The organism is Catenuloplanes niger (assembly GCF_031458255.1).
Taxonomy (GTDB): domain Bacteria; phylum Actinomycetota; class Actinomycetes; order Mycobacteriales; family Micromonosporaceae; genus Catenuloplanes; species Catenuloplanes niger.
Genome location: NZ_JAVDYC010000001.1, coordinates 8,606,709 through 9,068,081, shown reverse-complemented (window position 1 = coordinate 9,068,081; position 461,373 = coordinate 8,606,709). Strand labels below are relative to the sequence as shown.

General features: G+C 72.9%; 380 protein-coding genes, 2 tRNA genes and 11 pseudogenes (2 of these 393 running past the window's edge). 185 read left to right on the top strand and 208 right to left on the bottom strand.

Annotated features, from left to right (window positions below):
* Positions 1 to 277 carry the beginning of a TetR/AcrR family transcriptional regulator gene (locus J2S44_RS39810; RefSeq protein WP_310428284.1) on the bottom strand. Its footprint begins 299 nt before the window's first position, so the window shows 277 of its 576 coding nt (coding positions 1-277); the start codon lies at positions 275 to 277; its stop codon lies off the left edge, out of view.
* 186 nt (positions 278 to 463) lie between these two features.
* On the opposite strand from J2S44_RS39810, the gene J2S44_RS39805 reads away from it, so the two are divergent.
* From J2S44_RS39805 to J2S44_RS39765, 9 genes are all read left to right on the top strand, one after another.
* Positions 464 to 2,662, top strand: a complete 2,199-nt coding sequence (locus J2S44_RS39805) for an MMPL family transporter (protein ID WP_310428281.1) — start codon at positions 464 to 466, stop codon at positions 2,660 to 2,662.
* Positions 2,659 to 3,534 (top strand): ketopantoate reductase family protein, encoded by an 876-nt coding sequence (locus J2S44_RS39800; protein WP_310428278.1) that lies wholly within the window; start codon positions 2,659 to 2,661, stop codon positions 3,532 to 3,534. The genes J2S44_RS39805 and J2S44_RS39800 overlap by 4 nt, the downstream gene beginning before the upstream one ends.
* A 184-nt stretch (positions 3,535 to 3,718) precedes the next feature.
* A complete protein-coding gene (locus tag J2S44_RS39795; RefSeq protein ID WP_310428275.1) occupies positions 3,719 to 4,090 on the top strand; it encodes a hypothetical protein in 372 nt (123 codons plus the stop codon).
* A 2-nt stretch (positions 4,091 to 4,092) separates the two neighbouring features.
* Positions 4,093 to 6,501 carry a DUF7737 domain-containing protein gene (locus tag J2S44_RS39790; protein WP_310428273.1) on the top strand — a complete coding sequence of 803 codons (2,409 nt, stop codon included), beginning with the start codon at positions 4,093 to 4,095 and terminating at the stop codon, positions 6,499 to 6,501.
* Between the two features lie 441 nt (positions 6,502 to 6,942).
* Entirely contained in the window at positions 6,943 to 7,437 is a 495-nt protein-coding gene (locus J2S44_RS39785; RefSeq protein WP_374727948.1) for a hypothetical protein, read from the top strand.
* 61 nt (positions 7,438 to 7,498) lie between these two features.
* Positions 7,499 to 7,816, top strand: a complete 318-nt coding sequence (locus tag J2S44_RS39780) for a pentapeptide repeat-containing protein (protein WP_310428271.1) — start codon at positions 7,499 to 7,501, stop codon at positions 7,814 to 7,816.
* Between the two features lie 295 nt (positions 7,817 to 8,111).
* Positions 8,112 to 19,202 carry a non-ribosomal peptide synthetase/type I polyketide synthase gene (locus J2S44_RS39775; protein ID WP_310428268.1) on the top strand — a complete coding sequence of 3,697 codons (11,091 nt, stop codon included), beginning with the start codon at positions 8,112 to 8,114 and terminating at the stop codon, positions 19,200 to 19,202.
* A 125-nt stretch (positions 19,203 to 19,327) separates the two neighbouring features.
* The gene (locus J2S44_RS39770; RefSeq protein WP_310428266.1) at positions 19,328 to 19,981 is read left to right on the top strand and encodes a DUF998 domain-containing protein; all 654 of its coding nucleotides are present in this window, start codon (positions 19,328 to 19,330) and stop codon (positions 19,979 to 19,981) included.
* 249 nt (positions 19,982 to 20,230) lie between these two features.
* Positions 20,231 to 21,034, top strand: coding sequence for a hypothetical protein (locus J2S44_RS39765; RefSeq protein ID WP_310428263.1), 804 nt, complete (start codon positions 20,231 to 20,233; stop codon positions 21,032 to 21,034).
* Positions 21,035 to 21,091: 57 nt separating this feature from the next.
* Here J2S44_RS39765 and J2S44_RS39760 read toward each other — a convergent pair whose 3' ends face one another.
* A complete protein-coding gene (locus tag J2S44_RS39760; RefSeq protein WP_310428260.1) occupies positions 21,092 to 21,289 on the bottom strand; it encodes a hypothetical protein in 198 nt (65 codons plus the stop codon).
* Positions 21,290 to 21,570: 281 nt separating this feature from the next.
* Here J2S44_RS39760 and J2S44_RS39755 point away from each other — a divergent pair, with 281 nt between their 5' ends.
* From J2S44_RS39755 to J2S44_RS39735, 5 genes are all read left to right on the top strand, one after another.
* Positions 21,571 to 21,885, top strand: coding sequence for an STAS domain-containing protein (locus tag J2S44_RS39755; RefSeq protein ID WP_310428258.1), 315 nt, complete (start codon positions 21,571 to 21,573; stop codon positions 21,883 to 21,885).
* Between the two features lie 274 nt (positions 21,886 to 22,159).
* Positions 22,160 to 23,422, top strand: coding sequence for a glycosyltransferase (locus tag J2S44_RS39750; protein ID WP_310428256.1), 1,263 nt, complete (start codon positions 22,160 to 22,162; stop codon positions 23,420 to 23,422).
* 186 nt (positions 23,423 to 23,608) lie between these two features.
* A complete protein-coding gene (locus J2S44_RS39745) occupies positions 23,609 to 24,502 on the top strand; it encodes an ABC transporter ATP-binding protein (protein ID WP_310428248.1) in 894 nt (297 codons plus the stop codon).
* Positions 24,499 to 26,112 (top strand): efflux permease Rv1217c-related protein, encoded by a 1,614-nt coding sequence (locus J2S44_RS39740; RefSeq protein WP_310428247.1) that lies wholly within the window; start codon positions 24,499 to 24,501, stop codon positions 26,110 to 26,112. The genes J2S44_RS39745 and J2S44_RS39740 overlap by 4 nt, the downstream gene beginning before the upstream one ends.
* Positions 26,113 to 26,225: 113 nt before the next feature.
* Positions 26,226 to 26,537, top strand: coding sequence for a hypothetical protein (locus tag J2S44_RS39735; RefSeq protein ID WP_310428246.1), 312 nt, complete (start codon positions 26,226 to 26,228; stop codon positions 26,535 to 26,537).
* Positions 26,538 to 26,811: 274 nt separating this feature from the next.
* Here J2S44_RS39735 and J2S44_RS39730 read toward each other — a convergent pair whose 3' ends face one another.
* A complete protein-coding gene (locus J2S44_RS39730) occupies positions 26,812 to 28,335 on the bottom strand; it encodes an MFS transporter (protein WP_310428245.1) in 1,524 nt (507 codons plus the stop codon).
* 112 nt (positions 28,336 to 28,447) lie between these two features.
* On the opposite strand from J2S44_RS39730, the gene J2S44_RS39725 reads away from it, so the two are divergent.
* Positions 28,448 to 29,065 carry a TetR/AcrR family transcriptional regulator gene (locus J2S44_RS39725; protein WP_310428243.1) on the top strand — a complete coding sequence of 206 codons (618 nt, stop codon included), beginning with the start codon at positions 28,448 to 28,450 and terminating at the stop codon, positions 29,063 to 29,065.
* A gap of 56 nt (positions 29,066 to 29,121) precedes the next feature.
* Here the strand turns inward: J2S44_RS39725 and J2S44_RS39720 are convergent, their stop codons facing one another.
* The 6 genes from J2S44_RS39720 to aztB form a co-directional block, all read right to left on the bottom strand.
* Positions 29,122 to 29,463 (bottom strand): hypothetical protein, encoded by a 342-nt coding sequence (locus J2S44_RS39720; protein ID WP_310428240.1) that lies wholly within the window; start codon positions 29,461 to 29,463, stop codon positions 29,122 to 29,124.
* 41 nt (positions 29,464 to 29,504) lie between these two features.
* Positions 29,505 to 34,256 (bottom strand): RHS repeat-associated core domain-containing protein, encoded by a 4,752-nt coding sequence (locus tag J2S44_RS39715; RefSeq protein ID WP_310428237.1) that lies wholly within the window; start codon positions 34,254 to 34,256, stop codon positions 29,505 to 29,507.
* Between the two features lie 451 nt (positions 34,257 to 34,707).
* A complete protein-coding gene (aztD, locus tag J2S44_RS39710) occupies positions 34,708 to 35,880 on the bottom strand; it encodes a zinc metallochaperone AztD (protein ID WP_310428234.1) in 1,173 nt (390 codons plus the stop codon).
* Between the two features lie 76 nt (positions 35,881 to 35,956).
* Positions 35,957 to 36,865 (bottom strand): zinc ABC transporter substrate-binding protein AztC, encoded by a 909-nt coding sequence (gene aztC / locus J2S44_RS39705; protein ID WP_310428231.1) that lies wholly within the window; start codon positions 36,863 to 36,865, stop codon positions 35,957 to 35,959.
* On the bottom strand, positions 36,862 to 38,034 hold the full coding sequence (locus tag J2S44_RS39700; RefSeq protein ID WP_310428229.1) for a hypothetical protein: 1,173 nt from the start codon (positions 38,032 to 38,034) through the stop codon (positions 36,862 to 36,864). Before J2S44_RS39700 ends, aztC begins: the two co-directional genes overlap by 4 nt.
* On the bottom strand, positions 38,031 to 38,882 hold the full coding sequence (gene aztB, locus J2S44_RS39695; protein ID WP_310428226.1) for a zinc ABC transporter permease AztB: 852 nt from the start codon (positions 38,880 to 38,882) through the stop codon (positions 38,031 to 38,033). Before aztB ends, J2S44_RS39700 begins: the two co-directional genes overlap by 4 nt.
* 48 nt (positions 38,883 to 38,930) lie before the next feature.
* Between aztB and aztA the strand changes: the two genes are divergently transcribed.
* Positions 38,931 to 39,578 (top strand): zinc ABC transporter ATP-binding protein AztA, encoded by a 648-nt coding sequence (gene aztA, locus J2S44_RS39690; RefSeq protein ID WP_310428223.1) that lies wholly within the window; start codon positions 38,931 to 38,933, stop codon positions 39,576 to 39,578.
* 208 nt (positions 39,579 to 39,786) lie between these two features.
* On the opposite strand, the gene J2S44_RS39685 is transcribed toward aztA, so the two are convergent.
* A complete protein-coding gene (locus J2S44_RS39685; RefSeq protein ID WP_310428220.1) occupies positions 39,787 to 40,596 on the bottom strand; it encodes an SDR family NAD(P)-dependent oxidoreductase in 810 nt (269 codons plus the stop codon).
* Positions 40,593 to 41,027, bottom strand: a complete 435-nt coding sequence (locus J2S44_RS39680; protein ID WP_310428216.1) for an SRPBCC family protein — start codon at positions 41,025 to 41,027, stop codon at positions 40,593 to 40,595. The genes J2S44_RS39685 and J2S44_RS39680 overlap by 4 nt, the downstream gene beginning before the upstream one ends.
* Before the next feature lie 191 nt (positions 41,028 to 41,218).
* On the opposite strand from J2S44_RS39680, the gene J2S44_RS39675 reads away from it, so the two are divergent.
* The gene (locus J2S44_RS39675) at positions 41,219 to 43,252 is read left to right on the top strand and encodes an ATP-binding protein (protein WP_310428213.1); all 2,034 of its coding nucleotides are present in this window, start codon (positions 41,219 to 41,221) and stop codon (positions 43,250 to 43,252) included.
* 55 nt (positions 43,253 to 43,307) lie between these two features.
* On the opposite strand, the gene J2S44_RS39670 is transcribed toward J2S44_RS39675, so the two are convergent.
* Positions 43,308 to 43,691, bottom strand: a complete 384-nt coding sequence (locus J2S44_RS39670; RefSeq protein WP_310428209.1) for a hypothetical protein — start codon at positions 43,689 to 43,691, stop codon at positions 43,308 to 43,310.
* 167 nt (positions 43,692 to 43,858) lie between these two features.
* Here J2S44_RS39670 and J2S44_RS39665 point away from each other — a divergent pair, with 167 nt between their 5' ends.
* The 5 genes from J2S44_RS39665 (at position 43,859) to J2S44_RS39645 (ending at position 47,704) form a co-directional block, all read left to right on the top strand.
* The gene (locus J2S44_RS39665) at positions 43,859 to 45,073 is read left to right on the top strand and encodes an MFS transporter (protein WP_310428205.1); all 1,215 of its coding nucleotides are present in this window, start codon (positions 43,859 to 43,861) and stop codon (positions 45,071 to 45,073) included.
* 242 nt (positions 45,074 to 45,315) lie between these two features.
* Positions 45,316 to 45,642: a GNAT family N-acetyltransferase gene (locus J2S44_RS39660; RefSeq protein WP_310428202.1), complete on the top strand. Its 327-nt coding sequence runs from the start codon at positions 45,316 to 45,318 to the stop codon at positions 45,640 to 45,642.
* Positions 45,635 to 45,790, top strand: coding sequence for a CDGSH iron-sulfur domain-containing protein (locus J2S44_RS39655; RefSeq protein WP_310428199.1), 156 nt, complete (start codon positions 45,635 to 45,637; stop codon positions 45,788 to 45,790). Before J2S44_RS39660 ends, J2S44_RS39655 begins: the two co-directional genes overlap by 8 nt.
* Positions 45,791 to 46,056: 266 nt before the next feature.
* Positions 46,057 to 46,977 carry an ABC transporter ATP-binding protein gene (locus J2S44_RS39650; protein ID WP_310428197.1) on the top strand — a complete coding sequence of 307 codons (921 nt, stop codon included), beginning with the start codon at positions 46,057 to 46,059 and terminating at the stop codon, positions 46,975 to 46,977.
* Between the two features lie 10 nt (positions 46,978 to 46,987).
* The gene (locus J2S44_RS39645; RefSeq protein WP_310428194.1) at positions 46,988 to 47,704 is read left to right on the top strand and encodes an ABC transporter permease; all 717 of its coding nucleotides are present in this window, start codon (positions 46,988 to 46,990) and stop codon (positions 47,702 to 47,704) included.
* Between the two features lie 54 nt (positions 47,705 to 47,758).
* Here the strand turns inward: J2S44_RS39645 and J2S44_RS39640 are convergent, their stop codons facing one another.
* Both J2S44_RS39640 and J2S44_RS39635 read right to left on the bottom strand, forming a co-directional pair.
* Complete coding sequence (locus J2S44_RS39640; RefSeq protein ID WP_310428191.1) at positions 47,759 to 48,685, bottom strand: zinc-binding dehydrogenase; 927 nt, start codon at positions 48,683 to 48,685, stop codon at positions 47,759 to 47,761.
* A 223-nt stretch (positions 48,686 to 48,908) separates the two neighbouring features.
* Positions 48,909 to 49,037 (bottom strand): hypothetical protein, encoded by a 129-nt coding sequence (locus J2S44_RS39635; RefSeq protein WP_310428188.1) that lies wholly within the window; start codon positions 49,035 to 49,037, stop codon positions 48,909 to 48,911.
* A gap of 72 nt (positions 49,038 to 49,109) precedes the next feature.
* Between J2S44_RS39635 and J2S44_RS39630 the strand changes: the two genes are divergently transcribed.
* Together J2S44_RS39630 and J2S44_RS39625 are read left to right on the top strand one after the other, a co-directional pair.
* Positions 49,110 to 49,376, top strand: coding sequence for an MMPL family transporter (locus J2S44_RS39630; RefSeq protein ID WP_310428185.1), 267 nt, complete (start codon positions 49,110 to 49,112; stop codon positions 49,374 to 49,376).
* A complete protein-coding gene (locus J2S44_RS39625) occupies positions 49,367 to 49,567 on the top strand; it encodes an MMPL family transporter (RefSeq protein WP_310428183.1) in 201 nt (66 codons plus the stop codon). Before J2S44_RS39630 ends, J2S44_RS39625 begins: the two co-directional genes overlap by 10 nt.
* A 172-nt stretch (positions 49,568 to 49,739) precedes the next feature.
* On the opposite strand, the gene J2S44_RS39620 is transcribed toward J2S44_RS39625, so the two are convergent.
* From J2S44_RS39620 to J2S44_RS39610, 3 genes are all read right to left on the bottom strand, one after another.
* Positions 49,740 to 51,137, bottom strand: coding sequence for a HAMP domain-containing sensor histidine kinase (locus tag J2S44_RS39620; RefSeq protein WP_310428180.1), 1,398 nt, complete (start codon positions 51,135 to 51,137; stop codon positions 49,740 to 49,742).
* Entirely contained in the window at positions 51,134 to 51,865 is a 732-nt protein-coding gene (locus J2S44_RS39615) for a response regulator transcription factor (protein ID WP_445343966.1), read from the bottom strand. The genes J2S44_RS39620 and J2S44_RS39615 overlap by 4 nt, the downstream gene beginning before the upstream one ends.
* Positions 51,866 to 51,938: 73 nt before the next feature.
* Positions 51,939 to 52,544 (bottom strand): TetR/AcrR family transcriptional regulator, encoded by a 606-nt coding sequence (locus tag J2S44_RS39610; protein WP_310428175.1) that lies wholly within the window; start codon positions 52,542 to 52,544, stop codon positions 51,939 to 51,941.
* Between the two features lie 160 nt (positions 52,545 to 52,704).
* Between J2S44_RS39610 and J2S44_RS39605 the strand changes: the two genes are divergently transcribed.
* From J2S44_RS39605 to J2S44_RS39585, 5 genes are all read left to right on the top strand, one after another.
* The gene (locus J2S44_RS39605; protein WP_310425297.1) at positions 52,705 to 53,676 is read left to right on the top strand and encodes an aldo/keto reductase; all 972 of its coding nucleotides are present in this window, start codon (positions 52,705 to 52,707) and stop codon (positions 53,674 to 53,676) included.
* Positions 53,677 to 53,810: 134 nt separating this feature from the next.
* Positions 53,811 to 54,824: an alpha/beta fold hydrolase gene (locus J2S44_RS39600; RefSeq protein WP_310425295.1), complete on the top strand. Its 1,014-nt coding sequence runs from the start codon at positions 53,811 to 53,813 to the stop codon at positions 54,822 to 54,824.
* Between the two features lie 101 nt (positions 54,825 to 54,925).
* Entirely contained in the window at positions 54,926 to 56,395 is a 1,470-nt protein-coding gene (locus J2S44_RS39595; protein ID WP_310425293.1) for a hypothetical protein, read from the top strand.
* A gap of 114 nt (positions 56,396 to 56,509) precedes the next feature.
* Entirely contained in the window at positions 56,510 to 57,403 is an 894-nt protein-coding gene (locus J2S44_RS39590; protein WP_310425290.1) for an RNA polymerase sigma factor, read from the top strand.
* A gap of 61 nt (positions 57,404 to 57,464) precedes the next feature.
* Entirely contained in the window at positions 57,465 to 58,163 is a 699-nt protein-coding gene (locus tag J2S44_RS39585; protein WP_310425288.1) for an alpha/beta fold hydrolase, read from the top strand.
* Positions 58,164 to 58,288: 125 nt separating this feature from the next.
* Here the strand turns inward: J2S44_RS39585 and J2S44_RS39580 are convergent, their stop codons facing one another.
* The 4 genes from J2S44_RS39580 to J2S44_RS39565 form a co-directional block, all read right to left on the bottom strand.
* The gene (locus J2S44_RS39580) at positions 58,289 to 59,008 is read right to left on the bottom strand and encodes a DUF8817 family protein (RefSeq protein WP_310425285.1); all 720 of its coding nucleotides are present in this window, start codon (positions 59,006 to 59,008) and stop codon (positions 58,289 to 58,291) included.
* A 91-nt stretch (positions 59,009 to 59,099) separates the two neighbouring features.
* Positions 59,100 to 59,624 carry a DUF4240 domain-containing protein gene (locus tag J2S44_RS39575; RefSeq protein ID WP_310425283.1) on the bottom strand — a complete coding sequence of 175 codons (525 nt, stop codon included), beginning with the start codon at positions 59,622 to 59,624 and terminating at the stop codon, positions 59,100 to 59,102.
* Between the two features lie 115 nt (positions 59,625 to 59,739).
* A complete protein-coding gene (locus J2S44_RS39570) occupies positions 59,740 to 60,564 on the bottom strand; it encodes a methyltransferase domain-containing protein (RefSeq protein WP_310425281.1) in 825 nt (274 codons plus the stop codon).
* A 346-nt stretch (positions 60,565 to 60,910) separates the two neighbouring features.
* On the bottom strand, positions 60,911 to 61,573 hold the full coding sequence (locus J2S44_RS39565) for a lysophospholipid acyltransferase family protein (protein WP_310425278.1): 663 nt from the start codon (positions 61,571 to 61,573) through the stop codon (positions 60,911 to 60,913).
* Between the two features lie 352 nt (positions 61,574 to 61,925).
* Here J2S44_RS39565 and J2S44_RS39560 point away from each other — a divergent pair, with 352 nt between their 5' ends.
* From J2S44_RS39560 to J2S44_RS39540, 5 genes are all read left to right on the top strand, one after another.
* Positions 61,926 to 62,822 carry a DUF5996 family protein gene (locus J2S44_RS39560; protein WP_310425275.1) on the top strand — a complete coding sequence of 299 codons (897 nt, stop codon included), beginning with the start codon at positions 61,926 to 61,928 and terminating at the stop codon, positions 62,820 to 62,822.
* Positions 62,823 to 63,164: 342 nt separating this feature from the next.
* Positions 63,165 to 64,355, top strand: a complete 1,191-nt coding sequence (locus tag J2S44_RS39555; protein ID WP_310425272.1) for a ferredoxin--NADP reductase domain-containing protein — start codon at positions 63,165 to 63,167, stop codon at positions 64,353 to 64,355.
* 112 nt (positions 64,356 to 64,467) lie between these two features.
* Positions 64,468 to 65,001, top strand: a complete 534-nt coding sequence (locus tag J2S44_RS39550) for a hypothetical protein (protein ID WP_310425269.1) — start codon at positions 64,468 to 64,470, stop codon at positions 64,999 to 65,001.
* 98 nt (positions 65,002 to 65,099) lie between these two features.
* Positions 65,100 to 65,504 carry a RidA family protein gene (locus J2S44_RS39545; protein WP_310425266.1) on the top strand — a complete coding sequence of 135 codons (405 nt, stop codon included), beginning with the start codon at positions 65,100 to 65,102 and terminating at the stop codon, positions 65,502 to 65,504.
* 145 nt (positions 65,505 to 65,649) lie between these two features.
* Complete coding sequence (locus J2S44_RS39540) at positions 65,650 to 66,459, top strand: phosphotransferase (protein WP_310425264.1); 810 nt, start codon at positions 65,650 to 65,652, stop codon at positions 66,457 to 66,459.
* A 98-nt stretch (positions 66,460 to 66,557) separates the two neighbouring features.
* Here J2S44_RS39540 and J2S44_RS39535 read toward each other — a convergent pair whose 3' ends face one another.
* Positions 66,558 to 67,448 (bottom strand): LysR family transcriptional regulator, encoded by an 891-nt coding sequence (locus J2S44_RS39535; protein WP_310425261.1) that lies wholly within the window; start codon positions 67,446 to 67,448, stop codon positions 66,558 to 66,560.
* Positions 67,449 to 67,540: 92 nt separating this feature from the next.
* Here J2S44_RS39535 and J2S44_RS39530 point away from each other — a divergent pair, with 92 nt between their 5' ends.
* Together J2S44_RS39530 and J2S44_RS39525 are read left to right on the top strand one after the other, a co-directional pair.
* The gene (locus tag J2S44_RS39530; RefSeq protein WP_310425257.1) at positions 67,541 to 67,897 is read left to right on the top strand and encodes a DoxX family protein; all 357 of its coding nucleotides are present in this window, start codon (positions 67,541 to 67,543) and stop codon (positions 67,895 to 67,897) included.
* A gap of 88 nt (positions 67,898 to 67,985) precedes the next feature.
* The gene (locus J2S44_RS39525) at positions 67,986 to 68,429 is read left to right on the top strand and encodes a hypothetical protein (protein WP_310425253.1); all 444 of its coding nucleotides are present in this window, start codon (positions 67,986 to 67,988) and stop codon (positions 68,427 to 68,429) included.
* 228 nt (positions 68,430 to 68,657) lie between these two features.
* Here the strand turns inward: J2S44_RS39525 and J2S44_RS39520 are convergent, their stop codons facing one another.
* From J2S44_RS39520 to J2S44_RS39510, 3 genes are read right to left on the bottom strand one after another with little or no spacing between them, the layout of a single operon-like run.
* On the bottom strand, positions 68,658 to 69,068 hold the full coding sequence (locus J2S44_RS39520) for a hypothetical protein (RefSeq protein ID WP_310425250.1): 411 nt from the start codon (positions 69,066 to 69,068) through the stop codon (positions 68,658 to 68,660).
* Between the two features lie 22 nt (positions 69,069 to 69,090).
* Positions 69,091 to 69,750 carry a hypothetical protein gene (locus J2S44_RS39515; RefSeq protein ID WP_310425248.1) on the bottom strand — a complete coding sequence of 220 codons (660 nt, stop codon included), beginning with the start codon at positions 69,748 to 69,750 and terminating at the stop codon, positions 69,091 to 69,093.
* A 26-nt stretch (positions 69,751 to 69,776) separates the two neighbouring features.
* Positions 69,777 to 70,208, bottom strand: coding sequence for a DUF4259 domain-containing protein (locus tag J2S44_RS39510; RefSeq protein WP_310425245.1), 432 nt, complete (start codon positions 70,206 to 70,208; stop codon positions 69,777 to 69,779).
* A gap of 551 nt (positions 70,209 to 70,759) precedes the next feature.
* Here J2S44_RS39510 and J2S44_RS39505 point away from each other — a divergent pair.
* The gene (locus tag J2S44_RS39505; protein ID WP_310425243.1) at positions 70,760 to 72,799 is read left to right on the top strand and encodes an NACHT domain-containing protein; all 2,040 of its coding nucleotides are present in this window, start codon (positions 70,760 to 70,762) and stop codon (positions 72,797 to 72,799) included.
* Between the two features lie 608 nt (positions 72,800 to 73,407).
* A complete protein-coding gene (locus J2S44_RS39500; RefSeq protein ID WP_310425238.1) occupies positions 73,408 to 74,058 on the top strand; it encodes an HAD family hydrolase in 651 nt (216 codons plus the stop codon).
* Between the two features lie 96 nt (positions 74,059 to 74,154).
* On the opposite strand, the gene J2S44_RS39495 is transcribed toward J2S44_RS39500, so the two are convergent.
* Positions 74,155 to 74,610, bottom strand: a complete 456-nt coding sequence (locus tag J2S44_RS39495; RefSeq protein WP_310425235.1) for a hypothetical protein — start codon at positions 74,608 to 74,610, stop codon at positions 74,155 to 74,157.
* 253 nt (positions 74,611 to 74,863) lie between these two features.
* On the opposite strand from J2S44_RS39495, the gene J2S44_RS39490 reads away from it, so the two are divergent.
* Positions 74,864 to 75,358 (top strand): universal stress protein, encoded by a 495-nt coding sequence (locus tag J2S44_RS39490; protein ID WP_310425233.1) that lies wholly within the window; start codon positions 74,864 to 74,866, stop codon positions 75,356 to 75,358.
* A 44-nt stretch (positions 75,359 to 75,402) separates the two neighbouring features.
* Here J2S44_RS39490 and J2S44_RS39485 read toward each other — a convergent pair whose 3' ends face one another.
* The 3 genes from J2S44_RS39485 to J2S44_RS39475 form a co-directional block, all read right to left on the bottom strand.
* Positions 75,403 to 76,266, bottom strand: a complete 864-nt coding sequence (locus J2S44_RS39485) for a slipin family protein (protein WP_310425230.1) — start codon at positions 76,264 to 76,266, stop codon at positions 75,403 to 75,405.
* 119 nt (positions 76,267 to 76,385) lie between these two features.
* Positions 76,386 to 76,865 (bottom strand): hypothetical protein, encoded by a 480-nt coding sequence (locus J2S44_RS39480; RefSeq protein ID WP_310425228.1) that lies wholly within the window; start codon positions 76,863 to 76,865, stop codon positions 76,386 to 76,388.
* Entirely contained in the window at positions 76,862 to 77,587 is a 726-nt protein-coding gene (locus tag J2S44_RS39475; protein ID WP_310425226.1) for a hypothetical protein, read from the bottom strand. Before J2S44_RS39475 ends, J2S44_RS39480 begins: the two co-directional genes overlap by 4 nt.
* 216 nt (positions 77,588 to 77,803) lie before the next feature.
* Between J2S44_RS39475 and J2S44_RS39470 the strand changes: the two genes are divergently transcribed.
* A complete protein-coding gene (locus J2S44_RS39470) occupies positions 77,804 to 78,721 on the top strand; it encodes an ABC transporter ATP-binding protein (protein ID WP_310425223.1) in 918 nt (305 codons plus the stop codon).
* A complete protein-coding gene (locus J2S44_RS39465; RefSeq protein ID WP_310425220.1) occupies positions 78,705 to 80,336 on the top strand; it encodes an ABC transporter permease in 1,632 nt (543 codons plus the stop codon). Before J2S44_RS39470 ends, J2S44_RS39465 begins: the two co-directional genes overlap by 17 nt.
* A gap of 51 nt (positions 80,337 to 80,387) precedes the next feature.
* Here J2S44_RS39465 and J2S44_RS39460 read toward each other — a convergent pair whose 3' ends face one another.
* Both J2S44_RS39460 and J2S44_RS39455 read right to left on the bottom strand, forming a co-directional pair.
* Positions 80,388 to 80,555 (bottom strand): hypothetical protein, encoded by a 168-nt coding sequence (locus tag J2S44_RS39460; protein ID WP_310425217.1) that lies wholly within the window; start codon positions 80,553 to 80,555, stop codon positions 80,388 to 80,390.
* 474 nt (positions 80,556 to 81,029) lie between these two features.
* On the bottom strand, positions 81,030 to 81,431 hold the full coding sequence (locus J2S44_RS39455) for an OsmC family protein (RefSeq protein ID WP_310425216.1): 402 nt from the start codon (positions 81,429 to 81,431) through the stop codon (positions 81,030 to 81,032).
* 259 nt (positions 81,432 to 81,690) lie between these two features.
* Between J2S44_RS39455 and J2S44_RS39450 the strand changes: the two genes are divergently transcribed.
* A complete protein-coding gene (locus J2S44_RS39450) occupies positions 81,691 to 82,254 on the top strand; it encodes a 2-oxoacid:acceptor oxidoreductase family protein (protein ID WP_310425214.1) in 564 nt (187 codons plus the stop codon).
* Between the two features lie 108 nt (positions 82,255 to 82,362).
* A complete protein-coding gene (locus tag J2S44_RS39445; RefSeq protein WP_310425212.1) occupies positions 82,363 to 83,046 on the top strand; it encodes a DUF2202 domain-containing protein in 684 nt (227 codons plus the stop codon).
* Between the two features lie 80 nt (positions 83,047 to 83,126).
* On the opposite strand, the gene J2S44_RS39440 is transcribed toward J2S44_RS39445, so the two are convergent.
* Positions 83,127 to 83,396 (bottom strand): metal-sensitive transcriptional regulator, encoded by a 270-nt coding sequence (locus J2S44_RS39440; RefSeq protein ID WP_310425210.1) that lies wholly within the window; start codon positions 83,394 to 83,396, stop codon positions 83,127 to 83,129.
* Positions 83,397 to 83,586: 190 nt separating this feature from the next.
* Here J2S44_RS39440 and J2S44_RS39435 point away from each other — a divergent pair, with 190 nt between their 5' ends.
* The 16 genes from J2S44_RS39435 (at position 83,587) to J2S44_RS39360 (ending at position 108,706) form a co-directional block, all read left to right on the top strand.
* The gene (locus J2S44_RS39435) at positions 83,587 to 83,904 is read left to right on the top strand and encodes a rhodanese-like domain-containing protein (protein ID WP_310425208.1); all 318 of its coding nucleotides are present in this window, start codon (positions 83,587 to 83,589) and stop codon (positions 83,902 to 83,904) included.
* A 15-nt stretch (positions 83,905 to 83,919) separates the two neighbouring features.
* Entirely contained in the window at positions 83,920 to 85,275 is a 1,356-nt protein-coding gene (locus tag J2S44_RS39430; protein WP_310425205.1) for an MBL fold metallo-hydrolase, read from the top strand.
* Positions 85,272 to 86,141 (top strand): sulfite exporter TauE/SafE family protein, encoded by an 870-nt coding sequence (locus J2S44_RS39425; protein ID WP_310425202.1) that lies wholly within the window; start codon positions 85,272 to 85,274, stop codon positions 86,139 to 86,141. The genes J2S44_RS39430 and J2S44_RS39425 overlap by 4 nt, the downstream gene beginning before the upstream one ends.
* A gap of 324 nt (positions 86,142 to 86,465) precedes the next feature.
* A complete protein-coding gene (locus J2S44_RS39420; protein ID WP_310425199.1) occupies positions 86,466 to 87,506 on the top strand; it encodes a permease in 1,041 nt (346 codons plus the stop codon).
* A gap of 12 nt (positions 87,507 to 87,518) precedes the next feature.
* On the top strand, positions 87,519 to 87,779 hold the full coding sequence (locus J2S44_RS39415; protein ID WP_310425197.1) for a thioredoxin family protein: 261 nt from the start codon (positions 87,519 to 87,521) through the stop codon (positions 87,777 to 87,779).
* 227 nt (positions 87,780 to 88,006) lie between these two features.
* Complete coding sequence (locus tag J2S44_RS39410; protein WP_310425194.1) at positions 88,007 to 89,365, top strand: TolB family protein; 1,359 nt, start codon at positions 88,007 to 88,009, stop codon at positions 89,363 to 89,365.
* Between the two features lie 72 nt (positions 89,366 to 89,437).
* Positions 89,438 to 90,814 (top strand): wax ester/triacylglycerol synthase domain-containing protein, encoded by a 1,377-nt coding sequence (locus J2S44_RS39405; RefSeq protein WP_310425191.1) that lies wholly within the window; start codon positions 89,438 to 89,440, stop codon positions 90,812 to 90,814.
* Between the two features lie 149 nt (positions 90,815 to 90,963).
* The gene (locus tag J2S44_RS39400; RefSeq protein WP_310425189.1) at positions 90,964 to 91,803 is read left to right on the top strand and encodes a universal stress protein; all 840 of its coding nucleotides are present in this window, start codon (positions 90,964 to 90,966) and stop codon (positions 91,801 to 91,803) included.
* Positions 91,804 to 91,925: 122 nt separating this feature from the next.
* Positions 91,926 to 92,702: a sigma-70 family RNA polymerase sigma factor gene (locus J2S44_RS39395; protein ID WP_310425186.1), complete on the top strand. Its 777-nt coding sequence runs from the start codon at positions 91,926 to 91,928 to the stop codon at positions 92,700 to 92,702.
* Positions 92,703 to 93,766: 1,064 nt separating this feature from the next.
* Positions 93,767 to 94,672, top strand: coding sequence for a sterol desaturase family protein (locus tag J2S44_RS39390; RefSeq protein ID WP_310425183.1), 906 nt, complete (start codon positions 93,767 to 93,769; stop codon positions 94,670 to 94,672).
* A gap of 38 nt (positions 94,673 to 94,710) precedes the next feature.
* A complete protein-coding gene (locus J2S44_RS39385; protein ID WP_310425180.1) occupies positions 94,711 to 104,022 on the top strand; it encodes a non-ribosomal peptide synthetase/type I polyketide synthase in 9,312 nt (3,103 codons plus the stop codon).
* A gap of 35 nt (positions 104,023 to 104,057) precedes the next feature.
* Positions 104,058 to 105,779, top strand: a complete 1,722-nt coding sequence (locus tag J2S44_RS39380) for a phytoene desaturase family protein (protein ID WP_310425177.1) — start codon at positions 104,058 to 104,060, stop codon at positions 105,777 to 105,779.
* A gap of 1 nt (position 105,780) precedes the next feature.
* A complete protein-coding gene (locus tag J2S44_RS39375) occupies positions 105,781 to 106,836 on the top strand; it encodes an MDR family NADP-dependent oxidoreductase (RefSeq protein WP_310425173.1) in 1,056 nt (351 codons plus the stop codon).
* A gap of 130 nt (positions 106,837 to 106,966) precedes the next feature.
* Complete coding sequence (locus tag J2S44_RS39370) at positions 106,967 to 107,470, top strand: cupin domain-containing protein (RefSeq protein WP_310425171.1); 504 nt, start codon at positions 106,967 to 106,969, stop codon at positions 107,468 to 107,470.
* Between the two features lie 28 nt (positions 107,471 to 107,498).
* Positions 107,499 to 108,269, top strand: a complete 771-nt coding sequence (locus J2S44_RS39365) for a 3-keto-5-aminohexanoate cleavage protein (protein ID WP_310425169.1) — start codon at positions 107,499 to 107,501, stop codon at positions 108,267 to 108,269.
* Between the two features lie 29 nt (positions 108,270 to 108,298).
* Positions 108,299 to 108,706, top strand: coding sequence for an SRPBCC family protein (locus J2S44_RS39360; RefSeq protein ID WP_310425167.1), 408 nt, complete (start codon positions 108,299 to 108,301; stop codon positions 108,704 to 108,706).
* Between the two features lie 145 nt (positions 108,707 to 108,851).
* Here J2S44_RS39360 and J2S44_RS39355 read toward each other — a convergent pair whose 3' ends face one another.
* The 6 genes from J2S44_RS39355 to J2S44_RS39330 all read right to left on the bottom strand — a co-directional run bounded on the left by J2S44_RS39355 (position 108,852) and on the right by J2S44_RS39330 (position 116,227).
* Positions 108,852 to 109,208 (bottom strand): response regulator, encoded by a 357-nt coding sequence (locus tag J2S44_RS39355; RefSeq protein WP_310425164.1) that lies wholly within the window; start codon positions 109,206 to 109,208, stop codon positions 108,852 to 108,854.
* A 96-nt stretch (positions 109,209 to 109,304) separates the two neighbouring features.
* Positions 109,305 to 111,575 carry an ATP-binding protein gene (locus tag J2S44_RS39350; RefSeq protein ID WP_310425162.1) on the bottom strand — a complete coding sequence of 757 codons (2,271 nt, stop codon included), beginning with the start codon at positions 111,573 to 111,575 and terminating at the stop codon, positions 109,305 to 109,307.
* Complete coding sequence (locus J2S44_RS39345; RefSeq protein ID WP_310425159.1) at positions 111,572 to 113,203, bottom strand: S8 family peptidase; 1,632 nt, start codon at positions 113,201 to 113,203, stop codon at positions 111,572 to 111,574. Before J2S44_RS39345 ends, J2S44_RS39350 begins: the two co-directional genes overlap by 4 nt.
* Before the next feature lie 183 nt (positions 113,204 to 113,386).
* A complete protein-coding gene (locus J2S44_RS39340) occupies positions 113,387 to 113,806 on the bottom strand; it encodes a response regulator transcription factor (protein ID WP_310425156.1) in 420 nt (139 codons plus the stop codon).
* 25 nt (positions 113,807 to 113,831) lie between these two features.
* Complete coding sequence (locus J2S44_RS39335) at positions 113,832 to 115,022, bottom strand: HDOD domain-containing protein (RefSeq protein WP_310425153.1); 1,191 nt, start codon at positions 115,020 to 115,022, stop codon at positions 113,832 to 113,834.
* Positions 115,019 to 116,227: a two-component system sensor histidine kinase NtrB gene (locus J2S44_RS39330; protein ID WP_310425150.1), complete on the bottom strand. Its 1,209-nt coding sequence runs from the start codon at positions 116,225 to 116,227 to the stop codon at positions 115,019 to 115,021. Before J2S44_RS39330 ends, J2S44_RS39335 begins: the two co-directional genes overlap by 4 nt.
* A 172-nt stretch (positions 116,228 to 116,399) precedes the next feature.
* Between J2S44_RS39330 and J2S44_RS39325 the strand changes: the two genes are divergently transcribed.
* A complete protein-coding gene (locus tag J2S44_RS39325) occupies positions 116,400 to 118,580 on the top strand; it encodes an ATP-binding protein (protein ID WP_310425147.1) in 2,181 nt (726 codons plus the stop codon).
* Positions 118,577 to 119,758, top strand: a complete 1,182-nt coding sequence (locus J2S44_RS39320) for an HDOD domain-containing protein (protein WP_310425145.1) — start codon at positions 118,577 to 118,579, stop codon at positions 119,756 to 119,758. The genes J2S44_RS39325 and J2S44_RS39320 overlap by 4 nt, the downstream gene beginning before the upstream one ends.
* Positions 119,759 to 119,798: 40 nt before the next feature.
* Here the strand turns inward: J2S44_RS39320 and J2S44_RS39315 are convergent, their stop codons facing one another.
* The gene (locus J2S44_RS39315) at positions 119,799 to 120,983 is read right to left on the bottom strand and encodes an HD domain-containing phosphohydrolase (protein WP_310425142.1); all 1,185 of its coding nucleotides are present in this window, start codon (positions 120,981 to 120,983) and stop codon (positions 119,799 to 119,801) included.
* Positions 120,984 to 121,077: 94 nt separating this feature from the next.
* Here J2S44_RS39315 and J2S44_RS39310 point away from each other — a divergent pair, with 94 nt between their 5' ends.
* A complete protein-coding gene (locus J2S44_RS39310; RefSeq protein ID WP_310425137.1) occupies positions 121,078 to 123,252 on the top strand; it encodes an ATP-binding protein in 2,175 nt (724 codons plus the stop codon).
* A 117-nt stretch (positions 123,253 to 123,369) separates the two neighbouring features.
* Positions 123,370 to 126,432: a PAS domain S-box protein gene (locus tag J2S44_RS39305; RefSeq protein ID WP_310425134.1), complete on the top strand. Its 3,063-nt coding sequence runs from the start codon at positions 123,370 to 123,372 to the stop codon at positions 126,430 to 126,432.
* 364 nt (positions 126,433 to 126,796) lie between these two features.
* Here J2S44_RS39305 and J2S44_RS39300 read toward each other — a convergent pair whose 3' ends face one another.
* From J2S44_RS39300 to corA, 3 genes are all read right to left on the bottom strand, one after another.
* Positions 126,797 to 127,621: a transposase family protein gene (locus J2S44_RS39300; RefSeq protein WP_310409445.1), complete on the bottom strand. Its 825-nt coding sequence runs from the start codon at positions 127,619 to 127,621 to the stop codon at positions 126,797 to 126,799.
* A 153-nt stretch (positions 127,622 to 127,774) separates the two neighbouring features.
* Complete coding sequence (locus J2S44_RS39295; protein ID WP_310425131.1) at positions 127,775 to 128,866, bottom strand: SMI1/KNR4 family protein; 1,092 nt, start codon at positions 128,864 to 128,866, stop codon at positions 127,775 to 127,777.
* A gap of 139 nt (positions 128,867 to 129,005) precedes the next feature.
* Positions 129,006 to 130,013: a magnesium/cobalt transporter CorA gene (corA, locus tag J2S44_RS39290; RefSeq protein WP_310425127.1), complete on the bottom strand. Its 1,008-nt coding sequence runs from the start codon at positions 130,011 to 130,013 to the stop codon at positions 129,006 to 129,008.
* 332 nt (positions 130,014 to 130,345) lie between these two features.
* On the opposite strand from corA, the gene J2S44_RS39285 reads away from it, so the two are divergent.
* The 3 genes from J2S44_RS39285 (at position 130,346) to J2S44_RS39275 (ending at position 133,338) form a co-directional block, all read left to right on the top strand.
* Entirely contained in the window at positions 130,346 to 130,894 is a 549-nt protein-coding gene (locus J2S44_RS39285; RefSeq protein WP_310425123.1) for a TetR/AcrR family transcriptional regulator, read from the top strand.
* A 45-nt stretch (positions 130,895 to 130,939) separates the two neighbouring features.
* Complete coding sequence (locus J2S44_RS39280) at positions 130,940 to 131,911, top strand: alpha/beta hydrolase (protein ID WP_310425120.1); 972 nt, start codon at positions 130,940 to 130,942, stop codon at positions 131,909 to 131,911.
* A 95-nt stretch (positions 131,912 to 132,006) separates the two neighbouring features.
* Entirely contained in the window at positions 132,007 to 133,338 is a 1,332-nt protein-coding gene (locus tag J2S44_RS39275) for a lipase family protein (RefSeq protein WP_310425118.1), read from the top strand.
* Between the two features lie 18 nt (positions 133,339 to 133,356).
* Here J2S44_RS39275 and J2S44_RS39270 read toward each other — a convergent pair whose 3' ends face one another.
* The 4 genes from J2S44_RS39270 to J2S44_RS39255 all read right to left on the bottom strand — a co-directional run bounded on the left by J2S44_RS39270 (position 133,357) and on the right by J2S44_RS39255 (position 135,530).
* Positions 133,357 to 134,010, bottom strand: coding sequence for a hypothetical protein (locus J2S44_RS39270; protein ID WP_310425116.1), 654 nt, complete (start codon positions 134,008 to 134,010; stop codon positions 133,357 to 133,359).
* 124 nt (positions 134,011 to 134,134) lie between these two features.
* Positions 134,135 to 134,644, bottom strand: coding sequence for a flavodoxin domain-containing protein (locus tag J2S44_RS39265; RefSeq protein ID WP_310425114.1), 510 nt, complete (start codon positions 134,642 to 134,644; stop codon positions 134,135 to 134,137).
* A 32-nt stretch (positions 134,645 to 134,676) separates the two neighbouring features.
* Positions 134,677 to 135,069: a hypothetical protein gene (locus J2S44_RS39260; protein WP_310425111.1), complete on the bottom strand. Its 393-nt coding sequence runs from the start codon at positions 135,067 to 135,069 to the stop codon at positions 134,677 to 134,679.
* Between the two features lie 5 nt (positions 135,070 to 135,074).
* Positions 135,075 to 135,530, bottom strand: a complete 456-nt coding sequence (locus J2S44_RS39255; protein WP_310425109.1) for a universal stress protein — start codon at positions 135,528 to 135,530, stop codon at positions 135,075 to 135,077.
* A 267-nt stretch (positions 135,531 to 135,797) separates the two neighbouring features.
* Here J2S44_RS39255 and J2S44_RS39250 point away from each other — a divergent pair, with 267 nt between their 5' ends.
* The 6 genes from J2S44_RS39250 (at position 135,798) to J2S44_RS39225 (ending at position 139,380) form a co-directional block, all read left to right on the top strand.
* On the top strand, positions 135,798 to 136,868 hold the full coding sequence (locus tag J2S44_RS39250) for a hypothetical protein (RefSeq protein WP_310425106.1): 1,071 nt from the start codon (positions 135,798 to 135,800) through the stop codon (positions 136,866 to 136,868).
* A gap of 124 nt (positions 136,869 to 136,992) precedes the next feature.
* Positions 136,993 to 137,397 carry a YbaB/EbfC family nucleoid-associated protein gene (locus J2S44_RS39245; protein ID WP_310425103.1) on the top strand — a complete coding sequence of 135 codons (405 nt, stop codon included), beginning with the start codon at positions 136,993 to 136,995 and terminating at the stop codon, positions 137,395 to 137,397.
* Positions 137,394 to 137,717, top strand: a complete 324-nt coding sequence (locus tag J2S44_RS39240; protein ID WP_310425100.1) for a WXG100 family type VII secretion target — start codon at positions 137,394 to 137,396, stop codon at positions 137,715 to 137,717. Before J2S44_RS39245 ends, J2S44_RS39240 begins: the two co-directional genes overlap by 4 nt.
* Before the next feature lie 4 nt (positions 137,718 to 137,721).
* Positions 137,722 to 138,216 (top strand): WXG100-like domain-containing protein, encoded by a 495-nt coding sequence (locus tag J2S44_RS39235; protein WP_310425097.1) that lies wholly within the window; start codon positions 137,722 to 137,724, stop codon positions 138,214 to 138,216.
* The gene (locus J2S44_RS39230) at positions 138,209 to 138,847 is read left to right on the top strand and encodes a hypothetical protein (RefSeq protein WP_310425095.1); all 639 of its coding nucleotides are present in this window, start codon (positions 138,209 to 138,211) and stop codon (positions 138,845 to 138,847) included. The genes J2S44_RS39235 and J2S44_RS39230 overlap by 8 nt, the downstream gene beginning before the upstream one ends.
* Positions 138,844 to 139,380, top strand: a complete 537-nt coding sequence (locus tag J2S44_RS39225) for an SMI1/KNR4 family protein (protein ID WP_310425092.1) — start codon at positions 138,844 to 138,846, stop codon at positions 139,378 to 139,380. Before J2S44_RS39230 ends, J2S44_RS39225 begins: the two co-directional genes overlap by 4 nt.
* 185 nt (positions 139,381 to 139,565) lie before the next feature.
* Here the strand turns inward: J2S44_RS39225 and J2S44_RS39220 are convergent, their stop codons facing one another.
* Complete coding sequence (locus tag J2S44_RS39220; protein WP_310425090.1) at positions 139,566 to 140,030, bottom strand: MarR family winged helix-turn-helix transcriptional regulator; 465 nt, start codon at positions 140,028 to 140,030, stop codon at positions 139,566 to 139,568.
* A gap of 139 nt (positions 140,031 to 140,169) precedes the next feature.
* Between J2S44_RS39220 and J2S44_RS39215 the strand changes: the two genes are divergently transcribed.
* A complete protein-coding gene (locus J2S44_RS39215; protein WP_310425087.1) occupies positions 140,170 to 141,030 on the top strand; it encodes an SDR family NAD(P)-dependent oxidoreductase in 861 nt (286 codons plus the stop codon).
* A 79-nt stretch (positions 141,031 to 141,109) separates the two neighbouring features.
* Here the strand turns inward: J2S44_RS39215 and J2S44_RS39210 are convergent, their stop codons facing one another.
* The gene (locus J2S44_RS39210) at positions 141,110 to 142,504 is read right to left on the bottom strand and encodes an NAD(P)-binding domain-containing protein (protein ID WP_310425085.1); all 1,395 of its coding nucleotides are present in this window, start codon (positions 142,502 to 142,504) and stop codon (positions 141,110 to 141,112) included.
* 112 nt (positions 142,505 to 142,616) lie between these two features.
* On the opposite strand from J2S44_RS39210, the gene J2S44_RS39205 reads away from it, so the two are divergent.
* The 5 genes from J2S44_RS39205 to J2S44_RS39185 all read left to right on the top strand — a co-directional run bounded on the left by J2S44_RS39205 (position 142,617) and on the right by J2S44_RS39185 (position 146,709).
* Positions 142,617 to 142,997: an ArsR/SmtB family transcription factor gene (locus tag J2S44_RS39205; protein ID WP_310425083.1), complete on the top strand. Its 381-nt coding sequence runs from the start codon at positions 142,617 to 142,619 to the stop codon at positions 142,995 to 142,997.
* 90 nt (positions 142,998 to 143,087) lie between these two features.
* Positions 143,088 to 143,747, top strand: coding sequence for an arsenate reductase/protein-tyrosine-phosphatase family protein (locus J2S44_RS39200; protein ID WP_310425078.1), 660 nt, complete (start codon positions 143,088 to 143,090; stop codon positions 143,745 to 143,747).
* Positions 143,748 to 143,892: 145 nt separating this feature from the next.
* Positions 143,893 to 144,957 carry an ACR3 family arsenite efflux transporter gene (arsB, locus tag J2S44_RS39195; RefSeq protein WP_310425075.1) on the top strand — a complete coding sequence of 355 codons (1,065 nt, stop codon included), beginning with the start codon at positions 143,893 to 143,895 and terminating at the stop codon, positions 144,955 to 144,957.
* Positions 144,958 to 144,971: 14 nt separating this feature from the next.
* The gene (locus J2S44_RS39190) at positions 144,972 to 145,373 is read left to right on the top strand and encodes an arsenate reductase ArsC (RefSeq protein ID WP_310425073.1); all 402 of its coding nucleotides are present in this window, start codon (positions 144,972 to 144,974) and stop codon (positions 145,371 to 145,373) included.
* 160 nt (positions 145,374 to 145,533) lie between these two features.
* The gene (locus J2S44_RS39185) at positions 145,534 to 146,709 is read left to right on the top strand and encodes a cytochrome P450 family protein (protein WP_310425072.1); all 1,176 of its coding nucleotides are present in this window, start codon (positions 145,534 to 145,536) and stop codon (positions 146,707 to 146,709) included.
* Positions 146,710 to 146,722: 13 nt separating this feature from the next.
* On the opposite strand, the gene J2S44_RS39180 is transcribed toward J2S44_RS39185, so the two are convergent.
* Positions 146,723 to 147,277, bottom strand: coding sequence for a hypothetical protein (locus J2S44_RS39180; protein WP_310425069.1), 555 nt, complete (start codon positions 147,275 to 147,277; stop codon positions 146,723 to 146,725).
* A 38-nt stretch (positions 147,278 to 147,315) separates the two neighbouring features.
* Positions 147,316 to 148,263, bottom strand: coding sequence for an AraC family transcriptional regulator (locus tag J2S44_RS39175; protein WP_310425066.1), 948 nt, complete (start codon positions 148,261 to 148,263; stop codon positions 147,316 to 147,318).
* Between the two features lie 71 nt (positions 148,264 to 148,334).
* Between J2S44_RS39175 and J2S44_RS39170 the strand changes: the two genes are divergently transcribed.
* Positions 148,335 to 149,804 carry a carboxylesterase/lipase family protein gene (locus tag J2S44_RS39170; protein ID WP_310425063.1) on the top strand — a complete coding sequence of 490 codons (1,470 nt, stop codon included), beginning with the start codon at positions 148,335 to 148,337 and terminating at the stop codon, positions 149,802 to 149,804.
* A gap of 108 nt (positions 149,805 to 149,912) precedes the next feature.
* On the opposite strand, the gene J2S44_RS39165 is transcribed toward J2S44_RS39170, so the two are convergent.
* The 6 genes from J2S44_RS39165 to J2S44_RS39140 all read right to left on the bottom strand — a co-directional run bounded on the left by J2S44_RS39165 (position 149,913) and on the right by J2S44_RS39140 (position 155,101).
* Entirely contained in the window at positions 149,913 to 150,563 is a 651-nt protein-coding gene (locus J2S44_RS39165; protein ID WP_310425060.1) for a class I SAM-dependent methyltransferase, read from the bottom strand.
* Positions 150,564 to 151,209: 646 nt separating this feature from the next.
* Complete coding sequence (locus J2S44_RS39160) at positions 151,210 to 151,743, bottom strand: hypothetical protein (protein WP_310425057.1); 534 nt, start codon at positions 151,741 to 151,743, stop codon at positions 151,210 to 151,212.
* Between the two features lie 272 nt (positions 151,744 to 152,015).
* Entirely contained in the window at positions 152,016 to 152,771 is a 756-nt protein-coding gene (locus J2S44_RS39155; RefSeq protein WP_310425056.1) for an aldo/keto reductase, read from the bottom strand.
* 28 nt (positions 152,772 to 152,799) lie between these two features.
* Positions 152,800 to 152,982: a hypothetical protein gene (locus J2S44_RS39150; protein ID WP_310425053.1), complete on the bottom strand. Its 183-nt coding sequence runs from the start codon at positions 152,980 to 152,982 to the stop codon at positions 152,800 to 152,802.
* Between the two features lie 41 nt (positions 152,983 to 153,023).
* The gene (locus tag J2S44_RS39145) at positions 153,024 to 153,206 is read right to left on the bottom strand and encodes a hypothetical protein (RefSeq protein WP_310425050.1); all 183 of its coding nucleotides are present in this window, start codon (positions 153,204 to 153,206) and stop codon (positions 153,024 to 153,026) included.
* 380 nt (positions 153,207 to 153,586) lie between these two features.
* Positions 153,587 to 155,101, bottom strand: a complete 1,515-nt coding sequence (locus J2S44_RS39140) for a diguanylate cyclase domain-containing protein (protein WP_310425046.1) — start codon at positions 155,099 to 155,101, stop codon at positions 153,587 to 153,589.
* 248 nt (positions 155,102 to 155,349) lie between these two features.
* On the opposite strand from J2S44_RS39140, the gene J2S44_RS39135 reads away from it, so the two are divergent.
* A complete protein-coding gene (locus J2S44_RS39135) occupies positions 155,350 to 155,799 on the top strand; it encodes an ABC transporter permease (RefSeq protein WP_310425043.1) in 450 nt (149 codons plus the stop codon).
* 68 nt (positions 155,800 to 155,867) lie between these two features.
* On the opposite strand, the gene J2S44_RS39130 is transcribed toward J2S44_RS39135, so the two are convergent.
* Positions 155,868 to 157,070, bottom strand: a complete 1,203-nt coding sequence (locus tag J2S44_RS39130; protein ID WP_310425040.1) for a M48 family metallopeptidase — start codon at positions 157,068 to 157,070, stop codon at positions 155,868 to 155,870.
* A gap of 610 nt (positions 157,071 to 157,680) precedes the next feature.
* Between J2S44_RS39130 and J2S44_RS39125 the strand changes: the two genes are divergently transcribed.
* Together J2S44_RS39125 and glgB are read left to right on the top strand one after the other, a co-directional pair.
* Positions 157,681 to 159,639, top strand: a complete 1,959-nt coding sequence (locus tag J2S44_RS39125; protein ID WP_310425038.1) for an alpha-1,4-glucan--maltose-1-phosphate maltosyltransferase — start codon at positions 157,681 to 157,683, stop codon at positions 159,637 to 159,639.
* Positions 159,636 to 161,441: a 1,4-alpha-glucan branching protein GlgB gene (glgB, locus tag J2S44_RS39120; RefSeq protein ID WP_310425035.1), complete on the top strand. Its 1,806-nt coding sequence runs from the start codon at positions 159,636 to 159,638 to the stop codon at positions 161,439 to 161,441. The genes J2S44_RS39125 and glgB overlap by 4 nt, the downstream gene beginning before the upstream one ends.
* A 61-nt stretch (positions 161,442 to 161,502) precedes the next feature.
* Here the strand turns inward: glgB and fgd are convergent, their stop codons facing one another.
* From fgd to J2S44_RS39070, 10 genes are all read right to left on the bottom strand, one after another.
* Complete coding sequence (gene fgd / locus J2S44_RS39115) at positions 161,503 to 162,519, bottom strand: glucose-6-phosphate dehydrogenase (coenzyme-F420) (protein WP_310425032.1); 1,017 nt, start codon at positions 162,517 to 162,519, stop codon at positions 161,503 to 161,505.
* A 26-nt stretch (positions 162,520 to 162,545) separates the two neighbouring features.
* Positions 162,546 to 164,015 carry a multicopper oxidase family protein gene (locus J2S44_RS39110; RefSeq protein WP_310425030.1) on the bottom strand — a complete coding sequence of 490 codons (1,470 nt, stop codon included), beginning with the start codon at positions 164,013 to 164,015 and terminating at the stop codon, positions 162,546 to 162,548.
* A 92-nt stretch (positions 164,016 to 164,107) separates the two neighbouring features.
* Positions 164,108 to 165,571 (bottom strand): MFS transporter, encoded by a 1,464-nt coding sequence (locus tag J2S44_RS39105; protein ID WP_310425028.1) that lies wholly within the window; start codon positions 165,569 to 165,571, stop codon positions 164,108 to 164,110.
* 214 nt (positions 165,572 to 165,785) lie between these two features.
* The gene (locus tag J2S44_RS39100; RefSeq protein ID WP_310425026.1) at positions 165,786 to 166,688 is read right to left on the bottom strand and encodes a helix-turn-helix transcriptional regulator; all 903 of its coding nucleotides are present in this window, start codon (positions 166,686 to 166,688) and stop codon (positions 165,786 to 165,788) included.
* Between the two features lie 65 nt (positions 166,689 to 166,753).
* On the bottom strand, positions 166,754 to 167,134 hold the full coding sequence (locus J2S44_RS39095; protein ID WP_310425023.1) for a nitroreductase/quinone reductase family protein: 381 nt from the start codon (positions 167,132 to 167,134) through the stop codon (positions 166,754 to 166,756).
* Positions 167,109 to 167,852: an SDR family oxidoreductase gene (locus J2S44_RS39090; RefSeq protein ID WP_310425020.1), complete on the bottom strand. Its 744-nt coding sequence runs from the start codon at positions 167,850 to 167,852 to the stop codon at positions 167,109 to 167,111. The genes J2S44_RS39095 and J2S44_RS39090 overlap by 26 nt, the downstream gene beginning before the upstream one ends.
* 106 nt (positions 167,853 to 167,958) lie before the next feature.
* Positions 167,959 to 169,029: an aldo/keto reductase gene (locus J2S44_RS39085; protein WP_310425017.1), complete on the bottom strand. Its 1,071-nt coding sequence runs from the start codon at positions 169,027 to 169,029 to the stop codon at positions 167,959 to 167,961.
* A gap of 43 nt (positions 169,030 to 169,072) precedes the next feature.
* Complete coding sequence (locus J2S44_RS39080) at positions 169,073 to 169,531, bottom strand: VOC family protein (protein ID WP_310425013.1); 459 nt, start codon at positions 169,529 to 169,531, stop codon at positions 169,073 to 169,075.
* 1 nt (position 169,532) lies between these two features.
* Positions 169,533 to 169,943, bottom strand: a complete 411-nt coding sequence (locus J2S44_RS39075; RefSeq protein WP_310425011.1) for a nuclear transport factor 2 family protein — start codon at positions 169,941 to 169,943, stop codon at positions 169,533 to 169,535.
* A 46-nt stretch (positions 169,944 to 169,989) separates the two neighbouring features.
* On the bottom strand, positions 169,990 to 170,475 hold the full coding sequence (locus tag J2S44_RS39070; protein WP_310425008.1) for a PPOX class F420-dependent oxidoreductase: 486 nt from the start codon (positions 170,473 to 170,475) through the stop codon (positions 169,990 to 169,992).
* Positions 170,476 to 170,760: 285 nt separating this feature from the next.
* Here J2S44_RS39070 and J2S44_RS39065 point away from each other — a divergent pair, with 285 nt between their 5' ends.
* Both J2S44_RS39065 and J2S44_RS39060 read left to right on the top strand, forming a co-directional pair.
* Positions 170,761 to 171,198 carry a nuclear transport factor 2 family protein gene (locus J2S44_RS39065; RefSeq protein WP_310425006.1) on the top strand — a complete coding sequence of 146 codons (438 nt, stop codon included), beginning with the start codon at positions 170,761 to 170,763 and terminating at the stop codon, positions 171,196 to 171,198.
* Entirely contained in the window at positions 171,195 to 172,223 is a 1,029-nt protein-coding gene (locus J2S44_RS39060; protein ID WP_310425003.1) for an ankyrin repeat domain-containing protein, read from the top strand. The genes J2S44_RS39065 and J2S44_RS39060 overlap by 4 nt, the downstream gene beginning before the upstream one ends.
* Positions 172,224 to 172,279: 56 nt before the next feature.
* On the opposite strand, the gene J2S44_RS39055 is transcribed toward J2S44_RS39060, so the two are convergent.
* Positions 172,280 to 173,134 (bottom strand): SDR family NAD(P)-dependent oxidoreductase, encoded by an 855-nt coding sequence (locus J2S44_RS39055; protein ID WP_310425000.1) that lies wholly within the window; start codon positions 173,132 to 173,134, stop codon positions 172,280 to 172,282.
* Between the two features lie 144 nt (positions 173,135 to 173,278).
* The gene (locus tag J2S44_RS39050; protein WP_445343965.1) at positions 173,279 to 174,424 is read right to left on the bottom strand and encodes an IS701 family transposase; all 1,146 of its coding nucleotides are present in this window, start codon (positions 174,422 to 174,424) and stop codon (positions 173,279 to 173,281) included.
* Positions 174,425 to 175,175: 751 nt separating this feature from the next.
* Between J2S44_RS39050 and J2S44_RS39045 the strand changes: the two genes are divergently transcribed.
* The 3 genes from J2S44_RS39045 to J2S44_RS39035 all read left to right on the top strand — a co-directional run bounded on the left by J2S44_RS39045 (position 175,176) and on the right by J2S44_RS39035 (position 180,717).
* Positions 175,176 to 176,609: a hypothetical protein gene (locus J2S44_RS39045; RefSeq protein ID WP_310424998.1), complete on the top strand. Its 1,434-nt coding sequence runs from the start codon at positions 175,176 to 175,178 to the stop codon at positions 176,607 to 176,609.
* Positions 176,610 to 176,735: 126 nt separating this feature from the next.
* The gene (locus J2S44_RS39040; RefSeq protein WP_310424996.1) at positions 176,736 to 177,590 is read left to right on the top strand and encodes a helix-turn-helix transcriptional regulator; all 855 of its coding nucleotides are present in this window, start codon (positions 176,736 to 176,738) and stop codon (positions 177,588 to 177,590) included.
* A gap of 91 nt (positions 177,591 to 177,681) precedes the next feature.
* Positions 177,682 to 180,717 carry a type I polyketide synthase gene (locus tag J2S44_RS39035; protein ID WP_310424993.1) on the top strand — a complete coding sequence of 1,012 codons (3,036 nt, stop codon included), beginning with the start codon at positions 177,682 to 177,684 and terminating at the stop codon, positions 180,715 to 180,717.
* Here J2S44_RS39035 and J2S44_RS39030 read toward each other — a convergent pair.
* From J2S44_RS39030 to J2S44_RS38965, 14 genes are all read right to left on the bottom strand, one after another.
* Positions 180,677 to 181,930 carry a PP2C family protein-serine/threonine phosphatase gene (locus J2S44_RS39030; protein ID WP_310424991.1) on the bottom strand — a complete coding sequence of 418 codons (1,254 nt, stop codon included), beginning with the start codon at positions 181,928 to 181,930 and terminating at the stop codon, positions 180,677 to 180,679. The genes J2S44_RS39035 and J2S44_RS39030 overlap by 41 nt on opposite strands.
* Positions 181,927 to 182,358: an ATP-binding protein gene (locus J2S44_RS39025; RefSeq protein WP_310424989.1), complete on the bottom strand. Its 432-nt coding sequence runs from the start codon at positions 182,356 to 182,358 to the stop codon at positions 181,927 to 181,929. The genes J2S44_RS39030 and J2S44_RS39025 overlap by 4 nt, the downstream gene beginning before the upstream one ends.
* Positions 182,355 to 182,675 carry an STAS domain-containing protein gene (locus J2S44_RS39020; protein ID WP_310424986.1) on the bottom strand — a complete coding sequence of 107 codons (321 nt, stop codon included), beginning with the start codon at positions 182,673 to 182,675 and terminating at the stop codon, positions 182,355 to 182,357. The genes J2S44_RS39025 and J2S44_RS39020 overlap by 4 nt, the downstream gene beginning before the upstream one ends.
* Positions 182,672 to 184,744 carry a glycogen debranching protein gene (locus J2S44_RS39015; RefSeq protein WP_310424983.1) on the bottom strand — a complete coding sequence of 691 codons (2,073 nt, stop codon included), beginning with the start codon at positions 184,742 to 184,744 and terminating at the stop codon, positions 182,672 to 182,674. The genes J2S44_RS39020 and J2S44_RS39015 overlap by 4 nt, the downstream gene beginning before the upstream one ends.
* A complete protein-coding gene (locus J2S44_RS39010; protein WP_310424980.1) occupies positions 184,741 to 185,076 on the bottom strand; it encodes an anti-sigma factor antagonist in 336 nt (111 codons plus the stop codon). Before J2S44_RS39010 ends, J2S44_RS39015 begins: the two co-directional genes overlap by 4 nt.
* A 27-nt stretch (positions 185,077 to 185,103) precedes the next feature.
* The gene (locus J2S44_RS39005) at positions 185,104 to 186,918 is read right to left on the bottom strand and encodes an AGE family epimerase/isomerase (protein WP_310424977.1); all 1,815 of its coding nucleotides are present in this window, start codon (positions 186,916 to 186,918) and stop codon (positions 185,104 to 185,106) included.
* A complete protein-coding gene (locus tag J2S44_RS39000; protein ID WP_310424974.1) occupies positions 186,911 to 187,573 on the bottom strand; it encodes a DJ-1/PfpI family protein in 663 nt (220 codons plus the stop codon). Before J2S44_RS39000 ends, J2S44_RS39005 begins: the two co-directional genes overlap by 8 nt.
* Positions 187,574 to 187,653: 80 nt before the next feature.
* The gene (locus J2S44_RS38995; RefSeq protein WP_310424972.1) at positions 187,654 to 189,267 is read right to left on the bottom strand and encodes a thiamine pyrophosphate-binding protein; all 1,614 of its coding nucleotides are present in this window, start codon (positions 189,265 to 189,267) and stop codon (positions 187,654 to 187,656) included.
* 41 nt (positions 189,268 to 189,308) lie between these two features.
* Positions 189,309 to 190,133 (bottom strand): type 1 glutamine amidotransferase domain-containing protein, encoded by an 825-nt coding sequence (locus J2S44_RS38990; protein ID WP_310424969.1) that lies wholly within the window; start codon positions 190,131 to 190,133, stop codon positions 189,309 to 189,311.
* 166 nt (positions 190,134 to 190,299) lie between these two features.
* The gene (locus J2S44_RS38985; RefSeq protein ID WP_310424966.1) at positions 190,300 to 191,775 is read right to left on the bottom strand and encodes a maltokinase N-terminal cap-like domain-containing protein; all 1,476 of its coding nucleotides are present in this window, start codon (positions 191,773 to 191,775) and stop codon (positions 190,300 to 190,302) included.
* Entirely contained in the window at positions 191,772 to 193,484 is a 1,713-nt protein-coding gene (treS, locus tag J2S44_RS38980) for a maltose alpha-D-glucosyltransferase (RefSeq protein ID WP_310424963.1), read from the bottom strand. Before treS ends, J2S44_RS38985 begins: the two co-directional genes overlap by 4 nt.
* 85 nt (positions 193,485 to 193,569) lie before the next feature.
* Positions 193,570 to 194,256, bottom strand: coding sequence for an EthD domain-containing protein (locus tag J2S44_RS38975; RefSeq protein WP_310424961.1), 687 nt, complete (start codon positions 194,254 to 194,256; stop codon positions 193,570 to 193,572).
* Positions 194,257 to 194,270: 14 nt separating this feature from the next.
* Positions 194,271 to 194,579, bottom strand: a complete 309-nt coding sequence (locus tag J2S44_RS38970; RefSeq protein ID WP_310424958.1) for a muconolactone Delta-isomerase family protein — start codon at positions 194,577 to 194,579, stop codon at positions 194,271 to 194,273.
* Between the two features lie 136 nt (positions 194,580 to 194,715).
* The gene (locus J2S44_RS38965; protein WP_310424956.1) at positions 194,716 to 195,510 is read right to left on the bottom strand and encodes a hypothetical protein; all 795 of its coding nucleotides are present in this window, start codon (positions 195,508 to 195,510) and stop codon (positions 194,716 to 194,718) included.
* 648 nt (positions 195,511 to 196,158) lie between these two features.
* Here J2S44_RS38965 and J2S44_RS38960 point away from each other — a divergent pair.
* On the top strand, positions 196,159 to 196,356 hold the full coding sequence (locus tag J2S44_RS38960) for a hypothetical protein (RefSeq protein ID WP_310424954.1): 198 nt from the start codon (positions 196,159 to 196,161) through the stop codon (positions 196,354 to 196,356).
* 17 nt (positions 196,357 to 196,373) lie between these two features.
* Positions 196,374 to 196,595: pseudogene (locus J2S44_RS38955) on the top strand (transposase); the annotation flags it as partial.
* On the opposite strand, the gene J2S44_RS38950 reads toward J2S44_RS38955, so the two are convergent.
* The 6 genes from J2S44_RS38950 to J2S44_RS38925 all read right to left on the bottom strand — a co-directional run bounded on the left by J2S44_RS38950 (position 196,536) and on the right by J2S44_RS38925 (position 202,052).
* Positions 196,536 to 196,922 carry an IS3 family transposase gene (locus J2S44_RS38950; protein ID WP_310430115.1) on the bottom strand — a complete coding sequence of 129 codons (387 nt, stop codon included), beginning with the start codon at positions 196,920 to 196,922 and terminating at the stop codon, positions 196,536 to 196,538. The pseudogene J2S44_RS38955 and the gene J2S44_RS38950 sit on opposite strands and share 60 nt — an antisense overlap.
* Positions 196,923 to 197,749: 827 nt before the next feature.
* A complete protein-coding gene (locus J2S44_RS38945) occupies positions 197,750 to 197,974 on the bottom strand; it encodes a hypothetical protein (RefSeq protein ID WP_310424952.1) in 225 nt (74 codons plus the stop codon).
* Between the two features lie 55 nt (positions 197,975 to 198,029).
* Positions 198,030 to 199,157: a sporulation protein gene (locus J2S44_RS38940; RefSeq protein WP_310424950.1), complete on the bottom strand. Its 1,128-nt coding sequence runs from the start codon at positions 199,155 to 199,157 to the stop codon at positions 198,030 to 198,032.
* Positions 199,158 to 199,483: 326 nt separating this feature from the next.
* Positions 199,484 to 200,041, bottom strand: a complete 558-nt coding sequence (locus tag J2S44_RS38935; protein ID WP_310424948.1) for a GerMN domain-containing protein — start codon at positions 200,039 to 200,041, stop codon at positions 199,484 to 199,486.
* A complete protein-coding gene (locus J2S44_RS38930; RefSeq protein ID WP_310424947.1) occupies positions 200,038 to 201,381 on the bottom strand; it encodes a sensor histidine kinase in 1,344 nt (447 codons plus the stop codon). The genes J2S44_RS38935 and J2S44_RS38930 overlap by 4 nt, the downstream gene beginning before the upstream one ends.
* Positions 201,378 to 202,052 (bottom strand): response regulator transcription factor, encoded by a 675-nt coding sequence (locus tag J2S44_RS38925; RefSeq protein WP_310424945.1) that lies wholly within the window; start codon positions 202,050 to 202,052, stop codon positions 201,378 to 201,380. The genes J2S44_RS38930 and J2S44_RS38925 overlap by 4 nt, the downstream gene beginning before the upstream one ends.
* A gap of 160 nt (positions 202,053 to 202,212) precedes the next feature.
* Here J2S44_RS38925 and J2S44_RS38920 point away from each other — a divergent pair, with 160 nt between their 5' ends.
* Both J2S44_RS38920 and J2S44_RS38915 read left to right on the top strand, forming a co-directional pair.
* Positions 202,213 to 202,488 (top strand): GlsB/YeaQ/YmgE family stress response membrane protein, encoded by a 276-nt coding sequence (locus J2S44_RS38920; RefSeq protein WP_310424943.1) that lies wholly within the window; start codon positions 202,213 to 202,215, stop codon positions 202,486 to 202,488.
* A 130-nt stretch (positions 202,489 to 202,618) separates the two neighbouring features.
* Positions 202,619 to 202,882, top strand: a complete 264-nt coding sequence (locus tag J2S44_RS38915; protein WP_310424941.1) for a GlsB/YeaQ/YmgE family stress response membrane protein — start codon at positions 202,619 to 202,621, stop codon at positions 202,880 to 202,882.
* Positions 202,883 to 203,243: 361 nt separating this feature from the next.
* Here J2S44_RS38915 and J2S44_RS38910 read toward each other — a convergent pair whose 3' ends face one another.
* The gene (locus J2S44_RS38910; RefSeq protein ID WP_310424939.1) at positions 203,244 to 204,986 is read right to left on the bottom strand and encodes an AfsR/SARP family transcriptional regulator; all 1,743 of its coding nucleotides are present in this window, start codon (positions 204,984 to 204,986) and stop codon (positions 203,244 to 203,246) included.
* Positions 204,987 to 205,133: 147 nt separating this feature from the next.
* Here J2S44_RS38910 and J2S44_RS38905 point away from each other — a divergent pair, with 147 nt between their 5' ends.
* Positions 205,134 to 207,278 carry a SpvB/TcaC N-terminal domain-containing protein gene (locus J2S44_RS38905; RefSeq protein ID WP_310424937.1) on the top strand — a complete coding sequence of 715 codons (2,145 nt, stop codon included), beginning with the start codon at positions 205,134 to 205,136 and terminating at the stop codon, positions 207,276 to 207,278.
* Positions 207,279 to 208,066: 788 nt separating this feature from the next.
* Here the strand turns inward: J2S44_RS38905 and J2S44_RS38900 are convergent.
* Both J2S44_RS38900 and J2S44_RS38895 read right to left on the bottom strand, forming a co-directional pair.
* Positions 208,067 to 209,056 carry a type II toxin-antitoxin system PemK/MazF family toxin gene (locus tag J2S44_RS38900; RefSeq protein WP_310424935.1) on the bottom strand — a complete coding sequence of 330 codons (990 nt, stop codon included), beginning with the start codon at positions 209,054 to 209,056 and terminating at the stop codon, positions 208,067 to 208,069.
* Positions 209,057 to 209,358: 302 nt separating this feature from the next.
* Positions 209,359 to 209,796, bottom strand: a complete 438-nt coding sequence (locus tag J2S44_RS38895) for a hypothetical protein (RefSeq protein WP_310424933.1) — start codon at positions 209,794 to 209,796, stop codon at positions 209,359 to 209,361.
* A gap of 311 nt (positions 209,797 to 210,107) precedes the next feature.
* Between J2S44_RS38895 and J2S44_RS43075 the strand changes: the two genes are divergently transcribed.
* The gene (locus J2S44_RS43075; protein ID WP_374727947.1) at positions 210,108 to 210,362 is read left to right on the top strand and encodes a transposase; all 255 of its coding nucleotides are present in this window, start codon (positions 210,108 to 210,110) and stop codon (positions 210,360 to 210,362) included.
* On the opposite strand, the gene J2S44_RS38885 is transcribed toward J2S44_RS43075, so the two are convergent.
* Positions 210,271 to 210,861 carry a BON domain-containing protein gene (locus tag J2S44_RS38885; RefSeq protein ID WP_310424931.1) on the bottom strand — a complete coding sequence of 197 codons (591 nt, stop codon included), beginning with the start codon at positions 210,859 to 210,861 and terminating at the stop codon, positions 210,271 to 210,273. The two genes, J2S44_RS43075 and J2S44_RS38885, sit on opposite strands and share 92 nt — an antisense overlap.
* A gap of 346 nt (positions 210,862 to 211,207) precedes the next feature.
* Between J2S44_RS38885 and J2S44_RS38880 the strand changes: the two genes are divergently transcribed.
* Positions 211,208 to 212,557, top strand: a complete 1,350-nt coding sequence (locus J2S44_RS38880; RefSeq protein ID WP_310424929.1) for a sensor histidine kinase — start codon at positions 211,208 to 211,210, stop codon at positions 212,555 to 212,557.
* Complete coding sequence (locus J2S44_RS38875) at positions 212,554 to 213,135, top strand: GerMN domain-containing protein (protein ID WP_310424927.1); 582 nt, start codon at positions 212,554 to 212,556, stop codon at positions 213,133 to 213,135. Before J2S44_RS38880 ends, J2S44_RS38875 begins: the two co-directional genes overlap by 4 nt.
* Positions 213,136 to 213,246: 111 nt before the next feature.
* Here the strand turns inward: J2S44_RS38875 and J2S44_RS38870 are convergent, their stop codons facing one another.
* Together J2S44_RS38870 and J2S44_RS38865 are read right to left on the bottom strand one after the other, a co-directional pair.
* Positions 213,247 to 213,558 (bottom strand): BON domain-containing protein, encoded by a 312-nt coding sequence (locus J2S44_RS38870; protein WP_310424925.1) that lies wholly within the window; start codon positions 213,556 to 213,558, stop codon positions 213,247 to 213,249.
* A gap of 81 nt (positions 213,559 to 213,639) precedes the next feature.
* On the bottom strand, positions 213,640 to 213,801 hold the full coding sequence (locus tag J2S44_RS38865; RefSeq protein ID WP_310424923.1) for a hypothetical protein: 162 nt from the start codon (positions 213,799 to 213,801) through the stop codon (positions 213,640 to 213,642).
* A 617-nt stretch (positions 213,802 to 214,418) separates the two neighbouring features.
* On the opposite strand from J2S44_RS38865, the gene J2S44_RS38860 reads away from it, so the two are divergent.
* Positions 214,419 to 216,005 (top strand): serine/threonine-protein kinase, encoded by a 1,587-nt coding sequence (locus tag J2S44_RS38860; RefSeq protein WP_310424922.1) that lies wholly within the window; start codon positions 214,419 to 214,421, stop codon positions 216,003 to 216,005.
* A gap of 202 nt (positions 216,006 to 216,207) precedes the next feature.
* Here the strand turns inward: J2S44_RS38860 and J2S44_RS38855 are convergent, their stop codons facing one another.
* The 3 genes from J2S44_RS38855 to J2S44_RS38845 form a co-directional block, all read right to left on the bottom strand.
* Positions 216,208 to 216,822 carry an STAS domain-containing protein gene (locus J2S44_RS38855; protein WP_310424920.1) on the bottom strand — a complete coding sequence of 205 codons (615 nt, stop codon included), beginning with the start codon at positions 216,820 to 216,822 and terminating at the stop codon, positions 216,208 to 216,210.
* A complete protein-coding gene (locus J2S44_RS38850; protein WP_310424918.1) occupies positions 216,819 to 217,148 on the bottom strand; it encodes an STAS domain-containing protein in 330 nt (109 codons plus the stop codon). The genes J2S44_RS38855 and J2S44_RS38850 overlap by 4 nt, the downstream gene beginning before the upstream one ends.
* 332 nt (positions 217,149 to 217,480) lie before the next feature.
* A complete protein-coding gene (locus J2S44_RS38845) occupies positions 217,481 to 217,897 on the bottom strand; it encodes a BON domain-containing protein (protein WP_310424916.1) in 417 nt (138 codons plus the stop codon).
* Between the two features lie 336 nt (positions 217,898 to 218,233).
* Between J2S44_RS38845 and J2S44_RS38840 the strand changes: the two are divergent.
* Positions 218,234 to 219,044 (top strand): annotated as a pseudogene (locus tag J2S44_RS38840) (transposase family protein).
* Positions 219,045 to 219,151: 107 nt separating this feature from the next.
* Here J2S44_RS38840 and J2S44_RS38835 read toward each other — a convergent pair.
* Positions 219,152 to 219,412 (bottom strand): hypothetical protein, encoded by a 261-nt coding sequence (locus J2S44_RS38835; RefSeq protein WP_310424913.1) that lies wholly within the window; start codon positions 219,410 to 219,412, stop codon positions 219,152 to 219,154.
* A gap of 300 nt (positions 219,413 to 219,712) precedes the next feature.
* A complete protein-coding gene (locus tag J2S44_RS38830; protein WP_310424911.1) occupies positions 219,713 to 220,354 on the bottom strand; it encodes a hypothetical protein in 642 nt (213 codons plus the stop codon).
* Between the two features lie 412 nt (positions 220,355 to 220,766).
* Here J2S44_RS38830 and J2S44_RS38825 point away from each other — a divergent pair, with 412 nt between their 5' ends.
* Positions 220,767 to 221,099 (top strand): STAS domain-containing protein, encoded by a 333-nt coding sequence (locus J2S44_RS38825; RefSeq protein ID WP_310424909.1) that lies wholly within the window; start codon positions 220,767 to 220,769, stop codon positions 221,097 to 221,099.
* Between the two features lie 86 nt (positions 221,100 to 221,185).
* A complete protein-coding gene (locus J2S44_RS38820; RefSeq protein WP_310424906.1) occupies positions 221,186 to 221,446 on the top strand; it encodes a GlsB/YeaQ/YmgE family stress response membrane protein in 261 nt (86 codons plus the stop codon).
* 37 nt (positions 221,447 to 221,483) lie between these two features.
* Here J2S44_RS38820 and J2S44_RS38815 read toward each other — a convergent pair whose 3' ends face one another.
* Positions 221,484 to 222,302: a class I SAM-dependent methyltransferase gene (locus J2S44_RS38815; protein WP_310424904.1), complete on the bottom strand. Its 819-nt coding sequence runs from the start codon at positions 222,300 to 222,302 to the stop codon at positions 221,484 to 221,486.
* A gap of 46 nt (positions 222,303 to 222,348) precedes the next feature.
* The gene (locus tag J2S44_RS38810; RefSeq protein WP_310424903.1) at positions 222,349 to 223,083 is read right to left on the bottom strand and encodes a TetR/AcrR family transcriptional regulator; all 735 of its coding nucleotides are present in this window, start codon (positions 223,081 to 223,083) and stop codon (positions 222,349 to 222,351) included.
* A 282-nt stretch (positions 223,084 to 223,365) separates the two neighbouring features.
* Between J2S44_RS38810 and J2S44_RS38805 the strand changes: the two genes are divergently transcribed.
* Positions 223,366 to 225,180 (top strand): glycoside hydrolase family 15 protein, encoded by a 1,815-nt coding sequence (locus J2S44_RS38805; protein WP_310424901.1) that lies wholly within the window; start codon positions 223,366 to 223,368, stop codon positions 225,178 to 225,180.
* A 91-nt stretch (positions 225,181 to 225,271) separates the two neighbouring features.
* Here the strand turns inward: J2S44_RS38805 and J2S44_RS38800 are convergent, their stop codons facing one another.
* The 3 genes and pseudogenes from J2S44_RS38800 to J2S44_RS43070 form a co-directional block, all read right to left on the bottom strand.
* Entirely contained in the window at positions 225,272 to 225,679 is a 408-nt protein-coding gene (locus J2S44_RS38800) for a four-helix bundle copper-binding protein (RefSeq protein ID WP_310424899.1), read from the bottom strand.
* A 102-nt stretch (positions 225,680 to 225,781) separates the two neighbouring features.
* Positions 225,782 to 226,330, bottom strand: coding sequence for a copper chaperone PCu(A)C (locus J2S44_RS38795; RefSeq protein WP_310424897.1), 549 nt, complete (start codon positions 226,328 to 226,330; stop codon positions 225,782 to 225,784).
* Between the two features lie 911 nt (positions 226,331 to 227,241).
* Positions 227,242 to 227,880 (bottom strand): annotated as a pseudogene (locus J2S44_RS43070) (sigma-70 family RNA polymerase sigma factor); the annotation flags it as partial.
* 483 nt (positions 227,881 to 228,363) lie between these two features.
* On the opposite strand from J2S44_RS43070, the gene J2S44_RS38785 reads away from it, so the two are divergent.
* Both J2S44_RS38785 and J2S44_RS38780 read left to right on the top strand, forming a co-directional pair.
* Positions 228,364 to 228,735, top strand: coding sequence for a PRC-barrel domain-containing protein (locus J2S44_RS38785; RefSeq protein WP_310424893.1), 372 nt, complete (start codon positions 228,364 to 228,366; stop codon positions 228,733 to 228,735).
* A gap of 132 nt (positions 228,736 to 228,867) precedes the next feature.
* Positions 228,868 to 229,809 (top strand): potassium channel family protein, encoded by a 942-nt coding sequence (locus J2S44_RS38780; RefSeq protein WP_310424891.1) that lies wholly within the window; start codon positions 228,868 to 228,870, stop codon positions 229,807 to 229,809.
* Positions 229,810 to 229,854: 45 nt separating this feature from the next.
* On the opposite strand, the pseudogene J2S44_RS38775 reads toward J2S44_RS38780, so the two are convergent.
* A pseudogene (locus J2S44_RS38775) lies at positions 229,855 to 230,271 on the bottom strand (cation:proton antiporter domain-containing protein); the annotation flags it as partial.
* Positions 230,272 to 230,298: 27 nt separating this feature from the next.
* Between J2S44_RS38775 and J2S44_RS38770 the strand changes: the two are divergent.
* A complete protein-coding gene (locus tag J2S44_RS38770; RefSeq protein WP_310424889.1) occupies positions 230,299 to 230,610 on the top strand; it encodes a DUF421 domain-containing protein in 312 nt (103 codons plus the stop codon).
* Positions 230,611 to 230,945: 335 nt separating this feature from the next.
* Here J2S44_RS38770 and J2S44_RS38765 read toward each other — a convergent pair whose 3' ends face one another.
* The 6 genes and pseudogenes from J2S44_RS38765 to J2S44_RS43065 all read right to left on the bottom strand — a co-directional run.
* Positions 230,946 to 231,377 carry a PRC-barrel domain-containing protein gene (locus tag J2S44_RS38765; protein ID WP_310424887.1) on the bottom strand — a complete coding sequence of 144 codons (432 nt, stop codon included), beginning with the start codon at positions 231,375 to 231,377 and terminating at the stop codon, positions 230,946 to 230,948.
* Complete coding sequence (locus J2S44_RS38760; protein ID WP_310424885.1) at positions 231,374 to 231,940, bottom strand: PRC-barrel domain-containing protein; 567 nt, start codon at positions 231,938 to 231,940, stop codon at positions 231,374 to 231,376. The genes J2S44_RS38765 and J2S44_RS38760 overlap by 4 nt, the downstream gene beginning before the upstream one ends.
* Positions 231,941 to 232,705: 765 nt before the next feature.
* A complete protein-coding gene (nhaA, locus tag J2S44_RS38755; RefSeq protein ID WP_310424883.1) occupies positions 232,706 to 234,010 on the bottom strand; it encodes a Na+/H+ antiporter NhaA in 1,305 nt (434 codons plus the stop codon).
* Between the two features lie 102 nt (positions 234,011 to 234,112).
* On the bottom strand, positions 234,113 to 235,396 hold the full coding sequence (locus J2S44_RS38750; protein WP_310424881.1) for a glycosyltransferase: 1,284 nt from the start codon (positions 235,394 to 235,396) through the stop codon (positions 234,113 to 234,115).
* A 60-nt stretch (positions 235,397 to 235,456) separates the two neighbouring features.
* A complete protein-coding gene (locus tag J2S44_RS38745) occupies positions 235,457 to 235,591 on the bottom strand; it encodes a hypothetical protein (RefSeq protein WP_310424879.1) in 135 nt (44 codons plus the stop codon).
* A 28-nt stretch (positions 235,592 to 235,619) separates the two neighbouring features.
* Positions 235,620 to 235,985 (bottom strand): annotated as a pseudogene (locus J2S44_RS43065) (DUF998 domain-containing protein); the annotation flags it as partial.
* A gap of 160 nt (positions 235,986 to 236,145) precedes the next feature.
* On the opposite strand from J2S44_RS43065, the gene J2S44_RS38740 reads away from it, so the two are divergent.
* From J2S44_RS38740 to J2S44_RS38710, 7 genes and pseudogenes are all read left to right on the top strand, one after another.
* Positions 236,146 to 237,603 carry a TrkH family potassium uptake protein gene (locus J2S44_RS38740; protein WP_310424877.1) on the top strand — a complete coding sequence of 486 codons (1,458 nt, stop codon included), beginning with the start codon at positions 236,146 to 236,148 and terminating at the stop codon, positions 237,601 to 237,603.
* Positions 237,596 to 238,276 carry a potassium channel family protein gene (locus tag J2S44_RS38735; protein ID WP_310424875.1) on the top strand — a complete coding sequence of 227 codons (681 nt, stop codon included), beginning with the start codon at positions 237,596 to 237,598 and terminating at the stop codon, positions 238,274 to 238,276. The genes J2S44_RS38740 and J2S44_RS38735 overlap by 8 nt, the downstream gene beginning before the upstream one ends.
* A 318-nt stretch (positions 238,277 to 238,594) precedes the next feature.
* Positions 238,595 to 239,775, top strand: a pseudogene (locus J2S44_RS38730) (IS256 family transposase).
* A complete protein-coding gene (locus J2S44_RS38725; protein ID WP_310424873.1) occupies positions 239,744 to 240,541 on the top strand; it encodes a transposase in 798 nt (265 codons plus the stop codon). Before J2S44_RS38730 ends, J2S44_RS38725 begins: the two are co-directional and overlap by 32 nt.
* A gap of 325 nt (positions 240,542 to 240,866) precedes the next feature.
* A complete protein-coding gene (locus tag J2S44_RS38720; protein WP_310424871.1) occupies positions 240,867 to 242,153 on the top strand; it encodes an ABC transporter substrate-binding protein in 1,287 nt (428 codons plus the stop codon).
* A 2-nt stretch (positions 242,154 to 242,155) separates the two neighbouring features.
* On the top strand, positions 242,156 to 243,142 hold the full coding sequence (locus J2S44_RS38715) for a carbohydrate ABC transporter permease (protein ID WP_310424869.1): 987 nt from the start codon (positions 242,156 to 242,158) through the stop codon (positions 243,140 to 243,142).
* Positions 243,142 to 243,966, top strand: a complete 825-nt coding sequence (locus J2S44_RS38710; protein WP_310424867.1) for a carbohydrate ABC transporter permease — start codon at positions 243,142 to 243,144, stop codon at positions 243,964 to 243,966. The genes J2S44_RS38715 and J2S44_RS38710 overlap by 1 nt, the downstream gene beginning before the upstream one ends.
* Before the next feature lie 180 nt (positions 243,967 to 244,146).
* Here the strand turns inward: J2S44_RS38710 and J2S44_RS38705 are convergent, their stop codons facing one another.
* Complete coding sequence (locus J2S44_RS38705; RefSeq protein WP_310424865.1) at positions 244,147 to 246,036, bottom strand: dienelactone hydrolase family protein; 1,890 nt, start codon at positions 246,034 to 246,036, stop codon at positions 244,147 to 244,149.
* A gap of 180 nt (positions 246,037 to 246,216) precedes the next feature.
* On the opposite strand from J2S44_RS38705, the gene J2S44_RS38700 reads away from it, so the two are divergent.
* Complete coding sequence (locus J2S44_RS38700) at positions 246,217 to 246,357, top strand: hypothetical protein (protein WP_310424864.1); 141 nt, start codon at positions 246,217 to 246,219, stop codon at positions 246,355 to 246,357.
* A 503-nt stretch (positions 246,358 to 246,860) separates the two neighbouring features.
* Here J2S44_RS38700 and J2S44_RS38695 read toward each other — a convergent pair.
* The 4 genes and pseudogenes from J2S44_RS38695 to J2S44_RS38680 all read right to left on the bottom strand — a co-directional run bounded on the left by J2S44_RS38695 (position 246,861) and on the right by J2S44_RS38680 (position 251,693).
* Positions 246,861 to 247,562, bottom strand: coding sequence for a hypothetical protein (locus J2S44_RS38695; RefSeq protein ID WP_310424862.1), 702 nt, complete (start codon positions 247,560 to 247,562; stop codon positions 246,861 to 246,863).
* Positions 247,563 to 248,467: 905 nt separating this feature from the next.
* Positions 248,468 to 248,674 carry a hypothetical protein gene (locus tag J2S44_RS38690; RefSeq protein ID WP_310424860.1) on the bottom strand — a complete coding sequence of 69 codons (207 nt, stop codon included), beginning with the start codon at positions 248,672 to 248,674 and terminating at the stop codon, positions 248,468 to 248,470.
* Positions 248,674 to 250,056, bottom strand: a complete 1,383-nt coding sequence (locus tag J2S44_RS38685; protein ID WP_310424858.1) for a non-reducing end alpha-L-arabinofuranosidase family hydrolase — start codon at positions 250,054 to 250,056, stop codon at positions 248,674 to 248,676. The genes J2S44_RS38690 and J2S44_RS38685 overlap by 1 nt, the downstream gene beginning before the upstream one ends.
* A gap of 470 nt (positions 250,057 to 250,526) precedes the next feature.
* Positions 250,527 to 251,693: pseudogene (locus J2S44_RS38680) on the bottom strand (IS3 family transposase).
* An 810-nt stretch (positions 251,694 to 252,503) separates the two neighbouring features.
* On the opposite strand from J2S44_RS38680, the gene J2S44_RS38675 reads away from it, so the two are divergent.
* From J2S44_RS38675 to J2S44_RS38660, 4 genes are all read left to right on the top strand, one after another.
* Positions 252,504 to 253,091, top strand: a complete 588-nt coding sequence (locus J2S44_RS38675; RefSeq protein ID WP_310424856.1) for a hypothetical protein — start codon at positions 252,504 to 252,506, stop codon at positions 253,089 to 253,091.
* A gap of 439 nt (positions 253,092 to 253,530) precedes the next feature.
* The gene (locus tag J2S44_RS38670) at positions 253,531 to 254,655 is read left to right on the top strand and encodes an IS630 family transposase (RefSeq protein ID WP_310409359.1); all 1,125 of its coding nucleotides are present in this window, start codon (positions 253,531 to 253,533) and stop codon (positions 254,653 to 254,655) included.
* A gap of 333 nt (positions 254,656 to 254,988) precedes the next feature.
* The gene (locus J2S44_RS38665; protein WP_310424854.1) at positions 254,989 to 256,968 is read left to right on the top strand and encodes a phosphopantetheine-binding protein; all 1,980 of its coding nucleotides are present in this window, start codon (positions 254,989 to 254,991) and stop codon (positions 256,966 to 256,968) included.
* A complete protein-coding gene (locus tag J2S44_RS38660) occupies positions 256,965 to 258,023 on the top strand; it encodes a saccharopine dehydrogenase NADP-binding domain-containing protein (protein WP_310424852.1) in 1,059 nt (352 codons plus the stop codon). Before J2S44_RS38665 ends, J2S44_RS38660 begins: the two co-directional genes overlap by 4 nt.
* Here the strand turns inward: J2S44_RS38660 and J2S44_RS43060 are convergent.
* The 3 genes and pseudogenes from J2S44_RS43060 to J2S44_RS38650 form a co-directional block, all read right to left on the bottom strand.
* Positions 258,024 to 258,638: pseudogene (locus J2S44_RS43060) on the bottom strand (class I SAM-dependent methyltransferase); the annotation flags it as partial.
* A gap of 489 nt (positions 258,639 to 259,127) precedes the next feature.
* Positions 259,128 to 260,408, bottom strand: a pseudogene (locus tag J2S44_RS43055) (class I SAM-dependent methyltransferase); the annotation flags it as partial.
* A 13-nt stretch (positions 260,409 to 260,421) separates the two neighbouring features.
* Positions 260,422 to 266,847, bottom strand: a complete 6,426-nt coding sequence (locus tag J2S44_RS38650) for an SDR family NAD(P)-dependent oxidoreductase (RefSeq protein WP_310424848.1) — start codon at positions 266,845 to 266,847, stop codon at positions 260,422 to 260,424.
* Between the two features lie 159 nt (positions 266,848 to 267,006).
* On the opposite strand from J2S44_RS38650, the gene J2S44_RS38645 reads away from it, so the two are divergent.
* The 6 genes from J2S44_RS38645 to J2S44_RS38620 all read left to right on the top strand — a co-directional run bounded on the left by J2S44_RS38645 (position 267,007) and on the right by J2S44_RS38620 (position 276,650).
* Positions 267,007 to 270,999 (top strand): non-ribosomal peptide synthetase, encoded by a 3,993-nt coding sequence (locus tag J2S44_RS38645; RefSeq protein ID WP_310424846.1) that lies wholly within the window; start codon positions 267,007 to 267,009, stop codon positions 270,997 to 270,999.
* A gap of 25 nt (positions 271,000 to 271,024) precedes the next feature.
* A complete protein-coding gene (locus J2S44_RS38640; RefSeq protein ID WP_310424844.1) occupies positions 271,025 to 272,539 on the top strand; it encodes an ABC transporter substrate-binding protein in 1,515 nt (504 codons plus the stop codon).
* Positions 272,536 to 273,459 carry an ABC transporter permease gene (locus J2S44_RS38635; protein ID WP_310424842.1) on the top strand — a complete coding sequence of 308 codons (924 nt, stop codon included), beginning with the start codon at positions 272,536 to 272,538 and terminating at the stop codon, positions 273,457 to 273,459. Before J2S44_RS38640 ends, J2S44_RS38635 begins: the two co-directional genes overlap by 4 nt.
* 32 nt (positions 273,460 to 273,491) lie before the next feature.
* Positions 273,492 to 274,241, top strand: a complete 750-nt coding sequence (locus J2S44_RS38630; RefSeq protein ID WP_374728050.1) for an ABC transporter permease subunit — start codon at positions 273,492 to 273,494, stop codon at positions 274,239 to 274,241.
* 82 nt (positions 274,242 to 274,323) lie between these two features.
* The gene (locus J2S44_RS38625) at positions 274,324 to 275,709 is read left to right on the top strand and encodes an ABC transporter ATP-binding protein (protein ID WP_310424838.1); all 1,386 of its coding nucleotides are present in this window, start codon (positions 274,324 to 274,326) and stop codon (positions 275,707 to 275,709) included.
* Positions 275,706 to 276,650 (top strand): NAD(P)/FAD-dependent oxidoreductase, encoded by a 945-nt coding sequence (locus tag J2S44_RS38620; protein WP_310424837.1) that lies wholly within the window; start codon positions 275,706 to 275,708, stop codon positions 276,648 to 276,650. The genes J2S44_RS38625 and J2S44_RS38620 overlap by 4 nt, the downstream gene beginning before the upstream one ends.
* A gap of 3 nt (positions 276,651 to 276,653) precedes the next feature.
* On the opposite strand, the gene J2S44_RS38615 is transcribed toward J2S44_RS38620, so the two are convergent.
* The 6 genes from J2S44_RS38615 to J2S44_RS38590 all read right to left on the bottom strand — a co-directional run bounded on the left by J2S44_RS38615 (position 276,654) and on the right by J2S44_RS38590 (position 286,468).
* Complete coding sequence (locus tag J2S44_RS38615; RefSeq protein ID WP_310424835.1) at positions 276,654 to 277,385, bottom strand: class I SAM-dependent methyltransferase; 732 nt, start codon at positions 277,383 to 277,385, stop codon at positions 276,654 to 276,656.
* Between the two features lie 379 nt (positions 277,386 to 277,764).
* Positions 277,765 to 279,687 (bottom strand): hybrid sensor histidine kinase/response regulator, encoded by a 1,923-nt coding sequence (locus tag J2S44_RS38610; protein ID WP_310424833.1) that lies wholly within the window; start codon positions 279,685 to 279,687, stop codon positions 277,765 to 277,767.
* 3 nt (positions 279,688 to 279,690) lie between these two features.
* Positions 279,691 to 280,134 carry a response regulator gene (locus J2S44_RS38605; RefSeq protein WP_310424831.1) on the bottom strand — a complete coding sequence of 148 codons (444 nt, stop codon included), beginning with the start codon at positions 280,132 to 280,134 and terminating at the stop codon, positions 279,691 to 279,693.
* On the bottom strand, positions 280,134 to 282,038 hold the full coding sequence (locus J2S44_RS38600; protein ID WP_310424829.1) for a sensor histidine kinase: 1,905 nt from the start codon (positions 282,036 to 282,038) through the stop codon (positions 280,134 to 280,136). Before J2S44_RS38600 ends, J2S44_RS38605 begins: the two co-directional genes overlap by 1 nt.
* A 201-nt stretch (positions 282,039 to 282,239) precedes the next feature.
* The gene (locus J2S44_RS38595; RefSeq protein WP_310424827.1) at positions 282,240 to 283,421 is read right to left on the bottom strand and encodes an ATP-grasp domain-containing protein; all 1,182 of its coding nucleotides are present in this window, start codon (positions 283,419 to 283,421) and stop codon (positions 282,240 to 282,242) included.
* Positions 283,422 to 283,474: 53 nt separating this feature from the next.
* The gene (locus tag J2S44_RS38590) at positions 283,475 to 286,468 is read right to left on the bottom strand and encodes an amino acid adenylation domain-containing protein (RefSeq protein ID WP_310424825.1); all 2,994 of its coding nucleotides are present in this window, start codon (positions 286,466 to 286,468) and stop codon (positions 283,475 to 283,477) included.
* A gap of 773 nt (positions 286,469 to 287,241) precedes the next feature.
* Between J2S44_RS38590 and J2S44_RS38585 the strand changes: the two genes are divergently transcribed.
* From J2S44_RS38585 to J2S44_RS38550, 8 genes are all read left to right on the top strand, one after another.
* Positions 287,242 to 287,493, top strand: coding sequence for a hypothetical protein (locus J2S44_RS38585; RefSeq protein ID WP_310424824.1), 252 nt, complete (start codon positions 287,242 to 287,244; stop codon positions 287,491 to 287,493).
* A 117-nt stretch (positions 287,494 to 287,610) separates the two neighbouring features.
* A complete protein-coding gene (locus J2S44_RS38580) occupies positions 287,611 to 288,639 on the top strand; it encodes a hypothetical protein (RefSeq protein WP_310424822.1) in 1,029 nt (342 codons plus the stop codon).
* 368 nt (positions 288,640 to 289,007) lie between these two features.
* A complete protein-coding gene (locus J2S44_RS38575; RefSeq protein ID WP_310424820.1) occupies positions 289,008 to 289,535 on the top strand; it encodes a glycine-rich domain-containing protein in 528 nt (175 codons plus the stop codon).
* An 89-nt stretch (positions 289,536 to 289,624) separates the two neighbouring features.
* On the top strand, positions 289,625 to 290,434 hold the full coding sequence (locus J2S44_RS38570; RefSeq protein ID WP_310424818.1) for a phosphotransferase: 810 nt from the start codon (positions 289,625 to 289,627) through the stop codon (positions 290,432 to 290,434).
* Positions 290,435 to 290,630: 196 nt separating this feature from the next.
* On the top strand, positions 290,631 to 291,116 hold the full coding sequence (locus tag J2S44_RS38565; RefSeq protein WP_310424816.1) for an NUDIX domain-containing protein: 486 nt from the start codon (positions 290,631 to 290,633) through the stop codon (positions 291,114 to 291,116).
* 313 nt (positions 291,117 to 291,429) lie between these two features.
* Positions 291,430 to 291,600: a helix-turn-helix domain-containing protein gene (locus tag J2S44_RS38560; protein WP_310424814.1), complete on the top strand. Its 171-nt coding sequence runs from the start codon at positions 291,430 to 291,432 to the stop codon at positions 291,598 to 291,600.
* A 32-nt stretch (positions 291,601 to 291,632) separates the two neighbouring features.
* Positions 291,633 to 292,049: a hypothetical protein gene (locus J2S44_RS38555; protein ID WP_310424813.1), complete on the top strand. Its 417-nt coding sequence runs from the start codon at positions 291,633 to 291,635 to the stop codon at positions 292,047 to 292,049.
* Between the two features lie 227 nt (positions 292,050 to 292,276).
* On the top strand, positions 292,277 to 293,452 hold the full coding sequence (locus tag J2S44_RS38550) for a hypothetical protein (RefSeq protein WP_310424811.1): 1,176 nt from the start codon (positions 292,277 to 292,279) through the stop codon (positions 293,450 to 293,452).
* Positions 293,453 to 293,974: 522 nt separating this feature from the next.
* Here the strand turns inward: J2S44_RS38550 and J2S44_RS38545 are convergent.
* From J2S44_RS38545 to J2S44_RS38535, 3 genes are read right to left on the bottom strand one after another with little or no spacing between them, the layout of a single operon-like run.
* Positions 293,975 to 294,394, bottom strand: coding sequence for a hypothetical protein (locus J2S44_RS38545; RefSeq protein ID WP_310424809.1), 420 nt, complete (start codon positions 294,392 to 294,394; stop codon positions 293,975 to 293,977).
* Positions 294,395 to 294,448: 54 nt separating this feature from the next.
* Positions 294,449 to 295,363, bottom strand: coding sequence for an IS3 family transposase (locus J2S44_RS38540; RefSeq protein WP_310424807.1), 915 nt, complete (start codon positions 295,361 to 295,363; stop codon positions 294,449 to 294,451).
* Positions 295,360 to 295,671 (bottom strand): transposase, encoded by a 312-nt coding sequence (locus J2S44_RS38535; protein WP_310424805.1) that lies wholly within the window; start codon positions 295,669 to 295,671, stop codon positions 295,360 to 295,362. Before J2S44_RS38535 ends, J2S44_RS38540 begins: the two co-directional genes overlap by 4 nt.
* A gap of 66 nt (positions 295,672 to 295,737) precedes the next feature.
* Between J2S44_RS38535 and J2S44_RS38530 the strand changes: the two are divergent.
* A pseudogene (locus J2S44_RS38530) lies at positions 295,738 to 295,896 on the top strand (IS481 family transposase); the annotation flags it as partial.
* A gap of 57 nt (positions 295,897 to 295,953) precedes the next feature.
* Here J2S44_RS38530 and J2S44_RS38525 read toward each other — a convergent pair.
* Both J2S44_RS38525 and J2S44_RS38520 read right to left on the bottom strand, forming a co-directional pair.
* Complete coding sequence (locus tag J2S44_RS38525; protein ID WP_310407910.1) at positions 295,954 to 297,234, bottom strand: IS256 family transposase; 1,281 nt, start codon at positions 297,232 to 297,234, stop codon at positions 295,954 to 295,956.
* A gap of 109 nt (positions 297,235 to 297,343) precedes the next feature.
* Positions 297,344 to 298,468, bottom strand: coding sequence for an IS630 family transposase (locus J2S44_RS38520; protein ID WP_310424803.1), 1,125 nt, complete (start codon positions 298,466 to 298,468; stop codon positions 297,344 to 297,346).
* A gap of 227 nt (positions 298,469 to 298,695) precedes the next feature.
* Between J2S44_RS38520 and J2S44_RS38515 the strand changes: the two genes are divergently transcribed.
* The 3 genes from J2S44_RS38515 to J2S44_RS38505 all read left to right on the top strand — a co-directional run bounded on the left by J2S44_RS38515 (position 298,696) and on the right by J2S44_RS38505 (position 302,265).
* Positions 298,696 to 300,375, top strand: a complete 1,680-nt coding sequence (locus tag J2S44_RS38515; protein WP_310424801.1) for a DUF3987 domain-containing protein — start codon at positions 298,696 to 298,698, stop codon at positions 300,373 to 300,375.
* Positions 300,376 to 300,709: 334 nt separating this feature from the next.
* Positions 300,710 to 300,949, top strand: a complete 240-nt coding sequence (locus J2S44_RS38510; protein ID WP_310424799.1) for a helix-turn-helix transcriptional regulator — start codon at positions 300,710 to 300,712, stop codon at positions 300,947 to 300,949.
* Positions 300,950 to 300,951: 2 nt separating this feature from the next.
* Positions 300,952 to 302,265, top strand: a complete 1,314-nt coding sequence (locus J2S44_RS38505) for a site-specific integrase (protein WP_310424797.1) — start codon at positions 300,952 to 300,954, stop codon at positions 302,263 to 302,265.
* On the opposite strand, the gene J2S44_RS38500 is transcribed toward J2S44_RS38505, so the two are convergent.
* Positions 302,247 to 302,320, bottom strand: a tRNA-Pro gene (locus tag J2S44_RS38500). The two genes, J2S44_RS38505 and J2S44_RS38500, sit on opposite strands and share 19 nt — an antisense overlap.
* A 234-nt stretch (positions 302,321 to 302,554) precedes the next feature.
* Here J2S44_RS38500 and J2S44_RS38495 point away from each other — a divergent pair.
* A complete protein-coding gene (locus tag J2S44_RS38495) occupies positions 302,555 to 303,370 on the top strand; it encodes a poly(ethylene terephthalate) hydrolase family protein (RefSeq protein WP_310430113.1) in 816 nt (271 codons plus the stop codon).
* 70 nt (positions 303,371 to 303,440) lie between these two features.
* Here J2S44_RS38495 and J2S44_RS38490 read toward each other — a convergent pair whose 3' ends face one another.
* Positions 303,441 to 303,719, bottom strand: a complete 279-nt coding sequence (locus tag J2S44_RS38490) for a GlsB/YeaQ/YmgE family stress response membrane protein (RefSeq protein WP_310424795.1) — start codon at positions 303,717 to 303,719, stop codon at positions 303,441 to 303,443.
* Positions 303,720 to 304,311: 592 nt separating this feature from the next.
* Here J2S44_RS38490 and J2S44_RS38485 point away from each other — a divergent pair.
* The 3 genes from J2S44_RS38485 (at position 304,312) to J2S44_RS38475 (ending at position 306,890) form a co-directional block, all read left to right on the top strand.
* The gene (locus tag J2S44_RS38485; protein WP_310424793.1) at positions 304,312 to 305,757 is read left to right on the top strand and encodes an MFS transporter; all 1,446 of its coding nucleotides are present in this window, start codon (positions 304,312 to 304,314) and stop codon (positions 305,755 to 305,757) included.
* Positions 305,758 to 305,791: 34 nt separating this feature from the next.
* Entirely contained in the window at positions 305,792 to 306,283 is a 492-nt protein-coding gene (locus J2S44_RS38480; RefSeq protein WP_310424791.1) for a hypothetical protein, read from the top strand.
* 112 nt (positions 306,284 to 306,395) lie between these two features.
* Positions 306,396 to 306,890, top strand: coding sequence for a hypothetical protein (locus tag J2S44_RS38475; protein ID WP_310424789.1), 495 nt, complete (start codon positions 306,396 to 306,398; stop codon positions 306,888 to 306,890).
* Between the two features lie 33 nt (positions 306,891 to 306,923).
* Here J2S44_RS38475 and J2S44_RS38470 read toward each other — a convergent pair whose 3' ends face one another.
* A complete protein-coding gene (locus J2S44_RS38470; protein WP_310409359.1) occupies positions 306,924 to 308,048 on the bottom strand; it encodes an IS630 family transposase in 1,125 nt (374 codons plus the stop codon).
* Positions 308,049 to 308,273: 225 nt separating this feature from the next.
* Positions 308,274 to 308,540, bottom strand: a complete 267-nt coding sequence (locus tag J2S44_RS38465; RefSeq protein ID WP_310424787.1) for a peptidoglycan-binding domain-containing protein — start codon at positions 308,538 to 308,540, stop codon at positions 308,274 to 308,276.
* A gap of 246 nt (positions 308,541 to 308,786) precedes the next feature.
* Here J2S44_RS38465 and J2S44_RS38460 point away from each other — a divergent pair, with 246 nt between their 5' ends.
* Positions 308,787 to 309,674, top strand: a complete 888-nt coding sequence (locus tag J2S44_RS38460) for a glycosyltransferase family protein (protein WP_310424785.1) — start codon at positions 308,787 to 308,789, stop codon at positions 309,672 to 309,674.
* 16 nt (positions 309,675 to 309,690) lie between these two features.
* Here the strand turns inward: J2S44_RS38460 and J2S44_RS38455 are convergent, their stop codons facing one another.
* The 3 genes from J2S44_RS38455 to J2S44_RS38445 form a co-directional block, all read right to left on the bottom strand.
* Positions 309,691 to 310,362, bottom strand: coding sequence for an SDR family NAD(P)-dependent oxidoreductase (locus J2S44_RS38455; protein ID WP_310424783.1), 672 nt, complete (start codon positions 310,360 to 310,362; stop codon positions 309,691 to 309,693).
* Positions 310,363 to 310,554: 192 nt separating this feature from the next.
* The gene (locus J2S44_RS38450) at positions 310,555 to 312,699 is read right to left on the bottom strand and encodes a hypothetical protein (RefSeq protein WP_310424781.1); all 2,145 of its coding nucleotides are present in this window, start codon (positions 312,697 to 312,699) and stop codon (positions 310,555 to 310,557) included.
* Between the two features lie 43 nt (positions 312,700 to 312,742).
* Positions 312,743 to 312,871 (bottom strand) — tRNA-OTHER (locus J2S44_RS38445).
* A 289-nt stretch (positions 312,872 to 313,160) separates the two neighbouring features.
* On the opposite strand from J2S44_RS38445, the gene J2S44_RS38440 reads away from it, so the two are divergent.
* The gene (locus J2S44_RS38440) at positions 313,161 to 313,694 is read left to right on the top strand and encodes a hypothetical protein (RefSeq protein ID WP_310424779.1); all 534 of its coding nucleotides are present in this window, start codon (positions 313,161 to 313,163) and stop codon (positions 313,692 to 313,694) included.
* A 119-nt stretch (positions 313,695 to 313,813) separates the two neighbouring features.
* Here J2S44_RS38440 and J2S44_RS38435 read toward each other — a convergent pair whose 3' ends face one another.
* From J2S44_RS38435 to J2S44_RS38420, 4 genes and pseudogenes are all read right to left on the bottom strand, one after another.
* Positions 313,814 to 314,455, bottom strand: a complete 642-nt coding sequence (locus J2S44_RS38435; protein ID WP_310424777.1) for a hypothetical protein — start codon at positions 314,453 to 314,455, stop codon at positions 313,814 to 313,816.
* Positions 314,456 to 314,654: 199 nt separating this feature from the next.
* Positions 314,655 to 315,368: pseudogene (locus tag J2S44_RS38430) on the bottom strand (alpha/beta hydrolase); the annotation flags it as partial.
* Positions 315,369 to 315,620: 252 nt separating this feature from the next.
* The gene (locus J2S44_RS38425; protein ID WP_310424775.1) at positions 315,621 to 316,565 is read right to left on the bottom strand and encodes an NADP-dependent oxidoreductase; all 945 of its coding nucleotides are present in this window, start codon (positions 316,563 to 316,565) and stop codon (positions 315,621 to 315,623) included.
* A gap of 187 nt (positions 316,566 to 316,752) precedes the next feature.
* Positions 316,753 to 317,607: a helix-turn-helix domain-containing protein gene (locus J2S44_RS38420; protein ID WP_310424773.1), complete on the bottom strand. Its 855-nt coding sequence runs from the start codon at positions 317,605 to 317,607 to the stop codon at positions 316,753 to 316,755.
* 116 nt (positions 317,608 to 317,723) lie between these two features.
* Between J2S44_RS38420 and J2S44_RS38415 the strand changes: the two genes are divergently transcribed.
* Together J2S44_RS38415 and J2S44_RS38410 are read left to right on the top strand one after the other, a co-directional pair.
* The gene (locus tag J2S44_RS38415) at positions 317,724 to 318,299 is read left to right on the top strand and encodes a DUF6892 domain-containing protein (RefSeq protein WP_310424771.1); all 576 of its coding nucleotides are present in this window, start codon (positions 317,724 to 317,726) and stop codon (positions 318,297 to 318,299) included.
* 41 nt (positions 318,300 to 318,340) lie between these two features.
* Complete coding sequence (locus tag J2S44_RS38410; protein ID WP_310424769.1) at positions 318,341 to 319,870, top strand: FGGY family carbohydrate kinase; 1,530 nt, start codon at positions 318,341 to 318,343, stop codon at positions 319,868 to 319,870.
* Positions 319,871 to 319,913: 43 nt separating this feature from the next.
* Here the strand turns inward: J2S44_RS38410 and J2S44_RS38405 are convergent, their stop codons facing one another.
* Entirely contained in the window at positions 319,914 to 323,324 is a 3,411-nt protein-coding gene (locus J2S44_RS38405; RefSeq protein ID WP_310424766.1) for an AfsR/SARP family transcriptional regulator, read from the bottom strand.
* 124 nt (positions 323,325 to 323,448) lie between these two features.
* Between J2S44_RS38405 and J2S44_RS38400 the strand changes: the two genes are divergently transcribed.
* On the top strand, positions 323,449 to 324,096 hold the full coding sequence (locus J2S44_RS38400; RefSeq protein WP_310424765.1) for a DUF998 domain-containing protein: 648 nt from the start codon (positions 323,449 to 323,451) through the stop codon (positions 324,094 to 324,096).
* A gap of 53 nt (positions 324,097 to 324,149) precedes the next feature.
* On the opposite strand, the gene J2S44_RS38395 is transcribed toward J2S44_RS38400, so the two are convergent.
* On the bottom strand, positions 324,150 to 325,895 hold the full coding sequence (locus tag J2S44_RS38395; protein ID WP_310424763.1) for a cellulase family glycosylhydrolase: 1,746 nt from the start codon (positions 325,893 to 325,895) through the stop codon (positions 324,150 to 324,152).
* 291 nt (positions 325,896 to 326,186) lie between these two features.
* On the opposite strand from J2S44_RS38395, the gene J2S44_RS38390 reads away from it, so the two are divergent.
* Entirely contained in the window at positions 326,187 to 327,371 is a 1,185-nt protein-coding gene (locus tag J2S44_RS38390; protein ID WP_310424761.1) for a LacI family DNA-binding transcriptional regulator, read from the top strand.
* A gap of 7 nt (positions 327,372 to 327,378) precedes the next feature.
* Here J2S44_RS38390 and J2S44_RS38385 read toward each other — a convergent pair whose 3' ends face one another.
* Positions 327,379 to 328,422 (bottom strand): NAD(P)-dependent alcohol dehydrogenase, encoded by a 1,044-nt coding sequence (locus J2S44_RS38385; RefSeq protein ID WP_310430111.1) that lies wholly within the window; start codon positions 328,420 to 328,422, stop codon positions 327,379 to 327,381.
* Between the two features lie 132 nt (positions 328,423 to 328,554).
* Here J2S44_RS38385 and J2S44_RS38380 point away from each other — a divergent pair, with 132 nt between their 5' ends.
* The gene (locus J2S44_RS38380; RefSeq protein ID WP_310424759.1) at positions 328,555 to 329,424 is read left to right on the top strand and encodes a helix-turn-helix transcriptional regulator; all 870 of its coding nucleotides are present in this window, start codon (positions 328,555 to 328,557) and stop codon (positions 329,422 to 329,424) included.
* 82 nt (positions 329,425 to 329,506) lie between these two features.
* Entirely contained in the window at positions 329,507 to 330,268 is a 762-nt protein-coding gene (locus J2S44_RS38375; protein ID WP_310424757.1) for a hypothetical protein, read from the top strand.
* Positions 330,269 to 330,289: 21 nt separating this feature from the next.
* On the opposite strand, the gene J2S44_RS38370 is transcribed toward J2S44_RS38375, so the two are convergent.
* Complete coding sequence (locus tag J2S44_RS38370) at positions 330,290 to 332,824, bottom strand: HAD-IC family P-type ATPase (protein ID WP_310424755.1); 2,535 nt, start codon at positions 332,822 to 332,824, stop codon at positions 330,290 to 330,292.
* A 135-nt stretch (positions 332,825 to 332,959) separates the two neighbouring features.
* On the bottom strand, positions 332,960 to 333,928 hold the full coding sequence (locus J2S44_RS38365) for a phosphotransferase (RefSeq protein ID WP_310424753.1): 969 nt from the start codon (positions 333,926 to 333,928) through the stop codon (positions 332,960 to 332,962).
* Positions 333,929 to 334,023: 95 nt separating this feature from the next.
* On the opposite strand from J2S44_RS38365, the gene J2S44_RS38360 reads away from it, so the two are divergent.
* Entirely contained in the window at positions 334,024 to 334,293 is a 270-nt protein-coding gene (locus tag J2S44_RS38360; RefSeq protein WP_310424751.1) for a DUF2277 domain-containing protein, read from the top strand.
* Here the strand turns inward: J2S44_RS38360 and J2S44_RS38355 are convergent.
* Positions 334,281 to 335,603 carry an MFS transporter gene (locus tag J2S44_RS38355; protein ID WP_310424749.1) on the bottom strand — a complete coding sequence of 441 codons (1,323 nt, stop codon included), beginning with the start codon at positions 335,601 to 335,603 and terminating at the stop codon, positions 334,281 to 334,283. The genes J2S44_RS38360 and J2S44_RS38355 overlap by 13 nt on opposite strands.
* Before the next feature lie 52 nt (positions 335,604 to 335,655).
* On the opposite strand from J2S44_RS38355, the gene J2S44_RS38350 reads away from it, so the two are divergent.
* From J2S44_RS38350 to J2S44_RS38340, 3 genes are all read left to right on the top strand, one after another.
* Positions 335,656 to 336,624 carry an ArsR/SmtB family transcription factor gene (locus tag J2S44_RS38350; protein ID WP_310424747.1) on the top strand — a complete coding sequence of 323 codons (969 nt, stop codon included), beginning with the start codon at positions 335,656 to 335,658 and terminating at the stop codon, positions 336,622 to 336,624.
* A 121-nt stretch (positions 336,625 to 336,745) separates the two neighbouring features.
* The gene (locus J2S44_RS38345; protein ID WP_310424745.1) at positions 336,746 to 337,294 is read left to right on the top strand and encodes a hypothetical protein; all 549 of its coding nucleotides are present in this window, start codon (positions 336,746 to 336,748) and stop codon (positions 337,292 to 337,294) included.
* 285 nt (positions 337,295 to 337,579) lie between these two features.
* On the top strand, positions 337,580 to 337,798 hold the full coding sequence (locus J2S44_RS38340; protein ID WP_310424743.1) for a response regulator transcription factor: 219 nt from the start codon (positions 337,580 to 337,582) through the stop codon (positions 337,796 to 337,798).
* 61 nt (positions 337,799 to 337,859) lie between these two features.
* Here J2S44_RS38340 and J2S44_RS38335 read toward each other — a convergent pair whose 3' ends face one another.
* From J2S44_RS38335 to J2S44_RS38275, 13 genes are all read right to left on the bottom strand, one after another.
* A complete protein-coding gene (locus J2S44_RS38335; protein ID WP_310424741.1) occupies positions 337,860 to 338,240 on the bottom strand; it encodes a hypothetical protein in 381 nt (126 codons plus the stop codon).
* 14 nt (positions 338,241 to 338,254) lie between these two features.
* Positions 338,255 to 339,136, bottom strand: coding sequence for a hypothetical protein (locus J2S44_RS38330; protein ID WP_310424739.1), 882 nt, complete (start codon positions 339,134 to 339,136; stop codon positions 338,255 to 338,257).
* Positions 339,137 to 339,280: 144 nt separating this feature from the next.
* Positions 339,281 to 339,673 carry a peptidase inhibitor family I36 protein gene (locus J2S44_RS38325; RefSeq protein WP_310424737.1) on the bottom strand — a complete coding sequence of 131 codons (393 nt, stop codon included), beginning with the start codon at positions 339,671 to 339,673 and terminating at the stop codon, positions 339,281 to 339,283.
* Between the two features lie 126 nt (positions 339,674 to 339,799).
* On the bottom strand, positions 339,800 to 341,011 hold the full coding sequence (locus tag J2S44_RS38320; protein WP_310424735.1) for a PP2C family protein-serine/threonine phosphatase: 1,212 nt from the start codon (positions 341,009 to 341,011) through the stop codon (positions 339,800 to 339,802).
* A 291-nt stretch (positions 341,012 to 341,302) separates the two neighbouring features.
* Positions 341,303 to 342,181, bottom strand: coding sequence for an LLM class flavin-dependent oxidoreductase (locus J2S44_RS38315; protein WP_310424733.1), 879 nt, complete (start codon positions 342,179 to 342,181; stop codon positions 341,303 to 341,305).
* A complete protein-coding gene (locus tag J2S44_RS38310; RefSeq protein ID WP_310424731.1) occupies positions 342,178 to 343,077 on the bottom strand; it encodes an NADP-dependent oxidoreductase in 900 nt (299 codons plus the stop codon). Before J2S44_RS38310 ends, J2S44_RS38315 begins: the two co-directional genes overlap by 4 nt.
* A 23-nt stretch (positions 343,078 to 343,100) precedes the next feature.
* Positions 343,101 to 343,916, bottom strand: coding sequence for a PIG-L deacetylase family protein (locus J2S44_RS38305; protein WP_310424729.1), 816 nt, complete (start codon positions 343,914 to 343,916; stop codon positions 343,101 to 343,103).
* A 76-nt stretch (positions 343,917 to 343,992) separates the two neighbouring features.
* Complete coding sequence (locus J2S44_RS38300; RefSeq protein WP_310424726.1) at positions 343,993 to 347,013, bottom strand: glycosyltransferase; 3,021 nt, start codon at positions 347,011 to 347,013, stop codon at positions 343,993 to 343,995.
* Positions 347,010 to 349,454, bottom strand: coding sequence for a glycosyltransferase family 39 protein (locus J2S44_RS38295; protein WP_310424724.1), 2,445 nt, complete (start codon positions 349,452 to 349,454; stop codon positions 347,010 to 347,012). Before J2S44_RS38295 ends, J2S44_RS38300 begins: the two co-directional genes overlap by 4 nt.
* Complete coding sequence (locus J2S44_RS38290) at positions 349,451 to 350,533, bottom strand: glycosyltransferase family 4 protein (protein WP_310424722.1); 1,083 nt, start codon at positions 350,531 to 350,533, stop codon at positions 349,451 to 349,453. The genes J2S44_RS38295 and J2S44_RS38290 overlap by 4 nt, the downstream gene beginning before the upstream one ends.
* A 1-nt stretch (position 350,534) precedes the next feature.
* Positions 350,535 to 351,446: a glycosyltransferase gene (locus J2S44_RS38285; protein WP_310424720.1), complete on the bottom strand. Its 912-nt coding sequence runs from the start codon at positions 351,444 to 351,446 to the stop codon at positions 350,535 to 350,537.
* Positions 351,443 to 352,582 carry a glycosyltransferase family 4 protein gene (locus J2S44_RS38280; protein WP_310424718.1) on the bottom strand — a complete coding sequence of 380 codons (1,140 nt, stop codon included), beginning with the start codon at positions 352,580 to 352,582 and terminating at the stop codon, positions 351,443 to 351,445. The genes J2S44_RS38285 and J2S44_RS38280 overlap by 4 nt, the downstream gene beginning before the upstream one ends.
* Position 352,583: 1 nt before the next feature.
* A complete protein-coding gene (locus J2S44_RS38275) occupies positions 352,584 to 353,369 on the bottom strand; it encodes a glycosyltransferase family 2 protein (protein ID WP_310424716.1) in 786 nt (261 codons plus the stop codon).
* 303 nt (positions 353,370 to 353,672) lie between these two features.
* Between J2S44_RS38275 and J2S44_RS38270 the strand changes: the two genes are divergently transcribed.
* The 3 genes from J2S44_RS38270 (at position 353,673) to J2S44_RS38260 (ending at position 358,071) form a co-directional block, all read left to right on the top strand.
* The gene (locus J2S44_RS38270) at positions 353,673 to 354,869 is read left to right on the top strand and encodes a cellulase family glycosylhydrolase (protein ID WP_310424714.1); all 1,197 of its coding nucleotides are present in this window, start codon (positions 353,673 to 353,675) and stop codon (positions 354,867 to 354,869) included.
* Between the two features lie 186 nt (positions 354,870 to 355,055).
* On the top strand, positions 355,056 to 356,711 hold the full coding sequence (lnt, locus tag J2S44_RS38265) for an apolipoprotein N-acyltransferase (RefSeq protein WP_310424712.1): 1,656 nt from the start codon (positions 355,056 to 355,058) through the stop codon (positions 356,709 to 356,711).
* Positions 356,712 to 356,829: 118 nt separating this feature from the next.
* Positions 356,830 to 358,071 (top strand): prolyl oligopeptidase family serine peptidase, encoded by a 1,242-nt coding sequence (locus J2S44_RS38260; RefSeq protein ID WP_310424710.1) that lies wholly within the window; start codon positions 356,830 to 356,832, stop codon positions 358,069 to 358,071.
* Positions 358,072 to 358,089: 18 nt separating this feature from the next.
* Here the strand turns inward: J2S44_RS38260 and J2S44_RS38255 are convergent, their stop codons facing one another.
* From J2S44_RS38255 to J2S44_RS38245, 3 genes are all read right to left on the bottom strand, one after another.
* Positions 358,090 to 358,500, bottom strand: coding sequence for a nucleotide triphosphate diphosphatase NUDT15 (locus J2S44_RS38255; protein ID WP_310424708.1), 411 nt, complete (start codon positions 358,498 to 358,500; stop codon positions 358,090 to 358,092).
* Between the two features lie 218 nt (positions 358,501 to 358,718).
* Positions 358,719 to 358,934: a hypothetical protein gene (locus J2S44_RS38250; protein WP_310424706.1), complete on the bottom strand. Its 216-nt coding sequence runs from the start codon at positions 358,932 to 358,934 to the stop codon at positions 358,719 to 358,721.
* 259 nt (positions 358,935 to 359,193) lie between these two features.
* Positions 359,194 to 362,157 carry a 3-keto-alpha-glucoside-1,2-lyase-like domain-containing protein gene (locus tag J2S44_RS38245; protein ID WP_310424704.1) on the bottom strand — a complete coding sequence of 988 codons (2,964 nt, stop codon included), beginning with the start codon at positions 362,155 to 362,157 and terminating at the stop codon, positions 359,194 to 359,196.
* Between the two features lie 233 nt (positions 362,158 to 362,390).
* On the opposite strand from J2S44_RS38245, the gene J2S44_RS38240 reads away from it, so the two are divergent.
* Entirely contained in the window at positions 362,391 to 363,581 is a 1,191-nt protein-coding gene (locus J2S44_RS38240) for a hypothetical protein (RefSeq protein ID WP_310424702.1), read from the top strand.
* On the opposite strand, the gene J2S44_RS38235 is transcribed toward J2S44_RS38240, so the two are convergent.
* The 5 genes from J2S44_RS38235 to J2S44_RS38215 all read right to left on the bottom strand — a co-directional run bounded on the left by J2S44_RS38235 (position 363,582) and on the right by J2S44_RS38215 (position 370,174).
* Positions 363,582 to 365,144: an AfsR/SARP family transcriptional regulator gene (locus tag J2S44_RS38235; RefSeq protein WP_310424700.1), complete on the bottom strand. Its 1,563-nt coding sequence runs from the start codon at positions 365,142 to 365,144 to the stop codon at positions 363,582 to 363,584. It lies immediately after the preceding gene.
* Between the two features lie 75 nt (positions 365,145 to 365,219).
* Complete coding sequence (locus J2S44_RS38230; protein WP_310424698.1) at positions 365,220 to 367,325, bottom strand: MMPL family transporter; 2,106 nt, start codon at positions 367,323 to 367,325, stop codon at positions 365,220 to 365,222.
* Positions 367,322 to 368,065: an LmeA family phospholipid-binding protein gene (locus J2S44_RS38225; RefSeq protein ID WP_310424696.1), complete on the bottom strand. Its 744-nt coding sequence runs from the start codon at positions 368,063 to 368,065 to the stop codon at positions 367,322 to 367,324. Before J2S44_RS38225 ends, J2S44_RS38230 begins: the two co-directional genes overlap by 4 nt.
* 85 nt (positions 368,066 to 368,150) lie before the next feature.
* Positions 368,151 to 369,488: a sensor histidine kinase gene (locus tag J2S44_RS38220; protein ID WP_310424694.1), complete on the bottom strand. Its 1,338-nt coding sequence runs from the start codon at positions 369,486 to 369,488 to the stop codon at positions 368,151 to 368,153.
* Positions 369,485 to 370,174: a response regulator transcription factor gene (locus tag J2S44_RS38215; RefSeq protein ID WP_310424692.1), complete on the bottom strand. Its 690-nt coding sequence runs from the start codon at positions 370,172 to 370,174 to the stop codon at positions 369,485 to 369,487. The genes J2S44_RS38220 and J2S44_RS38215 overlap by 4 nt, the downstream gene beginning before the upstream one ends.
* Before the next feature lie 88 nt (positions 370,175 to 370,262).
* On the opposite strand from J2S44_RS38215, the gene J2S44_RS38210 reads away from it, so the two are divergent.
* Positions 370,263 to 374,438, top strand: a complete 4,176-nt coding sequence (locus J2S44_RS38210; RefSeq protein WP_310424690.1) for an nSTAND1 domain-containing NTPase — start codon at positions 370,263 to 370,265, stop codon at positions 374,436 to 374,438.
* A 228-nt stretch (positions 374,439 to 374,666) separates the two neighbouring features.
* Here J2S44_RS38210 and J2S44_RS38205 read toward each other — a convergent pair whose 3' ends face one another.
* On the bottom strand, positions 374,667 to 375,284 hold the full coding sequence (locus tag J2S44_RS38205) for a DUF1963 domain-containing protein (protein ID WP_310424688.1): 618 nt from the start codon (positions 375,282 to 375,284) through the stop codon (positions 374,667 to 374,669).
* A 204-nt stretch (positions 375,285 to 375,488) separates the two neighbouring features.
* Positions 375,489 to 376,112: a hypothetical protein gene (locus J2S44_RS38200; protein ID WP_310424686.1), complete on the bottom strand. Its 624-nt coding sequence runs from the start codon at positions 376,110 to 376,112 to the stop codon at positions 375,489 to 375,491.
* Positions 376,113 to 376,363: 251 nt separating this feature from the next.
* On the opposite strand from J2S44_RS38200, the gene J2S44_RS38195 reads away from it, so the two are divergent.
* The 5 genes from J2S44_RS38195 to J2S44_RS38180 all read left to right on the top strand — a co-directional run bounded on the left by J2S44_RS38195 (position 376,364) and on the right by J2S44_RS38180 (position 379,233).
* Positions 376,364 to 376,723: a hypothetical protein gene (locus J2S44_RS38195; protein ID WP_310424684.1), complete on the top strand. Its 360-nt coding sequence runs from the start codon at positions 376,364 to 376,366 to the stop codon at positions 376,721 to 376,723.
* A gap of 624 nt (positions 376,724 to 377,347) precedes the next feature.
* A complete protein-coding gene (locus J2S44_RS38190) occupies positions 377,348 to 377,731 on the top strand; it encodes a hypothetical protein (protein WP_310424682.1) in 384 nt (127 codons plus the stop codon).
* A gap of 63 nt (positions 377,732 to 377,794) precedes the next feature.
* Complete coding sequence (locus tag J2S44_RS43175) at positions 377,795 to 378,100, top strand: DUF8847 domain-containing protein (protein WP_488193106.1); 306 nt, start codon at positions 377,795 to 377,797, stop codon at positions 378,098 to 378,100.
* A 296-nt stretch (positions 378,101 to 378,396) separates the two neighbouring features.
* Positions 378,397 to 378,738 (top strand): ImmA/IrrE family metallo-endopeptidase, encoded by a 342-nt coding sequence (locus J2S44_RS38185; RefSeq protein WP_310424680.1) that lies wholly within the window; start codon positions 378,397 to 378,399, stop codon positions 378,736 to 378,738.
* Positions 378,739 to 378,894: 156 nt separating this feature from the next.
* Complete coding sequence (locus tag J2S44_RS38180) at positions 378,895 to 379,233, top strand: hypothetical protein (protein WP_310424678.1); 339 nt, start codon at positions 378,895 to 378,897, stop codon at positions 379,231 to 379,233.
* A 685-nt stretch (positions 379,234 to 379,918) separates the two neighbouring features.
* Here J2S44_RS38180 and J2S44_RS38175 read toward each other — a convergent pair.
* The 4 genes from J2S44_RS38175 to J2S44_RS38160 form a co-directional block, all read right to left on the bottom strand.
* Positions 379,919 to 380,305, bottom strand: a complete 387-nt coding sequence (locus J2S44_RS38175) for a hypothetical protein (protein WP_310424676.1) — start codon at positions 380,303 to 380,305, stop codon at positions 379,919 to 379,921.
* Positions 380,306 to 380,467: 162 nt separating this feature from the next.
* A complete protein-coding gene (locus J2S44_RS38170) occupies positions 380,468 to 380,776 on the bottom strand; it encodes a hypothetical protein (protein ID WP_310424674.1) in 309 nt (102 codons plus the stop codon).
* 334 nt (positions 380,777 to 381,110) lie between these two features.
* Entirely contained in the window at positions 381,111 to 381,704 is a 594-nt protein-coding gene (locus tag J2S44_RS38165; RefSeq protein ID WP_374728049.1) for an AAA family ATPase, read from the bottom strand.
* Between the two features lie 151 nt (positions 381,705 to 381,855).
* Complete coding sequence (locus J2S44_RS38160; RefSeq protein WP_310424670.1) at positions 381,856 to 382,503, bottom strand: hypothetical protein; 648 nt, start codon at positions 382,501 to 382,503, stop codon at positions 381,856 to 381,858.
* A gap of 640 nt (positions 382,504 to 383,143) precedes the next feature.
* Here J2S44_RS38160 and J2S44_RS38155 point away from each other — a divergent pair.
* Positions 383,144 to 383,539, top strand: a complete 396-nt coding sequence (locus J2S44_RS38155) for a hypothetical protein (protein WP_310424668.1) — start codon at positions 383,144 to 383,146, stop codon at positions 383,537 to 383,539.
* A gap of 158 nt (positions 383,540 to 383,697) precedes the next feature.
* On the opposite strand, the gene J2S44_RS38150 is transcribed toward J2S44_RS38155, so the two are convergent.
* Genes J2S44_RS38150 through manD form a run of 4 tightly spaced genes read right to left on the bottom strand, consistent with a single transcriptional unit; the run spans position 383,698 to position 388,676 of the window.
* Positions 383,698 to 384,714 (bottom strand): L-idonate 5-dehydrogenase, encoded by a 1,017-nt coding sequence (locus J2S44_RS38150; RefSeq protein ID WP_310424666.1) that lies wholly within the window; start codon positions 384,712 to 384,714, stop codon positions 383,698 to 383,700.
* Entirely contained in the window at positions 384,711 to 386,078 is a 1,368-nt protein-coding gene (locus tag J2S44_RS38145; RefSeq protein WP_310424664.1) for an MFS transporter, read from the bottom strand. The genes J2S44_RS38150 and J2S44_RS38145 overlap by 4 nt, the downstream gene beginning before the upstream one ends.
* A gap of 37 nt (positions 386,079 to 386,115) precedes the next feature.
* Positions 386,116 to 387,471 carry a mannitol dehydrogenase family protein gene (locus J2S44_RS38140; RefSeq protein WP_310424662.1) on the bottom strand — a complete coding sequence of 452 codons (1,356 nt, stop codon included), beginning with the start codon at positions 387,469 to 387,471 and terminating at the stop codon, positions 386,116 to 386,118.
* Positions 387,468 to 388,676, bottom strand: coding sequence for a D-mannonate dehydratase ManD (manD, locus tag J2S44_RS38135; protein WP_310424660.1), 1,209 nt, complete (start codon positions 388,674 to 388,676; stop codon positions 387,468 to 387,470). The genes J2S44_RS38140 and manD overlap by 4 nt, the downstream gene beginning before the upstream one ends.
* 97 nt (positions 388,677 to 388,773) lie before the next feature.
* On the opposite strand from manD, the gene J2S44_RS38130 reads away from it, so the two are divergent.
* Both J2S44_RS38130 and J2S44_RS38125 read left to right on the top strand, forming a co-directional pair.
* The gene (locus J2S44_RS38130) at positions 388,774 to 389,487 is read left to right on the top strand and encodes a GntR family transcriptional regulator (protein ID WP_310424658.1); all 714 of its coding nucleotides are present in this window, start codon (positions 388,774 to 388,776) and stop codon (positions 389,485 to 389,487) included.
* 69 nt (positions 389,488 to 389,556) lie between these two features.
* Positions 389,557 to 391,059, top strand: coding sequence for a GGDEF domain-containing protein (locus J2S44_RS38125; protein WP_310424656.1), 1,503 nt, complete (start codon positions 389,557 to 389,559; stop codon positions 391,057 to 391,059).
* A gap of 16 nt (positions 391,060 to 391,075) precedes the next feature.
* On the opposite strand, the gene J2S44_RS38120 is transcribed toward J2S44_RS38125, so the two are convergent.
* The 3 genes from J2S44_RS38120 to J2S44_RS38110 all read right to left on the bottom strand — a co-directional run bounded on the left by J2S44_RS38120 (position 391,076) and on the right by J2S44_RS38110 (position 392,673).
* The gene (locus J2S44_RS38120) at positions 391,076 to 391,720 is read right to left on the bottom strand and encodes an HD domain-containing protein (protein WP_310424654.1); all 645 of its coding nucleotides are present in this window, start codon (positions 391,718 to 391,720) and stop codon (positions 391,076 to 391,078) included.
* A gap of 217 nt (positions 391,721 to 391,937) precedes the next feature.
* The gene (locus J2S44_RS38115; RefSeq protein WP_310424652.1) at positions 391,938 to 392,312 is read right to left on the bottom strand and encodes a hypothetical protein; all 375 of its coding nucleotides are present in this window, start codon (positions 392,310 to 392,312) and stop codon (positions 391,938 to 391,940) included.
* A gap of 76 nt (positions 392,313 to 392,388) precedes the next feature.
* On the bottom strand, positions 392,389 to 392,673 hold the full coding sequence (locus J2S44_RS38110; RefSeq protein WP_310424650.1) for a putative quinol monooxygenase: 285 nt from the start codon (positions 392,671 to 392,673) through the stop codon (positions 392,389 to 392,391).
* 41 nt (positions 392,674 to 392,714) lie between these two features.
* Between J2S44_RS38110 and J2S44_RS38105 the strand changes: the two genes are divergently transcribed.
* Both J2S44_RS38105 and J2S44_RS38100 read left to right on the top strand, forming a co-directional pair.
* Positions 392,715 to 393,677 carry an NAD(P)/FAD-dependent oxidoreductase gene (locus tag J2S44_RS38105; RefSeq protein WP_374727946.1) on the top strand — a complete coding sequence of 321 codons (963 nt, stop codon included), beginning with the start codon at positions 392,715 to 392,717 and terminating at the stop codon, positions 393,675 to 393,677.
* A gap of 146 nt (positions 393,678 to 393,823) precedes the next feature.
* Positions 393,824 to 394,582 carry an alpha/beta fold hydrolase gene (locus J2S44_RS38100; protein ID WP_310424646.1) on the top strand — a complete coding sequence of 253 codons (759 nt, stop codon included), beginning with the start codon at positions 393,824 to 393,826 and terminating at the stop codon, positions 394,580 to 394,582.
* 103 nt (positions 394,583 to 394,685) lie between these two features.
* On the opposite strand, the gene J2S44_RS38095 is transcribed toward J2S44_RS38100, so the two are convergent.
* Together J2S44_RS38095 and J2S44_RS38090 are read right to left on the bottom strand one after the other, a co-directional pair.
* Positions 394,686 to 395,372 (bottom strand): copper chaperone, encoded by a 687-nt coding sequence (locus J2S44_RS38095; protein ID WP_310424644.1) that lies wholly within the window; start codon positions 395,370 to 395,372, stop codon positions 394,686 to 394,688.
* On the bottom strand, positions 395,369 to 397,951 hold the full coding sequence (locus tag J2S44_RS38090; protein WP_310424641.1) for an FG-GAP-like repeat-containing protein: 2,583 nt from the start codon (positions 397,949 to 397,951) through the stop codon (positions 395,369 to 395,371). The genes J2S44_RS38095 and J2S44_RS38090 overlap by 4 nt, the downstream gene beginning before the upstream one ends.
* Positions 397,952 to 398,171: 220 nt before the next feature.
* Between J2S44_RS38090 and J2S44_RS38085 the strand changes: the two genes are divergently transcribed.
* A complete protein-coding gene (locus tag J2S44_RS38085) occupies positions 398,172 to 400,418 on the top strand; it encodes a CHAT domain-containing protein (protein ID WP_310424639.1) in 2,247 nt (748 codons plus the stop codon).
* 33 nt (positions 400,419 to 400,451) lie between these two features.
* Here J2S44_RS38085 and J2S44_RS38080 read toward each other — a convergent pair whose 3' ends face one another.
* Together J2S44_RS38080 and J2S44_RS38075 are read right to left on the bottom strand one after the other, a co-directional pair.
* Positions 400,452 to 400,964 (bottom strand): hypothetical protein, encoded by a 513-nt coding sequence (locus J2S44_RS38080; RefSeq protein WP_310424637.1) that lies wholly within the window; start codon positions 400,962 to 400,964, stop codon positions 400,452 to 400,454.
* Between the two features lie 24 nt (positions 400,965 to 400,988).
* Positions 400,989 to 402,740 carry a hypothetical protein gene (locus tag J2S44_RS38075; RefSeq protein WP_310424635.1) on the bottom strand — a complete coding sequence of 584 codons (1,752 nt, stop codon included), beginning with the start codon at positions 402,738 to 402,740 and terminating at the stop codon, positions 400,989 to 400,991.
* 196 nt (positions 402,741 to 402,936) lie between these two features.
* On the opposite strand from J2S44_RS38075, the gene J2S44_RS38070 reads away from it, so the two are divergent.
* From J2S44_RS38070 to J2S44_RS38055, 4 genes are read left to right on the top strand one after another with little or no spacing between them, the layout of a single operon-like run.
* Positions 402,937 to 403,929, top strand: coding sequence for an AAA family ATPase (locus tag J2S44_RS38070; RefSeq protein WP_310424633.1), 993 nt, complete (start codon positions 402,937 to 402,939; stop codon positions 403,927 to 403,929).
* 44 nt (positions 403,930 to 403,973) lie between these two features.
* A complete protein-coding gene (locus J2S44_RS38065) occupies positions 403,974 to 405,089 on the top strand; it encodes a DUF58 domain-containing protein (protein WP_310424631.1) in 1,116 nt (371 codons plus the stop codon).
* A gap of 17 nt (positions 405,090 to 405,106) precedes the next feature.
* Entirely contained in the window at positions 405,107 to 407,644 is a 2,538-nt protein-coding gene (locus J2S44_RS38060; RefSeq protein WP_310424629.1) for a transglutaminaseTgpA domain-containing protein, read from the top strand.
* A gap of 36 nt (positions 407,645 to 407,680) precedes the next feature.
* The gene (locus J2S44_RS38055; protein ID WP_310424627.1) at positions 407,681 to 409,105 is read left to right on the top strand and encodes a GGDEF domain-containing protein; all 1,425 of its coding nucleotides are present in this window, start codon (positions 407,681 to 407,683) and stop codon (positions 409,103 to 409,105) included.
* Positions 409,106 to 409,109: 4 nt separating this feature from the next.
* Here the strand turns inward: J2S44_RS38055 and J2S44_RS38050 are convergent, their stop codons facing one another.
* Complete coding sequence (locus J2S44_RS38050) at positions 409,110 to 409,577, bottom strand: 2'-5' RNA ligase family protein (protein ID WP_310424625.1); 468 nt, start codon at positions 409,575 to 409,577, stop codon at positions 409,110 to 409,112.
* A 151-nt stretch (positions 409,578 to 409,728) separates the two neighbouring features.
* On the opposite strand from J2S44_RS38050, the gene J2S44_RS38045 reads away from it, so the two are divergent.
* Positions 409,729 to 412,167 carry a tetratricopeptide repeat protein gene (locus J2S44_RS38045; protein WP_310424623.1) on the top strand — a complete coding sequence of 813 codons (2,439 nt, stop codon included), beginning with the start codon at positions 409,729 to 409,731 and terminating at the stop codon, positions 412,165 to 412,167.
* A 17-nt stretch (positions 412,168 to 412,184) separates the two neighbouring features.
* Here J2S44_RS38045 and J2S44_RS38040 read toward each other — a convergent pair whose 3' ends face one another.
* Positions 412,185 to 412,553, bottom strand: a complete 369-nt coding sequence (locus J2S44_RS38040) for a hypothetical protein (protein ID WP_310424621.1) — start codon at positions 412,551 to 412,553, stop codon at positions 412,185 to 412,187.
* A 95-nt stretch (positions 412,554 to 412,648) separates the two neighbouring features.
* The gene (locus J2S44_RS38035) at positions 412,649 to 413,248 is read right to left on the bottom strand and encodes a M23 family metallopeptidase (RefSeq protein ID WP_310424619.1); all 600 of its coding nucleotides are present in this window, start codon (positions 413,246 to 413,248) and stop codon (positions 412,649 to 412,651) included.
* Between the two features lie 73 nt (positions 413,249 to 413,321).
* Here J2S44_RS38035 and J2S44_RS38030 point away from each other — a divergent pair, with 73 nt between their 5' ends.
* Both J2S44_RS38030 and J2S44_RS38025 read left to right on the top strand, forming a co-directional pair.
* A complete protein-coding gene (locus tag J2S44_RS38030; protein WP_310424617.1) occupies positions 413,322 to 414,086 on the top strand; it encodes a ThuA domain-containing protein in 765 nt (254 codons plus the stop codon).
* On the top strand, positions 414,083 to 415,147 hold the full coding sequence (locus J2S44_RS38025) for a Gfo/Idh/MocA family protein (protein ID WP_310424615.1): 1,065 nt from the start codon (positions 414,083 to 414,085) through the stop codon (positions 415,145 to 415,147). The genes J2S44_RS38030 and J2S44_RS38025 overlap by 4 nt, the downstream gene beginning before the upstream one ends.
* Positions 415,148 to 415,256: 109 nt before the next feature.
* Here the strand turns inward: J2S44_RS38025 and J2S44_RS38020 are convergent, their stop codons facing one another.
* Complete coding sequence (locus J2S44_RS38020) at positions 415,257 to 416,249, bottom strand: cupin domain-containing protein (RefSeq protein ID WP_310424613.1); 993 nt, start codon at positions 416,247 to 416,249, stop codon at positions 415,257 to 415,259.
* Between the two features lie 123 nt (positions 416,250 to 416,372).
* Here J2S44_RS38020 and J2S44_RS38015 point away from each other — a divergent pair, with 123 nt between their 5' ends.
* Entirely contained in the window at positions 416,373 to 417,446 is a 1,074-nt protein-coding gene (locus tag J2S44_RS38015) for a LuxR C-terminal-related transcriptional regulator (RefSeq protein WP_310424611.1), read from the top strand.
* Between the two features lie 76 nt (positions 417,447 to 417,522).
* Here the strand turns inward: J2S44_RS38015 and J2S44_RS38010 are convergent, their stop codons facing one another.
* The 8 genes from J2S44_RS38010 to J2S44_RS37975 all read right to left on the bottom strand — a co-directional run bounded on the left by J2S44_RS38010 (position 417,523) and on the right by J2S44_RS37975 (position 439,017).
* On the bottom strand, positions 417,523 to 418,560 hold the full coding sequence (locus tag J2S44_RS38010) for a methyltransferase (protein WP_310424609.1): 1,038 nt from the start codon (positions 418,558 to 418,560) through the stop codon (positions 417,523 to 417,525).
* Between the two features lie 39 nt (positions 418,561 to 418,599).
* Positions 418,600 to 419,910: an MFS transporter gene (locus tag J2S44_RS38005; protein ID WP_310424607.1), complete on the bottom strand. Its 1,311-nt coding sequence runs from the start codon at positions 419,908 to 419,910 to the stop codon at positions 418,600 to 418,602.
* Positions 419,903 to 424,312 carry a non-ribosomal peptide synthetase gene (locus tag J2S44_RS38000; RefSeq protein WP_310424605.1) on the bottom strand — a complete coding sequence of 1,470 codons (4,410 nt, stop codon included), beginning with the start codon at positions 424,310 to 424,312 and terminating at the stop codon, positions 419,903 to 419,905. The genes J2S44_RS38005 and J2S44_RS38000 overlap by 8 nt, the downstream gene beginning before the upstream one ends.
* The gene (locus J2S44_RS37995; protein WP_310430109.1) at positions 424,309 to 427,581 is read right to left on the bottom strand and encodes a non-ribosomal peptide synthetase; all 3,273 of its coding nucleotides are present in this window, start codon (positions 427,579 to 427,581) and stop codon (positions 424,309 to 424,311) included. Before J2S44_RS37995 ends, J2S44_RS38000 begins: the two co-directional genes overlap by 4 nt.
* Positions 427,578 to 428,276, bottom strand: coding sequence for a DUF6875 domain-containing protein (locus J2S44_RS37990; RefSeq protein ID WP_310424603.1), 699 nt, complete (start codon positions 428,274 to 428,276; stop codon positions 427,578 to 427,580). The genes J2S44_RS37995 and J2S44_RS37990 overlap by 4 nt, the downstream gene beginning before the upstream one ends.
* Positions 428,270 to 429,619 (bottom strand): FAD-dependent oxidoreductase, encoded by a 1,350-nt coding sequence (locus tag J2S44_RS37985; RefSeq protein WP_310424601.1) that lies wholly within the window; start codon positions 429,617 to 429,619, stop codon positions 428,270 to 428,272. The genes J2S44_RS37990 and J2S44_RS37985 overlap by 7 nt, the downstream gene beginning before the upstream one ends.
* Positions 429,620 to 429,689: 70 nt before the next feature.
* On the bottom strand, positions 429,690 to 432,833 hold the full coding sequence (locus J2S44_RS37980) for a non-ribosomal peptide synthetase (protein ID WP_374727945.1): 3,144 nt from the start codon (positions 432,831 to 432,833) through the stop codon (positions 429,690 to 429,692).
* A gap of 58 nt (positions 432,834 to 432,891) precedes the next feature.
* The gene (locus tag J2S44_RS37975; RefSeq protein ID WP_310424599.1) at positions 432,892 to 439,017 is read right to left on the bottom strand and encodes a non-ribosomal peptide synthetase; all 6,126 of its coding nucleotides are present in this window, start codon (positions 439,015 to 439,017) and stop codon (positions 432,892 to 432,894) included.
* 344 nt (positions 439,018 to 439,361) lie between these two features.
* Here J2S44_RS37975 and J2S44_RS37970 point away from each other — a divergent pair, with 344 nt between their 5' ends.
* Together J2S44_RS37970 and J2S44_RS37965 are read left to right on the top strand one after the other, a co-directional pair.
* Positions 439,362 to 439,574 carry an MbtH family protein gene (locus J2S44_RS37970; RefSeq protein WP_310424597.1) on the top strand — a complete coding sequence of 71 codons (213 nt, stop codon included), beginning with the start codon at positions 439,362 to 439,364 and terminating at the stop codon, positions 439,572 to 439,574.
* Between the two features lie 98 nt (positions 439,575 to 439,672).
* Positions 439,673 to 440,170, top strand: a complete 498-nt coding sequence (locus tag J2S44_RS37965; protein WP_310424595.1) for a nuclear transport factor 2 family protein — start codon at positions 439,673 to 439,675, stop codon at positions 440,168 to 440,170.
* Positions 440,171 to 440,410: 240 nt separating this feature from the next.
* Here the strand turns inward: J2S44_RS37965 and J2S44_RS37960 are convergent, their stop codons facing one another.
* The 3 genes from J2S44_RS37960 to J2S44_RS37950 all read right to left on the bottom strand — a co-directional run bounded on the left by J2S44_RS37960 (position 440,411) and on the right by J2S44_RS37950 (position 446,014).
* Positions 440,411 to 440,710: an STAS domain-containing protein gene (locus tag J2S44_RS37960; RefSeq protein ID WP_310424593.1), complete on the bottom strand. Its 300-nt coding sequence runs from the start codon at positions 440,708 to 440,710 to the stop codon at positions 440,411 to 440,413.
* Positions 440,707 to 444,741, bottom strand: coding sequence for a SpoIIE family protein phosphatase (locus J2S44_RS37955; RefSeq protein WP_310424591.1), 4,035 nt, complete (start codon positions 444,739 to 444,741; stop codon positions 440,707 to 440,709). The genes J2S44_RS37960 and J2S44_RS37955 overlap by 4 nt, the downstream gene beginning before the upstream one ends.
* An 88-nt stretch (positions 444,742 to 444,829) precedes the next feature.
* On the bottom strand, positions 444,830 to 446,014 hold the full coding sequence (locus J2S44_RS37950) for a zinc-dependent alcohol dehydrogenase (RefSeq protein ID WP_310424589.1): 1,185 nt from the start codon (positions 446,012 to 446,014) through the stop codon (positions 444,830 to 444,832).
* 62 nt (positions 446,015 to 446,076) lie between these two features.
* Between J2S44_RS37950 and J2S44_RS37945 the strand changes: the two genes are divergently transcribed.
* From J2S44_RS37945 to J2S44_RS37935, 3 genes are all read left to right on the top strand, one after another.
* Complete coding sequence (locus J2S44_RS37945) at positions 446,077 to 446,859, top strand: SDR family NAD(P)-dependent oxidoreductase (RefSeq protein ID WP_310424587.1); 783 nt, start codon at positions 446,077 to 446,079, stop codon at positions 446,857 to 446,859.
* Positions 446,856 to 448,019 carry a cytochrome P450 gene (locus J2S44_RS37940; protein ID WP_310424585.1) on the top strand — a complete coding sequence of 388 codons (1,164 nt, stop codon included), beginning with the start codon at positions 446,856 to 446,858 and terminating at the stop codon, positions 448,017 to 448,019. The genes J2S44_RS37945 and J2S44_RS37940 overlap by 4 nt, the downstream gene beginning before the upstream one ends.
* A 269-nt stretch (positions 448,020 to 448,288) precedes the next feature.
* Positions 448,289 to 448,663 carry a YciI family protein gene (locus J2S44_RS37935; RefSeq protein WP_310424583.1) on the top strand — a complete coding sequence of 125 codons (375 nt, stop codon included), beginning with the start codon at positions 448,289 to 448,291 and terminating at the stop codon, positions 448,661 to 448,663.
* A gap of 36 nt (positions 448,664 to 448,699) precedes the next feature.
* On the opposite strand, the gene J2S44_RS37930 is transcribed toward J2S44_RS37935, so the two are convergent.
* Positions 448,700 to 449,131, bottom strand: coding sequence for a VOC family protein (locus tag J2S44_RS37930; protein WP_310424581.1), 432 nt, complete (start codon positions 449,129 to 449,131; stop codon positions 448,700 to 448,702).
* A gap of 266 nt (positions 449,132 to 449,397) precedes the next feature.
* Here J2S44_RS37930 and J2S44_RS37925 point away from each other — a divergent pair, with 266 nt between their 5' ends.
* Entirely contained in the window at positions 449,398 to 449,889 is a 492-nt protein-coding gene (locus J2S44_RS37925) for a hypothetical protein (RefSeq protein ID WP_310424579.1), read from the top strand.
* A gap of 55 nt (positions 449,890 to 449,944) precedes the next feature.
* On the opposite strand, the gene J2S44_RS37920 is transcribed toward J2S44_RS37925, so the two are convergent.
* Complete coding sequence (locus tag J2S44_RS37920) at positions 449,945 to 450,376, bottom strand: hypothetical protein (RefSeq protein WP_310424577.1); 432 nt, start codon at positions 450,374 to 450,376, stop codon at positions 449,945 to 449,947.
* A gap of 80 nt (positions 450,377 to 450,456) precedes the next feature.
* Between J2S44_RS37920 and J2S44_RS37915 the strand changes: the two genes are divergently transcribed.
* Positions 450,457 to 450,579 carry a hypothetical protein gene (locus J2S44_RS37915; RefSeq protein WP_310424575.1) on the top strand — a complete coding sequence of 41 codons (123 nt, stop codon included), beginning with the start codon at positions 450,457 to 450,459 and terminating at the stop codon, positions 450,577 to 450,579.
* Positions 450,576 to 450,869, top strand: coding sequence for a hypothetical protein (locus J2S44_RS37910; RefSeq protein ID WP_310424573.1), 294 nt, complete (start codon positions 450,576 to 450,578; stop codon positions 450,867 to 450,869). Before J2S44_RS37915 ends, J2S44_RS37910 begins: the two co-directional genes overlap by 4 nt.
* Positions 450,870 to 450,979: 110 nt before the next feature.
* Here the strand turns inward: J2S44_RS37910 and J2S44_RS37905 are convergent, their stop codons facing one another.
* From J2S44_RS37905 to J2S44_RS37890, 4 genes are all read right to left on the bottom strand, one after another.
* On the bottom strand, positions 450,980 to 453,967 hold the full coding sequence (locus J2S44_RS37905) for an Ig-like domain-containing protein (protein WP_310424571.1): 2,988 nt from the start codon (positions 453,965 to 453,967) through the stop codon (positions 450,980 to 450,982).
* Positions 453,968 to 454,143: 176 nt separating this feature from the next.
* On the bottom strand, positions 454,144 to 456,216 hold the full coding sequence (locus tag J2S44_RS37900; RefSeq protein WP_310424569.1) for a xanthine dehydrogenase family protein molybdopterin-binding subunit: 2,073 nt from the start codon (positions 456,214 to 456,216) through the stop codon (positions 454,144 to 454,146).
* A complete protein-coding gene (locus J2S44_RS37895; RefSeq protein WP_310424567.1) occupies positions 456,213 to 457,202 on the bottom strand; it encodes an FAD binding domain-containing protein in 990 nt (329 codons plus the stop codon). Before J2S44_RS37895 ends, J2S44_RS37900 begins: the two co-directional genes overlap by 4 nt.
* A complete protein-coding gene (locus J2S44_RS37890; RefSeq protein WP_310424565.1) occupies positions 457,199 to 457,687 on the bottom strand; it encodes a 2Fe-2S iron-sulfur cluster-binding protein in 489 nt (162 codons plus the stop codon). The genes J2S44_RS37895 and J2S44_RS37890 overlap by 4 nt, the downstream gene beginning before the upstream one ends.
* Before the next feature lie 241 nt (positions 457,688 to 457,928).
* On the opposite strand from J2S44_RS37890, the gene J2S44_RS37885 reads away from it, so the two are divergent.
* The gene (locus J2S44_RS37885) at positions 457,929 to 458,351 is read left to right on the top strand and encodes an SH3 domain-containing protein (protein WP_310424564.1); all 423 of its coding nucleotides are present in this window, start codon (positions 457,929 to 457,931) and stop codon (positions 458,349 to 458,351) included.
* Between the two features lie 63 nt (positions 458,352 to 458,414).
* Here J2S44_RS37885 and J2S44_RS37880 read toward each other — a convergent pair whose 3' ends face one another.
* Positions 458,415 to 459,563, bottom strand: a complete 1,149-nt coding sequence (locus J2S44_RS37880; RefSeq protein ID WP_310424562.1) for an epoxide hydrolase family protein — start codon at positions 459,561 to 459,563, stop codon at positions 458,415 to 458,417.
* 256 nt (positions 459,564 to 459,819) lie between these two features.
* Here J2S44_RS37880 and J2S44_RS37875 point away from each other — a divergent pair, with 256 nt between their 5' ends.
* From J2S44_RS37875 to J2S44_RS37865, 3 genes are all read left to right on the top strand, one after another.
* On the top strand, positions 459,820 to 460,023 hold the full coding sequence (locus tag J2S44_RS37875; protein ID WP_310424560.1) for a hypothetical protein: 204 nt from the start codon (positions 459,820 to 459,822) through the stop codon (positions 460,021 to 460,023).
* Positions 460,024 to 460,583: 560 nt separating this feature from the next.
* The gene (locus tag J2S44_RS37870) at positions 460,584 to 461,033 is read left to right on the top strand and encodes a hypothetical protein (RefSeq protein ID WP_310424558.1); all 450 of its coding nucleotides are present in this window, start codon (positions 460,584 to 460,586) and stop codon (positions 461,031 to 461,033) included.
* Positions 461,034 to 461,244: 211 nt separating this feature from the next.
* Positions 461,245 to 461,373, top strand: partial view of a hypothetical protein gene (locus J2S44_RS37865; protein WP_310424555.1) — the 5' portion only. The gene runs 63 nt beyond the window's last position; 129 of the gene's 192 nt are visible here — the first part of the coding sequence; it begins with the start codon at positions 461,245 to 461,247; its stop codon lies off the right edge, out of view.

Genomic DNA, 461,373 nt, shown 5'->3' with positions numbered 1-461,373 from the left:
CGCCGGCGAGCATGCGCTCCGCGCGTGCCCGGCGGCCACGCTGCCCCTCGGCCGCCTCGACCACCGCCCGCAGTGCGCCGAGGAGCGGCTCGATCACCGCGGTGAGCAGTTCCTCGCGGGTGCGGAAGTGATGGTGGACGGCCGACTTCGTGACGCCCACCTCGTCGGCGATCATCTGCAGCGACGTGCCGGCGAAGCTGTGCCGGGCGAACAGGCGGATCGCGGCGTCGATGAAGCGGTGCCGGCTGTCCGGCGCCCGGACTGCTGCCACGGACATGCGCCCTCCCCTGCTGAACCCGGTGCTGCCACGAAGCCTAACCGGCCGATCGTTCAGGAGACAACTGCACGATCGTGCAGCCGATGACTGTACGATCGTAAAGTGAACAACTTCACGATCGTGCAGTTTCCGGCTGCACGATCGGCTAGCTTCCGGAGCACATCCACCTCCTGGAGGAGATCCCAGATGGCTTCGTTCCTGTACCGGCTCGGCCGGTTCGCGTTCCGTCGGCGATGGCCGGTCGTCGGGCTGTGGCTGGCGGTCCTCGCGGTCACGGCGACCGGTGCCGCGACCCTGTCCGGTGCGACGTCCGACGCGTTCCGGATTCCCGGCACACCCTCGCAGCAGGTGATCGACCTGCTGCGGGAGCGGTTCCCGCAGGCCTCCGCGGACGGCGCCGTCGCCCGGGTGGTGTTCGCCGCGCCGGCCGGACAGCAGCTCACCGGCGCGGCCACGAAGGCCGCCGTCGAGCAGGTCGTCGTCGAGTTGCGCCGGGCGCCCCGGGTCGCCTCGGTGAGTGACCCGTTCGGGCCCGGCGCCGTGAACCGGGCCGGGACCGTCGGCTTCGCCCAGGCGACCTACCGCGTGGCCGCGCAGGAGCTGACGGACGGCGACCGCGACACGCTCACCGGCATCGCGGAGCGGGCCCGCGCGACGGGCCTGACCGTCGAGATCGGCGGTGACGCGCTGCAGGCCCGGTCCGAGACCGGCGTCGGGGAGGTGATCGGCGTCGCGGTGGCCGCCGTGGTCCTGGTGATCACGTTCGGTTCCCTGGTCGCCGCCGGGCTGCCGCTGCTGACCGCGCTGTTCGGCATCGGCATCGGCATCAGCCTGATCACCGCCGCCACCGGTTTCGTCGACCTGTCGTCGACCACACCGATCCTCGCGCTGATGCTCGGCCTCGCCGTCTCGATCGACTACGCCCTGTTCATCGTCTCCCGCTACCGGCACGAACTCGCTGACGGCCGCGAACCCGAGGAAGCCGCCGGCCGGGCGGTCGGCACCGCCGGCTCCGCGGTCGTCTTCGCCGGCCTCACCGTCGTTATCGCGCTGGCCGCGCTCTCCGTGGTCGGCGTGCCGTTCCTGACCCAGATGGGCCTGGCCGCGGCGCTCACCGTGGCCGTCGCCGTGGTCGTCGCGCTGACCCTGCTGCCCGCCGCGCTGGGCTTCGCCGGCCGCCGGGTCCTCGGCGCACGCACCCGCACCCGGCGCACCCGCGACCCCGAGGCCGGCACCACCGGCGCCGGCGCCCGCTGGGCCCGCGCGATCGCCCGCCGGCCGGTCGCCGCACTGCTGGTCGCCGTGGCCGCACTCGGCATCGTCGCGACCCCGGCCCTGGACCTGCGGCTGGGCATGACGGACGACGGCACCGCCGCGACCGACTCCACCCAGCGCAAGGCCTACGACCTGTTGGCCACCGGATTCGGCGCGGGCTTCAACGGGCCGCTCACCGTCGTGGTCGACACGGCGGCCGGCGGCGCGGCGGCCGCCGCCGAGCACGTCGTACGGAAGATCACCGCCCTGCCCGGCGTCACGACGGCGGCCACCACCGCGGTCAGTCCGGCCGGCGACACCGCCCTGCTCACCGTCATCCCCGCCGGCGGACCCGGCGACGCCGCCACCACGGATCTCGTACACGCCATCCGCCGCCTCGACGGCACCGTCACCGGCGCCGGCATCGGCGTCACCGGCCTGACCGCCATCAACATCGACGTCTCCACCAAACTCACCGACGCGCTTCTGCCGTACCTGGCGGTGGTCGTGGGCCTGGCGTTCGTACTGCTCATGCTCGTGTTCCGGTCGCTGCTGGTACCGATCAAGGCCACCCTGGGCTTCCTGCTCAGCCTCGCCGCCACCTTCGGCGCCCTCGTGGCACTCTTCCAGTGGGGCTGGGGCGCCGACCTGCTCGGCACCGACCGCACCGGGATGATCGTCAGCTCGCTGCCCATCGTGCTGATCGGGATCGTGTTCGGTCTGGCCATGGACTACCAGGTCTTCCTGGTCACCCGGATGCGCGAGGAGTACGTCCACGGCGCCGCTCCCCGGGAGGCCGTGATCACCGGTTTCGGTCACGGCGCCCGGGTGGTCACCGCCGCCGCGCTGATCATGATCAGCGTCTTCGCCGGGTTCGTCATCGCCCCCGACCCGCTCATCAAGTCGGTCGGCTTCGGGCTCTCCGCCGCCGTGCTCTTCGACGCGTTCGTCGTCCGGATGACGATCGTGCCGGCCGTGATGACCCTGCTCGGCAGGGCCGCCTGGTGGCTGCCCCGATGGCTGGACCGGCTGCTGCCCACCGTGGACGTGGAAGGCGCGGAACTGCGGCACCGGCGCGACGACGTGTCCCTCGAACCGGTCGTGGGCGTCCCCGGGCAGGTGCGGGCATGAGGCTGCTCGTCTACGGCGCCGGCGTGCTCGGCAGCCTGCTCGCGGCCGACCTGCACGAGGCCGGGCACGACGTCGCGCTCCTCGCCCGGGGCGAGCGCCTGGCCGCCCTGCGCCGCCACGGCGTCCTGCTCGCCGAGGGCCACAACTCGGTGGTCCGGCGGGTGCCGGTGCCGGTGGTCGCGGACCCGGCGGACGGGTACGACCTGATCATCGTCATGGTCCGCGCCCATCAGGTGGACCCGGTCCTGCAATCGGTCGCCGGCCTCGACGGCGACGTGTTGTTCCTGCACGCGTGGGCGGCCGGCGCCGAGCCGCTGGGCGCGGTGATCGGCCACGAACGGGTGCTGCTCGGCTTCCCCGCCCGCGGCGGCACGATGGACGGGGACGTGATCCGCCACCGCCCGCACGGCTTCGTGACCCGCCGCGTCCCGATCCAGATCGGCGAACCCGACGGGCACGACAGCGCTCGGGTGGGGCGGATCGTACGGATGTTCCGCACCGCCGGGATCAGCGCCCGAGCCGAGCCGCGGATCGATGCCTGGCTGCGGACGCACGCCACCGTCACGGTGCCGCTCGGGCAGGCGTCGGCCGCGGCGGGCGGGCCGGCGGCGCTCGCCCGCGACCCGGACGCGATCCGCGGCATGCTCCACCGCGTGCGACGGGACCTGGCCGACCTGCCGACGCCACCGGTCCCGCGGGGTCTCGCCGCGGTGCTGACTCTGCCGGACGGAGTGCTGGTGCCCGTCGTCCGGCGGTTCCTGCGAAGCTCGACCGTCACGCACAGCGGGCTCAGCAGCACGTCACCCGCGACGGAGGCGGCCGAACTCGAACGGCTGGCCGACCAGATGCGCATCCTGCGAAGAGCGCGGTAGGCGAGCACCGGGCCCGATCGGCCGGGCCCGGCCGGGCCGCACCGGCCGCGACCTCGGCTGCCCGTGGACCAGCGGCACCGGGCCGGCCCGCGCTGCCCGCGTCGGCCGGGACCCGGTGATGCCGCCGCCCGGCTGCGCGTCGGTGGTCCGCGGGTTGTCGTACCCCGTGGCTAGGGTGTCGGCCATGCGGGTGGAGGTGCGGGCCAAGGGCCTGGCGACGGTGTTCATCGAGGTGGCCGAGGAGCGGGTGACCGTCCGTGAGCTGATCGCGCACGCGGTCCGGGAGCAGGTGGCGCGCGACCGGGCCGCGGTGCACCGGCAGTTCGCCACGCCCGCCGAGATCGCGGCGATGGCCGCGGCCGGGGCGGTCCGGCCGCCGGCCACGGCCGCGGCCGACCCGGACACCGAGGTCGAGCGGGCGCTGCGTGCGTTCGAGCGGCGCGGGTTCGTGGTGTTCTGCGGCGAACGGGCCGCGGAGAGCCTCGACGAGACCGTCACGGTGCGGGCCGGCGAGCCGGTCGTGTTCCTGCGGCTGGTGCCGCTGGCCGGAGGCTGACGATGGCGGAGCTGCGCTGGGCGCCGCACCTGATCGGGCACCGCCCGCCCGACCTCGACCTCTTCGAGGCCTACGGCGAGGAGGCGGCACGGCTGGACCGCGACGGGCTGGCCGCGTTCGCCGAGCGGGTCCGTCGCGAGCTGGGGCTCCACGACCGGCACCGGCTGCACCTGATCGCGGGCGCGACGATCGACGCGGCCTTCGACCGGCACTTCCCGCTGCCCGCCGACGCCGGTCTGGCCGACGTGCTGGACACCCCGTGGCCGACCGCGGCACGGGAGGAGCGCCTGGTCGCGCTGATGCCGTCGCCGCCGGAGCAGTCCCTGGACCGGCGGCGACGGGACGTGTTCGTCCCGCACGCGCTCGCGTCCGGCGACTCCCGGCTGCTGCGCCTGATGGCGACCTCGCGGGTCGGCCGGCTCGGACCGGACGGCACGGTGGCGATGCTGGACGCGCTGCACGACCGCGGTGAGCTGACTCCCTCGATCATCGAGGCGGCGCTGGACGTCGACCGTCACCTCGGCCGGTCGCTGGGGCCGGCCGGCTGCCGCGCCGCGGTGCACGACGTCTACGACGAGCTCACCTGGCGTGGCGTCCGCGACGGGCTGCGCCTCGACGCGCTGCCGTCAGGGCTGGTCCCGCGCGGGCTGCGGTTCGTCGAGGCGGCGCTGACCTGCACCGACCCGCGGTTGGCGGCCTATCTCGGCGCCGCCGCCGTGCCGCCGGACGAGCTCGTCGCGTTCCTCACCGCGCAGTCGCCGGCGGTCCGCCGGCAGGTCTTCACGCTGCGCCGGGCGGCCGGGGACGCGGCGGTGCTGCTGGAGTCGCTCGGGTTGGGCCCGGCCGCGCCGCTGCTGGCGATCATCGACGCGCCACGGCCGGAGCATCCCGAGCCGCACGACCGGGCGGCGATCCTGGCCGCCGACGGCCCGTGGTCGCGGCCGCTGCTGGAGCTGGCGCCGAGCGAGCCGGTCTCGGCCGCGCTCGGGCTCAATCGCGCGGCCGTGGAGAAGCGCGTGCGCAACAACGCGCTGGACGGCATCGCCGCGTTCGGCCTGCTGCCGCTCGCGGACGGTGAGACGGCGCTGGACCGCTACCTGGCGTTGCAGGCGGTGGCGAAGCGCGGGCCGGGTCTCGGCCCGAACCGGAGGCACAGTCACGCGGCGGCGGTCCGGGTCGCGATCGCGCACCTGGCGCAGGTCGTGGGCGCGGACCCGGCCAGGTTCGAGTGGGAGTGCGAGGCGCGGATCGCCACCGGCATGCGGACCGGGTGGGACGTGCCGCCGTACCGGCTGGTGGCCTCCGCGGACGGCATCGCGGTCACGAAGGCCGGCAAGGCACTGAGGTCGGTGCCGGCGGCGGTGCGCAAGGACCCGTCCTACGCGGAGGCTCGCCGCACCGTCGACGTGCTGCGCGACCAGTCCCGGCGCATGCGGGTCTCGCTGATCGAGCGTCTGGTCGCCACCGGCGGCACGCTCACGCCGGGCGAGTGGGCGCTGCTGTCCCGGCTGCCGTCCGCGGCCGCGATGCTGCCCGGCCTGCTGTGGCGGGACGCGTCCGGTGCGGTCGGGCTGGTGCCGCAGGTCGACCCGGCCGGGCCGCTGACCGCCGTGCACCCGGCCGATCTGCTGGCGGACGGCCGGCTGTCGCACTGGCAGCAGGAGCTGGTCCGGCGGCGGCTGCGGCAACCGGTCAAGCAGGTGTTCCGCGAGCTGTACCCGCTGACGCCGGCCGAACGGGAGTCCGGGACCGCGTCGCACCGGTTCGCCGGGCACGTGGTGCAGGGCGCCCGCGCCGCCGCGTTGCTGTCCGAGCGCGGGTGGCGCACCCACGGCGAGTACGCGGACGCGCAGGCCACCCGCGCCGCCGGCCCGTTCGTCGCGGAGCTGCACGCCGAGCTGCACGGCTACTGGGGCATGGCGGACGTGACGCTGCGGCACATCTCGTTCCAGCCGGTGGGCGGCGGGCCCGCGGTGGCCCTGGAGGACGTGCCGCCGATCGTGTTCTCCGAGGTGATGCGCGACGTCGACCTGATCGTCTCGGTCGCGTCCGGTACGCCGTACCATTCCGCGCCGGTGGTGGAGTCCCGCGTCGCGCTGGTCCGATCGCTGGTCGCGGCGCTGGGGCTGGAGCGGGTCACGGTCGCGGAACGGCACGCGCGGGTGGCCGGCTCGCGCGCGACCTACGTCGTGCACCTGGGCAGCGGGTCGATCCACCTGGAGCCGGGCGGTTACCTGTGCGTGGTGCCGGCCGGGTGGGGCGAGTCACCGCACGAGCGCCTGTTCCTGCCGTTCGCCGACGAGGACGCGACGACCGGCGTGATCATCTCCAAGATCCTGCTGCTGGCCGACGACGAGCACATCACCGATCCGTCGATCCTGGCGCAGATCGCCGCCCGCACGGCCGGCTGACCGACCGGCGTCAGCCGACCGGCGTCAGCCGACCGGCGTCAGCATCGCCCCGGCCGGCACACCGCCGGCGACCGCCACCGCGGCGGTCGCCGTGGTGACCCGCCGGCCGTCTGCGGCGCGGCGCTGATCAGCGGCGCGGCCAGCAGCGCACGCCAGACCGCGGACACGTGGGCGGTGGTGAAACCGGTGGCGGCGACCGCCGACGGCGGGTCACCGGCGGCGATGACGGCCGGGGCGGTGGACTTCGGGTCGCCCGGCTCGCACGGGCGACCGCCGCACCGGACCGTCGATCGTCGTGCCGCCGGACGGTGGCACCGCCGCTGTCCGCCCGCGCCGACGCGGGGTACCGGCCGGTCTTGACCCTCGACCGGGTCGAGGCACCAGCCTGTTTCGCGGGGCCGGCCCGGCACGGCGCGCCGGCACACAGCGGGGAGGACCACGGTGTCAGAATCGACGAGCATCGCGTCGGACGACGTCATGGCGGCCATCGGCGCCGCCGTCGAGCGGGGCCGGTCCGGCGACCGGGCCGGGGCGAGGGAGTCCCTCACCCGGCTGTGGGACGCCGTCGGCGAGCACGGTGACGCGCTGCACCGGTGCAGCATCGCGCACTACCTCGCCGACCTCCAGGACACCGTCGCGGACGAGCTGACGTGGGACCGGCGGGCGCTCGCCGCGGTGACGGACCTCGACGACGAGCGTGCGCGCCACTTCCACGACTCCCTCCGGGTGCGGGCGTTCCTGCCGTCGCTGCACCTGAACCTCGCCGACGCGTACCGGCGTGCGGGCGAACCGGCCGAGGCGCGCGTCCACCTGTCGGCGGCGGCCACCGACCTGGCGGCACTGCCCGACGACGACTACGGATCGATGATCCGCGCCGGCATCGCGCGGGCGCGGGAGGCGCTCGATTCCGGTTCCCGGCGCCCGCTGGAACCCTGAGCGGGGGCGGGCCGGGATAATCGCGTTCCGCCCGGCCCGCCCCGGACCGTACGGTGGGGCAGTGAATCTCGTGTCCCGGCGCTCCTGTGCCGGCCAGGATCTGCGCCACCGGACGCTGGACGGCCACCACTTCATGTTCTGCGACTTCCGCGGCGCGGATCTGCGGGGCGCGTCCCTGCGCGGGGCCGGGTTCGCCGGCTGCGACCTGCGGGACGGCGACCTGCGGGACACGGACCTGTCCTACGCCAGGTTCGGTTACGTGCGAACCCACGATCCGCAGTACGGCCGCACCGACGTCACCGGCGCCCACTGGGAGGGCGCCACGCTCCGGGGCGTCACCGCCGAGCGCGTGATCGGCTGGCCGCACGCCGAGGACTGACAGCGGGCGGTGCCGGAGCAGTCGTGGCGCTGCCGGTCCACGGCGCCCCTGCGTGCGCCGGGCGGCGGCTGCGCGGCCCGCGTTCGGGCAGCCGGTGCGACCGTGTCGCCGTCCCGCCCCCGGTCGATCCCGACGTCATCCTTCGGCGTGCCGTGGGGAACGCCGACCGGGCTCAGCCCTGGCGGCCCGGTGCGGACCGTCGTGGATGGATTCGCACGACCCGCCCGGGCACGTGGGTGCACATCGGTCAATCATGCCGATGCCCGGGCGGGCGACCACGGCCTAAGGTTCGATCATGACGCTGACCGACGTGCTGGTACTGGCCGCCACCGAGGCGCCGGACCAGGTGATCGTGCACGCCGACGGGGCCGGGGACGAGCGGGTCACCACCGGTGCCGGGCTCTACCGCGAGGCGCTGGCCGTCGCCGGTGGCCTGCGCGCGCGTGGGCTGCGGCCGGGCGACCCGGCGCTGCTGGTCGTCGAGGACAACGCCGAGTTCCTGCCGCTGTTCTGGGGCGCGGTGTTCGCCGGCGTCGTGCCCGTGCCGCTGCCGCCGGAACCCCGTCGCGTCGCCGCGGTCGCGTCCCTGCTCGGCGACCCGCCACGTCTCGGTGGCGAACCGCTGCCGGCCGCGGCGCCGCTGTCCGCGCCCGTCCCGGTCCGCGACGACGACCTGGCGTTCCTGCAGTTCTCCTCCGGCAGCACCGGCACGCCCAAGGGCGTCGAGCTCACCCACGGCAACGTGGCGGCCAACCTCGAGCAGGCCGCGCGGGCCGCCGCGCTGAGCGCCGAGGACGTCGTGCTGACGTGGATGCCGTACTTCCACGACATGGGGTTGATCGGCACCCACCTGGTGCCGCTGCACCGCCGCTGCAAGCAGGTGCGGATCGACCCGATGACCTTCGCCAAGCGGCCGGCGGTGTGGCTGCGCACCGCCGAACGGCACCGGGCGACCGTGCTGTCCGCGGCGAACTTCGCGCTCGCGCTCACCAACCGCCGGGTGGGCCCGGACGTGCTCGACGGCCTGGACCTGAGCAGCGTCCGCCTGATGATCGTCGGGGCGGAGCCGATCTCCCCGGCGGTGTGGCGCACGTTCGCCGAGCGTACGGCCCGCGCCCGGCTGCGCCCGGAGGCCCTGCAACCGGTGTACGGCCTGGCCGAGGCGACCGTGGCGGTGACCTGCCCACCGGTCGGGGAACTGGCCGTACCGGTGCGGCTGAGCCGGGCGGCGCTCGCGCGCGGGGTCGCGCTGCCGGCCGGCCCGGACGACGCCACGGCGGCCGAGCTGATGGACGTCGGGTATCCCGTGCCCGGCTGTACGGTCCGGGTGGTCGACGACGCGGACCGGCCGGTGGACGACAGCATCGTCGGGCACGTCCAGGTGCGCGGGCCGAACGTCACGCGCGGCTACCACCGGGCTCCGGAGGCGACCGCCGCCACGCTGGTCGACGGCTGGCTGCGTACCGGCGACATCGGGTTTCTCCGGGCCGGCCGGCTGTGTGTCACCGGCCGGCACAAGGACGTGGTCTTCGTCCACGGCCGCACCTTCCACGCGGCCGACCTCGAGGAGGTGGCGGCCGCGACGCCCGGGCTGGGCAGCGGGCCGCTGGCCGTGGTCGGCACCACCGACGGGACGCGGGAACGGGTCGTGGTCTTCCTGAGCACGCCGGCCGTCCGGGACCGGCCGGAGGTCGCCGAGCGGGTCCGGGCGCGGGTCGCGGAGGCGCTCGGGTACGCCGCCGTCGAGGTGCGGGTGGTGCCGTCCGGGACGTTCGCCCGCACCACCAGCGGCAAACTGCGCCGGCAGGCACTGCGGGACCGCCTCGATCTGCGGCCGGAGACCGAGCCGACACCGGCGGAGCACACCGGAACCCGTGCCGCGCGACCCGAAATCCCGGCCGCGCAGGCCGGGGCCCCGGCTGCGGTCCCGGTCGTGGTCGGCGACCTGGCGAGGACGGTGCGCGCGATCTGGGCCCACGTGCTGCGCCTGCCCGAGGAGCGGATCGGCCCGGACGACCGGTTCCTGGCCATCGGCGGAAGCTCGGTGGCGGCCATGGAGGTGCTGGCGCTGCTCGAGGACGCCCTCGGCCGCACCCTGGACCCGGCACTGTTGCGCGACTGCGCCACCGTCACCGACCTGACCGACCGCCTGTCCCGCCCCGAGCCGCCACGCCCGGCCCCCCACGTGCCACCCGCCACCACCCGGCCGGCCGACACCGTCGCCGACCAACGGAACGGCACCGCCGCCGCGCGGCCCTACGACACCGCCGCACCGCGGCCCGACGACATCGCGGTCGTCGGGATGGCCTGCCGGTTCCCGGACGCGGACACCCCGGAGCGGTTCTGGGACAACCTGGTCGCCGGCCGCGACAGCGTCACCGACGACGCGCGCCGGCCGGGTGGCGGGTCCGGCGCCTTCCTCGCCGACCCGGCCCTGTTCGACGCCGGGTTCTTCGGCATCGGCGACGACGAGGCGCGGCTGCTCGACCCGCACGCCCGGATCTTCCTCGAACTGGCGCACGAGGCCCTGGAACGGGCCGGTTACGCCGGGCCGCGCCGGCACGCCCACCGGGTCGGCGTCTTCGTGGCCGTCGGGGAGAGCGGCTATCCGGCGCTGATCGAGCGGTCCGGGGCGACCGGCGCGCACGCGCTGACCGGCACGCTGCGCAATCTCGCCGGCGCGCGCGTGGCGCACCTGCTCGACCTGCGCGGCCCGGCGATCGCGATCGACACGGCGTGCTCGTCGGCGCTGGTGGCCCTGCACACGGCCCGCCGCGCGCTGGCCGCGGGCGACTGCGACGTGGCCGTGGTCGGCGGCGTCAACCTGAACCTGACGGAAACCGGTGAGCGGCTGCTCGGCGAGGCACACGCGCTGTCCCCGTCCGGCCGGTGCCGGGCGTTCGCCGCGGACGCGGACGGCTTCGTGCCGGGTGAGGGCGGCGCGGCCCTGGTGCTGACCCGCTGGGGGCACGATCCGGGCGACCGGGTGCTGGCGGTGGTGCGGGGCACGGCCGTCAACAACGACGGCCGGTCGCTGAGCCTGATGGCGCCGAATCCGCTGCGGCAACGGGAGGTGATCGCCGCGGCGTACCGGGACAGCGGGGTGGACCCGGCCGACGTGTCCTATGTGGAGGCGCACGGCACCGGCACCGCGATCGGCGATTCGACGGAGGCGCGTTCGCTGGCGTTCGCCTTCCCGCCGCTGCCGGACGGCCGGCCGCGGCTGGTCGGCTCGGTCAAGACGAACGTCGGTCACCTGCTCAACTCGGCCGGGCTGCCGGGCCTGGTCAAGGTGATCCTGTCGCTGCGGCACCGCGAGGTCCCGCCGTCGCTGCACCACGACCGCCCGTCGCCCCGGTTCGACCTGGCCGGCGCCGGGTTCGAGGTGGTCACGAAGCGGCGGCCGTGGACCGGACCGGCCGTGGCCGGCGTCAACGGTTTCGGGTTCGGCGGCACCAACGCGCACGTGATCCTCGCCGCCGCGCCGCCGGACCGGCCGGTGCCCCGTTCCCGGCCGGCCGGCCCGCACCTGCTCACGCTGTCGGCCCGCTCGGAGGCCGCGCTGCGTGCCGCCGCCGGTGAGCTGGCCGCGCATCTGCGGGCGCACCCGGAGCTGGACGAGGCCGACGTGTGCGCGACCGCCTCGACCGCCCGGGACGACGGGCCGTACCGCGTGGCGATCGTGGCCGACGGTGACCTCGCCGGCCGGCTGGCCGGGGCGCCGCCGTCGACCTCGGTGACGAGGACGCCGAGGGTGGCGTTCCTGTTCGGCGGCCAGGGGACCCAGCGCCCGGGTCAGGGCGCGGCGCTCTACGCGGAGGCGCCCGTCTTCCGGGAGACGCTCGACGAGTTGTCCGCCGCGGCCGGCCCGGTCGCCGGTCGTACCCTCGTGCAGTGGTGCACGGACGCGTCCGTGCCCGCCGCGGAGCTGGCACGCACCGAGATCACGCAGCCGCTGGTGGTCGCCTTCGCGGTCGCGCAGGCGGCGCAGCTGCGCGCGTACGGCGTCACGCCGGACGCGGTGGCCGGCCACAGCGTCGGTGAGTTCGCGGCCGCGGTCACCGCCGGCATCCTCACCGGTGCCGACGCGGTACGGCTGGCGGCCGAGCGTGGCCGGCTGACGGCCGCGCTGGCCGGGCCGGGCGCGATGGCTGCGGTCGCGGCCGGTGCCGACGCGGTGGCCGGCGTGCTCGGCGACCGGGTCGTGGTCGCCGCCGAGAACGCGGCCGGCCGCGTCGTGCTGGCCGGGCCGGTGGCGGACCTCGACCGGGCGCTCGCACTGCTCGCCGCGCGCGGCGTCGCGGCGCGCCGGCTGGCGGTGTCGCACGCGTTCCACTCCCCCGCCATGCGCGCGGTGGCCGGCCGCCTCGCCGGTCTGCACCCGGACGCCGCACCGGCGCGGATCCCGCTGGTCAGCACGGTCACCGGCGAGTGGGGTGCGGACTACGACGGCGCCTACCTGGCCGCCGCCGCCGTGCGGCCGGTGCGGTTCGCCACGGCGGTGGACCGGCTCCGGGCGGCGGGCCACGACACCTTCGTCGAGATCGGCGCGAGCGCCGCACTGGCGCCCCTGCTGCGCCCGGCGTCCGTGCGTCCGGCCGGCACCGGCGCGGCCACGCTGCTGGCCACCGCGGGACAGCTGTGGCAGCACGGCGCCACCCTGGACCGGTCGCTGCTGGACGCGGGCAGCGCGCGCGTGGACCTGCCGACGTACCCGTTCCAGCGCCGCCGGTTCTGGGTGTCGGACGCCACCGCGCCGGTCCTCGCGACGCCGCACTGGGCGGTCGCTCCCGCGCCGGCGGGCCGGCGACCGGCCGGCGTGGTCACGGTCGTGCGCGCCACGGGTGCCGCGGACGAGGCGCTGCCGGCGCTGGCGGCCGCGCCGGAGGCCGGGCACCTGCTCGTCGTCACCGAGGACGTGCACGTCACCGGCGTCGGCACCGAGCGGCCCGATCCGGCCCAGGCCGTCTGGGCCGGGCTGGCCATGGCGCTGGCCGACGAGCGGAAGCGGCTCGGCGTACGGCTCGTCGACCTCCGCTCGGCCGACGGCGCCGACGCGCGGCGCGCCGCCGTGGAGCTGGAGGCCGGCGATCCACCCGCGCCCGGGGCCGTGGAGGTCGTCGCCTGGCGGGACGGGCGGCGTCTCATCCGCACGTTCACCCCGGCCGCCGGCGTACGGCCGGTGGATCCGCCCGCGGACGGCAGTTACCTGATCGTCGGCGGTGCCGGTGCGGCCGGGGCGGCCGTCGCGCGGCACCTGGCGCGCCGGGGCCGGCCCCGTCTGCTGCTGGCCGGCCGGTCCCCCGCCCCGGACGCGCTGCTCGACGAGCTGCGGGGCCTGGGCGCGTCGGTGGAGTACCGGACCGCGGACGTGTCGGTCGCCGCGGACGTGGCCGCGCTGGTCGACGGCTGGGCGCTGGACGTGGTGGTGCACGCGGCCGGCGTCGTGCGGCCGGGGAGTCTGCGGGCGAAGACGCGGTCGGACGTGGCGGCCGTGCTGGCGGCCAAGGTGCGCGGGATTCAGGTGCTCACCGCGGCGGTACGCGACCGGCGGCCGCTGATCGTCGCCCTGTCGTCGGTGTCGTCCGTCCTGCCCGGCCGGGCGGGCGCGCTCGGTGACTACGCCGCGGGCAACGCCTACCTCGACGCGTTCGCCGCCGCCGCACGGGCCGCGGGCGACCGGTTCGTCGCGGTCAATTTGCCCGCGCTGGACGGCGGGCTCGCGGCCGGACGTCTCCGGGCCGAGGACGGGCTGCCGCTCGACGCGGTCCCGGAGATCCTGTGGGCCGCGGCGGGTGTGGGCGCCGCCCAGGTGCTGGTGGGCACGTCCCCGCCCACCGGCCGCGCCGCCGCCGGGCCCGCGAACCGGCCCGCCCCCGCACCCACGCCCACGCCCACGCCCACGCCCACGAGCGTGGCCGGCGCGCCGCCGGTCGACCACGACCGGGTGGTGGCGATCGTGCGGGAGCTGCTGGCCGAGCCGCTCGGCCGGGCCCCGGAGACGATCGGGCCGGACGAGCCGTTCCTGGCTCTCGGCCTCGACTCGCTGACCGCGGTCGACCTGGTCAAGCAGCTGGAGTCGCGGCTCGGGCGGACGCTGTCGACCACGCTGTTATTCGAGCACCGCACGCTGGATGAGCTGGCCCGGCACCTGGCCGGCGGCGCCGCGTTCCCGCTCAGCCCGGTGCAGCGCGCGTTCCGCACCACCGGCCTGCTGCATCCGCGGGTGCCCGCCTACGCGTACGTACGGCGGACGCTGACCGGACCGGTGGAGCCGGACCGGTTCGGGCACGCGCTGGCCGCGCTCGAGCGACGGCATCCCATGCTGCGGATGCGTCTCGGACCGGACGGGCAGCACATCACCGCTCCGGGCGAGGGCGTACCCGCCTGGTTCACCGTGACCACACTGGACACGCCGCTCGAGGCGGTCGAGTCCGCGTTGCGCAACCGCACCTTCGACCTGACCCGGGAGGCACCGGTCCGGGCGGTCCTCGCCGTCGACGGACCGGACCGGGCGCATCTGCTGATCGTGGCGCACCACGCCGCCGCGGACGGTTACAGCCTGGCGATCCTCGGCGACGAGCTCGGCGCGCTCGCGGCGGGCGCGGTGCTGCCGCCGCCACCGGCCGCGGGGTTCGCCGAGCACGAGGCCGCCCGGGCGGAGCCGTCCGCGGACGACCTCGCCTACTGGCGGGCGACGCTGGCGGCGTACCCCGGGCTGGGGCTGCCCTTCGACGGGGATCCGGCGGCGGCGCCGGTCCCGCCGTACGCGCTGCACCAGGTGTCGGTGAGCGCCGAGCTCACCGCGCGGCTCTCCGCGCAGGCGCGCGCCGCCGGGGTCACGCTGTTCCATCTGCTGCTGGCCGGCTACGTCCGGTGCCTGTCCCGGTGGAGCGGCCAGACCCGGGTGCCGGTGGCGGTGGCCCGGGCCGGCCGCACGGCGCGGCTGCCGGGCGTGGACCGGATCGTGGGCCCGTTCGCGGACACCCTGCCGGTGCTGGCCGAGGTGCGGCCCGGCGAGCCGGTGGCCGAGCTCGCCGGCCGGCTGCGGGACGCGTGGCTGCGCAGCGAGCAACACGGCTCGGTGTCCACTGTGGACCTGGCCGGGATGCTGGCCGTCGGCGGCGCGGGCCCGCGGACCGCCGGCCCGGCGTCGTTCAGCTTCGCCCGCTTCCCCGGTGCCGGCGGGAGCGGAAGCGACGCGGTGGCCACGGTCGCCGGCAGCGCGTCGGCCGCGACGCGCCTGAGCCTGGTGTGTTTCGAGGCGCACGGCACGCTGCACTTCTCGTGGAACTATCCGGCGGCGCTGTTCGAGGCGCGGACCGTCGCACGTCTCGCCGCCGAGCACCTGGCGTCGCTCGGCGAGGACCAGCCGGCCGCGCCCGCCGCCGGGCCGGCCGTGGCGGAGCGGATCCGGCAGCAGTGCCGCCGCGCCCCGGCGGCGACCGCGGTGCTGACCGACGGCGTGCCACTGTCCTATGCGGAGCTCGACGCCGCCTCCGACCGGCTCGCCGCGCGGCTGGCCACGTACGGGGACCGGCGGATCGGCCTGTTGACCGGTCCCGGGGCGCAGACCGTGGTGGGCCTGCTGGCGATCCTCAAGGCGGGCGCGGCGTGGGTGCCGTTGGACGCCTCGCACCCGCCGGCACGGCTCACCGGGCAGCTGCGGCGGGCCGGGGCCCGGCTCGTCGTCCACGACGACGCGCACGCCGCGGTGCTGACCGGGTGCACGCTGATCGGCACCGCGGACGGGGTGGACGCCGCACCACCGGCGGTGACCACCGGGCCGGACGACGACGCGTACGTCATCTTCACGTCCGGGTCGACGGGCCGGCCGAAGGGCGTCGTGGTCAGCCATCGTGCGATGACGAACTACCTGGACTGGGCCGTCGCGACGTTCGGCTACCGGGCCGGCGACCGCCTGGCCCAGACCGCCTCGATCTGCTTCGACGCGTCCGTCCGCCAGCTGCTCGCGCCGCTGCTCGTGGGCGCGACCGTGGTGGCCTGGGACCGCGACACGGTCCGCGACCCGGACCTGCTGCTGTCGCGTGTCGAACGGGACCGGATCACGGTGTGGAGCTCGGTGCCCACGCTGTGGGAACGGCTGCTCGGGGCGGCCGAGCAACGGCCGCGGCGGCCCGATCTGACGTCGCTGCGCTGGGTGCATGTCGGCGGGGAGGAACTGTCCGCCGCGCACGTACGGCGCTGGTTCGACCTGGCCGGGCCGGGCCGGCCGGTCGCGAACCTGTACGGCCCGACGGAGACGACGATCAACGCGACCTGCCACGTGGTACGCGAGCGGCCGGACGACGACGCCGTACAGCTGCCGATCGGGCGGCCGGTCGGCGGGGCGGTCGTCGAGGTGCTCGGCCCGGACGGCGCGGTGTGCCCGCCCGGCGAGGTCGGGGAGATCTACATCGGCGGCCTCGGCGTGGCGGCCGGGTACCTCGACGACGCTGAGCAGACCGCGGCGGCCTTCCTCGACCGGGACGGGACGCGCTGGTACCGCAGCGGCGACCGCGGCGTGCGGGACGGGTTCGGCGTGTTGTGGTTCCGCGGCCGGGTCGACGACCAGATCAAGCTGCACGGACACCGGATCGAGCCGGGCGAGGTCGAGGCGGTGCTGCGCGGTCATCCGGGCGTCGACGGTGCCGTCGTGCGACTCGACGGCGGCCGGCTGGTGGCCTGGGTGCGGGCGCGTGGCGCGGTCCCGCCGACCGGCGCCGAGCTGCGCGCCCACCTCGAGCGGCTGGTGCCGCCGTACCTCGTGCCGGCCCGCGTCGAGGTGACCGGCTCGCTGCCGCTGACCACCACCGGCAAGGTGGACCGGGCCGCGCTGACCACCACCGGCGACGCGGATTCCGTGCCCGCGCCGCACGAGGAGCCGCGCACCGACACGGAACGGCTGGTCGCCCGCGTCTGGGCGGCGCGGCTCGGCGTGTCCCGGGTGGGGCGCGACGACGACTACTTCGCGCTCGGCGGCGACTCGATCGGCGCCCTGGACCTGTTCGCCGACCTGGCACCGCACCGGCCGGTGCTGCCCCGGCCGACCGTGATCTACCGGCACCGTACGGTGGCCGCGCTCGCCGCCGCGATCGACGCCGCGGAGCAGGGACCGGCACCGGCGCCCACGGCCGGCGGGGACTTTCCGCTCAGCCCCGCCCAGCGCGGTTTCCTGCTGGCCGACGTGGCCGGTGCGGCCGTTACCTGGCTGGCGACCCCGCGTCTGCACGGCCCGCTCGACCGCGACCGGTTCCAGCGTGCGGTCGACGAGCTGGTCGCCCGGCATGCCATGCTCCGCACGGTGTTCCGGCCGGATGCCCGCCCACCGGTGCAGTACGAGCTGACCGGGACCCCGCGCCTGACCGTCGGGTACGACGCGACGCCCGGCCCGCTCGACGACGAGGTCGCCGCGGAACGGGCGCACCGGTTCGATCCCGCGCACTGGCCGCTGGTGCGGATCCGGCTGCTGCGCACCGGTCCCGAGGAGCACGTGCTGATGCTGCACGCCCACCACCTGATCGGCGACGGCTACAGCATGGCGCTGCTCACCCGGGAGCTGCTGGCGGCCTACGACGGGCATGCGCTGCCGCCGCTGGCGTCCACCTTCCGCGACTACGTGACGTTGCACGACGGGCTGACCCCGGCCGCCGTCCGCAACGACCACGGGGCCTTCGGGCCGCTCGTCACCACCGGTTTCACCCTGGACGAGGAGGCGGTGGCCCGGCTGCGGGCCGCCGCGTCGCACGCGGGGGTGACCCCGTTCGTGCCGGTCCTGGCGGCGTTCCACCGGGCGCTGGCCGAGGAGACGGGCGAGCCGGACCCGACCGTCGGCGTGGCGGTGACCGGGCGCGACCACGCCCTGCCGGATCTCGGGCGGATCTTCGGGCCGTGCGCCACCGCGGTCGCCGTGCACTCCGCCGGGGACGACCTCGGCCGGCTCGCCGCCGAGGTCGCCGACGCGCGCACGCGGACGTTCACCGCCCCGCACGGCTGGCGGTTCTTCCTCACCTACCTGGACTTCGACGGTCTCGGCACGCCGAGCGGCCGGACGCTGCGGCTGTCCTGGGTGGACGAGGACGCGGACCTGGGCGTCCCGCCCGGGACCGAGGTGCTGCTGGCGGTGCGCCCGGCCGGCGGCCGGCTGCGCTGCACCCTGCGCGGCCGGGCCGGCGCGGATCGGCTGGCCCGGCTGGCCGCCACGCTCGAGTCCCGGTTGCGGCCGGCGGCCGCGCCACGGCCGCGGTCCGGGGCCCGGCACCTCGAGGCGGCGCTGGTCGGCTACCTGCCGGCGCCGGCCGACCTGCTGGCCCTGGCGCCGGACGCGGTACGCCGGGCGCTGCCCGGCCTCGACCGGGAGTCGCTGCGGGCGGCCGTGTTCCCCGGTGGCCGGCCCCGGCTGCTGGAGACCGTGACGACCGCGCTCGGCCGGTCCGGGTTCGTCTGCCTGCCACGCTTCGCCGACGAGCTGACCGCACCGGGCCTGGCCGAGGACAGCGCCGCGGCGGTGGACCTGGCCGCCTCCCTGGGGGCGCACAGCGTGTCCCTGGCCGGGATGATCCCCGCCCGCACCGGGTACGGCGCCGCCGTCACGCCGCTGGTGCGTTCCGCCGCCCGGATCACCACCGGGCACGCCGTGACCGCCGCGTCCGTGGTCCTCACCACGCTGGCCGCGGTGGCGCACCGGGGCCGGCCGTTGTCCGGCAGCGTGCTGGCCGTCCTGGGGGTCGGCTCGATCGGGGAGTCCTCGCTGCGGCTGCTGCTCAGCCGCGCCGGCACGGCACCGGCCGGACTCGTCCTGTGTGATCTTCCGGCCGCCGCCGGCCGGCTGGGCGCGCTGGCGGCGGCACTGCGCGCGGACGGCTACCCCGGCCCCGTCGAGATCCGCACCGACGGCCCCGATCCGGTGTACGCCGCGGACGTGATCATGGCGGCGACCAGCGGCGGGCCGCGCACACTCGACGTGGACCGGCTGCGGCCGGGCACCGTCCTGGTCGACGACTCCTTCCCGCACTGCTTCGACACCGCCCGGGCACTCACCCGGATGCGCCGGCAGCGGGACGTGCTGATCGTCGGCGGCGGGCTGCTCGACGTCGGCGCCACGACGCGGGAGCCGGCCCCGGGCCTGCCGGCCGACGTCCGCCCCGCCGCGATCGGCGTCGCGTCATGTCAGCTGGAGTCGCTGCTGCACGCGGCCGGCCCTCACCTGCCCGCGGTGTCCGGCCCGGTCGACGCGCGCCTGGCCACCGCGTACTGGGACGCCCTCGTCGCCGCCGGCGTCGGACCCGCACCGCTGCACCTGCTGGACCAGCTCGTCGCCCACCCGGGTGACGCCGCCGACCCACCGGGAGGTGCGCCGGCTCCCGGACCCACCGGTCACCGCTGACCGGCTCGGCGGCGGTCCGGCGGACGCGGGTGACGGGTGACATCCCTGGCCGTCGGGTCTACTGTACGCATCGACGTCGGTGTCTCATGGTGTGCCGGGAAGTCTGGTCGGCGTGGGGGTCTTCCGTGCGCGCGAACCGGATGCTGCGGCTGGTTCTCCTGTGCGGGGCGGTCAGCCCCGTGCTGCTGATCGTGGGCCTGCTGTGGGACGGCGCCACGCGGGACGGCTATGACCAGGTTCGGCACGGCGTCAGCCAGTTGACCTCCGGCGACGGTGGCGTGGTGGCCCGGCTGCTGTTCGTCTCCTGCGGCGCGCTGCTGCTGGCCGCGGTGCTGATCGGGAGCCGATCACCGAGGTCCGCACTCCGGTGGCAACGGCGGCTGCTGGGGCTGGTGGCGGTGGGGCTGGTCATCGCCGGCCTGTTTCCCACGGATCCTGCGCTGGGATACCCGCCCGGTGCCCGGGACGCGGTGAGCGTGGCGGGCGCGCTGCACCAGGCCGGCGGCACGACGCTGTTCGCCGGGGTGGTCGCCGCGGCCGTCGTGGCCGGCCGGGATGCCCGCCGACACGGCCGGAGCCGGTGGGCTGCGGCGTGTCTGCTGACCGCGTGGGCCGTGGCCGTTCTGGCGGTCACGGCCGGAGTCGTGTTCCGGGCGGTGCAGCGAGGCGTCATCGGTTCCGGACCGGCCGGGCTGCTGGAACTGGCGTCGATGACGTGTGCGCTGTGCTGGGTCACCGCCGCCGTGCTGCGGGACCGGCCGGCACCCGGCACACCCTGACCGCCGGTGATCCACAGCCGTTGCCCGGGCGCGGCGGCTTGCCCTGCAGCCTGTGCCTCGTACCCGTGCCGGTCGTCGCTCCGGTCGCCATGTTCACCCGGCCGGCGGCCGGCTCCCGCCGGGGCTCACCGCGGCACCGGCCGTCCCGCTCGGTCCGGCCGCCGCGTGACCGGAGGCTCAGCCAGATGCGCAGGCCGGAGCGTACGTCGCGCGCTTGGTAAATAGCTTTTCGTCGATATACTGCCGGACGTGAAGACGTTCGCTCTCCTCGCCGCCCTCGCCCTCCTCTCCCCCACGGCCGGCACCGCCGCGGCCGAGGCCCCCGCGGCCGGCACGCACGGCACCGGCTCCTGCGCGCCCGGGCGGGCGCTGCTGTTCTGTGAGGACTTCGAGCGGCTGCCGCCCGGCGGCGCGAGCAGCATGGACTGGGGCATCGACACCCGCAACGGCACGCTCACCGTCGAGCGCCGGCGCGGCGGTGGCCAGGTCCTGCACGTGCGGACCCGGGACAACGGCCGCGCGTTCCTGGTCGCCGACGACCTCGCCGTGCCCGGTGACCGGCTCTACGGCCGCATGCGGGTCCGGGTGGCCGCGTTCCCCACCGCACCCGACTGGGCGCACTTCACGCTCGTCGAGGCGACCGGGACCGGCAGCGCCGAGGTGGTGCGGCCACTCGGCGGGCAGTGGGTGCCACCGGTCGGCCGGGCACTGTGGGGCATCGGTGCGGACGGCGGCCCCACCGGCGACTGGACCGACTGGCGGGAGTCCGCGCCCGCCCACGCCGGCCGGTGGCAGTGCGTCGAGTGGCTGCTCGACCGCGCCGGCAACCGCGTGCTGGTCTGGCTCGGCGATCCGGGCACGCCGGCACTGACCGTCTCCGAGCGCGCTCACGGCGGCGCCGACGTGCCGTTCCTGCTGCCGGACGTCACCACCGTCAAGGTCGGCTGGCAGCTCTACCAGGGCGGGACCACCCCGGCCGCCTTCGACGTCTGGATCGACGACGTCGCGCTCGCCCCGCACCGTCTCGGCTGCGCACCGGACCCCGCACGATGACGTAGTCCGCGGCGTCCCGGGGTGCCACCGGCCGGGCACCCGGGAGTCGCCGGCGGCCTACCGGGGTGGTTGCGGGTGTGCCGCCGGGTCGAGCGCCTCGGTCAGATCATCACCGGGTACGGCGGTGTCCTCCGCCGCGTCGTGCCGCCGCCGCGCGGGATCGTCCGGATCCGGGTTCGCGGCCGGAGGCGGCCCGAGCGCTCCCGCGTCGAACTCCTGCCGGTCCGGATCGTGCACCACGTCTTCCCTGGACATCCGCTCACCTCTCGTCGAGTGGTTCACGGTCCGGATGCCCGGACACCCGCCGGTTATGCGTCACCGGTTCGCGGGACCGCCCACGATGACGGCGGCCACCCGGGCCCGTGACGTTCGCCCTGTTCAGACCGTCTCCGAGGGCCACTCGCACCGCGCCGGAGAACGGTCAAACGTGCGAATGCGGTGATCGTCGGCACGGTGCCGGAGCCGGCGGAAACGGCATGGGCGGCGGCGCGCCGGCGTTGTCACCGGGTGAAGGGACTCCTAGGCAGGGAGAGGTTGTGCGCGCAGTCGTCACGCATCACGTCACCGGCACCACGGTCACGATCGCGGGGCAGCTGGACCTGGCCACGGCGGCCGGCCTGCGGGGAACGCTGCTGAACGCGGTGACGGACGCGGTCGCGGCCGTCACCGTCGACCTCGCCGGCGTGGACCACCTCGGCTGCGCCGGGATCGGAGCGCTCGCCGAGGGCAGACACCACGCGGCCGGCCGGGGCATCGCCCTACGGGTCCGGGCGGCCGGCCCGCACCTCACCCGGCTGTTCCAGCTCACCGACACCGCCGACCTGCTCGATCCACGACCGGCGCCCACCTGACCGCGTCCCAGCGGCCGGGCGCGGTCCGCGCCCGGCCGGAGCTCCTCACCCCTGCAGGGCGACCTTGAGCCACCCGGGTTCCCGATCCTGGAACTGCCGGTAGGCACCCGAATCCACCACCGCGCGGGTACGGCAGACGATCGGCGCGCCGCGACGGCCGATGTGGAGCGCCGTCCGGGGCCCCGGCACGCGGCACGGAGGCGTATCGTCGCTGATGGTGAGCCGGGAAGTCTGGTCGGCGTGTCCGTGCACGCACGCCACCGGAAGGCTTCCCATGCGGGTCCTCATCCTCACCCTCGGCACGCGTGGTGACGTGCAGCCGTTCCTCGCACTGGCCCGTGAGCTGCGGCAACGCGGCCATGACGCGGTGGTCGCGGCACCGCGGCGGTTCGCCGACCTGGCCGCCGCGCACGCCGTGACGTTCGCTCCGATCGACGACGGCCCGCTTCGGGTGCTGGATGCCGGCTCCGCGGACGGTCTCCTCACCGGCGGTGGAATCCGGGCGAAGGCCGCGCTCATGCGGCGCATGCCCGCGATGTTCGGTCAGGTCCTCCGCGACTGCTGGCGGGTCGCGTCGGACGGCGCGGACGTGATCGTGCACAACGGTCAGGTGATCGCCGGCCAGCACGTGGCCGAGAAACTCGGCGTGCCCGCCGTGCTGGCGCTGCCGCTGCCGATGTACGTGCCCACCCGCGAGTTCCCGTGGCCCGGGCAGGACCTGCCGGACCGGCTGCCGGGCCGGCTCAACCGGGCCAGTTACGCCGGGATGCGCGCGCCCGCGCTGGTGTTCGCCCGCACCGTCGACCGGTGGCGCGACAGCCTCGGCCTGCCTCGCCGCCGGGGCCGGCACGACCCCGCGCGGCGACCCGACGGCGGGCCGGCGCCGGTGCTGCACGCGATCAGCCCGGCGGTCCTGCCGCGTCCGGCGGACTGGCCCGCCACGGCTCGGGTCACCGGCTACTGGTTCACCGACCGGGACGCCGGGGCCGGTGGCGGGCTGGACGCTCGGGTGCGCGCGCTGCTGGACGGCCCGCAGCCGCCGGTGTTCGTCGGCTTCGGCAGCATGGCCGGGCCGGACCCGGGCGCGGCCACCGATACCGTGCTCGACGCCCTCGACCGGGCGGGACTGCCCGGGATCGTGGCCGGTGGCTGGGGCGGGCTGCGGTCGTTCACCTCGGATCGGCACGCGTTCGTCTCCGGGGACGTGCCGCACGACGCGGTGTTCGGACGGTGCGCGGTGATCGTCCACCACGGCGGCGCCGGGACCACCGCGGCCGCGGCCCGGGCCGGCCGCCCGCAGGTGATCTGCCCGTTCGTGGCCGACCAGCCGTTCTGGGGGCGGCGCATGCACCGGCTCGGCGTGGCCCCGCCACCGGTCGCCCAGCACCGCCTGGACGCGCCCGCGCTCGCCGCCGCGATCCGGCGGGCGGCGCACGACGCCGGCATGGCCGGTGCCGCGCGGCTGCTCGGTGCCCGGATCCGGTCGGAGAACGGCGTCGCGGCGGCCGCGGACGCACTGGAGGAGCTCGCCCGGTGACGTCCGCCGTCGCGGGGATCGCGCCGGCGAGCACCGGCGGGTGGCGCCCGTGACTTCGGGTGTCGGCGGGCGTCGCGGCCGGGCCCTTCCCTCGACGGCTCCGGCGGGAGTACGGTGAGCGAAGGTGTGCCGGGAAGTCTGGTCGGCGGTCATGCTCCGCATCCGCGACCGGAAGGGCTCCCGACCATGAGCGACCCCGTGCTCCGCACCTCCCACCTCACCAAACGGTACGGTCGGCTGACCGCCGTCGACGACCTGACCCTCGACGTCGCCGCCGGTGAGGTCTTCGGTTTCCTCGGCCCGAACGGTGCCGGGAAGTCCACCACCATCCGCATGATCCTCGGCCTCGCCCGTCCCACCGCCGGCACCGCGCGGATCGCCGGCATCGACGCCGCCGACGTGGCCCGCGCGCACCGGCACCTGGCGTACGTGCCGGCCGACGTCGCGCTGTGGCCGCAACTGACCGGCGCGGAGATCCTGCACCTGCTGGCCCGCACCGGCCCCGGCACCGACCTCACCTACCGCGACGAGCTCGTCGACCGGTTCGACCTGGACGTGTCGCGGCCGGCGCACACCTACTCCACCGGCAACCGGCAGAAGGTCGCCCTGATCGCCGCGTTCGCCACCCGCGCGCCGCTGCTCGTGCTCGACGAGCCGACCAGTGGCCTGGATCCGCTGATGGAACAGCAGTTCCGGGCCGCCGTCGGCCAGGCCCGCGAGCGTGGGCAGACCGTCTTCCTCAGCTCACACCAGCTCGCCGAGGTCGAGGCCGTCTGCGACCGGGTCGGCATCCTGCGCACCGGCCGGCTCGCCGAGGTCGCCTCCGTGCCGCAACTGCGGGCGCTGCACCGCGCCGAGGTCACCGTCGCCTACCGCGGCGCCCGGCCGGAGCTGGCCGCGGTGCCCGGCGTGGACGGGGTCGAGGCCGCGGGCGACGGCCGGCTGCGGTTCGCGCTGACCGGCGCGCCCGCGCCCGCGCTGCGCGCGCTCGCCGCCGCCGACGTCACCGCCCTCGCCGTCCGCGAACCCAGCCTCGAGGAGATCTTCCTCGACTACTACGGCACGGGGAACGGACGATGACCGCGCCCGCGCTCACCCTCCCCGCACGCCCGGGACGGGCCGCCGCCGGGCTGGCCACCCGTCAGATCCGCCGGGGCGGTGCGATCGTGCTGCTGCTGGCCGCCGGGATGCCGGCCCTGGTCACCGCCACCTATGCCGGGCTCGCCGCCGATCCGGCCACCGCGGCCGGGCTGGCGAACATCGCGGCGAACCCGGCCATCCGCACGCTGTTCGGCGAGCCGGTCGCGCTGGACCACGCCGGCGGGTTCACCGTGTGGCGTGTCGGCACCGTGCTGACCGTCATCGTCACCGTCTGGGTCGCGCTGGCCACCACCCGCGTCCTGCGCGGCGAGGAGGACGCCGGCCGCTGGAACCTGCTGCTGGCCGGCCGGGTCACGCGGCGCGGGCTGCTGCTCCGGCACCTCGCCGTGCTCGCGGCCGTGCCGGTCGCCTCCGGCGCGGCGGTCACGGCCGCGCTGTGGAACGCGGGACCGGATCCCGCCGGTGCGATCGTGCACGGCGCCGGGGTCGCCTCCGCCGGGTTGTTCGCGATCGCGGTCGCCGCGCTGGCCGCGCAGGCGCTCCCGGCCCGGAGCCCGGTGAGCGGCACGGTGATCGCCGTGCTCGGTGCCGGCCTGCTGCTGCGCATGATCGGTGACGGGATCGCCGCGCTCGGTCCGCTGCACTGGCTGTCGCCGTTCGGGCTGCTCGCCCTCAGCTCCCCGTACGGCCGCGACGATCCGGTGCCGCTGGTGGTCCTGTTCGCCGCCGCGCTGGCCACCGGCGCGGCCGCGGTCGTCGCGGCCGGCCGGCGTGACGTCGGCGGCGGCCTGACCACGCCGGTGGCCGGGCGTGCACCGCGGCGGTGGCTGCTCGGCGGCCCGGGTGCGTTCGCCGTGCGCCGCGCGATCGGGCCGGTGCTCGCCTGGACGGCCGGGATCGGGGCGTACTTCCTGCTCATCGGCCTGACCGCACGTTCCGTCACCGAGTTCCTGGCCGGCAACACCGTGTTCTCCGACGCGGCGGCCCAGGCCGGTTTCGCCGGCATGCACACCGTGGAGGGCTTCACCGCCAGCCTCTTCGCGCTGCTGGCCCTGCCGGTCGGGGCGTTCACCGCGGTCCGGATGGGAGCGTTCGCCGCGGCCGAGACCGACCGGCGTCTGACCTCGCTCGCCGCCGCGCCGCTGACCAGGACACGGCTGCTCACCGCCGAGGTCGCCGTCACCGCCGGCGGCGCGTTGATCCTGCTCTGCGTCGCGGCGGCGGCGACGTGGGCCGGCGTGACCGCGGTCGGTGGCGGACTGGCACTGCCCGCCGCGCTGGCCGGGACCCTCAACACGCTGCCGGTCGTCGCGCTCAGCTGTGGTGCCGCCGTGCTGGCCGTGGGTGTGACGCCACGCCTGGCGGTGCTCGCCGGCGTGGCGCCGGGTGTCGGCGGCTTCCTGCTCCAGGTCCTCGCCGACGCCACCGGCGCACCGGGCTGGGTCCGGGACGTGTCGCCGCTCGCCCACCTCGCGCCCGTTCCGCTCACCGGACCCGCGTGGCCGGCCGCGCTCACGATGACGGCCGTCGCGGCGTGCCTGGTCATCGCCGGTACGGTCCGCTACGCCCGGCGGGACCTGCTCCTCTGAAACGTCCGCGCGCACCGGGATCCAGCGGCGCCCTGCCGAGGGTCCCGGTGCGGGGAACCGCCGGCCGGCGTACCCCGGTGATGTCGTTCGTGGTCGCCTGAGATCCTGTGGACATGGCACGTCACGTCGAGATCCACGTCCCCCTGCGGCCGACCGCCTCGGGTGAGCCGCACCCGTGGATCGATGAGATCGAGGACTTCCTGTACGGGCTGGACGAGCAGGGCGTCATCGAGGTGTTCGACGACGGCGAGGAGTGGGGCGGCGTCTACATCTTCTTCATCGCCGGTGCCGCCGAGGGCCGCCTGCTCGACGTCGCCGCCCGCGTCGCCGCGCTCGACGGCGTGCCCGCCGGCGTGTTCGCCCACGTCACCGACGACCGGGCCGCCGACTTCGGCATGGGACGCCGCGTCGACCTGCGGCGCTGAACCACCCGGTCAGCCGGCGCGCCGCTCGTTCACCTCGGTGACGTGACGCAGGCGCAGCCGCGAGGTACCGCACCGTCGCCGACGCTGCCGGGCCGATCTCGATCTGGAACCCGTGCTGCGGCTGGCTGCCGTGGCCTTCCCGGGATGAACGCAAGCGGGGAAGGCCACGGCGCCCGGCCGCGGTGCGGATCGGCGGCGCCGTGGGGACGGGAACGCGGGTACGGGGCGCGTCACCGGCCGCCGACGGGACGGCGCCGGGTGGCCGCGCCGGTCGTCAGCCGCGCGACTGCTTCGCCGGCAGGTGCGGGTGCGAGTGCGGCAGGTGCGGATGCGGCAGGTGCAGTTCGGGCGGCTCGGGCGGGAGGTCCTCGACGCCGTGCGCGACGGCCTCCTCGTGGCGGCGGTGCGCGGACGGGACCGCGAGGGCGGCCGCGATCGCGAGCACGGCGACGCCGGCGCAGGCCCAGAAGCCGGTGGTGAACGCGGCGTCCGTGGGCAGGCCCTGCGGGGTGCTGTGCGAGGAGATGATCGCGGCGATGACGGCGGTGCCGACGCTGCTGCCGATGGTCCGGGCGATCGCGTTGACGCCGCTGGCCTCGCCGGTCTGGGCGACCGGCACGGCCTCGATGACGGCGTTGGACATGGCGGCGAACGCCAGGCCGATGCCGGCGCCGGTGAGCAGTCCGGAGACGACGATCTGCCACATCTGGCCGTGGGCGAGCGCGGGGAGCGCGAACGCGGCGGTGACCGCGACCGCGCCGAGGAACAGCGGCAGCTTCGGGCCGAAGCGGCGCACCAGCATGCCGGCGAGCGGGCCGAACACGACCATGGTCAGCGTGGTCGGCAGCAGGTAGAGGCCGGCCTCGGAGACGGACTTGCCGAAGCCGTGACCGGTCTCGGCGGGCAGTTGCAGCAGCGTCGGGACCAGCACGAACGTGCCGAACATCGCGAAGCCGAAGATCAGCGCGACCAGGTTCGCGGTCCACACGCCGCGGATCGCCAGCAGCCGCATGTCGATCAGCGGCTCGCGTACCCGCAGTTCGACGGCGACGAAGACGGCCAGCGCGACGACGCCGAGCGCGAGCAGGCCGATCGTGTTCGCCGAGGCCCAGCCCCAGGACTGGCCCTTGCTGATCGCCAGCAGCAGCGCGACCAGCGACACCGACAGGATGCCGGCGCCGAGCACGTCGAGGCGGCCGGGCTTGCGGACCGCGGAGTCCGGCATACCGAAGATCGCGCCGAGCAGCGCCACGACGACCAGCGTCAGCGGCAGCCAGAACAGCCAGTGCCAGGACAGGTTCTCCACGATCGGGCCGGCGGCCACGATGCCGACACCGGCGCCGATGCCGAAGATCGCCGACAGCAGTCCGATGGTGACGCCGACCCGGTCCCGGGGCAGTTCGTCGCGGACGATGCCGATCGACAGCGGCATCACCGCGCCGGCCGCGCCCTGCAGCACCCGGGCGACGATCAGCACGGTCAGGTTCGGGGCGAGCGCGGCCAGCAGCGTGCCGGCGGCGAGCGTGGCGAGCACGCCGATCAGGACGCGGCGTTTGCCGACCATGTCACCGAGCCGGCCCAGGATCGGGGTCAGGACCGACGCGGCCAGCAGGTACGCCGTGAGGATCCAGCTGATGTCGCCGGTGCCGACGCCGAGGTCGCGGGCGATGGTCGGCATCGCGGGTGCGACCAGCGACTGGAGGACCGCGAACGCCAGGCCGCCGAGCGACAGGTAGAGCACCAGCATCGTGCTGCTCCGTCCCGTACCCGGGGCGAGGCTGGGGTTGTTGTGCGCCATTGATCCTCGAACCTAGATGTCAACGATTGATTACGTGCACGCTACAACCATCTCGGGAAGCGAGTCAACGTCTGTTTACGTCACACCGCGTGACGGGTAGGGTGACGAGGCCATGAACGCCGACCCTTCCCCCGCCGCCCGCCGCCGGGACTCCGCCGCCACCCGGCAGCGGCTGCTCGACGCGGCCGGGCAGCGGTTCGCCCGGCACGGCTACGCCGCCACCACGGTGCGGGACATCGCCGACCGCGCCGGCGTCAACGTCGCACTGATCAACCGATACTTCACGTCCAAGGAAGGGCTGTTCGAGGCCTGCCTGGTCGGCGCCGCGGACGACCTCACCCGTACCGTCGGCGAGAACGTGTCCATCGACCTGGTGGCCGACTCGATGGCCCGGCACCTCGCCGGCCCGTCGGCCGACCGGCAGGTCCACCAGATCCTGATGCTGCTGCGCACCTCCGGCGACGCCCGGGCCGACCGGCTGCGCCTCGACCGCGTCCGGGTCATCGTCGAACGCGTGGCGGCCGCCGCCGGCTGGCACCCCGACCACCCCGACGGCGACCGGCTGCTGCTCGGCGCCGAGATCGCGCTCGCGACCGTGCTGGGCCTGGCGATGCTGCGCGTCTCGATGCCGCTGGAACCGCTCGCCGCCGCCGGTCAGGACGACCTCGCGGCACCGTTCCACCGGCTCCTGCACGCGCTCCTGACCGCACCCGCCCGTCCGCGGGAGTGACCACGGCGCGAGGCCGGGCGCCGTCCTGGCGTCCCGGCCTCGCGTCGGACCGTCACTCAGCGGCGCGCGGCCTCCCTTCGGCCGGTCAGGCCCAGGGCGATCGTGCAGGCCGTCGTCAGCCCGAGAACGACGAGTGGCACCGCCCCCATGACCTCACGGCCGTACGGCAGGAGGAGAAAGAGCACCGAGGCCGCCAGGCCGACCACGCCCACCGCCAGGTGGACGGCGGCCAGCTCGGCGGTCACGGTGATCCGCCACGGCCGTCGCGCGAGCCGCTGCCCGATCAGGGCGACCGCGACCAGACCGGCCGGGACGACGAGCGCCCAGGGCCCGAACGGTCGCGCGAACAGGGCCGCCAGGAAGGTCAGCCAGCCCACGACGACGAGCGTGAGGAGCACACGGGTCGCCGTCGTCGGACGGTATGCGGATTGCGTCATCGTCAGAAGCTCCGGAATGCCTTCGGAAGGAACACGCCGCCGGCGAGGCCGATGACCGCGCCGACGCCGCAGTTGAGGGCGAGGCCGCCGGCGCTGACGTTGCCGTGCTGGGAGGCGAACGAACCCACCGCGCCGGCGGCACATCCGGCCAGCGCGCCGGCGAGGATCGGCGCTCCGCCCAGGGACAGCGTGAGCGCGGTGACGCCGATCGCCGCCAGCCCGCCGAACAGCACGCCCATGGCGTCGTCCGACTCGCCCTCGCTGACGAGACCGGTCGGGTCGGTGTGGTTGACCGGGTCCGCGGAGCCGTACGTGTACGGCAGGTCCTGACCGCTCGGGTCGCGCTGGGTGAAGCGGCCGAGCGCCGGGTCGTAGTAGCGGGCGCCGAACTTGGTGAGGCCGGTGCCGCCGTCGAAGTAGCCGGACGCGTACCGCCACGGGTTGGCGATCTTCTGGGTGGCGGACAGCTGGATGCCGTACGGGTCGTAGCTGTAGCTGTTGACCTTGAGGGCGTTGCTGTTCACCAAGGCCACCACCGATCCGAGCCCGTCGAGGAGGTAGTAGTACCGCTCGTTGCCGGTGCGCAAACCGAGCAGGCCGCCGCTGTTGTCCCGGGTGTAGTGGTGCGACGTTCCCGGCGCGGGGTGCACCGAGTTCGGCAGCACCGGGACCTCCGCGCCGATCTGCGACGTGGCCGAGGACACGCCGAGCGCCGAGGTGCCGTAGCCGACGTTACCGACGGTACGGCGTTCGGTCTGGTCGGCACCGCCGTAGGTCAGCGGCGACAGCGGGTTCCCGCCCGGTGCGGTGATCGACGTGGTCTGGTTGTTGACCGCGTTGTAGTCGAACGCCCAGCCGGACGACGAGCCGGTGGTGTTGCCGTTGGCGTCGTAGGAGTAGGTGGTCGAGCCGGCCTTGGTCAGCTGGTGCGCGTCGTTGTAGCTGTACGACGTGTCCGTGCCGCTCTCCGTCTTGGACGTGCGGTTGAAGTTCTCGTCGTGGCCGTAGCTGCGCGAGATCGCCCCGGACGCCCCGGTGAGCCGGTTGAGCTTGTCGTAGGAGTAGTTCGTCGTGCCGGACAGGTCGGTCATCGACTGGCGCACCGCGGTGTCCGCCCCCGACTTGCTGTAGTCGTACGTGAACGACGTCAGCTTCGCCTTGGTGGAGTCGTTCGTCGCGACGATCGACTCCTGCCGGCCGGACTTGTCGTACGTCATCTGCACGGTGATCCGTGGCGTGGTCGGCAGGTAGAGGAACGTGCGCCGGTTGTTGTCGTCGTAGGACATGGTGATCGGCCCGGACGCGCCCGGCTCGGTGACCGAGGTGACCAGGTTGACCGCGTTGTACGCGTAGGTCACCGTGCCGCCGCCGTCGGTGAACGTCTTCAGGTTGCCGTTGGCGTCGTAGGTGTAGCCGATCGGCGTCGCGTTCGGCGCGGTCTTGCCGGTCATCCGGCCGAACCGGTCGTAGGTCAGCGTGGTCGGCCCGGTCGGGTCGGTGATCTGGGTGAGGTTGCCGTCCCGGTCGTAGGCGTAGTCGACCACCGAGCCGTCGGCGAACGTGATCTTGTCGATCCGGTCCAGCGGGTCGTACTCGTAGACGGTCTTCTGCCCCTTGCCGTCCGTCTGCTCGCTCATCCGGGACACCTGGTCCGGCACGACGGTGACGTCGCCGAGCGGCGCCGGGTTGTCCACCTCGGTGAGGTTGCCCTTGGCGTCGTAGGTGTAGTGCGTGCGGACGTCCTTGGCGTCCTCGCGCCAGTTGACCGTGCCGTCGTCGTTGTAGTCCGACTCGTCGATCTTCCGGCCCGGGTACTGCGAGCTCTCCGCGCCGGTCTTGTTCCCCGCCGCGTCGTAGGAGTAGCTGAGGGTGTTGCCCTGCGGGTCGGTCTGCTCGGAGACCGAGTGCGGGTGGGACGAGTTGCCGTAGTCCATCGTGGACTTCGCACCGGTCGCGATGCCGACCGACGTCAGGTTGTTCGTGTTGACGTCGTAGCCGAACGTGGTGGTGTTGGTCAGCGCGTCGGTGGTGCTCTCCACGTTGTCGTTCGCGTTGTACTTCTTGGACCGCTTGTGCCCGAGCGCGTCCTTGACCTCGGTCACCCGGTCCCGCGTCTCGTAGGTGTGGGTCGTGATCCCGTCCGTGGTGGACGACGTGGCCGAGCCGTTGGGGTCGGTCACCTCGGTCTTCCCGGTGTAGTACGTGAAGACGTGGCGCGCCTGGGCCGGCGTGCCACCGGGATTGGTCTGCTCGTAGAAGTCGAGCATGCGGGAGGTGTCCGCCTCGTACCCGAGGTTGACCACCCGGCCCTCGCCCGTGGTGATCTTCGACAGCCGGTCGGCGGTGTAGTCGAAGCGGGTGACGCCGTTGGCGGTGTCGGTCACCGTCTCCAGGTCCTGCGCGGAGTTGTAGGTGAACCGGACCACCCGTCCGATCGAGTCGGTGATCGTGGCGAGCCGGCTGCCGGAGTAGGCGAGCCGCACGACCCGGTCCTGGGTGTCGGTGATCGTGGTGACGTTGCCGGCCGCGTCGTACCCGAAGGTGATCTTGTTGTCGTTCTTGTCGACGCTGCGCAGCAGACGGCCGGTGGAGTCGGCGAAGTAGAAGCTGCCCTCGCTCTTGTCGAACTTCAGCCGCAGCTCGCCGGTGTCGGTGTTCCGGGTCAGCTTCGCGTCGATGGCCGGCGGTGTGCGCCAGGCACCGGCGCCGTCGTTGACGAACGTCGCGGTGAAGCCGCTCGGCGCGCGGTAGGTGATGTCGGCCGTGGCGTGGTCGGCCTTGGAGAAGCTGAGCGAGACGTCCTGCCCGGTGCCCAGCGACCAGCCCTTGCCGAGCGCGGAGACCGCGGTGGAGCGGGAGTTGTAGTAGCGCTCCAGCGCGAGATCGGTGCCGGTGCCGCGAACCTGCAGGTCGGTGGCCTTGAGCAGCAGGTTGCCGTTGGCGACGTTGGCCTTCAGCTCCAGCCTGTCGGTGAGCTTCTGCTCCTGGAAGGAGAAGCGGCTCTGGTCACCGGCCGGCGAACCGTCCGAGGTCGTCATGAACCGCCACTCCGACCACGGCCCGGCCAGCGACCCGTCGTGGCCGCGGGCCCGCCACCGGTACGTGGTGTTCGCGTTGAGCTTGTCCTTCGGCACGGTCCAGCTGGACTCGCTGCCGTTGCTGACCGTGCCGCCCGACCCGTTGGTCAGCAGGGTCGCGCCGGTGCGGTCGTAGACCTCGAAGTCGACGCGACCGGTGCCCGCGTCGGCGTCGCTGAAGACACCCTTCATCACCGGGGTACGGGTGCCGGTCTCCGCGGCGTCACCGGGCTGCAACTTCAGCGGGTCCAGGGCGTTCGGGTAGCTGTTGTAGTTGACCACCGCGTACGGCTGCTGCCCCTGCTGTTCCGGCTCGGCCGGCTGGCTGGACCGGAACTGCTTGAAGCCGATGCTGTTGATCGAGGTCTCGTCCGTCGCGCGGATGCCCATGTGCGCGCGGTTCTGGCCGGCGTTCACGGCACGCTGGATGAACGAGGTGCCGTTGACCGACACCCAGCCGTCGGCGCAGGAGGAGCTGTGGCCCTTGGTCGCGGTGCTGGTGACCTCCCTGGTCTGCCAGGCGGGCTGGTTGCTCCAGCGGGTCGCCGAGCTGGCCGCGCCGGTGGTCCACACCTCCCACTGTGCGGCGGTGCAGGACTGCGAGTACCAGTTGTAGAGGTTGATCGTCGCCGAGGTGACCTGCCGGCCGACGAGCCGGCTGGTGTCCCACTGCACGAACGAGCGCGTCCGGTCGCCGGACGTCAGGCCGGACTGCAGGTCGTTGGCGCCGGACCGGTCGACCGACTCACCCTCCCGGACGTAGGTGTCGAAGGCGACACCCAGCGGGTTGATCTGCGGGTCGACGACGACCGGGTAGACGGTCGCCGGGTCGGCGAAGAACGAGCGGTCCGGACGCAGCGCGACGGTGGCCCGGCCGGCCGACGGGATGCTCTGTTCCGCGGGCACCTTCGCGATCCGCTTCGGGCCGCCGGTCGCCGGGTCGATCGAGGAGTCCCACATCTCCGGCGTCGGCGAGGTGCCGACCACGACGTCCTTCTCCTTGAACAGCAGGCCGCCGTCGCCGTCCTTGGCGATGGTCAGGCCGTCCGCGGTGATCGGCACCGCGATGTCGGTGACGGCCGCGGCCGCCTCCCGGTTCTTGACCACGAAGAACTGCTCCACGCCGGTACGGTCGGCCTGGACCACCAGGTCGACACCGGGACGGATCTCCGCGTACGTGGCCCGGCTGCCGTCCAGCGACGGCGCGGGCAGCCGGCCGGTCCAGCCGAGGCTGACCCGTTCACCGCCCACGTCGATGCTCAGCAACTCGTGCCGGCCCTCCCCCGCCGCGCCGGACAGCCTCAGGCCACCCGGGTGCGCGACCGGCGCGACGGAGCCGTCGGCGGCGGCCCGCAGCGTGGTGTCGATCGTGACGAGCGTGCCCCTGTCGTCCCGCATCCGCACCTGACCCGCGTAGATCTTCGCGGTCCAGGTGCCGTCCGGATTGGCGACGGTCTCGCCGGTCTCGCTGCGGGCCGCCAGGTTCTCGACCGGCGTGCCGCACAGCAGCGCGGCGGACATCGCCTGCCACTCGTCCGGCTGTGCACCACAGTCCGCAGCCGCCGGCCGGGCCGCCTCCGCCCGAACCGGCGCGGCAGCTGCGGAGGTGGCCAGCACCGGAACGGATCCGGCCACCGTCACGGCAGCCAGAGCGACGCTCAGCTGCCTCTTGCTCACCCTGAAAAGGGCATGACTCATCGCAGGCTTCCCTACTGTTAGCCCGTACTCGTCCACCGTGGACGGGCTCATTCTTGGTGGCGTCCACGGCCGGCCGCGACCCCGAATGCGAGCGGTGATCACGCTGCGGACCGTCGGGGCGGACGCACTTTGATCAACCGCTAGGCGTGCTCACGAGTAGATTTTTCAAACCTTGTTTCGACGTCCGTTAATGTGCTCCACGTCACAGACATAATTACTCATGGTGATCGATTGATGTACGCGACGAATCGGACCGAATCACCCGACAGACGAGCAGAGCAGCGGAAAATCGGATAGATCGATCGGAGGCAGCCCGGCTCGACGAGCCTTCGAAGGGCGGCGGCACCGAGGTGGACGACCGGCCCGGCGGCGGCCCCCGGCGCACGACCCGGCGGCGGGCCCGGTGTACGGGCCCGCCGCCGGGACCGGGTCAGTGGCCCGCGACGGGGCCGCTGATCTCGTTCGGGGTCGCCTCCAGGGTAGCGGAGGTGACGACCTTGCCGGTGGTCAGGTCCAGCTGGTGCACCTCGTTGGTGGCCGGCTCGGTGATGTAGGCGGTGGCCCCGCGGACGAATATCGCCGGGCGCGGCTGCTGCCACTCCAGCGGCTCCTCCCAGGCCGCGACGACCGGCCACGAGTTCGTGATCTTCCCGGTGGCCGGGTCGATGACGTGCAGGTTGCCGTCGGTGCCGAGGATCAGGCCCTCGCCGTCCGGGCCGCGGTTCAGCGAGCGGAAGGTGTAGCTGACGCCCTTCGGCATCGGCACCACGGTGAGCTTGTCCGTCGTGGTGTCGATCAGCGAGAAGTTCTCCGGCCGCTCCAGTTCGGCGTCCGGCTCGATCTTGTAGTCGCCGAGCAGGACCGGGGAGGCGTCACTGCCGGCCTGGTTGCCGATCCGGCTGTACTCCAGCTCGCTCTGCACCTTGACGAACGCGCCGTTCTTGTACAGCAGGACACCGTCCTCGCAGCCGAGCCCGACGACGTCACCCCGGGCGACGGCCTCGCCGTGCACGCCGGGGCACTGCTCGTTGCGGGCGATCTCCTTGCCGCCGGCGTCGAGCGCGATCGCGCCGGTCCGGGACTCCTCGGTGCCGAGGGTGACGATCAGGGTGCCGTCGGCGAGCTCGACGGCCACGCCGTGGTGCGGGGCGGCGGCCGTGTACCGGCGGCCCTGCGGCTTGCCGGCGGCCAGGTCCTTCGGGTCGAAGCTGTTGACCTCGCCGGTGCCGTCGGTGAACAGGATGGTGCGCTCGCCGTGCCGGACGACGTGGCCGGGCTTCGCACCGGGATAGGTGACGTCGGTCAGCCGGCCGGCGGCGGCGTCGAGGACCCGGAAGCCGTCGGCGGTGGAGACGAAGACGCTGCCGGCGTCACCGGCCGGGTTGACCCGGTTGAACCCGTCCAGCGGGATGTCGTGCGCGACCGTCAGCGTCCGGCCGTCGAGGACGAGGATGCCGCCGTCGTAGGTGATGGTGACGGGCTCGGTGACGCCGGCGGAGGGCGGCGCGGCGGCCGGCGTGGACGCCGCCTGGTTGGCGCAGGCGGCCAGCGCCAGCGAGCCGGCGGCCAGGACGGCCACACCGCGGACCTTACGTCGATTCACTGCGAACTCCTCTAGCTAAAACGACAATCATTTTCATTAAAGGTACAGGCGAGGCCCGGGTACGGAACCGGGGGGTCTAGCCGGACAGGCCGCCGATGATCGCGTCGGCGTTGAACCGCATCATCGCCAGGTACGTCGCGGCGTCGCCGTCGGGCTCGCCGAGCGACTCCGAGTACAGCCCGACCACCCGCACGGTCACGCCGGCCTCCGCGGCCAGCACCTCCGCCAGCCGGGCGGGCTGCGCGGTGTCGGCGAATATCGCCGGCACCCGGTGCTCCTCGATCGCGGCGACCAGCGACGCCAGGTCGGACGCGCTCGGCGAGGCGAGCGTCGTGCCGCTCGGCAGGACCGCGCCGACCACCTCGAGGTCGTAGCGGTCGGCGAGGTAGCCGAACACGTGATGGTTGGTGACCAGGACCCGGCGCTCCGCCGGGATCCGCGCGAACCGCGCCGCGAGCTCCGCGTCCAGCTCGTCCACCTGCGTCGCGTACGCCTCGGCCCGCGCGCGCACGACCGCGGCGTCCACGCCGTCCACGTGGGTGATGATCTCGTCGGCGAGCAGCCGCACCGCCGCGCTCATCCGGGCCGGGTCGGTCCAGAAGTGCGGGTCGGGCAGGCCCGCCGCGTCGCCGTCCCGGTAGTCCATCGGCTCGGCCCGCGCGCCCACCTCGACGGCCGCGACGCCCTCGGACCGGGCCGAGTCGACGTGTTTCAGCACGCCCTCCTCGAGCCCCAGGCCGTTGTAGACGACCAGGTCGGCGCTCTGCATCGCGTGCGCCTCCCGGGCCGAGATCCCGAACGAGTGCGGGTCGGCGCCCGCCTTCATCAGCACGGTGACCTCGGCCTGATCGCCGGCTATCTGCCCGACGACGTCGCCGAGGATGTTGGTGGTCACCACGATGCGCGGTGCGCCGCCGACGGCGCACGCGGTGCCGCCGGTCAGGATCGCGGCCGTGACGGCCAGGGCGGCGGTCAGCCTTCTCACCGGCCCACCTCCACGGCCAGGTCCGGCTGCTGCGAGGCGGCGAGCGTACGGGCGGTACGCAGCCCGTCGCGGTAGTCGATCTCGTGGATCACCCGTGTCTGCGGCGCGGCCAGGTAGGCCCGGTTGACGTCGACGGTGAGCGTCGTGGCCCGCAGCAGGGCCTCCGCCAGCGGCTCGCCCGTCTCCAGGTCGTAGCTGATCAGCGTGCCGGCGGCATCGAGCGCGAGGACGGTGTCGCCGTCCGCGGGCGAGGCGGCGGCGACGAGCTCGCGGCCGCCCGCGGGCAGGTGCCTGAGGGTGACCTTGGAGGCGTTGACCGACCAGATGCCGCCACGGTCGGCCACGGCCGCCTCGTTGCTGCGCGGGCGGAACCCGAAGCCGCCCGGCGCGACCGGCCCGGCGGGCGAGTCGAGGACCGTGGCCGTCAGCGCGTCCCGGTCGTGCCGTACCCGGATCAGGGAGTCCTCGCAGGCGATGACCGCGCCGCCGCGCAGCACCACCCCACCGCGCGGCGCCGCGCACGGCACCCGCAGCGCGCCGGTCTCCCGGCCGTCGGCGCCCATCGCCACGATGCGGTTCGCGGGCCGGTCCCGGGCGTCGCCGACGGCGACCAGCAGCTGCCCGGCGTACGGCACGGCCAGCGCGGTCGCGCTCCCGGAGTCGATCGTGGCCAGCTCCGCGACCGCGCCCTCCGCCAGCCGGTGCCGGTCGAGGACGCGGATCCGGCCGTCCGCGGTGCCGACCGTGGTGTGCGCCTCGAACCCGGTCACGGACACGATCGGGGCGTCGACGGTCACGGTGCCGAGCGCGGTGGCCGGCGCCCGGTAGTAGTGGACGTGGTCGGCGTGGTCGACGGTCCACACGCCGGCATCGACGATCTCCAGCGTGCGGTCGCCGTCACCGACGTAGACGAACCGGCCGTCCTCGGTGAGCTGCTGCGCGCCGACGGAGAGCCCGACCTGCTTCTCCTGTGCGGTCGCGAGGTCGAGCAGGCTCAGCTGCCTCGAGTCCCGGGCCGCGTAGGCGATCGCGGACTGTGCCTCCGGCAGTTCCTCGGCGCCGGCGACGTACCCGTGCGGTGGTTCCTCGGTCTGTTGCCCGGAGGCACAGGCCGAGACGGCCAGCGCCAGGCTCAGCGCGGCGACGCCGGCGAATCTGTGCGTGATCACAAAGCTCCTTTCGGGGAGTGGCGCCGCAGCACGCCGTCGGCGACGCGGCGGGCGGCGAGGACGAGGAAGAAGATCGCGACGGCGACGGCCGCGATCGTGGCGCTGGCGGCGGTCGCGGCGAACCAGGAGATCCACAGGCCGGCGACCGTGGCGGTCGCGCCGATCGCGAAGCTGGTCAGCATCACCGCCAGCAGTCGCCGGGCGACCAGCATCGCCGCGGCGGACGGCGCGATGAGCATCCCGAAGGCCAGCAGCGTGCCGACCACGCTGAACGCGACCGCCATCGTCACGGTCAGCATGATCATCATCACGGCGTTGGTCAGTCCGGGCCGCAGGCCGAGCGTGCGGGCCTTGCGCGGGTCGAACGTCAGCGCCAGGAACGGCCGGTGGAACACCAGCGACACCACCGCCACCACGACGCCCGCCCCGGCGAGCAGCACGAGGTCGGCCTGCCGGATCGCCAGCACGTCACCGAAGAGGAACGCGGTCAGGTCGGTGGCGAACGAGCGCGAGTGCGACACCACGATCACGCCGACCGAGAGCATGCCGACGAACAGCAGCCCGATGCTGGTGTCGCGGCCGAACTCGCGGCTGTCGCGCAGTGCGTTGACCCCGGCCACCATGGCGAGCGCGCTCACCGCGGCCCCGGCGACGAGGTTGCCGCCGAGGATCGACGCGACCGCGACGCCGGGCAGCATGCCGTGGCTCATCGCCTCGCCGAGGAACGTCATCCCGCGGGCGATCACCCACACCCCGACCAGGGCACAGACGGCGGCCAGCAGAACGCCGCCGGCCAGGGCGCGCAGGACGAAGGAGACGGTGAACGGCTCGAGCAATGACGAGATCACCGGGCCTAGTATACTAGGATTGAAAATCGTTATCGTTAAGGGGTTCCGTTGGGTACCGCACCACTGACCGCCGAGAACCTCGGCTTCCGGTACGCCGGCACGCCCGTGCTGCACGGCGTGAACCTGCGGGTCGAGCCCGCCTCGATGCTCGCCGTGACCGGCCCGAACGGCTCCGGCAAGAGCACGCTGCTGCACCTGCTCGCCGGCGTCGTCCGGCCGTCGGAGGGCGTCGTCCGGCGAGCCCCGGCCACCCGCGTCGCCCTGCTGCCGCAACGCACCGGCGACATCGACGCGCTCCCGCTCACCGTCGCCGAGTGCGTGCGGATCGGCACGTTCACGCCGTCCCGGCTGCTGCCCCGCCGCACCCGGCAGGACCGGGCCGCGACGGCCGACGTGATGGACCGGCTGGAGATCGCCCACCTGGCCCGGCGCCGCCTGCGGGAACTGTCCGGCGGCCAGCGCCAGCGCACCCTGCTCGCCCAGGCGTTCGTCCAGCAGGCCGACGTCTACGTCCTCGACGAGCCCACCGCAGCGCTCGACACCCGCACCCGCCGGCACGTCCACGACCTGCTCCGCGACCGGGTCCGGGCCGGCGCGGCCGTCATCATCGCCAGCCACGACCACGACGAGGCATCCCTCGCCGCGCACACCCTCACCCTCGGCACCGCCACCCCGAACCCGCCGGCCGGACGCTAGGCGAGGCGCCAGCGAGCGGTCCTGCCGGACGGCCCGCGCCCGTCCGGGCCCCGGCCCTCACCCGGACCGCGGGCGGCGGCCGCACGTGCCGCAGTCGCAGTTACCGCTCAAGCCGGGTGTTCGACTTCGGGGCCCTCTACGGGACCGGCATGGTGTGCGCCTCCGCACGGCAGGGGTGACCCTGCCGTGCGTACCCCCCGGAAGGTTGTCAGGCGTCGGCGCCGACGACCGACGGTTTGACAGCGCCCCAGCCGCCGTCGACGTCGACGAACGCGCCGCTGATGTTGCGTGCCGAGTCGCCGGCCAGGAACAGCACGGCGTCGGCCACGTCGGTGGCCTCCTGCATCCGGCGCAGCGGCACGGAGCGCAGATAGGCCGCCTCGTCCCAGCCCGGCGGTGGCCAGGCCGCCGAGGTACGGATGACGGCGGGACGCACCGTGTTGAAGCGGACGTTGTGCGGGCCCCACTCCGCGGTGAGGGTGCGGGCGGCGGCCTCCATGCCACCCTTGGCGGCGGAGTAGAGGACCCATCCGGTGTTGCCGGACGCCCCGATGCCGGACGAGATGTGGACGATGCTTCCGCCGCCGTGGTCGGCCATGTGCCGCGCGGCCTGCCCGGCCAGCAGCAGGGGCGCCCGCAGGTTGACGGCCATGAAGTCGTCGTACATCTCCGGGGTCACCTCGTCGCTCGGCCCGAAGGTACCGAAGCCGGCGTTGTTGACCAGGATGTCGAGCCGCCCGAACCGGTCCGTCACCTCCCGCAGCGCCGCCTCGGGCGCCTCGGGCCGGGACAGGTCGGCCCGCACCACGATCGGGTCGTGCGGGAGCTCACCGGCGAGCCGGGTGAGATGCTCCAGGCCGTTGCCGAGCAGCGCGACCCGGGCGCCGGCCCGGGCCAGTCCGCGGCTGATCTCCGCCCCGATACCGCGGCCGCCGCCGGTCACCAGGGCGGTCCGGCCGGTCAGCGGGCCGTTCGCGGGCACCGTGCCGTCGATGTCGTTGCCGTGTGGGGTGCTCATGCCGCGAACCGCTCCCGCAGCGCGGCCAGGCCGGCGCCGTAGAGGTCGGTCACGAAGCCGACGCTGTCCGATTCGTCGGCGGCGTCGACGTCGACGTCGGCCCACCACTCGACGAACGCCGCACCGCTGTCGGTCACCGGGCTGACCCGGATCACCGCGGTGATCCGGCGCGCCGGGAACGGGTGCTCGGCGACCTCGTAGCCCATGGTCCGCCCGGCGTCGTCGAGCGTCACCAGCCTTTCCTCGGTGCCGATGTCCGCGGCGGCGAACCGCACCACACGGACCGCGCCGACCGCGGCCGGGTCGCCGGTGGCGATGTCGCTGCGGGCGATCCCCGGGTGCCAGCCGGCGAGCCCGCCGAAGTCGCGGATCACCGCCCAGACCCGCCCGGCCTCCCCGGGGACGACGGTGCTGACGTAGGCCCTGCTCATGTCACTCCCTGTGCTCGTGTCGCACGCACCGATCACGGCCGTGCGACATCAAGACTTCGGGACCGGGCGGCCGCGGCCCAGTCCGGAACACCACCGATCCGGGCCGTTCCACCTCCGATCCACCGCCGGATCCCGTCCACCCACCGCCACCGGCGACCGGGTCGTCCCGGAACCGGCATACGATGGCCGGCGTGCCAGTCCCCGCCGAAGCGCCGAACCGCCGTCTCGCGGACCGGCTCAGAGAGACCCGGCGCACGACGTTCATCGGCCGGCACGACCACCTGCGCGCGTTCGGTGACGCCCTCGACGGGCTGCCCGACGCGCCCGTGCTGCTGTATCTCCACGGGCCCGCGGGAATCGGCAAGTCCGCGTTGCTGCGCCGCTTCGCGGACCTGGCGGTCACCCGGGGACGCACCGCGGTCGAGGTCGACGGCAAGGCCGTCATCGGCGGCACCGCCGCGTTCGAGTCCGAGGCCGCCGGCGTGTTCGCCGCCGAGCTGCCGGTCCTGCTGATCGACGCCTTCGAGCACTGCCAGGGGCTCGAAGGCTGGCTCCGGGACCGCTTCCTGCCCCGGCTGCCCGACCGGACGGTCATCGCGGTGGCCGGCCGGCGGCCGTTGGATCTCGGCTGGCGCACCGACCCCGGCTGGGGCCCGTTGGTCCGGGTGCTGCCGGTCGGCGCGCTCACCGCGGCGGAGTCGGCCGAGCTGCTCCGCGCCCGGGGCGTCGCCGCGGAACAGCAGCCGGACCTGGTGGCCTACGCCAACGGCCACCCGCTCGCGCTGTCGCTCGCCGCCGAGGTGGCCGTCCGTGAGGGCGCCTGGCAGCCGTCGCAGGACCTCACGTCCGCGCTGCTGCGCCGGCTGGTCGAGGAGGTGCCGTCACCGGCGCACCGCCAGGCGTTGCACATCTGCGCGCACGCGCGTGGAACCACCGAGGCGCTGCTGCGCGCGGCCCTGCCCGGCCAGGACACCGCACCGATCTTCGAATGGCTCCGCGATCAGCCGTACATCGAGGAGGGGCGCGACGGTCTGCGGCCGCACGACATGGTCCGCGACGTCCTCGACACCGACCTGCGGTGGCGCGATCCGGTGACGTATCAGGCGATGCACCGCGGCATGCTGGCGCACCTGGTCCGCGAGGTGCAGGCGGCCGCGCCGGGATCGCTGCTGCACCGGGTCGACGCGGTCAACTACCTGCACCGCAACGGCCGGATCAAGCGGCGCTACTACCGTTTCACCGGACGCGGTGGGGTCGCCGAGACCCGGCTGCGTGCGGGGGACCACGCGGCGCTGATCGACATGACCGGCCGGGTGGACGGCCCGGAGTCCGCCGAGCTGGTCGCGCACTGGCTGCGGCATCAACCGGACGCCTTCCACGTGCACCGCCGGGCCGGCACGGACGAGCCGGTCGGGTTCCTCACCCTGCTGCGGCTGGGGACCGCGGACGAACGGCTCGCCTCCACCGACCCGGTCACCGCCGCGGCCTGGGCGCACACCGACGCCACCGCGCCGTTGCGCGAGGAGGAGCACATCGGGATCGCCCGGTTCATCGTCGACCCGGTCACGTACCAGCGGCCGTCGGAGATCATGGATCTGGTGCTTCAGCGGCTCGTCGGCACGTACCTCACCGCGGCCCGGCCGGCCTGGAGCTACACGCTCTGGTCGGACCCGTCCTGGGACGAGCTGATGCGGTACTCGCAGCACGATCTGGTGACGAAGCTGCCGCAGGGCGCGCTCTACGGCCACGACTGGCGGGCCCGGCCGCTGGCCGGCTGGCTGGACGGCGTCGGCGCCGAGGATCTGTTCGGCAGCCGGCCGGAACCGGACGGTACGGCGCCCGACGGCTACACCGTGCTGTCCCGGTCCGGTTTCGACGCCGCGGTCCGCGACGCCCTGCGCCGGCGGCACGATCCGGACCGCGGGGCGGCGAACCCCCTCCTCGGCACCCGGCTGATCCGTGAGTACCCGGCACCCGACCCGGCGACCGCGCTGGACCGGCTGCTCACCGAGGCGGTCGAGGAGATCGGCCCGGAGTCGTCACCGCATCAGCGGCTGTACGAGACGCTCCGGGTCACCTACTTCGAGGGCCTGCCGTCGCAGGAGGCCGCGGCGGCGCGGCTGACGATGCCCATGACCACGTACCGGCGGCACCTGAACCGGGCGGTGGACCGGGTCGCCGAGCGCCTGTGGCTGCGGGAGATGGCCGCCCACCGCGACCGGTGACGCCGATCCTCGTGATCCGCGGCGGCCGGCCGGCCGAGGGCGCACAGCGAGATCCCTACCACACGATGATGCCGCCGCCCACCGCCTCGGCGCGACGTACCGCCTCTTTCATGGTGGCGAGGTAGTGGAGGATGCGGTCGCTGTCGCCGATCGTCCGCTCGGAGAGATAATCGACGTTGTCCTCCAGCAACCGGCATTCCCGCGCGAAGGCGTCGAGTTGCTCGGGCGAGACCTGCAGGTTGCCGCGGTTCTCCACCGTGATGTCAGCGAGTTGCGGTAGAAGGGTCGCACCGAGGCTTCGCGCAGCCTCGGACCCCCAGAGCGTGTAACGGAAGTTCTCGGCCCCCACCCCGGTGTTGACGCCCGGCGGGTTCTCGACGCCTCTCCGGCCGGCGTAGGCGTCCTCGTCCGGCACCCACACCGAGATGCTCAGGCTCATACCGGAACTCCTGTCCCGTCGTGGCTGACGGCGCCCATGGTAGCGATCATGCGCACCGGGCCGGCACCGATACGATCGTGGAACGCCGGATGATCGGCCACCGGCCGGGGAAAGGTGGGTGGGTCCCGCCTGCCCAGCACCACTCCCACCGGCGAGAGAAACGCGTGATGACGCTCAGTGCAACACCCCACATGACGCCGGTACGTACGACGGTCTTCGCCGTCGCCGCCGGGCTCGCGGTCGGGAACCTCTACTGGGCACAGCCGCTGATCGAGGTGATCGCCGGCACGTTCGGCGTCTCCTCCCCCGCGGCCGCCGCGCTCGTGACCGTCACCCAGGTCGGCTACGCCGCCGGCATCTTCCTGCTGGTCCCGCTCGGCGACGTGCTCAACCGGCGGCGCCTCGTCCCGCTGATGCTGCTGCTGTCGGCCGGGATGCTGCTGGCCGCGGCCGCGTCACCGGGATATCCGGTGCTGTTCGCCGCGCTCGGCGGGCTCGGGATGACGACCGTCGGGGCGCAGCTGCTCACCCCGCTGGCCAGCGAACTGGCCGCACCGGACCGCCGGGGCAGCGTCGTCGGCACCGTCGCGTCCGGGGTACTGGTCGGCATCCTGCTGTCCCGCACCGTCAGCGGCGTCGTCGCGGACCTGTTCGGCTGGCGGGCGATCTTCCTCCTCGCCGCCGGTGCGACCGTGGTCGCCGCCGCCGTGCTCCACGGCATCATCCCGGCGCTCGCACCGCGCGAGCCCATCCCGTACCCGCGCCTGCTCCGCTCGGTCTTCACCACCGTCGGGCAGCTTCGCGCCGCGCCGCCGACCCTGCTCATCTCCGCGGCCGGCTTCGCGGTGTTCTCGCTGTTCTGGACGTCGCTGACGTTCCTGCTCACCGCGCCGCCGTTCGGTTACTCGGTGACCCGGATCGGACTCGTCGGGCTGGCCGGCCTCGCCGGCGCGCTCGCCGCGCGGCAGGCCGGCGCGCTGCACGACCGCGGCCGGTCGGTGGCCGCCACCGGTGCCGCGCTCGCCCTGCTCGCGCTGTCCCTGACGATCGCGTGGGCCGGCCAGGATTCGATCATCGTGCTGATCGTCGCCGTCGTCCTGCTCGACGTCGCCGTGCAGGCCGTCCTGCTGCTCGGCCAGACCCGGCTGTTCGCGCTCGCCGGCCCGGCCCGCAGCCGGGTGAACACCGCGGTCGTGGTCAGCAACTTCCTCGGTGGCGCCGTCGGCTCGGCCGTCGCCGGCCCGCTCTGGGCCGCCGGCGGCTGGGCGGCGATCATGTCAGCCGCGATCGGCGTCACGCTCACCGCGCTGCTCCTCTGGGCGACGACCCGCCGGCGCCTGGCCACCACCGGGACCCCCGCGGACGGCGTCGAGCGCGACTGACGGACCGGGGTCCGACGACGATCCGGCGCGCGGGGTACGCCGCCGTCACGTCGCTTGACCCGGTGGTGGGAACACACGGTGGAATCCCGGCGCCCCGTTCGGGCGACGGGCCGCTCGCGGCCCACCGCCCGGGAGTTCCGCAAACGGGTGCGGCGGGCAGACTGCGTCGGGATCGAGGTAGTGCCCGGTCACGTCGAGGCTTCCCGCCCGCGGCGGTGGGAAGCCCCAGGAGAGGAAACCCGATGAGCGACACCATCAGCGTGTACGACAACCCCGCCCAGCACCGGTACGAGATCACAGTGGACGGTGACCTCGCCGGTTTCGCCGTGTACTACCGGGAAGGGCAGCGCATCGTCTTCATCCACACCGAGGTCGCGGTCGAGTACGAGGGACGCGGTCTGGGCAGCCGCCTTGCCCGCGGTGCGCTCGACGACGTCCGTGGCCGGGCGCTGCGGGTGGTGCCGGCCTGCCCGTTCTTCGCGAAGTTCATCCGCACGCACGCGGAGTACCAGGACCTGACCCGGGCCGTCGAGCGGCGGCGGGCCGTGCTGGGCGAGACCGATGACTGACCCGGTGCCGACGTCGTACCACCGGGCCGGCATCACGGTCGGTCCGCAGCTCGTCGACCGGGGTGGGCGCCCGGAGTCCCGGATGGCGCTGTGCGCGTGCGGCCGGTCGGTGCGGCGGCCGTTCTGCGGCAACACCTGCCGCGGCTGACCGCCCGCGGCGCGATCCGCCACGGCGGCGCGCGGTTGTTGACCGTGTGCCGGGCACACGGTGTCGACTCACCTCACCCGCCGGCCACGAGCCGGCGGACCGGTTGAGGGATTCCTCGGCCCGTGCCGGCGGGCGCCGTCGCCGAACGACGACGGACCGCACCGACCGGCACGAGTTCACCAGCGCAGCCGTCCGACGGCGCATCGAGAAGGACGAGAACCATGACGAGGATCGGGACCGCGACCGGTCGTAGAGGCAGGTCCGACATGGCACACACATCATCGCGTACGGTCATCGACGTCGACCGGCTGAACATCTCGTACGGCGACTTCCACGCGGTCAAGGATCTGTCCTTCCGGGTCGAGCAGGGCGAGCTGTACGCGTTGCTCGGCACGAACGGGGCCGGCAAGACCTCCGCGCTGGAGACCGTCGAGGGGCACCGGAAGCCGTCGTCGGGCACCGTGCGGGTCTTCGGCACGACGCCGGCGGACCGGCGGGCGGTGCGCGCCCGGATGGGCATCATGCTGCAGGAGAGCGGATTCTCCGCCGATCTCACCGTCGCGGAGTCCGTCCGGCTCATCGGCCGGCTCTCCGGCCGCACCGACTCGGTCGACCGGGTCCTCGGCACCGTCGACCTCACCCGCAAGGCCGACGTGCGGGTGGGGCAGCTGTCCGGCGGTGAGAAGCGACGGCTCGACTTCGCCACCGCCGTCTACGGCCGGCCGGAGCTGATCTTCCTCGACGAGCCGACCACCGGGCTGGACATCCAGTCCCGGGACGCGCTCTGGGCCGCCGTGTCCGAGTTGCGCGGCCACGGCTCCACCGTCGTGCTGACCACGCACTACCTGGAGGAGGCCCAGCAGTACGCCGACCGGATCGGGCTGATGCACCGGGGAACCCTCCGGCGCGAGGGTACGGTGTCCGAACTGACCCGGCAGCTGCCCGCGTCGATCCGGTTCTCGCTGTCCCCCGGCACCCCGCCCCCGCCGATCGGCGCCCGGGCGGCGGACGGCACGGCGTACGCGGCCGAGACGTTCCGGTTGCAGGCCGATCTCAAGCTGTTGCTCGACTGGGCGGCCGCGCACGACGTCGACCTGCGGGACCTGTCCGCCGCACCGACCCGGCTCGACGACGTCTTCCGGTCCATCGAGACCGAACCGGTCCCCACCCCCGCACCGACCCGATAGAGGCGTCGTCATGTACCCCATCGCGTACAGCGAATTCACGCAGATCTTCCGCAACCGCGCCGTGCTGATCTCCACCCTCATGCCGCTGGCCGTCAGCGCGTTCTTCATCTACCGCCGCGACACGTTCACCGCGCTCGGCGGCACCGGCTACGTCGCGGCGACGCTCGCCTTCACGATCGCCGCGTTCAGCCTCTACACCACGGCGGTGACCACGCTGGCCGCCCGCCGGCAGGACCTGTTCCTCAAGCGGCTGCGCTCCACCACGGCCGGTGACGCGGCGATCCTGTCCGGCCTGACGCTGCCGGTCGCGGTGACCGCGCTGGTCCAGGTCGGCGCGGTGCTCGGCGTGTTCGCCGCGGTGACCGGCGGCCCGGCCGACCCGGTGCTGCTGACCGGGGCCATCCTGCTGGCGTTCCTGACGATGCTCGCGCTCGCGATGGCCACCGCCGGCCTGACCGGCTCACCCGAGCAGGCCCAGGTGACCACGCTGCCGATCAGCCTCACCACGATCGGCGTCGCGTCCTGGGTGGGCATCACCGGCACGGAGGACCTGGCCGCGCTGAAGCGGGCGCTGCCCGGCGGAGCCGCCGCCGAACTGATCATCAACGCCTGGAACGGCGGTGTGCCGCTGACCGGGTCACTGCCGCTGCTGGTCCCGGCGCTCGGCTGGGTCGTGCTGGCCGCCGTACTCGCCCTGCGGCTGTTCCGCTGGGAACCCCGCCGGTGACGCACGGTGCGGTCCTGACCCGCGTGCCGGGCACGGGCTCAGGACCGCGCCACGTCAGCCGGTGACGACCACGGCCTTACCGTGCAGGGCACCGGTACGCAGGGCCTCGATCGCGTCGTCCGCCTGCTGCCATGAGCCGCGCCAGGAGATGGACGGCCGCAGGGCGCCGCGCGCCAGCTGCTCGCCGAGCCAGGTGAAGTCCGGCGGCAACGGTGTGCCGTCGAACTGGTGGAAGCTGACGACGGTCCGGTTGTTGCGCCCCGGGTCGGCCATCAGCGCACCGCGCGGGAACGCCTCCTCCTCCACGGCCAGATGCCCGAGCGCGACGAGCACGCCGCCGTTGCCGAGCCGGTCGAACGCGCGGACGAGCAGTGCGCCACCGACGGTGTCGACGACGGTGTGGACGGTGCCGTCGTAGTCGGCCGGGTCGGCGACCACGACACCGGCTCCGAGGCCGCGCAGCTCGTCGCCGTACCGTTCCACGGACCTGGTCACCGCGATCGGCAGCGCGCCGCCCATCCGCGCGAGCTGGACCGCGTACCGGCCGACGCCACCGGTGGCTCCGGTCACCATGATCCGCCGCCCGAGCGTCGCGCCCCCGGTACGCAGGGCGCGCAGCGCGCTGTTGGCCGCCACCGGAACGGTGCTGAGCGACGCGAGATCCGCGCCCTCGGGGGCGGTGCCGAGCATGTCCACCCCGACCGCCCGGAACTCGGCCCAGCCCCCGTCCGGGCCGAAGGTGGTGACCGGGGTGCCGACGGCCGGACCGGACCCGTCGGCCGCCGCCGCCACGACGTGACCGGCCGCCTCCCACCCGGGTACGCGCCCGTCGGCCAGACCGGCCGCGGTGGCGAGATCGCCGTTGTTCAACGCGAACGCTCCCACCCTGACCAGCACCTCACCGGCGGCGGGCGTCGGCGTCGGCACGTCGGCCAGCCGGACACCGGACGGACGACCGTGATCGACGATCAGTGCACGCATGTCACTCCTCCTCGGACGCCTTCCCCGCGACTGACACCGTGCCACCACATTGCACGCGCGCGAGGAACGGCAACTGCCACGCATACCTCGATTCCCGGCGTCCGACAACCGCCCGCCGGGCGGGTCCGGCCGAGCGCCGTCTCTCACGGTCGTCTCAGATTCGCTCGGTACGAAGTTGGCCTCGGACAATCGATGCACGCCGTCAGGAGGCTGTTGATGAAGGTCAACGCAGCGCCGCCCAGGGAAGCGCCGGCCGGTTGGCGGGCCGGTGGGTGCCCTGGTCGGTGATCGGGTTGTGGGTGCTGTCCGCGGTCATGGTGCCGTTGAGCGGGAGGTTGAGCTCGGTCACCACCGACCGAGCCGTGGACACCCTTCCGGCCGGCGTGACGCCGCGACGGACCGCCCCGCCGGGCTGGAACTCGAGGTGACCGGCCCGGCCGCGGTCGACGGCGACATGGACGCCGTCTTCGACGGCATCGACCTGCAGGTCTTCCTCACCACGGTCGTCGTCGTCACGCTGCTGCTCATCCTCACGTACCGCAGCCCGGTGTTGTGGTTGATCCCGCTGGTGGTCGTGAGCGCGGCGGCCCTGACCGCGATGGCGACCGTCCACCTGCTCGTCGAGGGCTTCGGCATCGTGGTCAACGAGCAGAACTCGCGGTCCTCGCGACACTTCCGCTGGTGTTGCTGATCGAGGTCGGTTTCCTGGTCGCCTTCGGCGTGCTGCTCGACGCCCTGCTGGTGCGGTCGGTCCTGGTGCCCGCCCTCACGCTGCTGCTCGGCCGGCGGATGTGGTGGCCGAGCCGGCTGTCCCGGCCGGTGGAGCTGCCGGGCGATCAACGGCCACTCGTGGACGACGAGGAGCCCGCGCTGCAACGGTAGGCGCGGCGGCACCGTCGAGATCCGGGACGGGCTCAGGCCCGTCCCGGATCTTCGTCACGACCGCGGCCGGCGCGCCCGTTGTGCCGCACGCCGGGACCTCGGCATGGACGCGGCGGGTCAGTGCGCCACCGTGCCCTCCCGGGCGGTGGGCCGCCTGATCCGGGCGGGCTGGTCAGGTAGCGGCGGGAAGGCTGACCCGCAGGAGCGCGCCGCCGCGGGCGGACCGGGCGACGGCGACCCGGCCGCCGTGGGCGTCGACGACCCGCTGCACGATCGACAGCCCCAGGCCGGATCCGGGCAGCGCCCGGGCGCTGTCGGCACGGTAGAACCGGTCGAACACCCTCGGCACGTCGGCGGCGTCGATGCCGGGCCCGGCGTCGTCGACCTCGAGCACGGCCGACGCGCCCTCGGCGCGGAGCCGGACCTGGACCGGGCGGTCCGCGGGAGACCACTTGCCGGCGTTGTCGATGAGGTTGAGCACCGCCCGCTGGAGCGCGGCGGGACGCCCGCTCACCCACACGGGCGTGACGTCGAGCGCGATCTCGATGTCGGGCACCCGGGAACGCGCCCGGGTCGCGGCCGCGACCACGACGTCCGCGAGGTCGAGCGCCTCGGTGCTCTCGTCGTTGACGTCACCGCGCGCCAGATCGGTCAGCTCGGCGACGAGGGTGCTCAACTCGGCCACCTGCGCGCCGAGATCGTCGAGCAGCCGGGTCCGGCTCCGTGCCGAGAGGGCGGTGTCGAGGGTGCCCCGCCGATCGAGCCGGATCAGCAGCTCGACGTTGAGGCGCAGGCTGGTGAGCGGGGTCTTGAGCTCGTGCGCGGCGTCCTCGGCGAGCAGCCGCTGAGCCCGCCGGGAGTCGCGGAGCGCGGCGAGCATGTCGTTGATCGACTGGATCAGCCGCCGGATCTCCCCACCGCCCTCGTCCGGGATGTCCGCGTCGATGTCCCGGGTGTACGCGACACGGACCGCCGCGGCGGTCAGCCGGTCGATCGGTGCCAGCCCGGTCCGCGCCACGGTCCGCCCGACGAGCGCGCCCCCGGCCACGCAGAGCAGCCCGATCAGCAGCATGCCGAACCCGAACTGGTTGAGCGGGCTGTCGTCGGTGGCGCGGGCCACCTGGACCGCGCCGTCGCCCGCCCGCAGCGTGTAGACGTGGTAGCCGTCGTCGTCGGTGTCCTCCGACTCCATCAGGTCGGCCGACTCGCCCCGCGCCACACGCAGCGCGTGCTCGCTGACCGGGGGCAGTGCGGGCTGGCCGGCCGGCGTCCGGGTCGAGCCGTCGGCCAGGATGACCCGTGACAGCCGGCCCGCTCCGGGATACGGCGCCAGCTCGACCCGCGCCGGACCGGCGCGCTCCGCGGCCGCCGCCAGGACGCGGGAGTCGGCGCGCAGCTCGTTCTCGGCGGTGTCCCGCAGCTCCCGGTCCATCAGCTCGCTGGCCACCTGGAAGGCCAGGAACACGCTGACCGCGATGGCCGTCGCCGCGATCACCGTCAGCCTGGTCCGCAGGGACAGCCGGCGCCACCATCGGGCCGGCCGGCGCGGTTCCCGGCCGGGACCGCTCACGGAGGGGTCTCCCGCAACGTGTACCCGAAGCCGCGCAGCGTGTAGATCAGTCGCGGCTCACCCTCGGCCTCCGTCTTGCGGCGCAGGTAACTCACGTACACCTGGAGATTGTTGGCGGTGGTGCTCATGTCGAAGCCCCAGATCGCCTCGAACAGCGCGTCGCGCGTCAACACCCGGGTCGCGTTGCGCATGAGGACCTCCAGCAGGGAGAACTCGGTCCGGGTCAGGTGGAGCGGCCGCCCGCCCCGCCACGCCTCGAACCTGTCGGGATCGAGCCGGACGTCGGCGAACGTCAGGAGATGCGCGTCATCGTCGCCCGGCGCGCGGCGGCGCAGCAGGGCCCGGACCCGGGCCAGCAACTCCTCGGTGGCGAACGGCTTGGGCAGGTAGTCGTCGGCGCCCGCGTCCAGCCCCGCGACCCGATCGGAGACCTGGTCCCGGGCGGTCAGCATCAGCACCGGCAGATCCCGGCCCGCCGCCCGCAACCGCCGGCAGGTCTCCAACCCGCCGAGGCGAGGCATCATCACGTCGAGGATCAGCAGGTCCAGCTCGTCACCGTCCGGCCCACCGACCACGTCGAGCACGGCGAGACCGTTGGCGACGGTGCTGACGTCGTACCCCTCGACCAGGAGCACCCGCTCCAGCGACTCACGGATGGCCCCGTCGTCATCCGCGATCAGAATCCGCACGCCGGCCCGCCCCCTCCCAGTCGATGCTTTGCCGCTCATCCTCCCCGGTGAACCTGAAGCGAGGATGAGAACGTCGCCTCGCATCGCGGCTGACGAGAGGGGCGCGGCGTGGTCACGCCGGCCAGGCGAGCAGTGCCGTGTCGACGATCTCGTCGAGCACGTCGGGCCCGAAGCCGTTCGCGGCCTGCACGGCGATGCCGAATCCCGTCGTCATGACGAATCGGGCGAGGCGTCCCGGGTCGGCGTCGCCCGGGAGGTCACCCTCCTCGACGGCGCGCCGGAAGCGCGCCTCGAGCTGGTCACCGGCATCGACGCGCCAGCCGACCAGCACGTCGTGCGCCGGCCGGCTCTGCTCACTCAACGCCAGCGCACCCTGGACGGACAGACATCCCGTGGGGCGGCCGGGCGACGTCGTCGTCCGGACGGCTCCCCGGAGGAAGGTCTCGGCCACCGCGCGCGCGGTGGGCTCCCGCAGCGCGCGTGTCGCGTAGGAGGCCGGACCCTCGGCGTAGCGCTGCACGGCCTTGCGGAAGAGCTGCTCCTTGTTGCCGAAGGCGGCGTACATGCTCGACTTGGTGATCCCCATCGCGCCGGTCAGGTCCGTGAGGCTGGTGCCGTCGTAACCCCGCGCCCAGAACACCTGCATGGCGCGTTCCAGTGCCTCGTCGACGTCGAACTCCCGCGGGCGACCGAACACTGTGCTCTGGGATCCACTCATGACGGCATCCTCCTCGATCCGGGGTCGGCGGGCCGGTGCGGCCAACTGTCTCGCTCCTCACAGCCGACTTTACTCCCGATCGGTCCGGATGTGCTAGCGTCTTTCTGGACCGACCGGAACTTAAAGGGTCGCGCCCCCCATCAGGAAGAGGATCACCACGATGAGAACCACCTCGCTCGGCGGGCTGCGGACCTCCCGCATCGGTCTGGGCGCCATGGGCATGTCGTCCTTCTACACCGGCGCCGGCCGGCGTGACGAACAGTCGATCCGCACCATCCGGCGGGCCCTGGACCTCGGCGTCACCCACCTCGACACCGCCGAGGCGTACGGCCCCTTCGTCAACGAGGAACTGGTCGGCCGCGCCATTCGGGGACGCCGGGACGAGGTCGTGCTCGCGACCAAGTTCGGCCACGTCTCGCACACCGGCCGCACGGGCAACGACAGCACCCCGGCCAACGTCCGGCTCGCGGTGGAGGGATCGCTGCGCCGCCTCGGCACCGACCACCTGGATCTCTGCTACCAGCACTGGGGCGACGGGGACACGCCGATCGAGGAGACCGTCGCCGCGCTGGCGGAGCTGGTGGCCGAGGGCAAGATCCGCCACATCGGACTGTCGGAGGCCGGGGCGGCGACGATCCGGCGGGCGCATGCCGTTCATCCGATCACGGCGGTGCAGTCCGAGTACTCGCTGTGGGTCCGCGACCCCGAGGCCGAGGTGCTGCCGGTCCTGCGCGAACTCGGTGTGGGCCTCGTCCCGTACTCCCCGCTCGGCCGGGGCTTCCTCACCGGCGGCATCCGCACGCTGGACGACCTCGACGCCGACGACTGGCGCCGCACCAACCCACGCTTCGCCGGCGGCAACCTCGAACGCAACATGAGCATCGTCGACGAGGTCCGCGCGGTCGCCGCCGAGGCCGGGGCCACGCCGGCGCAGGTCGCCCTCGCCTGGCTGCTCGCCCAGGGCGACGACATCGTCCCCATCCCCGGCACCACGCGCATCGAGCGGCTGGAGGAGAACGCCGCCGCCGACGGCATCAGCCTCACCGCCGGCCAGATCGCCCGGCTGGACAACCTGACGCCGGCCACCGGCGACCGCTACGACGAGGCCAACATGGCCGCCCTCGACCACTGAGTGGACCGTCCCCGGAGCCGATCCCGGCATCGACCCGGGACGCTCCCTCGATCGCGGATGCCGTCGCGGTCGTCGCCGGCGGCCCCCGCTCATCTCACCAGGCCACTCGAGGCCGATCGTTGCAGGAGAGAACCATGAGAAGAAGAATGGCCGTCCGGATCGGGACCGCCGTCGCCGCGGTCACCGCAGCCGCCGTGCTGACCGGGACCGGCCTGGTACCGGCGAACGCCGGCATGAACCCCCGGCCGGAGCAGGCCACCGCGCAGGGCACCACCAACGGGCTGCCCTACCGGCTGCCGGACGGCTTCACGTCGAAGTACGCGCAGGTCAACGAGTTCCGGATGCATTATATGCGCGGCGGCAGCGGCTCACCGGTGGTGCTGTTGCACGGCTTCCCGCAGACCTCCGCGGAGTGGGAGCCGCAGCTCGAGGCACTCGCCGAGGACCACACCGTGATCGCGGTCGACCTGCGCGGGACCGGTAACTCCGCCGTCCCGAAGGAGGGCTACGACACGGCGCAGCTGGCCGACGACGTACACGAGCTGCTCACCCAGCTCAAGCTGCACAAGGGCGTCCAGATCGTCGCCCACGACATCGGCGCGTGGATCGCCTACCCGTACGCCGCCATGTGGCCCGACGAGGTCAGCCGGATGGTCGTGATGGAAGGTCCCATCCCCGACCGGTCCCTCTACACGTTCCCGGCCTTCCCCGCGGAGGGGGAGCTGTCGACGTGGCACCTCGGGTTCTTCCAGAAGGACTTCGCGCAGGACCTGGTCCGTGGACACGAGCGCGAACTGGTCAAGGGATTCATCGAGCAGTACCTGGCGGTGGACGGCGCCTTCGACGACCGCGACTACGAGTTCTACGCCCGGTACCTCCGCGAGCCCGGCCGCTACAGGGCGTGGATGGACATGTACCAGGCCCTGCACACGGACATCGCCCAGAACGAGAAGTTCCGCGAGGCGGGTCTGCTGCGGATGCCCGTCCTGGCCGTCGGCGGCGAGGAAGCCCTCGGCAGCGCCGTGGGAACACAGTGGCAGGGCTACGCCGCCGATGTCGAGACTCAGGTCATGGCGGACACCGGTCACTGGCTCACCGAGGAACGACCGCGGGCGCTCACCACGATGCTCCTCGAGTTCCTGCGCTGACGACCGGACACACTGACATCCCCCGAGCACCGGGGCGTACGCGGTCCTCGCGCCGCACGCCCCGGTGCTCGGACCCGAGCGAACGATCTACGCTCGCTCCCGTGCGGAGTGACAGCGTCCTACGCGGGCTGGCGGAGAACCCTTCGGTGCCGGTCGAGGTGCTGGCCGGCCTGATGCGCGACCGGCCCGAGCCGGTCGCCGCGGGACTCGCCGGCCGTACCGAGCTGCCCGTCGCGGTGCAGCGGTGGCTGGCGGGCCACGAGTCGTACCGGGTCCGGCAGGCCGTCGGCAACCGGGTCGGGCTGGACGCGGAGATCCGGGACCGGCTGGCCCGCGATCCCGACTGGCGGGTCCGGCTGGCCGTCCTGTGCCGGCGGGAGCAGCACCCGGCGCTCTCCGCGGAGGCGTTGACCCGCCTGCTGCCGGTGCTGCTCGACGACCTGCCCGCCGACCGCTTCATCACCGACGGCGAGCTGTTCGAGGAGCTGTTCACCGCGGACTGGAGCCGGGTCCCGGTCACCGCCCGGCATCCCGACCCGCGGATCCGCCGATTCGCCGCCCCGTACGCCTGGCGCGACGACCTGCGCTTCCTGTCCTCCGATCCGGATCCGGGCGTCGCCGCGGCGGCGACCGCGTCGATCGCCGAGCACGAGCGGGTCATGGAACCGGCCGACCTGCCGGACCACCACTGTCACGCGTTCTGGGACGTGCTGCACCGGCCGCTGTCCCCGGCACTCGCCGCGCGGGTGGCCGCCGGGGACGACGTCGAGGCCGTCCGAACGATCGCCGCCAACCCGACGGTCACGCCCGGCATCGTCGACGCCCTGTCCCGGCATGCCGATCCCGAGGTCCGGTCCGGCGTCGCCGCCCGTGCGGACCTCACCGCCGCCCAGGTGACCGCGGTCGTCGCCGACCCGAGCCCGGCGGTCCGCGCGGTCGCCGCCACCCGCGCCGATCTCACCCCGGAGCAGATCGCCGCGCTGGCCGCCGACCCGGACGAGGCCGTCCGCGACGCCGTCGCCGGTCACGCGTACCTCTCCGGCGAGGAACGCGCGATCCTCGCCGGCGCCGCGGAGCTGAGCCGGGAGCGGGCCCTGCGATGGGCGGGCGCGCCGAACCCCCGGCTGCGGTGTCGCGCGGCGCAACACCCGGGCCTACCGTCCGGGACGGTCGCGGTGCTCACCGCCGACCCCGACGCCACGGTACGGAGGGCGCTGGCCCTCCACCACCCCGAAGCACCCGGAGCGCTGCTGCTGCGCTGCTATGTGGAGGATTCGCGCCACAGCGGTCTGCTCGCCCGGCCCCGGTTCCCGCGCTCCGGGCTGTCCCGGTTCGCCACCCACCCGGACCCGCACGTGCGGCGGCTCGCGGCCCGCGACGTCGACGCCGACCCGGAGCTGCTCACGTCGCTGCTCACCGACCCGCACCGGTGCGTGCGCGTGGACGCGGCCCGCTCCCCCCGCCTGCCCGCCGACCGGATCACCGCCCTGCTCGACGACCCGGACCTGGCCGTCCTCGCCGCCGCGAACCCGTCCCTCGACTGGCGGCCGGTCATCGCGGCGTTCCGGTAGCGCCCGCCGGCGCACCTCGACGGGTCACGCGTCGCCGTACCCGCGGCGGCGTCGGGGTGCTCCCTCCGCCGCGCGAGTCGAACGTCTCCCGGCGGGGTCACTAGAGTGGACCGGGTGGACACCGCTGATCTCGTCCGGGCCGCGCAGGACGGGGACGCCGGGGCCCTCGGTGCTCTGATCGCCCACCATCGCCCGGCGATGATGGCGGTCGCGCTGAGCCTGCTGTCCCAGCCCGCCGACGCCGAGGACGCGGTGCAGGACGCCGCGTTGACCGCCCTGGTCCGCATCGGCGACCTGCGCGATCCCGCCGCGGCCGGCCCCTGGCTGAAGATGATCGTCCGCAACCGCTGCCGCACGGCGCTGCGCTCCCCCGCGCCCACCCCGGTCGACGAGCTGCGGGCCGTCGCCGGCCTCGGCAACCCCGACGACCTGCTGGAGCGGCACGCGCTGCGGGACTGGGTGGCCCAGGCCGTCGCCGACCTCCCACCATCGCTACGTACCGTGACCATGTTGCGCTATTTCACCGCGGTGTCGTCGACGCACGACATGGCCGCGCTCTGCGGCATACCCGCCGGCACCGTGCGACGCCGCCTGCACGAGGCCCGTCGCGCCCTGTCGGCGAAGCTGGCCGCGGCGCGCTCGCGTCCCTTCGACGGTGCGGGGGATTGGCGGCGGTCCCGCGCGGCGGCCGAGGCGGCGGCGGAGGCGGGCATCGGCGGTACGTTCGGCGCCTACCTCCGGGACGGCTGGGACCCACACGTACGGTCGGCGTGGGCCGGTGGGCGACGCGAGCACGGCTTCGCACCGCTGATCCGGATCATGGACAGCAACGTGGCGGCGGGCATGCTGCCCCGGGTGCGGGACGTGTCGGCGAGCCGTGACCTGGCCCTGTGGCAGATCGACGTGGTGCAGACCGGCCCCGAGCGTGTCTGCGCCGCCGACGCGTACTGGCTGCTGAGCATGCACGACGGCAGAGTGAGCGAACTGCGGATTTTTCAGCGCGGTTAGACCGAGCATTTCGCGGTGCCGGCGCGTCCTGTGGTTTTACACCCGACGCGGAAGGCACATCATGTCCACGTATGTCCTCGTTCCCGGCGCCTGGCAGGGCGGCTGGGCCTGGCAGGGGGTCGCCCGGCGGCTGCGCGCGGCCGGCCACGACGCCGTCACCGTCACCCTGCCCGGGCTGGCCGACGGCGACGACCGCGGTGACCTGCACCTCTCCGGCGCGGTCGACGCGCTGGTGCTCGAGATCGAGAAGCGCGACCTGCACGACGTGGTGCTGGTCGCGCACAGCTGGGGCGGATACCCGGTGACCGGCGCCGCGAATCGGCTGCCGGGCCGGATCGCGGAACTCGTCTTCGTCAACGCCATGGTCCCGCGCCGGGGCATCCCGGTGACCGGCGAGAACGACGAACAGGCGGCGATGATCCACGCTGCGATCGCCGCCGCCCCGGACGGGACCATCCCGCTGCTGCCCGAGTTCCTGCCGCTGCTGCTGCCGGATTCGGGCGAGGAACTGCGCGGGCTCTTCCTCGACCTGGCGGTACCGATGCCCGGCGCCTACTTCACCGAGGCGCTCGACGCGGCGGACGTCACCGGGCTCGGTCTCCCGCTGCGCTACCTGCTCAGCGACAACGACCTGGTGCTGGTACGCCCGGGAGCGGAGTTCGCGGCTCGCCTCGGGCTCGTCCCGGAGATCGTCGGCCGCGGCCACCAGTCGATGGTGACCCACCCCGAGGTGGTCGCGCGGGCGCTGCTGAGGAGATAGGCGCGGGCTCGGTGGCGAGGTCCCGCGCCTCGCGCATGCCGGTCGGGACCGGTCGTCTCGAAGAACCTGGTGACCGGTCCCGTCCCGCGCCCGGTGGGGCGCGACGTTCCCGCCGCGCCCCGGCCCTATCGCAGCGCCGCCGTCAGGTCGGCGGCGATCTCGAAGGTCGGCGCCGCCCGTTCGGTCTCGTCCGCGTTCAGCGCTGTGCGCGCGGCGCGGGCGAGCATCTCCGTCGCGGTTTCCCGGTCGTGCAGCGTCAACGCCAGTTCCGCGCGGTACACCAGGACCTCCACGTACGTGACCGGGTCGTCGCCGGCCTCCGCGCGGGCCAGCGCGCCGTCGAGGACGCGGACCGCCTGGACGGCGTCGCCCTTGGAGTCGGCCAGCACGACCGCGTTCGCCAGTGCGGTGGCGAGCCGTCCGGTGGGTGCGGGTGGCGGGGTGGGTGCCGTGGCGGCGTTCTGGACGACGCGGATCCAGTTGCCGCCCGGGTCGATGACGCTGAACCCGCCCAGCCCGTCCGCGTTCTTTCGCGCCCTGGGCCGGGTCATCCGCGGCAGCCCGGAGACCAGGACCTTGCCGTACGCGGCCCGCATCCCGGCGGCGAACGCCCGGTGCAGCTCCGCGACGTCCGGAGTGAGCACGAGACAGGATCCGTAGGACTGCTCCGGGTCGAACCCGGCCATCTCGAAGAAGTGCAGGTGCAGATCCTCCCGCTGCAGCGTCACGTAGGGGCTGGGTTTGCGCTGCCGGTACGTGGTGCTGAAGCCGAGAGCCGTGTAGAAGGCGGCGACGTCGTCGATCGACGCGCAGGGCAGCAGGGGAACGGTCACCTCGTTGGTCATGGCTCCTTCCTAGGCGCCACGGACGGCCCCTCGCACATGGAAACAGCCGATCATCGCCGCACCCCACCCGATCGGCCGATACAGCGGCGCGTCAGGGCTGTTGGTCGTAGAAGACCGCGGTCAGGCGAGGCAGGAGCCGGCGCATCCGGGTCTCGTCCTCGAAGTCGAAGCGCTTCCCCGCCGGTCCGGGCGGCAGATGCTCACCCCGGTCCGGCAGCGCCGCCCAGAACGCCTCCTCGTCCGCGGCGGCACCGGGCGCCACGTACAGCATCTCCTCGCAGTCGAGGTCGTCGGTGTCCACGTCGACGACGTCAGCGAGCGAGTCCGGGTCGGCGAGCGTCGCCTCCCACCGCGTCCGCCCCTGCGCCATCAGCCAGCCGAGGAAGTACTCGAAGCCGTCCCGGGAAGCGCCACCGTTGATGACGTACGCCGCCGCCCACAGATCCCAGCGGTGGGCGTCCCGCTCGAACAGCTCGTCCTGCACCTCGCGAAAGGCCACCACCTCGGCGAGCGGACGGCCACGCAACAGCTCCACGAGCGCCGCCGGCACCTCCTCGACATCGCCCGACCGGGCGCGCGCGGCGTCGACGATCTGCCAGAAACTGTCCCTGTCCACGCCCGCATTCTGCCGTCACGGTACGGCCCACCCGCCGGCACCGGACCGGAGCGCTCCGGACCCGGTGCGCGGCGGGCGTGGGCGACGGGGCCGCCGCGCACCGGGGCCGAACGCATCATCGCTTGCGCGCCCACGCGCCGTACTGTGCCGGTCCGATGATCTGGCTGTTCCGCTCGGCCAGGGCGGCCCGGAGCCGGTCGGCCAGCGAGTCGTCGAAGGACAGCCCGCGGGGCAGCGGCAGACCGGCCGCGGTCAGTGCGGGTTGCAGGCTCATCAGCGACATGGCCAGCCAGTCGACGACCGTCGACGCCGGACCGCCCACCGGGGTGACCGATTCGATCTCCGGCGCGGGTAGGCCGGCGTCGAGGAACGTCCGGTGGAACCGTCGTCCGAAGTCCGGTACCGCGCCGGCGGCTCGGTAGACCGTCGCCAGCAGCCGGTAGCTGTCGTCCCAGACGTCACACGCCGGCCAGGTCGGCTGCGGTTCGGTCAGGTCGATCTCGTGGAAGATCGTCACTCCGCCGGTACGCAGCAGGCCCGCGACACGGCGCAGCGCACTCGCGGGGGTCCGCAGGTACAGCAGGATGTAACGGCCGATGACCGCGTCGAACACGATGTCGGTCTCGACGTCCTCCAGCGTGCCCACCCGGAACTCGACCCGCCCGGCGTAACCCGCCTCCGCCGCGCGCCGGGTGGCCCGTGCGACGGAGCCGGCGTCCCGGTCGATACCGATCACCCGTCCGCCCGGGCCCACGACGTCCGCGGCCGCCATCGTCACGTCACCGGCCCCGGAACCGAGGTCGAGCACCACCATGTTCTCGCGCAGGCCGCCGGCGGTGAGGAAGTGCTCCGTCCACGGTTGCAGCAGTCGTGCCTGGGCCCGAAGGCGTCGGTGCTCCGCGTCCGAGTAGCCCAGCACGTACGTCTCGCCGTCGCTCACCGGCATCCTCCCGACGCTCCGACCCGCATCTGCCCAGGACGCTAGCGCCGGCCACCGGGCGGCACGAGAGCGTCCACGGCCAATACCCGACGGATTCTCGCCACCGGCCGCGGCGCGGCACCACGGGTGCGGTGCGCCGGCGGCACACCGAGACGCTCGGGGCCGGCCGGCACGCCCCGCGCACACCGAGCGACCCGGCCGGGCTGATCCACCGGTCCGGGCGCGCGGGCCGGCGGTGCGTCGCCGGTGCAGTCAGGTGAGCTGGACAGCCGCCGCGCGGGCGGCTGTCCGCCCGCGCGGGTCTCGGCGATGTCCGGACGGCTCGCGGGTGACCGAGCGCACGTCGCTACCCGTCCCGCGGGTCCCGTCCCGCGGCCGGCACCGGTGCGACGGCACGGAGTTCGGCGGTGAGCCTGGTGGCCAGTGCGAGCGCGGACTCCGACGGTGGCGACGGTGTCGGCTCGAAGAACGTGACCTTGAGTCGGGGGCGCCGGGGGAAGCGGGCGATGTCCACGGTCCCCGAGACGGCGGCGCAGACGATGCGGGCCTGCGGGACGGCGTGGGCGAGCCGGCCGGCTCCGCTGCGGGCGCGTAGTTGCTTGCCCTGTGAGCGGGTGCCCTCGGGGAAGATGCCGAGGCAGCCGCCGGCGGACAGGCACTGCACCGCGGCGTCGAGCGCGTCCGTGTCCGCCTGGCCGCGGCGGACGGGGATCTGTCCCATCCCGTCGAGCACGCGACGCAGCACCGGGTTCTTCCACAGCGACGCCTTGGCGAGGGCCTGGATGTGCCGGCGCCGGCGGGCGGCGTAGGCGATGACGACGGGGTCCCAGGCGCTGTCGTGGTTGGCCGCGACCAGCGTCGCGCCGTGCGCCGGAAGGAGGTGCAGGCCGACCACCTCGAGGCGGCCCCACCAGCGCACGATCGGCCCGGCCGCCGCCATGACCGCGCGGTAGACCGGCGGGATCCGTACCGTGTCGTGCGTGTCAGCGGCAGAACGATCGCGCTTCATGACGTACTTCTTCCGCTGGATGGACGGGTCCCGGTCGGCGCGGGTGCGGCCCGGCCCGGCCGGGTGCTGACGGCGTGGTGACGCATCGGCCCTGTGTAACAGGTGGCGCGGCGCACGGCAACGCGACGGCCGGGTGGTGTGATGACACCCGGCTTCCGCACCTCGGCCCGCCGCGCCGGGGGGTGACGTTCCCCGCCACGGCCGTGGACGGCGCTGCCGGGCATGCGACCTAGAGTTGACCGTGTGGCCGGAACACGGTTTCCACTGGTCCGCGTGACGGCTCCGGTGGGGCCCGGCACCGGCGATCGGCCGGACCGGGGCGCCGTCCACTACGGCCCGGAAAGGCAGCACGATGGAGAAGACGACCACCCACGACTGGCCCCGGCTGCGCGTGGCCGACTGGACCGGCACCCGCGACACCCTGCACATGTGGACCCAGATCGTCGGGAAGGTACGCATGGCGTACGCGCCGGTGGCCAACCACTGGTGGCATGTGACGCTCTATCCCACCGCGCGCGGCCTGACCACCGGGGCGGTGCCGTACGAGCACGGGGTCTTCGACATCGAGTTCGACTTCGTCGCACACCGCCTGCACGTGCGCACGAGCGACGGCCGTACGCGTGAGGTGGCTCTGGAACCCAAGTCGGTGGCGACGTTCTACGCCGAGACGATGGAGGCGCTGGGCTCGCTGGGCATCGAACCGCGGATCCACGCCGCGCCCAACGAGGTCGAGTCCGCGGTGCCGTTCGCCGAGGATCACCGCAACGACACGTACGACGGCGCGGCCGCGCACCTGTTCTGGCGGCAGCTGCTGCGGGCCGAGCGGGCGCTGGCCCGCTTCCGCGGCGGGTTCGTGGGCAAGGCGAGCCCCGTGCACTTCTTCTGGGGCGCGATGGACCTGGCCTACACCCGGTTCTCCGGCGACGCCGCACCGCCGCACCCGGGCGGCGCGCCGAACTGCCCGCCGTCGGTGATGCACGAGGGCTACTCGCACGAGCTGGCCAGCTTCGGGTTCTGGCCGGGTGGCGGCGCGGAGGGCGCGTTCTACGCGTACGCCTACCCCGAGCCGCCCGGGTACGCCGAGCGCACGGCCGCGTTCTACGACACGTCGCTGCGCGAATGCGTCCTGCCCTACGAACGGGTCGCCGACGCGGCCGACCCGGACGCGGTGCTCGACGAGTTCCTCCGCACGACCTACGAGGCGGCCGCCGACCTGGCCGGCTGGAACCGCTCCGCGCTGGAGCCGTGACGGTTCCGTACCCGCGTCAGGTGCGTCCCGGCCCGGCCCGGCACACGATCCTGGGCCGGGCCGGGCCGGGCCGGGCCGGGACGGGCCGCCGGCTCGGGCCCCGGGCCGGGTTCGCCGGCTTGAGGTGAAGCGTGGTGGAGGTTCTAGCGTTCGCGCCATGACCACCGCATCCTCCGCCCTGACGGTCGCGGTCGTCGGCGCCGGCCCGGCCGGGATCCACGCCGCCGACATCTCGGCGACCTCGCGCCCGGCACCCGCGTCGACATCTTCGAACGGCTACCCACCCCGTACGGCCTCGTCCGTTACGGCGTCTCGCCGGACCATCCCCGGATCAGGCGCATCGTGGACTCGTTGCACGACATGCTCGACGGCAGCGACGTGCGGCTGTTCTGCGACGTCGAGATCGGCGGCGACCTCACCGTGGACGAGCTGCGCGGCCACTACGACGCCGTGATCGTCGCCACCGGCGCGCTCCGCGACGTACCCTTCGATCTGCCCGGGATCGGTCTGCCCGGCTCCTTCGGCGCGGCGGACTTCGTCGCCTGGTACGACAGTCACCCGGACGCCGCACCGACGTGGCCGCTGGAAGCCGCATCCGTCGCCGTGATCGGTGCCGGCAACGTCGCGCTCGACGTCACCAGAATGCTCATCAGGCACGCGCGCACCCTCGCCGACACCGACATCGCGCCGAACGTCATGGCCGCGCTCGCCACCAACCCCATAAGCGACATCCACCTGTACGCGCGACGCGGCCCCGCCGACACCCGCTTCTCCCCCACCGAGCTGCGCGAACTCGGTCAGCAGACCGACGTCGACGTGATCGTCGACCCGGCCGACCTGGTCACCGACCGGCACGTCGAACGCATGACGAGGCAGTTCGCCCCCACCCGGCAGGTCGTCGAGACGCTGCGCCACTGGTCCCGGATCCCACCCGCCGACCGGACCGCGTCCCGGCGCGTCCACCTGCACTTCCACCGGATCCCGTCGGCGGTTCTCGGCACCACCCGGGTCGAGGGACTGCGCACCGAACGCGCGGTGCCCGACGGCTACGGGCACGTCACCGGGTCCGGTGAATACCGGGACCAGCCGGTCCGGGCGGTCTACCGCGCGGTCGGATACGCCGCCACCCCACTGGACGGAGTGCCGTTCGACCCCGCCACCCACACCGTTCCGCATCGCGCCGGAGCGGTGCTCGACGACCACGGGCGAGTCATACCGGGGCTCTACGTCACGGGATGGATCAAACGCGGCTGCGTCGGCCTGATCGGCTCCACCCGGTCCGACGCACGGCAGACCGTCGAAACACTGCTCGGCGCGCGGCACCACGGACAGGACCGCGACGGGGCAGATCACCTCCTCCGGCAACGAGGTCTGACCCCGATCGACTGGAACGGCTGGCTGCGCATCGACGCCGCCGAACGCGCACTCGGAGCGGCCCGGCACCGCCACCGCACCAAGATCGCGAACCGGGCGGAGCTGGTCCGGCACGCCCACACGCCCGCCTCCCCCACCACGACACCGGCACGCCCGTGAACCGGCCCGGCACCGGAACGCCCGTGAACCGGCCCGGCACCGAGGTCTCCCACGGGGCGGCGGACCCGTGCAGCACAGCACCCGGGACACGCCAGAATGGACCATGGCTCCGGTGGACAGGTATCGCGTCGAGTGGCGGCCCGGTCATGGTGTGTTCTCGCTGAGGGACGTCGACTGCGACGCCGGCGTCGGAGCGTCACGGGCCATCGAGAAAGCGCATCGCGACGTCGCCGCCGGCACGGGCCTCGAGGTATGGATAGCTCGCGCCCAGGACATGTTCAAGGTCGCGGTGGAGGTGCAGACCTGGACCAGCCGGCCCGGGCCGGGCTCGACCGGAGTCGCGGACGAGTCCGCCTGGTCGGCTCCCCTGTCGTTCCGGCTGGAGTGCCCGACCGGCGAACTGCTCGTCTCCGACGCCTCAAGCGTGCCGTTGACCGGAATCGCCGCACCGGCCGGGCCGGGTCACTACCGGGTGGAGGTGCTCCACCGGGGACGCGCCGACGCGGTACGCGCCTACCGCGAACACATCGCGTACATCGACGGCCTTCCGGTTCTCGAGCAGGTCGCCTACCTGGACGTCAACCACGTCGGCGTGGAGGCCTATCTCCTGCGGCTCTTTCCTCGCGGCGCCGAGGCGACGCGATAGCGGCTGTGGCCGCGACATACCGGCCCGGCCCTCCCTGCGGACGGCGCCGTTCGATTATTCGGTGGTCGCCGTCCACGATGCGTCGATAATGGACCGTTATGATCGAGAAATTCAGCCCGTCCACCATTCATGAGCCGGACCGCTACAGCCACGTGACGATCTCCAGCGCCGGCCGGCTCGCGCATCTCGCCGGCCAGTGCCCGGTCGACCTCTCCGGAACCGTCGTCGGCGAGCCCGGCGACCACGCCGCGCAAACCGAGCAGGTGATCACGAACTGCCTCGCGGCGCTCCAGGCCTCCGGCGCCGGCCCGGCTGACGTCGTCCGGTCGGTCGTCTACGTGGTGAGCCCGGACAGCGCGGTCCTGTCCGCGGTGTGGCAACAACTCCACGCGTCCCCGCTGGCCGAGGCGTTCACGAGCGCCAGCACGCTGCTGGGCGTCGCCTCACTCGGCTATCAGGGACAACTCGTCGAGATCGACCTCACCGCCGCGCTTCCGGACTAGCCACCGATCATCACCCTCATCCCGAGGTCCGATCGAGAGCGCGCCCTTCGAATCGCCGACGAGCGAATGCTTCGAACTGCCCGCCGCCGTGATAGGGATGCTCCCGTCCGCCTGCGGTGGGAATCGGTGGTGTTGAGGAGCGCGCATGGATTCGACACCTCGCCGGCGCGCCACGCGATCGCTTCGCACACACGTTCCCGAGCTGGCCGCTGTCGCGGTCGGTGAGCTGGGGCAAGGGCTGGACAATACCGCCTTCCTCGCCGGCGGCCTGGTCCTGCGCGTCGCGCAGGGGCACAGCGTGCTCCGGGAAGCCGGTCTCCTGACAGCGATCGCACCGCATGTGTCGGTGCCCGTACCCGCTGTCCGGTTCGTCGACCAGGACGCCGGCGTCCTGGCCTATCCACTGCTGCCGGGCCGGCCCCTGCTGGGCCGCCGCGGTGCGGTCTCCCGCCTCGCCCGCCCGCTGGGGCGCCTCCTGAGCGAGCTGCACGCCATCGACACCGCGACTGTTGACGGTCTGGCGCCGCTGGAGGACACCCACCCCGGTGAGTGGCTGGAGAACCTCGACGGACCGCCTGAGATGCTCCGGATCCTCCGCGACAACGTGCCGCGGCCTGCCCGGCGACGCGTGCTCGCCCATGCCGATCTGGGCGCCGAACACATCCTGGAATCCGGCGGCGCCATCACGGGTGTGATCGACTGGTCCGACGCCGCCGTCACCGACCCGGCCCTGGACTTCGCCCGGCTGTACCGGGACTTCGGACCCGATTTCCGCACGCAGGTGGTGAACGCGTACGGCGGTCTGCCCGAAACCGATGACGTCCGCGAGCGGATCACGTTCTTCGCCCGCTGCGCTGCCTTGGAGGACCTCGCCTACGGCCGTGAGCACAGGCGCAGCGAGTACACCCGGGCCGCCGAACGCAGCCTCGCCTGGCTGTTCCCGTCGGTGTTCTGAGATCCGGATTGCCCCTGCCAAGACCCGTGCGGAGCGCCTCGTACGCCTCTGCCAGCAATCCCACGAGGGGTGAACCTTGCTCACTGAGGCGCGTTACGCTAGGTCACCGCCACGGCACAGCTACGGACGAACGCCTGAACCGCGGAATCGTTGTCCGCGGCGGGCATCCAGGCGACGGCTACCCGGCTTTCGGTTATTCCGGCGACCGGAATGAACACGACACCGGGACGTGCGTAGTAGCGGGCCGCCGACGCCGGGGCAAGTGCGATGCCGTCCCCGTTGGCAATGGCGTTGAGCCATTCGTCAGGGTGGTCGGCGACGGCTCCGACGCGAACGGCGCGGTGTCCGCGCTCCGCTGTTGCCAGCCAATAGTCGCGCCACCCGTGAGGGTCTGCGCGCGAGGCAACGAACGGTTCGTCCCACAGCTCATGGAACTCGATCCGCTTCCGGGCCGCCAGCCGGTGCCCGGTGGGAAGAGCGACCCCACGAGGTTCAGCGAACAGTTCCCAGACCCGCAGACGATGCTGGTCGGGGCAGGGCAGCCGAAGAAAGGCCACGTCCGCTTCGCCGGTGAGCAGCCCGGCGGTCGGATTGGACCAGGCCGCCTGCCGCATCTCGATGTGCCAGCCGGGCCGGGTACGAGTGAACGCCGCGATGATGCGAGGCGTGGCCTCGTTGGCGGCGCTGGCGAGAAACCCGACGCGCAGCACCTGGGAACTCCGCCGTGCCGCACACTCGACGTCTTTCACCGCCGTATCCCAGTCGCTCAGCAGTTTCGGGATGTGCTCAGCCAGCACCCGCCCGGGCGGGGTCAGGGTCATTCCGGCTCGCGACCGGACGAACAGCTGAACGCCGAGCCGGTCCTCCAGCTGCCTGACCTGCTTCGTGAGCGCCGGCTGCGAGATGAACAGCCGCTGCGCGGCCCGGGTCAGGTTCCCCTCCTCGGCCACCGCGGCGAAGTAGCGAAGCAGCCGAGTCTCAACATCCATACCGGCAGGTTATCGAAGAAGGCATTGGACGGCCATCGATAATTCGCCGAGCCTGGAACCGGCCACCTGACATGCGAAAGGAAAAGCATGCGATGAATGTCTACTATTGCGCAATCGGCGTCATCACTGTCGCCGCCAACGCGGGTATTGCTGTTGCCGACCTCGTAAAGGCGAACTTCGTCGTCGCCAACTCGGCCGAGGTCAAGGTGCCCTCGGCCTGGCTGCCCTTCCTGGCGGCCCTGAAGTTGGCCGGAGCGGCCGGCTTGCTCATGGGCATGCTCGGATGGGAACCGATCGGGCTAGCCGCGGCCACGGGACTCGTATTGTTCTTCATCGGGGCGATCGTTGCCCATATCCGCGCGGGCGTATACCACAACATAGCCTTCCCGGCCGCATACCTCATCCTTGCGACCGCCGCCCTTGCGCTCTCAATAGCCGACAGCTATTGACGGCCACGACCGAGAATCTCTCATCGGCCAGATCCGGGCATGCGCGCCGGCTCTACCAAGTCCGGTGTCGACGCAACCGCAGGACGCGATGCCGGAACTGCTGCGACCGGGCGGGCATCTGCCCCGCTTCGTCAAGAACACCGCTCAGACCGCCGACCGCCCAGCTGCCGTCGGCGCGGACACCCAGCACCAAGCCCTGATCGTTGATCGCCAGAACGGGACGGAATTCTGCCGCTTCCACAGCGACATACTCTCGCAGCGGCTCCGGCCACGAGGCACGCCGTCCGCTCCATCGCCCCAGCGTTACAGGACCGCGAGCCAGCGACTCTGCACGGCCGACGTCTCATGCGTCGACTACCTGCAACTCAGCGTGCTGCACGCCCGGGCGTCCGGCGGAGAACCCGCCGAAGTGCCGCCGCAGGCGCAGCGTGCTCATGTCCGCGAGAACCAGACCATGCCCGCGGCCGTCACCCGGCAGGAACCGGCGGTCGAGCAGGAGCCAGGTGCTCGGCCGGGGTGCCCGAGGTCTTGAGACCGAACCGGCGGCAGTAAGAGGCGGCTCACGGGGCGGCCGCACGCGTGACAGGCGAACGGTGTCCTGGTTGGTCGCCGCCGACCCGGCCCGAATCTCAGGGTTCGCGGGGTTGGAACGCGTTCGGCTCCGGCGATACGGGCGAGGAGGTTGTCGCGGATCTTCGCCGCGGAGTACCTGGCCGCCGGACGGGCGGGAACATGGCGTGGCCGCGTGACCGCGGTGGCCTCAGCCGAGTGGGTTCGCCCGGAGGTTCTGGCAGTGGGATTGCAGCAGGGCGAGGGCCCGCTCCGAGACGATCAATCCCTGGCCGCGCTCGTAAGAGAAGTCAGCCGCCGGCTCCTCGCCGACGACGAGGCGAACCAGCTCGGGCGCGGCCGTATCGTCGTCGACACCGAAGGCGCCGTCGCCGAAGTGGGCCCGGGCGGCGCCGGTGACGTAGCCGGTGAACCCCTCGGCCGACATCGCCGCGACGAGCTCGGGGCCGGCAACGAGCTCCGGGGGGCGGCCGGCCAGCGGGTCGGGCATCCATGACAACTCGACGACGAGTACGCCGTCCTCCACGTCGTACCCGTCCCAGGCCGGATCCGGATCGACCTTGTATCGGCGTGGCCCGCCGTTCGGCTCGTCGGTGCTCATGGTGAGAACCTAACCGCCCCGATCAGGCCCAGCCGACCTGCTGCCAGGACGGACCGGCGTACGCCGGTGGGGTCTGCCTGCCCGTTGTGCTGTGCCACTCCGCGTGCCATCGCCGGGGCGGTCCCGCGAGTACGTCCCGCACCGCGGCGGCGCTTTCGTCCGGCCGCCGCTCGTCCCAGGGCACGCGCACGAAGATCTGGTACTCGTCCGGCTCCTCCAGCCACACCTCGAGCGTGCCGGCGTCGTCCGTACGCACCCGGACGCCCTTGACCGCCGCCGGCAGCTCAAGATCTGTGAGGATGAGCCGCCCGGCCCGGTGTGTCGCGGTCTCCCAGCCGTGGTCGGCGCCGAGGCGGGACACCTCGGCGTCATAGGCCGCGGCGCCGAACAGTGCCGTGCCGCGCTCGCCTTCCCACCGTGCGCCGCGCCGGCCCCACTCCCAGCGCACGACATCACCCTCGCGGCGGATGCGCGCCTCGACGGCGTGACAGTCCGGTCCGCAGCCCGGACAGCAGGCGATGACCGCGGTCGTGAACTCGCCGGTGGCCACGAAACGGTTGACCGGCACCAGAACGTGCCACGGATCGGCACCGTCGTTGCCGTCCGCGCGGCTGATGTCGACGCCGTCGATACACACGATCACCCGGAGGCGGTCGACAGCCAACGACAGCAGCGACGTCACCGCCACAAACTACCGCGGTGGTCGGCTCAGCGGCCGACCGCTTGTGCGAGCGTGTCGCGGATGGCCCGCACCGAGGCCAGCGCCTGCGGATACGACGTCTCGGCCTCCGCCCACAACTCACGCCACTCCGAGTCGTCGCCGACGACCCGGTCCAGGGCCCGGACCGCGATCGCGGGAACGTCACCGGCCATCTCGACCCGGCCACCATTCAACAGAAAGTCGGGTGCGTACGGGGTGTCGACCGTCGTCCCGCCCGGCAGCTGCGACGCGACGACGGCCGCGGCGGCGATCGCCTGCTCCGCGTAGCGGCTGTCGAGAAACGCGTCGCCGTGCTCGGCGACCCGGCTCAGCGCCGCCCGGACGAACGCCACTCGCTGCTCCGGCGCGGCGTCGTTCAGCTCACCGCACCAGTCCGCCGCACTGTCGTTGTCGAACGGCCCGACATCCCACGCACCCATGCCCAGTCTCCCGCTGCCAGCGATCCGAACCCCCGCAAGCCTAGACGTCGTGCCGAACACCGGTACGCCGGTTGCGGAAGCCTGCCGGACACCCCCGATGCCGACCGCGCTCACGGTCGCGGCGCCGCGGCACCTCAGTCTTCGCCGCATCCGATCCGGTCGTCCAGCGCCTCGATGCGACGCCGGACCGCTCTCGCGTCCCTGGGCGGCAGTACCCGCACCACGCGCTCCAAGATCTCACGATCAGCCGATGGATCGGGGCAGCATCCGGCATGGCCGTAGTAGCGCCTGTCCGCGCGTTCGCCGTCCGGGGCGTGAGCGAATTCGTGCCATGCCTTCAGCGCCGCCGCCGCGGCTCCGGGGCCGAGATCGTTCCGCTCGAGACGAGCGATCCGGCTGAGTCCTCTCGCGGACACCCCATCCAGAACGGCGACCCGCACACCGGGTTGCCGTCGTCGAGGCAGGTACGACCCGCTGCGGGCGGTGTGCTCGCGGAGCCGTCAGGTGGGCCCGGCGTGGGGGCCCCGCCTCCGTGGCCGTACAACTGAACGGTGTGGGATGACCTTGAGCAGATCGCCTGGCACCGGCTGGAGCACAATTACGGCACGGCGTCCGACGTGCCCGGATGGCTTCGTGACTGTGCGGGTGACGACGCCGAACGGGCCGCGGCGGCGCTCGACGACTTCGACACGGCCGTCTACCACCAGGGTGGCTGGATCTGCCCGGCTGCGCCGGCTGCCCTGCCGTACCTTGTCGACCTCGCCGCCGGCCGAGCCGTCCACCATCGACCGGTGATCGTCAGATTGATCGCCCGGTTCATCGACGAGGCCGCACTGGTCGATCGAAAGAACGTCGACCCGGCCTGGCCGGCCGCCGTGGAGCGGGAGGTCCCGCGGCTGACGGTGCTTCTGGACGACCCCGAGCCGGCCGTCCGGCGCGAGACGACCTGGCTGCTGAGCCGGGACGGGCTGCCGCAGCAGGCGGTCACCGCGGCGATCCGGCGGCGCTGGCAGGTGGAGGACGACCGGGTCACCTGCTGGGATCTCATCGCAGCGTTCGGTGCGTTGCTCGAACGGGACCGTGGCGCCGGCGACATCCGCGCGCTGTTGCACGCGCTCCTCGACGACGCCGACGTGCAGACCGGGCTCGCCGCCGTGCACGCGCTGGCCGGCACCGACCCGGACGTGCCGCTCACCCGTACGCCGCAACTGCTGGCCGCGATCCGGGACCCCGGCGTCGAAGCCTGGCGGAGCTCCGCGTGGCGCGGTGCATCCGTCGTCGACGGCACCGGCCGCCTGCTGCAGCACGATCCGGTCGTAGCGACCGGCTTCGCCCTGGCGATCGGCCGTGGACCGGACCGTGCCGAGCGGCTCGCCGGCCTGCAGCGGGCCGCAGCCCTGCTCGCACAGTGGCGGACGCTCCCGCCGGCACTGCACGACTTCCTCGTCGAGCGGCTCGCCGACGACGATGCCGAGGTCCGGTTCCGGGCCGCGTTCCTGCTGGCCTGCGTGCCGTCGCCCGCGGCGGCCGATGCCCTCGCCGCCCTGTCCGCCGACACCGCTGTCCGTGACTCCCCCGAGGGCGTCACGGTCGGCGACGCGGCCGTGTGGGCGCTGGCCCGCCTCGGCGACGCCCGCTGCGTGCCCCTGATCAGGCAGCGGCTCGCCGGATCCCGGCTCGGTTTCGCCCCGAACGGCCTCTTCTACACAACACCGGTGGGATCGTGCGGCGGATTCTGGCTGCCCGCCGTCGACGAGGCACTGACCCCGTTGGCCGCGCACGCGGCAAGCCTGGTTCCGGCCGTTCGGGTCGGCTCCTCACACGCCCTGTGCCGGCTGCTGGGCGCCTGGGGTGCCGTCGCCGCGCCCGCGGTGCCACAGCTCGTACCCCTGCTCGATCGGCGCGACCTCCAGGTGACCGCGGCGGAGACGCTCGGCGGCATCGGACCGGCCGCCGCCGACGCCGCCGCCGACCTGCGACGGCACGCGTCGACGCCCGCCGCGGCGTGGGCGCACTGGCGGGTCACCGCCGACCCGGCGCTCGCGTTGGACGCCCTGACCGGCGTCACTCACCCTCACGACCTGCGCAGACTGGGTGACCTCGGCCCGCTCGCGGCCGGCGAGGCCGACCGACTGCGCGGGCTCTCCCGATCACACAACGATTGGGTACGGAACGAGGCCGCGTACGCCCACTACCGCGTCACCGCCGATCCGGCCCTCGCGGTCGCCGTCCTCACCGAGCTGGCCGGCCGCCTGGGCGGGCGGCCGCCACCACCCTGCTCGGCCGAGCCGGCCGTCGGTGAAGGGCCGGGTGGCCGCTACCGGGTGCGCAGACGAGGAAGCGTCTCGTTCGACCGGGGTGGCCGCCGGTTGTCGAGCCAGAATCCGTACACGCGGAGGTCTGTCTCGAGTCCGTCGTCCACGTACCGGGCGAAATCCTGCAGTCCGGCCGCGTTGTCGCGCTCGTCGGCCCGGTCGCTGACGGACCAGCAGCGTTGCACGTCGTCGATCCAGGCGGTCAGCCGGCCGCGGTCGGCCCACCACCCGGACACGAGGTCGAGCGTCCAGTGTTCGTCACCGTCGGCGGCGTAGGAGCGGAACGGATCGTTCCACGCGGCCGAGAGCACAAGATGCACCTCGCCGGCGTCCGTGGGCTGCCGGTACACGATCTCGCTGCCGAACTCGTCCTCGTAGACGACATGACGGGGTGCGACCTCCCGGCCCACCCAGCACGAATCGGTCCGGGCGCCGTAGAACGGACCCGGCACGTTACGCCAGTCGCGGTCCTCCCAGCGGCCGCGAAGGTACGCCTCCGGCGGCCCGAGCGTCGGGCCTCCTTCGGGACAGTTCGCCACCGGCAGGACGGCGGTGGCGGCGAGCGCCGACGTCGGATCCCGGTACACGACGCTCACACTAGCCAGCCGGGCCGCGTACCCACGGCGTTCGCTCGTCGGCGGGATCGGGCCGAAGGCACCGCCTCGGTCACCGAGCCGACCGCGATGCGGCCATGTCGTGCGGACCGGCCGCCTCGCCGGACCCGGGCGCCGGGGAGCGCGCCGGTGCGGTCGTCCCTGAACCCGGGGCGTGACGAGCCTCCATTGCGTGGCCGTGCCGCGGTCAATCGATGGCGGCGTCGGGTGGGCCCGGACACCTTCGGCCGGCAGCGCATCCGCTGACGGGGCGGTCAGTAGCCTTCGGGTGTGGTGCGCGGAGTGGTGTTCTTCGACGTGGACGGGACGCTGGTCCCACAGACCAGCAGTGGACAGCACCTGGCAGACCTGTTGGGTCATGCGGATGTGGTGCGCGAGGCGGAGGCCGGCTACGACGCGGGGACTCTGACCAACCAGGAGGTTTCCGTTCTCGACGCGCGAGGCTGGACCGGACGCACCCCGGCGGAGGTACGCGGCTTCCTGGAGTCCCTGCCGCTGGTCGAGGGCATCACCGAGACCGTCTCCTGGTGCCGAGCGCAGGACCTGGCGCCCGTACTGACCACCCTGGCGTGGAAGCCGGTCGGAGAGTACCTGTGTGGGCGCTTCGGCTTCACGTACGCCAGTGGTCCCCGGCTTGAGGTGATCGAGGGCCGCTACAGCGGTGCGGTCGCCGAGCACTTCGACGAGCTGGGCAAGCGTGACTTCGCGCTCGCCGTGGCTGCCGAGCTCGGTGTGAGCCCGGCCCGCTGCGCCGCCGTCGGTGACAGCCGGTCCGACCTTCCGCTCTTCGCCGCGGTCGGTCTGGCCGTCGCCTTCAACGCCACCCGAGCGGCTCGTTCCGCCGCCCACGCGGCAGCCGAGGGAGGCGACCTGCGCGCGGTGGTGCCGCTGCTCACCGCCTGGCTGGACACCCCGCGGTAGTCGCAACGGTCGCCGACAGCACGTCGTGTGGCGGGAAGACCTGTGGGAGACCCACTCCCCCAAGGACGCGCGCCGGCCCGCGTATCGCACGGCCGGTCATGCCGCTGTTGTGCGGGCGGCCAGGGCGGTGTTCAGGCCGCGGCGCATGCGCCTGGAGGCGCCCGGCAGGTGCGCGAGCGTACGGATTTCGTCGGGGGTCAGCGCGGAGCGGCCGGCGAGCGTGCAGGCGGCCGCGTAGGGACGCCGTCCCGGGCGGTTGAGCAGGCCGGCCACTCGATGCAGGACCGCGAGCAGCACGTGACGGTCGGCCCGCGGGTGGCCGGCGATCAGGAACAGAAGCTTGTTGTCGTCCCAGCCGGTCAACTCGCCGTCCAGGAGGGCCAGCAGATGCGCGGTCCCGGCGCGCCGCTGCCGGGCGACGGCGAGCCGCACGAAGGAGTAGGGACTGCGCGCCAGCTCGAGGAGCCCGCCGTCGTCCAGCCGCGGATCGTCCACGATCCGCAGATAGTCCGCCGGAGTCCGGGCGCCGGGCAGCAGGCCGTTCACGTCCATGTCGGCAGGGTCCCACACCACGGCCTCGGCGCCGGGCAACGGCCGATGCGTTCCACCGTTGATGCCGCACCTGGTCTCCGGCTGCGTCGGTGGAGGGCCGGGTCCGGTGGACGTGCGGTCGGTACGGCCGGCGGCCGGCCGCGTGACCGTGTCGGTCGCCGGCTGACGAGTTCGGTGGTGCAGGCCCTTCGTCGTGTTGCCGCGGCACGTCCGGCCCTGTCCGCGCCGGCCGTGGCCGCCGACCATCGGGCGCATGGTGGAGACATCGGAACCACGAGTCATCGTCGGGGTGTCACCGTCGCCCGCCGGGCTGCGCGCGCTGCGGGTCGCGACGGCTGAGGCCCGCCGGCGCGGGATGCCGTTGCACGCGGTGCACGCCTGGGAGTCGGGCAGCTACGGCAGCGCGTACCTGGTCGGCCGGCGGGAGGCCCGCCGGGTCGTCACGGACTGCTTCGAGGCCACGATGGGCGGGTTGCCCGACGGCGTGACGGTGGAGGTGCTGACCGTCGTGGACCGCCCGGCCCGCGCGCTGACCGGTTACACCCGGGACGAGGACGTGCTGGTCGTCGGCCGGCCGGACCGTCCGTGGTGGTGGCGGCTGTTCCACCGGTCCGTGGCCGACCGGTGCGTGGCGCACGCGCGCTGCCCGCTGCTGGTGGTGCCGCCGGATGCGCTGGCCCGCGAGGCCGCACGGCGGGGCGCCACCCGGCTGCTGCTGCGTGAGCTGGCGGACCTGACCGGTGCCTGACTCCCTCCGGGGGTGCGCCGCGGAGGGAGTCAGGTGTGGGCCGGTCAGCTGGGGTGTGTCTCCTTGCCGAGCAGCCGCGGCTCGCTGAGGCCGAGAGTGGCCAGCACCGCCTCCACCTGCGGCGTGCCACTGCCGGAGCCGGGCCGGCCGGTCGCGGTCGCCTGGTCGACGAACCGCAGCAGTTCCACCGGGAACGGCATCACCAGCGTGCTGTTCTTCTCCGCGGCGACGTCCACCACGGTCTGCAGCAGCCGTAGCTGGAACGCGCCTGGCGTGTCCGCCATGGCCCGTGCCGCATCGGCGAGTCGGCGGGACGCCTGGTACTCGCCGTCCGCGGCGATCACCCGCGCGCGGCGTTCCCGCTCCGCCTCGGCCTGCCGGGACATCGACCGTTTCATCGAGTCCGGCAGCGTGACGTCCTTGATCTCGACCCGCTCGACCAGCACACCCCACGGTTTCTCGGTCGGTGCGTCGATGACCTCCTTCAGTTCCGCGTTGACCTTTCCCCGGTCGCTGAGCAACGTGTCGAGGTCGGCGCGGCCAATGACGGCACGCAGCGACGTCTGCGCGACCTGCAGCACGGCCCGTGGGTAGTCCCGCACGTTCACCAGCGCCCGGACCGGGTCGACGACCCGGTAGTAGACGACCGCGTCGACGGTGAGCGTGACGTTGTCGCGGGTGATCGCGCCCTGCGCCGGGACCGGCATGACCACGGTCTGCATGGTCACCTTCACCATCCGGTCCACGACCGGGATGATCACGCGAAGCCCGGGCTGCCGGACGCGGTCGTCTACCCGCCCGAACCGGAAGACGATGCCCCGCTGGTACTGCTGCACCAGCCTGAGGCTGAGTCCCAGCAGCACCAGCGCGGCGGCGGCGGTCACACCGATCACGGTCCAGAGATCCATGATCTGCTCCTTCCAGCGGTGTTCTGCGCGGAAGAGCCGCGCATGTCGACCGTCGCCCGGCCGGACCGGCGCGGTCAGGGCCGAAGGGCCCGACCACGTGCGGGTCCGGCCGGGTCGGTTCACCCGGCGGTACGGACCGGAACCGGCACGCCGCTGCCCGGCACCGCCTCCGCGAGCGACCGGCCCGCGGCGGACCACGAGGCCATCATCGCGACGGTCATCTCCCCGCCGGCTGCGGCAGCGGGCTGCCGGAACGCGTACCGCCGGGTCTGCGCCGTCAGCGGCGCCGGTCCCGGCACACTGATCAGGTAACCCCCGACCGGTTCGGTCGTGATCGACGGCCAGGCCGGGCCGGTGGGCTCGAGTCCTCCGGAGGTGGTGAACCGCAGCCGTACCGTGGCCGGTGGTGTGCCCCACCGGTGGGTGACCGTGACGGTCACCGTCCCGGTGCGGTAACCGTCGGCGACCGGGCCGAGCGTCAACTCACCGGCGGTGACGGTGGTCTCCGTGACGTGCGGGTTGAGCGGGATGGGCACCGTCCCGTCGATCCGCCGGAACCGGTGCCCGTCCCACCGGTAGGCACGGTCCTGCCACGTCACCGGTACCGTGCCACCGCAGCAGTTCTGGATGTCGCCGACCCGCGCGGCGACCGCGCCGTCCGGGGTGACCCGGACGCTGCCGGGGCGACGACCCGGACCTGGCCGGTGGTCGCCACGACCGGCCCGAGCGTGATGATGTCCCCGGCGCGGTCCCGGTCGAACGCGACAACCTGCTGACTGCTGTTCTGGATCATGCAGTCGAGTACGGCGACCGTCTCGTCGGCGCCGTCCCGGTCCACGTCGCCGTAGCTCACCGTTCCGATGGCGATCTGCTTCCCCCACGCCGTCCCCTCGTCGACGGTCTGGTCCGGAATGGTGAACAGCCCGTTCCGGAACCGCAGCGGGCCGGACGGGCCCTGCACGTTGTCGGCCGGCCATGGTGGCACGTCCAGCAGCGCGTTCTTCAGCACACCGGCCGGTATCCGGCCGTCCGGCGGCCGGGCAGCGGTGGGTGCGCCGGTGCCCGGCGCGGACGTTGCGGCGGCCGGGCCGCCGGCGACCGGGGACGTGACGGACGGCACGGCGGACGGCACCGCGACCGGTGCTCCGCTCGGTGGTGCGCCGCCATCACGCACCAGCATGACCACGGCGACCGGTGCCAGCAGGACGCACGCGAAGAGTGCGGCGATGAGCACCGCTCGCCCGGTGCGCCGGCGATTCGGGGCGCCGGGTGGAGTGCCGTCCTCGACGGGCGGCACCATCGGCATGGTTGATCCGGACATCTCGCACCTCCCACGGGTCTGAGGGATCCGCTGCCCTCATCGTCCGGTGCACGTCCACGCGAGACAGGGTCGTTGGTCCCGGCCGCCGCGACGAGCCGCGATACGCACGTGACCGGAGCTCGACGGCGCACGGTACGGGACCTTCGGCCCTTCGCCGCGTGCCTCCGAGGGAGGACAACCTGGGGTTGTGGTGGCGTCCGCGCGAGGAGGCACAGCATGCCTGCGATCGAGGTTCGAAATCTGGTTCGCGCGTACGGGCCGGTACGCGCAGTGGACGGTGTGACGTTCGAGGTCGGCGACGGAGAGATCTTCGCGCTGCTCGGGCCGAACGGCGCCGGGAAGACCACCACGGCCGAGATCCTGGAGGGCTACCGCACGCGGGATGCCGGATCGGTGCGCGTTCTCGGGTGCGACCCGGCGGACGGCGGGCCGGACCATCGCGCGCGGATCGGTGTGGTGCTGCAGTCGGCCGGTTTCGAGGAGGAGTTCAGCGTCCGCGAACTGGTCCGCCTGCAGGCCGGGCTCTATCCGCGCGCGTACGACCCGGACGAGCTGATCGATCTGGTCGGCCTGGCCGGGAAACGAACTGCCCGGGTGAAAGGCCTGTCCGGTGGGCAGCGCCGCCGCCTCGACCTTGCGCTGGGGCTGGCCGGTGCACCGGAGCTGCTCTTCCTCGACGAGCCGACGACCGGTTTCGACCCGGCCGCCCGGCACCGCGCATGGGATCTCGTGGCCGCTCTGCGCACGAGTGGCACCACGATCCTGCTGACCACCCACTACCTGGAGGAGGCTCAGCGGCTCGCCGACCGCGTCGCCGTGATGCGGTCCGGCCGGCTGCTCGCGCTCGGAACCCCGGAGCAGTTACGCGCCGGCAGCGGCCTGCCGACCGTGATCAGTTTCGCGCTGCCCGCGGAGGCTGCCGATGCCGGTCTGCCCGCGCTGAGCGCCGAGCCGACGGTTGTCGGTGCGGAGGTCCGGGTCGGCTCGCATGCGCCGGTCGCCGACGTGTGGCGGCTGACCGGCTGGGCCGTGGAACGGGGGCTGACCCTGCCGGACCTCGCTGTCAGCCCCCCGGCGTTGGAGGATGTCTACCTCGCGCTCACCGAGGACAAGTCCGATGACCGCGCTGCCTGACCTCGCCGTACGCGGCCGGGCGGCGCGGCGCACGGCCGCGGTCGGTGCACTGACCGGGCACGCCGTGCGCGCGTTCGCCCGAAACCCGGTCGGTGCGTTCTTCACGCTCGTGTTCCCGCTTGCCTTCCTGGTCATCGTGTCGTCGATCGTTGGCGGGGCGACGACCGGCGCGGACGTACCGGTGACGCAGTTCCTGGTCGCCCCGTTCGCCGTCTTCGGGGTGGCACAGGCCTCGTTCGTGCTGGTCGCGGTCGACATGGCCGGCCTGCGGGAGAGCGGCGTGCTGCTGCGGTTCCGGTCCGCTCCGGTGCCGGCGTGGGCCGTGCTCGCGTCCCGGATCGCCGCCGCGATGGTCTCCGCCGGTACCGCGGTCGCGCTGCTGACCACGGTGGGCGCGCTCGGGTACGGCGTGCAGATCGTCTGGCGCAAGACCCCGGCGATGGTGCTGACCCTACTCATCGGCATCGCCTGCTGCGCCGCGCTGGGCCTGGCCCTGTCCTCGCTGACCCGCACGGTGGCGGCCGCGCAGTCCCTGGCCCAGGCCGTCCTGGTCATGCTGGCCTTCGTCTCCGAGGTCTTCATCGTCGGTGCGACGCTGCCCCGCTGGCTGGACGCGCTCGGCACCGTGTTCCCGCTGAAGCACTTCGCCCTGGCGATGGCCGAGACCTTCGACACCTCACCCGGGTACGGTTTCTCCCCCGGTCATCTCGCCGTGCTGACCGTCTGGGGCGCGGCCGGCATGGTGGTCGCACGCCTGCGGTTCGGCTGGCAGCCGCGTGGCGCGGCGCGGCCACCGGCAGCGGCGGACGCAGCGAGGGTGTACCGGCGCGAGCTGTCACCGCCGGTCTCGCAGCGCCGCTCATGGACGGCCGTGCTGTCCGCGCAAACCGGACACGCACTGCTCGGACTGCGCCGGGACGCGCTGGCGGTCTTCTTCGCACTGGTCTTCCCGGCCGCCCTGCTGGCTCTGTTCCCGGCCGTGTTCGGGCACGGGCTGACACACGGGATGCCGATGGAGCAGTACCTGTTCGCGGGCATGGTCGCCTATACCGCCGCGCTCACCGGCTATGTCGACATGCCGGAGTCGGTCGTGGGCGCCCGGTCGGCCGGGGTGCTCAAGCGGCTGCGCGGCACGCCGCTGCCGTTCCGGTGGTACTACGCGGGCCGCACCGCGGCGGCCCTGCTGATCTCGCTGTTCGCCGCCCTGCTGCTCGCGCTGGTCGGCACGGCCTTCCTCGGGGTCAGGCTCGACCCGGCGCGTGTCCCGGCGCTGCTGCTGGCCATCGTCGTGGGGTCGCTCTGCTTCTCCGCGATCGGACTGGCGCTCGTCGCGCTGCTACCGTCGGCTCGTTCGATCGTCGCGATCACGCTCGGCACACTGCTGCCGCTCTGTTTCGCCTCGGAGATCTTCGTCGTCGGCGACACTCCGCTGCCCGGCTGGCTCACCACCGCGGCGGACGTCTTCCCGCTGCGTCACCTGCTCCACGCGGTGCTCGCCGCTACCGACCCGGCCGCCGGCGGCTCCGGCGTCGCGCTCGGCCACCTGGCCGTCCTCATCGTCTGGACGGCGTTTGCGCTGCTGGTGGCGGGTCGCCACCGGGACGCGCCGACATGAGGCGCCGTCACGCCGGTGACCTTTCGGTCACCGGCGTGACACGTATCCAGCTCATCGTGTTCCTCTGCCCCGTTCTCGCACCGGGCGCCCGCGCAACGCGCCCAGCAGGTCCAGTGCGAGGCAGACGAAAAGGGCGATGCCCCAGGCATTCCAGGGTCCCCAGGACGCCACCTCAGGTGTGCTGTCGATCAGCCACGCCACCAGCCAGATCACGGTCATGCCGGCACCCCCTCGGTCCGTGGCCGCGCTGCCCGGCGGCCCTCATCCGCAGGTTCTCCCGGGACTGACGGGTCCGGCAGGGCCGTCCGGCCCGGGTGTCGACGACGGCACCGGGCCGCGGCGGTCACTCGTCCGTGCGGAGCGGCTGGGGCGGACCGCACGCCGGCCCGGGTCCGGACGGCCACGGCACCTCGCTGGTGTGGCGGGTACCGCTCGGGTAGACCGGAAGCCGGCCGGCGGGTGGTCCACCGGCCGGCTTCCGGTGCCGCGCACACCCGCTCGCGGCTGGTGCCCGGATCAGCGTACGGATCGTCGGCGGCCCGGCCACCACCACGATCTGTCCCCCGAGGATGATCCGATTCAGGTCATCGGCTGGCCGCCGGCGGACCACGCCGCCGAACGGTTCCGGCACGTACCAGGCACGTCGGCCCGCCCCGCCCGTGGCCCAGTCCGTTCCGCGACGCGACGCCCGTGCTAACCCACGACGATCGAGACATCGGGCGGTACGGTGAGCGTGTTGTGGACGGTGCAGTGCGCCGCAACCGCGGTCAGCGCGGCGACCCGCTCGGCGGGAAACCCGTCCGGCGGCCGGATCGTGATCCGCAGGCTGACGACCCGGGCCGGCCGGTCCGTGGCCAGGTCGTATTCGGCGTGCACCCGCAGACCGGTCCGGTCGATGCCGTGCCGGTGCAGGTAACGGCCGGCGTAGAACGCCACGCACGAGGCCAGTGACGCCACGAACAGTTCGACCGGTGTCGGCGCCTTGTCCGAGCCGCCCGCCTCGACCGGCTGGTCGACCGACAGCAGGTGGTCGCGTACCCGGATGTCGTAGACGTCGGCATCTACGTGGCCGACCTCCACCATGTTGACCGACATGACGCCTCCTCGCCTCGCGGAGCCCACCAGCATCGTCACGTCCGCCGACGGCGCCGGACACGGCCGGCCGACTCCGCCTGCCGGGACCTTCGGCCCGTCGCACGACCGGACCGGCGCGAGGTCAGCTGTCACGCGGGGCCCGTCCATGGCCGGTGCCGGCACCCCTCTCACCGGGCGAGGCCCGTACGACGGCTTCGGGGCGTTCGACCCTGGAACAGCCGGACGGTGCGCCTACGGTCGGCATCGGAGGGAGGCGAGCATGTACGAGGTTCGCGTGCACGGCCGGGACCACCTGCTCGTCTGCGCCGCCATGGAGACCATGGCGCTCGCCGCGGTCGTCGATCACGTGTACTTCCAGATCGGCCCGCCGCCTCGGGCTCCTCGGCCCCACCGGGACCACGTCGGCTGGTGCCGGCTCGACCGGCGGTTGATCCGGGCGTCCGGCCCGGTACGCACGCCGGACTGCCTGATCGTGATCGACGCCGGGCTACCCGGCCTGCCGGATGCGACGGTCGGGCTGCCGCCCGGCGGACTGGTCATCGCCGGCTCGGCCGGGCCTGCCGTTCTCGACCCGCCGCGCGACGGCTGGGACCTGGCGGTCGTCCCGGCCGTGCGGCTGCCGCGCGTACCCGCGGCCGGACCTGAGCCGGTCGCGGCGCTGCTCGGCGCGTTCACCGCGTTGACCGGCCGGCTGCGGTTGGACGCGGTCCGGACCGCTGCCGGTATCCGGTTCGGCGCCTGTCGCGCGCCGGACGCCATGCGGGCCGTCGAGGAGGCCTACGACCTGGTGCGCGCCGGGCAGACGGCGCACGGCTACGCCTGATCAGCGCGCCTGGCGGTGGTTGTCCACTCGGTCTGCGCACCGGCTGCACGCCGTCGTCACGGCAGTGCGCGACCGAGGGGTATCAGACAGCGAAGGAAGGAGCAGGCCATGAGGATCGTCATTCACCGTACGGCCACGTTCGTGACGGCTGGGGCGCTGATGCTGGGTGGTCCGGCGGTCGCGGTTCCGGCTCTGGCCGGCAACGGCCCGTCCGGTCCCGGCCCGGCGGGGACCGCGACCGCCGGCCCGGGGCACGGCATGGGTTACGGGGCCGGGCTCGGTCACGACATGGGTTACGGGCTCGGTCGTGGCGACGGTGCCTGCCCACGGCAGGCGATCACCGCCGCGCAGGGCACTCTCACCGCGGCGCAGAAGACCACGCTGGCCTCGATGGCGCAGGAGGAGAAGCTCGCGCACGACCTGTACGCGGCGTTCGCCATCAGCTACGACGCTGCCGTCTTCGACCACTTCGTCGCGGCCGAGGCCCGGCACCTGGACGCCATCCGGGTGCTGCTGCGCCGTTACGGCGTCGCGGACCCGACCACCGAGCGGCCGGCCGGCTCGTTCAGTGACGGCGTGGTCCAAGGCGTCTACGACGGTTTGCTGGCCCGGGGCGGGCGGAGTCTGGCCGCGGCCCTGGCCGTCGGTCAGCGGGTGGAACGCGACGACATCGCCGCCCTGCGGGCCGCCCGGGACGGGCTGACCGCCCCGGACGTCACGCAGGCGTACACGAACCTGCTCGCGGCCTCGGAGCGGCAACTGGCCGCGTTCACCCGCTGGGCAGCTCGGTAGGCGCCACGGCGGCGGGGACGGTCCGCCGCCCCCGCCGTGCGGCTGCGGCCGACGACGTCACCCGCAGCGGGCGAGCGGGGTCAGGCCAACGACAGGAACAGCTTCTCCAGACGGGCCACGTCGAGGGACGGCTCCGCGCCGTCCCTCTCGGCGGTCACGCACTGCCGCAACCCGGTGGCGATGATCTTGAATCCGGCACGGTCCAGGGCCTTGGAGACCGCGGCCAGCTGGGTGACCACATCGGCGCAGTCGCGGCCGGACTCGAGCATGGTGATGATTCCCCGGATCTGCCCCTCCGCCCGGCGCAACCGCTTGACCACGTCCGTCAGCGCGTCGCCGTCGATCTCCATGCCGACCTCCCTTGATCGAGGCGGCAAGTATACCCCACGGGGTATGAGGAGCACCGGCCTGCGGCGCGATCGCACGGCCGCCCCGGCATACCCCATGGGGTATCTCACCACCCTTGACGCCAGGCAGCTGGACCGCGCTATGGTCGTCACATGGATACCCCCGGGGGTATGCGCTCGCCAAGGAGGAGACATGCGGGAAGTAGATCTGGCCACGTTCACCGAGCGGCACCGGAACGGCGCCGTGGTGATCGACGTACGGGAGACGTTCGAGTACTGGACCGGTCACGTACCCGGCGCCGTGCGCATGCCGCTCGGCCAGGTCGCCGTCCGCGCCGGTGAACTACCCAAGGACCGGCCGGTGTACGTCATCTGCGCCAGCGGCAGTCGCAGTCTCACCGCGGCCGCCCGGCTGCACCGCTCGGGCATCGACGCCTGGTCCGTCCGCGGCGGCACGTCCGCCTGGCAGCGAGCAGGTCACCCAGTCGTCCGCGGCCGCCGCGCCGCCTGAGCCGGAGGCCGTACCGTGTTCCGGATTCTGTCCATCGACACACCCACACTCGGCGACCGCAGTTACCTCGTGCACGACGGCAGCGCAGCGTTCGTCGTCGACCCGCAGCGCGACATCGACCGGGTGCTCGACCTCGCCGCCACCGAGCGGATCCGCATCACCCACGTCTTCGAGACGCACATCCACAACGACTACGTCACCGGCGGTCACGCGCTGGCCGAGAAGACCGGGGCGGCATACCACGTCAACGCGGCGGATCCCGTGTCCTTCGCCCGCGTTCCGATCCGGGACGGCGACGTGATCGACGTCGGGGAGACGCTGCGGGTCCGCGTCCTCGCGACGCCCGGCCACACGTTCACCCACCTGTCGTACGCGCTGGAGGTGGCGGGCGTACCCGTGGCGGTCTTCTCCGGCGGCTCGCTGCTGTACGGCGCGGTCGGCCGACCCGACCTGCTCGGCCCCGGCCACACCCACGACCTGGTCCACCATCAGTACCGCTCGGTGCACCGGCTGGCCGAACTGCCGGACACCGCCGGCGTCTATCCGACCCACGGCTTCGGCAGCTTCTGCGCCGCCACCCAGGCCGACGCAGCCGCCTCCACCATCGGCGCCGAGAAACGCGCCAACCCGGCTCTGACCCGCGCCGAGCAGGACTTCGTCGCCGATCTACTGGCCGGCCTGGATGCCTGGCCCGCCTACTACGCGCACATGGCACCGGCCAACGCCGCCGGCCCGGCCGCCCCGGACCTGAGCCCGCCACGGCGCGCCGACGCCGACGGCATCCGCGCCTCGATCGCCGCCGGCGAGTGGGTCGTCGACCTGCGCCACCGCGTCGCGTTCGCGGCCGGGCACGTCGCCGGCACGCTGAACATCGGACTGGACGGCAGCTTCGCCACGTACCTGGGCTGGCTCATTCCCTGGGATGCGCCGCTCACGTTGCTCGCCGAGACTCCCGAACAGATCGCTGAGGCACAGCGTGAGCTGGTCCGCATCGGCATCGACCGGCCCGCCGCACAGGCCACCGGCGGACCGGCCGGGTGGGTGGCCGACGGTGATCCGGCGACCTTCCCGCGCGCCACGTTCGCCGATCTGGGCCGGGTACGACACCACCGGACCGTCGTCGTACTCGACGTCCGGAGGAACCTCGAGGCGGGCGAGGCGCGTATCGACGGCGCCGTGCACATCCCGCTGCACGAGCTGCCCCGCCGCATCGGCGAGGTACCACGCGACGAGGTGTGGGTGCACTGCGCCGCCGGTTACCGCGCGTCGATCGCCGCCTCGCTCCTGGCCGCGGCCGGCCACCGGGTGGTCGCCGTCGACGACGACTTCGCCAACGCCCCGGCCGCCGGACTGCCGCTGGACCACCGGTGACCGTGATGCTCACGGTCACCGTGGTCCTGGCCGCCGGCATCGGTGTCAGCCTCGGCCTGCTCGGCGGCGGCGGGTCGATCCTGGCGGTACCGCTGCTGGTCTACCTGGCCGGGCTGCCGGCCAAACCGGCGATCGCCACGTCACTACTGGTCGTGAGCGTCACCGCGGCGATCGGCGTGGTCCCACACGCGCTGGCCGGGCGGGTGCGCTGGCGTACCGGTCTGCTCTTCGGTACGGCCGGCATGGCCGGGGCCTACACCGGGGGCCGGATCTCCGGCACAATCCCGGACGCGGTGCTGCTCACGGGCTTCGCGCTGCTGATGCTGGCCACCGCGATCGCGATGCTCCGCGGGCGGCCCGCCGCGCCGGGTCGCCCGGTCCGGCCGTCACCGGCATGGCGCACGGTGCTCACCGGCACGGCCACCGGACTGGTCGCCGGACTACTCGGTGCCGGCGGCGGCTTCCTGATCGTGCCGGCGCTCGTGCTGCTCGGCGGACTGACCATGCCGGTCGCCATCGGCACGTCCCTGCTCGTCATCGCCGCACAGTCGGCGGCCGGACTCGCCGGGCACCTGTCCAGCGTGCAGATTCCCTGGGGTACGGCCGCCGCCGTCACCGCCGCCGCCGTCACCGGCAGCCTGCTCGGCGCACGCCTGTCCGGCCGCGTCCCGGCAACCACGCTGCGTGCGGCGTTCGGCTGGCTCGTGGTGGTGATGGGTGTCCTCGTCCTCGCCGGGCAGCTGCCGGACCGCTGCTGGAGCCCGCCGGCGCAGTGGGCATCGATCGGCGTGCTCGCGACCGGCATCGTCGGCGTGGTCCTCACCGGCCTGCGCCGCCGGGCCGCCGCCGGCGGTGTGCGACGGTGACGGCCGGCCCGGTGTCGGCCACCCGCACGACCGCGTCCAGCCACGGCCGATTCAGCTGCGGACAGGTCGGCGAGATCCTGCACGATGCGGCCCAGCCGCAACGACCGATCGCCGCCGGGCCGGAGCCCGTGCTGTGCACCGTGTGCCCGGCCCGCTGCAGATGGCGCCGGACCAGTTCGCGCAGCTGCCGGTCGTCCTCGACGACCGGTACGGCACCGGCCATGTCCCACGCTGGCCCGGGGCCGCCGACGACTGCGGGGCCGATCGGCCCACGCCGGGACCTTCGCCCCTGGGCACACCGGGTCAGAGGAAGACGATGAGCGGGTGAGCACACCAGTCGTCACTGCCGTCTCACTGCGCCACGCCGGCTCAGCCGTCCTGGCCACTGTGTGCTGGACGGCCGCGCTGCTCGTCAACGGTCCGCTGTGGGACGCCGTCGTCTACGGCTGGTGGGGCCTGCGCGCGGACACGCGGGCGGGCTCGGCCGTGCATTTCTTCCTCGCCGACACCGTGAAGATCACGCTGTTGCTGGCCGGAATCATCTTCGCGGTCGCGGTCCTGCGCAGCTACGTCCCGCTGGAACGCACCCGCGCGCTGCTGGACGGCAGACGCGCGGGCGCGGGCAACGTACTGGCCGCCGGGCTGGGGGTGCTCACCCCGTTCTGCTCCTGCTCCGCGGTGCCCGCGTTCATCGGATTCCTTGCCGCCGGCGTGCCGCTCGGCGTCACCATGTCCTTCCTGATCGCCAGTCCGCTGGTCAACGAGGTCGCCGTGGTGCTGCTCTACGGTCTCTTCGGATTCAGAATCGCCGCGCTGTACGTGGGGTCCGGGTTGCTGATCGCGATCGTCGCCGGCTGGCTGCTCGGCCGGCTGCGCGCCGATCGGTGGGTCGAGCCGTTCGTGCTGAGCATCACGGTGCCTGGCGTAGCCGGTCCGGGCGCACGACCGAGCTGGGCCCAGCGCATGCGGATCGGCCGCGACGAGGCCCGCGCGACGCTGCACCGGATCTGGCCGTATCTCCTGGCCGGTATCGCACTCGGCGCGGTCATCCACGGCTGGGTGCCGGAGGCGTTCTTCACCCGCTATGCCGGGCCCGGCAACCCGTTCGCACCGCTGATCGCGGTGGCCGTCGGCGTACCGCTCTACTCCAACGCCGCCGGCATCCTGCCGATGGTCGAGGCCCTGCATGCCAAGGGACTGGCGATGGGCACGCTGCTGGCGTTCATGATGAGCACGGTCGCGCTCAGCCTGCCCGAGCTGATCCTGCTCCGCCGCGTGCTGCGCCCACGCCTGCTGGCCGCGTTCGTCGCCGTCGTCGCCACCGGCATCCTCGCCGTCGGCTACCTGTTCAACGCCATGCTCTGAGAGGAAAGCACCATGATCATCAAGATTCTCGGTCCGGGCTGTGCCTCCTGCGCCGCGATGGAGGACGCCGTCCACGCCGCGCTGGCCCGGCTCGGTCTCCGGGCCACGATCGGTCACGTCACCGATTACGCCCAGATCGCCGCCTTCGGTGTGCTGAACACACCGGCGCTGGTCGTCGACGAACGGTTGCTGGTGGCCGGCCGCGTACCCGCCGCCGATGACGTCGCCGAACTGCTCGCCGGCCACCTCGCCCGGCAGGACGTCGCACGATGACCCCTGCAATGACGGGGTGGTGTGCGTCCTGCCGCCGGTAGAACACGGCCCGGCGCGAGGTAGCCGAGGTCCTCTGCGGGCGGTGGATGTTGTCCCTATGTCCCTCGTGCCGGTGAGGGCCCATCCTCGCCGGTCAGAAACCGGGACCTTCGGCTCTTCGGCAACCGAGCACCGGGCGGGTCAATGACCTCGACCGGGAATCAGCGCATCGAGCAGAGGTGATCACTATGTTGTCGACGGGCATCGGCGCCGGCTGGAAGGTTCTGTCGGCCGTCGCCATCGTGCTGCAGATCGCCGCCGTGCCGGCCGCTCCGGCGGGGGCGGTGGACGGCTCCGCGTCCGAGGGGGTGACGTGCCGGGTGAGCGTGACCGACCGGAACCTCCAGACCGACGGGCCGAGCATCAACCCCCGGCTGAGCGCCACCGGTCGCCATGTCGCGTTCACCTCGGGCGCGACCAACCTGATCTCCGCCGACGACGACGCGGGCGTAGGCGTGTTCGTACGCGATCGGAGCAGCGGCCGGGTCACGCGGGTCAGCGCCGCCGTCGGCGGAGAACCAGCGAACGGGTCGAGCTACGTCGACGGCATCAGCGCCGACGGCAGGTACGTGGCGTTCACGTCATACGCGTCCGATCTGGTGCCGGAGGACACCAACGGCGTTTCGGACGTCTTCGTGCGGGACCTCATCACCGGAACGACCAACAGGGTCAGCGTCTCCTCGGGCGGCGCTCAGGCGGACTACGAGAGTTCCGGGGCGGGCATCAGTGGGAACGGCCGGTTCGTCGCCTTCACCTCCTGGGCGTCCGACCTGGTCCCGGGTGAGAACAACGTCGCCATGGACGTGTACGTCCGCGACCTGGTCACCTCGACGACGACACGCGTGAGCGCGTCCACCGACGGCACCCAGGGGAACTGGCACAGCTATCACCCGCAGCTCAGCTACGACGGCCGTTTCATCGTCTTCGCGTCGCTGGCAGACAATCTGGTGCCGGGCGACGTCAACGACGCGGCGGACGCGTTCGTCCGGGACCGGCTGACCGGCACCACCCGCCTGGTCAGCGTCTCGTTGAGCGCGAGCTCGGGCAACGAGCGCAGCGGCGATCCCGCGATCAGCCCGGACGGCCGTTCCGTGGCGTTCTGGTCGTCCGCGTCGGACCTGGTGCCCCGTGACACCAACGGCGTCGGAGACATCTTCGTCCGCGAGCTGCTCGCGGGCCGGACCACCCGGGTCAGCGCGTCGAGCACCGGTGAGCAGGCCGACAACGGCAGCGTCCGCGTGGCCATCAGCGGCGACGGCCGCTACGTGGCGTTCACGTCGTCCGCGTCCAACCTGGTCCCCGCCGACACCAACGGTGTCGGTGACGTGTTCGTGCACGACCGGGCCACCACGACGACGATCCGGGTCAGCGTCTCCACCGGCGGCAGGCAGGTGACGTACGAGACCGGAGCCAACCCCGTCGACATCAGCGCGGACGGCCGGCACATCGGCTTCAGTTCCGAGGACACCGGCCTGGTCCTCGCCGACACCAACGGCCACGAGGACGTGTTCATGCGTGATCTCGTCCCCGGTATCCGGTGCCGATGACCCCCACCCACCCGGCGGCTCCGGCGGGGCCGCACGCCCCGCCGGCGCCGCCGGCCACCGAGGAGGGATCCGATGAGCAGCCGATATCCGCGTCTGACCGCGGAGGATCTGCTCAACCTCGCGGTCGAGTCGCCACGGACGCCGATGCACATGGCGGCGCTGGCGGTGCTGGCCCCGGGCCGGCGCTCCCACGTGCCGCTGGCCGCGCTGCGTGCACGGGTCGAGCGGCGGCTGGCGGCGGCACCCCGACTGCGGCAGATCATCCATCGGCCGTGGTCCCCGGGCGGCCGGCCGCTGTGGATCGACGACCCGGACTTCGCGGTCGCGCGGCACGTGCACCAGGTCGCCGCGCCGCCGCCCGGTGACGAACCGGCGTTGCTGCGGCTCACCGAACGCCTGATGATGCCGCTGCTGGACCGCGCGCATCCGCTGTGGCGCCTGTGGCTGGTCACCGGGCCGGCCGGCGAGGCCGTCGCGGTCGTCCTCGTCCTGCACCACGTGGTGACCGACGGCCTCGGCGCGATCCGGCTGGTCTCGGCCCTGCTGAACGGCCCGGAATCCACGGCGCCATGGCTGCCGGAACCCGCGCCGCCGTGGCGAGACGTGGTCCTGGACAACGTACGGTGCCGGCGGAACCCGATCCGGGACGACCCGCGCAGCCGGCGGATCCGGGCACGGTGGCCGGGCGGCCGGTGGCCGGCGGCCGGGATCCTTCGCCGGGCCCGGGGCGCACCGCGGACGTCGCTGAACGGGCCGGTCGGGCGTGAGCACCGGCTGGCCGTGCTGCGGGTCGACCTGGCCGACGCACGCCGGGCCGCGCACCGGCACGGTGCCACCATCAACGATCTCGTGCTGGCGCTGGCCACGGGTGGGCTCCGCGCGTTGTTGCGGGGGCGGCACGAGCCGGTGGACGGTGTCCGGCTGCACACCTCGGTCGCGGTGTCGCTGCGCCCGGGGAACGCGGCCGGGCCGGCGACCGGCAACCGGGCCGGCGGGTTCCTGGTGCGGCTTCCGGTCTGTGAGCCGGATCCGGGTGCCCGGCTGCGGGAGATCGCCCGCGAGACCGGCCGGGCCAAGCGCGAGCAGGCGGCCGACGCCGGCAACCGGCTGCTGACGCTGCTGTCCCGGCTCGGTGTGGCTCGCTGGTTCGCGCTGCACCAGCACCTGGTCAACCTGGTGGAGAGCGACCTGATCGGTCCCGCGGAGCCGGTCCGGGTGCTCGGTTTGCCGGTCCAGGACATCGTGCCGGTCGGGAGCCTGGCGGGGAACCTGGCCGTGTCCGTTCTGGCGATGTCGTACGCCGGCCGGCTGAGCATCACCGTCCAGGCCGACGCCGGCCGGTTCCCGGACCTGCCGGTGATGATGGCCGGCATGTGCAAGGACTGGACGGTGCTGGACCCCGGCGCCCGCACCGGCGGAGTCTCGCACACCCTGCGACAGCGGTCATGAATCCCGCCACCACCTTCGCCGGTACGGCCGGCGTGGCCGGCGCCGCACGCCTTCGCAACGGCAGGGCCGACCGGTGCGGCGGCTCCGGGACGAACGCCCCTGTCCGCCGGGTCACCGCCGGCGGACGGTGAAGGCGGAGGTGGACGTCGATGGATGAGATCGTGGTGGGCACGGACGGCTCCACGCACGGCCGGGCCGCCGTCCGGTGGGCGGCACGCCAGGCGCGCCGGGACGACGTGCACCTGCGTGTCGTGCACGCCTACGACTTCGGCTGGCTGGCCGACCGCTTCGCCGGCGCGGTCGAGTACCGGGAGGGAGTGGACGCGCACGCCAGACGGATCGCCGCCGAGGCGGAGCGTGCCGCGCGGGAGACCGCTCCCGGCCTGCCGGTGTGCGCCGAGGTGGTGGTCGGGGAGACGGTCCCGGCGCTGCTGGGCCGTTCGTCCGCTCGGCTGGTCGTGGTCGGCAACCGCGGCCGTGGCGGGTTCGCCAGCCTGCTGCTCGGCTCGGTGGGCCAGCGGGTGGCGGCACACGCGGACCGGCCGGTGGTGATCGTCCGCGGACGGTCCGACGCCGACCCCGGCGCCGGGCCGGTCGTCGTCGGCACGGACGGCTCCCCCGGTGGCGAACAGGCGGTGGGCCTGGCCTTCGCCGAGGCGGCGGCGCGAGGTGCGACGCTGCTGGCGGTGCGCGCCCACAGCTCGGCCGGGTCCCCGCCGGTGCCCGACCTGCGGCGGCTGGCCGAGGCGGAGGAGGCCGCGCTGGCCGAGACGCTGGCCCCGTGGCGGCGCAGGTACCCACACACGCCGGTGCAGGCCGCCGCCGTCCAGGAAGGCGCGGCGCGGATGCTGGTGGAACTGTCACACACCGCCACGCTGGTGGTGGTCGGCCACCACGGTACCGGGCGCACCCCCGCGACACTCCTCGGCACGGTGGCGCTGCAGCTGATCCACCATGCGGACTGCCCCGTCCTGATCTCCAGACCCTGAGGCGTGCGCGGACGGCGCCTCCCTCGGTGCACGCGCGGGCCAGGGCCGATCGGCCCTGGCGCGCCGGCGGCAATCACCGTAACCAGAGGGCGACAGCTCGCCGCCTCGCCCGGAGGTGCATCATGGCTGGTCCGACACGTACCCCGGTCTCGCCCGGTGCCGCGGAGTCCCGCGCGGACAGGTTACGCCGGCTTGCCGCGCTACCAGCCGGCGACAGCCTCCACGTCCTGCTGCGGGCACGGGTGATCGAGGACTGGCTGCCGTTGGCGAACCGACTCGCCGCCCGCTATGCAGGACGCGGCGAGCCGCTCGACGATCTTCGCCAGGTCGCCGCCGTAGCCCTGATCCTGTCGGTGGACCGTTTCGACCCCGGGCTGGGTGTGCCGTTCGCCGGCTATGCGACGCCGGCCATCACCGGTGCGCTCAAGCGGCACTTCCGGGACAGCGTGTGCCGCATTCGCATCCCGCGCGGATCGCAGGAGCTGTGGGCGCGGCTGACGTCCGCCGGTGAACGGCTGGCGCAGCGGGAACAGCGCACGCTCGATCTCGGTGAACTGGCGGCCGCGCTCGGTGTCGACGTCGAGCGCGCCCGCACCGCCTGCCGCGAGGCCAGCGTGCAGTGGGTCGGCTCCTTGGACCAGCTCATGGACGACCGGCGGGTGCCGCTGCGGGAGATGCTCGGCGCCGCGGATCCGGACATCGAGGGCATCGCCACCCGGGATGCGCTGCGCACCTGCCTGGCCGAGCTGACCGCGCGCGAACGGCGGATCGTCATCCTGCGTTTCGTGGCCGAACTGCCGCAGCACCGGATCGCCGCGGACGTCGGCCTCTCACAGATGCAGGTGTCCCGCCTGCTGTCCCGGATCATGCTCCGGCTTCGTGAGCGGCTGTCGACATAGCCGCGGCACAGGCCGCATCCGGCCGGCCGGGCGCGACGCTGTCTCGATCAGTGCGACCCTGACCTGGAGAAACACTCCGACGTGGCCGTGTCCGGCGCATCGCATCGCGCGGGCTGTGCGCCGTCCGGCCCTGGATCAACGCCGCGCCGAGCACCGCCGGACGAGCCGGACCCGGACCTGACGATGTCGGCGGTGCCGTAGAAGTAGCGGCCGACGATCATCCCGCGTAGGCGTGGCTCTCGTGGGGTCGCCGGGCGGTGGCGGGGATCGGCGTGCCGCGCCCGTCGCGGCGGAGCCGGGCACCGGACGGCGGGGCCGGCACGTCGCGAAGCCCCGCGGTGCCGCCGGCGCGCCCAGCGGGACGTCCCGGTGGGCGCGGCATGCCGGGACGCCCCGCCCGCCGGGTCGGGACGGCGGTCGGAGCGGCGCAGGTGGGTGGCCACGTGCCGGGGCCGGCCGCGTCGCCGGCCGGCGCTCCGGGCGGAAGGTCGCACGCGGGCCCGCCGGCAGTGCCGCGCACACCGATCACCTCTCAAATTGTCACACCGAATTATTCATTCACTCAAATTGGCCACCAATTCAAGTTCTCGCCATTCCGCGCGACCGCAACCCGGCGGCAAGACCCCGGAAACCGCATTGCAATCCGGGCCACGCCCGCGTGGGATTTCCTCGCGGTTCGAAATCCGCATTCGCACATCCACGTGGCCGATACCCGACCCGGAAGAAAAGCGCAACAACATGATGTGAATCAATCGGCGAATCACCTGTCAGCTTCCTGACCTAGATTCCCCGTCGCGGGATATTCCGATCTCCATGGCACCTCCGGTTGACTGTGCAACGTGTTCGCGCCACTCCGTTAAGTAGCGTCGCCTGCACACGGGCAGGCTCACCCGAAATGGCATCGGCGGCGCCCCTCGCTCTCGTCGATAAGAAAGCGGACTACGAGAACAATCGGGACGACGACTTATCCGCGGTGTCACCACAACCCGTTCCTGAGTGCCTTCCGCTCCGATCGGCGGACGGTTCATGGCGCCATCCGGCATTCATTTCGCAATGGAGGCGATATGGACATCTCAGCCCAACACACTCCCGTACCGTCGACGTCGACGTCGACGCCCGCCGCCGTGGTCCGCGCGGGCCTGCGGGTGCTGTCCTACCCGGCGCTCCTGGTCGCCATGGCCGTCGTCGGCCTGGCCGGCCCGCGGCTCGGCTGGGACCTCGGCGTCGCGAACTTCGCGTTCCTGCTCGGCACGCTGGCCTACTTCGCGATCCTCGAACGCCTGATCCCGTACGACCCGGCCTGGCATCCGAGCCGGCGGGAGTGGCGCTGGTACGGGACCTACTTCCTGCTCACGCTGCTCGGCGGCGGCATCGCGCAGCTCGCGGTGTCGTGGCTGGTGGCGGCGCTGGCGACCGCCGAGCCGGCGCTGCCACCGGCCGCCGAGATCCCGCTCGCCCTGCTCGCCGGCTCCCTGGGCAGCTACGTGATGCACCGCCTCGGCCACACCAACAGCTGGCTGTGGAAGCTGCACGGCGTCCACCACCTGCCCGACAAGGTCAACGTCGGCAACAACGGTGTCTCGCACATCTTCGACATCGTGCTGGCCCAGGGCGCGGTGCAGCTGACGCTCGCGTTCGCCGGGTTCTCCGAGCCGTCCGTCTTCCTGGTCGGCCTGTTCGTGGTCGTGCAGGGCTACTTCACCCACGCCAACATCGACGTGCGGATCGGCTGGCTGAACCACGTCCTGGCCAGCCCGGAACAGCACCGGCTGCACCACAGCACGGACCTCGCGGAGGCCGGCAACTTCGGCTCCGACCTGTCCGTCTGGGACCAGCTCTTCGGCAGTTTCACCTGGCGGCCGGGCCGCCGGCCGGCGGCCATCGGGGTGACCGACCCGGCGTCGTTCCCACCGGTCGGCGCGGTCGGCGCGACGCTGCTGCACCCCCTCCGCGGCGACCGCCGCTACTGAGCCATCCGTCGATCCCACCGACCCCCAAGGACTGAGCAATGAGGCACTCCCTCGACGCCACCTCCCCGGAGAAGATCGCCATCGTCGGCATCGGCTGCCGGCTGCCGGGCGGCGCCTCCGACCACCGGTCGTTCTGGCGCAACCTGCTCGACGGCAAGGACTGCATCACCGACACACCCGCGGACCGGTACGACGTACGCACGCTCGGCAGCCGGGACAAGGCCAAGCCGGGCCGGCTGATCGGCGGCCGGGGCGGTTACATCGACGGCGTGGCCGAGTTCGACCCGGCCTTCTTCGGCATCAGCCCACGCGAGGCCGAGCACATGGATCCGCAGCAACGCAAGCTGCTGGAGGTCGCCTGGGAGGCGCTGGAGGACGGCGGGCAGATCCCGGGTGACCTCGCCGGCACGGACGTCGGCGTGTTCGTCGGCGCGTTCACGCTGGACTACAAGATCCTGCAGTTCGCCGACCTGAGCTTCGAGACCCTGGCCGCGCACACCGCGACCGGAACCATGATGACGATGGTCTCCAACCGCATCTCCTACTGCTTCGACTTCCGCGGGCCGAGCCTGTCGATCGACACCGCGTGCAGCTCGTCGCTGGTCGCCGTGCACCTGGCCCGGCAGAGCCTGCTGCGCGGGGAGAGCCGGGTCGCGCTGGCCGGCGGCACGCTGCTGCACCTGACCCCGCAGTACACGATCGCCGAGACCAAGGGCGGTTTCCTGTCGCCGGAGGGCCGGTCGCGCACGTTCGACGCGTCCGCGAACGGCTACGTACGCGCGGAGGGGGTCGGGGTCGTCGTGCTGAAACGGCTGTCCGACGCGGTGCGCGACGGCGACCCGGTCTACGCCGTGATCGCCGGCAGCGGTGTCAACCAGGACGGCCGCACGAACGGCATCACGGTCCCGAACGCGGACGCCCAGACGTCGCTGATCGAGCGGGTCTGCGCCGAGGCCGGCGTGTCGCCCGGCAGCCTGCAGTACATCGAGGCGCACGGCACCTCCACGCCGGTGGGTGACCCGATCGAGGCGAACGCGCTCAGCCGCGCGCTGGCCATCGGCCGCGCCCCGGGCGAGCGCTGCTACGTGGGCTCGGTCAAGACGAACATCGGGCACACCGAGTCGGCCGCGGGCGTCGCCGGCCTGATCAAGACCGCGCTGGCGCTCAAGCACCGGATCATCCCGCCGCACATCAACCTGGAGCGGATCAATCCCGCGATCGACGAGGCGTCGCTGTCGTTCGAGATCCCCACCGAGCCGACGCCCTGGCCGGCGCACACCGGGCCGGCACGGGCCGGGGTGAACTCGTTCGGGTTCGGCGGCACCAACGCGCACGTGCTGCTGGAGGAGGCGCCGCCCGTGACCGGGCCGGCCGCGGTGTCCGCCGTGCCGGGTCACACGATGCTGCCGCTGACCGCCCGCGATCCGGCCGTGCTGCCGCGGCTGGCCGCCGGCGTCCACGCGGAACTGACCGGCGGCGACGCGGGTGGTGTCGCGCTGGCCGACCTCGGGCACACGCTGGCGCACCGGCGGCAGCACCACGACTCCCGGCTGTCGGTCGTCTACTCCTCGCGCGAGTCGCTGGACGAGGCGCTGGCCGCCTACGGGCGCGGCGAGCCACACCCCCGGGTGCTGACCGGCCAGCGCCGCGACGCGGCGGACCGGCGCCTGGTGTGGGTGTTCACCGGCATGGGCCCGCAGTGGTGGGCGATGGGCCGGCAGCTGTTCGAGACCGAGCCGGTCTACCGGGCCACGGTCGAACGATGCGACTGGGTGTTCCGCCGGCTCACCGGCTGGTCGCTGGTCGACGAGCTGAACGCGGACGAGGTCGACTCGCACATGGCGGAGACCTGGCTGGCCCAGCCGGCCAACTTCGCGGTCCAGATCGGTCTCGCCGCGCTGTGGCGCAGCTACGGCATCCGGCCGGACGCGATCGTCGGGCACAGCACCGGCGAGGTGGCGGCGTTCTACGAGGCCGGCGTGTACACGCTGGAGGACGCGGTGCGCGTGGTCGTCCACCGCAGCCGGCTCCAGCAGAAGCTGGTCGGCACCGGCACCATGCTCGCGGTCGGCCTGACCGAACCCGAGGCGCGGCAACGGGTGCAGCCCTACGGCGACGCGATCTCGGTGGCCGCGGTGAACAGCCCCGGCGCCGTCACGCTCGCCGGTGACGAGGACGCGCTCACCGACCTCGCCGGGCGGCTGGCGGCCGAGCAGACGTTCGCGAAGTTCCTCGCGGTGCGGGTGCCGTACCACAGCGCGCGGATGCAGGCGATCAAGGACGAACTGCTGACCTCGCTCGCCGGGCTGGCCCCGAGGCAGGCCCGGGTGCCGCTCTACCTGACCGCGACGGACGGCGTGGCGGACGGGCCGGAGCTCGACGCCGGGTACTGGTGGCGCAACGTGCGGGACACCGTCCGGTTCGGTGCCGCGGCCGACCGGCTGATCGGCGACGGCTACCGGCTCTTCCTGGAGATCGGCCCGCACCCGGTGCTGGGCCACTCGATCCAGGAGTGCCTGGCCGACCGCGACGTGACGGGCCGGACGCTGCCGTCGATCCGGCGCGCCGAGAACGAGCCGGAGCGGATGATCATGTCGCTCGCGGCGCTGTTCACCGAGGGTTTCCCGATCGCCTGGGACGTGCTGCAGCCGGCCGGGTCCACGGTGCCGCTTCCGCCGTACCCGTTCCGGACCGACCGCTTCTGGGTGGAGCCGGCACCGGTGGCCCAGATCCGGCTCGGCCGGCGCGACCACCCGCTGCTGGGGCGGCGGCTGGCCACCGCGGGCCCGGTCTGGGAGGCGAAACTGGACACCGAGGCCGCACCCTACCTCGACGATCACCGGATCCAGGACAACGTCGTCTTCCCCGCCGCCGGCTACCTCGAGATGGCGGCGCAGGCGGCCCGCGCGGTCACCGGCGGGGCCGGGGTCACGTTGACCGGCGTCGAGCTGCGCAAGGCGCTGTTCCTCACCGGCGGCGACACCCGGACCGTGCAGACCGCGGTCGCCGCGGAGGACGGCGTGTTCACGGTGGCCTCGCTGACCGCGGACGCCGCCGAGCCCGCCGTGCACGCGACCGGGGCGCTGACCGCGGGCCGGCCGCGCGGGGACACGCCGCCGCTGGACGTGGCGGCGATCCGCGACCGCACCGCGCTGCACCTGACGTCCGCGGAGTGCTACACCGGGCTCGCCGCGCAGGGATACGGGTACGGCCCGGCGTTCCAGGCCATCGCCGAGGTGTGGATCGGGCCGGACGAGGCACTGGCCCGGCTCCGGCCGCCGGCCGCGCTGGGCGGCGACGCCACCGCGCTCCACGCCCACCCGGCGCTGCTCGACGCCGCCTTCCAGACGCTGCTCACCCCGCAACTGCTGGAGCCGGCCGGGGACGACGGCCGGCGCGGCATCCGGCTGCCGCTGTCCATCGGGGAGGTCTCCCTCGACGCGTTCGGCGACCGGGAGCTGTGGGTGCACGCCACGGTCACCCGGCGGACCGCGGACGAGCTCGTCGGCGACCTGGCGGTGTACGCCACGGACGGCACACCGGTGGGCACGGTCCGCGCGTTCCGGGCCGCCGACGTGGAGAAGGCGTCGGCCGCGGTCAGCGTCGCCACGATCGACGGCTGGCTGGCCGCACCGGCGTGGGTGCCGCTCCCGCCGCTGCCCGCACCGGCGGCGGACGCGACGCCGGCCGGGGCGCGATGGCTGATCCTGGCCGACGGCACCGGCCTGGCGGAGGAGTTCGCCGCCCTGGTCACCGCGCACGGCGGACGGTGCCACCTGGTCCGGCCCGGCACCGCGCCGCACGTCGACGCGGCCGCGGGACGCTCGACGGTACGGCCGGACTCCGCCGACGACCTGCGCCGCGTGCTCGCCGAGAGCGGCGGCCCGGCCGATCACGTGCTGCACCTGTGGAACCTCGACCTGCCGGACTTCGGCGACCTGACCGCCCCGGACCTGCCCGGCTGCGGCACGCTCGGCGCCTACTCCCTGATCGCGCTCGCCCGGGCACTGTCCGGCCGGGAGACCGGCGAGCGGCTGCACGTCGTGACCCGCAACAGCCAGCCGGTGGACGGGGCCGGCGTCCCGCAGCCGGCGGCCGCGCCCGCCTGGGGTGTCGCCCGCGTGCTGCGGGACCAGGAACTGCCCGGCCACCGCGGCAAGATCGTGGATCTCGGCGTGCCGGACCCGGACCGCCGGGCGGAGGCCGTGGCGCTGTGGCGGGAGCTGACCCACGACGACGAGGACGAGGTCGCGCTGCGCGGCGGTGACCGGTTCACCTGCCGGCTGCGGCCCGCGGCGGAGCTGCACCGCCCGTTGCCGCTGCGGCTGCGGCCGGACGGCGCCTACCTGGTCACCGGCGCGTTCGGCGCGCTCGGCCGGCTGCTGTGCCGGACCCTGGTGCGCCGCGGCGCGCGACGGCTCGTCCTCGCCGGGCGCACGCCGGTGCCGCCCCGTGAGCGGTGGGACGAACCCGGCTGGGACGCCGCGACCCGGGACCGGATCGCGTTCCTGACCGAGCTGGAGACGCTCGGCTGCCAGCCGCTCGTGGCCCGGGTGGACGTCACCGACGAGCGCGCGCTGACCGGCTGGCTGGACGAGTACCGGCGGCTGCGGTCCGCGCCGATCCGGGGCGTGTTCCACCTCGCCGGCCAGGTCCGGGACACCCGCGTTGCGCAGATGGACCGGGAGACGTTCGACGCCGCGTACGACCCGAAGGTGACCGGCGCCTACCTGCTGCACCGGCACCTGGGCGACGAGCCGCTGGACCACTTCGTGCTGTTCGCGTCGATCGCCTCGCTGCTGACCACGGCCGGGCAGGCGAACTACGCCGCCGGCAACGCGTTCCTGGACGCCCTCGCCCACCACCGGCGGGCCACCGGCCGGCCGGCGCTGAGCCTGGACTGGGGGCCGTGGGCCACCGGCATGATCGAGGAGCTGGGCCTGGTCGACCACTACCGGAACAACCGCGGCATGAGTTCGCTGTCCCCGGCCGCCGGCATGGCGGTGCTGGAACGGGTCGCCGGCGAGCGCCACCCGCAGCTGATGGTGGCGACCGTGGTCAACTGGCCGGCCTTCCTCTCCTGGTACGACCGGCCGCCCGCGCTGGTGGCCGAGCTGGCCGCCGCGGCCGCGCAGCCGGCGGACACCACGCACAGCAGCTTCCTGGAGGAGTTCCGGGACGCGGGCGAGGACGAGCGGCACCGGCTGCTGAGCGAGCGGTTCGTCGCGGTCGTCGCCGACGTGCTCCGCACGCCCGCCGAGACGGTGGACCCGTCGGCCGGCGTCACCGCGCTCGGCCTCGACTCGCTGCTGGCCATGGAGCTGCGCGCCCGGATCTCCGCCGAGCTGCACGTCACCCTGCCGGTGGTCGCGCTGCTCAGCGGCGTCTCGGTCACCGACCTGATCGGGCAGGTGCACGAGGGCCTGCTCGACGCGCTGGACGCCGGCGACGTCACCGCCGCGGACGTGACGGTCCACGCGGACGAGGCGCGGTATCCGCTCACCCAGAACCAGAACGCGCTGTGGTTCCTCAAGCAGCTGGACCCGGACGGCTTCGCCTACAACATCGGCGGTGCGGTCGAGGTCCGCGTCGCGATCGAGCCGGACCTCATGTTCGAGGCGGTGCGGGTGCTGATCGCCCGGCACCCGAGCCTGCGGGCGAACTTCCTGATGGAGCAGGGCCGGCCGGTCCAGCGCATCTCCGCGGAGCCCCGGGCCGACGTGGCGCTGTTCGACGTCCGCGGCGCGGAGTGGGACGACGTCTACCAGGCGATCATCCGGGAGTACCGCCGCCCGTACGACCTGGAGCACGATCCGCTGCTGCGGTTCCGGCTGTTCCGGCGCGGCGAGGACCGCTGGATCATCATGAAGGCCGTCCACCACATCGTCTCGGACGCCATCTCCACGTTCACGTTCATCGAGGAGCTGCTCGCCGTCTACGAGGGGCTGCGGCGCGGCGAGACCGTGTCGCTGCCGCCGGTGGCGTCGTCGTACCTCGACTTCCTCAACTGGCAGAACCGGTTCTTGGCGAGTCCGCAGGCGAAGCGCTCGCTGGACTACTGGACGGCGCACCTGCCGGCCGAAATCCCGGCGCTCCAGCTGACCACGGACCATCCGCGGCCCGCGGTGCAGACCCACAACGGCGCGTCCGAGTTCTTCACGCTCGACGCGGAGCTCAGCGCGCGGGTGCACGCCACGGCCCGGGAGCACCACGTCACCCCGTTCATGGTGCTGCTCTCCGCCTACTACGTGCTGCTGCACCGCTACAGCGGGCAGGACGACGTCATCGTGGGCAGCCCGGTGACCGGTCGTACCCAGGAGGAGTTCGGGTCGGTCTACGGCTACTTCGTCAACCCGCTGCCGCTGCGGGCGAACCTGGCCGGTGACCCGGCCGTCGGCGAGCTGCTCGCCCAGGTGCGCGAGACCGTCCTCAACGGACTCGACAACCAGGAGTACCCGTTCGTGCTGCTGGTGGAGCAGCTCGGCCTGCAGCACGACCCGAGCCGGTCGGCGGTCTTCCAGGCGATGTTCATCCTGCTCACGCACAAGGTGGCGACGGAGAAGTACGGCTATCGGCTGGAGTACATCGAACTGCCGGAGGAGGAGGGCCAGTTCGACCTGACCCTGTCGGTGTACGAGGAGGAGGCCGACCAGCGCTTCCACTGCGTGTTCAAGTACAACACCGACCTGTTCCTGCCGGAGACGGTCCGGCGGCTGTCCGGGCACTACGTGCGGCTGCTGGACTCGCTGACCACGGCAGCCGCGGACACCCCGGTCGCCCGGCTGGAACTGCTCGCCGACGACGAGCGCGAGCGGCTGCTCACCGCGTGGAGCGGCGCGGACCGGCACGCCGAGTACGGCCCACCGGTGCACGAGCTGATCGTCGCGGCCGCCGCGGCGCGGCCCGGCACCGACGCGGTCGTGTCACCGGCCGGGTCCGGGCCGGCGCACCGGCTGACCTATGCCGCGCTGGAACGCCGGTCCCGCGCGCTCGCACACCGGCTGCGGCGGCTCGGGGTGGGCAACGGCACCGTGGTCGCGCTGTGCCAGGAGAAGTCCGCGGACCTGGTCACGTCGATCCTCGCGGTGCTCCGGGCCGGCGGCGCCTACCTGCCGCTGGACCCGGGATACCCGCCGGAGCGCCTCGCGTACCTGGTGGGCAACGCCGGTGCGGCGCTGGTGCTCGCCGACGACACCGGACTGGCCCGCCTGTCGGCCGCGTCCGGCGACGTACGCGACGTGGCGGCGCTGCTGGCGGAGGCGGACCGGGAGCCCACGGCCGAGCTCGACGTGCGGGTGACGCGCGACGACCCGGCCTACGTGGTCTACACCTCCGGGTCGACCGGCGTGCCGAAGCCGGTCCGGGTCACCCACGGCAACCTGGCCGCCGTGTACGCGGGCTGGCGCACCGAGTACGGCCTGGACTCCGACGTCCGGGTGCACCTGCAGATGGCCGGCGTCGCGTTCGACGTCTTCACCGGCGACCTGACCCGCGCGCTCTGCTCCGGCGGCACGCTCGTGCTCGCGGACCGCAACCTGCTGCTCGACACCGGCCGGCTGTACCGCACGATGACCGAGGAGCGGGTGGACTGCGGCGAGTTCGTGCCCGCGATCGTCCGCGGCCTGCTCGCCCACTGCGAACGGGACGAGCAGCGGCTGGACTTCATGCGCCTGCTGGTGGTCGGCTCGGACGTGTGGAAGGTGGAGGAGTACGAGCGGCTGCGCGCGGTCTGCGGTCCCGGCACCCGGGTGGTCAACTCGTACGGGCTGACCGAGGCCACCATCGACACCACGTACTTCGAGGGCCCGGCGGACGGGCTGGAACCCGGCCGGATGGTGCCGATCGGCCGGCCGTTCCCGAACAGCGCGGTCTATCTGCTCGACCGGCACGGCGAGCCGGTCCCGCCCGGCGTACCCGGTGAGGTGTGGGTCGGCGGGGACGGGGTGGCCGCCGGCTATCCGGGCGACGAGGAGCAGACCGCGCGGCGGTTCGTCACCCGGACGCTGAGCCGCCGCCCGGACGCGGCCGCGCTGCGGCTCTACCGCACCGGTGACCTCGGCCGGTGGGACGCCGACGGCGTGCTGCACCTGCTGGGCCGGGCCGACAACCAGGTCAAGGTGCGCGGGCACCGGATCGAGACCGGCGAGGTGGAGTCACACCTGCTGAGCCGGCCGGAGGTCGCGGACGCGGTGGTCGTGGTCCGGCCGGACGCCACCGGTGAGCCCGCGCTCGCCGCCTACTGGGTGCCGGCCGGCGAGAGCCCGCCCGACGGTCGGGAGCTGCGCCGCTGGCTCGCCGACCGGCTGCCGACCTTCATGATCCCGGCGTACCTGGTGGCGCTGGACGCGTTGCCGCTGACGTCGAACGGCAAGGTCGACGCCGCCGCGCTGCCGGCACCGCGGCCGGAGGCCGGCGCCGGCGAACCGGAACCGCCGGTCACGCTGTACGAGGTCCGGACGGCCGAGCACTGGCGCGCGCTGCTCGGCTGCGAACCGGATCTGCGGCTGGACTTCTTCGAGGCCGGCGGTACGTCGATCAAGCTCGTCGAGCTGATCTACCGGCTCCGGCAGGAGTTCAACATCGACATCCAGGTGAGCCGGCTGTTCCGGATCACCACGCTGCGCGGCATGGCCGGCACGGTCGAGCAGATCGTCACCGGCCGGCTCAGCGGCGGGCAGCCCTACCTGACGTTCAACCCCGACGGCGGGGCGACCCTGTTCTGCTTCCCGCCGGCCGGCGGGCACGGGCTGGTGTACCGCCAGTTCGCGGCGCAGCTGCCGCGGTGGCGGACGGTCGGGCTGAACTACCTGGCCGGGGACGACAAGGTCGCCCGCTACGCGGACCTGGTCGAGCGGCTCCAGCCCGCGGGGCCCTGCCTGCTCCTCGGCTACTCCCTCGGCGGGAACCTGGCCTTCGAGGTGGCGAAGGAGCTGGAGGGCCGCGGCCGGACCGTGCGCCACGTGATCGTCGTCGACTCGTACCGGATCGCGGAGACGTTCGAGTTCGGGCCGGACGAGTTCGCGGCGTTCGAGCGGGAGCTGGCCGAGCACCTGTTCCGGCACACCGGGTCGGAGATCGTCGCCCGGGAGACCCGGGAGCAGGCCCGGGACTACATCGAGTTCTGCAGCCGGACGCCGAACACCGGCACGGTCCGGGCGACCGTGACGGTCCTCAGTGATCAGGACAAGACCGCGTTCTACGCGGCCGGCGAGCGCGGGAGCTGGACCGGCGCGTCGGCCCACCGGGACGAGCTGTTGGCCGGTTCCGGCACGCACGCCGAGATGCTCGACCAGGAGCACGCCGTCCGCAACGCCGCCCTGATCCGCCAGGTCCTGGGCGACCCCAGCTGACCACCGGCTCACACATCGAGGGGATGTCGACGCACATGTCAGAACGGGTTTCCCAGCGGGAAACGATGATCATCATCGGTGGTGGTCTCGCCGGCCTCGCCACCGGCTGCTACGCGCGGATGAACGGGTACCGCACGCAGATCCTGGAGATGCACGAACTGCCCGGCGGCTGCTGCACCTCCTGGGACCAGGGCAGGTTCACGTTCGACTGGTGCGTGAGCTGGCTGCTCGGCAGCGGGCCGGGCAACGACATGTACCAGATCTGGCTCGAGCTCGGCGCGTTGCAGGGCAAGCAGATGCGCACCTTCGAGACGTTCAACAACGTACGCGGCCGGGACGGCCGGACCGTCTACTTCTACTCCGACCCGGACCGGCTGGAGGCGCACCTGCTGGAGCACTCCCCCGCGGACGCGCGACTGATCCGCGAGTTCTGCTCCGGGGTGCGCACGTTCAAGAAGCTGCTCAACGCGTACCCGTTCCTGAAGCCCCCGGGCCTGATGGGCCGGCTGGAACGCTGGCGGATGCTGGCGGTCTTCCTCCCGTACTGGAACACCGTGCGCAAGTCCCTCACCACGCTGATGACCGACTACTCGGCGCGGTTCAAGGACCCGCTGCTGCGCGAGGCGTTCAACTTCATCCTGTACGAACGGCACCCCGCCTTCCCGCTGCTGCCGTTCTACTTCCAGCTCGGCGCGCACGCCGGGCAGACCGCCGGGGTGCCCGAGGGCGGGTCCCTGGAGCTGGCCCGGTCGATCGAGCGTCGTTACCAGCGGCTCGGCGGCGAGATCACGTACAACGCGAAGGTGGAGGAGATCCTGGTCGAGGACGACCGCGCGACGGGGGTCCGGCTCAGCGACGGGCGCGAGTACCACGCGGACATCGTGGTCGCCGCCTGCGACGGGCACACCGCGGTCACCCGGATGCTGAAGGGCCGCTACCTCAACGAGACCTACCGGCGGCTGTACGAGGAGACGATCAACGAGCCGGGTCAGACCTACCCCGGGTACGTCAGCGCCTTCTTCGCCCTCAACCGGCCGTTCCCGGACGAGGACCCGTGCACCACGCACCTGCTGACCGAGGAGGAGTCCGCCGGCCTGGTCGGGATGGGCGCGCACCCGGGCATCAACGTGCAGTTCCGCAGCCGGCACTATCCCGAGCACTCGCCGGAGCAGACGTCCGTCGTCTTCGTGACGTACTTCTCCGACACCGCCACCTGGCGGGAGCTGGCCGACGGACCGGAACAGGCCAGCCGCGTCCGCAAGGGCGAGGAACTGCACACCCTGCGGGTACGCCGCGGCCGGGCCTACTACACGGCCAAGCGCCAGATCCGGGACACCCTGATCCGGCTGCTGGACGCGCGCTTCCCCGGGTTCGCCGACTCCATCGTGACCTACGACGTCTCCACGCCGCTGACCCAGATCCGCTACACCGCCAACTACGACGGGTCGATCGCCGGCTGGCTGCCGTTCGTCGACGGCGGCGAGACCATGGAGCAGGAACTGGAGCGCAACGGCCCGGTGCTGCCCGGCCTGTCGAACTTCTACCTCTCCGGCGTGTGGACCACCATCGGCGGCCTGATCCGGGCCGCCGCCAGCGGGCGGCACGTCGTCCAGTTCATCTGCCGGGACGACGGCCGGCCGTTCACGGCCGGCATCGACGAGACCGCCCCCGAGCCCACCCAGATCGTGATACCCGTGCCCGCACCGGACCGCCCGGCCGGCGCACGGCCGACCGCCCTCACCCGGCAAGGAGCCTGACATGAAGATCGACAAATGGGTCGTCCGCGCGCACCTCGACGGGCTGCCGGACGCCGAGAAGATCTACGAGAAGGTCACCGAGGACGTGCCGGTCGCGCTCCGGGACGACGAGATGCTGTTCCGGACCCGGTACGTGTCGGTCGACCCGTACCTGCACGGGCTCGCCCTGGAGACCCCGGTCGGCACACACATGGTCGCCGACTCGATCATGGAGGTGCTCGAGGCCGGGCCGGACGCCGCCTTCCAGGTCGGCGACCTCGTCCAGGGGTACGGCGGCTGGCGCAGCCACGTCATCGGGACCGGCAGCGAGGTGCTGTGGCAGGGCGAGTCGTTCCCGATGGTGTTCCCGGCGTACCGGCTGCTGAACCCGGACCACTACGACGACGTCCTGCCGGTGTCGACCGCGCTCGGCATCATGGGCGGGCCGGGCATCACCGCCTGGGGCACGCTGACGCACTTCATGACGATCCGGCCGGGCGACACGCTGGTGATCAGCGGTGCGTCGGGTGCGGTCGGCACGCTGGTGGGCCAGCTCGCGAAGCGGGCCGGCGCGCGGGTGGTCGGCACGACGTCGTCACCGGACAAGACCGCGTTCCTGACCGAGCTCGGCTTCGACGCCGTCGTCCCGTACCGGCTCGGCGACGACCCGCAGCAGGTGCGCGAGGCGCTGGTCAAGGCCGCGCCGGACGGCGTCGACCGGTACTTCGACAACCTGGGCGGCACGATCACCGACGTGGTCTTCGGCATGCTCACGGTGCACAGCCAGGTCGCGGTCTGCTGGCAGTGGGCCACCCAGGTCAACCGGGACTACACCGGCCCGCGCCTGCTGCCGCACATCATGCAGCCGCGCACCACGATCCGCGGGATCTTCGCCCACGAGTGGTTCACCGAGGAGAACCTCACGGCGATGCGCGACGAGCTCGGCGGCATGATCCGGCGCGGCGAGCTCAGCTACCGGCAGACCGTCTACCGCGGGTTCGACGAGATCCCGGCCGCGTACCAGAGCCTCTACGTGGACCGCTCCGGCAACCGCGGCAAGGTCCTGGTGGAGATCTGACCGCCGCCGGCCACGCCGGACTCGTCCGGCGTGGCCGGCCGGTCACCGCGACCGCCATCGCAACGCCGGCGGAGCGGCTGGTGTGCCGAATTCGCTGGCTGCGGCCCGCGCGATGCGGTAGGCACGGCACATGACGACATCGAAACCTCCGCCGTTGACCGTGGTGCAGCCGGGCGGTGGGCAGGTGGGCGAGCTCGGCGACATCGGCGTGCACTTCAAGCTGTGGGGTGCGGACACCGGCGGTGCGCTGGCGATCGTCGAGCACCCGTTCCCGGTCGGCGCGCTGGTGGCGCCGCACCTGCACACCCGGGAGGACGAGTACTCGATCGTCGTCGAGGGCGAGATCGGTTTCCGGTCCGGCGACCGGGAGGCGGTCCTCGGGCCGGGCGGCTACATCACCAAGCCGCGCGGCGAGCTGCACGCGATGTGGAACGCCGGCGCGGTCCCCGCCCGGATGATCGAGATCATCACCCCGGCCGGCTTCGAACACTTCTTCCGCGAGGTGGCGGAGCTGATCGCGGCCGGCCCGGCGGCAACCGGACAGGGCGGCGACCTCGCGGAACGCTACGGCCTGCGGTTCGCCGAGCCGGACTGGCTACCGGACGTCATCGAACGGTTCGGGCTGACCGCCTAGGCCGCCGGCGTCGGTGGAGGGGGACCGCGTGCGATCGCCGCTCGAACGGATCAAGGCCTGCCTGAACGGCGGCCGGCGGCCCGGCGAGCACCCGGCCGTGCCGATCACGCCCGCGGACCTGGCCGGGCAGGCCGCCGACGCGGTGGCCGCCGGCGCGGAGGCGCTGCACCTGCACCCGCGCGATCGCGCCGGCGACGAGTCGCTGGACGCCGGCGACGTGGGTGCGGCCGTCGCCGCGGTACGCCGGGCCTGCCCCGAGGTGCCGGTCGGGGTGACGACCGGGCTGTGGATCGGTGGCGGCGACGCGGGCCGGCGGCTGGCCGCGGTCGCGCGCTGGGCCGGCCTGCCGCCCGCGGCCCGGCCCGACTTCGCCTCGGTCAACGTCGGCGAGCCCGGCTTCGCCGAGCTGAGCGCGACGCTGCGCCGGGCCGGGATCGGCGTGGAGGCCGGCGTGTGGTCGACCGCCGACGCCGAGACGCTGGCCGCGTCCGGGCGGGCCACCTGGTTCCGCGTCCTGGTCGAGATCATCGACGGTACGGCCGGCGACGCGGACGCGATCCTCACCCGCCTGGACGACCTCGGCGTACCCGGGCCGCGCCTGCTGCACGGCGAGAACGCGACCTGCTGGCCGCTGATCGCCGAGGCCGGCCGCCGGGGCCTGCCCACCCGGATCGGCCTGGAGGACACCGTCACCGGCCCGGCCGGTGAACCCGTCGCCGGCAACGCGGCCCTGGTCCGCCACGCGCTCACCGTGTGGACCGCGTCCGCGCGCGGCGACGTCGGGGCGCGCACCGGTTGACCCGGCCGGCCCGGGGGAATCCCGTGGGCATGCTGCTGACCTGGCCGACCGCGCGCCGCAGTGCGATGGTGTGCGGCGCGCGTGCCGCGGACGACGTGTGGGACCGCTACGTGCGGCCGCGGCGCTGGCCCGAGTGGGCGCCGCAGATCCGGTCCGTGGACTACCCCGCCGACCTGCTCGGGGCCGGCCGCACCGGCATCGTGCACGGCCCGCTGGGTCTGCGGGTCCGGTTCCGGGTGGTGGCCGTCGACGGGACCGGCCCGGTGCGCAGCTGGTCTTGGGCAGTGTCCGCGGCCGGCCTGCGCCTCGTTCTGCGGCACACCGTGGAGGCGGTCGCCACCGGCACCCGGACCGGGTTGACGCTCGAGGGCCCCGCACCGGTGGTGCTCGGCTACCTGCCGATCGCGCGTTCGGCGCTGCGCCGCCTGGTCCGCTGACCACGCCGCGGACCCGCGGCGTCGCCCGAGTTCTCCCGGCACGACCGGGGACCGAGGCGCGGACCTGCCGGCCGGCCCGGCGTGGTCGCGATCACCGGCCGGCGGTGGCCCGTCCCGGCGGTGGCCCGTCCCGGCGGGCGGGTGGTCACCGGTCGGCGGACTCGCGCAGCATGTCGGCGACGACGAGCGTCAGCTGGCGTGGGGTGACGGGTTTGATGAGGAACCGGTCGACCGTCATCTCGCAGTGACTGCGACCGGTGATCATCAGGATCCGTGTCGCCAGGGCCGGCCGGTGCGTGCGCATCGCGGAGACGACCTCCGTCCCCGTCATCTTCGGCATGTTCTGGTCGAGCACGGCGACGTCCGGCTCCAGCTCCGTGATGAGGCGGAGCGCGCTCGCGCCGTCCAGCACCGTCCGTACCGTGTGCCCGGCCTCTTCGAACGCGTATGCCACCAGGTCAGCGGCGTCCGGATCGTCGTCGGCAATGACTATCGTCGCCATGGCACCTTCTCTCGGGAACGGGATACCCAGACCATGGCCGCCGTACGTTGCCACGGCGTCGCCGGCGAAGAGCAGCGACGTGATCGTCGCGCCGGTCTACCCGGCGTCGGTACGGGCCAGCGGCAGCACCAGCGTGAAGGTCGACCCGCTGCCGAGCGTCGAGATCAGCGAGATGTCCCCGCCCATCGCGTGGGCGAGGCGGCGCGCGATGAACAGGCCCAGGCCGGTGCCGCCGGTGCTCATCGTCATCGGGTCCTCGACGCGGTGGAACTTCTCGAACACCTTCGTCAGCTGGTCCGCCGGGATGCCCCGCCCCCGGTCGACGACCTCCACCGACGCTCGCCCGTCACACGCGCGCAGGCGGACCTCGACCCGCTCGGCGGCCGGCGAGTACTTGAGGGCGTTGCCGACCAGGTTGCCCACCACCTGGATCGTGCGCCCGGCATCGCACCGGACCTCGACCGGCTCGCCGGGCAGGTCCGTCACGACGCGGCCGTCGGCGCCGCCCATGTCCTCGGCCACCTGACGCACGAGCGTGACCAGATCGTGCACGCCGAGATCCGTTCGCAACGCCGGCTCGTCCTGCCCGTCGTCCATGCGCGATGCCAGCAGCAGGTCCTCCACCAGCCGGGACATGTGCCGGGCCCGGTCGGCGACGAGGTCCAGCGCCTGGGCGCGCTTCTCCGGCGTCATCCGCGCGCCGCGGGTACGCAGCAGATCCAGGTAGCCGATGATCGGTGTGAGCGGGGTGCGCAGCTCGTGCGACACCGTCGCGATGAAGTCGGACTTCAGCCGTTCCGCGCGGTACTCCCGGGTCAGGTCGGTGATCACGATGACGTCGCGGACGAGCCGGCCGGCCTGGAAGACCGCGGAGTGCGCGAGCCGCAACCGGCGCGGCTCACCGTCGGCACGGCGGATGCTGAGCTCGGCCGCGGTCTTCGGGGACCCCGGTGTCACCGGCAACAGCCGGGCGCGGTCGTCGGCGTCCGGCACGTCCAGCAGGTCGGCCAGCCGCCGGCCGCCGGCCTCGGCCGCGCTGATGCCGGTCAGGTCGGCGAAGGCCTCGTTCCACATCCGGACGATGCCGTCGCCCTCCACCATCACGATGCCCGCCGAGGACTGCTCGACGACGGCGTGCAGCTTGCTCGACTCCTCCACCAGCCGGTCCAGGTGCTCGGCGCCACGAAGGGCGACCGCCAGGGCACCGCCCAGCGGCGCCAGCAGCGTCATGTCCCGCGTCGACCGGTGCCGCCCGCGCCGGGTACGGCTGCCCAGCGCGACCGTCCCGAACCGGTGTCCGCCCGCTTCGACCGGCACGACCAGCAGGTCGCGCAGGTCCGCGGGGAGCCCTTTGCTCAGGTGTTCGGGCCGGTCACCGTGCCGGAGCCGGGCGAGATAGGGCGGCACCGGGCCGGTCATGATCTCGGTGGGCGCGTTCACGTCGACGCTCACGGCCGCACCGGTGTCGGCGAGGTCGGCGACGGCCAGGTCGGCGCCGAACGCCTCCCGCACGAGAAGCAGGAAGCGGCGGACCAGATCCTCCCGCTCGGCGAGGACCTGTGACAGTTCCAGCAGGCGCGCCGACCGGGTGCGCTCTTCCGCCTCCTGCGCCGCGGCCCGGTACGCGTAGGTGAGCGCCAGCGCCGGCATCGCCATGAACGGCAGCAGCATCGGGCTGTGCCGCGCGATCTCGACGGTGGTCAGGCCGGTGGCCACCGTACCGACGGCCATGTACGCCGACAGCCGCACCTCGTCCCGGATGATCCGCCACGGGGAGACGCCACCGACCACGCCGAGGATCTGGGCCAGGCAGCCGAGGTTGACCATGGTGAACAGCAGGGTGCCCAGCAGGACGCCGACCAGGACTCGGGCGGTCATGTGGCCCGGCGTTCCGGCGAGGGCGTAGACCACCAGAATCAGGCTGGAGACGGCCGCGGCGTACGTGCCGAGGTTGAACACCGCCTTGACCGGGGGGCGACGCTGGACGGCGCTGGCCACGACCAGAGCCGACAGTGCCGCCAGGAGCGCCTGCCCGGGCGGCAGGAGCAGGACGACGACCACGAGCGCGGCCTCGTACAGGCTGAGTTCCTCCACCGCGTCGCCGTGCCGCAGCCGCACCACGGTCAGTTCCGCCGCGCAGGTCAGCGCGGTGAGCCCGAGCAGCAGCCAGCCGTCCGGCAGACCGACGCCGTCGACGACGCTGACGCGGTCCCCGGTCAGCCACAGCACCGCGGTGGTCAGAACGGCACCGAGCAGGCTCACCGCGGCGACCCGGCGCAGGACCGGGTCCTTGCTCGCGTCCCGCACGGCGGCGGCCACCCGGGCGAACATGCCCGGGTGGCCGGCCGGTGTCGGCGTCGTCGTCACCGATCCGGGTGGATCCAGGCCCAGGACCGGGCGCTCCAGCGGTCGGCGGCCCAGGACCGGGCCGCCCAGTCGGCGCCGGCCCAGGACCGGGCGGCCCAGGCGCGTGCGGACCACTCGTCGGACGTCCAGGTGCGGGTCGCCCAGGCGCGGGCCGCCCAGGCCCGCGCGGCCCACTCCGCGCCGGCGCCGGCCCAGGCCCGTGCCGCCCACGCGCGAGCCGCCCAGGCGCGGGCGGCCGGGTCGAGTTGCGCCCAGGCGCGGGCCGCCCATTCCCGGGAGGCGGGGCTGAGCTTCTCCCAGAGCGCGGCCGACGCGGCCGCGTCGCCCTTCAGCAGCACCGTTTCGAAGGCCGCCCACTGCTTCGCGTCGCGGGCCAAGGTTGCCATGTCCCGAGTCTGCGCGTGCTCGACCCCGGTTGACCGCCATTCGGGCGCTTCGCTCAGGATGCGGGCCGCGTCGAGCCCGCCGGCACCGCCGCCCGCGGCCCGGGTCAGACCCGGTGCGGCGTACGCGGTGCTGGTGAACAGGCTCTTCACCGAGTCGGGACGGAGCTTCGGCTGCTCGCCGAGCGTCACCGCGACGAGGCCGGAGGCCACCGCCGTCGCCATCGACGTGCCGGAACCCTTGAAGTACCGGTCACCGACGCGGGCCTGCGGCGCGGCGGTGTCCACGACGCTGCCCGGCGAGCGCAGGCTGACCACGTGGCCACCCGGTGCGACCAGGTCCGGCTTGGCGTCGCCCTGCGCGGTGGGCCCGCGCCCCGACCACACCCCGACGACGTCGTCGTCCCGGGCGGCGGTACCACCGTCGTCGAGGCCGCCGACGGTGAGCAGCAGCGGGTCGTTGCCCGGCGCGGTGACCGTGCCGGTGCCCGGGCCGTCGTTGCCGGCGGGGACGACGACCGTGACGCCGCGGAACCACAGTGATCGCAGCGCCTGGTTGAGCGGGTCGACCTGGTACGGCAGCGTGCTGCCGGAGGACAGCGACAGGTTGAGCACCTGCACCTGCCGGGAGTGGTCGCTGACCCACTGCAGGCCGCGCAGGACGGTGATGAGGTCCGTGCTGCCGGTGGCGTCGGCGACCTTGATGTCGATCAGCGACGCGGCCGGTGCGACGCCGCGGTAGGCGCCGCCGGAGGCCTCGCCCGAGCCGGCGATCAGGCCGGCCATGAACGTGCCGTGCCCGTAGCCGTCGCCGTTGCCGGTCCCGGTGAAGTCGAGGCGTCGGCTGATCCGGCCGGCCAGGTCCGGCACGTCGGCGATGCCGGTGTCGACCACCGCGACGGTGACCCCGGCGCCCCCGGTCGCGTCGTCCGGCAGGCCGAGGGTGTCGCGCAGGGTGGCCGCGGCCGTGGCCGTGGTGGCGTCGGACGCGGCGGCGACCCGCAGTTCGCGCTGGGGAGCCACGACCCAGCGCGCGTCGAGCCGGGCGGCGGCGGGCAGCCGGGCGGCGACTCCGCCCGCGACCGGCAGGGACGCGATGATCTCGCCACCGGCTGCCGTGACCGCGTCCGCGGCTCCGGGCGGGCCGGTGACGACGACGTCACGCCAGGTCGGTGCGGCGTGGGCACCGGCGGGGGTCGCCGTCAGGGGGACGGCGGTGGAGGTGATGATGAGGGCCGCCGCCATGAGTGCGCCTCTGCGGCGGGTCGGACGATCGCTACGTTCCATGCTCCTGCCACCTTCGGGGGTGTGCTGGATTCGATAGGTGAGCTGAGCATCGGCGCCCCGGTCGGGTGTCTGAGGAAACCCCCGGATCGCAACCACGGCGCTAACCCTCCGACTACGACGGCACCGCCGAACGCGCCGTCATCACGGTCGCGATTCCGGGCGGAACGCGCCGGGAAAGTCCTCACCGACGGTCGGGACGCGGGTGCCGAGCGCTCCCTCGACCAGGTCCAGTACGTCCTCGGCGGTGAAGGGTTTGGCCAGGTAGTAGTCGACCCCGTCGGCCCAGCCGCGGGATGCCGAGTCCGGGTCGGCGGCGGCGGTGAGCATCAGGACGGGCACGGGATCGCCCTCCTGGGCGCGGATGCTGCGCAGCACGCCGTAGCCGTCCAGGCCCGGCATCATCACGTCCAGGATCACGAAGTCGGGGCGGACGACCTCCAGGGCCCGCAGGCCGTCATGGCCGTCCACGGCCACCGCGACGACGTGGCCGTCCATCTCCAGCAGGTCGGTGAGCAGTTGCCGGATCCCCGGGTCGTCGTCCACCACCAGGATCGTCGCCATGTTCTCTCCGTCGTCTGCGCTGTGGTCAGGACTCGAGGCGCTCGGTGGCGCGCGCGGATGCCGCGTGGGCCGCCCGGTGCCAGTCGGTGTCGCGGGCGGCCAGTTGCGGGTGGGACAGCAGCCGTGCCAGTTCATCCTCGTGCTGTCCGTCGGCCGGGTCACAGGAATCGGTCTGTTGCACCAGAAGGTGGGCGGTGCGCAGGGCTCCGGGCACGCCGAGGCCCGACTCGGCCGGCTCGTGCGGCAGGTCGCGTTCGGCGACCGCGGCCACGATCGGCGAGGGCAGTCCCCACAGGTGCAACAGCTCCACGCCGATGTCCCGGAACGGCACCCCGGCGTCGCCGCCCGGGGTGTCGGGCGGGGTGCGCGCCTCGGTGATCTCGGGCGGGGCCGCGATCGCGGCGAGCCGGCCGACGTCCTGGAGCATGGCCGCGGCCTGCGCGTGCGGGCGGTGGGCCGGCGAGGCGACCTGTTCCGCGAGCAGCATGGTGGCCACCGCGTGCCGCCAGATCGACCGGACGGACGCGGCGACCGCCGGGGACCGGGTGACCGGTTCCCGGTGCGCCGCGCCGGCCCGCGCCAGGGCCCGGACCGTCGAGATCCCCACGGCGCTGATCACCGCGGTGACGGAGGCGTTCTTGGGCCGGGACCCGAAGAACCCCGAACTGGACAACTGGAGCACCTTGGCGGTCAACCCGATGTGCCGGACGACCGCGCCGGCCAGCCGGTCGTGGTCCACCTCCGCCGCGCTGAGCAGGTCGATGAGTTCGGCGTCCTGCTGGGGAAGCGTGGGCAGCATCCGTACCGACCCGGCGACTCGACGGGCCTGTTCCCCGTGCCTCGGTGACGTGCGGATCATCAGCTGGTCGATGACGTCGATGACGGCTTCGCCCTCGATCGGCTTCGGCAGGAACCGGTGACCGGCGATGGCCGCCTTGATCGCGGCGTCCTGCTCCGTGTGCCCGGAGAGCACGACCCGGGCGGTCCCGGGGTGCAGCCGGCTGACCTCGGTCAGCAGTTGGGCCCCGTCCATGCCGGGCATCCGCATGTCGGACACGATCACCGCACAGGGTGATTCGGCGAGGATCTCGAGCGCCGGCTCCCCGCCCGGGACGAAGGACATGTCCCATTCGTGCCGTTTGGCGCGCAGCGACCGGCGCAGGCCGTCGAGGATGTTCGGTTCGTCGTCGACGAAGACGATCCGGGGCGTGCTCATGCCGCTGTACGCCTTCCGACGATGGGCAGGCGGAGGGTGAACGTGGCTCCCGCACCGGGCCGGGAGTCGACGTCGATGGTGCCGCCGTGTTTCTCGCAGATCGCCACGGCCAGCGCGAGGCCCTGACCGGTGCCCTTGCCGACCGCCTTGGTGGTGAAGAACGGCTCGAAGATCAATTTCTGGATCTCCTCGGGGATGCCGGCTCCGTCGTCGGCGAAGGTGATCACGACGGTCCGGTCCTCGACGCGTGTGCTCACCCGGATCTCACCACGCCGCTCCCGGCCCTCCATGGCGTCGGCCGCGTTCACCAGCAGATTCAGGAAGACCTGGTTGAGGTCGCCGACATGGCACAGCATCTCGGGGATCTCGCCCAGGTCGAGCACGACGTCGGCGACGTACTTGACCTCGTTACGGACCACCGCGAGCGTGGTCCGGATCGCCTCGTTCAGGTCGGCGTACGCGCGGTCCTCCGTACCCTTGAAACTGAACGCCTTCATCGCCTTCACCAGCGACGCGACGCGCTCGATGCCCTCGAGGCTCTGCGCGACCGCGGTCGGCACCTCGGACGTCAGGTACTCCATGTCGGCGGCCCGCTCGGCCTCCGTCGCCCGGCGCTTGCGCTCCTCCCACGGCAGTTGCCCGGAGTCCGGCTCCAGGCAGTCCCGGTAGACCACCAGCAGTTCCAGCATCTGCCGGTACGCCTCGGCGAGGAACCGGGTGTTGTCGCCGACGAACTGGATCGGCGTGTTGATCTCGTGGGCCAGCCCGGCGGAGAGCCGGCCGAGGGATTCCAGCTTCTGGTCGTGGCGGTCCTCGACCTCGCGCCGCTGCCGGCGGCGTTGCTCCGTGGTGTCCCGGAAGACCACGACGACGCCGGTGACCACCGCACCGGCGTGCAGCGGCGCGGCCGAGTACCGGACCGGGAAGACGGAGCCGTCCCTGCGGACGTACGTCTCGTTGTCGATCTCCGCCGGCTCGCCGGTGGCGTACACCCGCGTCAGCGGGCATCCGGTGGGCGACAGCGGGACGCACGTGTGCACCGTCTCGTGCACGTTCCGGCCGAGAAGCTCCCGCTCCGCCCAGCCGAGCATCCGGGCCGCGGCCGGGTTGACGACGGTGAGGCGACCCTGCTCGTCCGTGGTGTACAGGCCGTCCGCCATGTTGTCCACGGCGATGGAGCGGAACTCCTCCGCCTGCTTCGACATGCGGAACTCCCCTCCCGGGACACGCCGTCACGAACCGGCCTCCTGCGGGGCCCATCGGCCTGGACGGGTGACAGTTGAGTTCGCTGATCGGCGGGTTTGACTCAGCTGTGCCGGTTACGGTGCCGATGCCACTGACAGGGGTGTTCGGTCTCGGCCGGTGCGGGAGGCGACGATGCTGTCCAGAGATATGTTCGTGCATCGATGGCTCTCCGGGACCGACACGATGCTCGGCCAGATCCGGACCCTCTTCCTCGGGCTGCTGATGCTGTGGCCGGCGTTCGGCCTGTGGGGCGTGGAGGCACACGGCGACCTGACCCGGGCCGTGACCGTGGTCGTCCTGATCGTGGTGCTGCAGGCATGGTCGTACGCCGGATATCGCCGGCAGGGTTTCCCCGTCTGGAGCTGGATTCCCGAAGGCCTGTGCGTCCTGCTCGTGCTCGGCGCCTCGGACTTCGTCGCCGCCGTCGGGCTGTGTTTCATCTGGGTCAGCTTCCGCGCGCTCTACGGCCAGGCACGGGAGAAGCTGCTCGGCGCGGGCGTGGTGGCCGGCATCATGGCGACCGGGTTCGAGGTGTTCCACACCGGCTCCGGCAGCGCCATGTCGCTGATGTTCACCGCCCTGCTGTCGTTGACCGTCACTCACTTCCTGGCCCGCGTCAGCCGGGCCCGGGACCGCGCCGCCGCCCGGGAGAGCGCCATGGCCTCGGCCGGCGCGGGGCTCGCGGCCTCGACCAGCCGGGCGGACGTGCTGGATGTCGCCCTGGGCGCGGCGCTGGCCCTGGACCGCCGGGTGCACGCCGCGCTGATCTTCACCGTCGCCGGGCCGGCCCTGCACGTGGTCGCCGCGGCCGGGCACGTCGGCACCGAAGCGGTCGGCTGGGTGACCGAACTCGACCGGCTGCCCCCGCAGGCGCGGGAGACGCTGCGCTCCGGCGGCTACACCGTCGTCACGGACGACGCGGCGGGCTCGCTGGCCGACGTGCTGCGGCTGCCGCGACACCACGCGATCGGCATGGCGCCGCTGGTCGCGCACGAGAGCACGTTCGGCATGCTGGTGCTCGCGCTCGACCGGCACCCCATCGACGACCTGTCCGCCGCGGTGCTCACCCTGGCCGGCGAGACCGCCCTCACGCTGGACCAGATGCTGGTCAGATCCCGGCTGAGCGTGGTCGTCGAGCACCTGCCGGACGCGCTGCTGCTGGCCGGTGAGGCCGGCACCATCCGGTTCGTCAATCCGGCGGCGGAGGCCATGTTCGGCCGGAGCCGGGACGAACTCGTCGGCGCCCCCGTGTGGAGCCTGCTCCACCCGCAGGACGTGGCCTCCCTGCTGGAGACGAGGGCGGAGGGCCCGTCCCCCCGCGTGTGCCGGATGCGCGGCACCGACGACATGCCGTGGGTCGAGGTCGAGGCCCTGCTCGAGCACGCGACCGAGCACGACGGCTCCCGCAGCATCGTCCTGACCGCACGCGACATCTCCGAACGGCAGCGCCTGGAGCTGGAGCTGCGGCACGCGCAGAAACTCGAGTCGATCGGCCGGCTCGCCGCCGGCATCGCGCACGAGATCAACACGCCCATCCAGTTCATCGGGGACAACGTCCGTTTCATGGAGAACTCGTTCGCGGACCTGGTACGGCTGTGGGACACCTACCGCGAGCTGGCCGCGGCGGCGACCGGGCCGGACGACCTGGCCGAGACGAGGCGGCGCATCGACGAGCTGGCCGAGGAACTCGAGATGGACTACCTGATGGACGAGGTGCCGAAGGCGATCGCCCAGACGCTCAAGGGCGTCAACCGGGTGGCCGGGATCGTCCGGGCGATGAAGGCGTTCGGTCACCCCGGCACCGAGGAGAAGGCGCCGGCGAACCTCACCGAAGCTATCCAGAACACGCTCGTGGTCGCCAACAACGAGATCAAGTACGTCGCCGACGTCGAGACCGACCTGGCCGACCTGCCGCTCGTCTACTGCCACCTGGGCGACATCAACCAGGTGCTGCTGAACCTCCTCGTCAACGCCGCGCACGCGATCGCCGCCGCGAACCGCGGCCGGGGCACCATCCGGGTCTCCACCACCGTGGACCGCGGACATGTCGTGATCAACGTCGCGGACACCGGTACCGGGGTACCGCCCGAGATCGCCGACAAGCTCTTCGAGCCGTTCTTCACCACCAAGGAGGTCGGCACCGGCACGGGCCAGGGTCTTGCGCTGGTACGGAGCCTGGTGGCCGACCGGCACGGCGGCACGGTCGACTTCACCAGTGAGGTGGGGGTGGGCACGGTCTTCACCGTCCGGCTGCCGATCTCCCCGGGTGACGTGGCCGCCGTGTCCGCGAAGTCGCTGGAGGCGCAACGGTGACGCAGCGACCGCACGTGCTGTTCGTCGACGACGAGCCGATGATCATCGACGGTCTGCGCCGCATGCTGCGTATCTGCCGGGACCGCTGGACCATGTCGTTCGCGGAGAGCGGCGCGGCGGCGCTCGACATCATGCGATCCCGGCCGTGCGACGTGGTGGTGACGGACTACCGGATGCCGGAGATGGACGGCGCGGCCCTGCTGGAACAGGTACGTACCGAATTCCCCGGCGTGGTGCGCGTCATCCTGTCCGGCCAGACCAACGAGAGCAACCTGCTGCGGATCATGGTGCTGGCACACGAGATGCTGAGCAAACCCACCACGCCCGAGGTGCTGATCGCCGTCATCGAACGCCTCCTGGACGCGCGCATGCGGACCGGCAGCGGTCAGCACAGCGCCGTGGCCTTCGTGGAGTCCCTGCCCAGCCCGTCCCACACGTTCGTCGAACTGCTGGCGGCGCTCGAAGACGAGGAGGCGTCGGCACAATCCGTCGGTACGGTGATCGAGAAGGATCCCGCCGCCGCGGCGAAGGTCCTGCACCTGGTGAACTCGTCGGCCTACACCGCGGGCCACAAGGTCAGCGACGTGGCACAGGCGGTCACGCTGCTCGGCCTGCACACCGTGCGTGGCCTCGTGATGATGCACGACCTGATCCGGGTCTTCGACGCCGACGCCGCCCTGCCGGCCACCTGGATCGACGCGCTCACGCTGCACGCCGTCGAGACGTCCAGACTGGCCCGGCTGCTCGGCGCCGGAGCCGGCTGGCAGAGCGACGCGTTCACCGCGGGCCTGCTGCACGAGGTCGGCCAGCTGGTGCTGGCGTCGGCCCGGCCGGGTGACTTCTGCGACGCACTCGGCAACTGGACGTCCGGGGACCGCGACCTGCACGTGTACGAGCAGACCGCCTTCGACGCCTCGCACGTCCAGGTGGGGGTGAGCCTGCTGGGTCTGTGGGGCCTGCCGACGGCGGTGATCGACGCGGTCGGCGGCCACACCACGGTGCCCGGCCCCGGCCCGGCCACGGATCCCGCCTCAGCGGTCGCCCTGGCCCACCGGATCACCGAGGCCGACCTCGGGCCCGTCTGCGGCCCGCACACCGGCACCGCCCTGGACGAGGACGAGCTCGACGCGAGCACGCGGGCGGCCGTCAGCCGGTGGCGCCGGGAGCGCGCACACTGACCGAGCGGTACGCCCGGCCCGCGATCGTCCGGGCGGCTCGTCAGCCGGTGGCGCCGGGGTCGGCCGGTCCGGCGTCCGGCGCGTCCACCACCATCAGCGGCTCGGCCACCCCGTCCTCCAGTTCCGCGAAGTTCCGCAGCCGGGTCAGCAGGCCCGGTGTGACCTCCGGCCCGGCGCCGACCAGCAGCACGCCGGAGAGGCTGGTCACCGGCGCGGCCAGCACCATCCCGCACTGCAGCTCGGCCAGGGCGACGCCGCGCACCCCACCGGCCGCGGCGGCGACCGTGGCCAGTGCGTCCAGCAGCACCGGGTCGTAGCGGCCGGCCCGGGACCGCAGCGTCGCGATCGCGACGGCCGGCACGGTGCCGCGGGCCAGGAGCTCGTCGTGGTCCTCGACCAGGTGCAGCAGCCGGCCGCCGAACGGGATCGACTCGCCGGCCGTCCCGTCCTGGGGTGTTCCCGAGCCGTCGAAGCCCTTCCGTGAGTACCTGATCGCCTCCGCGACCGGGCCCAGTCGCGGGATCGGCGAGATCAGCTGCTCGGCGACCTCGGTCATCCGGTCGGCCATCGCCTGCTCGGCGTCGCTGAGCGTGTCCCCCGCGGCCAGCCGGTCGGCCACCACCGGCGGCAGCGACACCACGCCGAGCTGGGACATCTGCACGGCGAGCTCGGCCGCCCACCGGTCCTCCACCTCGACGAGGTCCAGCATCGCCGACGCGACCCGGCGCATGCGCGTACCCCGGCCGAAACCCGCGGGGCTGACCAGCGAGAGCACCTCGGTCAGCGCCTGCACGCTCCCCCGCAGCGTCTGCTCCAGCAGCTCGCGCTCCGCGACCACCAGCCGGTGCTGTGCCACGCAGTCACGCAGCGCCGCGCACATCGTCTCGTGGTCGACCGGCTTGAGCAGCATCCGGAACACGCCGCCCTGGTTGACGGTGAGCGCCGCGTCCGCGAGGTTCGTGTGCCCGGTGAGCAGCATCCGGGTCGCGGACGGCACCGCCTTCTTCGCCGCGGCCAGGAACTGCGCGCCGTTGATCCCGGGCATCATGAAGTCCGACACGATGACCTCGAACGGCGCACCCTTGCCGAGCGTGAAGAGCCCGTTCGCGGCACCGACCGCCGTCTCCACGTCGAACTCCCGCCGCAGCTGCCGCCGCAACCCGTCGAGCAGATCCGGCTCGTCGTCCACCAGCAGAATGCGCGGCGAGCCACCCGGTCCAGCCATCTCTGCCCCCGCACCGATCCGGCACACATGCGTCGGAATGACAATAAACCGCTGCACTTGCTCCTAGCCTGCATATGGGAGAGCGAGGTGCGCGATGAATCTCGGCCACGACTCGACGGGCACCGCCGGCCCGGGTGCTCACGCCGACGCGACACCGCACGCGCGGGCCGGGCCCGGCGTCGCCACGGCGCTGGCGCGTACCGCCGGGTTCTCGGTCCTGTATCTGGCGGCCACGTGGGCCGGCCGCCTGACGGTCATGGACGGCACGAACCTGAGCATGGTGTGGCCCGCAGCCGGCGTCGCCGCGCTGTGGTTCCTCACCGCGCGGCATCCGCGATGGCGCCGGCTCGACATGCTGTGTCTGTCCGCCGTCACCATGGCGGTGAACGTCGCCACCGGCGCGCCCACGGTCATGGCCGTCATGTTCGTCCTGGCGAATCTGGCGCAGGCGCTCATCTTCGCCCACCTGTTCCGTCGCTGGCTGCCCGGTCTGTGGGGCGGCGGTGGCGACCGGCCGCTGAGCCGGCTCACCCACCTGTGGCGGCTGCTGGCCGTCTCCGTGATCAGCACGGTCTGCGGCGCGCTGATCGGGCCCACCGCGGTGTGGCTGGTCGACGGCGCCTACTCGGTGCCGGCCGCCGCCGTGTGGCTGACCCGGAACACCGCCAGCATGCTGCTCATCGGCGCGGCCGGGCTGCGCCTCGGATACCTGCTGAGCGCCTACCCGGCCGCCGGCCCCACGGCGTCGTCGCGGCGTACCGCGCTGCGTGCGGTGTGGCGTGCGACGTCCTGGCCGCGCCGGGCGGAGTACGCGGCCGTCGTGACGGTGTCGGCCGCGGCGTACATCGTCGCCTTCGGCATCGATCATGGCCTTCCGCTGGCGTTCCCGCTGATCGTCATGACCGTCTGGGCCGGCCTGCGCCTGCACACCACCTTCGTCGTGCTGCACGACCTCGCCTTCGGCAGCCTCGCCGTCAGCTACACCCTGCTCGGCCTCGGCCCGTTCGCCGCGATCGAGTCGTACCCCACCCGGGCCCTCATCGTGCAGCTGTTCGTCGGTATCGTCGCCGTCGTGGGCCTGGCCGTCGCCCTCGGCCGCGACGAGCGCGCGGAGCTTCTGCGCACGCTGCGGCTGGCCCGGACCACCGCCGCCGAACAGGCCACCGTGCTGCGCACCATCGTGGACTCCATGGGCGAGGGCCTGGCCGTGATGGACGCCGACGGCCGGTTCCTGATGCGCAATCCGGCCGCCGCCACGCTGCTCGGTGGCGTGACCAGCCCGACCGGCAGGATGGCCGACAGTTCCTTCTACGGCCTGTTCCACACCGACGGCAGGCCGATCGCCGCCGACGAAATGCCGTTCCGGCGCGCCCTGCGCACCGGTCAACCGCAGGGCATGGACATGGTGGTACGCAACGCCGCGCTCCCCGCCGGCCGTGTCCTCGCGGTCAACGCGACACCACTTCCGGAGCCGATCGCCGGTACGGCGTACGCGCTGAGCATCTTCCACGACGTGACCGCCGAACGCCGCCACCGCGACGAGCTGGCCGCCTTCGCGGGGGTGGTCGCGCACGACCTCGCCAATCCGCTGACCACCGTCGAGGGATGGGGCGAGGACCTGCCCGAGCTGATCCGCACCGCGCCGGAGCGCGCGCTCGACGCGATCGGCCGCATCAACCGCGCGGCCGCCCGCATGCGCACCCTCATCGTGGATCTCCTGGACTACACCACCGCACGCGACGCCACGCTCAGAACCACCCGCACCGACCTGACCGCGACGGCGACCGGCATCGCGGCCGCCCGCGTCGACCAGGCCAAGGGCGTCGACGCGCCCGTCCCGCGCTTCACCATCGGCGACCTGCACGCCGTCCACGCGGACCCGGCGCTGATCCGCCAGCTGCTGGAGAATCTGATCAGCAACGCGATCAAGTACACCGCCCCGGGGATCACCCCGCACATCACCGTCACCACCAGCCGTCACGACGACGTGGTCGAGGTCGCCGTCGGCGACAACGGCATCGGCATCCCCGCCGGCGAGCACCGGGCCGTGTTCGGCAACTTCCACCGCGCCCACCCGACCGCCGGCTACACCGGCACCGGGCTGGGCCTGGCCATCTGCGAACGCATCGTCGAACGGCACGGCGGCACCATCACCGCCTCCGACAACCCGGCCGGCACCGGCACCGTCATCACGTTCACCGTCCCCGCCGCCGACACCGCGGCCGACAGCGCGGCGGCACCGTCCCGGTCCGTCGCGTACGCGACCTGAGGCCCGGCACGGCGTGACCGGTGGCCCGGCTTTCCGAACGAGGCTCACCATTATGTCGTAGCCTGAGGGGAATTCGCCCCTATTGTCGGCCGACCTGCCGGCGGGACTGAGGCTCCGATGGCGTTGATCCTGGTGACGTCGGTGTTCGCGGTGATCCTGGCGTGGGTGTCGTGGCAGTACCTGCGCCGCCGGGACCCGCTGATGCGTGACGTGATGTTGATGTTCGCCTCGGTCGCGATGCTCTTCGTGCTCGGGGCGGTCCGGCTGCTCACCGGCCCGCTGCCACAGCCGGTGACGATGCTGGCGGTCGCGCTGCTGATGGCCAAACCGCTGTTCACCCTGCGGCTGGTGAGCTGGCTCTGCCCGGTCCCGGCGTGGTGGTGGTACGCGGCGGTCCTGGCGTGGCTGGTGAGCGTGGCGCCGGCCGTGGCGTCGTCGGCCGGGCCGCTGCCCCGGCCGCAGTTGTGGCCGGCGCTGGTGGTCTTCTTCGTCCTGGAGACGGTGGCGACGTGGCTGCTCGGCACCCAGGCGCGCCGGCGTGGCGGCGCCGCCCGCGCCCGGTTGTGGTGTGCGACCGCCGGCACCGGCCTCTTCGGTGTCGCGGTGCTGCTGTCCGCCGGCGGCCGGGAGACGTGGCTGCAATCCCGGGTGCTGGCGGTGGTCTCCGGCCTGCTGTACCTGGTGGCGTTCGCGCCCCCGCGCTGGCTGCGCCGGATCTGGGCGCGCGGTGCGGCGTACGCGGTGACCGATCTGCTGCTGGACGCGCCGACCGCGGAACCGGCGGCGCGCACCTGGCGGCGCTACTGCGAGGGCGCCGTACGCGTCCTCGGGACGGATGCCGTGGTGGTGCTGATGCCGGGCGCCGGCGAGATGGTCCGCGTGGCCGGCTGCGCCGGCACGCTCGTCGACCTGGTATGCACCCGGCGGGGCCTCGACGAGCTGCTGGACGTCGGCGCGACGATCGACGCGCTGGCGGGATGGGCTCATCCACCCGCGGTGGCGGTCAGGTTCGCCCAGGCCACCGGCACGCGATACGTCACCGTCGCACCGGTACCGGGCGCGGACGGCCGCGGTGCGGTACTGCTGCTCAACCGGTACCGCAGCCTGTTCGCCGAGGACGACGTCGCCGCGTTCACCATCCCGGCCAGGCACGCCGCGGCGCTGGCCGAGCGGGCGCAGACCCTCGCGGAACGGGAACAGCTGGCGGTGATCGTGGAATCGTCACACGACGCGATCATCGGCAAGTCCCTGGACGGTGTGATCACCAGCTGGAACGCCGGTGCCGCACGGCTCTACGGGTACTCCGCCGGCGAAGCGGTCGGCCGGCACGCGTCCATGCTCTTCCCGCCGGGCCAGGAAGCGGTCGAAGCGCAGTTCATGGCCCGCATCGCCCGGGGTGAACGCGTCGACCAGCAGCGGGTGACCCGCCGGCGCCGCGACGGTGCGGTGATCACCGCGGTGCTGACCATGTCACCGATCACCGACGCGGACGGCCGGGTCACCGGCGTGGCGTCGGTGTCGCGCGACATCAGCGAACGCCAGCGCGCCGAGGCGATGTTCGAAGAGGTGCTGGAAGCAGCCCCGGACGCGATGATCGGGGTCACCGACGAGGGCACCATCACCCTGGTCAACGCGCAGGCCGAACGGCTGTTCGGCTACCAGCGCGACGAGTTGGTGGGCCAGTCGGTCGACATCCTGGTGCCCGAGCGCCATCGTGGCGGGCACCATCATCATCGCGACCGTTACTTCGCGCATCCCCGCAGCCGCCCGATGGGCGCCGGCGCCGCCCTGGCCGCGGTGCGCAAGGACGGCAGCGAGTTCCCCGCCGAGATCAGCCTGTCCTCGGTGACCACCGACCAGGGCATGATCGTCACCACCGCGATCCGTGACGTCACCGACCGGCTGATCGCCCAGGCCGAACGCGAACGCCTCATCACCCAGGCCGAACGCGACGCGGCCGAGAAACGCCTGCAGCACACCCGCCGGCTGGAGAGCCTCGGCCAGCTCGCCGGCGGTGTCGCGCACGACTTCAACAACATCCTCGCCGTGATCAGCAACTACTCCACGATGATCGCCGAGGTGATCGGGTCGCCGGACCCCGCTCCCGAGGACATGGCCGCCGCCCGCGTCGACCTCGGCCAGATCAGCCGCGCCGCGGAACGCGCCACCCGGCTGACGAAACAGCTGCTCGCCTTCGGCCGGCGCGACATCACCCAAGCCGAGGTGATCAACCTCAACCACGTCATCGGCGACGTCGAGCAGATGCTGCGCCGCGCGATCGGCGAACACATCCACCTGATGACCACGCTGCACCGGGATCTGTGGCCGGTCTACGCCGACCCCGGGCAGGTCGAGCAGATCCTGGTCAACCTCGCCGTCAACGCCCGCGACGCGATGCCCGGCGGCGGCACCCTGTCCATCGACACCAGCAACGCCGAGATCGGCGACGCCGACCTCACCAGCTCACCCCTGCCGGTGGGCCGGTACGTGCGGGTCCGGATCAGCGACACCGGCACCGGCATGCCACCGGAGGTCATCGAACGCGCCTTCGAGCCGTTCTACACCACCAAACCCAAGGGCTCCGGCACCGGCCTCGGCCTGGCCACCGTCTACGGCATCGCCACCGCCGCCGGCGGCGACGTGCACCTCTACTCCGAGAACGGCATCGGCACCACCGTCACCGTCGTCCTGCCCGCCGTCGACGCCCGCCGCCCCGAGCCCGGCTCCCCCGCCGACGCCACGGTGATCGCCGAGCCCGCCGCCGCCGAGGCACCGCACGAGACCATCCTGATGGTCGAGGACGAGGACGACCTGCGCGTGATCACCGGCCGCATCCTGACCCGCGCCGGCTACCACGTCCTCTCCGCCAGCGGCGGCGAGCAGGCCCTGCACCTGGCCCAGACCCACCCCGACCGGATCGACCTGCTGCTCACCGACGTGATCATGCCGAAGATGACCGGCAACGAGGTCGCCGCCCGCGTCCGCGCCATCCGGCCCGGCATCCCCGTGCTGTACATGTCCGGCTACGCCGAACCCGTCCTCACCGGCAACGGCACCCTGCCCGACGGCGTCACCATCGTCGAGAAGCCCTTCACCAGCCAGGAACTCCTCAACCGCGTCCGCGCCTTCGTACACCCGCCCGGCACCCGAACACCACAGGAAGCCCACCACACCGGCTGACCACCGCGAAGGCAGAGTCGACTGGGCGTCAGCGGCCCGCTCGGTGTCGTGTCATGACCCGGCGCACCACGGTGGCCGAGCCGGCGACGACGTGGTCATCCGGCATGTACCGGTGCGGCAACGCCTCGGTATGTCCGGCTTCCACGGCGCCGGCGTGCGCCGCTCCGAGGCACAACGAGAAGTAAGGTGATCAGTCGAAGCAACCTCATCAACAAGGGAACGAGGACCCGACGTGTTACGCACCGGCCATCATTCCCCCGCCGCCAAGAATCGCAGCCAGAAGTACAGCTGTCGTTCCTCGTATCGATTTCACTACAGTTCTCCCCCAGATAGAAATCACAATCCGCCTCACACTGAGGTGATCTCAGTGAGTTTCGGGCAGGATTCGGTATTCGAAGTGGGTGAGGTGAAGTGCGGCGGCGACGATGTCACCGATTCGTCGTGGGCTGGCGGTGGTATGGCGTAGCGTTTTCCAGCGGCCGACGAGGATGGCGAAGCCGCGTTCGCCTTGCCAGCGCAGGCCGCGTAGCAGCCGGTTCACCGTCCGGTTCGCCACCGCGAGTTGCCGGCCGCCGGCCGGTTGTTTGGTGGGGGTTTTGATGCCGTGACCTGCTCCTTCGTAGCCGGCGTCGGCGAGGGCCGGCAGCTGCAGTTCGGCGGCGGCCCAGTTCAACGCGGCGGTGACGCCCAGCTGCTGAGCGCAGCTGAGATCATGCATATGCCCGGGCAGTGACGGTGAGGTCCAGATGATCAGCCCGTCAGGGCGCATGACGGCCTGGACGTTCGCGCCGAAGTCCCGGTGCTTTCCCGAGTACCAGGCGTCGATCGTCTCGCCCTTCACGCTGGTGGCGGTCTCCGCGAGGCGGTCACAGTCGAACAGCTTGCCGTCCAGAATGACGAACGCCCAGCCCTCGTCGGCGGCCCGTTGTAACGCCTCATGCAGATCAGGTGCCTGGGCGGACAGCACGGTGATGCCTTCGGCGAGATACCGGTAAACGGTGGCCCGGGAGATCCCGAACCCGGCGCCCAGCACCGTGGCGTCTTCGGCTTTGCGGAACCACACTATGACCAGCAGCGCCTGGTAGAAGCAGGTCAACGACCGTGTCCCGCGACGGGTGCCCCTCGCCCGCCGTTCGGCGGACAGCAGCTGGGCAAGGTAGCGCACCAGTTCCCTGGGCACGTCGAGCATGGCAGGATAAGCGATCACGTGGAGCCCTCTCGTAGACCTGTTCCGTCGCAAGAACCTGTCTATCGATGGCTCCACGCCCATATCCAGCACCATCCGCTTCGACCCGATATGCCCGTGTCTACAGCAGAACCGCGCCGCAAGTCCTCGTTGAGATCACCTCACTGGCGGCAACACGACCCCGTCTGGGTTCGTGGCGAGTTCATAGAGGAATCGCGAAGTCGACATCGGGTAGGCCACGTGGTGGCCGAGTGAGGCATCGAGTGCCACTACCGGCCACTCGTGGGGGTTGCCTGACGTCCGCGCCCAGCCGAGGTACCCGCCACCGAGCCGGCCCCATGGGATCAGGCCGCCGGCCTCGGGGTCGATCGCTCCGGGTGGTCCGCCGCCGCGGTTCCGTTCGGCGGCGACCCGGTCGCCGAGGGCCTTGCCGACCGCGAAGAAGTCGTTGACGGAGCCATCGGGTGCGCAGAGGCGAGCGGGGCCGGCTGTCACCGCGCCCAGTGCTGTGACGATGTCGTAGTAGTCGCCGGGCAACGCATGCTTCGCACGCATCATGGACTCGGAGATGTCGTAGCCGGGCACCGCGACGGCCTCGACGACCGGCGCAAGTCCATCGACGGGGACGGTCTCAAGGATCGTCGGCGCGTATGACCGCAGGTTGCTGACCCAGTACTGCCCACTAGGTCTCGACACCGGCTCCGCCGGATCGGGTTCGAACCCTCGCAACGGCGTGAAGTCCGGCGGCTGGACATGCTCCGCGATGTATCGCATCTCTTCGATGCCGGACCGGTCGGTAACCAGTACGTTCAGAACCGCTGCGGTCGGCAGGTCGACAATCGGCCACGGCTCTTCATCGTCATTACAGACGATCGTCGGCCAGGTGTCCGGGCCTCCTGCCCCCGGACGCCAGCAGAACACGTAATCGAATCCCACGATCGCCCAGGGGATCAGCCCGTCGACGGCCGGATATACCGGATACGAAAGGGGCTGTTCCGCTGCCCAGTCGGCGACAATAGCGGCATAGCCCGCCACCTCTTCGCGAAAAGCGTCGGCGTCCGAGGATGCTTCCGGATGCAGAACCTTTATGAAGGTCTGGAACTCGCCGGGTGGAAAAGCTTCGACCAGCGCCTTGTACTCGTCGGGAAAAGCGATGTCGAGCTGCCCGGACAGATGGGTCCAGTCGATCGCCCGCACCGCAGCCGACCAGCTGGTCACTTGACGAAGCGCTCGGATGTTGTCACTCACGGCGTATTCTCGATTCTTATCTACACAGATCCTCGCCCACTGGCGACCACGGTGTTCACGAAGGTGGGCAGCCGACGATCCAGAACCGTTCCCGCCGGTACGCCGGTGGCCGATCGCCGGTGGCCGGCCCCGCGCGCGGCTACAGCCAGCCGACGCGGCGCAGCCGGCGGTACAGGAAGACGGAGCCGACCAGCATCAGCGTCAGCACGCCCGGGTATCCGTACCGCCATTTCAGCTCGGGCATGAATGTGAAGTTCATGCCGTAGATGCCGGCGATGGCGGTCTGCATCGCGGCGATGGCCGCCCACGAAGCGATCTTGCGCATGTCGTTGTTCTGTTCCACGGTCACCTGCGCCAGGCGTGCCTGGAGCAGCGAGTTGAGCAGGTCGTCGTACTTGGTGATCTGGTCGACCACGCGCGAGTGGTGATCGCGGACGTCGCGGAAGTACCGCCGGATCTCGGTGGGCAGCTCGGCGGTCTGCGGCTCCTGCAGCGCCGCCAGCGGCTGTTGCAACGGCAGCACGGCGCTGCGGAACTCCAGCAGCTCCCGTTTCAGCTGGTAGATGTGCTCGATGCGCAGCGCCCGGTCGCGGGCGAAGACGCCCCGCTCCACCGTGTCGACGTCGGCGCGCATCGCGGCGGCGATCCGCACGTACTCGTCGACGATCCGGTCGCACACCCCGTGCGCGACCGCCCACGGCCCTTCGGCCAGCTGCTCCGGTGTGGCCTCGAGCTCGTCGCGGACCTGGCGCAGCGCACCGACGTGGCCGTGCCGGACGGTGACGACGAACCGCGGGCCGACGAACATGCGTACCGAGCCGGTGTCGACGATCTCGCTGCTCTCGGTCAGCTCGGTGTGCTCGACGTAGGCGGCGGCCCGCAGGACGAGGAACGCCGTGTCGCCGTACCGTTCGAGCTTCGGCAGCTGCTCCTGGTGCACCACGTCCTCGACGGCGAGCGGGTGCAGGGCGAACGTCCCGGCGACCTCGGCGAGCAGCGCGGTGCCGGGCTCGTGCAGCCCGATCCACACGAACGCGCCTGGGGTCTGCCGCGCCTGCTCGTACAGCGCGGCGAGATCATGCTTTCCGGGGGCGCGGACACCGCCGACGTACAGTGCGCAGTCGACGATTCCCTCTGTTGTGTGCACGGTGCCTTTCCCATCGCCGGTGAGCCGGCCCCATACCGGCCGAACGGCAAGCCTATGGCCCGTACGGCGAGCGGGTGCCGGGCAGGTCCGGCACGGTGCGGCGGTCGGCGCGCGGGACTACTTGGGGGCGGGGACCGGCTGCACCGTGACGAGCACGACGATGAGGACGATCCACAACGTGGCAACCAGAACGATCAGCGACGGGGCCCGGTGACGGCGTCGCAGGGTGACAAGTTTCCGCTTCACGTCGTCGTTCCCGCCTCACATCGGCTGTGGCACACCGCCGTCACCGTACACGCCGCCGGACACCGGACCCGGGCCTAGGATGCGGCATGACCCGACAACGATCCGGCACGCCGACCCGCGACCGGATCCACCTGGCCGCCTCCCGGCTGTTCCGGGAGCGCGGCTTCGCCGGCACCTCGGTCCGGGACATCGCCGCGGCGGCCCAGGCCGACCCCGCTCTGGTCATCCGTCATTTCGGCAGCAAGGAACTGCTGTTCCTGGACGCCGTACGGCCGCGGCTCGACGAGTCGGCGTTCGACGCCCCGCTGGGGACGCTGGGCACCCGGCTCGTCGAGATGCTGCTGGACGTCGGTGAGCAGTTCCGGCCGGCCTACGTCGCCCTGCTGCAGGGCAGCGCCGAGGCGCGGATCGCCGAGCATCTTCGCGGCCTGCACGAGCGGGAGTTCGTGGTGCCGCTGCGGTCCCGGATGTCCGGACCGGACGCCGACGCGCGGGCGCGGATGGCGGCCGCGATGGTCGGCGGGATGCTGTACGCGCTCTGGGTCGTCGGTGACGGCCGGCTCACCACCGACCGGGCCGCGTTCGTCCGCCGGTACGGCGGTCTGCTGCAGCAACTGATCACGCCGGACGCCTGAGTCAACAGCGTTGACAGACGTGTCCCGCGCGCGTTGACTGCCTCCATGGCAAAGCTCGATCTGCGCGTACGCCTGCTCGGCCGGCTGCTGCGCAGGAACTCGATCACCGGGCAGAGCACCGAGCAGATCCTGCGCAACCAGCGGGTACGGGTCGGCCACAATCCGCTCACCGACCTGCTGCTCGGCGCGGTCGCGAGCGGCGTCACCCTCGCCGACTCGCACGCCGCCGGCGAGACCGGCCCGCTGCGCATCCGCAGCTACCGCCCCGCCACGCACGACGGGACACCGCTGCCGCTGATCGTGAACTTCCACGGCGGCGGCTGGGTCGTCGGTTCTCTCGACACCGCCGACTGGCTGTGCAGCAACGTCGCCGCGGCGGTGGGCGCGGTCGTCGTGTCGGTCGACTACCGGCTCGCGCCGACGCACCGGTTCCCGGCCGCCGCCGAGGACTGCTACGCCGCGCTGACCGACGTGGCCGGTCGCGCCGCGGAGTTCGGCGCCGATCCGCGCCGGCTCGCCGTCATGGGCGACAGTGCCGGCGGCAACCTCGCCGCGGTCACCACCCTGATGGCGCGCGACCGTTCGGGACCGGCCATCTCCTTCCAGGCGCTGATCTACCCGGCCACCGACCTCACCGGTGCCAGCCCGTCGATCGACGAGAATGCCGACGCCCCGATCCTCACCAGGGACGACATCGTCACCTACCGCGACCACTACCTGGGCGGCGCGGACCCGACGCAGCCCTACGCCTCGCCGCTGTTCGCCGCCGACCACCACGGACTCCCCCGCGCCCTGATCCAGGTCGCCGAGCACGACCCCATCCGCGACGACGGGCTGCGGTACGCCGACGTCCTGCACGCCGCGGGCGTACCCGTGCGCACGGTCGCCTACGCCGGCATGCCGCACGGCTTCCTCGCTTTCCCGAGGCTGTGCCGTGGCGCGCCGCGGGCCCTCGCGGACCTCACCGCCGCACTGCGGTCCGCCCTGACCGATCCGGCACACCACGTCGACAAATAGATGGCCTTGAATCACATGGAGGGCTGGGTTACCGTCCGGTAACCGGAGTCGTCGAGGCCACCCGCTCGACGGCCCGCCGAACCGAGAGGCCGGACATGCCCCTGCGTACGCGCATCTGCGCCGCCCTGCTCGCCGCCACCGTCGCCGGACCGGGCCTGGCCGCACGCCCCGCCGCCGCCGACCCGCCGGTCACGTCGCGCGGCGTCCCGATCCCCGCCTTCTACACCCCACCGGCCACCCTTCCCGCGGCCGACGGTGCGCTGGTCCGCACCGAGCCGCTGCCGCTCGCACTGCGCCTGCCGGGCATCACCTCCCCGATGCCGGGCAGCGCGACCCGGATCATGTACAAGTCCACCGACTCCGCGGGCGAGCCCGTCGCCGTCACCGGCGCCTACCTGGAACCGGCACTCCCCTGGCCCGGCCCCGGACCGCGACCGCTGGCCGTGCTCGCACCCGGCACCATGGGCCAGGGCGACCAGTGCTCCACCTCCCTGGCCCTGCAGAAAGGGCTTATCCTCGGCATCGGTACGGAGCGGAGCACCGTCTCCGTCGGCTACGAGATCCTGGCGATCTACCGGCTGCTGGCCAGGGGCATCGCCGTCGTGCAGACCGACTACGTGGGCCTCGGCACCACCGACCGGCTGCACACCTACGTCAACCGTGTCGACAGCGCCCACGCCGTCCTCGACGCCGCCCGCGCCGCCGTGGCACTGCCGTACGCCTCGGTCACCGCCCGGTCCGCGGTCGGCCTGTACGGCTACAGCCAGGGCGGCGGAGCGACCGCCGCGGCCGCGGAACTCCACTCCACCTACGCCCCCGACGTCCCGCTGCGCGCCACCTACGCGGGCGCACCACCAGCCGACCTCGCCCAGGTCACCGCCGCGATCGACGGCAGCGAACTGCTCGGCGCGCTCGGCTGGTCGGTCAACGGCTTCCTGCAGTCACGGCCGGACCTGGCGCCGCTGGTCGACCGCTACCTCAACGACACCGGCCGCGCCGTACTCGCGGACCTGTCCACCATGTGCGTCGGCGACGCCATCCTCACCTACGCGGGACGGCGCAGCACCACCTGGACCACCGGCGGCGAATCGGTGGCCGAGATCATCGCCGCCGAACCCGTCCTGCGGGACTTCGTCGACGACCAGCTCATCGGCACCCGCCGGCCCACCGGCGTGGTCCGCGTCGCCACCGGCGTCAACGACAACCTCGTCCCGCACGCCCAGGCCCGCGCGATGGCCACCGCCTGGTGCGGCCTCGGCGGCGCCGTCGTCTACGCCCCGGTCACCCTGCCCCCGGGCAGCAGCGCGCTGCTCAACCACTTCGGGCCGCTGCTCACCGACCAGGACACCGCCGTGCGCTGGCTCAGCCACCGCCTGGCCGGCTTCCCGGCCACCACGAACTGCGCCGCACCGGCCCGCCGGCCCTGATCCGGCGCCCAGCCCGGATCAGTTCCCGGCCGTCAGCTCGCCGAAGGCTTCCTCCGCCCATCGCCTGCGGATCGGATCGGTGCATGCGGCCAGGAAGGCCCGCGCCGCGGCAGCGATACGCCGGTGGTGAACGGCCAGTTCCGGAACTCGTACGAGCACCGCCGCCGCGGCGATCGCCTCCTGCCGTACGGCCGGGTGCGGGTCGTCCAGGAACGCGGCGACGGTGTCGTACATCCGGGGACGCAGCTGCCTGATCGTGTGCCATGGCGAAGCCGGGTACTCCACCGGTGAGTACCCCGCGAGCTCGACGAACTCGCGCTCGCGAACGTCACCGACCGCCTCGGCCACGGCGGACAGCCAGGCCAGCAGATGGGCACGCAACGGCCGGAGTTGCCCGCGCGGGCTCCGGATCACCGAGTCGCCGCCCGGCCGGTGATCCAGCAGCGCCAGCACGTACCCGACGGCGGGCGCCGTCGGCGGGAACACGTTCGGATATTCGACGAACGAGTCCCACAGATGCGACAGGCCCATCGTCACCGACCGCGCATCATCGGCGGCCAGGCCGCGCAGCAACGTCCGCGTGCCGGCGTGCGACGGCCAGTACTCGTCCGCCGGGCCGACCCAGTCGACGGCATCGAGCAGGTCGCCCCAGTCGGTCTGCTCCGCCGCCACCACCGCATCATGACACGGCCTTCGGGAGCCGGTGGCGGTCCATGCGTCCAGCATCATCCGGCGCATGCATGCTGAGCCCGCGGGTCACGGCCTGCGAGCATGACCCGGGGTGCGCGCCTGCCGGTCACGTGCGTTGTGCGGTCTGGACGGCTCCGGCGATCTCACGAGCCCAGGCACGGACCCGGGCGGGATCCCGGAAGTCGCCGCCGTGCCCGCTCGCGGCCATCCGCCGGGACACGAAACCCAGCCAGCCGTGCGCTTCCTCGCTCAGCCGGCCGCCGAACGTGGCATGGTCACGCGTACCCATCATCCGCATGGCGTTGACGGCCTGCGTGCAGGGCGGCACCGCCGCGCAGACGCCGGCGTCCTCCAGCGGTCCGCTGCTGAACACCCAGGCGGGCCGGCCGGCGAGCACCGGCCCGAACCGCTGGGCGAACCGACGGGCGTCCGCGTGCCATCCGGACATGTGCAACGCGCTGCCCAGGACCACCGCTTCGTAGGGGGCGATATCGGGCACCGCGCCGGCCGGGACCGAGTGCGCGTCGAGACCGGTCGCACGAAGCTCGTCCGCGATCCATTCGGCGATCTCCGCCGTTCCACCGGTCACGGACGCGTACGCCACCAGGACCGTCATGTCACACACTTCCCCTCACCAGCCATCGTCTCTCACTCGATCGCGCGCGGGTCAAGCGTGATCACCACAAGGACGTCCAGTGCGGTGACGGAAGGGCGCGCGAATCGTCGTTGGTAGAGCAGGCGTGCCTGGTCCCAGCCGGGCTGCCCGCGGCAGACCGCCCGGCCGCGGCCCTGCCTCCGCTCGCCCGCCAGCCACAGCCGCACCGGCGCCGGGTCCCGGAACGCGATCCACCACGGGTCGCGATCGGCTTCCGGAGCGTTGACCACTATCTCCGTGCCGGTACCGACGTAGCGGACCGGCATGGCGGTACGGGTGGTCCCGGCCCGCACGGTGAAGGTCAGCTCGCACACGTGGTCGTCGAGCAGCCTGCGCAGCAGCGGAGTGTGCAGCAACAACCTCGGTGCCACCGCGGTGGTGGGCATCGCGGTCAGGCCGCCGCGGCACCGGCCGGGGCCGGCACGGGAATGACCACCACCGGGCAGGGGCCGGCGTGGATGCAGCTCTCGCTGACCGAGCCGAGCAGTCCGTGCCTGATCCGGCCGTGCCCGTGGCTACCGAGCACCAGCAGGTCGCCGTCGCGGGCCGCGGTGGTCAGCACCGCGGCGGGAGTTCCCTCGACCACCTCGGCGGTGATCGGGACGCTCGAGCCGTACCGGCGGGTGACGTCCTCGATGTCCCGGTGCAGCACCTCGGTCACGTACGCCGCCTGCTCCCGCGGGGTGAGGCCGACCACGGCGCCGTCGGCGTAGCCGTCCCACAGCCAGACGGAGACCGCCCGGACCGCGCCGCCGCGGGCCACGGCTTCACGGACCGCCCAGTCGAGTGCCCGCCGGCCGCCGTCGGATCCGTCGACGCCGACGGTGATCAGGTAGGAGTGCTTCATGGTCCTCACCTCGTCCTGTCGTCACCGTCAGCGTGCACCGAACGCCGCCCATGGAGAAGGGTCGATGGTCCCGTCGATCGCCGCGCAACGACGATCCGGGCGGTACGCGGCCACGGACTCGCCACGGCCGGCCGGCGGGCCCGCCACGCCGGCGTCCGGCCGGGCCGAACGGCCCTGTGCCGGCGAGACCGGTCGCGCTGTGCTGGGTCCAGCGGTGACGAGGGGGCGACGTTCCGCGACGCACGGCGCGCGAAGGAGGAGAAGGCCATGCGCCCAGGACAGTCATGGACGGCCGCGCTGCTCGCCGGTCTGCTCACCTGGCCGGCGGCCGCCGCACCGGCGACGGCCCGGTCACAGCCGGAACTGTTCGATCTCGGACCCGGATCGGTGATCGCGACGAACGGGCGCGGTGACGCGCTGATCCGGTCCGGTGACGACCAGAAGTACCTCATGCTGAACCACCGTCACCACGACCCGGTGGAGGTGCCCTACCAGGGTCAGCTATCCGACAAGGTGGACATCAACGAACGAGGGGACATGGTGTTCGGCGGCCACCTCTGGCGCGACGGACGGCTGACCGTGTTGCAGGACCGTGCCGGCACTCCGATGGTCGGTCTGGCGCTCAACGACCACGGCGTGGTCGTCGGGCACCGCTCCATCGGCGACTCCCAGGTCGTGCACCCCGCGGTTCTCCGGAACGGTGAGATCGTCGACTTCCCGGGCTGGCAGGGGATGACGGCCGGTAGCGCGGTGGACGTCAACAACCGCGGTCAGGTGCTCGTCAATCTTCACGACGACACGGATCACTCCCGGCGGTCCGTGATCTGGTCCCAGGACCGGATCATCGACCTCGGCGGCACGGACACCGACGCGGTGGCGATCAACGACCGGGGCATGGTGATCGGCTACAGCGACTTCATGAGGCCGTTCCGGTGGCAGAACGGCGTACTGACACCGCTCACCGACGGCTACGAGATCACCAGCGGCCTGGTGTTCGCGCTCAGCGAGCGCGGTGACATCGTCGGTCAGGCCAACTACAGCCCCGTACTGTGGCGGGACGGCAGGGCTACCTTCCTCGCTCCCGGTAGTTCCGGGCGCGCGACGGCGGTGAACGAGCGCGGCGAGATCGCCGGCGTCCTGGAACGCATCGACGGTGACTGGGCCATCACGAACCCGTTCCGCCGGCGGCAGGGAGACCCGAAGATCTACCGCCTGACAAGTGACCAGATCACCTGGAGTACGACGGTGAGCCTGGACGTGCACGGCTGCGTGATCGGCACCATCGCGTTCACCGACTACACGTCGCACATCGTGTTGTGGAACGCGCCGCCCGGCTGAACCGTCCTCCGGTGGAGCCGTCCGGGCTCTGCCGGAGGACCACCACGCGGGATGCGCGGTCGTCACCGGGGTGGACGGCGGCCGATAGGCTGCCAGCCGGTAGCTCGCCACGGGGAGGCTCAACGTGTTGGACGAATCCGCGCTCGATCAGCAGCTGCGCACGGCGCGGGCGTCGCTGCACGAACTGCAGGCGTCCGTGCAGGCCGCCGCACCGCCCGAACCGGTCACGGTCGAGCGGGCCAACGGCCTGATCAGCGTGACGGTCGGCCCGGACGGGCGACTGACCTCGCTGGACGCGCATCCGGCCGTGCTGCGCGAGGGCGTCGAGTTCGTGACCGGTGAGATCATGGCCGCGGTCAACGCGGCGCTCGACGCGCAGGCACCGGAGGTGCCGGTGGGCGCGGTGCCGGACATCGCGACGCTGTTCGCCACGGTCGAGCGGGCGCAGGACGAGGGCCTGCGGCAGATGCGGCAGATCACCACCACGATCGGTGAGGCCATGCGCCGGATCGCACCGGAGGGACGATGAGCGGCGGGTTCTCGGTCGAGCCGGAGTCGCTGCGCCGTGGTGGCGAGGCGTTGCAGCGCGTCGGTGACGACTTCGCGGTGCAGCTCGACGGCTTCGACGCGACGCTGGCCTCGTACGGCACGCCGTGGGGTGGCGACGAGATCGGCGCGTTGATCGGCCAGGCGTACCAAGCGGCGGTCGGGTACGCGATGGACTGCTTCTACATCGCCGCCGACGAGATGGCCGCCGCCGGCGAGGACCTCACCGTGATGGCCGCGGCCTACGACGACACCGAGAAGCAGAACGAGGACCGGTTCACCGGCATGAGCCGAGGGCTGTGACGGCATGGGGCTGGAGCTACCGGGTGAGCTGGTCGCCGTACTCGATGTGCTGGGCCTGAGCTGGCCGGAGTCGGACGAGACCGCGCTGTTCGAGCTGGGACAGGCGTGGATGCAGTTCGCCGGCACGCTGGACGCGACCGTCACCGCGGCACAGTCGACGGCGCAGGCGGTGGTCGCGGCGAACGAGGGGGCCGCGATCCAGGCGTTCGACGCCTGGTGGCAGGGGGACGGCAGCCCGGTCTCGGTGCTGCAGCCCGGTTCTCCCGCGGCGACCGCGCTCGGTGCCGGCCTGATGGCCTGCGCCGCGATCGTGCTCGCCTTGAAGATCCAGGTCATCGTCCAGCTGGTACTGCTGGTCGTGCAGATCGCGACCGCGATCGCCAGCGCCGGCCCGACGTTCGGGGCGTCGCTGGCGTGGATCCCGATCGCGCGTGCGATCGCCAAGGTGGTCATCGAGGAGCTGATCATGATGGCGGTCACGGAGCTGCTCAATGCCTAGGCGCTCCGGAGCCGGTTCCTCCTCCCCGGACGGCGGCGACCGGCCGCGCCGCGGCTCCACGGACGACGGTGGTACGCCGCAGCGGCCGTCGGGCGGCATGCTGGCGCGCGCGGTCTCGCCGATCTCACCACCGCGCCGCCGCCGGCGGCCGGGGCACGGTGCCCGGCAGCGCCAGGCGGGCGCGACGAGCGGCCCGGTCATCTTCCGCATGCCGCGCGATCACACGCCGGAGATGGAGGACCAGGCCAGGGAGTACGTGAACGCGGCGAACAAGGCCCTGGACGAGGGCCGGCTCGCGCCGGGGCGGGTCACCGTCGACGGCGAGCTGGAGCGGGCCAAGGAGCGGGCCGCCAGGAACGAGCGCAACGCCGCGGAGGACCGTGACGAGTCCTACGGCGACAAGGTCGCCGCTCATCTACCCGACACGACGTGGAGCGGCACGGCCGAGCCGCCCGGGGGCTGGGGCCGGCATGACGGTAGGCTTAACAGCAGCCTGGGCTCACAGTCGGAGAAGTATCCCGAGGGTTACCAGCCGACGCGCTTCTATCTCGAGGGCGACGACGACATACCGGCCGAGCACCGGGAGCCGGACAGCGGCAACGACCCGCCGAGCAGACGGAGCAGACGATGACCGACCCGCAGCAGCTCGACTGGCCGGCGACGATCGGGCACGCCATCATGGTCCGGCAGCAGCTGCACGCGCTCGACGGCAGCGAGCCGGACTCACTGCCCAACGTCAAGGCCACCGAGGCCGACGTCGCCGAGTTCGAGCGCGCGTTCGGTGAGCGGCTTCCCGCTGTGTACCGCTCGTTCCTGCTGCACGCCAACGGCTGGCGGGGTTTCTACTACGACGTCGACCTGTTCGGCCTCGACGAGCTGGTCGGCGGCGGCGCCTGGCCGATCGCCGAGCAACTGCTCGACACGTACGTCGACGAGGAGGTGCTCGACGACGCCGGCCTCGACCCGGACGACGTGATGCCGGTCGGCGCCGGCCGCGGCTCGACCACCCTCTTCCTGATCATTCGCGAGGGCCGGCCCGGCGCCGGCCAGGTGTCCTGGATCGGCAGCGGCAAGGAAACCGACCGGTTCACCCACTTCGCCGACTTCATCGCCTCGATGACCGCGTACGACCTGCGCCGCATCGACCAGCTACGGCGCGCCTGACTCCCACACACCGCCGGCGGCGCGTTGCCTCGGCGAGTCGCGGAAAGCCGGCATCAGCGCATCGAGTACTTTCCCGGTGACGACGCCTCTGGTCGTCGTGGCCGACTGGCCGGAGGGGCCGGTGTCGGTGCCGCGTCGACCCGCACCGCTCCGGTGGCGGGTGGGTTGACGTCGGCGTACCCCGGTCAGGGGTGTTGTTCGGATGTGAGCCGGCTGAGCAGGGCGACGAGTTGGGCGAGGTCGTCGTCGGACCAGTTCCGGGTGTGCTCGCGGAAGACGGCGCCGCGGTCGGCCAGCGTCGCGGCGACCCGGTCGCGGCCGTCCGTGCTGAGTCCGACGATGATGCTGCGCCTGTCCTCCGGGTTGGGTGCGGCGTCGAGCAGGCCCAGGGCGCGCATCTTGCCGATCAGGGTGCTGGTGGAGCTGCGGTCCATGTGCACGGCCTCGGCCACCACGCTGGGTGTGGCGGGCCCGAACGCGTAGAGCCACCGGGCGATGTGGAACGCCGCCGGCTGTAACCGCGGGTGGAAGTGCGCGGCGCTGCGCTCGCCCAACGCGCGGGTCGCGCTGACAACCGCGTTGATCTGTTCGCCGAGCGCCCGTTCCAGATCGTCGCGCCGTGGCGCACCGACCCCAGAGGTGGTTTGCATATGCCCACTATAACGCCTAACGTGATGGACATATGCAAACCATCTGAGGGGCAGCGCCGCCCGGCCGAACGCCGGGCGGCCAGGTGGTGGCCCGCCCCCGCACCACCACCCCGCCGCAGCGTCGAACAGGACCCCTGGCATGCCACCCACGATCGTCATCACCGGCGCCACCAACGGAATCGGCCGGCGCGCCGCCATCGACCTCGCCCGCCGCGGTGCCCGCGTCGTTATCACCGCCCGCGACCCGGAGAAGGCCGCGCTGGCCCGGCGCGACATCGGCTCCGGCCTGGTCGACGTGTTCCACGGCGACTTCACCCGCCTGGACGACGTGCGGCGCATCGGTGCCGGGATCGCCGACCGCTACACGCGCATCGACGTGCTCGTCAACAACGCCGGCATCCACGCGTTCGCGCCGCGCACCACCCCGGACGGCTTCCCCGAGATGGTGGCCGTCAACTACCTCGCCCCGTGGCTGCTGACCCAGGCCCTGCTTCCCGCCCTGCACCGAGCCCCCGCCGCCCGGATCGTCACCGTCGCCTCCGAGGCGTCCCGCCGCCACGGCACCCTGCGGATCCCCCAGGACCTGACCGAGTCGGTCCCGTTCACCGCCCGCGGCTCCGCCGAGTTCTACGGCAGGACGAAGCTGCTGGACATCATGTTCACGATGGAACTCGCCCGGCGGCTGGCCGGCAGCACCGTCACCGCGAACTGCCTCGACCCGGGGTTCAACACAACGGGCCTGGGCCGCGAACTGCGGTTCGCCGGCCCGCTCGGGAGCCTCCTCACCCGGCTCGGCATCGGTGACCCGGCCCGCGGCGCCGGCCTGATCGTCGCCCTGGCCACCGACCCGGGCTTCGCCGGGCGTACCGGCGGCTATTACACCGTCCGCGGCACCCGCCGGATCTCGCCCGCCCCGCCCGGCGACGACCCGGAGCTCCAGGGCCGCCTCTGGCGCGAGACCCAGCGGCTCCTGCAGGCCGACAACCACCGCACGACCTGAAAAGGCGCAGTGTCACCCGCGTACGCCGGCAGCCTGGTTTTCGGCGGTGCGGTGACCCGCTGCGGGGCGGCCGCCGCGGTCAGCAGCAGCCGGGCTGCTCGCCGGTGCCAACGGTGATCAGTGGCAGTGGCGCGGAGAGCAGCCCGCCGCCGATGCCGGTGGCGAGCCCGCGTCCGGCCGTGGCCGGTTCGGGTGCGCCGCAGCAACCGCCGGCCGCGATGGTGTCGTCGCCGGTGACGGGGTTGCTGTTGCAGACGCCGGTCTCGGGCAGATCCAGCTGTACGTCGCGGGCCGCGTCCCAGTCGCCGGCGAGCGCGGCCACCACGGAGCGGGCCTGCTCGTACCCGGTGGCCAGCAGGAACGTCGGCGCGCGGCCGTAGCTCTTCACGCCGATGGCGACGTACCCGGGCTCGGGGTGGGTGAGTTCGTCGACGCCGTGCGGCGGGACGGTGCCGCAGGAGTGCTCGTTCGGGTCGATCAGCGGTGCGAGCGCCCGGGTGGAGCCCATGATCGGGTCGAGGTCGAGGCGCAGCTCGGAGACGAAGGAGTGGTCGGGCCGGAACCCGGTGGCGCCGACGATCCGGTCGACCGTCACGGTGCGGGTGCCGTCCGAGACGCTCACCCGGTCGCCGGTGACGCCGACCGACCGGACGGAGAAGCCGGTGAGCAGCGTGATGGCGCCGGACTCGACGTGTGCGCGCAGCCGGGAGCCGAGTGCGCCGCGGGCCGGCAGCGCGTCGGCGTCCTCGCCGCCGTAGGTGCGGGCGGGGCCGGCCGCGCGGATCGCCCAGGTGATGCGCGTGTCCGGTGCCCGTTCGGCGAGTTCGGCGAGGGAGAGGAGGGTGTTGGCGGCGGAGTGCCCGGCGCCGACGACGAGGGTGTGCCGGCCGGCGAACCGGTCGCGATCGGCGCCGGTCACGTCGGGCAGCGCGTGCGCGACGAAGGCGGCGGCGCCGGTCTCGCCGTGCGCCGGGATGCCGGAGGCGCCGAGGTGGTTCGGGGTCTGCCAGGTGCCGGACGCGTCGATCACGGCGGAGGCGAGGACGTCCTCCCCGCCGTCGAGGCGGACGAGGAACGGCACGGACTCGCGGCCCTCGGTGCGGAGCCGGTCCATGCCGAGCCGGGTCACCGCGACCACCCGGGCGCCGTAGCGCACGTGCGGCTTCAGCGCGGGCAGGTCCGCGAGCGGCTGCAGGTAGTCGGCGGCGAGCTGGCCGCCGGTCGGGAGCTCGTCCGGCTCGGGTTCGGCCCATCCGGTGCCGTCGAGCAGCCGCTTCGCGGCGGCGTCGAGGTTGAACCGCCACGGCGAGAACAGCCGGACGTGCGCCCACTGCCGCACGGCCGCGGCCGGCCCCTCCCCCGCTTCCAGGACGAGGAACGGCAGATCACGCTCGTGCAGGTGGGCGGCGGCGGCGAGGCCGACGGGTCCGGCACCGATGACGACGACGGGTAGTTCGTGCGGGCTGACGCTCACAGCGGATCTCCTTTGTCTTGATACTTGTCGAAGCAGAGGGGCGGACGAGGCTGTCTCGACGTTGCTCGAATCAAAGGTTGCCCGGTGATTAGATGTCTGTCAACCTAGACGCATGTCGAATCAGTCCGAACCGGTGACCCTCGCCGGCCCCGCGACCACCGCGGGCGGGTGCTGCCCGCCGATCTCCGTGCGCCGGATCCCCGCGGAGGCCGCGGCGGCGCTGGCGCCGGCGTTCAAGGCGCTGGGCGACCCGGTGCGGTTGCAGCTGATGTCGATGATCGCGTCGGCGGCCGAGGGCGAGATCTGCGTCTGCGACCTCACGCCGGCGTTCGCCCTGTCGGGGCCGACGATCTCCCACCACCTGCGGATCCTGCGCGAGGCCGGACTGGTCGACGCCGAGCGGCGCGGCACCTGGGTCTACTACCGGCCACGGCCGGAGATGATGCGCCGGCTCGGCGGCCTCCTCGCCGTGGACGCGCCTTCACCGTCCTGAGCCGGCCCCGACGGCACCTGATGTTCACCCGGGCGCACCTTGCCCTCGTGGAATCGCTCAGCAAGTATTGAGTCAATGGACGCTGAGCGGATGACCCTGCAAGGCCGGGCGCGGATCCACGCCGCCCTCGGCGACCCGACCCGGCTGGCGATCGTCGACGCGCTCACCCTGGGGGACGCCTCGCCCGGGGAACTCGCCGCGGACCTGGACCTGCCGACCAATCTCGTCGCGCATCACGTGAGGGTGCTGCGCGACGCGGGCCTGCTCGTGCGCACCCGCTCGGAGGGCGACCGGCGCCGCACCTACCTGCGACTGGACCCGGCCGCGTTGGCGTCGCTGGCGTCGCCGCCGCTACCGCCGGCCGAGCGGGTGGTCTTCGTCTGCACCCACAACTCCGCCCGCTCCCAGCTGGCCGCCGCGCTCTGGCGGCATCGCTCCGGCGCCCCGGCCGCGTCCGCCGGCACGCGACCCGCCGCGCGGGTGCACCCCCGCGCGGTCACGGTCGCCCACCGGCACGGGCTGGACCTCGACCCGGCCGGCACCGCGCACGTCGACGCGGTCGTCCACGACGGCGACCTGGTCATCGCGGTGTGCGACAACGCCCACGAGGACCTCACCGGCCCGGTCCGTCCCCGGCTGCACTGGTCGGTGCCGGACCCGGCCCGGGTCGACACCGACGACGCGTTCGAGGCCGCCTACACCGACCTGGCCGGGCGCATAGACCGCCTGGCCCCGGCGATCGCGCCGTGACCGGCACCTCCTGCCGGATGACGACGGGAACCCGCGGACCGCGCTCGAGCGACTCGAGATTCCCGCCGCCAGTCAGTCCCGCACCCGTTCGCCGGCCGACCGGCCGGCGGGCCGCCCCACCCGCCCAGGTTCAGGAGCACCGACCGTGAGTACGACCAGTCCCAGCCCCGTTGTCGGCCGGCTGTCCCGCCTCGATCAGTTCCTGCCCGTGTGGATCGGCGTCGCGATGGCGGCCGGGCTGCTGCTCGGCCGTCTCGTGCCGGGCGTGAACGGCGCGCTGGACGCGGTGCAGGTCGGCGGGATCTCGCTGCCGATCGCGCTCGGCCTGCTGATCATGATGTACCCGGTGCTGGCGAAGGTCCGCTACGACCGCCTGGACACCGTCACCGGCGACCGCCGGCTGCTCGTCTCCTCGCTGGCGCTCAACTGGCTGGTCGGCCCCGCGGTGATGTTCGCCCTGGCCTGGCTCTTCCTTCCGGACCAGCCGGAGTACCGTACCGGCCTGATCATCGTCGGGCTGGCCCGCTGCATCGCCATGGTGATCATCTGGAACGACCTGGCCTGCGGCGACCGGGAGGCCGCGGCCGTGCTGGTCGCGCTCAACTCCGTGTTCCAGGTGTTCGCCTTCGGGTTGCTCGGCTGGTTCTACCTGGCCGTCCTCCCCGGCTGGCTCGGCCTGGACGGCGCCGCCCTCGACGTCTCCGGCTGGGACATCGCCGGCAACGTGCTGGTCTTCCTCGGCATCCCGTTGCTGGCCGGCTACCTCACCCGCCGGCTCGGCGAGCGCGCCCGCGGACGCGACTGGTACGAGGAGCGGTTCCTGCCGGTGATCGGGCCGGCCGCTCTCTACGGGCTGCTGTTCACGATCGTCGTCCTGTTCGCCCTGCAGGGTGACGCCATCACCGGCCGGCCGTGGGACGTCGCGCGGATCGCGCTGCCGCTACTGGCCTACTTCGCGCTCATGTGGGCCGGCTCGTACCTGCTCGGCAAGGCCATCGGCCTCGGCTACGCGCGCACCACCACCCTCGCCTTCACCGCCGCGGGCAACAACTTCGAGCTGGCCATCGCCGTCGCGATCGGCACCTTCGGCGTCACGTCCGGCCAGGCCCTCGCCGGTGTCGTCGGCCCGCTGATCGAGGTGCCGGTCCTCGTCGGCCTGGTCTACGTCTCCCTGTGGGCCCGCCGCCGCTTCTTCCCCACCACCGTCTGAGCAGGAGAATCCCCATGAGTGACAAGCCCAGCGTGTTGTTCGTCTGCGTGCACAACGCCGGCCGTTCCCAGATGGCCGCCGGCTGGCTGCGCCACCTCGCCGGCGACACCGTCGAGGTCCGCTCCGCCGGTTCCGCACCCGCCGAGACGATCAACCCGGCCGCGGTCGAGGCGATGCGCGAGGTCGGCATCGACATCACCGGCCGGACCCCGACCCTCCTCGAGTACGAGACCGCGCGGGACTCCGACGTGATCATCACCATGGGCTGCGGCGACGCCTGCCCGGTCTTCCCCGGCAAACGCTACGAGGACTGGAAACTCGACGACCCGGCCGGCAAGGGCGTGGACTCGGTCCGCCCGATCCGCGACGAGATCCGCGCCCGCGTGGAGAAGCTCCTCGCCGAGCTCACCGCCTGAGCCCACCCCTCGTCGGCGGCCCGGGTCATGGGTGACCCGGGCCCGGGCGCCCCGCGACCGGCGCCGCCGAGCAGATCCGCCACGGCGAGCCCTGTTCCATCGACGACCGTTGCGGTCTGATGGGAGGTGTCCGCACGGTCGGCCCCTGAGCGGAGGCATCGTGAACGACAGCGACATTCTCACGAATCCACATCCGGTGTACGCCGCGTGGCGTGCCGAAGGCCCGGTGCGGCGCGTGCAGCTGCCGTCCGGGGAGGAGGTGTGGATGGTCACCGGATACCACGTGGCGCGGGCGGCGCTGACCGACGGCCGGCTGTCCAAGGCGCCCCGTGACCAGGACTCCTACTCCGACGCCGGCAACGCGATCAACCGGCACATGCTGTCCGCCGACCCGCCCGACCACACCCGGTTGCGCCGGCTGGTGGCCGCGGCCTTCACCACCCGGCGCGTCGAGGAGCTGCGCCCGCGGATCGAGGGGATCGCGGACGCGCTGCTCGACGAGATGCGCGGATCCGACCGGGTGGATCTGATCAGCGCGTACGCGTTCCCGCTCCCCGTACAGGTCATCTGCCTGCTGCTGGGCATCCCGCCGGCGGAACGCGACACCTTCCGCGCCTGGTCCGGCACCATCGCCGCGGGCATCGACCCGACCGGCGAGATCACCGGCGAGGATCTGCGGACCACCGTCGAGGAATTCATCGCCTACCTGCGGGGCCTGATCGCCCACCGCCACGCCCACCCCGGCGACGATCTGCTCTCCGCCCTGGTCAGCGCGCGCGACGACGAGGACCGCCTCTCCGCCGACGAGCTGACGTCGATGGCGTTCCTGCTGCTGGCCGCCGGTCACGAGACCACCATGAACCTCATCGGCAACGGCGTCTACCTGTTGCTGCTGCGCGACCGGCGGCAGTGGGAGCGGCTGCGCGCGGACCGGGCGCTACTCCCGGCCGCGATCGAGGAGTTCCTCCGCTACGAGAGCCCGGTCGAGCTGTCCACCGGACGCGTCGCCACCGAGGACTTCACGCTCGGCGGTCAGCGGATCCGGGCGGGCGACATCGTCATGGTCAACCTCCTCGCCGCGAACCGGGACCCGGCGCACTTCGAGTCCCCCGACGAGCTGATCGTCGAGCGCCCGCGCAACCCGCACGTCGCCTTCGGCCACGGCATCCACCACTGCCTGGGCGCGCCGCTGGCCCGCGTGGAGGGGCTGGTCGCCTTCGACAAGCTGCTCACCGGCGTCCCCGGCCTCACCCTGGCGGTCGACCCCGGCGAGCTGTCCTGGCGCCCGACGACCCTGATGCGCAGTCTGCGCAGCCTGCCCGTCCGCACCACCTGAGCACCGGCGGCCGTCACTCGATCTCGGCCAGAAAGTCGGTCAGGGCGGGGACCGTGGCCAGGATGTGCGGGTCGACGCTGGCGCGCAGCAGGCCGGCCTGGTCGTCGCGCTGAGGTTCCAGGACGAGGACGACGAAGTCGGGCGGGAGCAGCGGGTGGACGCCGTCCTGGCGTACCGACGTGGTGATCGCCCGGCAGACGGCGGCCATGGCGGTGTCGTGGGCTGCCTCGAGCGCGGCCATCGCCGTGAGCTGCTCGGCGTCGGTGCGCGCGGCGGCGAGGAACTCGTCGGTGAGACGGTGATACCAGGGACGCATCGCCTCGGTCGCGGCGTCGAGGACCGGCCAGCGCCACTCGGGTGCGGCGAAACGCGTCGAGCAGCCGTCGGCGTCGTCGACGGCCGACTCGGCGTTGGCGGCGAGCGCCGGCGGCAGGATCTGGACGCCGTCGCCGTAGAAGAGGTGGAAGGCGGCCGCGTAGACGCGTTCGTCCGGGTGCGCCGTGGCCAGCGTGGCGAGCGCCCGGCAGCCCTGCTCGTGCCAGGCTGCCTCGAAAGCGTTCCAGTCCACCGCACCACGCTACCCGCCGAGCGGTCCGGCTCGGGAGGTCAGCGCAGAGCGGTGGCGTCGAGGCCCACGGCGGTGCTCCCGCGGAACCGTGACCGGTAGTGGGCGGGGGTCTGGCCGTGGGAGCGGGTGAACGCGCGGCTGAAGGCCGGCACCGTGCCGTATCCGACCGCCGCGGCGATCGCGGCCACCGGGTCCCGGGTGGTGCGCAGGCGGCGGGCGGCGAGGTCCAGGCGCCACTGGGTCAGGTAGGCGGCCGGGGCCAGGCCGATCGTCGCGGCGAACCGGCGGCACAGCGTCGCGCGGGACACCTTGGCGGCCGCGGCCAGCGACGCGATCGTCCACGGCAGCGCGGGCCGGGCATGGATGTGGTGCACCGCGCGGAGCACGATCGGGTCGTCCAGCGCGTTCAGCCAGCCGACGCGTTGACCGGCCGGGCGGGTCGGCAGCCACGCGCGGACCAGCTGGATCAGCGTCACGTCGACGAGGCTGTTGAGGACCGCGGACGCGGCGAGCTGCGGATGGGCGAGCTCGTGCCCGATCAGCCGGACCGTGCCGGCCAGACCCGGCGTGCTCTGACCCGGCCCGATGTGGATCAGATCGGGCAGTGACTCCAGCACCTGGGTACGGGACCGGCGGTCGCAGGTGTAGTGCATGGTGACGATCCGGGTGTGCACCGGCGGCGTACCGAGCGTGACCGCCTCCGTGTGCGTGAACGCCCGCCGGTCGAGGGGCCCGGCGCGCAGGCCGGGCGCGCTGCTCAGCACGTGCGGGACGCCGACCGGGAGCAGCACGACGTCGCCCTCGGCCAGCTCCCGCGGCCGGTCGCCGGCGACGGTCAGCGTGGCCCGGCCGTCGGTGACCGCGTGCAGCGAGACGTGCGCGTCGTCCTCGACCCGGGTCGCCCAGGCGCCGCCGGCCTCGATCCGGGCCCCGATCGCGCCGCGCACGCCGGAGACCGCCAGGACGTCGGAGACAAGATCCACCATGAGACGTAAGGGTAACGACGCGAGCCGACCGAGCATCGACCGTCGCACACCGACGTCGTTACGGTCGACACATGACCGACCGATCGATTCCCGAGGTACGCGTGCGCGGCGGGCTGCTGCGCGGCACACTCGATCACGGAGTGCCCGCCTACCTCGGGATCCCCTACGCGGCACCACCGTTCGGTGCGCGCCGGATGCGGCCGCCTCACCCCGCCGAGCCCTGGGACGGCGTGCGGGACGCGACCCGGTACGGGCCGACCGTCCCGAAGAGCGAATATCCGGCGACGCTGCGGCAGTACCTGATCGAGCCCACCATCGCCGGGGACGACTGCCTGAACCTGAACGTGTGGACGCCGGACCCGGGCGCGGGCGGGCTGCCGGTGCTGGTCTGGATCCACGGCGGTGGCTTCACCAGCGGGTCGGGCGCGGTGGGCGCGTTCCGTGGCTCGGCCTTCGCCCGGGACGGCGTGGTGTGCGTGACCATCAACTACCGCCTCCAGGCCGAGGGTTTCCTGCACACACCGGACGGTGTCAGCAACCTGGGGCTGCTCGACCAGATCGCCGCGCTGGAGTGGGTGCGGGACAACATCGCGGCGTTCGGCGGCGATCCCGGCCGGGTCACGGTCGCGGGCCAGTCGGCCGGCGCGATGAGCGTCGCCACGCTGCTGGCCGTGCCGCGCGCCGCCGGGCTGTTCCGCGCCGCCATCACGCAGAGCGGCGCCGCCTGGAACACGCTGGACGCCGGGACCGGCGCGAAGGTGGCCGCCGCGCTCGCCGACGAGCTCGGTGTGGCGGTCTCCCGGGACGCGATCGCCGCGGTCCCACCCGCGCGCGTGGTCGCGGCCGCGGAAGCGGTGACGCGACGCATCCAGTCCTCGGCCGACCCGGCCGAGTGGGGGCGTCTGCCGCTCACGTCGCTGCCGTTCGCGCCGGTGGTCGACGGCGACGTGCTGCCCCGCGACCCGCTCGCGGCGATCACCGACGGCGCCGGTCACGGCGTCGCGCTGCTGACCGGCACCACCGAGGAGGAGGCCCGCCTGCCGCTGGTCACCTCCGGTGCGCTCCCGCACGTGACCGAGGCGGACGTGCGGGCCACCGCGTCCGCGCACGGGATCGCGCCGCGGCCGGCGCCGGGTGACTCCCCGGGTGACGTCCTGGCCCGGGTGCTGACCGACTCGTTCTACCGGATCCCGGCGCTGCGGCTGGCCGAGGCACGGGCCGCGACCGCGCCCACCTGGATGTACCGCTTCGACCTGCGCTCCACCGCGGCGGGCGGGCTGCTGGGCGCCGCGCACGCGGTGGACCTCGCGTTCACGTTCGACGCGCTGGACACCCCCGACGCCGCGCTGCTGGCCGGCGAGGACGCGCCGCCGAAGGTCGCGGCCGTCATGCACGCGGCCTGGGTCTCGTTCGTCACGGACCTCGACCCCGGCTGGGCGCCGTACCACCCGGCAACGCGCACCACCATGCTCTTCGACGCCGACAGCCGGCCGGTCGACCACCCGTACGCCGACCTCCTGCCCCGGTGGGGCATCGGCTGAGTCACCGCGAGCCGGCGCCGCCACACCTGCGGGGATCTCCGGCATCGGCCCGGGCCCGGCCCGTCGTTTCACCGCCGGCGGCACCCTCGTCGTCGGCGGGCGACGCCCTCAGCTGGCCAGTTCCCAGGTGGCGGTCACCGGGCCCAGGAAGGGTTGAGTGATCCACTCCTCGTTCAGCGAATCCGACGTCTCGCGTTGCCAGGCCGCCCACCAGGAACCGCGGGCGAGGAGGGTCCAGCGCGGGTCGGCGTGCAGGAAGTCGAGAAGGCCCAGGCGTACCGATGGGGCGTTGAGGTTGTCCATCACCAGTATCCCGCCGGGCCGGAGGCGTTGAGCGGCGTAGAACCAGTCGATTATCGGCACGGGGAAACCGTGACATCCGTCTATGAAGACCAGGTCCAGCGGAGTGCGGCTCAGGGCCGGTAGGACGAACTGGGAAGGGCCGACCTCTATCCGGAGGTGGGAGGTGTCTATGGCCCGGGATTCCAGGTAGGCGAACAGGTGTTCCTTCTCCCGGCGGGCGGGCGTGACGCAGGTGTGTTCGCACTTCCACAGGGCGAAGAGGGCCGTGGAGACACCCAGACCCGTTTCGAGGGTACGGGTTCCCGGCGGGCAGTGTCGGGCCATGAACTCGTAGCAGTCCTGCTCGGTACGCCAGACGCCGTCCGGCGGGGCGTCGGGATTCGCATCAGCGGTGGGGTGGACCAACGGCGGGTCCGCGAGGATTCGGGTGACGTGGTCGAAGGCGTCGTCGTGCACGGAGGCTCCACGGGTGAGTTGTGGGTCTTGGGGACACCGGTCATTCAAACTGGTGCGAAGCGGTTTGCGAGGAGGCTTCCGGGTTCTCTAGGGAGTTTTCTAGATCCACCTGAGGGCGATTGCCGCCGGACGCGCGGTCGCGCTAGAAATGCCCCAGTGGCCGGACCGTCCTGCCTTCCGGAGCGGCCACCACTGCGGATCGTCACGTCCGACGGGGCACCGGTCGCATTCTTTCCAGTACCGCAGCACCGCTTCGTGGGATCGGCGATACCCGGCAACAGTGCCGCACTTCTACGCAGCCGATGATGCGTGCGCTGTTCAGGCTCTGGCGACGGCCTCCATCGACTCGTAGGCGATATTTCTCAGGTGATCCAAAGCTGCCGAAGTGTCGTCTTGCGCGAGGGAGCGGACGTATTGGACTCGTTCCGCGAGCTCGGCTGCGCACGGCTTACCGATGCCCCGGGCCCGCCGGCATGGTGACCGCAGCCGACCCCGCCCGATCGATCGGTGGCTCAATCCGCGCCTCGAGGACCGGCCGCATTCGCCGCTGCGACTTACCTATCATCTGTCGCCACGCCGAGTCATTCGGTCCCGCCTGGGACAGGAAGACGCGACGGGTACGGCATGGCCGCGCGGGATTCCGGTCTCAACGAGTCTCGGGCCGGTAGGTAGCCGGGGCGGCGAACGGCAGTTCCATCACCACGCCGGGCAGCAGCGCGACCGCTATGAACCGTGCGCACCGGCCCGTCAGGCACACCGCCGTGAACGTCGGCGTCGGCATCGGCCCGCGTGCCGCGTACACGGTGGTCAGCAGGAGCGGCGGGAAGCCGAGGAACGCGCTCACGAAGAGGATCGGCACCGCTTGCCGTGGCCGGTCCAGGGTCTGCATGACCACGCGGCCGCGCTCCAGGAGCGTGCCCCAGCGCCCGCGCGGTGCCGCGACGGCCGGGGCCTTGCGAGCGATGAGCGCGCGGAGCCGGCTGGAGTTGACCGCGCCCCGGACCGTACCGAAGAGGAGCAGTTTGCCGGCGGTCTGCCCGATGCCCGCGGCGATGCCGAGCGGGACGGCGGGTGTGCCGGTGGTGGCGACGACGCCGATCAGGTACGGCTCGACCGGCGTGACCGGGACGACGGCGGACACCGCGCCGATGACGAGAGCCGCGAGGACGGCGGCGATCATGCGACGCGGGCGAGGGGCCGGGCGACCCGTACCGTCGAGGCGATCTTGACCGGGGTTGTCGCACCGGCCGGAAGCGCGGGGCGCAGCGGATCCTGCACGACGACGGCGGACGGGCGTAGCGGCGTTGTGGGGGTGGGCGTCAAGGTCGAACGTCCGTTCACGAGATGTGCGAGGCGAGGGCCCGGCGGGACGACGGGCTGGAGGGCTCAGTGCGTGACCGGAGGAGCAGGCGCGCGGGTGCCGGGGCCGGCCGTCGGTGCCCGGCTCGGGTCTCAGTCGAACAGCGCCGAGAGACGGCCACGGGTCTGCTCGTCGAGCCCGATGCGTAACGCTTCCTCGACCGCGGCCCACTGCGAGGACCGGCTCGGCGCGATGATCGGCGCGGTCACGCCCGGTGTCGCCAGCAGCCAGGCGAGCGCGAGCCCGGCGACGCTGACGTCCAGTTCCCTCGCCACATCGCGCATCCGTGCGACGCGAGCGATGTTCTCCGGGGTGTGCATACCCGCGTAGAGCAGATCGCCGGCCACCGCGATGCGGCTGCCCGGCGGCACCGGTGCGCCGTCGAGGTAGCGATCCGACAGCACGCCACCGGCCAACGGTGACGCCGGTAGATACGCCAGTCCCTCGCCGATCACCAGGGGCAGCACCTCGCTCTCGTCCGTACGGTGCAACAGATTGAACGAGCTCTGCACGCAGACCGGCCGGGGCAGCCCCGCGTCGTCGGCCGCGCCGAGAATCTCCGCCAGCTGCGCTCCGGTCACGTTGCACACGCCGTACGCGCGGATCCTGCCGTCCTGCTGAGCCTGCGCGAACACCTCGAGCCACTGCCGGACCGGCGTACCGGGATCGAACACGTGCGACAGGTAGAGGTCGGCCCGGCCGATCCGGTCGATGCTGCGGCCGAGCCGGCTCACGATCCGCGCCGGCGACAGATCGGCGCGGCGCCGGTCACCGTCGAGCGCCACACCGGTCTTCGTGACGACGAGGACGTCGTCCTTCCCACGAGTGCGCAACCACTCGCCGACCACGCGTTCGCTGTCGCCGCCGCCGTACTCGTCACCGGTGTCGACGGCGCGAATCCCCAGGCGGGTACGCCTCGTCCAGCCGCTCCAGCCCTTGCCCGGCGCTCAGGCCGAGGCCACGCGTCGCGGGTGGGCTGCCGACGCCGCCGATCGAACCGGCACCGAAGATCATCCGACTGACCCGCATCCCGGTCCGTCCCAGCTCCACGCTCTCCATGACACCTCTCATCGCTCGTCGACCTCTCCGGCCGATCCGCTTCAAGAATGCGGTAGGCCCGCCGGGGAACGGTGCGAGCCGGTTCCGGCGGCGTACGAGTCGCCGAGCGCCACGAAGTCGACCAGCGTCTCCGGGGAGGCCGCAGCGGGTACGGCCGGAAGGAGCGACGCGGCCGCCATCGTCGGGCGGGAGACGGCGGCCCCGGGGAGCGATCGCAAGATCATGAGCTCGACTATCGGCCCTCGACGCCCGCACGTCCATGGATGCCCCCGGAATTGCGTATCGTCCGGCGTCGGCCGTGCCTTGATGCGGTTGACGCGAAGCACAGCCGGTCACCACCGGGTCGAGGGAGCCGCGCGGTGCCGGCCGGTGATGACGCGCCGCGGTGCCGGCCGGTGATGACGCGCCGCGGCCGGGTCGGCCACAGTGAGCGGGCCGGCCGCGGTGACGAGTCTTTGTCAGCCATGGAGCCGGTGCAACGCATGCCCCCGTTGGTGCGCCGGGGTCCGGGGTCGGTGACGGCACGGGGTCACGGCGGACCGGCCTCGGGCGAGCGGGCCGAACCGGCGACGGCGGACGGTCGGCCGGTCCAGCGTTCAACGGGTCATGCGTCGGCCAGGTCGGGCACGTAGCGCTCGATGCGGCCTCGGCCGTTGCTCTTCGCACGGTACAGAGCCAGGTCGGCCTTATTGATCAAGGTATCGGCTTGCTCGGTGGGGGTGTCGAGGACGGCGATGCCGATCGAGGTCCCGATCCGCACGTGGTGACCGTTCACGTCGTACGGCTCGGTGAGTTCCTCCCGAATGCGGTCCGCAACGGCGTAGGCGTCGTTCTCGTCATCCAGGCCGGAACACAGCACCAGGAATTCGTCGCCGCCGAACCGGCTCACGTAGTCCTTCGGGCGGGTCACGGCGACGAGCCGCGCCGCGACCTGCACCAGCAGCGCGTCACCGACCGCGTGGCCGTAGGTGTCGTTGACCGGTTTGAAGCCGTCGAGATCGAGGAACAGCGCTGCCACCGGGCCGCTCCCGGACGGCTCCTGCCGGCGCCGTCGCGCGATGGCGGCCTCGGTTCTGGCCAGGAAGAGGGTCCGGTTCGGAAGCCCGGTCAGCGGGTCGTGCAACCGGGCATGCGCGAGGCGCGCCCAACTGGTGAGCGTGCTGGCACCGATGAGCAGCACCAGCAGCACCGCGGTGGCAAAAGCCGTGAAGACCAGCCACGCCCCGCGAGCGGTGCTGTCGACCGGGGCCAGCAGCGTGGCACGAGAGGCCACCACGATCGTGCGCCAGTCGCTGCCTGACACCGCGGCCGCGAAGAAGTGGTCGTCCCCTACCGTGCCCTGGCCCGTCTTCCCCGCCGCGGCGATCAGCCGGGCGTCGCGCACGTCAGCGCCGGTCTCCGTCTCGGCCGCGGTGACGATCACCTGGTCGGTGCCGTCGACCAGGTACGACCGGCTCTCCGTGACGCTGAGGACGCTACGCAGCAGCAGCCGTAGGCTGTCCACCGTGACCGGCACCACCAGTACCCGCGTGCCTTCGAGCGCCGGATATGGCTGGAAGGCGTGCACCATCGCGGGGCCGGTGCCGGTCACCACGTCGCCGAACGCCGGATATGGCTGGAAGGCGTGCACCATCGCGGGGCCGGTGCCGGTCACCACGTCGCCGAACGCGATCGTGCCCGACTCCACCGCGCGGCGGAATCCGCTGTCGGCACGCATTGCCGCCGCGGCCTTGGCGTGTGATGCCGACGACGCCCCGAGCAGCGTTCCCTGGGCGTTCAGCACCGCGAGCCATGGAGTGGATGCGTCCGAACCCGCGGCGAGTGCGGCGTCCAACCCGGCGACCGGGCCCGCGAACGCCTTGGTCGCCCACTCGCGGGTCTTCGGGTCGCTGGCCAGCAGCGTGTCCCCGGTCAGGGCGGCGGCCAGCCGGGCCCGGTCGTCGAACGCGTTCAGTACGCTCTGCCGCGTCGACGCCTGCGTGGTCGACAGGTAGACCGCGGCGCCCGCTACCAGGCCGATGCAGAGCAGCACCGCGCAACCGACGGCTGCCTTGCGCGCCAGCGAGGTGATTGCCAGACCGAACCGCGACATGGCCGTCCTATCGGCCACCGGCTCCATTTCATGATGTGAGACGCGCCTCGAATCGAGCCTCCCCCGATGAGGTGCGCCGGCGTGCGGTGCGCCGGCATGCGGTGCGGTGGCATCGGGAGCCGGATCCCGCAGGCCCGAACGTCCCATCGGTCTCGGCCCACCAACGGCTGGCGGTTCCCAATTCAAAGCATTCGACCACGTCGAAGGCGACGGTACGCCCGTCCACCACCGCGGTCCGGACGTCCCCGGTCCAGCCTTCGACGTAGAGATTCGAGATGGGTTCGCCCGTAGTCAGATCCCACACCGACAGCTCGGCGGCCGCCGAGCGGGTCACCGACAGCGCCTCCTCCTCGCTGCTCCTGGCGCCGGCCGGCGTCACCCTCCCGGTCGGCGGGATCGGCGTCGCCAACACCATGGTCATCTCCGTTCTCGAACGGCGCGCCGAGATCGGACTGCGGTGGGCACTCGGCACCGCCCGCGGTCACATCCGTGCCCGGTTCCTGACCGAGTCGATCACCCTGTCCGCCCTGTCCGCGCTGGGTGGCCTGGCGGGCATCGCCTTGGGCAGCCTGAGCACCGCCGCTTACGCGGCCTCCCACGCGTGGCCCGTCGTGATCCCGGCCGAGGCGCTGGACGGCGCGCTGCTGGTTCGCGCACTGGCCGGCTTCCACCCCTCCGTGCGGGCCGCGCGCATGACACCCACCGCGGCCCTGTCCGCCCCCTGAGTCGGGGAACGCCTTCCGGCGGCCGAGGACCGTCGTAGGACCAGGAACGCCGCCGCGTCCTGATCCGCTCAGCCGCCGATCGCGATCTCCCGCCGCGCGGACGCGTACCGCCTGTCCAGTTCCGCGTCGATCGCGGTGTCGTCGGCGTCCGTGAGCAGCACCGCGGGCGCCGCCGGTGAAAGCCGGGCGATCCGGCGCGCCCGCAGCCCGGACGGCGGGTGGCTGGCGAACATCGACACCTCCTCGCGGATCGAGCGCTGCCGCACGACCGGATCCGCGACCCGCAGCGCCGCCACCGAGGCCCGCGCCGCCGCCGGGGACAGCCCGGCGCGCGCGTCCCGCCGCACGTACATGCCCAGCGTCTCGGACCGGGCCAGCAGGTCGAGGAGGGAGGCCGCCGCCTCGGTGCCGGCCGCGCGGGCCGCCAGGTCGTCCGCGAGGTACTCGGCGCGCTGGCTCTCCCGCATGCTCAGCCACACCAGCAACACCCGCGCCGCGACCGTGACCGTGTGCGCAACACGCAGCACCGCCCGCGCCAGCACGTCCGCGGCCATCATGAGCAGTGAACCGCCGCTCGGCGCTCCGGGGCGCAACATCAACGACAATTCGCCGAGGGTACGGGTGGCGACGCCGGTCAGCGGCCCACGCCGGACGTCCCCGTTGACGAAGTGGCCGAGCTCGTGCCCGAGCAGCGCGACCCGCTCCTGCGGCGCGAGCACCGCCCACAGCGGCAGGCCGACGGTCAGCACCTTCGTCCGCCGTAGCCCGACCGCGGACGCGGAGGCGTTCAGCCGGCTGTCCACCATGACGACGTCCGGCATCGGCGCACCCGTGGCCTCGGCGACGCGACGCAGCAGCGCGAAGAACGCCGGCGCGCTCGCCGGCTCCAGGCGGTCGGCGTCCCGGTCGAGGCGGCCCAGGCGCGGCCGCAGCACGTACCCGAGGAGCAACAGCAGCACGCCGAACACCGTGGCGAAGCTGAGCCAGGTCGTGTAGACGATCCAGGCACCGAGCCCGACCATTCCCGCGATCGCGGCCAGGAGGAACACGGACGCGCCCAGCAGCAGCCACCGCGCGTGCCCACCGGCGCGGGACGGGCCCGTCGTCAGCCGGTAGGCGAGCCGGTGCGCACGCCGGTCCAGCCCACGCCATCCCAGTTCCGGCACCCGCCGCTCGTCGTACGCACCGAGGTTCCACTCACAGGCGGGACACCACGGCGGCCCACCACCGGGCGCGACGAGGCCGGCGGCGCACTGGGGACACGTTTCCACAGCGGCACATCATGCCGGTAGGAACGGCTCGGCCGTCAGCAGGGGCGCAGGGAATGGATCATCTCGGCGGTTCGGTCGCCGAGGCGTGGTTCGTTTGCTGTGCGTACGAGTCATCCTCGTCTGAAGCCTCGTGCGGGGAGACGTGCGGCCGGTACCGGCGCGAGATCATGGGCGAGGGCGTCGGGGCGCGGCCGCACCCCTTCATCGTTGATGTCGGATGCCAGCCCGTAGCCTGATCACGGGCCGTCCCCGGCGGCCTTGGCCGCATTACGATCTGCAGCCACGACGCTTGTAGCTTCCGGCGCGATACAACGCAATGCGTGGCTCTGGAAGACTGGATCCGTGACACGCACAGTAGAGGGAGACTCGGAACCCTGACCTGGATGATGCGCGCAGCCGGGGCACGACAAGTCGTGGAGCACCGTCCCGGCACACCGGCGCCGGGCGACAACTCGGTCTGCAACGTGATCGCCCTCGAGACGGCGTCGAGCTCCAACAGCTTGTGATCGCTACCTCGGCGACCTGCCGGAGTGCCGCCGAGTTGCCCGAGTGAGCGTGCGATCCCCGCGCACGTCCGGTCCGCGCCGCCGTCACACCTAGCGTTGACGCCGTGACTGGACGCATATCCATCGAAGTGGAGGCCCCCGTCGTGGCGGGGGGCCGGTATCCGTCGAAGGCCGTCGCCGGGGAGTTGGTGCCCATCTCGGCGGTGGTCTACCGGGAGGGGCACCACGCGCTCGGTGTGCAGGTGGTCTGGCGCGGGCCGGACGGCACCGAGCGGGACCGGGTCCGCATGCGACCGCTCGGCGCGGGGCTCGACCGCTGGACCGCGGCGGTCCGGCCGGACGGGGTCGGTGAGTGGAGTTTTCTGCTGGAGGCTTTCGACGATCCGTACCTGACCTGGCGCGACGCGGTCACCAAGAAGCTCGACGCGGGGCAGGGCGCCGCCGAGCTCGCCAACGACCTGACCGAGGGCGCCGCGCTGCTGCACGGCATCGTGTGGCAGGGCCGCGCGTCCGAGGCGGCGCTGATCCGGGCCGCGGTGGCCGCGCTGCGCGACGACGGGCTCGCCGTCGCCGAGCGGGTGGCGCCGGCGCTGGCGCTCGAGGAGATGCTGTGGCGGCAGCCGGTGCGCCGGCTGGTGACCCGCTCCGAGGCGTACCGGATCCGGGTCGACCGCACCAAGGCGCTGTTCAGCGCCTGGTACGAGTTCTTCCCCCGGTCGGAGGGCGCCCAGCTGCCCCACCGGAGCGGCACGTTCCGGACCGCGACGAAGCGCCTCGTGGCGGTGGCCGAGATGGGCTTCGACACGCTCTACATCCCGCCGATCCATCCGATCGGCCGGATCCACCGCAAGGGCCGCAACAACTCGCTGATCGCCCGGCCGGAGGACGTCGGCTCGCCGTGGGCGATCGGCGCGGCCGAGGGCGGCCACGACGCGATCCATCCCGAGCTGGGCACCGCGCAGGACTTCCGCGACTTCATCGCCGCGGCGGCCGGGCTGGGCATCGAGGTGGCGATGGACCTGGCGCTGCAGTGCGCGCCGGACCACCCGTGGGTCACCGAGCACCCGGAGTGGTTCACCACGCGCGCCGACGGGTCGATCGCCTACGCCGAGAACCCGCCGAAGAAGTACCAGGACATCTACCCGCTCAACTTCGACAACGACCCGGAGGGGATCCGGGCGGAGATCCTCCGGGTGGTCCGGCACTGGGTTGGCGAGGGGATCCGGGCGTTCCGGGTCGACAACCCGCACACCAAGCCGCTGGACTTCTGGCACTGGCTGATCGCGGAGGTCAAGCGCGAGACACCGGACGTGATCTTCCTGGCCGAGGCGTTCACCCGGCCGGCCGTCATGCACGGGCTGGCCAAGATCGGGTTCACCCAGTCGTACAGCTACTTCACGTGGCGCACCAGCGCGGCGGAGATGCGCGAGTACTGCGAGGAGATCGTGGCCTCGGCGCACTACATGACGCCGAACTTCTGGCCGAACACGCCGGACATCCTGCACGAGAGCCTTCAGCACGGCGGCCCGCCGATGTTTCGCATCCGCGCGGTGCTGGCCGCCATGCTGTCGCCGTCCTGGGGCGTCTACACCGGTTACGAGCTGTTCGAGCACGAGGCCCGGCCGGGCGCGGAGGAGTATCTCGACAACGAGAAGTTCGAGCTGCGGCCGCGGGACTTCGCGCGCGCCGAGGCCGAGGGACGCTCGCTCAAGGACTTCCTGACCCGGCTCAACCGGATCCGGCGCGACAACCCGGCGCTGCACCGGTGGCGCAACCTGCGCTTCCACGACAGCGACAACCCGGCGATCCTGGTCTGGTCCAAGAAGGACCCGGACAGCGCGAACACGGTGCTGGTCGCCTGCTCGTTCGACCCCGGCGCGGTGCAGTGGGCGACGGTGGGCCTGGACATGCCGGCGCTCGGGCTGGGGTGGGACGACAAGGTCCGGCTGCGCGAGCTGCTCGGCGGCGGGGAGCATCTGTGGAGCGCCGCCGGCAACGCGCTGCGCCTCGACCCGTTCCTGTACCCGGCGCAGATCTTCGTCGTGGAACGGGCCGACGGATGACCGCGCTGTCCGAACGGCTCGTAACGACGCTCGGCGCCCGGGTCACCGACGCCGGCGTGGTCTTCGCGGTGTGGGCCCCGCACGCCCGCGAGGTCCGGGTGGTCGGCGACTTCACCGGCTGGGACCCGGACGACGGGCTGCCGATGCGACAGGTCGCCGGCGTGTGGGAGGTGCTCGCGCCGGACGCCCGCGAGGGCGACCGGTACCGGTACCGGATCCTGGGCGCGGACGGCCGCCGGCGGGACAAGGCGGACCCGTTCGCCCGGCACACCGAGATCCCGCCGCGGACCGCCTCGGTGGTGTACCGCTCCTCCTACACGTGGGGCGACGACGCGTGGATGGCGCGGCGGGCGCGGCGTGATCCGCACCGGGAGCCGATGAGCGTCTACGAGGTCCACCTCGGCTCGTGGCGGCCCGGGCTGGGCTACCGCGAGCTGGCGGACGAACTCGTGCGCTACGTGCGGGACACCGGCTTCACGCACGTGGAGTTCCTGCCGGTGATGGAGCACCCGTTCGGCGGGTCGTGGGGCTACCAGGTCACCGGCTACTTCGCCCCGACCGCGCGCTTCGGCTCGCCGGACGAGTTCCGCACGCTGGTGGACGCCCTGCACCGGGCCGGGATCGGCGTGCTCCTGGACTGGGTGCCGGCCCACTTCCCGCGCGACGACTGGGCGCTGGGCCGGTTCGACGGCACGCCGCTGTACGAGCACGCCGGGACGCGCGGCGAGCACCCCGACTGGGGCACCTACGTCTTCGACCACGGCCGGCACGAGGTGCGGGCCTTCCTCATCGCCAACGCGCTCTACTGGTGCGAGGAGTTCCACGCGGACGGTCTGCGCGTCGACGCGGTCGCCTCGATGCTCTACCTTGACTACTCCCGCGGCCCCGGCGAGTGGCTGCCCAACCGCTACGGCGGCAACCACGACCTGGACGCGATCTCGCTGCTGCGCGAGCTGACCACCGCGGTACGGCGGGAGTGGCCCGACGTGCTGCTGGTCGCCGAGGAGTCGACGGCGTTCCCGGGCGTCACCGCGGACGTCGCCGACGGCGGGCTCGGTTTCGCGTTCAAGTGGAACATGGGCTGGATGCACGACACGCTCACCCACCTCGGGCGGGAGCCGGAGCGGCGGGGCGCGCACCGCCACGAGCTGACCGCACCCCTGTCGTACGCGTGGAGCGAGCGCTACGTGCTGCCGATCAGCCACGACGAGGTCGTGCACGGCAAGGGCTCGCTGACCGGCAAGATGCCCGGCGACGCGGGGCACCGGCTGGCCGGCACCCGCGCGCTGCTCGCCTGGATGTGGGCGTACCCGGGCAAGAAGCTGCTGTTCATGGGCGCCGAACTCGGCGACGAACGGGAGTGGTCGCACGAGCGAGGGCTGGACTGGACCCTGCTCGACGACCCCGCCCGGGCCGGCCTGCACCGGCTGGTGGCGGACCTGAACGCGGCCTACCGGGGCATCCCCGCGCTGTGGGCGCAGGACGGCACGCCGGCCGGGTTCCGCTGGATCGGTGATCAGGACGGCGGCGCCGACGTGGTGGCGTTCGCCCGGATCGCGCCGGACGGCGGCACGCTCGTCTGCGTCGCGAACCTCTCCGCGACGCCGCGCGAGCACCGGGTCGGGCTGCCGGCCGCCGGGCGGTGGGCGGAGGTGCTGAACACCGACGCGCACGCCTACGGCGGTTCCGGTGTCGCCGGCACCGGCGGGCCGCACACCGAGCACGTGCCGTGGAACGGGCTGCCGGTCTCGGCCGTGCTGCGGGTGCCGCCGCTCGGGGTGCTCTGGCTGCGGCCGGCGTAGCGGCGAGACGGTGAAGCGGCCCGGGGCGGGGGTCCCGGGCCGCTTCGTGTTCCTCGCCGCCTCAGGCGTCGAGGTGCTTGCGGAGCCGGGGCAGGATCTCGTCGGCGTACCGGTGCAGGAACGCCCGCTGGTCCGGACCCGGCGCGTGGAAGACCAGGTGGCGGAAACCCATGTCGAGGTACTCGCCGACCCGGGTGGCGTGCTCGTCCGGGTCGTCGGAGACGATCCACCGCGACGCCGCCCGGGCGAGCGGGAGCGCGTCCGCGCGCCGCTGCATCTCCAGCGGGTCCTCGATGCCGGTCTTCTCCTCGGCCGAGAGCGCCAGCGCACCCCAGAACCGGGTGTCGGCCAGGGCCCGTTCCCGGTCGGGGTCGAAGGACACCTTGACCTCGATCATCAGGTCCAGCTCGTCCGCCCGGCGCCCGGCCGCGGCGGCCCCCTCGGCGACCGCCGGCAGCAGCGTGCCGGTGTAGAGCTCCCGGCCCTTGCCGCCGGTGGTGATGAAGCCGTCGGCGGCGCGGCCGGCGAACCGCGTCGCGACCGGGCCGGACGCGCCGACGTAGATCGGGACGGGCCGCTGCGGCCGGTCGTAGATGGTCACGTTCCGGGTGGTGAAGTAGTCGCCCTCGGCGGTCACCCGGTCCTCCGCCCAGAGCCTGCGGATCAGCGCGATCGCCTCGCGCAGCCGGGCCAGCCGGTCGCGGCCGGCGGGCCACTCGGTGCCGAGCGCGACCTCGTTGAGCGACTCGCCGGAGCCGACGCCGAGGATCACCCGGCCCTCGGCGAGGCAGCCGAGGGTGGCGAACGCCTGCGCGACGGTCGCCGGGTGGTACCGGAACGTCGGCGTCAGCACGCTCGTGCCGATGAGGATCCGCGCGGTACGGGCGGCGAGCGCACCCAGCCACGGCAGCGCGGCCGGGGCGTGCCCGCCGTCGTGCCGCCACGGTTGCAGGTGGTCGCTGATGAACACGGAGTCGAAGCCCAGCTCCTCGGCGAGGATCCCGAGGTCGAGCAGTTCCCGCGGGTCGAACTGCTCCGCGGACGCCTTGTATCCGAACCGGACGGGATGGACGGCCACGATCTGCCTCCAGGGTCGGTGAACGCTCAGTGGTGGTGCCCGGGCAGCGACCGGGAGACCTGCCGCTCGGTCCCGGGCGGGACGACGACGAACTGGCCGGACATGCCACCGTCCTCATGGCGCAGGAGATGGCAGTGGTACATGTACGGCGTCGCCGGGTCGGTGTCGGTGCCGAACCGCACCGCGAGCCGCAGCGACGCACCGGGCGGGACGAAGACGGTGTCCTTCGGCCCGGCCGCGGCGCCCTCGGTGGCCAGGACCCGGAAGTGGGCGCCGTGGATGTGGAAGCTGTGCGCGTACGGCCCGTTGGTGATCTCCCAGGTCTCGTGCGCGCCGGCCGGGACCACCTCGTCGATGCGGGCGGGATCGCCCCGGCGTCCGTTGATGTCGAGCTGGTCCAGCCGGAACCGCCGGACGACGCCGGTGTCCCGGAACGGCTCCGGGGCCGGACCCGGCGTCTCCGGCAGCGCGGCCGCGGGCTCGGCCCCGGTCGCCACCTCGATCAGCAGCAACGGGAACGCGCCGGTCTCCGGTTCGGTACCGTCCGCCGGCCCCCGGCTGTCCAACGTCACCCGCTCCCCCGCGGCCAGCGTCAGCACGATCTCGGCCCGCTCCCCCGGGCTCAGCCGCACCCGCGTCGTCTCCACCGCCCGGTCCAGCGGTCCGGCGTCGGTGCCGATCACCCGGAACGGGCGGTCGTCGGCGAGCCCGACGTGGAAGACGCGGGCGTTCGCGGCGTTCAGGATCCGCAGCCGTACGGTCCGCACGCCCAGCCGGAGCCGGGGCCGGTGCACGCCGTTGACCAGCATCGTGTCGCCCAGCAGCCCGTACGTGCCGCTGTCCACGCCGTCCTCGACGAACGCGCCGTCCGGAGTGAAGCTGCGGTCCTGCAGGATCAGCGGGATGTCGTCGACGCCGTACCGGTCGGGCAGCCCCGCACGCCCGGGGTCGTCGACGTAGAGCAGGCCGGCGAGCCCGCGGTGGACGTGCACGGCGGTGCTGCCGTGCGCGTGCGGGTGGTACCAGAGCGTCGCGGCCGGCTGCCGGATCGTCCACTCCGGACGCCAGGTGGCGCCGGGCTCGATCGGCTGGTGCGGACCGCCGTCCATCCTGGCCGGCAGCAGCATGCCGTGCCAGTGCATGCTGGTGCGCTCGGGCAGGGCGCTGGTGACCGTCATCCGGACCCGCTCACCGGTGCGCACCCGCACCGTCGGCCCGAGGTAGTCGCCGTCGATGCCCCACGTCGGCGTGGTGCGGCCGGGCAGGAACGCCGAGCGCCCGTCGGCGCGCAGGCCGAGGTCGAAGCGCCGGGCGCCGTCCGGATCGATCGTGGACGGTGCCAGCGGCGGGATCCGCAGGTCGTCGGTGAAGCCGGTGTCCGGTCCGCCCGGCGCGGGCGCGGCCGGTGCGGCACCGCGGGCCTCGGGCCGGCAGGCGGCGGACAGCCCGGCCAGTGCGCCGAGCAGGAGCACGCTCCGGCGGCCGGCTCGCATCATGTGTTCTTCCCCGTGTCGTCGGTACGGAACGGCCCCGCTCCCCGCCCCGGGGGGCGTAGTCGGCGGGCGGGAAGCGGGGCCAGGGGTGGTGGTCAGCTCGCGGGGACCGCCTCCGGCGCGGCCGGCGCCCGTCGTTCGGCCGGCAAACCGAACACCGAGAACGCCGCACCCAGGAGGGCGAGCAAGGCTGCGACCACGAATGCGGCCTGGTAGGCGCCGAGCAGGTCGGCGGGCGCGTCGGTGGCGGCGCGGGCCGAGATGATGGTCGCCATCACCGCGACGCCGACGCCGGTGCCGATCGCGTACGCGGCCACGATCAGGCTGGCCGCGACGCCCTGCTGGTGGTCGGCGACGCCGGCGACCCCACCGACGTTGACCGACGAGAAGACCACGCCGCAGGCCAGGCCGTGCAGGATCAGGCCGGGCAGCACCAGCGTGGCGTAGGAGTCCTCCAGACCGACGAGGGCGTACATGCCGACCGCGACCGCCTGGATCGTCATGCCGGCGATGCAGACCACGCGGATGCCGAACCGGCCGATGAGCCGGCTGGTCAGGAACTGCGCGGTCAGGTAGATCGTGACCCCGATCGGCAGCACCGCGAGGGACGTGAGGAACGGTCCGTACCCGAGGATCTGCTGCAGGTAGAGCACCGCGACGAACTGCCAGCCGATCGCCGCGGCGCCGTGCAGCAGCGCCACGACGTAGCAGGACGCCCGGCCGCGCGACCGCAGGATGCCCAGCGGCAGCGTCGGGTCGTGGTGCCGGCTCTCGATGATCAGGAACGCGGAGAAGAGCACCACGGCGAGGGCCAGCGAGATGAGCGTCGCCGGGGCGAGCCAGCCGATCAGCGGCGCCTGGACCAGGGCGTACACCAGGAGCAGCAGCGCGGACGTGGCCAGGATGGCGCCGCCGAAGTCGAACGAGCGGCCGGTGCGGTCGGCCGGGACGTCGCGGCGGACGGCGGCCGGGGTCATCAGCAGCACGCCGACGGCGAGCACGCCGGGCACGAAGAAGACCAGCCGCCAGCTGACCGAGGTGAGCAGGCCGGACGCGATCAGGCCGACGCTGTAGCCGACCGCGGCGGTCGCGCCGTAGACGGACAGCGCCTTGTTGCGCTCCGGACCCTCCCGGAACGTGGTGGTGATGATCGAGAACGCGGCCGGCGCGGTGAACGCCGCCGAGATGCCCTTGATGACCCGGGACGCGACGATCAGTTCCTCGGAGGAGACCGCGCCACCGAGCACGCTCGCCGCGACGAAGACCGCGGTGCCGATGAAGAACACCCGGCGCCGGCCGAGCAGGTCGGCGACCCGGCCGCCGAGCAGCAGGAACCCGCCGTACGCGATCACGTAGCCGGAGACCAGCCACTGCAGCGAGGAGGCCGACAGGCCCAGGTCGCTCTGGATGCTCGGCAGGGCCACGCCCACGGTGGACGTGTCGAGCGAGTCGAGGAAGATGACCGCGCAGGTGACGATCAGCGTCAGTATCTTCCGCCGGGAATCGGAGCCGTCCGACGCCTCGGCGACGGCGGCTCGGAGTTTGCTTTCGGCAGTCACTTTCTCTCCCCTTTCAAAACCGCCCGCAGAACGGGCGGAAGTCTGTTTCCGTCGTGCCGAAGGTACGAATTCCGCAGGCATTCGGATACGGCAACCGAACGCAATACCGCCGCCAATCGGTCGGCATTTTCCGCGGCTGGAGGAAGGCGCGGCCGACCGCACCGCCGAACGTGATTCGGCGGTGCGGACGGTCGAACGGGCTAGGTGACGGTCCTCAGCGGACGGCAGCCGGGCGGGTGGTCACCCCGTCGGCCTGCTGCGCCGGGACCCGCGTCTCGGCCATGCCGGACAGCAGCGACAGCGCGGCCGCCGACGGCGAGCCGGGCTCGGCGTTGAGCACCACGACCCGCTGCCCCTCGTCGTCGGGCAGGTGGAGCAGTTCGTCGCTGAGGGTGAGCGCGCCGACGATCGGGTGCTGGTAGTCGCGGGTGTTGTGCGCGCACTCGCGCACCGGGTGCGTCGACCAGAGCGCGGCGAACTCGGTGCTGTGCACGCTCAGCTCGCCGACCAGTTCGGTCAGCCGCCGGTCGTCCGGCCACCGGGCCGCCGACACCCGCAGATACGCGACGACGTCACGCGCCTTGCGCTTCCAGTCGACGTACAGCTCCCGGGTGTGCGGGTCGAGGAACGCCAGCCGGGCCAGGTTGGGCTGGGTGGACGGCTTGCCCGGCGCCTCGAGGTCGAGGTGGCCGGCGAGCAGCGCGTGTGCCGTGCGGTTCCACGCCAGCACGTCGGCGCGACGGCCGATGACCAGCGCGGGCACCCCGACGAACGAGTCGATCATCTGCCGGACCGACGGGCGGACGTGCTCGGCGCGCACGTGCCGCCGCGCCTTCGGCCGCTGCCGGGCCAGGCTCTGCAGGTGCGCCCACTCCTCGTCGTTGAGCCGCAGCACCCGGGCCACCGCGTCGAGCACGGCATCCGACGCGTTGGCACTCTGGCCCTGCTCGAGACGGGTGTAGTAGCCGACGCTGACGCCGGCCAGGCGGGCCAGCTCCTCGCGCCGCAGACCGGGCACGCGACGCCGGTCGCCGTAGTCGATGAGGCCCGCGTCCTCCGGCCGGAGCCGGGCCCGCCGGGAGCGGAGGAACTCGCCGAGTTCGGACTGTCGGTTCATGACGTCAGTATTCTCCCGTCCGGGGCTGCTGTGCCTGCACCTGTCGGGGGCAGGCTGGCCGCCGATCAGGCACCGGTCAGCGCCAGCGCGATGATGTGCCCGTTCTCCCAGTCGCCCGGGTAGGGCGCGTACTTGCGGCCCAGTGCCCGGGCGGCGCCGGTGTGCTCGGGGCCCCGCTCGACCACCCGCGCCCGGGCGGTGAAGCGCCGGCCGCCGATCCGCACCTGGGCGCCCCGCTCGGTCATGCTGTTCTTCGCCCAGTCGGTGCGCGGGCCGTAACCGGCCATGACATAGATGGTGCCGTCGTCGCCGCCGGCCCACCAGACCACGACCCGGTGCTCGACGCCGGTGCGCCGGCCCCAGGTGGTGATCGTCGCCTCCCGCTGCCGCTGGAGGTCGTGCAGCGTGACCGAGCCCGCGTCAGCGCGGGGTGTGTGCCCCGACATCGGGGACCTCCGTTCCGTTGATCCTTGGACGCCGGCCGGCGACCGCACCGTCCGGGCGCAGCCGTGCGAACAGCGTGTCCCAGTCGGTGGCGGACGGACCGGCCACGTTGTACATCTCGAAGGTGGTGCCGATCGCGGCCGGTGTGGACAGCGCGCGCACGCACGCGTCGGCGACGTCGTCCCGGCAGATGCGGCCGTCACCGGTGTCGCCCTGCTCCAGCCGGACCGCCTCGCCGGCGCCCCGGCTGTCGGTCAGCCAGCTCGGCCGGACGATCGTGTACGGCCCGCCGCGGGCCCGGATGAGCTCCTCCCCGGCGAGCCGCCAGTCGAGCATCCGGCCGTACCGGTTCTGCGGATGGTCGGCCCGGGTCACGTAGATCTGGCTGACCAGCACCACGTGGGCCGCCGGGCCGACCGCGTCCAGCACGTGGCGCACGCCCTGGAACATCGTCGTCTCCGGCCGGTCCGGACCGCTGCCGGCGGTGCCGGGCTCGACGCTGAACACCACGGCCGCGCAGCCCCGCAGCGGCGGCGCGAGCGACGCCGGCTCGCGCACGTCGGCGTGCGCGAGCGGGACATCGCCGGGCACCGCCGACCGGGACCGGCGCACGTCCCGGGTGGTGACCCGGACCGGCACGCCGCGCTCCCGCAGCCGCGAGACGATCCGCCGGCCGATCCGCCCGGCCCCTCCGATGACCGTGACCGGCCCTTCTTCCACCGCACACCCGCTCTCCGTCGCTGGCGACTCCGACCGTTCGAGGCTAGGACCGCCGGGTGGGGCCAGCCAGAACCCGCGGAAGATAGAACTGCCGGTACCAGCCTGCTCAGCGGGCCGGGTGCAGCCCGTCGTTGATGCCCCGGGCGCCGACGGTGCGGCGGTCCACGATGTCGCGCCACCGGTCGCCGTACACCTTCGCGATGGTCACCTCCTGGCGCAGCATGTCCTGCGGGAAGCCGAGCACCGGGCGGCTCGCGTCGTCCAGCCGGGCCAGTTGCGCGTCGTCCAGCCGTACCGCGGTGGCGCCCAGGTTGTCGGCCAGCTGCGACTCGCGGGTGGCACCGAGGATCGGCACCACCACGCCCGGACGGGCGATCAACCAGGCGAGCGCGACCTGGGCCGGCGTCCAGCCGCCCTCCTCGGCGATCTTGACGACCTCGCGGACCACCTCGTCGCTGCCGACCTTGCTGTGCTCCTCCGGCTCGATGGTGGTCAGCCGGCCCTGTCCGCCGTCCAGGTACTTGCCGGTGAGCCGGCCCTCGGCCAGGGCGCCCCAGGCGAAGACCGGGATGCCGAGCCCGTTCGCCATCGGGATCAGCTCCCGCTCGACGCTGCGCTCCAGCAGGTTGTAACGGGTCTGCAGGCCGACGAACGGCGACCAGTCGCGCAGCTCGGCCAGGGTGTTCGCCTGCGCGATCTCCCAGGCCGGCCAGTTCGAGACGCCGACGTGGCCGACCTTGCCGAGGCGCACCTGGTCGTCGAGGACCCGCATCAGCTCGGGCACCGGGGTGAGCGTGTCCCGGGCGTGCACCCAGAGCAGGTCGATGTGGTCGGTGCCGAGCCGGCGCAGGCTCGCCTCCAGCGAGCCGGTCAGGCTCTTGCGGTGGTTGCCCGCCGAGTTCGGGTCGCCGGTACGGGTCTCGACGGTGAACTTGGTGGCGAGCACGAACTGATCGCGGCGGCCGCGCAGCAGCTCACCGACGATCCGCTCGGAGTCGCCGTCGGTGTAGAAGTTCGCCGTGTCGATGAAGTTCCCGCCGGCCTCGGCGTACACGTCGAGCAACCGGGCGCTGGTGGTCCGGTCCACGCCGAACCCCCAGTCCTCGCCGAAGGTGAGCGTGCCGAGCGCCACCTCCGAGACGCGGACGCCGGACCTGCCCAGGATCTGGTAACGCACAGTGGTCTCCTTGTCGGTCGATGCGGTCGATGGGTGCGGACGGTCAGCTGACCGGGATCGGGCCGCCGGGCCGGTACAGCTCCACGACCTCGCCGCTGGGGCCGCGGACGAACGCGTCCCGGACCGGCAGCCGCGGGTCGCCCTTGATGTGGACGCTGACCGGGTCGCCGCGCCAGTCGCCGTCGACGACCGGCTCCCCGCCGGCCGCCAGGCAGCGCGCGTACGCCGCGTCCACGTCGTCCACCGCGACCGCGATGTGGTGCACCGGGCCGGTGCCGGCGCCCGGGTCGCCGAGCAGGAACTCCAGGTAGCTGCCGCCGCCGAGCTCGACCAGCACGCCGCGGCCGCGGTAGACGACCTCACCCTCCGGGGTGGCGGTCTCGCGCCAGCCGTAGGTGCGGGTGAAGCCCAGCCCGTCGCGGTAGAAACGCAGCGAGCGGTCGATGTCCGGGGAGAGCAGGGCCACGTGCGCGAGCACGGGACGGCCGTCGGTCGCGCTCATCTCAGCCTCCGATGTTCACGCGCGTCGGGTCCAGGTACTCGGTGAGGTGCCGGATCCGGCCGTCGGCGTCGAACTCGAACACGCCGATCAGGTCGTTCTCGTACGTCTCGCCGTTGGTCAGCGGCGCGTGGGTGTGCCAGCGGACCAGCACCCGGTCCGGGTCGTGCAGCGGGTCGATCACCAGATCCCGGATGTTGATTTCCTTGAAGTTCGTGAACAGGCTCCGGTAGAGCTCGGTGAGGGTCCGCTTGCCGGTGATGGCGCGGGGCAGGCCGGCCGGGGCGTACGGGATGCTCTGCGAGGCGTCCTCGGCCCACAGCTCCAGCCAGGCGTCCAGGTTCATCTCCTGCTGCAGGCGGAACCAGGTGCGCATGGTCTCGGCGTTGCGCCGGCGCCGGTCGTCGTCGTGCATCGTGTCTCCTTCGGTGGGTGATGGGTGGCCGTGCGGGGCGGTGGTGTCAGCCGCGGGCCGCGTCCTCGGGCAGGCCGGGAGGTGCGCCGGTCCACGGGCCGACCCCGCCGACCCGCTCCACCCGCATGCGCATGACGTAGCCGCCGAGCGTGCTCAGCTCGTCCGGCGGGAACTCGGTGCCGGGCCCCATGTAGACCGAGGCCAGGCGGCGCAGCAGGGCGAACGCGCTCCCCTCCTCGACGGTCACCGTGCCGCGCAGGACGAGGTATTCGCGCAGGCCACTGGCGTGCATGCCGGTGCCCTCGACCGAGACCGCGCAACGCGGCTCCCGCCACAGGTTCTTGGTCTTGCGCCAGGCGTACATCGAGGCGAAGACAAGGTCGTCCCCGTCCAGCCCGACCCAGACGCCGGTCAGGTGCGGGCTGCCGTCCGGGTTGACGGTCGCCAGGTGGGCCAGCGGGCCGGACCGGATCAGGTCGCGGGCCGCCGCCGGCAGCGTGAGCGCCGGTGGCCGTTCCGTTTCTCCGCTCATGTGGTTCACATCCGATCCTCGGCGACGGCGATGCGCCGTCAATCGGCAACGGTCACCCGAGGCTAGGCACGCGGCGTCCATTTCCGGCCGGTGCCGGACCGAATTCCGGCGGACTCCGTGCAATGCGAATCCGGCACCGATCCGGCGCGCGTACTCCGTGCATTTGTCGTCGCGTCGCGGACGAATGGTTCGCACGATGGAACGAGCCGCGGCGCCGGCGGCCGGATTGTGCTTCCGGTCCCATTGGCCGGCCCTCGGAAGATGCGTTCTCCAGAAGGGAAGAGCATGACCACCGAGACTGAGACCGGCACCACGAGAAGCGTCGCGGAGGGGTGGTTCCGCGCGCTCACCACGGGCGACGTGCAGACCGCGCTGACCTACCTCGCCCCGGACGTCGAGTTCGTCAACTACACGCCCGTGCCCGGCTACAACGACGCGATGGCCTGGATCGGCACCCACCGCGGCCGGGAGGCCGTCCTGCGCAGCATCGAGGTCTTCGTCGGCCTCTGCGAGGTGCTGTCCGAGGAGGTGCTGGCCCTGGTCGTGGAGGGTGAGGAGGCGATCGGCGTGATCCACGAGCTGTCCCGGGTCCGGGCGACCGGGCGGGAGTTCGAGATCGAGTTCATCCAGCGGCTGACCGTCCGGGACGGTCTGATCGTGCGCTGGAAGTCCTACACCGACCCGTCGTCGATCCTGCGCGCGCTGGACGGGGGTGCCCGATGAGCGCCGAGCTCTACGCCGCCGTGGCCGCACGGGACACCGCGGCCGTCCGGGCCCGGCTCGAGGCCGGCGCCGATCCGTCGTACCGGGACCCGGCGAGCGGCCTGACCGCCCTGATGCTCGCCGCCGGCCAGGCCGACCCGGCCACCGTCGACGTGCTGCTCGCGGCGGGCGCCGACGTGTTCACCGCGGACAGCCGGGCCGGCGCGACCGCGCTGCACAAGGCGTGCCAGGGCGGCAGCGTCGCCGTGGTCCGGTCGCTGGTGGAGGCGGGCGCGTTCATCGACGCGGTGGCGCCGACCACCGGGCACACCCCGTTGATGGACGCGCTCTGGTACAAGTTCCCGGACGTCGCGAGGTACCTGCTGGACCGCGGGGTGGGCCTGAACCTCTCCACCCACTACGGGTTCACCCTGCAGGAACACTTCGCCTACGAGCTGAACGTCAACACGATCGGCAAGGAGTTGCTCCTGGAGGCCGAGCAGCACCTGAAGGCGCGGCTGGCCGAGGACGAGCGGCGCGCCGGCGCACACCGGCTGATGGCGGCGGTGACCGCCGGCGACCTGGCCGGGGTGCGGGCGCTGCTGGCCGAGGGCGTCGACGTCGACGAGCGGTTCCCGATCGTGAACGGCTTCAACGACGGGCACACCGCGCTGCTGGTCGCGGCCCGGGACGGGCACACCGAGATCGCGGCGGAACTGCTGGACGCGGGCGCGGACGTGAACGCGACCGAGCCGACGTTCGGCGCCGTCCCGCTGCACAAGGCGGTCTACAACGGACACGCCCGGCTGACCGAGCTGATCGCCGGCCGGCCCGGGGTCGACCTGAACTTCCAGGGCTCGACCAACGGCTACACGCCGCTGCACGACGCGATCTGGCACGGGTACGAGGAGTGCAGCCGGATCCTGATCGAGGCCGGTGCCCGCACCGATCTGCGTGGGCACGACGGAAAGACCCCGCACGACCTGGCCGTCGAGGTCTTCGGGGCCGGCCACGCGCTGACCGGGCGGGTGGGCGCCGCCGCGTGAGCCGGGCCTTCGCCGCGGGACCGGATCACCGGCCCGCGGCGGAGGCGTGCGCGCGGTCAGGCCAGGTTCGTCGACCGGCCGACCTTCTCCCACTCCAGCAGCTCCGCCCGGACGTCGTCGAGGTGGGTGAGCAGCGCGTCGAGGGCGTCGTCGCCGAGCGGCAGCCGCAGCGGCGGGCGGGGCGCGGCGAGCGCCTCCCGGATCGCGGCGACGGCCTTGCGCGGGTCGCCGGGCTGCCGGCCGTCGAGCGCCAGCAGGCCGGTCCGGGTGGCGCCGGCGGTCGCCTCGTACTCCGGCATCGGGCGGGACACCACCACCCCCGGACCGCAGAACGCGGTGCGGAACGCGCCCGGCTCCACGATCAGCACGGTGATCCCGAGTGGCGCCACCTCGGCGGCGAGCGCCTCGCTGAACCCCTCCAGGGCGCACTTGCCGGCCGAGTAGGCGGAGAAGCCCGCGTAGGACAGCTGGCCGCCGAAGCTGCTCATCTGCACGATGGCACCGGACCCGCGCCCGCGCATCCCCGGCAGCACCGCCCGGACCAGTGCGGCGGGGCCGAAGAAGTGCACGTCCATCAGGTCGCGCAGCTCCCGGTCGGTGGTCTCCTCGACCGCGCCGACCTGGCCGTGGCCGGCGTTGTTGACCAGCACGTCGATCCGGCCGAACCGGTCCACGGCGGCCCGTGCCACCGCCTCGGCGCGGTCGATGTCGGCGAGGTCCAGCTCGGTCACCAGCAGCCGGTCCGGGTGCCGGGCGGCGAGGTCGTCGAGCAGGTACGGGCGGCGGGCGGTGGCCACCACGGCGTGCCCGTCGGCCAGCAGCTCCTCGGCGAAGGTCCGGCCGAACCCGGACGTGGCGCCGGTGACCAGCCAGACCTGCGGGTCGCCGGTGGCGGCGGGTACGTGTGTCATGCGGCTCCTGCTCCTCGGCGACCATGTCCGGCACAGCGTCCAAAGCATCCCAAAAATGATGAAAAGGACGATATATGGCGCCGGGGAGCGGGTGCGAACCGTACCGCCGGCCACCCCCGTGGGAGTGACCGGCGGTTCGTCCGATCAGGCCAGCGACCGGTGCAGGTGCCAGGGCTCGTACCGCTGGCGCAGTCGAGCGCCGAGCACGTACGCGTGGGCCAGGGAGACCAGGGTGACGTGATGCTGCCAGCCGCGGAACGACCGGCCCTCGAAGTGGTTGAGGCCGAACTCGTCGTACAGCCGGGTCATCTCCTGCCGGGTCTGGTGCCGCGCCCGGGCCAGGGAGATCAGCCGGTCCGGGCGGGCCGTGGTCAGGTTGGTCAGCCAGGCGCCGGACGGGCGCGGCCGGCCGGCCAGCCACTCGGTGAGCAGCGCGCGGGAGCGGCCCCGGGCGGCGCCGGCCCGGTGCGGGAGCTGCTGGAGGAAGAAGCGCGAGGCCGCACCGCCGGGCGCGGTGTCCCGCCAGATCAGCGACGTGCCGGCCCGGCCGGTCGTGCGCACCGGCTCCTCGGCGAGCACCGGGCCGCCCGGCGCGACCGAGACCACATAGGGCAGATCCCGTTCCTCCAGGCCGGCGACCAGGCGATCCACGGAGGACTCGTGCCGGGCGTCGACCACCACCGGCAGCGGTTCGGCGCCCCAGCCGCCCAGCATCTCGTCGATCATGTCGAGCAGGTGCCGCCAGCGTGGCCGGTGCACCTCCTCCGGTGGCAGGTGGGTGCGCGCCCGGCGCGTCTCGTCGTGGTCCCAGGTGGCCGGCAGCAGCAGCCGCCAGTTCACCGGTACGGCGCCCACCTCACCGGCGAGGAAGAAGCCGAGGCCGAGCTGGCAGTTCAGCGTGCGGCCCAGTGACGGCGCGTACTGCCGGGCGACGCCGACCGAGCTGGCACCGTTCTTCGGGGTCACCACCTCCTCCACCACCCAGGCGCTCGGCCGGCCCAGCAGGGAGGCCGCGTAACCGGCGAGATTGCGGCGCACCGGCACCCAGTCCCAGGGGCTCTGGTTGACGAACTGCTGTATTCCCTGGTCCGCTCCACCGCCCGCGATCTCCTCCGAGATCCGTCGTATGGATTTGCGCCCGCAAAGCGATACGAGCCCGCGGAGATAGATTTCTCCCCATCTACGCTGATCCGACCGGGGAAGGTCCATGAGGATTTCGTTGCAGAAATCGGTGAGGCTCTCGTAACCACGTACCGGGTCGGTCCGCCCGGTCCGGAGCGTCAGATTCATTGTTCCCCCATGATGGTATGCGAGCAGCCGCGAGCGACTGCCTTCCGGCCGATTTTTCCGATTGGTTCTCCGCCACTTTCCGAATGACCCCGGCCGCCGGTCCGGTGGCGTGTCAGAACCGTGTGAGATCGATACCTCGGAGTGAGAGCCGGGCCCGCGCGGTACCGCGCTTTCGGTCCGTGGCGCCGCTGCCACCGGACCCCGACCTGCCGGGAACGAGCCTCTCCAAGATCGAGAACGCCTAGCCGGACACGGTTCGTCCGGCCTGCTCCGCCACCCCTCCTGGCCACCGGGCGCGAAAGCCCATAGATCTCTCCTTACAACCATGAGACGGGTGAATCGGATAGGCCATACCACAAATCCGAACCCCGGCCAGTCGTTCCGACGACACTGTCGGCCGGTCGTTTGTTGCCCGCCTGTTAAACGTGGGTAACCGGTTGCCAGCCGGCCCAGCGGGGCACCCGCCCTACATCTGTAAAGCCTCCGGAAAACGACGCCCCCCGCCGCCTCGGTGCATTGCCGGAGCGCGTCATTACCTCGTTGCGCCGGACGTAGCATGTTCCAGCGCCAGCAGTTCATACAGGCCGTAGTTGTCTAAGTATTGGCAGTACCAGGCTGCGACTTCCGGGGCCGTCGAAACGGCCTGGCAAAAAGCGCCGCACTCTGTTAATTGCCGGGCCTTGGGCTCCCGGGCGATCACTATCGTGGGCCTGGGCCGACGGGCCCGGTGGTCACGGAGGTGGAGAAGGACATGGTGCACTTCACGGGGAGAGCGGCACAGCTGGCGGAGATCGAGGAGGTCCTGCGGCGACCACGGCCGGAGCCGGTGATCGTCACCGGCCGGCCGGGTATCGGGCGGTCGGCGCTGCTGCGCGAGGTCGCCTGGTTGGCCGCGCCGCGCCTGGGCGAGGTCCTCGTCGTCGACCCGGACGCCCGGCGGTCCGACCCGGACGCCCGGCGGTCCGGTCCGGACGCCCGCAGGTCCGGCCCGGCCGGCCGGGGCGGTCCGCGGGTGGTCACGACGGCCGCCGAGATCCGGGCCGCGGCCCGCTCGACACCCCGGCCGATCTTCATCGTCGACGACGCGCACGAGGCGCCCCACCCGATGCTGCTGGAGCTGCGCGACGCGCACCGCCGGACCGGTGCGGCGCTGGTGATCAGCCGGCCGGACACGGTCTCCTCCCGGGCGCCCGACCCGGTCGACTGCCTGCTCTACGAGCCGGGCCTGCGGATCGTGCCGCTGCCGCCGCTCACCTGCGCGGACGTCGGCGAGATCGTCCGCGACCGGCTCGGCGCGCCGGCGCCGGACGGCACCGTGGCCGCGCTGCACGCCGCCGCGGACGGCGTGCCAGGCCTGCTCCGCGACCTCATCGCAGGCCCGGCCTTCGCCCGCGGCGCGCTGATCGCCGACGGCCGCTGGTGGCTCGGCGCCGACCCGGCCGACCCGCTGCCGCTGCCGGCCCGGGCCCGCGAGCATCTGCTCACCGCCCTGCGTACCGCCTGGCGCACGCTGGACCTGCAACGGCTGCCCGACCTCGCGCTGCTCGCCCTGCGGGCCGGCGCCCGTGCCGAGGCGGCGCCCATGTGGGCCCTCGTCTGCCTGCTGCGCGGGCAGTCCGAGCGGGGTCTGCGGCTGCTCGACGAGCTTCGCGGCGAGGTGGGCGACGGGCCCGGCGCCGACCGGATCGACGTCGCCCGCGCCCTGCTGACGGCGATCGGCACCGGCCGGGTGCACGAGGCCGGCGACCTGCTGCGCGCGGCCGCCCGGGCCCGGCCGGCCGTGGCCCCCCGGATGCACGCGCTCGCCGCGCTGCTCGGCACGGTGCTGAACGCTCCGCACGACGAGCCGGCCACCGGCACGGCGTACGACCCGCAGGCGGAGGTCTTCGCCCGGTCGGCCGCGGCCGTCGCGCACCTCGGCGGCGCCCGGCCCCGGCAGGCGATCCCGCACCTGCGCCGGGCGATCATCGGCGCCGAGGCGCTGCGCGACGAGCTGCCGTGGCTGCTGCCCTATCTCACCGGGGCGCTGATCGACGCGCTGCTGCTGGCCGGCCGGCTGAGCGAGGCGACGGAGAAGGCCGCGGAGTTCCACGCCGAGCGGCAGGGTTCCGGGTGGGACGTCGCCGTCTCGCTGTCCGCGCTGATCTCCCAGGCCATGGCCGTGCGCGACCGGGAACCGGCCTGAAACGCACCCGCCCGGCCCCCCACCGCCGGTGAACAACTTGTAGCGTCACAGCAACATACTGATCGTGTCGGCGTCGACGACGATGCCCGTCGGGCGGCCTGAGCCGGACGGAAGGGGTCCAACCCGGTGGCGATTCGCAACAGGAGTGACCTTGCCAAGTTCCTACGCAGCCGCCGGGAGCGGATCACACCGGAGCAGGTCGGTCTGCCGGCCGGATCCCGCCGGCGGACGCCGGGACTGCGCCGTGAGGAGATCGCCGTCCTCGCCGGGCTGAGCCCCACCTGGTACACGTACCTCGAGCAGGGCCGGGACATCCGGCCCTCGCCCGACGTCCTGGAGAGTCTCGCCCGGGTGCTGCAGCTGACCGAGGACGAGCGGCGGTACATGTACCTGCTGACCAACGGCCAGACGCCGCCGATCCAGCCGAACGGCCCGGACCCGTCCGGTACGCCGATGATGCGCCGGCTGATCGGGCTGCTCGGCGACGTCGACTACCCGGTCTACGGCGGCAACCTCTACGGCGACGTGATCGCCTGGAACCAGGCCACGGTCCGCTGGTACACCGACTTCGGCCGGCTGCCGGCCGAGCGCCGCAACATGCTCTGGTGGCTGCTGACCGCCGACGAGGCCCGGCGCCGGATCGTCGACTGGACGGACGACGTGCGCGACGTGATCGCCCGGCTCCGCATCGCCTCCGCCGCCCGCCCGTGGGACCAGCGCTTCTCCGACCGCATCAGCATGCTGCACCGGGCCAGTCCGGAGTTCCGCGGCTGGTGGAACGACCACGACGTGCGCGGTCAGCACACCCGGCCGCGCCGGTTCCGGCTGCCGGACGGCACCGAGGAGACCCTTCAGCTGGTCGTGATGCGGATGACCGACGGCTTCAACTCGATGGTCGTGCACGTGCCGCCGGGCCGGGAGGCGAGCACGATCACCGAGGCGCTCGCCGACGCCCCGGTCGAGCCGGGCGCACTGCGTTAAGTCGACATTGACCCTCGACAAACACGGCCGGAAAAGTGGCGATGTTTCCGTCGCCCGGGCCGGCGGCGGCCGTAAATCGGGGGTAATCACCATGCATGAACGCGGCACCGAAGCACGCCACGAACCGGTGGCCATCGTCGGGATCGGGTGCCGGCTGCCCGGCGCGGACAGCGCCGAGGACTACTGGCGGCTGCTGGAGACGGAACGCGACGAGGTCCGCGGCATCCCGCCGCACCGCGTCGACGTCAGCGGCGTCCCGGACGGGATCCCGACCGGCATCGGCGGCTTCCTGACCGACATCGACCTCTTCGACGCGGGCTTCTTCGGGTTGACCCCGCGCGAGGCGATCCGGCTCGATCCGCAGCAGCGGCTGATGCTCGTCACCGTCTGGGAGGCGCTCGAGGACGCCGGCCTGCCGGCCGCGTCGCTGCGCGGCAGCCGGACCTCGGTCTACTCGGCGTGTCTGTCCTCCGACTACTGGGACATCGTGCGGGGGGCGGGCATGTACGACATGCACGCGGCACTCAGCAACAGCGCCTGGGGCATCCCGGCCGGGCGCATCTCGCACCTGCTCGACCTGCGCGGGCCGAGCATGGGCATCGACGCCACCTGCGCCTCGTCGCTGCTGGCGGTGCACCTGGCGTGCCGGGACCTGTGGTCCGGCGAGGCCGACGCGGCGCTGGTCACCGGCGCGAACCTGATCATCGGCACGGACTTCTACCGGGTGCTCGGCGACGCGGAGATCCTCTCGCCCGGCGGTCGGCACCGGTTCGGCGACGCCCGCAGCGACGGCTACATCCGCAGCGAGGGTGCGGTCAGCATCGTGCTCAAGAGCCTGTCCGCCGCGCGCCGCGACGGCGACCGGGTCTACGCCACCATCGCCGGCACCGGGGTCAGCAACAACGGCCGCGGCGGCGCCAGCCTGGCCGCACCGCGCGCCGACGGACAGGCCGAGACCCTGCGGCGGGCCTACCGGGACGCCGGCATCGCACCCTCCGATGTGGACTACGTCGAGGCGCACGGCGCCGGGACGCCGCAGGGCGACCTGACCGAGCTGACCGCGCTGCGGGACGTGGTGGGCAGCGACCGGCCCGCCGGACAGCCGTGCCTGATCGGCTCGGTCAAGTCGAACATCGGCCACGCCGAGGCCGCCGCCGGGCTCGCCGGACTGGTCAAGGCGGCGCTCGCGCTGCGGCACCGAACCGTGCCCGCCACGCTGCACGCCGATCAGCCGCACCCGGTCCTCGCCGAGGCTCCCGGCCTGCTGCTGAACACCCGCGGGCGGCCGTGGCCCCGCCCGGACCGGCCCGGCGTGGCGGGCGTCAGCTCGTTCGGCCTGTCCGCCACGAACGTCCACGTGGTGCTGGTCGAGGCGCCGCAGACCCGCGAGCCGGCCGTGCCGGGTCCCGCGCCCACGGTGCTCGCGCTGCCGGTCTCCGCCCGCGACCCGCGCGCGCTCGACACGCTGGCCGCCGCGTACGCGGACACGCTCGACGCCGCCCCGGCCTCGGCGCTGGGCGACCTGGTGCACACCGCGGCGGTTCGGCGCGACCACCACCCGTACCGGCTGGCCGCGGTCGGCGCCGACCCGGCCGAGCTGGCCCGGGACCTGCGCCGGCAGCTGGGCGGGCGGCACACCCCGCTCCCGGAAGCCGCACCGGCCCGGACCGTCTTCGTCTTCCCCGGCCAGGGTGCGCAGTGGACCGGCATGGCCCGCCAGCTGCTGGCCACCGACGCCGGCTTCCGCGCCCGGCTGCGCGAGTGCGACGCCGCGGTACGGGCCGAGACCGGCTGGTCGGTGATCGAGCGGCTCGCCGACGACGCACCGCTGGACCGGGACGACGAGATCCAGCCGGTGCTGTGGGCGGTGCAGGTCGGCCTCGCCGAGGCGTGGCGCCGCCGGGGCGTCGTACCGGATCTGGTGATCGGGCACAGCATGGGTGAGATCGCCGCGGCCTGCGTGGCCGGGTCGCTGAGCCTGGCCGACGCCGCCGCGGTGGTCTGCCGGCGCAGCGCGGTGCTGGCCGGCCGCGACGGCGCCGGTGCGATGGCCGCCGTCGCGCTCGGCGAGGAGGAGGCCGCCGCCGCGGTCGCCGGCCAGGACGGGCGGGTGTCGGTCGGCGTGATCAACAGTGCCCGCTCGGTGGTGCTGTCCGGTACGGAGGAGGCGCTGGAACGGGCGCTGGCGCCGCTGCGGGCGGCCGGGGTGCACTGCCGGCGCGTGCCGGTCCGCTACGCCTCGCACTGCGCGCTCGTCGAACCGCTGCGCGAGCGGATCTGCGCCGCCCTGGACGGCATCCGCCCGGTCGGGACCGCCGTGCCGATGTACTCGACCGCGCTCGGCCGGATCGTCGACGGCCGGGAGCTCGGCGCCGAGTACTGGATGACCGGCCTGCGGGAACCGGTGCGATTCCACGCCGCCCTGCGCGCCGTGCTCACCGAGGACCGGCCGGCGGTCGTCGTCGAGATCGCGCCGCAGCCGATCCTGCGGTCCGCCATCGAGGACGTCATCGAGGAGACCGGGGCCTCCGCCGTCACCGTCGCCTCGATGAGCCGGGACGAGCCGCAGCCGGTCACGCTGGCCCGTGGGCTCGCCGCCGTCTTCCGGCACGGCGGCCGGGTGGACTGGGCCACCGCCGCTCCCGGGCGGCTGACCCGCCTGCCCGGCTACCCGTGGCAGTCCCGCCGGTACTGGGCCGAGCCGGCACGCCCGGGCCCGGAACCGGCCGGTGCCCCGTTCCCGCCGGTGCCCCACGTGGTCACCGACGCGGTCGCGGCGCTGGGCGGCATCTCCGCCTCGGTCACCGACCGGCTGCGGCGCGCGCTGACCGCGCTCACCACCCCGGCCACGACACATCTGCCGGTCCCGTCGCCGGTCCGGCCGATCGTCACCGAGGAGACGGTGGCGGCCGCGCTCGCCGGGCTGCTGCACGTCGACCCCGCCCAGCTCGACCGGGACGCGTCGCTGACCGACCTGGGCGTCGACTCGCTCGGCGCCACCCGGCTGCGCGCCGCCCTGGACTGGGGCGACCGGCCGAGGCCGACGGTGGGGCAGCTGGTACGCGGCACGGTGCGCGACATCGCCGCTATGGCCGGGACTCCGGCAGCCGCAGGGCGAGCATGGTGATGTCGTCCGCCTGCGCCGCACCGTCGGCGTGCGCGGCGACCTCGTGGTCCACCGTGGACAACAGGGCGTCCGCCGAGGCGACCGGCGCCTCGACGATCCGCCGGAGCCGGTCGGTGCCGAACAGCCGGCCGCCCGGCGACCGGGCCTCCACCACGCCGTCGGTGTAGGCGAACAGCGTGTCGCCCGGGTCGAGCCGCAGCATCCGGACCGAGTACGCCGCATCGGTGACCATGCCGAGCGCCGGGCCGCTGGCGGGCAGCGACTCCAGCCGGCCGGAGGCCCGGCGCAGCAGCGGCGGGTTGTGCCCGCCGTTGACGTACAGCAGGGCGCCGGTGACCGGGTCCAGCACGCCGAAGAAGAGCGTGACGAAGTACCCCTCCCGCAGATGGTTGCGGGTGAGGTACCGGTTGGTGGCGGTGACGGCCTGCAGCAGCGGCCCGGCGCCGAGCGACACACCCGTCGCCGGTGGCCGGGCCGTACGGTCCGGCCACCGGCCGCCGGTCAGCCCGCCGGCCGGCTCCCACGCCCCGGCGTGCTCGGCGGTGTGCCGCAGCAGCGTCCGGATCAGCGCCATGAACAGCGCCGCGCTCAGCCCCTTGTCGCACACGTCGGCGACGACGAACCCGAGCCGCAGCCCGTGCAGCAGGTCGAAACAGTCGTAGAAGTCCCCGGCCACCTCGCCGGCCGGCCGGTACCGCACCGCCGCGTCCCACCCGTCCGGCACCGGCATCGGCACCGGCAGCAGGCTCGTCTGCAACTGGCGGGCGCTGACCAGGTCGCGTTCGTAGGCGAGCAGTGTCGCCTCGGTCGCCATCGCCTCCACCACCCGGGCCAGGTCGTGCCGTTCCTTGGCGGACGACACCCGGCTGCGCAGCAGGCCGGGCAGGTAGGGCGGCGCGACGTAGTCGAAACCGCCGCGTGCGCACGCCTCCAGCGCCGCCGGGTCACCGTCCGCGAACACCAGCACCGGCGGGCGGACCCCGCGGGCGGTGAGCCGGCGGCTCAGGGTGGCCACCCGTTGCAGGCCCAGCGCGGCCGAGATCAGCACGACGGCGTGGCCGTGCAGCAGGGCCGGCCGCGCGCTCAGCTCCGCCGGGGCTGCGTGCCGGACCTGCAGTCCGAGGCCGGCGAGCCCGGCCCGCAGCTCGGCGGGCGGTACGGACTCCGCGACGACCAGCGCGCTCCGGCCGCTGACCGGCGACTCCGGGGTCATCCCCGACCGACTCCCCGGCGCCGCCGGACACACAGCGTGGTCCGGTTCCGCCCGTCCGCGTACTCCCAGGTCAGCGCGTCCACACTGCGCCGGGCCAGCAGCAGGCCGCAGCCGCCGAGCCGGCCGGTCAGCGCGCCGGTGCCGGCGTAGGGCGGTTCGCCCAGCGGGTGCGCCGAGGGGTCGAACGGCGGCGCGCAGTCCTCGATCCGCAACCACGCCGCGTCCGCCCGGAGCCCGCCGCTGACCTCGATCAGACCGTCCCGGCCTCGGTAGCCGTGCTCCCGCGCGTTGGTGACCAGCTCGTCCGCGGCCAGCCGGAGCCGGTATCCCTGGGCGGTGCTCAGTCCGGCGTCGGTGGCGAGCCGGGTGACCAGGACGGGCAGGGCGCCGGGCGGACCGCCGTTCAGCCGGAGCCGGTAGCCGCTCACGTGGCGGCCCGGTCGACGAGCGTGACGCTGTGGTCGAAGCCGGTCAGCCGGATCGTCTCGGCCACCTCCGCCGACGCGTTGGTGATCACGATCCGCACCGACCGGCCGAGCTGCTGGTGGGCGTAGACCAGACAGCGCAGCCCGGCCGAGGAGAGGTAGGTGAGCCGCTCCACGTCCAGCACGAGCCGGGTCACCGGCGTGGCGCTGATCCGCCGGATCGTCTCGTACAGCGAGGGCGCCGAGCGGCTGTCCGCCTCGCCCTCCAGCACCACTGTGGCCAGCCCTTCCGTGACGGTCGTGTCGATCCTCAGGGTCATCTCGAGTCCTCCTCATCAGCGGGTACGGCGGTGAGCACCACCACCGACCGGGGTCCGACCGGCAGCCGGGCCGGGTCGGCGACGGCACGCTCCCAGCCGGGCGGCACCGACGGCTCGGCGTCGTACGTGTCGGCGAAGCGCGCCCAGCGCAGCCCGGCGGGCAGGTCCGGCAGGTGCACCTCGACCGGCTCCCAGTGCGTGTTGGCGGCCAGGTAGACGATGTCCTGCCCGTATCCGGGCGTCGGTGCGCCGCGGAGCATGACGGCCAGCAGGCGGGCCGCGGGTGACCAGTCCGGCCGGCCGGGCCGCGTACCGTGCCAGCTCACGTCGACGGGTCCGTCCCCGTCGTCGCCGACGTGCGTGGCGACGTGCAGCACCGGGTGGGCGCGGCGGAACGCGATCGCGTCCCGGGTGAAGCGCAGCAGGCCGGCGTCGCGCGCGGCCGGGCCCCAGTCCAGCCAGGTGAGCTCGCCGTCGTGGCAGTACGCGTTGTTGTTGCCCAGCTGGGTGCGGCCGAGTTCGTCGCCGGCCTGCAGCATCGGCACGCCGTGGCTGCACAGCAACAGCAGCAGGGCGTTGCGGGTCTGCCGATCGCGCAGCGCCAGCACCTGCGGGTCGTCCGTCGGGCCCTCGGCGCCGCAGTTCCAGGAGAGGTTGTGGTCGTCGCCGTCCCGGTTGCCCTCGCCGTTGGCGTCGTTGTGCTTCTCGTCGTAGGAGACCAGGTCGCGCAGCGTGAAGCCGTCGTGCGCGGTGACGAAGTTGATCGACGAGGCGGGGCCGCGGCCGCCGTACAGGTCGGGCGAGCCGACCAGCCGGGTGGCGAGGTCACCGACCCGGCCGGGGTCGCCGCGCAGGAAGCCGCGCAGCGCGTCGCGGTACCGGCCGTTCCACTCCGCCCAGCGGCCGTAGTCCGGGAAGCTGCCCACCTGGTAGAGGCCGGCCGCGTCCCACGCCTCGGCGATCAGCGTGACGTCGCGCAGCACCGGGTCCGCGGCGATCGCCTCCAGCAGCGGCGGGTTGGCCAGCGGGGTGCCGTCCGGGCCGCGACCGAGCGCCGAGGCCAGGTCGAACCGGAATCCGTCGACGTGGAACTCGGTCACCCAGTACCGCAGGCAGTCGAGCAGGAACGCGCGGGCCACCGGGTCGTTGGCGTTGAACGTGTTGCCGGTGCCGCTGTAGTTCCGGTACCCGCCGTCCTCGGTCAGCATGTAGTAGGCCGCGTTGTCCAGGCCGCGGAACGAGATGGTCGGTCCGCGCTCGTCGCCCTCGGCGGTGTGGTTGAGCACCACGTCGAGCAGCAGCTCCATCCCCTCCGCGTGCAGTCGCCGGACCAGCCGGCGCAGGTCGTCCGGGGTGCCGTAGGCGGCCTTGGGCGCGAAGAAGCCGACCGTGTTGTAGCCCCAGTAGTTGTAGAGCCGGTGCGCCGACGCCGGGTCGTGGCGCGGGTTGTCGCACTCGTCGAACTCGAGCACCGGCATCAGCTCGACGCAGTTGACCCCGAGGTCGCGCAGGTACGGCACCTTCTCGGCCAGTCCGGCGAAGGTGCCGGGCGCGGCCACCCGGGAGGACGGGTGCCGGGTGAAGCCGCGCACGTGCGCCTCGTAGACGATCAGCTCGTGCTTCGGGATCCGGGGCGGGGCGTCGTCGCCCCAGTCGAACCCGGAGCGGACCACCCCGGCCCGGTACGGGTACGGGTCCGCCGGGTCCACCGGCCGCCCCCACTCCGCCCGGCCCGGGAAGGCCCGCGCGTACGGGTCGGCCAGCACCCGGTCGGTCCCGTCGTCGCCCTCGCCCCGGACCAGGTAGCCGTACTCGAGCCCGTCCGCCGACAGTCCGACGACCGTCATGCTGTAGACCGCGCCCCGCCGGAAGTGCGGCGGGAACGGCAGCGTGGCGATCGGCTCCCGGACCCCGGTCCGGAACAGGACCAGGGCCATCGCGCCGGCGCTGTGCGAGTGCACGGAGAACGTGATGCCGTCCGCGACCTCGGTGGCGCCGAACGGCAGTGGTGCGCCGGGCCGGACCTCGTAGGGCCCGATGCGTTCTCCGACGGGCAGCGTCGTGGTCATCGGCCGAACGCCTCCAGCCCGTCCTGGACCGATTCGGCGACGTGCACCGAGTCGAGGAATCCGGTGGCGGACATGACCGCGTGCACGTCCGGCGGGACCGCCGCGAGGGCGAGCCGCTGCCGGCGCAGCCGGGCCTGCCGGTAGACCAGGAGCAGGATGCGCAGCCCGGCGCTGGACACGTACGTCATGTGGCCCAGGTCGAGCAGCAGGTCGCCCCGCTCCGGCAGGTCGGCCTGGATGTCGGTGTAGACCTCGGCGGCCGTCATGCCGTCCAGCTCACCGATGAGCGACAGGATGGTGACGTCCCGCTGGACGGATTTCTCGACGCGCATGGCGTCCTCGCCTCCGTTCGGTGCCGGTCACTCGACGCCGACCAGCCGGGCCCGGACCACCAGGTCGGTGGCGGAGCGGGGCAGGGTGACGTGCATCGTCGCCGGATCGAAGTCGTGGTAGGGGTGGCCGTCCACCTCGACGGCGGCCAGCCGGACCCGGCCGGGGGGCAACAGGTCGGGCGCGACACGCAGCCGGCGGTCCGCGAAGCCGTCCGGGCGCGGCCGGAACCACAGGTCCATCGGCTCGCGGCGGATCAGCAGCCGCTGGTAGACGGTGGCGAGCAGGCCGAGCTCGGTGGCGTGGTACATGCTCATCGAGTGGCTGCCCTTGAGGCGCTCGTCGCCGAGCAGGTACGGCAGGCCGTTGGCCAGCACGTTGAAGTAGACGCCGCCCTCGTCGTGGTCGAGGAAGAACGCGTTGTAGAACGCCGCCGACTCGCGGGCCTGGCGCAGATACTCGGCGTCGCCGGTGTGCCCGGCCAGGATCAGGTACGCCAGGATGCCCTGCTCCTGCTGCCACCACGCCTTGCGGTCGTGCCAGGTGAACCGGTGCCGGCCGGAGTCGGACGGGGTCCGGTCCAGCACGTCGTACCAGCCGCCGCGGCGCAGGTCGGCGCCGAGGCCGGGCATGCTGCGCCCGATCCGCTCCGCGAGCCGCCGGTACGCCGGGTCCGGCCGCAGCGCCGACAGCCGCATCAGGTTCCACGCGATCTTGAGGTTGTGCCCGACCACCGCGCGGTCCTGCTGCCAGCCCCAGGCCCGGTCCGGCGTCCAGTCGGCGTGGAAGCGCTCCTGCACGAACGGGCTGCCCGGCTCGGCGAACCGGGACACGATCAGGTCCGCGGACTCGACGAGCATGTCCGCGTACTCCGGCCGGCCGGTGGCCAGGTACAGGTTGATCAGGTACGCGGGCGCGTGGTCACCGATCGAGTTCCAGTTCTTGCGCATCCGGTTGTGCCGCAGCGATTCGTGGTCCGGGCTCAGGTCGAACGGGTCCAGGTGGGAGAACCAGCCGCCGTGCTCCGGGTCGTGGAAGAACCGGCGGATCAGCCGCAGCGTCGCCTCGATGTCCGCGAGGATCGCCGGGTCGCCGGTCAGCCGGTACGTCTGGGTCAGCCCGACGAGCGCGTAGATCTGCTCGTACGCCGGGATCGCCGCGTAGTCGTCGCCGAACTCGGACGTGAAGAGCTTCACCTCGGTGCCGTCGCGCACGTCGATGCCGTGGTACCAGTAGACGACGTCGTGGTCGCGGTCGACGAAGCGCATGTGCTCGCGCAGGTACGCGGTGCCCGCCTCGGCGACCGACAGCAGGTCCTCCTCGCCGGTGAGCAGGAACGCGGTGCTCATCCCGTAGATCAGCCGGGACAGCGTGTCGGTCTCCTGCAGGAACGAGTCGGCCTTGTCGCCGCCGAGCCGCAGCACCGTCCGGTAGTCGCGCATGTCCACCGGCCCGTCGCCGAACTGCGCCCGCCGGTAGAAGCGGGCCAGCTCACGCACCTGCGCCGGCCACCACTGCGGCCGCTCGAACGGGAAGTCGCCGCCCGCCTCGCCGGAGACGACCAGCCGGTGCGCCTCGAACTCGCCGTCCGGCAGGTCGAGGATGCCGTACGCGAACAGGTGCCGGCCCGGGACGAGCAGCGCGCCGAGGTCGGAGGTGGCCGCGCGGGCCGGCTCGCCGAGGTTGCGCAGGTGCTCGGCGTACACCTCGGGCGAGTACCGGACCGAGACCGCGGTCTGATCGGACGTGCGCAGGCCGATCAGGCGGCGGACCGGGTCGTGCGCGGTTACGTAGCCGGTGACCAGGTCGGACACGGTCAGGCGGTGGCGCGATGACTCAGGCACCGGAGACCTCCCTGCGGGTCGGCACGCTGGCCCGCCACCACCGCCGGTCGCGGCGTGCGGCGCGGGCGGCGATCAGGTCGATCAGCGTGCGGGCGAAGACGTGACAGTGATCGGCCGATCGGGCGGTGACCAGATCGCCGTCGACGACGACGTCCTGGTCGGCGTAGTGCGCGCCCATGTTGCGCACGTCGTGCACCAGGTTGTGGTGGCAGGTGACGGGGCGGCCGCGGACCACGTCGGGGATCGGCGCGAGCAGCCACATCCCGTGGCAAATCACTCCTTTGAGGACGCTCGGCTCGGCGAACGCGGTGCGCAGCAGCCGGACGGCGGGCGAGAGGTCGCCGGCGGTCTCGGCGTACCGGAGACGGTCGGCGACCATGCCGGACGGCACGATGAGCGCGTCGTACCGGCGCAGCGCGGCGGCGTCGAGCGCCTCCAGGTCCCCGTCCACGGTGATCGGCAGGCCGTGCTCGTGGCCGGAGAAGGTCAGGCGGGGCTCGCCCCAGAGGCGGGTCAGGAGGTCGACCTCGGCGCCCTCCTCGGCGAACCGCCGGCGGTAGTAGTCGATCTCCGGCTCGACGTAGTCGCTCTCCATCAGGATCGCGACCGCTCGTCCGGCCAGTTGCCCCTCCGGGCGAAGGATGATGTCAACCATGGTCGGTAACCGGCTTCCTGGATCGTGGCTGGTGGTGGGCGCCCTCCGCCCGGGGACGCGCCCGGGCGGAGGGCGACCGGTCATCCGGTGACGAGATCGACGAGGTACGGCCCGGTGTGCGCGAGCATCCGCTGCACCGCGCCGGCCACCTCGTCCGGTTTCTGCACCCGCTCCCCCGGCACGCCGAGGCTGCGGGCCAGCGCCGCGAAGTCGATCTCCGGCCGGGACAGGTCGAAGCCGTCCGGGTGCTCGTGCGGCTCGATGCCCCGCTCCCGCCAGTACTGCTCGATGTTCAGGTCGAGCAGCTGGTACCGGTGGTTGTTGCAGATGACGAACTTGGCGTCCACGTCGTGCCGGGCGGCCGTCCAGAGCGCCTGGACCGTGTACATGCTGCCGCCGTCGCCGGTGAACCCGACCACCCGCGCCTCCGGGCGGGCGAGCTTCGCACCGATCGCACCCGGGATGCCGATGCCGAGCGAGCCGCCCCGGGTCAGGAAGTAGCTTCCCGGGTTGCGCGCCGGCAACTGCTGCAGCAGGCCCGGCGAGGCGGTCAGCGCCTCGTCGAAGACGATCAGGTCGTCGCCGCCGTGCGCCGCCAGTTCCGCGGCGAACAGTTCGATCATCGGCGCGTCGTCGGCCGGGCGGGTCCGGGTCCACCCCGGGCCGGCGGGGATGCCGGCCGGGACGGCACCGTCGCGTTCCAGCCGCTCGGCGAGGGCCGCGAGGGTCGGTTTCGGGTCGGCGACGAGCGCCACCGTGGCCGGGAAGTTCTTCGCGATCTCCCACTCGTCCAGATCGATGTGGACGATGCGGGCGCCCTCCCGGAACGGGCTGTCCAGGGACGGGAAGACCTCCGGGAAGACGTACGTGCCGACGATCAGCACCGCGTCGGCGGCACCGACGATCCGGGCGCTGTGCTCGCCGAACATGTGCCCCAGCTGGCCCCGGTAGAGCGGGTGGGTGGCGTCCATGTTGACCTCGGAGTTGTCCACCCCCCACACCGGTGCGCCGAGCGCCTCGGCGACACGGGTGAGCTCCGCCTGCGCGTGCGAGACCGAGACGCCGTCGCCCATCAGGACCAGCGGGTTGTCCGCCAGGCGCAGCGCCGCGGCGGCCCGGTCCAGCTCCTCCGGCACCGGCACCACCGCCCGGCTCGGGATGGTGCTGGGCGTCGCCGGCTCGGTCGTCTCCGCGTCCAGCACGTCCATCGGCAGGGCGACGAAGACCGGTCCGCGCGGCGGCGTCATCGCGATCTTGACGGCGCGGCGGATGGTGCGCAGCAGCGACTCCGGGTGCACCACCCGGGTCGCGTACTTGGTCACCGGGCGCGCCATGTCGACCAGGTTCACCGCCATCTGCGCGTCCATCGCGTCGTACGCGATGCCCGCCTCGCCGGCGATCACGACCAGCGGGGAGTGGCCCCGCTTCGCCTGGTAGAGCATGCCGATGCCGTTGCCCAGCCCGACACCGGTGTGCAGCTGGACGAGGCCCGGCGCGCCGGCGGCCCGGGCGTACCCGTCGGCGGCGGCGACCGCGACGGTCTCCTGCAGGGCCAGCACGTACTCGAATCCGGGAAGGCCGGACAGCACGTCCAGAAAGCCCTGCTCGACCGTTCCCGGATTGCCGAACATCGTGTTGATTCCGTCGGCCGCGAACTGTTCGAAAATCGCTACCTTGCCGGGTCTGGAATACACGTCGAAATCCTCACCCTCGGATGGTTCCCCGTGCATTCCGCTCACCAGCCGAAGCGGCGCAGACCCGACTCCAGGACCTCGACCATCTTGTCGCCGCCGAGGAACGAGTCCGGCGTCGACCGGGCGGTGATGAACGGATAGTCGACGATCACCGACGTCTCCTTGCCGACGTTGCCGTGGAAGCGGCCGTCGGGGCCGGTGGCGTCGCGCAGGATGTACTCCAGCGGGTACGGCGGCGGGCCCATGTTGAAGTTGACGCCCAGGAAGCCGGTGCCGTCCTTGTAGTCGTACTCCTTGCAGTGCCCGGTCACGTGCTTGCCCCAGATGATGCTGGACCGGTCGTCCCAGTCCCGGGCGAAGGCGAGCGCCGCGATGCCGTAGCAGAGCGCCAGGATCGGCTTGTCCGCGCGCACGAACGACAGCACCAGCTCGTGCACCCGGCCGTTGTTGGCGAGGTCCACGATCGGGCCGCTGCCACCGACGATGACGAGGCCGTCGTACTGCGCGATGTCCTCGTCCAGCGTGGACAGCTCACGGTAGTAGCGCTCGATCAGGCGCAGCGCGTTCGGCTCGGAGTCGTAGGGCCGCTCGGGGATCCAGTCGGCCAGGCTCACCGGGGAGGCCAGCCGGTCGGACTCGTCGAGCTCGCGGGCGGCGACCGCCACCTCCGGCGTGGTGACCGACCGGCCGAGCGGCGGGTCGACGTAGCCCGGGTCGAGGCTCGGCGGCAGGGCCTGTGGGCGCTTGCCGTTCGGGGTGGCGAAGACCACCCCGTACCCCTGCCGGTCGAAGGCCACCAGCGGGCCGAGCAGCTCCTCGCCCCAGTAGCCGTACTCGGAGAGTACGGCGAGGATTTTCTTCGACATTTCTTCTCCCTTTCACTAACGCTTTTCCGGGTGCCTTTCCGCACGAGCGTCGTGCGATTAACCGGTGATTCCACTCAATCAGCCGGCGGTGGTCCTGAAAAGGAAAAGAGCGGCGGCCGGGGCTACTTCCGGATGTCGATATCCCCGGCCGCCGCACTCCGTCAGGTCAGTCGCCGGAGAATGAGCCTTCTTCGACCTGGCCCGAACCGGCCACCCCGGAACTCGTCGACCCGCTCCGGGCGCTGACTCGCTCGCCAGGTTGAGGACGGCTCGATGAGCCGGCCAGGCGATGCACCGCGGCCATCGGGATGTCCGTCCACCCGGGACGGTTGCGCAGTTCGTAGACGACCTCGTAGACCGCCTTGTCCACCTCGTACGCGCCGAGCAGCGCACCGCCCACCGCGCCGGCGGCCGCGGTGTACCCGGCCAGGAACTCGCCGCGCAGCCGGCTCACCCAGGCCCGGGCGGGCACTACCGGCACCACCCCCTCCAGAACCGCGTGCCCGGCCGCGTAGTCCAGCGAGCGCAGCATCCCGGCGACGTCCTGCCACGGCGAGCGCCAGGCCACCCGGTCGACGGCCGGCGCGGCCGGCTCGCCCTCGAAGTCGATCACCAGCCATCGGCCGTCGCTGCGCAGCACCTGTCCGAGGTGCAGGTCGCCGTGCACCCGCTGGACATGGCCGGCGGGCGGTCCGGCCACCGCCCGGGCCAGGACACCGCGCAGGGCCGGCAGGTAGAGCCGCAGCGACGGCGCGACCCCGGCCGCCTCGTTCAGCCGCCGGGTGAGGTCGGTGTGCAGGCCCGCGCGCAGCTCGTCGGTGAGCCGGGCGGAGCCGAACGCGACCGCCAGCCGGCGGTGCATGCCGGCCACGGTCGCACCGAGTTCGCGGACCGCGGCGCTGATCGCCGCGCCGCCGCGCTCCGGCCCGGCCAGGTCGTCGAGCAGCAGGTGCCAGCCGTCGACGGCGCCCGGCACGTACCGGGTCAGCACGGCCAGGGTGGCCAGGCCGCCGGACAGTCGCGCCTCGGCCGCGCCGAGCAGCGCCGGGATCGGCATGCCGGCGTCCGCCCGCAGCCGCCGCTGCACCTCGAGCTCCGGGTTGAGGCCCGGGCCCGGACGCCGGAACAGCTTCAGGATCATCCGGCCGTCGATCACCAGTGACGTGTTCGACTGCTCGCCGTCCAGTCGCCGGACACCGGTCGCCGCGCGGCCGGGCCGCCAGTACGGCGACCGCTCGGCCGTGCAGACCAGCTCCGGGCCCCGGTCGCCGCGCCGGATCATGGCGACGAGCCGCCGCATCAGCTCCGGATCCGCGGTCGCGTCGAAGACCCAGTGCCGGCCGGTCCAGAGCACGAGGTCCTCGTCCGGGACCGCCGAGGCGTCCCGCCGCCGGCCGAGCGGCACGTGCAGCCGAACCGTCTCCCCGTCGTCCAGGTGGGCGGCGAGCACGACGAGCGCGCCGTCCGCGGTCTCGGCGCCGCCGGCCGGCGCGATCGGGATCCACGCCAGGGTCTCGACGTGCGACACGGTCCGCCCGGCCAGGCCGGACCAGCGCCGGGCCGGCAGCCAGCGGCACAGTGCGGCGGCGAGTTCCGCGGAGACCGGGTCGGGCCGGACCGGTGCGGCGGCCGGAGCGCTCAAGACGCCCCCTCGGCCGCCGGACGCAGGCCGAGCCAGAGGAAACCGTGCCCGGGCAGCGTGAAGCGGGCCCGGGACCGTACCGGGCCGAACGGCACCGCGCCGGTCAGCTCGACGAACTCCTGGCCGGTGTCCTCGGCCGGGATCCGCACCTCGACCGGCTGCGGGTGCCGGGAGAGGTTGAACAGGCACAGGACGGTGTCGGCGGCCTCGTGCGCGTCGTCGCCGTCGTAGTGCCGCCGGACCACCAGCACGCTCGGGTTCGACGACTCCAGCTCGGTGTGGTCGCCGCAGCCGAACGCGGGGTGCTCACGCCGGACGGCGATCATGCGCCGGGTCCAGTTCAGCAGGCTGTTCGCGGAGCCGGCCTGCACCTCCACGTTGACCGCCTGGTAGCCGTAGACCGGGTCCAGGATCACCGGCAGGTAGATCCGGCCCGGGTCGCAGGTGGAGAACCCGGCGTTGCGGTCCGGCGTCCACTGCATCGGGGTGCGTACCGCGTCCCGGTCGTTGAGCCAGATGTTGTCGCCCATGCCGATCTCGTCGCCGTAGTAGAGCACCGGCGAGCCGGGCAGGCTGAACAGCAGGGCGGTGACCAGCTCCAACTGGTTGCGGTCGTTGTCCAGCAGCGGGGCGAGCCGACGGCGGATGCCGACGTTGGCGCGCATGCGCGGCTCCGGCGCGTACTCCCGGTACATGTACTCCCGCTCGACCGGCGTCACCATCTCCAGGGTCAGCTCGTCGTGGTTGCGCAGGAAGATCCCCCACTGGCTGCCGTCCGGGATCCGCGGGGTGCGGGCCAGCATCTCGGAGATCGGGTACCGGCTCTCCCGGCGCAGCGCCATGAACATCCGGGGCATCAGCGGGAAGTGGAACGCCATGTGGCACTCGTCGCCGTCACCGAAGTACTCCACGACGTCGGTCGGCCACTGGTTCGCCTCGGCGAGCAGCACCCGGTCCTCGTACTCGTCGTCGATGACCTTGCGGCACATGCGCAGGAAGTCGTGCGTGCGCGGCAGGTTCTCGCAGTTGGTGCCCTCCGCCTCGTACAGGTACGGGACCGCGTCCAGCCGGAACCCGTCGATGCCGAGGTCCAGCCAGAACCGCATGACCTCGAGCATCGCCTCGATCACCGCGGGGTTCTCGTAGTTGAGGTCGGGCTGGTGGGAGAAGAACCGGTGCCAGTAGTACTGCCCGCGAACCGGGTCGTACGTCCAGTTCGACTCCTCGGTGTCGACGAAGATGATCCGCGCGTCCCGGTACCGGGTGTCGGTGTCGGACCAGACGTAGAAGTCACCGTACGGCCCGTCCGGGTCGTGCCGGGACTCCACGAACCAGGGGTGCGCGTCCGACGTGTGGTTGAGCACCAGATCGGTGATCACCCGGATGCCGCGCTGGTGCGCCTCGTCGAGCAGGTGGACGAAGTCCTCCACGGTGCCGAACTCGGGCAGCACGGCACGGAAGTCGCTGATGTCGTAACCCCCGTCGCGCAGCGGGGAGGCGTAGAAGGGCGGCAGCCAGACGCAGTCGACGCCCAGCCACTGCAGATAGTCGAGCCGGCCGGCCAGCCCGCGCAGGTCGCCGGTGCCGTTGCCGTCCGAGTCCTGGAACGCCCGGACCAGGACCTCGTAGAAGATGGCGCGCTTGTACCACTCCGGTTGCGGCCGGGCCGGGCGCGCCGGGGCCGGGCGTGGTGCCTCCGTGACAGTCATCGTGCTCCTCGGTAGTGCCGGGAAAAGGCCCGGCCGCGGAGTCCGCACTGGGCGAAGTCCGCGGCCGGAGGGGTGGAGGGTCTGGTCAGCGGCTCTCCGGCCCGATGATCCAGTGCTCCCGGGTGGCCAGCTGGTGGACGTACCGCGGCTCGACGAAGGTGAGCAGCTCGTCCTCCGCCTCCCGGAACTCGGGCGACGCCAGCGCCGCGTCGAGCGACTCCAGATCGTCGAACCAGAGCTGGTACGCCGCGTCCAGCACGGCCTCACCGATGCCGTACGCCCCGTCGCGGGTGTGCCCCTGCAGGTAACCGCGCAGGCCCGGCACCGCCTGGACCAGTTCGACGTGCTTGCCGAGGCTCAGCTCCCGGAAGGCGGCGAGGGAGACGCCCTCCTTGCGCTTGACCAGGCGGATCAGCTTGACGCCCGGACCTGTGCCGGTGTGCCGGGGCGGCTCGGCGAGCACGTGCGCGTCGGTGTCCAGCACGACGGTGCGCCAGAACGCCGCCCAGCGCGGCTCGTCGAGCCGGGCGCCCTGCAGGAACTCGTCGGTCTGCAGGGAGGCCAGCTGCTCCTCCTCGTTGGCGAGCCAGATCTCGGCGACGCCGCTCCACAGCGGCTCACCGCCCCAGGGCAGCCGGGTGTCGATCATGTACTTGCGGATCTGTGGGATCTTGCTGGCGTAGCGGACCGCGTGGACCTCGAGCCAGTAGCGCTGGAACTCCTCCTCGCTCATGCCCGGCTTCGGGTACGCGAAGATCATCTGGTGAATCATGCGACGCTCCTGTCTCAGACCTTGTACCGCTCGCGGACGTCGGCGGCGAACCCGAGGTAGTCCCGCAGCGGCCAGACCGCCTCGAACTCGAGGTACTCGCGCATCGGCAGCCGGCCGAGCGCGGTGCGGTCGAGTTCCTCCGCGTCGGGCGACTCGATAATCGCGATGACCCGCTTCTGCGCGGCCACCTTCCAGATACCGACACAGAATCCGGAATCGACCGTCTCCTGCGCGTGTTCGGCCTCTTCGGCCTCGATCTCCCACAGCTCGTCGAGCGTGATACGACCCTCGTGATTCCATTTCATCTGGACGTAGAACAGCATCTCGTTCTCCCGATACTGGATCCGCCGTGCGGCCGATCGGCGGACGATTACCTGCGCTTCGGAAACCGGCTTCCTGAAGTATGTGACCCCGGTGCGGAACGGCCAATGCCGATTGCACGGAGTCGGCTTCGCGGATTCAGCCGGCCCGGTGCAGGAACCGGAATTCCAGGGCCGTGGCGTACGGCGCGTACGCCGAGCGCATCCGCTGGAACGCCGCCCAGGTGTCCTGTCGATCCTGTTCCTCGGGCACCCCGGCGCCGACCACGAGCCGCACCGAGTCGCTGAACGAGCGCTCCTCCCGGTACTCCAGGCTCACCGCCGCTCCACCGGCGACCAGCCCCGCCTTCCAGGCGATCTCCTGCAGGCACCGGGTGCCGGCAGCGAGCAGGACCGGGATCTGCGGCGGGCTGTGCGAGGGCGCCACCGCGCGCAGCAGAGCCGCCGCGTCCAGCACCGCCACGGCGGCTCGTGGCCAGGTCAGCGTGCCGCGCGAGGCGGAGTAGATCAGCGCCGGGCAGTTCAGATGGCTGGACTGCAGATCGGTCAGCCAATCCGTCCACTCGGCCAGCAGCCGGTCCGTCCGGGGCCCGGCGGCCGGGTGCGCGCAGCTGGCCGCCAGCCGGTCCGGGTCCAGATGATGGGTCAGCTCGACGGCGATCCGGGCCACCTCGCGCTCGCGCCGCCGGTACGCGCAGACGTACGTGCCGAGATAGACGCACGCCGTGGCGAGGGCCAGCCCGACCGGCGGCAGCAGCGCGGCGCCGCACACCACGGCAAGGACCGACTGCGGCGTGAGAGACGGCCGCATCGGATACACCCGCACGGTCATCAGCTCGGCGAAAAGGCCGAGCAGTCCGATCCCGAGCAGCAGGAGAAACAACCAGAATGCCGTCGTCAGAAACAACCAGAACGGCGCGAAGGCATCCAGCACCGTGTTTCCTACTCGACGAGGAAGGCAACGCGCCCCACCGATGACGGCCATCGCCAGGAATCGCAGGGTCCGAGAGGCCGGGCGACGTGCCGACCGGCGGGTGTCGAATACAATACCCGTGATGCTGATGCAGGCCGAACCGGTCGCGCTCAGCCCACCGAGCAGCGCAAATATCTCGATCATGCGAACTTCTCAAACCCTTCGCACCTGGTGACCGGGACCGGGCCGGACAGACGGCTCCGGAATCCGACCATTCTCCGCTGATTCACCGACCACATTCAGAGATCGGCGGTGGTGGTATTCCGGCTACCAGCGCGGGATGCGGGCCGGACCCCGTGGAATTCTCACGGTGGGCGATGTGCGTCAGACACACTTTGCGATCGACCGATACGCATCGGAACACATCGAAGCTCATGCACCGAGTTTGGCGGCCCGCTGTCGGTCGAGCCTGTCCTTGACACAGGTAGGACAGCCTATTGCGAACGAGCGGACCAGTTCGACAGCGGATTGTAGCTCCGGGCAGCGGTCCAGGATCTCCTGGAGTCGCTCGCGCTGGCCGCGTTCGAGCGCGGTGGTCGACACCGGCTCGACTCGCCGGCCGCACGGGCCGTTCTGACCGCGGCGTCCACGCCGGAGGCCGCGGCCGCGTTGACCGTCGACGAGCTGGCGTCGTTGCTGCGCGCTGCTGGCCGCCAGCGCGGCATCGCCGCAGAGGCGGCCCAGCTTCATGCGCACTTGAGCAGCAAGCAGATGCGCCAGTCCGCGGCAGTGGAAGACGCGATGGGGCTGCAGCTGCTGGGCCTGGTCGGGCAGCTCGATGCGCTCTGCGAACGTTGGAACGGCTAGAGCCGCGCATCGGTGAGATGTTCACAGCGCACCCTGACGCGAAGATCGTCACCAGTGTGCCGGGACTCGGGGTCCAGCTGGGCGCGCGGCTGCTGGCGGAAATCGGCGACGACCGGGGCAGGTTCGCCGACGCACGAGCGCTTCGGGCGTTCGCTGGCGCGGCCCCGGCAACCAGGGCGTCAGGCAAGAGCAGCTTCGTGCATGCCCGCCGCGCGAAGGACGACCGGATCGCCGCTACCGGATACGTGTGGGCGCTGGCCGCGGTGCGGCACGACCCGCACTGGAACGCTCGCTATAGAGCCCGTAGGCAAACCGGCGACCGACACGTCGCCGCGCTGCGCCGGTTGTTCAACCTCATGCTCGGCAAGCTGCATTACTGCCTGCAACACAACACCGTTCACGACCCGGCGAGAGCCTTTACGGACCCCGTAACTGCTGCCGCTTGACACGCACCGTTGGTGAGATGTCTCGATGTACTCGAAGATCGCGTTCTCGGCTTCGTCGCGGGTCCGCCACGACTTCCGGTAGACCAGTTCGATCTTCAGGATGGACCAGAAGTTCTCCATGAGACCGTTGTCGTAGGAGACGCCGACCGAGCCCATTGAGGGCAGGATTCCGCTGTCACGTAACCGTTTCGAGAAACGGAACGACGTGAAGTTGGACCCGCGGTCGCTATGGTGGATCAGTTGCCCGTCGCGTAGATCACGCGACCAGATACCGTACTCGAGCGCGGCCAGGATCAGATCCGTTGACCAGATCCGGCGCCGGCGTGGCTTTCGCGTCCTGCACGGTTGAGCCGCCGCGCCAGCCACGACGCATGAACGCGCCCTGCCAACGGCCCGTGCGTCCCGCGACCACGCCGGTCGCGGGACGCACGGTAGGTCAGGTCCGAGTGGCGACCGGCTCACCGGCAGGTATCGAGACCACACGCCGGCCGGCGGCCGGCCGATCCCGGCCGCGGCCAGCAGTAGCAGTCCGGCGCCGGCGAACGCGGACGCCGGCGCCGCGTCCACGGCCAGCGGGAGTGTCAGCATGCCTGCGGTGCCCGCCGCCCGGATGACGGTCTGGTCGACGGTGATCAGCCGCAGTCGCTGATCCGGGGCGAAGTCGGCCAGCCGCGTCCGCAGCGTCACCGCAGCCGCTGGGCTAGCCAGCCCGGACAAAACCCCGACCGCCAGCGCCACCGGCAACGCCGGCGCCGCGCTGTATCCGATCGACGTCAGCCCGGTCACCGACCAGGCGGCGCAGTACACGGTCAGCCACCGGCCGAGCCTCATGTTTCCGACCAAGGTCGGCGCTGCTGGGGATAGGTTATCCGACGGTGGGATCCCACCGGGGTGGTGAGACGGGCCGGCCGCGGAGTCACGGCGCGGCCCGCGCTCTACCGCAAGGGTTAGTGATCCGCCGTCGACAGGTCGACGAGGGCCGCGGCGGTGCGGAAGTACGGGCTGCGGCCCAGGTCGCCGACGGTGCTGATGTTGAAAGCCTTCTTCAGCAGTTCCGCGTCGTTGTCACTGACGCCGGCGAGCGCGGAGACAGGGGCGTCGACGAGCTCGGTCAGAGACTTGTCCTGATAGGCCTTGTCGACGGCCTTGGCCAGGTTAGCGGTGATCGGCATTGATCCTCCATGATCGTTTGTGGATATGGAACCGCGGCGGGTCGCCGCGGCCGGCTTATTCCTCGACGTCGGCCTCGGCCTCGGCGTCGTCATCGTCGTCTGTGAAGGAGTCGAAGACCTCGTCGGCGACCATGCCGCCGGCGAAGCCGAGTGCGGCGCCGCCGACCGCGCCGGCGATCACGCCGCCCATGCCCGGCCCGCCGCCGTGGCTGTGTTCGTCGTGCCCATGGCCGTGGTGCTGGTCCTTATGGCCGCCGCCGTGGCCGTATGCGGGCACGCCGTACCCGCCGCCGTGTCCGCACCCGGGCGCATGTCCTGGCGCGCCGTAGGCCGGGGCGGCACCGTATCCGGGTGGCGGGGGTGGGTATCCGCCGCCGTGGACCGGCTGGTGCGGCACGTGGTGACTCTGGTGGCGTTCGACCGCCTCACGCACCCATGCGTCGACCTGTGCGGCCCAGTCCCGGCCGTCGGCCTCGCCGTGGGTGAGCGTGTAGCGGGAGAACGCGTCGGGGCCGCCGGTGAAGATGCCGCCGCGCTTGTCGAACTCCAACACCACCTCGACCGCGGCGGGCGTGGTGACGAACGTCAGCTCGACCTCGCGGACGGCGTGCGCGTACTGCGGTGCCGCGAAGAACTCGATCTCCTGGTAGAACGGCAGCGTCTGCGGCAGGCCGTGAATGCGGCCGACTTCCAGGTCCGCGCCCTTGAACGTGAACCCGAGGCGGGCGAAGCCGTCCAGGATGCGTTCCTGGGCCGGCAGCGGGTGCACGTACACCGGGTCGAGGTCGCCCTTGTCGACCGCGCCGGAGATCGCGACCTCGGTGCGCAGGCCCATGGTCATGCCGTGCAGGCGCTGGCCGTGCAGGTCGGTGACCGGGGTCTCCCACGGCATGATGATCTGGAACGGCACCGATAGTTGCTGCCCCTCGCGGAGGATCAGCCCGCCGGTGATACCCGCCCGGTGGAACTCGGTGGCCGCGTCGTACTCCGCATCGCCGCCCTCGACCTCGACGCGGGTGACGAGCCCGACCGCGATCTCGGCGATCTCGACATCGTGATTGCCGCCGGTGAGATTAACCTGTCCCGCCAGCGGCAGGCCGGGACGGGTGTTCGGATCGGGCAGTACCGTGTCGACGCTCGGCCCCCCGACGCCGAACACACCCAGCATTCTCTTGAAGACCACGCACACTCCCACTCGAAAACATGAAGCGCTTTGCCTGGTACGTCCTTTGTGGAGCACTTGTACCGTGGGTGAGCGTAGCGAGAATCTCTGAAAAGTTGCTGTGAGTGCCTATATGGCTACTTTGAGTCAATGGCATGGAGTGTTGCCTGCCGGAACCGTCGCTGACCAGGAGATCTCAAGGCTGTCAGGCTCCACGAGCTGCGCCGGCGCCAACTCCTGTCTACGGCTTCCGGTCGATGTCCGCCACGGCGCACCGCGGATGTCTCTGTTCTGTCATATGAACGCCCGACTTCTGTCACCACGTCTGGGTGAACGGGGCAGAGCGTCTAGGCCGTGGTGATCAGGGCGGCGTAGTCCGGCCCGGTCAGCGGATCGCGGGACAGCGCCCCGTTCGCGCGCGGGACCTCCAGGCGTGCGCCGTCACGGGTGAAGACGACGGCGCTGACGTCGGCGCGGGAGGTCAGGGTGCACACGACCTGGCCGTAGGTGAGGGTGTCGTCGGTGATGGCCTTCGACTCGTCGGTCTCGGCGACCTCGACGCGTGCCTCGCCGCCACCGGGGGAGCGGGTGACCGTCAGCGTCAGGCCGGTGAGCGCGGTCGTCATGCCGGCGTCGCGCTCTGACTCGTCCGGCCCGGCGAGCAGGTCGTCGAGGTGCCGCTGCGCGTCGGGCGGCGTGTCGATCCGGCGGACCGCCTGCACCAGGCGCCCGTCGCGGACCAGGCAGAGGATCTCGACGTAGGCGCCGGGACGGGCGGGAACGGCACTCGGCAGCGGCGCGGTCAACGGTTGCCGGGGGAGGCTGACCGAATGCGGTTCGTCGTCGGCCGGCAGACCGCACCCGGCCACGAGCGCGACGGCCAGCAACGCAGTCCCGCGCCTCACGGGAGACACCCGCCGAGTTCGATGCGGAAGCGCGCGCCGCCGCCGGGGCGGTCGTGGGCGGCGGCGTGCCCGTCGTGGGCGGCGGCGTGCTCGGCGACGATGGACAGTCCCAGCCCGGTGCCGTCGGTCCCGCCCCGGGCGCCAGCCGCCGGGCCGCGCACGAACCGGTCGAAGATGGTGTCGCGCTGGTCGGCGGGCACGCCCGGGCCCGCGTCATCGACCTCGAGGAATCCCGGCCCGACGCGGACGGCCGTCACGCCGCCGCCGTAGCGCTGGGCGTTGTCGACGAGGTTGCCCAGCGCCTGTTCGACGCGCCGGGCGTCGACCTGCCAGACAGCGGGTGTTCCCGGCAGCACCTCAACGAGGTCCTCGGCCAGGTCCCGGCGCCGGAGCACCTTCCCGGCGAGCCGCGGCACATCGGTCGCCTCCCGCTGCGCCGGCTGGTCGCTGCGGGCCAGCTCGAGAAGGTCGTCGACGAGCACCCGGAAGCGGCGGATCTCCTCGGTGATCATGACGACAGCCTCCGCGGACCGGTCGTCGAGTCCGTCCCTGCGACGGTCGATCACGCTGGCGGCCGCGGACAACGTCTGCAGCGGTGAGCGCAACTCGTGGCTGACGTCCGCGGCGAACCGCCGGTCGCGCGCGATCCGCCGGCTCAACTCGTCCGCCATGTGGTTGAACGAGGCGGACAACTGAGCCAGCTCAGGTTCGGTGCGCGGGTCTATCCGCGCGTTGAGATCACCCTCGGCCAGTTTACGGGCGGAGTCCACGACCGCGTCTAGCGGACCGAGCGCGTGCCGGGTGACGTACCAGCCGACCGCGGCGCCGCCAGCGCCCATCATGATCGCGACGGCGGTCAGCACGAGCGCGAGGACCTGCAACGTGCGCTCGAGCTCGCGCAGCGACACCATCTCGTAGAAGACCGCAGTCTCCGACAATGGCACGGCCACCACGAGCGTGGCTTGCCCGTCCCGGTGGATGCGTTGCGCGCCGGCCTCGCCGCGCTGCGCCATCTGCTGAAGCGACAGCGGCACCGCGTCCCCGACGGGCAGGTCGGCGGTGCGGGAGTACCACCGATCGCCCCACTGCAGCAGCACGTTGCGGTCGGCGCCAGTGTCCAGCGACCGCAGCAACCCGAGGACGTCCGGTGTGCGGCCGGTCAGGCCGGCGTCGATTACCGCCGCGTCGAAGTACGCCGCCCGGACCGCCGTGTTCTCCCGCTCCGCCGCGAGGGTGTGCCGGGTCAGCTCGTACGACACCAGCGTCACGCACGCCGACAGCAGCAGCGCGCCGAGCGCGAACGCCGCGGTGACCCGGGCGCGCAGCCCCATCGGCCTCATCGCTGCAGCTTGTAACCGAGACCACGGACCGTGACCAGGTGACGCGGACGAGTCGGGTCGGTCTCGATCTTCGGCCGTAGCCGCCGCACGTGCACGTCGACCAGCCGGTCGTCACCGATCGTGTAGCCCCAGACCCGTTCCAGCAGCAGCTCACGGGACATGACCTGACCGGGGTGCGCGGCCAGCTCGCACAGCAGCCGGAACTCGGTGCGGGTGACAGCGGCCGGTACGCCACCGAAGAACACCTCTCCCGCCTCCGGCCGGATCTCCAGGTCACCGAAGGACAGCACGGTGATGCCCGCCGACGTGCCACGGGCCCGGCGGCGCAGCGCACGCAGCCTGGCCGCCAACTCCTTCACCTCGATCGGCTTGACCAGGTAGTCGTCGGCGCCGGCCTCCAGCCCGGCTACGATGTCATGGGTGTTGTCGCGGGCACTGATCACCACAATCGGTACGTCGTCGTGCCGGCGCAGCTCCCGGATGCAGGTGAAACCGTCCATGCCGGGCAGCATCAGATCGATCAGCACGGTGTCGGCCGCCTGCTGCCGCTGCGCCGCCAGACCCTCCTCGGCGGTCGGGAAGCCACGGGTGGCGTACCCCTCGTCCTCCAGGGCCATGGTCAGTGACCTGCGGATCCGGTCGTCGTCCTCGATCAGCAAGACGGTAGTCATACCGGCATGATGCCTGGCCGGACGCGCGGCTGGCACCTGGGCGTCGGGTCGCCGGGATTTGTCACGGAACTGTCACCCGTTCGGCCGGGCACTGACGGCCGCACCCTGCACCCTGGATGAGCATGAGGTGCTTCCACGGTGTCATCGGAGGTGGCATGCGATGACCATCAGCAGCCTGGTGACCGCCATCGTCCTCGGCGCGTTCTTCGGACTCAGCGGCTACCGGCTCGTTCCCGCGGACCGGCAGGTGCCGTTCTGGTTACCGCTTGCCGCCGGCATCGGAGCCGCGGTGCTCGGCACCATCGCCGCACGGCTGGGCGGCGTCGCCACCCCGGGCGTGAGCCCCATCGAGATTCTTCTCCAGGCGGTGCTCGCCGGACTCGGTGTCGCGGGCGTCATCCTGACCGCCGACCGGCTCCCAATGCATCGCCAGTAGTCAATCGCGGGTCCGTTCCGGGGATCTCTCCGGCCCGGCATATGACAGTTCCGTGACACGGTGCGTACGGTTCCCGCTCATCACCGTCGCAGCCGTTTGCGATGACCCCCTGCCCGGGAACCCTTCGATCATGGAGATTTCCGGCATCCTCACCGCCATCGTCATCGGCCTCGTCATCGGCGCGCTCGGCCGGCTCGTCGTACCCGGCAAGCAGCGCATCCCCATCTGGCTGACGATCCTGATCGGCATCGTCGCCGCCATTATCGGCACCTTCATCGCTGCAGGGCTCGGCGTGGCCGATACCCGCGGCATTGACTGGATCGAGCTGGCCATCCAAGTCGCGCTGGCCGCCGCCGGCGTCAGCCTCGCCGCCGGCCTGTACGGCCGCAGGTAACCGCGCGTCGGCGGGAACCACGAGCACGGATGACGCTCGTGGTTCCCGCCCCGGGGCACGACAAGCCTCGGTCCGGTAGCGGCCGCCTCTAGATGTTCCATCAAAGACCTCGACTCCGCAGCACACTAGGGGTTGATCTGTGCACGTCGTTCGTTCGGAAGGTTCTCCGTGGGTGGTTACGGCGATCAAGTAGCGCTCGTCTTGGTCCTTGTGCTCGTCAACGCCGCGCTCCAACACTCCGGCCCACCAAATGGAGACAGCCCAATCAAGGGGTAGCAGGGCGAGATGCATCGCTCGGCGGGACGGTGTGCGAGAGAAACAGGTCCGCCGGTTTCGAGACGACACGCAGGAGTCCACGTGGCTACCGGAGAAGGACGTCCTGTGTGACGCGGCGCAGCAGGGCGTGGCAGGTGAAGCGGCCGGGGGCGTGCTCCGAGAGCAGGCCGGTGCGGGTCAGTTCGGTCAGCAGCGGGCGCACCCGGTCCGATGGCAGGTCCATCAGCGAGGCCGCGGCCGCCACGGTCAGCTCCGGCCATGCGGTGGCACCGAACAGCTGAAACAGCCGTGCGGCGGCGCCGGAGACCAATGTGAGCGAACTGGCCAGCACGGCGCGCACGTCGCTGCTGGGGTCACCGCCGTCCAGCGCGTCCAGCGGGCCGCGCGGGCCGGTTAGTTCGGCGGCGAGCGTGGCCAGCGGGAAGCCGCTCGCGCGGGCCCGGGCAGCCGCGACGCTGAGTGCCAGCGGCAGCCGCGCACACGCCTCGACGATCGTGGCCACGGCGGCCGGTTCCGCGAGTGTGCGGCGCGCGCCCAGCCGGCGAGAGAGCAGCGAGCGCGCCTCGCCGGGCGGCAGCACGTCCAGTGCCAGCGGGCAGGCGTCCTCCACCGCCAGTAGTGAGGTGAGCCGGTCGCGGCTGGTCACCAGCGTGGTCGCAGTGGGCGTGGCCGGCAGCAGCGGCCGGACCTGCGCGGCGTCACGCGCGTTGTCCAGCAGCACCAGCATCTTCCGGCCGGCAATGAGGCTGCGGTAGCGGCCGGTCTGCGCGTTGAGCGTCGACGGGCTCCGGTCGTGCGGGTCGCCGAGCGCGTGCAGGACGTCGCGCATCGCCTCGGCCACGCGGACCGGGTGACCGTCCGGGTCGAAGCCGCGCAGGTTGACGTAGAGGCGGCCGTCGGGAAAGCGGTCCCGGACCCGGTGCGCCCAGTTCACGGCCAATGCAGTCTTACCGACGCCGGCCGGGCCGGAAAGCACCACGGTGGCACCGGCCGGTACCTCGTCGAGTACGGCGAGCGCGTCCGCGCGCCCGGTGAACCCGGGTACGGCGGGCGGCAACTGGTTCGGTGTCGGACCCGTCGGCGGGTGGCCGGCGTCCAGCCCGGGAGCGCCGCGCAGGATCGCGGTCTCCAGGGCACGCAGTTCCCCGCTGGGCTCGATCGCGTAGTCGTCGACCAGCCGGCGCCGGTAGGCGCGGTAGGTCTCCAGTGCCTCCGCGGCGCGGCCCGCGCGGTACAGCGCCAGCATCAGCTGCCCGGTCACCCGCTGCTGGCCCGGGTCCTCGCCCGCGGCGGTGACGAGCTCGTCCAAGATGGACCGATGCCGGCCGAGCCGCAGCAGTGCGTCCCAGCGGTCCTGCATCGCGGTCGTCCGGGCCTCGGTGAGCCCGCCGCACAGCCGCTGCCGTGTCTCGCCGGCGGCCACGTCCTCCAGCGGCTGCCCGTGCCACAGTCCGAGCGCGCGCTCCAGCAGCGCCACGCGCTCGGAGTCGGTGCCGGCCACGGCCGCACGCCGGATCAGGTCGCGAAAGCGGTGCGCGTCCACGAGTGAGCGGTCGATCTCGAGTACGTATCCGGCGCCGTGCCGGGTGAGTGCCACGTCGTGCCCGGTCAGCGCCGTGCGCAACCGGCTGAGGTGGGCGTGGATGACGCGGTGGGCGGTCGGCGGTGGCTCGTCCAGCCAGCAGGCGCGGATCAGGCCCGTGCTGTCGACGAGCCGGCCGGCCTCCAACAGCAGCACGGCGAGCACCAGCCGTTGCTTGCGCGGGCCCACGTCGACGGCCGTGCCGCCGGAGAGTGCCCGGACCGGTCCCAGCAGCTTGAACTCCATCCGCAATCCGCTCAGGTGCGATCGTGGGTTTTGCTGCGACGTCACACTGTAGCGCGAGGGCAGTCACGCGGGTAGATGCGTCGATCCACGAGCACCGCAACACCACCACAACATTTCCAGCACAGGCCGCTGGAAATGTATCCGGACATGGCTCTCACGCTCGCCCGCATCAGCACGGCGCCCGGCCGGGCCGGCGCCGCATTCCTGGTCCTCACGCTCGCGGCCGGAAGCATCACGGCCAGCGATCGGCAGCGCACCGCGACGCCGGGCCCCACGGCCGGGATCGTCGCGCCCGTATCCTGCGGGCTGGCCGCACCGGCCGCCGCCGCGCTCGTCCCGGAGTTTCAGCGCACGGTCGCCGACACGGCCGCGACGCTGGCCTACGACGGTGCCACGCTGAGTCTCGGGCCGGGCGCCGTCGCGGAGCCGGTCCCGATCGGCATCACGCCGCTGACCGAGGCGGAACTGCCGCCGCTGGACGCCGGCATGACGAACGTGACCGAGGGGCCACGCGCGGGTTACCGGTTCACGCCGCATCCGTTCCGGTTCGCAGCACCGGTCGAGGTGTCCATCCCGTACGACCCGGAGCGGGTGGGTGCATCGTTCGGGCCGCAGGACGTGCACACGTTCTTCTTCGAGGAGTCGACCGGATGCTGGCGGGCGCTGGAACGGGTGCGCGTCGACGAGGAGGCGCACACGGTGGTGTCGCGCACCGACCACTTCACCGACATGGTCAACGCGGTGGTCACCGCGCCGGAGAGCCCGGGCGCCACGTCGTTCGACCCGACCATGATCAAAAACTTGACCACGGGCGACCCGGGCGCGGGCGTGAACCTGGTGAGCGTGCCCGGCGCGACGCACACCGGTGACGCGCGGCTGTCGTACCCGATCGAGGTGCCACCTGGCCGCGCGGGCCTGCAACCGCAGCTGCAGATGGGCTACTCGTCCGCGGGCGGCAACGGCTGGCTCGGAGTGGGATGGGACATGGCCGTCCCGTCGATCACGGTGGACACCCGATTCGGTGTGCCGCGCTACGACGGCGGGCTGGAGACCGAGACGTACCTGCTAGGCGGCCGGCAGCTGACCCCGGTCGCGTTCCGGGGCACACCGGTCGCTCGTACCGCCGAGAAGGTGTTCCACACGCGCGTCGAGGGCGAGTTCGCGCGGATCACCCGGCACGGCGGCTCGCCGCGCGACTACACCTGGGAGGTCGTCGACCGGTCCGGGAACCGCTCGCTGTACGGCGGCGCGGCCGGGTCCACGCTCGCCGACGGCGCCGGGAACGTGTTCCAGTGGGCGCTGCGCGAGCTGCGCGACCCGCACGGCAACGTCATCCGGTTTCACTCGGTGACCCAGGAGGACGCAGGCGTGGCCGGCGGCACGGTGCCGGGGCGCGCACTCTACCCGCAGAAGATCACCTACACCGGTGACGCGGACTCCGACGGGCCGTATGCGATCACGTTCATCCGCGACCGGGAACTGGAGGAGCCGCGCCGCCCGGACGTCACGATCGACGCACGCGGCGGGTTCAAGCGTGTCACCGCGGACCTGTTGCGTCGCGTCGAGGTCACGCTGGACAACCTGCCGATCCGCGCGTACGAGCTCGATTACGCCACGGGAGCGTTCGGCAAGACGCTGCTGCGGTCGATCACACAGTTCGACGAGAACGGGCGGCCGTTCACCACCCACACGTTCGGCTACCACGACGACGTGCGTGACTCCGCCGGGGCCTACCAGGCGTTCGACGCGGTCGGCTGGACCTCCCCGGACGACCAGCTGGCCGACGCTCAACGCCAGCAGCGCGTCGGTGATCACCTCTTCCGCCGCGCTGAGCCGGTCCGCCGGTTCACCCATCTGGAAAGCCTACTGGCCGGACCGGCCGCACCCCGGCGGACCGGCTCAGCGGGTGCCCGCTGCCGGTGGCCGTTCGGTGACCAGGAACGTGACCGTGCCGTCCTGCATGTTGACGCTCGCGTCCAGCGCCTTGCCCATCAGCGGCTCGCGGCTCTCCTCGGCGACGAACACGGCCGCGCCGTCCTGCTCGATCACGTGGTCGCCGGCGACCGGCTCGGTGGTCACCGCCACGTCCAGCGCACCGTCCGCGGAGTTGCGGCTGATCCGCAGGCCGCTCGTCGGCGCGTGCCCGTGCACGATCTCCCGAATGATACTGGCGGCGGTATCGGTCATGACCAGCATGATGACTGTTCCCTCCGGACCCGGGCGCGTGCCGCCCGGACCGGGAGAACGATGCCCAGCCGGCTTGACGTCGGCCGGTCGGTTACATGTCAATAGCGTGACATCATGCATGCATCTGCGCCGAAGGCGTCGCGTGGCGCGCGGCAGCCACCGGACATCCCGCGTCTTCTTGACAGTTGTCCACGGCCCGGCGAAAGCCCTCATGACGTTCGCGCCGGATCCGTCGCCTGCTCGGTCCGGGACGGGCCACGCGCACACGCTTCGGCGAACAACCTCCGCCGCTCCTCAACGCATGGCGTGCAGCGTGCAGTCCCCCCTGGGCCGCCCGTCGATATCCGGGTGGAATGGTGGCGATGAGTTTCTCAGCCCTGGCGATGTCTCCCGCACGGATTACGTGATCGACAAAGTTCGAAAGGGCGGCCTCTCGCCGCCCGGGAGCTTGCAAGGAAGCGAACAACCGTTCCGCGGAATCAGCGGCTGCGTCGCACGTCGCCGCGACGCCGAACTTCGCTGCCACGACCGCTACCTCTCCTAAGTATTGCAACGGCGGTCCTGTTCGGCGAGGGTCCAGCCGTTCATCCGGGTCCACGCCGGCGAACAGCCCGGGCAGTACTGCCGGACCCGCCGCCGAGGCTCGGACCGCGTACATCGATAGCCGAACCGGTCATGCAACCGGTCCAGTTGCGCCGACCAATCCGCAACATCGACGTCCATCACGACCAAACCCAACTAATCGATCATCGATACGTTGCGCCCGCCGACCACCGTTGCAGTACTCATTCCAACCGGACTTCAGGTCCGGAGTCCGCGCAGCCAGCGGCTGGTTCGCCCCCGGCATTGACGGCACTCTATCAATTCCGGCGCGGAACAGAAGATCAACGCGTTCAGGAAGCCGGGTGGGTCTTCACCCGTTTGCGCACCGTACGCACCGTGCCGTAGCGAGCCAGCCCGCGAAGGTTGTGAAAACGGTGATAGCTCAGGGTGACCGGGCGTAATTCCAGCCAACTGTTCTTGTCCAGCACCTGCCGCCACTTCGGGTGTGGCAGGAACAGGTAGTGGTCCGGATACCGTGACTTGTCCTGGCTCGTGATCTTCAGGACCTCGGCCTGACGACGGCCGGTACGCACCACGAGAACCGGCCGGTCTTTCGACTCGCCGTCCCCCTCCTGGAACGGTACATCGGCATACCAGACCTGGCCGGCCTTCGGCGGCCACTGTCCCTGGCTACGATCACCGGCGTGCGCGAGCGTTCCCGTTCGCCACTGATCGAACAACCGCCACCCGGCTATGACGAGCAGCGCCACCGCCGCGATCTGCACCATCGTCAGGACCATTCCCCACCGCAGCCCCGACTCCGGCCCGGTCTCCTCGCCGGTCAGCACCGCCATGGCACCACGCGCGTCCACGGCCACAGCGAGAGCGATGCCGGCGCCCAGCGTCAACGCGCCGAGCAGGGCGAGCCAGGCCGGTGGTAGCCGGTCCAGCGCCGCCCAGACCGCAACACATCCGATCACGGCGAACAGCGCGTTCCCTCCGGCCGGTCCGGCCAGTCCCCAGTAAGGCATCCCGGCGGCATGCCAAGCCAGCACCGTGCCCGAGGTCGCCGCCAGTACCGCGGCACCGCGGCTCAGCAACGGAAAGAGCCGCAGGCCCGGCCACACCGGCCGATACCACCACGCCACCGCCACCGCGAGCGCCAGTGCGACCGACAGCCACAGCGCAGCCGTACCCGGCCGTTCACCGGCGGAATCCGTGCCACCCGGACTCACCAGCACCACCACCGGCCAGGCCAGCAACGCCGCCACAAACCAGAGAGCGAAAATCTTCAGCGATACCGAGAGCAGCCCGCCTCGGGCATATCCAACACCACGCACCGACCGAGCCTATGTCCCCACTGGACTGCAGTCACCGGACGAACAGCCATAGCGGACCACGTCGAATCCCCGCTCCGAAAACCTCGAACAGGCCCCTCGGATCCGGTTCATCACCTACTTCCACACCACGCAGACCATCATCGTTGTGGACGAGGCCACCGGCCCGGCACGCACTCGCCCGGCTGATCAAAGGATCTCGCCGCTTCGCCTTCGCGATCACCAAGACTCGGTGGTCCGGGTGGACAAGGCACCGTCCGGGAGCGGAGAAGGTCGCCGTCGAACAGGCCGCCCTGACAGGCGGTTCAGGATGCCGGGACGGCAGCGTCGATGCACGCGCCGTTGAGCACGGCTACCGCGTCCAGGAGATCGTCGAGGGCGTTCGCTGACTCGTCCCCGATCGGAGCGCCGAGCCAGGCCGCATAACGGGTCTGTACCTGCGTGCCGGCCTGCGCGATGCTCTCGATGCCCGACTTCCCGGCGTTGTCGATGATGGCTTTGATCGCCTGTTCGTCGATGTCTATCGCCTCGCCGGTCCTGGGTGCCTCGGCCGCGAGCTCACACGCCGTGCCAGCCTCCGCGGCGATCGACGAGACCGGACCCGCGGCTGAGGTTGCGATCGCCGTCGGCGGTGAGGTCGCGACCGTTGCCGACGGAGTCACGGCCGGCTGAGGGTCGGCCGAGCCGCACGCGGAGACGGTCATCATGACGATCGTTGCCGTGAGGATCTGTGCGCGCCGCATGTGTGCACCTTACTGAGCTTCCGGGTCGGGGTCAGGGAGTGCAAGGTCACTGGCGGCAAGGAGTCCTGCAACGTCCGGTTAGAAGGCATCAGATCTTAAATCGGGTAATTTCACGTTCTTGAGGGCTTCGGCATCGGGCCGAGTCGTTGGATTGTTGTGGTGCAGCGTCATGCGTATCGCCGTGATCTGTCGGATGCGCGGTGGTCGCTGCTTGAGCCGGTGCTCAGAGGATGGCTGGATACCAGGCGGGACTGGGGAATCGGTCGCCGGCGGCATGATCTCGTGAGATCGTCAACGCGATCCTGTATGGGGTGTGGACCGGGATCGTCTGGGAGTACCTGCCGCATGATTTTCCGCCGGCGAAGACGGTTTACGGCTATTTCCCCGCGTGGGAGAAGGTCTTCTGCTCAGCCATCGGCGGCCGCGATGGCAGTGCCACAAGCGCCGACGTGGAGTGCGCCCGACGCCGCCGTGTCAGGACGGCGGTGTGCCCGGTGCGGTCGGTCGGCCGGTGTGGCGACCGGCCGCGTAGCGCAACAGTCGGCGAGAATTCACGATCACCATGACGAGTGCCACGAACGCGGCGGCGAGGATGCCGGCCTGCCAGCCGAGCGCCACAGTGACGATCAGCAATGTAGACCAGGCTGTTCCCAGCGTCACCGCCGACACCACGAGCGTGCGGATCCCCAGCGTGTGGACCGGCCGCCGGCCGCTCCACCGCGCGGCTTCCTTCGCCATCGGCGCCACGATCTCGTCGAAACGCGACCGATCACTCGCCGCGTGTCCGGCCCCGGCGGGCTCCGCCGGCTCTCCCCAGACCTGGATCAGGTTGCACACGTCGGCGACACCCGAACTGTGCCGAGCGATCCCAGCGGCCGCGTCCCTGGTCGCCGCGCTCGCACGACCGGTCAGGATGACCACGCGATTCTGCACCGAGATCACGATCTGCCGGTACCTGTCCCGATCCTCGCCCATCAGGTCACGTGCGACTTGATAGGCGAGCCGGGTATCGCGGTCATGAGAGCCTGCGCCGCTACCGTCATCCGGCACGGGCAGCGTCGCCATACGTCCTGCTCCTTCGATGAGCGTCCCGGGTTGTCCGTACTCACCCTGGTGCGCGTATGTGGCGGAGCCCCTTCCGCATCATGACAATCCGATGACGGAGGCGGACGTGCATCACCGACGTATCCGTTCTCTTCACCGCCACTCGTCTCGACCGGCAACGATCACCGCCGACGCAGGACCACCGAGCAGTTCTTCCGGCATTCCGTCGAGCGACGTCCGCTCACCCGCGGACTGGGCGCGTCTTCGTGTGCCCGCTGGTGCGCGGCACTTTGACGATTGAGTGACATGTCGGTCGGAGCCCGCCCTGACGGCACCGTTCGCCTTCGTCCGGGGAGACAATGGCTGGATGAGACGGGCCGGGCTGAGGATAAGGGTGATCGCGGCCTTCACCACCGGTGCGGTGCTGCTGTCCGCCGCCGTCGCGCTCATCTCGTACCAGCTGATCCGCGAATCGCTGCTGGAGGAGCGCGAACGCGCCGCGATCCGCGCGGCGTACTTCGACGCCACCGTGGTCCGGGCCGAGGTGGTGTCCGGACGCGGTGACATGCTGGAGGTGCTACGGCTGCTGGACACCGGCGGCAACCGCCGGGCGATCGTGCGCATCGAGGGCGACTGGCACGCCCGGAGCGCTGATGGCGGCATCACCGATGCCATCCCGGCCGCGCTCGTCCGGCAGGTGGAGAGCGGCCGGGCCGGTGTGCAGCGGGTGCACACGGGTGGCCGGCCCGCCATGGTCATCGGCATCCCTCTGTCGGCGTCGGCTGCCTTCTACGAGCTGGACTCCCTCGACGAACTGGCCGCCACGCTGCGTACGCTCGCGCTGGTCCTGACCACCGTCGCGGTGTTGACCGGCGCAGCCGGCGCGCTGCTCGGCTGGTACAGCACCCGCTACCTGCTCCGGCCACTCAGCACGATCGCGGGCGCCGCGAAGGACATCGCGGACGGACACCTCGACGCCCGCCTCGACGAGGCCGCGGACCCCGACCTGACTTCGCTGATGTCATCCTTCAACGACATGGTCGACAAACTGTCCGCGCGGATGGCCCGGGACCGTCGATTCGCCGCCGACGTCAGCCACGAGCTGCGTTCCCCGTTGCAGACGCTCGCGGCCACCGCGAGCGTGCTGCGCCGCGGCCGCGACCGGCTCGACGACCGTATGGCGACCGCAGTGGACCTGATGACCGGCGAGGTCGACCGGTTCCAGTCGCTCGTCAACGACCTGCTCGAACTCGCCCGCGACGACCGGCCCGCGGACCGCACGACGATCGACGTCACCGAACTCGCCGCGGAGGCGTGCCGGCTCAGCGCCGTGCCGGAGAGCATCATCATGGTCACCGGTGACCGGTCGTGGCACGTCGACCGGCGGCGGGTGCTGCAGATCATGACGAACCTGTTGCACAATGCCGTCCGGTACGGCGGTGGCCCCACCGCACTGCTGCTACGGCACGCGGACGGCCGCTACGAGATCGTCGTCGACGACGAGGGCCCGGGCGTCAGCCCTGCCGAGCGCGAGGTCATCTTCGACCGGTTCGTCCGCGGACGTCCGGCGCACGCCCGCGGCAGTACCGACGGCACCGGGCTCGGCCTGGCGCTGGTCGCGCAGCACGCGGCCGCGCACGCCGGAACCGCAACGGTCGAGAACCGCCCGGACGGCGGAGCACGGTTCCGGGTCCAGCTTCCGGAGGTACCGGCATGAGCACCCGACGGCTCGCCGCTGTGACGCTACCGGCCGTGATGCTGACTGCGGTCGCTGCGTGCGGCATCCCCCCGGAGACGGCACCACGCGACATCGCCCCGCCCAACGGCCGCTACGATGCCGCCGCATCGGCACGGCCGGACACCGGCACCCCCGGCGCCATCGCCGAGACGGTCTACTTCGTCGCCGACTCCCGGCTGTCCGCGGTCACCCGCAGCGTCGACGCCTACCCCGGTCTCGCTGAGCACCTGCAGCACCTGCTCAGTGGACCGACCGCGCAGGAGACCGCCGCGGGGCTGTCCAGCGCGCTGACCGGCACAACCACCATCGGCGAGGTCCGGCCCAACGGCGCCGAGGCCGTCGTGACCGTCGGCGACCCTCCGGACGGCAGTAGCCGCAGCGACGAGGCACTCGCCTTCGGCCAGATCGTCTGCACGCTCGCGACACGACCCGGCACCGCGGTCGTCTCCTTCACCCGCGACGGCCAGCGACTCCGCGTGCCACGCGCCGACGGGTCACTCTCCGAAGGCGCCCTCACCTGCGGTGACTATGCAGGCCTGCTGGCCGAGGACGAGTAGCCCCGTCCGGAGTACCGGACCGGCGCGGGCCGGGTGACACGGACCCGCGTCGCCCACGACCGGATCGGCAGGAGAACGGGTTGCAGACCGCGCCGGCCACACCGGGTCGCGTCAGGGCAACGCGTCGTCCCAGCCTCCGGGGATCGCAAGCGCGTTGCAGACGTCGATGACGCCCGGGGTCTGCCAGACCTCCTCGCCGATCCGCACCGCCAGCTCCGCGGTGTCCACGTCGCCCTCCAGGATGACGACCCGATTCTGCACGGACACCCGCGCGAGCTGGGCGCGCAGGTGCGCGACACGCATCAGCCGGTGAACCACCATCCGGCGGATGCGCTCATCGGCAGGCTCCCCGGTGCCGTCCGCATGCGGCCCCGGGTGGTAGTCATCGTCGTGGTCGTCATCATCCGGGTACGGAATACCCATGCTTCTCCTCACGGCCGCAGCGTCCGTGCCCGTGACCGGCCGGTCGATCAACCCTCCTGGCGGCGCGGCGTCAGCCGTCTCTCAGAGCAGGACGGTACGGGTACGGTCACCACCGCGACGATGGTGCGACGCCGGGCGTCCCGCCCAGCTCCCGGCGGGCACCAGCAGCACCGGGGCGACCGGCCAGCGACGACCGGTGCCGTTCTGCGGCGGCCGGATACAGCCGTCAGGCACGTGCCTCATCAGACGTCCTCTCCGCCACGAGCAACCGACGCCCGGTGACGGTGAACGTGACAGTCCCGTCAGTCGCGCCGATGCTCGCGTCCAGTGGCTCCCTGCCCCGCGCATCTGGCGATGATCTCCCGGAGGGACCGCCGTGGCAGTCACTCACGACCAGCGTGTCGGCGGCTCTCCGGGTGGGCAGGCAGGTATCTTCCGATCGATACGACCCTGCCCCACGCGCTTCACGCCGACCGATCGCTTCCATGTCAAACGTGTGACATACAGGCACGTAGTCGAGACGAGAAGCTGGTCGCTCACGGACACGAGCGGATGTGGGAATAGGGTCTTACGCGCGGCCGCAGTGCACGTGATCGACATTCCGTGCTTGTCTGCACCTGATTGGCACGAGAGCGTGAAGGGTGCCGCAGATGGCATGAGCGCGAACCGGCGACGGCGGATCTCACCGCCGGAGTCGAAGTCATCCAGCCGGGATTCCCGCACCGTACGCCCGCTCCGCGAATGATTCACCATCGTCCTGGCCGCAAGGCGGCCGGCACCTGGCCGCTCCGGCGAAAAGTCATCCATCCGTCACTCCGACGCGGAAGATCCGAGACGATGGTCCGGCAGCGTTGGCCAGGATGAGGTGCATAGGAGACCGGTACCGGTTGGACGCGCAGATCGGGCGCGGTGGCATGGCCGTCGTCTGGCGCGGCCACGACCTCGTATTGCGCCGTACGGTGGCCGTCAAGGTGTGGTCGCCGGCATCGGACCCGGAGCCGGCCTCCGCCCGGCGGATGCGCGACGAGGCCGCCGCCGCGGCGCGGTTGAGCCATCCGCGGGTCGCCCGAATCTTCGACTACGGCGAGGACGAGGCATGGGGCCACACCACTCCGTACCTGGTGCTGGAGTTCATCGAGGGCGAGACGCTGGCCGATCGCCTGCGCCGCGGCCCTCTACCGTGGGCGCAGGCGGCGCGCGTGTGCGCCGAGATCGCCGAAGGGCTGGCAGCGGCGCACGCGGCCGGGCTCGTGCACCGGGACATCAAGCCGGCCAACGTGATGCTCTCCGCGGAGGGCGCGAAAATCATCGACTTCGGTGTAGCGTCACCGGCGGGCCGGGAAACCCTCGACCCGACCGGCCGCGTCTGGGGCACGCTCGCCTTCCTCGCGCCGGAGCAGGTGCACGGCGGACCGGCATTGCCGTCCGGAGACGTCTACGCGCTCGCGGTAACGCTCGGCGAGTGCCTGTCCGGGCGCCGCGCGGCGCCCACATCCCGCCAGCGGACCGGCCCGTCGCCGGCGCCGCCGCACGCGCGAGGACTTCCCGCATCGGTTGCGTCCCTGCACCGGCGCTGCGTCGCAGCGGATCCGCGGGCGCGGCCCACGGCCAGTGATGTCGCGCACGAGCTGCGTGCCGCGGTGGCCGAGCACGCATGTCCGGCCGGGCGTACACCGGCGGCACGCCCGCGACGCATCGCCGGTGTGCTGGCCGGGTCCGCCGCGGTGGTGACCGCGGCCATCGTGGCGGCACAGATCGGTGGTACGGCTCCCGACCGGGTGAGGGCGGCGGACGATGCGCCGGCGGGCCCGGCATGCTCGGCGCGGTACGAAACCCGGCGTGGCACCGACGGCACGTTCGCGGCGACGCTGACGGTGACCAACACCGGCCGCCTCGCGCTGACGGGGTGGGCCCTTACCTTCGCGGTACCGCGCGGGCACACGCTGACCGAGGTGCGGCCTGCGACCGCGTGGTCCCAGGATCAGCGGACGGTACGCATCGTCGCGCAGGATCGGCTGCCGGTGGGCACCGCAATCACGGTACGGGTCGGCGGCCGATTCGATCCGGCCGTGTCCGGCCTGCCCACCGGGTTCACCATTGACCGTACGCCGTGCGGTGGCGTGCGGGTCGAGGTGCGTTCACGCGAGGCGGGCGTCGTGGCGCCGCCGACCCGTGCCACCGAGGACAACGCGGTACCCGACCCGTCTTCCGTGCCGGTCGGCGGGCCGTTGTCGCCTTCGCCCTCGGCGGCTGCACCGCCGTCCTCACCACCACCGTCCTCACCACCATCGTCAGAACCCGAGCCAGCCGAGTCAGCACCTGCGACGACCGCGCCGGTGCCGTCGGCGACCGCGCCGGTGCCGTCGGCGACCGCGCCGGTGCCGTCGGCGGCCCCAGCTCCGCCGCCGGCCACACAGCCGGCTCCGGCTGGGTCCGCGTCGGCCTGAGCGCATTGAACACGGTCGCACGAGAATGCCGGAGAACACGGCCGGAGGCGCACCGCTTCGGCTACGTACCCCGGCACCTCACATTGACGTCCGCAAACCGTCACGGCCACGGGCGCGGTCCAGCCGACGGCCGAGGCCGGCGACCATCCGCCGGTGGTGCAGGCGTGGCACTCGCCGGCTCGTACCGTCGGGCACCGGAGGATCAGCCGACGCCGTCAGCCGGCTCGGCGGCGTTCACGGTGTCCGGCGCGGACGACCGGCTCCACGCCAGCGCGGCGGAACGATCGGCGAAGCACGGAAAGGCCCCGGAGAGGCGCATGGTGTGCAGCACGGCCAGGACGAATCTCGACGGCGCGGCCAGGCACACCTGCCCGCTACGACGCCGACACGCCTGACGCACACGAACGAGCCCGGACAGGCCCTCGGGGTCGACGATCGCCACGCCACCCAGATCGAGCACGACATTCGCGCAGCTTCCAGGCGCACGCTCGATCGCGTTCTGCAATGTGTCCGCGACGTGCCGATCGACAGCGCCGGTCACCTCGGCGACGAGAGTTTCGCCGGCGCCCCGGGCGACCACCGCACCGGCCGGTACTGCTGATGGCGCCTCGACCGGCGGGGTCTCCGGCGCGGTTCGGCAGGCCGGGCAGAGATGACGTCCGGCGGCGAAGGCGGAGCCGGACCAACCCGCATCGCTGACCACCGGCCACACCAGTTCGTCCTCCCGCACCAAGTGGTCAGGCTGGTCGTTCGCGTCGCCGCACGAATCGCAGATGAGCCGGACCGTCCCGGGGATCCCGCCCGGCACCGCCGTCATTGCGTCTCTCCGTCCGGCCCGGCGCGGCCCGACACGGCAACAGCCGGCTCCGCGGCAAGTTCCACCTCGATGACATCAGCGATGTGGGCGAGGGCGAGCAGGCGATGCACCCGGCATGACGGGCGTCGCAGAATCAGCCGGCCTCCGTCGTGCCAGACCCTGCGGTGGGTGGCGAGCAGCAGATCGACCGCAGACGCGTCGATGGTGGTGCAGCCGGCCAGGTCCAGAACGAGCCGGTGCGGCCGGATCGCCTGTGCACCGTCGAGGACGTCCGCCACTCCCGCGATCGTGTGCTGGTCGAAGCGGTCCCTGATCTCGATCTCCACCAGGGCCGCAACGGAGGCCGTCGTTACCATCGCCGCGCCTTCCTCGTACCGGAACCATGACATACCTCAGCCTGCACACGGCGCTTGACAGAAGATCTCCATACGCATGTCGGTCCGATGACGTTCCGCGGTGCCGCGCGCGTCTCGCCGGTCGGCCGGTGCCGGATGGAGACGTCGGCTGCGGATCGGGACCCTCAGCGCCGGTGTGACCGGCGGCGTGCCACGACCGTCGCCCGCCCGGCCAGCACAGCCAGGACGGCCAGCACGGGGGCCAGCAACACGACCAGCATCCCCCGCCAGCCGGCCTGTATCACCGAGATAAGCAGCAGCGATCAGAACACGGCGGCCGACAGGACCGCCGTCACCAGCGCTCCGGTCCGGGACACCGCCGGCGGCCGCCGGGCCCACCGCGGCGGCTCCGAGACGAGTCCGGCCACGATCGCGTCGAATCGATGCCGTTCGACCGTGACACCGGTGTCCGGCGCGTCGATACGCTTGCATACGTTACGGACCCCGGTACTACGCAGGGCGATGCCACCTGCCACCTCCCGGACCTCCGCGCCCGCGCGACCGCTGAGGATGGCGACACCATCACGCACGGCGACCACGATTCGCTCATGTCGGGTCCGGTCGTCCGCCAGCAGGTCGTGCGCGACCTGGTAGGTCAGCCGTACGTCGAGTCCTGATATGCCGCGGGGCCGGGGCGCTTCCTCGCCCGTGCCGTCGTCCGGCAGAGGCAGCGCCGCCATGTCTCACTCCTACGCGTGTGCAGGCGCGTCGCGTGCAAACCGGGCCGACGGCGAGTTCCCCGACGGGATCTGCGCTCCGCAGCACTCGCCACCGATGCGGCACCACGCGTCCAGGGGCCGTGAGCGGAATGTCCGGGCACCCGTGTGCCGGCGCCCGAACCGGTACGCCGGCGCACGGGTGCCCGTCCGGCCCGCGGCCGCCCGGACCGGGCGGCGTACGTGATCACCGCCTGGAGACCATGAGCCTTTTTCATCGTGACGGTGCAGGTCACGGGCAGGGTGGGAGGCCGGTGTCCACGTAGGACGAGGCTCCCGGTAAGACAGCAATCGACCAAGATCAGATGCCCCAACCGGGAGCCTCGCCATGCTGTCTTACCGTCCACGATCTCGTTGTCCAGCCGGACCCTGAACCACCTCGCCAACCGCATCCGTAGCTACCGCCAGCAGCGCAAATCCCGGTGGAGACGACTCGGCCCAGGCCGTCAGGCCCTGCTCGCCCTGGCCCATCTGCGCAACGGCGACACCTACGCCCGCCTCGCCACCGGGTTCAAGATCGGGATCACGACCGCCTGGCGCTACGTCCAGGAAGCGATCACCCTGCTCAGCGCAGCAGCCAACGACCTGGACGCCGCGATGCGGCGCATCCGACTGCTGGCGTACGCGATCCTGGACGGCACGCTGATCCCGATCGACCGGGTCGCCAACCAGAAGCCCTACAACTGGCGGAAAACACAAACGTCACGGAGTCAACGTGCAGGTCGTCGCCGACGCGGCCGGGCGCCTGGTATGTGCGTCCGCCGCGCTACCCGGCGCCGTTCATGACCTGACCGCCGCCCGCACCCACGGCATCATCAACGCGCTGACCAGCGCACATGTGATGACCTTCGCCGATAAGGGCTACCAAGGCGCCGGCGGCGCCATCCGGACGCCGTTCAAACGCCATCACCGCCGACCGAAGCTGTCACGCCGGCAGAAGGCCGTCAACCGCGCCCACGCGAAGATCCGCACCCGCGGTGAACGCGCGATCGCCACCCTCAAAACCTGGAAGATCCTGGCCAAACTGCGGTGCTGCCCACGCCGCGCGACCGCGATCGTGCAGGCCATCCTCACCCTGCACCACGTCGAAGCCAACCGCTGCGCAGGATGAAAAAGGCTCCATGGTGCCGTGCGTTCTTGACAGGCTTCGCCCCGGATGATGACGAAGTCATGACGGTCCTCGTCCGGTGTGGACGATGAGGTACCGGCAGGCCGTGGTCAGTGCGGCCGGGACAGCAGCATCTGACTGGCGAGATCGGCATTCGCGTTGGCATCGAGTCTGGCGTTCTCGAGCGCGGCGGCAGCCGACCGGTCCATATACACATTGACGCCCGGAACTGCGATATCACTGTCGGCGGGCGCCGGGACGACGGAGAGGGAGAATCTGTTGTCGTTGACCTTCCGAATACTCAACCCAGCATTCGGATACACGTCGGTATTCGTCATTCGCCGTAGCGCCCGAGCGGCATTGTCGGTCACAGCTATCACAGTGCACCTCCTTGAGCTCCTACCCTCACACTCGCCGATGTCACCGAACCCGGCAACCCTGCCGGCCAAGGAGTCACGAGAACTTCACCGAACCGCGAACATCGTCATACGGCCGTCGGTACGCGCGCGCCCGCGGCCCTGGCCCGGTAAGGGCGACCGCGTTCACGGCCCTCCGAGAAAGGGCCTCCGCACCTGCCTCCACGTTGGACAGCCTGAAGCCTGCCTGGACAGAAAACCGATGACGGAAATAGCGATGCAATGACCTGAACCGGCGTCGCCCGGCGTTCCGGATCACTGTCGCGGAAAGAGGATCCAGCCGAGATTCTTGGTTCCTCCGAAGAACAGAACGAGACTACGTCCCTGGCACAGGTAGCGGCCGTTGTCGAGCAGCGGGCGGACATCCACCACGTTGCCGGTCTGGGTGGCCCCAGCGCCTGCGTAATCGCCAACCGGCACACCGTCGAACGGCCGCGCCGCCACCGGGGCGGTGATGTCGACCGTGAGCCGGACTCCGCTCCAGTCCACCGGCCCCTGCACCGTCCACGATCCGGAGACCGGTCCGCTCGGTCCCGCACTGGCGCCCGGCTCATTCGGCTCTGCCGTCGTGCTCGGTGGCGCCGGCGGCGTCGCCGGGTTCGTGCTCGGCGGCCCGGAAGCGGAAGGTATGACGGTGGGCCCGGTACCGATCGTGCCGGTGGCTCGGCCGGTGTAGGAGAACGTGCCGTTGACCGGCGCACCGGCCACCTGAACGGTGAACTCGACCGGCTGCATACCGCCGAAGTCCGCGGTGACCACACCGTTCGCCGCTATGTCCACCAGGACACCGCCGCCTCCCCCGATGTCGCCCCCGGCGGCCGCTCCGTTGTCGTGCCAGCCGACCGTGGTGGTCCGCCACCGTCCGCGCACACAGGTGGTCACCGGTTCGGCCGGCACCGATGCACGGGACGCGGACGGCACCGGGGCCGGCGCGGAGGCGACCGGGGGCGCTCCGGGGTCCACGCAACCGGTCGCCGCCATGGACAGAACGGGGACCACCAGCAGTATCGTCGTCCGTCGCATGATCGGCTCCTTCGACCGGCGGAGTCGCGGTCCGCACGGTGTGCACAGGGATTCGGTAGCGGGTCGCCTACCCCCGCGGACTTGACGGAAACGAGAAAGCCCGATGAATGCGGCGCGTCCGGTAGTGCCGACTCCGGTCCGGCGGCAGCGGGCGCCCGGCCGGGGATGTGTTCGATCTGTCATCCGAGCGCGGGGATTCCGATCCGGGTTCGTCACAGAGCCGGGAAAACGTGGACGGTGCAGGACCCGCCGTGACTTCGCGGCGGCCGAGCCGAAAGGACGAACGATGACACTCGTGATCGATACTCATCGGCTACCCGAGCCGGACGTGGTGATCGCCATCGAGCCGCAGGGCGAGATCGGCTCCTCCGACGCCGCGCGCCTGCTCCGCGAACGATTCACCATGGTCCTGGCCGCAACGCGGCCGGCGCACATCGTCGTGGACCTCAGCGCCGTACCGTCCATCTCCGACAGCGGCCTTCTCGCACTGCGTACCGGATGCGAACACGCCGCAGCCAACGACACGACCGTCGCAGTGATTGCCGCCGCACCGGCGATCCGGGACCGGTTGAGTCGCCACGGGCTCGACCGTCTGCTGGACCAGCCCGATTCGCGTTAGACATCCTACGGTGGTTCGGGCGCCGTCGAGGGGGCACGCCCGAGGAGAAGGGCTACCGCGCCGTGCCCCCAGTGACAGGAGTTGTCATGATCCTCCTTCCATTCTTTCTGGCGGTGACGATCGGCCTGCTCGTCGGCGTGCTGGGCCGGCTCGCTACCCGGCGTCGTACGACGGTCCCCGGCCCGCTCGTCATCGCGGTGTCGATCGGCGCCGCGTTGCTGGGCGCGACCGGAGCCGAGCTGACCGGCAGCACGGCGCTCGGCCGCCTCATGTTGCCCGCTCTGCTGGCCGTCATCGGAGTCGGCCTGACCACCATCGTCACGCAGCGCCCCCGCGCCCCACGCTGACCGGCCGGAGGATGGCCGGACGCCATGGCGGTGACACCTATGCCGTGGTTGTCCGGTCCGCCGCCCCGAATTCGTAACGGACGTGCAGGCTGAGATCGCGCAGCGGTGGAACCAGCTCGGCGATGCGAGCGAAGAGGCGGGAGCCGCGCGGTGCCGTGCCGGCAGGCAGTCCGTCGACCACCGCCGGGGACGTCGCACTGACCACGTCGGTGCAGCGTAGGGGCGACACGGCTCGTTCGAGTTCGCGCGGGTCGTCGATGGCCCAGCACAGCATCGCCGAACCGAACTGGCGTTTCAGCATGCCGTTGACGACGCGTACGCCCAGCTTGCTGTACGTATCGAGGATGACGGCCCCACGGGCGAAGCGGTCGGTGATCCTCCGCAAGAGCGTGCACCCGTCCTCGGGCCGCAGGTACATCGTGAGTCCTTGGGCGATGACGAGGACCGGCGGTTCGGGCGGGATCCGCTCCAGCCAGCTCGGCTCGGTGACCGACGCCGCGATCAGCCGGTAGTTCGCGTGATCGGGAAAGAGCTCCCGGCGGGCGTCGACGATTCCGGGAAGGTCGACGTCGTACCACGCTACACCGGGTCCCGGATCGATCCGCCACACCCTCGGGTCCAAGCCCGCGCCGAGGTGCAGCACGGTGGCCCGCTCGTGCTCGGCGAGAAAGTCGTTGGTCCAGGCGTCGAAGAATCTTGCGCGCGCCGCGACCTTGACACTCATGCTCTCGGGTGAGACCAGCCGCGAGCGCAGGCGAGTGAAGTCGTAGTCGATCCGGTCGCATGCCTGCGCAGCGATCGAGTCACCGAGGATGGACGGCTCGGCGCGGTAGTCCACGGCCAACCCGTACAGCATGATCAGCGCGGTTCCACGGCGTCCGGCAGTACGACTTTGACCTGTGTCACGGCTCGGTCCTCCCTGGTTCGTCGCCGGGTACGATCTGGGGCGCCCATGCGCCCCGCAACACGCCGGCGAGATCCACCGACCAGCGCTCACACAACTCGATCAGCTGGTTCGCCGCGGCTCGCAGGGCCTCCGGGGCCGGTTCCGGTTCCGGTTCAAAAGCGCGGCGTACGGTGGTCGCCAGCGCATCGGCCCTTCCCTCCACGCTGAGATCGTCCTGGCCGAGCCCACCCTCGAGGAAGAGACTGCCGAGCACCGTGGCGGACAGCCGGTGCAGGACCGTCCGGTCGGCGACCGGGTCGTCGGTCAGCAGCCCGTGGCGGTGCAGGACGATCAGATACTGCGCCGTCGTGTCGATCTTTCCTGCAAGGAAACGCGCGCTCGATCCGCTGGCTGCCAGCAGCTCACCCATCACGTCCCGGTCCTGGGTGGCGAAGGATCTGGCCAGCGGCCGACTGACGGTTTGCCGGAACGAGTGACGGATCAGCCGATGCAGCCGGGCCTCGGCGAGGTCGTTCCGGAGCCGCGCGAGCTGCTCGGCGAGCATCCGCGCCGACTCACGGGTGAGGACGGCCCCGAACAACTCCGCCTTGGTGGGCCAGTAGAGATAGATGGTTCCCTTACCGACGCCAGCCTGGCGGGCGACGTCGTCCACCGTGGTGCGGCGGTATCCGAACCGCAGCAGCAGCGTTTCCGACGCGTCCAGAATGCGCTCCGCCTTGGCCGCACCCATCTGCGCCCGCCCGTCTGACCGACTGACCGGATTGGTATTTCAGTCAGCCTACGCCGCGAGCACCTCCGCGTCCATGGCCTCGCCGGCGCTCCCAGCGGCCTGGATGGTCATCTCGCCGTTTCGCGGCACGGCCGCCGGGTAGGGACCTCAGCGTGCGGTGCGATCCAGGCCGCGACGTCTGCGCTGCGACCCGGTCGTCACGCGGTGCGCGTCCGCCCGGGACCGCGCTCCGCCGACGTGCGGACCGCGGAAGCCACACGACCGTGCTGAGGAGGCGGCTACATGCCGGGACGTATCGAGGACTATGCCGTCATCGGTGATCTGCAGACGGCCGCGCTGATCGGCCGGGACGGATCCGTCGACTGGCTCTGCCTGCCGCGGTTCGACTCCCCCGCCTGTTTCGCCGCACTGCTGCACGACGAGTCCGCCGGCCACTGGCGTATCGGCCCTGCGGAAGGCGGCCCGGCGACGCGCCGCCGCTACCGCGAGAACACGCTGGTCCTGGAGACGGAATGGGACACTCCCGACGGTACGGTACGCGTCACCGACTGCATGCCGCCGCGCGGAGAGGCCGCCGATCTGGTCCGCGTGGTCGAGGGCCTCGACGGCGCGGTGTCCATGCGCATGGACCTGGTACTGCGTCTCGACTACGGACACGTCGTACCGTGGGTCCGGCGCCACGACGGCGATCTCGCCGCGATCGCCGGACCGGACACGATCTGGCTGCACACGGATGCGCCCGTACACGGGCAGGACCACCGCACCGTCGCGGACTTCACCGTCGGCGCGGGACAGACCGTCCGATTCGTCCTCACCCATCAGGCATCGCACCTGCCCCGGCCTCAGCCGGTCGAGGCGCACACAGCGATCGAGAGCACCGACCGCTTCTGGCGGGACTGGATGGACCGCTGCACCTACGACGGCCGCTGGCCCGAGGCCGTGCGCCGCGCGCTGATCACGCTGAAGGCGCTCACCTACGCCCCGACCGGCGGGATCCTCGCCGCCGCGACCACGTCGCTGCCCGAGCAGCTCGGCGGCACCCGCAACTGGGACTACCGGTACTGCTGGCTACGCGACTCCACGTTCACGTTGCAGGCATTGCTCGGCACCGGATACCGGGACGAGGCACGCGCCTGGCGGGAATGGCTGCTGCGGGCCGTCGCCGGTGACCCGGCCACCCTGCAGATCATGTACGGCCTCGACGGCACCCGGCGCATCCCCGAGCAGACCTTGCCCTGGCTGTCCGGATACGAGGGATCCGCACCCGTCCGGGTCGGCAACGCCGCTGCGGACCAGCTCCAGCTGGACGTATGGGGCGAGGTCCTGGACGGTCTGCATCTGAGCCGCGAATCCGGGGTCGCCGCGAACGAGACCGCTTGGGACCTGCAACGGGCCCTGCTCGACTTCCTGGAGGGCAACTGGGAACAGCCCGACAACAGCCTCTGGGAGGTACGCGGGCCGCGCCGGCACTTCGTCCACTCCAAGGTCATGGCCTGGGCCGGCTTCGACCGGGCCGTCAAGGCGGTACACCACCACGGCCTCGACGGCCCCGCCGACCGCTGGCTGGCAATCCGTGACCGCATCCACGCCGACGTGTGCGCCCGGGGCTTCGACCCGGAACGCAACACGTTCACGCAGTTCTACGGTTCCACCGGGCTGGACGCCGCTCTGCTACTCCTGCCCCGCGTCGGTTTCCTGCCCTGGGACGACCCACGGGTGACCGGCACCGTCGACGCCGTACGCCGCGAACTCTGCGTGGACGGGCTGGTGATGCGATACCACCCGCAGCAGGACGACAACGTCGACGGTCTCCCGGGCACCGAAGGTGCCTTCCTGGCGTGCAGCTTCTGGCTCGTCGACGCGCTCCACGCCACCGGGCGGCGCCGCGAGGCCACGGACCTCTTCGAACGGCTGCTCGGCCTGCGCAACGACGTCGGCCTGCTCGCCGAGGAGTACGACCCGGTCTCCGGACGTCAGCTGGGCAACACGCCACAGGCGTTCAGTCTCGTCGGCCTGGTCAACTCCGCCCGCGAACTCTCCGGCACCGCCACCCGCACCACGGCCAGCGCCACCGACCAGCACACCGGCCCCTCCTGAACCAGATCCCGGCGCCGTACACCGCACCCTGGGTCCGGGTCGTCAGGTGCCGCCCGGGAACCCTTCCCAGCGGCGCCTGACGACCCGGGCGTCAGCTCATCACGGCGAGCAGGTCCCGGCACGCACGCTCGCAGGCGCGGCACGCGTCGGCGCAGACCCGGCAGTGCTCGTGCATACCGGCGTGCCCGCCGCATTCGTCGGCGCAGGCGGCGCAGGCCGTCGCACAGGCCTCCAGCAGCGCACGGCTGATGTTCGCGTCGTAACCGGTGTGCCGGGACAGCACGCGCGCGGTGACGCCGCAGATATCGGCGCAGTCGAGGTTGGTGCGGACACACTTGGTGAGCTCGGCCACCGTGTCCTCGCTGAGGCAGGCGTCGGCGCAAGCCGTGCAGGCGGCGGCGCAGTCGATCAGCGCGTCGATCGCCGCGGCGAGCACCGCGCGGTCGAGGCTCATGCCCTTCGGGTACGTCTCGAGCATCGGCATCGTCGATGTGGTCATGTCTTCCTCCTGTCGTGGACTCCGTGCCGGCCCGGCTGCCCTGACCGGGCACGCATCAAATCGGTGGATCGGGCGTCGCGGCTGCCACGGCCCCGGTCGCCGTCATCCCGTGGACGAGCAGGTGGTGCTGGGGTAAGCCTGCACATCGGTGTCCGGCACGACCGGCACCTCCACCGTGACCGACGGCGCGATCGCGAAGTCGAACGTCAGCGGAACGGTCGTCCCGACCGGCACGTCCCGGGTCAGACCGACCAGGCGCAGATGGTACGGGGCGAACTCGTCGGCGCCGGCGGGGTCATCGTCGGTGACCCCGCCGGCGGCGGGCAGCGGCAGGCTGCTGACCGTCTCCGCCGTCCCGTCGCAGGCCCGGTCCCATCGGATCTCGACCGCTGAGGCGGTATCGCTGCTGACGGACAGCAACTCCTCGGATCCACGCTCGTTGATCAGGCGCAGCCACACCGTGGCGTTCCCGCCCGTCGCGAGCCGGTGACCGTCCGGGCCCTGCACCCGTACTCCGCGCAGCAGCACGTCGCCGGTCCGCCCGTCGGCCCCGTAGGTGCCGCTCTGCAGCACCTCCTGCGGGTCACCGCAGGCGACCAGCACGAGGGCGAGCGTGCACGCGGCTGCGCGGCGGCAGATTCTCTCCCACATCTGTCCTCCTCCTTCCGCCGGCTCGGCACCGGCGACGCGCCCATCCGCCCCGGCTGCGATGTGCCGGGCGTGACCACCGGCGTCGCCCACCGCCCATCGCCAGGCGGTAGCATGCGGATGCCGGCGACGGCTCGGATCCGGTCTCGGCCGCGGCCGAGCAGTCCCGGGCCGGCGCACGAACCACGGACGAGGGTTGGCCCCGCCGTATCGGCGCGAGACGCGGTTTTCCCGCGAGCGCTCACGGCGGCTGGGCAGGGGCGGAGCCGGAGCCTCGTGGGGGGAACGGGCAGCTCCGGCTCCGCCGTCCTGGTGGCCTGCCCCGGACGCACGGAGGCGAAACAACGGCGTCGCCCTTCGGCATCTCCCACCGCAGGCGGCGCCGGTGTACGGGCGGTCGGCCGCGCGGCCGGACGGTCACTCCCGGCGGGTGCCGCGCTCGGCCGGAACGGCCGGGTGGGCCGGTCGTCTCCGTACCCGTCGGACGGTTGCGCCGGGCGGGGCGGAACGGCCGGCGTCCGGACCTGGCAGGCGACAAGCCGGGTGACACCGTACGCCCGGAGTGCCGCGTGCTGCTGTGGGGTGAGGTTGACGACGCGCAGACCCGAGCCGGTGTGCCCGGAGGCACGGTACAGGTCGATCAGTGCCCGGGCGATCCCCGCGGCCGGGCATCGGAGGCGGCGCAGATCCACCACGAGGGTGCGCGGGCGCCGGCTCACGACCAGCCCGATCAGCGCGTCGCGCCAGACGGCGTGACCGGTGACCGTGGCCACCAGGACACCCGGCTCGGTCTCGCAGGTACGCAGCGGCTCCTCCGCGGGTGTCGCGCTGAGGACTTCCGCGTCGTCCGACAGGAGCGTGCGCAGCCGCGCCAGCGCCCCGGCGAGGAGCCGGGACACCGTCATCTGTGACGTACCGAGCTCCGACGCGATCTGGTCCTGGGTGCGGTTGTCGAAGAAGTAGCGCCGCACCACATGACGGACGCGGACGGGCAGTTCGGCCAGCGTGGTCTCCAGCGCCACCCGGTCGCTGACCGCGTCGAGGGCCGAGTCCCGGTCACCGAGCAGGTCCAGCCGTTCCGGCGCGTCGTCGGAGCCGGAACGGTGGTTCAACGACTCGCATCGGTATGCGGAGGCGCTGGCATCGGTGGCGCGCACGTCCGCCTCCGTGACGCCGAGAACGGTGGCGATCTCGGACGCGGACGGCGTGTGTTGCAACCGCTGTGTCAGTTCGGCGCGGGCCCGGGTGACGTCCAGACTGCGTTCCTGCACCTGACGGGGCAGGTGCACGCTCCACACCCGGTCCCGGAAGTGCCGCTTGAGCTCGCCGGTGATCGTGGGGTGCGCGTACGCCGTGAAGTTGCCGCCCCGGCCCGGGTCATATCCATCGACGGCTTTCACCAGCGCCAGAGCGGCCACCTGGCGCAGGTCGTCGAGATGCTCGCCACGGTCGCGGTACCTGGCGGCGAGGCGGTGTGCGAGGGACAGATTGCGTCGCAGGACCTCCTCACGCAGCCGTTCGCGTTCGCGCGGCGGGCAGCCGGGCCGGTGCATCCGCCGGAGCGCCTCCACCGTGGCCGGCTCCCGGTCATCGGTGATCGGCGCGCCCACGCGGGGACGGTGGTCGGTGGCGACAGGCATCGAACCTCCCGGACAGTCGATAGGGGGCGGAACATCGGCGGTGCGCGACAGATTCGGCGCCCTCCGGGCGGGCGATCCAGCATCCGCCGCCGCGCCGTGACGTTCCCAACGGACGTCCTGCGTTCGGGATAACCCTGGTGCGACGCGGCAAAACTCCTCTCCGGATTCGTCACGAACCTGTCATGGGTCCGTGTTCGCATCGCCGGAGAAACTCCCGGATCCGCCCCACCACCCGAAACGGACACTGTTGCGATTCGCCGCCGCCGCCGAGCGGTAGAGGACGGGAACCGGCGTACGGGCGTGCCGCACCGCCGGCGCTTTCCGACACGAGAAGGGAGAAGCACGATGACCTCTCCGCACACATCGTCCTTGGTCAAGTTGAGCGACAGTGATCAGATGCTCGCCGACCCCGGCGACGACATCCGCGGCCGGGAGGTGCGCGACCGCGACGGCGAGGAGATCGGCACGGTCGACGAATTGCTGATCGACGCCGACGAGCACAAGGTGCGCCTCCTGCGCGTCAAGCACGGCGGCATCCTCGGCATCGGCGCCACCGCCGTCTTCATCCCGGTCGACGCCGTCACCGGCGTCACGGACGCCACCGTGCACGTCGGGCCGTCGCGGGAGCGGGTCACGGCCGCACCGGAATACGACCCTGAGCTCACTGACGAGCCGGCCCACTACGAGCCGCTGTACGACTACTACGGCTACCCGCCGTACTGGGGTCCTGGGTACATCTACCGTGGATTCCCGCCGTACCGCATGTGAGCGACGCCCGCCCGTGCCGGCCGCCGGCTCCGGCGGCCGGCACGGGCGGGCGGGCCAACGGGCCGCTACAGTGCAGGGGTGGTCGAGGAGGGTGTACGACTTCCGCTCCACCAGGTCGGTCCGGTCACGACGATGGCGAGCCGCCTCGCGCTCGCCCTGGCGGCACTGGCGACCATGACCGTCACGGTACTGCTCGACCGCGACGGATACCGCGACGGGCGTGACGGCGTCGTCTCCGTGCTCGACGCGATGTACTACGCGGGAGTGAGCCTGTCGACCACGGGTTACGGCGACATCGTGCCGGTGTCGGACTCGGCCCGCCTGGTCAACGTCGTCGTCATCATGCCACTTCGGGTGTTCTTCCTGGCGTTGCTGGTGGGCACCACGTTCGAGGTGCTGACCCAGCGCACCCGACGTCGGTGGAAGCTGAAGCGTTGGAGGTCGCGGTTGCGCGGGCACACGGTGGTCGTCGGTTACGGCATCAAGGGGCGGGCGGCCATCAGCGTCCTCCGGGAGAGTGCCGACACGGCCGAGCAGTTCGTCGTCATCGACGTCTCGGCGGACGCCGCGCGGGAGGCGACCGAGGACGGTCACGCCGCGGTGATCGGCGACGCGACGCGTTCGATGATCCTGATGCAGGCCGGGGCCGGTGATGCCGCCCGGATCATCGTCGCCGCGGACCGCGACGATACCGCCGCGCTGGTGACGCTCAGCGTGCGGCAGTTGAACCCCGACGCGCCGATCGCCGTGGCGGTCCGGGCCGCCGAGAACGTCCCGCTGCTGCGGCGCAGCGGCGCGACCCGGGTCATCACGTCGTCGGAGGCGGCCGGGCGGCTGCTCGGCTTGTCCGCGCACAGTCCGGCGGCCAGCGATGTGATCGGTGACCTGCTCGTGCAGGGCCGTGGTCTGCACCTGGTCGACCGGCCGGTCCGGGAGGACGAGATCGGCTCGTCGCCCGGACAGTGCGAGGACGTGATCCTCGCCGCCGTGCGGAACGAGGCCCTGATCCGTTATGACCAGATCGGTGTGTTCGCCGCCGGCGACCGGCTGATTCAGGTGCGCACCCGGTCCTGAGCACGCGCAGCCCGGATCACGCGCTGAGCCGCGGGATGCCGGATGTCACAGCCGGGTCCCGGAATCGCCGTCCGGCGTGGTGTCCCCGCCTGTCCCGGGGCGCACGACGCGACGGAGCACGCCGTGCCACGCCGGGGCCTCCTTCCGTTGGTCGAAGGTGCGGGCCACGACGACATCGGTCGACGAGTGCAGCAGGATCGACAGCACGATGGTCAGTGCGACGAGATGGAAGATCTCGTTCGCCGCGGTGATACCCGACTCCAGCACCAGCAGGCCGTACACCACCGAGGCGAACCCCTTCGGGCCGAACCACATGGCGGCCGCCTGTTCCCGCATGCCGAGACCGCACCGGATGAACGACAGCCACAGTGCCAGAGGACGGGCGACGAAGATCGCCAGCACGGCGAAGAGCCAGCCCGGCCACGAGATCTCCGCCAGGAACGACACCGAGATCAAGGCGCCGAGGGCGTCACGGCGCTGGTCCTGCTGGTGCTCCTCCAGCTGACCGGCACCTGGCTGTCGGTGCGGTCGACGGTGACGCGCCGGCTGCTGAAGTCCGATCCGACCCTGCTGGCGCACCGCGGCCGGATGCTGACCGCAGCGATGAGGCGGCAGCGGGTCACCGAGGCCGAACTCTCACAGGCCGTCCGCACGCAGGGTATGGGCAATCTGTCCGGGGTCGCCGCAGTGGTGCTCGAGACCGACGGGACGCTCAGCGTGGTGCCGATGGCTCAGCTCGGGGACGGTGGCGTACTCACCGGTGTGGACAGGGGCGGAGAGGCCGACACGGATTTCGGATGAGGGCGCGGGCGGCGGGAGCCGTCAGCGGCCGACGTCGCGGAAAACAGGCACGCCTTGGCCGTCGACCTCGTGCGGCGTCCGAAGCAGCCCGTCCAGGTCCAGGGGCGCGCGGCCGAAGCCGTCCGCGGCCGTTTCCCGGCGGCGACGGCGGCGTTCCCTGCGCTCCGACTGGACGCGACGCCACACTCCGTGCTGCACGCCGTGCGTTTCTCCAAGGCCAGCCCCTCCTTCGCCGACCGCGTCGCCGCGTCCGTGTGGAGCCCGGGCGCGGAACCCCAGGACGGACGGAATGACGGCCGGACAGCAGACGCCGTTCGTGGCCCGGCCGGCGCTTCTCAGCGTCCGCGCACGACGACGGCGTAGGAGCCGCAGCCCATCAGCCGGGCACCGTCGACCGTGCCGTTGTCGGTCACCAGCCCGGTGACCGTCCCGGTGCGCGGATCGAAGTCGATGTCGACCACGCGCCCGATCTCGTCCCCCGCATCAGTCAGGACACGCTTCCGCAGCAGATCGTGCCGGGCGCCGCGCAGCTCGGCGGCGCGCCCGTCGGCGGGCCGGATCGCGCCGGGCGACGCCACCGTGACCGCGTCGCCGAAACCGGCGATGTCCGGCCAGTGCACGGCGCTGTGGCTTCGGCCGGCGCGTGCCTCGATGGCCACCACGGTCGCGGTCACCGGATCGATGATGATGCCGTCGACCCGTGCGACCGTAGTGGCGTTGCCGGTGTCGACGATGCCAAGGCCGTGAATACCGGAGTAGCGGGTCATCGGGTACTCCCCTGCCGGGCACGAAACGATGCGACGGTGGCGCCGAAAGCGGCCAGGTCGTCGGCCATGTGCTTGGTGATCGCGGCCGGCACAACGACCGCCTCGCCCGACGCGGCCATCGTGTCGGGCAGCGGGATCAGGCCGACACGGCCCGCCGGCGGCAGCGCTTCGCTGGTGCGAATCTCATAACCGACGACCCGCGGCTCCGTGCCGAGCTCGACGATCACATCGGTGACGGTCCCGAGCGCGGTTCCCGTGTCGGTCAGCACGACGTCGCCGAGGACCTCGCCGTCGTGCACCTCGGAGCGGTCCGCCAGGGCGTCGCGGGTCGGAAGAGCACCATCGTCGATCATGATGGCGTCCCGCCCGGCACCGTGCACGAGCTTCCAGGGCAGCGCCTGGCTGAGCGGCCCGGCGAAGGCACCGCGACCGGCGAGCGTGAAGCCGAGGATGCGCCCTCCGGGCGAGGCGAACACGATGTCCTTGACCAGGGCGACGTCCTCGCCGCCGAGCGTTACCACGGGGCGACCGAGGAGGTCGGTGGCGCGCACGAGATCACTCATGATCGATCCTCCGCCCGGGCCCGCGCGTCCACGACCACGATGCCTCCGCGCCGCCGCCGCAACTGCGTCACAAGGACCGCTGCCACCGCCACGACAAGCAGTACTACGGCGAGAATGAGCCACGCCCACCATTCCATGTCACGAACCTCCGTCTCACTCTGTCGATCATGTGGCTGTCGTCGCACGCCCGCGTCACGGAGACGACGTTTCACCACGCCAGCCGACGCATGGCTCCCCTTGCGCATGTCTCGAAACAGCGTGGCCTGGTCGGGAGGGGGACGCCGACGATGGTCAGCCACTTTGCCGGTACGCCCAAGGACGCGCGCCGGCACTGGTTGCGGCGAACAGGACCGACAGCGCCATCAGCACGGCACGGATCCCGCCCATGCGATCGGCGGTGACCGCGCCGATCGGCCCGGGCACATTCACGCGTGGTCGCGCCTGAGCACCAGCAAGGCGCTCCGCACGGAATCCGTGATCCACCGGCGCGGGTCACCGTCGAGCGGGTTCTGCGTGACCAGGCGAACGGACCCTCGCCCACCCACACCGACAGCCGGCAGCGGCAGCACCGCCGTTCCTCGCTCCTTTCGCTGGCATACCGGTCCCGTCCGACATCCAGTGTTGTCCGTGTGTGTGGCGTGCTCTCCGCGATGTGGTGACAGTCGGATGACGGCCAGAGCCTCGACCCGTTCCGGGCGCGACCAGTCCGGTGCAGTCGCCACGGATCACCGGAACCAGCACGGACAGCGCGTTCCCGGGGAGGTGTCAGGAGCGTGCCTCACCCTGGTACACGTCCGGCACGCCGTCGGCGTCGGCGTCGCGTTCCTCGATCTCGTGCAACCGCCGGTAGTGCCGGTTGCGCATCCGCAGCACCACGGTCGCCAGCACCGCGGAGGCGAACGAGCCGGCCAGAATGCCGATCCGGGCGTGCTCGTCCTTCTCGCTGCCGGCGCCGAACGCCAGCTCGCCGATCAGCAGCGACACCGTGAACCCGATCCCGGCCAGCAACGACAGGCCGAGCACGTCCCACCAGCCGAGCTGGTCACCGAGCGAGGACCGGGTGAACCGCTGCACCAGCCAGGTCGCGGCGAGCACACCCACGGCCTTGCCGGCCACCAGACCGGCGATGATGCCGATGGTGACCGGATCGGACATCGTCGCACCGAGCCCGCCCGCGCCGGCGACCGAGACACCGGCGGCGAAGAACGCGAAGACCGGCACGGCCACCCCGGCGGAGATCGGACGCCACCGGTGCTCGAAGTGCTCCGCCAGCCCGGGCCCGGGCCCGTCGGCACGGCGGACGACCGGAACGAGGAAGCCGAGCAGGACGCCGGCGACCGTGGCGTGGATGCCGGAGGCGTGCACCAGCGCCCACACCGCCACCGCGAGCGGGAGCAGCAGCCACCACGACCGGACCCGCCGCTGCACCAGAACCCCGAACACCGCGAGCGGGATCAGCGCCGCGGCCAGCGGCAGCAGCTGCAGGGAGCTGGTGTAGAACACCGCGATGATCACGATGGCGAGCAGATCGTCGACCACGGCGAGGGTGAGCAGGAACGTGCGCAGCGCGGCCGGCAGGTGCGAGCCGACGACAGCAAGGACGGCGAGCGCGAAGGCGATGTCGGTTGCGGTCGGCACCGCCCACCCGGCCAGCGCGCCACCGTCGGCGGTGGCGTTGATGACGGTGTAGATGATCGCCGGTACGGCCATGCCGCCCGCTGCGGCCGCGATCGGCATCACCGCTCGGCGCGGATCACGCAGATCACCGGCGACGAACTCGCGTTTGAGCTCCAGCCCGGCGACGAAGAAAAAGATCGCCAGCAGGCCGTCCGCGGCCCACTGCGCCAGCGTCAGGTCCAGGTGCAGCGCGTGCGGGCCGACCGTGACCTCGCCCAGCGCGCGGTACGCCTCGGACCAGGGCGAGTTCGCCCACAGCAGTGCCAGCACCGCCGCACCCAGCAGCAGCGCACCACCGACGGTCTCCGCGCGCAGGATTTCGGCGATCCGCCGGGCCTCGGGCCAACTCCGGCGGCCGAAGAGGTGACGGGAACGTGGTGGCACACCAGACATGAGACTCCTTCAGGAAGGCACTAAAAATCCGTCGCCGACCAGCCTTCCCGGCACACCTGGTCCTAACCTACCGTGGCCCCCGGGGGTGCGCAGCGGCACAGGTCACCGGTGTGTGCCGGTGATGCGTTCCAGCGCGTCCACGGTGGCTGCGGCACCGTTCTCCGCCCTGATCCGCTCACCGAGCAGCCGCGCCGCCTCGGCCATGCCCGCATCCCGTGTGGCCTGCCGGATCGCGGCGGCCAGCGCGAGGGCATCCAGGCGTGTCTGCGGGACCGGTGGCGGGGCGACGCCGAGCCGGTGCATGCGCCGGCCCCAGAACGGCTGGTCGGCCACGAACGGGCAGATCACCTGCGGGACGCCGGCGCGCGCAGCGGCCGCGGTGGTCCCGGCGCCGCCGTGATGAACGATGACCGCGCACCGCGGGAACACCACCTCGTGCGGCACGTCACCAGCGACGAACGCGTGCCGATCGGAGGCGAACGATTGCAGGCCGCCCCAGCCGCCGGCCACGATCCCGGGCAGACCCACCAGATCGAGCGCCTCCAGCACGGTGCGAGAAGCGGTGGCCGGGTCCGGTCCGGCCATGCTGCCGAACCCTACGAACACCGGCGCCGGCCGGCTGTCCAGCAGCGCCCGCACCTGCACGTCAAGGAGGCCGCCGGTGGACGGAGCCGGCGGGGTGAACCAGTAGCCGGTGACCTGCGCCGTGGCAGGCCAGTCCGCCGGGCGCGGCAGCACCGCGGGGCTGATGGCGTGCAACACCGGGGCCGGCCCGCCGTCAGGGCGCAACGCCGGGTCATGGCGGCCACGCCGGCGCGGCAGGCCGAGGAGGTCGCGCCACCGGTCGACGGTGTGGCCGAACATCAGCGCCGGGGCGCGCATCCCGGCGTAGGTAATCCGGTTCAGCCAACCCGGCAGCCGATCGGAGACGTCTTGGCCGGGCCACGGGAACTCGCGGGTCGGCACATACATCGGCAACGGCAGCCCCAGCACGGCGGGCACGCCGAGTTTCTCGGCCACGTGCTGCCCGGCGATGACCTGGCCGTTGTGCACGACGACATCAGCGCCCGCGCCCGCACCGGTGTCGGCCACCTGCCAGCAGTCGTCGAGGACCCGGCCGAACATCGCCGGCATCCGCCGCATGAGCGCCACCTTCCCCCGGAACCCGCCCCTGGCGACGTCCTCGACCCCCGAACCGTCATCCAGCACCCGAAGCGGCCCGTCATCGAGGGCAGAGAACGGCACGCCGTGTGCGGCGGCGAGCCCGGCGAACCGCTGCGGAGCCGCGACGATCGCTTCGTGGCCGCGTTGCCGCAGTTCGTGGGCGAGGGCAATGAACGGCTGCACGTCGCCGCGGGTGCCCAGCGTCAGAATCAGAACCTTCACGGGTGAGCCCTTCGTCGCACGGAAACGTCGTGCCGACCAGACTTCCCGGCTCACCGGCGGTCAGCGTACGCCCACGACGGTCCGTCGCGCAGCATGGCCGCGCTGACCCAGCGCAATCCGCACGCCCATCGACAGCAACTCGAGCAGCCCGGCCGGTCCGGTGCCGATGACGTCCCGGTGCACCAGCCGGATCACCACCCCCGCCGCGACCGCCAGCCCAGGCCACGGCCAGGCACACGGCCGCCCACCGGATCCAGCCGCGTCGCCGGGCATCCCGGCCGGTCACGACGGCCGCGGCGATCATCCCGGCGAACAGCATCGTGCCGCCCACCTGATGCACCGCCCCCGGGACGCTGATCGTCTCCGCGGCACCAGGCGGATATCCCAGAGCCGGATCCGTCGGGAACACCCCCGCCACGACCAGGCCCACCGCCACCACGCCCAGCAGACGCCACTGCCACACCGGTCCCGACGCCGGCCGGCGATCAGCATCGCCGCCAGCAGCACCATCCCGCAGATCGCAAACAGCAGCCGGATCATGACACCGCCGTCGCCCGCTGTCGCAAGCGCGATGCCGCCGAACTGCCATGTGCGCCGCTTGAGAGACGTCTCGCTGGTACGCTGCGCGCAGGTGTGCCGGGAAGCCTGGTCGGCGATGTGCGATTCATCGTGCCGACAGGAAGCGCCACCACCATGTCCCTGCTGCCACCGTCCGTGTCACCGACATCGGTTTGCCGTGGTTCCACGTCGTGCCGTCGCGCGCTGCGGCGAGTGCCAGATTCGGCGCTGTCTTCGTCGGGCGCGCTGTGCCGCAGCGGATGCTGACCGGGCGCGGACGCGCGATCCTTGCCGGGTCAGCACGCGCGTGGCGGCGGCGAGCCGACCGGTTCCGGCATCCCGCGCAGGTGATCACGGTCGGGTTCGGTGCGACCGTCGCGGCCGGCACCGGGTTGCTGAGCCTGCCGTGGGCGACCACGGCGGACGAGCCCGCGTCGCTGGTCGACGCGTTGTTCACGGCGACGTCCGCAGTGTGTGTGACGGGTTTGGCCACGGTCGACACCGGCACCCACTGGTCACCGTTCGGTCAGACAGTCATTCTGCTGCTGATCCAGACCGGCGGCCTGGGGATCATGACGCTGGCCACGATGCTGACCCTGCTGCTGTCACGCCGGCTGGGGTTGCGCGCGAGGTTCCTGGCGCAGGCGGAGACGAAGAGCCTCAGCCTGCACGATGTGCGCGGGCTGGTGCGCCGCATCGTGCTGTTCAGCCTCGGCATTGAAGCGCTCGTCGCGGTGGTGCTGACCGTCCGGCTGGTCGCCGGCTACGGGCTCGCGCCGTCGGATGCGCTCTACAGCGGAGTGTTCCATGCGGTGTCCGCGTTCAACAACGCCGGTTTCTCCATCCACGCCGACGGGCTGGTTCGCTACGCCGACGATGCGTGGATCTGCCTGACCGTAGCCGCGGCGGTCATCGTCGGTGGTCTCGGCTTCCCGGTCGTCTTCGAGCTCACCCGTGGATGGCGGCGCCCGAGCCGCTGGTCGGTGATGACCCGCATCACCGTCACGCTGACCGCCGTCCTGCTCGCTACGGGCACGGCCGTGTTCACCGCGGCGGAATGGACGAACACCCGTACCCTCGGCGCACTCGACCTCGGTGACCGGCTGCTGGCCGGGTTCTTCGCGTCCGCGATGGCGCGAACTGCCGGGTTCAACAGCGTCGACATCGGCGCGATGCGCCCGGAGAGCTTGCTCGCCACGGACGTGCTGATGTTCATCGGCGGCGGCAGCGCCGGCACCGCGGGCGGGATCAAAGTCACTACGTTCGGTGTGCTGGCCTTCATGCTGTGGTCGGAGGTCCGCGGCCAGGCCCACGTCAACGCCGGGCGCCGCCGCATCCCCGCCACCAACCAACGGCAAGCCCTCGCGATCGCCCTGCTCAGCGTCGGCGCGGTGGTCACCGCCACCTTCACCCTGCTCGCCGTGACCACGCACACCCTCGACGCGGTGCTGTTCGAGACGATCTCGGCGTTCGCGACCGTCGGTCTGTCCACCGGCATCACCGCGGACCTCCCCACCGAGGCCCAACTGCTGCTGGTGGCCCTGATGTTCACCGGGCGGATCGGCCCACTCACTCTGGCCTCCGCGCTCGCGCTACGCGACCGTGACCAGCGCTACGAACTGCCCGAGGAGAGAACCATCGTTGGCTGACACACCCACCGCCCCCGTCGTTGTCATCGGACTCGGCCGATTCGGCACCGCCCTCGCCGTCGAACTAGACCGCCGGGGCACCGAAGTCCTCGCCATCGACGGTAACCCCGTCGTCGTGCAGAAGCTCGCCGGGCGGCTGCCGCACGTGGTCACCGCGGACAGCACCGACGCCGATGCCCTGCACCAGCTCGACATCACCGCCTTCCACCGCGCGGTCGTCGCCATCGGCACCGACATCCAGGCCAGCATCCTGACCACCGCGCTACTGGCCGACCTCGGCATCCGCGACATCTGGGCCAAAGCCATCAACACCCAGCACGCCGGCATCCTGTCCCGCGTCGGCGCCCACCACGTCGTCTTCCCGGAGAACGACATGGGCGAACGCGTCGCCCACCTGCTCTCCGGCCGGATCCTCGACTACGTCGAAGTCGACGCGGACTTCGCCGTCATCAAGACCAAAGCACCCCGCGACGTCGTCGGCGTCCCGCTGCGCGAATCGAAGCTTCGCAGCCGCTGGGGTGTCACCGTCGTCGCCGTCAAACCGCAGGCACCGGCACCCGGTGCCACACGTGGGTTCACCTACGCCACACCGGACACCGTGCTGGCCTACGGCGACATCGTCCTCGTCGTAGGCGCCATCGACAAGGTAGAACGATTCGCCGAAACCGACTGACCGCCCCTCCTCACCCCCCGCACCGTGAAGGAGCACCCGTGGCGCCACGCAACCCTGCCGCGCAGACCGCGTACGGCCCGATGGTCATCGCCGCCGCCGAGCACAGCCGCCCACCCCGACAGCGGCTGCACGACGATCCCCTTGCTATCCGCATGCTGCCCGCCGCGCAACGCCTGATCGCTCGCGGCTGTGAGCTTGACCCCGTAGTCCGGACACCCACGGTGTGGGGGGGACTGTGCCAGGAGTGATGTTTCCGGCCCGACACGCCGGGCTGAAGTTCTGGCGGGATGGGCACTGTTAGTGATGACATCGAACGTTGTGAGTCCAGGGAAGAAGATCGACGGTGGCGGGCGGCAGCTGTCGCCTGAGCAGGCTGCTGCGGCGGCGATGGTGGCGGAGGCAAAGGCGCGCGGGCTGGAACTGACCGGTCCGAACGGCTTGTTGAAGCTGTTCACCAAGAATGTCCTCGAGGCGGCGTTGAACGAGGAGATGACTGAACACTCGGTCATGCGAAGAACCAGGCATCGCCGGAGCGTGAGTCGACGAATGTGCGCAATGGCAGCCGCGGCAAGACGGTGATCTCGGATGCGGCCGGTGAGGTGCGTATCGACGTGCCGCGAGATCGGGAAGGGACGTTCGAGCCGCAGATCGTCAAGAAGCGGCAGCGGCGCCTGACCGAGGTCGACAAAGTCGTCCTGTCGTTGTATGCGAAGGGAATGACGACCGGGGAGATCTCGGCGCATTTCGCGGAGATCTACGGTGCGTCGGTGTCGAAGGAGACGATCTCGCGGATCACCGATAAAGTCGTTGCGGAGATGACGGAATGGTCGACGCGGCCACTCGATTCCGTGTACGTGGCCGTCTTCATCGACGCCATCGTCGTCAAGGTCCGCGAGGGACAGGTCGCCAACCGGCCGGTCTACGCGGTCATCGGGGTCACCGTGGACGGTCACAAGGACGTCCTGGGCTTGTGGTCCGGCTCCGGTGGCGAGGGCGCCAAGTTCTGGATGGGCGTCCTGATCGATCTGAAGAACCGCGGCGTGCGGGACGTGTTCTTCGTCGTCTGTGACGGCTTGAAAGGGCTGCCGGACACCGTCGAGGCGGTGTGGCCGGAAGCGATCGTGCAGACCTGCATTATTCATTTGATCCGGAACACTTTTCGTCTGACCTCCCGGACGGACGCCGACGCGATCAAACGCGATTTGTGGCGTAACGCGTGGGATGAGTTCATCCCGTTCCTCGACTACGACGTCGAGATCAGGAGGGTGATCTGCTCGACGAATGCGATCGAACCATTGAATACCCGCTATCGTCGTGCTGTTCGCGCACGCGGGCATTTCCCAGGCGAGCAGGCCGCGTTGAAGTGCCTGTACCTTGTGACCCGCAGCTTGGACCCGACCGGGGCTGGCCGCGCACGATGGACGATCCGCTGGAAGCCCGTGCTGAACGCCTTCGCCATCACCTTCGGTGACCGCTGGCCGGCCGCCGAGACCTACTGACCGAAGAGCCGGAAACACCGATCTTGTTACGGACCCGGGGAAATCGCCAGCTCCACGGTCCCGGCGCGGGTGTCCCATCCGCGAGTACTTCCCGGCGTTCCTTGACGCCTTTGCCAACCACAAGGACTTCCTAGACAGCGCGGACGCCCGCGCGATCCTGGCAGCCGCACCAGCGCCGGCCGGGGCCGCCAGGCTGACCAAGGCGCGGATCGCGGCCGCGCTGCGTCGCGGCGGTCGCAAGCGCGGTGTCGACAACCTCGCCATCAAGCTTCACGCGGCGCTGCGGCTGCCGCATCTGCGCCAGCCGCAGCGTGTCGAGCAGGCCATGGGCACCGCCGCGCTCGCGCTGCTCGCCGCACTGGACACCGCCTGCGCCAACGTCGACCAGCTCGGTGAAGCCTGCGCCGAAGCGTTCGCCCAGCACCCGGACTACGACATCATCACCAGCTTCCCGAGACTCGGTGACCTCACCGGCGCCCGCGTGCTGGCAGAACTCGGCGACGACCGCAACCGCTTCGCCGACGCCCGCGCGGTCAAGGCATACGCCGGATCGGTGCCGGTCACCCGCGCCTCCGGCCGCAGCGTCTCAATCACCCACCGTCGCATCAAGAACGACCGGCTCGACGCGACCGGGTTCGTCTGGGCGTTCATCGCGACCACCCACGCCGAACCCGCCAAGGCGCACTACCAACGCCGCCGAGATCAAGGCGACCGACATGCGGCCGCGCTACGCGGTCGAGAAGGAGCATGCGGACCACGGCATTGACCGGCTCCCGCCCCACGACAGCACCCAGATGCCGCCCGGCACGGACCCTATCCGACCACAACGGCGACCGAGCCAGGCTCAAGGCCTCGTCCATCTCCACCGCAACATCATCCCTGCTCTTGACACTTACAGAGATCGGAGGTCTTACCAGCACCCCGTCCCGCCCGAGCACCTCAGGAGACTTGGTCGCTCCGGCCCGGATAACACTTTTTCGCCCACTATTTTAATCTCCATCGATATCTTGACGTGCTGCGGAACGGCTCGTAACTTGGCGCCATCTTCCGGAAACACTCCGGAATTTTCGGTATCGAGAGGCAGGCTATCTATGACTCCGAAGAGGACCGTCGCAGTAGCCGCCGTGATGGTGCTGGCCGCCGCCGGTCTGGCCGCCTGCGGGGGTGACGACGGTGGGTCCGGGCCGGACGGCAAGGTCACGATGCAGTTCTGGCACAACGCCACGACCGGGCCCGGCGCGGCGTTCTGGGAGAAGACCGTCGCCGACTTCCAAACCGCCCGTCCGAACGTCACGATCGAGATCCAGCAGGTGCAGAACGAGGACCTCGACGGCAAGCTCCAGACCGCGCTCAACTCCGGCTCGGCGCCCGACATCTTCCTCCAGCGCGGCGGCGGGAAGATGACCGCGATGGTGGAGGCGGGCCAGCTCAAGGACATCACCGGCGAGATCAGTGCCGAGACCACGCAGGCCGTGGGGGACGCCGCCCTGGGGACCGGCGAGGTGGACGGCAAGGTCTACGCCGTACCCGTGTCGATCATGCCCGGGGGTTTCTGGTACAGCAAGAACCTGTTCGCCGAGGCCGGGATCACCACGCCCCCGACCACGATCGACGAGCTGAACACCGCGGTGACCAAGCTCAAGGCGATCGGCGCCCCGATCGCACTCGGCGGTAAGGATGCCTGGCCGGCGGCCCACTGGTTCTACTTCTTCGCCCTGCGCGCGTGCAATCAGGTCTCGCTCGACGCCGCCGCGAAGCAGAAGGACTTCAGCGATCCCTGCTGGACCAAGGCCGGCAACGACCTCAAGGCGTTCGCCGACACCGAGCCGTTCAACGACGGCTTCCTGACCACCTCCGCCCAGCAGGGCGCGGGCAGCTCGGCAGGCCTGGTCGCCAATTACAAAGCCAGCATGGAGCTGATGGGCGCCTGGAACCCGGGCGTGCTCGGCTCGCTGACCAAGGATCAGAAGCCGATGCCCGATCTGGGCTTCTTCCCCTTCCCCGCGGTCCCGGGCGGTCAGGGTGACCCGGCGGCCATCATGGGCGGCGCGGGTGGCTACTCCTGCTCGGCCGAGGCGCCCAAGGAGTGCGTCCAGTTCCTCGACTACCTCGTTACCAAGAACGTGCAGGTCGAGCAGTACAAGGCCTTCAACTCGCTGCCGATCACCAAGGAGGCGCAGAGCGCCGTCACCGAGGACTACCTCAAGGCGGTGCTCGACGCCTACAACAAGGCGCCCTACGTCTCCCAGTGGCTCGACACCGTCTACGGCCAGAACGTGGGCAACGCGCTGAATCTCGGTGTGGTGAACCTGCTGGCCGGCAAGGGAGACGTCGCCGGGATCATCACGGCCGTCAACGACGCGGCGAAGAAGGACTGAGGGTGACGATCACCGAGACCGGTGGTCGCGCACGGAACAGGGGCGGGGACGTACAGGCGCCGCCCCCGCTCCGTCCCCGACGGCGCGGCATCGGCTGGGCGCAACGGCTGGAGGTCGTGCTGCTGACCGGCCCGGCGATCCTGATGTTCGTCGGGTTCGTGATCTTTCCGATCCTGATGGCCGCCTACTACGGCTTCTACCGATGGAAGGGTTTCGGGCCGCCGACCAACTTCGTCGGCCTCGACAACTACGTCACCATCCTCCAGGACGCCGCGTTCCGCGAAGCGCTGTGGCACAACGGCATCATCCTCGTGCTGTCGCTGGTCCTCCAGGCGCCGGTGGCCCTCGGCTTCGCCCTGCTGCTCAACCAGAAGATCCGCGGCCAGTCGATCATCCGGGTGCTGATCTTCGTGCCGTACGTGATCGCCGAGGTCATCGTCGGCACGGCCTGGAGCCTGATGCTGCAGACCACCGGCGCGGTCAACGACGTGCTCCGCTCGATCGGACTGGACCGGTTCGCCGCAGATTGGCTGGCCGACCCGCGGCTGGCCATCTGGTCCCTGATGCTGATCCTCACCTGGAAATACGTCGGGTTCGCGGTGATCCTGTTCCTGGCCGGCATGCAGAACATCCCGCAGGAACTGTCGGAGGCTGCGGCGGTGGACGGCGCCTCCTACTGGCAGACCCAGTGGCGGATCACCCTGCCGCTGCTCGGGCCGACCCTGCGGATCTGGGCGTTCCTGTCGATCATCGGCTCGCTCCAGGTGTTCGACCTGGTCTACATCATCTGGGGCCAGTACGTCGCCTCGACCGCCGGCACTTCGACGATGGCGACGTACATGGTCGTCGAGGGCCGCAACGCGGGCAACTACGGGTTCGGCAACGCGGTGGCGGTCGTGCTCTTCCTCATCTCCATGATCATCGCGCTGCTCTACCAGCGTTTCGTGCTGCGCCGGGACACCGAGGGCGCGCTTACCGAGGGGCGATAATGGCGCAATCCCGCTGGGGCAACCCCATCGTGTACGCCGCCGCGCTGATGCTGATCGGCGTCATGCTCGGACCGGTGCTCTACATCATCATCGGCGGGTTCCGGACCAACTCGCAGATCACCACCGACCCGGCAGGGTTTCCCGACCCGTGGGTGCTCAGCAATTACACCGACGTGCTGACCGGCGACACCTTCTGGCGCCAGGTCGGCAACTCAGCGATCGCCGCGCTCGCCACCACCGTCGGCGTCGTCGTGCTCGGCGTCATGGCCAGTTACGTCCTGGCCCGCTACCGGTTCCGCGGCCGGGGAGCGATGTACGCCCTGTTCGCCGCCGGGCTGATGTTTCCCGCGACGGTCGCCATCACGCCCCTCTACATCCTGGTGAAGAACCTCGGGCTGGTGAACACGCTGCCCGGCGTCGTCCTGCCGCAGATCGCCTTCGGCCTGCCCACGACGATCATCATCCTGGTCCCGTTCCTCCAGGCGATCCCGAAGGAGATCGAGGAGGCCGCCGCCATCGACCGGTGCAGCCGGCTGGGATTCCTCTGGCGGATGGTGCTCCCGCTCTCGGTGCCCGGCCTGATCACCACCGGGATCCTCGCGTTCATCGGCAGCTGGAACAGCTATCTCCTACCGTTGTTCATCCTCAACGACCAGGACGGCTTCACGCTGCCGCTGGGCGTGCAGGCCTTCTCCTCGCAGTATTCCGTGGACACCGCGAAGGTGCTGGCCTTCACCTCGTTGTCGATGATCCCGGCACTGGTCTTCTTCAGCCTCTTCGAGCGCCGCATCGTCGGCGGGCTCACCGGCGCGGTCAAGGGGTGAGCGCCGCCGGGCTGGCTGGATGAGCCCGGCGAGGATCCGGCGCAGGATGAACCTCCTGCCCGGTCCGGTTCGGGTGCACCACATCCGCCTCCACCACCATCACCCGCTGGAGATGCGGCCACCACCAGCACGGCCGCCAGAAGGCGGAATCTGGCGAACCTCCAGGCGGGCGCGAGACGGCTACGACATCCTGACGATGCTCCTGTAGTCCCCGACGACGACGTTTCGGAGCGGGACGGCGGTGATCGTGTACTTGCCGGCGACCAGCCCTTCCCTCGGCACCACGATCGACGAGTCGCCGGGCCGCACGGTCACCGCATGGGAGGTGCGGGTGACGTTCGGCCCCGAGACGGTCACGAACACTTCACCGACGCCCGCGCCGGCCACCAGTGCCGGGACGGTGAGCTGTCCCGCTTCCACCGAGCCGTTGGCGTCCTGCAGATCGACCCGGAGTGCAGTGGGCGTGCCCGGATCGGGGATGCCCGGCCGCCAGCCCCAGGCGTCGAGCAGCCAGAGCCGGCCGTCAGCGTTGCGGGGCACCACTTCCACTGAGGTGATGCCACGGCGGTCGACCGCCGGATTCAGCGGCACGCGCACCTCCTGCGCCCAGGCCGCCTTGGTCAGCTCGGTGCCGGGCAGTCCGTTCAGGTGGACCCGGCCGAGTGCCGAACGCCGTCCGGCACGATCGCTGACCGCCACGTCGAAGGTCGTGCCGATGGAATTCGGCGGCACGACGACCCGCATCGTCAGGGCGGTCGCGCCGTCGATCACGGACGGGTGCGCCGGGCGGAGGATCACCGGCCGGCCCGGGGAGGACCACGAGACGGATACGCCGAACCGGCCCGGATCGGCGCCGGACAGCACATGCGGGGAGTTCACGAGACCGCACACGCTCAGCCGGCACAGCGAGCCGTCCCCGGTCACGCTCAAATCCGCTGCCGGAATCACCAGCGGAGCCCGGAAGCCGCCGAGCGCGTGGCTGCGGGCTGGAGCCACGGGAGCCGTACCGTCCAGGAACGGGCGCATCCGGTCGTCGCCGTCGACGAAGAGCCGGGCCGCGGCCACGAAGGAGGTGGCCGCCGCCGCACGCTGCTCCGCGGCGGTCATTCGATGCGGCGACCCGGCCGAGCACCGCGGGTCGGTGGTGTCGGTGAAATCGTCCGCCCCCGGACCGGCCGATTCGCCGGGTGTCCACGCCGAGTTGAAGAAGTTGTGGTTGGCTCCGGGCAGGAAGACCGCACTGTGCAGGGCGACTCCCGCGCCGACGTCGCGTGTCCCGTCCACGTACACCTGCGACGCGAGATCCTTGGCGTCACCGTCGCACTCGGGCAGGATGCTCAGCGACGGCACGTCGGCCACCGGATTACGGCCGACGGAGGTGGCACCGAGCAGGATCGTCCCGCGGATCCGCCACCGCACCGGTACGCGCGCGTTGTCCAGCTCGTCCGGCGGGGCCACGATGCTGTCCATGGCGGCACGGTTGGCGGCGTCCCCGCCACGGGAGTGGCCGATCAGCAGGACCCGGGAGAGGTCGACCGGTGGCGCGGCACGGACCGCCTCGGGCGACTGGTCGCGACCCGCGCCCGACCAGTCGGCCCACCGAGACAGGTGCAGTCTGATCAGGGCGGAACGGGTTCGCTCGTCGACGAGGAGGTCGAAAGCCTGGTTGGTAACGCCGTTGGCGGAGAGCGCGACGGTGACGTAACCCCACGACGCCAGCTGCTGCTGAATGGCCTCGTACCCGCGGTAGCTCATCAACTCCGAGGAGCCTTCGGCGCACGGCCACAGCTGGAGCACGCTGCCTTCGCCGTAGCACGCAGGAAAGAAGCCGTGCACGAGCACGACCAGCGGGACCGGCCCGGTGCCCCCACGCGGGGCGACCACCTTCGCGCGCATCTCCACCGGCTCGTCCAGCTCCGGCATCACCACCGGCGGCAGGTCGTATTCACCCGCGACCGTCGCATAGGGGCCCGGCACGGCGGGGTCAGGACCGGAAGGGGAGGCTTGCGAGGGCACAGCTGTCAGTACCCCGGCGCACAACCCCGCGACGATCGCCTTGACAAACCGCATCCCGCGCACCCTTCGCTCATATGGTCCGGCATCCCACCGTCGCCGCCGGGTGATCACCCTAGTACGGCAGCCGTCGTTCGTGAGATGACCTCGTCCCTCACGTGTACGCCGACGGTGCCCGGTCGTTCGTGGTCGCCAAGGCAGGGCGTGGTGGCAGTCCGGGTCCATCGTGGAGGCCGGATGCTGATCCATCGTGAAGAGTCTGGGAAGACGGTCGTGTTCTTCGTGACCGCCCTGGAACCGGCAACCATCGACACCGGGCTCAGGTACGTATGGGGCGACGCCCGGCTCCGCCCGATGCTGATATTCCTGATGCGCTGAACCTGCTGCTGTCCCAGCTGCTCTTGCCGCTGGCCGTCACCGTCGGCGGGTCATCACCTGGCCGACGTACCCCCTCGTCGGTCTGCCAGCCGCGGCGGCCCTCCCCCTGCTCAGCCCGCCGGCCGCCGCCACCGGCCCGGGACCGCAGATCGCGACGTTGTACGTCGTGCCAACCCCGGCGTTCGCGCTGCTGGATGCGGTCGCGCTGACGCTGCGGCTCCCCCGGCGCGTCGACGGCCCGGACACCGCCCCGACGACCTGATCGACGTCTCAAGCGCCCGGCCGGCGCTGCGGATCGGGGCGGGTAGCGGTAGGTGAGCGCGGTCGCGGAGAGCAGCGCCGCAGCCGCCACCGGTACGTCACCTCCCGGGTCCGGACCTGAAAGCCCCCGACACGATCCCGGGGCCTGCCCCGCTCCGTGTTGCCCCGCCGACCCAGCGGCGCGTCGGTGACCTTCGTCGGCGCCGGTGTTCTGGCTGGGTCCGATGAGAGGCGCCTGAAAGCTACTCCTGCCGCTCCGCGATGCTGTCCGCCAACGCCTGGTAGGACTCTTCCGGCGCCTCGATGACGGTCGAGGGTGCGGGCGGCTCCGGGGTCCGCGCGGTCCCGTACTCGCTGATCGCGAATGTGACCGAGACTTCGACCGGCCGGTTGCTCTGGCGCAGGTCCCAGGTGATGGTGGCCAGCCGGCCCTGCTCGTCGACGGTCGCGGTGAACGGGATCCGTACCGTGTCCTCCCGAGGCCCGTGCACCACGGTGGTGAGATCGCCGGAGGTGCTGACGAGCGCGCCGAGCCGTACCTTCCCGGTATCCAGCCGCCCTTTGATCTCACGCGGCCCGGCCCAATACGGCTGCGACACGCCACCGCCCACCCCGTCGGCCAGCCCCGCGAACGCCGCCGCCCGTGGGGCATAACCCTCGAGCCGCTTCCCGTCCAGGTGGATCCACTTCGTGCCGGGCGGCACACCCGGAGCGCCTCGGAGCATCCGCGTGGACTCCAACAACACATCGTCACCGAACGTCATGAGTTCGTTCGTTTCGCCGGAGAACCCGGTCACCACGTGCGTGACGTCCGCATCCACGTCGATCGTCGCATCGTTGCTATACACCCCGTACTGCGAGGAGTCAACCGTCATCTCCACCCGGTACCGCCCGGCCCGCAGCGCGTCCCACGCCTTCGCCAACGGTGCCCGGGCATCGGTCACCGCAGGCACCGGCGAGGCGAGTTCCGCTGTGGATGGTGCCGTTTCGGCGCCACAGCCCGCCACGAGGACCAACGGCATGACAAGGAGGAAGACACGTCGCTTCACGGACGCAGACGATCCCGCATCCCATCCAAAAGATCAACTGTGATCCGGCGGTACGGCTCATGCACCGGGAGCGAGTGGACGCACGTTACCGATCTCATTACGTGGCTGAATCTTGGCTCGACGTCGACGACCGGCTACGACCAAGCGGTTGCCGACGTGATCCGCGAGCTCGCGCAAGCACGGTCGCACCTGCCGGGCTATCGGAACACCTGGCGCCCATGCGTGTCGTAACCGCCGCTGGCGCGCGCCCGCGGCCGGTGCCCAGCCGCGACGGATCTCGCCCACGCCGAACCCGGCACCCGCGCATACGACCCTCGATCACCTGCAGGCCCGGGGTTCCCGGGTGCAGCAGGTCTCGGGTGATGAGGATGGGCGGCACCAGCCGCATCCCCTAATTCTCCAGGCGTCCCGGTAGCGCGGGCGCAGGCGCAGCACCTCCGGCGACGCGTCGCACCGGCCGGCCTGAGTCCGTCGTCCCGGCATCCGGCCGGGCCGCGCGGTTGTCTGCCGCGTCGTCGCGTACTCAGGTGACGCTCCGTTCAACCCGGGCCTCGGCATGTCGTCCTGCACCACCACCCCACGAATCACGCGAAGCCGATGACCGGGAGAGCCGGGAACGGGCTCTCCCGGTCATCGGGCTCAGTTCGCGCCGACGATGTTGCCGCCCTCGGTGGCGTCAACCTTGTCGTGGCGCCGGAGCCGCTCGGGGCCCCGTCAGGGATGGCGAGAAAACCGTGGGAGGCGATTTCGCGCAGGAAGTTCTGCTGCGACAGGCCGTTGCCCGAGCAGCCGCCGTAGCCTCAGACGAAGACGGGCAGCCGCTCCGCCGGGAGGTTCTGTGGCCGGTAGATGGTGTGGTTGGGCAGGCCGGCTGAGGTCTCGTAGTCGGCCGGGTACGGCCCCGAGCCACCGGCGGCGGCCGGCGCCGGTGTTGCCCCGAGCACCAGGACTGCGGCGGTGACCGAGACGACGGCGGTGATGAGGGCGGTCCGGATGCGGCGGGCCATCAGCGTTGCCGGGTCAGCAGGGCCGGCCGCCAGGGCAGCTGGTCGTACGGGACGTTCACGCTCGGGTCCTTGCCCTGGTAGAGCAGTTGCAGGTTGCAGGGGTCGACGGTCTTGGTCTGGTCCGGGTTGCTGCGGACCAGGTCACCGTGGCTGATGTCGTTGGTCCAGGTGGCGCCGCTGTTGGCCTTGCCCGCGAACGGGTTGCTCTCGGTTGCCGCGTTCGGGGTCCACGTGCCGCCCAGGCTGGTGGAGGTGAACGAGCGGAAGTAGCGACCCTGGCTGCCGATCGCCTCGACCAGCATCAGGTACTGGTTCTGGCCGGCGACCTTGTAGACCTCGACGCCCTCGAACAGGTTCTCCCGGGTGTCACTCATGATCTGGGTGTACGAGGAGCCGAAGCTGCCCGGGAAGTTGCCGATCGGCATGCTCTGGCGGTAGATCCTGCCGTTGTCCCCGGCGAAGAACAGGTACATGTTCTGGCCGTCACCGATCACCGTCTGGTCGATCACGCCGTACGGGGCGTCGGTGATGGTGGCGGTCGACAGCGTCTGCGGCGCGGACCAGCCATTGGCGTTGACCGGGTCGGTCGACGTCTTGTAGCTGAACGAGGTCGGACCCCACTGGTACGCCAGGATCCAGATGTTCCTCGGCGCGAAGTAGAACAGGGTCGGCGCCACGGTGCCCTGGCTCATCGCGTTCTGCCCGGCCGTGGCCATGTCGGACCAGTTCGTAAACGGGGTGAAGTTCATCGAGCCGTACCCGGAGGCCGAGACGTTCGAGGCGTAGACCAGGTGCTTGCCGTTGTGCACGACGTTGGTGAAGTCCTTCAGCGACAGCCACCCCGGCCTGGGCTGGGCCAGCGGTCCGGTCGACGACCAGCGGTAGCTCGACGGCAGGGTGCACGTGCCGCCCGGGTTCGACGGCGAGGCGGACGGGCTGACCGGGGGCAAGGTCGACGGCACGGTCCCGCCTGTGCAGGTCACGCCGTTGAGCGCGAAGCTCGTCGGTACCGGGTTGCTGCCGGTCCACGAGCCGTTGAGGCCGAACGTCACCGTGCCGTTGGTCGCGACGGCGCCGTTGTAGCCCACATTCTTCGCCGTCACCGCAGCGCCGCTCTGCGTCAGGATGGTGTTCCACGCCTGCCCGACCGTCTGCCCCGCGCCGTACGACCAGGTCAGCGTCCATCCGGACAGCGGATCACCCAGGTTGGTGATCGACACGTCGGCGTTGAAACCGCCCTGCCACTGCGACGACACGGCGTAGTTCACCGCGCAGCCGGCCACCGTGGCACCGGCCGGCAGTGCCACAACGACCGCCGCCGAGGTCAGCAGGGCGGCACCGGCCGACACCAGGCCGGCCCGGGCTCTTCTCGACACAATCATGGTCCTCTCCTGAGGGGATGACGGTGCGCGCGTGCACGACGGTCAATTCCTTACCGCCGATAGACCGTTTCCGGCAGATTACGGGAGCGCTCCCAAGTCATCAATGGGGAAGAGCTGGTGAATCGCGCATCAGAAAAGGTGTTATGCAGCGACGTTGTCCAGAGTCGCCGCTTCCCATTGGCGGACGCCGCTGCATCTCTCAATATTCGGCGTTCGAGCAGAGAACGCACCAGGTCCAGCTCCCAGTGGACCCGGTCGATTGCGGAGGCCAGGAGGCGGTGATCGACCTGTGTCGGCACCGACGCGGCCGAGACCACAGAGCCGGGGAACTCACCGCGATGATGAGCAAGCTGGCGGCCGGCACGGTAGACAAAGCCACAATTGCTCCGGTGTGGGCACGCGACCCGAATTGGTCAACGATGTCATGACACAAGGCAAGGGTCTGCTGCACCGATAGGTGACAGGGCAAGTCACGCGGCCTGACTGGCCGGTGGGGTCATGATGGTCTCGTTCTCGATAGGGTCAACCGGGACAAGTTCCGTTGGCGTCGACGGCGGTGGTAGGTGCGTTCGATCCAGGTCACGATCGCGGTTCTCAGCTGCTGCCGGGTGCTCCAGGTGCGGCGGTTGAGGACGTTGTTCTGCAGCAGGCCGAAGAACGATTCCATGGCGGCGTTGTCGCCGGCGGCGCCGACCCGGCCCATCGAACCGATCATGTGATGGCGGTGCAGTTCGTGAACGAGTTTCCGGCTGCGAATTGCGGCCCGCGGTCGGTATGCAGCACGCAACCGGCCACGTCACCACGCCGGGCGACGGCGTTGCGCACAGCGTTGACTGCCAGCCGCGATTTCATCCGTGAGTCGATGGAGTAGCCGACGATGCGGTTCGACCAGACGTCCTTGATCGCGCACAGGTAGAGCTTGCCCTCCCCGGTGCGGTGTTCGGTGATGTCGGCCAGCCACAACCGGTTCGGGCCGTCGGCGGTGAAATCACGGCACACGAGGTCGTCGTGGACCGGCGGGCCGGCCTTACCGCCCTTGGCTCGCCGTTTCCTCTTGCTGAACGTGCTGAACCAGCCCATGCCGGAGCAAATCTTCCAGGCGGTGCGCTCGGTCATCGCCTGTCCAGCGGCGCGGGCCTCGTCGGTGAGGAACCGGTAGCCGAACTCCGGATCGTCACGATGGGCGTCGCACAACGCGTTCGCCCGGTACGCCTCGGCCAGTGCGGCGTCGGTGACCGGGCGGGCAAGCCACCGGTAGTAGGGCTGTCGAGCAGAGTTCAGGACCCGGCACGTGACCGCGACGGGGATCCCGTCGGCGGCCAGCTCGTTCACGAGCGGGTAGAGCCTTTTCCCGGCAGGTTCGCCTGCGACAAATAGGCTGCGGCCCGGCGCAGCACCTCGTTCTCCTGCTCGAGCAGCTTGATCCGCTTACGGGCCTCGCGCAGCTCGGCCGCATCAGTGCGGCTTATCCCGGGCGCGGCACCGGCGTCGACGTCGGCCTGACGCAGCCACTTGAACAGCGTCATCGGGTGGACCCCGAAGTCTTTGGCGATCTGCTCGACCGTCACGCCGGGGTCCCTGTCACGGGCGACCCGCACGACATCGTCGCGGAACTCACGAGGGTAGGGCTTGGGCACAGCAACATCCTTCCAGCCCGCCGTCACGGCAAGCCATCTCAGATGTCACCTATCGGTGCAGCAGACCCTTCGGAGAGGAAGACGGGCCCGGTGTCACGGTCGCGCAGGAGTCGGGTAGTAGGTGGGCGGTACTGGCGCCCCAGTCTTCCCTTAGCGTGTTTGGTCAACTACTTTCGGCTATATGCCGGTGGTGGAGTGTCCTGAGTGTGGTGACCCGCTGCCAGTACGCAAGCGCCGTCACGCCGTCTACTGCTCTGCACGGTGCCGGACCAGGGCGCATCGGCGCCGGTCGGCTGCCGCGCCCGCCGCCTCGCCGGGGTTCGTGGTGCGTTGTCGCAGCTGTGCGCAGACCTGGGACTGCGAGCAGCGGGATCCGTCGGCGCAGTTCTGCTCGAGCCGCTGTCGCGCCCGGGATTGGCGAAGGCGGGTGCGTGCCGCTGCGGCTGACGCCCGCCGCAGGATACGAAACGCGAACGGCAAAACGTAACGCTTTCAGCTTCGGTGAGCTGCGTTAGCCGCCGACAAGAGATCAACAGCCGGGAATACGCTCTCGCATCGACCCGCTGAGAGCAGTCGGCCCCAGGCGGAAGGTCTGCCTCGGGGCAGGCCGTTGTACCGGGGCTCGATCAGGCGCTGGATCTAACCCTACTGGCTGCTGTGGATCAGCGCGACCCCTCATTCGGGTCGTGACCGGGTCCACAGGCACCGGTGCCGGTGCGCCGGGCTGCGCCGTCCCCACGGGGGCCGCGAAAGGACGCAGCAGTGGCAGAAACGCCAGCGGTTCCCACTGGACCGAAGGTCAGGGTCAGCATGGGCGCGTTCATCGCCTTCCTGGACGCCCCCGCAGATCAGAGGCTCTCCCTCGTGACCGCGATGGCTGAGGACTACTCGCCAGCGCGGGATCCGTACCGTCAGATCCGGCATGCGATCCGGTGCGGCCGGCGCATGGGCAAGGACGAACTCGCGATGCAGGGCGTGCTCGACTCGTGCGCACGCCGGTGGAAACAGCACTACCAGGAGATCGCCGAGGGCTGGCTGCGCTACGTCGCCTCCTGCGGCTCCGACACGATCACCGACCTCCCCACCGGCCGGTGGCACACCTGCGACCTGGCGGTGAAGGTCACCCCGGACCTTGCCGTGCGGCGCGCGGACGGCTCCTACGATGCGATCAAGCTATACATGAAGGCTGAACCGCCCACCTCCCAGGCGGCCGGCGCGACGCTGTGGCTACTGCAGCAAGCCATGACCCAGTGCTTTCGCGGGGCCCGCCCCGTTCTGCTCGACGTGCGGCGCAGCACCCCGCACACCACACTGCCCGGCCGCGCCGGATTCCAGACCTGGCTGGAGTCGGAAGCGGCCAGCCTGGCCCACCTGCAACAGCGTCGACCCGCGGCATGACCTGACGAACATCGCGACGGCAATGTAGGCATCGGCCTGGCGGCGATCGAACGCGAGGCGGCAGGGAGCCACACCACGACCTAACGCAGGCCCGAGGAAGACCCGCGCGCCGGTGAGTCGGGCGCGGGCCGCTGTCGGCAGACGACGAGGTGTTCGGGGCGGTCCGCGCGGTGGCTCTGCGAGCAGGCTGGATCATGCCCGAGCGCAGCTGTGCGACGGCTCCCGCTAACACCGGTGACCGCCGAGGCGGAACCGGGTCGTGCGGATGGACGACGCCTGATGAATCCGTGGCCGGTGCCCCTGACCGGATGGTGCCGTCTAGTGGGCTGTCCACGAACGTTCACCGGGTCTGAGACACGCCGGGCGGCTTGCGCCGCCCGGCGGTGGTTCGGGGGCAGTCTCGGCAGCGTTGTTCGCTGACGAGGGTGGGTGGTGTGGGGTGGCTGAGCCGGTACGGGCACGGCGGTTGACCCAGGACGAGGGCCGCAGGCTGCAACAACTCGTCCGGCGCGGGAAGCACGACTCGGTCCGGGTCCGCCGGGCGTTGATCATCATGGCGTCCGCGTCCGGGACCCCGGTCCCGGCGATCGCCCGGCTGGTCGCCGCGCATGAGGACACGGTCCGGGACGTGATCCACATGTTCAATCAGATGGGGCTGGCCTGCCTAAACCCTCAGTGGGCGGGCGGCCGTCCCCGCCGGATCAGTGAAGACGACGAAGCGTTCATCGTCACGACGGCCACGCAACACCCGCGCCGGCTCGGGCAGCCCTTCACCCGGTGGAGCCTGCGGAAACTCGCCGACTACCTCGCCGGCCGTGATGCCGCCCGGCGGGTGGTCGTCAGCCCGGAGCGGCTGCGGCAACTTTTGCATGACAACGACGTGTCCTGGCAGCGCACACGCACCTGGAAGGAATCGTCGGATCCGGACTTCGACGCGAAACTCGACCGGATAGAGCAGGTCACGAACGCGTTCCTGGACCGGTGTTTCGCCTTCGACCAGTTCGGGCCGCTATCGATCCGCCCGCACCACGGCAGCACGTGGGCACCGCGATCCGATCCGGGCCGGCTGCCCGCGACCTACACCCGCACGCACGGCATCCGCTACTTCCACGGCTGCTACAGCCTCGGCGACGACCAGCTCTGGGGAGTCGTCCGCCGCCGCAAAGGCGCAGATCACAGCCTCGCCGCGCTGCAATCGATCCGCGCGGCGCGGCCGGACGGGGCACCGATCTACGTCATCCTCGACAACCTGTCGGCGAACAAGACCGCGAAAATCCGCCGGTGGGCGGCCCTCAACAAGGTCGAGTTGTGCCTGACCCCGACCAGCGCGTCCTGGGCCAACCCGATCGAGGCCCAGTTCGGACCACTCCGCACGTTCGTCATGGCCGGCTCGGACCACCCGAACCACACCGTCCAGACCGGCGAGCTGCAGAAATACCTACGCTGGCGCAACGCCAACGCCCGCCACCCCGACGTCCTGGCCGCCCAACGACGCGAACGCGCCCGCATCCGCAGCGAACGCCAACACCGCTGGGGTCGACCACGCACCCAGACCGCCGCCTAACCCCGGACCCGGCAAACGTTCGTGGACAGCCCACTAGCGACATAGTGGACCGTCGTCACGCTGCCGGATGACGACCATGATGACCGGATGGCGATGCGGCAGAAGCGGCTGGCGGCAATGGCGATGCCGGCGGCGGCGGTGACCGCGCTGAGGACGTGGACCGTCGTCTCCGGCAATAGCGCGGGGTGATCGGCCAGGCACAGCGCATCCGGCTACGGGGCGGCCCGGACCGGGCGCGGGCGCCGTCCGGGACGCACAAGAGCCCCTGTCGATAATGGCATTCATTTCTACTAGGCTCCAGGGCACCGTACTACGATCATGAGGAGCTGCGTCATGTCACTCGCCCCTGTCTCGCACACCGACCGGGCGGGCGATCCCGTACCCGCCTTGGCCGATATCTGGTCCGAGCTGCTCGGGATCGACGCCGACGCCTTCTCCCCCGACGTGTCGTTCCTGCGCTACGGCGGCGACTCCGTGCTCGCGGTCCGGATGGCCGCGCTCATCCGCAAGCGCCTCGGCGTGGTGCTGGCCCTGGCGGACGTGGGGGCGGAGTCCACGCTGGACGAGCTGGCCGCCCTCGTCCGCCGCCGGTCCGCGGCCGGGTCGGCGATCCGCGCGCTGCCGGTCGAGCTGCACCGGCGGGCGGACAAGGATGCGCCGTTCCCGCTGCTGCCGCTGCAACAGGGCTACTTCGTCGGCCAGCAGGGCGGCTGGGAGCTGTCCTACGAGTCGGCGCACTTCTACAGCGACGTCGCGCTCCGCGACATGGACAGCGACGAGGCCGAGGAGGCGCTGACCGACGCGCTGCGCCGGCTCGCCGAGCACCAGCCGATGCTGCGCGGCCGGGTTACACCGGACGGTATGCAGCACGTCCTGCCACTGGACGCGCCGGGTGCGATACCCGTGCCGCGCGTCTACGACCTGCGCGAGGAGCCGGCCGAGGCGGTGAGCACGGAGCTGGAGACGGTGCGTGCGGAGATGATCGCCGCGGGCCCTGACCCGGCGCACGGACCCGGCCTGGACATCCGGTTGTCGCTGCTGCCCGGCGGCGCGGGCCGACTGCACACCAACATGAGCCTGCTGCTGTTCGACGGCTGGTCGGCCACGCTGCTCAACCGCGAGCTGCTGGAGCTCAGCGCCGACTGGAACGCGCTGCCCGCACCACTGGACATGGGCTTCGACGACTACGTCTCGTCCGTGGCGGCGCTGCCCGGAAGCGACGCCTGGGCCGATGACCGCGACTGGTGGTGGTCCCGGCTGGACGACATGCCGCAGCCGCCCGCGCTGCCGCTGGTGGCCGATCCGCGCGAGGTGCGCGCCACCACGATGGCCAACCGCGAACGGTACCTGTCCCCCGGCCGCTGGGCCGCGCTGCGCGACCGGTGCGCCGCCCACGACGTCACGCCGTCCACCGCCATGTTCACCGCGTTCGCGATCGTCATCGCGCGCTGGTCCGGGCAGCGCCGCATGCTGCTCAACTCGTTGCAGCTCAACCGGCTCCCGCTGCACCCGGATGTGCACCGGGTCTTCGGCGCATTCGCCTCGACCATGCTGCTGCCCACCGACCTGACCGCCGGCGCCACGTTCGCGCAGCTTGCTGGGGAGGCGCAGCGGCGGTTCACCGAGTACGCCGGGCACGCGCTGGTCACCGGCGTCGAGGTCTCCCGGGAGCTGGGCCGCCGCCGGGGCACGCACCGGCCGGTCGCGCCCGTGGTGTTCCAGAGCACGCTCGGCATGGACGCCGCGATGGGCGCGCAGCAGCCGGACTCCGCCGGACCGCTCGGCCAGGTCGCGATGGACGACTTCTTCCACCAGCTGCGCACCCCGCAGGTAGCGCTGGAGGCCCGCTTCTACGAGCTGCGCGGCTCGCTGGCCATCGTCTTCTCCCTGGTGGAGGAGCTGTTCGACCTGGAGCAGGTGGACGCCGCCTACGCGGAGCTGGTCGCGCTGGCCGGCAGCCTAGCCGACGGGGACGGCTGGGACCGGGTCGTGGACCTGCCCGTCCGGGAGGATGAGACCGGACTGCGCCTCGGGCGGTACGCCGACGAGCGCGTCGACGCCGGTGACGGCCCGCCGGCCACGGAGCTGGAGCAGACCATCGCCGCGCTGTGGGAGGAGCTGCTGGACACGCCGGTCCTGGACCGCGCCACCCACTTCTTCGAGGCCGGTGGCAACTCACTGCTGGCCGTGCGGGCGCTGGCCCGGCTCGCCCGGCAGACCGGCGTGACCGTGCCGGTACGCGACTTCCTGGCCGACCCGACCGTGGCCGGCCTGGCCGCCGCGGCCACCACCGCCCCCGCGAGTGCCCGATGATCGGGGTGCTGGGCGGCTCCGGCGCGGTAGGCCGGACCGCGGTGGAACGCCTCGCCGGTTTCGGGCTGCCGCTGCGCGTCGGCGGCCGCGACCGCGCGCGGGCCGAGGCGGTCGCCGGGCCGGGCGGCGGGGACGCGGTCGCTGTCGACCTGTTCGACGACGACTCACTGGCGGCGTTCTGCGACGGTTGCGCCGTGGTGGTCAACTGCGCCGGGCCGTCGTACCGGGTGCTGGACCGGGTGGCCCGCGCCGCGCTCGCGGCGGACGCCGGGTACGTCGACGCGGCCGGCGACCTGGTCGCGGTGGAGGCGCTCGGGGACACACCGGCGCGGCATGCCGTGGTCTTCTCCGCCGGCCTCATGCCCGGGCTGTCCGGGCTGCTGCCCCGGTTGCTATTGGACGGCACGCCAGTGGCACGGCTGGACGTCTACGTCGGCGGGTCGGTGGAGATCAGCCCGGCGTCCGCGGTGGACGCGCTGCTGACCCGGGGCCCGAAGTTCGGGCACGCGCTGGCGATGTGGCGGGACGGCGGCGTGGCGGCGCACTCGCTGGCGCCGCTGCGCGGGGTGTCGCTGCCGGGGTTCCGCGGGCGGGTGCACGCGGTGCCGTTCCTGTCCGCCGAGATGGTCATGCTCGCGTCCGGGGCCGGCGTCGGCGAGCTGCGTAACTACACCGTGTACGCCACCGAGAACCTGCCGGAGGCGTTCGCGACCGCGTGGGCGGACCAGGAGCGGCCGCCGGAGGCGCACGCGGACGCGATCGTGTGGGCGGCCGCGCGGGACGTGGCGGCGCACGGCCACCACTACGCGGTGCTGGCCTACGCGCGCCCGCCGGCCGGGTCCGGGCTGCTGCCGCGCCGGGTGTTGTTGCGCACCCCGGACTCGTACCGGCTCAGTGGGGTGACCGCCGCGATCACCGCGCGGGAGGTGGCGGCGGGGACCGTGCCACCGGGGGTCCACTACGCCTCCGAGGCGCTGGACCCCCGGCGCACGGCCGCGGAGCTGGCGGCCGACGCGCTGGTCAGTGAGCTGGCCGTGCCGGAGCCGGCGCGCTGATCAGGCGAGCGCGGCGAACAGGTGGACGCCGGTCGCGCGCAGCGGATGGTCGGGGCCGGGAACGCTGAGGAACGACCGGAAGCCCGCGTCGCTCAGCTCCTCCCGCCACTCCGCCTCGTCCAGGAAGATCCGGTCGGTGCCCGCGCGGCGGTCGCGGGCGCCGGGCCGGTCCCCGCCCGCCCGCGCCGACATCAGGAACTGCATCGAGGTCAGGATCGCCGGGATCTCCCGCGTGGTCTCCACGAACACCAGCAGTCCACCGGTACGCAGCAGCGCGCGGAATCCCTGCAGGGTGGCGCCGATGTCGACCGCGTTGTGCAGCACGTTCGCGCCCAGCACGAGGTCCAGCTCGCCGGCCGGCACCCCCTGGCCGCCGATGTCGGCGTTGATGTCGAAGCGGGCGTAGCGCAGGCCGTCGCGCCCGGCGAACCGGCGCCGCGCGTCGTTGAGGAAGAACGTGGACACGTCCGTGAACAGGTAGTCGATCGGCACGGACGTCAGCGCGCCGAGCACGTCGGCGGTGGTCCCGCCGACCCCGGCACCGACCTCCAGCACGCGGAACGGCCGGTCCGCCGGGTGCCAGCCGGCCGCCCACCGGACCGTCTCGGCCGCGGCCGCGTTGACGTACCGGTTGACCGCGTTGTCGCGATAGGCGCCCTCGGCCGTGCTGGTCTCGCCGTCGGCGAACAGCAGCGCCTGGAGCGGGATCTCGTCGCGCAGCAGCGCGGGCAGATACTGCACCGCGCTCTGGAAGAAGCGGGTCAGCTCCGGCGGGTAGTGCAGGCCGCGACGCCGGCGGTCGAGGTCGTCCGCGGCCGCGATCAGCGCGGCCCGGCCCGGCGCGCGCAGGCCGTGGAAGCGCCCCCCGTCCTCGGTGATCATCCCTTCCTCGGCGAGCACGGCCAGCCAGCGGCGCAGGATCCACCGGTGGCGCGGCGCGACGCCGAGCTTCTCCGCGATGGCCTCGGCGTCGGCCGGATCCGCGCCCGGCAATCCGGCGGCGATCGTATCCGCCATGGCCAGCCGTGCGACGTGGTCGATCTCGGCCAGGAAGGCGGGCAACCCGGTGGCGTCCGCGTCGTCGACCGCCGCGGCGGCGGCGCGGGCGATCCGGCCGCGGGGCAGATCGCGCTCGACGGTCACGGCCAGTCCCCGGTGGTTGATGCCGGAGCGGCGGCAGGCCGCGCGCACCACCTCGCCGACGCGCCGGTCGACGAACGCGGCGAACGGCTCGTGCGCGCGTGCCGGACCGGCGGCGACCGGCGTGAACGCGGCGGCGGCCGGTGCCACCACCGCCAGCTTGGCCGGGTCGGTGTCGTCCAGCACCACCGCGGCGTCCACGGCGCCGAGCGCGCCGCGCAGTTCGAGGGCGGTGACCGCGTCCGGGGCCGGGTCCAGCAGCCGGTTCGGGATGCCCTGGACGCGTACCGGTCCGGCGGTGACCGCGGCCACGGCGTCGTCGATCCCGGCCCACGGCCGGACCGGCGGCCGGACCGTCGTGGTGGCCGGGTCCACGTGCAGGACGGCGTCGAAGCGATAGCGGGTCAGCTCGGTGTCGGCGGCCATGAACTTCGGGTAGACGGCCAGCCGTACGTCACGTCCGCTGCCCGCGGCCGCGGTGGCCAGCGCCGCCGGGTCGAAGTTCAGTTCGTCGTCGCGGCGGGCGCGGGCCGCGGCCCGCACGGCGATCTCGTCGTCGTCGGCGTGCGGGTCGGCGGCGCGTTCCAGCCAGCGGCAGTACGCGTCCAGCAGCCCGGCGTGGCGGTTGTCGCCGACGACCACGGTGCCGCCGGGCGCCACGGCCCGGATCGCGTCCTGCACCACCCGGGTCAGGTAGGCCAGGTCGGGGAAGCACTGGGTGACCGAGTTGATCAGTACGCAGTCCGGTGCGGCGGCCGGCAGCCCGTCGGCGGGAACGGCGTCGTGCGCGGCAGCGCGGACGAAGACCTGGCCCGGCTTGGCCCGCGTCCGGTGCCGGTCGATGATCTCCTGGGCGACATCGGTGCCGACGTACGTGGTGAGGTGCGGGTACAGCCGGTCGGCCAGCAGGCCGGTGCCGCAGCCGAGTTCGCGCACGTGGCGAGGGCGGCCAGCGAGCACCAGCTCGACGGTGCGCGCGATCCAGTCGGTCATGTGCTCCTCCGGCAGCGGCGCGCCGGTGTCCGAGGCGCGCCAGCCGGCCAGGACCGAGGTGTCGCCGGCGCTGGCGTAGGTGAAGTCGTAGACCTCGGCCCAGTGGTCCAGGTACTCGCGGACGAGCGGGCCCGGCTGCGGGCGGACCGCGGTCGCGTCCGGTCGCAGCCGCACCCGTACGCCGGTGTCGTCGTGGGTGGCCGCACCGATCCAGGGGTGGGCCCGCAGCAGATCCAGCATGGTGGTGGTCATCTCCGATTCCGTCTCACAGGTGCCGGTCGAGCGCGGCGTTGATCAGCTTCGCGACCGTGTCGATCGCCGGCCGGCGCATCAGCGAGTAGTGGTCGGCGTCGACGCCGGTCACCTCCGGTGGCGTGGCCAGGTGCGCGGACCAGCCGAGGTCCGGCAGCCCGGCGGGGGTGTCGTCGACGCCCATGCCGATGCCGGAGTTGCGGGTGGCCGTCCGGTCGGCGCGGATCAGCACGGTGTGCGTGCGGTCGTCGGTGTGCGGCGCGGGACGGTGCCCGGCCAGGCCGCGCAGGTGCCGGTCGAAGACCGCCAGCCGGGCGCGCAAATCCTCCCGGGCACCGAGCAGCCGGTGGGCGCGCAGCCGTTCGGTGGCCCGCTCCCAGCGGCGTGCGGTCGGCTCGGCGAGCAACTCCGCCCGTGCGCCGGGTGTGCCCACGCCGAGGTCGACACCGAGGTACGCCTCCAGCGCGCCGAGGTGCCGGACGAGCACCTGGCCCTCGGCCTCGTCGGCGTCGCCGGGCATCGCCGTGATGTACCCGGGGTCGTTGGAGTCGAGCATGAGCAGCAGCGCGACGTGTTCGCCCTGTGCGTGCAGCGTCCGGGCGACATCCTGACCGAGGCTGCCCCCCATCGACCAGCCGCCGAGCAGGTACGGCCCGTGCGGCCGGACCGTACGGATCACGTCCGCGTAGAGCCGGGCCAGCCGGGGCAGCTCGGCGGGGACGTCCGCGCCGGCGAAACCTGGATCGGTCAGGCCCACCACCGTGACGCGCTCGTCGAGCTGCAGTGCCAGCTCGGTGTAGCAGGTCACGTCGCCGCCCGACGGGTGGATGAGAAACAGCGTCTGCCCCGCCGTGTCCGCGGCTCGCAGCGTGACGGCGACGTCCTCGGCCGCAACCGGCCGGCGCCGCCAGGACTCCGGATCGGCGAGCTCGCGCAGCCGGTCCAGGTAGCGGTCGAACGCGCGGTCCACGTCGGACGGGTCCAGCACCGGCTCCAGCGTGTCCCACTGCACCAGCAGCTCGCCGTCGCGCTCGATGACCTGGTGGTCCAGCACCACCTGCGGCGTCTGACTGAGCGCGCCGATCTGCCGGCCCGCCCACTCCAGGTCGTGCTCGCCGCCGATCACGTCGTCCAGGCCGAGCGCGCTGGTGAACACGACCGGGACGGAGGCGACCGTCCCGGATCCGGCCGACTTCTCGGCGAGCACGTCGAGCGCGGAGAACAGCCGGTGGTCCAGGTCGGTGAAGAGCGTGCGCTGGGCGCGTTGGGCGTGCGCGCCGAACGTGCCGGGCGTACGGCGGTCGACCTCGTGCAGCACCAGCGAGGTGAAGTCGCCGACCACGTCGCCGACGGCCGGGTGCAGGCCGGGACGGTCGAACAGCGTCAGCATCACGGCGAAGCGGTCGTCGCCGCCCCAGCCGGCCAGCAGCTCGCCGTACGCGGTGAGCAGCGCCGCGGTCGGTGTGACGCCGTTGGCGGCCGCGTGCCGCTTGAACGCCGCCCACCGCTCCGCGTCGAGCCGGGCCGCATGCCGGACGAACCGGGCGCCCTCCTCCACCGTGGAGACCGGCAGCGCGGGCGCGTCCGGCAGCGATTCCAGCCGCTCCCGCCAGTAGCCGGCGGCCCGTTCCCACTCGTCGGTGCCGCGCCGCGCGTCCATCGCGGCGACGCAGCCGGCGAAGGTGACCGGCACGGCCGGCAGCTCGTCGTCCGGGTGCTCGTAGAAGTGCCGCAAGTCGCGGTTGATGATCCAATAGCTGCCGGCGTCGCAGACGAGCACGTCGACGCCGAGGAACAGCCGGACCCGGCCGCCGGGCAGCCGGGCGGCGCGCACCTGGACCAGCGGCCACCGGTCGGACGGGCCGGGCTTGCGGAACACCTGCTCGCGCAGCTTGGCCAGCCGCTCCTCCCGCCGGCCGGGGTCGGCGGTGGTCAGGTCGGTCGCGCGGATGCGGTAGTGTGGCACGTGGTCGAGCTGCTTCATCCGGCCCTGGCCGGTGGTGATGGCGCGCAGCATCGGGTGCCGGGCGATCACCCGGTTCCAGGCGTGCTCGTACCGGTCGAGGTCCAGCTGCTCGCAGTCGTACTCCAGCGCGAAGTGGCAGGCGGTGTCGCCGAAGCGGTAGCCGCCGGAGCGGCCCATCCAGTACGCGTGCTGCACCCGGGTCATGCCGAACGTGCCGTCCTCGGCCACCCCGCCGGTGAGCTGCGGGACCGGGTCCTCGGGCGCCCGGGCGGCGGCGGCGATCGTCTCCGCCAGGCCGGCCACGGTGGGCCGGGCCAGCAGATCACGCAGGCTGAGCCGGATCCGGTACCGTTCGGCCAGGCCAACCAGCATGCGGGTGGCCAGCAGCGAGTGGCCGCCGAGCGCGAAGAAGTCCGCGTCGCTCTCCCCGACCGGCGTGCCGAACAGCTCGGACCAGGCCTCGGCCACCTCCGCCGCCACGCCGGTCAGCGAGTGCTCCAGGCGGGCCTCCCGGCGCGGCGCCGGGCGGTCGGCGACGGCCATCCGGGCGCGCAGGTCGGTGGTGGACACCGCGACGACCGGTGGCGCGACCCCAGCGTCGCAGGCGGCGAGGATCGCGTCCAGCGCCCGCATGCCGGTGGCGGCGTCGAGCGCGTAGTCGAGGTTGACCTCGCGTTCGGTCCCGAGCGGGCCGACCTTCCAGGCGTCCCAGACCACGCTGACCCAGCGGGTGCCGTCGGCCGGCAGTCGTTCCGCGAGGCCGTTGAGGAAGCCGTTGCCAGCCGAGTAGGGCCCGGTGCCGATGCCGCCGACCAGCGTGCCGGCCGAGGACATCAGGATCACCCGGCGCGGGCGGTCCTCGTCGGCGAGCGCGGCGATGGCGGCGTGCAGCGACAGCGCGCCCCGCGCCTTGGCGTGCAGGTGCCCGTCGACGTGCGCGGCCTCGATCCGCCGCATCGGCGGCAGGTCACCGGAGGCGACCACACCGGCGGCGTGCACCACCACGTCCAGCGCTGATCCGGCGCTCAGGTCGGCGAGCAGCGCGGCGGTGGCTGCGGCGTCCCCGGCGTCGAGCACCCGGACGGAGACGTCGTGCCCGCGGCGGCGCAGCTCGTCCACGCCGTCGGTGCGGGCGCCCGAGCGGGAGGTCACCACGATGCGCATGCCCTTCGCGGCCAGGTGCGCGGCCACGGTCAGGCCGACGTCGCCGAGACCACCGATGATCAGCGCGGTGGCACCGGGCCGGACGGCCGGGGCGTCCGTCGGGGCCGGCCACGGGGCCATCCGGCTGGACCAGCGCAGCCCGCCGCGCACGGCGACCTCGGTCAGCGACGGGCCGGTGCGCAGGTCGGCGAGCTCGGCCACGATGGCGGGACCGGCGGCCGGCAGGTCCGGCACGTCCAGCGTGCGCCAGGACAGGCCGGGCTGTTCCTGGGCGATGACGCGGGGCAGCGCGCGGGCGGCGGTGGCCGCGGGCGCGGGACGGTCGGCGCTCTCCACCCGACAGGCCCGCTCGGTGACCTGCAAGAGGATCGGGGGCGGCGGGTCCAGCGCGGCGACCGTGGCCGCAGCGGCGCCGTGGCCGAGGATCAGCTCCGCGGCGCGGTCGGGGTCGCCTCCGGCCGGGGCGACCAGCACCACGCCGTCGACGGGCGCGGACACCTCGTCGGTGCCGCCGGCCTCCGCGCCGTGCCCGCGCAACGCGGCCGCGACCGTCGCGGCGCCGGCGGTGTCGCCGAGGATGAGCCAGCGCCCGCCGAGGGCGGTGACCGGGGCCGGCGTGGGCTCCTGCGTCCAGCGGGCGACCTGGAGCAGCTCGGCGGCGGCCGCGTCCGGCTGTGGCGCGCGCTCGGCCGGCTGGATCCACAGGCGACGGCGCTGGAAGGCGTAGCCGGGGGCGAGCACCCGGCGTCGGCCGGGCCGATGCGTGGCGGAGAAGTCCACCGGTACGCCGTGCGTCCACAGCTCCCCGGCGGCGAGCCGCGCCGCGGCCAGGTCGGATACGTCGTCGCGGGTGAACGTGGTCACCGTCGCGGCCAGGTGGGCGATGCGGTGCCCTCGGGCGGCCGCGACCAGGGCGGCGCCGGGCCCGGCCTGGACCAGCACGGTGGGTGTCGACTCGGCCAGCGCCGTCCGGAGCGCGGCGGAGAACCGCACCGGCGCGCGCAGCTGGCGTACCCAGTGCTCGGGGTCGGCGAAGTCGTCGCCGACCATGCCGCCGGTGAGCGAGCTGATGGTCGGCACGGCGGGACGGCCAGCGCGCACGGATCGGGCGGCCCGGCGCATGCGGGGCAGCTCCGGGTCGATCAGGCGGGAGTGGGCCGCCGAGTTCAGCGGCAGCCGGGACGGTGACAGGCCACGGGCGGCAAGCACGCCGGCGAGCGCGTCGATGATCTCGGCCGGGCCGGAGACGACGCCGGAGTCGGGCGCGTTCACGGCCGCCAGGTCGGCGCCGGGGTGGGCGTCGAGCAGCGCGACGATCTCGGGCTCCGGCAGCGGGACGGAGAGCATCGCGCCACCGCCGGCGGCACCGGCCAGCGCCTGTGAGCGCACGGCGACGAGGGTGGCCGCGTCCGGTGCGGTGAGCGCGCCGGAGACGACCGCGGCCGCGTACTCGCCAAGGCTGTGCCCCAGCAGGGCGTCCGGCACGATGCCCCAGGAGCCGAGCAGCCGCGCGGTCGCGACCGAGACGGTGAACAGCGCGGGCAGCCCGGTCGCGGCGGAGTACGCCATGGCGTCGTCGCCGCCGGTGATCAGCGTGCGCACGTCCGTGCCGAGCCGCTCGCGGAACAGGGCGGCGAACTCGTCGACGGCCGCGGCGAACACCGGCTCGGCCGCGTAGAGGCCGGTGGCCATTCCCGGGTACTGGCTGCCGCCGCCGGGAAACAGGAAGACCACCCGCGGTACGCCGTCCGCCCGCGCCGGTGGGGTGTGCCGGGTCGGCGTCTCCGGTCCGGTGACCACCGCGCGGCGGTGCGGGAAGTGGGTGCGGCCGCGCTGCAGCGTGTGCGCGGTGTCCGGCAGGTCGCCCCCCGGGGTGTCCGTGACCGTGGCGTCCAGCGCGGCGCGGTCGTGGGCGGAGAAGACCAGGATCTGCGGCCGCTCGTCGGGCGGGGACGCCGGGCGGTCGGGGGCGGGGCCGAGCAGCACGTGCGCGTTGGTGCCGCCGATGCCGAACGAACTGACGCCCGCGTACGGCGCGGTGTCCCAGGCCCGGGTGCGGGTGACGACCGAGAACGGCGAGCCGTGCAGGCCGAGCTGCTCGTTGATCGGCTCCGCGTGGAGCGAGGCGGGCAGGGTCCGGTGCTGGATCGCCAGCACGGTCTTGATGAACGAGGCGATGCCGGCGGCCGAGTTCGCGTGGCCGATGTTGCTCTTGACCGAGCCGAGCCCGCACCAGGCCTCCGTGCCGCCGTCCGCGTGCCCGAACGCGGTCCGCAGCGCCGCGATCTCGATCGGGTCACCGAGCCGGGTGCCGGTGCCGTGCGCCTCGACGTAGCCGACGTCGGACGGGGTGAGCCCGGCCACGGCCAGCGCCTCGGCGATCACCCGGGCCTGTCCGCGCAGCGACGGCGCGGTGAAGCCGACCTTGTCGGCGCCGTCGTTGCCGATCGCGCTGCCGTGCAGCACCGCGAGGACCGGGTCTCCGTCGGCGAGCGCCTCGTCCAGGCGGCGCAGCACGACCGCGCCCACCCCCTGGGAGTAGACGACACCGGTGCCGCGGGCGGAGAACGGCCGGACCGTGCCGTCGATCGCGAAGATGCCGTCCGGGACGTACCGGTAGCCGTGGCCCTGCGGCACGATCAGCGACACTCCGCCCGCGACGGCGGCGTCGCACTCGCCGGCCAGCAGCGCCTGGGCGGCCACGTGCACCGCGACCAGCGAGGTGGAGCAGGTGGTGGTGATGTTCATCGCCGGGCCGGTGAGGTTGAGCCGGTAGGCGGTCTGCAGCGGCAGGTAGTCCGCCTGGGTGGCGATGGTGGTCTCCAGGCTGCCGATCGGATCTCGGCCGCCGGTGGGGTCCCAACGCCCGGTGAGGTTGCTGGCGAGGTAGGCGCTCTGCGCGGCGCCGGCGAAGACGCCGATGGAGTCGATACCGGCCCCGCCGCCGTGCCCGGCGCGCTCCAGCGCCTCCCAGGCGGTCTCGAGGAACAGCCGGTGCTGCGGATCCATCAGCGCGGCTTCGGCGTCGGTGAGGCCGAACGGCACCGGGTCGAAGAGGTCCTGGCCGTCGATCAGCCCTCCGACCGGCACGTAGTCGGCGCGGCGGCGCAGCGTCGCCGGTACGCCGCGCGCGGCCAGCTCATTGTCGGTGAACCGGGTGAGGCCGCTGCGGCCGTCGCGCAGCAGCGGCCAGAAGTCGTCGACGCCGGGGGCACCGGGGAACCGTCCGGCAACGGCCGTGACCGCCAGCAGCGGCGGTGGCTCGGCGCCGGCGGGCGGTTCGATGCGGACGGTGGGTGGCGGTGTCATCGCACTCCTCGGCGCTGCACGGAGTTGGGGCTCCATGGTTATACCTAGTACTGACAATCGTTTCCAGGAGCAGGTGGCGATTGTGAATCACGATACTGGAAATAATTGTCATTTTCATGTTCTAATACCGGCGCTGAGGCCGCTCTGGGAGGGACACGCATGCCCGCGTCGTACGTACCGCCGATCGATCACGAGACCGAGGTGCTCGCCTGTCTCGCGGAGATCCTCGATCTGGACCCCGACGCGGTTGATCCCGGCCGGCGGCTCACCGAGCTGGGACTCGACTCGTTCGCGGCCGTGCGGCTGCGTCGCCGGCTGCTCGAGGATTTCGGGGTGGATCTGCCGCTGACGGCCTTTCTGGACGCGGCGACACCGGCCACTGTGGCCGTCGCCGTCGCCGCGTCCATGACCGCCGCGCCACCGCGGCCGGAGGCGCCGGCCACGGCCGTCACCGGCGACGCGCCGTCCAATGAGGACGGCGAGCCGTTCCCGCTGACCGCGATCCAGACCGCCTACCTGGTCGGGCGGGACCCGTCGTTCCCGCTCGGCGGCGTGGCCACCCACTTCTACTTCGAGTACGACCGGCGTCCCGGCGGCGACCCGCATGCGGACCTCGCACGCCTCGGCGAGGGCTGGGACCGCGTCGTGGCCCGGCACCCGATGCTGCGCGTGGTCATCGACGACGAGGCGCGCCAGCGCGTGCTGCCCGAGGTCCCCGCGTACCGCATCCCGGTCACCGACCTACGCGACGCGCCGGACCCGGACCGGCGGCTGGCGGCCATGCGCGCGGATCTCTCCCACCGCGTACACCCGGTGGAGCGCTGGCCTCTGTTCGACATCCGGGCCGCGCTGCTGCCCGACGGACGCACCCGGCTGTTCGTCGGCATGGACATCATCGCGCTGGACATGGCCGGCTGGATGCGGGTGATGCGGGAGTGGGGCCGGTTCACCGCCGACCCCCAGCTATGCCTGCCGCCGCCGGCCACCACGTTCGCCCGGCTGCTGGAGGGACGCGCGCACGACCCGGCCGAGTCCGCCCGCCGCGACCGCGACCGCGCGTACTGGGCGGGCCGGGCCGGCACGCTCCCGCCCGGCCCCGCGCTGCCGTGGACCGCGGACGCGGCCACCCGCGGCGTGCCCCGCTTCACCCGGCACGCCGGCGAACTGAGCGCGCCGCGGTGGGCACGGCTGCGCGGGCAGGCCGCCGCGCGCGGCCTGTCGCCGACCGCGGTGCTGCTGGCCTCGCTCGCCGCGGTGCTCGGCCGATGGGGCGCCGCCGCGCCGTTCTGCCTGAACACCACGCTGTTCGACCGGCCGCACGACGACCCGGACGCGCTGGCGGTGGTCGGCGACTTCACCACCACCGTGCTCACCGAGGCGGCGCCGCTGGACGTGTCCGGTGCCGAGGGCTTCGACCGGTACGCGGCCGCGCTCAACCGTCGCTTCTGGAGCGACCTGGAGCACCGGTCGGTGTCGGCCGTGGAGATCCTGCGCGGCCACGGCGACCTGACACCCGCGTACCCGGTGGTGTTCACCAGCGGCGTGGGCCTGGCCGACGAGAGCGAGCCGCCGACCGCCTGGCTCGGCACCGAGGTGTTCGGCATCTCACAGACCCCGCAGATCCTGATCGACCACATCGTCTGGGAGGACGGCGACCGGCTGCGCGTCGCCTGGGACGTCGTCGACGGCGCGTTGCCGGACGGGTTCGCGGCAGGCCTGCGCGACGCCCACCTGCGCCTGCTGCACCGGCTCGCCGACGAGGAGCACGCCTGGACCGATCCGGCGCTCGGCTGGGACCCGTCGTTCCGGCCGGACGAGCCCCTCGAGGTGACGCCGTTCGGCGACTGCGGACCGCTGATCGACGGCCCGGGCCGCGCCGCCGCGGACCGGCACCCCGGCGGCGTCGCGCTGGTGTACCGCGACGACACCGTCAGCCACGGCGCGCTGCGTCACCGGGCCGCCCGTACCGCGGCCGCGCTCGCCGGCCTGGGACTCGGACCGGGCGACATGGTCGCGGTCGCCGCGCCCAAGGGCGCCGCGCAGATCGCCGCCACACTCGGCGTGACCGCCTCCGGCGCCGGATATGTGCCAGTGGAACCGAACTGGCCCGCGGCCCGCATCGCATCGGTCTGCGCGCAGGCCGGGATCCGGCACGCGCTGGCCCTCGACGTGCCGGACGGCTCCTGGCCGGACAACGTGCGGGTGCACGCGCTGGACGCCGACGGCGTGCCGGCCGGCCTCACCGCCGCGGCCTCGCCCGCGCCGGCCCGCCCGGACGAGCTGGCGTACGCCATCTTCACCTCCGGCTCCACCGGACGGCCGAAGGGCGTCGCGGTCGAGCACCGCCAGGCCCGCACCACCCTGGACGACCTCGCCGACCGCTGCCCGTTGACGCCGGACGACCGGGTGCTGGCGTTGTCCGCGCTCTCCTTCGACCTGTCGGTCTACGACGTGTTCGGCGTGCTCGGCGCCGGCGGCGCGATGGTGCTGCCGGACCCCGGCCGCCAGCGGGACCCGGGACACTGGCTGGACCTGATGGGCCGGCACCGGGTCACCGTCTGGAACACCGCGCCAGCGCTGCTGGAGATGCTGGTCGAGTACGCCGAGATCGACCCCGAGGCGGCCGCCGAGGCGCTGGCGTCGCTGCGCCTGGTGCTGCTGTCCGGCGACTGGATCCCGGTGACGCTGCCGGACCGGGTCCGCGCGCTCGCGCCAAAGGCCGAACTGCTCAGCCTCGGCGGCGCGACCGAGGCCTCCATCTGGTCGATCTGCTACCCGATCGGCACGGTCGACCCGGCCTGGCCCAGCATCCCGTACGGCCGGGCGCTACGCGGGCAGTCCTTCCACATCCTCGACGCCGACGGGCACCCGTGCCCGGCCGGCGAGCCCGGGGAGCTCTACATCGGCGGCGACGGCGTGGCCCGCGGCTACCTCGGCGACCCTGAGCAGACGGCACAGCGGTTCAGCACCCATCCGGTGCTGCGGCGGCGCGTCTACCGCACCGGCGACCTCGGCCGCTGGCGCTACGACGGGACCATCGAGTTCCTCGGCCGCGTCGACCGGCAGGTCAAGATTCGCGGGCACCGGATCGAGCTGGGCGAGATCGAGTCGGTGCTCAGCCGCGCGCCCGGCGTGCGGCAGTGTGTGGCCCGCGCCGTGCCCGGACCGGACGGCGGCGCGCGACTGGTCGCCTACGTCGCGGCCGGCGACGGCGCGGCAGTGACCGACGAGTCGCTGGCCGGGCGGCTGCGGGCGCACCTGCCGGAGTACATGGTCCCGAGCCGCTTCGTGCGGCTGGCGCACCTGCCGGTCACCGCTAACGGCAAGGTGGATTACGACCGGCTGGGCAACCCGTTCCGCGACGGCGTCCGCCCGGCACCCGCGCCGCCCACGAACGCCGCGCCGCAGGGCGTGAACGCCACACCACAGGACGCGGAGGCCGCACCACAGGCCGGGGACGCCGCCGCGCCGGATGATCGGCCGACGGCGGGCCTCATCCCCGGGCGGCCGGCCGCGGTGCCCGAGGAAGGCCTGACCGCACTGCTGGTGGACGCCGCCCGGGCCGGGTTGGAGGTCCGCATCTCGGTCGGCGGCGGGCGGCTCGACCCGATCGCCGCGCTGCGCGCCGCAACCGAGCTGGCCGTGGCCGCCCGCACCGCCGACGGCGCCTACGAGGTGATCCCGGAGCTGGACGGCGGGTCGCTGCTCGGCCTGCGCATCGCGGCACGTCCGCTGCCCGACGTGGAGCCGGTGACGCCGGCGCGGCCCGGCGCGGAGCCGGTCGTGACGGCGGCGCCGCGGGCCGACGCGCCCGACGCCGCCACCGAACGCGCGGTGCGGGACGTGTTCGGCGAGCTGCTCACCGTGCCGATCGACGTCACCACGCCGTTCTTCGATCTGGGCGCCACCTCGCTCACGCTCGTGCGCGCCCACCGCCGGCTGGTCGCACGCCTGGACGTACCGCTGGTCATGGTCGATCTCTTCGCCCATCCGACGGTCCGTGACCTGGCTCGCCTGATCGACGCCCGTCGCACCGCCGCACACCCGGCGCCGGCTGCCGTCGCCGCCGTCTCCACTGCCCCGCCCGCCGCGACGGGGCGGGCGGCCGGGCGCCGGTCCGCACGCGCGGCCGCCGCACGCGCCACCCGATGAATCCGGAACACACAGGAAGCACCCGATGAAGCGACGCACCATCCTCACCGCCCTCGCGCTGATCGGCGGCGCCTCGGCGACCGGCTGCGGCAGCAGCGGCGGCGACGCGACCGCGGCCACCACCGACACCCTGCGCTACGTGTCGATCGGCTCGCCCGCCACCGCGAGCGACGACCCGCACGGCGGGCTCGGCAACGAGTCCGACGCCCTCCGCTTCGCCCTGGTCTACGACGTGCTGACCGGCCAGGGGCCGGACGGGCGCACCGTGCCCCGGCTTGCCGAGTCGTGGCAGCCGGACGACACGCTCACCCGGTGGCGGTTCACGCTGCGCAAGAACGCCACCTTCAGCGACGGCCGCCCGGTCCGCGCCGCCGACGTGCTCTACTCCCTGCGCCGCATCGAACGCAAGGCCGCGGAGAACTACGGCCGGCTGTCCAGCTTCGACATGGCCGCCTCCCGAGTGATCGACGACCACACCGTCGAGATCGTCAGCCGTACGCCGTTCGCGGAGGTGCCGCGCGCGCTGGAGTCGATGACGTTCATCGTGCCGGACGGCAGCGACGACTTCACCGCCGCGGTGCCCGGCTCCGGGCCGTTCCGGCTGGTCGGCAACGACGGCCAGACCGCGGTGCTGGAACGCCGCGACGGCTGGTGGGGACCCGCGCCGTCACTGCGCCGCGTCGAGGTCCGGGCGGTGGCCGATCCGCAGGCACGCGCCCAGGCCGTGCTCTCCGGGCAGGTGGACGTGGCCGCCAGCATCGCGCCGGCCGCTGCGAAGCAGGCCGAGGGGCGCGACGACGTGAGCCTGGTCCGGCGGCCGGCCGTGACCATGTACCCGTTCGTGATGCGCCTGGACCGCAAGCCGTTCGACGACCCGCGTGTGCGCGAGGCGATCAAGCTGGCCGCGGACCGCCCCGCGCTGGTCGAGTCGGTGTACCTCGGCTACGGCCAGACCGCCGACGACGTGCTCGCCCCGGCGGACCCGTCCGCGCCGAACGGTCCGGCACGCCGCGCCCGGGACCTGGCCAAGGCGAAGCAGCTGCTGGCCGAGGCCGGGCACGCGGGCGGCCTGGCGCTGACGTTGCACACCACCACGTCGTACCCGGGGATGGACACGGCGGCGACGCTGTTCGCCGGGCAGCTCGCCGAGGCCGGCATCACCGCGAACGTGCGGCTGGAACCGCCGGACACGTACTTCACCACGGTTTGGGCGCAGAAGGACTTCTACACCGGCTACTTCGGCGGCATCCCGTTCTTCGACGTGGCCCGGGTGGCGCTGTTGTCCGGCTCGCCGACGAACGAGACCGCGTGGCGGCGGCCGGAGTTCGACACGGCGCTGAACGCCGCGCTGGCCGAGCCGGACGAGACCGCGCGCAACGCCGCGCTCGGCGTCCTGCAGCAGCAGATCCGCGACGAGGGCGGGTACGTGGTCTGGGGCACCGGCGAGGGCCTGGACCTGACCCGTCGCGGCGTCGAGGGACTGCCCACCGGCGCCGGGTTCGGCCGGCTCTTCATCGATCAGGTGCGGATCTCCGGATGATCCGGTGGGCGCTGGTCCGCGCCCCGCTGTTGCTGGCCGGCGTCTCGGTGGCGGTGTTCGCCGCCACCGAGGCGCTGCCCGGCGACGCCGCGCTGGCCCGGACCGCGGGGCGGGCGACCGCCGCGCAGCTCGCCGCGCTGCGCGCGGACGGCGGCCTGGACGATCCCGTCTGGCTGCGGTATCTGCGCTGGGTGTGGGGGCTGCTGCGGGGCGACGCCGGCGTCTCGCTGCTGTCCGACCGCCCGGTCTCGGACTTGATCGGTCAGCGGCTGCCCGCGGCCGTGATCCTGGCCGCGGCCGCGCTGGCCGTGACCGTGCCGGTGATGCTGTCGCTGGCCTGGGTGGCGGGCACCGGCTCGGTGGCCGGCCGGTACGCGACCGCGCTGGTGACCGCGACCGCGGCGGTGCCACAGGTGGTGGTCGCGGCCGGGCTGACCGCGCTGTTCGCCGGCGTGCTGGGCTGGCTGCCGCCGGTGTCGCTGGTGCCGGCCGGCGGCGCTCCCCCACCGGCGACACTGATCCTGCCCGCGGTGTCGCTGGCGCTGCCGGCCGCCGCGTACGGCGCGATGCTGCTGCGCGGAGTGGTCGCCGACACCCTGGCGCTGCCGTGCGTGCGGGACGCCGAGCGCCGTGGCCTGTCGCGGCTCACCGTCGCGCTGCGCTACGCCCTCCCGCCGCTCCTGGCGCCGACGGTCCGCATCCTGGCGCTGGTCAGCGCCGGGCTGTTCGCGGCGACGGCCGTGGTGGAGACCATGTTCGGCTACGCCGGCCTGGGCGAGCTGCTGGCCGGCGCGGTCGCCAACCGGGACACCCCGGTGGTGCAGGCGGTCGCGATGCTCGCGGCGGCCGTGGCCGTCGGCGGGCTGCTGGTGGCGGACGTGCTCGCCGCCGCCACCGATCCATACCGGGCTCGGTCGTGAGGCGCGTGCTGCGGCCGGCGCTCGCGGCGCTGATGATCGGCGTCGCGCTGTGCGGCGCCGCCCTGGTCCCGCACGACCCGCTGCTGCCGCTCGGCGCACCGTGGGGTCCGCCGAGCGGAGACACGCCGCTGGGCACGGACGCGCTCGGCCGCGATGTGCTCTCCCGGGTGCTGGCCGGCGGCCGGCACCTGACCGGTACCGCCGGACTGGCCGCGCTGATCGCCTCCGCGACCGGCATCGCCGGCGGCCTGCTCGCCGGGTGGCGCGACGGCCCGGTCTCCCGCGCGCTGTCCGCGCTGGCCGATCTGCTGCTGGCGATCCCACTGCTGCTGATCGCCATGCTGCTCGCGGTCACGCTGCCCGGCACGGTCGCGGTGGTCGCCGCGACCGTGTGCGGCGGCGCGCCGCTGACGCTGCGGATCGTGGCGGACGCGGTACGGCGTGTCCGGACGGCCGGCTACGTCGAGGCCGCACTCGGCCGCGGCGAGTCCGGGCCGGCGATCCTGCGCCGGGAAATGCTGCCCGCGCTGGCCGGCCTGGCCGGCCAGGACCTGGGCGCCCGGTTCGTGGTGGCCTTACAGATCGCGGCCGCGCTGAGCCTGCTCGGGCTGGGCCTCGCGCCGCCAGCACCGGACTGGGCCGCGATGATCCGCGAGAATCTGGGCGGCGCCGGCCTGAACCCCGCGGCGCTGGTCGCGCCGGCGGCGGCGCTGGCGCTGCTCTGCCTGGCGGTCAGCGCGGCCGGGCACGCGGCGGTCGCACGCTCCCGAGGACCGCGATGAGCGCGCCGGCCGGGATGAACCGCGACGGCGAGTGCGGCCCGACGCAACGCTCGACGATCGCCGCGTCGCCGAGGGGACGGCGATGAGCCGGAGTCTGGAGGTCCACGGTCTGCGGGTGGTCGACGCCGCCGGGCGTACCGTCGGCGTGCTCGGTGATCTTTCTGCGGCGCCGGGCGAGGTGGTGGCCGTGACCGGCGCCTCCGGCGTCGGCAAGACCGTGCTGCTGACCGCGTTGCTGGACGCGCTCGAGCCGCCGTTGCGCCGCGCCGCGGGCACGGTCCGGTGGCAGGGGGTCCCGGTTGACCCCGGTCGCGTCGCGCGGCGGTGGCGACGCACGCACGCCGGTGTGGTCGGCCAGGATCCGCGGCAGACGCTGCATCCGCTGCTCACCGCGGTGGCGGCGGTGGTGGAGGCGGGCGTGTCCGGGCCGCGGGCCGCCGCGACGTTGACCCGGATGGGGCTCGACCCGTCGCTGCACCGTCGGCGGGTCCACCAGCTCTCGGGCGGTCAGGCACAGCGCGTCGCGATCGCCCGGGCCATCGCGGCCGGGCCGCCGCTGCTCATCCTGGACGAGCCGACCAGCGCGCTCGATCCGGCCGCGCTCGCCCTGGTCGCGGACGCGATCCGGTCGCGGCGCGGCGACCCGGACCGGGTGACGCTCGTGGTCTCGCACGACGCGGACTTCGTCGCCTCGGTGGCGGACCGGGTGGTGCGCCTCGGCCCGGCCCCGGCGGCACCGACCATGGCGACGCGGGACATGGCACCCGTCGCGCGCCCGGCGGCGCCGGCACCGGTACTGCTGGAGGTGCGCGGGCTGACGCTCGCCCAGCCGGCCGGTGGCCCGGTGCTGGTGTCCGACATGGACCTTCAGGTGCACGCTGGCGAACTGGTCGCCGTGCGCGGGCCGTCCGGGTCGGGCAAGAGCACGCTGCTGCGGGCGCTGGCCGGCCTGCATCCGGTCGAACGCGGGGATGCGTGCCTGGCCGGGGAGACGCTGCCGTGGCCGGTGCGGCGTCGCCCGGCCGGCCTGCTGCGGGCCGCGCAGCTGGTCGGCCAGCACCCGGCGGACGCGCTGAACCCGGCGCATCCGGTCGGCGCCGCGATCGCCCGTCCACTGCGGACACTGCGCGATATGCCGCGGGCCCTGCGGCCGGCGGCCGTGCGGGAGCTGCTGGAGCGGGTCGGTCTCGATCCCGGCCTGGCTGGTCGGCGACCGGCCGGGCTGTCCGGCGGTCAGCGCCAGCGGATCGCGCTCGCCCGCGCGCTGGCGGCCGGACCCCGCCTGCTGCTCGCCGACGAGATCACCGCCGCACTCGATCCGGCATCCGCGGCCGGCGTGCTGGATCTGCTGGACGCGCTGCGCCGCGACGGGCTGGCCGTGCTCGCGGCCACCCACGACTCCGCGGTCGCCGCACGCGCCGACCGCACACTTCGCATTCAGGAGACACCGATGGGAGAAACATCATGACAACCGGGACCGACGGGTACGACGTGGTCGTCATTGGCGGCGGCGCCGCCGGGCTCAGCGCGGCGCAGGTGCTCGGCCGTCAGCAGCGTCGCACGTTACTGGTCGACGGCGGTCCGCCGCGCAACCGCCAGGCCGACGGCGTCCACATGTTCCTCAGCCGGGACGGCTTCTCCCCGCTGGAGCTGCTCCGGACCGGGCACCGGGAGCTGGAGTCCTATTCGTCCGTCGAGGTGGTGCGGGCCAGGGCGACGTCGGCCGGCGGCGGGATCGACGACTTCACGGTCACGCTCGACGACGGGACCGCCCGTCGCGCCCGGCGGCTGCTGCTGGCGACCGGCCAGACCGACCGGCCGTGGGACGTGGCCGGCCTGGCCGACCGGTGGGGCCGCAGCGTGCTGCACTGCCCGTTCTGCCACGGGTGGGAGGCCCGCGGCAGCAGCATCGTGGTCCTCGGCCGGGAGCCGGCCGAGGTGATGCTCGCCGCGTACGTCGCCGACCGGTACAGCGACGACGTCGTGGTGGCCACCGACGGCCCTCACACGCTGCCAGAGCCGATCCTGGCGAACCTGCGCGCACTCGGTGTCCGCGTGGTGGAAACGCCGGTGGTGGAGCTGCGCGGGGATCACGGTGACCTGACCGTCGCGCTCGCGGACGGCGGCGCGCTCCCCTGCCAGGTGGTCTTCCACCGGGCGCCGGTGGAGCTGCAGACGGCGCTCGCCACGCAGCTCGGCGCGCAGCTGCTGCCGGACGGGTACGTGCGGGTGGACGAGTTCGCCGCGACCAGCGTGCCCGGGGTGTCCGCGGCCGGCGACGTGGCCCGCCTCGCGGCCCTGCCGGACGGCCTGACCCTGGTGAGTCAGGCCGCCGCGGACGGGGTGCGGGCGGCGGTCTGGCTGGAGCAGGGGATGTTCCGGGCTGGGCTGCCGGTGCCGCTGGGCTGACGATCAGCCGGTGGGGGCGGTCACGGCCCGGACCAGGCCACCCTCCACCGGCTGCGCCTCCAGGCCGACGGCGGCCAGCTCCGTCACGAGCGCGGGGACGGACAACACGTGCCAGGCGTACGACACCGCGGCCTCGCGGACGACGGTGCCGGCCGCGTCCCGCACGCGGTAGGTCATGTGCCAGGTCAGCTGTCCGGGCCCGGACGGCTCGGCGCGGCCGCCGCCCTCGTACACGTGCCCGCCCACCGGCACGCGCGCGAAGACCGTCTCCTCCACCGGCACCGCCTCGTCCGGCGGCTGCACATTGACCACCAGCGGCGCGCTCGGCGGCAGCGTACCGGCGACGCGCCGCCACAGGTCCCGGCGCGCGTCCGGCGCGAGGTGGCCGATCATATTCAGCGCCAGCACGGCGGCGGCGCGGCCGGGCAGCGCCACGGTCTCCGCCGGGTCGCCGAGCACGCTGACCCGGGCACGCAGGTCCGGATCCACGCCGATCCGGGCGAGCAGTGCCGCGCGCAGCGACGACGACGGTTCCACCGCCGTGATCAGCGCCTTCGGTAGCGCGGCGGCGATCGTGGCCGTGCCGAGCCCGGTGCCCGCACCGAGGTCGACGACCGGCCCGTTCGCCGGATCCGCTCCGTGCAGCGCCGCGGTCACCGGGCCGCGGAGCGCGTCCCACATGCCGTGGCTCATCAGGTCCAGGAACTCGGCCGAGTCCCGGTACTCGTCGCTCACGCGTTCACGCCGGCGGACTGGTGGCGAACGTCCCTCGCCGGGAAGCACGTGACGTGCATGATCGGCCGGCATTCGGAATGCCTGTCGCGCTTCATGACGGTTGGCGTCCTCTCTCGCCCGGCGGGCACCTGCCCGCCACCTCCTGCTAGAAACGGTTTTCATTATAGGCGGCGATGCGAGGCCGGCGCGGCGCACCGCTCCCCCTGGCCCCGGACGGCAGGCCGGGACCCTCCCGGGGCAGCCCGGGAACCGGTGGCGGCGGGCCGGCAGGCCGACGGCCCATGAGCCCTCGAACTGGTGAGCGGCGCCGGCATGCGGCGAGTCGCGCCTTGTGGACGAAGGGCCAAGACGGTCGAGTCGGCGTCCGGCGACACGGGCCTCAACGGTGAACGGGAATGTCCACCCGCCGGGCTTCGATCACGGATTTCACCCGCCGGAGAAGTGCCGCCGCCTTGAAGGGCTTGGCGATCAGCGGGATATGGCCGGGCAGGGGTTGGCTGTTCGCGGTGTGATCGGCCGTGTAGCCGGACATGAGCAGAACGGGCAGCGAGGGCCGCGATTCCTGCACGGCGTCGATGAACTCCGTCACCGTCATCCCGGGCATGATGACGTCGGACAGGATCAGATCGAAGGCCTGGCCGGTATCGCGGACGAGTTCCAGCGCCTCGGACCGCGTCGCGGCATCGAGTACGGAGTAGCCCGCCCCGGAAAGGATGCGGCAGGCGATTCGCCGGATGCCGTCGTCGTCCTCGACGATCAGGACGCGCTCGCCGTCACCTCGCGCGCCCGGGCCGTCCTTGTCCTCGGACGGCTGCTCGGCGTCCGAGTGCCCGGAGGCGGGCAGGCAGACGGTGATCGACGTGCCCACGCCGACCTGGGAGGTGAGTGCGAGCGTGCCGGCGGCCTCCGTCACCGCCCCGTAGACCGTGGAGAGCCCGAGTCCGCTGCCCTGTCCCCGGCCCCTGGTGGTGAAGAACGGCTCGAAGGCACGCCGCTTCACTTCTTCGGTCATCCCGCAGCCGGTGTCGCTCACGGTAAGACAGACATGTCCGTCGTCATCGGTACCGGTGGCAAGGATCAGCCGCCCGCCGTCGGGCATCGCCGCACGCGCGTTGACCACCAGGTTCATGATGATCTGTTCCAAGCGACTGCAATCGATGAAGACCCGCGGAAGGTCCGGCTGGACAGCGATCCGGAAGTCGATGTCCTCTCCGATGGTCCTGCGTAGCAGACGCTCGATCTCGGCGACGACGGCGTTGAGGTCGACGGTCTCGGGCTGCGACGGCTGGAGGCGGCTGAAGATGAGCAGCTGCCGGGTCAGCGCGGCGGCCCGGCGTGCGGCGTGATCGATGCTCTCCATGTCGTGCCGGCTCGGGTGGTCCTCGCCGAGATCCTCGAGGACGAACCGGACGTACCCGCTGATCACTCCCAGGAGGTTGTTGAAGTCGTGCGCGATGCCGCCGGCCAGTTGGCCGAGCGAATCGAGGCGTTCGGCCTGGTGCAGTTGATGCTCCAGTTCCTCTCGGCGGCGGGCGGCCAGCACCTGCTCGGTGATGTTGCGCAGCACCCCCTCGCCGATGGTGGCGCCGTCGTCCACGACGAGCACCAGGCGTTGTTCGATCCAGCCGAGGCTGCCGTCCGGCAGCCGCCAGCGCACGGTGAGTGGCGCATCCGGCGGCGACTGCCAGGACCGGCGCAGCGCGTCTCGGTCGGCGGGGTCGACCGCGGCGAAGAGTAGCTCCTCGTCGTTCTGCAACTGCTCCGGCGAGTGACCGGTGAGGGCGGCTGCGGCGGGGCTGATGTACTCCAACCGCGGTGTGGCACCCAGCCGGTAACGGAACACGACGTCCATCAGATGCTCGGCGACCAGCCGGAAGCGGTCCTCGCTGCTGCGCAGCGCCGCCTCTGCCCGACGCCGCTCACGGCGCTCCTGAGCCTCGGCAAGCTCCCGTTGCACCGCCGGCGCGAGCCGGGTGAGGTTGTCCTTGAGCACGAAGTCGTGCGCTCCCGCGCGCATCAGCGACGCGGCCGGCTCCTCGCCGATCTGGCCGGAGACGACGATGAACGGTATGTCCAGGCCGGAGGCGTGCAGCAGCACCAGGGCGGCTCGGGCGTCGAAGGACGGCATGCTGTTGTCCGAAATGATGATCTCCGGTGGCGAGGACCGTAAGGCTCGGGTCACGTCCTCGGCGGTTTCGACCCGCTCGTACTCGATGTCGAGCCCGGAGCGGCGTAGCCGGTTGATGACAAGCAAGGCGTCGTCCTCGCTGTCCTCGATCAGGAGCACCCGGGTGGTGGCCATGGCTCAACCCGCCGCGGCCCGGTGCTGCGCTACCTGGTTCACCAGCAGCCAATAACAGCCGAGCAGCCGGATGGCGTCGAGAAACTCGTCGAAAGCGACCGGCTTACGCACGAAGCTGTTCCCGCCCAGATCGTAGGTCCGCACGATGTCCTGGTCCTCGGAGGATGTGGTCAGCACGACGACCGGCAGGTAGCGGGTGCGCTGGTCCCCGCGGATCCTTCGCAGCACCTCCAGACCGCCGATCTTGGGCATGTTGAGATCGAGCAGGACCAGCGCCGGCAGCGGCTGCTGCCTGTCCTCCGGGAAGAGGCATTTCAGCGCCTCTTCACCGTCGGAGGCGATTTCCACGGCGTTGGTGATGTGGTTCTTGCGCAGCGCACGCAGGGTCAGCGCTACATCGTCGGCACTGTCGTCCACGAGGAGAATCCGGCCTTGGCTGCTCGTCATCACGCCTCCCTCTCGCTCATCAGGTTGAAGTAGAAGGTCGCGCCGCGGCCGGGCTCGGCCTCAGCGAAGATGAGCCCGCCGTGCCGACGTACGACGCGGGCGACAATGGCAAGACCGATCCCGGTGCCCTCGAAGTCAGCGGTGGAGTGCAGCCGCTGGAAGGCGTTGAAGAGCTTGTCGGCGTATTGCATGTCGAAGCCCGCGCCGTTGTCGCGCACGAAGATGAGATCCTCCCCGCCGCGTTGGCAGCGGCCGACTTCGATCGCCGGATCAGCGCACCGCCCGGTGAACTTCCAGGCGTTGGCGAGCAGGTTCTGCAGGGCCAGGCGCACCAGGTGCGGGTCCCCGTAGAGCGTGAGGTCGTCTGCGACGCTCAGCCGCACCGACCGGCCGGGATCGGCTTCGCTCAGGTCAGCGCCGATGTCCTTCGCCATCGCCGTCAGATCGAAGACCTCCCGGGCAAGCTCGACGCGGGTGGCGCGAGAGAGGTTCAACAGATCGTCGATCATCCGGCCCATGCGCCGTACGTTGCGCTGCAACCGGCTCAGGTAGTCCTTACCGGTGTCGTCGAGGACGTCGCCGTAGTCTTCCAGCAGCGCCTCGCTGAACCCGTGCAGTGATCGCAGCGGCGCGCGCAGGTCGTGCGAGATGGAGTACGCGAACGCGTCCAGCTCGCGGGTGGACGCCTCCAGCTCGGCGGTGCGTTCGCGGACGCGTTTCTCGAGTTCGGTGTTGAGCCGTCGGACTTGCTCCTCGGCCTGTTTGCGATCGGTGATGTCGGTGGAGATGCCGCAGACCGCGTACGGCTCGCCGTTGCTGTCCAGCACCGGGAACTTGACCGAGATGTAGGTGCGGAGACCGTCTGCGCTGTCCGCCGTCTCCTCGTACTGCACGGTGGTACCGGCACGGGCGACGTCGAGGTCGTTCGTTCGCAGCCGGTCGGCCAACTCCGGCGCGAAGACGCCGTGGTCGGTGAGGTTGATGACCTCCTCCCGGCGCACCCCGAACAGTCGTTCCCACTCTCGATTGACGAGGATGTACTGCCCGTTGTCGATGCGCTTCATGTAGATGTTCGACTTGGTGTTGTCGATCAGCTTCAGCAGCTGGCTGTGGCTGGCCGCAGCCTCCTGCCGAGCGTCGGCGCGGGCCCGCTCCATCCGGGCCACCGCCCAGGCGGCGTAGAGCCCGAAACCGATCAGGGAGGCGACGCCCAGGCCGGTCAGTAGAGGGGCGAACCTGTCGAGCCCGAGCCAGATCGCCGCCCCGGTGACGGTCAGCGTGCCGGCCAGCACCACGGCCAGCGCGCGGACGAGGCGACGGGATTCGGGGCCGCTGACGCTGAGCCGGCCCAGCATTCCCTCGCGGGGACGGGCCACGAGGGTGCCGAGCACCACGAGGCCCAGTCCGGCCGCCTCGGGCAGGGCAGCGGCGCCGAACGCGCCGACCGGGTCTTCGCCGTAGCGTCCGTCCGCCGCCGCGAAGAGGTACCCGAAGCAGGTGACGAGACACAGACACGCGGCGGCGCCCAGGAGGCTGTGTGCGACGGTCGGCGCCTGGCCATCGAGAACGGCCACGGCTGCCTGAGCGGCGGCGGTCAACAGCAGGCTGGCCGCGATCACGATCTGCCCGGAGCGGCTGCCGTGCCCGCCGCCGACGGCCAGGGTCAGCGCCAGGGCCGCGGTCAGCAGGCCGGCCAGCGTGACGACGCGGGTCAAGGCCACCCTGCCGGGGGATGTGGTGGCGGTCGCCAGCAGGGGCAGGCCGAGACCGAGAGCGATCAAGGTCGCGGCGATGCCGGGCTGGGTCCGGGACAGCATCCCCGGGGCCGAGAGCAGGACGTCCCAGCCGGCGAGGAGCGCGGCACCGAGGGCTATGGCCAGCGCACCGGCCGCGGTGGCCACCACCGTCCGAGTCGATGTCGGAGACCGCCCGGCAGTGATCGCGGAGGTGTCGGAGCGCGCGTCGACCGTCTGGACGGGATCTGTCGGCGGGTCTCCAGCGGGCCTGCTCACCGTCGGCGTGACTGCCATAGCCGTTCCCCCGGATGCGCCTCGGCCGGCGACATAGCTAGGACCAGAATATCAGCCTATAGGGCAACTTGCCGCTTATGGCGATTTCGCGAGTTCGTACGTGATATTCAGCGTCCGCAGCGACAGCTCAGCAAGTCTCCGCACGTCATGATGGTCGGCACCGGCACCGTGCACGATCCCCACGTAAGCCAGCGTGCCGTCCCGCCAGTCGATCCGGTCGCCGGGCCGTTTGAAGACCTCGACCGCGTGAATGCCCCGGCGCGCGAGCAGCTCCTCCGTGCCGTCCAAGCCGCGCAAACTGACTGCGGCCATCGGCGGGGTCAGGAAGAGCTGGAAGGCGTGCCGCCGGTAACCACCCTCCGGCGCGCCGCCGCCGCGGCCCAGCGCCGCGAGCAGCGCGGCCCGGATGAGGTCGAACCCGCGTGCCGTGCGGATGAGGTCGGCCACGTAGCCACCGACCCGGCCGTTGACCTCGATGATCGTCGGTTCGTCGGCCCCCAGCTTGACCTCGGTGTGGGTCGCCCCGTGAGTGACCCCGAGTGCCCGCAGAGCGCGAGTCGTCACGTCGCGCACCGCCTCCCGCGCGGCCTCGCCGAGGGTGCTCGGGACGACATATCCGGTCTCGCGCAGCGGCTCCGCCAGCGGGAACTTTCCGGTGATCTCAATGTGCTCGATCCGCCCGTGCGATGTCACCGACTCGACCGATACGTAGTCGGCCCAGTCGGCCCCGGCGATCGTCGGCTCACCGGCCAGCACCTGTTCGACGATGAACTCGCCGTCACCGAACTCCCGCAGACGGGCGACGGCCTCGCCCCGGGTGTCGACCCGGCAGGTACGCGCGCTGCCCGCCCCGCACCGCGGTTTGAGGATCGCCGGCAGCCCGACCTCGTCCAGCGCGGCGCCGAGGCCGGCCGGCTCGCGTACGAGCCGGCACCGGGTGTTCTGGACCCCGGCCTCGGCAAGCCGGCGCCGCTGGACGAGTTTGTCGGTCACCGCCCGCGCAGTGTCCGGGTCGTGAAAGGCCAGGCCGCGTCGCGCGGCCAGCCGTGCGGTCCGCATGATCTGCCGTTCGCTGAAGGTGATGATGCCGTCGAGTTCGGCGCAGTCGGCCAGCGCGAGGATTTCGTCGTCGCTCAGACCCGTGATGTCGCAGGCGGTTGCCAGCGCACCGACCTCCGCCGCCACACCGCGGACGTAGGACGACTCGTGGTCGCACAAGAAGATCACGGTGGCCAGGCCGCGCGCGGCGGCCAGCACGCTCAGCGGGGTGGCCGCGCCGAAATCGAGCAGCACGGCGATCCGCGGCAGCGTCATCGTGCGCCCACCGCGGCCGGCGGGAAGAACCGGGACCGCTGGAAGAATCGCACGTAGTGCTCCAGCAGCGCCGTGTCGACCGGGGGCATCCGGATGCCGGACCCGCTCAGGGCCCGCTCGGCGTTCTCCCGCCCGAAGCGCGGGAACACCGAGCGGAAGTACAGCTCCTTGACCAGCAGTCCGCTAGGGGTGCGGTCCACCCAGAGCGGGACGAACGGCGTGAACGGGTGCTCAGGATGGTCGCACACGTACGCGATGGCCCGCGCCACCCAGTCGGCAAGGGGCAGGAACCGCACCGGATATCCCTGTGCGCGAAGCACCTCCACCATGTCCCCCAGCATCGCGGGCCGCGGGTTCGCCAGATGGTAGGTACGGGTGTCGGCGGTGCGGTGCAGCGCGATGTGGACGATCTGCGCCGCGAGCACGTCCACCGGCACGAGGTCGAGGGTGACGTCCGCATCCGGTGCGAGCCCGAGGTCGACGATGAGCCGGAAGAGTGCGCACGTCGCGTTCTCCAGGTTCCATGCTCCGCCGACCAGGTCGCCCGACACCTCGTACGGCCGGTGAACACCGACCGGCAGCCCGTCCGCGGCCGCCTGAGCCAGGACCTGCTCGGCGACGAACTTGCTCTCCGGGTATCCCATCATGAGCTGTTCCGGATGCTGCAGCGGCGTGTCCTCTGCGACGTCGCGTACCCCCGCCGCCCCGAAACCGGACAGCACCGCCAGCGTCGAGACGAAGTGCACCGGTACCGCTCCGTGCCGCCCCGCGAGCCGTACGATCTCCCGCGTTCCCTGCACGGTCACTGCCGCCAGCCGCTCGTAGGGGTAGGTGAAGTTCACGTACGACCCGGCGTGCAGCACGAAGCGGGTCTGCCGGGCGATCTGATCGAGATCCCCGTCGGACAGGCCCAACCCCGGCGTGCCGAGATCGCCGGTCATGACCACGACGCGGTCCGCCGGCAGCTGCCCGAGACCGTAGGCGGCCTGCGCCGCCTCCAGCCGCCGCCGACCGTGCGCGTCGTCTTCCGCCCGCACCAGGCACACCACTCGATCGTCCGTCCGCTCGACGAGCCGGCGCAGCAGGTAGCTGCCGAGAAAACCGGTCGCACCGGTCAGGAACACCCCATCAGCGGGCCGCTGCGGCCGACGCGGACCGAGCCCTCTCAGCGGCACCGCCGCCGCCCTCGCCTCCTGCCAGAGATCGAGCCGCGACGACCCGCCTCCGCCGTCGGCCGCACCGGTCCGCGCCTCCTGCACCGCTGCGGCACAGCCCTCCAGCGACGGGTCGGCCAGCAGACGCGCCGTCAGGAACCGGCTCGCCGCCAGGTCGACGGCGAAGGTCGTCCGAAGCCGGGCGAAGACGCGGGCCGCCAGCAGCGAGTTGCCGCCCAGCGCGAAGAAGTCGTCGTCGGCGGTCAGCTCGTTCTCGTCCACTTCGAGCACCTCGGCCCAGATCCGCGCCATGCCGACCTCCATGGGCGTGCTCGGCGCGCGCCCCGGCGTCGCGCCGGATTCGGCCACGAGCACCGCACGGTCGATCTTGCCGGTGCCCGAGAGCGGTATCCGTCGCACCGGCACCACGCGGGCCGGGACCATGAATCCCGGCAGCAGGCGCGCGAGATACGCGCGCAGGTCCGCACCGTCCGCCGCACCGGCGCCCTGGACCGGCACGTAGTAGGCGACGATCGCCCGATGCTCCGGATCGTCGGTGGTCAGCGTCACCGCCGCCTCCGCGACCCCCGGCGCCCGCGCGAGAACCGCCTCGATCTCGTCCAGCTCGATCCGTAGCCCGCGAAGCTTTACCATCCGGTCGCGGCGGCCGAGGAACTCCAGGTCACCGCTCGGCAACCACCGGACCCGGTCCCCGGTGCGGAACATCCGGCCGTCGGCAGGCCGCCCCGACGGGCCGGGAACGAACCGCTCCGCCGTCAGCGCCGGATCGTTCGGGTAACCGACGGCGAGCCCGTCCCCGCCGACCCACAGCTCACCCTCCTCGCCCACGCCGGCCGGAACGCCGGAGTCGGTGACGACCAGGCAGCTGGAGTTGCTGATCGGCTGCCCGATCGGGATGGTGGCCGTGCCTGGCGGCACCTCGCGGACGTGGTAGGTGGTGGAGAAGACGGTGTTCTCGGTAGGCCCGTAGCCGTTGAGCAGCGCACCGGGCGGACCGGCCGCCAGCACCTGCCGTACGAGGTCGGGACGAAGCACATCGCCGCCCGCGATCAGGCACCGAAGCCGGCCGAACATCGCGGGGCGCAGCCTCGCGCACTGGTGGAACACCCCCGCCGTCAACCACGACACGGTCACCCGCTCGGCCGTGAGCAGCGCCGCCAGGCGTTCGGGGTCGAGCACGGTCTCGTCGTCGACGATCACCAGTGCGGCGCCGTTGAGCAGCGCGCCCCAGATCTCGAAGACGGAGGCGTCGAAGGTCAGGCGCCCGGTGCCGGAAACCCGGTCGGTGGCGGAGATCCGGGTCAAGCCCTGGCCAAGCGCCAGGCGGACCACCGCCCGATGGGGCACGGCCACGGCCTTGGGCACGCCGGTCGTACCCGAGGTGAACAGCGCGTAGACGGCGTCGCCGCCACGACGTGCGACGGTCACCGGTTCCGGGTCGTGACCGTCCGCGGTGATCATCACCGGCGACGCGTCGAGCCCGGCCGGCGCCGGGCCCTCCCCCGGCAGGATGACCACGCGGCTCAGCGACAGCTCACTGGTCAGCACACCCAGCCGGCCAGCCGGGTCTCGCGGGTCGAGCGGCACGTAAACGCCCCCGGCCTTGACGATGCCGAGCATCGCCACCGGAGCTTCCAGGCATCGATCACCCAGGATGCCGACCGGCTCGCCCGGCCGCACGCCGTTCGTGACCAGGTGAGCCGCGAGCAGGTCCGAGGCCCGGTCCAGCTCCGCGTACGTGATCCGCCGATCACCGTGCACAACGGCGGTCGCCACCGGCGTCCGAGCCGCCTGCCGCTGAAAGAGCTCCGCCATCGACATGTCATCCGGGTACGCCGTCCGCGGTCCCCACCGGGTCGCCGAGGTCGGGGCGTTCGGTTCCTTACGCGACATCGGCCCACTCCGCGCTCATGGGCGATCGCACACTCGCCCGCCGGGCTGCACGAGTCGCCGATCGGCGAATTCCCTTTCCGGGAGATCGCCTGTCAGCGTTCAGTATGAACCAGTGAACCGATTCGCGTGCCGCTCTGAGGGCGAGTGCCTGAGAACGATTTCTCCGTCAAGCGCCAATTCCGTAGTCGGGGTGCGGCGCTTGGCGGACGACATCTCGGCGTATGGATGCGCCAAAGGATGCCGTACTGAACAGGAGCAGGAGTCTCGGTTCGAGTGCCGACTCGTACGCCGCCAGCCCGGTGGAACGGTCTCCGACCCAGTAGAGGCCCGACATATGCATACGGGAACACAACGATATCGTGAAATCGTTCTTCGTCGGCGCATGGAACTCACCCGAGTGGGCCAGCGCATCACACGCTGGGTCGCCCTTCCGAGCCGGTGAGCCAAATGAGTCCAACCGTGTCGTTATTAGAGTCGTATTCCATCCGAGAGACGATCCGAGTGGTGGTCAAGATGCGCAGATCAGCCACTCTTCTCATCGCAGCCGCGCTACTTCTGGGCGGGTTCGGGTTCTTTGACAAGGATGATCAGGGACCGGATCTGGGTTCCGGACGAGTGGATGGGTGACCGCGACCTGTTCTCGCAGCTGTTCTTCAGTAACGATGTACGTCGCAAGCTCGAGGAGTTCACCTACGATGAATGACCCGGCACCGGGCCGTTCCGACTTCAAGCTCACCTGGCTGCACCTGTCGGACTTCCACTTCGACTCGGGCGGCCCGCACGCCACGGCGGGCCGGGACGACGTCCTCGGCGCGCTCGTCGACGACATCCGGCGGCTGCCCCGCGGGGTGCCGCCTACGGAGGACGTCACGATCTGGTTCGCCGGGTCGGGGTGCACTGACAACGCAGCCAAGATATGCCCCCTTCAGCGGAGTGGTAGATGCTGATCGCACTGGGCGGAAGTGGATCGCTTCGGACTAGCCGTCCGCTGGTATTCGGGCCGCAGGCGGACTGGATGGGGGCGTGGCACAGTACTCCTGGCGCTGACGCCTCACACTGGTCAAATGAGGTGGCGATTCCCCACTGCGGTGCTGTTGATCTGGTCGATGATGCTCGTTGGCGGCGGGATGCTGGCGTTCATCTGGTCGAGCTCGAATCCCGCCAATGCGGCCCAAGTAGTCGGCACGGTCGTAGGGGTGCTGATGCTGGTCGGTGGCGGGGTCACCGCTACGTGGCGCTGGGCAGGTGTGGCCGTCGAGAAGCTCAAAGCCAAGGCGGACGCTCGCACGGCGGAGACTGCCGCGCGGGTGGCGGTCGTCGATCGGCTGGCGCGGGGAGCGCAGAGTGGGTTATTGCCGCTGATGGGTAATGTAGCGCTGGAGACGCTGGGGGTGCGCCGTCCGCGGCACGGCGCGGACGGTTCCGATCGGCAGTTGGCATACACCCGGCGGCACCGGATGGACAGCTTCCTGCATGCTGCGCTGACCGAGCACGTATTCGTGCTTGTGCACGGCCCTTCAGCCGCAGGCAAGTCCCGATCTGTCGCCGAGGCCGCTCGTACGCTTTTTGGCAAATTGCGAGTGCTGGTACCCCAGATAGAGCCCAACGCGCTTCAGTTGATGTTTGAGTCCGACACGATTACGCCTGGGGCGATAGTCTGGCTCGATGACCTGGACCGCCATATCGACTCAGGCGTCACTGCCGCCATACTTGAACGAATCATTTCTATAGACGACGTCCGCGTGATCGCCACGCTCCGCAGTGCCGCCTATGAGCAAATCCGACCTGCAGGTGCGCTGCGCACCCCGGGCCGCGATGTGCTCGACTTGATACCCCATCAGGCATTAGTACCCTTCGAAGAATGGGACCAGTCCGACCGCGACGAGGCCTCTCGGCAAGGCCACGCTCGTCGAGGCGGTGCGGGTCCGCCACCGCCGTCCAACGCTGCAGCAGCGCGGTGGCGAACGCGAAGTTCTGTCCCCCGAGCGCCGTGGCCGCCCGCTCGATGTCGTCGACCCAACCCTCAAGATCCAGATCCGCCGAGGGTACGGACACCAGCGGCGCACCCGTACGCGCGGCGAGAGCCACGGTGAACCTCGCGCACGTGTCCTCGTCACAGCGGCTCAACGCGACATCGAGGACCTCCTGCGAGACACCGCGCGGGTAGGTGTGCGCGCCGAGCCGTTCCCATTTCGAGACGGTCCGCACGGCGACGCCGAGATAGGCGGCGTAGGCGCGCACGCTCATTCGCAGTGCGTATCGCAGCGCCTGCGCGTGGGCTCCGGTCCAGCGGTCCACCGCGATCATCGTGGCCGGCCCTCCTTCCCTCGGAGCACCCTCATGGGACCACGCATCGACGGGCGTGGCATCGAAGGTGCCACGGAGGTGCTACATCGGTCCGTTCCCGCCCGCCGCCGGCCGCCGGATGCTGAGAGCAACCGCACCGGAAACGGAGGATCCCGTGAACCCCACGACCGCATCCGACGCCTACCGCACCACCGCACCCCCACCGCCTGCCGCCACGGGCGCCGACTGCTGGCCGGAGGAGACACCCGACCCGGCCGCGCGCACCGCCCGCGACCTGCTCGACCCGGCGCTGTTCGCCACGCTCACCGCGCGCATCGCCGCAGACCGTCCCGACCTCATCGGCGACATGCCGGCCCGGATCCTCGACCAGGCCCTCGCGTTCCTCGGCACCTGCGCCGTGACGACCACACCGATCGGCCCGTCCGACCTCGTCGACATCGGCTGGCACACCCTCATCCTGCACACCGATCTCTACAACAGCCTCTGCCACCGCATCGCCGGCCGCTTCATCCACCACATCCCCGACAACCCCGCCGGCACGGGCGACAGCGCGCCGATCAGCACGACGACCGCCGCGATCACCACCGCCGGGTACCGCCTCGACCTGCCGCTGTGGACCAGCAGCGGCACCGCCGACTGCACGCAATGCCACGCCGGATGCACCGACAGTCCCACCCGCTGATCCGGGCGCCGGGAAGGCGGCCCGTAGTGGGCCGTGTCGGCCCTTAAGCTCGGCACAACCCGTCACGCCGGCAAGCAGGAGAACGAAGGATGCCCCGCCGCCAGTGGTCCGACCTCACCCCGCACCTGCGCGCTGCCGTGGCACGCGCGACCGGGGACATCACCGAGGCGGAGGATCTGGCGGCGGGCTCCGTCACCGATATCGCCACGATCCTGACCACCACACACGGTCAGATCTTCGTCAAAGGCCTCGACACACGAACCGCCCCGCCCCGCGCGATCCGCGGCCACGAACGGGAAGCCACCCTCAACCCGCTGCTCCCCGCCAGCAGAGTTCCGCGGCTGCGCTGGACGATCGCATCGGACGGCTGGCTGCTGCACGGCTACGACCGCGTCCCCGGCCGGCACGCCGACCTCAGCCCCGGCTCACCCGACATCCCCTCGGTCCTCACCGCCCTCGACGAACTCACCCACACCCTGACACCCGCGCCCGCCGCAGCGCTGGCCTTCTCACGCCGATGGGCCGACCGCATCCGCCCGGAAGCAGTCGCCGGCGAGACGCTGATCCACACCGATCTGACCCCACGCAACCTCCTCGTCAGCGACGATCACACCTGGATCGTCGACTGGACCGAACCCTGCACCGGCGCCGCCTGGATCCCCTACGCGTTCCTCACCATCAGACTCATCCGCGCCGGCCACACCCCAGAAACGGCGGAACACGCCGTCCACCGCGCCGACGCCTGGCAACGCGCCGCACCGGCCGCGCTGACACTCTTCGCGGCGGCCGCAGCCGACCTCTGGCACGGCTGGCACCGCACGATCGGCGCCAGCCACCACCTCCCACTCGCACAAGCAGCCGAGTCCTGGTCGAGGTACCGATCCGATCCTGTCCACTAACGCTCGGGGGCCGCGCTCCACCGCCGCACCGTTAAGTTTCGCGCCGTGACCGTGACACAGTGGTGGAGTCCTGCACGCCCGCGCTCTTCTCACGGGCCTCTTCTCGCCGAACGCATCCTGCCGCCGCATTCTTCGACCGTCACCCGGACGTGCTGGCCGCTACGGGATCAGCCGGGAATCGGCTACCGTCCTGCCGATGACCTGGACCGAGCCACACGTGTTCTACGCTCAGCTGGCCACGTTCCACGCCACGACTGCGGCGCTGATCACCGAACCCGGTTCGCGCAGGATCCTGCTCGTCAAGCCCGTCTACAAGGACGCGTGGGCGTGGCCCGGCGGCTACCTCGACGCCTGCGAGTACCCGCATGACGGATGCGCACGCGAACTCGCCGAAGAACTCGGACTCAGCATCACGCCCGGCCGGCTGCTCCTGGTCGACTTCGCACCTCCCACCGAACACCGCCGGCGCTCGCTGGTCAGCATGCTTTTCGACTGCGGCGAGCTGCCGCCGGACACGACGATCCGCTTGCAGGAGCGCGAACTCAGCGTGTGGGCGTTCTTCACCGCGGACGAAGCCGCCGAGCGGCTGCCCGCCACCGAACGCCACCGCGTCACGGCAGCGCTACATGCGCACCGCAACAACTCGACCGTCTACCTTCCCGGCTCCCCAGCCGAGCGGTGATTTCTCCCGCGCTTCGCTCGCAGCAACTGAGGCGAACATCCGGGTCGGGGCGGGCTCGGCATGCGTGGTCGCGACCCGCGCGCGGGTCTGCTGTCGCACCCCGACAGACCGCTGTCCGGCAGGCGGTCTTGCGGTGTAGCGGTGCCGCTAACGCCTGAACGGAAGCCTCCTACGCGTCATCCACAAACAGCGGGGGTCGTCCACAGACACCGCTGTCGGCAGGGCGGAGGAGCGTATGACTACGTCTGCGGCGGATACCGGTGAGTCGGTACGGCCTCGCAGGAGGGTGTGGACGATCGATGCGGTCCGGCGGTTGGGTGCGACCACGGACGTGGAGACGGCCGGGGCGATCTTCGGGATCGGCCGGTCGAAGGCCTACCAGCTTGCGAAGGCGGGCGAGTTCCCGGTGCAGCTGCTGCGGATCGGCCGCCGGTACCGGGTGCCGGTCCCGTCGATTCTCGAGTTGCTCGGCGCGGATCTCTGACTGACCGCGCCCGATGTCTGAGGAGGCATTCCATGTCCGACGCGGAGAAGATCATCTACGACGAGTTCCCAGACGCGATCCGCCGGGTACGGGCAGCGCTGGCGGACCGGGAGACGATGGACGAGGCGGTGCCGCTGGCATTGCAGCTGCTGGAGCACGGGTGGACGAGCGGCTCACAGGAGACGCTGGTGGGCTTGGCCTGGGATCGGCTGGGCCTCGGGGCGGGCATGAGCGCCAGTCTGCTGTTCCCGGAGGCATATGACTACACGCTGCTGGTCACCCCACGCGTCGATGACGCCGCGCTCCTGAACGAGGGCCGTGATCTGGCCCTGGCCGCTGCGGATGCCCTGGACGTCTTGTGCGCAGAGGCCGGCCAGCAGGACGACCGCCGGCGGGTGATGGTGAGCACCGCGGCGGCGTTACGGGCTGCGGCACGGTGGCCGGAATGAGCTACGGACAGTGACTGGACCGTGCGGTCGACGCGCTGGAGGCGGCAGCCTCGGACGCACACGACGACACAGCAGCTGGTCATGCGAACGCGGTGGCGGCGCTGGCGGCCCGGCGTCAGGTGTGGGCGGCCTTGGATGGGGTCCGGCAGCAGGTCGCTACGGGGGCCGGTCGAGGGCCGATCGCGCTTCCTTCCGTGGCAGGCCTTCGCATCTTGATGCGGGCCGGCGTGGAGTATCCGTCGGACATCGATCACTTTCTGCGAGCCGTGGCGGTGTTCGCGGCCGGGCAAGAGCCGTCCTCGTGGCCGGCGCCGCGGCCGCACGGAGTGGTCGCGGAGCAGCTGGTCTCGGCGGCTTCGGCGCTTCGCGCAGCCGGTGACGTTCTTGCGAGCCATATCAATCCGACCGCACTGGTCCGGAGCCGCCAGGGAGTGCACCTGCGGTCGCCCGGCAGCAAGGCTGGTGTGATCGGCGATCTGGCCTTGGTGGCGGAAACCGCGTGTGCCACGGACCAGGAGCTACGGCGGTGGCTGGAGCGCGGTATGCGCCGAAGCCCGGAGCTGAAGGCACTGCACGAAGGTGAGATACGGAGGATCGGCGGCCCTCTCGGCGAGGAGATCCGAAGGCAGTTCGAAGGGCACAGGTACGCCTCACCTGAGGTGATACGGCAGCTCCAGGTAGCGTCCGCGGTGGCGCCGGCGATGTGGCGGGTCGCACGGAACAGGGACGTGATCGGAGTGGTGCGGGCCGTCGCCGCTGACCTGTACCGCAACCCGGAGCAGGCCACCATACTCAGTATCTCGGATGCGTGCAGGCTGGGCATTCGGGCGGCAGAACGCGCGGCTCACCTCGGCGGCTGGCGAGCCGGCAAGAGCAGGGTGCGAAGCCACCCGGTGGTCGCCCTGTGGAGGACAGCGGGATTTCTCGTCGACGAGTACGGGCCGCAGCCGAAGGTCGAGTACCCGATGCGCGCCACCATCGCGGAGACCGTGGCATACCTGACCCTGCCGCCACCGCGGGACAGTTCGAACCTGCCCGGCAAACAGCACCACTTCAAGGACGCGCTGGCCGATCTCGCCGGAGGAACACTGCAAGCGCTCGAACACGCACTGATGAAACGGCAGCTCGTCACGGAGACCTACGTCCTCGGTGCGTCACACACCGGCCTGATCCGCCGCGCGGAGAAGCAATGGGAGGTGATGACGTCCGCTGACGAACGCATCGCGAACCTCACCGACATCCTCTCCGACCTGGCCACCCGCAGACCCGCGCCACTCAATGCCGCCCCGGACGTCGCCGCGCAACTCGACGCGGCGGCGCCCGGTCCAGCGTCGGCCCCCGCGGACCAACTCCACCGGCCACCGGACCTGACCACCTGGCCGGTTCCCCACCGCGGCCGCTGAGGAACGGCCCGCACCGGGGAAGGACGGCGCCAGCGGCGCAGCCGGGGCCGGACCGGCCGTCACGATCTCGGCGGCCCCAGGGAGCCGTTTCATCCCGCCCGGAAGGTCTGCATGGGCCGGCGCCGTTGACTGGGTGGCCGGTTCCCGACCGCAGCCGCTAAGCAGACGTACTGACTGGTCCGGGCGCGCCGAGGAGGACTCGGTGATGGCCTGCCAGCCCGAAGGCGACTGCCGGGGTGGGTCGCTCGAACGGGTGGCCGCATATCGGAAGATATCTTAATCGATTAGGTTGTGTTCCGCGCGGGCCGCACGGCTTGCGAAAGGACGCAGGCGGGCGCGCTCGCTGATCCGAGTACAGCTGGAGCGCGGAACCCGGGAGTGCCTGTGTCGTTGCCGTGCTGGAACGCCGGCCGGTCCGTACCTGATCCGTCAGCCAGGTACGGACCGGCCCACGCCCGCAGCGCCGATCCGGGATTGCTCTGCGCGCCGTCCCCGCGGTGCTGTCCGGCCACAACCGGCCGATCAATATTCGCAAGTGTCGTCCTGATCGGCTTCCCGTGATCGCCACCGGCTGACTTGAGCGAGAGCTAGACGGATCAGGGGAAGTTGGTGGAGTTCGAGGTACCAGGTGGTGTGTTCGTAGTCGGTACAGGTGTTGAGCAGGACGCGGGTGGGGTTGTCGGGCTGTCCTCGGCGTTGGATGGTCTGGACGAGTTGCAGGTCGATGACCTCTGAGCGGGTCGCTTTCGTGGGGCTGTGGTGGGAGACGGTCTGTCTGTCGGATCGGTGGTTCAGGCCCGGTGTTGTCTCGGTGGGCGCGATGCACCACTGAGGGTGGGAGATGCCGCCGGAGTCGATCCACGACGTCCAGTTCGCGGCGACGTCTTCCAGTGTCTCGGTTGCCGTGATGAGGCGTTCGATGCGCTGGTCGGTCAGGACCACGCGTTTGCGGTCACCGTCCGCTTCTGAGTTCCCCCCGTTTCGACGGAGCGGTGGTTACCTGCTTCCGGTTGGGGCAGGGGTGAGGTTATCTGGCTGGGTCTGGGCGTGCCAGGCCGCCTCGTATTCGTCCGGGCTGAGGTAGCCGAGTTCGCGTTGGATGCGGCGGGTGTTGTACCAGGTGTCGATGTAGGTGAAGATCGCGTTCTCGGCCTCGTCGCGGGTCCGCCAGGACGTGCGGTAGACGAGTTCGATCTTCAGGGTCGACCAGAAGTTCTCCATCAGCGCGTTGTCGAACGAGTCGCCGACTGAGCCCATCGAGGGGCGGATTCCGTTGTCGGTCAGGCGTTGTGAGAAGCGGAAGCTCGTGTAGTTCGAGCCTCTGTCGCTGTGATGGATCAGCTGGCCGTCGCGGACGTCGCGGGACCAGATGCCGTATTCGAGCGCGGCCAGGATCAGGTCGGTGTCGCAGCGGTCGGAGGTCTTCCACCCGACGATCCGGCGGGAGAACACGTCCCGCACCGCGGCCAGCCAGAACACGCCTTCCCCGCACGGGATGCGGGTGGCGTCGGCGACCCAGAGCCGATCCGGGGCCGCTGCGGTGAAGTTGCGCTCGACCAGATCCGGCGCCGGCGTGTGCCGCGGGTCCTGCCGAGTGGAGCCGCCACGCCAGCCGCGGCGCAGGAACGCCCCGTGCCAGCCCTGGCCGGCCATCAGCCGCTCGACCCGCTTGCGGCCCACGTGGATGCCGTCGCGACGCAGTTGCCGGTGGACACGGTCGGCGCCATAGGTGAAGCCGGATGCCTCCCAGACGTCGTAGATGTTGGAGAGCAGCCCGAGGTCGACCAGCTCCCGGTCACAAGGCTGCTCGGCCTGTTTCACCCACTGGTAGTAGGTCGACTCAGCGATCTGAAGAACCCGTAACAGGAGCGCGACCGCGAAGCGATCACGGTGTTCGTCGACGAACCTCATGACCGTCGCCGGGTCGGGCCGAGCTCCGAGGCGAAATACGAGGACGCCGCACGCAGGATCTCGTTGACCCGGCGCAGCTCAGCGACCTCCTCACGCAACCGGCGGTTCTCCTGCGCCATGTCGGTGCTCGGTCGGTCGTCGCGTTCACCTCGGTCGGCCTGATCCTGCCGGATCCAGTTGCGCAACGCCTCGTGATGCACGCCGAGCTGTTCCGCCAGCTTCCGGATCGTCGGCTTCGGCTCCGACTCGCGATACAGACGCACAGCACGCGCCCTCAGCTCATCGGGGTACTTCTTCGGTGCTGCCACGGATACTTCCTCCCCATGATCAGTCGATCATGCTTGAGAAGCTCCGCCAAACCGGGGGGAACTCAGGAATGGGCCTACGCCAAGCCCTACACCAGCGAAACCGCCAGACGCAAAGCCCTACCCGGCTGGCTACACACCTACAACCACCACCGCCACCACACCGCCATCGGCGGCCCACCCGCCAGCCGCGTACCCAACCTCTCTGGGCAGTACAACTACATGTAGTGGGCTGTCCACGAACGTTTGGGGTCCGTACCAAGATCGGTGTTTCCGGCTCTTCGGTCAGTAGGTTTCGGCGGCCGGCCAGCGGTCACCGAAGGTGATGGCGAAGGCGTTCAGCACGGGCTTCCAGCGGATCGTCCATCGTGCGCGGCCGGCCCCGGTCGGGTCCAGGCTGCGGGTCACAAGATACAGGCATTTCAACGCGGCCTGCTCGCTGGGGAAATGCCCGCGTGCGCGAACAGCACGACGGTAGCGGGCGTTCAATGATTCGATCGCGTTCGTCGAACAGATCACCTTCCTGATCTCGACGTCGTAATCGAGGAACGGGATGAACTCATCCCACGCGTTACGCCACAACCGGATCATCGCCCGGTATTTACTCCCCCATTTCTCCTCGAGGTCGTCCAGAGCGGCGAGCGCGGCGTCGGCGTTGACCGCCGTGTAAATCGGTTTGATGTCGCGTTTGATCGCGTCGGCATCCGCCCGGGAGGTCAGACGAAAAGTGTTCCGGATCAGATGAATGATGCAGGTCTGGACGATCGCTTGCGGCCACACCGCCTCGACGGTGTCCGGCAGCCCTTTCAGCCCGTCGCAGACGACGAAGAACACATCCCGCACGCCACGGTTCTTCAGATCCACCAGGACACTCATCCAGAACTTGGCGCCCTCGCCACCGGAGCCGGACCACAACCCCAGGACGTCTTTGTGGCCGTCCACGGTGACCCCGATGGCCGCGTAGACCGGCCGGTTGGCGACCTGGCCGTCACGGACCTTGACGACGATGGCGTCGATGAACACGGCCACGTAAACGGCATCGAGTGGCCGGGTCGACCATTCCGTCATCTCCGCCACGACTTTATCGGTGATCCGCGAGATCGTCTCTTTCGACACCGACGCACCGTAGATCTCCGCAAAATGCGCGGAGATCTCCCCGGTCGTCATTCCCTTCGCATACAACGACAACACGATCTCGTCGACCTCGGTCAGGCGCCGTTGCCGTTTCTTCACGATCTGCGGCTCGAACGTCCCTTCCCGATCTCGCGGCACGTCGATACGCACCTCACCGGCCGCATCCGAGATCACCGTCTTGCCGCGGCTGCCGTTGCGCACATTTGTCGACTCACGCTCCGGCGATGCCTGGTTCTTCGCATGACCGAGGTGTTCAGTCATCTCCTCGTTCAACGCGGTCTCGAGGACATTCTTGGTGAACAGCTTCAACAGGCCGTTCGGACCGGTCAGTTCCAGCCCGCGCGCCTTCGCCTCGGCCACCATCGCCGCCGCAGCGGCCTGCTCCGGCGACAGCTGCCGCCCGTCACCCTCGATCTTCTTCCGTGGACTCACAACGTTCGATGTCATCACTCACGGTGCCCATCCCGCCAGGACTTCAGCCCGGCGTGTCGGGCCGGAAACACCCCTCGTGGCACAGTCCCAACGTTTGCCGGGTCCGGGGTTAGGCGGCGGTCTGGGTGCGTGGTCGACCCCAGCGGTGTTGGCGTTCGCTGCGGATGCGGGCGCGTTCGCGTCGTTGGGCGGCCAGGACGTCGGGGTGGCGGGCGTTGGCGTTGCGCCAGCGTAGGTATTTCTGCAGCTCGCCGGTCTGGACGGTGTGGTTCGGGTGGTCCGAGCCGGCCATGACGAACGTGCGGAGTGGTCCGAACTGGGCCTCGATCGGGTTGGCCCAGGACGCGCTGGTCGGGGTCAGGCACAACTCGACCTTGTTGAGGGCCGCCCACCGGCGGATTTTCGCGGTCTTGTTCGCCGACAGGTTGTCGAGGATGACGTAGATCGGTGCCCCGTCCGGCCGCGCCGCGCGGATCGATTGCAGCGCGGCGAGGCTGTGATCTGCGCCTTTGCGGCGGCGGACGACTCCCCAGAGCTGGTCGTCGCCGAGGCTGTAGCAGCCGTGGAAGTAGCGGATGCCGTGCGTGCGGGTGTAGGTCGCGGGCAGCCGGCCCGGATCGGATCGCGGTGCCCACGTGCTGCCGTGGTGCGGGCGGATCGATAGCGGCCCGAACTGGTCGAAGGCGAAACACCGGTCCGGGAACGCGTTCGTGACCTGCTCTATCCGGTCGAGTTTCGCGTCGAAGTCCGGATCCGACGATTCCTTCCAGGTGCGTGTGCGCTGCCAGGACACGTCGTTGTCATGCAAAAGTTGCCGCAGCCGCTCCGGGCTGACGACCACCCGCCGGGCGGCATCACGGCCGGCGAGGTAGTCGGCGAGTTTCCGCAGGCTCCACCGGGTGAAGGGCTGCCCGAGCCGGCGCGGGTGTTGCGTGGCCGTCGTGACGATGAACGCTTCGTCGTCTTCACTGATCCGGCGGGGACGGCCGCCCGCCCACTGAGGGTTTAGGCAGGCCAGCCCCATCTGATTGAACATGTGGATCACGTCCCGGACCGTGTCCTCATGCGCGGCGACCAGCCGGGCGATCGCCGGGACCGGGGTCCCGGACGCGGACGCCATGATGATCAACGCCCGGCGGACCCGGACCGAGTCGTGCTTCCCGCGCCGGACGAGTTGTTGCAGCCTGCGGCCCTCGTCCTGGGTCAACCGCCGTGCCCGTACCGGCTCAGCCACCCCACACCACCCACCCTCGTCAGCGAACAACGCTGCCGAGACTGCCCCCGAACCACCGCCGGGCGGCGCAAGCCGCCCGGCGTGTCTCAGACCCGGTGAACGTTCGTGGACAGCCCACTAGAGCGTGTATCGAAGTCCACGAGGTGGCGGCGCGTCGTGGCTGAAAATAGGCGAGGTCTCCGGTAGAAGGTTTTTCGACCAAGAAACACCTGAATACCGGAGACCTCGTGGACACCTTAGCGGTGTTGCGGCGGCATGACCTGACCGACGTGCAGTGGACGCGTCTGGAGCCGTTGCTTTCTGTTCCTGACCAGGCCGGTGACCCGATGACCCCACCCGCACGCCTCCAGATCGTCCCGGCACCCGCCGACCAGCCCGCGCCGCTCACCGGCGGATGGGACCCGCCCGTCCCGCTGACCAGCAGTACCGCGCCACCGCCGTTCCCGGTCGACGTGCTCCCGCCCTGGCTCGGCGACATGGTGACCGCAACCGCCCGCTTCACCCAGACCGATCCCGCGATGGCGGGCGGAGTCGCGCTCGCGGTGCTGTCGGCATGCGCCGGCGGCCTGCTCGACGTGGAGGCCCGGCCTGGCTGGCGGGAACCGGTGAACCTGTTCCTGTCCGTCGTCGCCGAGCCCGGCGAGCGCAAGAGCCCGGTGCACGGCGCGCTCACCGACCCGCTCGAAGCAGCCGAGGCGACCCTCGCCGACCGAAGCCGCGCCGCGGTCGCAGAAGCCGCGGCCCTGAAAGACATCGCCTCCCGGCAGGCCGAGCACGCCAAAACCGTTGCGGCGAAAGCGACCTCGGATAAGCGCGACGGCGCCACCGCCGAGGCGGTCGCCGCGGCCCTTGCGGCCGAAGCGATCACCGTCCCGGCCCTGCCCAGGTTGTTCGCCGACGACGCCACCCCGGAGAAGCTGATTTCCCTCATGGCCGACAACGGCGGCCGGATGGCGGTGATCTCCGATGAGGGCGGGGTCTTCGACATGCTCGCCGGACGCTACAGCTCCGCCCCGAACCTCGACCCGTACCTGAAGGGGCACGTCGGCCGGCCGATCCGCGTCGACCGGCACAACCGCGAGGGCGAGTTCATCCCCCGGCCCGCGCTGACCGTCGGCGTCATGATCCAACCGTCCGTGCTGCGCAAGTTCGGCGGCAACGACGACCTCGCCGGCCGCGGCCTGGTCGCCCGGTTCCTGTTCGTGCTCCCCGCATCGCTGGCCGGATACCGCGAGATCGACCCCGACCCCATCCCCACACCGGTCCGCGACCTCTACGCCGAGAAGATCCACAGCCTCGCCGCGACGCTGGCGGAATGGACCGACCCGGCCGTGGTCGCGCTCACCGACGACGCGGCACGCATCCGCGCGACCGCCGCGGCCGACATCGAGCGGCAGCTTCGGCCCGGTGGCGCGCTGCGCGACGTGCGGGAGTGGGCGAACAAGCTCGCCGGCACCACGATCCGGCTCGCCGGGCTGCTGCACGTCGCCCATCGCCCGGACGACGCGTGGCGGCACCCGATCGACGCCGGCACCATGGCCGACGCCGTGCGACTGGCCGAGTTCTTCGTCGCCCACTACCAGACCGCCCGCGACATGATCACCGCCGACAAGGCCACCGGCCCCGCCCGCCACGTCCTCACCCGCCTGATCGAGAAGGGTCTTACCAGCTTCACCGTCCGGGAGCTGCACCGTAGCGTCCGTCGGCAGATCCGCAGTGCGGCCGAGGTGGCCGCCACGCTCGACACCCTCGCGCAGCTCGGGTGGGTTCGGCAGCGCGACGGCCGGTGGGAACTGCACCCTCGCGCCGCGGACCTGCTTGAAGCCGGTGACACGGTGACAGACGACCTCGAAACCGCCTTCACCGCAGGTCAGAGCATGGATGCAGGTGTCACCGGTGCCCGGTGACACCCCGGTGACAGCGGTGACGCCCCACGCCGCTGTCACCACTTGTCACCGCCCCCGGTGACAGACGGAAAACGGTCCTGACCTGCGACAACGGCGGCGCTGCGGCCGATTGTCACCGTGTCACCGCTGTCACCACCCTTTCCAACCTGCGTCACCGGATCGGCATCGGACGCGGTCCGCTCAGCGCCACGGAGAGGGTTTGGTGCATGCCGCCATACCGGCCACCCCCGGATCATGGCTCTACGGCGCTCTCAGTGGGCCGCTCAAACGGCCGCCACCACGCGCGATTGCGCACTCACGACCGATCCCGTCCGCGACCGGAAGGGCGCTCTCCATGCGGCTCAGGGCAGTAGAAAGCCTCGACTTCACCCAGTTGGAAGACCATACGCTGATCACCACGGAGGAACTTGCGCGGTTCCTGCGCATCGACCCATCGAGCGTCCGCCGTTGGCGGACCGGGCGCCCGCAGCAAGGACCACCGTTCATCCCGATGTCCGACCGGGTCATCATGTACCAGGTCGCGGACGTTCGACAGTGGCTCGCCAGCAAGCGAGTCGTACCGGAGGCAGCCTGATCATGGGCGCAGCACAGCAACCACCGACCGGCGTCGAACTGTCGTTCGATATGGAGCACCGACCCGGGCGTCCCAAGCCGTACAAGGCGCGGGCGCGCTGGACCGACCCCACCACCGGCGACCGCCGGTCGACCTCCAAGTCGTTCGAGACCGTGGAAGAGGCACAGCCGTGGTTCGCCGGCCTCACCCGAGCCGCCCGCGGCGGCATCGACCCGACCGCGGCCAACCGCCGGCTCGCTGAGTATGGCGACGACGTGATGACGCTGGCGACCCGCGGGCTTGAGGCGAAGACCCTCGATCCGTACCTCGGGGGATGGCGGCTCCGTGTGGTGCCGGCGCTGGGGCATATCCCAGTCCGGATGATCACATACGGCGCGGTCGACCGGGCAGTCCACGGCTGGATTGCGGACGGATGCAGCGTGTCGATCGTCAAGAACGCGCTCGCCATCCTGGTCCGGGTCATGGAACAGGCGGTGCGCGACGGGATCATCGACCGCAACCCGGCGCGGGTCACCGGCTGGCAGCGCGAGTACAAGCGGGCCGAGGACGAACTCGACGACCCGCGCTCGCTGGCGCTGCCGGACTGGGAGACGCTGGTCCGGCTCGCCGATGCCCTGGTGGCGGCATCGCATGACGGGTACCGCGGGTGGGGTGACGTGGTGCTGTTCGCCGCCTGCACCGCGGCCCGGATCGGTGAGGTGTCCGGCGTGCGGGCCGGTGACATCGACCGCAAGACGTGGACCTGGACGGTTCGCCGGCAGACCACGACGGCGCCGGGCGGGCTCATCGACAAGGGGACGAAGGGCAAGCGCGCTCGCCACGTGCCCGTGATCGTCGAGATCCGCGATCTGGTCGCGCACCGGCTCGACTCCGCGAAAGGGCCGGACTCGCGCCTGTTCCGCGGCCCGCGGGGCGGCCGGATCAGCACCGCGGTCCTCCGGGACGCCACGCACTGGGATGAGGTGGTGACCCGAATGGGCTTCGAGCACCTACGCCGACACGACCTGCGACACACCGGGCTCACGTGGCTCGCCGACGCCGGCGTGCTGACCCACACCTTGCAGAAGATCGCCGGGCACGGCTCGATCACCACGACGCAGCGGTACCTCCACCCGGACCGCCGCGCGATCGATGAGGCGGGAACGGCGCTGAGCGCGCACCTGACCGCCCGCCGGTCCCCAGGTGGTCCCCACCTGGGGACCGGCGGGCGGTCTAGATCAACATTTCATAAATCCCGAGGAATCAAAAGGGCCGCTGATCTGGGTTTTTCCCGGATCCAGCGGCCTTTCTTCGTTTGTCGGGACGGCCGGATTTGAACCGACGACCCCCTGACCCCCAGTCAGGTGCGCTACCAAACTGCGCCACGTCCCGCCCGCCGTGGGGATCGCTCCCTGCGGCAGTGCACATAGCCTAGCGCAGCCCCCTCCCACCTCACACGCACCCCCTCCACCCCAGCTATGACCCCAAGGGGATTACCCACGGGTAGCCTGCGCGGGACACGATGGCGACGCCCGATCCAACGTCGTCCTTCGATGTAAGGAGTCCGCCGTGGCCTACAAGCACCGGCGCCTGGTGGCCGCCGCCGTCCTGGCGTCCGCCCTCACCATGACCGGCCAGACCGTTGCCTCACCGGCGCAGGCCGCCAATCCGTACGAGCGAGGCCCGGCACCGACCAATGCGAGCATCGAGGCGGCGGCGGGGCCGTTCGCGACGGCGCGGCTGACGGTGGCCCGGTCGAGCGTTTCCGGGTTCGGGGGTGGGACGATCTACTACCCGACCAGCACCGCGGAGGGGACGTTCGGTGCGGTCGCCATCTCGCCCGGCTTCACGGCCAGCCAGTCGGCGGTGGCCTGGCTGGGGCCGCGGCTGGCGTCGCAGGGGTTCGTGGTGATCACGATCGACACGCTGTCGACGCTCGACCAGCCGGCCGCCCGCGGGGCGCAGCTGCTGGCCGCGCTGGACTACCTGACCCGCACCAGCACGGTCCGTACCCGGATCGACGCGACGCGGCTCGGCGTGATGGGGCATTCGATGGGTGGTGGTGGCAGCCTGTCGGCGTCGGTGACCCGGCCGGCGCTGCAGGCGGCGATCCCGCTGACGCCGTGGCACGGCACCAAGTCGTGGTCGTCGGACCGGGTGCCCACGCTGATCATCGGTGCGGAGAACGACACGGTCGCGCCGGTGGCCTCGCATTCCGAGCCGTTCTACACGAGCCTGCCGTCGACTCTGGACAAGGCGTACCTGGAGCTCAACAACGCCTCGCACTCGGCGCCGACGTCGACGAACGTGACGGTGGCGAAGTACAGCGTCTCGTGGCTCAAGCGGTTCATCGACAACGACACCCGTTATGAGCAGTTCCTGTGCCCGGCCCCGTCCGGCGCGGCCATCCAGGAGTACCGCAACACCTGCCCGCACTCGTAACGTCCCGGAACACAGCGGCGCCTCCCACGTCGTCGTGGGAGGCGCCGCTAGGTCAGTCAGGCGAACGCGGTCAGAGCGCCCGCCGGCCGCGACGGCCGCCGACACCGGCGACGAGCGCGACACCGATCGCGGCGAACGCGACCTGGAAGATGATCTCCCACCAGTCGATGCCGCGGGTGTCGGCCAGGCCGCTGAAGCGGGCCAGGGCCGTGCCGAGCAGGGCCGCGACGACGCCGATGACGAGCGTCAGCCACAGCGGGATGTTCTGCTTGCCGGGGACGACGAGGCGCCCCAGCGCACCGATGATGAGACCCACGATCAGCGCGGTGATGATGCCGGTGACGGTCACGTTGCTCTCCTTTGACCATCCAGTGGTCCCGGGGCGACTCGGGGGGTCGAGTCGCTCTCTCCTGCCGGTGACCGGCCCCAGCCGGTCGACAGATGGATTCCCGGCTCCGCCGATTTTCAATCCACGATCTCGAAGAACTCCGTACATCGTTCAGGTGATCGCCACCACATCGGCCAAAAGCCACAATTCGCTTTCCCGCTTCCGGCGTGGCGCCGCCCGCATGCTCCCGCGGGCAAACCCGCGGTGGCCTCCGGCTCCGCTGGCGCTCCGCTCCGGCCGCCGCGTCGGAGCCGGTGCCGACGCCGGTCACCGCGAGCCGCCGGCCGACCGGGGCCCGGCTTCCGGCCGCGGCGGCCGCGACCACCACCCCCGGGGCGACCAGCCGGCAACCACCACCCGACCGCGCAGTGACCCGGCCACCCGACCGCGCAGGTGACCCGGCCACGCCGGCTCGAACCGGAACATCGCCGTTCCGGTTCGCGATCACGACGGCGGCGCGACCCCGGGCGGCGGACGGCAGACGCGGGGCCTGGGCCGGGCGTCTGCCGTCCGGTGGCGCCCGGCCCGGGAGCGGCTAGGCTGATCATCACCTATGACCAGTGACCACAGCCGCGGCGTGACCGTCGGCCTGCGTTCGCCGCGCGGGCCGATCCTGCTGGCTCTCATGCTGTCCACCGGGCTGATCGCGATCGACGCCACCATCCTGGCCACCGCGGTGCCCAGCATCGTCGGCGAGCTGGGCAGCTTCGATCAGTTCCCGTGGCTGTTCTCCGTCTACCTGCTCGCGCAGGCGGTGTCCGTACCGATCTATTCGAAGCTCGCCGACACCGTGGGCCGCAAGCCGATCATCCTGGTCGGCATCGCGGTCTTCCTCGTCTCCTCGGTGCTGTGCGCGGTGGCCTGGAACATGACCGCACTGATCGCCTTCCGGGCGTTGCAGGGGCTGGGCGCGGGCGCGGTCGCACCGGTCTCCGTGACGATCATCGGTGACATCTACTCGGTCGAGGAGCGGGCGAGGGTCCAGGGTTACATCGCCGGCGTCTGGGCCGCGGCGTCCGTGCTCGGGCCCACGATGGGCGGCCTGTTCGCGCAGTTCGCGTCCTGGCGCTGGATCTTCGTGGTGAACGTGCCGCTCTGCCTGGCGGCCGGGTGGATGCTGCTGCGCGCGCACCGCGAGACCGTGGCGAAGCGCCGGCACCACATCGACTACGCCGGCGCGGCGACACTGACGGTCGCGCTCACCGCGCTGATCCTGGCGGTACTCGAGGGCGGCAACGCCTGGGCGTGGCGGTCCGTGCCGAGCGTCGCCACGTTCACGGTCGGCGCGGTCGCGCTGGCCGGGTTCGTGCTCATCGAGCGGCGGGCCGCGGAACCGATCATCGACCTGAGTCTGCTGCGCCGGCCGATCATCCTCAGCACCACCTGCGCCGGGCTCGGCGTCGGGGCGATGCTGACCGGCATCACCAGCTTCGCCCCCACCTACCTGGAGAACTCGATCGGCACCGTACCGCTGGTCTCCGGGCTCGCGGTGGCCGCGTTCACGCTCGGCTGGCCGCTGGCCGCCACGAACGCCGGCCGGCTCTACCTCAGGTACGGGTTCCGGTCCACGGCCGTCGTCGGCAGCGCCATCGCCACGGCCGGCGCGGTCGCGCTGGCCGGCACCGCGGCGTGGCCGAGCCCGTACACGGTCGCGGCCGTCACGTTCGTCATCGGGTTCGGGCTCGGCTGGACCGCGGTCCCCACGCTCATCGCCGCCCAATCCTCCGTCGACTGGGAGCAGCGGGGCGTGGTCACCGGCGTCTCCATCTTCGCGCGCACGGCCGGCAGCGCGATCGGCGTCGCCGTCTTCGGCGCGATCGCGACCAGCATCATCGCCGCGGGCGCGGGCGAGCACGACTTCGACACGATCGTCTCCGCCTCCACCTGGGTCTTCGCCTCCGTCGCGGTCGCGGCGGCGCTGACCGTGGCCGCGGTCCTCGCGATGCCGCGGACCCCGGCCGTCACCCGGCCCGCCGGTCCGGCCGACCACCACATTTGATCCACTCGTAGTGGATCAAATACACTCCGCGCCCGTGAAGAACACCCGCCTGTTGGCGTCCACCGTTTTCTGCGTCTCCGTCCTGGCCCTGTCCGCCTGTGGCGGCAGCGACTCCGGCACCACCGACACCGCCGCCCCGGCGTCCTCGGCGGCCGCCACCACCGGCGCCCCCGCGGCGTCCTCGGCACCGGCCGGCGCGGCCGTGTCCGACAAGCAGATCTGCGACGCGGCCGTGCAGGCCACCACCGCGTTCGGCCAGCAGCTCGCCGAGTCGCTGAAGGCCGGCAAGCAGTTCGGCGACGCCGAGATCAAGGCCGCCTGGGCCGCGATGGCCACCGAGCTTGCGGTCGCCCAGGGCGGCGACAGCGACGTGGCGAAGGCCGCGCAGAGCCTCGGCGCCGAGCTCTCGAAGGCCGCCTCCGCCACCGATGTGGCCGCGGCCGAGGAGTCGCCCTCGTACCAGAAGGCGGTCACCGACCTCGAGACCGCCTGCAAGGCGCAGGGCGTCGACCTCAACGCCTCCTGACCCGCACGGGCCCGCTACCGGCGCGCGCCGCTGACGGCCGCCGGTAGCAGGCCCGGCGCCCGCGGGAAACGAATTTGATCATGGAAGCGGTCGTCGCATACGATCCCGCGCCGTGAAGAACATCCGCCTGATGGCGTCCACCGTTTTCTGTGTCTCCGTGCTGGCGCTGACCGCGTGCGGTGGCGACGACTCCACCACCTCCACCGACGACACCGCTGCCGCCGCCCCGTCCGCGGTCGCCACCACCGGCGCGCCGGCCGCGTCCGAGGCGCCGGCCGCCGCGGGCGCGTCCGACAAGGAGATCTGCGAGGCGGCCGTGGCGAACACGAAGGCCTTCCAGAAGAAGATGACCGACTCGCTGGCGGCGGGCAAGACGATCGGCGACGCGGACGTCAAGGCCGGTTGGTCCGACCTGGCCGGCGTGCTGGCGGTCGCCGAGGGCGGCGACAGCGACGTGGCGAAGGCCGCCCAGGCCTACGTCAAGGAGCTGAACACGGCCGCCGCTGCCGCGGACACCACCGCCGCCGGTGAGTCGCCCGCGCTCGGCAAGGCCAACTCCGACTTCAACGCCGCCTGCAGCGCCGTCGGCGTCGAGACGATCGGCTAGTGGGCTGTCCACGAACGTTTGCCGGGTCCGGGGTTAGGCGGCGGTCTGGGTGCGTGGTCGACCCCAGCGGTGTTGGCGTTCGCTGCGGATGCGGGCGCGTTCGCGTCGTTGGGCGGCCAGGACGTCGGGGTGGCGGGCGTTGGCGTTGCGCCAGCGTAGGTATTTCTGCAGCTCGCCGGTCTGGACGGTGTGGTTCGGGTGGTCCGAGCCGGCCATGACGAACGTGCGGAGTGGTCCGAACTGGGCCTCGATCGGGTTGGCCCAGGACGCGCTGGTCGGGGTCAGGCACAACTCGACCTTGTTGAGGGCCGCCCACCGGCGGATTTTCGCGGTCTTGTTCGCCGACAGGTTGTCGAGGATGACGTAGATCGGTGCCCCGTCCGGCCGCGCCGCGCGGATCGATTGCAGCGCGGCGAGGCTGTGATCTGCGCCTTTGCGGCGGCGGACGACTCCCCAGAGCTGGTCGTCGCCGAGGCTGTAGCAGCCGTGGAAGTAGCGGATGCCGTGCGTGCGGGTGTAGGTCGCGGGCAGCCGGCCCGGATCGGATCGCGGTGCCCACGTGCTGCCGTGGTGCGGGCGGATCGATAGCGGCCCGAACTGGTCGAAGGCGAAACACCGGTCCAGGAACGCGTTCGTGACCTGCTCTATCCGGTCGAGTTTCGCGTCGAAGTCCGGATCCGACGATTCCTTCCAGGTGCGTGTGCGCTGCCAGGACACGTCGTTGTCATGCAAAAGTTGCCGCAGCCGCTCCGGGCTGACGACCACCCGCCGGGCGGCATCACGGCCGGCGAGGTAGTCGGCGAGTTTCCGCAGGCTCCACCGGGTGAAGGGCTGCCCGAGCCGGCGCGGGTGTTGCGTGGCCGTCGTGACGATGAACGCTTCGTCGTCTTCACTGATCCGGCGGGGACGGCCGCCCGCCCACTGAGGGTTTAGGCAGGCCAGCCCCATCTGATTGAACATGTGGATCACGTCCCGGACCGTGTCCTCATGCGCGGCGACCAGCCGGGCGATCGCCGGGACCGGGGTCCCGGACGCGGACGCCATGATGATCAACGCCCGGCGGACCCGGACCGAGTCGTGCTTCCCGCGCCGGACGAGTTGTTGCAGCCTGCGGCCCTCGTCCTGGGTCAACCGCCGTGCCCGTACCGGCTCAGCCACCCCACACCACCCACCCTCGTCAGCGAACAACGCTGCCGAGACTGCCCCCGAACCACCGCCGGGCGGCGCAAGCCGCCCGGCGTGTCTCAGACCCGGTGAACGTTCGTGGACAGCCCACTAGTCACCCGCACCTCGGGCGGGGGTCGCCCACCCTCCGGAAGCCACCCGGCACCGCGAAGCCGGGTGGCTTCACCATGTGCGGGCGCCGGCGCCGGGCGGCACGTGTCAGGCCGCGGGCCGGGCCTGACGCAGCGTGGTGACCATCATGTGCACCGTGCGCGGGCCGGCGATGCCGTCGGCCGGCAGGCCCATGGCGGCCTGGAACCGGCGGACCGCGCGGGACGTCGCGTCCGGTGAGCCGTCGCCGGTGCCGACCCGCAGTGCCTCGAGCAGCCGCCGGACCGTACGGTCGTCGGCGGGTGGGTTGGCCGTGTCGTCCACAATCCCGGACAGCGCCCTGGCCAGCGCGCTGATCGTCGTCGTCACCGTCATCGGGTCCTCCCTGGAAGCCGGGGTTCTGTTCCAGCATGCCGACCCGGACCTGGGTCGACCTCCGGCAAAGGACCTGAACCGGCTGTGGATCCGGTACGACTTTCGGCCGATCCGGACCCGTAAGGAACCATTCGGGGGTACGCGTTCGGCGTACCCCCGGATCGGGTCCTGTCGATCGCGGCACCGGCCGTCGCGGGTCGCCGTCACCGTCCGTCCGATGTGACAGCGCCCGCTACCGTCGGCGGCGTGGACGACGACGAGGTTCCCGGCGCCGACCGGATGATCGAGCGGGTGAGCGGCCGTGGCCGGCGGAGGAAGTGGGACGGGGCCTCGTTCGGGCCGCGGGAGCTGGCCGCCGCCGGGTCCGCGCTGCTGATCCTGGTGGTCCTGATCAAGATCTACGGCGTGGCGCACTTCTCGCTGACCACGACGACCGGCCTGCTCGCCGCCCCGCCGGTGCAGGTCGCGCTCGGCACGGTGACGATCTACGCCTACCACGTGCTCCCCGCGCTGGCGCTCGGCACCTGCTGGCTGGCCGTGCGCTACCGGCGCGACATCGCCTGGGGTGTCTGGCCGGTGATCGTGATCGTGGCGATCGTGGCCACGCTCGCCTCCCCGTTCCAGTACCTGCTCGTCGAGCTCGGCGTGGTCGCGGTCGCCGCGCTGCTGGAACTCGGGCTCTGGCGCCTCATCCGGCACCGCACCTCCCCCACGCTGAACGGCCTGCGCGGCATGATGTTCGTCTACCTGGCCGCCGCCGTGCTCGCCTACCAGTTCCTGGCCAGCCTGGACGCGCCGTGGGTGTCCGCGCAGGCGTTCCGGGTCGACTCCGCCGCGGTCGTGCGCACCCAGCACATGACCTGGGACCAGAACGAGTTCGACGTGCTCAGCGACCGGGTGTTCATCGGCTACCCGATCGCCGAGGAGGCCGGCTGGCTCACCGTCCTGCACGCCGACAGCCGCTACCTGATGCGCTTCCCGTCCTCGTCCGTCCGCGACCGCCTCACCTGCCACTACGAGAAGGACCAGTTGCAGGGCGACCGGCCGCTGCTGTCCGTCCTGCAGGGCCGGCCGTACGACTCCCCCAACATCGACTGCGAGCTCGTCCGCACCTACCTCTACGGGCGGCCCTGAGGCCCGCCCGCGGCCGCTATCGGGGTTCCGGCATCGGCTCGGCGTACGTGCGGAATCCGGCGCGGGTGGTGTGGATGCGCCAGAGGCGGTCGGCGAGCGCGGCCGGGTTCTTGTCCGGGTGGTCCGCGGTGATCGCGCCGGGGACGATGAGCTGCGCGACGTGGATGCCGTCCGGGGCGAGCGTGTCGTGCAGCATGGTGGCGTAGGCGGTCTCGGCCGCGAACGCGATCGACGTGCCGGCGACCGCCGGGTTCGGCCTGGTCGCGCTGCCGCCGTTGACGAACAGGACGGTGCCGCGGCCGAGCGCCCGCATGCCGGGCAGCACGGCCTGGACGGCCGTGACCGGCCCGAGGACGGAGAACTCGACCGCGGCGGTGATGTCGGCCGTCGTCGTCTCCGGCAGCGGACGCAGGAAGTCGTGGTGCGGCAGCGGGCTGTACTGCAGCACCTCGACCGGCCCGAGCTCGCCGGCGGCCCGGCCGAGCGCGGCGGTGAGTGCCGCCGGGTCGCGGACGTCCGCGGCGTACCCGCCGATGGTGGTGATCCGGCCGTTGAGCTCCGCGGTGAGCGCGTCGAGCCGTCCCTGGTCGCGCGCGATCAGCGCGACGGCGAACCCTTCGGCGCCGAACCGGCGGGCGACGGCGGCACCGAGTCCGGGGCCGGCTCCGATGATGGCGATCGTGGTCATGCACCGAGCAGAGCACGTGTCGCCCGGTAGCGGAAGGCGTTCCGCGCGCACGCCGGGCCGGCGCCGGTCCGGCGCCGGTCCGCACGGGCCGAGGAGAGCGCGGGAGCTGTGCGCCAGTCCTCCGCTCGCGCGGAGGTCCCGAATCGAACGGTGTAGGAGGAAGCGCCCGCATGGCCTCGGCTGTGGCCGATCCTACTCGGGGAGCAGCTCGGCGAGCCGGTCCAGCAGGTAGACGTCGGAGCCGTCCGGCAGGCCGTCCGGGGCCTCGAGGCCCACGAACGTGACCGGTTCGGCCGGTGGCCGGCCGTCCCACACGCGCACGTCGGTGCGGTGCCGCCACAGGCCGACGAGGTAGGAGACCGTGAGGTAGTCGCGCTCGACCAGCGCGCGTACCCGGTCGGCGACGGTGAACGTGTTGTCCTCGACCTGGTTGAACGACGGCGTACCCGGCAGGTAGAGGTGCAGCCAGATCGCCTCCCAGCCGCGACTGCCCGCGGCGAACACCACCGGCAGCGCCACCCGGCCGTTGCCGCGCAGCTCCGAACGGGCCCGCACGGTACGCGCGTCGAACGGCGCGCCACGCCGGCCCCGGCCGCGGGTCTGGTAGCCGAACATCGACTCGGCGACCGCGTCGAACGGCTCGCCGGCGTAGACGTTCACCTGCGGCACGACGTACGCCCAGGCCTTGTTGCGCGGTACGTCGATGAACTCGGTCGCACCGTCGGCGGCCTCGGTCAGGTCGCCGGAGTGCACCACGCCGCCGTGGCGGTAGTTCGTCCAGGACACCTGGCCGGCGGTGTGGAAGTCCCGGTCGAGCAGCTGCACGGACAGGTCGTAGTCGGTGCGCCGGGCGCTCTGCCGCCAGTACGTGAAGAAGCGCAGCCGGTCGCCGGTGACGACGGCCCGCGAGCCGCGCGGCAGCACCGCGAAACCACCGGCGGAGGCCTTGCCGGACAGCGGCAGCGCCACGTCCAGCACGGCCGGGTCGACCAGCAGCGGCCGGTCGAACACCGGCAGCCGCGCGCCGATCTCCGCGTCGAGCAGCGCCGACAGCTCGTCGACCAGGTCACCGGGCAGCGGGGGACGCGCGTCCGGGCCGACCCACGCGCGCTGCGACCGGCCCACGAACATGCGGGCGGACGCGGGCGCGCGCCGGTTCGCGACGTGTTCCCGCAGCGAGCACAGCACCCGCCCGGAGGCCGTCCCGAGCGCTCCGGTGACCGCGCCGACGACGGTGGCGCGCGCGTCCGCCGGCGCCGACCGCAGCAGCCGGTCCGCGGCACGCAGCAGCAGGCCGGGCGCGGCGGACAGCACGGACGTGGCCGCGCCGACGTCGCCGGCGCGCATCGCCGCCTCCGCCCGGCCGGCCAGCGACGGCACCCGCCGCTCACCGCGCGCGACCGCGAACACGTCCGCGGCGTGCGGCCACCGCGGGTACTCGTGCGGGTGCAGCCGCTCGCCGAGCCGCTTCCACCGCTCCGCGTGGCGGGCGACGTCGGCGAGCTTGGCCGGGCTCGCGCCGACGACGTCGTGCAGCGCGGCCAGCAGCACCCGCCGTTCCCGGCGCGGGAACGCCCGGAAGCGGGTCGGCGCGCCGAGCGTGGCGTCGCCGCCGGAGACGTGGCAGGCCAGCCGCAGCACGTCGGTCGTGGTGTCGACCGCGACCAGCGGGCGGCCGAGGACCAGCCGGACCCCGTTGAGCACGGCCCGGTTCTCCCGGACCGGGATCGTGGCCGGCTGCGGACCGTCCGCGCAGGCGACCGCGAGCTGACTCAGGACCGCCAGGTCCGCGGCGCCGAGCGGCGTGCTGGCGCCGGCCATCGACAGGTAGAGCCGCTCGGCCTCGGCCTGCGCGGTGCCGCCCAGGTGCAGCCGCGTCAACCGGTCACCGGCCGACGCGATCAGGTCGTCGTGCGCGGCCAGCAGCTCGGCGTACGTGTGCCGGTAGGTGCCGTAGCCGGGCAGGTCGAGCAGGTTCAGCCCGGGCCGGACCACGGCGCCGGCCGGGTCGCCGCCACCGGCGAGCACGGCCGCGCGCAGCCGCTCCAGCCAGAACTCCGTCGTGTCCGGCACACCGTCCGGGAAGCGCAGGAAGTAGGCGTTGTGCCGGACGTGGTCGCCGACCAGCTCGCGCACCGCGCCGACGACCGTGACCGCGAGATCCGTCGCCGGCCCGGGCGCCAGCCCGCCGACGTGCTCCAGCAGCTGCCGGGACGCGGTGAACCCGGCGTCGAGCAGCACGGCGTCCAGCTGCCGGGCCACGGCCGCACCGTCACCGGCCACGCCGGTGCTCGCCGGCACGCGCAGCGTCCTCTGAATGATCAGCTTCTCCAGCACGCGCGTCCTCCGTCCGTCACCGGCGTGCAGCCATTACCGGAAGTGGGTCGCCGAGGATTCGAACCTCGGACCGCCGGATCCAGAAAGGAGAAGGAAGTACCCTCATGACCGTCCGGGACGGAGAGCGAGCGCGCTACCAAGTCCGGTGCTCTGACCGCTGAGCTAGCGACCCGGGACCGATCCTCACACGCGTGCGGACGGCCGGGCAATCGAGTTACCGGTGGCCCGGTGAGCGGGTCGCGCCTTACCTCTGCCGCTCCGCCGCGCGTCCGTACCGTTGATTCATGCCCTTTCGCGGCCCGCACTGACTGATTCGTCGGTCAAACATGCGATCGCGGCCATATCTGCTCCCCCGCGCCGGTCGCCGACGGACACTGATGGTCCTTTGTGTTATCGGCCTGCCGGGGGGCGGGCTCACCAAGAGGGGGACAGGCATGAAGGTCGGAAAATCATGGGCGAGGGTGGTTGTCACCACGCTGACCGCAATCGTCGTCGTCGCGTTGCCGACGGTCGCCGCGGCCTCGGTGACCGTCGAGCGTGCGGCACCACGAGCGGCGGTCGCCACCACGAACCTGTACCGGCTCTACAGCGGTAGCGCCGGCGACCACTTCTACACCACCAGCTGGTCCGAGACGCAGAACGCGTTCAACAACCTCGGATACAAGTACGAGGGCGTGGCCGCGCGGGTCTGGACGACGGGCGGCGGCGGCCGGGTCGCGCTGCACCGCCTGTACCACCCGGGCAACGGCGACCACTTCTACACCACCAGCTGGACCGAGGCGCAGAACGCGTTCAACAACCTCGGATACAAGTACGAGGGCATCGCGGCGCACGTGCGGGCCACCAAGGGCGGGGGCCTCGTCGCGCTGCACCGCCTCTACCACCCCGGCCCCAGCGACCACTTCTACACCACCAGCTGGACCGAGGCGCAGAACGCGTTCAACAACCTCGGATACAAGTACGAGGGCATCGCGGCATACGTCCTCCCCGCCTGATCCGGCGGCGTGATCCGCAGGTGGCACCCGGACCGCGCCGGGTGCCACCTGCGAATCCCTCCGCCGGCGGCAAAACCGGATGCCGGCCACGAACGGATGGGTGACCGTGGTGCCGCCGGTCAGCCGTAGGGGTCGATCGTCACGTCGGTGAAAGCGGCGTGGACCGGGCCGGCGCCCGAGCGGGTCACACCCAGCCCGACCACGCCGTCGCCGGAGGACGCCACGCTGGTCGCGCCGGTCAGCAGGGGCTCGCCGTCGAGTTCGACGGTGACCCGGCCGCCGGTCTGCGCCAGCGCGACCCGGTGTGTGCTGCCGACCTCGAGGCTGTCGACGGGCCGGAAGTCGACGGCCTTCTGCCGGGACAGGTCCAGGAGAGTGACCTTCGACTGGCAGACGACCGCCGCGTAGCCGCTGCCACCGGTTCGGCTGAACTGGAGGATCCCGCAGGTGCTGGCCGTGACCAGGCTCAGTCCGGCGGAGAGGTGCTGGCCCTCGCCGGCGTGCTCGGGCGGGTACGCGCACCAGTACGTGCCCTCACCGGCGGTGGACAGCCGCACCTCACCGTCCCCGCCGACGAAGCAGCTGCCCTTCGGTACGGCGGGGCCGGCCTCGGCCGGCCCGGCGGACGACGGCGGACGCCTCGGGTCCAGGACGCCGGACGTGTACAGGTCCCCGATCGGCTTGAACGCCAACGCCATCTGCGTGACGAGCGCGACCATCCCGAGCGCCACCAGAATCCCGATCCAGACCCGCTTCGTCATCACACCGTCCATGAAGGATGCTCACCACCGTGCCGGCCCATGATGACAGCGGTTGTCGACACCCGGGGGAACACGATCCGGTCGGTGAAGCGGCCGGGGTGCGGGAGGCCGATGCCGTCCAGGGCGCGGCCCGCGCCGGCGGGCGAGCGGGAGGGGGGACTCGGGCTCGCGCGCCGGGCGGTGAACGGGCGGGTGTGGTTCAGAGCGACCGGAGGACGCGGACGCGGTCGGCGATCGCGCGCCGGGCGACGTCGGACGTGAAGGCGATCGAGTCGAACTCGTGCGGGGCGCCGGGGTGCATGTGGAACTCGACCTGGACGCCCGCGCGGCTGAGGGTGCTCGCGTACGCGAGGTTCTCGTCGCGGAAGACGTCGATCTGCCCCACCTCGAGATAGGCAGGCGGGAGCCCGGTCGCGTCGTCGAGCCGGGCCGGGGCGGCGGTCGGCGGCACGTCGGGGCCACCGGCGGCCTCGCCGAGCAGCGCCGGCCACGCGGTCCGGCTGTCGTCGTAGGACCACACCGCGTACCGCTCGATGTCGGGGTCGGGTGCGGCGAGCCGGTCGTCGAGCATCGGCATGATCAGCAACTGGTGGGCGATCTTCGGGCCGCCGCGGTCGCTGGACAGGATCGCCAGTGCCGCGGCCATCCCGCCGCCGGCGCTGTCGCCCATCACCGCGATCCGGTCGCGGTCGACGCCCAGTTCCGGCGCGTGGTCGTGCAGCCAGCGCAGCGCGGCGTAGGCGTCCTCGATCGGCGTCGGGAACGGGAACTCGGGCGCGCGGCGGTACTCCACCGACAGCATCGGCACACCGGAGGCGGACACGTAGCGGGCGACCGGGCCGTCGAACAGGTCGATGTGGCCGAAGATGTAACCGCCGCCGTGCAGGAAGACCGCGGCCGGGGCCGGGCGTCGCGCCGTCCTTGGCGTACCAGCGGGCCGTGATCCGGGTGCCGTCGTCGGCGGTCACGGTGTGGTCGGTCATCGTGACGTCGGCCGGCATCGGCTGGGCGTCGCTCGCGGCGCCGATGACCGGCTCCCAGAAGGCACGACGCCCCTCGACGTCACCGACTGCGGGGGGTGTGACACCGGCCATCGGGGCCAGCGCCGCGGCGATCTCGGGATCAAGGGAGAGAGCCATGACGTATTTCTCCTGTTCAGCGTGTATCAGGCGGCGGGCGCGAGGATGATCGTCTTGCCGGGCAGTTCACCCGTGCCGGCTCGGGTGTGCAGTGCGGGCAGGTCGGCGAGCGCCACCCGCTCGGCGACGTCGACGCGCAACTCGCCGGTGCCGACGCGGGCGGCCAGGTCGGCGAGCTGGTCGGCGTCGCTGCGGACGAACAGGTCGATGCCGCGTACGCCGCGCGCCTCGTCGGACGGGGCCGGCATCCAGACGGTCGTGTTGACCAGGGCGCCGCCGTCCCGGACCAGCGTCACCAGCGCGGCCAGCTGTTCCGGGGTGACCGGCGCGAGGTTGAGCACGAGGTCGACCGGCTCGGTGACCGCCGCGACCACGTCGGTGGTGGTGTGGTCGATCACCCGGTCGGCGCCGTCGGACTTGACGCGCTGGGCGCTGCGCGGGCTCGCCGTGGCGATCACCTCGGCACCGATCTCCTTGGCCAGCTGTACGGCGTACCCGCCGACCGCTCCGCCGGCGCCGTTGATCAGCACCCGCTGGCCGGCGGTCAGGTTGCCGTGGTCGAACAGCGCCTGCCACGCGGTCAGGCCGACCAGCGGGAGCGCGGCCGAGTCGGCCAGCGGGATGTTGCGCGGCGCACCGGTCAGGATCTCGGCCGGCGCGATGACGTACTCCGCGGCCGCCCCGGCCCCGGTCATCGGCAGGAAGCCGATGACCCGGTCGCCGACCGCCAGGTCGGTCACGCCCTCGCCGAGCGCGTCGACCGTGCCGGCCACGTCGATGCCGGGCGTGTGCGGCAGCCGGACCGGGATCGGGCCCTGCATGTAGCCGGCGCGGATGTTGCCGTCGACGCCGTTGAACGACGTCGCGGCGACTCGGACGCGGACCTCCCCGGCGCCGGGGACGGGCTGCTCGACGTCCTCGTAACGCAGGGCCTCGGGCCCGCCGAACTCGTGGAAACGCACTGCCTTCATCGCTGGACCTGCTTCTCGTGAATGCCGTCGGTGGGCTTCGCCACCCGAAGCGACCGCGGGGCGGGAGTGACCCGCGACCGCTTCGGGTGGCGAAACGTCCCGCGCCGCGTCACCAGGGCCACCCGGAGGCGGCCGCTGGATCCGCGGTCGCTGGAGACGTCACTCAATCTGGCAGGGTCCGGCGCGGTTATCCTGGGCCGGCCCGGCCCACCCTGATGATCGCCGGCTCACCGGCGTCCTCGACGATCTCCGCGAGCCGCGCCGCGTCGGCCGAGCCCGGCGCCGCGGTCAGCATCAGCGCCGCCAGATCGTCGCCCGGGATGGCGAGCAGGCTGCCGACCAGCGTGACCGCGCCGGCGTCCGGGTGCACGAACGCGGCACTGCTCTCGTAGGCCGTCACCGGCCGCGGCTCACGCCACAGCGTGTCGAACAGCCCGCTCCGGCTGCGCAGCTCGTCGACCAGCGCGGCGAGGGACGCGTCCGCCGGATAGCGCAGCAGCGCGCTCCGCAGGCGGGCGACGAGAATCGTCTGATGATCGGTCGCGTCGGCCGCGGACTGCCGGAAGGTACTGAACGGATCGCAGAACGTACGCCAGGCGACGTTCCACTCCCACGGGTCCCCGGTGCGCTCCCAGTGCCGCAGGGCCAGGAACGCGCTGTTCACGGCGACCAGGTTCATCGCCGCGTCGGAGACGAACATCGGCGTGTCCACGAACCGTTCCAGCAGCCGCATCGCACCCGGGCCGACGTCGTCCGGCACCTGCCCGTCCGCGGCGGCGTACCCGGCCAGCGCGCAGAGCCGTTCGTAGTCCGCCCGGCCGACCCGTAACGCACGGGCGATCGCGTTCACCACGCCGGCCGACGGATGGCTGCGGCCCTGCTCCAGCCGGCGTACGTAGTCCGCGGACATCCCGGCGAGGTCGCCGAGCTCCTCCCGGCGCAACCCGCGCACCCGCCGGCGGCCGTCCGGCAACCCGACGGCCGCCGGTGCCGTGCTCTCACGCAACTGGCGCACCGCGGCGCCGAACTCGTGACGTTCCACGGGCGTAAGTGTGCCCGGCCGGTCCGGGCGGCGGCCGGTCCGGCCGGGTTCGCCGGCCACCGGACGGGCGGCGAGGCAGCGGGTGGGCGGTGCCGTCGACGCGATACGGTCTGGTCGTGACCATCGTCTTCCCCGACCGGGGCCTGCACCTCGGCGTCCTGGACGCACTGCTGGCGGACGGCGCGATCGACGCCGCCGACCTCCGGGCGATCGTGGAGTCCACCGGACCGGACGGTCCGGGCGACGGCTATCCCGGACCCGGCCCACGCCTGGCCGCGTCGCTGGAACTCCTGCACGCCCACCCCGTGCCGGCCGCGCAGGCCGCCGCGGTCGAGCAGGTGGACTTCGACGGCGGCAACGACATCTATCTGCTCATCGAGCAGACGCTGGACATCGACACCGGCGGCGAGACCGACGACTACAACGTGACGTCGCTGGCGGGTGTGCACCTGCTGCCGAGTCTGCGGTCGCTGAACCTCGACGGCCACGGCTACCACCCCGCGCCGCTGGACCTCACCCCGCTGACCGGGCACCCGGCGCTGGCCACGCTGTTCCTCACCGGTGAGTGCACCGCGGCCGGGGCACTGGAGTCCCTGCCCGCGCTGCGCGAACTGGACGTCTCGCTGGCCCGGCTCGACGATCCCGAGGTCGTGACGCGACTGGAAGGCCGCGGAGTGACGGTCCGCCGGTAGGGTCGACGGATGCCGATACGCCGCGCGAGGACGAGGATGCGATGACCCGGACCGACGACGAGGTCGCCCTGGAGGCGGCGGCGGATCCGCTGGTGGTGGCGATGGACATCGGGTCCACGGCCACCCGCGGGGGTGTGCACGACGCGACCGGGCGGCGGGTGCGCGGGCTGCAGCACAAGGTGCCGCACGCGTTCACGGTCGCGGCCGACGGCACCTCGGTCATCGACCCGGACCAGGTGGTCGCGGAGGTCGGACAGGTCCTGGACGCGGTGACCGCCGACCGGCGCCTCGGGACCCGGATCGCCGGTGTCGCGATGGACACCTTCGCCGCGTCGCTGATCGCGGTGGACGCGACCGGCCGGGCGCTCACGCCGTGCCTGACCTACGCCGACTCGCGCAGCACCGGCGCGGTGACGGCGCTGCGGGCGGAACTGGACGAGCGGGCGGTGCAGCAACGCACCGGCACGCGGCTGCACACCAGCTACCACGCGCCGCGGCTGCGCTGGCTCGCGGACACCCAGCCGCGGGTCGTCGCCGAGGCCGCGTTCTGGTGGTCGCTGGGTGAGTACGTGCTGGCCCGCCTGATCGGGCAGCCGCTGGCCGGCACGTCCACGGTGGCGTGGACCGGCCTGCTCGACCGCCGCACCGGCCGGCTCGACGCCGAACTGCTCGCGGCCGCGGGAGCCGGCCCGCGCGCCGGCACCGCACCCGGGGCGCGCGCCGTCGTGGGAGTCGACGCCGGGCAGTTCTCGCCGCCGCGGGACATGACGCAACCGGTGCCGGAGGCGGCCCCGGCGCGCTGGCCGGCGCTGGCCCGGGCCGTGTGGTTCCCGGTCGTCACCGACGGGTACGCCAGCAACATCGGGTCCGGAGCGACGGACGCGACCGTCCTCACCGCGGCCACCGCCACCTCCGGCGCGCTGCGGGTGCTGCTGGACGGCCCGGCCGACCCGCTGCCGTTCGGCCTGTGGAACTACCGCGTCGACGCGGGACGCACGCTGCTCGGCGGGGCGATCAACGACGTCGGCCGCGCGATCAGCTGGGCACAGAACACGCTGCGGCTCGGCCCGGCACCCGCGGCCGTGCTCGCCGCCCCGCCGGGCGACGCCACCCCGCTGGTGCTGCCGTACCTGACCGGGGAACGCGCGCCCGGCTGGGCCGGCGGGGTCCGCGCCGAGTTCAGCGGGGTGACGGCCGCGACGGACGCCGACCTCCTGTTCCGCGGGATCGTCGAGGGCGTGGCCATCACCTACGCGCGGGTCGCCGACGAACTGCACCCGGCCGCGCCGGCCGTGCTGGAGATCGCGGCGGCGGGCCGGGTCAGCAACGACCAGCCGGAGTGGCTGGGGATTCTCGCCGACGTGCTCGGGCGGCCCGTCACGCACGTGACGCGACGCCGGGCCACCCAGCACGGCACCGCACTGCTCGCGCTCGACGTGCTGGCGCCGGGCGTCCCGCGGGCACGCCGGGTCACCGGCGTGACGTACGAGCCACGGCCCGCCCACGCCGCGTACTACGCGGAGCGGCGCGCGCGTTTCGCCGCGGCGTACGGCACGCCGGCGACCGGCTGACCCGAGCACCCGGACGGTGCCGGGGCACGGGTGCGGACGGTGATCAGCGGTCCCCGCCGGCGCGGCCCTCCGGGCCCCGGCCGTCCGCGTACGCGGCACCGAACGTGTCCTCGCCCAGCGCGGCCCGGCACCGCCGGGTGAGGTCGCGGACCAGTGGGTCGGTCCGGTCGTCCGCGCCACGCAACCGGGCGGCGGTGCCGAGCAGCACGGCCGACTCGTACGACCGCCCCCGCCGATCGGCGACCGCGGCCGCCCACACCGTCACGCCGGCCACCACCGGCAGCTCCCCGGTCGCCACCGCGGCCGCGTGCGCCGCCGCCAGCACCGCGTCCGCGCCGGCCACGTCGTCCCGGGCCAGCAGCAGCGCCGCCCGGACGCCGCCGGCCAGCGCGCGGGCGTGGTCGGCGGGCGACTCCCGCAGACCACGGTCGGCGGCGTCGAGCAGGTCACGCGCCCGGTCCAGCTCGCCGAGCCGGACCCGCAGGGCCGCCTCGTGCACGTCGACGAGGGTCAGCATCCGGGCCGAGGACGCGCGCACGGCCCGGGCCCGGGCGGTGTCGAGCAGGGCGGCCGCCCGGCCGGTGTCGCCGCGGCGCAGGTGCAGGTCGACCCAGCGCAGGTCGCCGTAGAGCTGGTCGCCGAGGCCGGGCGCGCCGAACCGGCCGATCAGCGACCGGGCCTCCGTCAGGTCGGCTCGGGCGCCGTCGAGGTCGTCGTACCGCCGGAACGCGGCACGCATCGGCAGCACCGCCGCCCGGGCCCACTCGTCGCCGGCCCGGCCGAAGTGGTCCAGCGCCGCCTCGACGTGGGCGCGTGCCCGGTCGAGCGCGCCCCGGTCGCCGGCGATCTCGGCCTGGAACATGTGCGCCAGCCCGGCCGCCCACCGGTCCTCGCCGTCGGCGACCCGCCGGAACGCCGCGGACGCGGCCGGATCGTCGAGCAGGAACAGCAGGATCGGGCCCAGCAGGCGGTGGTGGCCCGGACCGTCCGCGTCGGCGAGCAGCCGGCCGGCCAGCGCACGCATCCGCTCCCGGTCACCGGCCGTGTCCGCCGTGGGGACGCCGGAGACGATGTCGGCGCGGTGCAGCAGGTACGCGGCGCGGGCACGCGCGGCCGCGGGCCCGTCGCCGGAGATCGCGAGCGCCTCCCCCAGCCGGCGCACCGCGTCGGCATGACGGCCGCGCATCTGCCAGTACCAGGTGAGCGTCAGCGCCGCGGCGACCGCACCGGCGGAGTCGCCGACGGCGCACCGGTGCTCGAGACCGGCGAGCGCGTTGTCGTACTCGGCGTCGATGATCCGCAGGGCGGCCAGCTGGCCGGGGCCGCGCAGCCGGGCGTCCTGGGCGGCGATCAGCGCGGCGACGTGCGCGGCGGCCAGGTCCCGGACCGCGCCGAGCGTGCCGGTCGCGGCCAGGCGCTCGCGCCCGTACTCCCGGACGGTCTCCAGCATGCGGTAGCGGCCGGTGGCCGGGTCCAGGTGCAGCAGCGACCGGTCGGTGAGGGCGGCAAGCAGCTCCGGGACGTCGGCGGCACCGGCGCAGACCGCGGTGGCGGAGTCGGTGGTGATGCCGCCGGGCAGGACGGAGACGCGTTCGGCGACGTCGCGTTCGCGGGCGTCGAGCAGATCCCAGCTCCAGGCGATCACCGCGCGCAGCGTACGGTGCCGGTGCGGCGCGGCACGGCTGCCGGCGGCGAGCAACCGGAACCGGTCGGCGAGGCCACCGGCCAGGTCGGGCAGCGTCAGCGTGCGCAGCCGGGCGGCGGCCAGTTCCAGCGCGAGCGGCAGGCCGTCGAGGCCGCGCACGACACGCACGACGTCGGGCAGCGTCGTGTCGTCGACGGTGAAATCCGGGCGTACGGCGGCGGCGCGCGCGGCGAACAGGCGTACCGCGGCGGTGTCCCGGGCCCGGGTGACGCCGTCGTCCGGGCCGGGCAGGTCGAGCGGGCCCAGCGGGACGAGCGCCTCGCCGTCGACGGCGAGCGGTTCCCGGCTGGTGGCGAGCACCCGCAGGCCGGGGCAGCGGGGCAGCAACGCCGCGGCCAGGTGCGCCACGGCGTCGATCACGTGCTCGCAGTTGTCCAGCAGCAGCAGGGTCTCCCGGCCGCCGAGCTCGGCGACCAGGACGTCGAGGTCGCCGTCGCCGGCCCGCCGGAGCAGGCCGCCGGTCCGCGGTCCGAACGCGGCCAGCACGGCCGTGGTGACCGTGGCGGGGTCGGTGACGGCGGCGAGGTCGACGAGCCGGACGCCGTCGCGGTACTCGTGGCGGTGCCGGTGGGCGGCCTCCACCGCGAGGCGCGTCTTCCCGGCGCCGCCCGGTCCGACGACCGTGGTCAGTCGGCCGGTGGCGAGCAGCGCGGCGATCCGGGCCAGGTCGCCGTCACGCCCGACGAAACTGGTCAGCGGCGCGGGCAGGCCGGCGAGCGCACCGCCCGAAAGCGGGCTGTTGGCAAGCGGGCTGTTGAGGGGCGGCCCGTCGGCGGGCGAACCACCGACAACCGGGCTGCTGGTGAGCGGGCCGCCGGCAACCGAGCTGCTCGCGCCGGAACCGCCGGCAAGCGAGCTACCGGCGAGCGGCCCGTCGGCGAACGAACCGCCGGGAAGCGGGCTGTCAGTAGGCGAACCGCCGGCAAGCGGGCTACTCGCGCCAGGACCGCCGGCAAGCCGGCTACCGGCGGGTGGGCTACCGGCAGGTGAGCCTCCGGCGGGTGGCTCGGGCGAGGGACGGCCGGCCGCCGGGCGCAGCAGGCGCAGCTGGCGGTCGCGCAGCGCGGTGCCCGGATCGACGCCGAGCGCGTCCGCCAGCGCCGCCCGGGTCCGTTCGTAGACGGCCAGCGCCTCCGCCTGCCGTCCGGTGGCGGTGAGCGCGTCCATCAGCAGCGCGGCCGCCCTCTCGTGCATCGGCTGCTCGGCCAGCAGCCCGGACAGCCGGCCGGCCGCGGCCTCGGCCCGCCCGAGTGACAGCTCCGCGTCGGCGAGGCCGGTGATCACCTCGATCGACGCGTGCGCCAGCCGGGTCGCGACGGCCGGCGCGACCGCGGCGACGACCGCGGGTTCGGTGCCGGGCCGGTCGCGCCACAGCGCGACCGCCTCGGTCAGCGCGGCGGCGCCGCCGTGCGCGGCGAGGTCCGTGAACCGGACCGCGTCCACGTCGTCCGGCCGCACCGCCAGCCGGTATCCGCCGGTGACCGGCGCGACCACGGTGGGATCGTCCGGGCCGAGGGCGCGGCGCAGCCGGGAGACCAGCCGGTGCAGCGCGTGCGCGGGATCGGCCGGCGGCGCCTCGGCCCAGATCGCGTCGATCAGCGCGGCCGTGGCGACCGGGCGGCCGCCGGCCAGCGCCAGCCGGACGAGCAGGGCCCGCAACCGCGCACCGGGTACGGCCAGGACGGTGTCGCCCCGGGACACCCGGAACGCGCCGAGCAGCGTGACCCGTAGCCGTACGCCGCCGTCCATGCCCCGATCCTCGCGCGCGCTCGCGCCCGGTCCGGCGCCGGGGCCCGTGTGCGCGCGGTGTGCGTCCCGTGTCAGCGGCGCGCCGCAGGCTGGCGCCACGCACTCAGCACCCAGGAGGACACTCGTGCACGACATCGCGCAGCGCCGGGCGGCCGCAGCGGCGCTCATCGCCAGCGGCACCGTCTATTTCACCGCGGAGCTCATCGCCGCCGCCGCGTGGACCGATCCGCCCTACAGCTACACGCACCATTTCATCAGCAATCTCGGCGTACGCGGCCCGTTGACCGTGTTCGGGCAGTACATCAACTCGCCGCTCGCCGCGGTGATGAACACCGGCTTCGCGCTGACCGGGCTGGCCGCGCTGGCCGGCGTCGCCATGCTGCGCGGCCTGCCGGGCGGGCGTCGCGCGGTGACGGTCCTGACCGCGGCGGTGCTGGCCGCCGGCCTGGTGCTGGTGGCGCTGTTCCCGGGGGACGGCGGCACCGGCGGGACCGATTTCCACGGGATCGGCGCCGTGCTGGCGTTCGTCGCCGGCAACGTGCTGGTCGTCCTGCTCGGCCGCGCGCACCGGCTGCTCGGGCTGTCGTCCGGGCTGGGCCGCGCGCTGACGGTGCTCGGCGTCGCCGGCCTGCTGTCGCTGGTGGTCTTCGAGACGGTCCTCGTCGCGGGTTCCGGCGTGCTCCTCGGCCTGTACGAACGCGGGATCATCTATCCGTTCCTGATCGGCTTCGTCGTCGTGGGGATCGCGCTGCGCGGCCGCCGCACGTCGTGACCCACCGGCCGCCGCCCGGTCCTACCGCCGGGCGGCGGCCAGCGAGCCCCGGGTCAGGCCGGGCTGCCGGTGATCGAGGTGCCGGACCGCACCAGCCGGTACGTGGTCCGCGCGCCGCTCCAGAAGTGGAACGTGAGCGTGACCGGGCCGTCGGTGACCTCGGCGAAGAACTCGGGTGTGAGCAGGATCCGCCCGGTCGCGTAGTCGGGCCGGAAGTGCTGCCAGAACTCCTTGTACGACGTCCAGTTCGCCGGTCCGGCCGGGCTGCCGTCGGCGTACCGGGCCTCCATGGTGGCCAGCTGGTCGCCGCGGAACCGGGTCGGGATCGCGAACGACGTGGTGCCGCCGGTCGCGGCGGACTGCACCGGCGGGTCGGCGGTGATGATGTCGATGCGCCACGGCACGCCCGCGGAGAAACGCGCCTCGATGCTGCGGTTGACGCCGTACGCGCGGTCGCCGGCCAGCCGGGTCAGCGCGGCCGCGGTCAGCGTGAGCGTGGTGCCGGCGACCGTGTAGTCGGTGCCGGCCCGCAGACCGGTGAGGCCGGCGAACGTCAGCCCGTTCGGGTGGAGCGTCAGCGACCGGGCGGTGATCCGGCCGGTCCGGGGCAGGTAGACCCGATCCGCGGAGGCGGTACCGGACCGGGTGGTCCAGCTCGCCCGCAGCATGTCGTGGACGCCCTGGTCCCGCCAGGTCAGCGTGGTGCGGTCGAGGAACTGGCCGGCGTCCCACAGCATCGTGGTCAGCTGCCGGGCCCGGGCGTGGTGACCGACCGCCTCGAGGAACTTCAGGAACTCGCCGCGCTCGATCACGCCGGGCCGGTTGTGGTCCCAGTTGAGCAGCGCCCATTCGCCGATGACGACCGGGATGCCGCGGGCGACGAACGTGTCGTGGACGCGGTCGAACGTGCCGACGAGGTCCGCCTCCACGGTCGCGTCGTAGCGGATGCCGCCGGCGATGTTGACGCTGAACGGCCAGTAGCCGTAGAAGTGCACGGTCGCGGCCAGGTACGGGTCGTCGAGCGCGTCGATCTCGGCCAGCAGCGCGTCGAGGCGGCCCTGGTCGGCGTTCGTGTGCAGGGTGGGCAGCACCAGCAGCCGGGTGGCGTTGCCGCCGCCGCTGGCCCGGACCAGGTCCACGAACGTGGCGTTCAGCCCGGCGAGGACGCGGTAGTTCTCGGCGTCGTCGGCCGTACCGGTGAACTGCGGCTCGTTGATGCTCTCGAACACCAGCTTCGAGGAGTGGTCGCGGAACTCGGCCGCGATCTGGCTCCACAGCGCGGTGTACCGCGCGGTGTCGGTCGGTGTCACGTTAAGCCACTGCCACGAGTCGTGATGCAGGTTGACCATCACGTAGAGGCCCTCGTCGAGCGACCAGTCCACGATCTGGCGGACCCGGGCCAGCCACGCCGCGTCGATCGTGTGGTCCGGTGCGGGCCCGTGGTGGTTGCTCCAGGTGACCGGCAGCCGGATCGAGCGGTAGCCCTGGGCGCGCACGTGCCGCAGCAGTTCCCGGGTGGTGAGCGGGTTGCCCCAGGCGGTCTCGTCCGGGATCGCGTCGAGGGTGTTGCCGAGGTTCCAGCCGGGTTCCATCGCGGCGACCGTCGCCATCGGGTCGGCCGGCCCGAGGCCGGTGACCGCGACGTCGGCGGTGGCCCCGCCGGGGCACCGGGACGGCACGGTGTGGGCGACGCGGCAGCCGGTGGCCGCGTGCGCGCCGGTCGCCGCGGCGGGACCGGCGGCGAGGAGGGCGGTCAGGGTGCCGATGATGACGGCGAGTCTTCTGCTGGGCGGGGGCATGCGTCTCTCCAACACTCACGGTCTCGATGTGGATGGCCGCGGGGGTGCCCTTCCCCCGCGGGCGTGCGTCGCCGTGCTCCCGGCTGCGAAACTTTCGCGACGGACGCTACGCGCTTTCCATGATGAACGTCAATGCATTGACATTGACGCACGTCGTTGACCGCTCCTAGGCTGCGGTGGTCGAGAAACGTTTCGTGATGGGGAGCGCATGTTCAACGATCCGGTGATCCGGGACGCGGACCGCACGTCCCGGGTGCGCACCGCGCGGCGCGACCGGTGCGGGTGCGTGCCGTGACCGACCGGCCGGTCACCATCTCCTACATCGCCCGGAGCGCGGGCGTGTCCGTACCCACGGTGTCGAAGGTCCTCAACGGCCGGGCCGGCGTCTCCGACGACACCCGGGCGCGGGTCGAGGCGCTCATCCTGCGGTACGGCTACCGCCGCGCGGCGCCGTCGACCCGCACCCGGACGGTGGAGCTCGTCTACGACGAGATGCGGCACATGTGGGGTACGGAGATCATCCGCGGGGTGGAGCGGGCCGCCCGCGCGCACCGGGTCGGCGTGGTGCTCACCGAGTTCGGTCCGGAGCGCAACGCGATCCACTACTGGATCGACGACACCGTGGCCCGCCGGCCGGACGCGGTGGTCTCGGTGGCGCAGCTGACCGCGGAGCAGCGCGAGCAGCTGCGGGCCCGGGGCATCCCGTTCGTGGTGCTCGACCCGACCGCGGAGCTGCCGGACGGCGTGCCGTTCGTCGGCGCGACGAACTGGTCCGGCGGCCGGTCCGCCACCGCTCACCTGATCCGGCTCGGGCACCGGCGGATCGCGATCGTCTCCGGCCCGCGGGACGTGCTGTGCTGCCGGGCCCGGCTCGACGGGCACCGCGCGGCGATGGACGCGGCCGGGCTGCCGGTCCCGCCCGCGTCGGTGCTGCACCGGCCGCTGACCGTGGAGGCCGGCCACGAGGCCGCGCTGCGGCTGCTGACCGGCCGCGTCCACCGGGCCGCCGCCGGCCCGGACGACGACCGGGCACCCGGAGCCGACCGCCGGGCGACCGGCGCGGACGATCGCGGGGCAGGCATCCGCGGCGGTGACCGGACGGCCGAGGCGGACGATCGTGCGGGCGCCGCCGACGGCGACCGAACGGCCGGCGCGGACGGTCGCAAGACCGGCACCGGTGACCGGCCGACCGCGATCGTGACCGGCAACGACCTGCAGGCGGTCGGCGTCTACCGGGCCGCCCGGGATCTCGGCCTGCGCGTCCCGGACGACCTGAGCGTGGTCGGGTTCGACGACCTGCCGGTCGCCGCGCTCGTCGAGCCGCCGCTGACCACCGTGCACCAGCCGCTCGCCGAGATGGCGACGGCCGCGACCGAGCTGGCGCTCGCGCTCGGCCGCGGCGAGCCGGACACCCAGCCCGGCCTGGAACTGGCCACCACGCTCACGATCCGCGGCAGCACCGCCGCACCGTCCTGAGCCGGTCTCAGCGCAGCGTGTCGACGTCGATGACGAAGCGGTAGCGGACGTCGGAGGAGAGCACCCGCTCGTACGCCTCGTTGATCTCGTCGGCCTTGATGATCTCGACCTCGGGGGCGATGCCGCGCTCCGCGCAGAAGTCCAGCATCCGCTGCGTCTCCGCGATCCCACCGATGCTGGACCCGGCGAACGACGCCCGGCTGCCGAACAGCGCGAACACCGGCACCGGCAGCGGTTCCGCGGGCGCGCCCACGCTGACCAGCGTCCCGTTCAGGCGCAGCAGCCCGAGGTAGGCGCCCATGTCGATCGGCGCGCTGACCGTGTTGATGATCAGGTCGAAACTGTTGCGCAGCGCCTCGAACGTGCCCGCCTCACGGGTGGCGTGGTAGTGGGTGGCGCCGAACGCGAGCCCGTCGTCCTTCTTCGCCAGCGTCTGCGACAGCACGGTGACCTCCGCGCCCATCGCCGCCGCGATCTTGACGGCCATGTGGCCCAGTCCGCCCATGCCGACCACCGCGACCCTGGTGCCCGGTCCGGCGTTCCAGTGCGACAGCGGCGAGTACGTGGTGATGCCCGCGCAGAGCAGCGGCGCGGCCGCCTCGTACGGGATCGCCTCCGGCACGCGCAGCACGAAGTCCTCGTCGACGACGATGTGCGTGGAGTAGCCGCCCTGGGTGACCGTGCCGTCCCGGTCCACGGCGGCGTACGTCTGGGTGTTGCCGTTCAGGCAGTACTGCTCCTGCCCGGTCCGGCAGTTCTCGCACTCCCGGCACGAGTTGACCATGCAGCCGACGCCGACCCGGTCGCCGACGGCGTGCTTGGTGACCTCGCCGCCGGTCTCGGCGACCCGGCCGACGATCTCGTGGCCCACGGTGAGCGGGTACGGCACGCTGCCCCACTCGCCACGCACGGTGTGGATGTCGGAGTGGCAGACGCCGGCGTAACGGATCTCGATCAGGACGTCGCGCGGCCCGAGGTCCCGGCGCTCGATCGTGGTGCGGACGAGCGGCTCGGTGGCGGACGGCGCGGCGATGGCGTTGACGGTGAGAATGGTGTCCTCCGGTGACCAGCAGACTTTTCTGTTCAACCAGGTCACCACGGGTGCGGTTACGCAGCGAGACCCTGGTGAGACGTGTACCGGCAGTACGTCCCTCAGCGCGGCGGGACGTCGTACCGTCGGAGAATGGACAACCGAGCCGAGGTACGTGACTTCCTGACCACCCGCCGCGCCAAGATCACGCCGGAGCGGGCCGGCATCCCGGCGGCCGGACAGCGCCGGGTGCCGGGACTGCGCCGGGCCGAGGTGGCCGCGCTTGCCGGGATGAGCGTGGAGTACTACGCGAAGCTGGAACGCGGCGCACTGGCCGGCGTCTCCGCGAGCGTGCTCGACGCGATCGCCCGCGCGCTGCAGCTGGACGAGGCCGAGCGTGGGCACCTGCTGCACCTGGCCCAGGAGGCGAACGGCAGCAGCGCGCTGGTGCGGGCACCGCGCCGGCCGAAGCAGTGGACGGTCCGGCCCAGCCTGCAGTGGACGCTGGACGCGATCACCAGCCCGGCGATCGTGGTCAACAACCGGTCCGACCTGGTGGCGGCGAACCTGCTCGGCCGGGCCATGTACAGCGACCTGTTCGGCGACGGTACGCGGACGCCGAACTTCGCCCGGTTCACGTTCCTGGACAGCGCGGCACACCGGTTCTACCCGGACTGGGAGCGGTTCGCGGACATCACGGTGGCGAACCTGCGCACCGCCGCCGGTGTCGACCCGCACGACAAGGGCCTGCACGACCTGGTCGGCGAGCTGTCCACCCGCAGCGACGACTTCCGCCGCCGGTGGGGCGCGCACAACGTACGCATCCACGGCAGCGGTGTGAAGGAGTTCCACCACCGTGTCGTCGGCGACCTCGCGCTCGCCTACGAGACGGTGGTGCTGCGGGCGGAGCGGGACCTGATGATGACGATCTACACGGCCGAGCCGGCGTCGCGGTCCGCGCACGCGCTGGCGCTGCTGGCGTCCTGGGCCGCCACGGAGCAGGTCGCGCAGTCCACTGTGTGATCACACTTTGCGGTGGGATCTTTACGAACAGCGAGCGCGTTTCATAGAGTGCGGCCACTGCCTGTCAATCATGGGGGTATTCGTGGCATCACTGTCGTCCCGGCGTGCGTCGTTCGCCGCCGTCTCGCTCGCCTCCGCGCTGCTGCTGACAGCGGCACCGGCCGTCGCGTCCGCACCGGCGTCGCCGGTCGAGGCCGCGACCGCGCGTGCGGAGGCGTCCGGGCAGCGGGTGGAGATCGTCGCCGAGCGCACCGGGTCGGCCCGGGTCTTCGCGGAGCCGAACGGCACGCTGACCCTCGAGGCCGCGGTGTCGTTCAGCACCGGCGCGTCGAGCTGGGCGTACGCGTCGAGCAACAACACCACGTACAACTCGACGATCGCGCCGGTCGGCTACCACCAGGAGATCGGTGTCACCTACCGCTCGTTCTTCACGTTCCCGACCGATGCGCTGGCCGGTGCGACCGTGCAGGACGCGTACGTGCAGATGCGGCTGGAGCACTCCTGGTCCTGCACGCCCACGCCGACCACCATGTGGTCGGCCGGTGCGCTGACCGGCACGCCGCGCACCGCGTGGGCGACGCCGCTGCAGGTCCGGCTCGCCACCGTCTCGGCCAGCGCGAACAACACCGGCGCGTGCGGTGGCCCGCAGCCGCCCGCCACGGTCACCTTCGCCGGTGGCCCGGTCGACGCCCGGCTCCAGGCCGCGGCGGACGGTGGCCACCCGGACGTCACGGTCGGCTTCTCCGCCGCCGCCGCGGACGGCACCGGCGAGACCGCGGTGAACCGGTGGAAGCGCTTCTCGCGGACCGACGCGCGGCTGATCGTCACCTACGACGCCCCGTGAGCCCGGGTACCCCCGGGGCGCTCACCGCCCCGGGGGTACGTCCAGCCCGAGCAGCCGCTCCAGCACCCGGTAACGGTAGGCGACGGTGAGCGCGGCGAACCACGGCACCAGCGACACCAGCACCACCTCGAAGACCGGCCCGGCCGGGCCGGTCAGCCCGAAGTACGACCACAGCGCCGGCACCAGCAGCACCGCGGTGAACGCGACGACCAGCGCCATCACCAGGTACGCCGGCCGCCGGTCGCCGGCCGGCCGCGTCCAGGCCGCGAAGAACCGGCCGGGCGGGGCCAGGAACAGGATCAGCAGGAACGACGCGTAGCAGAAGAACGTGGACAGTCCGGTCTGCGCGCCGATCGTGGCCGCCGCGACCGTGAAGTCGGTGTCCGTGCCGTAGGTCAGCCCGGTGTAGCTCTCGAAGTCGTCGATCACCTCCGCCGGCGTGCGCCCGGAGCTGAAACCGCGCAGGATGCCCTGATAGAGCGCGGTGTAGACGGCGGTGCCGAACCCGGCGGTGACGATCGCGGCCGGCAGCACGAACCGGGCCAGATTGCGCAGCAGGTGCGGGTCCGGGCGGGCCGGCGCGGCCCAGAACGTCAGGAACGCGGTCGGGATGCCCACGGTGAACAGCGTCAGCCCGACCTGCGTCGGCGTGTAAGGGAAGCCCATCCCGAGCATGGTGACCGCGAGGATCACCAGGCCCTGGCTGCCGACCCGGGCCAGGAACACGTACAGCGAGATGCCGATCCCGCCGATGATCCGGCGGCCCTCCTCCCGCGCGGGCGGCAGCACCCCGAACGAGTCACCGGTCAGCACGATGTCGGCCACGTCCCGGGTCACCGTGCTGCCGCTGCGCATCGCGACACCGACCTGCGCCTGCTTGAGCGCGCGGGCGTCGTTCACCCCGTCGCCGATCATCGCGACGTAGCGGCCCTGCCGGCGCAGCGACCGCACGATCCGCTCCTTGTGCTCCGGCGCGACCCGCCCGAACACCGCGGTCCGGGCGACCAGCTCGTCCAGCCGCGCGTCGTCCAGGCCGTCGAGGTCCGCGCCCGGCACCGGCTCGCCGGCGTCCAGCCCGGCCCGGGCCGCGATCGCCGCGACCGTGCGCGGATCGTCGCCGGAGAGCACCTTCAGCTGCACGCCGTCGTCCCGGAACCGGGCGACCGTCTCGACCACGTCGGCACGCAACTCGTCCGCGAGCGCGACCAGCGCGACCGGCTCCACCCCGGTCAGCGCGGGTTTCCCGGCCGCGTCCCGCACCCCGGCGGCCCGGGCCAGGACCAGCACCCGCAACCCCTCGCCGGTACGGGCGGCGACCGCGTCCGGCACCGGCGACAGCAGCGCCCCCGGGGCGCCGAGCACCCAGGTGCCGTGCTCGGTGACCAGCCCGGACCAGCGCAGCGACGACGTGAACGGCACCTCGTCGCGAACCGTCCAGGCCGCGGCGGGCAACGCGGCCGCGATCGCCGCGCTCGTCAGATTCGGCGCGGACACGCCGGCCGCGAACCCGCCGAGCGCCGCGGCGGCGTCCCGGTCGCCGTGACCGCCGAGCGGGACGATCTCGGCCAGGGTCAGGTTGCCGGTGGTCAGCGTGCCGGTCTTGTCGGTGCAGACCACGTCGACGTTGCTCACCGACTCGACCGCGTTGACCTGCTGCACCAGCGCACCGCGCCGGGCGATGCGCACCGCCCCGGCCGTGTAGGCGAGCGCGATCAGGAAGAACAGCCCGTACGGGATGAGTCCGGACAGCACCGCGGTGATCTGCACGACGCGCAGCAGCGTGAAGCCCTCCAGCGCGGCCTGCGCGAGGATCGCCCCGCTCATCAACGCGGTCAGCAGCATCACCAGCCGCACCACGAACTCGATGCGCCGCTGCAACGGCGTCGCGTCCGTGCTGGTCCGGCGCGCCTCCGCGGTCAACCGGCCCGCGTGGCTGTGCGCGCCGACGTCCCGGGCCAGCTGGTGACCGTCCCCGGCGACGCAGTGGCTGCCGGACAGCAGGTCGTCGCCGGGCGCCTTGACCACCGGGTCGGACTCGCCGGTCAGCAGCGACTCGTCCGCCTCGACGCGGCCGCCGGGCAGCAGCGGGCCGTCGACGACGATCTGGTCGCCGGACCGGACGCGCAGCACGTCACCGCGGACCACCCGGTCCGGCCCGATCGTGCGTTCCACGCCGTCCCGGACGACCACGACCGTGGCGCGTTCCAGCAGCTGGAGCTGGTCGAGCTTGCGTTTGGCGCGGATCTCCTGCACGGTGCTGATCACCGCGTTGATCAGGCCGAGGCCGACGCTGATCAGCGCGTCGCTGTAGCGGCCGAGCGCCAGCAGGGTCGCGCCGATCACGAACAGCACCAGGTTGAAGAACGAGAACACGTTCGTCCGCAGGATCTCACCGTAGCCGCGCGACCCGCCGCGTACCGCCGTGTTCGCCTCACCCCGGCGTCGCCGGGCCTCCGCCTCGGCCTCGGTCAGCCCGAAGGCGTCGGCCCCCGGCGCGTCGATGCCGGGCACGTCGGCCCCGGGCGTCTCGGCCACCGCCTCCGTCCGCTGCTTCATGCGCTCGCCAGCTCCTCGAATCGGCCGTACCCCTCACCCGATCATGCCGGGCCAACCGCCGCACCCCGCCCGGAACGGCCGTTCCCACCCCGGGGCTGGTGCCGCGTCGCACCGAATCCGTGTGCGGCCTCGCCGTCAGCGCCGGGGCAGCTGGCTCGTCGCCGAGCGCCCCCACCCGGTCGGATCGTCACCGGCGGGTACCGCCGCCAGGGCCTGCCAGAGCAGGAGGACGTCCAGCCAGCCCTCCTCCGCCGCGGTGAGCGGCCGCACGGACCGGTAACCGGCGACGAACCCCGCGCGGACGGCGGCCGGCACCGGCCCCCAGTCGTGATAGCGGGTGCCGAGCAGCACCGCCGCGCGGGCGAGCTCGACCAGCGGATGGTCGTGCCGGGCCTCCTCGAGGTCGAGGACCGCGGCGATCCCGCCGCGCGCCCACAGCACGTTGGCGGAGCGGACGTCGCCGTGGACGAGCTGGCGAGCGGACCGGTCCGGCGGCGCGGCGGCGACCATCCCGCGCAGCGCGTCCCGGGCCGCCGCCGGCAGGTGGCCGGCGTGCGCGTCCAGCCAGCCGGTCACCCGGGCCGTCAACGGCGCGGCCGGGCCGGCCGGGAACCGGTCCGCGTCCGGGTAGCCGGCCAGCGCGTCCTGCAACCGGGCGACCACGGCCCCGGCCGCGCGCACCTGGCCGGGATCGGCGGTGTCGAGCAGGTCGCCCACGACCTCACGCTGCAGGTGCATCGAGACCCGGCCGGCCACCACCTGGAGACGGCCGTCGCGCGCCGGGACCGGCGCCGACACCGGCAGGCCCCGGCCGTGCAGCCAGTGCGTGAGCCGCGCGGTCTCCGTCAGACGCGGGAAACGCGCGGGCACCACCGACCATTTCGCGACCAGCCGGCCGGACGGCGTGCCGATCCACGCCAGCGCGTTGCCCGCGCTCATCACGATCCGCTCGCAGGACCCGGCGCGCACGCCCCAGTGCTCGGCCAGCACGGCGGTGACCCAGCGGCCGGCCGCCTCCCCGTCGCCGAACCCGAACCGGTCCTCGAGCGCGCGGCGGGGGTCGTCCGGCTCCCACAGCATCTCCAGCGCCGGCGATCCGATCATGCGGCGCATCCCATCACAGAACCGTGGACGCCGCTGCCCCGGCGCCGTACGCGATACGCTGCCGGACGGCTCCGTCTGTCTCTGGAGGAACGCGCATGTGCCGCAGCATCCACCCGTTGCACAACTTCGCTCCGCCCGCCACCCCGGACGAGGTGCACGCCGCCGCGCTGCAGTACGTCCGGAAGATCGCCGGGACCACCAAGCCGTCCCAGGTCAACCAGGAGGTCTTCGACCAGGCGGTCGCGGCGGTCGTGGCGGCCACCCAGGCGCTGCTGGACGGGCTGGTCACCACCGCGCCGCCGAAGGATCGCGAGGTGGAGGCCGCGAAGGCCCGGGCCCGCGCGGAACGGCGCTACGCCTCCTGAACCCGGGCCGCCGGTGCCGTGGGTTCCGGTGCCGTGGGTTCCGGTGCCGTGGGTTCCGGTGCCGTGGGTTCCGGTGCCGTGGGTTCCGGCGTCCCGGTCGGCGGGATCCGGGCGATGACGACCCGGGTGGCCAGCGCCGCGGTCAGGAACAGCACGCCGAGCAGCGCCCAGCCCGGCGTGCCCAGCTCGATCGCGGTCGCGGTCACCACCAGCGGCGCCACCATCGCACCGAGCGCGAACCCGGTGCCGTAGACGCCCTGGTACGCGCCGATCGCACCGGCCGGCGCCAGCTCGAAACTGATGCTCCAGCCGGCCGCGCTCGAGGTGATCTCGGCGAGCGTGTGCACGGCCGCGGCCACCAGCAGCGCCAGCACGGCCGCGATCGCGGGCAGCTCACCGGCGACCGCCCAGAGCAGGCAGGCCAGCGCCATCAGCCAGCCCGCCCAGGTCATCGCCCGAGCGGCGCCGCGCAGATCGGCCGTGCCGCGGCTGAGCCGCACCTGCAGCGCGATCACCAGCGCGGTGTTGATCAGCAGCAGCGGTGACACCAGCACGTCCGGCGCCTCGGTGTGGTGCACCACCCAGAGCGGCACCGCGATCTCGTACACGGCGAACTGCATGCCGAAGATCCCGTTGAGCGCGGCCAGGAGCAGGAACCTCCGATCACGGTACGGGCCGGCGACCCGCGGTCCGGCCGGGCCGTCCGGTGCGGGCCGCGCGTCGATCCGCGCCGCGGGCAGGCCGAGCAGCAGCACCGCCGACCCGAGGAACAGCAGGCCCGCCGCCACCATCGTGACCCGGTAGGCGTTCGCGCTGCCGATCGCCAGCGGGATCGCGGCGAGCGCGGTGCCGGCCGCGATGCCCGCGTTCGTCACCGTCCGCATCAGCGCCCGGATCCGTACCCGTTCATCGCCCCGGAACGCCCGGCCGATCGCGGCGGACCGCACCGAGGCGCCGCCCTGCTGCGCCAGCATCACCAGCGACGCGACCAGGATCAGCGTCGGCAGGTCCCGGACCAGGACGTACCCGGTCAGCGCGCCGCCCTGCAGCACGTGCAACGCGACCAGCATGCGGCGCGAGCTCCACCGGTCCGCGAGGTGCCCGAACGCCAGCGAGCCGAGCACGCCGACGCCCCCGGCCACGGTCAGCCCGACCCCGACGGTCACCGCCGGGAGGCCGGCCACCCCGATCAGGTAGAGCGAGGTGAGCGTGAAGAACGCGCCCCGGCCGACGGTGTCGACCGCGGTCACGGTGAGCAGCCGGCGGAGGGTGGGGTCGTCGCGGACGAGCGCGGTTGTCGTGGTCACCACCCAGTTCTGCCCGACCGCGGCCCGGCACGGAATCGATGTAGCCTGGAGCTTAATGATCAGGTACGTGCTGGAGCCGTCGGACGTGACCGCGATCCGGTTCGGCGTCTCCCCGCTCAGCGAGCTGGGCATGGGCCTGCGGGCGCTGCGGTTCCCGGAGGCGTACCCGCTGCAGCGCCCGTGGATGGAGCGGATCGCGCCGGTGCTGCCGCTGCTCGACCTCGCCCCGCTGTACGCGCTGGTCGACGACCGCCGCTGGGTGGCCGACTTCGTCAACCCGCGCCCCGCGTCGCCGCTGACCGTCATCGACGACGAACTGGCCGCGCTCGCCCGGATCACCCCGGAACGGCTGCGCACCGACCTGGAACGGGTGCACGGCACCGTCCCCGGCGTGTTCCGCGGTGACCACGCGACGGTGGTCCGCCGCATGATCGACGCGCTTGCCGCCGCGTGGCGCCTGTGCTTCGCGCCGTCCTGGCCGCGCATGCGCGCGGTGCTGGAGGCCGACATCCTGCACCGCGGCCGGGTCGCGGCCGGCGCCGGCCTCGGTGCCGCGCTGACCGGCCTGTCCCCGCGGGTGACCTTCGACGGCCGGCACCTCGACGTACGCCTGGCCTCGGGGCTGTCCGGGCTGCGCCCGGTGCGGGGCGAGGGCGTGACGCTGGTGCCGTCGATGTTCGTCAACCGCGCCTGCATCACGGCCGACGACACGCTGCCGCCGGTCATCATGTATCCGGCGCGCGGCCAGGGCGCGATGTGGTCGACCGCGACCGCACCGGACGCCGGCGCCGTCCGCGAACTGCTCGGCGGCGCCCGGGCCACGCTGCTGGCCGCGCTCGGCGAGCCCGCCTCCTCCACCGAACTGGCACTGCGGCTCGGCGTCACCACCTCCGCCGTCAACCAGCAGCTGCGCCTGCTGTCCCGCGCCGGCCTGCTCAACCGCGCCCGCTACGGTCGCAGCGTCCTCTACTACCGCAGCGACCTCGGCGAGTCCCTCGCCGGCCCGGCCACGCACCCACACTGAGCGGCGGCGCGCCTCCCACGCGCGTGGCCGGACCACCGGTCCCGGGTGAGCACCGTCGGCCGGGGCTCGCCGAAGCCGCCTCGGCGCCGCGTCGCGGGTGGCGACGGGAGACAATCGCACGATGCCCGAGGTTCCGTTCGTCACCACCCCACGCACTCTCGGCGAGCTCAGCGCACTCCGGTACCGGTTCGCCACCGCCCGCCGCGGCGACGCCGAGGCGTGGATGCGCGACGAGCTGCTGCTGGTGTCCTTCGCCGGCACCTACGGCACCGGCAGCGCCGGCAACGGTGACGCCGCGTTCATGCGCGCCGTGCTGGCTCTCGCGCGCCGGGCGTTCGCCCCGGCCGGTGTCGTGCTGGACCTCCGTGACGTGGAGTACCACTGGGGCGACATGATGGCCTCGGTCCTCAACGACGCCGTGCTCGGCGGCGTCTCCCCCGCGGTCGTGGTGTCCGGCACCTGCCGGCCCGCCATGACCGGCCTGGTCGAGGCCGAGCTGGGCGAGGACCCGGCCGCCTGGCTGTTCGACGGTGTCGACGACGCGCTGCGCGCCGTCGACACCCGCGTCCATCAGGCGCGCGCCGAGGCCGAGCGGCGGACGCGGGAGGCCCGGCTCCGCGGCCTCCGGCACCCGGACGAGCGCTCGGCCGCCGGCAACGACCGGGAGTAGCTGCCGGCCGGGCGGCCCGCAGTAGCTGCCGGCCGGGCGGCCCGGCGGGCGTCGTGGACCGTGTCGGCCCCGCCGGCCGCGGCCCGGGCCGCCGCGGGCGGCATGCCGTATTCGAGGACCGCGGACCGCCTCCCACAATATGTCGGTGAAACCGATTCAACGGACGTATTCCAGACAGTGGAAGTGATCATCCTATTCGGTTGAATCGATGGCTTGACGGTGCAATGCTGGCGGTGCAGCCATCGATATCAGCGCGCGTCACGGGGGCGCTACGAAGGAGCGGATGTGGTTGACCATGGCAACCTATCGGACCGAGAGGAAGAAGTTCTCATCCACCTGTCCCAGGGCCTGACCTATCTCCAGATCGGCCGTCGAATGGGGATAGCCCACAGCACGGTGGACACCTATCTGCGCAGGATCCGCGCGAAGACGGGAATTCGCAACAGCGCCGAACTCGTACGATTGGGTGTGCAACTGGAAACGCGCTGCGAAAACGCTGAGTAAATCGCAGCGACGTCACCCCGGTGTCGAAAAGGACACCGGGGTGACGTGCGGTACGGCAGGTTCAGCAGCCGGCCGAGGACCGGCGGGACGACGCGATGGTGAATCGGATCGGACCCCCCGGGCCGCCGATGTGTCCCGGCTCCACACAGCCCTGCGAACCGGTGAAGTTCGGGCCGGTGTAGAGGTGCCATGTCACCGTGTCGCGATTGGCGAACCACCCGGTGTTGCCGTGGACGGCGATCGCCGTACCCGGGAAGACGTCGTCGCGCAGGTCGGTGTCGGACTGCCGCAGGTCCAGCACCAGGGCGGTGTTCGTCCGGTGGAACAGGCCGAACTCGCCGCTCTCCAGCGTCCCGTCACGCTCGGCCGCGTGCGCCGGCGCCGCCACGCCCACCGCGGCGACCACCGCGACCGCACCCGCGCCCCACCACGTCCTTCTCATCGCTCTCCCCCTCGTCAGCTCAGCGCGGCGGCCGCCACCCGGTCGCGCGCCGCGATCGCGTCCAGCGTCGCGTCGAAGTTGTTGGACTCCTTGTCGATCTCCCGCGTCTGGTAGGCGGACTCCACCGTGTAGAAGATGCCGACCAGGTTGGTGCGCTGCTTGCAGCCGACGTCGGCCACGGCCACTGCGGTCTCCTGCGCGCTCGCCTTCCCCTCGGCGAACGCCGGGTCCCCGGCCGGGGCGAACGGGTCCGCATAGGAGTATCCCGCCTCGGCCATGCACCGCGACCAGGCCACGAACGCGTTGCGCACCCGGCTGTCCTCGCGGGACTTCTTGAACGACCACTCCTGCAGGTCCGTGCCGCGCCGGTAGTCGGCACCCTCCGGGATCTCCGCGTTCAGGTTCCGGCCGGCCTCGGCCAGGCAGCCGCCCTCCGGAACCTTCTGGCCGTTCACCTCGGACCGGCCGTCACCGCCGAGCACCGTCTCCGCGTCGGCGTCCAGCGCCGGGCGTTTCGCCTCCGGCTGTCGCGCGGGATCGCGGTCGCCCAGGCCGTAGCCGTCCGCGCGGGCGAGCTCCAGGTCGGTGATGCCGTACCGGCGGTCGGTGAGGCTCCGTGGCCCGTACGCGTCGCCGTCGACCGGATCGACGTCGTACGCCTTGCCGAACCGGGCCATGCAGCGCTTGATCAGCTCGATCTGCGCGACCCCGATCCGTTTCGCCTGCTCCGGGGTCGGCATGTAGTCCTGTACCGGCAGCTTGAGGTCGCTGGCGTCCGCGATGACCGGCACGTCGCCGATCTCCGGCTCGCCGCCGTCGTCCGCGGCCGGCGTCCCGCATCCGGCCGTCACCAGCACGGCGACCAGCACCGCGGCCGCGCCCCGTCGAAAACTCATCTCTCCCCCGTCCGGCGGTATGCTCAGGGCACCGCCGCTCCGCCCAATTGCGGTGGGCGGAGCGGCAGCCGGGCCGCAGCCCGTCTCAGCAGCCGACACTCAGCTGCCGGATGCTCAGCTGCCGACTGCGCGGCAGCCGATGCCTCAGCAGCTGGTGCTCAGGTACTGCGCCGACGAGATCCGGTTGCGGAACGTCGTCGAGGCGTTGCCGATGTGCCCCGGGTCCAGGCAGCCGTGCGAGCCGGTGTAGCCCGCGTTGGTGTAGACGTGCCAGATGAAGCTGTCCCGGTTCCAGTACGACGCCGTGTTGTCGTTCGCCGGCGTGCTCGTGCCGGGGAAGTAGTCGTTGGCGAAGTTGTCGTCGTCGGTGTAGAGGTCGAGCACCGGCCCGCCCCGGTTCGGCGAGTAGTACAGCCCGAACTCGCCGGCCTCGACGACGCCGTTCTTGTGAGCGGCACCGGCCGGGCCCGCCAGGGCCAGGGCCGAGACCAGCGCGACGCCGAGCGCGCCGGCCATGTGCAGTCCCCGCTTGTTCATGGTCCTCCCTCGGAAGATGTCCGTTCTGGACACGGGAGATGTTTCCGCGATCGCGGTCGGCTGCACAGTCGCGAGGATTCGTTTCTTGACTCGTTCCAGCCTCCGGTGTAGAAGACCGGCAGGCCGTCACCCGGTCCGGTGGACGACGAGCAAGGCGATGTCGTCGGCCGGCTGCTCGAGGCCGAGCAGCGTCATGGTCTTGGCGCAGGTCTCCTCGGCGGAGCCGGGGTGGACGGCGGCGGTGAGCCGGGCGATGCCCTCGTCGATGATCTCGGTGCGGCGTTCGACCAGGCCGTCGGTGTAGCAGACGAGCAGCGCGCCCGGCGGCAGCGGGATCATGGTGGTGCGGCGCGCCCGGTGGCTCGGGCGCAGGCCGAGCGGTGCGTCGACCGGGGTGGTGACCGGCGCGGCGGAGCAGCCCGGGACGGCCAGGACCGGTGGCAGGTGCCCGGCCAGCGAGAGGTCGACCCGGGTGCGGTCCGCGCTGATCACGGCGTACGCGACGGTGGTGAGGCTGCCGGCCTCGAAGTGGTGGACCTTGTGGTCGAGGTGCGTGAGGACGGTGGCCGGGTCGGCGGAGATCAGCGCGTAGGCGCGCAGCGCGCTGCGCAGCCGGCCCATCACGACGGCGGCCGCCAGGCCGTGACCGGAGACGTCACCGATGACCAGCCCGAGACGGTCGCCGGGGAGCGGGAACACGTCGTACCAGTCACCGCCGACGCCGGCGTCGTGGCCGGGCACGTAGCGGGCGGCCAGCTCCAGGCCGGGCACGTCCGGCAGCCGGGTCGGCAGCAGGCTGCGTTGCAGCGCGAGCGCGGCCTGATGGTCGAGGCCGCGCGTGCCGGCCACGGTGGCGGCGCCGATCCGGTCCGCGCACAGGGCGAGCAGTTCGACGTCCTCGGCGGTGAACCGGCGCGGCGTGCGGGTGCCGACGTGCAGCACGCCGACCACCTCGCCGCCGGCGAACATCGGCACACCGAGCAGCGACCGGACACCCGCCTCGATCAGGACCGGGCTGACCACCTCCGCGGCGGTGACCTCGGCGATCATGACGGGCTCACCGGTCGACGCGACCCGGCCGGCGAAACCGGCGCCGACCGGGATCCGGATGCGGCGGCGCACCTCGTCCTCCAGCCCCTTCGCCGCGACGACGGCCAGCTGGCGGGCGTGCCGGTCGAGCACCAGCACCGCGGCGGTCTCCGCGTCGAGCACGGTGCGGGCGCGGTCGAGCAGCACGTCGGTCAGCTCCGCGCCGCGCAGCCGGGACAGGCCGGTGTCGGCCAGGGTCTGCAGTCGGCGCAGACGCTGTTCGACATCGACATCTCTGGGCGCCGGCACGTGCCTGATCCTACGGCCGGCAGCCCGCGCCGGTGGGGAGGGCACGGGGGTGACGAGCGCAGCGGCGTCCTCCGTGCGGTGCGCGGTCAACCGGCCCACGACCGGCCACGGTACGCGGGTGATCACGCCACCCTCCCGGCCACCGACGCGGCCACCGACGCGGTCGCCGCGCCGACCTCCCGGCTGCGGACGTCGCCGGACACCACCCGCCCGCGCGTGGACCCGGCCGCGGACGCAGCCGGACGCCGTCCGCCCCGGCCGCGGGCCGCCGCCGGGGCGCGCGGTGGCGGGTCAGGTGCGTACCGTCCGGCGGACCTCGGCGAGCAGGTCGACCTGGGTTCGCCAGTCGGGGCCGGACACACCGGCGACCAGGTGGGTGGCACCGGACGCGGCGTATCGCGCCACCCGGTCCGCGGCCTCGGCCGGCCCGCCGGTGAGCGGGATGTCCGCGGCGTCCCGGGCGGTGTGCCGGTAGGCGGCGGCGATCCCGGCCGCCAGGTCGGCGCGGGTGGGCGTGCCGGGTGCTTCGCCGAGCGCGGCCACCGCGCCGATCGTGATCGTGAGGTGGCGCGATGCCGTGCCGAGCAACCGTTCCCGGCCCGCCGCGACCGCGTCCGGGGTGATCAGCGACGGGAACCAGCCGTCGCCGAGCCTGGCCGCGCGGTCGATCGCGACCGCGGAGGCGTTGCCGACCCACAGCGGCGGCACCCGCACGCCCGGCGCGAGCGTCACCGGCGCACCGTCCGGCAGCGTCACCGGCGCGCCGGTCAGCAGGCGGGGCAGCAGGCGCAGCGCGGTGTCGGTGCGTGGGCCGCGCTCACGGAACGGCACACCGGCCGCGGCCCACTGGGCGGGCCCGCCGCCGGAGCCGACGCCGAGCAGCAGCCGGCCGCCGGAGACCAGTTGCAGGCCGGCGACCGCCTTCGCGGCCCAGACCAACGGCCGGAGCGCCGGTACGAACACGGACGCGCCGATGCCGATCCGGTGGGTCGCGGTCGCGGCGACGGCCAGCGCGACGGTGCACTCCACGGTCGGCGCGCCGGTCGCGAGGTGGTCACCGTGCCAGACGCTGTCCAGGCCCGCGTCCTCGGCGTGCCGGGCCGCGGTGGCCAGGTCCAGCCGGTCGCGGCGCTGGACCTCGACCGAGGGCAGGACGACGCCGATCCTCATGCGACCAGGACGACCTTGCCGCGGCCGTGGCCGGTCTCGACCTCGCGGTGCGCGGCCGCGGCGTCGGGCATCGGGTAGGTGCGGCGGATCGGGAAGCGCAGCTCGCCGGCGGCGTAGCGGGCCGCGAGCTCGGCGAGACGGGCCGCGGAGCGCAGGTTCTGCGTGGTACGGATGCCGAGGTCGGCGGCGCGGCCGTGGTCGACCAGCGTGAGGATGCGGGAGCGGTCCGCGCACAGGTCCAGGGACACGTCGAGGGCCTCGCCGCCGGCGCCGTCGAGGACCAGGTCGGCGCCGTCCGGCAGCAGCGCGCGGAGCCGGTCGGCGAGGCCGGGACCGTAGACGACCGGTTCGACGCCGAGCGAGCGCAGGTACTCCTGGTTGGCGGCGCTCGCCGTACCCACGACTCGGGCCTGTGATCCGCGGGCCAGCTGGACGGCGACCCCGCCGACGGCCCCGGCGGCGCCGTGCACCAGCATCGTCTCGCCGGCCGCGGGACGCAGCAGCTCGTGTGCGATGTGGGCGGTCTGGGCGGCGCCGCTGAACCCGCCGGCGACCTCCCACGGCATCGCGGCCGGCTTCGCGGTCAGCTGGGTGGCGGGGACCACGACGTACTCCGCGGCCGCGCGCGTGAACCCGAAGCCGAGCACCTCATCGCCGACCTCGAAGCCGTCCGCGGGCTGGTCGACGACGCCGGCGAACTCGTTGCCGGGGATGCCGGGCAGCACCGGTGTCAGCCAGACCGGGGTGAACCCGGACCGGACCGCACAGTCGATCGGCTGGACGCCGGCCGCGCGCACCCGGACGCGCACCTCCCCCGGGCCGGCCCGCGGCGTCTCGACGTCGTCCCACTCCAGCACCTCGGGCCCGCCGGTCCGCCGGTACAGCACTGCTTTCATGTCTCCCCCTCGCTCGTCGGGGGTCAGTCTCGAACCTCAACCGCGCGTGAGGTCAAGGCACGGAACAGTTCGTGCGGGCCGAGGAACGCGGCCACGAACCGCGGGTCGAGGTGGCTCCAGCCGGGCTCGCCGGTCAGGTTCGTGGTCTGGCTCGCGTAGGCGGCGATCGCCTGCCGTTTCGCGTCCAGGAACGGGCCGGCCGGCACGCGCAGCCAACCGGAGCGGGCCGCCGCCCACGCCCACAGCCGCGCCCGGTCGGCCGCCGCGGCGGCCGGGAAGACCGGAGCCTCGAACCAGGCCCAGACGGGGTACGCGAACGCGCGCACCGGCCCGGCGGCCAGCCCGGCGTGGTGCAGCGCCCGGTGGTCCGGGTGCGCGTCCTCGCGGCACGGCAGCAGCACGTGGCCGGGGCGGCGGTCCTCGAACAGCGCGCCCAGCCGTGCGGTGAGCGCGTCCCGGTTCGCGGTCAGCGTGCCGTCCGGGAAGCCGAGCTGGACCACGTCGGTCACGCCCAGCTCGGTGCAGGCCGCGTGCAGCTCGCCGGTGCGCAGCCGGGCCAGGCCGGTGGCGCTGAGCCGGGCCGACGTGGTGCTGCGGGCGCCGTCGGTGGCCACGACCACGGTGACCGGGTCGCCGTTCGCGCGGGCACGGGCGATCAGCGCGCCGCAGCCGAACGTCTCGTCGTCCGGGTGCGGGGCGAGGACCATCAGCGCGCGGCCGGTGAGCGTGTCCGTGGCGTCGGCCGCGCGCGCGGCGACCCGGCGGCGCCAGCGCGTCCCGGACGCCTGCACCAGACGCCGGGCGACGCCCCGCACCGGGGAGCCGGGCCGGCCGCTCACGGCCGGCCCCGCCGGTTTCGGCTCACCGTCGGCCCCGGCCGGTCGCGGCTCACCATCGGCCCCGGCCGGTCGCGACTCACCGTCGGCCCCGCCGGTCGCGGTCCGCCACCGAGCGATCCGGGCCGCCCGGCCGGTCGTCCGCTGCCGCCGGTGCCGGGCCGTCCGACTCGGTCCACTCACGACCGTGCGACGTCGATGTCCGCTCCCGACGGTCGGCCGCCGCTGTCGGTTCCCGGCCACCCGTCGCCGCCGGCCGCTGTCGGCCTTCCGCCCCGTCCGTCCACTCCCGACCTGCGACGGTCGGATTCCGCTCGGAGCTCTCCGCGGCCGCCGTCCGCCCGCGGTCATCCACGGCCACCGCCGGATCGCGGCCGTTCGCGACCGCCGGATCGCAGCCGTTCGCGGCCGCCGTGCGGCGCCGGCCGTCGCGGACCGCGGTGTGGATCACCCAGGTGTAACCGGCCGCGAGCACGATCTCGCCGGCCAGCAGAGCGCCGCCGATCCAGAGCAGGCCGTACGGCGCGACCAGCCAGCCGCCGGCCACGGCGATCCCGTAGGCGGCGCCGGAGAGCAGGCACAGCAGCCGGGTTCGGCCGGCGACCAGCAGCAGCGTGCTGCCCACGTAGCCGACCGAGTTCAGCGCGTTCGCGACCGCGAGCAGGATCAGCAGCGGGTACGCGTCCGCGTACACGTCGCCGAACACGCGCAGCAGCGGCCAGCCGGCCACGATCAGCAACACCAGCAGCGGCAGCTGGGTCAGCGCGGTCAGCCGCAGCACGCGGGGCAGGTGGTCGCCGGCCCGCCCGCCGTCCGCCTGCGCCTCCGCGAACAGTCCCCGGCCGACCGCCTGCGGCACGAACAGCAGCACGCTGGCGACCAGCGCCGCGATGTAGAACCGGCCGGCGGCCTCCGCACCGGCGCGCGCGGTGACCAGCGCCGGCATCAGCAGCGTCGGCAGCATCAGGATGATCGACGACAGGTGCGTGCCGATCGAGTACCGCCACATGTCGCGCAGCCGCCGCACGCTGCCGGCCGCCCGCAACCGGAACGTCCGGCCGAGCACCACCAGGTTCGGCACCAGCGCGACCGCGAACGCCAGCCAGTACGCGCCGAACACACCGAACGCGCCCAGCCCGGCCAGCAGCCCGGGCAGGACCAGCCGCAGCGCCACGACCAGCACGTTGCGGGACAGGATGTGCCCGGTCCGCCGCAGCGCCACGAACACGTTGTCGTAGAGCATGCCGAGCGCGGCGGCCACGGTCAGCGCCACGAACACGGCCGACCGGGCCGGGGTCAGCTCGGCCGCGACGCCGGGCAGCAGCACCGGCGCGGCCAGCACGAACCCGGTCGCGCCGGCGGTCGCGGCGGCGGCGACCAGGAACACGCCGGTGTTGACCGTGCGGGCCGGGTCAGGCCACCGGTCCAGGTAGCGGATCAGCGAGTTGTTCATGCCGAGCAGCGCGACGTTGGCCAGCAGCGTGGAGACGGAGATCAGCGCGCTGGCCTCGCCGACCGCGGCTGGGGTGAACAGCCGCGCCACCATCTGCCAGAACACGAACCCGCCGCCGGCCAGCGCGACGGTGGCGGCGAGCAGCATCACGGAGTTGCGCAGCAGGCTGTCGTCCCGCAGCCGGGCCAGGACGCCGGCGCGGGCGGGTTCGCGGGTCATCGCGGTCGTGTAGGCGGTGAGGACCGCGGTGTGGTGCGCGGCCATGCCGAAGTCGTCGCTCAGCGCGCGCCCGGCCGTGCCGAGCCGGTCGCGCAGCGGCGCGTTGCCGAGCAGCAGCCCGGCCGCGCCGGCGAGCGCGTCCGGGTTGCCCGCCGGGACCAGCAGGCCGGTGCGGCCCGGCGTGATCAGCTCACCGAGCGCGCCGACGTCGGAGGCGACCACGGCCCGGCCGGCGGCGAGCGCCTCGAGACAGGTCAGCCCGAAACCCTCGGGCCAGATCGACGGTACGGCGACCACGTCCGCCGCGGCGATCCGGGCGGCGACGGCGGCCGGGTCGAGCCAGCCGGTCAGCTCGACCGCGTGGCCGACGCCGAGTTCGTCGATGCGGCGGCGCAGCGACGGCAGCAGCGGCCCGTCGCCGCAGATCGTGACGCGCGCGCCGGGTGCGATCTCCAGCAGCCGCGGCACGGCCTCCACCAGAACCTGAGGACCCTTCGCGGGTACGAGCCGGCCCGCGAACACCACGCGGCCGCCGGCCCGGTCCGGTCCCGAGCCGTCGTCCGCCGTGGCCGGGCCCGGCTCCGGTCCCGCCGCCGGGCCCGCGGGCGGAGTGGGGACCGCGGGCGGAACGAGAGCGGCGGTCGGGGTGGGTACCGCAGGTGCCCGCACCGGAACCGCCGGGACTCCGCCGGCAGAAGCCGCCGATACGGCCGGCACGGAGGCCGCCGGCGCGATTGGCGTGAAGGCCACCGGCGCGGTCGGCGTGAAGGCCACCGGCGCGGTTGGCGTGAAGGCCACCGGCGCGGTCGGCGTGAAGGCCGGTGTCACGGTGGTGAGGCCGTTCGGCACGATCACGGTCGGGCCGCCGGCCAGGCCGGCGATGTAGCGGCTCGGCGCGATCCGCAGGTCGACGACGCGCAGCGCGCGCCGCCAGAGCGGGCCGAGCAGCACCGAGATCAGCAGCAGCCAGAGCCGGCCGCGCCAGGTGAGCCGGGCCGGGGAGTCGGGCCGCTGGTAGGCGGCCGGCATGCAGTACCGGGCGGTGCGGCGCAGGAACGGCTCCGGCCCGTGCAGCGTGTGGACGGTCGGCACGCCGGCGAGCGCCCGCAGCGCGCTCGGCGAGAGCAGGCCGACCGTGTGCAGGTGGACCACGTCCGGGCGCCACTGCCGGACCTCGGCGACGAGCGCGTCCGCGGCGGCCGGGTTGCGGACCAGGCCGGCGAGGCGGCGCCACCACGGCCCGCCGGTGCGCTGCGGCCAGGTGACGTCGCTGAACCGGACGCCGTCGCCGTCCCGGTCGCTGGACAGCACCCGGACCTGGTGGCCCCGGTCGCGTTGCACGGCGGCGAGCGCGGCCGCGAGGCGCTCGGCGCCACCGCACGTGGTACCCAGGTTGATCACGTGCAGGATGCGGACGGCGGCGCTCATGCGGGGCTCCACACCTGGAGGCTGCCGGCGGTGGCGAGCAGCGTGCGCCCGCCGGTCAGGCAGCCCGGCGGATAGGTGTAGCGCACCACCCGTTCGCCGATCACCGCGGTGGTCACGCCGTCCGCGCGGACGGCCAGGTAGGCGTCGCGCCAGAGCACGCCGGGCGCGATGCCCTCGACCGGCTCCAGCTCCGTGTAGGTGCGCAGCAGCGCGGACACCCGGCTGTCGGCGAGCAGCGGCGCGCCGGGTGGCAGCGCGCGTTCGACGGCGGCGGCGTCGCGGGCGTGCGCGTCCGTGGCGTACCAGGCGTGGTAGTAGGGCCCGGCGTCGGCGAGGTTCAGTTGTGGCGGGTATCCGCCGGTCAGCCGCGGAACGAGGCCGCTGGTGGAGGCGAGCACCACGATGACGAGCGCGGTCGCCAGGCCGGACCGCGCGGTCGCCGTCAGGCCGGGCAGCGCGCACAGCGCCAGCAGCGCGGCCGCGCCGAGCAGCGGCAGCATCTGCTGGTAGAGGCGCAGCAGCCCGTAGGAGTCGGTGATCTGCGGTGCGATCACGGCGACGCCGAGCAGCACCAGCGCGGCCGTGCCGAGTTCGGCGGCGACCCGGACCGTGGGCCGCGCTCCGTGCGGTCCCCCGCTCGTGACGGACCCGGCGTGCCGGCCGCGGCGCGGGAGCAGCCCGGCGTCGCGCACCCGGCTCGTGAGGGACGCGCCACGGCCCACGACGGTCCCGGCGCGACCGCTCGGGAACGATCCGGCCGGGTCCGCGGCGCCTCCCGATCCGGTGCCGATCGCGCGGTTCGTGGGTGGCCCGGTGCGGCGTGAGCGCCACCAGAGCAGCGCGCAGCCGGCCACCGCGCCGCCCAGGAACAGCAGCATCGCCGCCTGCCGCAGCAGCGTGTTCGCGGCACCGGGGGCCTGGAGGGAGCGGCCGAGCCCGGTCGGCGGCAGCGCGTCGGCCGGCAGCACCGTGGGCGGGCAGGCCGCGTCCGGTGCCAGTTCCCGCTCGGCGCCGAGCACCTCCACATAGGACGTCAGCGCGGCCCGGTCGTCCGGTGCGTCCGTGCCGGGGCGCAGATAGCGGGTGGAGTCGGACAGGACGGCCGCGCGGGCGCCGATCGCCCGGCCGGTCTCGGCCAGCCCGGTCGCGAACGCGGGCGCGCTGCCGGTGCAGACCGCCCAGCCGACCAGCATCACGGCCAGCGCCCCGGCCGGCCACGCCAGCGCCGGTGGCCGGCGCACGCCGTCCGTGGTGGCGGGCACCCGCCGGCGGATCAGCCGCAGTGTCGCCGCGACGGACAGCAGCGCCACCGCGACCGCGGTGCTGGAGTAGTGCGACACGGTCAGCCCGGCGGCCGCGATCAGCAGCAGCGCGATCCGGGGGCCGCGCGGCCCGCGGGCGTCCAGCAGCGCGAGCAGCAGCACCAGGAAGAACAGCAGCGCCAGCTCCTGCCGGTTCAGCATCGGCATGTCGTTGACGAACGTGGGGAACGCGATGAACAGCCCGGCCGCGAGCACCGCGGCGACCGGTGGCAGCAGGCGCCGGGCCAGCAGGAACGCGCCGACCGGGGCGAGCGCGAAGATCAGCTGGTAGACGACCCGGAACACGTCCAGCGGCGCCGTCCCGAACAGCCGGGTGAGGAACGCCGGCAGCGTGGTCAGGCTCAGGCAGGAGTTGTAGCCCGGGTAGGTGCCGCCGGGCCGCCATCGCCCGGCCTCCAGCACGTCCACCAGCACGTGGTACTCGATCTTGATGTCGTGGCCGGTCACGCCGGTGCCGCGCAGCGACGTGCCGAGCAGCACGGCGAGCCCGGCGAGGTACAGCGCGGTCACCGCGACCCCGGTGCGGCGCCGGCCGGCCGCGTGCGCCGCACCGGCCACCGCGGCCAGCACGGCCGCGAGCGCGGCGAGCGACACCTGCGGCCCGTCACCGGCGTTGAGCCGCGCCGCGCCGAGCGCCGCGAGCAGCACGGCCACCGCGCCGGCACCGACCGTGGCCGCGGTCACGAGGACGACCGGGGCCGGGCTCCGACCCACCGGCACCCGGCCGTCCTCGCCGGCACGGGCGTGATGGCGACCGCGCACCGCAGCCGCCACAGCCAGCACCACCAGGGTGAGGTCCAATCCGATCAGGCAGTCGAGCGGGCTGAGCCGGCCCGCGAGTGCCAGCGCGGTCGCGGTCGCCAGCAGCACCGCCAGCGACATCACGACCGCGAGGAAGAGCAGCTCGACGCCGCGCCGCCGGACGCCGAGGGCGCGCAGCAGCAGCGCGCCGGGCAGCAGCACGACCAGCGGCAGCCCGACCGCGGTGCGCGGCACGGCCGGCGCGCCGGCCAGCACCAGCGCGTGCAGCAGCACCAGCGCGGTCAGCGCCACCACGGGCAGCGCCGGGAACGCGCGCCGGGGTGGTGCCGCGACCGGGCGCTGCAGCGTGAGCGTCATCCGCGCACCCGCCGGTAGACGCGCTCGACCGCGTCGGTCGTGGCCGTCCAGGTGAAGTCCGCGGCCCGGCGCGCGGCCGCGCGGGACAGCACGGCCCGCCGGCCGGGGTCGGCCAGCAGCGCGCGGATCGCCGCGCCGAACGCGGGCCGGCGCACCGCGAGGACCGCGTCGCCGCCGGCCTCGACCAGTTCCGGCAGCGCGGTGCAGACCACCGGCGCGCCGGTGCTCATCGCCTCCAGCAGCACCAGCGGCAGCCCTTCGTGGGTGGACGGCATCAGCACCGCGGTGGCCCGGCGGTACTCCTCGGCGAGCGCGGGCGCGTCGAGCCGGCCGAGCATGGTCACGGTCCGCAGGCCCAGCTCGGACACCCGGCGGGCGACCGCGTCGCGCAGCGGGCCGTCGCCGGCGATGCGCAGCGACACGTCCGGCGGCATGGTGCGCATCGCCTCCACGGCGGCGAGCGGGTCCTTCTGCGCGGTGAGCCGGCCGGCGAACAGCAGCGTCCGGTCGGCCCGGTCGGCGAACGAGCCCGGCGCGAACCGGTCCCGGTCGACTCCGTTGCGTACCACCGCGATCCGGGTGTCGTCGACGCCGAACGCGTCGGCGAGTTCCGCCCGCATCGCGCCGGTCAGGCAGATGACCGCGTCCGCCGCGCGCAGGAACCGGGCGTACAGGTGCCGCAGGTACGGCGCGAGCAGCACCTGCCCGGCCGCGGACGACGGGCGCACCATGAGGTGGACGTGCACCACGTACGGGATCCGGCGGCGGTGGGCCGCGAAGCGCACCATCTCCGGCAGCACGGCCAGGCCGCCGTGCACGTGCAGCACGTCCGGCACCGGGGTGTGCCGCCGCAGCCGGCCGGGCAGCGCCGGGATCACCGGCGTGTTGCCGACCGGCAGCGCGCGGTCCCGGACCACGCGCAGGTTCCCGTGCCGTTCGTCCGGCGGCGCGCCGTCGCTCGCGGACGTGTAGACGGTGACCCGGTGCCGGGCGGCCTGCAGCTCGGCGAGCCGCTGCGCGACCAGTTCCTCGCCGCCGAGGTGGGGCGGGTAGTGGCCGGCGACGTGCACGATCTCCACGTCAGACCGCCGGGCGGGCGAAACCGGCGAGCATGCCGAGTCCCCAGGCCGCGTTCTTGACCAGCCAGCCGAGGAACATCAGCGGCAGCAGCCAGGGCGCGGGCCGCCGGAACGCGGCAACCACGGCGGTCTCCGCCGCGCAGAACGCCGGGTAGGCCAGCAGCCACACCGGGCCGAGCAGCAGCGCCAGCCCGGCCGTGCCGACCAGCGCGGCGCTGGCCGAGTAGTCGACCAGCCGCACGTGCCCGGTGTGCCGGGTGTAGCGGGCCTTCCACATGCCGTACCGGTACATCTGACGCAGGTAGCGGCGGGGCGTGGCGCGGCTGGCGTGCCGGACCCGGGCCTCGGGTGCGATCACCCAGCGGCGGACGCGGTGCGCGAACTCGATGTCCTCCGCGTACACCCACCGCTCGTCGAAGCCGGCGCCGCCGGCGCGGTCGCGGTGCACGGCCAGGTTCGCGCCGCAGACCAGCAGGGAGCCGGTGGCGGCGGCGGACCGGACCGCGCCGTCGTTGACCGCGATCGCACGCGCGAACCGGGTGGCGTACGCGGTCTCCACACCGCCGCCGACGACCGCGGCGTCCGGGTGCGCGGCGAACGCGGCCTCGATCCCGGCGAGCCAGCCGGGGTCGGCGCACGCGTCCGAGTCGAGGAACGCCACGATCGGCGTGGTCGCGGCCGCGAGCCCGATGTTGCGGCCGCGGGAGATGTTGCGGGCGCCGTTGCGCAGCACCCGTACCGGGACCGGGCTGTGTGCCGCGAACGCGGCCGTGATCTCGAGGGTACGGTCGGCGGAGTCGTCGTCCACGACGATGATCTCCACCGGTCGCGGGTCCTGTTCCGCGACGGACCGCAGGCACGCGTCGACGGTCTCGGCGCTGTCGTAGGTCAGCACCACCACGGTGAGCGTCATCGGGTCCCTCCGGCCGGCACCGCCGGCGTGTCGTCGTACAGGCGCAGCAGCGCGTCGTCGGCGGCCGCCGCGTCGAAGTGCCGGAGTGCGAACGTGCGGGACCAGGCGCCCATCCGCCGGCGCAGCGCGTCGTCGGCGAGCACGGCGTCGATCGCGGCCCGGACCGGTGCGGGCTCCGGCGCGACCAGGCGCAGCAGCGCGCGGTCGACGTCGTAGTCGTCGTAGCGCGGGCTGTCGGTGAGCACCACGGGCAGCCCGGTGGCCATCGCCTCGCGGGCCACGATCGGGAACACCTCGCCGCGGGACGGCAGCACGAACACGTCCGCGAGCCGGTAGAGGCCGGGCAGCCGGTCCGGGGACACCGGCCCGAGCCAGGTGGCGCCCGGCGGTATCGGCCCGGCCGGGGTGCCGGAGCCGGCCAGCACCACGTGCCGGCCGGGACCGGCGGCGGCGAGCACGCTCTGGTACCCCTTGTTGGCGATCATCCGCCCGACGAAGAGCACGATCCTTCCCTCGGCCGGCAGGCCCCAGGCCGCGCGCAGCGCCGGGTCCGGTGGCCCGGGCGCGAACGTGTCCGTGTCCACGCCGATCTCCGCGCGCGCGATCCGGTCCGCGGGCACGCCACCGGCCCGCAGGTGCGCCACGACCCGCGGGTTGTAGGCGACCACGGACCGGCAGCGCGGCCAGATCAGCCGGCCCGCGACCGTGCCGACCGTGTGCTCGACGCCGCGGACCAGCGGGTGCGGGTGGGTGGCCGGGCCGACGTGCTGGGTGGCGAACAGCGGCCGCCCGGCACGCACGGCCAGCAGCGCGGCGGCCTGCGGCGGCTGGTACAGCACGTCGTGCACGTGCACCACCTCCGACCAGGTCACCAGCCGGCGCAGTCCGTGCCAGAAACCCGCGCCCATCAACGGGTACGGCACACCGGTGCGCCGCTCGACCGGGTTCGCCGCGGGCAGCCGCCAGACGGAGAACCCGTGCTCCCGCGCGTACTCCGGCAGGTGCGGGTCGACGCGGCCGGTCGCGACCGCGACGTCGTGCCCGTGCGCGGCGAGCACGCGTGCCTGCCGGTGTGCGACGGCCTCGACGCCGCCGATGTGCGGCGGGAAGTAGCTGGAGACGATCAGGATGCGCACGTCAGTCCCGTGCGTGCCGGTCGGCGTGCGCGGCGGTGCCGGCCGCGGGCACGGTCGCGGACAGCAGCGGACGGCCCGGGGCGGCGTGCGCGGGCGCCCGCCGGCCGTTGCGCAGCCGGGCCGCGATGAGCTGGCTGAGGTTGCCGATGCCGTCGACCACGGTGCGGTTCTTCGTCTCGCCGCCGCGCGGGTAGTAGGAGATGGGGATCTCCGCGCACCGGAAGCCGCTGCGGTACGCCTCCACCTTCAGCTCCTGGGAGAACGCCATGCCGCCGGAGCGCAGCCGCATCCGGTCCAGCAGGTGCCGCCGAAAGATCCACATGCCGGACTGGGAGTCGCGGAACGGCACCGCGAACAGCTGGCGGGTGACGAAGCTGAGCGCGTGGTTGCCCCAGATGTGCGAGCGGGTCATCGACTGCGGGTCCAGCCGGGCCAGCCGGTCGGTGGTGAGGAAGTCCAGCCGGTCGGTCTCCAGCCGGTGCACCGCCTCGGGCAGGATCTCGAACGGGTACGTCAGGTCCGCGTCCCCGGTCGCGATCACGTCGCCGACGCAGTTGGCGAAGCCGGCCCGGTACGCGTTGCCGTAGCCGCGGACCGGCTGCACCAGTACCCTGGCGCCGTGCTCGCGGGCCAGCCGCCCGGTCTCGTCGGTGGACGCGTTGTCCACGACCAGGATCTCGACGTCGTAGCCGGCCGCGCGCAGCCGGGCCGCGGGAATGGCCGCGATCGTCTGCGGGATGTTCTGCTGCTCGTTGTACGCGGGGATGATGACCGATACGGTCGCCATGATTCTCCGTTTCAAGGCAGTGAGCATCGAGAAACAACAATGTAATAGTTGCTCCACACCATTCCAGGCGCATCCGGGGTCTCGGGATGCAAATTTGCGAGTCAGCAGCTCGCATGCCTGATGGAAGTCCGCCCCCGTGCGGAAAAGTCGTTGGGGGTCCCCCTTGCCCGTGCCGGAAACAACGGCGAGTAACGCAGCGATACCGTAGTGCACATCGGACAGGTTGAACAAGGAACGTCAATGTTAATTTCGGTTGCCACACCGTTCTCACACGTGAGACCGGTTCACGAATAGAGGATTTTCATGATTCGGTCCGGACGACGCCGGGCCCGCACCCGGGCCCGGTGGGCGATGGCCGCCGTCGTCGCGCTGGTCCTGCCCGCGGCGCTGCTCGTGGCGGCCGGCGGCATCCCGGCCCGGCGCGCCGCCCCGCCGCCGGCCGCACCGGCCGCCCCACCACCGGCACCCGCCCCGCCGGCACCCGCGGCACCCGCGCCCGCGCCCTGGTCGTCCGCGCTGCTCGGGACGGCGCCCGGCCCGTCCGCCCCACCGGCGGCCCCGGCCGCCCCGGCGGCGAGGCGGGACCCGCGGGCCGGGGTGGCGATCCCCGGTCACCGGCTGCTCTACGCCGACCCCGGCCCGGACCTGGACCGGGTCGCCGCGCTCGGCGCCGGCTGGGTGCGCTTCGACGCGGCCTGGTCGGAGATCGAGGTCGCGCGCGGCACGTTCGACTGGTCCCGGCTGGACCGCGGCGTCGACGCCGCCCGGGCCCGCGGCCTGGACGTGCTGCTCATCCTCGGCAGCACCGCGATCTGGGCCCGCCCACCCGGCACCGCGTGGAACCACGGCCCGGCGACCGCGCCGCAACGGGCCGGCTTCGCCGCGTTCGCGACCATGGCCGTGCAGCGCTACCGGGGGCGGGTCGGCCACTGGGAGATCTGGAACGAGCCGAACCTGCCGGTCGCCTGGAGCCCGGCACCGGACCCGGACGCCTACGCCGCGCTGCTGGCCGAGACCTACCGGGCGATCCACGCGGCCGACCCGGACGCGGTCGTGCTCTCCGGCGGCACCGGCGGCGGCGCGACCGGCGTACCGACGCTCGACTGGTACCGCGCGCTCTACGACCGCGGGCTGCGGGACGCCTGCGACGCCGTGGCCGTGCACCCGTACCCGGACGCCCCGGCACCGGACAGCGGCGAGATGGCGACCGCCCGCGAGGTCCGCGCGCTGATGGACGCGAACGGCGACGGCGCCACGACGCTCTGGGGCACCGAGACCGGCGCGCCCACCGGCGGCCGCCCGTCGATCGGCGAGAGCGCCCAGGCCGACCTGCTGCCCGACCTCTACGCGCTGTGGACCGGCGAGATCCCCGGCACCGGCCCGCTGCTCTACTACACGCTGCGCGACTTCGGCGGCGCCGACCGGGAGGGCCACTTCGGGTTGCTGCGCGCCGACGGCACCCGGAAACCGGCCTACGACTCGTTCCGCTCCCGCGGCTGACCCCCGGGGCGCGGCCGGACGGCGCCGAGGCCGCACGTGGCGCCACGATGCCGACGACGCGGCACGTGATGATCGCCGAGGACCCCGCTGAGCGCCGCTCTCAGGATCGGCTGTGATACTCCGTACCCGCTGGTCGTGAACGTGATCGGGGTTCACGAACGGCCGACCTCGGAGGAGACGCACGGCATGACGGTGGACATCACGGCGCCCGCACCTGCGGAGACGCGGGCGCGACCGGCGCGACCGCGGCTCACCGGCCGCCGGCTCGCCGTGCTGTGGCGGGTGCCCGTGGCCGTGACCGGCGGCGTCGTGATGGACCTCGGCTTCCCGGGTCTGGGCTGGTGGCCGCTGACGCTGGCCGGCGTGGCGCTGGTGCTCGCGGCCGTCGACGGGGTGCGCTTCCGCGCCGGTGCCGGGCTCGGGCTGCTGGCCGGGCTGGCGTTCTACCTGGTGCACGTGTCGTGGAGCGGGCTCTACCTCGGCCCGGTGCCGTGGTTCGCGCTCTCCGCGTCGCAGGCGGCGAGTTTCGCGGTGGGCTGCGGGCTGATCGCGGTCGCGTCCCGGCTGACCGCCTCGGTGCTGCCGGGCCGGCGCGGCGCCTTCCTGCTGTACCCGCTGCTGGCGGCCGGGTTGTGGGTGACCCGGGAGGAGGTCGCGGCCCGCTGGCCGTACAACGGCTTCTCCTGGGGCCGGGTCGGCTTCTCGCACAGCGAGGGCCCGCTCGCGCCGCTGCTGTCCTGGGTCGGCACGTCCGGCCTGTCGTTCGTCCTGGTCGCGATCGCCGCGGCCGCCTTCCAGATCGTTCGCGCCACGGTCCGCGCCCGGCGCGTGCGCGTGGCCGCCGGGCACGACGCGGACCGCGCACCGGCGGACGCCCCGGGCCGGCGCCGCGCGCTGCCGGTCCCGGCGCTGGCCGGCTGGTCACTCGCGGTGCTCGCGCTCGCGCTGGTACCGATCGCGCACGTGCCGGCGACCGGGGAGATCACCGTGGCCGCGGTGCAGGGCAACGGGCCGGCCGGGTACTTCACGAAGAAGACGCGCGGGGACCTGCTGGCCGCGCAGGAGCTGGCCACCGCGCCGCTGCTGGGTCAGGACGTCGACGTGGTGGTCTGGCCGGAGGACGGCGCGGACCTCGACCCGCTGCGCTACCCGGAGGGGCAGACCCGGATCCGGCAGCTCACCGAGGCGATGGACGCGCCGCTGGTCTTCGGCACCATCACGAAACGGGACGGGCAGTACTACAACACCAGCCTGGCCTGGGAGCCGGGCGCGTCCGCGCCGTCGGACCACTACGACAAGAAGCGGCCGGTGCCGTTCGGTGAGTACGTGCCGGACCGCGCGTTCTACGCCGCGATCGTGCCGGACCTGATCGGCATGGTCGCCCGCGACTACGTGCCCGGCACCCGCGAGGGCGTGCTCGAGGTGTCCGGGATGCGGCTCGGCTCCGCGATCTGCTTCGACATCACCGCCGACGACGTGATCGCCGACCTGCCGGTCCGCGGCGCCCAGGTGATCCTGGCCCAGTCCAACAACGGCGACTTCGGCACCACGGACGAGAGCGTGCAGCAGCTCGCGATCGCCCGGGTCCGCGCGATCGAGACCGGCCGCGACGTGGTCAACGTCTCCACGGTCGGCACCAGCGCGATCATCGCGGCGGACGGCAGCACGATCGACCGGCTGCCCACGTTCCGGGCCGGCGCCATGGTGCAGACCGTGACGCTGCGGGACGGGCTGACGCCCGCCACCCGGCTCCGCGTCGTCCTGCCGGTCGCGCTGGCCGCCGCGTCGCTGCTCACGCTCGCCGCGCTCGCCGCACTCCGGATGCGGCGCGCGTCCCGCTGAGCCGCCGCCGGTGACGCCCCGCCCGCGGGCGGGGCGTTTCTGGAGTGTTGCCGGGGCATTTCCCACACGATAGGTTTGCGGACATCGACACGCCTCGTTCCAATCGAGGGAGTTCCGCATGGCCGCGATCAGCCGTCGTCTCGTCCTGACCGCCGGAGCGGGCGCCGCCGCCGGTCTCGCCCTGCCCGGTGCCGCCTCCGCCGGCGGGCACGCCACGACCGTGCGGTTCCGGCTCGACGCGCGGACGCTGGACGGCGGCGAGCAGGTCGTCTCCGTCACGCTCGGCACCTCGCGGCTCGGGGCGATCGACCCGGCGAGCCTGACGCCGGGCACGTTCGGCGTGCACGCCACCGCGACCAGCCCGCTGCCGAACACCGCCGGCCTCTACGACCTGGATCGCACCGTCACCGAGGCCCGGCTCGACCGGCACGGCGACGTCGTGCTCACGCTGGCCCACGGCGAGGGCGTCGCCGGCGGCAACACGCTCGGCTACGTGCTCGACCGCGGCCGCAACGTCCGGCTCGCCCTGACGTACACGATCACGCAGCACGCGCCGATCCGGCTGCGCCACGGCCGCGCGGTCACGATCACCGGGTTCACCCAGGGCCGGCTCGCCGACCCGGAGGTGGACGCGTTCAGCCACCACGAGTCCGCGTCCGGCATGAAGTACCGGCTCTACTCCCCCGGCCGCCGGGCCGGCCGGCGGCCGCTGATCGTGTGGCTGCACGGCGGCGGCGAGGGCGCGTCGCTGCCGGACGGCTACTACGACAACGAGACCCAGCTGCGCGCGAACCGCGGCGCGCTCGGGTTCGCCACCCCCGAGGCCCAGAAGATCTTCGCCGGGGCGTACGTGGTGGCGCCGCAGAGCACGTCGTTCTGGATGGAGGACGGCGACCGGTTCGCGCCGCTGATCCGGGAGATCATCGACGAGGTAGCCCGCCGCCACCCGGTCGACCGCTCCCGCGTCCACGTCGTCGGCTGCAGCAACGGCGGCTACATGAGCCTGAAGATGACCACGGTCTACCGCGACCTGTTCGCCTCGTCCGTACCAATCTGCGGTGTGGTCATGCCGCTCGGCGGCACCGGCGCGCCGCCGCTGATCCCGGACGCGGAGCTGACCGCGATCACCACGCCGACGTGGCTGGTCACCTCGATGGACGACCCCACGGTCCCGCCGGTGCCGAACACGGTGCACGCCGCCGACCTGATCCCGGGCGCGCTGCGCACGCTCTACGACCAGGTCGTCCGGAACGGCTACCGGTTCAACGGCCACTGGTCCTGGATCTACGTCGCGCGCAACGACCCGAGCGTCGACGGCACCCACCTCTGGCAGTGGATGGCCGGCCGCCGCCGGGGCTGACCCGGCCGGGTCAGCCGGTCAGGGACGCCAGCCGGTCGCCCACAGCGCGGCGGCCGGGCCGAACAGCGGTTCCGGAAGGCGTTCGAGATCCGGCCACCAGCGCCACTCGTGCGCCTTGTCCGGCTCCCGGACCTCCGGCTCGCCGTCCGCCTCGACCAGGTGGTGCAGCGTGACGTAGTGCAGGCCGCTGTCCGGGAACAGGTCGCTGGTCCAGCGGACCGGCTCGACGCGGGTGGCCCGCAGACCGGTCTCCTCCCGCAGCTCCCGGGCCACGGTCACCGCAGGGTCCTCACCGGCGTCCACCTTGCCGCCGGGAAACGCCCAGGTGCCGGGCCCGTGCGCGCCCCGCCGCCGGCCGAGCAGGACGGCCCCGTCCCGGATCACCACGGCGCTGACCCCGACGAACGGCCCTCGATACGATGCGGACATTCTGAGATCATGACGCGACGGGCGGATGGACGCGCGAAGCGGGGGTCGCCCCGACCGGCCGGCTCGGCCCGGTGATGCCGACCGGCATCGGGGTGGCCACCGGCAGGTACCGCTACGACCGCGTCCTCGCCGGCCTCCGCGGCCGCCTGGCCTGACATGGCTTCCCGTGACCGCTCCTACGGGTACGACCGCCGGCGGTCGTACCCGTAGGAGTGGGATCAGGGGTGACGGGCGGCGCCGATCAGGCCGGCCACGCCGACGGCGATCGCGGCCAGCGCCGCCACCACGGCGAACACCGGCAGGATGGCGACCTCGCCGCGGAGCACGTCGGGGGCCGTGGTGACCAGGACGATCACGCCGACCAGGATGGCGGCCAGGCTGATCGGCGTCCGCGCCGGGATGTTGCGGCGCGTGGCGCCGGTTCCGTTGTCCATGAGGCCTCCTGGCTTCGGTTCGACGACGCTGTCCTACCCGGACGGTCAGATCCGAAACCGCGGCGCGGCCGACCCCCGCGAGCAGGGCCACGAGCGACGGCCGTGCGTCCCGGTCGTGCGGCCACGGATCCGACAGGGAGGCCGCCCGCGGCCGACCGGTGCCCGCGGGAGCGTGCGGGACCCGCGCCGCCGGAAGCGGGCAGATCGGGCATGGAAAGGGCCCCGGCGGCAGATGCCGCCGGGGCCCGGGAAGCGGTTCCTACAGTGCCGGCTCGATCCAGATGTTGCGGTACTGGACCTTGTTGCCGTGGTCCTGGAGGCGGATCGCGCCGGTGGACGGGCCCTCCGGGATGTTGCCGCCGGTGCCGGCCGGGATCTGCACGTTGTCGTGGATCTTCTTGCCGTTCCAGACGACCGTGATGCGCGCGTTCTCGGTCTTGACGCCGGCGGCGTCGTAGCGGGCCGCGCGGAACGTGATGTCGTAGGTCTGCCACGTCTCCGGCGCGGTGGCCGCGTTCACGTCCGGCGGCTTCAGCTGGTAGATCGCGCCGGCCTCGTTGTTGTTCAGCGTGGTGTCGCCGAACGAGTCGAGGATCTGCAGCTCGTAGCGCTCCTGCTGGTAGACGCCGCTGTTGCCGCGGTCCTGGCCGGTGACGTCCGGCGGCAGCAGCGGCACCTTGAACTCGACGTGCAGCTTGTAGTCGCCGTACGCGTCCTTGGTCCGCAGGTCACCGCAGCACACCTCGGTTGCCTTCGTCGCGGGCAGGACCGGCCACTGGGCACGGCGGCCGTCCGTGTGGATCCAGTTGTCGAGCGAGCCGCCGTCGAAGAGCGTGATGCGCTTGCCCCACTCGCGGACGCTGATCAGGTCGAGGTTGACGTGCCCGGTGTCGAGCGCGTCCACCCGGAACTGGATGGTGTTGGCGCCCTTGCGCAGGTTCAGCTTCTCGGTGACGGTCGCCCACTCCTCCCAGGTGACCGTGGACGGCAGCGACACCTGCTTCACCTTGCGCCCGTTGACGTGCACGCTGACCGTCTTGGTGCCGCTGAACGGGTCCGGGCCGTTGGAGTAGCGCAGCCCGACCGCGTGGCCGCCGGCCCGGTCCACGGTGACGTGCATGGTGGTGGACGCGTTGAGCTTGCCGAAGCCGGCGGTGAAGCCGACGCCGGAGTAGCCGCGGTGGTCGGTGGCCAGCGACGCGCCGCCCTCCCGGTTGCCCTCCTCGGCCTCGTAGTAGACCTGCTGCGCCTTCTTGCCGGGCAGCTCGTTCATCGTGTACCACGCCTCGGTGCTCCACAGCGTCTCGCCGTCCCGGGCCGCGAACGGGCGCGGCGAGCGCAGGTGGACGACGCGGTCGCGGCGCAGGCCGGGCACGGTCAGCGTCACGGTCTTCCGGTCGGCGGAGACCTTCGCGCCGGTCACCTGCAGCGCCTCGGTGTCGACCTCCGGGCCGCCGTACTGCTCGGTCGGCACGTACCGCCACTGCTGCAGCTGGTACGCCGTGGGCAGCTTCGCGATCGTGGCGTCGGACAGCGGCTCGGTGTACTCGATCTTGAAGCCGCCCTCGACCGCCTTCATCGTCTTCATGTCGAAGACGGAGGTCTTGTTCGGCGTGAGCTTTTGCAGGCCGAACCGGAGCTTGCCCTCCTGGCCCCAGTTGCCGTCCGCGCCGAGCCCGCCGACGTAGATCGCGCCGTCCGGGCCGACCGACACCCGGTTGATGCCGGCCTCGAGGCCCTGCGTGTGGCGGAACACCGCGCCCTGCTCCACGCCGTTGACGGTCTCCAGCGCGGCGCGCTGCAGCCCGCCGTAGGTGACGTCACCGATCAGCAGCTGCCCACGGTACGTCCCGGAGTCCAGCAGCACCGGCGTGCTCGGCGAGTTGCCGATCTGGTTCTGCGGCAGCCACAGCACCGGCCGGGTCGGCGCCTTCGCGTCGAACGGACCGTCCGGGTTCGTGTAGTGGTTGAAGAACGCGCCGTCCTGGATCTTGATCAGCTTCGACGACGGGAGCCAGCCACCCTGGTTGTCGGTCACGTAGATGGAGTTGTTCGGCCCCCAGCCGATGCCGTTCGGCGTGCGCAGGCCGCCGGCGACCGTGGTGACCTCGCCGCTCCTGCGGTCCACGACGATGTGCGTGCCGCGCCCGCCGACCGGCTGCGGGTCCGTGGTCGCGCCACCGTAGTTGATCGACACGGAGAGGTTGAGGTAGAACTTGCCGTTCCGGTAGAGCAGCCCGAACGCGAACTCGTGGAAGTTCCCGCCGAACGGCCAGGTGGCCACGGTCCGCCGGGTGTCCAGCACGTCGTCCTTGTCGGTGTCGCGCAGCTCGGTCAGCTCGTGCTTCTGTGACACGTAGACCATGCCGTCGACCACGGCCACGCCCATCGGCTCCTTGAGCCCGTCGGCGATCTTCTTGTATTTCACGCTGTCCGGGCCGGTCTTCCCGGTCACGTTCTCGACCAGGTACACCTCGCCGGCGACGGTGTCCGAACCACCCCAGGTGGTGATCACCATCTTCTTGTCCGGCCGCCACGCGATGCCGCTGACCTGCGGCTCGAAGCCCGGCGGGCGCAGGTTCGTGAGGTCGTACCCGGGGTTGACGCCGGCCAGCGGCAGCCCGTCACCGGGGGTGTCGGTGCCGGAGACGCACTCCTTGCGGCCCGGCGCGGTCACCCGGACCACACCCGCGTCCGTGGTCAGCGCGCTGTTCGGCACGGTCTCGAAGTCACCCGCGCCGGGGGTACGCCAGGCGAGCCGCAGCTCCTGGCCGCCGTCCCGCTCGAAGTGCTCGATCCGCAGCGGGTGCACGCCCGCGGTCAGGTCGATCGTGCCCTCCTTCGGCGGATCGACGCCGTGCAGCCCGTCGTGGTCGATGACGAGCCTGTCGCCGATCCACAGCCTCGAGCCGTCGTCACTGGTCAGCCGGAACGTGTACGCCCCGGCGGACGGCGCGGTCAGGTTCGCGATCGCGTGCGTGACGAAGTTGGACGCGAGCCCGAAGTCCGCGTCGGTGGACCAGTCGATCGTGGGCATCAGCTTGTCCACGTTGGGCGTCTGGCCGGGCTTGAGTTCGCAGACCTTGCTGAGCGGCACCCCGATGTCGTACGTCCGGAGCGTCACCCCCGGCTCCTGCGCTGGCGGGTCGACCGCGAACGCCGGTGTGGGCGTCGCTATCAGACTTGTCACGATCACGGCGGCCACGGACAGACGTTTTCTCATCTGCGCTCCCGGGTTACGGGTGTGATTCAGGGCTGTGAACATCCTGAAGTACTTCCGTCGGTACGTCTACATCTTTCGATCGTGCGGAATTAACTTTTTCCTGAGTCGTGCAAAAGTACGGTCAAACAGGACAGACGCGCGATGTCCAGGAACTCTCACGCGGACCTTCAGCGGTTCTCCAGCGGCGCCGGGACCGTGAGGGGGCACGTCCACTCACCACCGTGGAGGTATCGATGACACCGCTGTACCGCCTCGCCGCGGCGCTGCTCGTGGCGACCGGCACGCTCGCCGCACCGGCGCCCGCGCCGGCCGCGCCGGCCGCCACCCCGGCCGCGTGCACGCCGGCCTGGGGTTCCTACGGGCCCGGCAACTGGCCGCCCGCGTGCTGGCGGCCGTTCGAGGCGACCAGCCCGTTCAACACCCCGATCCCGGCGAACCCGCGGCTGATGGCGCAGTCGAGCGCGATCGTCGGCCGGGTGCTCGGCGACATCTCGGCGCGCGACTACGTCGGGCACCTGACCGCGGACCCGGCCGGGCACGGCGGCGAACCGACCTACTACGCCCAGCCCGGCGACCCGGTATTCCGCGTCGACTGCGTCGAGTACGGCGGCAACTTCACCATCGACGGCCTGCTGGTGCCGATCCCGGCGCAGGCCGCACCGGAGGGCGGCTGGTCCGCGCCGGCCACCGCGGACCGGCACCTGACCGTGGTCGACCAGGCCACCGGCTGGTCGTACGACATGTGGCAGGTCCGCGGCACCGGCCTGCCCGCACCCGGCGGCACGCTGCAGATCTCGTTCGGCGGCCGGTCCCGGATCGTCGGCGACTGCGCCGGCGTCCCCGCGGACGGCACCAACTGCGAACCGCCCGGCGGCGGCGTCGGGCACGGCACCGCCGCGCACTTCGCCGGACTGGCCGGGCGCGTCCGGGCCGAGGAGCTGGTGGCCGGCCGGATCGACCACGCGCTGAACATCGTCATCGACTGCGACAACGGCACCGCGGTCTACCCGGCCCGCGGCAAGGGCCGGCCCTGCGCGAACCCGCTCAACGCGCCGCCGATGGGCGCGCTGCTGCAGCTGGACATGACGCGCGCCGAGATCGACGCGCTGCCGGTGCAGGAGTGGAAGAAGGTCTTCCTCCGGGCGATGGCCGAGTACGGCATGTACTTCGGCGACACCGGCTCGCGGAACCTCTTCTCCATCGAGATCGAGTCCGGCAACCAGTACACCGCGTTCGGGCAGGCCGACCCGTGGCTGAAGTACGGCAAGGACAACTGGGAGCCGTACACCGAGGGCGGCGTCACCTCCTACGTGGCGAAGCTCTACGGCCGGACCGGCGACCCGAACCCGCAGCTCGACTGGATGGCCGTGGTGTGGAGCAACCTGCGCGTGCTCGACCCGTGCGTGGCCGCGCGCACCTGCTGATCAGTCGTTCAGGACGGTGACCCGCAGGGCCAGCACGGCCTCGCGGGTCTCCGGCATCCGGGTCACGGTCAGCATCGCCCAGCGCCGGTCGTGGGTGCGCAGGCAGATCCGCGCACCCGCGGCCAGCGCGGCCAGCCGCACGTTGCCGCCACCGTCCCGCGGCAGGCCCCGGCACGTACCGGGCGGGTCGGTGCGGTTGACCGCGTGGATCGCGTTGAACGCGTTCGTGTTGGTCAGGTCGACGCCGGAGAGCTGGTCGTGCGCGGATTCCGGGCTGGTGCGGTAGAGGTCGAGGAAGTCGTAGTCGGGCGAGCGCGGATTGTTGGTCGCGTGCCAGTCGCTCGGCCGGCCGTCCGGGATGTCCAGGTCGTAGCCGAGCCCGGGGCGTACCGCCAGATCGAATTCGTGAAAGACGCCACCGGCGGCATCAGCGGTACGCCGGGAGGCGAGCACCGCGGTCCCGGCACCCGCCGCGAGCAGCAGCGCGACCCCGGCGGCGATCCCCCGCCACCACGCTCGCCGGCGACCGACCGCCGGTGTCCTGGCTCCCGGCGTACCGGTGTCCGGCGTGCCGGTGTCCGGCGTCCGGAGTGGCTCGGGCGTGGCCCGCGATACGGTCGCGGCCCGCGGGGTGGCGGTCGCGATCATCCGTGGCTCGGGCGGTCCAATAGGCGGCGGCGCGGCCTGCGGCGGCGCGGACTGGGGCGGCGCGACCTGGGGCGGCACGACCTGCGGTGACGCGACCTGCGGTACAGCGGCATGCGACGGCGCGGCCCGTGGTGTCGCCGGGGCCGGTGCCGGGGTGCCGCCGTCCGGCAGCAGATCCGGGTCCTGGCGGAGGATGCGCTGCTCCAGCGCCCGCAGCTCCGGTCCCGGCTCGACGCCCAGCTCGTCCACCAGCCGCAGTCGCGCCGCCCGGTGCACCGCGAGTGCGTCCGCCTGGCGGTGGCAGCGGTACAGCGCCAGCATCAGCTGCGCCACCGGCCGCTCCCGCCACGGCTGCTCCGCGACGAACCGCTCCAGCTCCCCCACGATCTCGGCGTGCCGGCCGAGCGCCAGATCCGCGTCGATCCGCAGCTCCGTGGCGGCCAGCCGGCACTCCGCCAGCCGCGCCGCCTCCCGGGCCGCGGTCTCGCCCGGCACGGTGCCGTAGGCGGGACCGCGCCACCAGCCGAGCGCCGCGTGCAGCAGATCCGCCGCCTTGTCGTATTCCCGCTCCTCGACCGCGGCCCGCGCACGCCGCACCGCCTCCTCGAACCGCCGGCTGTCCGGCTGGTCCGGTGGCAGGTCGAGCAGGTAGCCACCCGGCACGGTACGCAGCACGCGCGGCCGTTCCCCGGCCGCCCGGCCCGGCTCCAGCAGCCGGCGCAGCTGCGACACGTACGTCTGCAGCGTGTTCGCGGCCGTGGCCGGCGGCGCGTCCGCCCACACCTCCGCGATCAGCGCGTCCGTCGTCACGAGCTGTCCCGCGTGCACGACCAGGTGCCCGAGCACGGTCCGCGCCTTCGCGCCCGGCATCACCCCGTCCCGCCCGCCGTGACGCACCGTCAAGGGTCCCAGCACGAACAGCTCCAACCGGCCAGGGTGTCATCGGACCCCGGCCGGGAGATCGCAGCGTTCGATTCCGGACAGTCCGTATCAGGCGGCCCGCTCGGGCATCACGGCCGCGGCCCGCCGGCGCGGCGTCCACCAGTTCGCCGCGCCGAGCAGCGTCATGACGGCCGGGACCAGCAGGCCCCGGATCACCGTGGCGTCGACCGTGATCGCCACGGCCAGGCCGAGGCCCATCATCTTGATCACCGGTTCGTCGCCGAGCACGAAACTGGCGAACACGCACACCATGATCAGTGCGGCCGAAGTGATCACCACACCGGTCTCGGCCAGGCCGTCCCGGACCGCGCGACGGTTGTCGCCGGTCCGCTCCCAGTGCTCGCGGACCGCGGTGAGCAGAAAGACCTCGTAGTCCATGGACAGCCCGAAGAGCAGGGCGAACAGCATCATCGGTACGTACGCCTCGATCGGCACCGGGCCGTCCAGCCCGATCAGCTCCGCGCCCCACCCCCACTGGAACACCGCGGTCAGCGCGCCGTAGGCCGCGGCCACCGACAGCAGGTTCATCGCCGCGGCCTTGGCCGCGACCACCGGCGCCCGGAACGCGACCAGCACCAGCAGGCCACTGAGCAGCACCACGACCACGATCACCGGCGGCATCCGGTCCGCAACCCGGTCGGCCAGCTCGCCGCGGACCGCGGTCTGACCGGTCACCGAGACAGCGGCTCCGGGTACGTCGAGCGCGGCCAGTCGGCCGGCTGTGTCCAGCGTGACCGGGTCGGACGGCGCGGTGTCCGGGATGACGCGCACGGACGCGACCTGCCCGTCCGGGGCGAGCCGGGCCGGGTTGGCCCGCGCCACACCCGGCACGCCCGCCGCCGCACCGGTCAGCGCCGCCAGCCGCGGATCGCCGGGGCCGGTCGCGGCCGGGCTGAGCTCGGCCACCACGGTCAGCGGGCCGTTGATGCCGGGCCCGAACGCCGCCGCCATCGCGTCGTAGCCGGCCCGCTCGGCCGACGACGCGGGCCGGTCACCGGCGTCGGTCTGGCCCAGCGTCATGGCCAGCGTGGGTGCGGCCAGCACGAGCAGCAGCGCGCCGCTGGTCAGCGCGTACCGCCAGGGGTGGCGGATCACGCGGTCGGCCAGCCGGCCCCACCCGGACGCGCTGCCGGTCCGGGCCCGGCGCACCGGCAGCGCGTCGACGCGCGCGCCGAGCAGCGTGAGCAGGGCCGGCAGCAGCGTGGTGGCGGCTCCGACCGCAATCACCACGACCAGGCCGGACGTCCAGCCGAGCGTGGTCAGGATGGGCACGCCGGCCACGCCCAGCCCGCACAGCGCCACCACCACGGTCCCGCCGGCGAAGACGATCGCGCTGCCGGACGACGCCACCGTCTCCGTGACCGCGTCCCGGACGTCCCGCCCACGGGCCAGCAGCGCCCGGTAGCGAGTGATCAGGAACAGCGCGTAGTCGATGCCGACGCCGAGCCCGATCATCGTGCCGAGCGTGGTGGCCACCGACGGGACGCCGGTCAGGTGGCCGGCCAACCCGATCGCGCCGATACCGACGACCAGCACGATCGCGGCAGTGACCAGCGGCAGCGCGGCCGCGACCAGGCCGCCGAACGCGACGACGAGCACGGCCAGCGCGACCGTGACGCCGATCAGCTCGCTGTGACCGGTGCTGGGCTGCGCGCGGGTCAGCGCGCCGCCGGGCAGCGTCTCCAGGCCGGGTGTCCCGGCCGCGTCCATCACGTCCTCGGTCATCGCCCGGGTCAGCTCCTGCGGGCCGACGTCCAGCGTCACGTCCAGATAGCCGGTGCGGCCGTCGGCGCCGAGCACCGGCGCGCCGACGGAGTCGACGTGCGGCACACCACGGATCCGGTCCACGGTCCGCGTGATCGCGGCCGCGACGGCCGGGTCGTCCAGGCGCTCGCCGGCGGAGCGCAGGATGACCTGGCCGTTCGCGTTGTCCGCACCGTCGAGGTGCGCCTCCAGCAGGTCGCGGCCGTGCTGGCCGGCGCTGCCGGGCAGCGTGGCGTCCTCGTCGACCGGCCGCCCGAACGCCAGCACCAGCGTGGCGACCGTGACGGTGAGCAGCAGCCAGGCAGCGATCACCGGCCACGGGTGGCGGGTGATGACGCGCCCGCAGCGGGCCATCACCCGGTGCGCCGCGCCGCTCTCGATCGTGCTCATCGGCGCGTACCCCCACAGGAGTTGTTGTCCTCGTCGGCCCGGCCGGAGCCGAGGTCGAAGCCGGTGCCGGCGACCACCAGCAGCAGGCCGCCGGTGGTCGCGGAGATCCGCTGGTAGACCAGGCCGTCCGGGAGCGCGGGCAGCGCAACCGTGCGCGCACCGGCCATGCCGTCCGGCAGGCGGGACGCGGGCACGCGCAGGCCCAGGCCGGCCAGCTCGATCTCACCGGGCGTGACGGTCAGCCGGTTGCCGTCCACGGTCAGGTCCGCGTACACGGTCGCGGGCATGGTCATGCCCCGGACCGGCAGCGTCGTGGTGATGGTGAGCCGGCCGCCGTCGCCGCCGAACTCGGCGCCGGCGAGCCCGGGGCCGGACAGCGCGTCGCCGGCCAGCCCGGTCAGCGCCGGGTACGGCAGCACGGCGCTCGCGGTCAGCGCGTCCGCGGACGTGCCCCGCAGCCCGCGCGCCTCCACGCGCACGTCGCCGAGCGGCACGTCGCGTGCCGTCACCCGGTCCGCGCGCAGGCTGACGCCGTCGAACTCGCCGCGCGCCAGCTGGGTCAGGAACGGGAAGCCGCGGAGCGTCACGTCCACGTCGCCGGTGATCGCGGCCGTGCAACGCAGCCGCGCCGCCAGCCGGTCACCGGCCAGGACGGCCGTGATCCGGTCCGCCGCGACCGGCACGGCGAGCGCCACCACGGCCGCGACCGCGACCACGGCCTTCGAAGGTTTTCTGAGCACCTCGACATGCCACCAGCCGCGGATGCCGGGGCGGTGCGGGAACGATGAGAGTTGCTCGTGAGTCGGCGCGCCGGCCGGGCACCGCTCAGCGTGGCAGCGTGCACCACACGGTGGAGCCGTCGACGCCGGTCTCGCCGCCGTGCGCCCGCACCACACCGGCCACGATCGCGAGCCCCAGGCCCGCGCCGTCCGACTCGGACCGGGCCGACCCGGCCCGCCAGAACCGGTCGAACGCGTGCACGGCCGCCACCGCGTCCAGGCCGGGACCGTCGTCGGTGACCGCGAGCCGGACCCGGTCCGGCCCGTGCGTGACCGTGACCCGCGCGGCCGTGCCCGGCGGCGTGTGCGCGCGCACGTTGCCGAGCAGGTTCGCCAGCACCCGGCGCAGCGAGTCCTCGTCGCCGGTGATCACGCAGCGGTCCGGTGCGTCCACGGTCAGCGGCCGGTCCGGCTCCACCGCGGCCGCGTCCGCGACCGCGTCCCGGGCCAGCGCGGCCAGGTCGACCGGCCCGTGCCGGGCCGGCGGCTCCGCGTCCAGCCGGGCCAGGTAGAGCAGCGACGTGACCATCGCGCTCATCCGGTTCGCCTCCTGCTCCAGCCGGCGCAGCACGTCCGGCCGGTCGTTGAGGTCCACCACGCCGGTACGGATCAGCTGCAGGTAACCCCGGATCGCGGTGACCGGCGTGCGCAGTTCGTGCGAGGCGTCCGCGACGAAGTCCCGCATCCGCGCCTCCGACCGTTCCCGGGCGGCCAGTGCGGCCTGGATCCGGGTCAGCATGCCGTTGACCGCGCCGGTCAGCCGCCCGACCTCGGTCCGGGGCCCGTGCGGCGGGTCCGGCACCCGCCGGTCCAGGTGCCCGTCGGCCAGCTCGGTGGCGGCCGCCGCGATCTCGTTGAGCGGGCGCAGCCGGCGGATCAGCAGCCACCGGCCGGCCGCGGTGAGCACGGCCAGCACGGCCAGCGAGGTGCTCCCGGCGACCACGGCCAGCCGGGTCACCGTGTCCCCGGCCCGGTCCAGCGGCAGCGCGACCAGGACCGTCAGGCCCCGGTCGCGTACCACCACGGCCCGGAACCCGGCGACGTCCTGCGGCTTCGGGTCGTCCGGGTCGGCGCGGTCGAGCAGCGGACGGGACGGCAGCGGGACCGTGCCCATCATGCGCAGCGTGCCGATCCGGTCGCCACGCACCTCGATCAGGTACTCGGTGACGGAAATGACCTCGCGGACCGTCTCCGGGCGCCGCTCCGCGGGCAGCGTGTCCGTCCGATAGCGGTGCCGGGCCAGCTCGGCCGCGGCCAGCAGCTGCTCGTCGGTGCGGTGGATCAGGTAGGCGTGCAGCACCACCGCGGCCGTGCCGGTCACGACCAGCAGGCCGCACGCGGTCAGGCCGGCCATCACCAGCAGCAGCGAACGGCGCAGCGTCACGGCCGGGCCGCCCGCAGCGCGTAGCCGAACCCGCGGTGCGTGACCAGCAACGGCGGGCCGAGCGGGTCCAGCTTGCGGCGCAGGTACCCGACGTAGGTGTCGACCACGTTGGAGCCGGCGTCCAGGTCGTACTCCCACACCGCCCGGTAGATCTGCGACCTTGACAGCACCCGGCCCGGGTTCTCCAGGAAGTAGCGCAGCAGCCGCAACTCGGTCGGGGACAACCGCACCTCCCGGCCGGCGCGGCGCACCTCGAGCGTGTCCGGGTGCAGCTCCAGATCGGCGTAGCGCAGCGTCGGGTCCGGCTCCGGCGGTGCGGCCCGGGCGCGGCGCAGCACCGCGCGGACCCGGGCCAGCAGCACGTCCATGTCGAACGGCTTCGTGATCCAGTCGTCGCCGCCGTAGGCGAGCCCGGCGATCTCGTCCGCGCGGGCGTCGCGCGCGGTCAGGAACACGATCGCGGCGTCCGAGCCGGCCGCGCGCAGCCGGCGGCACACGTCCATGCCGTCACCGTCCGGCAGCATCACGTCCAGCAGGATCAGGTCGGGCCGGTGCGCGGTCGCGGCCTCGACCGCGCCGGCCGCGGTGGTCGCGGCTCGCACGGTGAAACCGTGGAACTCCAGCACGGTACGGAGGAGATCCACCAGGTTCGGCGCGTCGTCGACGACGAGGATGCGGGCGGTCATGATGCCGCCATGACATCACGGTCACGTGTGAACCGGATGAGAGTCCGGCCCATTGCCAGGGTTGCGTGCACCCTCTTCAATGTCATGTGTGGACGACCACGCCGCCGACCGGGCCCGGCAAGGGCTGCGCGCCTGGGTGCGTGACGCCGGCCGGCAGGCGCAGCGCGCCGGGCCGTACGCGGTGCTCGCGCTGGTCACCGCGTCCGCGATCGCGCCGGTCGCCGCGGTGGCGCTGCAGTTGCCGGCCGCGTTCGCGGCCGCGCTCGGCCAGATCGGCGGCATCGGCGTCGGCGTGCTCACCGACACGCTGACCCGGACCGCCCGCCGGTTCCGCGGGCGGCCGGAGCCGTCGGAGCCGGAGTGGCGGGCCGCGATCGCGGCCGAGCTGGAGCCGCTGCTGGCATCGGACGGGGAGAACGGCCGGGCGCTGCGGGCCGAGGTCGGGCGGCTGCTGCGGGCGGTCGACGCGGTCGGGACCACGCTGACCGCGGTCGCGGCCGACGACACCCGGTGGCGCGACGAGCTGGTCACCGCGTTCACCGTGCTCGGCACGGACATCGGCGAGCTGCGCTGGATGGTCGCGGACTCCCGGCGGGTGCTGGACGACGTCCAGGACCGGCTGGCGACGCAGAGCGTGGAACTGCACGCGCGCCTGGACGGCATCCGGCGGCAGCTGATCGCGTACGCGCAGCTGCGCTCCTCCGGCCCGCCGCCGGCAACGCCGCTCCCGCCGGCGGACGCGGTCTGCCCGTACCCCGGGCTGAGCAGTTTCCAGCCGGTGGACGCGCCGTTCTTCCACGGCCGTGACCGGGAGACCGCGCTGCTGCTCGGCCGGCTGGCCGAGCAGCGGGTCGGCGGGCCGCCGCTGATCGTCACCGGCGTCTCCGGGGCCGGGAAGTCGTCGCTGCTGCGCGCGGGCCTGCTCCCGGCGATCGCGGCCGGCGGGCTCGGCACGGAGGCGACGGCGTGGCCGTGGGTGCTGATGACGCCGGGCGAACACCCGCTGGCCGACCTGTCGGTGCGGATCGCCGCGCTCACCGCGACCGGCACCTCGGCCGGCCGCCGGGACACGATCCGGCGGCTGACCGCGGAGGGGCAGCGGCCGGTGATCGTGGTCGACCAGTTCGAGGAGCTGTTCACCCGGTGTCCGGACCCGGCGGAGCGGATCGCGTTCGCGGACGCGCTCGCCGACGCCGCACCCGCGCTGGTCGTGATCGGCGTGCGGGCGGACTTCTACGCCGCGTGCACCGAGCTGCCGCCGCTGGCCCGGATGCTGGCCGCCGGCATGACCGTGGTCGAACCGCTCGGCGACGAGGAGCTGCGCCGGGTGGTCACCGAGCCGGCCGCGCGCGCCGGGCTGACGGTCGAGCCCGGGCTGACCGAGCTGCTGCTGCGCGACCTGACCGCGCCGGGAGCACCCGGGCACCGGCCCGAGCCGGGAACGCTGCCGCTGCTCGCGCACGCGCTGCACGCCACCTGGACCCGGCGCGAGGGACGGCGGCTGACCGTGGCCGGCTACCGCGCGACCGGCGGCATCCACCACGCGGTCGCGGAGACCGCGGAGGGCATCTATCTCGGCCTCGACCCGCCCGGGCGGGAACGGCTGCGGACCGCGATGCTCGGGCTGGTCACGATCGCGGCGGGCGGCACACCGGTACGGCGGCGCGGGCCGCGCGGCACGATCGACGCGGAGGTGCTGCGGCTGCTGGTCTCGGCGCGGCTGCTGACCGCGGGCGACGAGACCGTGGAGATCAGCCACGAGGCGCTGCTGACCAGTTGGCCGCGGCTGGCGGACTGGCTGGCCACCGCGCGTGAGGAACTGCTGCTGCGCCAGCGGCTCGGCGACGCGGCCGACGACTGGCACGCCTCCGGCCGCGATCCCGACCTGCTGTTGCGCGGCGCCCGGCTGGCGGCGGCCCGCGAACTGGCCGGCGTGCACGACCCCGGCGCCGCGCCCCAGCCCGCGGCGCCCCCACCGGCCGCGTCCCGATCGGCCGCACATGAGCCCGGCACGTCGCATCAACCTGGCCCCGGAGCGCCGGCACCGGGTGACGTCTTCCGGGACTACCTCGAGGCCAGCGCCGTCGCGGCCGGTGCCGCGGAGCGGGCGCGCCGACGGCGTACCCACCGGTTGCGGGTCCTGGCCTCCGCTCTGGGGGTGGCTCTGCTGCTCGCCGTGGCCGGGTTCGTCGTCGCGGTCGACCAGGGCAGCGACGCCCAGCAGCGGCGGCGCGAGGCCGTGTCCCGGCAGCTGGCGATGGCGACGCTGACCACGCTGGGCAGCGACGACCTGACCGCGATGCGCCGGGCCGTGGCCGCGTGGGCGGAGGCACCCACCGTGGAGGCCCGCGGCGCGTTGCTGTCCGCGCAGATGACCAGCGCGTCCGGCAGCCTCGGCACCGGCTTCGGCGGTCCGGCGGCCGCGGTCAGCCCGGACGGCTCACTGATCGCGATCGGACACGTGGACGGGCACGTCGAGCTGTGGGACACCGCGACGCTCACCCGGACCGGGCCGGATCTGGTCGCCGCGCCCGGTCAGGTGGTGCTGTCGCTGTCGTTCTCCCCGGACGGCCGCCACCTGGCGATCAGCGTGCCGGTCGAGAACGGCGTGCAGATCTGGGACGTGCCCGCCGGTACGCGGCGACACCGGCTGCCCGCGCTCGGCGCCGCCGCGTGGCTGCCCGGCACCGGCACGCTCGTCGCCATGCGCACCGACGTCACCGGCGACCACCAGCTCGGCGGCTGGAACGCGGAGACCGGCGCGCGCACGACCTCGTTCGGGATCGGCGACCTGGTCCCGTTCGACCTCGCGGTCAGCCCGGACGGCGCGTACGCCGCGGCCGCGGACAGCCGGCGCGGCGCCGCGGTCTGGCGGATCCGCGACGGCGCCCGGCTGATGTCCGTGCCCGGCACCGTGCGGGTCGCGCTCGCCGCCGGCGGCGTGCTCGTCACGAACGGTCAGGACGGCGTGATCCGCACCTGGCGCGTCGACGGCGGCGCCCAGATCGCCACGCTGACCGACCCGGCCCGGTCCCGCGCCCCCGACCCGCTGGTGGTCACGCCCACTAACCGGCTGCTCACGTTCGGCACCGAGCAGCGTGCGCACCTCAACTCGTGGCCGCTGCCCGACGGCGAGGAGAACCGCGGTTTCGTCGGCTTCACCGGCGCGCCCCACACCGCCGCGATCTCCGCGGACGGCCGGGTGGTGGTGGTCGCCGGCACCGAGGCGCCGACCGCCGTGTTCCGCCGCGGCGACAACTGGATCTTCCACCCGGAGCCCGTGGTCGACGCCGTGCCGGACCCCACCGGCCCGCGCGTCGCCGCCGTCTCCCGCGACGGCACCCTGACGATCACGAACCTCGAGACCCGCGACACGGTACGCCGAGCGGAGACCCGCCTGCCCGCACACGACCTGCGGATCGCCCCGGACGGCACGACGGCGATCTCCACCACGGACGGCCGTGTGCAGGTCCGCGCGCCGGACGGCACGGTCCGCGGCGAGGTCACGGTCGGCGCGCCGGACCGGTTCGGCACCCCGGTCCAGATCGAGTTCTCCCCCGACGGTGCCGTGCTGGCCGCGACCGGGTCCGGCCCGCCGGACGAGAGCGGCTTCCCCACCGGCCTGACGACGCTGTTCGACACGCGTACGCTGCAGCCGCGCGGCACCCTCGACACCGGCGGGGACACCGTGTCCGACCTGCTGTTCAGCCCGGACGGGAGCACGGTCGCCGCGATCGTCAACGTCACCGGCGAACTCGATCGCCCGACCGCCGCGCAGCTCGTCACCTGGCGCGTCGCGAACCTGCTGCGGGACTCCGCCCACCCGGTCGGCACCCGCCAGATCGTCGACGCCGCCCGCAGTCCGGACGGCCGGGAGGTCGCGGTCGGCGGCGTCGACCGGCACCTGCAGATCTACGCCGCGGACGGCAGCGGCCCACCGCGCACGTTCGGCGAGCACCCCGGCATGATCATCGCGGTCGCCTGGTCACCGGACGGCCGTACCCTCGCCACCGCCACCGACGTCGACAACACCGTCCGTCTCTGGGACGTCCGCACCGGCACGCTGACCGCGCAGCTCACCGGGCACGTCAACCTGATCAACTCGATCGCCTTCCACACGCCCACGCTGCTGGTCACCGCGTCCGCCGACAACACGGCCGGCGTCTGGAACCTGGACCCGTCCGCGGCCCTCACCTCGGTCTGCCGCGTCCTGGTCCCGGCCGAGACGGCCGCGGGCCGCGCGCACCCGGCCGGCTGCCCCTGACCGGCCGCCCGCGCCGCGGTCCGCGTCATGCGCTTTCGCCGGACCGGCTCCGGCTGCCGTGCCCGGCGCGTGGGCTCGGGTGCCGCGCCCCGGCGCGTGGGCTCGGCTGTCGCGCCCGGCGCGTGGGCTCGGCTGTCGCGCCCGGCGCGTGGGCTCGGCTGTCGCGCCGGGCTCGTGGGCTCGGTCGTCCGCGCCCGGTGTGGGGTGTGGCTTCGGCTGGTGCGTCGGTCAGTGGCACTGCCAGAGGAAGCGGCCCTCGGTGCCGTCCGGCGAGACGAAGACGTAGCCGACGCCGTCATCGCCGAAGTTGAAACCGAGCTGCTCGGTCAGCTGCGCGACGAGTCGCCAGCCCGGTGCCGGCGTCTGGTCGAACTGCAACCACACCGGTTCGCCGCCGAGGAACTGCATCGGCACCCGGCCCGGGGCCGGCGAAGCGTCCACCGGCAGATGATCCTCGTCGCGCCAGCACATCCGCGGCTCGTCCATCGCCCGCACGGTGACGAACGACGGCACCCGCCCACCCGGCTGGACGATGACCGCGTTCTCGCCCGCCTCGGGTTCGAACGTCTCGTGGACGTCCGGCATCCCCGGCCGGTTCTCGTCGTACCCGGAATCGTCGTCCCGGATCTGCAGCGTCTCGCTGTCGGTCATGAATAGATAGGCCAGCCGAGGTTCGCCGTCCGGCCCGTCATCCAACCGGAACTGGCCGAGAAAGAACATCGGCCGCCCGAGTGCCCGCGACACCGGCCACTGCGGCCCGTCCAGCCACGTGGGCCGGCCGCACAGCTTGGTGACCGGCCCGGCAACCGCCGCACCGGCTTCCTCGAACGCTACTGGACGACGCATACGCCTGACCTTAGGCGCACCGCCCGGCCACCCGGGCGTGATTCACCGGCCCGGCTGGCCCGGTCGTCGCCGTCTCGCGGAACGGCCCGGTCGTCGCCGTCTCGCGGAACGGCGCGGCACCCGCGGCGGTGGCAGCGTCACGAGCGGGCACAGCACCGGCCCCATGGCAGCATCGGGATCGCGGCAGGTTCGGATGGCGCCGGATCAGGTGGAGGCACCCGCCACATTGTCGGCTCCGTCGAACCGATTGCCGCAGCCGGGACAGACGATCCGGCCGAAGAGGCGGGTCACGTTCGTGGCGACCGCCACGCGACCGGCTTGCGTCGCCTCGGCATGGAGACGTTCGGCCAGTTCGCCGGAGAGTCCGGGCACGATGTCAGGGTCACCGGCGGACAGGTTCACCAGGGTTTCCTCATCGCACTCCGGGCATCGCACCTCGACCTCTCCGTCGTTGAGGTGATCGAGGTGCTTGCCCCACGTGTCGTCGCCGTCGAAGCCCAGGATCGCCTGGAGAAGGTAGACGAACGCCGAATCGTCGGATGCCGCCGGCAGACGCTCGACCGCCATCGTGCGCAGGGCCGCGATGTCGTCGGCGTAGCAAGCGCGGTCCGCATCGGTGGCGTCCACCGCGATGAAGCCGGCCAGAGCCAACGGTGCCTCGCGCCGGTCCGCGGGAAAGGCAGCAATCGTCGTCGACAGCCAGGGCAGAAGAGCAGCGCTCGCGGGGTCACAGGTGCCCTGATGGCACGACTGCTGCCAGATGGTGCTCCACGCCGGGGAGGCGGGATCGGCTGCCGCTGATCGAAGTACCTCGAGAGGGTATTCCACGCGCCGCAGCCTCACACATTCTCCGACGTGACACACTCGTCCCGGCATTTCCGCGCGTCGCGGGCAAGCGCGCGTTGCGCGGAGTGTGACGGCCCCGCCGACCATCGTACGAAATCGGCCGGCCGACGAGACGGGACCGCCGAGCAGCTGGCATCATTGTGGGCCGCAATAGACCGGGCGGCGGGTGCGGTAACCGCCGACCGGGGCGGGGGTTACCGTGGATCAACAGCAACCCCGGAATGAGGCTGCAGATGATTGACATGCAGGAATTCGCGCGGCGGCTGAGCACCGTCGGAGCTGATACGTTCACCAGCGACGACGTCGTCGACCTGGCAACCGCCGCCGATGTCCGAATCAGCGCTGACCACAAGATCAACGCCGCTATGGCACAGCGTCTGCTCGACCAGATCTCACCCACGCCACCCGTCACCGGCGCACAGATCACGGCATCGCAGTGGCCGCCACCCGTGTCCTCCCAGCGTGCGGCACCGTCGGTGCTGTTCTCCAGCCCCGGCGCCGTCGACAGCCCGGCTGATCAGCCGTCACGCCCCCGCAGGTCCGGCCCGGCACGTAGCGACCGGCGATCGGGCCCTCGACGACCCGGCAGGTGAAACCACTCCCCGCCCCGGCAGATCCCGCGCCGCGTGGCCGGCACCGCACCGGTACCGATCTCATGCCGGCCACCCGGGACTCGAAGCCGGCTGGACCGCGTCTCGCTTCCGCCTGCTACCGGCGAACATCGACGTCCCGCCCACGCACACACTGGCGGTCGCACGAGCGGATACCGCCGGGCGGCCACGTCTCGTGGACGCGTGCGGTGAACCGGGCTGCTCGTCACTACGCAGTCGCGAACGACTCCGAGGCTCGTCGCGCCCGCCCGCCCGCCGCGCGGCCGCTCGACGTGGCCGACGACGAGTTCGACTCCGTGGCCGAGCGCGTCGTTGCCTGGCGGGCCCGCACAGCGCCGACGGTGACCGGACCAGACGCGCCGACACCGTGCCCGGCATGCGGCGCTGGCCCGGACCAGTCCACCGACCCCAGCACACCCTGCTCAGCGTCCGCTACTGCGGTCATCCCCACTCCTACGACTACAAGCACCAGGACCAGACGTGCCCCTGCCTCATCGGCGCAACGTGACCAACCCTCGATAACCAACAACGCATTGACAGCGGCAGATCCGGATGTTCGGTCAGGTGCGTGAGGAACCTGCTCTACCCTCGTCTCGTGTCCACCGAGTGTTGCGGATCGTCATGACGCACGAGTCGGCTTGGCCGCTGGAGTCGTTGTCAGCGCTGCGGCTCGGCAAGCGGCTTGCAGTAGAGGTGCCCCCGACCGGACCAGGACGACGCGCCTTCGTCGACATCACGCCGGGCAGCGTGGACGCCGATGCCCAGGCCCGCGCCGAGCGGTGGACCCACCGGAGCACTGCCCGGTCCTTCACCGTTCAGCACTGGGAGTACGACGCCGCAGCGATCGACGGACTCGACTACGACATCGCTGCCGTCTGTCTGCGCAGCGCTACGGCGGCCGACGAGTCAGAACTCTTGACGGTGCTGCGAAAATGGCATCGCGACCCGACCCACTTCCGCTACGTTTGGGACACCGCTGATCCACGGTAATCCGGTCGAGATTCCAAACGCCGGCGCGCGGATCGCGGCAGATCCGCGTAAAGGTGTGGCGCCATGTGCCTGCTGTTGCGATTGTCGGCAGTGTGGTCAGATGCTGGCATGGCAGTCCTAGACTCGCACGAGATCATTCGGCGCCAGCTGCGTGGCGAGACGGTGAACGGCGAAGTAGGTGTGCGGTTGCGCGGTGGCCCTTCGCACGGTCGAATCAAGATCGTAGGACTGGACAACCAGGCCAGACCACCAGCCGGACTACGCGTACGGCACGGCAGTGGAAACTGGCACGCCTACCTACTGGATGCCGACGCTACCGAGCCGTCAGCGTGGGTCTACCTCTTCAGCGGCGAGGACGACACCTCGTAACGTACTTACCGAAGCCGCGCGTTGTCGGCGGCAGATGAGGATGCCCGCCCCCTGGGCTTGTCATGAATGGTCACTCTGCGCTTACAAAGTTCTCGACGCTGGGGCCGAACAGAAAAACAAGTTGCCGAGCCTGGGTTCGGACGTCGAAGATCTGCGTTGTGAGTCGAAGCCTGCGAACAGACCCCCGGCATCGGCAGGCGCTCCGTAACGCTACGCAGCTCGAACGGGTGCGAATCCGCGTTCACTCTCCGCGTCCTGGATTCGCGCACCCGGCAGGCAAGCAAGACGTTCGTGCGGTGCTGGATGCCATCGGGCCGGAAGCGTGGTACGGCTTGCGCGTCGTCGAGCTGCGCCAGACCGAGGACTTCGATCGACGATCGATCGTTTACGGCCGGACCCGAACACCCGGCGAGATCCTCCTGTACGAACAACCGGAGAACGAAGCCTCGGAATTGCAGAATTTCATGCGGTTCGACGTTCTGCTGCACGAGCTTGGACATCATGTGCTTCAACACCGTGCTCGGAAGTTCTACAGCGTGCGACGGACATCGGAACATGAACGGTTTGCAGAAATGTTCGCGCGCCGCTGGAAACCGACGGTCCGAGCTGCGTTCTCCAGATCTGCATTGACCGAATAGCGGCTGACGGCCGGGATGCACGAACGCACTCTCATCGGCAAGAGCGTGCGTTCGGGAGCGTCCCGCGCCCTATACGCAGGGTGACAACCCGCGAGGGCGCCAGCACGCGCGGACTGCGGCATGAGAGGGCAAGCGCATCTAGTAGAGAATGAGGCCATGGATGGTGAAGTACCACCGATTGAGTTCGTGACCGACGGTCGGATCTACGAGCCGAACGGACGGCACTCCGATGAGTTCATCGTTGTGTTCGGTGCCCTGATAAGTGGCCCGGCAGCTCCCGAGTTCGGAGCGTCATTGGTAGTGGAATTCTCGGCCGAACTAGCAAGGCCCGATGGCACAAGGATCCTCATCGACGACGCGCATGTGGACTTTCCGGTCGCCGACGAGGCTCCGGGAGAGGGACCCTTCGTTCTCCTGCGCGGCGCACGCGCAGGCGACGTGCCTGCCGGCACTCTGATCGTTGCCCGCCGGTTCCGGCGCCAGTCCGACAGCTGATGTGCTCTCATCGGCTACTTGTTTGCTGGCAGCACGACCGCAGCCCGGCCAGGCTTGGTCGAGGTGACCAGCGGGACAGCTCTCTCATCGGCTGCCCACCGTAGTTGGTGTGGCTCTCATTTGGCGTGCGCTCCGCTGGTCACCGTGGCGTGAAGAGGCTCCAGAGGAGTATGCCCAGCTCGAAGTAGCGCTGCCCTCCCGCCGACGTCCATGTCGGGACCGGGGAGGGAGATCAGCAGATGGCTCGGGTCATCATCGGGGTGGATCGACACAAGCGGTCCGCGACCATCGAGTCATCAACGAGCGGGAGCTGGCCCTCGGGTCAGGCCGCTTCGCCACCGATCGTGACGGCTACAAGGCGATGCTTGCCGCCGGCCGCAAGCACGCCGACCGAGTATGGGCGGTCGAGGGTTGCGACGGTATGCCGCCCAGCGGCTCGTCGCCGACTGCGAGACCGTCGTGGATGTACCGGCCGAACTGTCCGCCCGCGCCCGCGTGTTCAGCTCCGGCCCTGCCCGGCGTACTCCGTTCGGCAGTTTCGCGCGTACGTGGCCGGTGCCGGATGCCACGAAGGCGGCGAGGGCGTAGTCGGCGTGCCGACCCGTCGGCCACTGCCTGCGGCCCGGTGCGCGGGTTGTTGCAATGTCACGCCGCCGGGAACTTACCCAGGCGGTTGGCCGCGTTCTCAGGGGTGATCGCGCTGCTGTTTCGGGGCGCGGCCCATGTAATAGCCGGGTGCCTCGTGGATTCCGTAGTGTCGCCGGAGTTCGCCGCGGCGGTCATCGGTCACCCAGCGCACTTCGTAGTCCGGCCCGCCGTCGTCGCTCGGGAACGTTCCTTCGAGGATGCCGGGCAGGACAGCGAAGGGCGGGTAGTCCTCCTCGATCTCGATCGTTCCGTCCGCCCAGGTGAACAGAAGCCAGCATCCGACCTGCTTCACGGAGAACAGGTTCCTGAACGGCGCGGTCTGGATGGCCAGCCAACCGGCGACCTCGCCGTTGTGCACAAGTTCGGCTATCGCGCCGTCGAGGGTCGTCAGTCGCGCGCGCAGAGCTTGATTGGCCTCGTCCACCGAATCATCCTGCCATGGCGATGTCCTCCACTCGGCGCGCCCTGCGCGCAGGCCGGCCACGCACCGGATCGCGCTGCGGGACCACCTTCGGTGGCCGGAGCGCACGCTCGATGGCATGTGAGCGGGTCGACGCATCCCCGTTCTGGACCCGCAGGACCATCGTCATGCCGGGGTGATGTCGAGGAGCTCGGGGGCGGGGAGTTCGGGTGCGACGGTGTCCCCGACGGTGAACCATTCGATGCCGCCGAGCAGTTCACCCCGGCGGGGATCGACGATGGTGTAGAGGAAGAGCTGCTCGTCGGTGCCGGGAACGACAGCGTTGACCCGGATCGTCATGCCGATTCCACGGTACGGTTCGAAGTCGACGGACGGGCAGCCGCAGGAGCAGCCGCCGACGACGACCGCGCGGGCCGCCTGGGCACGCAGCGCGTCGGCGTTGTCGATGCCGGCGCTCAGCAGCGCGTCCAGCACCGCACGTTCCCTCGTCGTCAACGGCCTGGGGTCCATGGTCGCCTTTCGCTGGTCTCTGCCGGGAAGTCTCTCAGGCACCTCCCGCGACCACGGCCGGACACGTGCATCGGCCCCGGCGCTCCACCAGTGGTGACGGCGTCACCACCCGGATGCGAGGCGGCCGCGGAAGGAGCGAGGATGGTGCGTCAGGGCCGTTGCCGCGGTTGGCCAGCCCGTCGCAGCCGTCACGCGCGGGCCGAACGAGCCACTGTCGGGCTCCGCGGGCACTGCCGCCGGTCCGTGCGCGAGGGCCGGGAAGGTCCGGGGGCCGGGCGGGTCGCCGGCGGTTCGCTGTCTATCGGCGGCCCGGTGGGGTCCGGGTCTTCTCCTGGCAGCGCGGGCAGCGGGTGGGGCAGGCGGCAAGCTGAGGTGCGGTGGCGAGACCGGACTCGCGCAGGATGGTGGTGACCGTGTCCTCGAACGTCGACGACTCGTCGATCACCGTCTCGGTGGGTACGCCGAGGAGGTCCCGCTCGGTGTACCAGGACCGTAGGTCCTCGTCGGTGACGCCGGCCAGACCGTCCTTGCCCCGGTGCCGGCGTAGTGTCTCCGGGAGGCTGACGTCCAGGTAGAACACGTGTGACGGGCCGCGATGGCCGGCGATCAGCTCGCGCAGGGCCGTGGCGTATCGGGAGGCGATCAGCATGCCTTCGACGATCGCGTGGTATCCGTGTTCGAGCGCCGCGCGGGCGGTGGCGGTGATGACTGCCGGGGCGGCCGCGTCGATGCCGCCGATGTCGTGCTCGCGCAGCAGCACGCGGCGCAGATAGTCCTGCTCGATCAGCGCGGCTCCACGCCCGTAGCGGGCGCGGACCTCCCGGGCGGCCGTCGTCTTCCCGCTGGCCGAGTTGCCCCGGATGACGACGAGCGTGCTCCGTGTCCGGGGCACGTCCTCGACGCACGGGGTCTCGGGTTCGCGCTGATCCGGCACAGCGAATCCTAACAGCGGCCGGCCGCGCCGTCGGGCACCCCGATCTGCCGCCGGCGGAGGCGGGCCTTCGGTCCGCCGTGGTCGCGTCCCCGCCGCCGTTCCGCCCGGTTCAGGAGTGTTCGGCGGTCCACGGGGCGTACGGTGCTGTCCGGGAGACGCTTTCGCCCGGCGCGAGGTCGAGGATGTCGAGCAGCGTGAGGTCGTGTTCGACGGCGTGGTGCAGATGGCCGAGCTTGCCCGTGGCGGGGTCGGCGTCGCTCGCGCCGATGAGTTGCCACAGTCCGTCGTCGGCGTCGTGACCGACGTACAGAATCGGCTCGGTCCGTGCGAAGACCTCACCGGTCTGGATGCTGGTCGTGCCCAGCAGCCAGTGCGTCATCCACCACGCGCGCCGGTCGCGTTCCATGACCCGGTCCACCACCCACCAGACGAACGGCAGGTCCGCGTGCTCGCGAGCCTGGCTCGCGGTGAGGTCGGCGCCGCCCTCGGGCACCCGCTCGAACGGCGCGTCGACGAGCGAACAGGCGTAGCGGCCCTCGTCGTCGAAGACGATCGCGTGGAAGCTGGCACCGCCCGGGTTGCCGGCCCCGATCCCCACGGTCAGCCGGGCGACGTGGGGATCGGAGCCGGTCGTCCAGCCGAACGCATACGAGGCAAGCTCGCCGCGCGGCCCGACGAACTCCCCGAACGCGCGCCGTTCCACACCCGCTCCGACGCGCGTCCCGGTCAACCGGCCCTCGATCACCTTCAGATTCACGCGGCGAGACTACCGGGGCGGACACGCCGCCGCGCCGTCCCGGCGAACGGGTTTTCGATTCGGTCATTCCGGCGACGCGGGCCGACGGCGGGCTGTGCATGCCGTGCACGTCCCGTCCGAGTTCGATGAGCAGGTTGGACCGGTTCAGCACAGACGGGGCCGGCGCAGGCATGCGGTCTCAGGTCTGAGGTAAGGCACCGGCGGGGCCCGCAGCCGTGGGGGTCGGCTGAGGTGCTGGCCACCCGCGAACGGCATGGCGGGACCACGATCAGCTGGACCTGCCCTTCCCCGAGTCGGGGGAGCTGCTGTTCTTCTGGGGCGAAGGACTCAGCGTTCTCGGCGATCTGCCGGGACAGGTCGTCTACGTCGCCGACCTGTCCACCGCGACGCTGCGGCAGCCATCGGTGGGCGTCAAGCCCGTCGACCCGGTCGACTACTACGCGACCGCGGAGATCGAAGCGCAGCTGGACAACTTCTACTACGGCGACGACGGTCTCGAAGACGTCGCCGCCGACCTGGAGAAGAGGCACGGCATCTCGACCCCTCGGCCAAGCCCTCGGACCCGCTCTCGTGCGGGGATTTGCGCGGAGCGGTCAGGACGGCGGGCGTGGAATCGTGGCGGTGGCGGGCTGTCACGGGGATGGTGACCTTCATCGCGCTGAGCGTCTGTGTGACAAGCGCCTTCGACCTCGTCGTGCACCTGGAGACCGTGCTGGGCGGTGGGCGTGCGGGCGCGACGGTGCTGAGCGTGCGCGGCCTGCACGGGTCGGTGCGCGAGTACCGGTCGACCTACATGTGGGAGGGCGAGCGTGCGGGTCGCGCACCGACCGAGGGGGCGGCGCGCGGTAGTACGGTCCGCGTGTACGTCAACCGTCGCGGGGATGCGCATCGCCCGATCCGTGCCGTCTCTGGTCGCGGTGGCGCTGCTGGCGGGCTTGGCTTGGGTGCTCGAACGGATCCGTCGGCACTGTCACCCGGATCCGGGACGACCGCGGAAGCCGCGCCTCGTCCCGGTCGCCGCACCGAACCGGACTGAACGGCGCGCGCGGCGGCGCCGACGAGACGCCGGTGGCGACGGCCGATACCGGGACCCCGCGGCCGGTGGGTGCCGGGGCGCACCTGTCAGTGGCCCCGCGCGGTCCCGGACTCCCCCGAGTGATGTGCTCAAGTCCGGGACCGCGTGGGGGATCGTGCTCAGCCGAGGCGGAGCATGATCTTGCCACCGCTGCCGCCGGCCGCGGCGCGGTCGAGGGCGGCGGGGGCGTCGGTCAGGTCGTAGGTGGCGGCGATGAGCGGCTCGAGGTCGAGGCCGGTGGCGAGGGCGCGTACCGCGTCGGTGATCTCGTCGGCGAAGCGGTAGGAGCCGATCCAGGTGATCTCGCGGGTGACCAGGTCGCCGAGCGCGGCCGGGGTCGGGGTGCCGGGCAGGTTGCCGACCTGGACCAGCGTGCCGCCGCGCGCGGTGGCGGCCAGCACCGCGCCGAGTGCGCCCGGCACGCCGGAGGCCTCGAGGACGAGTTCGGCGTCGGACGGCAGCGTGCCGCCGGACCGCAGGTTGATCACCTCGGTGGCGCCGAGTGCGCGGGCCGTCGCCAGGGGCGCGTCGGCCACGTCGGCGGCGGTGACCGTGGCCGCGCCGGCGAGGCGGAGCGCGGCCACGACCAGGCAGCCGATCGGGCCGGCGCCGTTGACCAGCACGTCCCGGCCGGTGACGTCGCCGGCGCGGGAGACCGCGTGCATGGCGACCGCGAGGGGTTCGGCGAGCGCGCCGTGCCGGGTGGAGACGCCGTCCGGCAGCGGCCGCAGCTGGTCGGCGCGGACGACGACGGCCTCGGCGAAGCCGCCGTCGGTGTGCGGGTCGAACGCGGCCGAGCCGAGGTAGCGGACCCGCGTGTTGAGGTTGGTCCGGCCGGCGAGCCGTGCGGGCAGCTCACCGGCCGGGGACGCGGGGTGCACGGCCACCGGCACACCGACGAGATCGGGCGGGACGCCGGGGCCGGTCGCGGCGACCCGGCCGGCGATCTCGTGGCCGAGGATCAGCGGGTGCCGCACCGTGGCGGTGCCGGACGCGCCGTGTGCGTAGTAGGAGACGTCGGAGCCGCAGATGCCGCCCCACTCGACGGCCACGCGCACCTCGCCGGGGCCGGGGGCGGGTACGTCGAGCGAGTCCACCCGGACGTCCCGCGGGCCGTGCACGACGACGGCCCTCATCGGGCGTCCTCCAGCCGGACCAGGTCGCGGCCGCGGGTCTCCGGCGACAGCAGCGCGGCGACCAGGGTGATCGCGGAGTAGGCGATGAGCATCGCGGCGATCGGCCACCAGTGCTGGGTCCACGCGGTCAGCGCGGCGGCGGTGACCGGGCCGATCGCGGTGGCGAGGATGCCGCCGATCTCCTTGGCCAGGGCGAGCTGGGTGAACCGGGTGCGGGCCCCGAACAGCTCGGCCATGGTCACGCTCTCCAGGGAGAACAGGCCGAGCACGCCCACGTTCAGCGCGAGGATCATGCCGGCCATGATGCCCGCCGTGGTGCCGCCGGTGATGAGAAGCAGCAGCGGTACGGCCAGGATCATGGTCGCCACGGTCAGGCCGATGTACACCGGGCGCCGGCCGACCCGGTCGCCGAGCAGGCCGATCAGCGGGACCGTCGCGAAGCCGAGCAGCGAACCCCAGACGATCGAGGTGGTCGGCACCGAGCGGTCGACGAGCAGGTCGGTGGCGATGTAGCCGACCAGGAACGTCTGCACCAGGCCGGAGTTGCCGGCCTGGCCGAAGCGCAGCCCGAGCGCGAGGAAGAAGGCGCGGCCCTTGCGCTGGTGCAGCGCGGCCTCGACGGTCGAGGAGCCGTCGACGGCGGACAGCGCGACGGCCTTGCCGTCCACGACGTCGGCGCGCTGTTCGAAGACCGGGCTCTCCTTGAGCGAGCGCCGCATCCACACCGCGAAGATCATGAGTACGAAGCTGAGCAGGAACGGCAGGCGCCAGCCCCAGCTGAGCAGCTGTTCCTCGGTGAGCACGGCGAGCAGGATCGCCCACAGGCCGGACGCGGCGAGCGTGCCGGAGTTCGTGCCGAGCGACACCAGCGACGCGATCAGGCCGCGCCGGCGGACCGGTGCGTACTCGGCGAGCATGACGGTGGCGCCGGCGATCTCCGCGCCCGCGCCGAAGCCCTGGACCAGGCGCAGCACGACGAGCAGGATCGGCGCGAGGATGCCGATCGTGGCGTAGGTGGGCAGCACGCCGATCAGCGTGGTCGACGCGCCCATCATCGCGATGGTGATGAACAGGACGCGTTTGCGGCCGATCCGGTCGCCCATCCGGCCGAAGTAGATCGCACCGGCGAGCCGGGCCACGTAGCCGACGCCGTAGGTGGCCATCGCCGCGATCAGGCCGATCGCGGGCGAGACGTCCGGGAAGAAGATCTGGTTGAACACGATCGCGGCGGCCAGCGAGTACAGCTGGAAGTCCATGAACTCCATGGCCGTGCCGAGCCACCCGGACACGGCGGCCCGGGTGAGGTCCTTGGTGCTGCGCGTGACCGGCGTGGCCGGCGTGGGTGCAGCGGATGTATCGGTCATCTGGAACTCCGTCGTAACGTCAAACCGGGAGAGAACGTCAGAATTCGATGCGCCCGTCACGGAGGGCGGGCAGCCGCGCCGCGACCGAGTTCACGAGCTCGGTGCGGTCGGCGAGATCAGGTGCGCCGGCCAGCCGGAGCTGAGCGGCGACCAGATCTGATAAATCGCGATAAATTCCCCAGGAGTGCGCCAGGTCGGCGCCGAGGGGGTCGGGTGCGGCGGCGTCCGGGCGGGTGGCGTGCACCCAGCCGGCCAGCGCCAGTTCGAGGATCGGGGCACCGGTCGCGCGCAGCACGCCGAACCAGCGCTCCGGAAGCTTGCGGGACCCGTCGGTGGCGATCTGCCGCAGCGAGTGCCGGATGCCCGGGTTGCCGAACCGGTCGACCAGGCTGTCCGCGTACTCGGCCGGGTCCGGGCCGCCGGCCGGCAGCGTGGGCCCGACCTCGGCCGCGAGCCGCCGGACCAGGCGCGGGCCCCACTCGGTGTCCATCGTGTCCGCGATCGTGGTCAGGCCGGCGGCCGCGCCGAGGTAGGCCAGCGCGGAGTGCGCGCCGTTGAGCAGCCGCAGCTTGGTCAGCTGGTAGGGGGTGACGTCCGGGACGATCAGCGCGCCGTCGAGTTCCCAGCGCGGCCGGTCCGCGGCGAACGTGTCCTCGATGACCCACATCCGGTACGGCTCGGCCGCGACCGGCATCTCGTCGCGCAGGCCGAGCGCGGCCTCCGCGACGTCACGGTCACCGGCCACCGTCGCGGGTACGATCCGGTCCACCACGGTCGACGGCCAGGCCACGCCGGTGCCCAGCCAGGTGAGGAAGTCGTCGGGGGCGCCGGTCGCGATCGCGAGGTCGCGGACCACGCCGTGCAGCGCGGCACCGTTCGCGGCCATGTTGTCGCAGGAGATCACGGTGAGCGGCGCGCCACCGGCGGCGTGCCGGGCCCGCAGTCCCCGGGTCAGTGCGCCCACCACCGTACTCCCGTGGTCGGTCTGGAGATCTAGATGCCCGTCAGGGGTACGGAAGTAGCCCTTCTCGGTGATCGTCAGCGTGACCACGGTCGTCTCGGTCGCGGTCAGCAGCCGCGCGACCTCGGCCGCGTCGTCGGCCAGGTGCAGCGCGCCGGAGAGCGCGCCACACACCCGTACCGCCGCGTGGTCCGGATTTTTTGTGATCACCGAGTAGAGGTGGTCCTGGGCGCGCAGTGCCGCCACGGTGTCCCGGGAGCGGGGCGCGACCGCCACGATGCCCCACGGTTCGCCGGTGCGCGCCGCGACCGCCTCGGTCCACACGGCCTGGTGCGCGCGGTGGAACGCGCCCAGTCCGAAGTGGAGGATGCGCGGGGCGGCCGGTGGCGCGAGATCCGTCATCGTGGCCCTGGAGAGCAGCACGCGCGTCACCAGTCGTGCATCGAGCCGTCGAGGCGCCGCGCGACCGGCAGGTACTTCGCGTCGTACGGGAAGCGCGCGGCCACCTCGTCGTCGTAGCTGATGCCCAGCCCCGGCTCGTCCGACGGGTACAGCATGCCGTTCGCCAGCCGGGGCGTGCCGCGGAACACCTCGTACGTCTCCGCGGTGTGGCCCATGTGCTCCTGGATGCCGAAGTTCGGCACGGAGACGTCCACGTGCACGGCCGCGGCCACGGTCACCGGCGACAGGTCGGTGGCGCCGTGCGAGCCGGTCCGCACGCCGTAGAGCGCGGCCAGGTCGAAGATCCGGCGCAGGTGCGTGATGCCGCCCGCGTGCACGACCGTGGTGCGCACGTAGTCGATGAGCTGCTCGGTGATCAGGCCCTGCACGTCCCAGATCGAGTTGAGCACCTCGCCGGTCGCGATCGGCGTGGTGGTGTGCTGCCGGATCAGCCGGAACGCCTCCTGGTTCTCGGCCGGCGTCGGGTCCTCCATCCAGAACAGCCGCAGCTCCTCGACGCTCCGGCCGAACCGGGCCGCCTCGATCGGGGTGAGCCGGTGGTGAACGTCGTGCAGCAGGTGGAAGCCGAACCCGAAACGGTCACGCACCTTCGCCAGGTAGCCGGGCGCGAAGTCGAGGTACGCCTCGGTGCTCCAGGCCTGCTCGTCCGGCAGGTGGGTGGCGGCCGGCTCGTAGAGCTGCCCCTTGCGCACGCCGTAGCTGCCGCTCAGCCCGGGCACCGCGGCCTGCGCGCGGATCGCCTGGAAGCCCTGCTCCTGGTAGCGGGCGACGTCGTCGAGCAGCTCCTCGACGTCGGTGCCGCTGGCGTGGCAGTAGACCAGCACGCCGTCCCGGGAGCGGCCGCCGAGCAGCTGGTAGACCGGCAGCCCGGCGACCTTGCCCTTGATGTCCCACAGCGCGACGTCCACCGCCGCGATCGCGGTCATCGTGACCGGCCCGCGCCGCCAGTAGGCGCCCTTGTAGAGGTACTGCCAGGTGTCCTCGATGCGGGCCGGGTCGCGGCCGATCAGCAGCGGCGCCAGGTGGTCCTCGAGGTAGGAGGCGACGGCCAGCTCGCGCCCGTTGAGCGTGGCGTCGCCGAGGCCGGTCACCCCGTCCGAGGTGGTGATGCGCAGCGTGACGAAGTTGCGGCCCGGCGACGTCACCAGCACCTCGACCCGTTCGATCGTTGCCACCGGATCACTCCCTTGTTACGCGCTTGTAAGCAGGTACTTGTATACAAGTGGTGGTCGGTCAGAAAGTCAAGCATTCGGTTCACCTATGCTGGGAGCCGTGGCGACCGACGGGCGTAAACGGACAAACCGGCAGACGGTCTATGCGACGCTGCGCCGGAAGGTCCTCACCATGGAGCTGCCGCCCGGCGCCGCGCTCAGCGAGAACGAGCTCGCCGCCGCGCTCGGCGTCAGCCGCACCCCGGTCCGGGAGAGCCTGATCCTGCTCGCCGAGGAAGGCCTGGTCCAGGTGTTCCCGCAGGTCGGCTCGTTCGTCTCGCGGGTCGACCCGGTCCGGGTCGCCGACGCCCAGTTCATCCGCGAGGCCGTCGAACTGACCGCGCTCGACGACCTGCCGCCGGACCTCGACCCGGCGCTGCTCGACGACCTCGAGGACAACCTGCGCCGCCAGGACCGTCCCGGCATCACCGTCGAGGACTTCTTCGCGCTCGACGAGGACTTCCACCACGGCCTGCTCAGACTCAGCGGGCACGGCGCCGCCTGGGCCACGGTCAGCGCCGCCAAGGGCCACCTCGACCGCGCCCGCCGCCTCGGCCTGCACGACGCCACCCCGCCCGCGGTCAACGCGGACCAGCACCGCGCCATCCTCGACGCGGTCCGCCGCCGCGACCTGCCCGCCGCCCGCACCGCCATGCGCCACCACCTGCGCGCCGTCTTCGCCGACGTCGAACGCATCCGCGCCCGCTCCCCCGAGCTGTTCGCCTCCAACGGCGGCACGGCCCCGGTCCGCCGCAACATCGTCGTCTGGGACTGAGCCGCCGGCGTGACGTGGCTCTCCGCCGGAGTCGTTCACGTCCACGGGCGCGCGGCCGATGAACCACCCATGAGTCTCGTACGCCGGATGGCCGGCTGGCAGTGGTGGCTGCTCGGTGGCGGGCTGCTGGCCGCCGTCTACCGTTCGCTGCCGGCCGAGAGTCCGTGGAGTTGGGCCGTGTACAACCTGTTCGGGCTGGCCGCCGCCACCCTGATCGTGCTGGGCGTCCGGCGGAACCGGCCGGAGCGGGTGATGCCCTGGTACCTGTTCGCCGCCGGGCTCACGCTGTGGGCGCTCGGCGACGTCGTCTACCAGGTGCAGTACTTCGTGCTCGGCTGGGACAGCTTCCCGGCCCCGGCGGACGTGCCCTACCTGCTCGCCTACCCGGTCTTCGCGGCCGGGGCGTACCGGCTCATCGCGGGCCGGATCTCCGGGCGGGACCGGGCCGGGCTGCTGGACGCGGCCATCGTCTCCACCGGACTCGCGCTGCTGGCCTGGTCGTTCCTGATGCGGCCGATCGCCGCGGACGAATCGCTCACCGTGCTGCAACGGCTGGTCGCGCTCGCGTACCCGGCGGGTGATCTGCTGCTGCTCGTCATGGTGGTCCGGCTGGCCACCACGCCGGGCGCGCGGACCACCAGCTACCGGCTGCTGATGGCCGCGATCGGCGCCCAGCTGGTCAGCGACGTCGGCTACGCCACCGTCAACATGTTCACCGTCTACACCGACGGCGTACTCGACTTCGGCTGGATCCTGATGTACCTGCTGTGGGGCGCGGCCGCGCTGCACCCGTCGATGCGGGCGCTGTCCGAGGTCGCCCCGGACCGGGCCGAACGGTTCACCCGCGGACGGCTCACCCTGCTCGCCGCCGCCTCACTGCTCGCGCCGGCCGTGCTGACCGTGCAGGGCTTCGCCCACCCGGCGGCCATCGACTGGCCGGCCATCGCGATCAGCTCGGCGGTGCTGTTCCTGCTGGTCGTGTGCCGGATGGGCGGCCTGGTCGCGCGGGTGCAGGACCAGGCCGCGCAACTGCGCGCGCTCGCCCACAACGACCAGCTGACCGGCCTGCCCAACCGGCGGGCCTGGGACCTGGAACTGAGCCGGGAGATGGCCAAGGCGGTGCGCAGCGGCGCGCCCGTGGCGGTCGCGCTGATCGACCTCGACCACTTCAAGAAGTACAACGACACGCACGGCCACCCGGCCGGCGACCGCCTGCTCAAGGAGGCCGCGGCGGCCTGGCGCGAACGACTGCGGCCCGGCGACCTGCTGGCCCGCTACGGCGGCGAGGAGTTCGGCGTGCTGCTGCCGGGCGTCACCGCGGACGAGGCCGCGGTGCTGCTCGACCGGATGCGCACGGTCACGCCGTACGGCCAGTCGTTCTCCGCCGGCGTGGCGCTGTGGGACGGGCACGAGGTGCCGGAACAGCTGGTCGCGGACGCGGACCGGGCGCTCTACTGGGCCAAGAACGACGGCCGCGGCCGCACCGCGGTCACGGACGGCGGCATGTCACCCCGCGGCCACGTCGGCGACGCCCGGCGGCCCGCCGACGAGCACGCGCCCGCGCGAGGCTGACCGGAGCCGTGGCGGCTCACTCGTCGAACGGCGCGGCCATCAGCACGTCGTCCACCGTGGGCAGGCCGAACCCGGGGATGTGCCGGCGGCCGACCTCGGCGAAATAGTGCATCATCACGCCGGCCGGCTTACCGGCGCAGAGCGCCACCATCGTGTCCAGCGCGTCCCTCTTGAAACCCAGCCGCGGGTACGCCGAGAGGATCTCACCGAGTGCACCGTCCGGCAGGTGCTCCAGGCCCATTCCGGCGAAGTCGAGCCCGGAGCCGAGCGCCACGATCGCGATCTCCGGGCGTTTGCGCAACGCGATGCCGCCGGACGTGTGCAGCGCGATCGCGTCCCAGACCACGTCGACGGTCTCCGCGGGCGTGCCCCGGCCGGCGAGGAACCGCCGGGCCGCGTCCGCGCCGTCGACCTCGAACCGTTCCGCCGGTGACCAGAACGACTCGAGCAGACCCAGATCGTGCAGCAGACAGCCGACGAACGCGATCTCCTCGTCGAACGCCGTACCCGTTCGCCGCAACTGGATCGCGCCGAACAGGTACGTGCGCATCACGTGGTTGACCAACACCGCCGGCATGGTGTCCCGCGCGAACGCCGTCGTCTCCCGTGCCAGTCGCGTCCGCGGAACGCGGACGCCGGCCACCTCACCGAACTGATCCATGCCGAAAACCCTAGGCCGACCGGCGTGCTGCGAACCCCCGTGATCCGGACGAGAAGCGACGGTTTCCCGCCGTGTCGGCATCTTCCCGCGGTGCGAACCGAGGAGCCTCGGCAACCGCGATCGAGCCCTTCGGCTCCGGCGCAACTCGGACCACGTCGGGAGACCAGCCACTCGGCCGCCGCAGCACCAGACAGACCGTTCAGGCACGGCGTACGGCTCACCGACCCGGGGTCGCGCCGGAGGGCGCGTCCTGATCTGGCCGACGGACGAAGTCCGCTGCGATTCGTACGCTCTGGGCGACGACCATCATCGTGACGGTTCCGGCGGCGGTCTCGGCGTCCCACGCGAACACGTGATGTGTCTCGTCGGCGGTGACCTGCCGGGCGAACTCCCTCTCGGCCGGCGTCGCGGGCCGGAAGACCGGGTGGTGGAACAGGTCCGCGCACGCCGCCCACGCGACATCGACGAAGGTAACCTCGACGCTGTGGTGATAGGTCAGATCGTTGTCCGCTACCAGGCGGAGCCCGGCCGCGTCCCAGCCGGCGACCTGCCAGTCCCACCACCGGTGGCTCAGCTCTTCCAGGTCACGCATTCCCCGACCATCCCTGATGCGGCACCCGCCGCACCGCGGCCAGCCGGGACCGCGGCCGGTGCGGGGGCGGCCGGTGTCACGGAGCCTCCACGCTGGAGATCCGGTACTTGTGGACGTCGGCGCCCCGCAGCGGGGGCAGGTCGGCCGGTGGGGCGCCGGCGGCGCGGAACCGGTCCAGCCGGTCGTCGGACTCCCAGCGCTCGAAGACGGTGATCCGCGCCGGGTCCAGCGGGTCCGCGGCCTGCGTGAAGTCCAGGCATCCGGGCGTGGCGCGGGCCCGGCGGGTCACGTCCGCGACCCCGGCCAGGTAGCGGTCGCGGTCGGACGGCTGGACGTGCAGCGTACCGGCGATGATGATCAAAATGTCTCCTCGGCGGGGCGTCGTGGGTGTGCGTCCCGACGATGCCACGTTCCGCCGCGCGACGGCGTACCGGAAGCGGACAACGGGACGTTCTCGATAGTGTCGCGATCATGGACGTTGTCGTGGTGGGGGCCGGGGTGGCGGGGCTCGCGTGCGCGCGGGCGCTGGTGGACGGCGGGGCGCGGGTGCGGGTCCTCGAGCGGGGGCGGGTGCCCGGTGGGCGGCTGGCCAGCAAGCGGTACGACGGGCGGTACGCGGACATGGGCGCGGCCTACCTCGTCGCGGACGATCCGGGCTTCACCGCGCAGGTCGCGTCGTGGCAGACGCGCGGGCTGATCCGGCCGTGGACGGACACGCTGCGGGTCTATCCCGGCGGTGCGCCGACGACCGGGCCGGTGCGGTGGGCGGCGCCGGGCGGGCTGCGGTCGCTGGCGGCCGACCTCGCCGACGGGCTCGACGTCCGCTGCTCGCAGCCGGTCGACCGGCTGCCCGCGGACGCGGACGCGGTGGTGCTCGCCGTGCCGGGACCGCAGGCGCTGCGCCTGGACCCGCCCCCGGCGATCGCGGCGGCGGCGCGGGCCCAGGTGTGGCATCCGGTGATCGCGGCGGTCCTGCGCTATCCCACCCGGGAGTGGGACGACCTGCCCGGCGCGTTCGTCAACGACCACCCGGTGCTCGCCACCGTCTGCGACGACGGCGACCGGCGCGGCGACGGCGCACCGGTCCTGGTCGCGCACTCGACCGCCGCCCTGGCCGCGCGCCACCTGGACGACCCCGGAGCCGCCGGGCCGGTTCTCGCCGCCGCGGTCGGTGAGCTGCTCGGCCTGTCCGCGCCGCCGGTCGTGGACGTGCACCGCTGGACCTACGCGCAACCGGACGAGGCCACCGACGCCCGGTACGCGGTGGACGGTGACGTCTGGCTCTGCGGTGACGCGTTCGGCCGGCCCCGGGTGCAGACCGCCTGGCTCTCCGGCCGCGCGGTGGCGCACGCGCTGCTCGGCTGAGCACCGGCCGGCCCGGCGCACCCGACCCACGTGCCGGGCAGCCGACGACCGTCGCCGATCAGCAACCCGACGGCGCGCATGGTCAACGCGATCGCCGCGGCGCTCGCCCAGGATGGGTACCGGTTCCATCTGAGCGAGGAGTGGGTATGACGGCTGTCCTTCTGCACGGTGTCCCGGAGACCGGCGTCATCTGGAACGGTCTGCGCCGCGCGCTCGCGGCGGACGGCGTGGCGACGGTCGCGCTCCGGCTGCCCGGCTTCGGCGGTCCACGGCCCGCCGGCTTCGGCGCGACGAAGGACGAGTACGCGTCGTGGCTGGCGGCGACGCTGCGCGACTTCGACGAGCCGGTGGACCTGGTCGGGCACGACTGGGGTGCCGCGATCGTGCTGCGGACCGTGACCGCGTTCGACGTGCCGGTACGCAGCTGGGCGATGGACTGCGCGTCCGTGGCCCACCCCGGGTACGTCTGGCACGACATGGCCCGGGCGTGGCGGACGCCCGGGCGCGGCGAGGCGTGGATGGCGGACTTCGTGGCCGGACGGCCCGGCGAGACCGCGTTCCTGCGGGACGCGTTGCTGGCCGCGTGCCCGGACCCGGCGGACGCGGCGGAGCTGGTGGCGAGCCTCGACGACACGATGGCCGACTGCGTCCTCGATCTGTACCGCTCCGCCACGCCCAACCTGCACGCCGGGTGGGCGGCCGAGCTGGCCCGCCCCGCGCCGGTCCCGGGTCTCGTGCTCCGCGCGACCGCCGACGACTCGGACGACCCGGCCACCTCCGCCGAGGTCGCGGCCCGCCTCGGCGCCCGCACGGCCGAACTGCACGGTGCCGGCCACTGGTGGATGATGCAGGACCCGGCGGCGGCCGCGGCCGTACTCCGCTCGTTCTGGACGTCGCTGCCCTGAGCCGGACGGTGACGACCGGCGGCCGTACGCGGGCGCCCGATGTCACGTACCCGCGGGTGTGCGCGGAACCCGGGCACGCCGGACGTGGGACGAGCGCCGGTCGTCACCGGTCGGCCGGGTCCGGGGTGGCGCGGAAGCGGATGTCGAGGACCAGCGGGCCGGGGCGCGGGACGAAGCGGCCGCGCGGCGGGTAGCGGGTCAGCAGGACCGCGGCCGTCACCGCGAGCATCCAGAGCGGGGTGTGCGTGCCGGGCACGGCCATCACCGCCATCAGCGGGCCGCAGACGCCGGCGCAGGCCACGCCGTGCCGGGCGCCGAAGTGCAGCGCGCCGCGGGCGGCGCGCCAGCCGGTGGGCGGCAGCGGGACCGTGCGGTGGCAGGCGCGCATGCACGCTCTGCGGGCCGGGAGCAGCTGCCAGAGCGCGGCCAGCACGATCAGCGTGACCAGCAGCGGCAGGCGGGGCGGCACGGCGAGGACCGGGATGAGCAGCGCACCGGCGGCGGCCCAGACCGTGACGTACCCGGTGAGGAAGTAGGTCATCGCGCGGAGCCGCCGGCGGCGCAGGCTGTTGACGGCGACGTGCCGGACCGCGGGCAGCACCACCGGGACCATCATGGCCACACACATCAGCACCCATGACGGCAGCGTCGGCGGGGTCGCGTGGTGCGCGGCGGGCTGCGCCAGCAGCACGGCCCAGGCGACGAGCGCGAGCAGCATCGCGGGCCAGTGGGGGTGGCTCCGGGCCGCGCGCGCGACCCGGAGCCGGAGTGCGAGTGCGAGTGCGGTCATCGGTAGAAGATGCTGACGCGGCCGATGGTGACCGGGACGGACTGCGCCTCCACGGCCGCGTCGGCGAGCGCGGCGTCGGCGGACGCGCGGACGTCCGGCGGGATCTCGACCACGACCGGGCGGAACGAGACCGCGGCGCCCTGGTCGGACCATTCGCCACGGTCGCGCAGGTCCGCGACCCAAGCGGAGATGTCGAACGTGCGGCGGAAGCCGTGCGGGCCGTCGCCGGCCGAGGTGGCGCGCGTGACGTGCTCGATGCCGAAGAACGACACGTTACCCACGTGGTACGGGACCGCGTCCGGCGAGCCGATCGGGCGCACGTACACCTCGTAGACGGTGGCGGGTGACCGCTCCGCCGCCACGTCCTCCAGGTTCAGCAGCACCTGGGCCGGGGCCGCGGCGGCGGTGCGGCGGCCGGCGGCGGTCGGCCCGTCGATCGGGACCTCGACGCGGACCGGCGTGCCGGCCAGCGTGATCGGCCGGTCGGACGCGCCGACGAACTCGGGCTCACCGTCGGACGGGGCACTCATGATCGGCTCCTGCATCGCGCGGGCGCCGGGTGCGACGCCGTCCTGATAGACGTACCCCAGGTGCAGCGCGGTGTCGACCATCTGCGCGTTCGTGATGGTCACCCGGTCACCGTCCGCGTCGTAGAACGGCCACGACTGGTTGCGCCAGGCGGTGTCGGCCGGGTCGGCCCGGCCGCCGCCGAGCGCCAGCCACGACGACCACAGCCGGTCGACGTTCGCGTGGTGCAGCCAGAAGATCGGGTCGAGCGCGGCCAGGTCGGGATCGCCCATCCAGCCGCCGATCAGCACGTGGATGCCGTTGTGCGGGGTGAACTCGAGCTCGCCACCCAGGTTGAAGAAGTGCTGCGGCGTGGTGCGGCCACCACCGAAGCCGGGTGCCGGCGGCGGCGTGAACGTGGTGTGCGCCATCGCCCGCGCCGCGGTGGTCGACGTGGACGGCAGCGTCGCACCGTTGTTCATGGACGGGTTGCGGTCCGCGACGAACAGCGGGTTCGGCGAACCGTCCGGCATGGTCCGCTCCCGGAACGCGGGCGGCAGCGCGGCCCGGCCCGGGATCGCGTAGTTCCAGTACGGCAGCGCCCAGTCGGCCGGGCCGCCCTGCGCGATCACCTCGGCCCGGACGATCTCCTCGAAGTAGTAGAGGTAGCCGCGGTGCCAGGGCAGGAAGTACCAGCTGCCGTGCTGGCACTCGTTCCAGATCGCGCCGGCCGGTGGCTGCCCGGTCCGGCCGTGGATCGCGCCCTGGTACTCCCAGCTGCGCGGGTCGGTCAGCGGGCGGGCCTGCATCGCGCGGACCGCCCGCGCGTAGGCCAGCGTGATCGGGTCCCACGGACCGTCGGCCTGCAGTTCCCAGATGTCGCGGCGGATCCGTACCCGCTGGAACGTGCCGTCGCCGTTGTTGTGGGCGGTCCAGACGCCGCCGTCGCCGAAGCCGACGATGTCCGGCCGGCCGTCGCCGGTGACGTCGGCGAGCACACGCGGGTGCCGCTCCACCCGCCAGCCGCCGGCGTCGTAGGCGAAGTTCGCGATCACCATGCGCGCCGGCCCGAACGTGCCGTCGCCGTTGTTGAGCGACACCCACACGCCGCCGTCGCCGAACCCGACGATGTCGGCGCGGCCGTCACCGGTCAGGTCCGTCACGAACCGCGGGTGCCGCTCCACCCGCCAGCCGCCGGCGCCGTACGCGAAGTTCGCCAGCACCATGGTGGGCGTGCCGAAGCCGCCGTTGCCGTCGTTGCGGGACACCCACACGCCGCCGTCGCCGAACCCGACGACGTCCGGCCGGCCGTCGCCGGTCGTGTCGGCCAGGAGCCGCGGGTGCCGCTCGACGCGCCAGCCGCCCGCGGTGTGACCGAAGTTCGGCACGGCCAGCACCGGGTCGGCGAAGGTGCCGTCGCCGTTGTTGCGGGCGACCCAGACGCCGCCGTCGCCGAACCCGACGATGTCGGCGCGGCCGTCACCGGTCACGTCCGTCACGAACCGCGGGTGCCGCTCCACGCGCCACCCACCGGCGTCGTAGCCGAAGTTCGGCACGGCCAGCCGGGGCGCGCCGAACGTACCGTCGCCGTTGTTGAGCGACACCCAGACGCCGCCGTTGCCGAAGCCGACGAGGTCGCCGCGGCCGTCGCCGGTCAGGTCCGCGACGAACCGAGGATGCTGCTCCACACGCCAGCCACCGGCGGAGTAACCGAAGTTGCGGACCGCCAGGCGCGGCTCGGTGAAGCGGCCGTTGCCGTCGTTGAACGACACCCACACGCCGCCGTCACCGAAGCCGACGATGTCCGGGCGGCCGTCGCCGGTGATGTCCGCGAGGACCCGCGGGTGCCGGTCGACGCGCCAGCCACCGGCGGTGAAGCCGAAGTTCGTGACGCCGAGGAACTGGTCGTTGAACGTGCCGCCGCCCTTGTTGGCCGACACCCAGGCGCCGGCGTCGCCGAACCCGATGATGTCCGCGACGCCGTCCCCGGTGAGGTCCGTGACGAACCGCGGATGCCGTTCCACCCGCCACCCACCGGCGGTGTACCCGAAATTCTCCAGGACGAGTTGCATCTGTGCCCCCCTAGCACTCGTGGACGAATCCACCCCCAGCTTGTGCCGGGACCGGCCCGCGGGAGTGCGTCGAGTCCCTGATCGGACATGATGTATCGGCAGCTCCTGCCGGATGACGGAATCGGGGGCCGGATCAGCCGATCGGGGGTGGGTCCGTCGGGCGATGCCCCGGGCGCCGGGCCGTGGGCAGGATGGGGTTCCGCGATTCCCGGGAGCCGCCATGACCGAACCGCCGGTCGTCACGATCACGGAGCAGTCCCGGTCCGGTGACACGTTCCACGCCACCGTGGAGTTCACCGGCGACCCCTACCGGCACGCCGTCACCGTGCGGGACCCGGCGGACCGGGCGCCGGCCGCGTACGGCACCAGCCTGTTCGGTCAGGTCTTCACGGGCCGGGCGCTGCGGCGGTACGCACGGCTGGGCGACGGCCGGCTCGTGGTCTCCGGCACCGCGGCGTTCCACCGGCTGCACTGGGAGATGATGCGCGACCCGCGCGACGACCACCCGCTGTCCGTACGCATGCGGTTCGAACGCCGCACCCACCAGGAGGCGGAGTACGCGCCGCTGCCGCCCGGGCCGAGCCTGGCCGTGCTGGTCGTCGCGGCCCGTCCGTTCGGGAGTGGACCGCCGACGGTCTCCCGCACGCTGGTGACCGCGGCCTGGGACGCGTCCCCGCCGCTGCGCGTCGGCCTGTCCCGCCCCGGCACCTGGCGGGCGTTGCACGAGCACCTGGCGGACGGCCGGTACGAGGCGGTCCACGCGGATCTCGCGGGCGTGGTCCTGGACTGGGCCGGCCTGCAGGCGGAGATCGACGCCGGGCGGTTCAGTCCGTCGCTGCCGATCCCGCCGTACCGGGGCGAACAGGGTTTTCTGCTGTTCGAGACGCGGGCCGACGACGTCGCCGATCCGGTGCCGGTCGCGGACGTCGCACGCCTGCTGCGGGACAACCGGCTGGCCGTGGCGGTGCTGACGTTGCCGGGCAGCGGCGGCGACCTGGCGCAGCGCCTCGCCGCGGCCGGGGTGCCCGTGGTCGTCGGCATGACCGCACCGTCCGCACCGGACACGGCCGGGCGCATGATCACGGACCTCTACCGCGGCCTGGCGGCCGGAGACACCCCAGGTGAGGCGGTACGCCGCACGCGGCAGCGCCTCGACCCGGCGCGGGACTGGCGGTTGCCGGTGCTCTACCAGCAGCGCGACGTCACGATCACGCTGGCCGAGCTGAGCGAGTCCGAACGGGCCGCGTTCCACGAGTCGCTGACCCGGGGCGGTCCGGAACCGGCCGAGGTGCGCGGCCGGGACGCCGACGTGCTCGCGGTCGAGCGGCGGCTGTTCTTCCGCGGCGCACCGAACGAGCTCGTCCTGCACGGCCCGGCGGGGGCCGGGAAGACCTGGCTGCTGCGGCTGCTCGCCTGGTGGTGGCAGCGCACCGGGCCGGTGTCGCGGGTTTTCCGCTTCTCACTGGACGAGCCGGACGTGACGCCACGGACGATGGTCGAGTGGATCGCCAGCGGCCTGGCCACGGCCGAGGGTGCGGCGACCGCGGAGATGGCCTGGCCGGCGCTGCTCGGCGGCGTGGTCCGGCGACTGCGCGACGACCGGCACCTGCTGATCCTCGACTGTGGTGGGTACTCGCTGCGCGACCTCGACGACGACGGCGAGGAGACGTACCGCGCGGTGCTGACCCGGCTGCGCGGCGGTCGCACGCTGGTGCTGATCGGCTCCCGTTCGGACGAGCCGTGGCTGCCCACGCCCACGGTGGCCCGCTACCGGGTGAGCCCGCCGGTGGCCGCCGCGGGCGCCCCGTCCGGCACGGCGGCCCGGCCGCACCGGCGCGTCCGGGCCGCGCTGGCCGGCGGCGCGCTCGTCCTGCTGCTCGCGGGCACCGGTCTGCTCGCGAACCTGGTGGACCCGCGCGGTTCCGCCGGCCCGGCCGGGCTCCCCACCACCGGGCCGGCCGGGATCACTCCCACCGGCTCGGCCTGGAGCACTCCCACCGGCTCGGCCGGGGGCGCCAGCGGTGAGCCGGCGCGGCCGGCCGTGACCGTGGACCCGCAGTGGGCGGACGGTGCCGTGCAGGCGCCCGGGGTGCGGATCACCGCGCCGTCGCCGGGCGCGGGCGTGGAGGCCTGCATGCAGGTCAGCGGCACCGCGGACGGGCTCGCGCCGAACGAGACGATCGTCGTGGCGATCCGGCGGGCGGACCGCTTCACCGGCGAGCCGTTCTTCCTCCACCGGGTCGTCGGCTGGGACGAGCCGGTTCCGCCGGCGACGTGGACGGCGCGGGTGTCGACCGGTAACGCGATCTGGCAGGAGTTCGACGTGATCGCGCTGGTCGGTGACCGGGAGCGGATCCGGGCGGCCTGGCCGGCCAGCCGGAACATGACCAGCGCGACCGAGATCGAAGGGCTGCGCCGTGGCGCGGCGATCCGGGTGGAGCAGACCGGGTCCTCGTCCGGCTGCTGAACCGGCCGCCGGCCGGGCGCACTCGGCCGGCGGTCAGGCGCACTCGGACGGGCCGCGGCCGGGCACCCGCTTCAGCGTGATGTGCGCGGCGACCGTGGCGCCCGCCGGGTTGTCCGGCGCGTGCCAGCCCTTCTCGGCCGCCGCCCGGACCGCCGTCCGCACCTCGGCCAGGTCCATGATCAGCACCTCGGCCCGGAACCGCTGGCCGACCGAGCTGTCGCCGGACCCGAACCACTGGCTGCCGGACCACTCGGCCAGGTCGCCGGGGTACTCCCAGTCGTCGACGACCTCGAAGTAGCGTTCCGGGCTGCCGTTGTCCACGTTGCGTACGCCCAGCACCAGGGTCTTGTCCTCGGGCAGGCGCGCGGTGCCGCGGAACACCTCGCACTGGTGCACCTCGCCGTCGTCCACCGGGTGGATCAGCTGGGCGCCGATCTCGGGCACCGGCGACGCCACCGGGTCGGCGGTGGTCCGGTCGTCGGCGCATCCGGTGAGGGCGAGGGCGGTCAGCAGCGTGGCCGCGGCGGCCCGGGTCGGTCGGATCATGACTGCTCCATGTCGGGTGTCGGGTCAGGACGTGGTGGCCACGCGCGCGGAGATCTCGATGACGCCACCGGGCAGGCCGCGGCGGGGGAACGGGTCGCCGTCCACGTCGGCGTCCCGGTTCGCCGCGAGCCAGGTCCGCGCGTCGGCGGTCGTCGCGGCGACCAGGACGAACGCGCGCCGGTTGCCGGGCAGCCCGGAGCCGTGCCGCAGCACGACGCCGTACGTGGCCGCGTGCACCTCGGTGTCGACCGGCCGCTTCGCGAACCAGTCACCGGCGGAGTTCAACGTCATGATCCAGTACTCGACCGGGGGCGCGGCGGCCACGCACACCTCCACCAGGACCTGTGGTGTCTCGCCGGTCGGGCTGGCCACGCCGAGCTGGGCGTCGTCGCCGTCGCAGGTCTCGCGGGGATCCGTGGTCGGCGTCGGCCGGCCGGTCGGCGAACCGGTCGGGCCCGGCGTGGTCCCGGTCGGGCCGGGCGTGGCCGGGCTCGGATCGCCGGTCGGACCGTCCGGCACCGGCGGCGTGCTCGGCGGCCCGGACGTAACCGGCGGCCGCGACCTGGCGGGCCGCGCGGTCGGCGGCTGTTCGGTCGGCGGGTCCGGCGTCGTCACCGTCGGCGGCGTCGGTGGCGTCGGTGGCGTCGGTGGCGGGGACGGAAGTGGCGGGGACGGAGGTGGCGGGGACGGTGGCGACGGTGGCGGCGCGGTGCCGGGCGGCGGGGACGACGGTGCCGGGCGGTACTTCGTGACTCTCTCGGCGTCGTCGCCGTGCACCGCGTACGCGTACGGGCCGGTCACGTCGTCGAACCAGACCAGCTCGCCCGACCGCCGCACCTGGAGCTCCGCGCCGCCGCCCTCGGTCAACGTCAGCGTCTCGTGCGGCGGCAGCCCGTCCGCGAGCCGGAAGCCGTGCACCCGCGCGCCCGCCGCCTCCGGCACCCAGATGTGACCGGCCGTCACCACCGGTGCACCGGCGTCGAAGGTCAGTGCCCGCCGCAGCGCCGCGCCCCGGCTCAGCACCACCAGGTCGCCGCCGGCCAGCAGGGCGAACGCGCGCCCGTCCGGCCCCGCCGCGAACGCGCGCCCGTCGCCCGGCGCACCGTCGATCCGGGTCCCGGCCGCCGGACCGTCCAGAGTGGTCACCGCGCCCGCGCCCGGTTCGTACCCGGCGACGCCGTCCCGCAGGCCCGCCAGCAGCAGCGGACCGCCGCCGTCGCGGACCCGCGCGCCGCCCGCGCCGTCGACGCGGTCGACCACGCCGTCCGGGTCCGCCAGGTAGAGCGCGTCGTCCGACGTGGCGGCGCTCCGGACCGTACCCGTGCGGTGGGTCGTCAGGGGCCGGAGGCCGTCGAACGCGGCGACCAGGCCGTCGCGGACCAGGTAGACCCGGGACCGGTCGGCGTGGACCGCCGCGCCCTCGGTCGGCACCCGCTCCGGCCGCACCCGGTGGTCACGCGGGCCGACCGCGGTCAGCGCCGACCCGTCGTCGACGACCAGCGTGCCCGGGAACGGGTGCACGCGCACGCCCGCGCCGGCCGCCGGGTACGCGATCGCGTCGACGATCTGCGGCCCCGTCTCCGGGACCAGGCCGTTCGCGTGCACGAGCCGGCCGTCCGCGGACGGCAGCCAGGTGCTGGCGCTGCCGAACGCGGGCTCCGGGCGGTCACCGGGCAGCAGCACCGCGGTCGTGACGGTCAGCGCGGCGGGCACCGCGAGCGCGAGCGCACCGACCCGGCCGTGCACCCGGCCCCACCGCAGGATCCCGCTGGTCATGGCCCCGAACTGTACGGACGGGCCACCCGGACTCCGAGGCCCGAGCGGACGAGGGTGCACGCGGATCAGGTGCCCGGGTGACGGTCGATGCGACCTGATTGGACGCCGATCGGCTGACCGGTCGTGATCAGACCACCACGCGGCGCTGTCGAGCCGTTAACGTCGGCACCCATCCACGCACCGTGACGGAGGCAGGATGTACTTCACCGAGTTCGTGCGGCACTTCCACGCCCTGACCGGACAGGTCGGACGCTCGCTGCTGGGCAAGCCGGAGCAGGTGCGCCGCGCGGTGACCTGCCTGCTCGCCGGCGGTCACCTGCTGCTCGACGACGTGCCCGGCGTCGGCAAGACCACGCTCGCGTCCGCGCTGGCCGGGCTGGTCCACGGCGGCCGGAGCACCCGCATCCAGGGCACGCCGGACCTGCTGCCCGGTGACATCCTCGGCGTGTCCGTGTTCGAGCGGGACCGGGGCGGGTTCACGTTCCACGACGGGCCGATCGTGGCGAACGTGGTGCTCTTCGACGAGATCAACCGCTGTGCGCCGCGCACCCAGTCCGCGCTGCTGCAGGCGATGCAGGAACGGCGGGTCAGCACGTACCGGCACGACGCGCCGCTGCCCGACCCGTTCATGGTCATCGGCACCCAGAACCCGCAGGAGACGCTCGGCACGTACCCGCTGCCGGAGGCCCAGCTGGACCGGTTCCTGATGCGGATCACGCTCGGCTACCCCGCCCGGGACGCGGGCCGTGAGCTGCTGCGCCGGCACGGACGGCGGTCCGCCGTACCGGGGCCGTCCGCCGGGCTGCGACCGGAGGAGTTCCGCGTGATGATCGACGTCGCGCGGGCCGTGCCGGTCGCGGAGGCGGTCTACGACTACGTGTCCGACGTGGTCGAGGCGACCCGGGCGCCGGAGACCGGCATCGCGCTCGGCGCCAGCCCGCGGGCGAGCCTGGACCTGCTGGCCGCGGCGAAGGTGCACGCGCTGGCGCGCTGCCCGGAGACCGAGGCGGAGCAGGTCTACCTGCGGCCGGACGACGTGCGCGCGGTCGCGGCCGACGTGCTCGCGCACCGGCTCGTGCTCGCCGGCCGGGACGGGCACCCGGTCGCGGCGGCGCAGCGGGACGCGGTCACCGCACTGCTGCGCACGCTGCCCGTACCCGCCTCGGTACCGGCCTCGGTGCGGCCGTGACCGGCAACGGCGTGCTCACCGCGACCACCGCCACGATCTCATTCATGATCTTCGCACGGTACGGGTACCCGTCCGCGCTCGCGGCCGCCACGGTCCTCGCGGCACTGCTGGTCACCGGGCTACCGGTCCGGGCGCTGCGGGGCGCGCGCCGGCCGCTGCTGGTGACGCTCACCTGCCCACGGCACACGGTCACCCGCGGCGAGACCGTCCCGGTCCGGGTGGCGTCGACCGGACGGGCCGAGATCCGGCTGCGCGTCACCGGGCTGCCCGCGGTCACCGTGCGCGCCGGCGACGTGTGGGAGTCACCGCCGCTGCCCCGCGGCCTCGTCACCGTCACGGTCGAGTCGGTCGCGGACGTGGGGGCGCTGGCGCTGTGGCGGTGGCGGCTGCCGTACGAGGCGACCACGCTGACCGTGCGGGTCCGGCCCCGGCGCGTGGCGCTGCGGCCGCCACCGGAGTCCGTCAGCGACACCGACGACGGGCGGCCGGCACCGATCGGCGCGGGCACCGGCGCGGTCTTCGCCGGGCTCCGCGAGTACGAGGCGGGCGACGACATCCGGCACATCGACTGGGCCGCGTCCGCCCGGGCCGCGGACGACGACGTGCTGTACGTCCGCCAGTTCGGGCCGTCACTCGCGGACGGCCTGCTGATCGTGCTGGACCCGGCGGCCGGGCCCGCCTTCGAGACCGCGGTCGACCTGGCGTACTCGCTGGCCGCCGCGGGCGGGCACCTGGCGGTCCTCGGCCGGGCCGGCGTCCGGCACGGTCCCGGCGACGCGGAGGAACTGCTGATCGTCCTGCGCCCGGACCCGGCCCCACCGCTGGCCGCCGGGCTGCCCGGAGCGCCGGTGGTGGTCACCGCGGACGTCACCCGGGCCGCGCCGCTGCGCGGGACGGCCCGGCTGGTCCTCGCGGTCGGCTCCGGCGAGCCGGCGACGGAACGGCCCGGTGTCCCGGCGGGCGCCGGGCAGCCGGCGGTGTCTTGGCCCGGCGTCCGTACGACCGGTGGACCGGTCGTAGCGGACCGGCCCGGCTTCCGTGCGGCCGGTGGGCCGGTCGTGCCGGACCGGCCCGGTGTCCGTGCGGCCGGTGGGCCGGTCGTGCCGGTGGCGGACCTGGACGAGGCGCGCGTGGTCTGGGATCGATGGGCGGCCCGGTGATCGCGGGTCGGTGTGCCGTGGGACTGGGCGCGGCGGCGGGCGGGCTGACGTTCGCGGCCGCGTTCGACCCCGGCGGCCGGGTCCTCCTCGTGCCGCTCGTCGCCGCCGCGCTCGGCGTCCTGCTGGTGCCGCCCCGCGCCTGGCCGCGCCGGGCACGCGTCCCGCTGCTGATCCTGGCCGGCCCGCTCGCGGGCCTCGTGCCGCTCGCCGTCACCGAGCACTGGGCGGCGGCCGGACAGTGGGCGGCCGCCGGGCCGTGGACCGCCGCCGGGCCGTGGACCGCCGCCGGGGCGCTGCCGCACGGCCCGGGCGCGGTGCTGCGGCTCACGCTGCCACTGCCGCCGGAGCTGCTGAGCGTGCCGGCGCTGCTGACCGGGCTCGCGGCCGTCATCGGCGTGCTGATCGCCCGAACGCACCCGGCCCAGCTGGCCGCGCTCCTGCCGGCGGCGGCGGTCGGCGGATACGGGACGGTCGCGGCCGGACCCGGCGCGGACCAGCGCCTCCCCGTGGCGCTCGGGTTCATCGCGACCGGCCTGCTCGTCGTGCACGGCGCCGTGCGCCGGTCACACACGAACACGTCTCGGCAGGCGGCATCCGCGGAGGAACGGCACGGACACGCGGAGGCGCGTCCGGGAGACATGGACCGGCAACCGGGACGGGTGGGCGGGCGAACCGGCCGGGAGCGGGCGCGCGCCGTCGCCGCCGGGCTGGTCGCGGTGGCGGTCGCCGGCGTGCCGCTGGCCCGGTTGCCCGGTGCCGTGCCGGCGCACGCGGTAGACCTGCGGACCCGCGTCGTCGCACCGGAACGGTCACTGACCGGTTTCGACCTGATCGATCACGTCGCCGGCTGGCTCGCCGAACCGTCCCGGGAACTGTTCGTGGTCGAGCGCGGCCCGTCCGACGTCACCTGGCGGCTGGCGGTCTTGGATCGATACGACGGCGACACCTGGTCCTCGGACGCCCGTTTCACCCCGGCCGGGCTCGGCGTGCCGCCGCACACCGGCCCGGTTCCGCCCGGCGCGGCCGAGACCCAGGTGCGGATCACCGACCTGGACGTGCCCTACCTGCCGGCCGTGGACCGTCCGATCCGGATCGCTCCGCCGGTCGACGCGGTCGACTCCGTCGACGGCGTCCTCATCGCGGCCGCACCCCCGGCACCGGGCACGACCTACCGGGTGACCTCGGTCCCCCGCCCGGCAGCCGCCGGAACACCGACGGCCGCCGGCCAGCCCGGCGACCCCGCGGCCGGATCGCCGGGCGCGCCCGTGGCCGGCCGGCCCGGCACTCCCACCGCCCGCACACCCGGCGCCACCACCACCGGCCGGCCAGGCGACGCGACCGGCGGCCAGGGCGGCGACACCGCACAGGGCCGGCCCGGCGACGCCAACCGGGCACCCGGCAGGCTGCGGGCCGCCGCATCCGCCGATCCGCCGGTCGGCGGCGCGCCCGGCGAGGACGTCAACGGCGGCCGGGGCGGCGAGGCCGGGCGGCCCGGCGGTGCCGGAACACGGCCGGCCGGCGTGCCCGCGGCCGTACCGCCGGCTGATGTCGCCGGGGGTGGCGAGGCCGGGGACCTGGCGGTGCCGGGGGAGCTTGTCGCGGACCTGCGTGCGGTGACCGCCGGGGCGGACGGTGCGGCCGACGTCGTGCGGGCGCTGCGGGCCGGTCGGCGCAACGTCACCGGCGCGCCCGTCTCGGCCGGGATTCCCGCGCTGCGGACGTTGCTCGCGCCCGGTGGCACCGGCACCGGCGTGCAGTTCGCGGCCGCGTTCGCGCTGGCGATGCGGTACCTCGGCGTACCCGCGCGGCTGGTCGTGGGGTTCGAGCCGGGTGCCGGGCGGGCCGTCGTGCGGGCCGGTGACGTGCGGGTGTGGGTCGAGCTCAAATTCGCGCGGGCCGGTTGGGTGCGCCACGACCCCGCACCGCCGCCCGTCCCCGCCGGGCAGCGGCCGCCCGCGCCGCCGCCGGACGCCGCCGTCGACGAGGCACCCGCGCCGCCGCCCACGATCGTCGAGACCACTCCCCCGCCCGGTCCGGCGCCGGCCGGTCCGGCGCTCCGCTGGTTGCTCGCGCTCCTCGCCGTGGTCGGCACCGCGTTCCTCGGCCGCCGGTTTCTCCTCCGTGCGTGGCGTCGCCGGCCGTTCGGCGACCCGGCCACCCGCGTGCTCCGCGCGTGGCACGAGGCCCGCGACGCCGTCGCCGCCGCCGACCCGTCCCGGGCGGCCGGCACGCTGACCCCGGCGGACGTGCTGGCCGCCCTCACCCGCGACTCCGCGGGCGGCACCGGCGGGCCGCACCGCGCCGGACCCGGCCCGCAGCGTGACGAGCGCGGCCTTGGGTTGTCGGGCGCCGGGATCGACGGGGCGCCCGTCGCGGACGACGACGGTGGCGGCGCGCCCAGCGGGAACGCGGCCGTCGCGGAACCGCCGGGTGCCGTGCTCGCCCGGCTGGCCGATCGGGTGCTCTACTCGCCGCACGCCGGGGTCGTCCGGGCCGACGTGCGGCCGGCGTTCCGGGACGCGGCGCGGGTGCGGGTCGCGCTCCGGCGGCGTTGAGCTCACATCCGGGGCGTACCGGCCGAACAGGTCGGCATGAGGGCACGCCTGCTGAGCGCGGCCGGGCTGGGCGTGGGGCTGCAGGCGGCGCTGATCGTCACCCGCTTCGCCCAGCCGCTGCTGATCACGGTGAACGCGCTGGCGGTCGTGGTGGCCACGGCCGCGCTGTGGCTGCTCGGCCGGCGTGCCGTGCGGGCACGCGGGCGGGAGCGTGTGGCCTGGGGCACGGTCGCGGTCGCGATGCTGCTGTGGCTGCCGGCCACCGTCCTGAACCTGCGGGTCGCGCTGGCCGGCATGGCCGGGGAGCCGCACCTGCCGCAGTTGCTGCTCGGCACCGGCGGGGCCGGCCTGGTGCTGCTCTGCCTGCTGGTCGGGCCGAGTGCGTCGCTGCCCTGGCGGGACCGGTTGCGGTTGACGCTGGACGGCGCGATGGCCGCGGCCGCGCTGTTCGTGCCGGCGTGGGCGTACCTGTTGCGCCCCGCGTACGAGAGCGCCGGCCGGTCGCTGACCACGCTGATCGCGGTCGTCGTCTGCACGCAGCTCGCCGCGCTCGCGTTCGCGCTGGTCCTGCTGTCCCGGCACCGTGGCACGAACGCGTTCACGATGCTCGCGGCCGCGTCGGCGGTGTCCGCCGCGGCCTCGGTCACGTACTGCGCGCTGATCGTTCACGACCGTGCGACCGAGCTGGCCGCGGTGGGCGCGCTGAGCACGCTGGCCGCGTTCATGCTGATCGCGATGACCTGGTATCCGATGCCGGAGACCGCGCCGTGGAGCGGCGCACCGAGCGGCCTGTCCGCGACGTTGCCGTACCTGCCGGTGCTGTCCGCGGTCGCGGTGACCGTGCTGCTGCGCCGCAGCGGCGGCTTCGACGACACGATCTTCGGGGCGATGTGCGTGGTGTTCGGGCTGGTGCTGCTGCGTCAGGCGGTGGCGCTGCACAGCATCACGGTGCTGCTGGCCGAGGTGGAGCAGAAGCGCGCCGAGCTGCAGCACCGGGCCACGCACGACGACCTCACCGGTCTGAGGAACCGCTCCTACCTCTACGAGCGCGCGGCCGGCTGGGGGCGCGCCCCGGTCTCGTTGCTGCTGCTGGACCTGGACGGCTTCAAGGAGATCAACGACCGGTACGGCCACGCCACCGGCGACGAGGTGATGGTCGAGGTGGCCGGCGTGCTCACCGCGCTGGTCCCGCCGCACCACACCGTCGCCCGGCTCGGCGGCGACGAGTTCGCCGTGATCCTGGAGCCGTCGCCGCCGCCGGTCGAGGCCGCGAAGTTCGGCGAGCGCCTGATCGCCGCGATCACCGCCAAGGGCCGGGTCGGTGCGAGCCTCGGCCTCGCCTACGAACCGACCGGCCGCACCACGCTCGGCATGCTGCTCAGCGACGCGGACGCGGCGCTCTACAAGGCGAAGGCCGCCGGTAAGGGCCGCGTCGCCGTGAACATGCGCGCCATCACGTGACCGGTCACCCGGCCGGCCGGTGGGGAATGCCGGTCACGGTCCGGGTCTCCCGGTCGTAGCTGCGGGCCGCGACCGCCGCACCGGTCAGCGGAGGCAGGCCGGACAGCAGGGTGTCGGAGCCGGGGGTCGCGTTCAGTGCGAGGCTGACGTGCGGGACCCACCGGTCCGGCGCGTGCAGCGGGTTGTCGGAGCCGACCGCGGACCACACCCGGGCCTGCAGGTCGTGGAGGCCGGCGGCCGGCAGCACCAGCGCGCGGCCGAGCATGCGTGGCGCGCCGAGGCTCACCGGGACCGGCAGGTCGAGCGGTGGCAGCGCGTCCAGCGACGGTACGACCACGAGCGTCACGTGCGGCCGGTTGGTCGGGTGCGGGTGGGTGGCGAGGCTGCGGACGCCCGCGGCGTGCAGACGGGCCCAGAGCGCGCGCACCCGGCGGTCGAGCTCCGGGTCGAGCAACAGCTCCACGGTACGCATCGGGAACACCATAAACCGGTCACCCGACGCTACCACCCCCGTATCGGCATCGTCCGGTGACCGGCTCATTGACAGCATCGACGACCGTATCGGGTGACGGGTGAAGTCCGGACGATTCCGGACGGCGGCGTCCTCCACTAGCCTCACAGGCGTGGATCCGGCGGCCGCGTTCAGGGAGCTGCCCGATCCGGCTCGCGCCGCGGGGCTGGACGAGCTGGTCGAGCAGCTGCGGCTGCTGAAGATCTGGGCCGGCGACCCGTCGTACGAGACGATCAAGGACCGGGTGAACGCGACCTGGACCGCGGCCGGCCGCCCCGCCGGTGAGCTGGCCCGCCGCTCCACCGTAGCGGACTGTTTCCGGCCCGGTCGCCGCCGCTTCAACACCGACCTGGTGATCGAGGTGGTCCGCGCGCTGCATCCGGACACCGGGTACGTCGCGCAGTGGCGGCAGGCGCTTCGCGTCCTCGGCGGCGAGTCGGAGGCGGCGTCGCAGGTGCGGGTGCAGGACCGGCTGCCACCGGACCCGGCCGGGTTCACCGGCCGGGTCGCGGAGCTGGACCGGTTGCGCCGGGCCGCGCGGGACGGCGACAGCGTGGTGATCTCCGCGATCGAGGGGATGCCGGGTGTCGGCAAGACCCAGCTGGCGCTGCACGCGGGGCACGTGCTGCTGCGCGAGGAGCCGTTCGACCGGGTGCTGTTCGTCAACCTGCGCGGCTTCCACCCGGACCCGGCCCAGCCGCCGGCCGACCCGGCCGCGGTGCTCGACGGGTTCCTGCGGCTCCTCGGCGTGCCGGGCCGGCGGCTGCCGCACGGGCTGGCCGCGCGGACCGCGGCGTACCGGGAGCGGCTGGCCGGCACGCGCACGCTGGTGGTGCTGGACGACGTGGCGACCACGGCGCAGGTGCGCCCGCTGCTGCCGGCCACGCCCGGCTGCCTCGCGCTGATCACCAGCCGGCGGCGGCTCGGCGCGCTGCGGCCGGCCGCGCGGCTGACCGTGGACGTGTTCACGCCCGGCGAGGCGGTCGCGTACCTGCGGGACGCGGCGCCGGGCACGCCGGTCGGCGCGGACCCGCGCGCGGCGGCCCGGATCGCGCGGCGCTGCGGCCACCTGCCGCTGGCGCTGAGCCTGGTCGCGGGGCACATCCGGGGCACGCCGGGCTGGACGCTGACCGATCACGCGGACCGGCTCGACCAGCGGCACCGGGAACGGCGGCTGGACTCCGGCGTCGAGCTCGCGCTCGCGCTGTCGTACCAGGAGCTGTCCGTCGATCTGCGGCTTCTGCTGCGGATGGCGGCGCTGCACCCGGGCCAGGACCTGGACGCGTACGCCGCGGCCGCGCTGACCGGCACGGACCTGGACACCGCGCGGGCCGGGCTGGACCGGCTGCACGACGATCACCTGCTGCAGCAGCCCGCACCCGGCCGGTACGCGTTCCACGACCTGGTCCGCGCGCACGCGACCACCCGCGCGCAGGACGAGGACCGGCCGCCGGACCGCCGCGCGGCGCTGACCCGGCTGGCCGACTACTACCTGGCCGCCACGGCCGCGGCGATGGACACGCTGCACCCGGCCGAGGCGCACCTGCGGCCGCGGGTCGCGCCGGCCGCCGGCCCGGTGCCGGACCTGTCCGACCCGGACGCGGCGCTGGACTGGCTGAACTCGGAGCGGCCGACGCTGGTCGCGATCGCCGCCCGCGGCCCGGACCCGCACACGGTACGGCTGTCCCGCACGCTGTTCCGCTACCTGACCGGCGGGCACCTCACGGACGCGCTGACCGTGCACGGCCACGCGGTCGAGGCGGCCCGGCGCGCCGGCGACACGCTCGGCCAGGCGCACGCGCTCACCGACCTCGGCGGCGTCCACTGGCGGCTCGGCCGGCCCGAGGACGCGGCCCGGCACTTCACGGAGTCGCTCGCCCTGTTCGCCCGCGCCGGTGACGTGGACGGCGAGGCCCGCGCGCTGACCAGCCTCGGCATCGTCGCGGACCGCGGCGGCCGGCCGGCCGAGGCGATCGGCCTGTTCGAGCGCGCGCTCACGCTCTTCGCCGGGGCCGGCAACCGGACCGGCGAGGCGCGCACGCTCAACAACATGGCGAACGTGGAGGCGCGGCGCGGCCACGCCGAGGCCGCGGCCGAGCGGTGGGAGCGGGCCATGCGCCTGTTCCACCAGGCCGGCGACCGGGCCGGGGAGGCGAACGCGCTGAACGGGCTCGGCGACCTCGAGGTGCAGGCCGGCCGGTTCGAGTCCGCGGCCGGGCGGTTCCAGCGGGCGCTCACGCTCTACCGGCAGATCGGCAGCCGGGCCGGTGAGGCGAACATCCTGGACAGCCTCGGCATGCTGCACACCCGGCTCGGCCGGCCGGACCAGGCCACCGACCTGCACCGGCTGGCGCTGACCATGTACCGCGCGATCGGCGACCGGCACAGCGAGGCCCGCGCGCACAACGGCCTCGCCGAGGCGGCCCGGGCCGCGGGCCGCCCGGCGGACGCGCGCGCCCACCACGAGGAGGCGCTGGCGATCGCGGACGGCATCGGCTCCGGCGACGAACAGGCCCGCGCCCGCGCCGGCCTCGCCGAGGTGCGGCGCTGATCGACGCCGGCGCCGCGTCAGTCGCCGAGCCGGTCCAGCGTGGCCGCGTCCCAGGACAGCGTGACCGTACCGTCGGTGACCCGGACGCCGCCGGTCCAGTCGACGGTCAGCGGGTCACCGTGGTCGAACGGGTTCTTCGCGGAGTAGAACCGGCCGCCGTCGCGCGCGCCCACCCGGATCTCGTCGTACGGCGCGAGGAACAGCCGCTCACCGCGATGCACCCGCTCCACGCAGAGCCCGTCCTGGCAACCGAGCCGGTCGGCCTTCGTGGCGAACAGCAGATTCGGCGACAGCACGCGGCCGGCCAGCACGCCCAGGGCCAGCAGCCCGAGAACGACAGCAAGCGCGACCCGCCCGGCCCGCGACTTCCGCGACGAGGATTCCATGTCGCACACCGTACAAATCCGGACCGCCCGCCGAGTCCCGGGATCGTGCCGTGGCGTGCCCCGGCCCCGGCGTCGTCCGGTTCCCGGAGCGCCGGCTACGGGCAGTTCGCGCTGGTGTGGTTGACGGCGTACTCCTCGTCGTCGTGGGTGATGCCGGAGCGTTCGCCCGCGAAGTACGACTCGACCTTCTCGCCGTCGCGGAGCTGCTCGAAGTGCAGGTGGGGGGCGCTGGACTCGCCGGTGCTGCCGACCTTGCCGATCTGGTCGCCCATCTCGACGCGCTGGCCCTCGCTGACCGCCGGCGGCTCGAGCAGGTGCAGGTAGAGCGTGGACCATTTGCCGCCGTGGTCGATGCGGACCCAGTAGCCGCCGCCGCGCCCCATCGGGCCGCGCGGGTTGTCCGGGGTGCGTTCGCCGAGCCGGCCGTTGATGCCGGCCCGGACCACGGTGCCGGCGTACGCGGCGAGGACCGGCCGGCCCCACGTCTCGCCGCTGGTCGGGTAGAGGTCGACGTCGAAGTCCCCGTGCCCGGGGTACGTGCTGAGCCGCCACGTCTCGCCGCACGCCACCGGCAGCTGGAACGCGGGTCGCGGGCCCGGTGGGCGCACGGTCCGCTCGACGAACCACACCGCCACCCCGGCCAGTATCAGGACCACGACGACGGAGACGACGGTGCGGACACGAGTGGCAGTCACCGTCCGATGGTGCCAGGCCGAGACCGCGAGCGGCGAACGTGGAAAGCTGGGTGGACCGAGCGAAGGAGCGCACGTGAGCACACCGATCCGGGTCACCGTCTGGGGCGAGAACGTCCATGAGCAGCATGAACCGGAGGTCGCGGCCCGTTATCCGGACGGCATGCACGGTGCGATCGCGCAGGGTGTGACGCAGCATCTCGGCGACCGGGTGACCGTGCGCACGGCCACGCTGCAGGACCCGGAGCACGGCCTGACCGAGGACGTTCTCCGCGAGACGGACGTGCTGACCTGGTGGGGGCACGCCGCGCACGCGGACGTGGCCGACGACGTCGTCGAGCGCGTGCACCGGCACGTGCTGGCCGGGATGGGCCTGATCGTGCTGCACTCCGGCCACTGGTCGAAGATCTTCACCAAGCTGATGGGTACGTCGTGCACGCTGCGCTGGCGGTCCGCGCACGACCGGGAGCTGGTCTGGACCGTGGACCCGACGCACCCGATCGCGCGCGGCGTCCCGCACCCGATGATCATCGAAGAGGACGAGATGTACGGGGAGTTCTTCGACATCCCCGCGCCGGACGAGCTGGTCTTCATCTCCTCGTTCTCCGGCGGCGAGGTGTTCCGGTCCGGGTGCACGTTCAAGCGCGGCCACGGCAAGATCTTCTACTTCCGGCCCGGTGACCAGGACTACCCGACGTACCACCACGACGGGGTGCGGAAGGTCATCGCGAACGCGGTCGAGTGGGCGGTGACGGTGCGCCCGGAGCGGGCCGAGCCGACGCTGCTGCGCTACGACACCGAGGACTTCTTCAACGGCCACGGGTACGGTGGGCCGCTGTGACGTTGCGAGTCGTCGTGATCGGCGCGGGGGCGATGGGCCGCGCCTGGATCCGTACCGTCGAATCGGATCCCGAGGTGGAGCTGGCCGGCGTGGCCGACCTGGACCTCGACGCCGCGGACGAGGCCGTGGCGGGACGGGTGCCGACCGCGCGGGACGGTGTCGCGCTCGCGATGCGGACGCACGCGGACGCGATCATCAACGTGACCGTGCCGGCCGCGCACCACCCGGTCACCACGGAGGCGCTCTTCGCCGGCCTGCCGGTGCTCGGTGAGAAGCCGGTCGCGGAGACGGTCGCGCAGGCGCTGTCGCTGGTCGCGACCGCGGAGGTGACCGGCGAGCTGTTCATGGTCAGCCAGTCCCGGCGCTACAACGCGCACCTGTGGGCGCTGCGCGCGCAGGCCCGCGCGCTCGGCCGGCCCGGCCTGCTCACCACGGAGTTCTTCCGGGCGCCGCGGTTCGGTGGTTTCCGCGACGCGATGGACCACCCGCTGCTGCTGGACATGGCGATCCACCCGTTCGACACCGCGCGGTTCGTGCTCGACGCGGAGCCGGTCTCGGTCTACTGCGAGGAGCACAACCCGCCGTGGAGCTGGTACGCCGGTGACGCGGCCGCGACCGCCACGTTCGAGATGACCGGCGGCGTCCGGTACGTCTACACCGGCAGCTGGTGCTCCCCCGGCCTGGAGACGTCCTGGAACGGGTCGTGGCGGCTGTCGGCCGAGCACGGCTCCGCGGTCTGGAACGGCGACGACCCGCCGGTCTCGTCGGTTCCGGTCACCGACGGCGTCGCGGACGATCCGGGCGTCGAGATCGCCGGTGCGCTGCGCGCGTTCACCCACGCGCTGCGCACCGGCGACGTGCCCATGGGCGAGGTGCACGGCAACGTGATGAGCCTGGTCATGGTCGAGGCCGCGGTGCGGTCCGCGTCGACCGGCGCCCGGGTGCGCGTCGACGACGTGCTGGAACACGCCTACGAGCGGGCGATCGCGGCGGAGCCACGGCCCGAGGTCCGCGAGGCGCTGCACTCGTGGACCTCGGTCCGCGAGGCACTGAAGGGCTGAACCGCGGGCCGCGTCGACGGCCGGGGCACCGCGAGCGGGGCCCCGGCACCGCCCGCGAGCCGGTCAGGGCAGCGCCCGCGAGCCGGTCAGTGCAGCGCACGCGAGCCGGTCAGGGCAGCGCGATCAGGTCGTCGACGTCCGGCGGCGGGCCGAGGACGGTCTGCCCGGTCGCCCCGGCCGCCCTGCCCAGCAGCGCACGGTCGATCTCCCAGCCGTGCGGCCGGGGCGCGCGCACGTCCCGGCCCACGGTCCGGAAGAACGCCTCCAGGCCGCCCGGCGTGGTCAGCGCGAGCGTCTCCGCGTCCTCGGTGATCCGGTGCGCCATCGGCACGCCGGGCGGCACGAGCACCAGACCGCCCGGCCGCAGCTCGTGACGGTGCTCGCCGACCCAGTAGACGCCACTGCCGCTCAGCATCAGGATGATCTCGTGCTCGTGGGCGTGCGCGTACACCGGCGACGCCGCACCGGCCGGCGCGCTGGACCGGAACATCGCCAGCTGCCCGCCGGTGTGCTCCGCGGTGAGCAGGATCCGCAGCAGGCCGCCGCCGATCCACTCCAGCGTCTCGTGCGCCTCGGCCCGCGCCACGTACGGCACGCCGGTCGCGTCGGAGCCGGTGCGCGGCAGCACACCGTCCAGCGGCAGCGGCGGGCCGAGGACGGTCTGCCCGTTCGCCGCCGCGGCCGCGGCCATCGTGGCCGGCGTGATCTCGAACGCCGCCGGCCGGGGCGTGCGCAGGTCGCGCCCGGCGCCGCGGAAGAAGTTCTCCAGGCCGGCCGGTGTGCTGACCGCGAACAGGTCCGCGTCCTCGGTGATCCGGTACGCGTGCGGGACGCCCCGCGGCAGGAACGCCACGCTCCCCTCGCCGGCCTCGAACCGCCGGGCACCGATCCAGAACACGGCACTGCCGCGCAGCAGCACGAAGATCTCGTCCTCGCGGGAGTGCACGTGCGCCGGCGATGCCGCACCGGCCGGTGCCTGTGACCGGAACATCGCCAGCCGCCCACCGGTCCGTTCCCCGTCCAGGAGGACCCGCATGACGCCGCCGCCGAGCCACTCCAGCTCCTGGTGCTCCTCGGCCGATGCCGCGTAGGGGTGTGTCATGGTGCTTCCGTCTCCTCGGATCGTGGCCGTCGACGAGAACCTAGGTCGCCGGCCCGCCGCTACGGCCCGCCGGAAACCGGGGGTGGTGCGCGTACCGGCGACCGTCTATCCTTGGTGGTTTTCATGACACGCATGTCGGTCCGGGAGCGCGACGCGCTGCACGGTGTGGAGCGTGCCTGCGCGCTCGATCTGGACTCCCGATCGCTGCGGCGGGAGCTGGCCGCGCGGCTGTCCCGGGTGGTCGGCTACGACGCGTACTGCTTCGCCGCCGTCGACCCGTGGACGCTGCTGCTCGCCGACGAGGTCTCCGCGGGCATGCCGCCGGACGGGGGCGCGGCCGCCACCCACAACGAGTACCTGGTCGACGACGTGGACAAGTTCGCCGAGCTGGCCCGGACCCGCCGCACGGTCGGCATCCTCGGCCACAGCACCGGCGGCGAGCCGGACCGCAGCCACCGGTTCCGCACGCTGCTGCCGATGATCGACGCCCGCGACGAGATGCGCGTCGTCTTCCTCGCCGACGGCCACTGCTGGGGCGCGATATCGCTGTTCCGCGGCTGGCGCCGGCCCCCGTTCACGCCGCACGAGGGCACGCTGGTCCGCGCCGTGGCACGCAGCATCGCGACGGCGCTGCGCCGCGCGGCCGGCCGCACCGGCACGCCCGCGCCGGCCGACACGCCGTCCGGACCCGGCGTGCTGCTGCTGGATCCGCGCGGCCGGACCGTGGCGAGCAACGAGTCCGCCCGCCGCTGGCTCGAGGAGCTGTCGCCGCTGCGGATGGGCCTGCACGAGGTGGCGGCGGCCTCCCGCGCGGGTGCGGAGTCGTATCTGCGGGTCCGCACCCGGACCGGCCGGTGGCTGTCACTGTCGGGATCCACGATGGACGGTGACGCGGCCGGCACGGTGTCGATCGTCGTCCAGCCGGCGCCGACCTCCGACATCGCCCGCATGCTCGCGCTCGCGTACGCGCTCAGCCCGCGCGAGCAGGAGGTCCTGCGGTCGGTCGTCGCCGGGGTCCCGTCCGCGGCGATCGCCACCGGCCTGCGCGTCTCCGCGCACACCGTGGACGGTCACCTGAAGTCGCTGTTCGCCAAGTTCGGCGTCGGCAGCCGCGGCCAGCTGGTCGGCCGGGTCGTCGGCGACGTGCACACCCGGCAGCGGGCCGTCCCCGACCGTACGCCGGGTCAACGGCCCTGATCGGGGCGTCCCCGGTGCGGCACCACGGGACACCCCGATCTCGGGCCGGCCGGACTCGCGCCACGCCGCTTCCCGCTCAGGCCGGGGCGCGGAGCGCGGTGACGACGTGGTCGGTGTCGGAGCCGGCCAGCGGTGCCTCCCGGACGTCCGTGAAGCCGGCCTCGGTCAGCAGCGCGGCCAGTTCCGGCATGCCGTAGGCACGGCCGCCCTGGGTGTGGAACAGGTTCAGGCTGAACATCCGGACGAACGCCTCGGCCGGTCCGGGACCGCGGGACGGCACGTCCGCCAGCGGCTCCAGCAGCGTCAGCCGGCCGCCGGGCCGCAGCGCGGTCGCGGCCCGGCGCAGCAGCGTGCGCACGTCGGCGGGCCGGTAACCGTGCACGATGTTGCACAGCAGCACCAGATCGTGGCCGTGGCCGAGGTCCGTGGTGAACAGGTCGCCGGGGCGCAGCGTCACCCGGTCCGCCAGGCCGGCCTCGGCCACGGTCCGGGCGCCCCGCTCGAGCGCGCCCGGCAGGTCGACCACGGTGGCCCGCAGCCCGGGCCGGGCCCGCAGGAACGCGACCGTGTAGCCGGCGTGCCCACCGCCGAGGTCGAGCAGACTGCGGTCCGCGCCGGCCGGGGTCAGTGCCACGATCTCGTCGCCGAGGTGCGCGGCCAGCCGGCGCAGCATGGTCTGGAAGTCGGCCAGCGTGTCCGGGTGCCGCTCCAGCCAGGCGTAGAAGTCACCGGACGGCTCGCCGCGCCGGACCGACTCCTCCAGGTCACCCCACCGGTGGTCGAGCACCGCGGCCCAGAACCGGAGCACCGGCACGAAGCTGTCCGGCGCGTCCGTGCGCAGCCAGCGGGCGGTGTGCGGCGTGTCGGCGTAGCGGTCCCGGTCCCGGTCCAGGTAGCCGTAGCCGGCCAGCGCGTCGAGCAGGATCCGCAGTCCCGCCGGGTCGGTGCCGGTGCGGGCGGCGGCCTGCTCCGCGGTCAGCGGCTCGCCGGCCAGCGCGTCGAAGACACCCAGCCGCGCGCCCGCGGCCGCGGCGCGGAACGACACCGCGTCCAGCAGATCGAGATATGCCGCCGGAAACGCTTCCGGATCGAGACCGTGCAACGGTACGGGCATGTGCGTGCTCCTCCAGGACTGCGCTTCGGGGGTAGGGAGTCAGACCGCGGTGGCGGGCACGGCGTCCGGCAGGTCGTCGGCGCGGCGCAGGGTCCGGGTGGCCGCGGTGATCGCGGCGAGCAGCACCATCGCGAGGCCGCTGACCACGAACAGCAGCGCGATCCCGCGGCCCGGCCCGGTGCCGATCACCGCGCCGGCCGTGTCCGCGAGCGCGCCGCCCGGTGCCATCAGCGGTTCCGCGACCGCGTCCGCGAGCGGGCCGGCCAGCAGGTAGGCGAGCGGCACGGCGGCGTCGCCGATCACCCGGGCGGCGGCCGTCACCCGGCCGAGCAGCTCGGGCGCGGTCTTGAGTTGCAGCAGCGTCATCGTGGAGCTGTTCACGATCGGCAGCGTGAACAGGAACAGCGGCGCGACCACGCCGATCAGCCACGGTGACGGTGCGAGCGCGTGCAACGCGAGCGCGACGCCACCGCCGGCCAGCCCGCCGAGCACGGCCCGGCTGCGGCGTCGCGGCCCGCCCCAGGCGCCCATGACGAGACTGCCGGCGAACAGGCCCGCGCCGCCGGCGAACATCAGTACGCCGAGCGTGGCCGGGTCGGAGAACGACAGGATCAGCGGCTGGATCAGCACGCCCGCGATGCCGAACAGGAAGTTGAAGACACCGAAGACGACCACGAGGTGCAGCAGGCCGGGCCGGGCCCGCAGGTGCCGCCAGCCCTCCGCGGCGCCGCCGCGCGGCCTCGCCGCCGTGCTGTCGCCGGGTGGGCGCGTGATCGCGGCCGGCAACCGCACCAGCAGGAGCGTGCCGGCCGCGATCGCGAACGTGAGCAGGTCGATCGCGAGGACGCCGCCGATCCCGATCGTGACGACCAGCGCACCCGCGACCAGCGGGGCCGCGATCTGCACGGCCCGGGAGATCTGCATGAACCCGTTGAACCGGGCCAGGTGCCGGGTGCCGACCAGCGCCGGAGTCATCGACTGGTAGGCGACCTGGTGCACGGTGGACGCGCCCGCGGTCAGCGCGGTCGCCAGGTAGATGTGCCACACCGCCAGCGCGTCCGCAGCGACCAGCAGGGCCAGCGCGAGCGTCCCGGCCGCGGCCGCGGTGTCCGCGCGCAGCATCAGCACCCGCCGGTCCCCGGAGTCCGCGGCCGTGCCGGCCGGCGGGGCCACCAGCAGTGCCGGTACGGTCGCGGCCAGGAAGATCAGCGAGAACTGCAGCACGGAGCCGGTGCGCTGGTAGACCCAGACACCGAGCACGAACGCGGTGAGGCTGGAGCCGATCAGCGACGCGAGCTGGCCGAGCCAGATCGCGACGAGCAGCCGGGCGGCGACGGGACGCTCAGTCATCGGCGAGCACCTTCAGGTAGGTGTGCAGGAGTCGTTCGTCCGCGGCCGGGCAGACGATCCCGGCCGCGGCCAGCCGGGTCTCGGTGCCGGTGCAGTCGAAGTCCGGCTGGGTGCGCACCGGCGTGTCCGGCCCGAACAGCGGCGCGAACGCGGCCAGCGCCGCGTCCGGCCGGTCGAGCAGCGCGGCCCGCCAGCGCGGGTACGGCACCAGGTCGGCCCGGTGCCCGAACGAGGTGAGTCCCTCGGCGAGCGCGCCGAAGCTCATCGTCCGGTTGTTGTAGTAGTGGTGGTCGGCCGTGCTGCGCTCGCGGGTCAGCAGCCCGATCCCGGCCGCGACGTAGTCGACCGGCGCCAGGTCGATCCGGTCGTCGAGGTCCGGCACGGCGCCGAGCTGGGCGCAGGTGGTCAGCAGCCGGCTGAGGTAGTCGCCGGTGTTCCCGGCGCCGGTCACCGAGTGCCCGCTGACCCGGGCCGGCCGGTGCACGCTGACCCGCAGTCCCCGGTCGCGGGCCGCGCGGGCCAGCGCGTCCGCGGCCCACTTGGTCGCGTTGTAGCCACCGCCGAGCCCGGCGCAGTCGTCCGGCGAGTCGCCCTCGCGGACCAGCCCGCGGCGCCGGGCCGGGGTGAGGAAGACCCCGAGCGTGGAGACGAGGTGGACGTCGCTCGGCGCGCCGAGCGCGGCGAGCCGCAGCACGGTCACCGTGCCGTCCACGTTGGCCGGTCTCAGCGCCGCGTACGGCCGGAGGAAGTCCACGACGCCTCCGTTGTGGACGATCGATTGGACGCGCTCGCCGAGTGCGGCGAAGTCGTCCGCGGGCAGGCCGAACCCGGGCGCCGCCAGGTCGCCCGGCACGCCGGTGAGCCGGGCGGCGAACGACGGGTGCCACAGCCCGTACCGTCGCAGGTTGTCCTCGACGCGCGCGGTCGCCGCGGCCGGCCCGGCGGCCCGGACCAGGCAGTGCACGGTCGCGGTGGTGTGCCGCAGCCAGTCGGCGAGCAGGTGGGCGCCGAGGAATCCGGTCGCGCCGGTGAACAGCACGTCGGTGACCGGCGCCGGCGGGCCGGCCGGTGCGATCCGCAGGTCCGCGGGCAGGCGCGCGTCCGACCGGAGCACGTCCTCGGCCGGCGTGCCGGGCTGGTCGCCGGTGTCGAGGGCGGCGGCGAGCGCGGCCAGGTCCGCGGTGCCGAAGACCAGCGGCAGCGGTACGGGCCGGCCGAGCACCGCCTCGGCGCGGGCCGTGAACCGGGCCGCGAGCAGCGAGTGCCCGCCCAGGTCGAAGAAGTTGTCGTGCCGCCCGACCGGTGTGACGTCGAGCAGCGCCGACCAGACGTCCGCGAGCGCGCGCTCGGCCGGGGTGCGCGGTGGCACGTGCGCGGGCCGGTCCGGCGCGTCCACGGGTGCGGGCAGCGCGGCCGTGTCGAGCTTCCCGTGCCGGGTCGTGGGCAGCTCCGGCACCACGACGAACGCGGCCGGCACCAGGTGGTCCGGAAGCAGCTCACGCAGCCGCGCCCGGATCGCGGCCAGGTCGGGGCCGTCACCGGCCGCACGCGGATCAGGGCCGGCACCGGACGCGGCCGGGCCGGGCACGGCCGGGTCCGGTGCGGTGGTCTCGGGGACCAGGTAGGCGACCAGGCGACGGCCGGTGTGATGGTCGGCGGCGACGACCGCGGCACGGCGGATGCCGGGCAGCGACGCGCAGGCCGCCTCCACCTCCCCCGGCTCGATCCGGTAGCCGCGGATCTTGATCTGCCGGTCGGTGCGGCCGAGGAACTGCAGCGTGCCGTCGGAGCGGTGCCGGGCCAGGTCCCCGGTCCGGTAGAGCCGCGCGCCGGGCTCGCCGCCGAACGGGTCCGGGACGAACCGGGCCGCGGTCGCACCGGGCGCGCCGAGATAGCCGCGGGTGGGCGCGTCGCCGCCGATGTAGACCTCGCCGGGCCGGCCGATCGGGACCGGCCGCATCGCGTCGTCGAGCAGGTGCACGCGGACGTTCGGCACCGGGCGGCCGATCGGCAGGTGCGTGTGGCCGGGCAGCTCGCCGCCGTCCACGGTGGTGTACGTGGTGGCGCAGACGGTCGCCTCGGTCGGGCCGTAGTGGTTGTACAGCGGCACCGCGCCGCCGGTCAGCGCGGCCCAGCGGCGGACCTGCGCGATCGGGACCGGTTCGCCGCCGACCAGCACGGCCCGCAGCGGCCCGGCGTCCACCCCGGCGCCGCCGGGCAGGTCCGAGGTCCACGAGGACCACAGCGGCGCGGCCGTGTCGACCATGGTGATGCCGTGGTCGCGGCACAACCGCAGCAGCTCCGGGCCGTTGATCGTGGCCGGGTCCGGGTGCACCACCAGCGCGGCGCCGGTGATCAGCGCCGGGAACAGGTCGCCGACGGACGCGTCGAAGCTCAGCGGCGGGATCATCAGCAACCGGTCGCCGGCCGTGATGCCGTGCAGGCCGGCGAAGCCGCGCGCGAACGTGACCGCGGTCCGGTGCGCGACCATGACGCCCTTGGGCGCCCCGGTCGACCCGGACGTGTAGACCACGTACGCCAGCTGGTCGGGGTGGTCACCGGCGAGTTCCCGGACCGGGTCGTCGTCGGTGGCCGGGTCGTCGAGCCCCACGACCGTACCGTGGAAGCCGTTGACCGGTCCGGCCGCGATCGTGATCGCGGCGCCGGCCGCGGTCAGCAGCGCCGCGGAACGTGCCGGTGGCGCGGCCGGGTCGAGCGGCAGGTAGCCGGCGCCCGCGCGCAGGATCGCGAGGAGCGCCACGATCGCGTCCGCGCCGGACGGCAGCAGCAGCCCGACCGGCGTGTCCCGGCGCACGCCGAGCGCGCGCAGCCGGCCGGCCAGCACCGCCGACCGCCGGTCCAGGTCGCCGTAGGTCAGCGGCTCCCGGCCGAGCTCCAGCACCGCGAGCGCGTCCGGCGTGGCCGCGGCCCGCGCACCCACCAGCGCGTGCAGCGTGGTGGCGGGGCCGAGCGCGAGAGCCGTGTCGTTCCAGGCGGTCAGGTCGCGGCGCTCGCCGGCGGTGAGCGGGTCCAGCGCGGACAGCCGGGTGTCGCCGCGGGTCACCATCGTGCGCACCGTCTCCCGCAGCCGGTCGATCAGCCGGTCCACGGTGACCTCGTCGAACAGGTCCGTGTTGTAGTCGGCCAGTCCGCCGAGCCCGTCGTCGAACTCCTGGATCGCGACCGTCAGGTCCAGCCGGGACGTGTCGCGGCGGACCGGCACCGGGCGCACGGTCAGGCCGTCCCGTTCGCGGACCCCGCCGCCGCGGTTGAGCACCAGCATCGTCTGGAACAGCGGGTTCCGGCTCGGGTCGCGCGGCGGCGCGGCCAGCTCGACGATCCGGTCGAACGGCAGCGCGGCGTGCGTCAGCGAGTCCACCGTGGTGCGGCGCACCCGCGCCAGCGCCTCGTCGAGCGTGGGGTCGCCGGACAGGTCCGTGCGCAGCGGCAGGCTGTTGACGAACAGCCCGACCGTGCGGTCCAGGCGGTCACCGCCGCCGCGCAGCGACACCGGCGATCCGACGCAGACGTCGTCCTGGCCGCTGAGCCGGGCCAGCACCACCTGCAATGCGGTCAGGAAAATCATGAAACGCGTGGCGCCGGTACGCCGGGCGAGCGCGTCCACGCCGGCCGCCAGCTCCGGTGCGACCGTGAACGCCCGGGTCGCGCCGGCCGTCGACGGCGCCGCGGGCCGGGGGCGGTCGGTGGGCAGGTCGAGCACCGCGGTGCCGGCCATCCGCGCGGCCCAGAACGACTCCGCGTCGCCGGCCGGCCGGTCGCGCTGCCACCGCACCCAGTCGCCGAACTGCACGTCCGGCGGTGGCGCGGCCGGCTCGCCGGCCCGGTGCCGGCGATGGCCGTCGAGCAGCTCGTCGAGGATGACGCCGACCGAGACCTCGTCGGCCACGATGTGGTGCACCGCGACGGTGAGCAGGTGGTCGTCCGGGCCGAGCCGGACCAGCCGGACCCGCAGCAGCGGCGCCTCGGCCAGGTCGAACGCGGTCTCGCCGTCGCGGCGCACGATCTCGGCCGGGTCCGCGCCGGGCCGGTCCTCGTAGGTGAACGGGTCCGGCGCGTCCGGGAGCACGTCCTGCGTGCCGGCGCGGATCCGGGTGCGCAGGGCCTCGTGCCGGGCGGTCAGCGCGATCGCGGACGCGCGCATCGCGGCCGCCTCGACCGGCCCGCTCAGCCGCACGCCCTGCGCCAGCACGTAGGCGGGGTTGCCGGGCAGCAGCCGGTCGAGGAACCACATGCCCTCCTGCGCCGGCGACAGCGGCACCGGCGCGCCGGCCGGCCGGCGGGGGATCCCCGCGGCCGGTGCGCTCCCGGCGAGCCCGCGCCGGGCCAGCAGCCGGCGGATCAGTTGTTCACGGTCGGACGTGCCGCGGGGCGACTCGCTCATGCCCGTTCCTCCAGCATCCGGTGCAGTTCCTCGTCGGACAGGCCGGCGACCTCGAGGCGGACCGCCGCGACCGCGTGCAGGTGGCCGGGCTGCGGTTCGAACGCGGTCAGCGCGGACGCCATGGCGGCCACGGTCGGCGCCTCGAACAGCACCCGGATCGGCACGGTGATCCCGAACGTGTCGGACGTGCGCGCCACCACCTGCGCGCCGAGCAGCGAGTGGCCGCCGAGCCGGAAGAAGTCGTCGTGCGCGCCGACCGGGCCGCCGCGCAGCACGTCCCGCCAGATCCCGGCCAGCACCTGTTCCACCGGGGTACGCGGGGCGACCGCCGGCGCGCGTCGATCGCCCCAGCGCGGTGCGGGCAGCGCGCCGCGGTCGACCTTGCCGTTCGCGTTGAGCGGCAGCGCGGGCAGCACGTCCAGGTGGGACGGGACCATGTAGCCGGGCAGCCGCGCGGCCAGCACCGGGCGCAGCAGCTCCGGAAGCGTGGCCGGGTCGGTGCCGTCCGCGGCCACGACGTGCCCGGCCAGCCGGGTGTCGCCGTCGCCGCCGGTCCAGGCGCCGACGACCGCGTCCGCGACCCGCGGGTCGGCGCGCAGCACGGCCTCGATCTCGCCGGGCTCGATCCGGAATCCGCGCACCTTGATCTGGTGGTCGCCGCGGCCGAGGAACTCCAGCCGCCCGTCGGCGCGGCGGCGGCCCAGGTCGCCGGTGGCGTAGAGGCGGGCGCCGGGCGTGTCCGCGTACGGGTCGGGCAGGAACCGGCGCGCGGTCAGGCCGGCCCGGCCGTGGTAGCCGCGGACCACGCCCGTACCGCCGATGTAGATCTCGCCGACCACCCCGGCCGGGACCGGCTGCAACGCCTCGTCCAGCACGTAGACGCGGGTGTTCGCGATCGGCGCGCCCAGGCCGATCGGAGCCGGGGACGGCGGCACGGGACCGGCCGCGGACCACACCGTGGTCTCGGTCGGGCCGTAGCAGTTCCACAGCCGGGCGTCGGCGGTGAGCAGCCGGTCGGCCAGGTCGCGGGGCAACGCCTCACCGCCGCAGAGCCGCAGGCGCACCCGGTCCGGTACACCGCCGGCCGCGAGCAGCAGCCGCCAGGTGGCGGGCGTCGCCTGCATCGCGGTCGCGCCGGACGACTCCAGCCGGGCGCGCAGCGCGGCGCCGTCACCGGCCTCGGCCGCGCCGACGATCTCCAGCGGGATGCCGCGGACCAGCGGGACGAGCAGCTCCAGCACGGAGATGTCGAACGACAGCGTGGTGACGGCCGCGAACACGTCGCCGGCGCCGAGGTCGAGGTCGTCATGGAACGACGCGACCAGGTTGACCACGGCGCGGTGCGGCACGGCCACGCCCTTCGGCCGGCCGGTCGACCCGGACGTGTAGATCAGGTAGGCGAGCCCGTCCGGGTGCACCGGCTGCCGCTCCGGCACGGCCGCCGGGTCGTCCCGGTCGACCAGCACGGTCGGCGCGGTCGCCAGCACCGGGCCGAGCCGGGCCGCGACGGCCGCGTCGGTGAGCACGACGCGGGCGCCGGAGTCGGTGAGCATGTAACGCAGCCGGTCCGCGGGCAGGTCCGGGTCGAGCGGCAGGTATCCCGCGCCGGCCCACCAGACGCCGAGCACGGCCGCGAGCATGCCGGTGCCGCGTGACAGGCACAGCCCGACCGGGCTGTCCGCGGTGACGCCGGCGTCGCGCAGCCGGGCCGCGATCCGGCCGGCGCGGTCCAGCAGCGCGGCGGTGTCCAGCGTGCCGTCCGGGCCGGTGATCGTGGCGCCGGCGGCCGGGTCGACCAGGTCGAGCACCGAGCCGTCCGGTGGCGTACCGCGGTCGGTGTCGTTCCAGCCGGTCAGCACCTCCCACCGTTCCGCGCCGCTGAGCAGCGGGATCAGGTGCAGCGGGCGGTCCGGCGCGGCGACACCCGCGGTGAGCAGCGTGCTCAGGTGCCGGGTGAGCCGGTCGATCGTGGACGCGTCGAACAGGTCGGTGTCGTACTCCACGGCCAGCCGCAGCCCGCCGGAGCCGGTGGCCTCGCCGACCAGGGTCAGGTCGAACTTCGCGGTGCCGGTGTCCAGCTCCAGTGACGTGGCGGCCGTGTCGCCGAGCCGGAACGGTGCCTGCGGCGCGTTCTGCAGGATCAGCTGGGCCTGGAACACCGGCGTGTGCGCGAGGCTGCGCTCCGGCTGCAGCTCCTCGACGAGCCGTTCGAACGGCAGGTCCGCGTTGCCGAGCCCGTTCAGCGTGACCTCGCGGGCGCGGGCGGCCAGCTCGCGCAGTGACGGCCGGCCGGCCGACGACAGCCGCAGCGCGACCGTGTTGACGAAGAACCCGGCCAGGCCCTCCAGGTCGGGGTGGCCACGGCCGGCGACCGGCGTGCCGATCACCACGTCGTCCTGGCCGGCGTGCCGGGCGAGGACGGTCTGGAACACGGCGAGCAGCGTCATGAACATGGTGACGCCGGCGGCCCGGTTGAACGCGGTGACCCGGTCGACCAGCGCGGGCGCCAGCGTCAGGTAGTGGACCGCGCCGCGGTGCTCGCGGACCGCCGGCCGGTGCCGGTCGGTGGGCAGCGTGAGCAGCGCGGGCGCGCCGCGCAGGTGGTCGAGCCAGAAGTCGAGCTGCCCGGTGAGCAGGTCACCGCCGAGCTGCTCGCGCTGCCAGCGGGCGAAGTCGGCGTACTGCACCGGCAGCGGTGGCAGCCGCGGGTCGCGGCCGTCGCGGGCGGCCGTGTACGCGGCGTTCAGGTCGGTGAAGAGCACGCCGAGCGACCAGGCGTCCGAGACGATGTGGTGCAGCACCAGCGTGAGCACGTGCTCGTCCGGCCCGAGCCGGATCAGCGCGGCGCGCAGCAGCGGCCCGGCCGCCAGGTCGAACGGCCGCCGCCCGAACTCGGCCGCGAGCCGCCGGCCCTCGGCCCGGGTGCCGCCGGCCGCGTCGACGATCTCCAGCCGCACCGCGGACGACGGATGCACGACCTGCACGACCTCGCCGCCCGACTCCGCGAACGTGGTGCGCAGCACGTCGTGCCGGGCCACGACCGCGGCCAGCGCGGTGCGCAGCGCGGCCTCGTCGACCGTCCCGCGCAGGTGGAACGCGACCGGGATGTGGTAGACGGCGGTGCCGCCGGCGAACCGGTCCAGGAACCACAGCCGCTGCTGCCCGAACGAGGCCGGGTGGGTGCGCGGGGCCCGCGCCCGCTCGGTCAGCAGGCGGGCCAGCAGCGCCCGCTTGCCCTCGCCCGGCGCGGTGGAATCGGTGCTCATCAGGCCTCCTGGGTCTGGGCGGGCAGTTCGAGCCCGAAGCGGGTGGCGGCGGCCGCGACCTGCCGGCGCAGCGCCACCGGGCCGCTGCCGGAGAAGCGGTGCAGGTACGCGCCGAGCGTCACCGGGTCGTCGGCGAGGAACGGGAAGTCGCTGGGCACCATGTGCCGGATCGCCAGCAGCGGCACCGGGCTGTGCAGCGGCCGGAAGTCCGGGTTCCACAGGCCGCCCTTGGCCGGTGGCCCGTCGTGGAACTCGCCGATCATCAGGCCGCGCTCGGTGTACGCGGCCTTGAGCCGGGCCTGCGCGCGGTCCACCTGCACCCGGGCCACCTCGTCGGGCAGGTCGGGCAGCGTGAGCAGGATCGTCTTGAACTGGGCGGCCGGGCCGTGCGCGGGTTCCAGCGCGGTGAACCAGTCCCGGTACCCGGCCAGCAGCGCGTCCAGGTCGTCCGGGTCGAGCGTGTCGCCGCGGTGCACCGCGAGGTAGAACACGCCGCGGTCCAGCGAGCCCTGCACGAACGGGCACACCGGGCCCTTGCGGCCCAGGTCCGGGTGCGGCCCGCAGAGGTACTGCCGGGCCCAGGCGAGCACCTCGAGGAGCCGGCCGGTGACGCCGGCGACGAGCGGGTGCGGCAGGTCGGCGTGCAGGTCGGCCGCGTCGAACAGCACGTGCTCGGGGAAACCGTGCCGGGTCAGCATGCCCGGTCCCGTCCCGGGCGGCGGGCGGCCAGCAGCGCCGCGCCGGTGGCCAGCGCGACGCCGGTCACCAGCGCGGCGGCGCCGGCGAGCGTGCGGCGCTGGTGACGCACCCGGGCGAGCGCGTCCGCGTACGGCGTGGTGGTGTGCGCGACCAGCGTGTAGAGCGGCACCCAGCGGTGCGGCAGCAGCCGGGACAGCGCCCGGTCCGCGGCCGCGGCCAGCACGTAGCCGGGCCGGTGCACGCGCGCCCGCAGCTCGGTGAAGTTCGCGGCGGACAGGTCGGCGAGCACGTCGGTGTGCGGCCGGCGCGCGGCCTCGTACGCGGCCAGCGCGGTGCCCCGGTCCGCGTGCCGGCCCAGGCACGCGTCCAGGACCAGGCAGTCCTCGAACGCGGCGTTCATCCCCTGCCCGAAGAACGGGTAGACCGCGTGCGCCGCGTCGCCGACCAGCACCACCCGGTCCTCGTGCCGCCACGGCGCGGTCCGGACCGTGACGAGCCGCCCGACCGGATGGGCCAGCAGTTCCTCCGCCAGGTCCGGCATCAGCTCGCGCGCGTCCGGGAACGCGGCGTCGGTGAACGCGTGGATCGCGGCCCGGTCGCGCAGCGCCGCGAAGCTGACCGGCCCCTCGTGCGCCATGAACAGCGAGCAGGTCAGCGAGCCGTCCCGGTTCGGGTGCGCGACCATCAGCGCGTCCTCGCCCGGCCAGACGTGCAGCGCCTCCAGGCGCACCCGGGGCACGCCGCCGGGCCCGGCCGGGATGGTCAGCTCGGTGTAGCCCCACGGCAGGAACTCCTGCGCGTAGTCGGCGCGCAGCCCGTGCTGCAGGTGCCGGCGCGCGGCCGAGAACACGCCGTCCGCGCCGACGATCAGGTCGGCCTCGACGGTCTCGGCCGGGTCCGCGACCTCCACCGTGCCCTTGTCCCGGTCCAGCCCGGTCAGCGACCGTCCGAAGTGGAACCGCACGTCCGGGTGCGCGGCCGCGGTGTCGACGAGCAGCCGGAGCAGGTCGTCGCGGAGCACCGAGTGCAGGATCTCGTGCTCGCGCACGCCGTACGGCTGGAACCGGGTCGTGCCGTCGGGCCGGTGCACCACCCGGCCGCGCATCGGCACGCTGCGGTCCAGCACGGCGCCGAGCAGCCCGGCCTCGTCGAGCGCGGCCATCCCGCGCGCGGACAGCCCGAGGTTGATCGACCGGCCGGTGGCCGCGGTGCCGGCGGCCCGCGGGTCCGGCCGCCGTTCGTAGACGGACACCCGGAACCCGCGGCGGGCGAGGAACACCGCGGTCAGCGAGCCGGCCAGCCCGGCGCCGACGATGACCGCGTGCTCGCGGGGCGCGGTCATGCCCGGCTCCCGTGCACGCGGCGGGCGCGCGGTGGCCGGCGCCGAGCCGATGATCCGGTCGCAAGCTCCCTCACGATTCCTCCTCCGAGGTCAGTGCGTCCAGCAGCGCGTCGATCTCGTCGTCGGAGAGCGAGTCGAGCGAGTCCGGAAGCCGGTCCGGCGCCGGTCGTGCCGGGCCGGTGAGCGGTGACGCCGGGCGGGTGGCCCGGTCGAGCAGCGGTGCGAGTTCGGCGACGGTCGGGGCCGCGAACAGGTCGCGCAGCGTGACGTCCGCGCCGAACGCGGTGCGGATCCGGGCGATCAGCCGGGCGGCGTTGAGCGAGTGCCCGCCGAGCGCGAAGAAGTTGTCGTGCACACCGACCTCCGGCAGGTTCAGCACCTCACGCCAGAGCGCGGACAGCCGTTCCTCCACCGGTGTGCGGGCGAGAACGGCCGGCGCGCCGGTCGTCTCCCGCCAGGACGGCTCGGGCAGCGCCGCCCGGTCCGCCTTGCCGCTCGCGGTGCGCGGCAGCGCGTCCAGCACCACCAGCGCGGCCGGGATCATGTAGTCCGGCAGCCGCGCGGTGATACCGGCGCGCAGCTGCGGCCACAGCTCCGCCGCGGTCCACCCGCCGGTGGTGACGACGTAGGCGGCGAGCCGGCCACCGCCGCGCGCGGTCACCACCGCCTCGGTGACGGCCGGGTGCTCGCGCAGCAGCGTCTCGATCTCACCCGGCTCGATCCGGAAGCCGCGCACCTTCAGCTGGGCGTCGGCGCGGCCGAGGAAGTCGAGCGTGCCGTCGGACCGCCACCGCCCGAGGTCCCCGGTGGCGTAGAGACGGCCACCCGGACGGTACGGGTCCGGCCGGAACCGGGCCGCGGTCGCACCGGCCTGCCCGAGGTAGCCGCGCGCGACGCCCGGCCCGCCGATGTGCAGTTCGCCGACCACGCCCTCCGGCACCGGCTGCCCGGCCGGGTCGAGCAGGTGCACGGTCGTGTTCGGCGTCGGCCGCCCCAGGCTGACCGGCCCGTCCGGGCCGACCGGACCGGCGGTGGAGTAGACCGTGGTCTCCGACGGCCCGTAACCGTTGATCACCGTCCCGCCGTCCCGGAGCCGGTCGGCCAGGTCCCGGGAGAGCGCCTCGCCGCCGCTGATCCGCAACCGCACACCCGGCGGTACGCCACCGGCGGTCACCAGCATCCGCCAGGTCGCCGGCGTGCCCTGGGCGACCGTGACGCGCCGGTCGGCGAGCGCGGCCCGCAGCAGCGCCGCGTCCCGCGCGGTGTCCGCGTCGATCATCTCGATCCGCGCGCCGGCCAGCAGCGGCAGCACCAGCTCGACGACGGAGATGTCGAACGCGTGCGTGGTCACGGCCGCGACCCGGTCCGCCGCGGTCAGCCCGAGCACGGTACGGAACCCGGCGAGCAGGTCGGTGACGGCCGCGTGCGACACCGCGACGCCCTTCGGCCGGCCGGTCGACCCGGACGTGTAGAGCAGGTAGGCCAGCGCGTCCGGGTGCACCTCGACCCGCGGCGGCCCGGACGCGGGGAACCGGTCCGCATCGACGGTGTCCACCCGTACCACCCTCGTGTGTGGATCGTCGAACGGGCCGTCGGTGAGCACCACCGGCGGCCGGGCGTCGGCCAGCATGGTGGCGATCCGGGCCGGTGGCAGGCTCGGGTCGAGCGGCAGGTATCCGGCGCCGGCCCGCCACACCGCGAGGATCGCCGCGACCAGCCACGTACCGCGGCCCAGCGCCAGCCCGACCGGGGTGTCCGGCCCGGCGCCGTGCGCGCGCAGCAGGTGCGCGAGCCGGTTCGCCCGCGCGTCCAGCTCCCGGTAGCTGAGCTCGCCGTCCGGCCCGGACACCGCGATCGCGTCCCCGGTGAGCCGGGACAGGTCCGCGACCGCCGGCACCGCGTCGCCGGTGCCGTACGCCCGCAGCCGCGCCCGGTCCCCCTCGCCCAGCAACGGCACCGTGGCGACCGGCGTCTCCGGCCGGTCCAGGCCCGCGGCCAGCAGCGCCAGGTACTGCTCGGTCAGCGCGCGGATCCGGGCCTCGTCGAACAGCCCGGACCGGTAGGTGACACGCAGCCGCAGCCCGGCCGGCCGGTCCTCCACGGTGAGCGTGAGGTCGAACTTGACGGTGCCGTTCTCCCACAGCCGCGGCGTGACCCGCAGGCCGGCCGCGGTCCGGGACGGCGGCGCCTCCTCCAGCGCGAACATCACCTGCACCAGCGGCGGGTGGGCGAGGCTGCGCGGCACCGCGAGCCGCTCCACTACCTGCTCGAACGGGGCCTCCTGCCGGGTCTGCGCGGCCGCGACCGAGTCCCGCGCCGCGGCCAGCAGTTGCCCGAACGTCACGCCCGCCGGGAACACCGCGCGCAGCGCCAGCGTGTTGGCGAAGAAACCGACGACATCGCGGGTCCGCGGCCGGGTCCGCGCCGCGACCGGCAGCGCGACGAGCAGGTCGTCCTGGCCGGTGAGCCGGTGCAGCAGCGCCTGGAAGCCGGCCAGCAGCGGGGTGAGCACGGTGCCGGTCCCCTGCCGCAGCCGCGCGGTCAGCTCCGGCGGCACCTCGCGCGTCACCGTGCCACCGGCGTCGTCCTGCTCGGCCGGACGGGGCCGGTCGGCGGGCAGGTCCAGCAGCACCGGCGCACCGGTCAGCGCACGGTGCCAGTACGTGAGGTCGTCGTCGAACGCGCCGAGCCGGGCCTGCTCCCGCTGCCAGATCGCGAAGTCGCCGTACTGCATCGGCGCGTCCGGCAGCGCCTCACCCGCGTAGGCCGCGGTCAGCTCGCCGAAGAGCACGCCGAACGACCAGCCGTCCGCGACCGCGTGATGCACCACCCAGACCAGCGCGTGCGAGCCGTCCGGCCGGCGCAGCAACGTGAACCGGGTCAGCGGCCCGGCCGCCAGATCGAACGGGCGGCGGGCGGCCTCGTCGACGTGCCGCCGCCAGTCCTCGCCGGCGTCCACCGGGTGCAGGCGGACCGGGCCGGCCGGCTCGACCACCTGGGCCGGTTCGCCGTCCACGGCCGTGAAGTGCGTGCGCAGGCTCTCGTGCCGGGCGACCAGCCGGGTCAGCGCGGCCTCCAGCGCCGCCACGTCCAGCGGCCCGTCCAACGACACGAGCCAGGCGATGTTGTACGTGGCGGCGCCCGGACCGAGCTGGTCGAGCAGCCACAGCCGCCGCTGGGTGAGCGAGGCCGGCAGCAGGTAGGTGTCGCTCATGCCGGGCCGCCCGCGCCGCCGCGGCCACGCCGCGCCGATGGTCGGCTCGCGAACTCGTTCATGGGTGGTCCCTTCGGGTGTCGACGGCGACCAGGCGCAACTCGGCGGTGTGCCGGCGGCCGTCGGTGCCGGTCAGCCAGGTCTGGTCCGGGCCGGGCAGCATCTCGCTGAGCTTCAGGCGCGCGTCCGGCCCGGCGCGGCGGACCGCGCGGGCGAACACGTCCACCGACGCGAGGCTGGCCAGGTCCAGGTGGAACGGCTTCTTCTCGGCCGGCGACACGACGAACACGTGCCGGGGCAGCCGATGGGCGCGTTGCCACGCCCGGGCCCGCCGGAACCGGTCGGCCTCGTCCGCCACGTGCGCGAAGTCCAGGCCCGCGGCCGGGAACGTCCACGACTCCCGCGACCAGACCACCCGGTCGACCGTGACCCGGGGCCGGTGGTCCGCCGGCGGCAGCACGTCGAAGCGCTGCAGCAGTTGCAGCATCACCGGTTCGCCGATCACCTCGGCCAGCGGCATGCGGTGCCGCCCGTCCCGGCTCGCCACGGTGAGCACACCGCCGTCGTCGCGCAGCACGCAGTCCGCGACCGGCAGCGCGGTCGCCGGGTCCAGGCCGCCGCTGTCGTGCCCGAACACGATCCGCAGGTCGCGGCCGGTCACCAGACCGTCGGTGATCCGGGCCGGGGCGCCGCCCTCCTCCCCGGTCGCGGCCAGCACGATCCGGCGGCGCGGCAGGTCGGCGAGCATCGCGGCACGCAGCCGGTCCGGGTCCGGGTGCTGGGCGACGAACAGCGCGGAGCGCAGCGTGTTCACGCCCGGATGCACCTCGCCGACCACCCAGTGGAAGTCGCCGCGGCCGATCGCGTCCGGCCCGTCCGCGGCCAGCATCACGTCCGGGCTGTGCTGGTGCGCGCCGGACCAGCCGGGCCGGGGCGCCGCGAAACGCCGCCGGACCTCGTCGGCGAGCGCGGCCGAGTCCGCGGTGATCCGGCCCCGGTCCGCGGCCGGCAGGATCCTCGACCAGCGCTCCCGCAGGCCCCGCACGACCGGGCCGGTCAGCCGCTCCGGCGCGTCGAACAGCACGTCACCGGCCCAGAGCCAGAAATCCGCGAACGGTACGTCCGGCGAGCCGGACCGCGCGGCCAGCTCCCGGTAGCGGTCCGCGCAGGCCCGGTGGAACAGCGCCGCACCGGCGAACGTGAACCAGCGCGCGCTGGCCAGCAGCAGGCTCAGCGACGGCCAGAGCGTGCCGACCAGCTCCGTCGAGAGCGTCACGCCGGTACCGGAACGGCAGTCCTCGTAGACCACGGTCCGGCCGGCGTACGCCTTCCCGGCGCGGCGGGTGGCGGCCGTACCCGTGAGGTCGGTGAAGGTTCGCTCCAGGCCGGTGATGGCCGCGTCGAGCCGGTCCGGGTCACCGGCCGCCGCCGCGACCGCGTCCCGGGCCGCCTCCAGCCGGTCCAGCGCGGCGAGCGCCCGCGCGCGTGCGGCCGGGTCACCGACCGCGGCGAGCCGGGCCCGGAGCGCGCGCTCCGGGAACACGTCCTCCTTGGGCACCTCGAACGACCACGAGATCCGGCGTGCGTCGCGCAGCCCGGCCAGCCGCCGGAACACGTCGTCCGGGTCCGCGCCGAGCGCGGCGGCGATCTCGCCCGCGGTCCGGGTCCCGTCCGCGGCGCGCAGCAGCCGTGCCGTGTCCGGGTCGAGCGGCGCCGGCGGGGTCAGCGGCAGCAACAGGGCGTCGCCGTCGACCCGCAGGAACGGCATGCGGCGCGGGACCAGCCACGGCTGCAGCCGGTCGTCGCCGGCGAGCCGGTCGGCCAGCGCGGACACGGCCCAGTTCTCGAAGTACACGGTCCGGGCGGCCAGGCCGGCCGGGCGCAGCCCCAGCGCCGGGCCGGCATCGGTGACCTCCGCCCAGCCGACCGGCCCGAAGAACCCGATCGTGTCGTTCTTCCCGCAGTACCGCTGCAGGTACGTGGCGACCAGCGCCTGATGCTGCCGGTACTGCGAACCCGCACCACCCGGCCTCGCCACGTCCGCGACGCCGGTGTGCAGCGCGGCCCGGTTCTGCCAGGCGACGGCCTCCCGGAAGCGCGGGTCGGCGGCGGCCCGCCGCAGCCCGTCCGTGCGGTGCGCGGACGCCCGCTCGTACGCCACGGCGAACCGCTCCCGCGCCTCCTCGTGGGCGGCGTGCGCGGCCACCGCGGCCGTGTGCGCGGCCACGAGCGCGTCGTACTCCACTTCGGACACGCGGTGCGGCGCGGGCTCGCTCGCTTCCGGCGCCGCGGACTGCCGCGCCTCCGGCGCTGCGGGTTCCGGTGTTTCCGGCGCCACGGGCTCCCGCACTCCCGGCGCCACGGACTTCCGCGCTCCCGGCGCTGCGGGCTCCCGCGCTCCCGGCGCTACGGGCTCCCGCACTCCCGGCGCTGCGGGCTCCCGCGTTTCCGGCGCTGCGGGCTTCCGTGTCAGGGAGGCGGTGGCGTCGTGGGGAGTGGAGTGCGCGGCGGAGACCCTGGGTGGGAGCGGGGCGGGTGCGGTGTCCCGGCGGGCGTGGCGGGCGGCCCGGTTCCACGGCCCACGCTCGCCGGGCGGGGCGGCCGCCCGCGCGAGGTGCAGCAGGTGGCCGAGCGCGCGCCGGGCGTCGTCACACCGCTGCCCGGCGTCGTCCAGCGCGTCGGCGGCGTCGCCGAGCGCCGGGTCGCCGAGCGCGGTCAGCGTGTCGATGGGGAAGCCTGCGGCCCGCAGCCCGACCCACCGCCACAGCGCCCAGTCCCCACCCGGCCGCACGAGATGCGCGCCGACACCGCTCGCCGCACCCCGGATCGCCGCGCCTTCCGCGACACCGGGCGCCGCGGGCCCGGCATCGTCCCGATTCCCCGTCGCGGTATCCGGCGCGACCGGCCCGGCCTCGCCGGCCGGCACGGACCGGTCCCGCACCGGGGACCCCGGTGCGGCGGACGGGGCGGCGCCGGGCGGGGTGAGCCGATACGCCGAGCGGTCCCGGGCCACCGGGCCGTCCACATCGGACGGCGGCCGGGCCGCGATCGCGGCCGCGATGTCGCGCAGTGCCGGCGTGTCGAAGACGGTGCGGACCGGCAGGTCGACGTGGAACGCGTCCGCGACCGCGAACGTGAGCCGGGTGGCCAGCAGCGAATTGCCGCCCCGCGCGAAGAAGTCGTCGTCCCGGCCGGCCGCCGGCACGCCCAGCAGCTCGCACCAGATCGCCGCCAGCCGGGTCTCGACGTCACCGCGCGGCGCGGCACCGGACGCGGACGCGGGCGGGGCGGGCAGCGCCCGGCGGTCGAGCTTCCCGGCCGGGGTCAGCGGCAGCGCGGGCAGCGGCACCAGCGCGGCCGGCCGCAGGTAGGCGGGCAGGTGCCGGCTCAGGAAGCCGGCGAGGTCGTCCACCGGTACGCCGTCGCGGACGCAGTAGTAGCCGATCAGCCGCCGCCGTTCGCCGGTGCCGTCCGCGACCACGGCCGCGTCGGTCACCGCGGGATGGCGGCGCAGCACCGCCGCGGCCTCCCCCGGCTCGACCCGGAACCCGCGGATCTTCACCTGGTCGTCCGCGCGGCCGAGGAACTCCAGCGTGCCGTCCGCGCGGAGGCGGGCCCGGTCGCCGGTGCGGTACATCCGCGCGCCCGGCACGCCACGGAACGGATCCGGCAGGAACACCCGCGCGGTCGCGGCCGGCCGCCCGAGGTAGCCGCGGGCCAGGCCGGTCCCGCCCGTGTAGAGGTCGCCGGGCGTCCCGGCCGGGACCGGGCGCAGCGCCGCGTCGAGCAGGTACACGGCCGTACCGGGCACCGGGCGGCCGATCGGCACCGGCTCGGGCACCTCGTCCGCGCCGGTCAGCACGTGCACGGTGGTGAACGTGGTGTTCTCCGTCGGGCCGTACCCGTTGATCAGGGGTTGGCCGTTGCGGGCGCGCAGCGCGCGGCGGACCGCGGCCGGGTCGAGCACGTCACCGCCGGCGAGCAGTTGCCCGACGCCGGCCAGACCGTCCGGGGCCAGCTCGACGACCTGGTGGAACAGGCCGGCGGTCAGCCACAGCACGCTGATCCGCTCGCGGCGCACCACGTCCGCGACCTCGGCCGCGCCGAGCGGGCCGGGCGGCGCGGCCACGAGCGTGGCGCCGGACGCGAGGCTGCCCCAGATCTCCAGTGTGGCCGCGTCGAACGCGACCGGCGCCAGGTGCAGCACCCGTTCGCCGGGCCCGAGCCGCAGGTAGCCGGGTTCGTGGACGAGCCGGACCACGGCCGCGTGCGGCACGCCGACCGCCTTCGGCACGCCGGTGGAGCCGCTGGTGTGGCAGACGTAGGCGAGCCCGGCCGGGTGCGCGGCGCGGGTGCGCGGCGCCGCGTCCGGGATCGACTCCGCGGTGATCGTGATCGGGTCGCCCGCCTGGTCCAGGATCGCGGCGGTGCGGTCCGGCGGGTCGGCCGGGTCGAGCGGCAGATAGCCGGCGCCGGCGCGGAGCACGCCGAGCAGCGCGACGATCAGCGCGGCCGAGCGGGGCAGCGCGACCGCGACCGGCGTGTCCGGCCGGACGCCCGCGTCCAGGAGCCCGCCGGCCACCCGGTCCGCGCGTTCCAGCAGCTCCCGGTAGGTGAGCGTGGCGTCCGGCGCGACGACCGCGACCGCGTCCGGCCGTGCCTCGACCCGGGCCACGACCAGATCCACCACGGTACGGCCGGCGAGCGCGGCCGGCCGGTCCGGTCCGAACAGCACCGCGCGGCCGCGGCCCCCGGCATCGCCGGGCGGGTCAGCGGCGCGGGCCGTACCCGGTGCGTCGTGGTTGTCCGTGTCCGGCGACTCGCAGGCCGGCCGGGCCGGAGCCGGCGGATCGGCGAGGCGGCCGGCGCCGGGCAGGTCGCGGACGTACCCGTCGAGGTGGGCCGGCAGGGCGGTGAGGATCGCGCCGAACAGGTGGAGAAGCGCGTCGGCCGCGGCCGGGGCGAGCCGGTGCCGGTCGTGGTAGAGCAGCGCGTGCACGCCCGGTTCGCCGAAGACGCACAGTGTGACGGGCGGGCCCGGGTGCCGGTGGACGCGGGCCCGCCGCCCGCCCCAGCCGGGCACGGTGGCGGCCAGCGAGCTCTGCAGGTTCCGGTGGTCGTACATCAGCAGCGTGTCGAACAGCGGCCGGTCGGCCGGCACGCCGCTCCACCGCTGGATCCGGTCGAGCGGTGTGAGCCGATGGTCGTGCAGGCCGGTGACGCGCCGCCCGGTCTCGGCCAGCCAGTCGCGGACCGGCCGGCCGGCCGCGACCGGCACGCGCAGCGGCAGCGTGTTGATCAGCAGGCCGATCATCCGGTCCGCGCCGTCGACGGTGTCCCGCCGGCAGGAGCGCACGGAGCCGAAGACCACGTCGTCGCCGTCGGTGTGCTGCCGCAGCGTGGCCGCCCAGGCCGCGGTGACCAGCGTGTCCATCGGGACGCCGGTCGCCCGCAGCGCGTCGGTCTGCGCCGCGGTCAGCTCCAGCGCGGTCTCCCGGACCGAGCCGGGTGTCCGGTCCGGCGCGCCGTCCGCGGGCGCGAGCACCGGCAGCGGGGTCGGCAGCGTCGCGCCGGCCAGGTGCGCCCGCCAGAACGGGCGGTCGCCGTTCTCCGGCCGGGACGCCACCCACAGGGCGAAGTCGCGGTACGCCGGCCGGTCCGGCGCGGTGAACGCCCGGCCGGCCGCGAGCGCGTCGTGCTCGGTGAAGACCTCGGCCAGCAGGTGCCGGACGGACCGGCCGTCCAGGATGGCGTGGTGCAGCGTGATCGCGACGGTGTGCCGGCCGGGCCGGTGCGTGATCAGTGTGACGCGCACCAGCGGCGGGTGTGCGTGGTCGAAGCCGGTGCCCCGGTCCGCCGCCAGGAACGCGGCCAGGTCCCGGTCCGGCGTGCCGGTCCAGTCGTGCAGCTCGACCGGCACCTCGGCGGACGGCCGGACCGCCTGGGTGGGCGGGTCGCCGAGCGGCCAGTCGAAGCCGGTGCGCAACACCGGGTGCCGGGCGGCGGCGTGCCGCCAGGCCGTGCGCATCGCGGCGGGGTCGAGCAGAACCGGCCAGTCCACGACGACCTGCAGCAGGTCGACGCCGGAATGCCGCCGGTGCCGCCCGAACAGCATTCCGGGCTGCAGCGTGACCGCTTCGTATCGTTCGTGACTTGCATTCTCCGACGGCCGGGCATGCACCATTTGCTCCTTCATCCCGTCAGGGATTCCCGTCAATTGCCGTTCCGGCTACGCACACAGCGGAATGACCACCGTCGGCATTAACGGTGGTTTTGTGATCCGGAAAAGGATTGCACAGAAGCTACGTAAGCGCCTGCGCTGTGTCAACCGGCCGTCACCGAAAGTAGGATGCGGGCGATTTGTCGTCAAATCTGGTGGCCAAAGTGGACGGTGTCCGGAAAAGGGCTTTGACGTAGCAGCAGCGGTTAGTCCGGCCTTCGCCTCAATAGTGAGTGTTGAGGTTTTATTAGCAGCGCAGAAAAGTCACCCTCGACCCGGAACCCGGCGTGCGTATAACCTCATTCGCCATGGAGACGGACGCCATTGACAGCCGCATTTATGACGTAGTGATGAACGACGAGGAGCAATACTCGGTGTGGCCGCACGGGACACCCGTGCCGGCCGGCTGGCGCAGCACCGGCTTCAGCGGCGACGAGACGACCTGCCTGGCCCACATCGACGAGGTCTGGACCGACCTGCGCCCCCGAGGTCTGCGCGAGTGGCTGGCCACCCGATCCTGACCACCGGCGGCGGCACCGGAGGGCACCGGGGCGGCGGACGGCGCGATGTGCGCGGATGATCGTGGTGGAACCGTGCCGCCGACCCTCGGGAGCTGATCGTGGAACGACCGTCGTACGAGGCCGTGGCCGTGTGGCGGGCGGCCGGGGAGACGCATGACGCCGCGAGGGCGGTCACGGCGCTGCACCCGGACGTCACGCTGGTGTCGCCGATCACCGAGCAGTTCACGTTCCGCGGGCACGGACAGGTGCGGACGCTGCTCGAGGTGGCGCTGTCGGTGATCGAGGATCTCACCTACACCGATCAGGTGGCCGAGGGGCGGACCGTGGCGCTCTTCTACGAGGCGCGGATCGGTGCGACGCGGCTCCACGAGGCGCAGCGACTGCGACTGGACGCGGACGGGCTGATCACCGAGATCACGCTCTTCGTGCGGCCGCTGCCGGCGCTGACGCTGCTGATGAAGAAACTCGGGCCGGAGCTTGCCCGCCGCCAGGGACGCGCCGGCCTCGCCCGGCTTATACCGCTGCCCAGCGGCATCCTGCACGCCATGGCGGACACCGGCGAACGCAGCATCATGCCGAAGGCCGCGCCCCGCTGACCGTACCGCGCCGAAGTGGATCATTGACCGATGCGAAACTGACGCCGGCAGGCCCGGTTGACCTCGTTTTCGCATCGGTCAATGATCGCGGCACCGGAGGTGCGCGACGCGGCGCGGGACGCCAGCATCAGCTGGGTGGTAAATGGCGAAATTTCGGGCGCGAAGCGCCCGAGCCGGGCACTCGCCCTCGGCGGCGCTCGCCGTGACCGGCAGCGGCGGAAGTTCCGCGAGTGTGCGCGGTCAGCTCTTGATCGTGGTTACGTCGTCGAGGCCGGCGATGGCGAGGACCGGGGCCAGCAGCGGGGCGGCGACCAGGGTCGCGTGGTCGACGTGCTGGAAGAGGACGGCGAGGCCGGCGCTGTCGAGGTATTCGACCGCGGTCAGGTCGACGACGAACGAGTCGGTGCCGGCCTCGGTGCGGGCCGCGGTGAGCGCGGTCGCGAACGACGCCGCGTTGCTCATGTCGATCTCCCCGGCGACGGCCAGGACGAGGGCGCCGTCCGGGCGTTCGATGGTGGCGAAGCTCAGGTCGGTACTCATGCCGGGGCGCCCTTCGCGCCGAGCCGGGAAGACGTCATTGCGGGGATCCTCGCTCGCATGCCGACGACGGTGCCGTTCAAGCCGGTGGTGATGGTGACCTCGTGCATCAGGGCGCGGATCAGGAGCAGGCCGCGGCCGCGATGCGGGTTCGCCTCGGGGCGGGGGGCGCGCCAGCTGCCGGTGTCCGTGATGACCAGGTGCAGGTCCTCGGCGGTGGCGGCGGCGGACAGGTGGATCAGTCCGCCGGTGAGCTGGCGGTGGCCGTGCTCGATCGCGTTGGCGCACGCCTCGCCGGCCGCCACCAGCACGTTCTGCGCGGTGCCGGTGTCGACGCCGCACCGTTCCAGCCAGGTGCGCAGCGTGGAGCGGACCGGGGCGAGCCGGTTGGCCTCGGCCGGGAACTCCAGCTCGAGCGGCCCCGGATGGCGGTAGAGCAGCAACGCGACGTCGTCGTCGTAGCCGGCGTCGGGTGCCATGCTGGTCATCACCTCCGTGGCGAGGTCGTCGAGCGGGGCGGAGCGGCCGCGCTGGACGACCGTGCTGACCCGGCCGATGCCCGAGGTGAGCGGGGTGCGGCGGCGTTCTATCAGGCCGTCCGTGTAGAGCAGCAGCGTGGCGCGGGCCGGCACGGTGTACTCCGCCTCGGGCCGTTCGGCGGCGCCGCGGACGCCGAGCGGCCGGGAGCGTCCCTTGTCGAGCAGGTCGGTGGTGCCGTCCGCGTGCGTGATGATCGCGGGCGGGTGACCGGCGCTGGAGTAGCGCAGCTCGCCGGTGCCGGTGTCCAGCGTGCCGCAGAAGACGGTGGCGCACATCGCGCCGGGGAGCTGGGCGGCGAACCGGTCGAGCGCCATCAGCGTGGCGGCCGGGCTCAGGTTCTGCAGCAGCAGCGCGCGGCAGGCGCTGCGCAGCTGGCCCATCACGGTCGCGGCCTGCAGGCCGTGGCCGACGCAGTCGCCGACCACGATGCCGATCCGGTCGTCGGGGAGCCGGACCGTGTCGTACCAGTCGCCGCCGACCTTGAGCGGGCGGGTGGCGGGCGCGTACCGGACCTCGAAACCGGCCGGGAGCTGGGCCGGGCCGAGGATCGCGCGTTGCAGCGCGAGCGCGGTCTCCCGCTGCTGGTCGATCTGGTGGATGCGGTGCAGGCCCTGGCCGAGGTGGCCGGCGAGCAGCGCGAGCAGGGTCTGGTCCTCCGGGGTGAACGAGCGCTTCTCCGCCGGTTCGACCCAGAGCACCATGGTCCCGTCCGGGTGCTCCAGCGTGATCCCGGCGCCGGTCAGCGGGTCCGCGACCGGGGTGAGCAGCGGCGTGTCGCGCAGCACGGTGAGCGTGGCGCGCAGCGACTCCGGCAGCGTGTCCCAGCGCCGGTCCGGTTCGGTGGAGACCACGTCCGGGGTGGTGCCGGCGCCGAAGACGACCGCGTGCACCGCGACGGCCCGCCACAGGCCGGCGAGGACCGGCAGCACGCCGGCGAGCGCGCCGCCGACCGTGTCCGCCTGGGTCAGGCGCAGGCCGAGCGCGGCGAGCGCGCTGTCCCGCTGCACCGCGTAGTGCTCCGCGGTGACGTCGCGGAACGTGCCGACGATGACGCGCCGGCCGGTGTCCGGGTCCTGGACCCGGTTGAACGCGGCGGCGACCCAGATCCGGTGGCCGTCGCGGTGGTTGACCGGGATGGTGTACGCGCCGCGGGTACGGTCCATCAGCAGCCCGAACGCGTCCTGGACCAGGCGGTGGCCGTCCGGGTCGCGCTCCGCGTCCGGCCACCACGGGTGCACCGGCGGGTACGGCAGGCCCTCCGGCCCGTACCCCAGGATGGTCTGGAACGTGGAATTGATCTCGATGACCGCGCCGTCCTCGTCGCAGACGAAGAACGCCTCCTGCAGCGAGTCGATCAGCGCGGTGCGCCACCGGGCGTGGTGGTTGCGCAGCCGGGACAGCTCCAGGTTGGCGCGGACCCGGGCCAGCAGCTCCGCCGAGGAGAACGGCTTGACCAGGTAGTCGTCGGCGCCGGCCTCCAGGCCCTCGATCGACGCCTCCTGACCGGCGCGGGCGGAGAGCAGCAGCACCGGCGTGCCGGCCGTGCGTGGGTCCGCGCGCAGCGCCGCGACCAGTTGCAGGCCGTCCAGCAGCGGCATCATCACGTCGCTGACGATCAGGTCGGGGTGGCGGAGCCGGGCCGCGTCCAGCGCGGCCTGCCCGTCCGCGACGGACTCGACCCGGTGCCCGGCCGAGCGGAGCAGCCGGACCAGGTAGTCGCGCATGTCCGCGTTGTCGTCCGCGACCAGCACGGTGGGCTGCGCGCCGGCATCCGCCGACGGTGCGGCGGGCACCCAGCGGGACACCTCCTCCACGTACGGCGCGGCGGCGGAGGGCACCGTGGAGCCGGCCGGGATCAGCGCGTCCGCGGGCAGGTGCGCGGTGCCGAACGGCAGCCGGATGGTGAACTCGGTGCCCTCGCCGAGCACGCTGTCCGCGGTGATGGTGCCGCCGTGCAGCTCGACCAGTTCCTTGACCAGCGCGAGTCCGATACCGCTGCCCTCGTTGGACCGCGACCGGGCGCGCTCGATCCGGTGGAACCGCTCGAACAGCCGGGGGATCTCGTCCGGTGGCACGCCCACGCCGGTGTCGGCCACGGTCACGGTCGCGCGGTCGCCGTCCGGGCGGACCGTGACGCGCACGCCGCCGCCGAACGTGAACTTGAGCGCGTTGCTGAGCAGGTTGAGGACGACCTTCTCCCACATGCTCCGGTCGACGTGGACCGGGTGCGGCAGCGGCGGGCAGTCGACGTCCAGGCGCAGCCCGGCGCGCTCGAACGCGGACCGGAACACGCTGGCCAGCTCCGCGGTCGCGGCGGCCAGGTCGACCGGCTCGTACCGGGCCTGCATGCGCCCGGCCTCGATCCGGGAGAAGTCGAGCAGCGTGTTGACCAGCTTGCCGAGCCGCAGCGCGTTGCGGTGGATGACCTCCAGGTCCGGGTCGGCCGCGCCGATCCGGGCGCGAAGATCCTCGACCGGACCCATGATCAAGGTCAGCGGGGTACGGAACTCGTGGCTGATGTTGGAGAAGAACGCGGTCTTCGCCCGGTCCAGTTCGGCCAGTTCCTCGGCCCGGCGCTGCTGGGCCTGGTAGCTGCGCGCGCTGGCGACGCCGGACGCGACGTGCCCGGCGGCCAGTTCCACGAAGCCGCGGTAGCCCTCGTCCAGCGGCCGGAACCGGTTCAGGCCGGCGACCATGAACCCGTACGGCGTACCGCCCTGTTGCAGCAGCGGCACGACCAGCGCCTCGGTCGGCGGCTGGTCCCAGTCGCCGTGCGGGAGCCCGTCGACGCCGTCCAGCGGGACGAGCCCCTCGGTGTGCGTGTCGAGCCCGGCGGGCACCTCGCCGGCGATGCCGGTGGACCCGGCCAGCCGCGCCGTGTCGTCGTCGAACAGGTAGGTCAGCGTGAACGGCAGGTCGCGCAGGTTCCGGCCGAGCTGGGCGCACGCGAACGCGAGCACCTGCTCCTCCGAGCGGATCGCGCTCGGGTCGGAGCCGAGGTCGCGCAGCGTGGCCATCCGCCGCTCGCCGATCACCCGATCGGTGTCCTCGCTGACCACGCACAGCATGCCGACGACCGCGCCGGCGTCGTCGCGCAGCGGGCTGTAGGAGAACGTGTGGTAGGTCTCCTCCGGGTAGCCGGACCGCTCCAGGAACAGCAGCAGGCCCTCGTCCCAGGTCGCCTCGCCGGTGGAGAGGACGGTCTCGATCCGCGGGCCGATGTCGCCCCAGATCTCCGCCCACACCTCGCTGGCCGGCCGGCCGAGCGCCCACGGGTACTTCCGGCCGAGCGTGTCCCGCCGGTACGCGTCGTTGCAGAAGAACGTGAGCGCCGGGCCCCAGGCCATCCACATCGGGAAGCGGGAGGACAGCATCAGGCTGACCGCGGTCCGCAGGCTCTGCGGCCACTCCTCCGCGGGGCCGAGCGGCGTCTCACGCCACCGCACCGCGGCGAGGTCGCGGCCGACGGGGCCGACGAACACACGTCCAGTCATCCTTGACAGCTCTCCCGGTCCGGAATCCTCAAAAGGATACGCAGTCGGGCCGGACCGGGAGAGTTCGTTCGCCGAACGGTCGGCCACGCTACGGCTTCAGGACGACCTTGATGCAGCCGTCCTCCTTCTTCTTGAAGATCTCATATGCCTGCGGGGCGGATTCCAGCGGGAGCCGGTGGGTGACGAGGTCGTCGACGCCCAGCGGGTCGCCGGCGCCGGTGAGCAGCGGCAGCACGTCGTCGGACCAGCGGCGCACGTGCGCCTGGCCCATCCGCATCGTGACGCCCTTGTCGAACAGGTCGAACATCGGGATCGGGTCGGCCTGCCCGCCGTAGACGCCCACGATCGAGATGGTGCCGGCCCGCCGGACCGAGGCGAACGCGGTGCGCAGCGCGCCCATCCGGTCCACGCCCATCGTGTCGATCGCCTTGCGGGCCAGCGCGTCCGGGAGCATGCCGGCCGCGGTCATCGCGGCGGCCTGGAACGGCGTGCCGTGCGCCTCCATGCCGACCGCCTCGATCACGCCGTCCGCGCCGCGCCCGTGGGTCAGCTCGATCACGGCCGCGGGGATGTCGTCGATCTTGTTGGTGTCCAGCACCTCGATGCCGTGGCGCTCCGCCATCGCCAGCCGCTCCGGCACGCTGTCGACCGCGATCACGCGCTCGGCGCCGAGGTGGCGGGCGATCCGCGCGGACATCTGCCCGATCGGGCCGAGGCCGGTGACCAGCACGGTGCTGCCCGGCTCGATGTCCGCCCACTTCGCGGCCTGCCACGACGTGGTGAGCACGTCCGACAGGAACAGGTATCGCTCGTCCGGGTGATCCGCCGGCACCTTGATCGGGCCGAAGTGGGCCTGCGGGACGCGCAGGTACTCGGCCTGGCCGCCGGGGACCTGGCCGTACAGCTTCGTGTAGCCGAACAGCGACGCGCCCTTGCCGTGCTCCTTGACCTGCGTGGTCTCGCACTGGGCGTAGTAGCCGCGGCTGCACATCCAGCACGAGCCGCAGGAGATGTTGAACGGGATCACCACGCGGTCACCCGGCTTGATGTGGGTGACGTCCGCGCCGACCTCCTCGACGATGCCCATCGGCTCGTGGCCCAGGACGTCGCCCTTGTCGAGGTACATGCCGAGCACGTCGTAGAGGTGCAGGTCGGAGCCGCAGATCGCGGTCGAGGTCACCCGGATGATCGCATCCGTCGGCTCCTGGATAGTCGGGTCGGGGACGGTCTCGACGGACACCTTGCTCGTGCCCTGCCAGGTCAGTGCTCGCATGGGTGACGGTGTGCCCCGGACCAGGCGGGATTAACCACGCTTTCCCGGGGCATCCGGCAGGTATGGCTAATCAGTTTGCAGTGGTCACCGGCGCGTCCAGCGGCATCGGGTACGAACTCGCCCGGCAGCTGGCCTCGCGCGGCTACGACCTGTTGATCACGGCGTCGAGCGAGGACATCTCGCAGGCGGCGGCGAATCTCCGGCGGGACGGCTCCGGCGTCGAGGTGACCGAGGTCCGCGCGGACCTGGCCACCCCGGAGGGCGTGGAGAAGGTGTGGGCCGCGATCACCCGCGACGTCGACGTGCTCGCGCTCAACGCGGGCCGGGGCATCGGTGGCGAGTTCGTCGGCGGCACCGACCTGCGCGACGAGTTCAACGTCATCGACGTCAACGTCACCTCGACCGTGCACCTGGCCAAGCTGGCGCTGCCCGCGATGGTCGCGCGCGACGCCGGCGGCGTGCTGTTCACCTCGTCGATCGCGTCCACCATGCCGGGTACGTACCAGGCGGTCTACAACGCGTCGAAGTCGTTCGTGCAGTCGTTCGCGGAGGCGCTGCGCGAGGAGCTGAAGGACACCGGCGTGACCGTCACCGCGCTGATGCCCGGCCCGACCGACACGAACTTCTTCCACCGCGCGGACATGGACGACACCCGGGTCGGCGCCTCCTCGAAGGACGACCCGGCCGTGGTCGCGGAGCAGGGCATCGAGGCGCTGCTCAAGGGCAAGGAGAAGGTCGTGGCCGGCTCGGTCATGACGAAGGTCCAGGGCGCGGCCAGCAAGGTCATGCCGGACAGCGCGAAGGCGAAGATGCACGCCAAGATGGCGGAGCCGGGCTCGGCATGATGCTCCTCGAGGGTTACTCCTGGCTCCCCGGCCTCGGGCGCACCCCCGCGCCCACCCGGCTGTTCGGCCTGCGCGCCACCGCGGTGCGCGGGCCGGACGCGGTCCGGTTCTTCTACGACGAACGGCACGTCAAGCGGCACGGCGCGCTACCCGAACCGGTGCGTGGCACGCTGACCGGCAAGGGCGCGGTGCACACGCTGGACGGCGACGCGCACCACGCCCGCAAGGCGATGTTCCTCGCGCTGCTCAAGGAGCCCGCGCAGGTCAAACGGCTGGCCGACGAGCTGGACGCGGCCTGGGACGCCGCCTCGGCCCGCTGGCCCGGCCACCGCGTGATCCTGTTCGAGGAGTCCGGCCGGATCCTCACCGACGCGGTGTGCCGGTGGGCCGGCGTCCCGCTCGTCCCCGGCACGCTGCCCGCGGTGGCGGCCGACCTGCAGGCGATGGTGGACGGCTTCGCCACCGGCGGCCCGCGGCACTGGCGGGCCCGGCGGGCGCGCGGCCGGCAGGAACGGCACTTCGAAAAGCTGATCACGGGGGTACGGGACGGGAGCGTGACCGTGCCGCCGGGCTCGGCGTGCGAGGTGGTGGCCCGGCAGCCGGACCTGTCGCCCCGTACCGCCGCGGTGGAACTGCTGAACATCATCCGGCCGACCGTGGCCGTCTCCTGGTTCGTGGCGTTCATGGGCCACGCGCTGTGGCGGCACCCGGAGCAGCGGGCCGCGCTGCGCGACGGCGGCGACGACTACGCACGCGCGTTCGCGCACGAGGTCCGGCGGTTCTACCCGTTCGCGCCGTTCGTCGGCGGCAGGGCGGTCCGCGACCTGTCCTACGGCGGCGTGCGGATCCCGCGGGGCTCGATGGTGCTGCTCGACATCTTCGGGCACCTCCACGACCACCTGCTGTGGCCGGAACCGTACCGGTTCGCTCCCCAGCGCTTCCTGGAGCGCGAACCGGGCCGCGACGACCTGATCCCGCAGGGCGGCGGCGACCCGGAACTGCACCGGTGCCCCGGCGAGGACATCACGGTCACGCTGATGTCCCGGATCGCCCAGCGCCTGGCCGCCCTGGATCACCGGGTGCCGGCCCAGGACCTGGAGATCTCCCTGCGCCGCATCCCGGCCCTCCCCCGCAGCGGCATGATCATCCGAGTCCGCTGACCCGGCTCCCCCGCCCGGGGACGGTCACGGCGTACCGTACCCGGGCGGTGCCGGCGCCGGTGGGCCCCCGCGGTCTCCCTGCGGTATCTGCTGGATCTTCTCGCGGTGCAGGAGGTCGAGATCGGCCTGCGCTGAATCGCCGTCCTCGCCCGCGGGTTCTCCGGAAAAAATGTGGCCGGGGTGGTGTCGTATCGGGGGGTGCCCGTTCGTAGGGCGTGTGGGTGGCGTCCGCGGGGACGTCGCGTTCCGCAGATCAGGAGGGGAAGACCGTGACGGAGTATCTGATCGCCTTCAACGACGACTGGGTGGAGCCGCACACGCCGGAGCAGATCGAGGTGAAGGGGGCGGCCTCCCGCGCGGTGATCGCGGAGATGGTGGCGAAGGGCATCCTGATCTTCAGTAACGGCGGGCTGGACCGGTCCACCGCGATCTGCAGCGTCGAGGCGGTCGACGGCAAGCCGGTCTTCTCCGACGGGCCGTACACGGAGACGAAGGAGTACCTCGGCGGCTTCGCCGTGATCGACGTGCCGGACGACGAGACCGCGCGGTACTGGGCCGGCCGGCTCGCGGCCGTGCTGGAGTGGCCGCAGGAGGTGCACCGCTTCGGCGGCCCCGGCGCGCCCCGGCGCCCGGGCCGGGACTGAGCGGCCACCGCCGGGCGGGTTCCCGCCCGGCGGGGTTCAGTCCAGGCAGAACTCGTTGCCCTCGACGTCCTGCATCGGGATGCACGACTCGTTCTCACCGTCCGCGACCAGCACCTGCACGACGGTCGCGCCGAGCGCGACCAGGCGTTCGCTCTCCGCCGTCAGCGCGGCCAGCCGCTCCGCCCCGACCAGCCCGGTGCCGACCCGCACGTCCAGGTGCACCCGGTTCTTGACGACCCGGCCCTCCGGCACGCGCTGGAAGAACAGCCGCGGCCCCGTCCCGGCCGGGTCGACGCAGGCGAACCACTCACCGCGCCGCTCGGCCGGCAGCGACCGCTCGTAGTCCGCCCAGTACCCGAACCCCTTCGGCGGCCGCGCGACGTAACCGAGCACCTCGCACCAGAACCGGCCGACGCGCTCCGGCTCCGCGCAGTCGAACGTCACCTGAAACTCCCTGACCGACGCCATCCGGACACAGTAGAGCCCCCGCTCCCGTCCGTCGCCGCATTAACGGTCGGTCGCGCCGGGCGACGAGCCGTACGCCCTCCGCGCCGAAGCGACCGGCCAGTGCCCGCATGACGGCGAGGACGTCCTCCCGCCCGATGCCCGAGCACCTCGTACCGGGCGGGGCGCAGACATCACTGGTCTTGCGCGAGATCCTGCCGGGCGAACCCCGGCGGCGCCGAATCGGCCGGTACGGTGCCACCGTACCGGGCGGGAGGATGAACATGGGGATGCCGTGGCGAGAGACGCCCGCGGAGCTGGCGGGACGGCTACGGTGGCACGGCGTCGATCCGGGGCGGGTGCACGACGTACCGGCGGCCTGGAAAGGTTTTCGGGCTTTTCTGGCCGTCGCCGTCGACGGGCTGGAGCCGGGGGCGGACGCCGACGGGTTCATCGTGCAGTGGGGGCGGCACGACTGGCATGACGACCTCCCGGGTCTCAATTTCACCCGGCAGCTCGCGGTGGACGTGCGCGGCGACGGCGGTTGTCAGCCGGAGTACTGGCACGTCCGTCTGGACATGGTGTTCGCGGACGCGCCCGCGCTGGCCGATCTCGACCGGCTCCCCGTGCAGGACACCGGCTTCGACCTCAGCCCGTGCGGGCCCGGCCGGGAGCGCGCCCTCGCGGAGGCCGAGTGGGAGGTACGGCACTATCCGGTGCTGCGGGCCCTGTGGCGGAGCGCTCCGGTGCGCAGCGCCGTCACGCTGGAACGGGCGGATTGAACGCCGGACCGGAAGGATCGATCAGCGGGCGGCCGGTGCGGGGTGTGCCGCCGGGTCAGCGGCGGCGGGCGACCGCGGCGGCGAGGCCGAGCACGACCGCGTCCTCGAGCAGCGCGGCGGCGAGCGGCGGCCAGCCGCGCCGGGTGGCGAACGCGCGCCAGCGGGCTCCGGCGACGCTGCCCGCGAGCGCGCCCGCCACGGCCGGGAGCGCGTGCAGCGCGGGGCCGGTGCCGGAGCGGGCGGCCAGCGCGGCGGCCGCGGCGGCGCCGGTGGCCGCGCGGACCGTGAGCGCGGGCGGCGTGAGGCGGCTGGGGGCGTTCGGGAGTTTGTCGCCGGCGAGTTCGCCGAGCGCGCCCGCGGTGGTGAGCGCGCGGGTCCACGGCCCGCCGAGCGGACCGGACCGGGAGGTGAGCGCGACCGCGGCCAGGCCGGTCATGCTGCGGCCGCCGGAGACCACGCCGAGCAGGAACGAGCGCAGGAGAGGCATTCCGGTCGGATACCCGGACCTTTCGCCGCGAAACGGCATCGGACGATTGCGCGGTGCGCCCGGTGGGTAGACGCGGCGTCATGCGTATCGGAAATGTGGAGATCCGGCCGCTGGGCGGCGGCGTGGGCTGTCTCGGGATGATCCTGGTGTCGATCCTGCTGTCGGTGCTGTGCACGGTCGGCGCGAACCTGGTGCTCAGATGACGAGGCACTACGACATGACGACGGCGTGGCGGATCCACATCGGCGCGGTGGTGCTCGTCGGCCTCGGCTGGATCGCCGCGCTGGTCTACACGCTGACCGGCGCGGAAGGACCCGACTGGTGGTTCTTCGTGATCGGGTTGACGGCCTTCGCGTTCATCCTCACCGCGTTCCTGCGGTCGCTGGCCCTGGAGGTGCGGATCGCCGGTGACGCCGTCACCGTGGCCACCGCGTTCGGCACCCGGCGCATACCGCTGTCCGACCTGGACCCCCGGGCCGCTTCGAGAGGTTGACGACCCCGGGCAGCTGGGTCAGGGAGGTGCGGTACGCCGGCGGCCGGTTCCTGGTGCCGGGCCACAGCTCCGGAGGCGAACTGCTGCGCGATCTGAGGTCCGCGAGCTGATCAGGTCTGCGGCCGCAGCAGGGTGATCCGGTTCGCGCCCAGCTCGGTGACGTACAGGTTCCCGGCGTGCTCCGTGACGTCGAGCGGCTGGCTGAACCCGGTGAGCCCGGTGATCCCGGTGGTGCGGTTGCTGAGCGTGCCGTTCGCGGCCACGTCGAACGTCTGGACGTCCTGCCCGGACGAGTAGCGCACGACGAGCAGTTTCCCGCGCAGCGCACCGCCGAACGCGGCACCGGTGTACTCGACGACGCCGTTCGCGGACGCGTGCAGGCCCGCGTCGTACATGCCGGCCAGGTCCAGGTTCGGGTCCGGCGACGTGCCCACCGGGTATCCCGGCACCTGGAACGGGTCGGTGCCGGCGGTCGGGTTGCCGCCCGCGAGGACCCACTCGCACCGTTCCGGGTTCGGGTGCCCGTAGTACCGGCCCGGCCGCACGTCGAACACGTAGTCGGTCTCGGCCGAGCCCACGCCCGTCAGACCGGGCACGGCCGGGCCGGTGTAGCCGCGCCGCGCGCAGGACGCGGGCAGCGGTGACGGCGTCGCGGGCGTGTTCCCGCCGGCCGCGGACCCGTTCGTCGGCGTGTAGAGGTGCCCATTGGAGTGCCACACCAGGTCGTAGGCGTTACGCACACCGGTGGCGAAGATCGTCAGGGGCGCACCGGCCGCGTACGGGTCGTACGCGCCGCCCTCGGCGGTCTTGGCGTCGAGCGGCAGCGCCGGCGGCAGGTCCGCCACGTCCAGCCGGAGCACGGCCGCGGACAGCAGCCGTTCCGGCCGGTTGCCCCAGGTCGAGTCCGGCGCGCCCATCGCGTTGTTCGCGCCCTGCGAGACGTAGAGCGCGCCGTCCGGCCCGAACGCCAGCGAGTTCGTCTCGTGGTCCTTGACCGACCGCGGCAGGTTCGTCACCACGTCGGTGTAGACGCTCAGGTCCGGCCCGCTGAGCCGGGCGATGTGGCTGGACCAGTCCGGCACGTTGAGCGGCCCGGAGTACTCGTAGTTGTCCGTGATCCACAGGATCGGCGCGGCCGGCGTGGACGCGGGGTCGAAGGCAAGGCCGATGACGGTACGGTCGGGAGCGCCCGCCAGCCCGGCCGCGACCGCGTGGTCCCGTACCGTGTCGATCACGGTGGCCGCGCCGAGCGTGCCGTCGGCGCCGATCGGGAAGCGGAAGATGCGCCCGTCCAGCGTGCCGGCGTAGAGCCGCCCGTCCGGCCCGGTCACCACGGAGGTGAACGGCGCGCCGGTGGCCACGCCGACGGTCTTGGTGAACGCGACCGGCCCGCCGCCACCGGGCGCCACGCCGGTGCGGAACACGATCGAGTAGGGCTGGAACGCACGCCCGGCGACGTCGCGCACCTGGGTGGTGACCGCGAACCGGTACAGCGTGGACGGTTGCAGCGGCGACGTCGGCGAGAGGTTGATGACGTCCCCGCCACCGCTGGTGATCGGGTTCGCCGGGACGGCCGCGCCGTCCGTGACCCGGGTGAGCGTGACCGTGGCGGACGTGAGCGTGGCCGGGTCGACGCCGCCGCCGGGCAGCCGCAGGTCCTCGACCACGCTCGCGGTGACCGGCACGTCGACGGCGAGGTTCGGCGGGGTGCCGGCCCGCACGGACGGGAGCGCCGCGGACGCCGGCACGCTCGCCACGTCCACATAGTTGAGTTTCGTGTTCGTGCCGCCGGCCGGGCTGACCGTGAGCCGCCCGTCCGTGACCGTCACGGTCCGGGTCACCACGGCGTGCCTGCCGGACGCGGTCGGCACGAACGCCGCCACCGCGTTCTGGTCCTCGACGGAGACCCAGTGCGCGCTGTCGACGGCCGTGCCCGCGTCGCCGGCCGCGACCGTGACCGTGTAGGCGCCGTTCGGCACGGCCGCCTCCCAGCTGCCCGGCGTGGTCACGCCGCCCGACCCGGCCGGCAACTGCGCGTGGATCAGCGTGGCGAGCCGCAGGTCCGGCTGCCCGCTCCCCCGGTTGCGGCCGTTACCGACCAGCGACAGCGGCACGGCCGTGCCGAGCGCCACCCACCCGTACCCTCTGGTGGTCGTGAACGCCTCGCCGAAGTCGCGGCGGTAACCGGTCGGCGGCACGGTCGCCGCGTCGGAGAAGTTGATCTTCAAGCCGAAGGCCGCGGGCGTGGCCGTGACCGCCGCCGAGGCCGCGGACTCGTTGCCGTGCCGGTCCACCGCCCGCACGGTCCACGAGGCGGCGGTCCCGTTGGTGACCGCGATGTCCGTGAAGCTCGTGGCCGGCACCAGGCCGGGCCCGGAGACCAGCGTGCCGCCCCGGTAGACCCGGTAGCCGCCGAGGTCGGCCGCGGTGCTCGCGGTCCAGCCGACGGTCGCCTGCCGGTCCCCCGGGACGACCGACACGCCGCCGACCGCGCCGGGCGGCACCGTGTCCGAGGTGTCCCGCGCGATCGAGACGTGGGTGAGCTTGGTGTTCGTCCCGCCGATCGCGTCGAGCGTCAGGCGCCCGTCGAGCACCGGCACCGTCGCCGTGGCGGTCAGGAACTCGGCCGTCGCGGTGCCCCGGAAGCCCGGCACCACGGTCACGCCCTCCGCGCGCACGACGTGCCGGCTGTCGTAGGCCGGCTGGTCGCCGACCCCGGCCGTCACCTGATAGGTGCCCGGCGGGAGCGCATACTCCCAGGCCCCGGCGGTCGCCACGCCGTTCGTGCCGCCCACCTGACCGTACTGCAGGTGGATGATCGTGTTGAGCAGCGCCGGGACGCCGGACCGGGCCCGGTCACGCGTGTTCGCGGTCAGGTCCAGCGGTGTGCCCGGCGCGTCCTCGCGCACCCACCCGTAGCCGCGCGCCGCGTCGAACGCCGCGCCGGTGTCCGCCGCGTGGCCGCTCGTCGCCGGCGCGCCGGCCGGCCGGAAGTCGACCGACGCCACCGGCACCACCGCGGCCCGCGCCGGCACCGCGAGGAACACCGAAGAACAGGACAGGGCAACGACGACGGCGACGCGACGGTACGTGGACACGGGCGCTCCTGAGGGCCGGGGAGGCCCACGCTCGCACACCCGCGAAGATCACCGGGTCCCGTCGCGCCGCTTCGACCCCGCTCGCGCCGATTAGGTGTTCGCCCACGACGACGGCATAGCGGCAAAGCCAGTGGCATGGCGGTAAAGCCGACGGCATGGCGGCAAAGCCCGTTTCGTCACGGCAGATGCGGCAGGATGCGGTCCATCCGGGCCGGAAGGTCACGGATGCGGACACCCGTGGCATGCCAGACCGCGTTCAGGATCGCGGCGGGTGAGCCGACGATGCCGATCTCGCCGATGCCCTTGCTGCCCATCGGGTTGAGCTGGTCGTCCTGCTCGTCGATCCAGGCCGCGTCGATGTCACGGACGTCCGCGTGCGCCGGGATGTGGTAGTCGGCCAGGTCGTGATTGACCCAGTCGCCGGTGTGCGGGTCGAGCACGCCCTCCTCGTGCAGCGCCATCCCCAGGCCCATGGTCATCCCGCCGATGAACTGGCTGCGGGCGGTGCGCGGGTTGAGGATCCGGCCGGCCGCGTACATGCCGAACAGCCGCGGGACGCGCACCTCGCCGGTGACCGCGTTGACCCGCACCTCCGCGAAGTGCGCGCCGAACGCGTGCCGGCCGTCGTTACCGCGCGCCTTGACCAGCTCGGTGCTGTCGAAGACGACCTCGCCGGTCATCCCCCGCTCCCGCAGCTGCCGGCACGCGCCGTCGATCGCCCAGCCCCAGCTGGCGGTGCCGGACGAGCCGCCGGCCACGGACGCGCGCGGCAGCCGGGTGTCGCCGATCCGCACGGTCACGTCCGTGACCGGCAGGCCGAGCGCGTCCGCCGCGATCTGGGTGAGGACGGTGCGTGCGCCGGTACCGATGTCGGTCGCCGCGATTCGCACCTCCACCCGCCCGTCCGGCAGCGCGGTCGCGGCCGCGGTGGACGGCTGGGCCATCGCCGGGTACGTCGCGCCGGCCACGCCGGTGCCGACCCACCACTCGCCGTCGCGGCGCCGGGCCGGGCGCGGGTCACGGCCGGCCCAGCCGAACCGTTCCGCGCCCTCGCGCAGGCAGCGCACGTAGTGGCGGCTGGTGAACGGCTCGCCGCTCTCCGGTTCGGCGTCCGGCTCGTTGCGCACCCGCAGCTCGATCGGGTCGATGCCGAGCGCGTGCGCCAGCTCGTCCATCGCGCACTCCAGCGCCACCATGCCGGGGGCCTCGCCGGGCGCCCGCATCCAGCGCGGCGTGGGCATGTCCAGCCGGACCAGGCGGTGACCGGTACGGCGGTGCGCGGCCGCGTACATGTGCCGGGTCACCACCGCGGTCTGCTCGGCGAACTCGAACAGCCGCGAGGACTGCGAGACCGCGTCGTGCGTGATCGCGGTGAGCGTGCCGTCCTTCGCGGCGCCCAGCCGTACCCGCTGGATGGTGGGTGTCCGGTAGCCGACCATGGTGAACAGCGCCTGGCGGGGCAGCGCCAGCTTGACCGGGCGGCCGGTGACCTTCGCGGCGATCGCGGCGAGCACCGCGTTCGGCCGGGCCGAGCCCTTGGAACCGAAACCGCCGCCGACGTGCTCCGCGACCACCCGCACCCGCGCCGGGTCGAGGCCGAGCGCCTTCGCCACGTCCGGCGCGACCATGTGCGGGCCCTGGTTGGAGTCGTAGAGCGTGAGGTCGTCGTCGCCGTCCCAGACCGCGATGGTCGCGTGCGGCTCCATCGGGTTGTTGTGCAGCGCCGGCGTGGTGTAGGTGACGTCGACCGTCACCTCCGCGGCGGCGAGCGCGGCCTCCGCGTCACCCTGTGCGCTCTCCGCCGGGAAGCCCGGGTTGACCTTGTCCGGGGTGTACAGCTCCGGGTGGTCCGCGCGCAGCACGACGTCGTGCGGCTCCTCCTCGATGTCCAGGACCACCGACTGGGCCGCGTGCCGCGCCGCCTCCAGCGTCTCCGCGACCACCAGGGCGATGACCTGCCCACGGTACGAGATGGCGTCCGTCTGCAGCACCCACAGCTCCGGGTCGGCGGGCTTCGCCAGCTCGGGCGCGTTGCCGTGCCACAGCACCGCGAGGACGCCGTCCAGCGTCGGGTCGACCTCGACGTCCCGCAGCCGCCCGCGCGCGACCGGCGACCGGACCACCCAGGCGTGGGCCGCGTTCCCGACCGGGTACTCCGCGGCGTACCGGGCCGCGCCGGTGACCTTGTCCGGGCCCTCGACGCGGGCCAGCGGCGTGCCGAGCGCACGCCCGGGAACGGTGGCGGTCATCGCCGTCCCTCCGTGAGCGCGCCGAGCACGGCCGCGGTCATGTTCCGGATCAGCTGGATCTTGTACGCGTTGTCGCGCAGCGGTTCGGCCGCGGCCAGCTCCGCGTCCGCGGCCGCGAGGAACGCCTCCCGGGTGGCGGGCCCGCCGCGCAGCGCCTCCTCGGCCAGGTGCGCACGCCACGGCCGGTGCGCGACCGCGCCCCACGCCAGCCGTACGTCCGCGACGGTGTCGTCCTCGAGCTGGATCGCGGCCGCGACCGAGCCGGTGGCGAACGCGTAGGACGCCCGGTCCCGGGCCTTGCGGTAGGCGGACCGGCGCGCCGCGTCCAGCGGCGGAAGGTCGACCGCGGTGATCAGGTCGCCGCGCCGCAGAACCGTGTCCTGCTCCGGCCGGTCGCCGGGCAGCCGGTGCAGCTCGTCCGCCGGGATCTCCCGCTCGCCGTCGATGCCGACGACGCGGACGCGGGCGCCGAGCGCGGCCAGCGCGACCGCCATGTCGGACGGGTGGGTGGCGACACACGCCTCGGACGCACCGAGGATCGCCAGATTGCGGTGGTCGCCCTCGCGGGCCGGGCAGCCGGTGCCGGGCTCGCGCTTGTTGCAGGCCTTGCCGGTGTCCTGGAAGTACCGGCAGCGGGTGCGCTGCAACAGGTTCCCGCCGGTCGTGGCCATGTTCCGCAACTGCCCGGACGCGCCGGCCAGCAGCGCCTGGGACAGCACCGGGTAGCGGCGGCGGACCTCCGGGTGCGCGGCCAGCTCGCTGTTGCGCACCGTCGCGCCGACCCGCAGCGTGCCGTCCGGCAGCTCGGTCACGTCGTGCAGCGGCAGCCGGGCCACGTCCACCAGCGCACCGGGCGTCGCGACGCCGAGCTTCATCAGGTCGACCAGGTTCGTCCCACCGGCGATGAACGTCGCCTCGGGATCCCGCGTGAGCGTGGCGACCGCGCCGGCCACGTCCGCCGCCTCGTGATAGGTGAACTCCCTCATCGGGCCGCCTCCGCGATCGCCGGGACGATGTTCGCGTACGCGCCGCAGCGGCACAGGTTGCCGCTCATCCGCTCCTTGATCTCATCCTCGTCGAGCCGCGGTTCGTCGCCGTCGGTGACCGCGCTCGGCCACCCCTGCCGCGCCTCGTCCAGCATGCCGACCGCGGAGCAGATCTGCCCGGGCGTGCAGTACCCGCACTGGAAGCCGTCGTGCTCCAGGAACCCGCGCTGCACCGGGTGATCGCCGCCCAGCCCCTCCACGGTCACCACGGAGGCGTCGCGCTGGGTGACCGCGAGGATCAGGCAGCTGTTCACCCGCCGCCCGTCCAGCAGCACCGTGCACGCCCCGCACTGCCCGTGGTCACACCCCTTCTTCGCCCCGGTCAGCCCGAGATGCTCCCGCAGCGCGTCCAGCAGCGTGGTCCGCGAATCCACCACGAGATCCCGCCGCTCCCCATTGACCTCGACCGTTAACGCGACCGCCACCTGCGCCTCCCAGAGTCGTCCTGATGGCGGAGTGCCCGTCACCGCCCGGCCGAAACACGATCCCGCGAGCCCACCGGCGCCGAAGACCGGGCGGGCCGGCCGCGGACCGGGCGTACCGGGCGTACCGGGCCGGCCGCCCCACCGCTGAGCAGGCCGTACGGGCTTGTACGGGCGCGACCGGGACCGTACGGGCCGCGTCCGGATCGGCGCCGCGACCTTCCACCGCGACGACCACGTGGGCTTGGCTCAGCCCATCCGGACATCGCACCGGCCTCGATCGAAAGGACGTCCCCTGCGTCTGTCGCACCCACCGACCACGGCACGACGGCTGCTCGGCGGCGCGTCGCTCACCACGACCGCCGTCCTCGCCACGGTGCTCGCCACCGCGGCCCCCGCGCTCGCCTGGACCAGCTACATCGGCTCCAACTCCGGCGGCGCGAACGTGCGCACCTGCGCGAGCACCGGCTGCCCGCCCATATCGTCGGGCGCCTACCTCTACAACGGCCAGGGCGTCGACATGCTCTGCTGGACCGACAACCAGTGGGTCAGCCCGCCGAACTCCGATTACAGCTCCAACCGCTGGTTCCTGGTCAACTCCCCGGTCGGCACCGGCTACGTGCACTCCTCGCTGGTCGAAGGACAGCGGTCGGTCGGCCGCTGCTGACGCTGCGGCGGCGTGGTGCCCCGGCTCGGCAAAGCCGGGGCACCACCACGCGGTCCCGGGCGGCTAACGGTTCCGGCGGGTGCGGAACGTCGTGCGGATCTCGTCGGTGAGTTGGCCGGGCTGCTCGAGCGCGGCGAAGTGCCCGCCGCGCTCGAGTCGGGCGTAGTGCAGCACGGTCGGGTAGCGGCGCTCGACCCACCGGCGGGACGCCTGCACGGCCTCGCCGGGGAAGACGCTGAAACCGGCGGGCACCGGGTTCGGCTCGGTGGCGAACGTGGGGTTGCGCCGCTCCTCCCAGTAGAGGCGCGCGGCGGACGCGGCCGCGTTGGGCAGCCAGTAGAGCATGATGTCGTCGAGGATCTCGTCCCGCCCGACGGCCGTCTCCGGGTCGCCGTCGTGCTCGGCGACGTCCTGGAACAGCGTGTAGATCCAGGCGGCGAGTCCGGCCGGCGAGTCGGACAGCGCGTGGCCGATCGTCTGCGGGCGGGTGGCCTGCTCCCGGGCATACCCGTCGAGCTCGTCCCGGTAGCGCCGGGCGCGTTCGATCATCCGCTGCTCCTCCGGCGTGGCCTCGTCGATCTCCTGCGCGGTCGGGAACACCAGCGGCAGGTTGAAGTGCACGCCCAGGCAGCGGTCGGGAGCCGCGCGGCTGATCCGCTCGACGACCGCGGAACCCCAGTCGCCGCCCTGAGCGAACCAGCTGTCGTAGCCCAGGCGCCGCATCAGGGTGATCCACGCGTCGGCGATCCGCGCCACGTTCCAGCCGGGCTCGGCCGGCTTGTCGGAGAAGCCGAAGCCGGGCATGGACGGGATCACCACGTGAAACGCGTCGGCGGCGTCACCGCCGTGCGCGACCGGGTCGGTCAGCGGGCCGATCAGCTCCCGGAACTCCAGCACCGACCCGGGCCAGCCGTGGCAGAGCAGCAGCGGAACCGCACCGGGCTCGGGCGAGCGCACGTGCAGGAAGTGAATTCCCAACCCGTCGATGTCGGCACGCGAGGAGCCGAGCCCGTTGAGGTCCCGCTCGCAGCGCCGCCAGTCGTACTCGGTGGCCCAGTACTCGCAGAGCGCGCGGATCCGGTCGGTCTGCGGTCCCTGGCCGGCGTCCGGGACCGTCTCCCGGTCCGGCCAGCGGGTGGCGGCGAGCCGTCGCCGCAGGTCGAGAAGGTCTTCGTCGGGGATCGCGATGGGGAACGGGGTGACGTCGGACATCGGTTGCTCCAGGTTCGTGCGGGGCGGGCCGTCACCATACCCATAAAGTGGAGGAGAAAATCAACTTAGAAAAGTTTCCTCCACTTCTGGATAGTGTCGGGGCCCGGACCGCTCCGGGTTCATGCCGGCGCTTCTCCGTCGGGCACGGGCAGCCGCAGATGCGCCTACGGGTCAGGTCCGGGCCGGGACAGCCGATGAGCCGGTCCGAACGTGCGGCACGGTCGTGCGCGCAGGTACCCGGTCGCAGGAGGCGCGGATGGGATTGTCAGGCCGGGACTGCCCCGACTGCGGCCGTCGTGTCCGCGAGCCGTTCGAGAAGACGATCACCGGGCGTGAGGTGTGTCCGGACTGCGCGAACGCCCTGTTCCTGGGCTCCGCCGCAGGCGCGGTCAACGGCGGTGCCGGGTCCGGGTACGGGGTCTGGGCGATGCTCGTGCGCAAGGTCCGGCGCTCCGGCTGACCCCACGGCGATCCGGTGCCGTGGTTCAGGACGGCGGGTACGGACACGTCGACGGGGTACCGGACGGCACCTCGTCGCGGCCGCGGTCCCCGTCGCGGTCGAGGGCGGTCAGGAAGCGGAAGAAGTGCGGGTCGAAGCGGTCCGGGTCGGCCGCCGCCAGGTCGGCACGCGTCCACCAGCGGACGGCGTGGAACTCGCCGGCGTCCGGGCGCAGGTCCTCGTCGCCGGTGCTGGCCAGGACGCACCAGAGGCTGACGTCCGTATGCCCGTGGTCCCGGCCGACCGTCCGCGTGACGGTCAGGAGGACCGGCGACCGCTACGGGCTCACGCATCCGGGAATGCTGCCGCGCCCACCGCGCCCGCCGCGGACCCGAGCGGGAGCACAGTGGAGTTCCCTGCCCCGTTCCGGGCCGTTGACAAGCCGCATGCTTCATTGACAGACTTCGACGGCACTGAGAGAGCGCTCTCGCACTGTGTGTGATCGGGGCCCGGGTGGTCCACCCGGTGTGGTCGTCGCCGGAGCCGAGTTCCACCGGCGATCGAGAGAAGGGAACCTTCCGATGAGGCACGAGAGGCTCTACCGCAGCGCGACGGCCGCGGCGACGTGCGGGCTCGCGGTAGCGGCGATGATCGTGGCCGGACCCGGGGCGGCGGTCGCGGCCACCGGCTCGGCCACCGCCGGGTCGGCCATCGTCGGGCCAGCCGCCACCGGCCACGCGCCGGCCGCGCGGACGACCTACCGGCAGTTCCTCGGCGAGGTGACCACGCCGACGAGCTACCCGGCGAACGTCCCGCACGCCGGATCGTACGTGTTCGAGTACGAGGTGCAGGGCCTCGCCTACTTCAACACCTACGTCGACGACCTGGAGCTGGGCTACGTCGGCGGCGTGGCGGGCACCTACCGCACCCCGGCGGTGCGCCTGGAGGCCGGCGAGCGCCGGGTCCGGGCGGTCGGGCCGCACGGCCCGGGAACCGCGAAGGTCTACCTGGTCGAGGCCCCCGCACGCTGACCATCCGTCACGAAGGGCCCGCGCGGGCCCTTCGTCGTCGGCCGCCACCGACCGTCTCCGGGCACCGGACGGCCGGAACGGCACACGATCCGGTCCGCGCTCAGCGACCACCAGCCGCAAGCCCCACTCGACCTCGACAGCGGCTCCGGTGTTGCGTGTCCGACGTACTTCGACGGTTCGGGTTGTCATGGCCAGATGCCATGATGCGGGCGTGGACGACGCGTCGGTGGTGTTGAAGCGGGAGTTCGAGTCCGTCGAGGAAAGCTTCATGCTCGGACTGCGATGCGATCTCGTCTGGGATCGGGAGGCGTTCAGCCGGTTGGAGCGCTCGATGCGGGTG

Bases quoted from the DNA above. Each gene is read 5' to 3' on its own strand.
- J2S44_RS38620 (WP_310424837.1), top strand. From the start codon at position 275,706: ATGACAACCGGGACCGACGGGTACGACGTGGTCGTCATTGGCGGCGGC.
- J2S44_RS38540 (WP_310424807.1), bottom strand. From the start codon at position 295,363: ATGAGGTTCGTCGACGAACACCGTGATCGCTTCGCGGTCGCGCTCCTG.
- J2S44_RS39225 (WP_310425092.1), top strand. From the start codon at position 138,844: ATGACCGACCCGCAGCAGCTCGACTGGCCGGCGACGATCGGGCACGCC.
- J2S44_RS39725 (WP_310428243.1), top strand. From the start codon at position 28,448: ATGAACGCCGACCCTTCCCCCGCCGCCCGCCGCCGGGACTCCGCCGCC.
- J2S44_RS38115 (WP_310424652.1), bottom strand. From the start codon at position 392,312: ATGCGTGACCTGGAAGAGCTGAGCCACCGGTGGTGGGACTGGCAGGTC.
- J2S44_RS38700 (WP_310424864.1), top strand. From the start codon at position 246,217: ATGCTGATCCATCGTGAAGAGTCTGGGAAGACGGTCGTGTTCTTCGTG.
- J2S44_RS39075 (WP_310425011.1), bottom strand. From the start codon at position 169,943: ATGCACGACGACGACCGGCGCCGGCGCAACGCCGAGACCATGCGCACC.
- J2S44_RS39330 (WP_310425150.1), bottom strand. From the start codon at position 116,227: ATGTCGAAGCAGGCGGAGGAGTTCCGCTCCATCGCCGTGGACAACATG.
- J2S44_RS38625 (WP_310424838.1), top strand. From the start codon at position 274,324: ATGAGCCGGAGTCTGGAGGTCCACGGTCTGCGGGTGGTCGACGCCGCC.
- J2S44_RS38950 (WP_310430115.1), bottom strand. From the start codon at position 196,922: ATGGAGAACTTCTGGTCCATCCTGAAGATCGAACTGGTCTACCGGAAG.
- J2S44_RS39110 (WP_310425030.1), bottom strand. From the start codon at position 164,015: ATGATGCGAGCCGGCCGCCGGAGCGTGCTCCTGCTCGGCGCACTGGCC.
- J2S44_RS38180 (WP_310424678.1), top strand. From the start codon at position 378,895: ATGGATGGTGAAGTACCACCGATTGAGTTCGTGACCGACGGTCGGATC.
- J2S44_RS39170 (WP_310425063.1), top strand. From the start codon at position 148,335: ATGACCGACCGATCGATTCCCGAGGTACGCGTGCGCGGCGGGCTGCTG.
- J2S44_RS43175 (WP_488193106.1), top strand. From the start codon at position 377,795: ATGTGCCTGCTGTTGCGATTGTCGGCAGTGTGGTCAGATGCTGGCATG.
- J2S44_RS38245 (WP_310424704.1), bottom strand. From the start codon at position 362,157: ATGAGAAAACGTCTGTCCGTGGCCGCCGTGATCGTGACAAGTCTGATA.
- J2S44_RS38095 (WP_310424644.1), bottom strand. From the start codon at position 395,372: ATGACCGCACTCGCACTCGCACTCCGGCTCCGGGTCGCGCGCGCGGCC.
- J2S44_RS39545 (WP_310425266.1), top strand. From the start codon at position 65,100: ATGATCGAGAAATTCAGCCCGTCCACCATTCATGAGCCGGACCGCTAC.
- J2S44_RS39450 (WP_310425214.1), top strand. From the start codon at position 81,691: ATGTACGAGGTTCGCGTGCACGGCCGGGACCACCTGCTCGTCTGCGCC.
- J2S44_RS39730 (WP_310428245.1), bottom strand. From the start codon at position 28,335: ATGGCGCACAACAACCCCAGCCTCGCCCCGGGTACGGGACGGAGCAGC.
- J2S44_RS38350 (WP_310424747.1), top strand. From the start codon at position 335,656: ATGATCAGGTACGTGCTGGAGCCGTCGGACGTGACCGCGATCCGGTTC.
- J2S44_RS39530 (WP_310425257.1), top strand. From the start codon at position 67,541: ATGAATGTCTACTATTGCGCAATCGGCGTCATCACTGTCGCCGCCAAC.
- J2S44_RS37940 (WP_310424585.1), top strand. From the start codon at position 446,856: ATGATGCTCCTCGAGGGTTACTCCTGGCTCCCCGGCCTCGGGCGCACC.
- J2S44_RS39805 (WP_310428281.1), top strand. From the start codon at position 464: ATGGCTTCGTTCCTGTACCGGCTCGGCCGGTTCGCGTTCCGTCGGCGA.
- J2S44_RS37925 (WP_310424579.1), top strand. From the start codon at position 449,398: ATGCCGTGGCGAGAGACGCCCGCGGAGCTGGCGGGACGGCTACGGTGG.
- J2S44_RS38795 (WP_310424897.1), bottom strand. From the start codon at position 226,330: ATGTGGGAGAGAATCTGCCGCCGCGCAGCCGCGTGCACGCTCGCCCTC.
- J2S44_RS38020 (WP_310424613.1), bottom strand. From the start codon at position 416,249: ATGACACACCCCTACGCGGCATCGGCCGAGGAGCACCAGGAGCTGGAG.
- J2S44_RS38455 (WP_310424783.1), bottom strand. From the start codon at position 310,362: ATGACCACGATCGCCATCATCGGAGCCGGCCCCGGACTCGGTGCCGCC.
- J2S44_RS38505 (WP_310424797.1), top strand. From the start codon at position 300,952: ATGGGCGCAGCACAGCAACCACCGACCGGCGTCGAACTGTCGTTCGAT.
- J2S44_RS39015 (WP_310424983.1), bottom strand. From the start codon at position 184,744: ATGACCACGACGCTGCCCGTCGGAGAACGCATCGGGCCCTACGAGGTC.
- J2S44_RS37870 (WP_310424558.1), top strand. From the start codon at position 460,584: ATGAGGCACGAGAGGCTCTACCGCAGCGCGACGGCCGCGGCGACGTGC.
- J2S44_RS38405 (WP_310424766.1), bottom strand. From the start codon at position 323,324: ATGGACGGCGGCGTACGGCTACGGGTCACGCTGCTCGGCGCGTTCCGG.
- J2S44_RS39795 (WP_310428275.1), top strand. From the start codon at position 3,719: ATGCGGGTGGAGGTGCGGGCCAAGGGCCTGGCGACGGTGTTCATCGAG.
- J2S44_RS38240 (WP_310424702.1), top strand. From the start codon at position 362,391: ATGACACCGCTGTACCGCCTCGCCGCGGCGCTGCTCGTGGCGACCGGC.
- J2S44_RS39205 (WP_310425083.1), top strand. From the start codon at position 142,617: ATGTCGAATCAGTCCGAACCGGTGACCCTCGCCGGCCCCGCGACCACC.
- J2S44_RS39280 (WP_310425120.1), top strand. From the start codon at position 130,940: ATGGCAAAGCTCGATCTGCGCGTACGCCTGCTCGGCCGGCTGCTGCGC.
- J2S44_RS39095 (WP_310425023.1), bottom strand. From the start codon at position 167,134: ATGTCGGGGCACACACCCCGCGCTGACGCGGGCTCGGTCACGCTGCAC.
- J2S44_RS39385 (WP_310425180.1), top strand. From the start codon at position 94,711: ATGAGGCACTCCCTCGACGCCACCTCCCCGGAGAAGATCGCCATCGTC.
- J2S44_RS38650 (WP_310424848.1), bottom strand. From the start codon at position 266,847: ATGACACCGCCACCCACCGTCCGCATCGAACCGCCCGCCGGCGCCGAG.
- treS (WP_310424963.1), bottom strand. From the start codon at position 193,484: ATGACTGTCACGGAGGCACCACGCCCGGCCCCGGCGCGCCCGGCCCGG.
- J2S44_RS38495 (WP_310430113.1), top strand. From the start codon at position 302,555: ATGACCGGCCAGACCGTTGCCTCACCGGCGCAGGCCGCCAATCCGTAC.
- J2S44_RS38825 (WP_310424909.1), top strand. From the start codon at position 220,767: ATGACACTCGTGATCGATACTCATCGGCTACCCGAGCCGGACGTGGTG.
- J2S44_RS39305 (WP_310425134.1), top strand. From the start codon at position 123,370: ATGGCGTTGATCCTGGTGACGTCGGTGTTCGCGGTGATCCTGGCGTGG.
- J2S44_RS39100 (WP_310425026.1), bottom strand. From the start codon at position 166,688: ATGAACCGACAGTCCGAACTCGGCGAGTTCCTCCGCTCCCGGCGGGCC.
- J2S44_RS38000 (WP_310424605.1), bottom strand. From the start codon at position 424,312: ATGAGCGAGTCGCCCCGCGGCACGTCCGACCGTGAACAACTGATCCGC.
- J2S44_RS38125 (WP_310424656.1), top strand. From the start codon at position 389,557: ATGAGTCTCGTACGCCGGATGGCCGGCTGGCAGTGGTGGCTGCTCGGT.
- J2S44_RS39175 (WP_310425066.1), bottom strand. From the start codon at position 148,263: ATGGTGGATCTTGTCTCCGACGTCCTGGCGGTCTCCGGCGTGCGCGGC.
- J2S44_RS39685 (WP_310428220.1), bottom strand. From the start codon at position 40,596: ATGAGCACCCCACACGGCAACGACATCGACGGCACGGTGCCCGCGAAC.
- J2S44_RS38855 (WP_310424920.1), bottom strand. From the start codon at position 216,822: ATGACGGCGGTGCCGGGCGGGATCCCCGGGACGGTCCGGCTCATCTGC.
- J2S44_RS38380 (WP_310424759.1), top strand. From the start codon at position 328,555: ATGGACAACCGAGCCGAGGTACGTGACTTCCTGACCACCCGCCGCGCC.
- J2S44_RS39010 (WP_310424980.1), bottom strand. From the start codon at position 185,076: ATGCGCGTCGAGAAATCCGTCCAGCGGGACGTCACCATCCTGTCGCTC.
- J2S44_RS39440 (WP_310425210.1), bottom strand. From the start codon at position 83,396: ATGGAGATCGACGGCGACGCGCTGACGGACGTGGTCAAGCGGTTGCGC.
- J2S44_RS39510 (WP_310425245.1), bottom strand. From the start codon at position 70,208: ATGGGTGCGTGGGATGTCGGGCCGTTCGACAACGACAGTGCGGCGGAC.
- J2S44_RS39600 (WP_310425295.1), top strand. From the start codon at position 53,811: ATGAGAAGAAGAATGGCCGTCCGGATCGGGACCGCCGTCGCCGCGGTC.
- J2S44_RS38155 (WP_310424668.1), top strand. From the start codon at position 383,144: ATGGTGACCTTCATCGCGCTGAGCGTCTGTGTGACAAGCGCCTTCGAC.
- J2S44_RS38360 (WP_310424751.1), top strand. From the start codon at position 334,024: ATGTGCCGCAGCATCCACCCGTTGCACAACTTCGCTCCGCCCGCCACC.
- J2S44_RS39565 (WP_310425278.1), bottom strand. From the start codon at position 61,573: ATGAAGCGCGATCGTTCTGCCGCTGACACGCACGACACGGTACGGATC.
- J2S44_RS38425 (WP_310424775.1), bottom strand. From the start codon at position 316,565: ATGAAGGCAGTGCGTTTCCACGAGTTCGGCGGGCCCGAGGCCCTGCGT.
- J2S44_RS39475 (WP_310425226.1), bottom strand. From the start codon at position 77,587: ATGTCCGGATCAACCATGCCGATGGTGCCGCCCGTCGAGGACGGCACT.
- J2S44_RS39000 (WP_310424974.1), bottom strand. From the start codon at position 187,573: ATGGTTGACATCATCCTTCGCCCGGAGGGGCAACTGGCCGGACGAGCG.
- J2S44_RS39560 (WP_310425275.1), top strand. From the start codon at position 61,926: ATGGAGAAGACGACCACCCACGACTGGCCCCGGCTGCGCGTGGCCGAC.
- J2S44_RS38605 (WP_310424831.1), bottom strand. From the start codon at position 280,134: ATGACGAGCAGCCAAGGCCGGATTCTCCTCGTGGACGACAGTGCCGAC.
- J2S44_RS38720 (WP_310424871.1), top strand. From the start codon at position 240,867: ATGACTCCGAAGAGGACCGTCGCAGTAGCCGCCGTGATGGTGCTGGCC.
- J2S44_RS38665 (WP_310424854.1), top strand. From the start codon at position 254,989: ATGTCACTCGCCCCTGTCTCGCACACCGACCGGGCGGGCGATCCCGTA.
- J2S44_RS38865 (WP_310424923.1), bottom strand. From the start codon at position 213,801: ATGAGGCACGTGCCTGACGGCTGTATCCGGCCGCCGCAGAACGGCACC.
- J2S44_RS38270 (WP_310424714.1), top strand. From the start codon at position 353,673: ATGATTCGGTCCGGACGACGCCGGGCCCGCACCCGGGCCCGGTGGGCG.
- J2S44_RS38055 (WP_310424627.1), top strand. From the start codon at position 407,681: ATGAGGGCACGCCTGCTGAGCGCGGCCGGGCTGGGCGTGGGGCTGCAG.
- J2S44_RS39535 (WP_310425261.1), bottom strand. From the start codon at position 67,448: ATGGATGTTGAGACTCGGCTGCTTCGCTACTTCGCCGCGGTGGCCGAG.
- J2S44_RS39260 (WP_310425111.1), bottom strand. From the start codon at position 135,069: ATGCCCACCACCGCGGTGGCACCGAGGTTGTTGCTGCACACTCCGCTG.
- J2S44_RS38215 (WP_310424692.1), bottom strand. From the start codon at position 370,174: ATGACCGCCCGCATCCTCGTCGTCGACGACGCGCCGAACCTGGTGGAT.
- J2S44_RS39640 (WP_310428191.1), bottom strand. From the start codon at position 48,685: ATGCGTGCACTGATCGTCGATCACGGTCGTCCGTCCGGTGTCCGGCTG.
- J2S44_RS39790 (WP_310428273.1), top strand. From the start codon at position 4,093: ATGGCGGAGCTGCGCTGGGCGCCGCACCTGATCGGGCACCGCCCGCCC.
- J2S44_RS38145 (WP_310424664.1), bottom strand. From the start codon at position 386,078: ATGACCGATACATCCGCTGCACCCACGCCGGCCACGCCGGTCACGCGC.
- J2S44_RS38485 (WP_310424793.1), top strand. From the start codon at position 304,312: ATGACCAGTGACCACAGCCGCGGCGTGACCGTCGGCCTGCGTTCGCCG.
- J2S44_RS38010 (WP_310424609.1), bottom strand. From the start codon at position 418,560: ATGCCCGTACCGTTGCACGGTCTCGATCCGGAAGCGTTTCCGGCGGCA.
- J2S44_RS38785 (WP_310424893.1), top strand. From the start codon at position 228,364: ATGCTCGCCGACCCCGGCGACGACATCCGCGGCCGGGAGGTGCGCGAC.
- J2S44_RS39375 (WP_310425173.1), top strand. From the start codon at position 105,781: ATGAAGATCGACAAATGGGTCGTCCGCGCGCACCTCGACGGGCTGCCG.
- J2S44_RS37970 (WP_310424597.1), top strand. From the start codon at position 439,362: ATGGAGACGGACGCCATTGACAGCCGCATTTATGACGTAGTGATGAAC.
- J2S44_RS38195 (WP_310424684.1), top strand. From the start codon at position 376,364: ATGATTGACATGCAGGAATTCGCGCGGCGGCTGAGCACCGTCGGAGCT.
- J2S44_RS39240 (WP_310425100.1), top strand. From the start codon at position 137,394: ATGAGCGGCGGGTTCTCGGTCGAGCCGGAGTCGCTGCGCCGTGGTGGC.
- J2S44_RS38410 (WP_310424769.1), top strand. From the start codon at position 318,341: ATGACCCGGACCGACGACGAGGTCGCCCTGGAGGCGGCGGCGGATCCG.
- J2S44_RS38895 (WP_310424933.1), bottom strand. From the start codon at position 209,796: ATGCGGCGCGCACAGATCCTCACGGCAACGATCGTCATGATGACCGTC.
- J2S44_RS39150 (WP_310425053.1), bottom strand. From the start codon at position 152,982: ATGGAGAGCGTGGAGCTGGGACGGACCGGGATGCGGGTCAGTCGGATG.
- J2S44_RS38150 (WP_310424666.1), bottom strand. From the start codon at position 384,714: ATGAGGGCCGTCGTCGTGCACGGCCCGCGGGACGTCCGGGTGGACTCG.
- J2S44_RS39135 (WP_310425043.1), top strand. From the start codon at position 155,350: ATGGGTTCGCCCGTAGTCAGATCCCACACCGACAGCTCGGCGGCCGCC.
- J2S44_RS38885 (WP_310424931.1), bottom strand. From the start codon at position 210,861: ATGGCGACGCTGCCCGTGCCGGATGACGGTAGCGGCGCAGGCTCTCAT.
- J2S44_RS38005 (WP_310424607.1), bottom strand. From the start codon at position 419,910: ATGACTGAGCGTCCCGTCGCCGCCCGGCTGCTCGTCGCGATCTGGCTC.
- J2S44_RS39215 (WP_310425087.1), top strand. From the start codon at position 140,170: ATGCCACCCACGATCGTCATCACCGGCGCCACCAACGGAATCGGCCGG.
- J2S44_RS37950 (WP_310424589.1), bottom strand. From the start codon at position 446,014: ATGCGAGCACTGACCTGGCAGGGCACGAGCAAGGTGTCCGTCGAGACC.
- J2S44_RS38805 (WP_310424901.1), top strand. From the start codon at position 223,366: ATGCCGGGACGTATCGAGGACTATGCCGTCATCGGTGATCTGCAGACG.
- J2S44_RS39065 (WP_310425006.1), top strand. From the start codon at position 170,761: ATGACCACCGAGACTGAGACCGGCACCACGAGAAGCGTCGCGGAGGGG.
- J2S44_RS39650 (WP_310428197.1), top strand. From the start codon at position 46,057: ATGGCACACACATCATCGCGTACGGTCATCGACGTCGACCGGCTGAAC.
- J2S44_RS39145 (WP_310425050.1), bottom strand. From the start codon at position 153,206: ATGATCTTGCGATCGCTCCCCGGGGCCGCCGTCTCCCGCCCGACGATG.
- J2S44_RS39405 (WP_310425191.1), top strand. From the start codon at position 89,438: ATGAGCAGCCGATATCCGCGTCTGACCGCGGAGGATCTGCTCAACCTC.
- J2S44_RS38080 (WP_310424637.1), bottom strand. From the start codon at position 400,964: ATGATCCGACCGACCCGGGCCGCCGCGGCCACGCTGCTGACCGCCCTC.
- J2S44_RS39030 (WP_310424991.1), bottom strand. From the start codon at position 181,930: ATGACCCCGGAGTCGCCGGTCAGCGGCCGGAGCGCGCTGGTCGTCGCG.
- J2S44_RS38335 (WP_310424741.1), bottom strand. From the start codon at position 338,240: ATGAGAAGGACGTGGTGGGGCGCGGGTGCGGTCGCGGTGGTCGCCGCG.
- J2S44_RS37960 (WP_310424593.1), bottom strand. From the start codon at position 440,710: ATGAGTACCGACCTGAGCTTCGCCACCATCGAACGCCCGGACGGCGCC.
- J2S44_RS39235 (WP_310425097.1), top strand. From the start codon at position 137,722: ATGGGGCTGGAGCTACCGGGTGAGCTGGTCGCCGTACTCGATGTGCTG.
- J2S44_RS38285 (WP_310424720.1), bottom strand. From the start codon at position 351,446: ATGACGCTCACCGTGGTGGTGCTGACCTACGACAGCGCCGAGACCGTC.
- J2S44_RS39070 (WP_310425008.1), bottom strand. From the start codon at position 170,475: ATGAGCGGAGAAACGGAACGGCCACCGGCGCTCACGCTGCCGGCGGCG.
- J2S44_RS37915 (WP_310424575.1), top strand. From the start codon at position 450,457: ATGCGTATCGGAAATGTGGAGATCCGGCCGCTGGGCGGCGGCGTGGGC.
- J2S44_RS39490 (WP_310425233.1), top strand. From the start codon at position 74,864: ATGGTGGAGACATCGGAACCACGAGTCATCGTCGGGGTGTCACCGTCG.
- J2S44_RS39390 (WP_310425183.1), top strand. From the start codon at position 93,767: ATGGACATCTCAGCCCAACACACTCCCGTACCGTCGACGTCGACGTCG.
- J2S44_RS38345 (WP_310424745.1), top strand. From the start codon at position 336,746: ATGCCCGAGGTTCCGTTCGTCACCACCCCACGCACTCTCGGCGAGCTC.
- J2S44_RS39540 (WP_310425264.1), top strand. From the start codon at position 65,650: ATGGATTCGACACCTCGCCGGCGCGCCACGCGATCGCTTCGCACACAC.
- J2S44_RS38875 (WP_310424927.1), top strand. From the start codon at position 212,554: ATGAGCACCCGACGGCTCGCCGCTGTGACGCTACCGGCCGTGATGCTG.
- J2S44_RS39775 (WP_310428268.1), top strand. From the start codon at position 8,112: ATGACGCTGACCGACGTGCTGGTACTGGCCGCCACCGAGGCGCCGGAC.
- J2S44_RS38970 (WP_310424958.1), bottom strand. From the start codon at position 194,579: ATGCTGTTCTACGTCCAGATGAAATGGAATCACGAGGGTCGTATCACG.
- J2S44_RS37945 (WP_310424587.1), top strand. From the start codon at position 446,077: ATGGCTAATCAGTTTGCAGTGGTCACCGGCGCGTCCAGCGGCATCGGG.
- J2S44_RS39050 (WP_445343965.1), bottom strand. From the start codon at position 174,424: ATGAATCTGACGCTCCGGACCGGGCGGACCGACCCGGTACGTGGTTAC.
- J2S44_RS38510 (WP_310424799.1), top strand. From the start codon at position 300,710: ATGCGGCTCAGGGCAGTAGAAAGCCTCGACTTCACCCAGTTGGAAGAC.
- J2S44_RS39665 (WP_310428205.1), top strand. From the start codon at position 43,859: ATGACGCTCAGTGCAACACCCCACATGACGCCGGTACGTACGACGGTC.
- J2S44_RS38015 (WP_310424611.1), top strand. From the start codon at position 416,373: ATGACACGCATGTCGGTCCGGGAGCGCGACGCGCTGCACGGTGTGGAG.
- J2S44_RS38250 (WP_310424706.1), bottom strand. From the start codon at position 358,934: ATGGACAACGGAACCGGCGCCACGCGCCGCAACATCCCGGCGCGGACG.
- J2S44_RS38925 (WP_310424945.1), bottom strand. From the start codon at position 202,052: ATGACTACCGTCTTGCTGATCGAGGACGACGACCGGATCCGCAGGTCA.
- J2S44_RS39680 (WP_310428216.1), bottom strand. From the start codon at position 41,027: ATGAGCAGGGCCTACGTCAGCACCGTCGTCCCCGGGGAGGCCGGGCGG.
- J2S44_RS39055 (WP_310425000.1), bottom strand. From the start codon at position 173,134: ATGACACACGTACCCGCCGCCACCGGCGACCCGCAGGTCTGGCTGGTC.
- J2S44_RS38580 (WP_310424822.1), top strand. From the start codon at position 287,611: ATGAGGTGGCGATTCCCCACTGCGGTGCTGTTGATCTGGTCGATGATG.
- J2S44_RS38820 (WP_310424906.1), top strand. From the start codon at position 221,186: ATGATCCTCCTTCCATTCTTTCTGGCGGTGACGATCGGCCTGCTCGTC.
- J2S44_RS39585 (WP_310425288.1), top strand. From the start codon at position 57,465: ATGTCCACGTATGTCCTCGTTCCCGGCGCCTGGCAGGGCGGCTGGGCC.
- J2S44_RS37875 (WP_310424560.1), top strand. From the start codon at position 459,820: ATGGGATTGTCAGGCCGGGACTGCCCCGACTGCGGCCGTCGTGTCCGC.
- J2S44_RS38915 (WP_310424941.1), top strand. From the start codon at position 202,619: ATGGAGATTTCCGGCATCCTCACCGCCATCGTCATCGGCCTCGTCATC.
- J2S44_RS38760 (WP_310424885.1), bottom strand. From the start codon at position 231,940: ATGAGTGATCTCGTGCGCGCCACCGACCTCCTCGGTCGCCCCGTGGTA.
- J2S44_RS38860 (WP_310424922.1), top strand. From the start codon at position 214,419: ATGAGGTGCATAGGAGACCGGTACCGGTTGGACGCGCAGATCGGGCGC.
- J2S44_RS38435 (WP_310424777.1), bottom strand. From the start codon at position 314,455: ATGACGAAGCGGGTCTGGATCGGGATTCTGGTGGCGCTCGGGATGGTC.
- J2S44_RS38710 (WP_310424867.1), top strand. From the start codon at position 243,142: ATGGCGCAATCCCGCTGGGGCAACCCCATCGTGTACGCCGCCGCGCTG.
- J2S44_RS39660 (WP_310428202.1), top strand. From the start codon at position 45,316: ATGAGCGACACCATCAGCGTGTACGACAACCCCGCCCAGCACCGGTAC.
- J2S44_RS39230 (WP_310425095.1), top strand. From the start codon at position 138,209: ATGCCTAGGCGCTCCGGAGCCGGTTCCTCCTCCCCGGACGGCGGCGAC.
- lnt (WP_310424712.1), top strand. From the start codon at position 355,056: ATGACGGTGGACATCACGGCGCCCGCACCTGCGGAGACGCGGGCGCGA.
- J2S44_RS39190 (WP_310425073.1), top strand. From the start codon at position 144,972: ATGAGTGACAAGCCCAGCGTGTTGTTCGTCTGCGTGCACAACGCCGGC.
- J2S44_RS37975 (WP_310424599.1), bottom strand. From the start codon at position 439,017: ATGGTGCATGCCCGGCCGTCGGAGAATGCAAGTCACGAACGATACGAA.
- J2S44_RS39360 (WP_310425167.1), top strand. From the start codon at position 108,299: ATGCTGCTGACCTGGCCGACCGCGCGCCGCAGTGCGATGGTGTGCGGC.
- J2S44_RS39495 (WP_310425235.1), bottom strand. From the start codon at position 74,610: ATGGACGTGAACGGCCTGCTGCCCGGCGCCCGGACTCCGGCGGACTAT.
- J2S44_RS38845 (WP_310424916.1), bottom strand. From the start codon at position 217,897: ATGGCGGCGCTGCCTCTGCCGGACGACGGCACGGGCGAGGAAGCGCCC.
- J2S44_RS39615 (WP_445343966.1), bottom strand. From the start codon at position 51,865: ATGAGCGGCAAAGCATCGACTGGGAGGGGGCGGGCCGGCGTGCGGATT.
- J2S44_RS38040 (WP_310424621.1), bottom strand. From the start codon at position 412,553: ATGGAATCCTCGTCGCGGAAGTCGCGGGCCGGGCGGGTCGCGCTTGCT.
- J2S44_RS39060 (WP_310425003.1), top strand. From the start codon at position 171,195: ATGAGCGCCGAGCTCTACGCCGCCGTGGCCGCACGGGACACCGCGGCC.
- nhaA (WP_310424883.1), bottom strand. From the start codon at position 234,010: ATGTCTGGTGTGCCACCACGTTCCCGTCACCTCTTCGGCCGCCGGAGT.
- J2S44_RS38780 (WP_310424891.1), top strand. From the start codon at position 228,868: ATGGCGAGCCGCCTCGCGCTCGCCCTGGCGGCACTGGCGACCATGACC.
- J2S44_RS39160 (WP_310425057.1), bottom strand. From the start codon at position 151,743: ATGATCGCCGCCGTCCTCGCGGCTCTCGTCATCGGCGCGGTGTCCGCC.
- J2S44_RS39285 (WP_310425123.1), top strand. From the start codon at position 130,346: ATGACCCGACAACGATCCGGCACGCCGACCCGCGACCGGATCCACCTG.
- J2S44_RS38465 (WP_310424787.1), bottom strand. From the start codon at position 308,540: ATGACGGTGACGACGACGATCAGCGCGCTGGCCAGGGCGCTGTCCGGG.
- J2S44_RS39335 (WP_310425153.1), bottom strand. From the start codon at position 115,022: ATGAGCACGCCCCGGATCGTCTTCGTCGACGACGAACCGAACATCCTC.
- J2S44_RS39525 (WP_310425253.1), top strand. From the start codon at position 67,986: ATGCCGGAACTGCTGCGACCGGGCGGGCATCTGCCCCGCTTCGTCAAG.
- J2S44_RS38325 (WP_310424737.1), bottom strand. From the start codon at position 339,673: ATGAACAAGCGGGGACTGCACATGGCCGGCGCGCTCGGCGTCGCGCTG.
- J2S44_RS37990 (WP_310424603.1), bottom strand. From the start codon at position 428,276: ATGCTGACCCGGCACGGTTTCCCCGAGCACGTGCTGTTCGACGCGGCC.
- J2S44_RS37910 (WP_310424573.1), top strand. From the start codon at position 450,576: ATGACGAGGCACTACGACATGACGACGGCGTGGCGGATCCACATCGGC.
- J2S44_RS38815 (WP_310424904.1), bottom strand. From the start codon at position 222,302: ATGCTGTACGGGTTGGCCGTGGACTACCGCGCCGAGCCGTCCATCCTC.
- J2S44_RS38255 (WP_310424708.1), bottom strand. From the start codon at position 358,500: ATGTCCGCATCGTATCGAGGGCCGTTCGTCGGGGTCAGCGCCGTGGTG.
- J2S44_RS38565 (WP_310424816.1), top strand. From the start codon at position 290,631: ATGACCTGGACCGAGCCACACGTGTTCTACGCTCAGCTGGCCACGTTC.
- J2S44_RS38905 (WP_310424937.1), top strand. From the start codon at position 205,134: ATGGCTCTCACGCTCGCCCGCATCAGCACGGCGCCCGGCCGGGCCGGC.
- J2S44_RS38570 (WP_310424818.1), top strand. From the start codon at position 289,625: ATGCCCCGCCGCCAGTGGTCCGACCTCACCCCGCACCTGCGCGCTGCC.
- J2S44_RS38975 (WP_310424961.1), bottom strand. From the start codon at position 194,256: ATGATTCACCAGATGATCTTCGCGTACCCGAAGCCGGGCATGAGCGAG.
- J2S44_RS38120 (WP_310424654.1), bottom strand. From the start codon at position 391,720: ATGGATCAGTTCGGTGAGGTGGCCGGCGTCCGCGTTCCGCGGACGCGA.
- J2S44_RS39265 (WP_310425114.1), bottom strand. From the start codon at position 134,644: ATGACGGTCCTGGTGGCGTACGCGTCCGTGACCGGTGGAACGGCGGAG.
- J2S44_RS37930 (WP_310424581.1), bottom strand. From the start codon at position 449,131: ATGGCGTCGGTCAGGGAGTTTCAGGTGACGTTCGACTGCGCGGAGCCG.
- J2S44_RS38205 (WP_310424688.1), bottom strand. From the start codon at position 375,284: ATGCGTCGTCCAGTAGCGTTCGAGGAAGCCGGTGCGGCGGTTGCCGGG.
- J2S44_RS39645 (WP_310428194.1), top strand. From the start codon at position 46,988: ATGTACCCCATCGCGTACAGCGAATTCACGCAGATCTTCCGCAACCGC.
- J2S44_RS38100 (WP_310424646.1), top strand. From the start codon at position 393,824: ATGACGGCTGTCCTTCTGCACGGTGTCCCGGAGACCGGCGTCATCTGG.
- J2S44_RS38105 (WP_374727946.1), top strand. From the start codon at position 392,715: ATGCCACGTTCCGCCGCGCGACGGCGTACCGGAAGCGGACAACGGGAC.
- J2S44_RS39605 (WP_310425297.1), top strand. From the start codon at position 52,705: ATGAGAACCACCTCGCTCGGCGGGCTGCGGACCTCCCGCATCGGTCTG.
- J2S44_RS37880 (WP_310424562.1), bottom strand. From the start codon at position 459,563: ATGTCCGACGTCACCCCGTTCCCCATCGCGATCCCCGACGAAGACCTT.
- J2S44_RS38945 (WP_310424952.1), bottom strand. From the start codon at position 197,974: ATGCCGATCACCGCTAACCTGGCCAAGGCCGTCGACAAGGCCTATCAG.
- J2S44_RS38640 (WP_310424844.1), top strand. From the start codon at position 271,025: ATGAAGCGACGCACCATCCTCACCGCCCTCGCGCTGATCGGCGGCGCC.
- J2S44_RS39400 (WP_310425189.1), top strand. From the start codon at position 90,964: ATGGATGAGATCGTGGTGGGCACGGACGGCTCCACGCACGGCCGGGCC.
- J2S44_RS39460 (WP_310425217.1), bottom strand. From the start codon at position 80,555: ATGACCGTGATCTGGCTGGTGGCGTGGCTGATCGACAGCACACCTGAG.
- J2S44_RS39455 (WP_310425216.1), bottom strand. From the start codon at position 81,431: ATGTCGGTCAACATGGTGGAGGTCGGCCACGTAGATGCCGACGTCTAC.
- J2S44_RS38630 (WP_374728050.1), top strand. From the start codon at position 273,492: ATGATCGGCGTCGCGCTGTGCGGCGCCGCCCTGGTCCCGCACGACCCG.
- J2S44_RS39355 (WP_310425164.1), bottom strand. From the start codon at position 109,208: ATGGCGACGATAGTCATTGCCGACGACGATCCGGACGCCGCTGACCTG.
- J2S44_RS39740 (WP_310428247.1), top strand. From the start codon at position 24,499: ATGACCGCGCCCGCGCTCACCCTCCCCGCACGCCCGGGACGGGCCGCC.
- J2S44_RS39485 (WP_310425230.1), bottom strand. From the start codon at position 76,266: ATGGATCTCTGGACCGTGATCGGTGTGACCGCCGCCGCCGCGCTGGTG.
- J2S44_RS38075 (WP_310424635.1), bottom strand. From the start codon at position 402,740: ATGACCAGCGGGATCCTGCGGTGGGGCCGGGTGCACGGCCGGGTCGGT.
- J2S44_RS39370 (WP_310425171.1), top strand. From the start codon at position 106,967: ATGACGACATCGAAACCTCCGCCGTTGACCGTGGTGCAGCCGGGCGGT.
- J2S44_RS39750 (WP_310428256.1), top strand. From the start codon at position 22,160: ATGCGGGTCCTCATCCTCACCCTCGGCACGCGTGGTGACGTGCAGCCG.
- J2S44_RS38050 (WP_310424625.1), bottom strand. From the start codon at position 409,577: ATGCGTACCGTGGAGCTGTTGCTCGACCCGGAGCTCGACCGCCGGGTG.
- J2S44_RS39035 (WP_310424993.1), top strand. From the start codon at position 177,682: ATGCATGAACGCGGCACCGAAGCACGCCACGAACCGGTGGCCATCGTC.
- J2S44_RS39200 (WP_310425078.1), top strand. From the start codon at position 143,088: ATGACCCTGCAAGGCCGGGCGCGGATCCACGCCGCCCTCGGCGACCCG.
- J2S44_RS38330 (WP_310424739.1), bottom strand. From the start codon at position 339,136: ATGAGTTTTCGACGGGGCGCGGCCGCGGTGCTGGTCGCCGTGCTGGTG.
- J2S44_RS38310 (WP_310424731.1), bottom strand. From the start codon at position 343,077: ATGAAAGCAGTGCTGTACCGGCGGACCGGCGGGCCCGAGGTGCTGGAG.
- J2S44_RS38880 (WP_310424929.1), top strand. From the start codon at position 211,208: ATGAGACGGGCCGGGCTGAGGATAAGGGTGATCGCGGCCTTCACCACC.
- J2S44_RS38275 (WP_310424716.1), bottom strand. From the start codon at position 353,369: ATGGCGACCGTATCGGTCATCATCCCCGCGTACAACGAGCAGCAGAAC.
- J2S44_RS39735 (WP_310428246.1), top strand. From the start codon at position 26,226: ATGGCACGTCACGTCGAGATCCACGTCCCCCTGCGGCCGACCGCCTCG.
- J2S44_RS38085 (WP_310424639.1), top strand. From the start codon at position 398,172: ATGACCGAACCGCCGGTCGTCACGATCACGGAGCAGTCCCGGTCCGGT.
- J2S44_RS39080 (WP_310425013.1), bottom strand. From the start codon at position 169,531: ATGAGCGCGACCGACGGCCGTCCCGTGCTCGCGCACGTGGCCCTGCTC.
- J2S44_RS39800 (WP_310428278.1), top strand. From the start codon at position 2,659: ATGAGGCTGCTCGTCTACGGCGCCGGCGTGCTCGGCAGCCTGCTCGCG.
- J2S44_RS39345 (WP_310425159.1), bottom strand. From the start codon at position 113,203: ATGGCGGCGGCCCTCATCATCACCTCCACCGCCGTCCCCCTGACGGCG.
- J2S44_RS39140 (WP_310425046.1), bottom strand. From the start codon at position 155,101: ATGGAGCCGGTGGCCGATAGGACGGCCATGTCGCGGTTCGGTCTGGCA.
- J2S44_RS39395 (WP_310425186.1), top strand. From the start codon at position 91,926: ATGGCTGGTCCGACACGTACCCCGGTCTCGCCCGGTGCCGCGGAGTCC.
- J2S44_RS38300 (WP_310424726.1), bottom strand. From the start codon at position 347,013: ATGAGCGCCGCCGTCCGCATCCTGCACGTGATCAACCTGGGTACCACG.
- J2S44_RS39445 (WP_310425212.1), top strand. From the start codon at position 82,363: ATGAGGATCGTCATTCACCGTACGGCCACGTTCGTGACGGCTGGGGCG.
- J2S44_RS38675 (WP_310424856.1), top strand. From the start codon at position 252,504: ATGGGCGCGTTCATCGCCTTCCTGGACGCCCCCGCAGATCAGAGGCTC.
- J2S44_RS37980 (WP_374727945.1), bottom strand. From the start codon at position 432,833: ATGAGCGACACCTACCTGCTGCCGGCCTCGCTCACCCAGCGGCGGCTG.
- J2S44_RS38765 (WP_310424887.1), bottom strand. From the start codon at position 231,377: ATGACCCGCTACTCCGGTATTCACGGCCTTGGCATCGTCGACACCGGC.
- J2S44_RS39255 (WP_310425109.1), bottom strand. From the start codon at position 135,530: ATGAAGCACTCCTACCTGATCACCGTCGGCGTCGACGGATCCGACGGC.
- J2S44_RS38065 (WP_310424631.1), top strand. From the start codon at position 403,974: ATGATCTTCGCACGGTACGGGTACCCGTCCGCGCTCGCGGCCGCCACG.
- J2S44_RS39470 (WP_310425223.1), top strand. From the start codon at position 77,804: ATGCCTGCGATCGAGGTTCGAAATCTGGTTCGCGCGTACGGGCCGGTA.
- J2S44_RS39315 (WP_310425142.1), bottom strand. From the start codon at position 120,983: ATGGCTGGACCGGGTGGCTCGCCGCGCATTCTGCTGGTGGACGACGAG.
- J2S44_RS39435 (WP_310425208.1), top strand. From the start codon at position 83,587: ATGCGGGAAGTAGATCTGGCCACGTTCACCGAGCGGCACCGGAACGGC.
- J2S44_RS39520 (WP_310425250.1), bottom strand. From the start codon at position 69,068: ATGAGCACCGACGAGCCGAACGGCGGGCCACGCCGATACAAGGTCGAT.
- J2S44_RS38555 (WP_310424813.1), top strand. From the start codon at position 291,633: ATGTCCGACGCGGAGAAGATCATCTACGACGAGTTCCCAGACGCGATC.
- J2S44_RS37985 (WP_310424601.1), bottom strand. From the start codon at position 429,619: ATGACCGCGCCCCGCGAGCACGCGGTCATCGTCGGCGCCGGGCTGGCC.
- J2S44_RS38910 (WP_310424939.1), bottom strand. From the start codon at position 204,986: ATGGAGTTCAAGCTGCTGGGACCGGTCCGGGCACTCTCCGGCGGCACG.
- J2S44_RS37920 (WP_310424577.1), bottom strand. From the start codon at position 450,376: ATGCCTCTCCTGCGCTCGTTCCTGCTCGGCGTGGTCTCCGGCGGCCGC.
- J2S44_RS38685 (WP_310424858.1), bottom strand. From the start codon at position 250,056: ATGATTGTGTCGAGAAGAGCCCGGGCCGGCCTGGTGTCGGCCGGTGCC.
- J2S44_RS39380 (WP_310425177.1), top strand. From the start codon at position 104,058: ATGTCAGAACGGGTTTCCCAGCGGGAAACGATGATCATCATCGGTGGT.
- J2S44_RS39325 (WP_310425147.1), top strand. From the start codon at position 116,400: ATGCTGTCCAGAGATATGTTCGTGCATCGATGGCTCTCCGGGACCGAC.
- J2S44_RS38810 (WP_310424903.1), bottom strand. From the start codon at position 223,083: ATGGGTGCGGCCAAGGCGGAGCGCATTCTGGACGCGTCGGAAACGCTG.
- J2S44_RS38635 (WP_310424842.1), top strand. From the start codon at position 272,536: ATGATCCGGTGGGCGCTGGTCCGCGCCCCGCTGTTGCTGGCCGGCGTC.
- J2S44_RS39250 (WP_310425106.1), top strand. From the start codon at position 135,798: ATGCGCCCAGGACAGTCATGGACGGCCGCGCTGCTCGCCGGTCTGCTC.
- J2S44_RS38705 (WP_310424865.1), bottom strand. From the start codon at position 246,036: ATGCGGTTTGTCAAGGCGATCGTCGCGGGGTTGTGCGCCGGGGTACTG.
- J2S44_RS38690 (WP_310424860.1), bottom strand. From the start codon at position 248,674: ATGGCCCGCCGCATCCGGACCGCCCTCATCACCGCCGTCGTCTCGGTC.
- J2S44_RS39275 (WP_310425118.1), top strand. From the start codon at position 132,007: ATGCCCCTGCGTACGCGCATCTGCGCCGCCCTGCTCGCCGCCACCGTC.
- J2S44_RS39655 (WP_310428199.1), top strand. From the start codon at position 45,635: ATGACTGACCCGGTGCCGACGTCGTACCACCGGGCCGGCATCACGGTC.
- J2S44_RS38660 (WP_310424852.1), top strand. From the start codon at position 256,965: ATGATCGGGGTGCTGGGCGGCTCCGGCGCGGTAGGCCGGACCGCGGTG.
- J2S44_RS39410 (WP_310425194.1), top strand. From the start codon at position 88,007: ATGTTGTCGACGGGCATCGGCGCCGGCTGGAAGGTTCTGTCGGCCGTC.
- J2S44_RS39045 (WP_310424998.1), top strand. From the start codon at position 175,176: ATGGTGCACTTCACGGGGAGAGCGGCACAGCTGGCGGAGATCGAGGAG.
- J2S44_RS38645 (WP_310424846.1), top strand. From the start codon at position 267,007: ATGCCCGCGTCGTACGTACCGCCGATCGATCACGAGACCGAGGTGCTC.
- J2S44_RS38590 (WP_310424825.1), bottom strand. From the start codon at position 286,468: ATGGCGGAGCTCTTTCAGCGGCAGGCGGCTCGGACGCCGGTGGCGACC.
- J2S44_RS38365 (WP_310424753.1), bottom strand. From the start codon at position 333,928: ATGATCGGATCGCCGGCGCTGGAGATGCTGTGGGAGCCGGACGACCCC.
- J2S44_RS38090 (WP_310424641.1), bottom strand. From the start codon at position 397,951: ATGCAACTCGTCCTGGAGAATTTCGGGTACACCGCCGGTGGGTGGCGG.
- J2S44_RS39310 (WP_310425137.1), top strand. From the start codon at position 121,078: ATGAATCTCGGCCACGACTCGACGGGCACCGCCGGCCCGGGTGCTCAC.
- J2S44_RS38370 (WP_310424755.1), bottom strand. From the start codon at position 332,824: ATGAAGCAGCGGACGGAGGCGGTGGCCGAGACGCCCGGGGCCGACGTG.
- J2S44_RS37895 (WP_310424567.1), bottom strand. From the start codon at position 457,202: ATGAGGGAGTTCACCTATCACGAGGCGGCGGACGTGGCCGGCGCGGTC.
- J2S44_RS37900 (WP_310424569.1), bottom strand. From the start codon at position 456,216: ATGACCGCCACCGTTCCCGGGCGTGCGCTCGGCACGCCGCTGGCCCGC.
- J2S44_RS39415 (WP_310425197.1), top strand. From the start codon at position 87,519: ATGATCATCAAGATTCTCGGTCCGGGCTGTGCCTCCTGCGCCGCGATG.
- J2S44_RS38230 (WP_310424698.1), bottom strand. From the start codon at position 367,325: ATGAGCACGATCGAGAGCGGCGCGGCGCACCGGGTGATGGCCCGCTGC.
- J2S44_RS39610 (WP_310428175.1), bottom strand. From the start codon at position 52,544: ATGAGTGGATCCCAGAGCACAGTGTTCGGTCGCCCGCGGGAGTTCGAC.
- J2S44_RS38610 (WP_310424833.1), bottom strand. From the start codon at position 279,687: ATGGCCACCACCCGGGTGCTCCTGATCGAGGACAGCGAGGACGACGCC.
- J2S44_RS38260 (WP_310424710.1), top strand. From the start codon at position 356,830: ATGGCCGCGATCAGCCGTCGTCTCGTCCTGACCGCCGGAGCGGGCGCC.
- J2S44_RS38395 (WP_310424763.1), bottom strand. From the start codon at position 325,895: ATGCCCCCGCCCAGCAGAAGACTCGCCGTCATCATCGGCACCCTGACC.
- glgB (WP_310425035.1), top strand. From the start codon at position 159,636: ATGACCGCGCTGTCCGAACGGCTCGTAACGACGCTCGGCGCCCGGGTC.
- J2S44_RS38920 (WP_310424943.1), top strand. From the start codon at position 202,213: ATGACCATCAGCAGCCTGGTGACCGCCATCGTCCTCGGCGCGTTCTTC.
- J2S44_RS38295 (WP_310424724.1), bottom strand. From the start codon at position 349,454: ATGACGCTCACGCTGCAGCGCCCGGTCGCGGCACCACCCCGGCGCGCG.
- J2S44_RS39300 (WP_310409445.1), bottom strand. From the start codon at position 127,621: ATGCTCGACGTGCCCAGGGAACTGGTGCGCTACCTTGCCCAGCTGCTG.
- J2S44_RS39220 (WP_310425090.1), bottom strand. From the start codon at position 140,030: ATGCAAACCACCTCTGGGGTCGGTGCGCCACGGCGCGACGATCTGGAA.
- J2S44_RS39465 (WP_310425220.1), top strand. From the start codon at position 78,705: ATGACCGCGCTGCCTGACCTCGCCGTACGCGGCCGGGCGGCGCGGCGC.
- J2S44_RS39340 (WP_310425156.1), bottom strand. From the start codon at position 113,806: ATGGCGACGATCCTGGTGGTGGACGACGACCCGGGGATCCGGCAACTG.
- J2S44_RS39670 (WP_310428209.1), bottom strand. From the start codon at position 43,691: ATGAGCCTGAGCATCTCGGTGTGGGTGCCGGACGAGGACGCCTACGCC.
- J2S44_RS39580 (WP_310425285.1), bottom strand. From the start codon at position 59,008: ATGACCAACGAGGTGACCGTTCCCCTGCTGCCCTGCGCGTCGATCGAC.
- J2S44_RS37955 (WP_310424591.1), bottom strand. From the start codon at position 444,741: ATGACTGGACGTGTGTTCGTCGGCCCCGTCGGCCGCGACCTCGCCGCG.
- J2S44_RS38070 (WP_310424633.1), top strand. From the start codon at position 402,937: ATGTACTTCACCGAGTTCGTGCGGCACTTCCACGCCCTGACCGGACAG.
- J2S44_RS38930 (WP_310424947.1), bottom strand. From the start codon at position 201,381: ATGAGGCCGATGGGGCTGCGCGCCCGGGTCACCGCGGCGTTCGCGCTC.
- J2S44_RS39020 (WP_310424986.1), bottom strand. From the start codon at position 182,675: ATGACCCTGAGGATCGACACGACCGTCACGGAAGGGCTGGCCACAGTG.
- J2S44_RS38800 (WP_310424899.1), bottom strand. From the start codon at position 225,679: ATGACCACATCGACGATGCCGATGCTCGAGACGTACCCGAAGGGCATG.
- J2S44_RS38870 (WP_310424925.1), bottom strand. From the start codon at position 213,558: ATGGGTATTCCGTACCCGGATGATGACGACCACGACGATGACTACCAC.
- J2S44_RS39745 (WP_310428248.1), top strand. From the start codon at position 23,609: ATGAGCGACCCCGTGCTCCGCACCTCCCACCTCACCAAACGGTACGGT.
- J2S44_RS38585 (WP_310424824.1), top strand. From the start codon at position 287,242: ATGAATGACCCGGCACCGGGCCGTTCCGACTTCAAGCTCACCTGGCTG.
- J2S44_RS38315 (WP_310424733.1), bottom strand. From the start codon at position 342,181: ATGAGGATCGGCGTCGTCCTGCCCTCGGTCGAGGTCCAGCGCCGCGAC.
- J2S44_RS38990 (WP_310424969.1), bottom strand. From the start codon at position 190,133: ATGTCGAAGAAAATCCTCGCCGTACTCTCCGAGTACGGCTACTGGGGC.
- J2S44_RS39760 (WP_310428260.1), bottom strand. From the start codon at position 21,289: ATGTCCAGGGAAGACGTGGTGCACGATCCGGACCGGCAGGAGTTCGAC.